Below are 455,626 nucleotides of genomic sequence, written 5' to 3'. Positions count from 1 at the left end.
CGGCGTTCGGCCTCGGCGACGAGCGCGTCGTCGTCACGGGGGAGCCTCGCGTCGACGTGCTCTCCTCCGGACCGGCGGATGAGGTGAGGTCGCGCGCGTCCGCCCTGCTCTGTCGAGTCGCGGGCGACGTCTCCGAGACCTCGCGCACCATCCTGTACGCGCCGACCTGGCGCGACGGCGCCGCCGACCCCGCGGTCCCCACCGGCGAGGAGTGGATCCGCATCCTGCGTGTGCTCGAGCAACACGACGCCGTGTTGTTCGTGCGCTCCCATCCGCTGGGCGAGGGCGGGTATGCGCCGCCGCTTCCGAGCAGGCGGGTGCGCGCGCTCGGCTCCTCTCGGCTGGCGGACGTGACCCCCGTGCTTCCCGCGGTCGACGTGCTCATCACCGACTACTCCTCGCTCGCGTACGACGTCGGTCTGCTGCGGATGCCCGTGCTCTTCCTGGCTCCTGATGCGGAGGAGTACGGCCGCACCCGCGGGTTCTACGGCCGGTTCGAGGACGTCGCGGGGCCCGATGCGGCCTCCGACTGGACGCAGTTGCTGATGCAGCTCGACGCGCTCCTCGGCGATGATGCCGTGCGTAACGCGGCGTCCGAGCGTTCCGCTACGCTCAGCGCGGAGATGCATGCATATCGGGACGGACGGAACACCGAGCGTGTGTACCAGGTCATCCGCGCGCGGGGGATACCCGCGCCGAAGGGAGCAGTATGACAACGGCCCGCATCGATGACGCGGCGGAGGCCCTGATCATCGAAGGGACCGGTCAGCGACCGGAAGCGGCAGAGCTGGTGGGTCCGCGAGCGCAGGTCGATGCCCGCCTCACCGGCGGAGGGAGAACCTGGAAGGCGATCTTCCCTCTGCAGGCGTCGCGGTGGGGTGGCCCGTCCCTCCCGCTGCCGACCGGAGCATACGAGCTGCGCATCCCCGGCGTCGATCTGGATGAGCTGCAGCTGCCGTCCACGGTGCTCACCGGGGTCCGCGTCGCCGTGAACGCAGGCACCGTCCGCATCGCCGCTCCGATCGACCCGGTCTACGAGACCGCGGAAGGCCGCTCGACCCTGGAGGAGCGTTACGTCGCGCAGGCGGGCGGAACCGAGAACGCGGTGTTCTTCGAGAGCTTCTACGGCCGCAGCGTCGGCTGCAACCCGCGGGCCATCGATCGCGAACTCGCGGCGCGTGCTCCAGAGGTGCGCCGGTACTGGAGCGTCGTCGACCTCTCCGTCGAGGTCCCGGAAGGAGCGATCGCCGTCGTCGAGGGCAGTCCGCAGTGGTGGCACGCTCGCGGGGCGGCCCGGCTGCTCGTGGTGAACGACTGGCTGCGCCGACGTTTCGCACGCAAGCCGGGACAGAAAGTGCTCCAGACATGGCACGGCACGCCGCTCAAGCGACTGGCCCTGCACCGCCCCGGCTTCGACCCGCGGCGCATGGCCGCCGTCGTGAAGGAGTCACGGCGTTGGGACGTCCTGCTGGCGCAGAACACCTATTCCGAACGCATCCTCCGCAAGGCCTACGCCTTCTTCGGACGCCCGATCTGGGTGGAGGGCTACCCGCGGAACGACGCGCTCACCACGGGGGATCCCGTCGCGGTCCGCGCATCGTTGGGTATCGGGGCGGATGAGCGTGTGCTCCTCTACGCGCCGACGTGGCGGGACGACCGCGCGGAGATGGTGGACTTCATCGACGCTGAGCTGCTGGCACGCGAGGCCGACGCCGTTGTCCTCGTCCGCGGGCACTCGCGCACCCTGGAGCAGGGGCGGGACCGCGCAGGTGCGCGTGTCATCGACGTGACCGGGTACCCGGAGACCGCGCGGCTGCTCCTCGCCGCCGACGCACTGATCACCGACTACTCCTCTGTCATGTTCGACTTCAGCGTGACCGGCAAGCCCATGTACTTCCTGGTTCCCGATATCGATCACTACCGCGGACAGCTGCGGGGCTTCTACTTCGATCTCGCCGAGAGGGCACCAGGGCCGCTCGTGCGCACGCAGGAGGAGCTCACCGCCGCTCTCGCCGATTCAGGGCACGACGCCGTCTACGCGGCGCGGTACGCCGCCTGGCGGAGGCAGTTCAACTCGCGCGACGACGGTCACGCCGCCGAGCGCGTGGTCGACCGGATCCTCGATCTGGGGTTCGTCACGCGCTGATAGCGCCGGTGGTGTGGGCTGGTGTCTGCCGCCGGCTCAGGGAAGAGGCGTGTTGCGGGTGCCGAGACGCGAGGCATCCACGGTGTCGCGGGCGCCGCGCAGGACCCCGCCGAGGAAGCCCAGTCCCCACGAGACGTGCATGGTCGGGAGCACCAGGATCGTCCAGAGTCGTTGGCGGAAGCCGCCGCCGCCTGGTGCGAGAGCGACCCCGAGGACGAGAAGAAGGTACAGCGCGAGCGGTCCGTAGACGAGGATCGACGCGACGAGGGAGGCTGCTCCGGCGAGCACCCCCGTCACCTGCAGCACAGCGAGGACGACCGCGAGAGCGATGACCACGACCAGCGCCGGGGGAGCGAAGTAGCGGATTCCGTTGCTCCTGCCGAATCGGCGTACGAGCTCACCCCTCCAGGCGCCTGTCGCCCGGAACTGTCGAGCCAGGCGCAGCCAGCTCTCCCGCGGCCAGTAGGTCACAGAGAGGGCGGGGTCGAACCACACGCGGTGTCCGGCCTGACGGATCCTCAGGTTGAGTTCCCAGTCCTCGCCTCGTCGGATCGAGTCGTCGAACAGGCCGACCTCGTCGAGCACCTCGCGTCGCATCACACCGAGGTAGGCCGACTGCGCCTCACCTTCGTGCGCGCTCCCGTGGTAGGCGCCGCCGCCGAGTCCGACCGGGGAGTTGTAGAGCCGCGCGACCGCCTTCTGGAACGGGGTGCGCCCTTCGGCGTGCATCACCCCGCCGACATTCGCCGACCCGGTCCGCTCCAGGGTCTCCATCGCGCGGGCGGCGTAGCCGGGGGAGAGCTCGGAGTGCGCGTCGACGCGCACGATCGTGTCATAGCGACTCGCGCGGATGGCGGCGTTCAGGCCCACCGGGATGTGCGCGGCGGGGTTTTCGACCAACCGGATCCGGTCATCTGCTTCGGCGAGTCGGCGTGCGAGCTCTGTGGTGCCGTCCGTCGACGGTCCCAGCGCGAGCACCAGCTCCGTCGGCGCATCGACGTCCTGCGCGAGCACCGAGGCGATCGCATGCTCGAGGTAGGCGCGCTCGTTGAGCACCGGCATCACGAAGGACACCCCTGAAGGGGGAGCGGGGAATTCGGATGCGGACACATGACGATCATGGCACGGCGCCGACGGACGTTCCCTGAGGGGCGCGGGAACGGCGCTCCTCGGTCAGCTGGACGCGGCGACCTACGCCGGTGGGCACGATCAGGACGAACTATCCTGGAGGGATGGGTGCACTGTCTGACGCGAAGAAGGCATACCGTCTGCTGAAGCGGGCGCTCGCGTCACGCTCGGCGGTGCAGCGCGTGCGGCGGCACCTCGCGGAGCAGGAACCGCTTCCCGCCGGTCACTTCAAGGTCGCGGTCTACTTCGCCGACGGCGCCGTGAACATGTACCAGATGCGCCAGTGGTACCGCCCGCTCATCGAGCTCTCGAAGCGCTGGCCCGTCGTGGTGCTCTCCCGGCAGGCGACCGGGGCCGAGAAGCTGCTCGAGGAGGACTCGCCACCGGTGGCGTTCGTGCCGACGGTGCGTGATCTGGAGCGCTTCATCGCGACGCAGGACATCCGTGTCGTGCTCTACGTGAACCAGAACACCCGCAACTTCCAGATGTTCCGCTACGGACGGCGCTGGCACGTCTTCATCAATCACGGCGAGTCCGACAAGATGTACATGACGACGAACCAGTACAAGGCGTACGACTATGCCTTCGTCGCCGGTCAGGCTGCGCGGGATCGGCTCTCACGCACACTGTGGGATTACGACGTCGACCGCCGCACGATCGAGATCGGCCGTCCGCAGGCGGATCACTACTCCGGGACCCTTCCCTACACGCCGGACGAGCGCACCGTCGTGCTGTACGCCCCCACGTGGGAGGGCGATCGTCCCAGTGCCCACTACGGCTCCATCGCCTCGCACGGCGAGAGCCTCGTGAACCGACTGCTGGCGACCGGCGCGCACCGCGTGATCTACCGTCCACACCCGCGCAGCGGGGTGGTCGACGAGGAGTACGGTGCGGCGCATCGGCGCATCGTGGCGGCCATCGAGGCTGCGAACGCCGCCGACGCTACCGCTCATCACGTCTATGACGCCGCCCCCGAACTCGGCTGGCAGCTCACGGCCGCCGATGTCGCGATCGTCGACATCTCCGCCATGGTCTACGACAGGCTCGCGGCGGGGAAGCCCCTCATGATCACCCGGCCGGCCGACGAGCAGGCGTCGATCGACACGCAGGGCTACCTGTCGGACTGCGAGTGGCTCACCGTCGAGGGTGCCGACGATATCGTGGCGGAGGTCGAGAGGGTCCGGGCCGACGAGGCGGCGATCGCCCGACTCCGGATGTGGGTGCAGCACTACTTCGGCGACACCACGCAGGGGGTGGCGACGGCGAAGTTCCATGCCGCTGTCGAACGCCTGATGCAGGAGTGGGAGCACTGGCATTCCCGCGAGGTCGGGAGCGTCCGTGACGACGAGGACGATGACGACGAAGAAGCCGAAGACGAGGACGCCTGAGCATGCGGTTCCCGCAGTCGAGCGCGATCGTGCCCCGCTTCGTGCAGGTGGATCACACCGGTTCCACGAACGCCGACCTGCGGGCGCACGCTGCTGAGGTCGAGGGGTGGCCGCACCTGGCGACTCTGGTGACCCGCGATCAGCGTGCCGGACGTGGCCGTCTCGACCGCACCTGGGTCGCTCCAGCCGGCTCGGCGCTCGCCGTCTCGGTGCTGTTGCGGACACTGCCGGCGGAGCCCACGGCGCGCGGGTGGATTCCACTCGCCGCCGGCGCCGCGATGGTGAAGGCGATCGGCGCGCAGCTTCCCGGTCACGACGTCTCCATGAAGTGGCCGAACGATGTGCTCGTCGACGCGCACAAGATCTGCGGCATCCTCGCGGAGGCGACCGCGGACGCGGTGGTGGTGGGTGCCGGGGTCAACACGGAGATGACACGCGAGCAGCTTCCTCTGCCCACCGCGACGTCGTTCGCCGCGCTGGGCGCTGCCGTGGACGAGGACCTGCTGCTGTCGGTGTACCTGGAGACGCTCGACCGCCATCTGGCCGCGCTCACCGCTTCGGAGGACGCGGTCGCGAGCGGTCTGCACGGTGTCGTCTCGGCGCTGTGCGCGACCATCGGACAGGCGGTGCGGGTGTCGATGCCTGCCGGAGCGGTACTGGAGGGCGTGGCGTCGTCGATCGACGCGGAAGGCCGTCTTCTCGTCGTGTCGGACGGCCGGGAACATGCTGTCTCGGCCGGTGACGTCGTGCACGTGCGGCCTGCCGGAAGCTGACACGCCGTCGCACAGACGGCTTTGTCGCAGATCACAGGCACAATGGTGGGGTGACCCAGCCTGTGACGCTCGGTGGACGGCCTCTGATGCCGCCGCCCGGAACGCCTTCGGAGGAGTTGCTGATCGCGCGCTTCCGGAGCCACGCGCGGCGTCTGTTCTGGTCTGCCGTCGTGCTCATCGCGGCGTTCGGGGCCACGGGCTACTTCTTCGGCAACCTGCCGGAGGGGTTCGAGGACTGGATGCTCCTCGCCGCCGCCGGGGCGTTGGTGCTCTTCGCCGTCGTGCTGCCGTTCATCATCTGGTACTCCCGGACCACCACGGTCACCACCAGACGGGTCATCGCTCGTCAGGGGCTCGGAGCCCGGAGTCGTCATGAGATGTCTCATGCGCGCGGCTACACCATCGCCGTGCGTCGCGGTCCGCTGCAGCGCCTGTGGGGCTCGGGAACCATCATCCTCTCGAACGGTGTCGATGCTCCCCTCCGACTGCCCAACGTCCCCAACGTGACCCTCGTGCACGAGACGCTCGCAGACCAGATCGAGGTCGGGCAGATCCTCGCCCATCGCGACGCACAGGCCGTCGGCGACTGAACCGCGAGTCGACCGCGGCGGGTGCACCGTACAGGTGCACAGTAGAGCTGCACCATCGCGCCGCCATATCCGCAACCTGTCGTGCGCGCCATGATCGGTGAGCGAGAATGGGAAGGACGAATGGAGGCGGCACATGGCGCTGCGTGTGGGCGTGATCGGCGGAGGACAGCTGGCACGGATGATGATCGCTCCGGCGGTCGAGCTCGGACTCGATCTGCGAGTGCTCGCCGAGGATGAGGGGATGTCCGCCGGGCTCGCGGCCACGGCCGTCGGCGACTATCGCGATCTGGAGACCGTGCGCGCATTCGCGGCCGATGTCGACGTCGTCACCTTCGACCACGAGCACGTTCCGCAGGATGTCCTTCGTCAGCTGGTCGACGGCGGTGTGGTCGTCCACCCCGGACCAGACGCGCTGCAGTACGCCCAGGACAAGATCGCGATGCGCAGGCGCCTCGCGGAACTCGGAGTGCCTCAGCCCGAATGGGCTGTGGTGCGCACGGAGCCCGAACTCCAAGCCTTCCTGGACGAGCACGGAGGCGCCGGTGTGGTGAAGACGCCACGCGGCGGGTACGACGGCAAGGGTGTGCGCGTCGTGCGTGCGGCCGCGGAGGCGCAGGACTGGCTGGTGGCGCTCGCCGAAGGTGACGCGCTCCTCGTCGAGGAACTCGTCCCGTTCGTGCGTGAGCTCGCGCAGCAGGTCGCGCGTCGCGCCGGTGGCGAGATGGTCGCGTATCCGGTGGTCGAGACGGTGCAGCGTGATGGCGTGTGCGCCGAGGTCATCGCTCCGGCTCCCGCTGCGACGGAACGACTCGCGGAGGTCGCCGAGGGGATCGGCCGCGCCATCGCCGAGGGGCTGGGGGTGACCGGGATGCTCGCGGTAGAACTGTTCGAGACCGACGACGAGCGAATCCTCGTGAACGAGCTCGCGATGCGTCCGCACAACAGCGGGCACTGGAGCCAGGACGGTGCCGTCACCGGCCAGTTCGAACAGCACCTGCGCGCAGTCGCCGACCTTCCGCTCGGCAGCACTGCACCGCGGGCGCCCTGGTCCGTCATGGTGAACATCCTCGGGGGACCGGCTGAGGGCACCATCGAGGAGCGGTTCGGTGCGGCGATGGCTGAGCACCCGCAGGCGAAGATCCACACGTACGGGAAGGCTCCGAGGCCCGGCCGCAAGGTCGGTCACGTGAACGTCGCTGATGCGGACCTCGACGATGCGGTCTACGTCGCGCGAGCCGTCGCCGCCCACTTCGACTGATCAGCGACCGGCAGGGCCGACTCCCGGAAACATGCGGGATCAGAGGTGTGCCGTTCGGGGAATCTCACAGCACCAGACCGTACCCTGATCTGGTGACTGAGCCACTGCACTCCTCCGCCGCACCTCTCGTCGGCGTCGTGATGGGATCCGACTCCGACTGGCGCGTGATGAGCGACGCATCTCAGGCCCTCACGGACTTCGGAGTACCGCACGAGGTCGAGGTGGTGTCGGCGCACCGGACCCCCGACAAGCTCATGTCGTACGCGCGCGACGCACGCTCCCGCGGCATCCGCGTCATCATCGCCGGTGCCGGGGGAGCTGCTCACCTTCCCGGGATGCTCGCTTCGATGACGCCGCTACCCGTGGTGGGAGTGCCGGTGCCGCTCGCCTTCCTCGACGGCATGGACTCGCTCCTGTCCATCGTGCAGATGCCCGCAGGCATCCCGGTGGCGACGGTGTCCATCGGCGGAGCCCGCAACGCCGGTCTGCTCGCCGCACGCATCCTCGGGACCTCGGATGTCGCGCTCGCGGATCGCGTCGAGCAGTACGCCCGCGACCTCGAGGCGCAGGTCGAGGAGAAGAACGAACGGTTGAAGGGCTCGCTGTGACCCTTGCGCCTCCGCGCGCATCACAGCGCCCGCTCATCGAGACCCGGCCGCTACGGCACCCGGACTCCGCCGACCCTGGCGTGATGACCAAGCGCGGCTGGTGGCTGCTCGTGATGAACCTCCTGGTGCCGGGCTCGGCGCAGGTCGTCGCGGGCAATCGGCGACTCGGTCGATTCGGGCTCGGCGCCACCCTGCTCGCCTGGTTCCTCGCGATCGTCACGGTGGCGCTCGCCCTGTTCGCCCGTCCCGTCCTGCTGTGGCTCACGATCGGTGGGGGGTTCTTCTCCACCGTGGTCCTGACACTCGTGCAGGCGCTGCTCGTCGGCTACGTCGTGCTCTGGGCGGTGCTGACGTTCGACACGTTGCGCATGGTGAGGCTCGTCAAGCTGCCCACCCTGTCCCGGCTCGCCATCCCGGTCGTCGCGCTGGTCCTCCTGGGACTCGTGGGCGGCGGGGCAGCTTATGCGGCCACGGCCGTGGGGTCCGTCCGCAACACCATCGGATCGATCTTCGGTCAGAGCGGCCCCAGCGTCGCGCCCAGCGACGGCTATTACAACATCCTCCTCCTCGGAGCGGACAGCGGCGACGGCCGTGACTCGATGCGCTTCGACAGCATCTCTGTGGTCTCGGTGAATGCCGACACCGGTGCCGTGACGATCACCGGCATCCCGCGAGAACTCCCGAACGCACCCTTCAGCGACGGCAGCCCGATGCAGGAGCTGTATCCCGACGGTTTCGAGGGGCATGGCTCCTCGACCTGCGGTTGGAACGGGTGGATGAACCACGTACGCAACGCCGCAGAGGTCTGCCGGGAGGACGGCGGCAAGGGGCTCTACCCCGACGCCGTCGCCAAAGGCTCGGAACCGGGCATCGAGGCCACCAAGGACGCCGCAGAGGGAGTCCTCGGGATCGAGATCCCGTACTACGTGTTCGTCGACATGCACGGGTTCGCTGAGCTCGTCGACGCGCTGGGTGGGGTCGAGATCAACGTCACGGAGCGCCTGCCCAAGGGCGGTCCGCCCGAGGGGTGGACGGGCAGCGATGTGAACGAGTGGGCCATCGGGTGGATCGAGCCCGGCAAGCAGCGCATGGATGGCGACACGGCGCAGTGGTACGCCCGCTCGCGGTACACCACCAGCGACTGGGATCGGATGAAGCGTCAGCGGGAACTGCAGGCGGCCATTCTCGCGCAGTTCACCCCGCAGACGGTGCTCACACGTTTCAACGAAGTGGCAGCGGCGGGTACGGCGTTGATCAGCACCGACCTTCCCTCCGACAAGCTGCCCGAGTTCTTCGACCTGATGCTGAAGGCGAAGGAGCAGCCGGTCACCACGATCGAGCTCACGCCCGATTCTGGCGTCGACGAGCACCAGCCGGACTACGCGTTCATCCGCGACATGATCCAGCAGAAGCTGCACCCCCCGACGGCGACGCCGACGCCCGAGCCCTGATCGAGAGTCCCGGGCGAGGCGTGCTGGACTTCCCACGACGGCCAGGGCGAAGCCGTGTACCCGGGCACCGTCGGCACCGGCGCTCCTGAGCGCACGCGCGACAAAGCCCACGACCGCCTCCCGGAGGAGGACAGCCGTGGGCTTCCGGCGATTTTCCGCCGGATGCACCAGACGACGGTGATCGGAGGGGGAGGGATCACCGTCGTCCAGTCGACCACCGCACGAGGCGGCAGCCGGACCTAGGCGCGCTTGCGGCGCGAGGCTCCCACTGCGACGAGGGCTCCGCCGGCCACCAGAGCTGCTGCTCCGCCGCCGAGGATCCACGGCGACACGTCTCCACCGGTCAGGGCCAGCTCGATGCCGCCCCCGGTGAGGGGAAGCTCGGAGCCCGCAGCCGCGACGCCGGGATCGTGGTCGCAGCTGGCCGCGGCATCGTGTCCGTGCGACACGGTGATGGTCGCGGTGTACGAGCGCGAGCCGTTGAAGGCGACCGCGTAGGAGCCTTCGCCGTCGGACGGCGGGCGGAACGTGAGCGTCATGCTCCCGTCAGCGGCAGCGGTGTTGCCCGAGATCGCCGCCTTCGCGGCGTTGTAGCCGGACACCGCCACGTTGACGTTCTCGGACGGAACGAAGTAGCCGGGACCGAACACGATCGTCGACGCTTCGCAGATGTCGATGATGGGGTCGCCGACCTTGGCGCCGGGAGGCGTCGGATAGGAATCGGACGACGCGACAGGTGCAGTCGGCGCAGCGGTGGCCACGGTTGGCGCGACGAAAACGAGCGCGCCGGCGGCAAGGCTGATGGCAGCCAGTTTCTTCAGCATGATTTCTCCCCAGAATTTCACGCGGAATCGCCTTTGGACACACCCCTGCATCCAACTGCGTGGCGTCTTCCTGCCCCCACGGCAGGATGACAGACGCCAGATATTCCCCAGTGAGTCGACGATACCCTATCGGGTGGCGAAAGTCACGAAGCGCATCGCAGCGGTTCCCGTGTCGTCTCGGGGGTGTCGATAAGGGGGGTGTGCAGAACCTCGGTGAGTCTCTGCCCTGCACCCGTGCCCTGGAACTCGACGGTGATCGTCGTCGACTCGCCAGGCGCGAGTGACACCTCGTGCTGGACCGCCGAGCGGTCGCCGATCATCGCGGTCTGAACGCCCTCTTCCGCTCCGTCACGATCGATGTGCGAAGGCGTCGCTCCTTCCGGGCCGTACACGGCGATCAGGGTCCGCACCGTGCCGGCGGGCACGCCGTAGAAGCCGTCGGCCGTGACGTAGGTGGGCAGCGAGGTGGCGGCGTCGGCGGGCGCGGTGTTGGTCCACGTCACGCGCACCTGGGTCGTCGGCTGGCCCTGGCAGGTGCCGACCGACGTCGAGAGGGACGCCCTGGTGTAGTAGTCCATCTTCCCGCCGGTCGTGTCGTTGATCAGCACGCCGACGTAGGTCGCATCGCCGGTGTCCGCGGGGATCGTGCCGCCGAGGTCGGAGTCGGCGAGCACGGCCTCCTCATCTTCGTGAGCACTCCAGATGCGGATGCGTCCTTCCGCCGCGGAGTCCGCGAGTGCTCCCAGCAGAGCTCGTGGCTCTGCGCCGGAGAGCGCAGCGCCGAACAACGCCCCTGCGGCCTGCGCGAAGATCTCATCCTGCACCGCGGGGTCGGGGACCGCGGCGTAGATCTGCGAGAGAAGGATGTCGGTGACGTTGTCGGAGCTCGCCGTGAAAGGTCCGAACGTGAGGTCGCCGGTGGCAGCGAGCAGGTGCTTCGCCACGACCGCGTCGACGGCGACGACACCGTCGACGGTTCCGCCGAATCGGCCCTGCCACCGTGTGGCGATCGCGGCACCTGCTTCGCGGAAGTCCGGGATGCTCGTGATGTTCTGCAGATAGCGACCTGGACGGTCCTCGAACAGGGCGGTCGTCGAGTCGCTGAGCGGCAGGGCCGTGTCGAGCGGGGGGAAGTCGCGAGTCGATGCCTGAGTCTGGAGGGTGATCCTTCCGTTCTCGGCGTGCAGCAGCGCGATCGCCCCGATGATTCCCCCCGAGGAGCGCAGTTCCGCATTGTTCTGCATCGCGAGCACGTAGGTACGAGGGCCTTCGCCGCCGAGCATGGTCGGCAGCAGCACGGCAGCACCGTGCAGCGAGCCGACCACCGTCGCGGCTTCGGTGACGGAGGAACGCATCGTGCGGATGGCATCGGCGAGCGGGGGGAGCGTCGCATCGGCGTCGATGCGACGTGCCTGCTGCTGCGCGGCCGTGAGCGCGGTCTCGGCGGTTCCCAGGGGGCCTGCGATCTCTGCGAACGGTGCGAGGTCGATGGAGCCGCCGGTGAAGCCGAGGCTCGCCAGATCGAAGTCCGCCGCCACGTCGAGGAGCGGCGTCAGCGCGTCGGATGACACGTCGTCGGCGATCTCGGCGATGTCGCTGACGGCACTGAAGTTGGGGCCGACCCATGGCAGTGCTCCGAACGCGTGCCAGACCGGGTCGGAGGTGAGGTCGTGCGCGGAGTCCGCATTGTGCGCGATGCTCCTGGCGAGGGGCTTGGCTGCGTCGAGGTCACCGGCCGCGATCGCCGCCTTCAGCTGCGCGCTGCCTTTGGCCACCTGCTGAAGATCGCTCACCGCGCCGAACCCTCGGATGGCGACCCAGCCGATCGCGACGACCAGAAGGGACAGAAGAACGCCGACGGTCCACCCGATCCATCGGCGTCGGACGGGAAGTCGACCATCGCTCACTCGAGCATTCAAGCACGAACCTCTGCTGCCGTGGTGGGCGGAAACTGTGCGAACGCTGACATTCGCGCGTCTCCGGCTGTGTGCTCCGCGGGGGAGCGGCATGGCGAGGATAGCCTGGGGCCATGGGTGCTCGGCTACGCGTTGTTCTGGATCAGCTCGCGAGCGTCGTCGATCCCGACCACGCCGAGGCAGCGGTCGGGCTGGTCGGCGGTCTGGTCGCCACAGCGCCGTCGGGATGCGCGGTCGATGCGATCGTCCCCGCAGGTGCTTCCGTGCCGGTGGCGGGGATCGCCGACGTGCGCACGCTCGCCATGGGCCGGCGTGAGCTCGCCGCGGCCTGGCAGCTCGGCATCGCCCCCGGTGTCGGCGGAGGGCTCATCCACTCGCCGACCCTGATGGCACCGCTCGTCCGACACGACCGGCTTCACGACAACGATCAGACGACCGTCACGGTGTGGGATCTGCGTGCCTGGGACGCTCCGGAGCAGTTGTCCAAGGGGAACGTCGCGTGGCAGCGCGGCATGCTCAGACGTGCCGTGAGACACGCCGACGCCGTGGTGGTGCCCTCTCATGCCGTCGCCGAGAGACTCGCCGAGCTCGCGAAGCTCGGCGACCGCATCCGCGTGATCGCAGGTGCACCGCCGCAGGGTTTCGGCGGTGCCGGCGAGGGAGCCGCTCCCCGCGGTGTACTGTCGCCTACCGGCGGGTATCTGGTGCTCACAGGGTCTGTCGCCGAAGCGGCGGAAGGCTTCCGCGGAGCGGCGGCGGCCGGTCTCGATGCCATCGTCATCGATGCACCGGAGGGATCCGAGCCCCGCTACGTGGAGGCGGCCTCCGCGTCGGGACTCCCGGAGCGCCGCGTGCATGTGCGAGGCGCCCTCTCGGCCGAAGACCGTGCTGGTGTCCTCGAGGGTGCCTCTGCGTATGTGGCCGCCGACGCCACGGCAGGGTGGCCCTGGCGTGCCGTGGAGGCGATGACGCTGGGACTGCCGGTCGTCGCCGTCGACAGCGGTTCGCATCGTGATGTCATCTCTGACGGCGGGCGGATCGTCCCCGTCGATGCGATCGCGGAGGCGGTCGAGGATGCGGCAGGCGGATCCGCCGAACGCCTCAAGGTGCTCGCGTCCGATCGGTCGCGAGCCTTCTCCTGGGCGAGTTCAGCCGAACGCCTCTGGGGACTGCACGCGGACCTCTGAATCAGGCTCGCATCAGTTCGACGGCGTCCTTGCTCGGACCGTCGAAGTGCACCTTCCCGCCCTTGAGCAGGATGCCGCGCTCGCAGAGATTCGACACCATGTTGAGGTCGTGGCTCACGACGACGAGGGTCTTCCCCTGCGCGTGCAGCTCTCGGACGCGGGCGAGGCACTTCTTCTGGAAAGGCTCGTCGCCCACCGAGAGGATCTCGTCGATGAGGAGCACATCCATCTCGGTGTGGATCGCCACGGAGAAGGCCAGGCGCAGGAACATCCCGGAGGAGTAGTGCTTGACCTCGGTGTCGATGAACTTCTCGATCTCGCTGAAGGCGACGATCTCGTCGTAGCGAGCCTCGGTCTCCTTCTTGCTCATGCCGAGAATCGCGGCATTCAGGAAGATGTTCTCCCTGCCGGATAGATCGGGGTGGAAGCCGGCGCCGACCTCGATGAGTCCGGCCACTCGACCACGCGTGAGGGCGGTGCCCGTGTCGGGCTCGAGCACTCCGGAGATCAGCTTGAGCATGGTCGACTTGCCGGAGCCGTTGAATCCGAGGAGCGCGACCGACTCGCCCTCGCCGATCTCGAACGACACTCCGTCGAGGGCGTGGAAGTTCGTCGTGAGCGGCTTACGGCGGATGGCAGCGAGGGCTGTCTCCTTGATCGAATGCGTGTGACGAAGCTTGAAGGTCTTGTGCACGTCGTCGATCACGACGCGGGGCAGCGTCTGCGTCAGGGGCTCAGAGATCTTGGGCAAAACGGCCCTCCAGTCGGCGGAAGACGAGCTGGCCGATGACCAGCGCGGCGAGAGACGTCACGAGGGCGATCAGCCCGTACATCCAGAGGTCGGGGAGAGGGGAGGCGTTGTCGGGGCCGAGGGGGAACCAGATGCCGTAGTGGAACAGCTCGACGGCCGCCGTGATCGGGTTCAGTCGGTAGAGAACGAAGAGCCACTCCGGTGCGACGCGGGCCACCTGCGTCCACTCGTACATGACGGGCGACGCCCAGATCGCGACCATGACGATGATCTCGACGAAGCTCTGCGCGTCGCGGAACGTGACGTTGATCGCGCCGAAGAACAGCCCGAGACCACTCGCCAGCACGGCGATGATCACCAGCGAGAGCATGATCGCGGCCACCGACGCCAGGGAAGGCGCCCACCCGAAGAAGAGGGAGATCCCCACGACGACGATGATCTGCGGAACCGTGTTGACGGCGGCGATCATCATGCTCGCGATGGGGAACATCTCACGGGGCAGATAGATCTTCTTGATGAGCGCCGCATTGTCGACGAGGGAGCGCGTGCCGTTCGAGAAGGCCTCGTTGAAGAAGGTGACGACCGTGATCCCCGACAGCAGATAGATCGGGAAGAACTCGACTCGATCGTTCAGACCGAGGAAGACGCCGATGGCGACGAAGAAGACGACGAACTGGACGAGCGGCTTCACGTACGACCAGAGCCAGCCGAAGATGGAGCCCCGGTACCTGATCTGCACTTCCTTCCGCACGATGAGCGAGAGGAGATAGCGCTGTCGGAAGACTTCGAGAAGTCCTCGATTCGCGCCGGGGGTCGTCAACCTCTGCGCCTCGAGCGTGCGAGCCTGTTGCACCGCGGATCCACCTTCCGTATGCGCCGACCGTCTCGCGCGCACCGGAGACAATCATACGAGTGACTCTGGGCGCTACCTGGCAACCAGGAGGGACCGGATGCCCGCCGTGGTGGCACAGCCGAGACCCAGGGTGACGCCTGGTGTCGCTGATAGGCTCGCCGAGGTCTGTGCGTCCGTCGATCCGAAAGCAACAGGTACTCGTGACACTTCTCCAAGCTCTCGATCAACCCGCCCTCTTTCGCTTCTCGGACGAGCGGACGGGAACGGAATTCTCCTTGCGGGAGCGTCGTCTGCTGGTGGGGGCGCTGAACTTCCACGCCCTGATGGCGCCGGAGCGGGAACTCCGCGTGCATCTCTACGACGGCACGCGTGAGACGCCGCCGCGGCTCACGGATGACAGCACCTTCGACGGCATGTCGCGGTTCAACAGGCATCGTCTGACGACTTTCGATGTCGTCAGCACGGTCGCACCGGAGAACCGCACGATTCTCCCTTCCGAGGCCGTGTCCGCCGCACTCACGGCTTCGCACACACGGCACCTGCACGTCTCGGCCGACGTGGTGTTGGAGTCCGATCCCTATCAGATGCCGCGCCAGGACCTTATCGGCCGTGTCGCACGGCAGGTGAAGGCCCGGGCGCCCCTCTTCTACGACGACCTCCGCGATCTGTCGCTTCTCCGGTTCCGTCGCCAGCTGCACACGCCGGTGCAGCGCCGTCAGTACGCATCGGAGTTCCGTCCGGGCGAACTCCATGAGGACGACGTCATCGTCCCTGCCGCGCAGACGCCCGCCGGCGCGCAGAAGGCCGTGATCATCGGTCTGCACTGGTTCCAGCTCGGAGGGGCAGAGCTCTGGGCCTTCGAAACCGTCCGACTCGTGCGCGAGGCCGGCTTCCTGCCCATCGTCCTGACGAACCGTGACTCCCATCAGCCGTGGATCACGAGGCCGGAACTCGACGGCGCGCTGCTCATCCCGTTCTCCGAGCCCACGGTCGAATCGCAGACTCCCGGTATCGAGCCGCTGCTGCGAGCTCTGCTGCGCACGTTCGACGTGCGCGGCGTCGTGATCCACCACAACCAGTGGCTGTATGACCGCATCGCGTGGATCGCCGCCTCCCGGCCGGGCATCCCGATCATCGACAGCACTCACATCGTCGAGTACCGAGGGGGCGGATATCCGCTCAGCAGCGCGATCGCGGCCGAGTCCCTGACGAAGCACCATGTCATATCTCCCAGCCTCGCGCGCTGGATGACCGAGGTGCAGGGCATCCCCTCCGAGAAGGTCGTGATGGCTCCGCTGGGCGGACTCACGGTCAAGCCGAAGGATGCCGTCTTCCGGTCCAGGGCTGAGGGGGAGACCTTCACCATCGCTTTCGTCGGCCGGCTGGCAAGACAGAAGGCACCGGAGGTCTTCGTCGCGATGGCCGCTCGCCTCAAGCGCCAGGGCTATTCGGTGCGGTACATCCTTCACGGCGACGGCGAGCTCGCCGGGTGGGTGGACGACATCATCGCCGCAGCGGACATGACCGATGACATCGTCCGTCGCACCTCTCTGACGCCGGTCTCCGAGACGCTCGACGAAGCGCACGTCCTCGTGGTCTCGTCCCACAACGAGGGGCTCACGCTGACGACGCTGGAGGCGATCGCGCACGGTGTGCCCGTCGTCTCGACAGATGTCGGCGCTCAGCGCGACATCATCCCCGCTCCCGCTCTCGTGCCACGTTTCGCACACCGTGCGGCACGGCGACTCGCAGATGCCGTCGCGCCGCTCATCGGCGACGAGAAGGCCAGGGAGTCGCTCTGGCGCAAGGAGCGCAAGGCGGAGAAGAAGCTGCTGTCGCAGCCGTCCGCGAGTTCATGGTTCAAGGAAGAGGTGAGCTCGTGGTGAGCGTCGCAGCGGTGGTCGTCACATTCAATCGGCTGGAGAAGCTCAAGACGGTCCTCGCCTCCATCGCCGCGCAGACGCACCCGGTGGAGACGCTGTTCGTGATCGACAACGCCTCGACCGACGGTACCGCTGAGTACCTGGCGGGCCTCGAGCTCCCGGTGCCCGTCGAGGTCGTCACCATGGCGACCAACTCGGGAGGAGCCGGTGGATTCACCGAGGGTATGCGCCGGGGGTACGCTTCCGGTGCCGATCACGTCTGGATCATGGACGACGACTGCTACCCGAAGCCGGATGCGCTCGCCGCATTGATCGCAGGATTCGATGGTGCCGTGTCGGAGCTCGGCCCCGACGTGCCGTTCGCCTGCTCGGTCGTGGAGTTCACGGACGGCAGCATCTGCGAGATGAACAATCCCGTTCCGACGTGGGACTGGGGACGGCTCCTGGTCAAGGGCCAGCAGAACGTGATGGTCACCGCGTGCTCGTTCGTCTCCGTGCTGATCCCGCGGTGGGCGATCGCCGAATACGGCTTCCCTTACGCGGAGTACTTCATCTGGTTCGACGACCGTGAGTACACGTTGCGTCTGACCGCCCGCTGCCCCGGAGTGCAGGTGCTCGACAGCTCGGTGATCCATGACATGGGCGACAACCGCGGCGTGAACTTCGCGATGGTCGACCGGAAGAGCCTGTGGAAGTTCGCCTACGGCGTGCGCAACGAAGCGTCGTGGCAGCTGCACCACCGCGGACTCCTGCATTTCCTCGAGTTCGGCGCCCGGCTGTTCGTCAGCCTGCACCGCGGAAAGGTCTCCCTCGACCTTCGCGCTCGCCTCCTCGGCAAGTGGCTGCAGGGGATCACCTTCAACCCCAAGGTGCGGTATCCCGAGGCGGAAGACGCGTGAGCTGGCTGGGGGCGGCGCCTGTCATCCTCATCTCGGTAGCCCTTCTCTTCCTCCCCGGATACCTCGTCGCCAGGGCTCTCTCGCTGCGAGGGCTCTGGGCGTGGGGCGTCGCCGCTCCGGCGTCGGTGAGCGTCATCGTGCTCGCGTCGCTGGGGTCAGGCCTGCTCGGTATCCCGTGGTCGGTGCTCCCGGTGCTCGTCACCGCACTCGGCCTGGCGATCGTCGCGTACCTCGTCGCCCGATTCACCCGCGCCCGTGGGTCGGTGGGCAAGGTCTCGCGCCGCACGGCCATGATCGCGGCGTCGTTCGTGGTCGCGGCGATCCTGTTCGGACTTCAGATCGCGCTCGTGGTGGGCGCACCGGAGAACATCTCCCAGACGTTCGACAACGTCTTCCACCTGAATGCCGTCCGGTACATCCTCGACACTGAGAACGCCTCTCCGATGAGCGTGGGCGGCATGACGAGTGCACCAGGAGCGTCGGCGTTCTATCCGGCAGCCTGGCACTCGATCGTCGCGCTCGTCGTCCAGCTCACCGGCACGACCATCATGGTCGCCACGAACGCGGTGACGATCGCGACCGCCGCCGTGGTGTGGCCCGCCACGGTCGCGCTCCTCACGGTGGTGCTCTTCGGGAGGCGACTGACGATCGTCGTCGGCGCAGTCCTGCTGAGCGGGCTCCTCCCGGCGTTCCCGCTGCTGATGCTCGATTACGGTGTGCTCTATCCCTACCTGCTCGGCGTGAGTCTCGTGCCGGCGGCGCTCGCTGCCGTCATCCAGCTCGTGCGGCTCCACGGCGATGATGATCGGATTCCGGACGCCGTACTCGTCCTGCTCGTGCTCGGACTGATCCCCGGTATCGCCGTCGCGCACCCTGGGGCGCTCGTCGCGCTGATCATCCTCTCCATGATCGCGGTCTCCCTCGCCTTCATCGGATTCCTCCGCACCCGTCCGGAGCGTCGCCGGGTGATCATCACCTCGATCGGGTTCGGCGTGCTCGCTCTCGTGAGCTTCATCGCGTGGCGTGTGCTGCGTCCGCCGCTCGAAGCGCGCGGCTGGCCGACAGAGCAGACCATCAGCCAGGCGCTCGGTCAGGCACTCACCCTCTCCCCGCGCTACCAGCTGATCCCTCTGCTGATGGCGGTGCTGTTCGTCGTCGGCGTGGTCGTCGTCGCGAAGCGTCGGCAACGCGCGGACGTCGTCGCCCTCGCCCTCATGCTCGCCGTCACCGTGCTCTTCGTGGTCGCCAGCGCGATGCCGTTCCAGCCGTTGCGCGACCTCATGACGGCGGCCTGGTACAACAACGCTCCGCGCCTGGCGGCGCTTCTGCCCATCATGGCGGTACCGCTCGCGGCGGTCGGGGCTGCATGGGTGCTGGCCTGGGTGCGTCTGAAAGTGGGAGCCCCGTCTGTGCGGCGGTCCGTCGTCGTCGGGATGTCCGTGGGGGCCGTGGTGCTCCTCGCCGGCCAGGCGCTGGCGATGGCGCAGGCGATGACCGCCGCTGCCGTGGCATACCGATACACCGAGACATCGCCTCTCATCTCGACGGATGAGCGCGCTCTGCTGGAGCGGCTTCCCGATGAGGTGCCCGACGACGCGCTCATCATCGGCTCCCCGTGGACAGGGACCGGGATGGCTTACGCCTATGCCGACCGCGAGGTCGTCATGCCGCACATCCTGATGGGGATGAGCCCCGACGAGCAGGAGATCATGGACGAGCTCTCCCGGCGCGGATCGGAAGCGCAGGTCTGCGACGCGGTCGAGCGGTCAGGGGTCGACTATGTGCTCGACTTCGGCTCGCAGGAGATCCACGGCGACGAGCATCGTTATCGTGGTCTCGAGCGACTCGGGCGATCCGATCTGGTCACCGAGATCGACGCCGAAGGTGACGCCGTCCTCTACCAGATCACCGGCTGCGACTGACGTCCCCCTGCGGCTGAGCGTCCAGAAGCGCGGCGTAGACACCTCTGAGCCTGTCGCGGAACGCGTCGAGACCGTACACGGACACGGCCCAGGCCCTGGCCGCGATCGCCGTGTCCTCGCCGGCTCCCCGCAGCGCACTGATCACGGCGTCTGCGAAGGCGTCGGGATCGTCGACGACCGCGTGGAGGAGGTCTGCCCCCTCGATTCCCTCCGCACCGACGGAAGTCGTCACAGCCGGGATGCCCCACATCATCGCGTCGATCGTCTTGAACTTCACTCCGGCGCCGTTGAGCAGCGGCACGACGCAGACATCGGCATCGGAATACACGTCGTCGAAGGAATCGACGGCTCCGGTCACCTCGACTCCATCGGAGCGGGACGCTGCCGCGCGAAGTGCCGCGCTCGGATTCGCCCCGACGATCCGGAAGCGGGCATCGGGTAGCGTCTCGGATACACGCGGCCAGACGGCGGACAGGAACCAGCGCGCAGCTTCGTCGTTGTCCGGCCTGTTCATCGCGCCGGTGAAGACGACCGTCGTGTTCCGGCGACCCCGCTGACGAGCGGGAGGCACGGGGAAACCGGGATGGACCACCACCGGCGCGGACGAGGGCGAGAGCTCGCGGACCAGGGCGGCGTCCTTCTCGCTGAACGTGATCACGGCATCCACGTCGTCGAACGAGCGACGCTCACGGCGCCTGCTCGCCCGAGCGGCGGCCGAGAACGCCATCTTCTTCAGCGGGTTCGTCGCCTGCTCGGCTGCGCGGTCCCAGCGCTGCGTGATGACATCGTGAGCGATGATGACGGTCTTCGCTCCGGGAGCCAGACGGCGCACGGTGCGGGTGAGGCTCGACATCTCCGACCACTGGTACTCGACGATGTCTGCTGCGGACAGGACCACACGCGAAGGCGCGTCGTTCGCCAGCGCACGGCGGAACCACGGGTGCGCGCTACTTCCCGTGACGACGGACTGAAGATCGGCGAGGGGCTTGCCGGCGTCCGTCGACAGGAGGCTCCTGCTCTGCAGCAGCCGGTAGTCCAGGTCGGGCTCGGTCGCGGACGCATCGCGGTTCAGGCGTGTCGATGGGGCGACGACGTGGATCGTGAACATGTCGCGGAGCGCTCGATAGTGCTGCAGTGCGTATTGGCCTCCCGCATGACGGATACCCTCGAAGGGCAGGTACTTCGAGACGCTGACCAGGGATGGGCGAGCGGGCGGATCGGACGGTCTGGACATGTTAGCTAGCCTAGGCGTCGTTGCCTTCAGGCGACTGAAGGAGGAATCACGCCAATGAGCGACTATGCCGCGCTGGTCATCGGATATCGACGCCCAGACCTGGTCAGGGACGTGCTCGCGCGCTTGGACTCTCAGGAGGCGCCGTGCGCTCAGGTCATCATCGTGGACAACGGCGGCGATCTGCCTGATGACGTGCTGACGGATGTGAACGGGAGACCACCTGTGATGATCCGACGGGGTGACAACCCCGGGTACGGGGCAGCCGTCAACCTGGCTCTCGACGTGTGTGAGCAGCGAGGGATCGAGAATCTGCTCGTGCTGACGCATGATGCCTGGTTCGAGGAGGACCTCAGCGCGCGCCTGCTCGATGCCTTCGATCGTCTTCCGGACGTGGGCGCGGTCGCGCCGACCCTGTACTGGGTGTCCAGGCCCGATGTCGTGTTCTCCGCGGGTGGAGTCCTCACCAAGGGCGGGCGTGCCTATCACCATGTGACCGCCCCCGCCTCCGGATCCCGCGATGTCGACTGGGTCGACGGTGCGGTCGTGATGTACCGCACCCGTGCGCTCCGCGAGATCGGCGGCATGGAGGAGATGTACTTCCTGTACTTCGAGGATGTCGATACGGGGTGGGCGCTCAGAAGGCACGGCTGGCGGACCGTGGTGCTCGATGTGCGCGCCGCGCAGGAGCCCGGAGCCCATCCGCTGCGACTCGGGGTCCGGAACATGGCGCTGTTCGCGCGCAAGGCCGGGCTCGGCAGGGTGCGCAGCTCGCTCGCGCTCGGTCGTCGGGCGGCGGAGGAGCTCATCGTCGGATGGCGCAGGACAGGACGGGTGCCGGTGGGGGATGCCTTGGCCGGTTGGCGAGATGCCAGGGCCGGCCGCACCGGGAAGATCGATGACTGAGCCCGGCCGTGTGACGATCGACGTCATGCTGCCCTACTACAGTCACCCGGATTCGGCGTGGGAGGCGATCCGGTCGGTCCTCGAGCAGACGAGCGACTCCTGGCGGCTCGTCTGTGTCGACGACGCGTACCCCGGTGATCCGATCCGAGAGCGTCTCGAAGCGCTCGGCGACCCGCGAGTGGTGTACGTCAGGAACGAGCAGAACCTCGGGTTGGCGAAGAACTTCAACCGCTGTCTCGATCTGGTCGAAGCGCCCTACTTCGTGATGATGGGGGATGACGACCGGATGCATCCGGACTACATCGGCGTGATGTCACGGCTCATCGCCGACAATCCCGGGGTGGACGTGTTCCAGCCGGGAGTGAGCGTCATCGATGAGTCGGGCCGACACGTTCTGCCCCTTGCGGATCGCGTGAAGCGCTGGGTACGGCCGCGGGTGGGGGAGGGCGGCCGGATCCTCGACGCTCGGCACATGGCGGAGAGCCTGATCCGAGCGGACTGGGCGTACTTCCCGTCGATCGTCTGGAAGAGCGAGGTGGCGCGCGCCCACGGTTTCGATGATCACTGGGCGGTCGCGCTCGATCTCGGGCTTCTCCTGGACATCGCACTGGACGGCGGGTCGATGCTGGTGACCGACGACGTGGTCTTCGACTATCGCAGGCACATGAGCTCCGTGTCGTCGGTCACGGCCGCGTCGGGCAGCCGCTTCGAGCAGGAAGCCGCGTTCTTCGACGAGTACGCCGCGCGGATGAAGGCCAACGGCTGGGCGCGGGCGGCCAGGATCGGTCGGCGACGGTGCATCTCCCGACTCAACGCCGCGAGCGAGATGGTCGCTGCGCTCGCAGGTGGAGACCTCGCTCGGGCTCGACGCCTGTTCCTGGCCGCGGTCAGGCCCAGCGGCGCAGTGAGGCGCTGACGGTCAGCTTCGCGGACCGCCGTCGAGCTCCTCCAGTCGAGCTTCGAGCGCGCTCAACCGATGCTGGACCTCGATGATGTGCGTCTCGGCGAGACCCGCCTCCTCGGCGAGGACTCTGATCTCCTCCTCCGATGTCGACAGCTCCCACGAGAGATGGAGGGCGACACCGAGCAGGAGCAGGATGGCGAGCAGGAAGAAGAGGTTCGCAGGCAGCTCGACTCCGAGCACCCCCGTGAGCCAGAAGAGCAACTGCGGGAACACCGATGCGACGAGGGCGGCGACGCCGATCAGGAGCCACAGCACCGCGTACTTCTCGCGGAGGCGCCGTGTCAACAGCATCCAGAGGATGAACGACAGCAGAGCGATGGACAGCACGAGTGCGCCGAGAACAACCATGGGGTGCCTTCCTACGCTGACACGACGGGGGACGGGGCGGAGGAGCGTCGGATCGGACGTCGGACGATGGCCAAGGTCAGGGCGAAGACCGATCGCAGCAGGTAGACGGATGCCGAGAGCGGCCCCTGGCTGGGCTTTCCGTGCAGGCGCGGACGCATCGCGACCGGAACCTGGGTGACCGTCAGCCCTGCGTGCACTGCTGCGACGAGGGAGTCGAGCGTGTCGCCGAGGTACTCCGCGGGGTAGTAGGTGATGTACTGGGCGATCGCCCGGCGGTTGGCTGCGCGGAAGCCGCTCGTCACGTCGGTCAGCGTGGCGCCGGAGACGCGGGACACCGTCCGTGCGAGCACGCGCATCGCCCACCGGCGAGGACCCCGGGCGACGTAGTCGCCGACCTCGGCGAATCGCGCGCCGATGGAGATGTCGGCGTGCTCGAGCCCTGCGAGCACGCGATCGATGTCCTGCGGGTTGTGCTGGCCGTCGGCATCGACCTGGATGACGCGGCTGTAGCCGTGACGCGCGGCGTACAGGAACCCCGCACGCATCGCGCCGCCGACGCCCAGGTTGAACGGTAGCCGCACCACGCGTGCACCCGCGGCATCGGCGACCGCGCCCGTCGCGTCGGTGGACCCGTCATCGATGACCAGCACGTCGTACGTGGGGCATGCAGCGGTGATCTCGCGGACCGTCGTCGGGATGTTCTGCGCTTCGTTCCAGGCGGGGACGATGATCAGCGTGGTTTCTGGCATGATGTCTGAGCCTACCAAGCCGACCCTGACGGCGACCCTAGGCGGTCGGAGCGCCGACAGGCATCACCGGCGCGAGTCTGGCCGGGATGGTCGCGATCGTCGGCGCCTTTCCGCCGCCGATCCTCAGCAGGGCCTCGTAGGTCGTGATGTGCGAGAGCTGCGAGCCGTTCCACCGGAAGACCCTGCCGTCGCCGGCGAACTGCACGACGGTTCCCGAGGGGATCATCGGCTTGGTGACGCCGAGCACGCCCACGGTGGCGTCCTTCCACCCGACCAGGCGGATGGTGCCTCCCGAGAGGGTGACCAGGTCCGAGTACGACGAGACGTACTGCAGCTGGCCGTCGAGCAGACGGTACACCTCGCCCCGTTCGTCGGTGCGGATGAAGAACGGCTGGGCGGTCGGCGTGTTGTTCGGGGTGAACGCGGCGCAGTCCGCGGCCGTGAGGGCCGTGGTGGTGAATCGTGTCGCCGGGATGTTGCCGGAGATCCGCTGCAGGCCGGCGCTCGAGATGACATACGGCGCCGCGTCGCACGTGACGAACGGAGACAGCGTCGTGGCCGCGGGGGCGTAACCGGTGAGCGCCCCGGACGGGAGCACGGTGACCGCGGTCGACGTGCCGAACGCCGCGCCGAGTTCGAGGCTGGGGGTGTGGATGAGCGTCGTGCCCGCTGTCGCGAGGTACACGGCCGGCTTGTCGACCTCGCGCACCATCGACCGCGGCATGAGGACAACGCGCCCCTGCGGGAACTTCGCCGCCGCGCTCGGATCCATCGAGGCCACGTAGCCGAGCTTGCCCCCGGAGAGGTATCGCCAGGTCTCGACGCTGGGGACATATCTCTTCTGTCCGTTGTCGAGCGAGTAGATCTGGGTGTCGACGCCGACGTGGAAGAGGCTCCCGACATCCTCGCCGCGGGGGAACGCGTCGATGATCGCGGGCGCGAGATTCACGTAGGAATTGAAGGCGTAGCCGAAATCGAGGATCTGCTTCTCGCTGCCGAACCGGTGGCGGGTGCCGTCGGGATCGATCAGATAGAGGATCCCCTCACGGGCGTCGTGCACGTAGCGGGAGATCTGCGAACCCAGGGGGATGGTCTTGAGGTAGGAGGCCGGTACCTGGCTCACGGCACCGAGCTTCGCGGAGAACGCTCGCAGGTCCTCAGCCGTCTTGATGTGGAAGCGGTATCCGCCGGACAGCAGATACACCTCGGGGCCGTCGCCGCGCACGATCACGGAGGTGACGCGCTGCGTGCTGCCGAACCAGTCGGTGAAGTACTGGTAGAAGTTCCGGTTGCCGTAGGCAGAGCATCCGTCTCCCTCTCCGTAGCCGGCGTTGAGCGCGGCGCGGTTCGGCTGGTACGGCGTGTAGTAGTACAGCGCTGCCGTCGCGGTGTTCTCGATGTACACCGGTGCGGAACCGCAGTTCCGCTTGGGCTCCGGGTGGTACAGGATGTTCCACGTGCGGCCGGGAGCGTAGTAGGTGAACCAGCGGCCCTCGGCATAGATCTTCATCTGCCTGGCCGCGCCGTAGACCTGGTAGAAGAACCCGGAGTACGCGGGGTCACATCCTGCGGTGTCGGGGCAGCCCTGACCCATCGCGATGTTGAAGCGGCCCGCCGGTGGGTAGCTGTCGGTGACCAGCCCCTGCTCCTTCTGCAGCATCACGATGAGCACCTGCGGGTTGATGCCGCACGACTTGGAGACCTTGTCGATGATGGTCGCCGCCGATTCGTTGCCGGCACCGGCGTAGCCGTTGCAGTAGGCGTCGGCGGGACGGGTCGGGGTGTTCTGCCGGTAGTCCTTGAGGCAGACGTAGCCCGCGCGGCAGCTGGAGACCTTGCTCCGCAGGAATGAGTCGATCTGCCCGGCATTCATCGTCACGGCGTTGAAGAACACCGCGTCGGCGATGATGTTCCCCGGGCGGAACAGGGACAGGTCCGCGGTCTTGACGATGTCGGTCGCTTCGGGTGCGGATGCCGCGGCGCCGGCGGCGGGATCACCCCCTCCGGCAGCGGTCGCAGGGCTCGCGAGAAGCAGGGAGGCAGCAAAGACGACTGCGGCTGTACTCGCGATGAGGGCGCGCAGGCGTGGGGAAACTGAGCTGGTCACTTGCCTAGTGTGACGGAAAGATACAGATGATGCCACTGTGATTGAAGTGGCGCAAGCGAATCCTCCCACCGCGCTCCCCGCCGGGATGTGGCACGATATGGGGGTGAAAGGCATTATTCTCGCTGGCGGCTCCGGAACTCGACTGCACCCGATCACGATCGGAATCTCGAAGCAGCTGATCCCGGTGTACGACAAGCCGATGGTCTACTACCCGCTGTCCACTCTGATGCTCGCGGGTATCAAGGACATCCTGATCATCACGACACCGCACGATGCGGAGCAGTTCGAGCGTCTCCTCGGGGACGGCTCGCAGTTCGGCGTCAACCTGACATTCGCGCAGCAGCCCTCTCCGGACGGGCTGGCCCAGGCTTTCGTGATCGGTGCCGACTTCATCGGCGATGACAAGGTCGCGCTGGTCCTCGGAGACAATCTCCTCTACGGTCCTGGTCTCGGCACGCAGCTCAAGCGGTACACCGATGTCGAGGGCGGCGCGGTGTTCGCGTACTGGGTGGCGGAGCCGAACGCCTACGGCGTCGTGGAGTTCGACGCCGACGGTCGTGCGGTCTCCCTGGAGGAGAAGCCGGCGCAGCCGAAGAGCAACTACGCCGTACCCGGCCTCTATTTCTACGACAACGACGTCGTCGAGATCGCCCGCTCGCTCGAACCCAGCCCACGCGGGGAGTACGAGATCACCGACGTCAACCGTGCCTACCTCGAGCGCGGCGCGCTCCAGGTCGAGGTCCTGCCCCGCGGCACCGCATGGTTGGACACCGGCACGTTCGACCAGATGTCCGACGCCGGCGACTACGTGCGCACCATGGAGCGTCGCACCGGGCTCCGCATCGGTGTGCCGGAGGAGGTCGCATGGCGTCAGGGCTTCCTCGACGATGACGAACTCCGCGAGCGCGCAGAGAAGCTCGTCAAGTCCGGTTACGGCACTTACCTCCTCGAGACCCTGGAAAGAGGTCGTTGATGTCGAACATCCTCGTCACCGGCGGCGCCGGTTTCATCGGCTCCAACTTCGTGCACTACGCCGTCGAGAACACCGACCACACGGTCACGGTGCTCGACGCCCTCACCTACGCGGGCAACCGGGCCTCGCTCGAGGGTCTGCCCGATGACCGTGTCCGTTTCGTGCACGGCGACATCACCGACGCCGAGCTGGTGGACACGCTCACCGCCCAAGCCGATGCCGTGGTGCACTACGCCGCAGAGTCCCACAACGACAACTCGCTGCACAGCCCTCGTCCCTTCCTGGACACCAACATCATCGGCACGTACACGCTCCTCGAAGCCGCGCGCCGGCACGAGAAGCGCTTCCACCACATCTCGACCGACGAGGTGTACGGAGACCTCGAGCTCGACGATCCGGAGCGCTTCACGGAGCAGACGCCGTACAACCCGTCGTCGCCGTATTCATCGACGAAGGCCGGCAGCGACCTGCTGGTCCGGGCGTGGGTCCGCTCCTTCGGCGTCCAGGCGACGATCTCGAACTGCTCGAACAACTACGGCCCGTACCAGCACGTCGAGAAGTTCATCCCGCGACAGATCACGAACGTGATCCGCGGCATCCGTCCGAAGCTCTACGGCGCCGGCGAGAACGTGCGCGACTGGATCCACGCGAACGACCATTCGTCTGCGGTGCTCACCATCCTCGAGAAGGGGCGGATCGGCGAGACGTACCTCATCGGGGCCGACGGCGAGCGCAACAACAAGGAGGTCGTCGAGCTGATCCTCGAGGAGATGGGTCAGCCGCGCGACGCCTACGACCACGTCACCGACCGTGCCGGCCACGACCTGCGGTACGCGATCGACTCGACGAAGCTCCGCACAGAGCTGGGCTGGTCTCCGGAGTACGCCGACTTCGAATCCGGTCTCGCGGCGACCATCCAGTGGTACCGCGACAACGAGGCATGGTGGGCGCCGTCGAAGGACTCCACCGAGGCCTTCTACGCGACGAAGGGACAGTAGGCGTCGTGAGCGACATCGAGTTCGGCAAGAAGCTCGGCCGGGCGGAGACCGGGATCCCCGGGCTGGTGATCTTCGACCTGCCAGTGCACGGTGATTCGCGCGGGTGGTTCAAGGAGAACTGGCAGCGCGAGAAGATGACAGCGCTCGGCCTGCCCGATTTCGGGCCGGTGCAGAACAACGTGTCCTTCAACGACGCCGTCGGCACCACGCGGGGCATCCACGCCGAGCCGTGGGACAAGTGGGTCTCGGTCGCCACGGGGCGGATCTTCGGCGCGTGGGTCGACCTGCGCGAGGGGCCGACTTTCGGTGCGGTCTTCACGGCCGAGCTCGACCCGTCCAGGGCGATCTTCGTTCCGCGCGGCGTCGGGAACTCGTACCAGACGCTCGAGCCCGACACGGCGTACACCTACCTGGTGAACGATCACTGGTCGCCCGACGCGTCATACTCCTTCCTCAATCTCGCCGACGAGACCGCCGCCATCGCGTGGCCGATCTCGCTCTCGGAGGCGGAGGTCTCGGAGAAGGACCTCGCACACCCCCGCCTCGCAGACGTGTCGCCCATCGCTCCGCGTCGCACGCTCGTGATCGGCGCATCCGGTCAGCTCGGCTCGGCGCTGCGCGAGGAGTTCGACGGTGTGGAGAACATCGAGTGGACGACGCGCGCCGAGATCGACCTCGGCGCGGCCGACCTGGGATCAGCGCGCCGGTGGCGCGACTACGACACCATCATCAACGCCGCCGCGTACACCGCGGTCGACCGTGCCGAGACCACGGAAGGACGCCGGGACGCGTGGGCGGTCAACGCCGTGGGACCCGCGGCGTTGGCTCGCATCGCCGCGGAGTACGGCATCACGCTCGTGCATGTCTCCAGCGACTACGTCTTCGACGGGTCGGGGGAGCGCCCGTACCGTGAAGACGATGCAGTCTGCCCGCTCGGCGTCTACGGACAGTCGAAGGCGGCGGGTGACATCGCCGTGGCCACGGCTCCGCTGCACTACATCATCCGGACATCCTGGGTGATCGGTGCAGGCAACAACTTCGTGAGGACGATGGCCTCGCTCGCCGAGAAGGGCATCGATCCGACCGTCGTCGACGACCAGCTCGGTCGGCTGACCTTCGCCTCGCAGATCGCCGAGCTGATCCGCCACCTGCTCGCCGTGCGCCCGGCGCCCGGCGTGTACAACCTGACGTCGGCAGGCGACGCGGTGACGTGGGCGGACGTCGCGCGGCGTGTGTACCAGTTGACGGGCCACGACCCGTCCCGCGTCACGGGTGTCTCCACGGAGCAGTACTTCGCTTCGGCATCCGGTCCGATCGCTCCTCGGCCGCGCAACAGCGAACTCGATCTGACCCGTGTGCGTGCGGCCGGCTTCGACCCTCGCACGGGCGACGATCTGCTGCGGGAGTATCTCGGTTCGTGAGCGCTCCGCTGCCCACGGCGGCACCGCTGTCGGCCGCACCTCGTGAGCGTGTATTCCGCACCGACATCCAGGCTCTGCGTGCGGTCGCCATCGGGCTCGTCGTCCTGAACCACCTCTGGCCGACGCGCATCACCGGCGGCTATGTCGGCGTCGATGTCTTCTTCGTTATCTCGGGGTTCCTCATCACCGGGCACCTCGTGGGGGAGATGACACGGACCGGCGGGGTGCGGCTCGGCGCCTTCTACGCTCGCCGCATCCGCCGCCTGCTCCCGGCAGCGTTCGTCGTGCTCGCCGTCTCCCTCGTTCTGTTGATCGCGTTCCTTCCCTATCCGCGGTGGGCGCGCAACGCCTGGGAGATCGCCGCGAGCGCCGGCTACGTCGAGAACTGGTATCTCGCGGCGATGTCGGTGAACTACTCGGCACTCAACGACGCGGCGAGCATGGTGCAGCATTATTGGTCGCTCTCGGTCGAAGAGCAGTTCTACATCGTGTGGCCCCTGCTGCTGCTCGCGGCCCTGGCCGCCTCAACACGCCTCGGCCGCAGTTCTTCTCTGTCCGGGGATGGCGATCGGAGCGCTTCGAGAGCGCTGCTGCTCGTCGTCGCGACGGTCGGCGTGCTGTCGCTGGGCGCGAGCATCGTGTACACGATCCTCGCCCCGTCCCAGGCATACTTCGCGACCTTCACCCGGGGCTGGGAGTTCGCGGTCGGCGGCGCCGTCGCGCTGCTCGGTGCACGACTGCGACTCCCGCGTATCGTCGCCCAGATCGTGAGCATCCTCGGCTTCGTGCTGATCGCCTTCTCGGCGTTCGCGTACGACCACACGACGTCCTTCCCCGGGTACGCGGCCCTGGTTCCCGTGCTGGGCACCGCTGCCGTCATCGTCGCGGGCACGTCGTACGCGCGACTCTGGCACGCACGGCTGACGGCGTCGGCACCCGTCCAGTGGGTGGGAGGGATCTCGTACTCGCTCTACCTCTGGCACTGGCCGCTGATCGTCGCTGCTCCGTTCGTGATCGGCGCGGAAGCCAGCACGCTCTCCAAGCTGGGCGTCCTCGCGATCTCCATCGTCCTCGCCGCCCTCACGAAGACCTTCGTCGAGGACAGGGGGCAGAAGTGGCGCTACTGGCGCACGTCGACCCGCAGAGCACTCGGTCTCATGCTCGTCGGCATGGTCGTGATCGGCGGCCTCGTCGCCGGCGTGCTCGCCTGGTACCAGACACGCGTGGATGCCGACCGGCCTCCCGCCGAGGTCGTCGCATCGTCGTGCGAGGGACCGCTGGCGATGGCCCCTGGGGCGGACTGCGCCGACGCGTTCGGTCCGGCGGAGTACTCGGTGATGACCTCGAAGAACGAGTACTTCTTCACGCCGCCGGAATGTGGGACGTTCCTGCCGATCCTCACATACGGAGAGAAGCAGACGACGTTGGAGTGCGACTTCTCGGAAGGCGCTTCCGACCCGAAGCGGGTCTGGCTGGTCGGCGACTCGCACGCACAGCAGTGGCAGGGAGCCATCTTCGACATCGCCAGGGAGAACAACTGGATCGTCACGACGAGCTATCTCGGCGGGTGTCCGGTGGCCGATGTCGACTTCCTCGGGTTCCGCGGTCCGTGGGGGCAGGCGGAGGCCGATCGATGCAACACCTGGTCGGACGACCTCGCCGCGACGATCCGCACGGCGAAGCCCGATCTGGTGGTCACCGCGATGGCGGCACGACAGGATCTGGTGGACGACGGCAGCGGAACGCCCGCGTTCGAGCAGATGAGTGCGGGCCTGATCGACTATTGGACGGCGTGGGCCGACGAGGGGATCGATGTCCTGGCGATCGCGGACCCGCCGTACAACGGGGAGGTGCGCGGCGCGGACTGCGTGCTGCTGAACTCCACGGACCCCGAGGTCTGCGCGCGTCCCCGGGCGGAGGCGCAGCCGGCAGACCCCGTCCTGATGGCCGGCGCCGCCGAGCGCTCGGACTCGATCACGGTGCTGGATCTGACGGATCGCTTCTGCGATGCGGAGCGATGCTATGCCGTGATCGGCGGTGTCCCCGTCTACTACGACGCCGATCACCTGAACCTGGAATACGTGCGGATGCTCGCTCCCGAGATCTCGGCGACGATCGGGAAGATCCTGTCCGATGAGTGAGGACCCGGATTCGACGGGACGATCCGGCCCCCGCTGAGCGAGCCGTCCAGCCGACCTCGGTAGGATCGTCTGGCCCGTTGCCGGTGGATGTCCGCTGCTCCGGTTCGCCCGCCACCCCTACAGGAGCACTTGATGCCGCATCGCATAGTCGCCGTGATCCCGGTGTTCCGCGCACCCGAGAGTCTGCCGAGCACGATCGAGTCGATCCTGCGGCAGGTCGATTCCGTCGTGGTCGTCGACGACGGCTCCCGATCCGTCGACACCATCACGTTCCCGGAGCGGACCGAGGTCATCTCCGCCGGGGAGAACCGCGGTATCGCGACCGCTTTGAACACGGCGATCAGCCGGGCGCGCGAGCTCGGGGCGACGCACATCCTCACGCTCGATCAAGACTCTGCTCTGGCCGACGGGCATGTGGAACGTCTGTTGAGCCGCATCGACGCAGCAGAGGCGCAGGGCGTGAACGTCGCGGCCGCCGTGCCTGGCGTCGTCGGAGGAGCGCCGGTGCTGAACGATCCGACCGGTGGTCCGTTCGACCCGATCCAGTCCGGGCAACTGCTCCCGGTAGGTGCGTTCGAGGCGATCGGCGAGTTCCGCACGGATCTGTTCATCGACGCGGTCGACTCCGAGTTCACCGTGCGCGCACGCGAGGCCGGTTACCAGTTCCTCGTCGATGAGGGACTCGCGATGGAGCACGCTCTGGGGGAGGCGGTGCCGCTCTCGGTGTTCGGACGCCCGCTGGTCATCTTGGGAAAGCAGCGGCACGTGCTGTACCACGCTCCGTGGCGGACCTATTACATGGTCCGCAACAGCGTGTGGCTGTCGCGACAGTACGGCGCGGACCACCGGGGGTGGATGAGGCGTCGCAATCGCAAGATGGCGGAGATGGTGCTGTGGGGGAGCGTCCTCGCCCCCGACCGGGTCGCGCAGCTGCGCGCCGTCCGTGCCGGCTGGCGTGATGGCAGGCGCGGCACGCTCGGTCGCATCCGGCCCGATGTGCTCGGTCGGCTCGGTCGGCGAGCGTGAGCCGGCTGGGAGCGCTGCTTCGACACGACTTGCTGCGCCGGAGCGCGCTGTTCTCGGTCTCCATCGTCGCGTCCACGGTGGTGGGCATCGTCTCGATCCCGCTGCTGATCAGTACGATCGGCACCGACGAGTGGGCGCGTCTGTTCGTGCTCCAGATCATCGGCCAGTTCGCATCGATCTTCGTCGCGTTCGGGTGGGGGGCGACGGGCCCGAGCACCGTTTCCGCGCTCCCCGCGAGCAGCCGACGGCAGTTCCTCGCCGATTCGGTCGTCGCCCGAGTGCTCTTGTTCCTCATCGTCGGTCCGCTCGCCGTGATCCTGGGCATCGTGCTCGGCGCGGATCCGCTCGCGGCCGTGCTCGCCACGATCGCCTATGCCATCCCCGGAATCGGGGCCGCATGGTACTTCATCGGGACCAACAGGCCCGTGGCGATGCTCGTGTTCGACGCGCTGCCTGCCGTCCTGGGACAGGTCGCCGCGCTGGTCGCCGTGGTTATCGCGCCGACGTTGACCTCCTACCTCTACTGCGTCGCGTTCGCGACCGTCGCCGGCGTCGTCGGCGGTCTTCTCTTCGCACTGCGTAAGCGCGACGGAGTGCGCCTCCATCGCACGAGGGTGAAGGAGCTCGGATCGACGATGCGCGCACAGATCCCTGGGCTCGCGACGGTGCTCTTCGGCAACCTCTCGACCATGCTCCCGGTGCTCCTCGTCGACGTCTACATGAAACCCGTCCTGCCGATCTTCGCCGCCGTCGACAAGCTGTACCGGTACGGCGTGCTCGTACTCGCCCCCATCCTCCAGGCCGTGCAGGGGTGGGTGCCGGAAGCAGGACCGGAGCAGACCCGTCTGCGCGCAAGGGGCTCGCTGTGGGTGGGTCTGGCCGTGGGGCTGTTCGGCGGCGCCTGCTTCGCGTTCCTGGCAACCCCGATCTCCATCCCCTTGACCGTGGGGAAGGCCGTCATCCCGTTCGAGATCGCGCTCATCGCGGGGATCGGCTTCGCGGGGGAGTGCGTCGCGCAGATCGTGGGTCTCGCCGGGCTCGTCGCCCTCCACCGGGAGAGAGAGCTCGCGAAGTCATCGGTCGTCGCCGCCGTCATCAGCCTCCCGCTCATGATTCCTGCCGTGCTGCTGTGGGGTCTCATCGGGATCGTCGGTGTGATCGCGGCATCCGCCGTGCTCGTCGCGACCTATCGCACGACCGTGCTGCTGCGCGCGAGCAGCGCCCGCCACCTCGCCTCGGAGACACCGCCGACCGATCATTGAGGACGTCGCGACCACTCCCCGTCGTCGCGACGTTAGGCTGGGTGCGGCTACGGTCTCCCCGAACAGACCGCGGCGCCCGTTCGCCGGCATGGCCGCTCCGCTATGAAACAGACGTTGCTCGCGCCGTACCCGGGTGCTCCTCACGCCTCTGGGGGAGTGTCCTCGCACCGCGCCGACATCGACGGCCTCCGCGCCCTGGCGATCCTGCTCGTCGTCGTCTATCACGTGTGGCTCGGACGGGTCTCCGGCGGCGTCGACGTCTTCCTCATGGTCTCCGCGTTCTTCCTCACCGGGTCGTTCGCTCGGAGGATGCAAGAGGGGCGACCGCTGCAGCTCGGGTCGTTCTGGATCCGACGGTTCCTGCGCTTGGTCCCCGCCGCCGCTGTCACGATCGCGGGCGTGCTCGCCGTGGCCTTCCTCGCGTTCCCGCGGACCGAGTGGCCACGGGTATGGAGCGAGGCGTGGTCGAGCCTGTTCTACGTCGAGAACTGGACCCTCGCCTTCTCCGAGGTCGATTACTACGCGCGTGCGTCGCAGACCCCGAGCGTGTTCCAGCACTTCTGGTCGCTGTCGGTGCAGGGGCAGGTCTTTCTCCTGTGGCCGTTGCTCCTCGCCGGAGTATGGCTGACGCTCAGAACGCGTCGCCACCTGATCGTTCCCGCGCTGTTCGCCGTGTTCGGCATCATCTTCGTCGTGTCCCTGGTGTTCTCCGTCCTGGAGACGAACAGTGCGCAGGACTTCGCCTACTTCGACACCCGCACCCGGCTGTGGGAGTTCGCCGCTGGCTCTCTGGTCGCCTTGGCGCTGCCCGCTCTACGCGGTCCGATCCGCGGCGCCGCAACGCTCGGCTGGATCGGTGTGCTCGGGATCGCCGTCTGCGGCATCGTCATCGATGTGCAGGGAGGGTTCCCCGGCTATCTCGCGCTGTGGCCGATCCTCTGCGCAGCGCTCGTGATCATCGCCGGTCGGGACGGGGCTCGCGGCGGACCGACGGCGTTCCTCGCATCGCGTCCTCTCCGGTACGTGTCGCGCGACGCCTACGCGCTCTACCTGGTCCACTGGCCCGTTCTGGTGATCTGGATGGTCTTCTCCGGTCGATCCGAACCGGGGATGCTGGCGGGCCTCGGCATCATCGGGCTGTCCTTCGTCCTCGCGAGGCTGCTCTCCCGTTTCGTCGAGCAGCCTGTCCGGGAGGCAAAGGCTCTCCAAGGGTCGAAGAAGCTCGGGATCGAGGTGCTCGTCGCGGCCGTGCTGGTGGTCGCGATACCGCTCGGCGCGTGGCAGGGCACCATCGTGCAGCGCACCAATGCGATCCAGGCGAGTGACTCCCAGGGGTATCCGGGCGCGGCGCAGATCGACGCGCCCATCGATCTCGCGGGTATCGACCTGCCGTTGATCCCCGACCCCACGGCCCTCGATGCGGAGTGGGTCTACCTCGGGCAGGAGTGCACCGGCGATCTCGTCGCCCTCGAACCGGCCCTGGAAGACTCGTGCACGCAGACCGTGCGAGCCGCCGACCCAGGGACTCGGCGGGTCCTCGTGATGGGAGACTCGCATGCCCAGCAGCTGATGTCGCCGCTGCGGGTCTCCGCGGAGGGTCAGGACTGGGAGCTGATCGCTCTGCTCAGGGGCGGATGCTCGATCGCGATCGGCGCACCCTCCACCTCCACCGACACGGCTCCTTCCTCGGAGACCGCCTCTGATGCCGCGTCCTGCGAGGAATGGAGATCAGCGGCGATCGACTACGCCCTTCGCGTGCAGCCCGAGGCGGTCTACCTCGTCGTCACACGTGCCAGCCCGGCATCACCGGAGGTCTTGGTGGACGGGATCGAGGACATCGTGTCGCTGTTGCTCGACCGCGGTATCCAGGTGATCGCCGTACGTGACAATCCGCGGTTCGACTTCGACATGTACGGCTGCGTCTACGCGGCCGACGAGATGTGCGATGTTCCGGAGATCGGGTTCGAGGAGGGGGTCTCCCTGGATGCGCTCGCTGAGCGCGAGGGGATCACCGCCGTCGATTTCCGACCGTGGATGTGCCCGGAATCCATCTGCCTCGGCGTGATCGGGAACGTCGCCGTGTACATCGACGACAACCACGTCTCCGACACGTACGGGCGCACACTCGCCCCGATGCTGCAGGCGATGCTGGATGAGGGCGAGGTGCTTCCGCCGACGGGCGGCTGACACGGTTCCCCTGGTGAGCCCCGGTAGAGTGGAGAACCTGTGTGGCGCGCGTTCTCGTGCGCATCGGAGCCTCATCGGGCAGAAAGCAGCAACATGGATCTCCTCGTCGTCGGATCGGGCTTCTTCGGCCTCACCATCGCAGAGCGCGCCGCGAACGCCGGCCGCAAGGTCACGGTCATCGACCGTCGCCACCACATCGGCGGCAACGCCTACAGCGAGGCCGAGCCGCAGACCGGTATCGAGGTGCACCGCTACGGCGCCCACCTCTTCCACACGTCGAACGCCACGGTGTGGGAGTACGTCAACCGATTCACGAGCTTCACCAACTACGTCCACCGCGTCTACACCACGCACAAGGGCGTGGTCTTCCCAATGCCGGTGAACCTGGGCACGATCAACCAGTTCTTCCAGGCGGCGTACACGCCGGACCAGGCTCGGGCTCTGGTCAGGGAGCAGGCGGGGGAGTTCGACGTAAAGTCGGCGACGAACTTCGAGGAGAAGGGCATCGCTCTCGTCGGGCGTCCGCTGTTCGAGGCGTTCTTCCGCGACTACACCGCCAAGCAGTGGCAGACGGATCCGCACAAGCTCTCCGGCGACATCATCAGCCGTCTGCCCGTGCGCTACACCTACGACAACCGCTACTTCAACGACACCTGGGAAGGTCTCCCCACCGACGGCTACACCGCCTGGATCGAGCGGATGGCCGACCACCCGAACATCGAGGTCAAGCTAGGCGTCGACTACTTCGACGACTCGCAGCCGCTGAACAAGAAGGCCACGGTCGGTCAGCTGCCGGTCGTGTACACCGGGCCGGTCGACCGCTACTTCGACTACGCGGAGGGTGCGCTCAGCTGGCGCACGCTCGACTTCGAGCAGGAAGTGCTCAGCGTCGGGGACTTCCAGGGCACCAGCGTCATGAACTACCCGGACATGGATGTGCCCTACACGCGCATCCACGAGTTCAAGCACTTCCACCCCGAGCGCAAGGACGTCTACGCGCAGGACAAGACGGTCATCATGCGGGAGTTCTCGCGATTCGCCGAGCGCGACGATGAGCCGTACTACCCGGTGAACACCCCGACCGACCGTGACGGCCTGCTGGCCTACCGCGAGTTGACCAAGGGCGAGACCGACGTGCACTTCGGCGGCCGTCTCGGCACGTACCAGTACCTCGACATGCACATGGCCATCGGCTCTGCGCTGTCGATGTGGAACAACGAGCTCGCCTAGACTCGGCACTGTGAGTCACGCTGCTGTCGGGGCGCCGGGGACGCCGCGGCGATACCTTCACTCGCTGTGGCTGCTCTCGGCCCGAGACCTGAAGGTCCGCTATTCGACGAGCATCCTCGGCTACCTGTGGTCCGTGCTCGATCCGCTCGTCATGAGTGTGATCTACTGGTTCGTCTTCACGCAGGTGTTCAAGCGGGACGTCGGGGAAGAGCCGTACATCATCTTCCTCATCAGCGCGCTGCTGCCCTGGGTGTGGTTCAACAGTTCGGTCTCCGACTTCACGAAGGCCTTCAAGAAGGACTCGCGGTTGGTGCGTTCGACGGCCATCCCTCGATCGATCTGGGTGAACCGGATCGTGCTGAGCAAGGGCATCGAGTTCCTCTTCTCGCTGCCGGTCCTCGTGCTGTTCATCGTCGTGAACCTTCTGGTCGAAGCCGATCCGAACCGGACGGTGCAGATCGGGTGGGGCGTCCTCTGGCTTCCCCTGGCCGTCGTGCTGCAGACCATCCTCCTCATCGGGCTCGGCCTGCTGGTGGCGCCCCTGTGCGTGCTCTTCGTCGACCTGGAGCGCACGACGGCGCTGATCCTGCGGGCGATGTTCTACGCGACGCCGATCATCTACAACGTGACCGATCTGCCGGGGATCTTCCAGACCCTCGGAGCCTTCAACCCGCTGGCCGGCATCTTCATGCTCTACCGGATGCCGTTCTTCCCCGACCAGTGGAACACGTTCACGCTGACGATCAGCATCGCGATGAGCCTGCTGATCCTCGCGCTGGGGATCTGGGCCTTCCGCAAGCTCGAGCGACCCGTGCTGAAGGAGCTGTGATGGCGACCGCGATCGAAGTCAGCAGCCTCGGAGTGCGTTTCCGTCGCAACCGACGCGGGTCCCGCAGTTTCAAGGATCTGTTCGGCGGCGCCTCCCGCCGCTCCCGACCCGGAGAGTTCTGGGCGCTTCGGGACGTGTCCTTCTCGGTCCGATCCGGAGAATCGATCGGTGTGGTGGGCCGGAACGGTCAGGGGAAATCGACGCTCCTCCGGCTCGTGGCGAAGGTGCTCCTTCCGGACGAAGGCACGGTGACCGTCAACGGCGGAGTCGCACCGCTCATCGAGATCACCGGTGGATTCGTCGGCGACCTCACGGTGCGGGAGAACGTCCGACTCACCGCTGGTCTGCATGGGATGTCCCGCGAGGAGGTGTCGCGGCGCTACGACGGCATCATCGAGTTCGCAGAGCTCGCCGGCTTCGAGGACACCCCCTACAAGCACCTGTCGAACGGCATGAAGGTGCGGCTGGCCTTCGCGGTCGTGTCGCAGCTCGACGAGCCGATCCTCCTCGTCGACGAGGTGCTCGCGGTGGGGGACAAGGCGTTCCGCGAGAAGTGCTATCGACGCATCGACGAGCTGCTCGCCGATGGGCGCACGCTCTTCTTCGTCAGCCACAACGAACGCGACCTGCGCCGTTTCTGCACGCGTGGCCTCTACCTCGACAAGGGCGCTCTGGTCCTCGACGCGCCGATCGCCGAGGTCCTCGACCGTTACAACGAGGACTACAACGCGCGCTGACGCACGTCGGCTCGGGAAGTCACTCCCCGAGCTTCTTCTGCTCCACGTCCGCGTTCAGGGCCACCAGCTCGGGGTGGGCTTCGAGGACCTCGATGATCTCGTCGGCGCTGAGGTCAGCCGCGCTGTAGGTCTCGACGAGGGCGCGGATGACCGCGAGGTCCTCCGGGGTGTCGACGGTGACGCGGAAGCGCGACGCGTCGCGCGTGCCGGTGATGGCGTGCAGGCGCGTATCGGCTCCCCGGCCGCTGTAGAGGAACGGGGTGACGTGCTCGCGATCGGCGGGAAGGGATGCCCGTGCGTCCGCTTCGAGAAGCGCAGCGGCGGAGAACACCTCGAAATCGAAGCCACGGGGATAGGTCCGCTCGAGCACGTTGGACACGTGTGCGGTGGGGTCCGCGAGTTCGGCGAACCGCTCGATGCCCCGCCGGACGAGCGCGGGGTCGATGAGGGGGCAGTCCGACGTGACGCGCACGACCACGTCGAGCCCGGCATCGCGCGCGGCGCCTGCGAACCGTCCCAGCACGTCGGTCTCGCTGCCACGGAAGACGCGCGCTCCTCGGGACACCGCGAGCGCCGCGATCGGATCGTCGCTCGCATTCGTCGTCGTGGCGACGACCAGTGGCAGGTCGAGCTTCTGCAGCCTGTCGATGTGATGGTCGAGCAGGGTGCGTCCGCCCGCGGCGAGCAGGACCTTGCCGGGGAGCCGGGTGCTGGTCATCCGCGCCTGCGTGATGATCCCGACTCGTGTCACCGCAGCGCCTCCGCGAGGGCGTCGACGACCTGGTCGACCTGCGAATCGGTCAGCTCAGGGTGGATCGGAAGCGACAGCTCCTCGCGGTAGAAGGCCTCCGCGTTCGGGCACATCCCTCGCCGGTAGCCCGCGTCGGCGTACACCGGATGCCAGTAGACGGGCATGTAGTTGACCTGGACACCGACGCCGAGTTCCCGCATCCGATCGAAGACCTCACGACGTCGCCCGTCGAGGATGCGCACGGGGTAGAGGTGACGCATCGCGTCGACGTTCTCGCGCTGGACCGGGCGGCGCACGCCGTCGAGATCGGCTAGTGCGTCGTCGTAGCGCCGCGTGATCTCCGCGCGCCGACGTTTGAACGCGTCGAGTCTGGAGAGCTGGGACAGGCCGAGCGCGCAGGCGATGTCGGTGAGTCGGTAGTTCACGCCGAACTCGTGCACCTCCTGATGCCAGGCACCCTCGCCGGGCACCTGGAAGCGCGAGGCATCCCGCACGAGACCGATGTTGTGGAACTCGTGCGCACGCTGTGCCAGCTCGGGATCCTTGGCGACGAGCGCTCCGCCCTCGCCGGTGGTGAGGTTCTTCGTCGGGAAGAACGACAGCGTCGTGATGTCGGCGAGATCGCCCACCGGCCGGCCGTTGTAGGTGCTGCCGATGGAGTGCGCGGCATCGTCGAGGACGCGGGCTCCGTAGCGCGCCGCCGTCGCCGTGAGCCGGTCGTAGTCAGCGGGGTGACCGGCGTAGTCGACGGCGGTGATGATCCGGGTGCGGTCGTCGATGAGGGCATCCACCGCGGCCGGGTCGATGAGGGCGGTGTCCTCCTCCACATCGGCGAAGACGATCCGTGCACCGCGCATGGACGCGGTCGACGTCGTCGCGATGAAGGTCATGGGCGTGGAGATGACGACGTCGCCCTCGGAGATCCCTGCTGCCGCATACGCCATGTGCAGCGCCGCCGTGCCCGAGGTGGCCGTCACCGCGCGATGTCCGCCGGTGAGCTCGCTGATCTTCGACTCGAAGGCGGAGACGAGGGGTCCGGTGGTGAGCCAGTCGCCGCGGAGGACGTCGACGACGGCCTGGATGTCATCATCGGAGATGGACTGTCTCCCGTACGGCAGCATCCTCAGATACCCGCTTCGATGATGGCCGCGATCTCGGCCTGCGAGTACCACCGGTCGTTGCTGTCGGATCGGTAGGCGAAGCCTTCGGGCACCGGAACGGCATCCTTCGGGACGCGATAGCCCCACGATGCGAGGTCGGGCTGGATGATGAAGTACTTGCCGTCGGCGACCACCACGGCACGACGGCCTTCCTCGGGGCTGATCATCTCCTCGTGCAGCTTCTCGCCGGGGCGCAGGCCCACGTCGACGAGGTCTGCACCGGGCACGACGGCGTGCGCGAGGTCGGTCACCTTCATCGACGGGATGCGGGGGACCAGCAGCTCACCGCCCTGCATGAGCTCGAAGGTGTCGACGACCATCTCGACGGCCTGCGGCAGCGTGATGAAGAATCGCGTGCAGCGCAGGTCGGTGATCGGCAGCGGCTTGCCTTCGGCTCCGAGCCTCTCGAAGAACGGGATGACCGAGCCGCGCGAGCCCATGACGTTCCCGTACCGCACCACGGCGAAGCGCGTGTCGTAGGCGGCCGCGTAGTGGTTCCCGGTGATGAAGAGCTTGTCGGCTGTTAGCTTGGTGGCGCCGTACAGGTTGATGGGGCTGGAGGCCTTGTCCGTCGACAGGGCGACGACCCGCTTCACGCCCGCATCGATCGACGCCTCGATCACGTTCTGGCTGCCGAGCACGTTGGTCTTGACGAACTCGAACGGGTTGTACTCCGCGGTGTCGACCTGCTTGAGCGCGGCTGCATGCACCACGTAGTCGACTCCGTGCAGAGCGCGGACGAGGCGCCGCTCGTCGCGGATGTCGCCGATGAACCAGCGCAGCCGCGGGTCGTCGCCGAACTGCTGCCGCACCTCGTACTGCTTCAGCTCGTCACGGGAGAAGACGACGAGACGTCGCGGATCGAGGTGCGTCAGCGCATGGCGGATGAACGCCTTGCCGAACGATCCTGTGCCGCCTGTGATGAGGATGCTCGAGCCCTCGAGAACCGACACTCTGTCTCCCTCAGCGTCGTGGAATGGTGCGGATTCCCGGGTTGAATCACGCCCGGCCTATCCTATCGGGTGGGTACGGGCGTGCCCGCGGACGGTGATGAAGGGCGAACGATGAGTCGACGAGGGGCCCTCCTCCATTGCAATGCCGGGGTCGAGTACGGCATGGGGCACCTCATGCGCACGCTCGCGATCGCCGCCGTCGCCAGGAAACGCGGATGGTCGGTGTCGCTCATCGGCGACATCGACGAGGCCGGGTCGGCCGCCGCGCACCGCATCGAGCCCGACCTCGCCGTCCGGTCCATCCGCGCGGCAGAGTCTCCCGAAGCGCTGGTCGCAGCGGCAGGAGAGGCGGACGTCCTGCACCTCGACGCGTACACGGACGTGCCGGACGTCCGCGGCTTCGGGGCTCTGGTGAGCAACATGCAGGACGGCCCCTACGGCGTGAGGGCAGCCGATCTCTCGATCGACGCGAACCTCGGAGCAGAGGCGACGTTCGCCCGTCCTGACCTCACCCGCCACCCTCTGGCCGGCCTCGATGTCGCGGTGGTACGCGAGCAGGTGCTCCGTCAGCGCGCCGCATCACACCGGCCAGGCGCAGTGCCCCGCGTGCTCGTCGTCATGGGCGGCTCCGACCCCCAGGGGCTCACGGCCCGCGTCATGGGGGCGCTCGACGGTGTGCCCGCGCCGCTTCGCGTCACCGTGGTCGATCCGCGCGGCCGGGAGGAGGTGCGGGAGGCTGCCACCGCATCCGTTCATGACGTGCAGGTGCGCGGTTTCGTCGATGATCTGCCTGCCCTGGCGCGTGAGCATGATCTCGCGGTGACCGCGGCCGGGACATCCGTGTGGGACTTCGCGTGCATGGGCGTCCCGATGGCCGTCCTGTGCGCGGTCGACAATCAGCGTCCTGGCTACACGCACGTCGTGAGGCGAGGGCTCGCGGTGGGGCTCGGCGTTCCGCCCCATGCCGATCTGGAGGCACGGGTCGTCGAGCTGGGTGCTCTTCTGCGTGACGGCGACGCGCTGGCGGCGCAGTCAGCCGCGCTTCGGGACACGGTCGACGGGCTCGGGACATGGCGGATCGTCGCATCCTGGGAGCAACTCGTCGATGCAGGGCCCGACGAGCCCCGTCCCTCGCTTCCGATCGGCGTGCGCCCGGCGACGCGAGACGACGCCAGGGTGCTCTACGACTGGCGCAACGACGAGTCCACTCGAGCGCACTCCCGGTCGGGCGAACCTCTCAAGTGGAGTTCGCACCTCTCGTGGCTCGACCGCACCCTCGCCGATCCGGACCGGCGGCTCCTGGTCGTAGAGTCGGAAGGACGACCGGTGGCCTCGACGCGGTGGGACCGGCGTTCCGCGACGGACTGGGAGGCGTCGATCACGATGGCCCCGGAACAGCGCGGACGTGGTCTCGCCGGTGCTGTGCTCGCCGCCTCGGAACAAGCCCTGATCGTGGATGCGCCGAGTCGCCTCCTCGCGACCGTTCACACCGCGAACACGGCCTCTTCGAAGCTGTTCCGGCGGGCGGGGTACCTGCCGCACCACCCCGCCGACGTCGCCGGCTTCGCCACCTTCGCGAAGTGGCGTCTCTCGCCGGCTGGCTGACTAGAGCAGGTCCCAGGACAGCGGAGTGCCTCGGTCCGCATCACGAGTGAAACGGCGCCCTTCGACCAGCCCGTAGGCCTCCGGTGCCAGACCGCCGGCGGGGCGGATCGAGCGGACGTTCGCCGCGCTGACGACGTCGCCGGCGCGCACATCCGCTGTCACATACAGGGACCGACGGAGTGCGAGGACGGTCTGCTCCTGCGGGGTGGGACCGAAGGCGGTTCCGCTTCCTGCGGCGATCCGTGCCTGCTCCGACGCGCTGACCAGCGAGGCGAACTCGGCTGGGCTCAGGGAGAAGTCGGCGTCCACGCCTCCGTCCCCCCGGTCGAGGGTGACATGCTTCTCGATCGCCACGGCCCCGAGAGCCGCCGCCGCCACGGCGACCCCGATGCCGAGGGTGTGGTCGGAGAGGCCGACGGGCACGTCGAAGGCGTCGCGCAGCGTCCGGATGTTGCCCAGTCGCGCCTCTTCAGGGATGGCCGGGTAGGCCGCGGTGCAGGCGAGCAGCACCAGCTGAGTGTTGCCGGAGTCGCGGATGGCCGTGACCGCGGCGTCGATCTCGGAGAGGGTGGCCATACCCGTCGATACGATCATGGGCTTCCCCGTGCGAGCGACCTCGCGGAGGAGCGGAAGGTCGACGATCTCCGCGGACGCCGTCTTGTAGAGCTCGACGCCGAGACCCTCGAGGAACTCGACGGAAGTCGGATCGAACGGCGTGGAGAAGGGGATCAGGCCGTGTGTGGCGGCGCGCTCGAAGATGGGCGCATGCCACTCCCAGGGCGTGTGCGCCTCCTGGTACAACGAGTACAGATTGCGTCCACCCCAGAGATCGTGGTCGCCCTTCACGCGGAACTCGGGGCGGTCGGAGTCGATCGTGAGCGTGTCGGCGGTGTAGGTCTGGATCTTGAGGGCATTCGCCCCGGTCGATGCCACGGCATCCACGATCGCGAGCGCTCGTTCGAGATCTCCGTTGTGGTTGCCCGACATCTCGGCGATCGTGAACACGGGGGAACCGGTGCCGATCTTCGCCGAGGAGAGATCGATGGTCTGCGCAGAAGTCACGCCGACAACTCTAGACGGGGGAGTTCCTCGAAGACGCGACCTGCCTTGCTCGGGGAGGTGCGCTCCGGCCCCGCGGACCCCAGGACCGTAATTCCGGATGAGCCGGAATATTGCCCTAAGCTGTGGGTCTATGGGGCGTGTGACGGAGCTCGTCGGGGACGAGCGTGCGGCGACTGGCGAGGAAGCCTTCTACGACCGGCTTCGACCGCTGGTGGAGTCGTTCGGCCGCCCCGAGGGGATCCGCCGGGTCGCAGTGGTGGGGAATCAGCCTCTGGACGAGTCTCCGGAACGTGCGGAGCGGATCGACTCCGCAGACCTCGTCATCCGCGTCAACGGCTTCCGCATGGATGACATCGACGGGCCGGCCACCGTCGGGAGGCGCGTCGACGTCGTGGTCTTCAACCGTGGGGTGCGACCGACCCCGTGGTTCTTCTCGGATTACACCGACCGTCTCTACCTCATGATCGAACCGGGGCGGCTGCTGTGGGAGAACCCGAAGACCCCCGACTTCTGGCCGCCGGACCTGGGCATCGTGACGATGCCGAACCGTGAGGTGATCCTCCCGCTCGGCGAGGCGATGGGAGTGGATCCGCACGAGGGCGGCCAATGGGCGACCACGGGAACGGTGATGCTCTGGATCGCGACCAGGCTGTTCCCTGATGTCGAGATGGACGTCACCGGTTTCTCCTTCGTGGATGCGCCGGATCAGACCGCCTGGAACCACGCTTACGGAGACCCGTCAGCTGTCGGCGCCGAACACCGCATCGACCTCGAATCCATGCTCTTGCGCGAGTGGATCGACTCCGGGCGTATCTCCTATCACCGCTGATCTCCAGACCCGACCATCACCAATCACCCGAATGATTGAGGACTGAATGCTGAACCGAATCCGTCGACGGATCGACGCTGCCGTCGTGCGCCGCGTTGATGCCAGAGTGGACGCACGCCTCGAAGAGGCCTTCGCGAACCTCGAGGGCGCCCGCGCCGACTACGAGGCTCGCTTGGCCGGCAACCAAGCGGACTTCTCCTACATCCGCTCCGAGTTCGATCGCATCGCCCCGCAGGTCGCTGCGTTGGAGCAGCGCTTCGAGTGGCTGCGTCATCAGCTCGACCTCACGAACGAGGATCCGGAGAGCGACCTCGTACGGGCGAGAGCCGAACACGAGCGTGCCCGTATCCGGCTCGAGCTCGCTTCGCACTATGAGGAGCGTCTCCGTCGTCTCGAGTCGCCCGCTCGATAGCCGCGGGCGACTCGGGCGCTAGAGGCCGGCGAGGCTGCGCAGCTGGTCGACGCTGACGCGTGCGGCGTCGACGGCCTGACCGACGTTCGATCCGGAGGACACGGCGGAGCGCAGCGCGCTCAGTCGGCTCGAGTACTCGCTCGTCGTCGTGTTCCAGTCCTCGGCGATCGACGAAGGCGGCAGCGCCTCCGACAGGCGCTGTGCGTCTCCCTGCATCGTGTCCAGGACGGAATTGACGTCTCCATCGCCTTCGGACACGATGTCCAGCCCGACCAGCGCCGATTCTAGCCAGACGCCGACGCGGTCGCGGAACGCGGGAAGGGACGGGTCCTCCACGGGTGGGGGAGTGTCGACCGGAGCCGTAGGGTCGGGGGATGCGGATGGAACCGCGGAGGGCGTCTGCGTCGGCGTCGGGGTCGTCGTCGCCGTCGGAGACGCCGAAGCGCCCGGCGCCGGTGACCCGCCCCTGGGGAGGAGGAAGAACAGCAGCGCGGCCACGACGAGCAGGGCGAGGACGGAGAGTCCGACGATCAACCAGACTCGTCCGCGGTTGCGCGGCTTGGGTTCGATGGGGGCCCAACGGAGCTCGGGCTGCGGTTCGTCGGTCATGCCCTCATCCTTCCAGCGGAGCCATCGGCTGCCAGGACCGATCACGGGCGAGTCTGCCGCCTTCTCTCAGGCCTCGGAACAGGTTGCTGGTGCCGCGGACCGTCCTCTCCACGAACACCAGTCGGATGAGCTCCTTCGCGAAGGTCATCGCCGTCCCCAGCCCGAACAGCACCGGGTTGTAGACGCCGTGCACGCGGTAGTAATTCTTGATGTAGGCGCGATTGCGCATGATGTAGAAGCGGTAGGCGTTGCTCGACGCGTTCATGTGCCGGATGCCCATGTCCCATTGCTTGATCTCGCGGGTGCGGCGCAGCACGAACTCGTCCACGATCACCGCGGTCGTCTTGCGAGACGCGAGCCACCCGTACATCTGGTCGTCCCAGTAGATGAAGAAACGAGGGTCTGGCAGGCCGATCTGCGCGACGACGGAACGGTGGATGAACATGCCCTCGAAGCAGCCGCTGTTCATCTCCTTGTAGCCGGAAGTGTCGAAACCGGACGGCGCGAACGGGATCGGGATGCCCATGCGCTCGGCGATGCGGTACTGCCAGTAGAACTCGCTGCCGTCGTAGTCGTACCGGCGCCCCTGGATGCTCTTGAAACGCGGAGTCCAGAAGCCCATCCTGGCCAGGCCGTCCGGAAGGACCTCGACGTCGTCGTCCATCATCCAGATCCATTCGGCGCCGAGGTCGTATGCGGTGCGCATCCCCTCGCTGAAGCCGCCTGATCCGCCCGTGTTGGTGTCGAGACGGCGGTACACGATCTCGGTACCGATGCTGTCGCGGAACGACTCGACCACGTCCGTGGTGTCGTCCACCGACGCGTTGTCGATGATCACGATACGACCAGGCTTCGGGTCCATCGCGGTGATGCTCGTGAGCAGTCCGGTGAGAAGGTGCGAGCGGTTGTAGGTGACGATGACGATCGTCGCCGTGGTCGGGTCGAATGCAGCGGGTGCCGCGGTCATGCCTTCTCCTTGAGGATCTGCTGCCAGGACGTGGAGGAGACGAGCTCGGGGAGCGCGTCACGATAGTGCTTCTGCAGTTCGGGCCAACGGCGGCGCAGCTCGGCGTGCAGCCGGAGGGAGTCGCGGAGCATCCGGCGGTGGGTGCGCCTGTCACGGACATAGTGGAGCTTTCCGGCGGAATCCGCGGTCTCGACGAGCGCACTGTCGACGCTGCCCAGCCGCCACCAGACGGCGTCCTTCTTCCGGAACTCCGTCTCGGGCGCCGCGACGTTCTCCGGAGCAGGACGGTGGAACCAGTTCGAGACCAGCGTGGAGAGGGTCAGCCACCGCAGCTTCATCCCCTCCGGACTCATCGGTTCCTGCAGGTACCGGCGTCGTCCCGTCCGCGGGCGCCCGAGGTTCGACGTGTCGTGGTGCACGACCGTCTCCGGGAAGTCGGACGCGATCGCCCGGGCTGCGGGCATCGCTGTCGCGAGGCTCTCTCGCAGATGACGCGGCCCGGCCAGGACGTCCCGCAGTGCCTTCGCGCGAAGGGCCACGGGGTAGTACTGCATCATCATGAGGTGTTTGAGGTCGACGCGACGGCTGTGCACCAGGAGCCGTCCGCTGCGGGGGGCATTCGAGTGCAGGAGCGCGGCGACGATCCGATTTCGGGCATGGAAGTACGCCTGCCAGTCGATCATGTCGTCCTTGTGCACCCATGACACGTGCCACAGGGCGACGCCGGGAAGGGATACGGTGCGGAAACCGGCCTCGCCCGCGCGCAGACAGAACTCGGCATCGTCCCACTTGATGAACGCCGGTAGGGCGAGTCCGACTTCGCGGATCACCTCGAGCGGGATGAGGCACATCCACCACCCGTTGTAATCGGCCTCCATGCGCGCGTGCAGGAAGGGGGAATCCCGCAGGCTCGCCGTCGCGAAGTCGTGGGGCATCCGCTCCGGATTGGTGTCGCCCCAGGCGAAGGCCGGCTCGTCGACGACCTCAGCCCAGCCGTGCAGTGTGCAGCGTGCCATCAGGTCGAACATGTGGCCACCGACGATGGTGGGCTCGCTCGTGTAGCGGGCGAACACGATCGAGCGACGGAGGGCCTCAGGCTCGAGTCGCACATCATCGTCGAGCAGCTGCACGAACTCGCTCTCCGGACGCAGGAGCGATTCCTGCATGGCCCGAGCGAATCCACCGGATCCGCCGAGGTTGTCCTGCCGGATCACGCGAAGCGTGTCGCCGAGGAGGGCGGAGACGGCTTCGTATCCATCCTGCTCGGCGACCAAGCGGGTGCCTTGGTCGACGAGGAAGATACGGTCGACCAGCGACAGCACATCGGGGGACGATGCCAGCGTCCGCAGCGTTTCGATGCAGTAATCCGGCTTGTCGAACGTCGTGATGCCGAGCGAGGCCTTCCCGGTTCGGACCGGCTCGTGCTCCGTCTCCCAGCGCGCACCGTTCAGGACGACGGGCTCCTCATCCGCGACGACATCGAACCAGATCCAGCCGCCGTCGTCGTGGGGGCCGAGATCGAGATCGAAGGTCGTCGTGGCGTCTCCGACGACGGAGCGCGCCTCGATCCGGCGGGACTCGCCCTGTGCATCCGAACGATGCAGCAGCACGGTGCCCGATCCGGTGGAGCGCACGGTGAGACGCACGTCCCGCACGCCCGTCCAGTGGCGCCAGTATGCGGCGGGGAAGGCGTTGAAATAGGTGCTGAAAGACCACGTGCTCTTCGCCGGGACCCGCGCACTGGAGCGGTCGAGGATGCCCTCGATCGGTGTGATCGCCGCACGCGCCGCGCGTTCGTCCTCGGTGTCAGGTCGATGCTCGGCGTCCACGTAGAGGGGGAACACATCGGGGTCGTCGCCACCGGGGAAGACGACGTTCTGCAGGACGTATGCCACGGGTTGGTTTCTCCGATGTTGGTGTCACAGGCGGTTGTCGTGGGGACAGCGGCCGGACTCGACGAGCAGAGAGTAGCCTACCGTCCGCTCCCTTCGGATCAGCGGAGAGGCTCACCTCGGTGGCGAAGGGGCGACGGTTAGACTGGCTGCGATGAAGGTACTGATCACCGGCGGCGCCGGATACATCGGATCCACGGTCGCCACCGCGTGCATCGAGGCGGGCATCGACGTGGTCATCCTCGACGACCTCTCCAAGGGGCTCCGAGCCTTCTGCGAGGGTCGCGCGTTCTACGAGGGCGACATCGCCGACCAGGTGGTCCTGGAACGTCTGCTCGCCGAGCACCCCGACATCGATGCGGTCATCCACTGCGCTGCACGTATCGTCGTGCCCGAGTCGGTCACGGATCCCCTCGGCTACTACGAGACCAACGTGGGAAAGACGATCGTGCTGCTCCAGCATCTGCGTGACGCGGGGATCCCACGCATCGTGTTCAGCTCTTCCGCTGCCGTCTACGAGGGGGAGAGCGGTGCGGGGGTCGATGAGGACGCTCCGCTGGCTCCCTCGAGTCCCTATGCCACGACGAAGGCGATGGTCGAGCAGATCCTCGAGGATGCGGCCTCCAACGGCGACTTCCGTGCGATCGCTCTCCGCTACTTCAACCCCATCGGCGCCGATCCGCAGATGCGCACCGGGCTGCAGAACCCTCTGCCTTCGCATGCTCTCGGGAAGATCATGCAGTCCCATGCCGCCGCCGAGGCCTTCTCGATCACCGGAACCGACTGGCCGACCAGGGACGGATCCGGGCTGCGAGACTACATCCACGTCTGGGACCTCGCGCTCGCGCACGTGGCGGCCGTCGAGCGATTCGACGAGGTCGCGACGGCGGACGACCCCTATCGGGTGATCAACATCGGCACCGGGGAGGGCGTGACCGTCCGCGAGCTGGTGGCGGCCTTCGAGCGGGTCACGGGTGAGGCTCTCGCCGTCGTCGAGACCGCGCGGCGTCCCGGCGATCAGGCCGGCGCGTTCGCGATCGTCGATCGTGCGGCTGAGGTGCTGGACTGGCGTGCCGAGCGCTCGGTGGACGACGGGGTCCGCGACGCGATCACCTGGGCGGAGAAGCTGCCCTCCATCCGCTGACGGCGCCCCTCGGCTACTCCTGAGGGCGGAGCGTCGGTATGGCTCCCGTGTGTGCTGCATCGATGTTCTCGCGCCAGGAACGCGACTGGCCTGCACGCAGGGCGCACAGCACGAGCATGAACCATCCGGCGCCGACGAGCGTGAAGCTCTCGAACATGGAGTCGACCGCCAGCGTCACCAGCATGATCGGCGTCCAGGCGTACACGACGGAGCGGCGCGTGCTCGCTACGAGCCAGGAGCGGATGAGAGCGACGCCACCCAGCAGGAGGAAGAGCACCAGCCCCGCGGCGCCGAGCTGGAGCAGCACGTCGAAGAAGGCGTTCAGCGCGCTCTGATGGCGGTCGTCGAGTTGGAAGTTGATATAGGTGAACGGGTACTCGCCCCGTGCCCAGTCGCCGAACCATCCCCATCCCTGGACCGGTTTCACGGCCACGAAATCGAGGATCGTGTTCCAGAGCGAGCCGCGGATCGAGAAGTCGGAGCCCGCATCGAGCACGGCGATGATCTGATGGCGCAGCGCGAACGCCGCCGCAAGGGCGAGGGTGACGACGACGCCGAGCGCCCACTGCACGATCGTGCGCCGGTCGGCCGGGGTGTGGCGGACGATCGTGAGGGCGATCGTGACGACGCCGACGGCACCGGCGAGCACGAGGACCGTCGGGGAGGAGGACAGCACCGCCAGGAAGCTCGCGAGAGCGATCGACGCCACGGCGAGCGGGGCTTTCACGGACTGCGTGCGCCACTCGATCACGAAGGTGATCAGCGCGATCACCGCGATGAATCCGAGCATGTTGCGGCTGCCGAAGAGGCCCTGGATCGGGCCGCCGACGGCGAGATTCCCCTGGATCCCGAGGAAGGTGAAAGGCAGATCGAGCAGCACGCCGGACAGGATCTCCACTGCGAGGGACGCGGCCAGGAGCACCCGGAGCGTGTCGCCGATCGCGCGCACCGTCTGGAGCGTGTCGCGGACGTGGCCGATCGTGATGGCGAGGAACGCGAAGCCGAAGAGCGACATCCACCCGAAGATCGTGTCGGACTTGTCTGTGGTCCAGAAGACGCTCACCAGCGCCCAGGCGAGGAAGGCGAGCAATGACGACGGCGCGATGCGCAGCAGCGACAGCTCGTCGCGACGTATCCAGAGGATGGCCGCGCCCAGCAGGCAGAGCGCGGCGATGATCGTCGCCAGCGTTGTCGCCGACGTCATCTGCTGGATGGCATAGGAACCGAACACGGCAGCCAGCGCTGCGAGCGTGAAGGCGCGTGCCAGCTCCACGGAGCCGAGCAGCCGCACGATCGGGCGTGCCGGCGTCACGGCACCCGCCGCTGCCGAGTGCCGCGTTCGAACAGTAGGTCGCGCTCGCCGACGCCGACCAGGGGCACCGACTTGAGCTTGAACGACAGCAGCACGAGCAGCATCCAGCCCCACAGCATGATGGGCGTCGACTCGGTCAAGCCCTGCACGAGCAGGACCACCGTGAACAGACTGGGCAGCAGGGTCAACGGCGAGAACGGACGTGCATCATCGAGGTCCCAGCGGGGACGATCGACCGCGAAGAACCAGGAGCGCCACAGCAGCGTGCCGTAGGCGACCGCCATCAGCACCACTCCCACCACACCGAGCTGGAGCAGGACGTCGAGCCACATGTTGTGCGCGTGGAACACGGTGATCCCGTGATCGGTGATCCACCGGTCGAAGGCGGGATCATCGGGGATCCACGGGCTCGAGAACCCGTTGCCGACGATCGGGTGCTCGGCCGCCCGCTCCAGCACCTTGGTCCAGATCTTCTCGGATCGTCCGGTGAGGTCGCTGCTGCGACCGAGAAGCCCCAGCAGTGGCTCGCGCAGCAGCCAGATCCCCAGCGCGGCGACCGCCGCGCCGCCGATCGAGACCACGTAGATGCGGGTGCGCGCTCCCGGAGTGCGGGCCCGCCGCATCAGCAGCGCGACAGCGAGCACGACGGCGACCGCCGCCGCGCACACGAGGGCCGTCGCCGATGCGGTCCGGAACAGGAAGTACGCGGCGAGAAGCATCCACAGGGCCAACGTGGTGCGCCAGCGCGCCTTGGCTGCGAACAGCACTCCGAAGGTGATGATCGCGAAGAGCGAGATGATCGCGAGCAGATTCGCGTTCCCGACGATGCCCTGGATCCTGCCGCCGTCGAACAGGTTGTCGCGGACCCAGTACCACTGCGGATCGATCTTGCCGTCCGGGAGGGTGAGGAAGTTGGGCAGCAGCGGCCCGTGCAGCACCAGCGAGACCCAGAGCTCGATCGCCAGCGAGAGGCCGAGGATCCATTTGAATGCCGACGAGAGGGCACGGACGATCTCGTGCCAGGTGAGCACGTGGGCCAGGAAGAGCGCGTTCACCGTGACGGCGGCGAGAAGGATCCAGGTGACGACTGTGGGACCGCGCCACTGCGACCAGGCGACGGAGACGAGCGCGAAGGCGGTGTAGCCGAGGGCTGTCCAGGGCAGGCGCCGCCAGCGGAACGGCTGGGGGCGATTGCGGGCGAGCATCGGAATGCCGATGCTGAGAGTCGTGAGCGTGAAGACGGCGAGCGTCACGGCGGCCCCGTCCCGCCCGAGCAGGTTGTAGACCGCGGAGTGGGCGAAGGTCACGAAGAGCACGAGGATCGCATACCCGCGCAGCAGCAGATGCCCCGTCGACTCGCGCTCCGGCGCGGTGGGCGGGGCAGACACCGGATGCTTCGTGTACTGGGCCATCGCGTTCAGGCTACCGCGCCGTGCTCCGGGCGTCGCTGAACGCCGCAGCACCGCTCTACGCTGGGGTGCATGCTGCTGCGCCTCTCGAACACGCCCCGTGACTACGCCTGGGGATCGGACTCGCTTCTCGCCGGACTCGAGGGGCGTACGCCCACCGGTGCGCCGGAGGCCGAGGTGTGGTTCGGGGACCATCCCGGCGACCCCGCCGACGTCGCGGGCGGCGGCACACTCGACCAGATCACCGGGGGCACGCTCCCGTACCTGCTCAAGCTGCTCGCCGCGGGGAGCCCGCTCTCGATCCAGGTGCACCCGACGATCGATCAGGCCAAGGCAGGATGGGAGCGCGAGAGCGGTCTCGCCGCGGACGACCCTCGGCGCAACTATCGCGACGCCAGCCACAAGCCGGAACTCCTCGTCGCACTCAGCGAGCGCTTCGAGTCCCTGAGCGGACTGCGTCCCGTTCCCCGGACGCTCGCGTTGCTCGGCGCTCTCGAGGACAGCCACGGCGTCCAGGAGCTCCGGACGCGCCTGAGCGCGGAAGGCGACGTCCTGCGCGACGTGATCGCCTGGCTGCTCGGAGGCGGTGCACGCGCTGAGGTCGACGACATCATCGCCGCGGTCGTCGCTGCCTCCACCCGCGAAGACGCAGGGGAGTGGAGCACGACTCTGCAGGCGATAGCGAGCGTGGCGCAGACGTACCCTGGCGACCCCGGCGTCGTGGTGGCGCTGCTCATGAACCACGTCGTCCTCGAGCGGGGCGAGGGGATCTTCCTCCGTGCCGGCCTCCTCCATGCCTACCTCTCCGGTCTCGGCGTGGAGATCATGGCGGCGAGCGACAACGTGCTCCGCGGCGGACTCACTCCCAAGCGCATCGACGTCCCCGAGCTTCTCGCGATCCTCGACACCGCCCCCGGAGAAGTGCCGGTGCTGCGGGCGCGGGATGAGGGTCCCGTCACGCCGTATCCCGTTCCGGTGCCCGACTTCGCCCTCGAACGGGTCGTCGTCGACGGCGACCCGCTCACGATCGGGCTCTCCGGGCCCACGATGGTCCTCGCGACGGCCGGTGAGGTGACGGTGACCTCTTCACAGGGCGAGGCGCTCACACTCGCGGTCGGGACCGTCGCCTTCGCGGACTCCGCCGAGGAGGGGATCACCCTCACGGGTGCTGGTGAGGCGTTCGTTGCCGGACCCGGACGCTGACACGGGCTCATCGGACGCGATCCGACACGCCGGTGACAGGTCAAGAACCTTAAAGAGCTCCTTGAGGGTTTACGATCCGCGACTTGACCGGAGCGAATGACACGGGTGTAATTAGTCATGCGCACGGCCCGCCGGGGGGCGGAGACAGGGTTGGAGATCGAGATGACGGGATACCGTTCAGACGTACCGGAGAACTGGTTCGTCGATCCGATCAACCTCGGTGTTCCCGGGGTTCGACGCGCGGACACTGCAGAGGACGACAATGCCCTCGCCTGGCAGAGCGACGCGCTCTGCTCGCAGACGGACCCCGAGGCGTTCTTCCCTGAGAAGGGCGGCTCGACCAGGGACGCCAAGCGGATCTGCACCTCGTGCGACGTCCGTGGCGAATGCCTCGAATACGCTCTCAACAACGACGAGCGATTCGGCATCTGGGGCGGGCTCTCCGAGCGCGAGCGTCGCAAGCTCAAGCGCCGCGCCAGCTGAGTCGTCCATCGCTCCCGGAGCGAGAACCGCAGGGATGCATGGCTTCGCGGGCGCGCCGCGTCCAGTACGCAGACGTCGGGGGTCGCGCGCATAGGCTGACGACGTCATGCCAGCCCGAGTTCACGCCATCATCGTCGCGCGCACTGGATCGTCCTCCCGAGCGCAACTGCTCCGCACTCTCGACGCCCTCCGCGCTCAGACCACTCCCGCCGCCGCTGTAACGCTCGTCGTGTGCGGCGACGCATCGTCAGTGCGGGAGAGCGAGGCCGTCGCGAGCACCGTCGAGGGGATTATCGAGGCGCGCGCCACCACCTCCTTCGCCGAGGCCGTCGAGCTCGCGAGGCCCCGAGTCGCGGAAGGCTCGGCGATCTGGCTGCTCGCTCAGGACACCACGCCACACCCGCGGGCACTCGAGCGCCTGAGCGGGATGCTGGAGCGCTCGCCCTCCGCCGCGATCATCGCTCCCAAGCTCGTGGCCTCGGACAACGACCGCGAGATCGTATCGCTCGGCGTCAGCATGACCGCTCTCGGACGCTCGGTCGAACTCGCGGCCGGTGAACTCGACCAGGGACAGCACGACCGCTCGGACGACGCACTCGGCGCGGACGTGCGCGGTCTCCTCATCCGTGGCGAGGTCCGCGACGCCCTGCGGCCGGATCCCGCGCTCGCCGGAGCAGACGAGGGCCTCGACCTGGGAGTCCGCGCACGCTTGGGCGGAGGGCGCGTCGTGCTCGCTCCAGGTGCGCGGGTCTCCGTGTCGCCTGATGGCCCTGCCGCGCTGCCGTCCGGTCGATTCCGGCGCGCCTTCGTCACCCGGTTGGCGCAGCTCCATCGGCGCCTGGCTTATGCGCCTGCCGCAGCCGTACCTCTGCACTGGCTCAGTCTGCTGCCCCTCGCGCTGTGGCGCTCGATCACCGATCTCGTCGCGAAGCGCCCGGAAGCCGTGCTTCCCGAATGGGGTGCCGCGCTCACGGCGATGTCTCGGTTCGGCGCCGTCGTGCGCTCGCGCGCAGCGATTCGTGCGTTCCGCACCTCCAGCTGGGCCAGCATCGCGCCGCTGCGAGTGACGTCTTCGGAGTTGCGGCGACGGCTGGACGACGGCCACGGGAGCGAGGGCGGTGCGGTCAGCGAACTGCGCTTCTTCTCGGGGGGCGGCGCCTGGGCCGTGCTCGCAGCGCTGGTGGTCAGCATCGCCTCCTTCACGAGCCTGCTGGCATGGCCGACGCTGGGGGGAGGGGCACTGCTGCCCCTCCGACAGACCGTGGGTGCGCTGTGGAGCGACGCCGCGTGGGGGATGCGGGACGTCGCCCTCGACCTGGTCGGCCCTGCCGACCCCTTCGCGTCGGTCGTGGCGGTGCTGGGCTCGCTCTGGCCGGCCGGCCCCTCGTTCTCGGTGGTTCTGCTGTGGATCCTCGCGCTCCCGCTCGCCGTGCTCGGCGGCTGGTTCGCCGCGACGCGGGTGACCGACCGTGAGGGCCTGCGCATCTTCGCGGGAGTCGCGTGGGCTCTCGCCCCGACCTTCCTCACCGCGCTCGTCGACGGGCGCCCGACTGCGGTCCTGGTACACCTCCTGCTCCCGTGGCTCTTCCACAGCGCGGTGGTCGCGCATCGCTCCTGGGGTGCCGCGGGAAGCGCCTCGCTGCTCCTCGTCGCGGTCGTCGCCTGCGCTCCCTCGCTCGCCCCCGCCCTCGCACTGCTGTGGGTCGTCGCACTCGGCATCGTGCTGGGAACCGCGCAGTTCCGCGGCGCGGGCCGGTTGCTGTGGCTGCCGGTGCCCACGATCGTCCTCTTCGCGCCGCTCGTGTTCTGGCAGCTCGCACACGGCACGCCGTTGGCACTGCTGGCCGATCCCGGATTCATCTGGGCGGGCCCGCAGGTCGCCGCCGACGCCGCAGGGCGTCTCGCGCTCGCCGGCGGCTTCCCGACGCCGGCGCTGGCCGGATGGATGGAGATCGTCCCGCCGTCGATCGCCGTATGGGCTCCGTTGCTCTGCGCCCCCATCGCCGTGCTCGCGCTCGGAGCAGCGGTCGCGCCGCGCTGGCGTGCGGGGATCACCCTGCTCGTCGTCGCTGCATCCGGGCTCGCGACGGCCTTCCTCGCTGTCGGCGTCACCGTGAGCTTCGCGCAGGGAACTCCGGTCGCGATCTGGCCAGGGGCAGGGCTCAGCCTGGCCTGGATCGGCGTGGTCGGTGCCGCGGTCGTCACCTTGGACACCGCTCTCACCATGCCGCGGCTGCGGGTCTCCGCCGCGGTGGTCGCAGCGGCGGCACTGGCAGCATGCGCGGTGCCCGCGCTCAGCGCGCAGCACACCGACCGTTCGGTCCTGACCAACGGGCCGGATTCGACGCTGCCGGCATACGTGGCAGCACAGGCGGCCGGTGATCGCTCGATCGCCACTCTCGTGCTGACCCCCCAGAACGACGGCGGCCTCGCCGCTGAGGTGACGTGGGGCGCGAGCGAGACCCTCGGTTCGCAGTCGACCTTGACCTCCACCGCCGTCGAGCCACGGGGCGCCGACATCTCGACGCTGGCCGTGGACCTCCTTTCCGCGCGCGACTTCGACGCGCCGGGTGCCCTCGCGGAGACGGGGATCAGCTACGTGCTCGTCGCCCAGGTCCAGGGAGAGGGCGACAAAGCGAGGGCTCTGCGCACCGAGGCCGTCGCAGCGATCGACCAGCGTGCCGGCCTGGTGCACGCGGGGACCACCGACCGTGGAGTGCTCTGGCGGCTGGAGGCCGAACCTGCCGAGCAGCCCTCCCTCACCTCCGCCCAGCAGGGCACGGCACGACTCGTGATCACCCTGCAGCTGCTGGCGGTGTTCGCCGCCCTCCTGCTGTCGATCCCGACGAGGGCATCGCGCCGCGCCGCACGCTCCCGCTCCCGGATCGTCGGTCGTGTGCCGGACGAGCCGATCGTCCTGCCGAGGCACAGGGAGGACGCTGACCTCATCGACGAAGCTCCGGTGGGGACGATCGAGGACCCGCAGGACGAGCCCGCACTGAACGAGGATGCCCTCGCGCCGATCGCCCAGCCGACCAGCGACGAGCCGTCTTCGTCTGGCACAGAAGCGTCGACGGACCGCGGTGAACGACGCCCGACCTCTACCGAGGAGGACCGATGAGCAGTGGCAACCGCGCATTCCGAGTCGCCGCGACCGGTGCCAGGGTCATCACGGGCGTGGCGGTCATCGCCGCGTGCGTGATCGGTGTCGCGACGGCGGTGCACGCCCCGTGGCCTGTCGTCGCGCACGATCCGGCACAGGTCGAGGTCACACCGGTCCCCGGTGACAGCATCCTCGTCTGCAACGGTGACCTCCGTGCACTCGGGCGCGACGCCGCGGCCCCGCTGGACATGCTCCCCGCAGCCTCCCCGTCCCTGACGACAGGAGGTACCGCGGGAGCTCCGGAAGCGGATCGGCTCGCGGTGACGGATCTGCCGGAGGCCGAGGGACCGGAACGGCTCACAGGGCGGGTCGACGGGCGCACGGCACCGCTGATCGCCGGAGCGGAGTCGATCACGATCGCGGCCGACGACCTCGCGGGATACGCCGCCCTGCCGTGTGGTCAGCCGCGATTGGAGTCGTGGCTCGTCGGAGGAAGCATCGACACCGGGACGGAGGACATCGTGACGCTGACGAATGCGGCCGATGTCCCGTCCACGGTCACGCTGTCGGTGTACGGACCCGCGCGGAGCACGCGGACGGTGATCGTCCCCGCGCGCTCGCAGACGGCCCTTCCCCTCACCTCATTCACCACCGGCAACGACGTGCCCGTGGTGAAGGTGAGCGCGGTGGGAGCCCCGGTGCGCGCAGCCCTCCAGTCATCGCTGGTGCGGGTTCTCGATCCCGCGGGCATCGACCTGCAGGACTCGGTCCCCGGGGCGCAGCAGAGGCTCGTGTTCACCGGGGTGGAGGCGTTCCCGGCCAGCGGCGACGACTCCGAGATGACTGTTCTTCGCGTTCTGTCGCCGGGCGTCGGCGCTCGCGTCCAGGTCAAGGTCCACGCCGAGGGGGAGGCGGGTCTGGCCGATGAGTTCACCGTCCCGCTCGAAGCCGATCTCCCGTCCCAGGTGTCCCTGTCCGGTCTCGAGCCGGGTCGGTACACGGTCGAGGTGGAAGCGGACGTGCCGCTCATCGCCGCCGTCCGACAGCAGGACGGATTCGGGCTCGACTCGGACTTCGCCTGGGTGATGCCGGCTCCTGAGGTCGATGTCGATGTGGTGTTCGCCGTGCCGTCCGGTCCGGCGGCCAGACTGCAGCTCGCCAACACATCCGACGCTGACGCCACCGTCACACTCGAACCCGTGGACGGGGGGCAAGCGCAGGAGATCGTCGTCCCGGCAGGCGAGACCGCCGGGGTCGCCGTCGCGGGGCGTACGACCTATCGGATGCAGACGACGGCGCCCGTGCACGCTGCGGTGGCGCTCACGGCTCCCGGCGCCATCGCGGTGATGCCCATCCAGACGAGCGCCGGCGGAGAGAAGCCGATCACGGTCTATCCCTGAGCGGCGCACCGCGTTCGGGCCGACATGCCGGCAACGACTGTCGTGGCGTTAGTCGTGGTGTCAGTGGTCGTGGCCGAGGTCCCACGGCTCGCGGCCGACGTACTCGGCCGCTGCCCGGAAGACCGCGCTCTCGATGGCCATGCGCCGGTGCGCGGCATCGTCGTGCCCAGGGGGCAGGAGCCGTTCGATGGGGAGTCGGAACAGCACGATGCGCCGGTTCTCGCGGTCGAGATACCACCGGGGCACTTCGTCGGTCGCGTCGAACCCCGGGATCGCGCCGATCTCGAACCGGACGTCCTGCAGTTCGGGCCAGGTACCGCGGAGGAACTCGACGGCCGTGCCGACCGTGAGGTCGAACCGGTCGATGCGTCCGTCGAGAGGAGCCAACGGCGGACGCACGACCTCGCTGCGGCCCAGGCGACCATGTCGCCCATGCCGCGCACCGCGCCGAGGAGCGGCGGTGGCGGGGGTGGCGCGTCGACGAGGCATGACGAAAGTCTAGGCGGTGGCGGCTCGCCCGGCGCGGCATCCGTCGCCGCGTCGGAGTGCGCCGTACGCTGGCGGAGATGGACGGACGACTGTGCTCGAAGGTCGGCTGCGCGCGAGAGGCCGTGGCCACCCTCACCTACGACTACGGCGATCAGATGGCGGCCCTCGGCCCGCTCGGCGCTGCGAACGATCCTCAGGCGCATGATCTGTGCTCGCCCCACGCCGACCGGCTCTCGGTGCCCGCCGGGTGGCTCGTCGTCCGTCACGAAGCACTGCGCGCCTGACACCGGTGGATCGACACGCGGTCACAGCCGAGCGCTGAATTCCGAAGTCTGGATACGCTGACCGCAGGCGTGCCAGGGCGGCGCGGCCGGAAAGGCACTCGTGATCGTCTGGCGTCGCTGGATCTTCCCCCTGCTTCTCGTCGTGGTCTTCGGCGCGTGCGCCGCGGCTCTCGTCAAGATCGCGTTCTTCCCCGACCGCGCGGAGAGCGTCGTCAGTCCGGAGGCCGGGATCACGGATCCCGTCGTGGCTGTCGAGCGCGGTTCGGTCGTGAACGCGCTGAGCCTGAGCGGGAACGTGGCGCGCGACGACGACTTCGCCGTCCGGGGTGAGCTCAACGGCACCGTCCTCGCCGTGCACGTGGGGGAGGGGGCGACCGTGACCGCGGGGCAGAAGCTGTACACCGTGCGTCAGGAGGAGCCGCGCAAGGACATCGACGTTCTCGCGCCCGAAGCCGGCGACGTGTCGGAGTTCGCCGTTGTCAAGGGCCAGGCCACCACGGTCGGCACCGAGACGTACAAGCTCACGCCAGCGCGCTACCACCTGCTCGCCACCGTCGACCCCGTGCAGCTGTACCGGCTCGTCAATGCTCCCACCGAGGCCACGGTCACCATCACGGGCGGCCCTGCCCCGTTCGCGTGCACCGGTGTGGGAGTCCAGGTGACGGCGGAGGGCACCGCGAATGTGCGCTGCGCGATCCCGGTCGACCAGACGGTCTTCGCAGGTCTCCCCGCGAAGATCGACCTCGCTCTCGGCCAGGTGGATGACGCGCTGGTGATCCCGGTCACCGCCGTCCAGGGCGGTGCGGGGTCGGGGAAGGTCTGGGTCGACGCCGGTGACGGCTCCGACCCCGAGGAGCGGGCGGTGACTCTCGGCGTCAACGACGGCGTCATGGTCGAGGTGACGGAGGGTCTGGCGGAGGGCGACAGCATCCGTCAGTTCGTGCCCGGCTTCGTCGCGCCGGTCGAGGAGTTCTGCTACGAGGTCTCCCCGGGCGTGGAGCAGTGCGACACCGGGACCAGCTGGTGAGCCTGGTCGCGCTCGACGACGTCTCCAAGAGCGTCCTGCTCGCCGACGACTCGCGCCTGGAGATCCTTCGGGGCGTCACCCTCGAGGTCGGAGCGGGGGACCACGTCTCCATCGTGGGCCGCTCGGGGTCGGGGAAATCGACGCTGCTCAACATCCTGGGGATGTTGGATGCGCCCACCTCCGGCTCCGTCGCGTTCGAAGGTCGGGAGGTGCGCCGGATGCGCTCCGGTCGCCTCGACCGCCTTCGCGGCGACAACGTCGGCTTCGTGTTCCAGCAGTTCAACCTCCTGCCGGGGCGTACGGCGATCGACAACGTGATGATGCCGCTCGGCCACGCGAAGGGGCGGATGTTCTGGAACCGTCGCCAGATCGCGGCCGACATGCTCGAGCGCGTCGGGCTGGGGCATCGCGTCGACCAGATCGCCGACAACCTCTCCGGCGGTGAGCAGCAGCGTGTCGCCATCGCGCGGGCTCTCGTCCGCAGACCGGTCCTGATCCTCGCGGACGAGCCGACCGGAGCCCTCGATATCGACACCGGGGCATCGGTCATGTCGCTGCTCGACGAAGTGGCGACGGAGACCGACGCGGCACTGGTCACCATCACGCACGATCTCCATGTCGCTGCGCGGGCGCGTCGCCACTACCGACTCGACGCCGGACGCCTGGAGATCGCCGACCTCAGCCGCGCCTTCGAGGCGTCGACCCTCGCCGCCCCCGTGCCCTCCGCCGCACCGGAGGTGGTCGCATGACCGGTTTCCTCGGCGCCCTCTCCGACGCCTGGGCCGAGATCCGTGTGCACAAACTGCGCGTGCTGCTCAGCCTCATCGGGATCGCCGTGTCCGTGGGCGCGCTCACCGCGGTCGTCGCGATCTCCGAGTACCAGCGACAGTTCCAAGCCGAGCAGTCCGACCGGTGGGGCGGACGAGCGGCCACCGTCGTCGTCGCGGTCAACAGCGACGACGGCACGCCCGTCGACGCCGACGAGTTCGATGCCCGCTTCGACCGCGTGTCCGAGCGCTTCGGGTTCAGCCACACGGCGCGCATCTCCCAGGGCGTGATGCTCGACGTCCAGCTCCCCGACGGGATCGTGCAGGTTCCGGCCCGCGTCATGGATCCCGCGTTCTCGCAGATCCATCGCGAGCGCCTCCTGGAAGGGCGGTGGTTCCTCGATTCCGACAGCGAGGCGATGGCCCCGCCCGTCGTCATCACGGAGCCCCTGTGGGACCGGCTGGGGCGTGTGCCGTTGTCGCAGCACCCGACCGTGACGCTCGGCGGCCCGGCCGGCGGGACGTACCAGGTGATCGGCATCACTCCGCGCCAGGGCATGGGCGACGAGGAGATGCGCGTCGATGTGCTGTACGACTCCTACCGTGCCCGCGTGGATGCGCTCCCGACCGATGCGTGGACGCAGTACGAGATCTGGATGGGGACCGGCCAGGTGGATCGGATCGCCCCGGTGCTCGCGATGGACCTGAGGGCGGGGCTGCCCGAGGGCCAGACGGTGTCGGTGAGCAGGTCCGACTGGGCTGCGCAGCCGGGGGCTCTGGATGCGCAGGCGACGTTCGAGATGGTCACCGGTGGTATCGCGGCCCTGATCCTCGCCCTCGGGGCGCTCAGCCTGATCAACATCCAGCTCGTGGCGATGCGTCAACGCGTTCGGGAGATCGGGGTCAGGCGCGCTTTCGGTGCGAGCTCGGGGCGGGTCTTCTTCGCGGTGTTCCTGGAGAGCCTCGTGGCCACCACGGTCGCGGGAGTGATCGGGATCGCGATCGTCGTCGCGGTGCTGCGCTCGGAGTGGATCATCACGTCGATGTTCTACGGGATCCAGGACATCCCGCCGTTCCCGATGCGCGCGGCGCTCATCGGCCTCCTCGCGTCGGTCATCGTCGGTGCGGTGTCCGGGTTCATCCCCGCGCTGGTCGCTCTCCGTGTCAAGGTGATCGACGCGATCCGCTTCTGACGCACGCGTGAAGGTGCGGAGGACGCCGCGGTGACCGGCGCCGTTCAGACGCCGACGCGCCGCCCGGTGAGCCGTTCGGCGCGACGGTCGGAGTTCTCCAGTGCCCGGCGTTCGCGTTCCCGGCGCAGGACGGTGATACCGATCAGCGCCTGCTCCGGCGGAGCCGGAGGCAGCGGCGAGACGAAGGGAGTCGCCTCGGTCAGCAGATCGAGCGCGACACGTGCCCGTGCCGCAGGAATCATGCGGGGGGCGCTCTGCAGGAACTGGGAGATGCGCCGCGCGAGCCGGTCGGGGAGCCGAGCGACGTCGGCGATCTGGGCCCAGCCGCCCAACGACGGAGGAAGCACGGGTACGTGCGACACGAGAGCGGGGGTGCGCACGCGCTGACTGTAGGTGCCGGCGACCAGGTCGCCCAGGCGCTGCGACCGCGCGTTGAACGCGCCGGTGAGCACCGCCACACCGCCGAAGGTCATGTAGATCTCCAGCACGCCGAGGAGGGCGCGGATGAAGGCGTGTCGGAACCCCGCGGCGCCTCCGTCCACGCGCACGATGCGCCCGCCGACCGCGAGCTTGCCGAGGCTGCGTCCCTTCAGGGCGACCTCCATCGTGATCGGCAGCACCACGAAGCTCACCACGAAGGCCGAGACCACGGCGATCCGATCCGTCGTCTCGTCGAGCACGCCGGCGTCGAGCAGCCAGATGCGCAGGAAGATCCACAGGAGGAACACGGCGTATCCGAGGAGCATGTCGATCGCGGCGCCGAGCGCTCGGAGCAGGAAGCCGATGGGCTGCACGTCGATCGCCACGGCCTCGCCGGAGAGCACCTCGTCTGCAGCATCGATCGGGGTGGACATGAGTACAGTAAATCAGGTGGATGCCGATGCGCTGACAGATGCACGCCGCGCCGAATGGGAGCGGCTGGACCAACTCAGTCGCGCCCGTCTCGACGGGGACGGGGTCGACGAGCTCATCGTCCGATACCGCGCCGCCTCCGCCGACCTGGCTGAGCTCAAGACCTCGGTCGGCGATTCGCCGCAGGGTGCCTACCTGTCGACCATCCTGGTCCGTGCACGCCTGCGTCTGACCGGTGCATCGGACAGCATCCTCACGCAGACCGGACGCTTCTTCCGTCTGCAGCTTCCCGCTGCGCTGTATCGCCTGCGTTGGACGACCCTGGTCATCGCGATCTCCTTCATCGCGGTCGCCGTCGGCACCGCGGCCTGGATCGCGAGCGATCCCGCGCTCGTGGCGACTCTGGGCTCGCCGTCCGCACTCGAGCAGTATGCGGACGAGAGCTTCACGGGCTACTACACCGAGAACCCCGCTGCCGTGTTCATGGGCATGGTCTGGACGAACAACGCCTGGATCGCGATGCAGTGCGTGCTCTTCGGCGTCACGGGGATCTGGCCGGTCTACATGCTCGTGCAGAACGCGATGGGTCTCGGGACCACCGGCGCGGTGATGGCCGTCCACGACAAGGCCGACCTGATGGTGCTGTACATCCTTCCGCACGGGATGCTCGAGATGACCTGTATCTTCGTGGCGGCCGCCGCGGGTCTGCACGTGTTCTGGGCCTGGGTGGCGCCGGGGCGACGCACGCGAGGTGAAGCGCTCGCCGAGCAGGGCCGAGCGCTCGCGACCGTGGCGATCGGTCTGGTCTTCGCCCTGTTCCTCGCGGGGCTCGTCGAAGGTTTCGTCACCGGTTGGGCACTGCCGTGGCCGGTCAAGATCGGTATCGGAGGCGCGGCACTCGCCGTGTTCCTGATCTACATGCTCGTCATCGGCGGGCGCGCGCACCGCCAGGGTGAGACGGGAGACCTCGTCGAGTACGAAGCGGGTACGCCGCGTCTGGTGGCGGGCTGACAGACGGTGAGCCGCCACATCTCATCGTGGGCGGGGGTTCAGAGCCGACCAGCCGCTTTCAGCTCCAGATAGCGGTCGGCGATCCGGGGAGGAAGCTCCTCCGGATCGGCGGCGATCGCCTCTCCGCCCGCCCTGCGGATCGCATCGGCGACGTTCTCCGCATCGCGGAGGGTCCTCTCGGCCGCTGCTGCGAGGTACACGTCCTCCCGGGAGTCGCGTCGGCGCGCGAGCGCGGAGATGCCGTCATCGGTCACGGAGCCGACCAGCACGGTGGTCGCGCGTGACGCGTTCGGGAAGGCGCCGAGGAATCCGCGCGCCGACTCGGCGGCATCCTGCGCGGTCAGAGCCACGATGAGCGAGGGGCGTGTGGTGAGCGTGCGGACGGCGGTGAACGCGCCGTGCCAGTCCGTGTCGACCAGCCGAGCGTGCACCGGAGCCATGGCGTCGGTGAGTGCCGGCAGCAGCGCGGCGCCGTCGACGCCCGTCACCCGCGCGCGGACCACCCTGTCGTACATCAGGAGGTGCACATGATCGCCCGCGCGGGAGGCGAGTGCCGCCAGCAGCAGCGCGGCCTCCAGTGAGGCATCAACACGGGTGCCGTCCCCGACACGTGCGGCAGCCGTGCGCCCCGTGTCGATGATGATGACGACGTGGCGATCCCGCTCCGGCCGCCAGGTCCGCAGCATGGTGGTCCCGGCGCGAGCCGTCGCCCTCCAATCGATCGAACGCACGTCGTCTCCGCGCACGTACTCCCGCAAGGAGTCGAACTCGGTGCCCTGACCACGCACCTGGATGCTCGTGTTGCCGTCCAGCTCGCGCAGCCGGGCGAGTCGCGACGGAAGATGCTTGCGGGAGGAGAACGCCGGGAGCACTCTGATCGCCCCGCGGACGACGTGCCGGGCCTGTCGACCGGCGATGCCGAGGGGCCCGCGCGAACGCAGCATCACGAACTCGCTCACGAGTTCTCCGCGGCGGCGGGGGAGGAGCGGAATGGCGACCCGGCCGCGTTCGCCAGGAGCGATGTGCAGACGCTGCCGGTCGAGCGGAGCGCCCGCTGTCGGCTGCCATGCGTCGCGGAGCGTCGCGTTCAGTGCCCTGCTGCCGTGGTTGTGCACCGCGACGCTCACCGGGACCGGCTCGCCGAGCCGCGCGCGTGCGGGCAGCCGGCGGCTCACGGTGACGGAGCGAGGACTCGCGGCGAGGGCGACGTCGACGGCGACGAGCAGCAGGCACAGAGCGATCCAGGCACCGAGCACCGCGTACGCCGGATAGCCCGCGAGCCCGGCGATGACGAGCGGGACGATACCGACGGCGATGGCGACGGCGAGGCGACCGGTGATGAACACCTAGATCGGCACCCTGGTCTGCTGCACCACCGAGGTCAGCACCGCATCGGCGGATACGCCTTCCATCTGCGCATCGGGGCGCAGCTGGAGACGATGGCGCCACACCGGGACCAGCATCGTCTGCACATGATCGGGCGTGACCGCCGAAGACGCGTTGAGCCAGGCCCAGGCCTTCGCTGCGGCGAGCAGTCCGGTGGAGGCGCGGGGGCTGGCACCGAGCTCGACCGAGGGCGACTGGCGGGTCGCTCGGGCGAGATCGACGACGTAGCCGAGGACGTCGTCGGTCACCTCGACCGCGGCAGCAGCGTGCTGCGCCGCTCGGATCTCCTCGGCGGTGACCACCGCCTCCACTCCGGTGAGCTCTCTGGGGGAGAAGCCTGAGGCGTGCCGACGCAGCACCGAGACCTCCGCGTCGCGCTCCGGCATCCCGACGACGAGCTTCATCAGGAAGCGATCCAGCTGTGCTTCCGGCAGCGAGTAGGTGCCCTCGTGCTCGATCGGGTTCTGGGTCGCTGCGACGAGGAACGGGTCGGGGAGGGGACGACTGACCCCGTCCGCCGACACCTGGCGCTCCTCCATGGCTTCGAGGAGTGCAGCCTGGGTCTTCGGCGGCGTGCGGTTGATCTCGTCCGCCAGCAGGATGTTGGTGAACACGGGACCGGCTCGGAAGTCGAACTCGCCGGTACGTGCGTCGTAGACGAGGGAGCCGGTCACGTCGCCGGGCATCAGGTCCGGAGTGAACTGCACGCGCTTGGTGTCGAGGCCGAGTGCCCGCGCGAAGGAGCGCACGACCAGCGTCTTCGCGACGCCGGGCACACCCTCGAGCAGCACATGTCCGCGAGCGAGCAAGGAGACGAGCAAACCGGTGACGGTGCCGGCCTGGCCGACCACGGCCTTGTCGACTTCCGTGCGCACCCGGTGCATGGCCTGACGCAGCGTGGCGTCATCGGTGGGATGGTTCTCAGCGGTCACGTGTTTCCCTCTGCTTCTCGGGGATGGGCGGTCGTGTCGGTGCGGGCGGTCTCGTCCACCGCCGTCTCGAGCTGGTCGAGGCGTCTGGCGAGTTCGATCAGGGCGGCGTCGTCCTCGGGCGGGGGCCCGGCCAGCAGTGCCTGGAGCGTGCCGCGCGGGACCCGCAGCCGATCCGATGCCGCGTCGGCGACCTCATCCGCGTCGGCGTGGACGGCGAGTCCGAGCCGACGGGCGAGACGTCGCCGAGTGCCGTCGCGGAGCGCCTGCGCGGCGTGTGCGGAGTCCGCGGCTCTGGCCGTGAGACGTGCGCGTCCCTGCATCGTCTCCGAGGCTCGCACGGTGACCGGCAGCGTCTCGGCGACGAGGGGACCGAACCGCTGGCCGCGCCAGATCGCCGTCGCGACCCCCACCGCGATCAGCAGCAGGATGGCGGGCGTCACCCACGGGGGCGTGAGGCTGCCCAGCGTGTCGACCGGCTCGGCTTCGATGTCGGAGTCCGCGAAGCTGGGGACATACCAGACGACGCGGTCGGTCTGACCGAGCAGGGCGAGTCCGAGGGCCGCATTCCCGTTCTCGGCGAGGTAGGCGTTGCCGAAGAGCCTCGATCCCTCCACCACGGTGCGCTGAGGACTGGTGCGACGATCGACGAGGACGGCTGCGCCCTCGGAATCCCCGAAGCAGGCCTGCACGCCGTCTGCGGCGGCGAAGAGACGGTCGGCGCGGATCGTGCCGACCTTCGCGAACTCCGCGACATCGCACTCCGCGCTCACGGCCGACGATGTGCCCGGCGCGTTGTCGCCGATGCGGAGCTCGTTCAGCAGATGGGTGCTCGTGGACAGGAACACCACGCGCTCCGCGGGTTCGGTGAGCGTCGCGAGTGCTTCGTCGGTGAGCGTGTAGGGGTTGGCCATGACCAGTATGGTGTCGGCGTCGATCGCCGCGCGGGCCTCGACTCGTGACCGATGGACGTCGACCTCGACGCCCTGATCGCGCAGGATGTTCGCGAGCGCGAGCGCGCCGGCATCGTCGCGGGCCTCGGGGTCGAGGGCGCCGCGCGCACCGGGTGCCGTCGCGGCTACGCGAAGACCCACCACCGTGACGATCAGCACGAGCGCCGCGACGATGGCCCAGCCGATGATGGACTTCGCGCGACTCGGGCGGCGTTCGGCGGTGGAGAGCGGTTCGGCGTCGGAGGCGGCGGGGAGCAGGGGCGTGCGCTCGCTGTCTGTGATGCTCACGCCGGCACCACTTCCAGGCGGCGTCCGCGGATCCGATCGTCGGTGTCGACGAGATCCCGATACGCCTCCGCCGCCGCGTGATGTCCGAGATAGCGGACATCGTCGAAGGTGAGGGCGGCGCGTCGCATCGCCTCGGCCTCGTCCGAGAACACCGTGCTGGCCTCGCGGGCGATCCCCTGCGCGGTCGCGCCGGGTGCCGGATCGATCAGATCGCGTTCCCGCAGGCTGCGGGCGATGGCGCGATAGCGCAGGACGGTCGCGGAGTCCCAGTCGCCTTCGCGTGCGGCGCGCTCGGCATCCGATCTCAGCTGTGCTGCGGTGCGGTCGTCCGCCGCACCGAGGAGGTCTCCGTGCGCCCGCCTGATCGACCTCGAACTGCGCGGCCGTCCCCAGATGATGAGGGCGGCGATCAGAGCAGCCGCGATGATGACGCTGACGATGATGAGGGCGGACGGACCGACGTTCGCGCCGTTGTCCGAGCTGAACAGATCGGCGAGGAAGCGGCCGATGTCGCGGGCCACCAGATCGAACCAGGTGGGCTTCGCGTCCGCGTAGCGCGGGTTGGAGAGCTCTTCCTCCGCCCAGCGTCGAGCCTCGTCGCCATCGGGCACGAAGAGATCGTCGAAGCGTCGGATCATGCGGCGCCGTCGGAGCCGGGTGCTGTCCAGCCGCTGTCGGCCGGAGCGTCTCCGGGGGCGGGCACCGCGGGTGGCGGCGGCGGCGGGAATGCTCCTGCCGCCGGCTGCATCGGCTGCGTCGGGTGTGCCGGCTGCGTCGGGTATCCCTGCGTCGGGTACGGAGGCGTCGGAGAGGGCGTCGCCGGAGACGGAGGGTATGCGTATCCCTGGGACATCATCACGTGTTCCGGAACCTGGCGGGGCGGAGGAGCCGATGTCACCGCGCGTGAGGGATCGACGCGGAACGGATCCTCCTGCTGCTCATCGGTCCATCCGAGGTCGCGGCGCTCCACATAGGCGATCAACGTCTGATCCAGGCCCTCGTAGCGCATCCGGCAGTCCAGGTAGACGAGCGCGGCTCCGGTGCTCTGCACCACGAGCGTGATCGCCTGGATGACCAGGAGCAGGATCTGGGGAGCGACCAGGGTCACGACGAATGCCACGACAGCGCTCGGATCCGCTGCGCCGGTGGGGGCGACGACGGAGCCGAGGAGCGATCCCAGCAACGTCGCCGGCACGCTCACCACCTGTGCCGCGATGCCCATGATCGCGCTGATCAGGAATGTCACGCCGAACGCGACCCAGAACCGCCCGCGGGTGAGCCGCCAGGAGCGGACGAAGGCGTCACGGAAACGGGCACGCTCCAGGACCAGGATCGACGGCACGAGCAGCAGCTTCGTGGTGAGCCACACCGCGAGGGGGATGCAGGCGAGCACGATCAGGATCACCACGAGCACGACGACGCCGACCATCTCCATGCTCCCCCCGAGGCCTCCGGCGACGAAGCCCGCGATGATGACGGCGGCGATGATGAAGAGACCGAACACGGCGGCGACCGAGAGAGAGGCGAAACCGGCGAGTCTCCAGAAGGCGGGCGCCATCCGCCGCCACAGCATCCGCAGCGTGGCCTTCACACCGATCGCGGCGTACCCGATCTCCGCGGCGACGACCCCCTGCATCATGGCCGTGAAGGCGATCGAGGCGACACCGACGGCCAGTCCGGCGATGACGTTCACCGCGATGGTGCCCGCCATCACCGCCTCGAAGTCCGGAGAAGAGGGGGAGACGGTCTCCAGGCGGCTGAACGTGGTGAAGAGGACCACGCCCATCACCACAGCGGTGACGACGACCACGATGAGCTGGATGACGACCGCGAACCCGAAGAGCACCTTGGGGTTGTGTCGCAGTGCCGCGAAGGCCTTCCCCAGCAGCATCCCGAACGACAGCGGGTGAAGAGGGATGATGCCCTTCTTCGGGGCAGGCGTCCACGTCTGTCCGGTCACAGGCACTCCCTCTCCATCATGCGCCTCCATCGTGTCATATCCCCTGCACGGAGCGCAGACCTGGGATCGCTGGGACTCGGTGCCATAAGGTAACTCTTATGACCTCACGTATTCTCGTGGTCGACGACGACACAGCGCTCGCCGAGATGATCGGGATCGTGCTTCGGACCGAAGGCTTCGAGCCGGTTTTCTGCGCCGACGGCGCGCGCGCCGTCGATGAGTGGCGAGCCCAGCGGCCCGATCTCGTGCTGCTCGATCTGATGCTTCCCGGCATGGACGGGATCGAGATCTGCACGCGCATCCGTGCGGAGTCCGGCGTGCCGATCATCATGCTCACCGCTCGCAGCGACACGGCCGACGTCGTCCGAGGACTGGAGGTCGGTGCGGACGACTACATGGTCAAGCCGTTCAACCCGAAGGAACTCGTCGCGCGCATCCGCACCCGTCTCCGTCCGACGCCGCAGACCACCAGCGAGCAGCTTCGCGTCGGTGATCTCACCGTCGACGTCGATGCGCACGAGGTCCGTCGCGGCTCCGAGCCGATCGCGCTCACACCGCTGGAGTTCCAGCTTCTCGTCGCGCTCGCTTCCAAGCCGCAGCAGGTGTTCTCCCGGGAGATGCTCCTGGAGCAGGTGTGGGGGTACCACTACAAGGCCGACACCCGGCTGGTGAACGTCCATGTCCAGCGCCTGCGCGCCAAGGTCGAGCTCGACCCCGACAACCCGAAGATCGTCATGACGGTGCGTGGAGTGGGCTATCGCGCCGGGAGCGTCGGCTAGGCGCACGATGGCCGCGACGACAGCGACCACCACGACGGTCGCTGTCCTGCGCGACTGGCGCGGTTGGCCGACGATGCTCGGGGTCCTGTGGCGCCGCTCGCTGCGTTTCCGTACGCTCTCGATCACATTGCTGGCGACCTCGCTCGCGATCTTCATCACGTGCGTCACGATGGCGCTGGTGATCCAGAACGATCTCTTCATCTCGCGCAAGGACGTCGCACTCGAGGATTCCCGCCGCGCGGTCGACCAGGCCCAGGGGATCCTGGATGTGGCGGAGGTGGGCGACGACTCCGCGGCTCTCACCGAACTGTGGAACAGTGTGCAGTCGAATCTCACCCGCACGTCGAGCACGGATCAGCTCGCCGGTTTCAAGGTCGACGATGCCAAGGGCGTGCGGCTGAACGGGTTCGAGGCCGGACTGAGCCGGAGTCTGCTGAGCCCCGAGCTCCAGGCGCGTGTCATCGAGTTCGACGACCGTCAGGCCTGGCAGTCGGTGGCTCTGCCGGCCGCCGACGGTGGCGAAGTGCCGGGCATCATCGTCGGGCAGCAGCTGCAGGTCCCGGAGGCAGGGGCTTTCGCGATCTACTTCGCCTACGACCTCGGCGATGCCGACCAGACCCTCGTCTTCGTGCAGCGGACGCTGTGGATCGCGGGAATCGGCTTGGTGGCGATCGTCGCCGCCATCTCCTGGATCGTCCTCCGTGCCGTGTCGACCCCGATCGTGCAGGCGGCCGAGACGAGTGCGCGGTTGGCGGCAGGTGATCTCGGTGTGCGTCTCGAGGTACACGGGGAGGACGAGCTCGCCACGCTCGGGCGCTCGTTCAACGCGATGGCCGACAGCATCGAATCCCAGATCAAGGAGCTCGGCGAACTCTCGATGGTGCAGCAGCGATTCGTGTCCGATGTCTCTCATGAGCTGCGCACGCCGCTGACCACTATCCGTCTCGCCGCCGACATGCTCAATGATCAGCGCGAGGAGTTCGACCCCACCACCGCCCGCACGGCCGAACTGCTGCACGCCCAGGTGCAGCGCTTCGAGACGCTGCTGTCCGACCTTCTCGAGATCAGTCGGTACGACGCGGGATCGGTGCAGCTGGAACTGGAGGCGACGAGCCTCACCCACCTCGCCGAGGACATCATCGAGCAGATGCGTCCTCTCGCCGAGGGGCACGGCACCGAGCTGAGGCTCGTGGCGCCTGGGGGATATTCCCCGGTGGACATGGACCCGCGGCGCGTGCGGCGTGTCCTGCGCAACCTGATCGGAAACGCGATCGAGCACGGAGAAGGTCGTCCGGTGGTCGTCACCATCGACAGCAATCAGCACGCGGTGGCCGCCGGAGTGCGGGATTTCGGGCTCGGGATGGATCCGGCGGATGCGGAGCGGGTGTTCGACCGGTTCTGGCGTGCCGACCCCTCACGCCAGCGGACGATCGGAGGCACGGGGCTGGGGCTCTCCATCGCCCTGGGAGATGCGACGCTGCACGGCGGCACGCTCGATGTGTGGTCGGAGCTGGGCGTCGGCACCAACTTCGTCCTGACGATTCCTCGACACGAGGGGGTCCTGGACGGTCCGAGCCCCATCCCCGTGGAGCCGCAGGAGCCGTTCGCGGAGATCGGGGACGCGACCCAGCCGATCTCGCTGACCGATGCGCCGGCCGGCATGTTCGATGAGGAGGATCGGCCGTGACCGAGCACCGAGGTAAGCGAAGGCTGCGGGGACTCGCGCTGGTGCTCGTAGCCCTGCTGCTTCCCGCCTGCGCCGGGTTGCCGACCAGCGGCGACGTCGCCGTCGGCCTCAAGCTCGGCGAATCCCCACAGGACATCGACATCCTTCCCGTGGCCTCCGGGCCGATCACGGGCGCAGGGCCGGAGGAGATCGTCGACGGCTTCCTCGAAGCCGGCATCACGACCACCGACAACTGGGACACCGCGCGCGACTTCCTCGCGCCATCGCTGCAGCGGAGCTGGAGCCCCTCCGCCGGCGTGTCGATCGACATCGGCCCCGACACCAGGACCGTCACGTCCTCGGTCCCGGATGACGAGGTCGAGGACGCGGACACGGCGGAGGTCCAGGTGACCCTGGACCTCGTCGCGAGTGTCGACGACTCCGGCGGATACGCCGAGGCCGTCGGCTCGTCCGCGGTGGCGTTCACCGTGCAGCGCATGGAGAACGGCGAATGGCGCATCACGCAGGCGCCCGACGGCGTCGTGATCGACGAGACGCGATTCACGAAGGTCTTCGAGGGGTATCCGCTGCAGTACTTCGACCTCGGCTGGTCGCGCCTGGTGCCCGACATGCGCTGGTTCCCGCGGCGGCAGAGCCCCGCGACCACGGTGACACGGGCGCTCATCGGCGGTGCCCCCAGCGAATGGCTCGACCCGGCAGTGCAGAACGCCTTCCCCGCCGACGTGCAGCTGGCGCAGGATGCGGTGCCGATCGTCGGACAGGTGGCTGACGTCGCGCTCACGCGCCCGGCCAGCGGACTGGATGCCACGACGCTGTCGCGCATGCGCACGCAGCTCCAAGCTACCCTCAGGGCCTCCGGCGTCGCCGTCACGCAGGTGCGATTCACGGTGGACGGGAGAGACCTGGACGCGGGGCAGGCCGAGGTCAAGGAGCCCTCCACCGAGATCGGCACACTCGTGCTGCAGAACGGCGCGTTCGGGCGCATCGTCGGGGACGAGATCTCGCCGCTCGACGGGATCAGCGCGGAGATTACATCGATCCCGCAGCCGATCGTCTCGATCGATGTGGCCGCCGACGACACCCACGCCGCCACCAGACTCGCCGACCAGCACGTCTACCTCGTCGGCGCGGGGAGCCTCGACGAGCTCGACGCCCGCCCCGGGCTCATCAATCCCTCGCTCGATCCCTACGGCTACACCTGGTCGGTGCCCACGGGTTCCCCCGCGTCCCTGCAGGCGTCGGGAAGCGACGCCGTAGCCCATCCGATCGCGAAGGCGTGGCCGAGCGCGTCGGGGATCTCGCATCTGAGGGTCTCGGCGGATGGCGCGAGGGTGGCAGCCGTCGTGACCGTCGGCAAGCAGATGTGGGTCGTCGTCGCGGCGGTCGTCCGGGACTCGGCCGGTGTTCCGATCGAACTCGGAGAGGTCAAGCAGCTGACGCAGCTCGCCGACCCGGCGACAGGCCTGGTGTGGCTCGGACTCGACCGGGTGGGGGTGCTCGCCGATCCGAGCAGCCCGCGACTGATCACCCAGATGGTCGGGGGGCCGGGGGCGACGGAGGCCGCACCGAACAATGCCGTCTCGATCGCCGGGGCGCGCACGGCGTCCGGTGTGCGCATCCTCGGGGCGAACGGTGAGCTGTTCGCCCACGCGGGGTCGGCATGGCGGGAAGTCGCCTCCGGCGTCGCGGTGCTCGCCACGCGCGTCGGGGAGTGACTCTCCCTGCACGCGAGAGCGATGTGCTGCTCTTCGCCCGCACATCCTGAGATCCTGGGAGGGGCAGACTGCCAGACCGCAGAATCGTCGGATGTGGACGAAGACTCACCTCCTGGATTTGGGCACCGAGATCGCAGCCTTCCTCCTCGCCGCGACCTGCGCGGGGTGCGACGAGCCCGGCACCCTGTTGTGCGGCCGATGCCGGCAGGCGCTGCAACCGGACCCGCAGCGGCTCGCGACGCCGCAGGGGCTTCCGGTGACGGCCGCGCTCGCCTTCGAAGGGGTCGCGGCGCAGTGCATCCGTCGTCTGAAGGGGAAGGGCGAGACGCTCCTGGCGCGCCCACTCGGCGCGGCGCTGGCGTCCGTGCTCAACTCGACGGAGAGTGCGAGCAGGTGGATCGTGCCGGTGCCGACGTCGCGGAGCGCCTTCCGGCGCCGGGGATACCGTGTCCCCGACCTCCTGATCCGGAGGGCGAACGCCGAACCGCAGAGGCTCCTCAGCGTCGTGGGCGGCACCTCGGACCAGCGCGGGCTGGGCGCGCGGGCGCGTGCGACGAACGTGAGCGGCGCGATGCGCGTGCGTCGGGCAGGCGAAGGCACCGAGGTCGTGATCGTGGACGACGTCGTCACTACAGGGGCGACCTTCGACGAGGCGACACGGGCGCTGACCGCGGCGGGCTTCCACGTCTCGGCAGCGGTCGCGCTGGCCGCCACGCCGCGCCGTGACGGATTCGGATGAACCTCATCGGGAACGCATCGGCGACACAGGGGGAAGACCCCGTGACATCCGCCGACGGGCGGACTACGGTGGGGGGACACAAGGCGACCACGGTCCGCCCTTGGCCGGGAGGACCGGGACAAGGAGGCAGCAATGGAAACAAGCATCGTTGGCGTCGGAGTGGGTATCACCGATCGCTTCCGAACCGTTGTCGAAGAGAAGATCGCCAAGATCCAGATGCTCGCGTCCCGTGCGCAGCGACTGGATGTGAAGGTCACCCACCGTGTGTATCGCAACGGTCGCATCCCCGACGAGACCGTCGAGCTCACGCTGATCGGAAAGGGCCCCGTCGTCCGCGCAGAGGCGACGGACGGCGACAAGTTCGTGGCGCTCGACCTCGCCGTGGACAAGATGTCCGAGCAGCTGCGTCGCGCGAAGGAGAAGCGGGTCGACGGACGGCAGCACCCGCGCGGCGCCCACTTCGAGAAGGGGAGCGGGGTGCTGGAGGGCATCGACGTCCAGCCGGCATCCGCTGACGTCCTCCGTGCGGTCGCGACCGGCAGCGTGCCGGTGCAGCAGGCGGAGGAGGACGAGTACTCGCCCGTCGTCATCCGCACGAAGAGCTTCGATGCCGAGTGGATGACCGTCGAGGAAGCCGTCGACAGGATGGAACTGGTCGGACACGACTTCTTCCTGTTCGTCGATGTCCGCACCGACCACCCGAGTGTCGTCTATCGACGCAAGGGCTGGGACTACGGAGTGATCGCGTTGAGCACCCAGGCTCCGCCGTCCGAAGCGCTCGCTTCCTGATCTGGAATCGCAGAATCGCAGAACGGCCCGGTCCCGCAGGGGACCGGGCCGTTCTGGTGTGCGAAAGCCGAGAAGGGCGCGTCAGTCGAAGATGCCGTCGAGCAGGCTGCCGATCACGAGCCCGCCGAGGATGCCGGAGGCGAGGTCCCCGCCTCCGCCTCCTCGTCGTCCGCCGCCGCCCCAGCCGCCGCCCCAGTCCTGATCCTGCGGACGGGAGGAGTCGATGTCGCGCTGCGCGAGCTGCAGTGCTTCGGAAGCCAGATGAGCCACGCGGCGCGCCTGGACGAGCGCGGCTTCGCGGGTGTCCTCTGCGGGCAGCAGGTCCGAGAGGTCGACCCGCAGCCGCTCCGCCTCCGCGAGTCGGGTTCGGGCATCCGCGCCGATCCACCCCCGATGGCCGGAGATGAGGCCTCGCGCGACGCCCAGCTGGCGGTCGGCGTCGTCGATGGCATGCTGCACCTGAGCGAGGCTCGGCAGCGGGTTCTCCGCCCTATGACGGGCCTTGGCGATCGCCTCGTCGAGCGCGGAGTTGGCGTCACGCAGCTGGGACAGCTCGGCGAAGGGGTCGTTCGGCTGCCCAGAGGGTGTGAGCGCGGCCAACGCTCTCTGGAGGGCGGTGACGGCGTCGGCGACGGCCGGGACGTTCGGTGCTGTTCGCGCCGCGATGAGATCGCCGCGCGAGTCGGCGACGACCTCGGCGAGGGTGGATTCCGCGCGAAGTGCCTCGATCTCGAAGTCCTCCACGGCGTCGAGCAGGGCGGAGGCACGGCGGGTGGCCTCGGTCGCCGTCTCGAGCGCCACGTTGGCTTCCTCGTTCTGCTTCGCGGCCCGACGGCGCTCCGACACGTCGGCGCTGTGGGTCGCGAAGCTGATGAGCTGCTGAGCTTCGGCGGCACTCGCGGTGATCTGATGCATGGCGGAGTCCGCATACCGCGACGAGAGGCGGGAGATGGCTTCGCTGGTCTGCGGGATGCGAGCACTCAGCGCCGCCGCGTCTGCCCGCACCTGGGCGATGATCTCGGGTGCGCGGCGTACCTTGGCGACCGACTCGGCGAGCACGGAGGTCTTCTCGTCGAGAAGGTCCTGCGCCCAGTCGCAGAGCTGGAGGATGCGCGCGTTGCGTGTGCGCAGCTCTTCGTCGGTGTCGGGGATCTCGTCGTGGTTCAGCTGGTGGAGCTGGAACGCTTCCCGCAGATGGGTGCGTACAGCCGCGAGCGCCCTGCGCAGATCGGCTGTGAGCGACTCGCCGAGTTCGGCCTCCGCGAAGGCGAGCTCATCGGAGGTCGTGCGGATCCGCTCGTCTGCGCTGACCAGGGCCTGCTCAGCACGGCGCGCGAGATCGGCGTCCTGAGCGGCGAGTTCTTCCTGTTCGCGTTTGCGTCTGCCCCAAAATCCAGCCATGACCCGATCCTAGTTTCCCGGGGGCCGGCGGTGGCTGAGCATCCGCTCGGGGCGAACGCGGAACCGGTCCGCGTGAGCGAGCCGGGCGACATCGGGCCGGGTCAGGACGCCGCGATCGCGTCGGCCGTCGCCGTCTCGGCCTTCGTCGGGCGTCCCCGCTTCGGGCGATCGGCGGTGAGCTCGAGTGTCATCGCGTGGCGAGGGTGGGCACCCAGACGCTGTGCGGCATGGTCCAGCCATCGGATCTCGGCCTCGGCGGCGAAGATCATCGAGTCGGCGACGAGCGACCACGCGAGTCCCTCAGGGGCGTCGACGTCCCGATGTGCGCGTCGCTGCGTCTGCAACGCCTCCAGCTGTCGGAGCGATGCGGATCGCTGGGACTGGATCGCGGCTGCGGGGTCGACGCCGGGCAACGTGGCGGCGACCGCGACCTTGATGGCGAGTTCGTCTCTGGTGCCCTGGGGGCGCATGACGGGGGAAGAGAGCCAGCGGTCGACCTCCGTCCGTCCGGCGTCGGTGATCTGCCAGTACACATGGCCCCGGTCGTCTGCCTCTCCGCGCGAGACCAGGCCGTCGCGTTCGAGACGTTCGAGCGTGTTGTAGATCTGCCCGACGTTCAGCGGCCAGATGGAACCGGTCCGGCGATCGAACTCATGACGGAGCTGATAGCCGTAGCACGGCCCCTGCGCGAGGATCGCGAGCAGACTCTGGCGTACTGACATCGTTCGTCTCCTGTGGCCGTCCGGGAATGCGATACCGAGTATATGGTCGGCGCGCGAACGTCCGATTCGACGCGCGGGACGGCTATGCAGGCGACGTGCAGGTCACAGCCCGGTAACATGGCGAAGTATGCCTGGCGTCGGGTTCACCGACGACCGGCGGTTCACCCACCGACAGGGAGATGACATCCGTGGCCAATCCTCTTGAGAAGCTCCTGCGTGCGGGCGAAGGGCGGGTCATCCGCCGCCTGAATCAGGTCGTCAAGGCAGTGGGTGCACTGGAAGAGGACATCTCCAAGCTCACCGACGACGAGCTGCGCAACGAGACCACCGAGCTGCGCGCGCGCTTCGAGAAGGGCGAGACGCTCGACCAGTTGATGCCGGAGGCCTTCGCCGCCGTGCGCGAGGCCGCCAAGCGCACCCTCGGCATGCGCGCATACGACGTGCAGATCATGGGTGGGGCCGCCCTTCATCTCGGGAACATCGCCGAGATGAAGACCGGTGAGGGCAAGACCCTCGTCGCGACGCTGCCCGCGTACCTGAATGCGATCGCCGGCAAGGGCGTTCACGTCATCACGGTCAACGACTTCCTCGCCAGCTACCAGGCCGAGCTCATGGGGCGCGTGTTCCGCGCGCTCGGCATGACCACCGGCATCATCGTGTCCGGTCAGACTCCGGCAGTGCGCCGCGAGCAGTATGCCGCCGACATCACCTACGGCACGAACAACGAGTTCGGCTTCGACTACCTGCGCGACAACATGGCCTGGCGCAAGGAGGATCTCGTCCAGCGCGAGCACTTCTTCGCGATCGTCGACGAGGTCGACTCGATCCTCATCGACGAGGCGCGCACCCCGCTCATCATCTCCGGCCCGTCATCGGGCGAGGCGAACCGGTGGTTCGCCGAGTTCGCGAAGATCGCCCGCACCCTCGAGGTCGGCGAGGACTACGAGGTCGACGAGAAGAAGCGCACGGTCGGCGTCCTCGAGCCCGGCATCGAGAAGGTCGAGGACTACCTCGGCATCGACAACCTCTACGAGTCCGCGAACACGCCGTTGATCTCGTTCCTGAACAACTCGATCAAGGCGCTGGCGCTCTTCAAGAAGGACACCGACTACGTCGTCATGAACGACGAGGTCATGATCGTCGACGAGCACACCGGCCGCATCCTGGTCGGTCGCCGCTACAACGAGGGCATCCACCAGGCGATCGAGGCGAAGGAGGGGGTGCCGGTCAAGGCCGAGAACCAGACCCTCGCGACCGTCACACTGCAGAACTACTTCCGTCTCTACGACAAGCTCGCCGGCATGACCGGTACGGCCGAGACAGAGGCCGCCGAGTTCATGTCGACTTACAAGCTCGGCGTCATCCCGATCCCGACGAACAAGCCGATGATCCGCAAGGATCAGTCCGACCTCGTCTACAAGAACGAGACAGCGAAGTTCGCGCAGGTGGTGGAGGACATCGCCGAACGGCACGCCGAAGGCCAGCCGGTGCTGGTCGGAACGGTGAGCGTCGAGAAGAGCGAGTACCTTTCGCGTCTGCTCGCCAAGAAGGGCATCAAGCACGAGGTCCTCAACGCGAAGAACCACGCGCGCGAGGCCGAGATCGTCGCGCGCGCCGGTCGCCTCGGTGCCGTCACGGTCGCCACGAACATGGCAGGACGAGGAACCGACATCATGCTCGGTGGAAACGCCGAGTTCCTCGCGGTCCAGGAGCTCAAGGGCAAGGGGCTCGACCCCGTGGAGACGCCCGAGGAGTACGAGGTCGCCTGGGACGAGACGTACGAAGCGATGAAGGCCGTCGTCGCCGAGGAGGCCGAGAAGGTCATCGAGGCCGGTGGCCTCTACGTGCTCGGCACGGAGCGCCACGAGTCCCGCCGTATCGACAACCAGCTCCGCGGTCGCTCCGGACGTCAGGGCGACCCGGGCGAGAGCCGCTTCTACCTGAGCCTCACCGACGACCTGATGCGTCTGTTCCAGTCGGGCGCTGCCGAGGCGATCCTCGCCAGGACCAACTTCCCCGACGACGTGCCGATCGAGTCCGGTCTCGTGTCGCGCGCGATCCGCAGCGCTCAGTCGCAGGTCGAGTCCCGCAACGCGGAGATGCGCAAGAACGTCCTCAAGTACGACGACGTCCTGAACCGTCAGCGCGAGGCCATCTACGCCGACCGCCGTCAGATCCTCCAGGGCGACGACATCGCCGACCGGGTGCAGCACTTCATCGAGGACGCCATCAGCGGTGTCGTCCGTGACCACACCGGCGAGGGCCACAACGAGAGCTGGGACTTCGACGCGCTCTGGACCGAGCTCAAGACCCTCTACCCCGTGGGGGTGACGATCGATGAGGTCGTCGCCGAGGCTGCCGACCGCAAGGGCGGTATCGACGCCGACGGCCTGACCCGCGAGCTGCTCTCCGATGCCAAGATCGCGTACGAAGCGCGTGAAGAGGCCCTCGGTGAAGCGGCGACGCGTGAGCTGGAGCGTCGCGTCGTGTTGCAGGTGCTCGATCGCCGCTGGCGCGACCACCTCTACGAGATGGACTACCTCAAGGACGGCATCGGTCTGCGGGCCATGGCCCAGCGCGATCCGCTCATCGAGTACCAGCGCGAGGGCTACGCCATGTTCCAGTCGATGATGGGACAGATCAAGGAGGAGTCGGTCGGCTACCTCTACAACCTCGAAGTCGAGGTGCGTCGTGCCGGCGACTCCCAGACGGCGGAGGTCGAAGCCAAGGGGCTCGCCACCGATGGGGGAGAGCAGCGTCTCGAGTACTCGGCGGCCAACGATGCGGGCGAGGTCGAGGTCCGCAACGACCGCGGCCAGGTCCAGCAGGCGGCGACGGATCGCGTACGCCAGGCCGCTGCCCGCGCTCAGGCTCCGCAGAGCGAGCCGGAGGAGGCGCCGAGAGGAGCCTTCGGCCAGCGCACCGATGCAGCGGCTCCGGCCGCAGGCAACCGCGAGCAGCGTCGGGCCCAGGGCAAGAAGAAGAAGTAGGGCGTGCGCAGAGGAGGGCCAGTCCGCGTGGATTGGCCCTCCTTTCGTCGCTGTAGGCTTGGCCGATGACCCCAACGCGCAACTTCGACCAGTCGTCGAAGCTCAAGAACGTCCTGTACGAGATTCGCGGAAACGCCCTCGTCGAGGCGGCGCGGCTGGAGGCGGAGGGCCACAAGATCCTCAAGCTCAACACCGGCAACCCGGCGATCTTCGGCTTCGACGCCCCGCACCAGATCGTGCGCGACATGCTGGCGGCGCTGCCGACCGCACACGGATACAGCGACAGCAAGGGCATCATCTCGGCCCGACGTGCCGTGGTGAGCCGGTACGAGGAGATCGAGGGCTTCCCCCGGTTCGACCCCGATGACGTGTACCTCGGAAACGGTGTGTCCGAGCTCATCACCATGACGATGCAGGCGTTGCTGGACGAAGGCGATGAGGTCCTCATCCCGGCGCCGGACTACCCCCTCTGGACGGCGATGACCAGTCTCGCTGGCGGCACACCGGTGCATTACCTCTGCGACGAGGAAGATGAGTGGCAGCCCGACCTCGAAGACATCCGCTCGAAGATCACACCGCGGACCAAGGCTCTCGTCATCATCAACCCGAACAACCCCACCGGCGTCGTGTATTCGCGCCAGATCCTGGAGGGGCTGGTGCAGATCGCCAGGGAGCACCAGCTGCTGCTGCTCTCCGACGAGATCTACGACCGGATCCTGTTCGACGGAGCCGTGCACATCCCCACGGCCACGCTCGCTCCCGACCTGCTGTGCCTGACCTTCAACGGCCTCTCCAAGACCTATCGGGTCGCGGGATACCGGTCGGGCTGGATGGTCATCACAGGGCCGCAGGATCACGCGAAGGGCTTCCTGGAGGGCATCACGCTGCTCGCGTCCACGCGACTCTGCCCCAATGTGCCGGCGCAGCACGCCGTGCAGGCGGCGCTCTCCGGAGTGCAGTCGATCGAGGCGCTCATCGCGCCGACGGGGCGTCTTCATGAACAGCGGGACATCGCGTGGGAGGGGCTCGAGTCGATCCCCGGAGTGTCGTGCGTCAAGCCCCAGGGTGCGCTGTACGCGTTCCCTCGACTCGACCCGAACGTGCACGAGATCAGGGACGACGCCCGTCTGGTGTACGACCTGCTGGTCTCGGAGCACATCCTGCTGGTCCAGGGCACCGGATTCAACTGGGCGACCCCCGACCACCTCCGACTGGTCACGCTCCCCGAACCCCGAGTGCTGAGCGAAGCCGTCGAACGATTGGGGAACTTCCTCTCGAGCTACCGGCAGTAGCCGTCGCCGGCGGGGAGAGGGATGCCGCCAGTCTCCGCACGGCGGCGGCGAACGGCGAGCGGGGCGCGACATCGGTCATCGGCCGGGCGTGCAGCAGAGCCGCATCCGCCGCTCGCAGGTCGAAGGGGAGGAAGAAGACGTCGGTGATGCCGGCGAACCTCTCCAGGGTGCGTCGCACCTGCCCGCGCGCATCGATCCCGAGGGGGCCGGGGCGCACCTGATTCACCACGACGATGACGGGCGTGGGGGAGGTGAGACGGCGAAGCTCGGCATGATCGCGGATGAACCTGCTGATACCGAGCGGGTCGGCCGATGCGATCGCCACGATCAGATCCGCCTCCTGCAGCGCCGCCGTGGTCGCCGCGTGACGTCGTGGTCCGGCAAGGTCGTACGTGACTTCGTCGTCGGCGTCGAACGCACCGGCGACGTCCACCACTGTCTCGTCGATCCACCCGCGACAGGTGCCGAGCGCGGCGACGAGGCGCGCGGATGACAGCTCGGGCCAACGGCTGGGGCGGTTGATCCCCGGCAGCACTTCGATCTCACCCGCGCTCGTCGTCACCGTCGTCGCCAGTCGCGTCAGCTCCGCCGGATCGAGCGCGCCGCGCTCGGCCCTCCGGCAGGCGGCGGCGATGCCGGGAGCGTCTTCGCCGAGACCGAGGAGCATCGCGAGCGAAGGAGCGACGGTATCCGCGTCGACCAGGGCCGTGCGGCGTCCGGTGCGGGAGAGCTCCACGGCCAGCTGGATCGACAGGGTCGACCGCCCCGGCGCCCCATGTGGTCCCCAGACGGCGACGATACGAGGGGGGAGCTGGGCCTCTGGTGGCGGTGGCGTGTCCGTCTCGGCCAGCAGCGCGGCTGCGATCTCCCACCCCGCCGCGTCAGGTCGCAGCGCTGTGGAGAGGCCGAGACGGCCCAGCAGTCGGCTGTCCTCGGCGCCGAGAGCCAGGATACGGACTCCGGCACGGTCGCACAGTGCGATCAGGTCCGCATTCAGGATCGATCGAGTGGCGGGGACGATGATCGCTTCCACCCCGTCCGGGATCTCTGCGAGTGGGGCGGCGGGGACGGTCGCGATGACATCGACGCCTTCGAGGGCGAGTTCCGCTGCCAGCTCATCCGCCCGTGGCTGCGGGATGGCCACGACGACGCCCGTCACGATCCCGCCCCGACCGGCACCACCGAGAGCGCGGAGCCTCCCGTGATCGCCGCGAGCACGTCGGCGACATCGGCGCGGTCGATCACGACCTCGAGCCGGGTTCCGGCCTCGGCGAGCACCCCCTCGGGTTCGAGCACGTCGCGGACGATCACGTCTGCGACCAGGATGCGCGGGACATCGTACGAGCGCCCTTCATCCACCGGCGGTGCCTGCCAGATCTCGACGACTGTTCCCGCGGCGACGCCTTCCGGGATTCCCGTCGTGCTCTGGATGACCACCGTCGTCGATCGGCTGTCCTCCGCATCGGTCAGCGCCGAGACGGGGACGAGTTCGCCGCCGTCGAGGGTGCGGGTCGCCACGCTGTCCGCAAGGAGGTCGTCGGGCCCGAGGTATCCCTCACCGGCAGCGCCGAGTCGCACGTCGACGACCTGGAAATCCGCGGCGGTCACGGGCTGGCCCTGCGTGATCGTCCGGGTGGTCTGGAGAACGGGTACCGCATCGTCGGCGGCGGAGACGATGAGCCAGACCCCGCCGATCGACAGGGCGACCAGGGCGATGCCGATCAGGAATCGCACGTCGCCCCAGAAGGCGCGACGGGGAGGAGAGAGGGAAGCCATGGCGATATCGTCACAGAATCGGCTTCGGCGCTTCGCGAGTTATCCACAGCGAAGGATCCGGCGGCACCTGCGGGAGCGCCTGGGAGAGAATGGGCACATGGCTGCCACCCCCGTTCGCGCACCGCGTTATCTCGCGCCGGCGCAGGTGGCGGAGCTGCTGAGCATCGGCGTCGACGAGGTGGTCACCCTCGTGCAGGAGGGGAGACTGAGGGGCGCTCGGCTCGGTTCGCCGCCTCGGTGGCGAGTGGAGGAGTCCAGCCTCGACGGCTATCTGTCCGAGGAATCGGAGATCGCCCGCCGGATGGCGCTGTGGCGACAGTCTCAGACCGCGAGTTTCCCCGAGGTCTGGGGAACGTCCGCCGCTCAGGGCATCTGACCGCTCGAAGCCCGCAGCGCGACGAGTGAAGAGAACGGGACGACGCGGAACGCCTGCACCGCCGCGGCCGATCGCGCTTCGCCGGGATCGTGCACGGCCAGATCCAGATGGTCGGCGGCCGCACGATCGATGGTTCCGTGGAGGTCGTCACCGACGAGCGTGGTGATGCGCACCGGCACACGACGCCGGGCGAGATCGCGCAGCACGAAGCCGAGCGTCATCCGTTCCCGCAGTGGCACGTCGGCGGCCGTGGGCTCATCGAGACTCGCGAGGATCATCCCGTGATCCAGCGTGATCCCCGCGACCGCGAGGAGGGGGAGGATCGATGTGCCGGAAGCGGGGCTGCCGCCGCCGGTTCCTCTCGTCCTCACGGCTATCCAGTCCGCTCCGAGGGTCTGCAGCGAGACGGGGATCCGTCGCCCGCTCATGAGGTCGATGGTGGCCTCGGCGCCGCCGCCGCACAGTGCACGCAGGCGATGGCGCAGATCCAGCCGCGCGATCCGCAGCCGCTCCGACTCGGCATCGAGCACCGCACGCTCCGCCTCCCATTCCGAGGCGAGCTGGCCCTCGAGGTCTTCGAACAGTCGGTCCCAGTGCATTCGACAGAGCGTAGGCGACCGGGATACGGGGCATACGAGTTATCCACATTCTTCGTCGATCCCGGCCCTGTCGAGATGCACGCGCTGCTGTACTGGCTCACTCGCAGACCGTCCCGATCGAGAGTCCGTCATGATGCCGCACGAGTACTTCGCACCCCAGCCGACGTCGACCAGCGAGCTTCCCGATCCTGTACCGCTTCTGCGCAGCCTCACACACGGCGTCCTCGAGGTCCTCGCCGGGGTCAGGGAGGTCGACCAGCTCGCCCGATGGCTCAGCGAAGACGCGTTCCGGAGCCTGGTGACCCGCGCGAACCTGTCCGCCAGGGCACGCAGCGCGCGCGGGGTGGTGCCCGCGCGGCCGACGTTCGAGATCAGGGCGCTGAGGGTCACAGAACCTCTCGACGGGGTGATCGAGGCCGTCGTCGTGGTGGCGGGGCCCGGCCGCACCCGGGCGGTCGCCGTCCGGCTGGAGGGAATCGATCGTCGGTGGCGCGCGACTTCGCTGGCGATTCTCTGAGGCATCTGACCGTAGGCTGGTCAGGTGTCAACCCTCAGTGATCTCGCCCATGCCCAGGGGCGCCTGAACGACAGCGATGTCGAATGGCTCCACCGACTCGCCGGCGACGGTCAGCTTCTCGCAGACCTCGCCTCTGCCGACATCGTGATCTGGATCCAGACCGAGGACGGGTCGTTCATCGCCGTCGCGCATGCCCGGCCCAGCGGTGCGGCCACGCTCTTCTATCGCGACATCGTGGGAGAGCGGGTGCGGCCACAGTGGCGCACCCAGGTGCAGGGGGCATTCGAGTCCGCCGAGATCGTCGATTCCTCCTCGCCCGATTGGTTCGAGGAGACACCGACGAGGGTGCGAGCGGTGCCGATCGTCACCGTGAAGCGCGGAGCTGACGCCCAGTCCACTGTGATCGGGGTCGTCACCCGCCACACGAACCTCGGCGAGGTGCGCACGCCCTCGCGACAGCAGATCACGTTCGACGAGTGCGCGAACGATCTGTTCCGCATGATCGCCGACGGCAGCTTCCCTGACCTGACGGCCCCCACCTCGCCCCGCCGAGGAGCCCCTCGCGCCTCCGACGGCCTCATCCGCATCGATGTCGACGGGATCACGACCTTCGCCAGCCCGAACGCGCTCTCCGCATTCAACCGGATGGGCTTCGACGATGAGCTCGAGGGGGAATCGCTGGCCGAGGTCACCACCCGACTCGTCCCGCCCTCCCGCCAGGTCGACGAGTCGCTGCCCGTGGTCGTCACGGGGCGCGCTCCGTGGCGCACGGACATCGAGGCCCGCGGCGTGACGGTATCCCTGCGCGCCATCCCCCTCAAGGACCATGGCACGCGCATCGGCGCCATCGTGCTGTGCCGTGATGTGTCGGAGCTCCGCCATCAGGAGCAGGAGCTCATCACGAAGGACGCCACGATCCGCGAGATCCATCACCGGGTCAAGAACAATCTGCAGACGGTGGCCTCGCTCCTGCGCATCCAGGCTCGCCGCACGCACTCCGACGAGGCACGCGACGCCTTGACGCAGGCCATGCGCCGCGTGGACGCGATCGCCGTGGTGCACGACACCCTCGCTCAGGGCCTCACCCAGAAGGTCGATTTCGACGAGGTCTTCCACCGTGTGCTCAAGCTCGTCGCCGAGGTCGCCTCCGCGCCGAACACCCGGGCACGGACCCAGTCGACCGGGCGGTTCGGAGTCCTGCCGAGCGAGTACGCGACCCCGCTCGCGCTCGCACTGACGGAGGTCGTCACGAACGCGGTCGAGCATGGGCTCGCCGGCCAGGAGGGTGTCGTGACGATCGACGCGAAGCGCACAGAGGACAACCTCCGTGTCACGGTGCGCGACACCGGCCTCGGTCTGCCGGAAGGGCGGATCGGTCAGGGGCTCGGCACGCAGATCATCCGCACCCTGATCCAGGGCGAGCTCGGCGGCACCATCGAGTGGCACGGGAGCGACGGCGACGGCACCGAGGTGGTCATCGACATCCCGCTGCGCTGGCTGGAACGCTGAGCGCAGCAGGGTCCGGACAGACGGAAGCGGCCTGAGAGTCGATCTCAGGCCGCTTCCGGAAGTTCAGGAGGCGCGGCGTGCGCGGGCGGCGCGACGCTTGAGAGCGCGGCGCTCGTCCTCGGAGAGGCCGCCCCAGACGCCGGAGTCCTGGCTGGTCTCCAGGGCGTACTGCAAGCAGATCTCGGTGACCGTGCAGGTGGCGCAGACGGTCTTCGCCTTCTCGATCTGATCGACGGCCGGGCCGGTGTTCCCCACGGGGAAGAAAAGCTCGGGGTCGACAGTCAGGCAGGCGGCCTTATCGCGCCAGTCCATGGGGGCTCCTCGGTGTGGATTTCATGAGATGTCGCGATGCGACCTCTCGGATTCGGGTAGTAGTTCGGGTTCCGCTACCCTGTTGAGATGCGGACGGAATGCCCGCGAATTGTGATGCGAGCGTGAACGCTCGCCCCACGCCGCTGTGGGAGCACATGACTTTCTCTATTCTGTTACATGAAAACCGTGAAATCAAGGGTTTTCTCCTCATTCGATCCATGGGAGACACCGTGCGCGCACCCGGAATCGCCCTCGCGGCAGCAGCCGTCCTCGCTCTCGAGGCAGTGGCGCTCCTGGTCTTCGCGGTGATCGAACTCGCCGGCCTCGGTGCGGGTGACGCGGCCTCTCTCCCGACCGCCCTCGCGCTCATCGTGCTCACGCTGATCGGTGCCGCAGCCCTCGTCGCCTTCGCGGTGGGCACGCGCTCCGGGAAGTCCTGGGCGCGCTCAGGGGGAGTGGTCTTCCAGGTGCTCGCCGTGGCGCTCGCGCTGGCTTCTCTCACGCTGCAGCCGATCTCCTGGCCGTTCACACTCGGAGTCGGGCTCCCCGGCCTGGTCGGCTTCGCGCTGCTGATCACGAGCGCCCGTCGCGAAGGGCCGCAGCGCGCGGCGGAGTGACCTCCGGAGCTCGGATCTCCGAGGCTCGGGAGGTGCCTACGGGGCAGGTCAGGCGTCGATGCCGAGCTGTTTGCGCAGACGCGCGACGTGGCCGGTGGCCTTGACGTTGTACTGCGCGAGCACGATCGTGCCGTCCTCGTCGAGGACGAAGGTCGAGCGGATGACGCCTTCGACGAGCTTGCCGTAGTTCATCTTCTCTCCCCACGCACCGTACGCGGAGTGGACCGCGTGATCGGGGTCGCTGAGGAGCGGGAAGGTGAGGGCGTCGCGCTCGCGGAACTTCGTCAGCGTCGCGGGGTCGTCACGCGAGATGCCGACCACGCGGTAGCCGGCGCCCTGGAGGGACGAGATGCTGTCGCGGAAGTCGCAGGCCTCGGTGGTGCATCCGGGGGTCATCGCCGCCGGGTAGAAGTACAGCACGGTCTTCTGGCCGCGCAGATCCTCGAGGCGGACGGTGTTCCCGTCCTGGTCGAGGAGTGAGAAGTCGGGGGCGGCGGTTCCTGGTTCGAGGCGCTGGGTCACACCTCCAGCCTAACGCCCGGGCGTCTGCTCCGCCTTGTCTGCGAACGTCTGCAGCAGCCGCTGCAGAGAGTCGAGTCGCGCACGACCGGTCTCTCCCAGCTCGCCTCGTTCCGCCGCCTCGATGAGCGCGCAGTCGGGGGCATCGGCCAGATGGGTGCAGCCGCGGGGGCAGTCCTCGGCGATCGTCGCGAGCTCGGTGAAGGCCGCGAGGATGTTGGCCGGATCGACATGGCCGAGTCCGAACGAGCGCACCCCAGGGGTGTCGATCACCCAGCCGGTGCCACCCGCTCCCTGGTAACGCAGGGACACGGTCGACGACGACGTGTGGCGTCCGCGTCCTGTCACCTGATTCACGTGTCCCGTGGCGCGCAGCGCTGTGGGGACGAGTGCATTGACGAGTGTCGACTTGCCGACTCCGGAGTGTCCGACGAACACCGTGGAGTGACCGATGAGAGCCTCGCCGATCTCCTCGACGGGCATCTCGTCCTGGGAACTCGTGAACACCCGAAGGTCCAGCCCCTCGAAATGCGTGAGGAACTCGGTCGGGTCGGCGATGTCGGTCTTCGTGACGACGAGAAGGGGGCGGATGCCGGCGTCGAGTGCTGCCACGAGATAGCGATCGACCAGGCGCGCACGGGGTTCGGGGTCGGCGGCCGCGACGACGATGAGCATCTGGTCCGCGTTGGCGACGATCACCCGCTCGACCTGGTCCGTGTCGTCCGCGCTGCGTCGGAGAAGCGAGGTCCGCTCCACGATGCCGACGATACGGGCGAGGGTGCCATCGTCTCCCGAGGTGTCGCCGACCACTCGGGCCTGGTCGCCCGTGACGATGGGTGTTCGGCGCAGCTCGCGCGCACGTGTGGTGGTGATCGTGCGCTCCTCCGCCGTGTCCTCCCCGAGCAGGACGGAGTAGCGACCCCGATCCACACCGAGCACTCGCCCCACCTGCGCGTCCTCGTGCGCGGGACGGCGCTTCGTGCGCGGCCGGTTGGCTTTGGGGTTCGGGCGGGTGCGGATGCTGCTCTCGTCGAAGTCCTCGAAGTCGTCTTCGAGGTCGTCGGCGTCGTCGAGCCAGCTCACCGTCAGCCCCGCAGCATCCGCTCCCAGAGCATCGTGAACTCCGGGAGGGTCTTCGCAGTGGTGCCGATGTCGTCGATCTCCACATCGGGGACACGGAGACCGATGAGCGCGCCGGTCGTTGCCATGCGGTGGTCGTGGTGCGCAGCCCAGCGTCCGCCGTGCAGTGGGCGCGGGATGATGCGGAGTCCGTCCGGCAGTTCCTCGGCCTCGCCGCCGAGGGCACGCAGGTTCCCGATCAGCGCGGCGATTCGATCGGTCTCGTGCAGACGGATGTGCCCGATGCCGCGGATCGTCGTCGGGGAGTCCGCGAAGGCGGCGAGGCCGACCAGTGTCGGGGTGAGCTCGCTCGCCGCCGAGAGATCGAGGTCGAGACCGCGGATGCCGGAGCCCGCGCGCACCGTGAGCGTTCCGCCGTGCCGCCCGACGTGAGCTCCGGTCGCCTGGAGGATCTCCGGCAGGAGGGCGCCCGGTTGGGTGGAGTGCGGAGGCCAGCCCGTGATCGACACGGATCCACCGGTGACGAGCGCGGCGGCGAGGAACGGTGCGGCGTTCGAGAGATCGGGTTCGATCGCGATCTCCTTGGCGCGGGGGACGCCCGCCTCGACAAGCCATTCGCCGACGGCTGGGCGCTCGATGCGGATGCCTCGGCGGCTGAGTGCCTCGATGGTCATGTCGATGTGCGGAAGGCTCGGCAGGTGCTCGCCGGTGTGGACGAGGTGCAGTCCCACATCGAAACGCGGAGCGGCGAGGAGGAGCCCGGAGACGAACTGGCTCGATGCGGAGGCATCGATCTCGACGCGACCCCCGCGGATGCGCCCGTGGCCGCGGATCGTGAACGGAAGAGCCCAGGTGCCCTCGTCGTCGATGTCGACTCCGAGGTCGCGCAGCGCGCTGATGAGGCCCCCCATCGGCCGATGGAGGGCGGTCTCGTGCGCGGTGAGATGCACGTCGTTCTCGGCGAGTCCGGCCAGCGGAGCGATGAAGCGCATGACGGTGCCGGCCTGCCCGCAGTCGATCGTGGTGCCGCCGTCGAGTCTCGCAGGGGTGACGACGAGGTCAGGCCCGAACTCATGACCGGCATCCACCTCCTCGATGCCCACCCCGAGGGCACGCAGCGCGTCGACCATGCGCGCGGAGTCGTCGGAGTGCAGAGGGGCGATCAGGCGGCCGGGACCGTCGGCGATCGCGGCGATGATCAACTCGCGGTTCGTCAGCGACTTCGAACCGGGGATCGTGAGCTCGGCGTGCACGGGCACGTCGGTCGAGGGCGCGGTGTAGGCGCCCTGCACGCGGGAGGGGGAATACCTGTTGGCGCTCATCGGTTCTCACCTTAGTAAACGCAGGGAGCTTCGTCGCGAACGACAGGCTCCCACCCCACCGAAGGAGCGAGTATGACGGCGACGTTGGAGCGCGAGGTGATCGACCTCAGCGGCCTAGACTGGCCGGTGATGGATGACACCGCAACCGCAGACACCGTCGGCGACCCTCGGCGCGAGTTCGAAGAGCAGGCGCTCCCGTTCATGGACCAGCTCTACGCCGCCGCGATGCGTATGACGCGCAATCCCGCCGACGCCGCAGACCTCGTGCAGGAGACCTTCGTCAAGGCCTATGGGTCCTGGGCGACGTTCTCGCAGGGTACGAACCTCAAGGCGTGGCTCTACCGGATCCTCACGAACACCTACATCAACATCTACCGCAAGCGTCAGCGGGAGCCGTTCCAGGGCACGATCGACGAGCTCGAAGACTGGCAGCTGGGCGGAGCGGAGTCGACGACGGCGTCGCACAGCCGGTCGGCCGAGGCGGAGGCCATCGACCGGATGCCCGCCTCCGTCGTCAAGGACGCGCTGCAGGCCGTGCCGGAGGACTTCCGTCTCGCGGTCTATCTCGCGGATGTCGAGGGTTTCGCGTATCAGGAGATCGCCGACATCATGAAGACCCCCATCGGCACCGTCATGAGCCGTCTGCACCGTGGCAGGCGGATGCTGCGGGAGCTGCTGGCAGATTACGCCGCTGAGCGGGGCATCGCCGCGGCCGAGACGAGGAGCAAGAAATGAGTGACTGCGGCTGCGACAAAGCCCGTCAGGATCTGGAGGAGTACCTCCGCAACGAGGTGTGCAAGACCGAGCACACCGAGATCCGCGAGCATCTGGAGAACTGCCCGTCCTGTCGGGATGAGGCTCTCGTCGCCACCACCCTCACCGATGTGATCGCGCGGGCCTGCAAGGAGACCGCACCCGAGGAGCTGCGCGACCAGGTGTTCGCGCGGCTGCGGGCAGTGCAGGCAGCCCAGCACTGACTCCGGGTCGGAGGGCGTCGGTAGTGTGGGTGGATGACCTCCATCGATGCGAGAGACGTACCCGCTGACACCACCTCGAGGGAACGACTGGCCGGAGCCGGTCTCGACTATCGCGTCGTCGATCTGAGCGACGACCCGAAGGCATCGGCATTCGAGCGCGCGGTCGACCGCGGGTTCCTCGGGCCTGAGCCGAGCACCGAGATGATCGCCCAGGTGCGCAAGACCTTCGCCGAACGGCGGAACGTCGGGGTGTACGAGCAGGGCGCCGTCGATGCCGACCTTCCCGTCGCGACCATCAACGGCTGGGTGACGCCGCTCACCGTTCCCGGTGGGCGTGAGATCGACATGTGGGCCATCAGCGTGGTGACGGTGTCGGCGACGCATCGCCGCCGCGGGATAGCCAGGGCGCTTCTCGAAGGAGAGCTTCGCGCTGCGGCAGCCTCCGGTGTGCCCATCGCGGGCCTCACGGTGTCGGAGGCGACGATCTACGGTCGCTACGGCTTCGGCTCCGCGATCCCCGTCGCGCGTCACACGGTCGACACCCGCCGCGCCGGCTGGAGCGGCCCGACTCCGCTCGGCACCCTCGAGTACGTCGACCGGGAGACCCTCGCTGCAGACCTCGGCACGGTCCACGAACGCGCACGGGGGAGGGCTGCGGGGCAGATCCCGGGCTGGCAAGGTCGATGGGAGGGGTACGCGGGCGTGTCTCCCACCCCGGACCGCGACCAGGCGCGTGGGGTGCGCTATCGCGACGAAGACGGCGTGCTGCGTGGCGTCATGGCCTACACCGTCGGTGAGGCCGCCGGCACCTTCCGGTTCCGGATGGACGTGCGCCTGCTGGTCGCCGAGACGACGGATGCGCGCACGGCGCTCTGGCGCTTCGCCCTGCAGCACGATCTCGTCGACGAGGTGGTCGCCGACCTCCGCCCGGTCGACGACCCGCTGCCATGGCTCGTGCACGACACCCGCGGTGTGAAGCAGGAGGTGCACGACCACGGCTGGCTGCGCGTGCTCGACATCCCTGCCGCGCTGACCGCCCGTCGCTACTCGGCGCCGATCGACACCGTCATCCGCGTGGAAGACTCCCTCGGCTTCGCGAACGGTGACTGGCGCCTGCACGTGGACGACTCCGGCGTCGCGACCGTCGATCCGGTGACCGACTCCGCGACAGACGTCGATGTCACGCTCGATGTCTCCGCGCTCTCCGCCCTGTATGCGGGAGGGGTCCGCGCTGCGACGCTGCACGGTGCCGGCCGCATCGCCGCCGATGCCGCTGCGGTCGAGGCCCTCGACCGAGCTTTCATCACCTTCCCCGCGCCGTCTCTCGACATCTGGTATTGAGTCGGCACGAAAAGGGGCGCCGCGACCTGAGTCGCGGCGCCCCTTTCGTGCAGACGATCAGCCGAGTGTGACGGCTGCCTGGATCAGCGCAGCCTGCTCTGCCGCGTGGACCTTCGAGGATCCCGTCGCCGGCGAGGCCGAAGCCGGGCGCGAGACCGGACGGAACGAACGGTCTCCCGGCACGTCGGCGAAAGCGAGCGCGAGGAAGGGCCATGCACCCTGGTTCTCCGGCTCCTCCTGCACCCACACCAGCTCGGCGTTCGGGTAGGAATCGGTGATGGCCTTGAGGCCGTCGATCGGAGTCGGGTACAGCTGCTCGAGCCGGACCAGCGCCACCGCGGGGTTCGGGTTCTTCTCGAGCTCGGCCCGCAGGTCCCAGTGCACCTTGCCCGAGTGCACCAGCACGCGCTTGACGGCGGCGCGGTCGAGACCGCGGTCGTCGTCGAGCACAGGTTCGAACCGGCCCTGGGTGAAGGCCTCGACCGGGCTGGTCGCTCCACGCAGACGCAGCATGGCCTTCGGGGTGAACACGATCAACGGCTTGCGCGGACGGGCATAGGCCTGGCGGCGCAGCAGGTGGAAGTACGAGGCCGGAGTCGACGGGCGCGAAACGATCATGTTGTCCTGCGCGCACATCTGCAGGAACCGCTCGATGCGCGCAGAGGAGTGATCCGGTCCCTGACCCTCGTAGCCGTGGGGGAGGAGCAGGGTCACACTGGACTGCTGCCCCCACTTCTGCTCGGCCGCCGAGATGTACTCGTCGATGACGGACTGAGCGCCGTTGACGAAGTCGCCGAACTGCGCCTCCCAGAGCACGAGCGCTTCGGGGGCCTCGACCGAGTAGCCGTACTCGAAGCCGAGAGTCGCGTACTCGCTCAGCAGCGAGTCGTAGACGAAGAAGCGTCCCTGGGCGTCGGAGAGGTTCGACAGGGGCAGCCATTCCTGACCGTTCGCGCGGTCGTGCAGGGTCGCGTGCCGCTGCACGAACGTGCCGCGCCGCGCATCCTGCCCGGCCAGACGAACCGGGGTGCCCTCCACGAGGAGCGAGCCGAAGGCGAGCAGCTCGCCGAAGCCCCAGTCGATGGCGCCGTTGCGGCTCATGTCGAGGCGCTTCTCGAGCAGCTGCTGGATCTTCGGGTGCACCGTGAAGCCCTCTGGCTTGTTCACGAAGGCATCGCCGATCATCTGGATGACCTCGCTCGGCACGCCGGTGACCTCCGGTGCGCCGACCTGGTCCTCGACGGGCGGCGTCTCCGGCGCGACGGGGAGGGCACCGGTCTCGGCCGCGTGCGTCTCGGCGAAGGCGATCTCCAGTCGGTTCTGGAAGTCGGCCTTGGCCTCGTCGTACTCCTGCTCGGTGATGTCACCTCGGCCGACGAGCGACTCGGTGTACAGCCGCCGGACGGAGCGCTTCGCCTGGATGAGGTCGGTCATCAGCGGCTGCGTCATCGAGGGGTCGTCTCCCTCGTTGTGGCCGCGTCGGCGGTAGCAGACCAGGTCGATCACGACATCGCGGTGGAAGCGCTCGCGGTACTCGAAGGCGAGCTGCGCGACGTGGATGACCGCCTCCGGGTCGTCGCCGTTCACGTGGAAGACCGGGGCCTGGATGGTCTTGGCCACGTCGGTCGAGTAGATCGAGGTGCGGCCGTCGTTCGGGGTGGTGGTGAAACCGACCTGGTTGTTCACCACCACGTGGATCGTGCCACCCGTGCGGTAGCCGCGCAGCTGCGACATCTGCAGGGTCTCGACCACGACACCCTGCCCGGCGAACGCGGCGTCGCCGTGCACGAGGATGGGCAGCCACGCGAACGTGCCGATGGGCTTGCGGTCCTGCTTGGCGCGGACGATGCCCTCCAGCACGCCGTCGACCGTCTCGAGGTGCGAGGGGTTGGCGGCGAGGTAGACGGGGAGCTCCGACTTGTCATCGGCGACGAAGGTGCCCTCGGTCCCGAGGTGGTACTTCACGTCACCGGATCCGCGCTGGTTGCCCGGCGTCTGCGTGCCCTCGAACTCACGGAAGACCTGACCATAGGTCTTTCCGGCGATGTTGGTGAGCACGTTCAGGCGGCCGCGGTGGGCCATGCCGATCGCAGCCCCTTCGAGGCCTGCCGTGGCCGCGCCCTGCAGGATCTCGTCGAGCAGCGGGATCAGCGACTCGCCGCCCTCGAGGGAGAAGCGCTTCTGGCCGACGAACTTGGTCTGCAGGAAGGTCTCGAACGCCTCGGCCTCGTTGAGCTTGCGGAGGACCCGCAGCTGCTCGTCGTGGCCGGGCTTCTGGTACTTGACCTCGACCTTCTCCTGGAACCAGCGGCGCTGCTCCGGGTCCTGGATGTGCATGTACTCGATGCCGAGCGTGCGGCAGTACGAGTCGCGCAGCACGCCGAGGATGTCGCGGAGCTTCGCGATGCGTCGTCCGCCGAAACCGCCGGTGACGAACTCGCGGTCGAGGTCCCAGAAGGTGAGGCCGTGGCTCTCGATCTCCAGGTCCGGGTGCGAACGCTGCACGTACTCGAGCGGGTCGATGTCGGCCATCAGGTGACCGCGCACACGGAACGAGTTGATGAGCTCCTGCACGCGGGACTGCTTGTCGACGCGCTCGGCGAGATCGACCGCGATGTCGGGGTTCCACCGGATCGGTGCATAGGGGATGCGGAGCGCCGCGAAGATGTCGTCGTAGAAGCCGCGCTGGCCGATGAGCAGCTCGTGCACCTTCTTCAGGAACTCGCCGGAGCCGGCTCCCTGGATGACACGGTGGTCGTAGGTGCTCGTGAGCGTGATCGTCTTGCCGATCGCCAGCTCGTTGAGCGTCTTCTCGCTCGCGCCCTGGAACTCGGCCGGGTACTCGAGGGCGCCGGCGCCGATGATGCAGCCCTGCCCCTTCATGAGACGCGGCACCGAGTGCACGGTTCCGATTCCGCCGGGGTTGGTGAGCGACACCGTGGTGCCCTGGAAGTCGGCGGCGGTCAGCTTGTTGCCTCGTGCACGCGTGACCAGGTCTTCGTACGCGGAGAGGTACTCGGTGAAGGTCAGGGTGTCGGCGCGCTTGATGCTGGGCACCATGAGGGCGCGCGTGCCGTCGGGCTTGGGCAGGTCGATCGCGATGCCCAGGTTGACGTGCGCCGGTGCGACCACCGAGGGCTTGCCGTCGACCTCTGCGTAGAACACGTTCTGGCTGCGGAACTCGTCGAGGGTGCGGATGAGCGCCCAGCCGATGAGGTGCGTGAAGCTGACCTTGCCGCCGCGGGTGCGAGCCATGTGGTTGTTGATGACGATGCGGTTGTCGATCATCAGCTTCGCGGGCACGGTGCGCACGCTCGTGGCGGTCGGCACGGTGAGCGACTCGTCCATGTTCGCCGCGAGGGTCTTCGGCAGACCGCGCAGCGGTGTGACCTTGTCCTCTTCTGCGGGAGCGGGAGCCTCCTTGGACTCCGACTTCGCGGCGGGCTTCGGGGCCTGGGCGGGGATGGGGGCGGCCGCGGCGGGCTTGGCGGTGGTGCGCGCGACGGGCTGGGAGCCGATCACGGGGATCGGTGCCGTCACGGGGTGTGCAGCCTGGGCCGGTGCGTCGGACGCTGCGGCGGGAGCAGCGGACGCCGTCTCGGAGTGGTACTTCTCCAGGATGGGCCACCACTCCTTGTCGACGGAGTCGCGGTTCACCTTGAACTGCTCGTAGAGCTCTTCAACGAGCCAGGAATTGGCTCCGAACCCCCCGTCGCCGTTGACGCCGGTCACCTGGTTCGACACTCTCGATCGCCCTCTTTCATCGCTGAAGCTCTCTGGTGCGGACGTCGACGCAGGATGCGTTCGGGCCCGCACACTCTCGACCAACAAGCCTAACGTGTTTCCCTTGGGGAATCGTCGAAGCCGAGCGCCCACCGCGTCGCGATCTGGGTACCGTGGAACCATGAAGTTCTCTGGAGCGCAGCCGACCGTCGATCTGACCTACTCCGACGTCTTCCTGGTACCCCGCAGATCCGCGGTCACCAGCCGTCTCCAGGTCGATCTCGCGCCGCAGGACGGCACGCCGGCGACGCTGCCTTTGGTCGCGGCCAACATGAACTCCGTGACGGGTCCGCGCATCGCCGCTGTACTCGCTCGGCGTGGCGCCCTCGGCGTGCTGCCGCAGGACCTGCCTCTGCAGGAACTCGATGCCGCGATCCGTGAGGTGAAGTCGCAGCCCGTGCTCTGGGACACGCCGATCGTGCTGCCCCCGGAAGCCTCGGCTGCTGACGCGCTCCGCCTGCTGCCGGCGACCAGCGGTCACGGCATCGTCGTCGCCCGTGGCGCTGCCCCCATCGACGTCGGCCGGATCCTCGGCATCCTGCCCGCGACCAGGCTGGCGACCGCGCTCCCCGATGCGCAGCTGGGTGACCTGGTGCATCGCGGCACGCCATCGATCGACGCGGACGACATCGGCTCTGAGCGGCACGCGTTCGACGTCATCACCGACGCGGGCGTCGAGATGGTCACCGTCGTGCACCACGGGCACCTCGTCGGCACACTGAGCGCCCGCAGCGCGCTTCGTTCGACGCTGTACCGTCCGGCCGTCGACGCCGACGGGCGCCTCGCCGTCGCCGCCGCGGTCGGCATCAACGGCGACGTCGCGGCCAAGGCCAAGGCCCTCGCCGCCGCCGGCGTCGACGTGCTGGTGGTGGACACCGCCCACGGACACCAGGAGGGCATGCTGCGAGCGCTGCGGGCCGTCGCCGAGCTCGACCTCGGTCTTCCCGTCGTCGCGGGCAACATCGTCACCGCGGAGGGCGTGGCCGACCTGGTCGACGCCGGTGCGTCGATCCTCAAGGTCGGCGTGGGTCCCGGCGCGATGTGCACCACCCGCATGATGACCGCGGTCGGCCGCCCGCAGTTCTCCGCTGTGCTCGAGACGGCGCAGGCGGCGCGGGAGCTCGGCGCGCACGTCTGGGCAGACGGGGGAGTGCGCTACCCCCGCGATGTCGCTCTGGCCCTCGCCGCAGGTGCCGCCTCCGTCATGGTCGGTTCGTGGTTCGCGGGGACGATCGAAGCGCCGGGCGAGTTGCAGCGCGATGCGGAAGGCCGCCTGTTCAAGGAGTCGTGGGGCATGGCGTCGACCAAGGCGGTCCAGGCCCGCTTCGGCAGGCTCGACGCCTACGAGCGTGCGCGCAAGGAGCTGTTCGCTGAGGGGATCTCGTCATCGAAGATCTACCTCGACCCGCTCCGGCCCGGCGTCGAGGATCTCCTCGACATGATCACCTCGGGGGTGCGATCCTCGTTCACCTACGCCGGGGCTGCATCCGTCCCGGAGTTCCATGACCGCGCCGTCGTGGGTCTGCAGTCGGCGGCCGGCTACGAAGAGGGCAAGGCGCTTCCGGTCAGCTGGTGATCGTTGCGCGCATACACGGTCGCGTTGGGTACAATCGTCGGCATAATGGACGACCCTCCCAGTTGTAGAACATCGCCCCACTGTCCGCCTCTCTCACAGGAGAGGAACCTCTGATGGACTACATCATGTTGGGCGTGGGGCTCCTGCTCACGGTCGGCACCGGCCTCTTCGTCGCCAGCGAGTTCGCCCTGGTGAACCTCGATCGCGCGGACCTCGAGGCCAGGCAGGCGAGAGGCGAGTCGCGGCTCTCCCTCACCATCAGCGCCCTCAAGCACACGTCGACCCATCTCTCCGCTGCGCAGCTCGGGATCACGCTGACGACCCTGCTCACCGGGTACACGATGGAGCCGGCGCTGTCGAACCTGCTGCGTCCGACGTTCATCGCCTGGAGCATCCCCGAGGCGGCCGTCACCCCGATCGCGACCATCGTGGCGATGCTGGTGGCGACGGTGCTCTCGATGATCCTCGGCGAGCTCGTCCCGAAGAACTTCGCCCTCGCGCTGCCTCTGGCCACTGCGAAGCTCGTGGTCCCGTTCCAGATCGCCTTCACGACCGTGTTCAAGCCGGCCGTCGTGGTGCTCAACGGCAGCGCGAACGGCGTGCTGCGCAGTATGGGCATCGAGCCGAAGGAGGAGCTCTCGGGGGCCCGGAGCGCTGAGGAGCTCTCCTCTCTCGTGCGCCGTTCCGCCAGCGCCGGTCTGCTGGAAGCCGATACAGCGACGCTCCTCGACCGCACGCTCACCTTCGCCCGGCTGACCGCCGCCGATGTGATGACGGCGCGTCCGAGCATGCATGCGATCGCGGCCGGCGACTCCGCCGACGACGTCATCCAGCTCGCCCGACGCACCGGGCACAGCCGTTTCCCGGTGTACGACGACGACCTGGACGACATCACCGGTGTCGTCCACCTCAAGGCGGCCATCTCCGTGCCTCGAGAGCGTCGGACCGAGGTTCCTGCCGGCGCGCTGGCGACGGAACCGCTCCGGGTGCCGGAGACCGTGCACGTCGACGCCCTGATCGCCGAGCTGCGGGCACGCGGCTACCAACTGGCCGTCGTCGTCGACGAGTACGGCGGCACCGCCGGTCTGGTGACCCTCGAAGACCTGGTCGAAGAGCTCGTGGGCGAGGTCGCCGACGAGCACGATCGCACCAGGGCCGGAGTGATCCGCAACCGCGAGGGCATCACGTTCCCCGGGGAGCTCCGACCGGACGAGCTGCGTCGTCGCGCCGGCGTCGAGGTGCCGGAGGGCGACGTCTACGACACCGTCGGCGGCTACGTCATGAGCGTGCTCGAACGGGTTCCGTCGGTCGGCGACGAGGTCGAGCTCGACACCGGCACGCTCCAGGTCGTGCGCATGGACGGTCGGCGAGTCGATCGGGTGCGCTACGTGCCGAGACCGCTCGCTGTCGATGAGGAGGTGACCCGATGAGCGATTGGGGCGGACTCGCCTGGCTCGTCGTGCTCCTGGTCGCGAACGCGTTCTTCGTCGGCGGCGAGTTCGCCGTGATCTCGGCCAGAAGATCGCAGATCGAGCCGCGCGCGGATCAGGGTTCGCGTGCAGCGAAGACGGCCCTGTACGCGATGGAGCATGCCACTCTCATGCTCGCGACCTCGCAGCTCGGCATCACGATCTGCTCGCTGCTGATCCTCAACGTGTCGGAGCCGGCCATCCACCACCTGCTGTCGGTGCCGCTGCATGCGCTGGGGTGGCCGGACGGCGCCGTCGATGCCGTGTCGTTCACGGTCGCGCTGCTGGTCGTCTCGTTCCTGCACGTGGTGTTCGGTGAGATGGTGCCGAAGAACCTCGCCTTCTCAGTGCCGGACCGCGCTGTGCTGATCCTCGCCCCGCCGCTGGTCTGGGTGTCGAAGGTCTTCATGCCGGTGATCTGGGTGCTCAACGCGGCGGCGAACGGCGTGCTGCGCCTGTTCCGCGTCGAGCCGAAGAATGAAGCGGCATCCACGTTCACGCTCGAAGAGGTCGCGACCATCGTCAGCCAGTCGCGTCGCGAGGGCGTGCTCATGGACACGGCGGGAACCGTCGCCGCCGCCGTCGAGTTCACAGACAAGAAGGCCAGGGATGTCGCTGTGCCCTTGAGCGATCTGGTCACTCTTCCGCAGTCGACGACGCCGGACGACATCGAGAAGGCGGTCGCCCGCTACGGGTTCTCGCGTTACGTGATCGTCGACGACGAGTCGGTTCCGATCGGCTACGTGCATCTCAAGGACATCCTGCGGGCGTCCGAGGGAGCGGACGCCGAGACCAAGATGATCCAGCCGGTCCCGGCCAAGCGTATCCACCACATGGTGCCCGTTCAGGAGAACACCGACCTCGAGGACGCCCTCGCGGTCATGCGCCGCGCGGGCCGGCACCTGGCCAAGGTGCGGGACGCGGAGGGGAACACCACCGCTGTCCTGTTCCTCGAGGACATCCTGGAGGAACTGGTCGGCGAGGTTCAGGACGCGACACGTCGCTTCCGCGGACGCTGATCCTCCACCGCACGACGAAGGCCGCCGAATCCTGCACGGATCGGCGGCCTTCGTCGTCGGGGGCTCAGCGGGGACGGGCGCGCTCGTACTGCGGCGGCCAGGCGACCTCGGCGTCGAGCTCGTGCGCGGCGCGGAGGGCGAAATGCGGGTCGCGCAGCCACTCGCGTCCCGCGAAGATCGCGTCGGCGGCGCCATCGGCGAGCACCTGCTCCGCGTGGGAGGCCGCCGTGATGAGGCCCACCGCGGAGACCGGGATCCGACCGCCTTGACGCACGCCCTCGGCGAGCGGCACCTGGTATCCGGGGAACACGGTGATCTGCTGATGCGCCACGAGGCCACCGCTCGATACGTCGATCAGGTCTGCACCGTGCTGGGTCGCCCAGCCACTGACGATCTCCGCCTCCTCCGGCGTGAACCCGCCCTCCGCGTGGTCGGTGGCGGAGATGCGGACGAACAGCGGCACGTCGGCGCCGGCGGCGTCGCGGACGGCGCCGACCACGCGCAGCAGTAGACGAGCGCGGTTCTCGAGCGAACCACCGTATTCGTCCTCACGGTGGTTGGACAGTGGGGAGAGGAACTGGTGGAGGAGGTAGCCATGCGCTCCGTGGATCTCCAGCACGTCGAAGCCCGCGGCGACCGCGCGATGAGCTGCATCGGCGAAGGCCTCCACCACGCGGTCGATGCCCGCCGTATCGAGGGCGATCGGGGTGTCGAAGCCCTCGTAGGCGATGGCGGACGGCGCGGACGTGGTCCATCCACCCTCACCGGTCGGCACAGTGCCTCGTTCGGGAGCCCACGGCCACCACGTCGAGGCCTTGCGGCCGGCGTGGGCGAGTTGGATGCCCGCGTGCGAGCCCCGATCGTGGATCGCCTGGACGATCGGGGCGAGCGCGTCGCGCTGCTCGTCGTTCCAGAGCCCCAGGTCGCGCGGCGAGATCCGCCCGTCGGGGACGACCGAGGTCGCCTCGGCGATGATGAGCCCGGCGCCGCCCGAGGCGAACTGCGCGAGGTGAGTGTGATGCCACTCCTGCGCCACGCCGTCGACGGCGCTGTACATGCACATCGGCGACACCCAGAGGCGATTGCGCAGGGTGACGGAACGGATGGTCAGCGGGGAGAAGAGAAGACTCACCGTTCGACGCTACCGCCGCGCAGGCGACCCGAGGGCCGTCGCACTAACGTGGAGTCATGGTCGAGGTGCGCGAGTGGACGCGAGATGACACGGCGCGGTTGTTCCGTGTTCCCACAGCCGACGACGACAAGTACGCCCGTGGTGTGGTGGCGCTTCGCACCGGGTCGCCCGCATATCCGGGTGCCGCCGTGCTCGGGGTGGAGGCCGCGTGGCGCACGGGCGCCGGATTCGTCCGGTACGTGGGCGCGGAGCGGGTGGCAGATGCTGTTCTCGCCCGACGTCCGGAGACGGTGGCGGGGGCGGATGTCGGCCGGTCGCGGATCGACGCCTGGGTGATCGGTTCCGGCACGGACCCCACCGACCGGGACGACGCGGAGCAGGCCGCCCTCGAGGCGATCGTCGCCGGCGATGCAGCGGTGGTGATCGACGCGGGCGCACTCGATCTCGCCGGGAAGGCGCGCGCTCCTTTCCTGGTGACCCCTCACGCGCGGGAGTTCGCCCGGCTGCAGGAGCAGCTCGGCATCTCCACGTCCGAAGAGGATCGCGCGTCGGCGGCCAGGAGGACGGCGGACCGGGTCGGAGGCACCGTGCTGCTCAAGGGCGCTCGCACGCTGATCGCGTCTCCTGACGGCGGCGTCATCGCCGTCGACGCGGGTACAGGGTGGCTGGCGACCGCAGGGACAGGGGATGTGCTCGCCGGGGTGCTGGGTGCCGTGCTCGCAGCGAACCAGGGCAGCCCGATCGCCGAGGTCGCCGCCGCCGGGGCGTGGATACACGGACATGCGGGCCGAGTGGCCGCGGGGATGAGCGACGGCGGGACGGGGCATCCGATCGTCGCCATGGACGTCGCTGCGGCGCTGCCGCAGGCGATCGCGGACGTCCTCGCGTGAATCGCCCGCCGACCGGGGTGGCCGTGCTGTGGGTCGCCTTCCTCCTCGCCCACCTGCTCACGGCATGGGCGGGCTGGGTCTATCCCAGTCAGCCCATGGGCGATGTGGTCCTCGTCTACGAACCCTGGGCTTCGTCGGCCCTCGACGGGGGCCCGATCGTCGGTGTCACCGAGACCTGGGTGTACCCGCAGCTCGCGCTCGTGCCGATGCTCGTGGCCAAGATGCTCGCGGCGCCGCTCGTGCCGCTGCTCGGGGTCTCCGGTGCGTACCTGATCGGGTGGGCCGCCCTCGTCGTGATCCTCGATGCGGTGGCGTTCGGAGTGCTGATCGGCCGCTCGCCGTCGCGCCCGCGCCGCGTCGCCGCCTGGTTCTGGTGCGCGGCGCTGCTCCTCCTCGGACCGATCGCGCTCTATCGGATCGATGCGATCACGGTGCCGATCGCCGTGATCGGCGGGCTCTGGCTCGTGAGTCGGCCGGTCGTCGGTGCTGCCCTCCTCACGGTGGGCGCCTGGATCAAGATCTGGCCGGGCGCGCTCGTGCTCGCCGCCGTGATCGCGCTCAGGGCGCGCATGCGGGTGCTGTTCGCCGCGCTGGCCGTCACGGCCGGAGTCGTCGCAGCGCTGCTCGTGCTCGGAGCGGATTCCGAGATCCTCGGCTTCCTGACGGAGCAGACGGGACGGGGACTGCAGATCGAAGCGGTCGCCGCCACGCCGTTCCTGTGGCTCGCCGTCACCGGGGCCGCCCGCATCGAGTACAGCTTCGAGATCCTGACCTTCCAGATCACGGCACCGGGCGTCGATGCCGTCGCGGCCGTGCTCACGCCCCTGATGGCGGTGTGCGTGCTCGCGGTCGCAGCCGTCGGCGCGCTCAAGGCGATCCGCGGTGCGCGCTTCACCCGGCTGTTCCCTCCGCTCGCCCTCGCGCTCGTGACGTTGCTGATCGTCACGAACAAGGTGGGCTCCCCGCAGTTCCAGACCTGGCTGATCGCGCCGATGATCCTGTGGCTCGTGCTCGACCGCGTCAGGGCGCGCGTCCCCGCCGTCGTCGTCCTCGCCCTCTGTCTGCTCACCTGCCTCGTCTACCCGATCGGCTACGACGCGCTGCTGCGAGCCGATACCCTCTCCGTCGCCGTCCTCACGGTGCGGAACGTCCTTCTCATCGTCCTGCTCGTGCTGGGCATCCGTGCTCTGCTTCGCGTACCCGTCCGCCAACCGAAAACCCTGGAGTGAACCCATGTTGATCGCCTTCTCCGTCGCCCCGAGCGGTACCCCGGCCGAGGGTGCCGAGCGCACCGATGCATCGGTGCACGACGCCGTGGCCGCTGCCGTGCGCGTGGTGCGGGAATCGGGCCTGGCGCACCGCACCACCAGCATGTTCACCGAGATCGAGGGCCCGGACTGGGACACCGTCATGGGCGTCGTGAAGCGTGCGACCGAGGCCGTCATGCCGTTCGGATCGCGGGTATCGCTCGTGTTGAAGGCCGATATCCGGCCCGGGTACTCCGGAGAGCTCGACGCGAAGATCGAACGCCTCGAGGCTGCTCTCACAGAGGCGGGCTCGGAAGAGGCGGGCTTTGCGCGCGCGGATGGCTGACGTCGTCCCGGCGACGTCGATCGCTCTTCGACCGGCGCTCGCCGAGGACGCCGAGTGGATCGCGGAGCTCCGGGCCGACGTGCTCAGAGTCGACCTGGAGCGACTCGGACGTTATGACGAGGTCCGTGTCCGGCAGCGCTTCCGCGACGCGTTCGAGCCTGCGCAGACGCGGATCATCGTCGTGGATGCCGTCGACGTCGGCTCTGTCGCCCTCCGCCGAGACGGCGATTCGCTCTGGCTGGAGCACTTCTACATCTCTCCCTCGCACCAGGGTCGCGGGGTCGGGGGCCGCGTGCTCACGACGGTGCTCGACGGTGCCGGCCGGTATCGCCTCAACGTGCTCAGGGGCAGCCCGGCCCGAGGCCTCTACGAGCGCCACGGGTTCGTCGTCGATTCCGAGGACGACGTGGATGTGTTCATGACGCTCGATCGTGAGGGGGAGACGAGGTGGGCGTCCGAGGGCCGGTAGGCTGTTCCGGTGAATCCCTCGACTGAATCGAGGGGTGCGGCGAAGTGGGCGCTCCTCTCTCTCGCCATAGGCAGCTTCGGAATCGGCATGACCGAGTTCGTGGTCATGGGCCTGCTTCCCAACATCGCCGCCGACCTGCTCCCTTCGCTCTGGGCGACCAGCCCGGAAGATGCGCTGAGCCAAGCGGGGTGGCTGATCTCGCTGTACGCGCTGGGTGTGGTGGTCGGCGCCCCGACCATCGCCGGTTTCGTCGCGCGATATCCACGGCATCGGGTGATGATCGTGCTGGCTCTCGCGCTGACGGTGTTCAACGCCCTCACCGTGGTGCTGCCCACGTTCGAGCTCGTCGCCGCGTCCCGCTTCCTCGCCGGTCTCCCGCACGGTGCGTACTTCGGCATCGGTGCACTCGTGGCGGCCGAGGTGATGGGGCCGGGCAACCGTGCCAAGGGCGTGGCCTTCATCCTCACCGGCCTCACGGTCGCGAACGTCGTCGGCGTGCCGCTGGGAACCTTCCTCGGACAGCAGTGGGGGTGGCGCTCGGCCTTCGCCGTCGTCGCCATCGTGTTCGCGCTCGCCACTGTCTGCATCGCGCTGTTCGTGCCGGAGCATCCGGGGGATCCAGGGCGCACGATGCGGCAGGAGCTGCGGGTGTTCCGGATCCCGCAGGTGTGGTTCACGTTGGGTGTCGGCGCGATCGGGTTCGGCGGGTTCTTCGCCGTCTACAGCTACATCGCGCCCCTGGTGACAGAGGTGTCCGGTTCGCCGGAGTGGGTCGTGCCGATCGTGCTCGTGCTGATGGGGCTCGGGATGACGGCGGGAAACCTGGTCGGTGGTCATCTCGCCGACATCGATCTGCGTCGCACGCTGCTCTTCGGTCTCGCCGCCATGGCTCTCGTCTTCGCGCTGCTCGCCTTCCTGTCGTTCTGGATCGTCAGCCTGGCGGTCGTGGTGCTCGTGGTCGGTTTCGTCTCGTCGGTGCTGAGCCCGACGATCCAGACCCGCCTCATGGATGTGGCCGGTGACAACCAGTCGATCGCGGCAGCCATGAACCACTCCGCGCTCAACATCGGCAACAGTCTGGGTGCCTTCCTCGGCGGCGTCGTGATCGCCGCAGGCTGGGGCTTCACGGCACCGGCGTGGACAGGGGCCGCGCTCGCCGTGGCGGGTCTGCTGATCGCCCTGCTGTCCTATCGCGTCGAAGGGCGTCGTCCCGCGCCGGTGGAGCTCGTCACAGCGGTATCGGCCGGATCGGCATCGGTCGTCTCGACATCGACAGCACCGGCCTCGACCGCACCGTAGACGACCGCACCGTAGACGACCGCACCGTAGACGACCGCACCGTAGAGTGACGGGGTGAATGCTCCCGAGACGACTCTGCCCGTGGCCGGGACCGTTGTCCTGCTGCGGGCGTCGGATCCGGGGTTCGAGGTGCTCCTGATGCGGCGGCCCGATCGCGGCTCGTTCGCGGGAGCGTGGGTCTTCCCCGGGGGCAAGGTCGAGCCCGGTGACATCCGCGGGGGTGGCGACATCGACGATGCGCGGCACGCCGCCATCAGGGAGACCGCCGAGGAGGTCGGCCTCACGGTCGAGGATCTCATCGTGCTGTCGGAGTGGCAGCCGCCGCCGGAGGCACCGACGCGCATCCGGACCTGGTTCTTCCTCGCTCACGCACCGACCGGGGAGGCCGCGCCCTCCGCCGACGAGGTCGAGGAGATCGCGTGGGTGCGCCCGGCTGAGGCGCTCGCGCGCCATGCGGCCGGGACGTGGAGCCTGTACCCGCCCACCTGGATCACACTGCATCAGCTCTCGGCGTTCGGCGATGTGTCCTCGGCGCTCGCCTCGGGCGGCTCGGCCCAGCTGTTCCAGACGCGGGTGCTCGACTCCGATGCCGGTCGGGGTTTCGCCTGGGAGCAGGGGCGTCTCGAGGCGGGTTCGCTGCCCTGGCGGTTCGAACCGAGCTGAGCGGAGGGGTCAGCTCTCGAGCAGGCGCCGCAGATTCGAGCCGACCGCCTCGGTCTCGATGAGGAAGCCGTCGTGTCCGAAGTCGCTGGCGATGACCACGGCCTCGTCGTCGATGACGTTCGGGATGCTGCGGGCGATGCGCTGCTGTCCGTCGACAGGGAAGAGCCGGTCGCTGTCGATCCCGAGCACCAACGTGGTCGCGGTGACGGCATGCAGCGCCTCTTCGACGCCTCCTCGACCGCGGCCGACGTCGTGCGAGTTCATGGCCTCGACCAGGGTGATGTAGCTGTTCGCGTCGAATCGGCGTGTGAACTTGTTGCCATGGAAGTCGAGGTACGACTCCACCGCGAAGCGTCCGCCGTGACCGAGCGGTGACACGTCGGACTGCCAGGAGCGCTGGAACCGCTGATTCAGCTCGATCGGGCTGCGGTAGTTCAGCAGAGCCATGCGTCGGGCGAGGGCGAGCCCCCGGTGCGGACCGTCGCCGTCCGCGAGATCGTAGTACTCGCCGCCCTGGAAGCGCGGGTCCATGCGGATGGTCTCCAGCTGCACGGTGTTGAGCGCGATCTGGTCGGCGGTGGTCACCGGGGGAGAGGAGAGCACGGCGAGGCGCTGCACACGCTCGGGGTGCGTGACCGCCCATTCCAGCGCGTGCATCCCTCCCATGGAGCCGCCGATGACCGCGGCCCAGCTGTCGATGCCGAGAGCATCGGCGAGGCGCACCTGGGCGGCGACCTGGTCGCGGATGGTCAGGTAGGGGAAGCGCGACGCCCATTCGTAGCCGTCCGCGGCGATGCTCGCAGGTCCCGTCGATCCCTGGCATCCTCCCAGCATGTTCGGGGCGATCACGAACCAGCGGTCCGTGTCGAGCGGAGCGCCAGGACCAGTGATGTCCTCCCACCAGCCCGCGGTGGGGTGGCCGGCGCCCGCGGCTCCGCGCACGTGACTGTCGCCGGTGAGCGCGTGCAGCACCAGGACGGCATTGTCCCGTGCCGCGTTCAGCTCGCCCCAGGACTCGTAGGCGATGCGGATGCCGGGGAGCTCTGCACCGCTCTCGGTCGCGAACGGTCCGAAGGCGGCGAAGCGACGACCCCCCACGGGGTCGCCGTCCCGCCAGGCGCCGGTCGCCGGCGGACGGGCGCGGAGCAGCCTGACATCGGCCTCCGTCACGGGTGCAGAGGGCACCGTGTCCTCGGAGGTCGTCTGCCAGTCCATGCTTCCATTCTCGCCTGGCAGGGCACCCCTCGGTGGCAGGTTACGGAGTGATCGCGGATCGGGCTCGGGTGACGGTCGCCAGATGGTCGCTGTTGCCTGCGCGCATGGTGCCAGAGGTGACGACGTCGAGTCCGCGTACGAACACCTGGTCGATGCGGACGAGTGGGAAGGCCGTGGGCCATGTGAAGCCCAGGCTTCCGTCGGTCGGGCGCACCCAGTCGGTCTCCGCGCGCAGGGCGGTCAGACTCGGATCGGTCGACGGTGCGTTGAAGTCGCCGACGACGATCAGCGACTCCGCCGGGTCGGACGCCACCTCTTCCGCGATGCCGCCCAGCATGGTGTCACGGTCCTGTTGGTGCCCTGGCCGTACCGATGCCGCGTGCAGCACATAGACGGCGACGGGAGCGGACGGGGCCTGCACCTCGACGCGAAGCGCGCGCTTCCAGCTGAGTCCGAGTGTGAGGGGCTCGGCATCCGCGAGGGGATACCTGCTCCAGACGCCCACCGTCCCGACGGTGTAGGAGTGCGGGTACTCCGCTGCGAGGGTGTCCTGCGCGGCGGAGAGGCTGTCTCCGTCGAGCTCGACGAGGGCGATCACGTCGGCACCGCTCTGCGCCAGCTCGGAGGCGGAGGATGCGGCTCCACCGGAGCGCGCTCGCACGTTCTGACTCACGACGGTCAGCTCGGATGCGGCAGCCGACTCCACGTCCGCCCCGCCGGGGAGGCCGGGGAACGCCGGCATCATCGCGAGGGCCCACAGGAGTGCGGGAACCAGGATCAGGACGAGAACTCGCGGCGCACGCAGGAGGGCGACCAGCACCAGTGCGACGAGGATGATCCCCAGCCACGGGAGGACAGCCGAGACCGCGGTGCCGACGAGCCCCGGGATCCAGCCGCAGGCGACGACGAGTGCCAGGAGGACACCGGTCACGGCGAGCCACCGGGCGACGGTCCGTGACCGCCGCGTGGGGTGCGGGGGGTGCTGAGCGTCGATCATGGTCTCCTCGGGGCGGAGTCCCATTCTCGACGGAACCGCCTGTGGGTCGGCCGGGTGAGGCCGTCGCCGTCACACGAAGATGCCCCGGAACGCAGGGCTCCGGGGCATCGACGTGGTGCGGGGATCAGGCGCGGGCGGCCTCCGAGACGGCACGTGCCGCGGCGAGGGCCTGCTCGAGGTCGGCCTTGAGGTCATCGACGTTCTCGATGCCGACGGAGAGCCGGACCAGACCGGGAGTCACGCCGGCGGTCAGCTGCTGCTCGGGCGTCAGTTGCGCGTGCGTGGTGGACGCCGGGTGGATGACGAGCGAGCGCACGTCGCCGATGTTGGCGAGGTGGCTGAACAGCGACAGGCTGTTGACGAACTCGCGACCGGCCTCGACGCCGCCCTTCAGCTCGAACGACAGCACGGCTCCGACGCCCTTGGGGGCGTACTCGTTCGCCTTGGCGTACCACGGCGACGAAGGCAGGCCCGAGTAGTTGACGGTCGCGACGTCGTCGCGGCTGTCGAGCCACTCGGCGATCTCCTGCGCGTTCTGCACGTGCCGCTCGATGCGCAGCGAAAGAGTCTCGACGCCCTGGATGAGGTTCCAGGCGCTCTGCGGCGCGATCGCCGATCCCAGGTCGCGCAGCAGCTGCACTCGCGCCTTGATGATGTACGCGAGCGGGTCGCCCACAGCAGCCGTGTAGCTGGCGCCGTGGTACGACGGGTCGGGCACCGTGAGGCCGGGGAAGGTGTCGACGTGCTTCGACCACTCGAACTTGCCGCCGTCGATGATGACGCCGCCGATGGTCGTGCCGTGTCCGCCGAGGAACTTGGTGACCGAGTGGACGACGATGTCGGCGCCGTGCTCGAACGGGCGGATCAGGTACGGGGTGGCGATCGTGTTGTCGACGATCAGAGGGACGCCGTTCTCGTGCGCGATGTCGGCGACGGTGCGGATGTCGAGGATGTTGATCTGCGGGTTGCCGATCGTCTCCGCGAAGAACAGCTTCGTGTTCGGACGGACGGCGCGGCGCCACTCCTCGGCGTCGTCCTGGTTCTCGACGAAGGTGACCTCGATGCCGAGCTTCGCCAGCGTGTACTTGAAGAGGTTGTAGGTTCCGCCGTAGATCGAGCTCGACGCCACGAAGTGGTCGCCGGCCTGGGCGATGTTGAGGATCGCGAAGGTCGATGCCGCCTGGCCGCTCGCGAGGACGAGCGCCCCGGTGCCGCCCTCGAGCGCGGCGAGACGCTGCTCGAGCACGTCCTGCGTCGGGTTCTGGATACGGGTGTAGATGTTGCCGAACTCCGCCAGCGCGAAGAGGTTGGCCGCGTGGTCGGCGCTGTCGAACACGTACGAGGTGGTCTGGTAGATCGGCGTGGCACGCGCCTTGGTGACCGGGTCGGGGGCAGCGCCGGAGTGGATCTGCTTGGTCTCGAAGCGCCAGGACTCGGGTGCGGACATGTGATTCCCCCAGAAGTGGTCGGAAGGTCGGATGGCGGATGCCGTTGCAGCGACAGTACGGAATATCGGCGCTTGTCAACAACAGGTGGGAAATGTGACGTAACAGAGGGGAGCCCCGGAATCACGCGGCGGGAGGGTTCCACGACAGCGCCGTGGGGGGAGCTCGCAATCGGGGGAGAACGCCGTACGGTGGAGGCATGGTGAACAGACGAGCAGTGGTGACAGGTGCGAGTTCGGGCATCGGCGCAGCGACGGTGCGTGCGCTCCGTGCCAGGGGATGGGACGTCGTCGGTGTGGCACGCCGCGCGGATCGACTGGCCGCGCTCGCCGCGGAGACCGGGGCTTCGGCCATCGCCTGCGACCTGACCGATTCGTCCGCCGTCGAGGCGCTCGTGGGCGAGATCGAGCGATCCGGCCCGGTCCACGCTCTCGTCCAGGTCGCCGGTGGCGCCCGTGGCACCGATCGCATCGAGGACGCGTCCGTCGAGGACTGGCAGTGGATGTTCGACGCCAACGTCCTGGCGAGTCAGCGTCTCGTCGCGGGCCTGCTTCCGCTGCTGCGCCGTGCGGCTGCCGCGGACGGCCACGCGGATGCGCTCTTCGTGACGTCCACTGCCGCGCAGACCGCGTATGCCGGAGGTGCGGGCTACAACGCGGCGAAGGCTGCGGAGGGGATGCTGGTGAAGGTGCTCCGGCAGGAGCTCAACGGCGAGCCCATCCGTGTGGTCGAGGTGGCTCCGGGAATGGTGCACACCGAGGAGTTCACGCTCAATCGGCTCGGCGGTGACCCCGTGGCTGCGGAGGCGGTGTACGCCGGTGTCGAAGCCCCGCTCGTGGCCGATGACGTCGCCGACGTGATCGCCTACGCCCTGGAGTCTCCCGGCCATGTGAATCTCGACCTGATCACGATGCGTCCGGTCGCGCAGTCCGCACAGCACCTGCTCGCCCGCGGGCCGCTGCGCGTGCGATCGGCCGATTGACGATGGCGCAGACTCTCGCGGAGCTCGCCGCCGAGGGGCGGATCGATGAGGGATGGGCCGAGGCGCTGGCCCCGGTGCAGGACACGATCACCGCACTGGGTGAGCGCCTGCGTGCCGAGCAGCAGGCAGGGCACGGCTACCTCCCGGCGGGTGGGAATGTGCTCCGAGCGTTCCAGCGGCCCCTGTCGGACGTGCGGGTGCTCATCACAGGACAGGATCCGTACCCCACTCCTGGGCACCCCATCGGGTTGTCGTTCGCCGTGGATCGCGACGTGCGCCCCCTGCCCCGCAGCCTTGCGAACATCTACAAGGAGCGGCAGAGCGATCTCGGGATTCCGCCGGCACCGCACGGGGACCTCACCGCGTGGAGCGATCAGGGCGTCCTCCTGCTCAACCGGGTGCTCACCGTGCGCCCCGGCGCGGCGGCGTCGCATCGAGGCTGGGGGTGGGAGAAGGTCACCGAGCTGGCCATCCGCACCCTCGTCGCCCGCGATCAGCCGCTCGTCGCGATCCTGTGGGGCAGGGACGCGGCGAACCTGCAGCCTCTCCTGGGCGAGACGCCGGTGATCTCTTCCGCACACCCCTCGCCCCTCTCCGCCAGCCGTGGCTTCTTCGGGTCGCGACCGTTCTCCCGTGCCAACACCCTTCTCGAGGAGCAGGGTGCGGCGGCGGTGGACTGGCGAGTGGATGGCGAAGGCCCTCTCTCCCTAAGCTGAGCGCATGCAGTTCGAGCCGGGGGACCGTCGCCGCGTTCTCCCGCGCCATCTCCGACCTGCCCCGGCCCCCGAGGTCTTCTCCTATGCGATCCGCCCGGTCCGCCCGGCGGATCTGCCGCACGTGCGTGAGATATACAACCACTTCGTGAGCAACTCGGCCGTGACCCTCGACGAGCGCCGCAGCAGCATCCCCTACTGGCGCGAGAAGTACGCGCTGCTGACCAGGCTGCAGCTGCCGTTCCTCGTGGCGGTGTCCCCGGGCGGCGAAGTGATGGGCTACGCGCTGGCGCAGCCCTGGGCGGGGAAGAACGCCTACAAGTACACGGTCGAGGACTCGATCTACCTCGGTCCGGGAGCCGGGGGCAAGGGGCTCGGCGCGGCACTGCTGCAAGCACTCATCGACGCCTGCGAGCAGATCGGTCTGCGCGAGATGGTCGCGGTCATCAGCGATCATGGCGCCGAGGCGTCGATCCGACTGCACGAGAAGCTCGGCTTCGTCGAGGCCGGACGGATGGGGCGGGTCGGCTACAAGTTCGGCAGGGACCTCGGCACCGTGTACATGCGTCGTGTGCTCACGCCGACGGGGCGGCGACGAGGAAAGCTGTTCGGCGCGCGACGCTGATGCCCGGAGGGGCGCACCCCGTTCACCTCGTCCGCTCAACCGCCCGGCGGGGTGGGGATGACGGGGATCGCCGCGAGCAGCCTCCTGGTGTAGTCCTGCGTGGGGTGCAGGAGCACATCGCTCGTCGCGCCCCGTTCGACGACGCGCCCGTCCTTCATCACGACGACCGTGTCGCAGAGGTTCTGCACCACGCCGATGTCGTGAGACACGAGCACGAGTGTGAGGTTGCCCGTGCGTCGCAGCTCGATCAGCAGCTCGAGGATCTGCGCGCGCACGGTGACGTCCAGGGCGGACAGGGGTTCGTCGCCGACCAGGACCCGCGGACCGTGGACGATCGCCCTCGCGAGCGCGATCCGTTGACGCTGCCCGCCGGAGAACTCGTGGGGATACCGGTCTGCCATGTCGGGCTCGAGGCCCACCTGGGCCAGTACCTCGCGGACGCGCGCGCGGTGGTCGCCTTCGACGCCGAGCGCCCACAGCGGTTCGCGGACGATCTGGCCTGCCGTCATGCGCGGGTCCAGGGACGCGTAGGGATCCTGGAAGACCAATCCCGTCTCCCGCCGCAGCCAGTGCAGGGACTTCGCGGGAGCGGATGCGTCCACGGCACGTCCGTCGACCGTCACAGAGCCGGATGTCGGGCGGTCGAGTCCCAGCAGCAGTCGCACCAGGGTGGACTTGCCCGATCCCGACTCGCCGATGATGCCGACCGCTGACCCCTCGACGATGTCGAGGTCGGTCGGGGCCAGGGCGGTCACGGTTCGGGCACGCTCGAACGCGGAGCGCTTCGGTGCGAAGAAGTCCCGGCCGAGGCCTCGTGCTTCGATCAGGCTCATGCGGTGCCCCCGTCCGGACGCCAGAGCGTGGCCGTCGCATCACGCAGCAGTCCCTGCGTGATCGGCGAAGCGGGACTCGACAGAAGGGTGGAGACCGGTGCGGCTTCGACGACCTTGCCGTGTTCGAGCACGACACCCTCGGTCGCGACCTGGGCGAGCACGGCGAGATCGTGGGTGATGAAGACCAGCGACATGCCCTCGTCCGCGACGAGCGTCAGCAGCAGGGAGAGGATCTCCGCCTGGATCGTGACATCCAATGCCGTGGTCGGCTCGTCTGCGATGAGCAGACGCGGACGACAGGCGAGAGCCATCGCGATCGCGACGCGCTGCCTCTGACCGCCGGAGAGCTGGTGCGGGTAGCGGTCGACGATCGACTCCGGGTCGGGCAGCCGCACCCGAGCCGCTTCCGCGATCGCCCGTTCTCGCGCCGCGCGGCGTCCGAGTCCTTCGTGGATGCGGATCGATTCCGCGATCTGGCGTCCGACGGTCCTGATCGGGTTGAGCGCGGTGCGGGGCTCCTGGAACACGATGCCGATGTCGTCTCCTCGGAGGCGCGCGAGCTCGCGGTCCGGCATCCCGATCAGTTCGATCCCTTTCCAGCGGATGCTTCCCCTGGCGGTCGCACCGTCGGGGAGCAGTCCCAGCACCGCGAGGGCGGTGAGCGACTTCCCCGAGCCGGATTCCCCGATCAGCCCGAGCCTCGCTCCGTCTGCGACCTCGAAGGAGACGCCGTCGACCACCGGCCGACCGTCGATCTCGATCACGAGGTCCTGCACCGACAGGCTCATGCGACCACCCCCGGAGTGTGGATCTCGGCGGAGCGGTGCCGCAGCGTCGGATCCGTCGCCTCGCGCAGACCGTCACCCAGCAGGTTCAGCGCGAGCACCGTGATCGTGATGGCGAGTCCCGGCCAGATGACCGACAGCGGATGCACCCCGATGTAGCGCTGGAGGTCGGCGAGCAGCAGGCCCCAGCTCGGATCGACCACGGAGGCGCCGAAACCCAGGTACGACAGGCCGGCCTCCGCGAGGACGGCGACGGCCATCGACCAGGACAGCTGCACGATGAAGACGGGTGCCACGTTCGGCAGCAGGTGGCGCACCAGGCTCTGCGCGGGGGTGAGTCCTGCGGCTCTGGCGGCGAGGACGAAGTCGCTCTGCTGCACGCGGCGCAGCTCCGGACGCGTGACCCTCGCGATGTTGACGCCGAAGCCGATGCCGACCGCCCAGATCACGACCCAGAGCGAACCGCCCCAGACAGAGGAGATCATCATCGCGATCAACAGCACAGGGAAGGCGATCAGGATGTCGACGAGCACGGCGACGGTCTCCCGCATCCACCGTGCGGTGAGCGCTCCGAGTGCGGCCAGGGCGATCCCCACAGCCGTGGCGATGATGCCGGCCCCCACGCTCACGAACACCGTCGTGCGGGCACCAGCCATCAGCAGACTCAGGATGTCGCGTCCGGTGTCGTCGGTGCCGAGGACGTGGGGCCAGCTCGGCGGCAGCCACCGATCGCCGATGTCCGAGGCCTGCGGATCGAACGGCGTCCAGAGGAGCGAGATCAGCGCGGTCATGACGATCACCAGGACGACGACGATGCCGAAGCGTCCTGTGGAGGTGTCCCAGAGGCGGGAGAGCCAGCGCGGATTCATGCGGACTCCCGCTGACGAGGATCGATCGCGCGGTGCAGGAGGTCGACCAGGAAACCGACGACCAAGACGAATCCGGTGAGGACGAGGAGTTCGCTCTGCACCTTGATCAGATCGCGCGTGCCGACATCGGCCACGAGCATACGGCCGATCCCCGGCAGGGTGAACAGCTGTTCGATCACGACGGACCCGACGATGATGCCGGCCACCTGGAGCCCGAGCACGGTGATGATGGAGAGGCCGACGGCGGGGATGCCGTGCTGGATGAGGGCTCGGGTACGGGTGAGACCCTTCGCGGCGGCGGTGCGGACGAAGTCCTGTCCCGCTGCCTGCAGGGTCGCGCTGCGTACGAACCGCATGAGCATCGCCCCCTCGACGATCCCGATCGTGAGCGCGGGGAGCAGCAGCGACTCGATCGCCTTCCCCGGTGTGGACCAGCCGGTGCGGGGGAAGCCCTGGGGAGGAAGCCATCCCAGCCATACCGAGAACACGACGATCAGCATCATGCCGGCCCAGACGACGGGGACGGCGGCGAGCGTCTGGGCTCCGACGCTGAGCGCCGTCCCGCCGCGCCGATTGCGAAGAAGGGCGGCGAGGATCCCGAACGGCACAGCGATGACGACGGCGATCAGGAGCGACATCGCTCCGAGCGGAACGGTGACCTGGGCCTTGAGGAGGATCTCTTCGCCGACGGAGGCGCCGGACAGCAGCGATGTGCCGAGATCGCCGCGGAAGATGCCCCCGATCCAGTCGGTGTACTGGGCGAGGAGCGGGCGATTCAGGCCGAGGGATTCGCGGAGCGCTTCGACCTCGGCGGGTGAGGCCTGCGTGCCGGCGATGAGCTGTGCGACATCGCCGGGGAAGACGCGCAGCGTCAGGAAGATGAGCGCGCTCGACACGAGGAGCCCTGCGATGAGCAGGGCTCCCCGGACGAGCGCATAGCGGATCACGACGCGGTGATCGCTTGCTACTTCTCAGCGGAGACGGTGACGCCCGTGAGGTTGATGCGGGAGTTGATCGAGTCTTCGGGGAAGCCGGACACGATGGGGCTCACGGCGGTGATGGTCTCTCCGTTGTAGAGCCAATCGGCGGCGTGGTCTTCCGAGACGATGCGCGCTGCCTGTGCCAGCAGGTCGGCGGACTTGTCGGGGTCGACCTCGGCCAGAGCTTTCGTGTACAGATCCTGCACCTCGGCGTTGTCGTAGCCGAAGTAGTAGTCGGGGTTGGCGAAGTTGCCGAAGTCGCGCGGCTCGACGTGCAGCACGAAGCTGAGGTCGTAGTCGTGGTTCGTGTACACGTCCTCCAGCCAGGTGGGGAACTCGACCGAGTTCACCTCGAGCGTCACGCCGACCTTCTTGAAGTCCGAGATCAGCACCTTGGGCACGGTCGTGCCGTAGAACGAGGGGATCGTGAGGGTCAGCTCGAGGTCCTCCTGACTGGCCTCAGCGAGGAGCTTCTTCGCCTTCTCCGGGTCGTAGGAGATCACGTCGGACAGGTCCTCGTAGCCCGGGTCGAGTTCGGGGATGGGCCCGTACAGTGCCGTGCCGGCGCCGACCGCGTCGATGAGAGCCTCATGGTCGATGGCGAGGCGCAGGGCTTCGCGCACCCGCACGTCGTCGAGCGGCGCCTTCTTGTTGTTGAACGCGAGAGTGGCCTTGTCGGTGGTGCGTCCCGTGGTGAGGGTGAAGTCCCCGGAGTCTTCGAGCTGAGGCGCGAGGTTCGGGTCGACGGCCGTGAGCACGTCGACATCGCCGGCCAGTGCGGCGTTGACGCCGGCGGTGAAGTCGGGGATGTACTGGAACTCGACCTGGGCGACGCCGGCAGGATCCCCCCAGTAGGCGTCGTTGCGCGCGAAGGTGATGGTGCTTCCCTTGTTCCAACGCGTCAGCGTGAAGGGACCTGTGCCGTTCTCCGCGGTCTTCAGATCGGTGGTGTCGCCGGACTTGAACACGAGACCGGCCGGGCCGGTGAGCGCGAAGAGGAAGTTCTGGTTCGGAGCGGACAGGGTGATCTGAACCGTGGTCGGGTCCGGCGCCGTGATCGCTGTGACCGACGCGAAGTCCGCGTTGCCCTGCACGGTGGCGTCCGTGCGCACGGTCTCGTACGAGGAGACGACGTCCGCCGACGTCAGCGGCGTGCCGTCGTGGAAGACCACGCCGTCGTTGAGGGTGAAGGTATATGTGAGCCCGTCCGAGGAGACCTCGTAGTCGGAGGCGAGACGCCCCTCGATCTCGTTGTCCTGCGTGCGCGTGACGAGGCCCTCGTAGATGTTGTCGATCAGGATCTGCTCGAGTGCCGCGCCGCTGGTGTGGCGGATGTCGAGGTTGGTGGGCTCGAGGACGAGGCCGACGTGGAGAGTGGCGCTCGGGTCGGGGGCGCCGGGTGAGCTGCTGGTCTCCGGCTCGGTGGTGCCGGAGCAGGCGCTGAGGATGACGGCGGTGGCCGCGAGGGCGGATATCAGCGCGAGACGTCGGGTACGTCGGAACATGGGTGTTTCCTCTCGGTGCGGCAACTGCTGTGTGCCGTGGAATCGAGCCTAGAGATGTGAGAAGGGGTCAGGGTCGGGTGTGGAACGGAACGTCATATTCCGAGGGCGGGCACGGCGGCGTCGATCAGACCGGCGAGGGCGACCGGCGCGGTCTCCTGCACGTTGTGGGTGGCGTCGAGCACGACCACCTCAGCCGCGGGGACGCGTCGCTGGAGCTCGACGGCGTCGGCTTCACTCACGAATCCGCGTGCGGCACGCACCAGGGTGACCGGTACGGTGACCGCGGTCAGATCATCCCAGCCGGTCTCGTGCAGCACCGACGGTGCGGTCGGGGACCCGGGGTCGTGGGCGGCGAGTGCCTGGGCGGCGAGGTGTGCGAAGTGGTGCTTCCACTCCACCCGCCCGTCCTCGCGCACTCGCGTGTTCAGGAAGACACCGCGCTCTGTCTCGGGTCGGGAGCCCCCGAACCCCAGTGAGATCGCCTTGTCGACGAGCTCGTCGCGTGTCGCGAAGTCGGTCGGGCCCGCGTAGAACTCGCGCAGCGCCGCCGGGCCGGCACTCACATCGATGCCGGGAGTGATGTCGACCACGATGAGCTCGGACACCAGATCCGGTCGCGCTGCTGCCAGAGCAGCGCCGGTGAGTCCGCCTAGGGACTGCCCGACCACGACCTGCGGCCCTTCCACCCAGGCGTCGAGCGCTGCGGCCACGTCACGAGCGAGTGTGCGCGGCGTGTAGTCGACGTCGTCCCGCCAGGAGGAGTCGCCGTGTCCGGCGAGATCGATCGCGAGCAGCGGCTGCTGCAGGGCGAGGGCGGTGTTGTCCCAGGTGTGTGCGTTCAGGCCGGCGCCGTGGAGCAGCGTCACACGCGGTGCTTCGCTACCGAAACGCAGGGCGCTCAGGATGCGGCCGTCGGCGAGTGGGAGGGTGAGGCGCGTGACCGGCGGAACCGGTACGCCGAGCGCTTCGGCCTGTGCGGGAAGATAGCTGAACTCGCTGTTGTCGATCGCCACCTCCACATTCTGCGCCCTCGGGAAGCGGCGTCGGAAATGCCGGACCAGTATGACAAGAGATTATTTCGTAACGTGTCGCATTATGTCGTATGAGGACTGGGTTTGATGGGCATATTGATCCAAGCTCCGGTTCGTCTGCGGCAGAGCTTCCCGCTCATCCGCCGAATATCATGGAGTCATGAGCGAGACGCGTGTGCACCTGTCCAAGACCGAGCCGGCCGCGTACCAGGCGCTTGACGCGTTCTCGAAGACGGTGGGCCAGATCTGCGCGGCCAACGGCATCGACGACCGTCTCAAAGAACTCGTCATGATCCATTGCTCGCAGCTCAACGGCTGCGCCTACTGTGCGCGGATCCACGTCGACAGGGCGGTCGCTGCGGGCGTCGACGCCGACACACTGACCCAGATCCCCACGTGGCGTGAGAGCGGTGTCTTCAGCGAGCGGGAGCGCGCCGCTCTCGAACTCGCCGAGGCCTTCACGTTCATCTCGGAGGACGGGATCTCCGACGAGGTGTACGACCAGGTCGGAAGCGTCTTCACCGAGAAGGAGTACGCGGCGCTCAGCTGGGCATGCGTCTCGATCAACGCCTTCAACAGGATCGTGATCGCCGGCCGCTACCCGGTGCCCCCGCGAGGACCGCAGGCGGCGGGATGATGATCCTCGTCGTCGAAGGGGTCTCCAACGTCCGCGACGTGGGAGGCATGCCGGCGGAGGGCGGTCGGATCCGCTCCGGCGTCCTCCTGCGCTCCGGACAGCTCTCCGGAGCGACCACCGCGGGCGCCGCCGCGTTGCGGGAGAGCGTCTCGCACATCGTCGACCTGCGAGACGGCGAAGAGGTCGCAGCCGAGCCGACGGAGATCGACGGGCCGGACACCACCCACCTCCCGCTGTTCCTCGGATCCGTCCGTTCCTTCTTCGAGGCGGACACCAGTCTCGACGACCTCTACCTCCACCTCCTCGAAGAGAGCGGGGAGCGGCTCGTCGCGGCTATCCGCATCATCGCGGCGAGTGGGCGCACGCTGGTGCACTGCACTGTGGGTAAGGACCGGACGGGCGTGACCGTCGCCCTCGCGCTCTCCGCGGTCGGTGCGGATCGGGAGGCCGTCATAGCCGACTACGCGCTCACCGAGTCTCAGCTGCCGGCTCAGCGCACCCGGTGGATCGCCGACTACCTGCGCACGCAGCACCCGGAGGCTGTGCACGCGGTGGCGCTGGCCACGCAGTCGCCGGCGCCCGTGATGCGCCGTCTGCTCGCGCAGGTCGACGAACGATGGGGCTCGGCTGCCGGGTATCTGCGCGCGCAGGGGATGACCGACGATGAGCTCGACGCCCTGGCCGTCGCACTCGTCGAGCGCGAGCAGCGGCCGGAGCGTGCATGATCATCGCGCAGCGGCTACCAGGTTAGGCAAGCCTTCACTTGGTGTACGATGAAGACACCATGAACACCTCGCTCGAGACCCGCGGCACGCGCGCCGAACGTCGCGCAGCGCGTCGGCGCGCCCATCACCTGGTGACGGCTGATGAGAACTCCCTCACGGAGCTCGAGGTGTTCCTGACGACGCTGCCACTGTGCGCCTCCGGGCGCATCTTCATCGAGGTGCCGACGGTCGCCGACATCGGCGTCATCGAGGCTCCCGGTCGCATGACGGTCACGTGGCTCGCTCGTGAGCAGCGTTCCGGGGCTCCCGGAAGCAGCCGTGCGTGCGCAGCCGGTCAGGCGCTCACCCGTGCGACCTGCGCCTGGGCGGACGAGATGATGTGCGACGACGAGATCGAGACCCACGTCACGCTGCTCGGCGGTTACCTCGGCACGGCCGACATCGTCGAGCACCTGACGAGTCATCTCGAGGTCTCGCCGACGCTGATCCGTACCCCCGAGCGTTTCGGCCTGCTGCCCGCCGACCGCTGACTCCGCGTCCGCGCGCCTGATCCGAATCGGCCACTAGCGGCCTGAGACGTCCGTGCAGAGACCGTCGTAGGGTCAGCGCGTCCGTCGAACGTAGTTGCCGTCTTCGAGCCCTGCCTCGATCTCGAAGCGGTTGCGCAGGGGGTCACGCCCCGCGAGGAAGTACAGGATCGGCATCAGGAACCCGTAGCGGAGCCACTGCGCCTTGTGCACAGCCTCATGACGGAGCACGGCCTCGCTCGGTCGCACGTCTCCGGTCAGGAAGCAGCCGCCGACGCACACTCCGCCGCGATTGAACGTCCATGCCGGCATGCCCTGGAAGATCCACAGACCCGCCCGCCGTTCGACGGGTCCTGTGCTCCACAGCGAGCCCCACAGCCAGCCGACGGCGGTGCCCCACAGGTAGCCCAGGCGGCTGATCGGGGAGCGCAACAGGAAGGAGGGGATGCGGCGGTCGAGACGTCGGCCCCGGGCCAGGGCGGCACTCGCCGCGGGTCGCCAGTCAGGAGCCGTCGTCATGCCACCGCTCCGACCAGTCGCAGCAGTGCGCCGAGATCATCGACGGCATCGGCCGGTGACCTCGGTGCGAAACCTGCGATGGTCGCGCCCGCGAGCGGCACTTCCGAGCGCAGTGCGCGGATGGCGGTGCTCAGCGCGGCGGGGGACAGCCCGAACGGCACCGACGACGAGACACCGGCGAAGTCGGACGGATCGAGCACGTCGACGTCGATGTGCACCCAGACCCGTGACGCCCCGGTCGCGCGGACCGCGCCGAGCAGCGCCTCGGGATCTGCGAGGTCGTCGACGGAGAGATTCGTCAGAGGCGCGAGCTGCTCGACCTCCGCGTCATCGAGGTTCCGCATGCCCACGGTGATCACGCGATCGGCGGGGATCGCGGGCGAGAGCACGAGCTGCTCCTCGCCCTCGCCGAGCACAGCCCGCAGTGCCATGCCTGAGAAGGCACCGGAAGGGGACGTGTCCGGCGTGTGCATGTCGGCATGCGCGTCGCACCACACCACGGCGAGGTCGTCGGTTCCGCCCGGCAATGCGTCGAGCGCGGCGACGGTGATGCTGCAATCGCCCCCGATCACGACGGTGTCGGAGTCGATGTGCCCGTGCACGAGTTCACGAGTGCGCAGCAGAGCGCTCAGACGGCGTACACCTGTGCCGAGGGATTCACCGGCTTCGACAGGAACGTCGAGAACGGTCGTCGCCGCGCGGGGGAGATCTCCGGCGATCGCTGCAGCACCGTCCGTGAGGAGCATCGCGCGCGCTGCGGGCGAGCCCTGCCACTGCGGGATGACGAGGAATCGCACCATGAATGCCTCCGAAGAAGGGGGGACGGATGCCTCGGCCCGCGGCCGAGGCATCCGCCCGGTGATGTCAGTTGCCTTCGATGGCCTGGCGGGGAGCGCCGCCGCCGGCCTTGAGCTCGGCCAGACGTGCCTCGACCTCGGTCAGCTCGCCGAGATCCTCGAGGCTCTCGAACTGGGCGTCGAGGCTCGACGCTGCGAGCTCGATCTTGCCCTGAGCGATGGCCTCCTGGCGGCGGACCTTGTCTTCGAACCGTCCCAGTTCGCTGGTGGGGTCGAGCACGTTGATCGAGCCCACGGCGTCCTGGACGCGGGTCTGCGCCTCGGCGACCTTGGCACGGGCGAGGAGTTCGCTGCGCTTGTTCTTGAGCTCGACCAGCTTGTCCTTCATGCCGTTCAAGCCGCTCTTGAGCTTGTCCACGATCTCGGTCTGCGCCGCGATCTGCGGCTCGGCGCCGGTGGCCTCGCGCTCGGCGCTGATCTGACGCTGCAGAGCGATCTTGGCGAGGTTGTCGAACTTGTCCGCGTCGGCCGTGTTGCCGCTCGCGCGCATCTCGTCGGCCTTGCGGCTGGCGGCGAGAGCCTTGTTGCCCCACTCGGTCGATGCCTGGACGTCTTCCTCGTGGTCGCGCTCGAGCAGGCGCAGGTTGCCGATGGTCTCGGCGATCGCGGACTCGGCGTCGGCGATGCTGTTCGTGTAGTCGCGAACGAGCTGGTCGATCATCTTCTGCGGGTCTTCCGCAGAGTCCAGCAAGGAGTTGATGTTCGCGCGGACGAGGGTCGAGATACGTCCGAAGATGGACTGCTTGGTCATGCGTGGTTCCTTTCAGAGGGCGTCTTCGAGAGCTTGTCGTACATGTCTGTGTGGGGGATCAGAAGCGTCTACCTCCTGATCGGCCGCTGCGGCCGCTGCTGCGGGAGCCGCCTCCGAAACCGGAGCTCCGGAAGCCGCCGCCGGAGGAGCGCCATCCGCTGCTGCTTCCTCGACGGGAAGAGCCGCCGCCACCGCCGGCGAGCAGCCCACCGATGATGCCTCCGAGGATGTCGCCGCCGAGTCCTGAGCCGCCCGACGAGGATCCGGACCCGCCGAACGGGCCGCCGAAGCCGCCCTGGTCGTAGCCGGAAGGGGTGTACGCCTGCACGTCCGACCGCGCGGCCGACGTGGCCTGCGTCGCCAGAGCGAGCGCACGGTTCGCCTCCGCGAGCGCGGCATCGGGGTCGGTTGCCCGCAGATTCAGCGCCTGCGACAGGCTCGCCTCCGCGTTCGCGAGGCGGGTGCGCGCGGTGGAGCCCACCGTCCCTCGACGGGTCTCGATGAAGTCCCGAGCCGCGCGGATCTCGGAGTTCGCCTGCGTGAGAGTCTGCTCGAGCAGCTGCTGCACCCGGCGGGCACGTTCGACGCTCTCCCTGCCCTGTGCGATCGCGGCGTCGATCTGCGTGTTCGCGGCGGTGAGAGCCTCGAGCACTCGCTGTGGATCGCGGGCGGTACCGCTCAGATCGGTCTGCGCCGCCCCGAGCTGCTGGGCCGTGGCGGAAGCCGCAGCGGCGATGGCACCCGAGGGGTCGGGCAGCTGCTGCCCGGCTGCGAGGTCGCTCTGCAGTTCGGCGATGAGGGCACGAGATTGAGCTTCGAGCGTCGACAGCTCCGCTCCCAGCGTCGTCACCGCCTGGACGAGCTGGGCGGCCTGCGCGACGGACTGCTCGGCGGTGCGGATCGCGAACGCGGCCTCGCCTGAACGTCCGGCTGCGATGGCCTGCGCCGCCGCCTCGATCGACCGATCCGCGAGGTCGGCCCGTTCGCGTGCCTGCACGGGGTTGTCCGCGACTGTGGCGAGAGCCGCAGGGGCATAGGTGGCGGACAGCGCGTCGAGGGCAGGCTCCGCAGAGGCGAGGGCGGCGTCGAGCGCCGCGCGCTCACCGCGGACGCGCTCGAGCTCCTGCGGGGCGTTCTGCTCGAGCTTTCGGAGCTCGTCGAACGCCGCAGTGTTGTCGTCCAGGATGTCGTCGATCTCGTCGGCGATCCGGATGATGCGTATGTGCCACGCGCGGCGGTCGTGGATCGAATCCTCGATCTCGTCGTCGAGTTTCTGCTTCAGATCGAAGGCCTCGGAGATCTTCGCCTTCGCCGCATCGACGACCCGAGTGAACTCCTCGGTGGCTGCATCGCCGAACTGCGCGACGGCGAAGCCGAGCTCCTCCTTGCTCGAGGTGATGGCATCGTCCGCCTGCACGAGCGCGAGTCCTGCCTGCGTCTCGACCTGCTGGTCGGTGAGAGTGGAGAAGGGGTCGGCGGGGTCCGGTGTCTCCGGCATGGCGCCTCGCTCGCGGATCTCCGCCCGCCGGCGGGCTCCGCGCACCAGTGCCACGACGAGCCACACGAGCAGCGCGACGACGACGACGGCGACGACGATCAGCCCGATGCGGAGCGCACCGGCGCCCCCGTCGCCCTGGATCTCGTCGGCGGCGAGAGTGATGGCGCCGACCCAATCGCCGTCCGCGGCGAAGGGGACCATCTTGTCCTCGATGCTGTCGAGCTGGCCGAAGCTCACCGGGCCGTCGGGGGCAGCGGAGATGTAGTAGCTGCGCCCGTCGACCGCGATCGCCAGGAGGTACTGTTCGGTGCCGAGGTTGTTGTTCTGCGCGACCGTGTCGGCCCACTGCACGTTGTCGGATGGGTTCGTGAAGTCGTCGACGAGCACGACGAACAGATCGGCGCTCGAATTGTCCGTCAGCTCCTGGAGCCGGGCCTCCACCGTCGCCTCTTCGTCGGCACTGAGCACTCCGGCCTGGTCGGTGACGTATCCGGCATCGAGCGTGACGGGATCTGTCGCGGATGCTGCGGAGGTGCTGAACGCACCGGCGACAACGGCGAGAGCGAGTGCGGCCAGCGTGAGCCACCGTTTCGTCATCGTGTTCCCTCCGACCGGCAGCCGAGCCCCATGCCACGAGTCTATGCACTGGGCCCGACACGCGACAGCACTCGACACGGGTTCGCCGTTCGCCCTCAGCGGAGGCACATACGCTGGAAGGCATGGACGACATCTACGGTTCCGACGTGCTCGCGGCGGGCTGGCGCGAGCGCGGCGCGAAGAAGGTGCCCCAGGTCGCGGCCGAGCCGGATCTCGTGGTCGAGGTCGCCGACGACGGCTTCTGCGGGGCAGTCACACGAGTCCAGGGCGGCAACGTCGAGTTGGAGGACCGCGTGGGCCGTCGGCGGTTGTTCCCCCTCGGCGGAGGGTTCCTCATCGACGGCGCACCCGTGAGGCTGATCGTGCCCGGCGCTGCCGATCAAGGGCGGCGGCGCACGGCATCCGGATCGTTCGTGGTGGCCGATCAGCGCGCCCGCGTCGCTCTGCCCAGCCGAATCCTCGTCGAGGGCAAGCACGATGCCGAACTCGTCGAGAAGGTGTGGGGTGCCGACCTGCGGGTCGAGGGCGTCGTCGTCGAGTTCCTCCAGGGCGTCGACCTGCTCGACGACCTGCTGGCCGCAGAGCCACCCAGCGCGACTCGGCGGTACGGCGTGCTCGTCGACCACCTCGTCCCTGGCTCGAAGGAATCGCGCATCGCCGACGCGGTCGCCCGGGGCCCGCACGGACGCCATCTGCGCATCGTCGGCCACCCGTTCGTCGATGTCTGGCAGTGTGTGACGCCTCGGGCCCTCGGCATCGCGAAGTGGCCGGAGATCCCGCGCGGCATCGAGTGGAAGGTCGGCATTTGCCGTGCCTTCGGCTGGCCGCACGAGACACAGGCCGACATCGCGCGCGCGTGGCAGCACATCCTCTCCAAGGTCACGACCTACCGGGACCTGGAACCGGCGCTGCTGGGCCGTGTGGAGGAGCTCATCGACTTCGTCACCGCGCCGACGGCCTGAGCCCGGGAATCGGGGACGCCGGAGCGACGGACGTCGACGGCTACCCTGGAAACATGCCCGAACCCCGTACCTTCCGAGACGAGCCGGTGTCGTTCGTGCGCCGCAGCGGCCGGATGTCCGACGCGCAGGAGCGCGCCTTCGCCGAGCTCGGCCCGCACTATCTACTCGACGTTCCGCGTGACGTCGCCTGGACCTCCGTGCACCCCGAGGCGCGCCTCGATCCTGCGACCGAGTACGGGCGCACCGCTGACCTCTACGTGGAGGTCGGATCGGGCCAAGGCCACGCGATCGTGGCCGCGGCCTCGTCGCGCCCCGAGGACGACTTCCTCGCCGTCGAGGTGTTCCGCGCCGGCCTCGCCAGGACCATGCTCGACGCCGACAGGGAGGGCGCACGCAACCTGCGCGTCGTCGAGGCGAATGCGCCGGAGGTCCTCTCATCGTTCCTCCCTGAGGCGGCTTCACGCGAGGTGTGGATCTTCTTCCCTGACCCCTGGCACAAGAAGAAGCACACCAAGCGACGCCTGGTGAGACCGGGATTCGGCGACGCCGCAGCGCGAGCGCTCCGTGACGGCGGCCTGCTGAGGCTCGCGACCGACTGGGAGGACTACGCCCTGCAGATGCGCGATGTGCTCGACGCGGATCCGCTGTTCGAGCGCGCATTCGAGGGGGAGTGGGCCGAACGCTTCGACGGTCGCGTCATGACCGCGTTCGAGCGCAAGGGCATCGCGAAGGGACGGGATATCCGCGATCTCGTGTACCGGCGCAGGACCCGCGCGTGACCGACACGCGGCGCGACACGGCGTCGAGGACGGGGCTCCTTCCCGCGCTGCTCGTGTGCGCCGCTGCTCCGGCATTCTTCGTGCTGGAGATCCCGTGGCTTGGCTGGACGCTCCTCGCCGCCGGCATCGCAGTCGCCGGTCTCCTCGAACGCCGTGTCGTCGAACGTCGCGGCGGTGAGCGGGGCGCGGATCCAGCCGGGAGCCCACGCCGTCCTTCGCTCACCCGCGATCTCTCGCTGATCGCGATCGGCATGCTGATCGTGAGCATCATCCCGCTGGCAGCGGAACTCGACAACCTCGCGATGCTGCGGTTCACGCTCGCCCTGGGCGGCGCGGTGGCGGTGCCCTACCTGATCTCGAGGTTCGTCTATCGAGACCGTGCCATCGGCTTCCCCTGGCGCACGCACAAGCGCTGGGGACGGCTGCAATGGGGGTGGCTCGTGGCGGTGCTCCTGCTGGGGTGGCTGATCCTGCCCTTCTACTTCATCACCAGCGGGGTGTACCAGAACTGGCCGGTCGTGGACACTCCTGACCTCATCGCCCGTCTCTTCGTCGGGGTCGGCGCCGTGGGCATCTGGGACGAGCTGTTCTTCATCTGCACCGTGTTCGCCCTGCTGCGCCGACACTTTCCCGACCTGCTCGCCAACGTCCTGCAGGCCATCGTTTTCGTCTCCTTCCTGTGGGAGCTGGGCTACCGAGAGGGGGGACCCCTGTTGACGATCCCGTTCGCCCTGCTGCAGGGGCACATCTTCGTGCGGACGCACTCGCTGGCCTATGTCGTGACGGTGCACCTGCTCTTCGATGCTGTGGTGTTCGCCGTGCTGGTACACGCACACAACCCGGGACTTCTTCCGATCTTCCTCCTGTGACGAGGAGGTTCGTGCGCGCCGGTGCTGTCGGCTTGCTCCCGGCCCCCGGGAACGGAAGAATCAGCCCATGCTCATCGTCGGTCTCGTCCTCGCCGCCGCAGCTGCGGCCTTCCACGTCTTCATCTTCGCGCTCGAGTCGCTGCGGTGGACCGAGCCGGAGACGAGGAAGATCTTCGGCGTCCCCAGCGAGGCGGACGCGGTCACGATGAAGCAGCTGGCCTTCAACCAGGGCTTCTACAACCTCTTCCTCGCACTGACGGCCCTGCTCGGCATCGGCCTCGTGATCGTCGGAGCCGAGACGGCGGGGCTTACCCTCGTCTTCGCCGGAACCGGGATGATGCTCGCCGCCGCGCTCGTGCTCGTGCTCTCCGATCGGACCAAGGTGCGTGCTGCGGCGATGCAGGGAACCCTGCCGTTGCTCGCTGTCGTGGTCACCGCGATCGGCCTCGCGATCCGGTGACGATCGAGGGGTGACATCCACGTCGGCACCGGTCACACTCGTTGCATGGCCGATTGGGTGCTGCACGTGGACATGGATCAGTTCATCGCCGCGGTGGAGGTGCTGCGCAGACCGGAGCTGGCCGGTCGCCCGGTGATCGTGGGTGGACGCGGCGATCCGACCGAGCGGGCGGTGGTGTCGACCGCTTCCTACGAAGCCCGTGCGTTCGGGATCGGCTCGGGCATGCCGTTGAAGATCGCGGCGCGGAAGGCGCCGGACGATGCCGTGTTCCTCCCGGTCGATCGGGACGCCTACGCTCGGGCATCCGACGAGGTCATGGCTGCTCTCCGTGCGCTGCCGGACGTGGTGCTCGAAGTGGTGGGATGGGACGAGTGCTTCCTCGGGGTGCAGACGGACTCTCCCGAAGGTGTGGCCTCGTCCGCGCAGGAAGCCGTGTTCGAGGCGACACAGCTGCACTGCTCGGTGGGGATCGGGGACAACAGGGTCAGGGCGAAGATCGCCACCGAGTTCGGCAAGCCCCGCGGTGTGTTCCGCCTCACCGCGGACAACTGGTTCGAGGTGATGGGCGACAAGCCGACGCGCGACCTCTGGGGTGTCGGGCCGAAGGTGCAGAAGCGTCTCGCGGTCCACGGCATCGCGACGGTGCGAGATCTCGCCGAGGCGGACGAGCAGACCCTCGTGACCGAGTTCGGACCGCGGATGGGCGTCTGGTATCACGGGCTGGGTTCAGGGATCGGCCCGAGCAGCGTCGACGACACGCCGTGGGTTGCGCGAAGCCACAGCCGGGAGACGACGTACCAGGAGAACCTCACGACGCCGGAGCAGGTCGATGCGGCGATCCGCGATCTCGCCGCCCACGCGTTCGACGACTGCGCGGTGGAGGGGCGGCCGGTCGTCCGCGTGCACCTCAAGGTGCGATATGCCCCGTTCGAGACCAAGACCTTCGGCCGCAGGCTCTCCGCGCCGACCATGGACCGCGCGGAGTTCGTCGCGGTTGCCGCGGCGCTCGCCGGCGCGCTCGATCCGGAGCGAGAGGTGCGACTGCTCGGAGTCCGCGCGGAGATGACGGCGCCGGAGGACGACGGCGTCGAGCGCACACCGGTGCGGGGAAGGATCTGACCCCGCACCGGGACATCGAGAGAAGCGTCGTCCGCTCAGGAGCGGAGCACGGCCGCGACCGCGCTCACCTCGATCAGGGCACCCGGGACTCCGAGGCCCGCCACGAGCGCCGCGGTGACGAGGGGCGGGGCTCCGTCCCGCGCCAGCCGTGAGGCGACCGCACCGTACGCCGCGCGCAGGTCCGCGTCCTGATGGATCAGCACCGTCCAGCTGATCACGTCTTCGAGCCCTGCACCCACGGACTCGAGGGCGATCCTGGCGTTCTCGACGGCGCGAGCGGACTGCTCGCCGGCATCGCTCGAGACGACGGCTCCGGTGACGTCGACACCGTTCTGGCCGCCGACGTACACCGTCGTCGCCCCTGGCGGGACGACGGCCACATGGCTGAATGCAGGACTGACGACGAGCCCATCGGGCTGTCCGAGTGTGATCTCCATGGCCACACTCTGCACCGGGGCGCCGACATCCGGAAGTCCCTCGTCGGCGTGCAGCTCAGAAGCGCAGCAGCACCTTGCCGACGCGACCCGGGGTGTCGCTCGCACGCACGGCCGCGCTGATGTCGGCGGCGTCGAAGATGCCGGCCACGGGCAACGTCAGGCTGCCGTCGGCGAGGCGCTGGAACAGCTCACCGAACAGTGCGCTGCGGGTGGCCTGATCGAGGCTCGGGATCACCTTGCTGCCCCAGAAGCCCTTCACTGTGGCCTGCTTGAAGATCACGTCGGAGGAGGCGATCTCCATGGTGGGGGAGTCCATCGCTCCGAACGCGACCAACGTGCCGCCTTCCGCGAGCAGCGAGAGAACCTGGCCGGCGGATGCACCACCGACGGAATCGACGCCGGCGGTGATCGGCGCACCTCCGGTGATCGCCTCGACCTGCTCCTTCCAATCGGGCTGATCGGTCGCGACGATCCTGTCGATGCCCTGTGCGCGGAGCTCGTCGACCCCCGCTGTCCGACGCACCAGCCCGAGCACGTTCACTCCGCGCGCTGAGCCGAGCTGAGCGAGCATGCGTCCGACAGCTCCGTTCGCGGCGTTCTGCACGATCCAGCCGCCGGCCTGCACATCGAGGAAGTCCAGCAGCGTGATCGCGCTGAAGGGCATCGAGACCAGCTGAGCCGCCGTCTCGTCAGGAAGGCCGTCCGGGATCGGGATCAGTCCGGCGGCATTCGTCACGATGTACTCGGCCCAGGCGCCGAAGGTTCCGCCGGTGGCGACGCGCTGGCCCACCTCGAGGTGCTCGACTCCGGCACCGAGCGCGTCGACGATGCCGAGGGCCTCGGTCCCCGACGCGGCGGGGAGCTCCGGCTTGAAGCCGTATGTGCCGCGAACGGTCCACAGGTCGTGGTTGTGGATGGGGGAGAGCACGATCCGCAGACGGACCTGGCCTTCGCCGGGCTCCGGAAGAGGTCGATCTTCGACTCGGAGGACTTCCTCCGGAGTGCCGAAGGTGGGGTGGATGAGTGCGCGCATGGCGATTCCGTTCTCTCTCGGGGTGTCGATCAGGGCCGGTCGCTCTGGTGGGCGTCGGCGAGATCTTTCGTGGTCTTCTGAAGGCGGTCGGTGATGTCGTGCAGTTCGGCGATGAGCTGACGGCGATGCTCCTCGTCCTGGAGCCCGGAGATCGACGCGATGGTGGTGTGGATGGGGGCCACCTCGGCCCGCAGGTCCTGGCCCTTGTCGGTGAGGGTCACCGTCACCACACGCTCGTCGTCGCGGCCGCGTGTCCTGGTCACGAGTCCGGCCTGCTCGAGTCGCCGGACGAGGGGGGAGAGCGTGCCGGAGTCCAGGCGCATCACCGCCCCGAGCGACCCGATCGTCTGCTCGCCGTCGAGCCAGAGTGCGGCGAGCACCAGATACTGCGGATACGTCAGACCCCAGGGGGCGAGCAGCGTCCGGTATGCCTGCGTGGTGGCACGCGCGGCGGAGTACAGGGAGAAGCAGAGCATCTCATCGGTCATCGGCACCAAGATAGCATTGCACGTCATTCAATTGTGCACAACTCGAATGGGCGCGAGGAGGGCGCGACCGATCCGACTGGTCGCGCCCTCCTGGGTTCAGCTGAGCGCCTTGGCCTTGATGGCTTCGTACTCCCCGGCCGTGATGGTGCCGGAATCGAGGAGTGCCCTCGCCTTGGCGATCTCGTCGCTCGGGCTCGTGCCGGCGACCTGCTGGATGTAGGCGTCAGCGGCGCTGCGAACGTTCGCGGCCTCCGCATCGCTCCGCTCGGCCATGCCGGAGCCCCGAGCGATCAGATACACCAGCACCGTGAGGAACGGGACGAAGATCAGGAAGACGATCCACACTGCCTTCCACCAGCCGTTGAGCTGCCGGTCGCGGAAGAGATCTCCGACGATCGCGAACAGCGCGAACAGGTACGAGATGAAGACGAACGCCAGCAGGAACCACCAGATGATGTCCCAGAACGATCCCCAAAAACCCATGTGTACTCCTTCTTAAACCGGCCCGCCCGGTGGCGGCCCCGTCGGACGATACTCGGCACGCGCCAGCACGCGCACCGATTCCCGGTGGAGTTCACCAGGGTGAGCCGATCGTGCGATCACTCGATCCCCGCATGCCCCCGCAGTACGCTTCAGACGACCGGAGGACGGAGAAGCGGATGACCGCGACGAGAAGACCGCCATGGCTGTTCAGCACGGTCGAGGGGTACCGCCGGGAGTGGGTGGTCCGTGACGTCGTCGCGGGTCTGTCCGCTGGTGCCGTCGTGATCCCGCAGGGGATGGCCTACGCGACGATCGCCAATCTTCCGGTGCAGGTCGGGCTCTACACGTGCATCCTGCCGATGCTGGTCTACGCGTTCCTCGGTGGAAGCCGCGCCATGAGCGTGTCGACGACCTCGACGATCGCGACCCTCACCGCGACGACCCTGGTGTCCGCGGGAGTCGCCGCGGGATCGGACGATGCGATCGGCTCTCTGATGATGCTCACGCTGCTCGTGGGAGTGATCCTGTTGATCGCCAGACTCTGTCGCCTCGGCTCGCTCGTGGAGAACATCAGCGGAGCCACTGTTCTCGGCTTGAAGATCGGTGTCGGCGCGACGGTCGCCGTCGGACAGCTGCCGAAGCTGCTGGGCGAGAGCTACAACTTCTCCGGTCATGGATTCCTCAAGTCGCTCGGCGCAGTGGCACAGGCCTTCGACAGCGTGAACTGGCCGACGGTCGCGCTGTCTGCCGGCTCGATCCTCGTGATCGTCGTGCTCAAGCGGTTCGCCCCGCGTGTACCGGGCGCACTCGTCGTGGTGGTCGCCGGGATCCTCCTGGTCGCCCTCGCTGGTCTGGATCGCTACGGCGTCGACCTCATCGCCGCGGTGCCGAGCGGGCTCCCCGTTCCGGGCGTGCCCGACTTCTCGCAGGCGGTCGTCCTCGTGCCCGGCGCCCTCGCTATCGCCGTGATGGCGTTCTTGGAGTCCGCGGCCGTCGCCCGCAGCCTGCGGGCGGCGAGCGAACCTCAGATCGACAGCGACCAGGAGCTGTTCGCGACCGGCGCGGCGAACACGGTCGGCGCATTCTTCGGCACGATGCCAGCCGCGGGAGGCTTCTCGCAGAGCGCGGTCAATCAGAGTGCGGGGGCGCGCTCCCAGGCGGCGACCCTGGTCACCGTGGTGCTCGCCGTGCTGGTCGCGCTCTTCCTGGGACCCGTTCTCAGCCTGCTCCCCGAGGCGACGCTGGCCGCGATGGTGTTCGTGGCCGTCGCCGGGCTCATCAACATCCCCGAGCTCGTGCGGTGGGCGCGGATCAGTCCGGTGGATTTCTGGATCGCGCTCGCGGTCGCGATCCTCGGGCTCACCGCCGGCCTTCTCCCGGCCGTGGCGGTCGGTGTGGTCGTGACCTTGATCCTGGTGCTCCGCGAGCTCAATGTGCCGAAGGTAGCGGTCGACGCTCGCATCGGTGACGCTCTGGGGCTCCGTCTCGAACGGGGGCTCTACACGGCGAACGCGATGGCCAACGAGAAGCAGATCCTCGCCCTGGTCGAGGCGGAGGAGCAGCCGGTCCGCGTGCTCGTGCTGGGTCTGAAGCAGCAGGAGGTGATGACGATCACCGTCCTCGACGCGCTGGAGAACCTCGACGGAGAGCTCGCTCAGCTCGGCATCGTGCTGCACATCGCCGCGCTTCCCGAGCGGGCAGCCGCTGTCGCTCGCCGCACACCCTGGTTCCTCGGACTGGAATCGCACGGTCGCGTGCACGCAGCTGTGAGCGACGGCGTCGCGGCAGCGGCTCGGGAAGCCGGCAGACGGAGCTGAGGGAGAGATGCATGAGTGACGATGCCGGGCTGAGCTGGCGATGGTCGCGGTTCGGCCTGGGTCTGCTGTTCGCCGCGCCGGCGATGCTCGTCGCCCCCTTCCATCCGACGCTCGGTGTCGCGCTCGGGATCGGCGTGATACCCGCCGCCGCCTTCGGTCTCCCCCCACGCAGGAGAGCCCGCGCCATAATCCCCGTCGTCGGCACGCTCAGCGCCCTCGGCCTGCTTCTCGGGGCGCTGCTGGCGGAGTGGCCTGTGGTCGCCGTGCTCGCCGTGCTCGGGCTCGCGATCGTCGCGAGTCTCAACGCCCCACGAGGTCGGCTCGGGCAGTTGATCCTCATTCTGGTGCTGCCGATGACCGGGATCGGGCTGAGCTTCTCCTGGTCCTCGGTCACAGGGGGATTCGCCGCCTGCATCGTCGCCGGCTCGGTGTATGCCTGGATTGTTTCCCTGCTCTGGCCCGAGCGTGAAGAGCGGGCGCGTGCCGCCAGTCCTGTACCTCGGGGGCGAGCCCTCCTGGTCTACGGGATCCTCCTCGGCATGGCTGCGGCGCTCGCCGCCACCATCGGCTTCGTTCTCGATCTCGAGCACGTGGGGTGGGCGACGGGCGCGGCGCTCCTCGTCATGCGTCCGGTCAGGGGGCAGCTGATCTCGCGCAGCATCGGGCGCGCGGCATCGGTGCTCATCGGAGCGTTCGCGGCCGCGGGCCTGGCTGTCCTGGCTCCGGGAGGTTTCGTCACCGGGCTCGTGGTCGGGGCTGTCATCGGAGCGACATGCGCCATCCAGGAGAGCCGGTGGTACGTCGTCCCTGGCTTCACCACGTTCCTCGCCCTGACCCTCATCATGTCCACCTCGCCGGAGCCTCCGGGGGCTCGATTCGCGGAACGCGCGGTGGAGACGCTTCTCGGGGTGGGGCTCGCTCTGCTGTTCGGGGCCGTGCTGCCCTCGGTGGTCGGCTTCGTCCGGCTGAGAAGCTCGGTCGCCCGATGAGGGTTCTGGACGAAAGTTGCTTGATGTGCGCGCTCCCACGGTGGGATACTTCGAGATGGGGAGGACGTAGTATCTAACATTTCACCGGGGGCTCTTGATGGTCGAAGAACAGCCAGACGTCGATTCAGCGTGGATTCCTCCGCTTCCTGCAGGCCCCGGTGACATCCCCAGAGCCCGACTGCTGTCACGACTCTCCGCCGCGTTGGACGAGCCCTGGACACTCACCGTCCTGTCGGCCCCCGCGGGGTCGGGCAAGACACGGCTGCTCACCCAGTGGGCGCATTCGATTACCTCCTCGGACGACGATCGATCGCGTGTGGTGTGGCTCTCGCTCCAGCGCTGGCATCGGGACCTCGACCCCCTGCAGTCTGCTCTTCGGAGCATCGAAGACCCCTCGCTGCGCGAGGCACTCGACCGCCTCACCGGGCCGTGGTCGACGGAGAGGGCGCGAGATCTGGCCCGAGCCCTCCGCGCCGCGGGGCGTCGGGTAGTCGTGATCATCGACGATGTGCACCTCATCGAGACCGGGTCACTCGCCGAGATGCTGTCGGCGTTCCTGAGCGCAGTGTCGGGTACCGCCCACGTCGTGGTCTCCGGACGCGGAACCCGGCGTCTGCCTCTTGCGCGTCGACGTATCGTCGGCATGGCACTGGAACTCGGAAGCCGTGACCTGGCATTCACACCGGCGGAGGTGCGAGCGTTCTTCCGCGCGAGGGGGATGCGCCTTTCGCAGGGCGAGATCACCACCGTGCTGTTGCGTACCGAGGGGTGGGCCACGGGACTCCGGCTGCTGGAGCTGGCGGCGCTGCATGATTCGTTCGCCACGGTCCTCCCGCTGCGCGGTGACTCTCCGACGGTGACCGACTACTTCGCCGAGGAGGTCTTCGCCGATCTCGACGAAAGCCTCAGTGAGTTCCTCGTGCTCACCTCGGTGCCCGAGTCGTTCACGCCGGCTCTAGCCTCGCAGTTGACAGGAGGAATGCCGGCCGAACCGCTGATCGAACAGCTCATGCGACTCAACGTGCTGATCAGGCGTAGCGGTCAAGAACCGGTCTGGTATCACTACCATCCGCTGTTGCGGGAGTTCCTCTATGCCCGCCTGAAGGACAGAGGAGAGGCGGCCGTCGAGGAGCTCGAGAGCGTGACAGCGGAGTGGTTCGCGGCCGAGCAGGAGCACGAGCGCGCCATGTTCCACGCCGCGCGGAGCGGCGACGACTGCGCGACCTCACGGATCCTCCGTCGCAGTGGGATGCAGCTGATCCTCATGGGTTATGCGGCTGAGGTGGTCGCAGCGATCGCGCGTCTTCCTCGACCTGTGCTCGCGGAGCCTGCCATGCGGATGCTGACGGCGTCCGCCGAGCTCACACAGGGAGACGCGGCCCGCGCTGCGGCGCTGCTCGAGTCGGACTCGGACCTTGAGGATTCCGTTGCGGTCCGTCAATGGCGAAAGGGCCTGGAGCTGCACACAGCCGTGCGTCGCGGGGGCCTCTCGGAAACGCTCGACCGGCTGGAGCCGGGTCTCTACGAGGTGTCGGGGGAGTCGCAGCTCGACACCTATGTATTCCTGCACGCTGCCATGGCAGAGCTGTATACGGGGGCGTTGAACGATGCCGACCGGTTCGCCCGGCTCGCGGGGGACCACGCTCACGCCGCGGGCACTGCCGCGGCGGAGCTGCAGGCGGCCGCGATCCTGAACACAGCCGATCTCTTCCGAGGTCAGATGCGAGAAGTGCTGCGTTCCAGCGCGCTGCTGGATGAGCGCTGGCGCGCGCTCGGCATGCCTGCGGACTCCTTCTACGAGGTCACGCGGGTGTGGCAGTACTGGGTGCCTTTCGAACAGATGCTTGTCGCCGATGTGGATCAGACGCTGCGCGCGGCGACCGGGATCATCGAGTCCGGAACGGAGCCGGCGATCGCACGGGGTCTGCGAGGCCTGATCGCCCTGCTGAACGTCGATGGCGCCATCGACGCGCACGCGGCGGCTCTCGCTCTCCTCGAGAACCTCGCACCGCGCGACGACATGCCGCTGCCTGTGCACTGGTATGCGATGACGAGCACTTTCGCGATCCGCGCCTTCAACGCGCTCGGAGAGTACGCCCTCAGAGACCGCTTCATCCACGACGTCGGAGACGCTCTCGGCGAGGTCGGCGAGGTGGCCGTGCTCCGCGCGATCGCCGCGCTGCACGATCAGGCGTTCGAGCCGGCGCGGGCCGCTCTCGCTCCGGTGCTGGAAGGGGTGGCGCCGTGCCTTCTCCTTGCGTCGATGATCGACGCCTGGCTGGTCGCTGCCTGTATCGACGTGCAGGCCGGCTGTCCCGATCAGGCGCAGGTGTCGCTGTCGTTCGCGCTCGCCCTGGCCGAACCGGAGGAGCACATCCGACGATTCGCCGACGCCGGGCCGGTCGTCGCGCGCCTTCTCGCCGCGCGCGCGACTCCGGGATCACGCGGTCGCTTCGCGGATCGCGTCCGCGAACGTCTCACCGCAGCAGGAGTCCTCATCGAGGAGGAGCTCACCCGTCGCGAACGCATCGTGCTCACGGCGTTGAGTCGCAACGCGACGCTCCGGGAGATCGCGGAGCAGGAGTTCATCTCCCCGAACACGGTCAAGACGCACGTGCGCAACATCTACCGCAAGCTGGGCGTCTCCGACCGGGACAGCGTGACGGCGGCTGCGCACGCTCTCGGGATCGAGTAGCGCACGCAGCCGCCGCGGGGAGAGCGACTCAGTCGCGTGCCATGGCTGCTGCCAGATGTGCTTCGAGGTCGAGGTAGGCGTCGTCGGCGATGTCGAACACGACCTTAGCGATCTCGCCCCCGGTGAAGTCGAAACCGTACCCGTACAGCGACGACACGGGATCGGCGCTGTCTCGACCGATCGTCAGGCCCTCGCCGCACAAGGAGAAGTGACCGAGCACCGTGCGGATCTGCTTCTCACCGACGACCTCGTCGTCGATGTAGAGCTTCACCGGTCCGACCCCCTCGCGGTGTTCGCCCATGCCTTCCTTCGTGAACTCCACGCCGATGATGTGCTTCCCGGAGGTGGGAACGGGCGCGGACACCCGGTCCTCCGGCGGGATGCCGAGGAAGTTGTACACGTAGTGCACCTGCCCGTCCTTGACGACGAGGGCGTGGCCGCCGAAGCGCGAGCCGTGCGCGAAGATGACGCCCTCGGTCTCAGGGGTGAACTCGACCTCGGCGGCGATCTTGTAAGAGACCCCGTGCACGTTCGCAGCCGACCGCTCCGGGACTTCGCTTGTACCGGGGTAGTAGATGAACTGCCCGGAGGGGGGCGCGGGCTGGTGGAACTCCATAGTCATGAAGGTCTCGAAGTCCTTCGCGTTTCCGATGATCTGCAGATCGTTCAGCGGCAGCACGTCGTTGGCCTTCGCCTCGGTCATCCAGAGCGCCTTGAGCTCCTCGAGCTTGTCCGGGTGCTCGGCGGCGAGGTTGTTCGCCTCGGCCCGGTCGGTGTCGGTGTGGTAGAGCTCCCACTCGTCGTTCTCGAAGTCGCCCTTGCCGCTGACCGGACCGTGCACCGTGACGGCCTTCCACCCTTCGTGCCAGATGCCGCGCTGGCCGAACATCTCGTAGTACTGGGTCTTCTTCTCGGTCGCCCCGTCGGGGGCGGCATCGAACGAGTACGCCATCGAGACTCCCGAGAGCGGGGTCTGCTCGACGCCGTTGTAGGTCTCGGGGAACGTCACGCCGCACGCCTCGAGGATCGTGGGCACGATGTCGGTCGAGTGGTGGTACTGATGGCGCACCTCTCCCCGTGACTTGATCCCGGCGGGCCAGTGAATCACCAGCGGGTCGCACACGCCGCCCTGATAGGTGTACCGCTTGAACATCTTGTATGGAGTCGAGAACGCCGCCGCCCACCCGGTGGGGTAGTGGTTGTAGGTCTCCGGCGAGCCGAGCTTGTCGACCATGCGGAGGTTCTCCGCCTCGTCGTCCGGGTATCCGCCGAAGATCTTGCCCTCGTTGACCGAGCCGTTGGGGCTGCCCTCGCCGGACGCCCCGTTGTCGGCGCAGTAGATGATGAGGGTGTTCTCCAGCTGCCCCGATTCCTCCAGGTAGTCGACGATGCGGCCGACCTGGGAGTCGGTGTATTCACTGAAACCCGCGTAGACCTCGGCCATCCGCGAGAACATGGCCCTCTCCTCGGCGTTCAGCGTGTCCCACGGGCGCACCTCGTCGCTCGGGGTGAACGTCCCCTCCGGCATGGGGTTCAGTGCGGTGAGGTCGGTGTCGGAGGGGAGGATTCCCTTCTCGATCATCCGGGCGAGCACCCATTCGCGATAGGCCTCGTAGCCGTCGTCGAACTTCCCCTTGTACTTGTCGATGTACTCCTGCGGGGCGTGGTGCGGAGCATGGTTCGCGCCGGGGCAGAACCACAGGTACCAGGGCTTCTCCGGCTCGGTCTGCTTGACGTCGCGGATCATCGTGAGGGCCTGGTCGGCGAGGTCCTTCGAGAGGTGGTACCCGTCTTCCGGCAGGTACGGCTGGTCGATGTAGTGGTTGTCCTCAGCCAGCGAGGGGTACCAGTTGTTGGTCTCTCCGCCGATGAACCCGTAGAAGCGGTCATACCCCTGAGCGAGCGGCCAGTGCTTCTTCGACGCACCGGCAGTCCACTCGTCGATCGGCACATTGTGGTTCTTCCCCACCCAGAAGGTCGACCAGCCGGCGTCACGGAGCACGTGCGCCATGGTCGCGTTCGAATCGGGGATGTGGGAGTTGTAGCCGGGGAAGCCCGTCGAGGACTCGGAGATCGTCGCGAAGCCGTTGAGGTGGTGGTTGCGTCCGGTCAGGAACGTCGACCGGGTGGGGGAGCACAGCGCCGTCGTGTGCCACTGGGAGTAGGTGAGGCCGTTCTGAGCGAGACGGTCCATCGTCGGCATGTTGATCCGTCCGCCGTACGGCGACCACGCCGCCATGCCCGTGTCGTCGTACAGGACGACCAGCACGTTCGGAGCGCCGCTCGGCGGGGTCGGCGGTCGGAAGGCGTCCCAGTCAGGAACGGAATCGCGCACGTCGAGTTCGATCTTGCCTTGGAATTCGCGAGCCATCGTGGGCCTCCTTCATCTCGGTGGAACGATGCGGCTCCCCGCCGCGTTCAACCTACTGCGGTGCGAGTCGTGGGGTCATCAGAGTCGGGTGCGCTTCATCCGGGTGAACTCTGCGCGTCCCCGTGTGGACTTCAGATCAGTGCGGCGATCGCCTTCTCGAGTTGGAGGGCGCCGATCACGAGAAGCAGCGCCGCGTTGAGCACGTGTGTGTTGCCGGCGATCCAGGAGCGCATGCGGTCGAGCACGGGCTGGGCGCGCGCACCACGGACGAGGACGAAGAACACCGGCAGGGCGATCGGCAGGGCGCCGAGCACGACGAACGCGGCGGCGACAGCGGTTCCGGCACCGGGCGCGACGCCGGACTGCGTGATGTCCAGCGCGGCGAGGATGGCGCATGACGCATCCACGGGGTTGAGCACGAACAGACCGAGGCCGAGCAGGAAGGTGCGCCCCGGCCGGAACGACTCGACGGAATGCAGCCAGCCGGGCAGCTGGGGAGAAGCGTCCACCACGTCGCGAGGAGTAGCGGCTGTCGCCATCTGCTCGATACGGGCACGCCCCTTCCGGTAGACCCAGACAGCCGCCGACACGAGGAAGCCACCGATCAGCAGGCGGACCACCGGCACCCACAGGGGCGGCTCGTCGTGCTCGTGCACCGCGAGCATCGGGAAGAGCCAGAGACCGAGCGTCATGATGCCTGCGAGGCCCAGCAACCAGCCGAGCAGATAGGCGATCCCGTTCGTCCTCGCGTTGCGGGACAGCAGCACGGCGACGAGGGCCATGATGGCGAGGGGGCTGAGCACGACGCCGAGGGCGACGGGCACGAGGTCCAGGATCAACTCGCCCACGTCATCCCTCCTTCCACAACCCCGCTGCCGTGCCTCAGAAGCTGCCGATGCCCTTGCCGATCATCGAGATGCCGATGACCAGCAGCAGAACCGCCATGATGACGGCATTCTCCGCCGCCAGCCAACCGCGGAGAGCATCCAGGGGCGCTCGGAGCCGATCGGCGGCGACGAGGTAGCCGATGACCGGGACGAGCACCGTCGAGGCGGCGATGACCGTGTACACGGCGATCACCACGACGATCGACCCCACGGGAAGCGCCGCGCCACCGATGTCCGTGCCGGCGCCGGCGGCCATGATGAGGTTCTTGGGATTCACCGCCGACAGCAGGAAGCCGAGCCCGAACGCGAACGGGAAGGTGATCGTGTCGATCGCCTTCATCCACTTCGGCAGTGCGGCCTCCTCGCCCGGCCGGGGGCGTTTGCGCCACTGCCCGAAAGCCAGCAGGAAGAGCAGAGCCCCCAGAACGAGCTGCACCGCGCCGCGGATCGGATGCGACGCGTCGCTGTCATCTTCCGGCAGGAGTGAGGACACCAGCGTGAAGACCGTCACCGCGACGACGATCCCCAGCACCCAGCCGAAGAGGAAGCCGACGCTGGTCACCCTCGCCTTGGGCGAGAGCAGCATGAGGATTGCGGCGATGATCGGAATCGGACTGATCGCCACGCCGAGCGCGAGCGGGAGGATGTCTCCGATGACGCTACCCATCAGGGGCCTTTCTCGAGGGGAGCTCGTCCTGCTTCCGGAGCGGCGAGCATCGCGATCGCCTCGCGGTTGGTCGCGTAGACGTGTTCCGAAGCCAGGAGATCGAGGGCCTTCAGCCGGTGCACGGTGTTGGGGCGCACTCGGCTGAAGGACAGGGAGACGGAGCGGTCGGCGAGCCATTCCTTGAGGGAGGCGAACGATTCGGCGCCGGTGACATCGACGTCGGTCACCGCCTCCATATCGACCACCAGGTGACGGACCTCGTTCTCTCCGGCGGCGCGGACGGCGGTCTTCACCGCAGAGGAGAACACCGCCCCGTTCGCGAAGAACAGGGGCGCGGCGAGTCGGACGACCACGATCCCCGGAGCGGTCATGGTCCCGGCCGGCGCATCCTCCAGGAGGGACTCACCCGGGTCGCCGGTGGACTCGAGGACGTCGATGGCCGGATTGGCCGCGCGCTTGGCCAGGTTTATCAGCGCGAGGACGAATGCGACGAGGATCCCGGGGATCGAACCGATGAACAGGGTGACCAGGAAGCAGGTCGCGCCGATCAGGAACTCGAACCGGTCTTTGCGCCACAGATCGATGAACTCGCGGATGCCGAGCAGGGGGATGATCGCGACGCCGACGATCGCTCCGATCGCCGGGGAGGGGATATCGGCCAGCAGCGCGGTGCCGAACAGCAGCAGCAGGAGCGTGCCTGCAGCGAGGATCAGCGCGGGGAACTGCGTACGAGAACCCGCCTGATCCATGGCGGCGGTGCGGGACGTCGATGAGCCGACGGAGAAGCTGCCCTGAGCGCCTGCGGCGATGTTCGCCGCGCCGAACGCCAGGAGATCGCGGTTCGCGTGGAACGGGTATCCGTGCTTCTCGGAATACGACCTCGACACCAGAAGCCCCTCGGCCGTGGTGACCAGTGTCAGCGCGATCGCCGATGGGACCAGCATGAGCCACAGCGACCAGTCGATCACGGGCCACGTGAGCACGGGCGCACCGGCGGGGACCTCACCCAGGACGTCGACTCCTCGCTGGTCGAGCCCGGTCAGGACCACGACGACGGTTGTCGCCACCAGGACGATCAGAGCCCACGGGACGGCACGGAGGAACCTGCGGCCGAGCAGCAGCACGGCGACGGAGCAGACCGAGATCAGCACCGCCCATCCGTTGAGCGTCGGGAGCCCGCCGATCAGATCAGCGACCTTCCCGGTGAAGTCCTTCCCGGAGTCGATGCTGACGCCGAGCATCTTCGCGAGCTGGCTCACCATGATGTCGAGGGCGAGACCGCCGACGAAGCCGACGAGGATCGGCTTGGAGAGGAAGTTGGCGAGGAACCCGAGCTTGAAGACCGCGAGCAACGCGAACATGATGCCGCAGATGATGGCCTGGGCGAGCGCGAGCGTCGCGTAGTCCGCGCTTCCGGCGGCCGCGAGCCCGCCGATCGAGGAGGCGACGAGTGCTGCGGCTGCGGCATCGGGTGAGGCGACCAGCTGCCGTGAGGACACCACGAGGGCGTAGACGACCGTGGGGACGATGAGTGCGTACAGCCCGGCGGTGGGCGGCAGGCCCGCGATCTGCGCGTACCCGATGTTGAGGGGGATGGCGATCGCGAGCAGAGTGACGCCGGCGGTCAGCTCGGTGACGAAGTTGCGTCTGGTCAGTCCTGCGAGTGGACGTTGCACATCGCCTCCATCCGCCGGCGCCCCTGGTCGAGCGCTCCTGCGTCCACGATCCCACCGGAGGGGTCGCCGGACCACGGATCGACCGCAACTCACCCCTGGTGATTTACAGCCGGAGCGTCCTGCGCCGCCCGCTCAGCGGCGACGAGGTATGCGCCGCCGTCGGCCTCGCCGTGTCGCCGCCGGGGCGGGCTCCGGCTCCGGTGTCGGCGGGACCGCGGTGCGGTCGCCCGAGAGCCACCGCACCCAGAGCGTGTCGGGATCGCTCTCGAAGACGAGCGTGCGTGCGAGGAGCGTGAGCGGGATCGAGAGGATCGCACCGAGCGGGCCGATGATGAAGGTCCAGAAGATCACGGAGAAGAAGCTCAGGGTCAAGCTGAGATCGACGGCGTCGCTGACGAACTTCGGCTGCACGAGAACCTGGAGCACCACGTTCACGACGCAGTAGACCGCGACCACACCGATGAGCAGAGGCCACCCTCCGACGACGAAGGCCAGGATCGCGGGCGGGACGAGCCCGAGCACGAAGCCGATGTTTGGGATGAAGTTCGTGACGAACGCGAGGATCGCCCAGACCACGGGTGCGGGGACGCCCATCCACCACAGCGCGAGACCGTCGATGACAGCGACGATCGCGCCGAAAGTCGCGTTGACGATGTAGTAGCGGCGCACACCGGTGTTGAGCCGAGTGATCCGGGCGATGACTGCGGCCTTGGATGCCCCGAACACCGACGGAGCGTCCCGATAGCGGGCCGCGTCGACCGCCATGAAGATGATGTAGGCGCAGACGAAGAACAGTGCGGTCGCGACGCCGATCACAGTCCCGCCGATGCTGCGTGCGAGTCCCAGAAGCGTCGTCGGATCGAGGACCGAAGCCGCGGCGGCCGACGCCTCCTCGTCCAGGCCGAGGGACTGCAGCCACCCGACGAGATCATCGACGGTCTTCGCCAGTCCGCCTTCCGAGACGAGGTCGGCGATGAGCCGCGCGAACTGCGTGCCGGCCAGCCAGAGCAGAGCGCCCATGACCAGGAGGATCAGGTAGGCGACGACGATCACCGCGGTCGTGCTGCCCCACTGCGGCCACCCGCGCCGTTCGAGCGGTCGACGCAGAGGATCGCAGATCACCACGATCACGATCGCGAGCGCGACGGGTCCGAGGAGATCGCGCGCGAAGTAGACGCCGGCGAGGGTCACTGCGCTCGCCGCGAGAAGGAGCAGCACCCGCAGACTGGGGGAGATCCGGTCGGGGGAGCGCTCCGGCGCAGGCGAGGTGGTCACGCCGAAAGCGTAGTCGACGGGTCAGAAGGGCTCGGGAGCGACCAGCGGCGGCACGTCCTGATGTCCCGAGACGACGGCTCGCAGACCCGCCGCTTCCAATGCCGCTGCCACGTCGTGGATCGTCGCTGACACCACGGACGTGCCATGGAGCGGGTGATGCCAGATGCGGAGCGCGAGCATCCACCGGGCCGGGGAGACCGATGTGAAGATCACGCCCGGATGTTCGCGGGTGTGCACTCCTTCGACCTCGCTCGCGGCGCGGGAGATGATCGACACGACGTCATGAGCATCGATCCCGTCCGCCCGTTCGACCCGGATGTCGAGGGTGCTGCACCGCGCACCGTGGCGAGAGTCGTTGACCAGGACCCCGGTGAGGAGGGCGGCGTTCGGTACGTGCACGGTCCGACCGTCGACGGTCGAGAGGATGACCGACCGGCCGTTGAGCTCCTGCACGACTCCTCGCAGCTTGCCGTCGGGCCCTTCGACCTCTATCTCCTCGCCGATCTTCACGGACTGGCGGGATTGGATCAGCACCCCGGCCGCGAAGTTGTCCGCGACGCCGCGGAGCACGAGGACCAGAACGACGACCGCGATCGCGGTCATCGCCAGGAGCGGTTGGACATTCGCGCCGAGGAAGGCCAGCCCGACCCCGATCCCGATCAGCAGCAGCGAGTACTGGGCGAACCGTGCCGCCAGCTGGGCGACGGAGTCCGAGATACCCGGTGCGCGCTTCGTGATCTTGAGCACGCCCTTGCGTGCGAAACGGGAGAGCAGCCAACCGACGAGGACCGAGAGCACCGCGAGCACGATCTGCCACGGCGAGAGGCCGTCCGGGAAGAGCGCGTCCAGACTCACGGGCGGCGACCGCTCGCTCGCAGGTTCATCCGCAACATCCGACCAGCATGCGACGCGCGCGCTCGCCGCGGGTCGGCCACTCATCCCTCGGGGGTGATGCCCTGGGGTGGCGGCGCCATCGCCCCAGGGGGGTGAAGGGCGCTCGCTCAGGCAGGAGCAGAGCCCCAGACTGAGCACATGTCGTCGTCGCCCCCATCACCGGACCTCCTCACGGCAGCCCGATCGAAGGGAGCCATGCGGGAACGGTCTCGAGAGGCCATCGGCCTTCAGATCTCGATCTGCGCCTTCATCATCGCCGCTCTCGTCGCCCTCGTGGTGTTCCGACTGCAGGGGGCGCCCATCTCCGGGCCGGATTCCGTCGGGCAGTTCGCGGCGCTCGCGTCCGCTGTCACGGCGACCGTGGTCTTCGTCTTAGGACGCGTGATCGCCTCCGATCCTGCACGACGGAAGCGCCTCGGTGCGCTCGACGTCGTCGACATCGCTGCCTTCGCCTTCGCCCACGCAGTGATCGCCTTGCTCGGATGGACACTCGCAGCCGTCGTCATCGAAGCGGCGTTCAGCGGAGCGGTGGTCTTCCCGGTCCCGGTGCTCATGCTCACCGGGGCGGCGGCAGGACTCTCGGCATACGTGACGTACTACTCGTCGACGCATCTCGATCTCCAGATGCTCGCGACGGTGCTCGCGGTGTTCCTGATCCTCGGGATCCTGGCGAGCATGCTGACCGCGAGTGATCCGCAATGGTGGCAGGAGAACCTCAGCGCGCTCGGCATGACGGATGATCTGTCGGCCCGAGCGTTCAACCTGACTCTGATCGTCGCAGGCGTGCTGGTCACCACGCTGGCGAGGTACGCGACGAAGGAGGTTCCGACGACGCATCCGCGCGGGGTGATCGCGGTTCGGACCTGCCTCGTCGTCGTCGGGGTCTTCCTCGCGTTGGTCGGTGTGTTCCCCGTGGACGAACACTTCGCCCTCCACACCGGGGTGGCGTCGGGAATGGTCGTGGCGTTCGCCGTGGCCGTCGTCGGACTCCGGCGGTGGGTGCCGGGAGTCTCGCGGACCTTCCTCATGCTGGGGTACGTCTTCCTGCTCGTCATCGTGGTGCTGTCGGTCTTCTTCGCCATCGGCTACTACACGCTCACTGCGGTCGAGCTGGTGGCCGGCACCCTCGTGTTCACCTGGATCATCCTGTTCATCCGCACGGCGGACGCGCTCAGACGCGACGCGGCCACCGAAGCCGCCGGGTAAAGATCACCCGGAGGATGGCCTTGAAGGGGTGTTCGAGACGCCACTAGCTTGGTGCCATGTCGCACCCCGTACGTTCGTCGAGACCGGGACCAACGGTGCGATTCCGGCCGCCCGCACCCCAGCCGGGCGCCATCCACCGTGCACGGGTGAGCGCAGCGGTGGAGGAAGCCGCAGCCCATCACCCGCTGACCGTGGTCAGCGCCCCGAGCGGTTTCGGCAAGACGACCGCGGTCGCCGATTGGGCATGCCGCCTCGACCATGTCGCATGGCTCGGGCTCAGCACGTTCGACTCCGATCCCGCCAGGCTGGCTCAGGGGGTCGTTAACGCGCTCGTCGAAGCCGCTGAGCGCTCGGGTCTCGACCTCGACCTCGACCGGGACCTGGAGGATCCCTATCGCGCCTATCAGGAGATCTGCCGAGTCCTCGAGGAGTCGGGGGAACGCGTGCATCTCGTCGTCGACGATGCGCATCGCGCAGGGGAGGCGTGGCGCGAAGGTCTGCTGGGGATGCTGGCAGAGCAGGCTCCGGACACTCTCAGCGTGGTGCTGGTGGGGACGACGCTTCTCGAGGTGACGCTTTCCCGGCACCGGGTGACACATCCCGGTTCGTTCGTCGGTGCGGAGACACTCTCCTTCACCGGGGACGAGGTGCAGCAACTCCTCGACCAGGAACCGGACGGCCTCTCGTGCGCGACGATCATGGAGGAGACCAGAGGCTGGCCTATCGCCGTCAGACTGATGATGATCGGCGGAGCCAAGCCGGACAGCCGCGCACAGAGCGCTTCGAGCTTCCTCGGCGGTTACGTGAGAGAGCACGTGCTGGGTGCACTCCCGGTCGAGGTCTCGAACTTCGTCCTCGAGGCCAGCATCTGCGGTGAGCTGACTCCCGAGCTCGCTGCAGCGGTCACCGGTCGTGCCGATGCTCCGGCGATGCTGGAGACGTGCGTGCGACTCGGTCTCTTCCTCGACAGGTTCGAGGGTCCGCACGGTGTCGTGTACCGATGGCACGCGTCCTTCGCACGGCGGTGCGCGGAGATTCTGGCCGGTGATGCGGAGCGCGCTGCCGCATGTCATCGTCGCGCGGCGTCCGCACTCGAGGCGATTGATCCGACAGCGTCCATCGCGCATTCGCTCCACGCCTCGGACTTCTTCGGTGCCAGAGAGACGCTGCTCCGGCACTGGGTGGGGCTCGTGGTCGGTGCCCGCGCCGACGAGGTCGAACGCACGGCGATGGAGATGCTGCATCGGGTGCCCGACGACGCGCAGGTGCTTCTGGTGCGTGCGTGCGCCAGCGACGTGCTCGGCGATCATCGCGTGGCGAGGGAGCTGTTCCGTCGGGCGGAGGCGACGGTGGCGACACCGGGCGGTGTCGACGAGCCCGCCGTCCTGCAGATCGCGCGGCTCTTCATCGCCGACGAGCGTGCGGCGGTGGCGGATGCGCGCGCGAAGGTGCGGCAGATGCTGCTCGAAGCGGATTCCACGGATCTCGGGGACCGAGCCGCGCTCAACTATCTCCTCGGATGGACGGAGATCCGTCATCGCGGTAACCCGGCAGTCCCTCTCGAGTACTTCTCCGCCGCGGCCCGGGAGGCTCAGAATTCAGGGGATCGCGAACTCGCGAAGCGATCACTCGGGCACCTCGCCTTCGGACAGACCTGGGCCGGCCGATTCGTCGAGGCACGGCGAACGCTCCGCACCGTCGAGCGCGCCGATGATGTCGGACTTCCGTGGAGCACGTATGCGGGAGGCAGCGCGGCCGTGGCAGCGGGATACGTCTCGTACTGGGCGGGGGAGCTCGACGACGCGATCCGCGAGTTCGGCGTCGTCGTCAACAACGCCGGCTCCGACCATTCCTTCACGAGTGTGGCTCGCATGATGATCGCCTACGCGGCTGCGGAGACCGGAGACGTCGCCGTCTGCCGCCGCGCGGCGATCGGTATCCAAGACATTCCGCTGGAGGTGGTGCACGGCATCTCGTGGCCGGCCTTCCGAGAGTCGTCGGTCGCTCTGCTCGAAGAAGCCGTCGGTCGACAGGACCGCGCGATGCGGATCGCCCGGAAATACATCCACTGCCCTGACCTGCCGGTCGTCAACGTCGCGCTGTCGGGTGTGCTCCGGCGCGCCGGCGAGTACGCCGCCGCACTGGAGATGCTGAGGTCACTGCGCGCTTTCGGCGACGTCTCCTACGTGAAGGCCTCGACCCTGCTCACGGCGGCATTGCTGCGACGTCGTGCGGGCCACCACGACGAGGCACATGAGCTGTGCGAGGCCGCTGTCGCCGTCGCCGCGGGGGAGGACATCCGTCTTCCGTTCGGTCCGCGCGACACGGCCGCGCGCAAACTGCTGGCCGAGCACGTGCACTTCGGGACGCAGTTCGAGGACTTCATCGGCAGATCACTGGCGAAGGACAACGCGGGTTCGCCGGTGGACGCTCTCTCCGAACGGGAGCGCGACGTCTTCCAGCAGTTGCAGACAGCGCGTACCCTGCAGGAGATCGCTCGTGAGCTCGCGGTGTCGATCAACACGGTGAAGACGCACCAGCGCGCGATCTACCGGAAGCTCGGAGTGTCGTCGCGTCGCGAGGCCGTGCGCACGACCGTCTGACCCGCGCCATCCCTGAACGGAGTCACGGCCCGCGAAGGGCCGACGAGAGGACGGTGTTCGCGACCCTGGCAGGGATCTGCTGCGTCGTGAGGATCCGATCGATCCTGCAGTCCACGTCGCGGGCGAACCGCTCCACCCAGGCGAGTTCGACGAGGAACAGGGCGGCGAGAGCACCGATCGGGATCCTCGCGGCGAAGTGTCCTGCATCGTCCGCTCCGATGAGCCCCGGCGTTCCCAGGACCAGACCCGCGAGCGTGAAATCATCGCGATCCACCTCGACGAGGCGATGTTCGTCAGGACCGAGACGCCTGATGATCACGACGTCGAGCAGGCGGATGGCGCCGTTCTCCACCTGGCGTAGGAGCGCCTCGAGGACGTGGGAGCCGAGGCGGTCGTCCTCGAGGCGGACGACGACGAACTCCACGTCGCCGAGCGCCCGGAGTCTCGTCAGATCGACCGCCTCAGCCACGACGTCAGCTCAACGCACGGGCCTTGATGGCCGAGAACTCGTCCGGGGTGATCGTGCCGGCGGCGAGCAGCTTGGACGCCTTGTCGATCTCATCGCTGGGGCTCGACCCGGCGACGCTGCGGATGTAGGAGTCCGCTGCGTGCTGCTGTTCGCGGTACGCCGACGCGCTCCGTTCGCCCATGCCCCTGCCGCGCGCGATCAGGTAGATGAGCGCCGTGAGGAACGGGACGAAGATCAGGAAGATGATCCAGACGGCTTTCCACCAGCCGTTGAGAGTGTGATCCCGGAACAGGTCGGCGACGATGTTGAAGAGCACCATCAGGTAGGAGACGAACACGAAGACCCAGAAGAACCACCAGATGATGTCCCAGAAGCTTTCCCAAATGGACACGTCGCACCTCTTTCGTTGAGTTGTTGCTTACGGCGATGGTGCCAGCGGTGACCGCGGAGCGAACGCACCGGTCACCCTGCACGGGCGACCCGGCGTCGGGCCGGCGCCGGAGCTCTCATCCTCCGCGGGTGAGAGCGCGGCGCTTTTCCGGGGAGGCGGTGCGAGCATCGAGTCGTTCACGGTCGGCGTGCGCGCCGTGAGAAGGGAATCTTCATGAATGACTTCCGATTCGGTCCGGCCGAGTTCTACCTCGTCGGGTTCGAGGGGTCGCGTCCGGATCCGGCGACTTTCCTTGCCTTGACCGATCTCGTCGACAGCGGAGTGGTGCGGCTGCTCGACTTCGTCGTGATCGCGAAATCGGAGACGGGGACGGTCGAGGTCGTCGAGCTCGAGGATGAGGACGGCTCGCTCGGTCTGGATGACTTCGAGCCGATCGCCGCGGGCTTGGCAGGCGAGGAGGACGTCGAGGCGCTGGCCGCGTCGCTCGCGCCGGGCCGGTCTGCGGCACTCGTGGTACTCGAGCTCACCTTCGCGCGCGCCCTTGCACAGAACCTCGCGGCGGCGGGGGGCGAGGTGCTGCGCACGGAGCGCGTCCCGGCGCCCGTGGTGAACGCGGTGATGGACATCCTCGACCAGGAAGGTGAATGACATGCCCTTGAGAAGATTCGGCCGGCCGGGGCTCATCGGCCTCGCGGCCAGGACCGCGGTGGTTGCGGGAACAGCGACAGCCATCGGCGGTGCGATGTCACGGCACCAGGAGCAGCGTGCACAGGGGGAGTACGAACAGCAGCAGTACGAGGCCGCGCAGCAGCAGGCACAGATCGACGCTGCCGCGCAGAACGCCGCCACGCAGTACTCCTCACCGCCGCCGGCAGCCCCCGCAGCGGGGAACGATCTGATCGCGAAGCTGCAGCAGCTCGCATCCCTGAAGGACTCCGGTGTGCTCTCGGAAGCCGAGTTTGCCGCAGCGAAGCAGAAGCTCCTGAGCTGACGACGAGATCGCCCGCCGCCGGAACGACAGCAGAGACGAGAGCGCGAATGAGCGAACTGGACGATCTACGGGCACGAGTCGCCCTGCTGGAGCAGGAGAACGCCGAGCTCGCGAAGCCACGACGCCGTCCGGTGGCCAGGAGCGTCGTCGCGGGAATCGTCCTGGCGGTGGCGGTGCTGTTGGCGCCGATCGCCGCCATGGGGACGTGGGCGCGTCTGCAGCTCGTGGACGCCGATCGCTTCGTCGCGACGTTCGCACCTCTCGCAGCCGACCCCGACGTTCAGGACTTCGTCGCCGATCAGGTCAGCTCCGCCATCCAGGAGCAGGTGGACTTCGACGCCGTCGTCGGCGACGTGTTCGACGGGCTCCGTGAGCTCGATCTGCCACCCCGAGCCTCGTCGGCGCTCTCCCTGTTGGAAGCGCCGGCGGCCAGCGGACTGACATCCCTCGTCGACGGTGTCATCCATGACGTCGTCGCCTCCGACCAATTCGCCGACATCTGGGCTCAGTCGCTCCGTTTCACCCATGAGCGCGCTGTCGCGATCATGCAGAACAGCCCAGGCACCGCGTTGCAACTCGCAGATGACGGTGTGCTCTCGGTAGATCTCGGTCTCGTCGTCGACCGGGTCAAGGATGCCTTGAAAGAACGCGGCATCGGATTCGCCGACCTCATCCCCGAGATCGACAGATCGATTCCGATCGCTCAGGCCGACGCGCTGGTGCTGGTGCGCACCCTGTACCAGGTGGCCGTCGCCGCCGGCTTCTGGTTGCCATGGGTCGTTCTCGGTCTCGTGGTCGTCGGCATCGCGGTGGCGCGCAACCGACTGCGGGCACTGTTCTGGACCAGTGCGGCGTTCGCTGCCGCATTCCTCCTCCTCGCAGGAGGAGTGGGCATCGGGCGCACGTTCTTCATCGGTGCCGTCAGCCCGTCGATCATGACCGCGGCGGCCGCGCAGTCGCTGTTCGATCAGGTGACGTCGCTGTTGAGCCCGACGATCGCCGCGCTGGCGATGGTCGGCGTGCTGATCGCTGTCTGGGCATGGGGTGCAGGCACGAGCCGTGCAGCCGTGGCCCTGCGGAGCGCACTCGACAGCGGGTTCTCCGCAACGCGCGGCACGTGGGAGCGTCGCGGATTCTCGACAGGTCGGCTCGGTCTCATGATCGAGCGGTTGCATGGACCCCTCCTGCTCGTGGGCATGGCGATCGCGGTGCTCGTCCTCGTCGTGACCAGACCGGTGACGTTCGGGACCGTGCTCGGCGTGACCGCCGGGCTCGTCGTCTTCGTGATCGTGATCGAGCTGCTCCGACGTCCGGAGCTTCCCTCCCCAGCGGTCGCGGGGGCGTCCGATGCCGACGGGACGAGTGCGGGCCGGAGCGACGTCGACACAGACACAGACACAGACACAGACGTGGAGGGTGGCGCCGCTGTGACGTCGCCGGCCTCGCATTCATGATCGAAGGAGCAGAGGATGTCGGAATTCAACGCGGACTTCGCCGGTCAGATCGAACTGGACGTGCGGGACTCGGTCCCGGACTGGTCACCGTACGAGCTGCGGAAGGCTCCCGATGGTGCACCGAACGTCCTCGTCGTGCTCTACGACGACACCGGACTCGCCTCCTGGTCGCCGTACGGTGGCCGCATCAGCATGCCCACGATGGACCGCCTTGCCCGAGACGGGCTCACGTACACGCAGTGGCACACGACGGCGCTGTGCTCGCCGACCCGATCGACCATGCTCACCGGTCGAAACCACCACGTGAACCGCGCCGGGGTCATCATGGAGGGCACCAACGGGTTCCCCGGATTCGCGGGACGCCTGCCGGGGGAGTGCGCGACGATCGGCCAGATCCTGCAGCAGAACGGCTACTCGACCTTCTGGGTGGGCAAGGACCACAACGTCCCGGAAGAGGACAACGCCCCCGGCGGGGACCGATCGATGTGGCCCCTGCAGCTCGGCTTCGACCGGTTCTACGGATTCCTGGGGGGAGAGACCAACAACTGGTACCCGGACCTGGTCGAGGACAACCACTTCATCGAGGCGCCGGCCACGCCGGAACAGGGCTACCACCTGTCGAAGGACCTCGCCGACCAGGCCCTGAAGATGATCCGCAATCAGCAGGCTTCGAATCCTTCCAAGCCCTGGTACCTCTGGTTCTGTCCTGGCGCGAACCACGCGCCGCACCATGCACCAGAGGAGTACATCGCCAAGTACAAGGGCCGGTTCGACGACGGCTACGACGCCTACCGGGAGTGGGTGCTCGATCGCATGATCGAGAAGGGAGTGCTGCCGGAGGGCACGGCGATGACACCGCTCAACCCGCTTCCCGACGAGGTGGCGAACCCCGCGGATCGCGTGCGCCCCTGGGACGAGCTCAACGACGACGAGAAGAGGCTGTTCGCCCGCTTCGCAGAGGTGTTCGCCGGATTCTCCGAGTACACGGATACGCAGGTGGGTCGCATCATCGACTACCTGGAGGAGACGGATCAGCTCGACAACACGCTGGTCTTCTACTGCGCCGACAACGGAGCTTCGGGGGAGGGATCTCCGGACGGCTCGGTGAATGAGAACAAGTTCTTCAACGGGTATCCCGACGACCTCGCGGAGAACCTCGCGATGATCGACCGCCTCGGATCCGCAGACACCTACAACCACTATCCGACCGGGTGGGCCGCCGCGTTCTCGACGCCGTTCCAGATGTTCAAGCGTTACTCGCAGTATGCAGGGGGAACGTGCGACCCGATGGTCATCCACTGGCCGAAGGGGATCAGCGCGAAGGGGGAGCTGCGTCATCAATACCACCACTCGGTCGATGTCGTCGCCACCGTGCTCGACGTGATCGGGATCGAGATGCCGGAGACATTCCGAGGTGTGCAGCAGCATCCGCTCGACGGAGTGTCGATGAAGTACAGCTTCGACGCCGATCCGGACGCGCCCACGCAGAAGCGGACTCAGTACTACTCCATGCTCGGAACACGCGGCATCTGGAAGGACGGCTGGAAGGCGTCCGCCGTCCACGCGCCGCTCAGCGGCAAGGGGCACTTCGACGACGACGTGTGGGAGCTGTATCACGTCGATTCGGACCGTTCCGAGTCGAAGGACCTCGCCGCCGAGCACCCCGAGAAGCTTCAGGAGCTCATCGCCGTGTGGTTCGACGAGGCGAAGGCGAACTTCGCGCTTCCCTTGGACGACCGCTCCGCTCGCGAACTGCTCAACGTCGAGCGCCCGCAGGCGGAACCGGCTCGAGAACGCTACGTGTACTACCCGGGGACCGATGCGGTGCCGGAGAGCGTCGCGGTCAACCTGCGCGGGCGGTCGTACAAGATCGTCGCCGACGTCGTGCTGGAAGAGGGAGCGGAAGGAGTGATCTTCGCGCACGGGTCGAGATTCGGCGGTCACACCCTCTTCATCAAGGACAACCGTCTCTCGTATGTCTACAACTTCCTCGGCATCCCCCCAGAGCAGACGTTCACCTCCGCGGAGCTCACGCCCGGACCGCACACGCTGGGCGTGGACTTCACCCGCGAGAGCGCCGGCGAGCACGGTGAGTCGGTGGGGACAGCCACGCTCTACGTGGATGATGAGGCGGTCGCCTCCGGGCCGATGCGCGCGCAGGTCGGCAAGTTCACCCTGTGCGGGGACGGGCTCTGCGTGGGATGGGACAGTGCGGATCCGGTGAGTCGGCAGTACCGCAATCCGTTCCCGTTCACGGGCGGCAGGTTGATGGGTGTCGGCGTCGACGTCAGCACCGAGCAGTACCGCGATCTCGAGCTCGAGGCAGCGGCCATGCTGTCTCGTGAGTGATCAGGGAGCCGCGGGGAACACCGTCGCCCAGTCGTCTTTCACACTGACCACCGTGTAGCCCTTGTCGTCGGCGCTCGCGAGGGCCTTCTCCGCGCCGGCGTCATAGGGGGTGTCACCGCGTGACGGGTCGTCGTGGTGGATCAGGATCGCGAATCCGGGGCGGGGCCCACGCCGGGCGAAGTCCATCATCGCGGTGTCGCCGTTCGAGTTGCCGCCGACGAACAGCGGGCGCCTGCCGATGCGCGTCCAGATGCGGACGGGTTTCTCCGGACCGTCGTCGAAGAAGGCGAGGGAGGAGGAATACCGCACCGTCGCGTCCGCATCGTCCCATGTCAGGCCGAAGGCCGATCCGACCACGCGCTCCGGAGGGATACCGTAGTTCGCCTGCGTCATGGGACGCATGAAGTCGCGCTCGCCGCCGGAGACGATGTAGCAGGTGAAGCCGTGGTGCTCCAGGTATCGGAGCAGCTCGACCATGGGCTGATAGACCGTCTGGGAATAGGGGCGCTTCAATGTCGGGTGCTGAGCGGTGCGATAGAACTCGGCCACCGAACGCGCGTAGTCCTCGACGCTCATCCCGTGCGTGAGCCCGACGAGCGCCTGGATGATGATCGTCAGATCCGAGTCGTCGCCACCGTAGTGCTTGTCGATCGCCGTGCCCAGCCAGCCGTAATCGCCGCTCACGGCCGCGAGGTAGGGCTGGCGCTCGGCGAGCTCGGGTGTGCGCTCGGCGGCGGCTCGCCACTGCTCGACGACATAGTGCAGTTGGGTGATCATGGGCTTCTCGGGCCACAGCGTCCCGTCGTTGTCGAACACGGCGATCCGCTCCTCGATGGGGACTGCGTCCGGCCCCACGGTCACGGCGGCGACGAAATCCTCGATGTCCGTGCGGGTCGGAGTGTCGCGCCACGAAGGCAGGGAGGGGTGTCCGGTCATGTCAGATCCTCGCTTCTCGCCGAGTGTCGGCAGCGGGTCCAGGCTGTCATCCCGCCGCGTGACCGAGACGCTTCGATCACCCCCGGCGGGCGATGCGCGCGATCGGCGAGACGAGCGCGCCCGGTTGACGGGAATACCCCTGGAGGGTATAGGGTTGGCGTGAAGGAGTACCCCACCCGGGTATGCGAGAACGAAAGAGGAACCGTCATGAGCACGAGCGAGTACCAGGTGAGCGGGATGAGCTGCGGCCACTGCGAGGTCGCTATCCGCAGCGAGGTCGGCCAGGTTCCCGGAGTCGACTCGATCGACGTCAGCGCACAGACCGGCAGGCTCGTCGTGACGAGCGCACACCCGCTCGACGATGCGGTGATCCTCGCAGCCGTCGACGAGGCCGGATACCAGGCGGTGCCGGCCTGATGAACACCGCTGGCCGTCTCGGCCTCTACGGCGCGGGACTCGTGATGGTGTTCGGCATCGCATTCGCCGCGGCGGGCGCCATCGTCCCGGACAGTGCGGTCGCGTCCTGGATGGGACGCGCGGGCGCCGGTCATGACGGGCCGTCCCCGCAAGGCGCAGAGCAGAACACTCAGAACGGGATGGACGAGGAGATCGACGTGAGTGGAGTGACCATCGCCGCATCGGGATACGCCATGGGCGTGGTCGAAGCGCCGGACGAAAGCGGAGTCGCGGGGGAGCTGTCCTTCGTGATCCGGGACGCCGCCGGCACCCCCGTCACCTCGTATGAGACCGCGCACGGCAAGCAGCTGCACCTGATCGTGGTGCGCAGCGACGGCAGCGGGTACCGCCATGTCCATCCCGAACGGGACGAACACACAGGCACGTGGTCGCTGCCGTGGACCTGGGATGCGGCGGGAACCTACCGCGTCTATGCGGACTTCACCGCGACGGGCGGGACGCCGGTGACACTTTCACGGACGGTGGACATCGCGGGCGTTTTCCAACCGCGTCCCCCGACCGGAACCGAGAGGCGCGTGGCCGTCGACGGCTTCGACGTGTCGATCACCGGCGACCTCGTCGCCGGTGCTGCGAGCGAGCTGACCGTCGAGGTCAGCCGAGACGGCGTGCCCGTCACGACGCTCGAGCCCTACCTGGGCGCCTTCGGCCACCTCGTCGCGCTGCGGGAGGGAGACCTCGCCTACCTGCACGTCCACGCGCACGGCGATGAGCCGGCTCCCGGCGACGTCGCCGGCCCCGAGGTGGTCTTCACCGCCCAGACGCCCACCGCGGGACGATACCTGCTTTACCTCGACTTCCAGGTGGAGGGGACGGTGCACACCGCAGCGTTCGTGCTGGACGCGGAAGCTCCGGCCGACGGGTCGTCGACGGGCACGGGCGAAGACGAGCACGACGAGCACTGAAGCCGTCCACAAGAAGTGCGCTTCCCGCCGTCGTACGGGCAGCGCGAGGATCGAGGAGATCACCATGACGGACACGCAGTCCGCAGCCGCACCGACCAGCGTCGAGCTGGAGATCGGCGGCATGACCTGCGCATCGTGCGCGATGCGGATCGAGAAGAAGCTCAACCGGATCGACGGCATCACCGCGACCGTGAACTATGCGACGGAGAAGGCCAAGGTGACCGCACCGGAGGGATTCGACCCGGCGCTGCTCATCGCGGAGGTGGAGAAGACCGGCTACACCGCCGTTCTCCCCATGCCGGAAGCGAAGACGCCCGCCGGCGAGGTGACCGACGCGTCGGACGCGGAGCTGACCAGCCTCAGGCACCGGCTCGTCGCCTCGATCATCCTGACCGTGCCCGTCATCGCGATGGCGATGATCCCGGCGCTGCAGTTCACCTCCTGGCAGTGGCTCTCGCTGGCTCTGGCCGGACCCGTCATCGTGTGGGCGGCATGGCCGTTCCACAAGGCGGCGTGGACGAACCTCCGGCACGGCGCTGCCACCATGGACACGCTGATCTCGATGGGAACGATCGCCGCACTGCTGTGGTCGCTGTACGCGTTGTTCTTCGGGACCGCGGGGGCACCCGGCATGACGCACCCGTTCGAACTGACCGTGGCACCCAGCGACGGTGCGGCGAACATCTATCTCGAGGTGGGCGCCGGGGTGACGATGTTCATCCTCGCCGGGCGCTACTTCGAGAAGAGGTCCAAGCGCCAGGCCGGGGCGGCACTGCGGGCGCTGCTCGAACTCGGCGCAAAAGACGTCGCCGTGATCCGCGACGGCATCGAGACGCGGATCCCCACCGCCGAACTGAAGCCGGGAGATGAGTTCGTCGCGCGCCCAGGAGAGAAGATCGCCACCGACGGCATCATCGTGTCGGGGACCTCAGCGGTGGACGCCTCGATGCTCACCGGTGAATCGGTGCCGGTGGAGGTGGGCGAGGGGGATGCCGTGACCGGCGCGACCGTCAACGCGGGCGGTCGTCTGATCATCCGTGCCACGCGCGTCGGATCCGACACGCAGCTGGCGCAGATGGCGAAGCTGGTCGAGGACGCGCAGACCGGGAAGGCCGAGGTGCAGCGGCTCGCCGACCGTGTGTCGGGGATCTTCGTGCCCATCGTCATCGCGATCGCCCTCGCCACGCTCGGAGCCTGGCTCGGAGCCGGATTCCCGGCGTCGGCCGCCTTCACCGCCGCTGTCGCCGTCCTCATCATCGCGTGCCCGTGTGCACTCGGTCTCGCGACGCCGACCGCGCTGCTGGTGGGAACGGGACGGGGCGCGCAGATGGGCATCCTGATCAAGGGTCCTGAGGTGCTCGAGTCGACCCGCAAGGTCGACACGGTGGTGCTCGACAAGACCGGGACCGTCACCAGCGGCAGGATGACACTCACCGCGGTGCACACCGCGGCGGGGGTCGACAGGCGGGAGCTGCTCCGCCTTGCGGGTGCGGTGGAGGATGCCTCGGAACACCCGATCGCGCAGGCGGTGGCGAAGGCCGCGACCCAGGAGATCGGAGCGCTCCCCGCGGCGGAGGACTTCGTCAACGTCGAAGGCAAGGGCGTCCAGGGCGTCGTCGACGGACATGCCGTGCTGGTGGGCCGTGAATCGCTGCTGGCGGAGTGGTCGCAGCATCTGCCCGCCGACCTCGCTTCGGCGAAGGCGGAGGCGGAGAGTCAGGGCAAGACGGCCATCGCCGTGGGATGGGACGGGGAAGCCCGTGGTGTGCTCGTGGTGGCCGACACCGTGAAGCCGACCAGCGCGCAGGCCATCTCGCAGCTGAAGCGTCTGGGGCTGACGCCCATCCTTCTCACCGGTGACAACAGAGCGGTAGCCGAGCAGATCGCGGCGGAGGTCGGGATCGCCGAGGTGATCGCGGAAGTGCTGCCGAAGGACAAGGTCGACGTGGTCACCCGGCTCCAGCGCGAGGGCAAGGTCGTCGCGATGGTCGGCGACGGCGTCAACGATGCAGCCGCGCTCGCCCAGGCCGACCTGGGGCTGGCCATGGGCACGGGCACCGACGTCGCGATCGAGGCAAGCGACATCACGCTCGTCCGCGGCGATCTGCGCAGCGCCGCGGACGCGATCCGCCTCTCGAGACGGACACTCGGCACGATCAAGGGCAACCTGTTCTGGGCCTTCGCCTACAACGTCGCGGCGATCCCGCTCGCGGCCCTCGGTCTGCTCAACCCCATGCTCGCCGGTGCGGCGATGGCGTTCTCCAGCGTCTTCGTCGTCGGCAACAGCCTCCGGCTGCGCTCGTTCCGGAGCCAGGCGGCGGATCCCTCTCCGGCACGGAGCGGTGCGGCGCAGGATCGCGCGGCATCGGTCTCCACGCCCGGATCCCGTTGATACCCCAGAGGAGAATGTCATGTCCGATTCCCCCGCAGCCTCCTGCTGCAGCGTGAACAGCACCACCGCCGTGTCCGCCGATGGACGCAAGGACCTGCTGGCGCCCGCAGCCGGGGACATGGCGGAGTGTCCGGTGATGGTCGGCAGTCCCGTCGTCATCGCGGATGCCGAGGCCGCCGGCCTGTTCCGCGACTACGAAGGCACGCGCTACTACTTCTGCTGCGCGGGGTGCGGACCGGCGTTCGACGCCGACCCGGCGAAGTACGCCGCCGCTGCCTGAACGTTTCACCCGTGCGGGGGCGCAGACCCGTGGCCCCGCACGGCATCGATCTTCCGAGGAGGAGAGGGTGATGAGCACTCCGCACCACGACCACACCGCGCATGAGGCGCACGGTACCGCCCAGAGCGAGCCGGGAAGCCCCTACCGTCCGCAGGGCGCAGCTGCGCATGCGGGTCACGACTCCCATGCGGGTCACGGCGATCACGCGGGTCACGGCGGGCACGGCGATCACGTGGCCCAGTTCCGGCGACTGTTCTGGATCATGCTGGCCCTCGCCGTCCCCACCGTCGTGCTCTCCGGCATGTTCGCGATGATCCTCGGTTACACCCTGCCCGACGTGCCGGACCTGGCCTGGGTCTCACCCGTGCTGGGAACCGTGATGTATGTGTGGGGAGGCAAGCCCTTCCTCACGGGTGCCGTCAGCGAGATCCGTTCGCGCAAGCCCGGCATGATGCTGCTCATCGGGCTCGCGATCACTGTCGCATTCCTCGCGTCGTGGGGAGCGAGCCTCGGCGTCCTGCACCACGAGCTCGACTTCTGGTGGGAGCTCGCGCTCCTCATCGTGATCATGCTGCTCGGACACTGGATCGAGATGCGATCGCTCGCGCAGACGACCTCTGCTCTTGACTCGCTCGCGGCACTCCTGCCGGACGAGGCGGAGCGTGTGGAGGACGGGCAGGTCGTCGTGGTCTCACCAGTCGACCTCCGGGTCGGCGACATCGTGATCGTGCGGCCCGGCGGAAGCGTGCCGGCCGATGGGCGGATCGTCGACGGACGTGCGTCCATGGACGAATCGATGGTGACAGGCGAGTCCCGCACGGTCACTCGCGGCAGTGGCGACCAGGTCACCGCCGGCACGGTCGCCACCGATTCGGGGCTGCGGGTGGAGATCACGGCGACCGGGGACGACACCACGCTGGCCGGCATCCAAAGACTCGTGACCGAGGCGCAGAGCTCGTCCTCGCGCGCTCAGCGCCTCGCGGACACGGCAGCGGGATGGCTGTTCTGGTTCGCGCTCGGATCCGCGGCGATCACCGCGATCGTCTGGACACTCGTCGGCTTCCCCGACGCCGCCGTGATCCGCACGATCACGGTGCTGGTCATCGCCTGCCCGCACGCCCTGGGCCTGGCGATCCCGCTCGTGGTGTCGATCGCGACCGAGCGGGCGGCTCGCGGTGGCGTCCTGGTCAAGGACAGGCTCGCGCTGGAGAGCATGCGCACCGTCGATACGGTCCTGTTCGACAAGACCGGGACACTCACCAAGGGCGAACCGACCGTGTCGGAGGTCTCGGTCTCCGGCGGGCATGACGCCGACCGGGTGCTGGCGCTCGCCGCCGCCGCCGAGGCCGACAGCGAGCACCCTCTGGCGAAGGCGATCGTGCGCGCCGCGGCCGAGAAGAGACTGTCCGTGCCGGCGAGTCGCGACTTCACGTCGTCGCCGGCGGTCGGCGTGACGGCGACCGTCGACGGGACGACGGTGCGCGTCGGCGGCCCGCATCTGCTGACGGAGGAGCGGTCCGACGAGCTTCCTGTCGCCGAGCAGTGGCGCGAGGACGGTGCGATCATCCTGCACGTGGTGCAGGACGGGCAGGTGATCGGGGCGCTGAAGCTCGCCGACGAGATCCGTCCGGAGTCGCGCGAAGCCGTCGATGCGCTGCATGCCCTCGGGGTGCAGGTGGTCATGATCACCGGCGATGCGGAGGCCGTCGCGCACACGGTCGCGGCAGATCTGGGCATCGACCGGTTCTTCGCGGGCGTACGCCCCGAGGACAAGGCCGCGAAGGTGCAGGAGCTGCAGCACGAAGGTCGCAAGGTCGCGATGGTCGGCGACGGCGTCAACGACGCACCCGCACTGGCGCAGGCCGACGTGGGTCTGGCCATCGGTGCCGGAACGGATGTCGCGATCGCGTCGGCGGGGGTCATCCTCGCCAGCGACGATCCGCGTTCCGTGCTCTCGGTCATCGAGCTCTCGCGCGCGGCCTACCGCAAGATGAAGCAGAACCTGTGGTGGGCCGCGGGCTACAACCTGCTGTCCGTCCCGTTGGCTGCGGGTGTGCTCGCGCCTATCGGCTTCGTGCTGCCGATGTCGGTCGGGGCGATCCTGATGTCGCTGTCGACGATCGTGGTCGCCCTCAACGCCCAGCTGCTGCGGAGGCTCGATCTGCGGCCCGAGGTGACGACCCGCGCGATCCTCGATCGCTGAGGCCGGGCGGACGCGAAGAAGGGCCCCGCTCCAGGAGCGGGGCCCTTCTTCCTCGACAGTGCTGGCTTGCCCGACGGCGCTGACTTCCTCGACCGTGCTGGCTTCCTCGACAGTGCTGGTCAGCTCGCGCCGCCGAGGTCGTGGATGAGCTCCTTCTCGTCCTCCGCCGAGAGGGAGGTCTGCACGACGGTGCCCTTGAACGGCGCGAGAGCGGCGGCGAACTTGTCCTCCGTGATCTTCGTCGCGTAGACGACGACGGCGGACTTGCCCTCGGAGACCGCGTTCTTCACCCGGTCCCGGAACTCGGCGTCGATACCGGTCTTGTCCAGCCCGGCGAACAGTGCGCCGAACAGGCCGCCGAACAGCAGCCCGGCGAACGGGACGAAGAAGAGCAGACCGATCAGCATGCCGAACAGCGCGCCTCCAGCGGCACCGACGCCGATGTTCCCCGCTGCACCCGGGTACTCGACCTTGGTCTTGCCCTTCTCGTCGACCTTCACGAGCGCCAGGCCCGCGAGCTCGACGACCAGATCGTTCTGCAGCGACAGGATCTCGTCGTAGGCACCTTCCGCTTGTGGCTCGCTGTCGAACGAGATGACGATGAGTTCAGCCATGGATGCTTCCCTTCTTCGGGCTGAGTCGACCGCCCTCAGCCGATGATCTCGGGAGTCCACTCCGCGGCGGAGCCCCGCTCCGCACATGCTAGGCACGTCACTTTCGCGATCGTCCGGCTCCGCCCCGAATTCACCCGGGGGAGCTTCGATGTGGTCGAAAGTGGGGTGGCGCGGCATCGTCGCTCTTGGGATAGTGGTCGGCACACGGCCAGCGATGGGATCGAGCGTGTCGCTGGCGGTACGCCGACAGCGATGCGAAAGGTCACGGACATGAGCACTCCTTCCAGCGCCGACCAGCCGATCTTCACGAGGCCGGGGGAGGCGACGCTCACCTCGCGCCACGTCATCCCGCCAGGGGAGTCGCTTCCCGATACGGCGAAGCAGATCGTGGAGGACGAGACGATCCTCGACGGGAACGCGCGCTTGAACCTCGCCACGTTCGTGAGCACGTGGATGGACGACGACGCGAAGCAGGTCTATGCCGCGTCGTTCGATAAGAACATGATCGACAAGGACGAGTATCCGCAGACGGCGGCGATCGAGGACAACTGCTGGCACATGCTGGCCAACCTCTGGAACGCGCCCGATGCGGAGAAGAGCATCGGTACCTCGACCATCGGGTCGTCGGAGGCGTGCATGCTGGGCGGTCTCGCCTTCAAGCGGCGCTGGCAGCGGGCTCGGCGCGCGGCGGGCAAGGATGCCTCGAGCCCGAACATCGTGATGTCCTCGGCCGTGCAGGTGTGCTGGGAGAAGTTCTGCAACTACTTCGACGTCGAGCCGCGCTACGTGCCGATCAGCGAGGAGCACAAGACTCTCGACGGTCACGACCTGGCGAAGTATGTGGACGAGAACACGATCGGCGTCGTCGCGATCATGGGGGTCACGTACACGGGCATGTACGAGCCGGTGGTCGAGATCGCCGCCGCTCTCGACGAGATCCAGAAGAACACGGGCCTCGACATCCCCATCCACGTGGACGGGGCATCGGGGGCGATGATCGCGCCGTTCCTGCAGCCGGACCTGGTGTGGGACTTCCGCCTCGAGCGGGTGCATTCGATCAGCACGTCAGGGCACAAGTACGGGCTCGTGTATCCGGGGCTCGGCTGGGTGGTGTGGCGGGAGTCGCAGTGGCTCCCGGAGGACCTGGTGTTCAAGGTGAGCTACCTGGGCGGGGAGATGCCGACGTTCGCGCTGAACTTCTCGCGGCCGGGGGCTCAGGTGGTGCTGCAGTACTACCTGTTCCTCCGTCTCGGTTTCGAGGGGTACCGCGCTGTGCAGCAGGCCTCCCAGGACGTCGCGAAGTACCTCTCCGCGGGGATCGCGAAGCTCGACGCGTTCGAGCTCTGGAACGACGGCAGCGACATCCCGGTGTTCGCGTGGCGTCTGAAGGACGGACACACGAAGAACTGGACGCTCTACCATCTGCAGGATCGGCTGCGGATGAAGGGCTGGCTGATCCCGGCGTATCCGATGCCCGCCGACCTGGAGCGGATCACGGTGCAGCGCATCGTGGTGCGCAACGGGCTGAGCATGGACCTCGCGGAGGAGCTTCTGCAGGCGATCGCGACCGAAGTCGCCTACCTCGACGCACTCGAGTCGCCGATGCCGACCGAGAAGCCCCAATCGGCCTTCCACCACTGAGCCCGCGATGTCCACTTCGAACACGGGTGCCACTCCCGAATCGACTCCGGCAGCGAGGCCGACTCGCCCGACTGCTGCGCGCACGTCGGCAGCCACGCAGGTGTCGCGGCCGGCCGTCGCCATCCTCGGCGTCGGCCAGCTTGCCCTGCTCACCCTGGTCGTCGTCGCCAGTCTGCGCTCGCTTCCGGCGATGGCGACGTACGGCCTCGGCAGCATCATGCTGTATCTGATCCCCGCGATCGTGTTCCTGGTGCCGACGGCCCTGGTCGCCGCAGAGCTCGCCACCGGATGGAAGGGCGGCATCTACGTCTGGGTGCGGGAGGCGCTCGGGAACAGGTGGGGATTCACCGCGGTGTGGCTGCAGTGGATCCAGAACGTGGTGTGGTTCCCCACACAGCTCGCATTCATCGCGGGTGCCCTCGCGTTCGTGTTCATGGATCCGTCGTTGTCGAGTTCGGGCTTCTTCACGGCGGTCGTGATCATCGTGTTCTACTGGGGTTCGACTTTCGTCACCCTCCGCGGCGGCAACCTCTTCGCCAAGCTCGGCTCCTGGGGCGGCATCCTCGGCACGCTCCTGCCGGCCGCGCTGCTCATCGTGTTCGGTGCGATCTGGGTGTTCAGCGGCGAGAAGAGCCAGGTCCCGCTCGAAGCATCGACGATCATCCCTCCCTTCACCGGCCTGGCGTCCATCGTCCTGATCGTGTCGAATGTGCTGGCGTACGCCGGGATGGAGGTCAACGCGGTCCACGTGAACCAGATGAAGGACCCGGGCAAGGGGTATCCCCGCTCGGTGTTCCTCGCCGCCGGTCTGATCCTGCTCGTGTTCATCCTTCCGACGTTGGCGATCTCGGTCGCCGTCCCGTCGAAGGAACTGGGGCTCACGAACGGCATCATGCTCGCCTTCGGTGTGTACTTCGATCACTGGGGGATGGGATGGGCGACGGCAGCCGTCTCGGCGCTGATCGCCGCCGGCGCGCTCGCCTCCGTGATCACCTGGGTCGCTGGGCCTTCGAAGGGCGTGCTCGCCGCCGCCGAGACGGGCCTGCTTCCACCGATGCTGCAGAAGCGCAACAAGGCGGGGGTCCAGTCCGGGATCCTGATGCTCCAGGGCACGATCGTGACGATCCTCGCTGCGATCTTCATCGTGGTCCCGAACGTGAGTGCCGCGTTCGTCGCACTGATCGACATGGCGGCCGCGCTGTACCTGATCATGTACATGCTCATGTTCGCGTCGGCGATCGTGCTGCGTCGCAAGGAGCCGACGGTGCACCGCGCGTACCGCGTCGCTGCGCTGCCGCTGGTCGCCGGCATCGGCTTCGTCGCGTGTCTCGCGGCTTTCCTGCTCGCCTTCATCCCGCCCGAGGGATTCACCGCCTTCCCTCCCGCGGCCTATCCGTGGGTCGTCGGCGCTGTCATCGTGGTGCTGGGCGCACCACCCCTCGTGTTCTACGCGATCCGTCGCCCGTCCTGGGACCGTCGACCGCCGGATGGAAGCCTGTTGAGCGACGCCCATCCGGAGGCCACGGTCTCACCGGAAGGTCGGTGAGGGTCACTCGACCCGATGCGCCGCTCGGGCCAGCGCATTGCGCCGCGCCAGGATGATCCCGCCGAGGAGGGCTGCGACGAACGACCCGACCAGCACGCCGATCTTCACGTGCTCGTCCGCGACCGAGCTCGACCCGTACGCGAGCTCTCCGACCAGCAGCGACACGGTGAAGCCGATTCCCGCGAGGAACGCCATGCCGGTCAGCTCCGGCCAGCGGAGCGTCTCGTCGAGACGCAGAGCGGGGATCCGGCTCAGCAGGAAGGTCGTGACGAGGATGCCGACCGGCTTGCCGGCGACCAGCCCCACGACGATGCCGATCGTGATCGGGTCGGTGAACGCCGATGCGAGTCCGTCCCATCCGCCGACCGTGACGCCGGCGGCGAAGAACGCGAACACGGGCACCGCGAACAACGTGGCCACGATGCCCCACCGGTCGGCGAGGTGTGCGGCCATGCCGTCGTACACCGGACGGCCGTCCGCATCGGTGCCCGCGCGCACCCGGGCGCGCTCCGTCGCGGTGACGGGCACGACGAAGCCGAGCAGCACGCCGGCGACCGTCGCGTGGACGCCGGACGCGTGGATGCACACCCACACCGCGATGGCGAGGGGCAGGAGGAGCCACCATGCGCGCACGCCCTTCGCCACCAGGGCGGCGAATCCTGCCAGGGGCAGCAGCGCGAGGATCAGCCACGGGAAGCTGATGCTCTCGGTGTAGAAAGTCGCGATGATGGTGATCGCGATGAGGTCGTCGATGATGGCGAGGGTCAGCAGGAACACACGCAGCGCGGGCGGCAGGAACTTGCCGACGACAGCGATCACGGCCACCGCGAACGCGATGTCGGTCGCGGTGGGGATCGCCCAGCCACGCAGCGCATCCGCACCGCTCGCGGCGTTGATCAGCACGAAGATCAGCGCGGGCACCACCACACCACCCACGGCCGCGGCGATGGGGAGGGCGGCGCGGCGAGGATCGCGCAGGCGTCCCGCGACGAACTCCTCCTTCAGCTCCAACCCGACGACGAAGAAGAAGATCGCCAGGAGTCCGTCCGACGCCCACGCGCCGATGCTGAGCTCGAGATGCAGCTCGGGGACGCCGAAGGTGAAGTCGCGCACGGACTCGTACCAGGGCGCGGCGGGACTGTTGGCGAGGATCAACGCGGCGAACGTGGCCGCGAGCAGAAGCGACCCACCGAGCACGTCGCTGCGTGCGTTGGAACGGATGCCTTGCCACAGGGCGTGCGGGGCGAGGGAGAAGCGGGCAGGGGAAGGATTCGGGGACACGGAAAGACCTCACGCGAGAGAAGGGGTGAATGGCGCAGAAGACCGCCGCCCCGTTCGAGGCGTGGTCTAGTTCCGTGGCGGCGGGCAGCCGGCGATCTCGCCGTGCGAGAGAGTGCCCCAGACGCTGGTCCACCCGTTCGTGCCCGGGTGCATGATGATCCGCATCCACGCCCTCATGGGCGTCGCCGAACGCAGACGGTGCGGGGCACGCGTCGAACCGGCGATCGAGAGGAGGGGCACGGCAACAGCCTATCCGGAAGGCCTGGGAACCTGCGGGGCCTGCGCACCTTCGGCCGCCGCGGACGTTCGGCAGCCGCTGATCTCGGGCGGTTTCGCAGCTGAGCGCGAACCGCCAGTCGAGGCGAAACGCGAGAAGGCCGCTCCGAAGAGCGGCCTTCTGCTGATGTGTGCCCCCGACAGGAGTCGAACCTGCGACCTACGGTACCGGAAACCGGCGCTCTATCCACTGAGCTACGGAGGCGTACCGATCGACAATATCACTCGTCGGGGGTGGTCTCCGACCCACCGGCCTCCGTCATGGGCGCGGCGCGCAGCTCGTCGAGGGCGGCGGCCAGCTTCTCGGCCAGGTATCGGTGTCCATCCGTGGACGGATGCTTGCGGCCGACCTCCACGTCGATCACGTCGAGATAGTTCTGCGCGGTGATCCAGGCCTGGGCGATGGGGGAGATGTACCACCAGCCGCGCGCTGCGGCGAGCTCCGCGAGGTCGGTGTCGATGCGGGCCGTGGTCGCACCGACGGGAAGCTCGTGCGGGGCCGGCCCGAGCACCACGATCGTGGCCTTCGGGTAGAGGGCGGCCATCGCGTCCCACGCGGCGTTCACGGCCTCGCGGTATCCGGCGGCACCCTGGGCACGGTCGTTGATCGAGCCCTGCATGATCACGAGGTCGGGCGACAGCGACGGGTCGAGTGCGGCGATGCGCTCTCCGAACGTCGGTCCGTCGATACCGGGCTTGAGGTACCCACTCCCGCGGACGCCGTCCACGATGGTCCGGCCGCCGAGGAGATCGGCGAGGAGATAGGCGTAGCCCTGCGTGGGGAGGGCGGCCGCCGAGCCGTACGTCCAGGAGTCGCCGAACACCAGGACAGTGGGGTTCTCCGGGAGGACGAGCGGTGCCGGCGCGATGACCGCCGATGCGTCCGATTCGCCCGCTGCGGCCGCGCTGATCGGGGCGGCGAGAGGGGCGGGAACCCACGGGCGCCAGACGCCGATAGCCACGGCTGCGACCGCCACGATCAGGCCGGCGGTGATCGCGGCGACACCCCGGCGGCGGCGGGCGGCGGCTGGCTTCATGTGATGAGAGTAGATCACGGGAGAGCGAACGCGAATTCCTCCCGGTCCGTGCCGTCGGCCGGCGTCGTCCTGCCCCGTAAACTGAGGGGGCTATGAACCCCGAAACCCTCGCCGCAGCCCTCCTCGCCGTCCTCGCACCCATCGCGGAGGAACGACGCCCCGGCGAGCCCCTGGAGCTCTCCGCATCAGACATCGTGCTCGAGCGCCCCCGCAACCGCGACCACGGCGACTGGTCGTCGAACATCGCCATGCGCCTGGCCAAGCCGCTTGGCACGAACCCGCGTGAGCTGGCTCAGCAGATCGCCGACGGTCTCGCCGGCGTCGACGGCATCGCGAGCGCCGAGGTCGCGGGCCCCGGATTCATCAACATCCGCCTCGACGCTGCAGCCGCCGGTGCGCTGGCGAAGGTCATCGTCGACGCAGGGGACGCGTACGGGTCGAACGACTCGCAGGTGGGCCAGAGCATCAACATCGAGTTCGTGAGCGCGAACCCGACCGGACCCCTCCACATCGGACACACGCGCTGGGCCGCTCTCGGCGATGCGATCGCCCGGGTGCTCGCCGCGTCGGGTGCCACCGTCGCCAGGGAGTACTACATCAACGACGCGGGTGCGCAGATGGACCGCTTCGCGAGTTCCGTCCTCGCCGCGGCGAAGGGAGAGCCGACCCCGGAGGGCGGCTACGCGGGAAGCTACATCGGCGACCTCGCGGCGCGCGTGCTCGCTGCGCGTCCCGACCTGCTCGAACTGCCGGCCGACGAACAGGTCGACGTCGCCCGCGAGCTCGCCTACGCGTACCAGCTCGAAGAGCAGAAGCAGTCGCTGTCGAAGTTCAACGTCGACTTCGACGTCTGGTTCTCCGAGCGCACCCTGCACGCCAAGAACGATCAGGGTGTGAGTCTGGTCGACCAGGCCGTCGATCGCCTGCGCGAGCAGGGGCATGTCTTCGACCAGGAGGGCGCCGTCTGGGTGCGCACCACCGACTTCGGTGACGACAAGGATCGCGTGATCCGTCGCTCGAACGGCGAGTACACGTACTTCGCCGCCGATGCGGCCTACTACCTGAACAAGGGCGACCGCGGCTTCCAGGACAAGATCTACCTGCTCGGCGCCGACCACCACGGCTACGTGCACCGCCTCAAGGCGATCGCCGGCGCGGCGGGGGAGGACCCCGAGAAGAACGTCGAGGTGCTCATCGGGCAGCTCGTCTCGATCGGCGGTGCCCGTCTCAGCAAGCGCGCGGGCAACATCATCGAGATGGACGATCTGCGCGAGTGGCTCGGCACCGACGCGCTGCGCTACTCGCTGGAGCGCTCTCCTGCGGACTCGCCGCTCGCCCTCGATCCCGAGCTTCTCCAGAAGCGCACGAACGACAACCCCGTGTTCTACGTGCAGTACGCGCATGCCCGCACGCATAACGTGGCACGCAACGCGGTCGCGTCCGGCGTCGACCGCTCCGAGTTCGCGCCCGAGACTCTCACCCACGAGACCGAGAGCGCGCTGCTCGGAGCGCTGCAGGAGTTCCCGCGGATCGTGGCATTCGCCGCCGAGGTGCGCGAGCCGCATCGGGTCGCCCGCTACCTCGAGGAACTCGCCGGTCTGTACCACCGCTGGTACGACAACTGCCGCGTCATCCCGCTGAGCGACGACCCCATCGAGAGCGTGCATCGCACCCGTCTGTGGCTCAACGACGCCACCGGTCAGGTTCTGCGCAACGGACTCGACCTGCTCGGGGTCTCGGCGCCGGAGCGCATGTAGTGCAAGCAGGCGTGCGTCGCCGTGGGGCAGGATGGCAGGCATGAGCGACGACAACCACACCCGGCCCTACCCGGACGCGGCGACGGAGCACCCGACCCTCGTGATCCCGGGTTCGGCATCCGATGAGGGTGCAGACGCCCCGCAGCAGAAGCGGCGGCGGTGGCCGTGGGTGCTTCTCGTCGCGGTCGTCGTGCTCGCGCTCCTGGTCATCGCGGCGGAGCTCATCGCACGCGCCGTGCTGCCTGGCGTCGTACGGTCGATCGTCGTCGAGAAGCTCGACCTCCCTGCCGACCAGCAGCTCGACGTCGAGACGCAGGGACTCCTGCTGCCCCAGCTGATCGGTGGCACCCTCGACACCCTGCATCTCTCGACCGATTCCGTGACGCTGGACGGGATCACGGGCGCCGCGGATGTCACGGCGACCGGTGTTCCGCTGCGCGGGGGCGACCTCGGCAGCGCTTCCGGCACGGTCCGCGTCGACCAGGAGCAGTTCACGACGCTCCTGGCCGGCACCGATTTGCCGGTCGACTCGGTGGAGTTCACGGCGCCGAATGCCACGGTGAGCGGTTCGATCAGCGTGCTCGGAGCCGCGGTGCCGCTCTCCCTCACCCTCACACCCGGCACCATCGACGGTGACCTCGAGCTCACGCCGGTCGGCGTCAGCATCGGCGGACTCGACGTCGACCTCGACCGGGTCGGTTCCACCCTCGGCGCCCTCGGGGAGGGACTCACGCAGCCCCAACGGGTGTGCATCGCCGATCAGCTGCCCTCAGGACTCACGCTCACAGGGATCGAGATCGTCGACGAGGCGGCCGTGATCGACGTCGACGTGAATGGCGCGATCGTCACCGACAAGGCTCTTCAGAGCAAGGGCAGCTGCCCGAGCTGACGGGCAGCGGTCTCGGTTCACGGGGAGTCGCTGGCGCTGAGCATCGCTTCGATGCGGCGGGCGAGCCAGGCGGGTCGTTGCAGGGGAATGCCGTGCCCGCAGCCATCGACGGCCTCGAGGGTGCTGTGCGGCAGTGAATCGTGCAGGAGCGCTGCCGAGCGCTTCATGAGCGACTTCTCCCCGGCGCCGACCAGGATCGACGCGGCTCCGGTGTAGGTCCGCCAGCTGGCAGGAGGCGTGAAACGGAGATTCTCCTCGACGGAGCGCAGGAGCGTCTCGCGCGAGATCGCGGCGGATGTGCGCACATAGTCGGCCAGGAGCTCGTCTGGGATGAACAGCTGCCGTGCCTGCAGCCGGGCGAACCACTCCTTCGACGCGAGACCGGCGGTCGCTCCGAGAAGCGCGAGAGTGGGGCGGGTCATCCGCATCGGCATGGCCTGGGCGCTGATGACGACGACGTTCCGCACCAGTTCGGGAAAGTCCGCGGCGAGCTGCACGGTGAGCTGTGCGCCGAGGGAGAATCCGACGACGGTCGCCGGTCGGCCGACCTTCTGCAGCACGCCGGCGAGCGCGGCGACCGTGATCGCGTGGGAGTCGTAGGTCGCATCCGTGCTGCGCCCGTGGCCGGGGAGGTCGGGGACGATCGCCCGCACGCCGCTGCCGATGTGGGTGCGGACGGGCTCCCACATCCACCCTGCGACGCCACCGCCGTGCAGGAGGAGCAGCGGACGGCCGGCCGGATCGCCGAAGGTCGCGACATGCATGATCAGTTCCTCTCGAAGGACTCGGCCATGCGGCCGATCGTGTCGATGGCGCGTTCGAGCAATGTCGGTTCGAACGGGCCGAGCAACCGGGATGCGGAGAGCAGTCCGATCGATGCACTGGAGAGTGCGAGGGCGAGGGCCTCGACATCCACGTCGTCCACGATCTCGCCTCGGCTCTGCAGCCCCTGCAGCCATTCGTTGACGCGCCTCTGCCGGTCACGGTATCGGCCGTCTGTGATATCCGCCACGTGCGCACCGAGGATGCCCCGGTCGTCGAGGAAGGCCGCCGTCATCAGCGCGTCCTCGCTCAGAGCGCGCGCGGACGCGCGGTACGCGGAGCTGAGGCGCGGCCGATCGCCCAGCTCACGACGCACGCGGTCGTTCATCCGGGTCGTACCGCGCTGCAGCAGCGCATCGAGGATCTCCTTCTTGCCGGCGAACTCCAGGTAGACCGCGCCCTTGCCGATGCCGGCGCGTTCGGCGATCGAGGCGACGCTCATGGCGTCGAAACCGTTGGCGAGCACGAGCTCCTCGGCAGCATCGAGGATCCGCTCGCGGCGATCAGGGACGCGGGGCCTGGGCATCGCGGTGTCCCTCCAGATGGTCGAGCATCGCCGGGACGACGAGGTCGGGGCGGTCGCGTTGCACCCAGTGCCCTGCTCCGGCGGCGACCGTCAGGGATCCGACGGGCAACACTTCCGCGGCGGCTTCGGCATGGGGGAACGGCACCCCGGTGTCGCGATCGCCGTGCACGAGAAGCGTGGGGGTCGTGATGGACGGGAGTCGAGGCGTGTACACGGTGCGCAGTCGATTCCAGAGCACCTGATCGCGCTGCCACTCCGCGAAGCTCGTCAGGCCCGTGCCGGTGGACGCTTCGTCGAGCACCGCCTTCACGAGATCGGGAGTGCGCGCCTGAGGATTCCGCACGAGCGTGGCCAGGCCTCGTTCCATCGCGGGCGCGTTGCGCGCGTAGGACCGGGTGGCGGCCGCCAGCAGTCCTGTGCGCAGCAGCAGGAACGTGCCGAAGTGCGTCATCCGGCCGGAGAGCCCGTCGGCCAGGCGCGGCATCAATCCGTAGCACCCCAGCAGGATGGCGGACCTCGCCTGGCTCGGCCGATCGAGGAGATGGCCGAGCGTCATGCCACCGCCGAGCGACAGGCCGGCGATGGCGTAGTCGACGAGGCCGAGTTCGTCGACGAGGTCGCCCACGTATCGCACGAGGTGTTCCTGGGTGAGGGGCCAGCCGGGACGGGGACTGCGGCCGAAACCGGGATGGTCGGGGGCGATCACGCGATGTCCGGCGCTGGCGAGCGCAGGGCCGACCTCTCCCCACGAGAGCTGCGCGTTGTCGGCGCCACCGCCATGCAGAAGCAGGACGGGAAGGCCGGCTTCGGATGAGGGGCACCATTCCAGGACTGAGACCGTGGTGCCGGGGAGGGTGATGCTCGTGCGACGTGGCTCCATGAAGCCCCTTTCGTTGTGACCAGGTTACCCGATCGGGTCACAACGAGGGTGGGGTCAACCGACGCCGATCAGGACCCCGCGTCGAAGGCCGCAGCGTTCTGTGCCGCCCGCAGCTCGGCCGTCGCGATCTGCACTTCGGCCTCGGCTCGCTGGAGCCGCCGCTGGGGGAACGTGGTCGCGGCGAACCTCGCATGAACGCGATCGGACCTCTCCTCCTCGGCGGTCACGATGTAGGCGCAGGCGAACAGCATCACCTGGGTCGAGAAGTTCAGCCAGATCAGCAGCGCCAGGAGGGACGCGAACGAGGCGAGCAGCGGGTTGCTGGTCGCGCCGCCCACGAACAGACCGGACAGCTCCTGGAGTACCAGCAGACCGAGGGCGCCGATCAGGGCACCGGGCCACAGGGAACCGGCGGCGGGACGCACGCCCGAGAGCACGCGGAACACACCGATGATGAGCACGGCGTCGAGAGCGAACACCACGAGCAGCGAGAGCAGCCGAACGGTCCAGGCGACCGCGGCGGAGTCGGCGGGCAGGCCGAGGAGGTCGGCGATCCACTCGACTCCGAGCTGACCGACGAAGGTGAGCGCGGCGGAGGCGACGAAGGCGAGTCCGATCCCGAGCGCCAGGGCGAGGTTGCGCAGGATCACCCACACCCAGAGGATGTCGTCCTGGACGGTCCCGGCGATCACCCGCACGGCGGTGCGGAGAGAGCCGATCGCTCCCAGAGCGGCTCCGACGAGGGCGACGAGCGAGATGATGCCCGCGACGGAGAGCGATGCGGGGGCCTTCAGATCCTCGGGATTGATCGCGCCGTCTTTCCCGATCAGGCCGGGGACGGCGGACTGCACTGCCTGGATGATGGCGCGCCACGCGTCGGGGTTGCCGGCGAGCCAGAGCGCGGCGATCGAGAAGCCCAGCAGCACGCCCGCGAACACACTGAACAAAGCGCGGTACGTGACGCTGTCGGCCAGCATCGGACCCCGTCGCTCGGAGTAGAGCAGTGCGGCCCTGACCGGTCGCCGGGAGAGTGCCCACGCGATGGCCGGCGTCGTGATGCGCGCGATAAGTCCGGGTTTCGGCTTCGCGGAGGACTCCGCGTCGTGGTGTGCTGTCTCGCTGTTCGTCACGCCCCCACCTTAGGAGGCACCTGCGGAGTGCTGCAGGGGCTTGACGCGGCGAGTCACCGTGATCAAGGCGACGGGGTGGGTGCCCTAGAATCGGGTCAACCTCGATGTGCGTGCCCTGCCCGAGATCCTTCCCACGATTGGTGATCAGTGCTTCTCCCTGCCGATTCGCTCGCCCCGGAATGGCTCGCCGTCCCCGAGGACGCGAACGATCTCGCCGACGGCGTCTGGCCGGCCTCAGCAGTACGAGACGACGACGGCGTGCTCGACATCGCCGGCGTCAGCGCCACGGACCTGGCCCGCACCTACGGCACTCCGCTCCTCGTGCTCGATGAAGACGAGGTTCGCGGGCGTGCGCGCAGATTCCGCCTGGCGTTCGACAGGGCAGCGGCCGAGAACGGCACCACGGCGCAGGTGTACTACGCGGGCAAGGCGTTCTTGTGCACGACCGTGGCGCGCTGGGTCGTCGACGAGGGACTGCGCGTCGACGTGTGCACCGGGGGAGAGCTGGCCGTGGCCCTCGCCGCGGGGGTCGCTCCCGCTTCCATCGGCTTCCACGGCAACAACAAGTCGGTCGCCGAGCTGGAACGCGCGGTCGAGGTCGGGGTCGGCACGATCATCGTGGACAGTGCCATCGAGATCGAACGCCTCGCAGCGATCACGGCGCGTACCGGCGTGACGCAGCGCGTGCTCGTGCGTGTGATCAGCGGCGTCCACGCCGAGACCCACGACTTCCTCGCCACCGCCCACGAGGACCAGAAGTTCGGGTTCCCCCTGCCGGACGCGGAGCGGGCCGTGGCCCGGATCCGGGAGATCCCCGGCCTGGTGTTCGCCGGACTGCACTGCCACATCGGCTCGCAGATCTTCGGCGTCGCCGGCTTCCGCGAATCCGCGTCGCGCGTGCTCGACCTGCATGCAGCCCTGCTCGAGGACGGCCCCGTGCCCCAGCTCAACCTCGGCGGCGGCTTCGGCATCGCGTACACGCGTGTGGACGACCCGACACCCATCGAAGACCTTGCCGGTGCCATCATCACCGCGGTCGCCGACGACTGCGCCGCCCGGGGCATCCCCATTCCCGCCCTGTCCTTCGAACCCGGCCGCGCCATCGTCGGCACGGCCGGTGTCACGATCTACGAGGTCGGCACCACCAAGGACGTGACGATCGACACCGGAGCCGTCCGCCGCTACATCAGCGTCGACGGCGGGATGAGCGACAACGCACGTCCGGCGCTGTACGGCGCCCAGTACTCGGCGCGGATCGCCTCACGCGTCGGAGCGGGCGAGCCGCGCCTCAGCCGCGTGGTCGGCAAGCACTGCGAGTCGGGCGACATCGTCGTCGATCACGAGTACCTTCCCGACGACCTCGTGCCCGGGGACCTGCTCGCCGTGCCGGCGACCGGCGCCTACTGCGTCTCGCTCGCCAGCAACTACAACCACGTCCCGCGTCCGCCGGTCGTCGCCGTACGCGATGGACGTTCCGCGGTCATCGTCCGCGGCGAGACCATCGACGACGTGCTGGCCCGCGACGCGGGCATCGACGGGGCGCACGCCCCCGAGGGAGACCAATGACCCACCTCCGAAGGAGCAACCATGACTGAATACCGACGACTTCGTGTGGCGCTGCTGGGTGCCGGAGCGGTCGGCTCTCAGGTCGCGGCCCTCCTGCTGCGCCACGGCGACGAACTCGCCGACCGCGCGGGCGCCGAACTGGAACTCGCCGGGATCGCGGTGCGCAACCTCGACGCGCCACGCGACGTCGACCTGCCCAAGGAGCTCTTCACGACCGACGCCGAGTCGCTCATCCTGGGCGCCGACATCGTGATCGAGCTCATCGGCGGCATCGAGCCGGCCCGCACGAACATCCTGCAGGCCATCGGCTCCGGGGCCGACGTGGTCACCGCGAACAAGGCTCTCCTGGCCACTCATGGGCCCGAGCTCTTCGAGGCCGCTGACCGGGTGGGCGCCTCCGTCTACTACGAGGCCGCCGCGGCGGGGGCGATCCCGATCATCCGTCCCCTGCGCGATTCGCTCGCCGGCGACCGCGTGGTGCGCATCATGGGCATCGTGAACGGCACGACGAACTACATCCTCGACCGGATGGAGACCGAGGGCGCCGACTTCGCCGACGTGCTCGCCGATGCGCAGCGGCTGGGCTATGCCGAGGCCGACCCGACGGCGGACGTCGAGGGTTACGATGCGGCGCAGAAGGCGGCGATCCTCGCGAGCCTGGCTTTCCACACGGCCGTGCCGCTCGAAGCCGTCTACCGCGAGGGCATCACCTCGATCACGGCATCGATGATCGAAGAGGCCAGAGCTGCAGGCTTCGTGATCAAACTGCTGGCCGTGTGCGAGCGGATCGAGGCCAACGGTGCCGAGTCGATCTCGGTGCGCGTGTACCCGGCCCTCGTCCCGGCATCGCACCCCCTCGCCTCCGTGCACGGTGCGAACAACGCGGTCTTCGTCGAGGCGGAGGCTGCGGGCTCCCTGATGTTCTACGGTGCCGGTGCCGGTGGCGTGCAGACCGCGTCGGCCGTGCTCGGCGACGTGGTCTCCGCGGCCCGTCGTCACATCGCAGGCGGCGTCGGGGTGGGAGAGTCCACTCGCGCCAACCTGCCCGTCGTGCCGATCGGTCACGTCACCACCCGGTACCAGATCACGCTCGAGGTCGCGGACGCGCCAGGTGTGCTCGCGACGGTCGCGAGCATCCTCAGCGACGGCGATGTGTCGGTCGCCACCGTCGTGCAGACCGTGGAAGGCGAGGACGAGCCCACTGCCCGTCTGATCATCGGAACGCACCGCGCGACGGAGCAGGCCCTGAGTGCCACCGTCGACGCTCTCGCGGACAGCGAGGTCGTCGCACGCGTGGTCTCGGTGCTCCGGGTGGAAGGCGAGTGACGATGACAGCGCCCGTCGTCCCCGCGGAGGGCGGAGCCGTCGAAGGACGCACCGTCGAGGTGCGGGTGCCGGCGACGAGCGCGAACCTCGGCCCCGGCTTCGACACACTGGGCCTCGCGCTCAGCATCTACGACACGCTTCTGGTCACGGCCCTGCCGGCCGGCGAGCTCGAGATCGAGGTCTCGGGATCCGGAGCGGCCGAGATCCCTCGTGATGAGTCGAACCTGATCGTCCGCACCATCGCCTATGTGTTCGCCGACGCGGGACGCCCTGTTCCCGGTCTGCGGATCATCGCGGAGAACGCCGTGCCGCACGGCAGGGGCCTCGGCTCATCCGGTGCCGCCGTGGCTGCGGGCGTGCTCGCCGCGAAGGGATTGCTCGAGGGTGATGTGGAGATCGATGACACGGATCTCCTCCGGCTGGCGACCGAGCTCGAAGGCCACCCGGACAACGTGGCGCCGGCGCTCTTCGGTGGCCTGACGATCGCATGGATGTCGGAGCGGGGACCGCAGCACAAGAAGCTCCTCGTGCACAGGGGAGTCTCGCCTCTGGTGCTGGTCCCCACGTACACGATGTCGACCTCGCAGGCGCGGTCGCTTCAGCCGCCGCAGGTCTCCACTGCCGACGCCGTGTTCAACGTCTCCCGCTCCGCGCTGCTGATCGCCGCGTTGATGCAGAGCCCGGAGCTGCTCCTGGATGCGACTGCCGACCGCCTCCACCAGGACTACCGTGCCGGAGCGATGCCGGAGACGCAGCGTCTGGTGCAGGCGCTGCGCGCTGCCGGTTTCGCCGCGGTGGTCTCCGGCGCAGGCCCCAGTGTGCTGGTCCTCGCGGACGGCCCCGGAAGTCGTCAGGACGCGGTCGAGCTCGCCGAACGCGTCACCGACACCCCGTGGGAGGCTCTCCTGCTCGCAGTCGACGTGCGTGGTGGTACAGTGGGGTCTCGAGCGGAGGGCTCCACGTAACTGCGTGAATCTGGCCCCATTGCAACTCTTGCAAGACCCGCACGCAAACCCCTGTGGCAGAGTTCATTCCTGAGCCGCCTGCCGAGGCTGGCTGGCGCCGAGCGTCAGCCCGTGCGATCGCGCGCAGCACCCGTTGTGCGCGTTCAACGCTCATTCCCCATGACATATAAGGGAGTACTCGTGGAGAACCTCTCCGAGACCCAGAACGAACAGTCTGCACCCGCTTCGGAAGCACCGGCGACATCCGCGGAGCCGACGGGCGAAGCAGCACCGGCGCGCAAGCGTGCGCCTCGCCGTGCCAGCACCGCGACCGCGGCTGCGAAGGCCGAGAAGGCGGAGAAGGCCGATGCCGCGAAGGCGGAGAAGGCCGCGAAGTCGGACGCCGCTCCGGAAGCGTCCGTGCCCGCGGAAGCGTCCGCCACCGCAGCAGCGTCCGCCACTGCAGAGACCACCGAGGCTGCACCGAAGGCGAAGCGTCCGAGTCGCAGCCGTGCGAAGAAGGCCGATGCCGAGGCTCCTGCCGCGGAGACGGCGCCCGCCGAGGCCTCCGACTCCGCTGGCGCCGAGGCTCCCGCCGAGGCCGCGCCCAAGAGCACGGGACGCGGACGCCGCGGTGCGCAGAAGTCCGCAGCCGACGCCGAGGCGCCCGCTGCGGAGCCGGCAGCGGAGTCCGCCGCCGAATCGGCACCCGCTGAGGCTCCGCAGAACGCCGACTCCGACTCCGGGGACAGCGGCGAGGAGCAGGGCGGTCGTGGACGCAACCGCAGCCGCAGCCGCAACCGCGGACGCGGTCAGAACGGCGCGGCCCAGGAGCAGCAGCAGACGCAGCCCGCCGCCGACGACGAGCAGTCCGGTGGCAACAACCGCAACCGTCAGCGCAACAAGCGCCGCAACGGTGCACCGGCCGACGAGTTCGAGACCGAGATCACCGAGGACGACGTCCTGATCCCGATCGCCGGCATCCTCGACGTGCTCGACAACTACGCTTTCGTGCGCACCACCGGCTACCTCGCCGGTCCCAGCGATGTCTACGTCTCGCTCGGCCAGGTGAAGAAGTACAACCTCCGCAAGGGCGACGCGGTCGTCGGCTCCATCAAGCAGCCGCGCGAGGGCGAGCAGCAGGGGCGCCAGAAGTACAACGCCCTGGTCAAGGTCGATTCGATCAACGGCCTGTCGGTCGACGACGCGGCCACCCGCGTGGAGTTCGGCAAGCTCACCCCGCTCTACCCGCAGGAGCGTCTGCGTCTGGAGACCGCTCCGGAGAAGCTGACGCAGCGCATCATCGACCTCGTGGCGCCGATCGGCAAGGGGCAGCGCGGCCTGATCGTCGCGCCGCCGAAGGCCGGCAAGACGATCGTCCTCCAGCAGATCGCCAACGCGATCGCGCAGAACAATCCCGAGGTCCACCTCATGGTCGTGCTCGTCGACGAGCGCCCCGAAGAGGTCACCGACATGGAGCGCACCGTGAAGGGCGAGGTCATCGCCTCGACCTTCGACCGCCCCGCCGAAGACCACACCACCGTCGCCGAGCTCGCGATCGAGCGGGCCAAGCGTCTCGTCGAGCTGGGCCGCGACGTGGTCGTGCTCCTCGACTCGATCACCCGCCTCGGACGCGCGTACAACCTGGCCGCCCCGGCGTCCGGCCGCGTCCTCACCGGCGGCGTCGACGCGTCCGCGCTCTACCCGCCGAAGCGCTTCTTCGGTGCAGCCCGCAACATCGAGAACGGCGGATCCCTGACGATCCTCGCCACCGCGCTCGTCGAGACCGGCTCCAAGATGGACGAGGTCATCTTCGAGGAGTTCAAGGGCACCGGCAACAGCGAACTGCGTCTGTCGCGTCAGCTCGCCGACAAGCGGATCTTCCCGGCCGTGGACGTGAACGCGTCCAGCACCCGCCGCGAGGAGATGCTGCTCTCGGCCGACGAGGTCAAGATCACGTGGAAGCTCCGTCGCGCCCTCGCCGGACTCGACCCGCAGCAGGCGCTCGAGGTCGTGCTCGGCAAGCTCAAGGAGACCAACTCGAACGTCGAGTTCCTCGTGCAGATGCAGAAGTCGATCCCGACGCTGCCCTCGGGCGCTCACGGACACGACAACAACATCCGCTGAGCGGCCGACCCGTGTTCGAGTCCGTCCAGACTCTGATCGACGAGCATCGCCGGGTGCAGGAGGAGCTCTCCGACCCGGCGGTGCACGCCGACGCGGCACGCGCGAAGCGCGTCAACCGTCGATACGCGGAACTCTCGCGCATCGTCTCCGCCTACGAGGCCTGGGTCGCGGCGACCGACGACCTGGCGACGGCGCGGGAGTTCGCCAGGGAGGACGAGTCCATCGCGGCGGAGATCCCTGCGATGGAAGAAGAGCTGCAGGGCGCTCAGGAGCGTCTGCGGCGTCTGCTGATCCCGCGTGACCCCGACGATGCCCGCGACGTGATCATGGAGATCAAGGCAGGGGAGGGCGGCGCGGAGTCCGCGCTGTTCGCCGCCGACCTCCTGCGCATGTACATCCAGTACGCCGCATCCAAGGGCTGGAAGACCGAGCTGCTCGAGCGCAACGAGTCAGACCTCGGTGGGTATAAGGACGTGCAGGTCGCGATCAAGGGTTCCTCCTCCGATCCGGCGCAGGGCGTCTGGGCGCACCTGAAGTACGAGGGAGGGGTGCACCGTGTGCAGCGGGTGCCGGCGACGGAGTCGCAGGGCCGCATCCACACCTCGACGACCGGTGTGCTGGTCTTCCCCGAGGTCGATGAGCCGGAGGAGATCCACATCGACCAGAACGACCTCAAGATCGATGTGTTCCGCTCCTCGGGGCCCGGCGGTCAGTCCGTCAACACCACGGACTCCGCGGTGCGGATCACACACGTGCCCACCGGCATCGTCGTGTCGATGCAGAACGAGAAGTCGCAGCTGCAGAACCGCGAGGCCGCGATGCGCGTGCTGCGCGCCCGAATGCTGGCCAAGCAGCAGGAGGAGCTCGACGCAGCCGCCTCCGACGCGCGCAAGTCGCAGATCCGGGGCATGGACCGTTCGGAGCGCATCCGCACCTACAACTTCCCGGAGAACCGGATCGCGGATCACCGGACCGGATTCAAGGCGTACAACCTCGATCAGGTCATGGACGGCGCGCTCGACCCGATCATCGAGAGCGCGATCGCCGCCGACGAGGAAGCACGCCTCGCAGCCGTCGGCTCCGATTCCTGAGCCGTCCATCCGCTGACGTCAGACGCGTGCGGCGTAGCGGTGTTCGGGGCGGCCCGTCGATCCGTAGTTGAGGCGCACGTCGACGACGGCTCTCGCCGCGAGAGCTGCGAGATGCCGTTGCGCGGTCGCGCGCGAGATTCCGACGCGTTCCCCGATCTCCGCTGCCGAACGCTCTCCGTCGCCGAGTGCGGCGAGCACGAGCTGCTCCGTCGCCGACCGCGAGACGGACACCGGTTCGCCCGCACCGTGCAGGATGGCGAGGGCGCGGTCGACGTCTTCCTGGCGGAGGGTGCGATCACCGTCGAGGAGGTTGCGATATCGCACGTAGCGATCCAGGAGTCCTGACAGAGCCCGTCGCTCGAAGGGCTTCACGAGATAGCCGACAGCTCCCGACCGCAGTGCTCTGCGTACCGTCGGAGCGTCGTCGGCGGCGGAGATCAGGATCGCGTCGATGCCGGACTCGCGGACGAGCGCGATGCCGTCCCCGTCGGGAAGGAACACGTCGGCGATGAGCAGGTCCGGTCGGGAAGCACGCATGCTGTCGCGGGCTTCGGCGAGCGATCGCACGGTCTCGGCGACGCCGACTCCTGCGTGCTCCTCGACGATGCCCTGATGAAGCTGGGCGACGCGGAAGTCGTCGTCCAGGATGAGTACGCGCAGGGGGACGGTCATGTGTTCTCCTCGGGATCGGGGGAGCTGCGGTCGACTGCTCCGTTGATGCGCGCGGCGAAGACAGCGCCGTCTTCGACACCGCGGCTGTCGATACCGCCGGGGTCGATGACCCAGAGGTTGCCCCCGTTCCGACGGGCGATCTCCGTCGACAGCGGAAGTCCGATCCCATGCCCGTGCACGGTGTCGGTGGTCTTCTGGTCCCGCGTCCGCGGGGCGAGAGGATCGACGTCTCCGAGTCCGGGGCCGGAGTCGGAGACGGTGAACACCAGTGCATCGTCGTCGTCCAGGACCGCCACCTCGACCCAGCGCGGAGTCCGCTCTCCCGAGACCGCGGCGGTCACGGCGTTGTCCACGAGGTTGCCGAGGACTGCGGCGACGTCTTCGGGAGCGATCACCGTGCCGATCAGGTGGGTGTCGTCCGCGATGCGCAGGGCGACGCCGCGTTCTCCGGCTTCGACAGCTTTGGCGCCCAGGAACGAGTGCAGAAAGGGGTCCCGCAGGAGGTCCAGCCCCACGACCGGGAACGCCACAGGACCCCGCTCCACGAGTTCGCCGAGAAACGCCCTGGCATCTGTGACCCGGCCGGCATCGATGAGTCCGGCGGCCACGTGCATGCGGTTGGCGAACTCGTGTCTCTGCACGCGCAACGCGGCGGTCATCGTCCTGACCGTCTCCAGGCGCTCGGCCAAGGCGACCAGGTCCGTGCGGTCGCGCACGATGAGCACGGTGCCGAGTTGCTGCCCCTCGCGCACCACGCTCCGCGAGTCGAGATACAGCATCCGGTCTCCGACGAGGGCGCTCGTGCGGGCGCCGGTACCCGTGAGGGTGTCCAGGATGGCCGGGAGGAGACCGAGGTCGTCGACGGGACGTCCGACCGGGTCGTCGAGGTCGAGCAGCCGATCGGCGGCGGCGTTGCTGACCCGGACGATGCCGCGTGTGTCTATGGCGATGACGCCGTCGTCGACCCCGTCCAGCACGGCCGTCTGGTTCTGCACGAGCGCGACCAGCTCTTCCGGCTGCACGCCGAGGGTGAGACGCTCCCATCGTCTGCGGAGCAGGAGGGATGCGAGCACAGCCAGAGCGAGGGCGCCCGCAGCCGTACCCCCGATCACGGCGAGCAGGGGCGGCAGGTCGTCGAAGACACCCGCACGCTCGAACCCCACACTGACCTCGCCCACCGGGGTGCCGGTCTCGTCCCGGACGGGAACCTTCGCGCGTGCGGACTCGCCGAGTGTCCCGGTCTGCCAGTCGACGATCTCGGCGCCCGCGAGCACCTCTTCGTATGGCGTGCTGACCTCTTCGCCGATCCGTGCGGGGGTGGGATGCGCGAGACGGATGCCGTTGTCATCGGTGAGCACCACGAACAGTGCGCCAGTGCGCGCGGTGACATCGGATGCGATGCGCTGCAGGTCGCCTTCGCGCAATTCTGCCGCGTCGGGTGTGCCCTCCTGGAGGGAGATGCGAGCGACCTCTGCGCGCACCTGCGGATCCTCTGCGAGGGTGCGGGCGATTCCCAGCGCCGTCGACTCCGCCTCGGCACGCAGCTGCTGCACGGCGAGGAGGAGATACACCCCGGTGCACAGGGCGACGACGAGGGTCACCGTCGCAAGCTGCAGGAGCAGGGCGCGCGTGGCGAACCGCGGTCTGGTCGACGTCATCCTCGGCACCGTGATTCTCTCCATGCTGCGCTCGCGCAATATGCGCAGAACCCACGCTACGCGCACAACGACAGGGAATGCGACATACCGCTCCCTCGGCGCGCGGATTGCCTATTCTCGTCGGGATCCGTCGACGCAGACGGAGACACGACGAAGGAGTCAACGCATGCCAGACGCACTCACCGGTCTGTTCGCGGCCGCCGAAGAGGCGCCGACCTACGATGTGGCGTTCGTGCCGCCGGAGTGGGTGCTCGTGCTGCTGGGGTTCACGATGGTCCTCGCGTTCATGACGCTCATCATGACCAAGCGTCTCACTCCCATGGTGGCGCTGATCCTGGTTCCGACCGCGTTCGGGCTCTTCGCCGGCGCAGGTCTCGGCCTCGGCGACATGATCCTCGATTCGATCGGCAAGATGGCGCCGACCGCGGCGCTGCTGATGTTCGCGATCATGTTCTTCGGCATCATGATCGACGTGGGGCTGTTCGATCCACTCATCCGCCTCATCACGCGGCTGCTCGGAGACGACCCGGCGAAGGTGGTGCTCGGAACCGCGATCCTCGCCGGCGCGGTCTCCCTGGACGGCGACGGTTCAACGACCTTCATCATCACGACGTCGGCGATGCTCCCCATCTACCTCCGGCTCGGGATGAGCCCCGTGGTGCTGACGTGCGTCGCCGGCCTCATGAACGGCACGCTGAACATCGTTCCCTGGGGCGGGCCGACCGTGCGCGCCGCGACAGCGCTCGGAGTGCAGCCGACAGACATCTTCGTGCCGATGCTGCCCGCGCTCGGCGCCGGTATCGTCGTGACTCTCGGGTTCGCGTGGATCCTCGGACTGCAGGAGCGTCGCCGCCTCGGGCGCCTGGACTCGGAGGGCCTGCTCGTCGGCGCCGACGGCGGATCGCTGTCGACCGTGCCGAAGATCTTCCGCGGTGCGGAGCCGAAGCCCGGAGCGCGCGCGTCGCTGCGTACCGGCAACCTCGTGGTCGTCGCCGGCGGCCATGCTCCGGTCTCCGCTGCGAGCGTCGACCCCGCGGACACGGCCATGGCGGACACGATGCTGGACCCCGCCCGCCCCACGCTCCGACCGAAGCTCATCTGGTTCAACCTCGCCCTCACACTCGCGGTGATGGTGCTGCTGGTGCTCGACATCCTGCCGCTGCCGTACGTGTTCATGGTGGGGGCCGGGCTCGCCCTCGTCTTCAACTTCCGGGGCATCAAGGAGCAGGCCTCCGAGATCGTCGCGCACGCACCGAGCATCGTGGGCGTCGTCTCCATGGTGATCGCGGCCGGTGTCCTGGTGGGCGTGCTCACCGGCACCGGAATGGTCGACGCGATGGCCGCGTGGATCACGAACGTGCTTCCTCCTGCTCTCGGCCCGTTCCTCGCACCGATCACCGGACTCCTGTCGATCCCGTTCACGTTCTTCATGTCGAACGACGCGTTCTACTTCGGCATCCTCCCGGTGCTCGCCCAGAGCGCTGCCAACTTCGGCATCGATCCCGTGGAGATGGCGAGGGCGTCGATCACCGGTCAGCCCGTGCACCTGCAGAGTCCGCTCGTCCCGGCGATCCTGCTGCTCGTGTCCCTCGCGAGCGTGAACCTGGGCGATCACCACCGCAAGGTCCTGTGGCGCGCGACCATCGTCTCGCTCGTGATGCTCGGCGTCGGCATCCTGAGCGGAGCGGTCCCGTTCTTCGTGGCCCAGTGACCGGACGGCGGGGAGTGTGGACAGCGCACTCCCCGCTCTCCTGGAGCCGGGGCGCTATGCTCAGCCCGTGATCACATTCCTCTTCCGCGGCCTGCTCTACCTGGTGTCCGCCGGCCTCGGCCTGATCGCCGCCGACCTGCTGCTCGACGGCTTCGAGATCGAGTGGGACAAGTGGTGGGGATTCGTCATCTGCATCCTGATCTTCGCGATCCTGCAGAGCGTGCTCTCGCCGTGGGTCATGAAGATCGCCAATCGCTACGCACCCGTGCTCATGGGCGGCATCGGCATCGTGTCGACGCTGATCTCGCTGATCATCGTCGTGCTGCTCCCGATCGGTGGTCTGCGCATCACCGACCTCACCGGATGGTTGCTGGGTTCGGTCATCGTGTGGTTGATCACGGCCCTCGGAAGTGTGCTGCTCCCGCTGATCTTCCTCCGCAAGAAGGTCGAGTCGGTCAAGGGAGAACGCCGCTAGCGCACGCGAGTCAGATCGCGTAGTGGTCCGGGGCGGTGAGGAGCGCTCTGGTGTCCTCACCGGCCGTGCGGTGACGCGGTTTCGCCGGAATGCCGACGAGGATGCTGTCCGCCGGGGCGTCTCGGGTCACGACCGCGTTCGCGCCGACCACTGACCCCGCGCCGATCGTGACGGGTCCGAGGATCTTGGCCCCCGCTCCGACGGCGACGCCGTTCTCGAGGGTGGGATGCCGCTTGCCCGAGGTGCGTGTGCGTCCTCCGAGCGTGACACCGTGATAGAGCATCACGTCATCGCCCACGACGGCGGTCTCGCCGATCACGACACCCATCCCGTGGTCGATGAAGAACCGGCGACCGATGCGTGCACCGGGATGGATCTCGATCCCGGTGAGCCAGCGTGAGACCTGTGACCCGGCTCGCGCGAGCAGACGCAGCCGGCGCCGCCAGAGCGCGTGGGATACGCGGTGCGCCCAGATCGCGTGCAGCCCGGGGTACAGCAGTGCGACCTCGACGGCGCTGCGCGCGGCCGGGTCCCGGAGGCGAGCTGCGGCGATGTCCTCGCGCATCCGCCCGATCATTCCCATCGACGGCCTCAGTCTTCGCGCAGATCCTCGAACAGTGCGGTGGACAGGTAACGCTCACCGGTGTCCGGGATCACGACCACGATCGTCTTGCCGGCGTTCTCGGGGCGGGCGGCCACCTTCAGCGCGGCGGCGACGGCTGCGCCGGAAGACATGCCGACGAGCAGACCTTCCTTCGCGGCGAGCTCGCGGGCGACGCGGATCGACTCGTCGAACTCCGCGGTGAGGATCTCGTCCAGCACCTCGCGGTCGAGCACGTCCGGGACGAAGTTCGGGCCGATGCCCTGGATCTTGTGCGGCCCGGGGTGTCCCTCGGTCAGCACGGGGGAGTCCTTGGGCTCGACGGCGATCACCTGGACGCCCGGCTTCGCGGCTTTGAGAGCCTGTCCGGTTCCGGTGACGGTCCCGCCGGTGCCGACGCCTGCCACCAGGATGTCGACGGCGCCGTCCGTGTCGCGGAGGATCTCCTGCGCCGTGGTCTCGCGGTGGATCTGCGGGTTGGCGGCGTTCTCGAACTGGCGGATCCAGATCGCGCCAGGGGTCTCCTCGACGATGCGCTTGGTCTCCTCGATCGCGCCGCTCATGCCCTTGGTGGGGTCGGTGAGCACGATCTGTGCCCCGAACGCCTTCAGCAGCACGCGGCGCTCCTTCGACATGGAGGCCGGCATCGTGAGGATGACACGGTACCCGCGCGCCGCGCCGACCATGGCGAGGGCGATACCGGTGTTGCCGCTCGTCGATTCCACGATCGTGCCGCCAGGCTGCAGCTCACCCGACGCCTCGGCGGCATTGATCATGGCGATGCCGATGCGATCCTTCACGCTCGAGGCGGGGTTGTAGTACTCGAGCTTGGCGAGGACGGTCGCACCGAGACCCTCGGTCACCCGGTTCAGCCGGACGAGCGGGGTGTTGCCGAAAGCGGTCGTGATGTCGGAGTGGATGCCGGGCATGGTGAGCCTTCCTGTGCGGGGGTCGCTGCGGGACCAGCCTAGGGGAGGGGGTCTATGGGTGAGGCTTTGTGACGGTCGCCCGCACCCTACGCTGGAAGTCATGTCCGACAACTCTCTTGCTGCGGTCGTCCGCGCGGCGGCCCAGCGTCTGACCGACGTCGGCGTCCCCGATCCTCTGGTCGATGCCGAGCTCCTCGCCGGGCACGTCCTCGGCAGGCGGCGCGGCGAGGTGCAGGCCGCCATCGTCCGCGGCGACCGTGTCGACGATGCCGATGCGGTGGCGCTGGACTCGGTCGTCGCCCGTCGAGCCGCACGCGAGCCCCTCCAGCACATCACCGGAACCGCTCCCTTCCGTCACCTCGAACTCGCTGTCGGCCCCGGCGTCTTCGTGCCGCGTCCGGAGACCGAGACCGTCGCGCAATACGCGATCGACGCGCTGGTGAACTCCGCGGAACCCGCCCCGATCGGCATCGACCTCGGCACCGGAAGCGGGGCCATCGCCCTCGCGATGGCCACGGAGGTCCCGCACGCCCGGATCTTCGCCGCCGAACTGTCCGAAGACGCCCACGCGTGGGCGACTCGCAACGTGGAGGGAGTGGAGAACCTGACGCTGGTCCTCTCCGATCTGCGAGACGCGTTCCCTGAGCTCGACGGCACGGCGTCCGTGGTCATCTCGAACCCGCCGTACGTCCCTGACGCGGCCGTACCTCGCGACCCGGAGGTGCGACTCTTCGACCCGGCCATGGCGCTGTACGGCGGAGAGGACGGTCTCGACATCGTTCGCGTGCTCAGTGGACGCGCGCTCGGCCTGCTGCGCCCCGGCGGGCTTCTCGTCATCGAGCACGGCGAGCTGCAGGGCGAATCGATCAGGGAGATCCTCACCGTCGACGGCTGGCGTGCGGCGGCGACGCATCGCGACCTGACGCTGCGGGATCGCGCCACGACCGCGCTCCGCCCCTGATCAGCAACCTCCGAGCGTGCTCATCGGCCGCGCCGCATAGAATCGAACCGTCATGTCAACCATCTTCGACTGCAGCGACGAGTCGCAGCTTCTCGCCGGTATGCGCAATGCGCGCCAGGCGATCGGCCGAGGCGACCTCATCGTCATCCCCACAGACACGGTGTACGGTGTCGCCGCCGACGCCTTCTCCCCGGCCGCGGTGCAGAGGCTCCTCGACGCGAAGGGGCGCGGCCGCGACCAGCCGCCGCCCGTTCTCATCGGCACCAAGGAGACCCTCGCCGCCCTCGCAGAGTCGGTTCCCGAGCCCGTGGAGCGTCTGGTCGAGGCGTTCTGGCCCGGGGGACTCACGATCGTGCTGCCGGCGCAGCCGTCGCTGGTGTGGGACCTGGGGGAGACCCTCGGCACGGTCGCGGTGCGCATGCCGGAGGGCCGCGTCGCCCTCGAACTGCTCGCGGAGACGGGACCACTGGCGGTCTCCAGCGCGAACCTCACAGGGGAGTCGGCTGCCATCTCCGCGTACGACGCTGAGAAGATGCTCGGCGACAGCGTCGCGGTGTACCTCGCGGACGGTCTGAGCAAGGACGGCATCGCGTCCACCATCGTCGATGCGACGTCGCTGGTGCGTCGAGGCGCCGACTCCGACCAGGGCGTGGTGCGGATCCTCCGTGACGGCGCGGTCACGCGCGAGCAGCTGCATGAGGTGCTCGGCGATCTGCTCGAGCCCGAGGACGACGGGCAGGAGCACGCCGAGCACGCGCACACCGGGCACGACCACCCGCAGGAGCAGGACGGGGATTCGTGAAGCAGTATCTCTTCACGATCATCCTCACCGCCCTGATCACGTTCGCGCTGACCTGGGCGGTGTTGAAGGTGAGCCTCCGGTTCAAGCTCTACCCCGCCATCCGCGACCGTGACGTGCACACCACGCCCAAGCCCCGGCTGGGCGGCGTCGCGATCTTCCTCGCCATCGCCGCGGCCTTCGGCTTCTCTGCGATGAACCCCTTCTTCCAGAGCATCTGGATCCCCCCGCAGACGATGTGGTCGATCCTCGGCGCCTCGCTTCTGATCGCGATCATCGGCGTGGTCGACGACCTCTGGGACATCGACTGGATGATCAAGCTGGGCGCGCAGTTCCTCGCCGCCGGCGTCATCACGGTCGGCGGCGGACTGCAGATCCTCTCGCTGCCGTTCGGCGACCTCATCGTCGTGTCCAGCTGGCTGAGCATCACCATCACGATGTTCGCGATCGTCATCGTGATGAACGCGGTGAACTTCATCGACGGCCTCGACGGCCTCGTGGCCGGTGTGTGCCTGATCTCCAACGGCGTCTTCTTCGCCTACTCATACATCTTCACGCGCGACTCCGGGGCCTCCAGCTACTTCAACCTCTCGACGTTCCTCGCGGCGGTCCTCATCGGTGCGTGCCTCGGGTTCCTGCCCTTGAACTGGAGCCCGGCCAAGATCTTCATGGGCGACTCGGGAGCACTGGTGATCGGCCTCCTCATGGCCACGTCCGCGATCGCGATCACCGGCCAGATGGACCCGTCGGCCCTCGACCCCGAGCGTCTCGGCCGGTCGCAGCTGGTCGGTGCGTTCCTGCCGATCCTGCTCCCGTTGCTCGTGGTGCTGCTGCCGCTGCTGGACTTCGGCCTCGCGGTGCTCCGGCGCATGAGCGCGGGACGCTCGCCCTTCTCGCCCGACCGCAAGCACCTGCATCACCGCATGCTCGATCTCGGCCACCGGGACCGCGACGCCGTGCTGATCTTCTACGCCTGGACGGCTGTCGTCTCCCTGGCGGTCCTGATGATGTACGTGGGCGCACGGGAGGACTGGCCAGGCCAGTACCTGCCCGGCGTCGGCTTCGGCGTCCTGGGCATCGCCGCCTGCCTCGTCGTCACCTTGAGCCCCACCCGCCGCAGTGCTGCGGATGCCGAACCCGATCCGACACCCGTGGAGTCCTGATGAGCCCGAGCCCCGTTTCCAGCACCCCGATCCTGCGTCGGACCCTGATCTGGTCGGCGATCGCCACCGTCGTGCTCGCGATCGTCGCAGGCGGCGTCGGTTTCCTCGTCGCCCAGGGCGAGGGTCTCATCAGCGGTCTGCTCGGCGTCGTGCTGGCGGCCGTGTTCCTCGGCATCACCGGCCTCAGCATCCTCATCGCGAATCGCTGGTTCGGAGACCCGCTCTACGCGCAGCTGTTCTTCGCGATCGTGCTCGGCGGCTGGCTGCTCAAGCTGGGCGTCTTCGTCGTGGTGATGATCCTGCTCGCCGGTCAGCCCTGGCTGCAGCCGATGGTGTTCTTCCTCTCGATCGTGGCCGGTGTGCTGATGTCGCTCGTCATCGACGTCGTGGTACTCACGCAGATGCGTCTGCCGCACGTCAGCGACACCACGCTGCCGACCGAGGTTCCCGAAGATCGCGCCCCCGGCAACGCCAATCACATCGACGGCGGCCCCGTCGAGGACGGCCAGCGGTCTTAGGGGACCCTCAGATTCTGATAGTGTTGAGACGTGCCCGCCGCTCGCCCGCGAGCGCTTGCGCTGTGAAGCACACCGACCATCGTCGCCCCGGTTCTGACCGGTGCCCCGAAGCTGGAGCCCGCGCTGTTTAATATCGCTGCGACCCTGACCCCCCGACTTGCCACCGACGGCGAGTTCCACGGCCCTTCGATCGATGAGTTCTTTCCGGAGATCCTCTTCAACGTAGGCCCCATTCCGGTGAACCGGATCCACCTGATCCAGTTGCTCTCCGTGATCGCCGTGGTCCTCATCCTCTGGCTCGGTACCCGCCGCATGAAGGTCGTCCCCGGCCGGTTCCAGAGCCTGGTGGAGATGGGCATGGGCTTCGTGCGCGGCGGCATCGCCCACGACCTGCTCGGCCGCAAGGACGGCGATCGGTTCCTCCCGATCCTGATGACGATCTTCTTCATGACGCTGTTCATGAACATCACCGGCATCATCCCGTTCCTGAACATGCCGGGAACGGCCATCATCGCGGTGCCGCTCACGCTCGCCGTGGTCAGCTATGTCACGTTCATCTACGCCGGCATCAAGAAGAGCCCGAAGAACTTCTTCAAGAACTCGCTCTTCCCCGCCGGTGTCCCGTGGCCGGTGTACTTCATCGTCACCCCGATCGAGCTCATCTCGACCTTCATCATCCGCCCGGTGACGCTCACCCTGCGACTGCTGATGAACCTCGTGGTCGGCCACATGATCCTGGTCCTCTGCTTCGCAGCGACCCAGTTCTTCTTCTTCACCGCAGGCGGCGGCTGGGCCGCGCTCGGTGTCGGAACCCTCGCCTTCGGCGGCGCCTTCACTCTCTTCGAGATTCTGGTCGCCGTCCTCCAGGCGTACGTCTTCACCGTCCTCACCGCGGTCTACATCCAGCTCGCGGTCGCAGAAGAGCACTAAGCCCACTAGACACTGAGCGGGCAGGCATCAGCCTTCCCACCCAACGAAAGGAAAAACCCCGTGGACGCAACTACGGTTCTCGCTGAAATCAACGGCAACCTCGCGGTGATCGGCTACGGCCTCGCTGCCATCGGCCCGGCCATCGGCGTGGGTATCGTCGTCGGCAAGACCATCGAGGGCGTCGCTCGTCAGCCCGAGCTGGCCGGCCGTCTCCAGGTCCTCATGTGGATCGGTATCGCCTTCACCGAGGCGCTTGCATTCGTCGGCATCGCCGTCGGATTCATCCCCTTCCCGTAATCCGAACCGACTTCTGAAGGAGACAGGATGCTGAACGCTCTTGTCACGAACCTCGCGGCTGAGGGTGAGGCGGCGAACAACCCGCTGATCCCCGCGTGGTACGACATCATCTGGTCGGGTCTGTGGTTCCTCATCATCTTGATCGTCGTGTGGAAGGTCGCCCTTCCCAAGCTGACGAAGATGCTCGATGAGCGGTCCGCCGCGATCGAGGGCAACATCGCCAAGGCCGACGAGGCGCAGAAGCAGGCGGAGGCGGCACTCGAGGAGTACACGCGTCAGCTCGCTGAGGCGCGCACCGAGGCCGGCGAGATCCGCGAGGCCGCCCGTGAGGACGGCAAGAAGATCGTCGCCGAGGCGAAGGACGCCGCGACCACCGAGGCCGCACGCATCACCGCCACCGCGCACACGCAGATCGAGGCGGAGCGTCAGACCGCTCTCGTCTCGCTCCGCAGCGAGGTCGGATCGCTCGCCCTCGACCTCGCCGGTGGCGTGGTCGGCGAGACGCTCTCCGACGACGCACGCGCGACCGCTGTCGTCGATCGCTTCCTCGCCGAGCTCGAGGCATCCGAGAAGGCGGCTCAGTAATGGGCAGCGCGACCACTCAGGCACTCGCGGCATCCATCAAGACGCTTGCCGCAGCGAAGGACATCACTCTCGACACGGCGCGGGAGCTGTTCGCCGCCGCCCGGGCCGTGAGCGACTCGTCCCAGCTGAGCGGCGCGCTTGCTGATCCTTCCGCTCCCGCCGCGGCACGACAGAATGTCGTCGCAGCGGTGTTCGGCGGGTTCTCCGCAGGCGCCAAGGATGTTCTGTCGACCGTGGTCGCAGAACGCTGGTCCAACGCGGATGAACTCGTCGACGGTATCGAGGAGCTCGCGATCCGCGCCGCAGCGGTCGCCGAGCCGGACACGGACATCGAGGGCGAGCTCTTCGGGTTCTCCCGGGTGATCGCAGCCAACCCCGAGCTGGAACTCGCTCTGGGAAGCCGCGTCGGGGGAGAAGACGCCAAGAGCACGCTCGTCGAGCGTCTCCTGGCCGAAGGCTCCACCAGCACCGCAGCGACTCTGGTCATCACGTCGCTGGTACGCCAGCCGCGTGAGCGCCGCGTTCGTCGTCTGCTGGACAGGGCGATGAACATCGTCTCGAACCAGCACGGCCGCGTCGTCGCCACCGTGCACACCGCCACCGCCCTCAGCGACGCGCAGCGTGACCGTCTGAGCGACTCGCTCTCGCGTCGCTATGACGGTCAGGTCTCGCTCAACGTCGTCATCGACCCTGCCGTCGTCGGAGGTCTGCGCGTGCAGATCGCCGATGACGTCATCGACGGCAGCATCTCCGCACGACTCGCCGACCTTCGCCAGAAGCTCGCGGGCTAACACGACTTCGCGCGGGGAACCGCGCACCCAGATACAAAGGGAAGACAATGGCAGAACTATCGATCAGCCCCGACGTCATCCGTGACGCGCTGAAGGACTTCGCCGCCGCATACGAGCCCACCGCGGCCGGTGCGACCGAGGTCGGCACCGTCGTCGACGCTGCGGACGGCATCGCTCACGTCGAGGGACTGCCCGGCGTCATGGCGAACGAGCTCGTCGTCTTCGCCGACGGCACCAAGGGTCTCGCGCAGAGCCTGAACGAGCACGAGATCGGTGTCGTCGTCCTCGGCGAGTTCACCGGCATCGAGGCCGGCCAGGAGGTCACCCGCACGGGTGAGGTCCTCTCGGTCCCCGTCGGTGACGGTTACCTCGGCCGCGTGGTCGACCCGCTCGGCAACCCGATCGACGGACTCGGCGCGATCGAGACCGAGAGCGTCCGCGCTCTCGAGCTCCAGGCGCCCGGCGTCATGCAGCGCAAGTCGGTGCACGAGCCGATGCAGACCGGAATCAAGGCGATCGACGCGATGATCCCGGTCGGCCGTGGTCAGCGTCAGCTGATCATCGGTGACCGCCAGACCGGCAAGACCGCCATCGCGATCGACACGATCATCAACCAGAAGGCCAACTGGGAGTCCGGCGACGTCAACAAGCAGGTCCGTTGCATCTACGTCGCGATCGGCCAGAAGGGCTCGACCATCGCCTCGGTGAAGGGCGCGCTCGAAGAGGCCGGCGCTCTGGAGTACACCACGATCGTGGCCGCTCCCGCGTCCGACCCTGCCGGCTTCAAGTACCTGGCTCCGTACACCGGTTCAGCCATCGGCCAGCACTGGATGTACGGCGGCAAGCACGTCCTCATCATCTTCGACGACCTGTCGAAGCAGGCTGAGGCCTACCGTGCCGTGTCGCTCCTCCTGCGTCGTCCGCCGGGCCGCGAGGCATACCCGGGTGACGTCTTCTACCTGCATTCCCGTCTGCTGGAGCGTTGCGCGAAGCTGTCCGACGAGCTGGGCGCCGGTTCCATGACGGGACTCCCGATCATCGAGACCAAGGCGAACGACGTCTCCGCGTACATCCCGACCAACGTGATCTCGATCACCGACGGCCAGATCTTCCTGCAGTCCGACCTCTTCAACGCCAACCAGCGTCCGGCGGTCGACGTGGGTATCTCGGTGTCGCGAGTCGGTGGCGACGCGCAGGTGAAGTCGATCAAGAAGGTCTCCGGAACGTTGAAGCTGGAGCTCGCGCAGTACCGCTCCCTCGAGGCGTTCGCGATGTTCGCATCCGACCTCGACGCGGCTTCGCGTCGTCAGCTGTCCCGCGGTGCGCGTCTGACCGAGCTGCTCAAGCAGCCGCAGTACTCGCCGTACCCCGTCGAGGAGCAGGTCGTCTCGATCTGGGCCGGAACGAACGGCAAGCTCGACACGGTCGAGGTCGAGGACGTGCTCCGGTTCGAGCGCGAACTGCTCGACTACCTGCGTCGCAACACCAAGGTTCTCGACACGCTGCGTGAGACCAACGTCCTCGATGACGCCACGGTCGCAGAGCTCGAGAAGCAGACGGACGCCTTCGTCCTGGAGTTCCAGGGTGGCAAGGGCCACGCGATCGGCGCCCCCGGTCACGAGGAGCACGCCGCAGCCGAGGCTGAGGACGTCAACCAGGAGAAGATCGTCAAGGGTCGTCGCGCGTAATCGCGTGAGGTACTGAGATATGGGCGCTCAACTCCGGGTCTACAAGCAGAAGATCTCTTCTGCTCAGACGACCAAGAAGATCACGAAGGCGATGGAACTCATCGCGGCTTCGCGCATCCAGAAGGCGATGGCACGCGTCAAGGCGTCCACCCCCTTCGCGCGAGCCGTGACGAGGGCCGTGTCGGCCGTCGCGACGCACTCGAACGTGGATCACCCGCTGACCCGCGAGTCCGAGAACATCACCCGCTCCGCGGTCGTGATCTTCTCCTCGGACCGCGGTCTCGCCGGAGCCTTCAACTCGCAGATCCTCCGTGAGGGTCTCGAGGTGGCAGAGCTCATGCGCGAGCAGGGCAAGGAGCCGGTGTTCTACCTCATCGGCCGCAAGGCCGTCGGATACTTCCAGTTCCGACGGATCGCTGCGGCCGCGGAGTGGACCGGCGACACGGACACCCCGTCGTTCCACACCGCCGAGGAGATCTCGGCGACACTGCTCGAAGCGTTCTCCCGTGGAGGACAGGACGGCGGCGTCGATGAGATCCACCTCGTGTACAACCGTTTCGTCAGCATGATGACGCAGTCGCCGGAGTCCGTGCGTCTGCTCCCGCTGGAGATCACGGAAGCCGATGAGTCGGAAGCCGGTAACACCGTTTACCCGCTGTACGAGTTCGAGCCGGACGCCGAGACTGTTCTCGACGCGATCCTGCCGGTGTACATCCAGAGCCGCGTCTTCAACGCTCTCCTGCAGTCGTCCGCCGCCAAGCAGGCAGCGACGCAGAAGGCGATGAAGTCGGCCAGCGACAACGCCGACAAGCTCATCACCGACTACACCCGTCTGCGCAACAACGCGCGTCAGGCGGAGATCACGCAGCAGATCGCCGAGATCGTCGGCGGGGCCGACGCTCTCGCGAGCAAATAGACCATCAGGAAAGAGACGAAAATGACCCTCACCGCTCCGGCTGACCAGCCGGCGACCGCGGTCGTCGGGCGCGTCGCACGCGTCAACGGTCCGGTTGTCGACATCGAGTTCCCGCACGACTCGATCCCCGACATCTACAACGCGCTGAAGACCACCATCGCGATGGGCGAAGAGTCCACCGAGATCACTCTCGAGGTCGCTCAGCACCTGGGCGACGACCTCGTCCGCGCCATCGCGCTGAACCCCACCGACGGCATCGTCCGCGGACAGGAAGTCAGCGACACCGGCGAGGCCATCTCGGTCCCCGTCGGCGACGTCACCAAGGGCAAGGTGTTCAACGTCATCGGCGAGGTGCTGAACCTCGAGCCCGGTGAGACGATCGAGGTCACCGAGCGCTGGCCCATCCACCGCAAGGCGCCGAACTTCGACCAGCTCGAGTCCAAGACTCAGATGTTCGAGACCGGCATCAAGTCGATCGACCTCCTGACCCCGTACGTGCTGGGTGGAAAGATCGGTCTGTTCGGTGGTGCCGGTGTCGGCAAGACCGTCCTGATCCAGGAGATGATCCAGCGCGTCGCGCAGGACCACGGTGGTGTGTCGGTGTTCGCCGGTGTCGGTGAGCGTACCCGTGAGGGCAACGACCTGATCCACGAGATGGAAGAGGCGGGTGTCTTCGACAAGACCGCCCTCGTCTTCGGCCAGATGGACGAGCCGCCGGGGACGCGTCTGCGCGTCGCCCTGTCGGCTCTGACGATGGCGGAGTACTTCCGTGACGTGCAGAAGCAGGACGTGCTGCTCTTCATCGACAACATCTTCCGCTTCACGCAGGCCGGTTCCGAGGTCTCCACGCTGCTGGGCCGCATGCCCTCCGCCGTGGGTTACCAGCCGAACCTCGCCGACGAGATGGGTGTGCTCCAGGAGCGCATCACCTCGACGCGCGGCCACTCGATCACCTCGCTGCAGGCGATCTACGTGCCCGCCGATGACTACACCGACCCGGCTCCGGCGACCACGTTCGCCCACCTCGACGCGACGACCGAGCTCTCTCGTGAGATCGCCTCGAAGGGTCTGTACCCGGCCATCGACCCGCTGACCTCGACGTCGCGCATCATGGACCCCCGCTACTTGGGCGAGGACCACTACCGCGTCGCGACGACCGTCAAGCAGATCCTCCAGAAGAACAAGGAGCTGCAGGAGATCATCGCCATCCTCGGTGTCGACGAGCTCTCCGAGGAAGACAAGATCGTCGTGTCGCGTGCGCGCCGCATCCAGCAGTTCCTCTCGCAGAACACCTACATGGCCAAGAAGTTCACGGGCGTCGAGGGTTCGACCGTCCCGCTGAAGGAGACCATCGAGTCGTTCGACGCGATCACCCGCGGTGACTTCGACCACGTGGCCGAGCAGGCCTTCTTCAACGTCGGTGGCATCTCCGACGTGGAAGAGCAGTGGGCGAAGATCCAGAAGGAGAACGGCTGACCATGGCGCTGCATGTCAGCCTCGTCTCCGCTGATGCGGAGGTCTGGACGGGAGAGGCGAGCCTCGTGGTCGCCAAGACCGTCGAGGGTGAGATCGGCTTCATGTCCGGCCACGAGCCGGTGCTGGCCATCCTCGCCGAGGGCCAGGTTCGCATCACCCAGTCGGATGGCACCAAGGTGCTGGCCAACGCTCAGGACGGGTTCCTCTCCATGGAGGGCGACACCCTGACGATCGTCGCCGGCAACGCGGCTCTCATCGCCTAGCAGCATCTGTTCCACGCGTCCGCCTCGGCACCCTCAAGGGTCCCGAGGCGGACGCGTCTGTATCCACCGAGGTTTCATGAAGATCCTGCTCCCGCCGTCCGAGACCAAGCGTGAGGGTGGCGACGGTTCGCCACTCGATCTCGAGTCGCTCGTGCTGCCGTCTCTGTCGGCGCATCGCACTGCCGTCATCGATGCGCTGATCGAGCTCGCCTCCGATGAGGAGACTGCGCGTCGGGTGCTCAAGTTGAGTGAGCGTCAGAGCGGCGACATCGCGCACAATCGGATGCTGCGCTCAGCGCCCACGATGCCGGCGATCGATCGCTATACGGGGGTGCTGTTCGATGCTCTCGATCCCCGATCCTTGTCATCAGCCTCCCGCAGATGGCTCGGTGAGCATGTCTTGATCCACAGTGCGCCCTTCGGTCCTGTCGGTGCTCTGGATCAGGTGCCCATGTACCGGCTCGCGGCGGGGACGTCGGTTCCCGGGCTTCCTGCCCTTCGACGCCACTGGGCCACCGCGACATCCGCTGCTGTGGCGGAATCCGCACCCACGTTCATCCTCGACCTGCGGAGCGAGGCCTATGCCGCGTTGGGCCCCGTGCCCGATTCGGTCGCTTCTGCGTACGTCCGTGTCGTGACGGAGCAGGGGAGAGCCCTCAATCACTTCAACAAGAAGTCCAAGGGCTTGCTCGTGCGTGCGATCGCCGAGGAGCGACCGCGCCTCACGTCCGCTCGGGGCTTCCGTGCGTGGGCGGACAGGCGGGGGCTGGTCTTCCGGGACGGTGAGGACGACGGTGTCTGGGAGCTGGTCGTCGAGGAGTGACCGGCTCACCGTGGGCGATCGCGTTTCCGCGGGAGAGATTCCCCCGAACGCGCCCGACGGCGTAAGGGACATGCGCGGAAACCCCGGGAAGCGCTAGTGTGTTCAGCGCATGATGACCCATCATGAACTTCTGGAGGGAACCATGAACGACTACTACGGCTATGACGGCCTGTCAGGCGGCGCGGTCGTCGCGTTGATCCTGGTCTACACGATCCTGCCACTCGCCATCTACGCGCTCTACTCGTGGTTCTACATGAAGATCTTCGAGAAGGCAGGCGTGCAGGGCAAGTGGCGCGCCTGGGTGCCGGTCTACAGCACCATGATCTTCTACAAGCTCGGCGATCTGAGCCCCTGGCTCGTCCTGTACCTCATGGGTGCCGGCATCGTCGGGGCGATCATCCCGTTCCTCGGCTGGTTCCTGATCCTCCCGCTCGTCGGCATCGCCGGTCGCGTCATCGACCTGATCGCCGCATGGCGCGTCGGTCTGAAGTTGCAGAAGGACGCCGTCTGGGTCGTGCTCTACTTCTTCCTGCCGCCGGTGTGGCTCGGTATCAACGCCTTCGACAAGTCGCGGTGGAACCCGGCCATCCAGCCCGCGTCCTGGGCAGCGAACGGCCTGCTCGGAGACCGGACGGTCTGGGACGGCATCCCCGCTCAGGCATCGGCTGCAGCTCCCAACGCTGGTTACGGTTCGCCCCAGGGCTACGCTCAGCCCGGCCCGCAGGGCTACGCCCCGCCGGCGCAGCCCGGTTACGCGCCGCCTGCACAGCCCGGTTACGCGCCGCCTGCTGCACCGGCAACCGGCGCACCGGTCCCTCCGGCCACTCCGCCCGCGGCACCGTCGGCTCCGCCCGCGGCACCGTCGGCTCCGCCCGCGGCACCGTCCACCCCGCCCGCGCCGCCTGCGCCCCCGACGGCTCCGCCCGCCGCACCGCCGGCTTCGCCCACCACTCCGCCCACGGATCCCACACAGCCGCCGGCGTGATCATCTGACGAGACGGCATCGTCTGGCACAGAGCCCTCGACTCCTGTCGGGGGCTCTGTGCTGTTCCGGCTGGTTCTCCACCCGCAGCGCCCGCTAACGTGGACGATATGCTTTCGTCCCCGTACCGCGCAGGCACCCCCGGTCACATCTTGCTTCTCGGCTCAGTTCTCGCGGGCTCGCTGCCTTCGTCGGCGGCTCCGGACGCACGAGCGTGATCGCGGTGTACGTGACTTCTACTACGATGTGTTGTGAGTATCCTGCGACCGTCCGACCCGCCGCAGGCCCATCGGAGGCAGCACGTGGCTGAGACGAAGACGCAACGGATCACGGTTGCGCAGCGCACGCTGCTGCTCTCCTGGTCCGGTATCACCGATCAGGGGCGCCGTCGCGAGACGAACCAGGACGCCTTCTTGGCCGACTATCCGCTGTTCATCGTCGCAGACGGCATGGGCGGCCATGCCGGTGGCGAGATCGCGAGTCAGAGCACGGTGTCGCGCCTCCAGGCCATCGTCTCGTCGGGGAAGGTCGATCGTCCGTCGATCGAGAGCGCACTAGAGCTGGCTGTCGGCGATATCGCCGACCACCCCGAGACCACCGACGAGGGTACGGGCACCACGCTCACGGGCGTCTACCTCGATACCGAGGGCGACGAGGCCCAGTGGATCGCCTTGAACATCGGCGATTCCCGGGTCTACCTCCTTCGGGACGACAAGCTGGTGCAGATCACGACGGATCACTCGGTCGTGCAGGAACTGATCACGGCAGGCAAGCTCAGCCCGGAGGAAGCCGAAGGGCACCCCTACAGCAACGTCATCACCCGCGCGGTGGGAGCGAGCGAACTCACGGCGCCGGACTACGTCTCCATCGACGTGCGACCCGGTGACCGGTTCGTCGTCTGCTCCGACGGGCTCACCAAGGAGCTCACCGACTACGGGATCCAGCACTTCCTCCGCGAGCACGACGACCCGGGGGCGGCCGTCGATGCGATGCTCGCGGCGGCCCTGGAGAACGGCGGTCGCGACAACGTGACGCTCATCATCGTCCAGGTAACGTCTGAGGACGACTCCTCCTCCCCGATCGAGGACACCGCTCAATAGTGTCCTGAGGCTGTGGAGACTGCTCGCTCACGGCCTGCGATGCGATCGACTCGAGGGCATGGAATCCCTCCCGATCGCCTTGCCGTCCGCGCAGGCACCACATCACCGCGCTCCTGTGCCGTTCCTGGCCGCCATCGTGCCGATCGCCGCCGGCGTGGTGCTGTGGTCGATCTCGGGCTCGCTCCTGGCTCTGTGCTTCGCGGCACTGGGGCCCCTGATGATCGGGGCATCGCTGGTGGACGCGGCTCGCCTCCGGCGTCGGGAGCGGCGACGCGGAGAGCAGAAGATCGAGGAGGGGTGGGCCACGGCGGAGGCCGAGCTGGTCCGCCGCCACAGCGAGGAGCGCAGGGCGCTGTGGCAGCGCCGCCCTGACACCGCGACCTGCATCGTGCGATCCCCGCTTCGAGGAACGCAACCCGTCGACGAGGAGACCTGGGTCGTCGTCGGCTCGGGCCCGACAGCGAGCGAGGTCCGTTGCACCGGGGGCGAAGATGAGCGCGGACGAGCCTTCCGCGAACGATGCCGTGTCATCGACGCCTCGCCCGTCGTCGTGCCTCTGGGGGGAGGGATCTGTCTCAGAGGAGCGGGTCCGCTGACGGCCGCCGCCGCGCGAGCTCTGATCCTGCAGCTGTGTCTACGCTTCGGGTCCGCGCAGTTCTCGCTCGTTCCGACAGGTGGCGTCGACCTCCTCGAGGTCGATCTCGTCGGCTGGGGACTCGGCGGCCTGCCCCATGCGAGACGGACTCGTCGCAGGGCGTTCCGGCTGGGGGTCGGGCCCTGCGCCGGGGAGAGACCGGACGCGGATGCGCTGATCTGCACAGCCGCTCCCGGTGAGGAGGTGCCGGAGGGTGTCACGGCGGTGATCGACATCGTGGAGCCGGGTCTCGCAACGCTGCGTACGGCGAGCAGGACGACAGCCGTCGCCGTCGAGTTCCTCTCGTCGAGGCAGGCCGAAGTGCTGTCCAGCGAGATCGCGCACCGGGGTGACGAGGCAGGCGCGCCTCCCGATTCGGTGGCGCTTCACGAACTCGAACAACCCCACGAGGTGGAAGGGCTAGCGGCGGCGATCGGCCGGGGCGAGCGGGGGAGCATCGTGGTCGACATCGTCGACGACGGTCCTCACGCGCTCGTGACCGGCATGACGGGGACGGGGAAGAGTGAACTGCTCGTGAGCTGGGTCGCCGCGATGGCATCGGTACACGGGCCGGACCGGGTGACCTTCGTCCTCGCGGACTTCAAGGGCGGCACCGCGTTCGAGCCGCTGCGTGCACTTCGGCATGTCGTCGCCGTCATCACGGATCTCGATGACGCGGGGGCACGACGTGGCGTCTCCAGCCTCACGGCGGAGCTCCGCCGACGGGAGGCACTGCTCGCGGCGGCGGGGGCTCGCGATGTGCGGGAGGTCTCGATACCGAGGCTGGTGATCGTCGTCGACGAGTTCGCAGCGCTGCTCGCGGAGCACGCCGACCTGGGCGCGGTCTTCACCGATATCGCCGCCCGTGGCCGTGCGCTCGGCATGCATCTGATCCTCGGCACGCAGCGAGCTTCCGGTGTGGTCAGAGATGCCCTGGCGGCGAACTGCCCCCTTCGCATCAGCCTCCGCGTGAGCGACGCTGCCGACAGCCGGCTGATGCTCGGCAGCGAGGCGGCAGCAGCGCTCCCCGGGGACCCGGGATCACGGGGGCTCGCTCTGGTGCGGAGACCGACGGACCAGGACGCCCTCGCTCTGCGGGTCGCCCTGACGGAGGCATCCGACCTCCGAGAGGTGGCGAAGCGATGGGCGGCAGGAGGTCAGCCGTCCAGTCCCTGGCTGCCGTCATTGCCCTCGCTTCTCCCACTCGGTGAGCTCCTCGGCGAGGCCGGCGTGGGGTCCGACACCGTGGTCATCGGACGCGCTGACGACCCCGACCGGCAGGCGCAACCTCCGGTTCTCCTGCAATGCGGGCGCGAACGGGGGATCGCGGTTCTGGGCGGGCCCGGTTCCGGCCGAACCACACTCCTGAGGACTGTGGCAGCCCAGTGCGATGACACCTCATGGATGTCCGGCGATGCCGAGGAGGCGTGGGATCTGCTCTCCGCATGGGCGGACGGCAGCCGGCGACCTCCGACCGTGGTTCTCTGCGACGATGTCGATGTGCTGGTGGGGAGCCTGCCGCCGGAGTACGGCCATCAGCTCGTCCAGCGCTGGGAGCAGGTGCTTCGCACGGCCCACGGCACGACCTTCGTGGTGACCGCGGCCAGGGCGAGCGGCGCCTGGGGACGTATGCTCGATCTCCTGCCGCGTCGCGCGCTGCTGCGTATGTCGACGAAGCTGGAGCATTTGGCGGCAGGAGGCGAGCCGTCCGGATTCCTTCGTGATCGTGCTCCGGGGCGCGCGAGGATCGGCGATCGGGAGGTTCAGCTGGCGTGGGCCGACGAAACGGAGTCCCATCGGCCCGCGGACCAGACGGCAGCGGTGTGGCGGCCGACGTCCGCGCTCACAGCGATCGTCACCGCCGGGGCTCAGGAGGTCATCGCCCGTCTGCGTCGCGCGCATCCGGACTGCGAGGTGAGGGAACCGGGGGCGGAGCCGGCGGCGACGGATCGGCCGTGCGTCGTGGTGGGCGATGCGGAGGCTTGGCAGCGGAACTGGACACTCTGGCAACGGGTGCGATCCCTGGGCGAGGTCCTCATCCGCTGCGAGCGTCCGGCTGATCTCCGCCAGTTGATCGGCGCCCGCGAGTTGCCCCCGTACGCCCGTCCGCATGCGGGTCGAGCGTGGTCCGTGATCGGGGCTGAACTGCCACGAAGAGTGCACGTGGCCGAGCTGTCGCCGTGAGGAGCTCTGGGAGGTCGGAGGTGGGGCTCCCGGTCAGATGCCCGCACCGGGGCGGATGGCACCGACGTCGGCGCCGCCGCCGAGCACAGTGAGGGGGAGAGCCTCGCCGAGGGCGGCCACATCCGCATCGGTCAGACCGCCCGCGCGCGCCAGGAGGGTGGCGGCCACGATCGTCGAGGCACGAGTCGCGCCGTCGAGCATCTTCAGAGCCACCGTCGTCCCGTTCGGGGCGACCATGACCATGACGCCCTCGGCGCCGTGCTTCGTGAACACGCCCAGCTTCTCCGTCGCGATCGTGTCAGGGCGACCCGGGCCCTCGATCGTCCACGGGTTCTCCCGTACAGCGCGAACCAGGGAACCGGCGACTCGATGCAGGGCGAACGGCGAGCGGTCGGACGCCGTTCCGATCCGATGGATCGCGCGTGCGAGACCGGTCAGGGTCGTCGCATGTACGGGCGCGCCGCACCCGTCGATCGCGGTGTGCGCGATCTTCTCACCCGTGAGGCGCTCGACGACGTCCCTGATGTGCTGCTGCAACGGGTGGGCGGGGTCGAGGTAGCCGTCGGTGGCCCAGCCGGTCGCGACACAGGCGCGGAGCATCGCGGCGTGCTTGCCCGAGCAGTTCATGCGCACGCGCGTGGGCTCACCGTGCTCGCGCACGAGTTCATCGCGCGTCGAGGAGTCGCTCGGCCACGACGCGGGGCAGCCCAGGTCGTCCTCTGTCAGTCCGCCCTCTGTGAGGATGTCGCGCACCACGGACGCATGCCGATCGGTGCCGACATGGCTCGCCGTCGAGAGCGCGAGCTGTTCGCCCTCGAGGACGGCGCCCGCCGTGACGCAGGCGATCGCCTGCAGCGGCTTGAGGCTCGAACGCGGCAGGATCAGGGCGTCGGCGTTGCCGTGTCGGGCGACGATGTCGCCGTCGGGGGAGAGGACGACGGCCGCGCCGGCGTGGCGGGATTCGACGAATCCGCTCCGCTCGACGACGGCGAGTTCCACGGAATCCTGAACGGTGAGAGTCTCCAGCACCCGTCAACTCTAGCTCGGCGTGCGAGGCTGCTCGCGTCGCGTCGGACGAGCCTGACAGACTGGTCGCATGGCAGAGACCAGTCCTCGCACTCTCGGCGAACACCGCTATGCGCTCACATCGACCTGGACCGGCAACACCGGTGCCGGGACAACGGGATACCGCGACTACCGACGCGATGTGACGATCGAGATCGAGGGCAAGCCCGATCTCCTCGCCTCCGCGGACAAGCCCTTCCGCGGCGACGCGTCACGCTGGAATCCGGAGGACCTGCTGCTCGCGTCGCTCTCCGAGTGTCACCTGCTGTCTTACCTCCACGCGTGTGTCACGGCCGGCGTCGTGGTGGTGTCCTATCGCGACCGGGCGACAGGAATGATGCGCGAGGACGGAGCGGGCGGAGGATCGTTCGTCGAGGTGATGCTGCATCCTGAGGTCGTCGTCGCCGAGGAGTCGATGATCGAGGCTGCGGAACGCGCCCACACCCAGGCGAACGAATGGTGTTTCATCGCGAACTCGATGAACTTCCCCGTGCGTCACGAGGCGAGGGTCAGCGCTCTCTCCTGAGCCGCGCCGCGATCGCGACGACGGGACGGTCAGCGACGCTCGTGCGGAAGAGCCTGCTTGATCTTCTCGATGGTTCCCTGCGCGGGAGCCTCGTTGTACGCACCCGCGAGCTCCTGGCCGGAGAGGCCGTGGATCGCGGCCATGATCTGGTCGGTCGCGAGGCGCCGAGCGCGCCCGCTGGTGGCCGGGCCGTGCGGCGAGAGGTCGAGCGGCTCGCCGAAGCGCACCGTGATGCGCTCCTTGAGGGTCGGCATCTTCGCTCCGACCGGCATCACCTTGTCGGTGCCGATGAGTCCGACCGGGACCACCGGAGCGCCCGTCTGCAGCGCGAGGAACGCGACTCCGGTGCGGCCCTTGTACAGACGACCGTCGGTGGAGCGGGTGCCCTCGGGGTACAGGGCGACGGCCAGGCCCTCATCGAGGAGCTGGCGCTGGAGGTCGAGGGCATCGAGCGCGGCCTGTCCCGCTCCCCGGCGCACGGGGATCGCGCCGATCGACTCGAAGAAGGTCTTGCTCATCCAGCCCTTGAAGCCGGTGCCCTCGAAGTACGCCGACTTCGCCAGGAAGTGCACGGGGCGGGGCGCGGCCACCGGGATCGCTATCGAGTCGATGAACGAGAGGTGGTTGCTCGCGAAGATCACGGGGCCTTCGAGCGGCACGTTCTCTCGCCCCTCGATCCGCGGCCGATAGACCAGACGAGCGAGCGGGGTGATGAGGCTCCGCCCCAGGGTGTAGGCGAACCCGGCGTGACGGGGCTTCGCAGTCGTCTCGGGTGAGGATTCCTCTTCTGACGAGGCTTCGGGCTCGACGGACTGCTCAGAGGTCATCAGAGCAGATTACTCCCGGATCCATGCCGGCGTGGGAATGAAGACTTGCGCCGCGCCTCCCAGCGCGGGCAAAGGGGTATGAGGCAGGATGGAGGTTCCCGCCCGCGATCCTGAGGTCTCACTGTGCGCAAGCGTCCGCTCCTCGTCCTGTCCACTGTCGCTGCGGCGACCCTCCTGCTGGCCGGCTGTGCCGGTGGCGGTGCGCCCGAGAGCTCGGGCACCCCTTCGCCGTCCGCGTCGAGCGGGTGTCTGCTGAACGCGCAGCCCGGAGAGACGTCGGATGCGGTGACGGTCGATGGCGAAGGTCTCGACGCGAAGATCACCGTCCCCGCCGATGCCGCCTTCGCTGACGTGGAACGGACCATCGTGGCCAAGGGTGATGGCGATGAGGTGCTCGCGAACGATCTCGTAGGCGTGAAGTTCCAGATCGTGGATGCCGCGACCGGCGAGGTGGTCGACTCCTCCGCCCGGAACGAAGGCGGCGAGGCCTCCGTCCTCCTCGACCAGAACAGCGCGTCGCTCTTCATCGCCGCGCTCGAGTGCCAGCCGCTCGGCACACAGGTGGTGCTCGCGCTGCCCGGCAAGGTCTTCGGTGACGGCGGCACGAACAAGGTCGTCTATGCGGAGGCGGTCGAGAAGCTGCCGGAGGTGGCCACGGGCACCCCGGTCGACCCGACGCCCGGCATGCCGACGGTGAAGCTCGACGACAAGGGCGTTCCGACCGTCACGATCCCGGACGGCGACGCGCCGACCGAGACGAAGGTCGCCGTCCTCAAGCAGGGCGATGGCGCGACCGTGGGCACGGGCGACCTCGTCGTCGTGCAGTACCTGGGCGTGAAGTGGTCCGACGGCAAGGAGTTCGACTCCAGCTGGAGCCGCGATGCCGCTCCGACGCAGTTCCAGACCACGGGCGTCGTCGCGGGCTTCCAGAAGGCCCTCGAGGGCCAGAAGGTCGGCTCGCAGGTCGTCGTCGTCATGCCGCCCTCCGACGGGTACGGCGCGAGCGAGGGACACGAACTGCAGAAGGAGAGCCTCGTGTTCGTCGTCGACATCCTCGCGACGACACCGGTTCAGGCTCAGCAGTAGCCGCTGCGGAGCCGCGGGCGTGACCTAGGCTGGCGGTATGCGTCGCGTCATCGTCCTCGGCTCCACCGGCTCCATCGGCACCCAGGCACTGGATGTGATCCGTGCCAATCCTCGTCGCTTCGAGCTGGTCGGTCTCGCCGCTGGTTCCAACGCCGAGTTGCTGGAGGAGCAGGCCGCGCAGTTCCAGGTCGAATCCACCGCTCTCGGTGCTGTCGAGGCGGAGCAGCTCGTCCGTGACGTCGAAGCCGATGTTGTGCTCAACGCCATCACGGGCTCGATCGGACTCGGGCCGACGCTCGCCGCCTTGAAGGCGGGCCGCACTCTCGCCCTCGCGAACAAGGAATCCCTCATCGTCGGTGGCGACCTGGTGCTCGCCGCCGCTGCCCCCGGACAGATCGTCCCGGTGGACTCCGAGCACTCGGCCCTCGCGCAGGCTCTGCTCGCGGGCACTCATGCCGAAGTGCGCCGTCTCGTCGTCACCGCGTCCGGCGGACCGTTCCGAGGACGCAGCCGTGGCGAGCTGACCCAGGTGACTCCGTCGGAGGCGCTCGCGCATCCGACATGGGACATGGGACGCATGGTCACGACGAACTCCGCGACCCTGGTGAACAAGGGGCTCGAGGTGATCGAGGCGCATCTGCTCTTCGACATCGCCTACGACGACATCGAGGTCGTGGTCCACCCGCAGTCGATCGTGCACTCGATGGTGGAGTTCATCGACGGGTCCACCATCGCACAGGCCTCACCGCCCGACATGCGCCTGCCCATCTCGCTCGGTCTGGACTGGCCGCACCGCGTCGGAGGCGTAGGGCGACCGCTCGACTGGTCCGCTGCGACCTCATGGACGTTCGAACCGCTCGACGGCGAGGCCTTCCCGTCCGTCGCTCTCGCGAAGTCGGTCGGACGCGCCGGCGGCACGTTCCCCGCGGTCTACAACGCGGCGAACGAACAGGCTGTCGACGCCTTCCACGAGGGCCGGCTCTCGTTCCTCGGGATCGTCGACACCATCGCCCGCGTCGTCGACGCGCATGACGCGCCCGATGTGCTCACCGTCGAGACGCTCGCCGAGGCGGAGGCCTGGGCGCGCGCGACGGCGGACCGGATGATCGCTGCGGCCTGACCGCGGGGGCATCCTCGTCGCATCGTCCTGCACGTCGGCACCGGAGCGCGGGTGCGCCCCGGTGATCCCGATCAGTCTTCGTCGGGGTAGGGGACGGGCCAGCGGGAGTCGGGAACGGGCCACCCGGCCGCGCGGAGCGCACGACGGGCGAGCTCGCGTGCGGAGTAGGGAGTGCGGACACCGCGGATGTCGCGGTAGTCCTGATGTCCCGGTCCCGCCCAGAGTATGGCGTCGCCGTCGCCGACCAGGCCGACGGCGGTGACGATGGCGTTCTCCGGCGGTGAGGCCTCATGGATCTCAGCGTCCGGTCGCGCGCGGCGTGCACCGTCGATGAGAGTGGCCCGGATGGATGCGGGGTCCTCGAAGCGGGGGTGGTGGTCGGTGACGACGAGGATGTCGCTGCCCTCCACGGCTGTGCGCGCCATGTCGAACCGCTTGCTCGCGTCCCGGTCGCCATCGGCACCGAACAGCATCAGCACCTTGCCGGGAGTCACGCGGCGGACGGCGGCGAGCGTCTTCTCGAACGCGTCGGGGGAGTGGCCGAAGTCGACGAAGACCGCGGGGCCCGTGTCGCCGGAGACCAGTTGCGTGCGTCCTGGCAGATAGGCGCGGATGCCGCCGTCGCGGGTCAGGGCCTCGGTGATGCGATCCCAGGCATAGCCGCCCTCGAGGAGCATCACGATCGCCAGAGCCGCATTGGCGGCCATGTGCGGACCGATCACCGGGACGGTCGTCGTGAGCGAGCCGGCCGGACCGGTCATCGTGAACGTGGTTCCGGCCGCACGCTCGTCGTCGATGACGACGACCCAGTCCGCGGCGCGGGCAGCCTCGGGGTCGGCGGCGATCGACGGAGTGCCCACCGTGACGACGGGGATCTCGGAACGTTCGACGACGATCGCTCCCGACGGCGAGTCGAGGCAGATGACGCCCCGCTTGGCGCGGTCGGGACGGAAGAGCGGCAGCTTCGCCTCGAAGTACTCCTCCATGTCCGCGTAGTCGTCGAGATGGTCGTGGCTGAGGTTGGTGAATCCGGCGACATCGAACAGGATGCCGTCGACGCGGTGACGGGAGAGAGCCTGCGCGCTGACCTCGACGGCGACGGCCTCGACTGCTCGCTCCCGCATGAGAGCGAGCAGTGCATGCATCTCGGAGGCCTCGGGGGTGGTCAGGCGCGACACGATGACCTCGCCGGCGATGTGGCGCTCCGCAGTGGAGGAGAGTCCGGTGACGACGCCGATCTGGTCGAGGATGCCCTCGAGCAGGTGGGAGACGCTGGTCTTCCCGTTGGTCCCGGTCGTCGCGAACAGCAGAGGAAGCGGATCGTCCGCGCCCGTGCCGTAGACCCAGGCGCTGAGGTCGCCGAGGACGGCGCGAGGATCGTCGACCACGAGGATCGGGAGGCCGGCGGACTCCGCGATGACCGCTCCGGCCTCGTCGGTGATGACGGCGACGGCGCCCTTCTCGGCGGCGGTCGCGGCGAAGTCCGCGCCGTGCCGGTTGACGCCCTGGATCGCGACGAACGCCTCGCCGGGGCGCAGATCCGCGGTGGCGAGGGTGATGCCGGTGAGGGCCACGCCGTCGACATCGCCGCGGACGGTGCGGGCGAAGCGGGAGGCGAGTTCGGACAGCTCACGCCGGGGCGGGTTCGCGGGGCGGAGCACGGGAGGCAGGCTCGGTTGTTGTTCAATCGACATGGCGCATCAATGATCTCATGACCGGGGTGAGAACCCCTCGCGAGCGGCCTCTCGCGCGCCGGACCCCGGAGCACGAGAGGCCGCTCCCACGGTCAGGCGCGACGGCGGTAGGCGACGATCGCGACGACCAGTCCGGCGAAGCCGGCAAGCAGCCCTCCGGCTCCGAGCGCCACGCCCAGGGGGTCGGACGCCGTGGCCGGGCTCGAGGCCTCCGCCGCGGCATCGGATCCGGCGTGCTCACCGTGTCCGTCCGCTGCGGCAGCGGTCACCGTGACGACCGGCGCCGGCGCATCGAGGCTGTGCGGATCTTCGCCGTTCTCGGCGAGCTGCGTCCACTCGGTGGCACCCTCGACGCACGTCTGCACGACGGGGAACGCCAGAGTGTCCGGTGTGTCCTCATCCAGTCCGACGCCCATGCTCACTGCGCCGCGGAGATCCGTGGGAACGGGCGCGACCGCGGTGTAGGTGACAGCGCTGACGAGACCGTCGTCGCCCCGTTCGACCTGGATGTCCCAGTCGGAGTCCATGGTCGGTGAGACGGACGCGAGACCCTCTGGCATCGTGATGCGCAGCGCGGTCGTCGGCGAGTTCTCACAGCCGTGCGAGAACGAGAACGTGAGGACGCCGTGGTCCCCGGCGGCGAGCTCGTCGGGGCTGACCCCGACGTGCGCTCCGGCCATGAGGGGTGCGGTGACGGCAAGGGCAAGGCCGCCGACGAGGCCGGTGGTGGCGAGGCGCAGACGGTGGGTACGGGTGTTGCGGGTCATGAGATCTCCTGATCGATGTGCGGGCACGCCGATGGCGCGTCTCCGCGAAAGGGATGCCACGCGTGTCCGGGTGGCGTGTTCGAGTGCGACGGATCAGTCGCGCAGGAGAGCAGGGGGTCCGCGTCGCGGCAGAGCGGACGAGACCGCGGCGTCGAACGGCGAGAAGACCATCGAGCGCAGACGCGCCGGACGGCGGTGCAGCGCGGGCACCACTGCGGACGCACGTCGGAGCAGGGCATCGACCCAGCGCGCGACCACCCGGACGATCGCCTCGCCGTGCCACACCAGCAGCGTGGTCAGCACAGCCGCGACGAGGTGCGCCGAGAGCATGAGCGCGCCGGGGGCCGCAGCAGGGGACGGCGATGCGAGGAGGGAGAGGTCGAGGTGATGGGCGTGTCCACCGCCGGCGATCGGCGCCGCCACGGTGGGCGAGCCCAGCACCTGGAACACGACGTGGAAGGCGGCCTGCCCGAGGAACACGGCGAGGGCCACCCTGGCGCGTGACTGTCGGACTCCGACCAGGAGAGCCGCGAGCGGGGTGATCAGGCTCGTGACCGCGACGATCAGCAGCACATGCGGAGCCGCACCGCCCCCGAGCGTGTGGGACAGCGCCGCGAGCAGTGTCGCCACGGAGGAGACGGCGGCAGCACGCACGAGTCGCAGCTGCCGGGCATTCACGCTGACAGCCTAGTCGTGCCGCAGCGCCGGGCGGATTCCTAGCTGGGGGCACTAACGTTGGCACGTGGAATTCCTGCTCTATCTGGCCGGCATCCTCTTCATGCTGATCGGCCTCGGGCTGTCGATCGGCCTGCATGAGGTCGGGCACCTCGTCCCCGCGAAGCTCTTCGGCGTGCGCGTCGGCCAGTACATGATCGGCTTCGGGCCGCGGCTGTGGTCCAAGCGCATGGGCGAGACCGAGTACGGTTTCAAGCTGCTGCCTCTGGGGGGCTTCATCTCGATGTCGGGCATGTATCCGGCATCGAAGAACTCCGGTCCGGCGTCGGGCGTCTTCCGCTCTTTGATCCAAGATGCTCGCAGTGCCAACGACGAGACCATCGCAGAAGGCGCCGAAGACCGCGTCTTCTACCGGCTGCCGGTGTGGAAGCGTGTCGTCGTCATGCTCGGCGGGCCCGCCATGAATCTCGTGCTCGCGACGGTGATCTTCACCGTGCTGCTGTCCGGCATCGGTGTGCAGCAGGGGACGACCACGATCGCTTCGGTGACCGAGTGCGTGGTCCCGGCGGGTTCCACAGCGACCGAGTGCACGCCGGATGATCCCGCGTCTCCGGCAGCGGAAGCCGGCATCAGACCGGGCGACGTGATCGTGTCGGTCGACGGGAAGCCGGTGTCGACCTTCGCCGAGGCCACCGCGATCGTGCAGGCGTCCCCGGGTGAGACGATCGACATGGTCGTGCGGCGCGACGGAGCCGAGAAGTCGCTGAATCTCACGCCGATCGCCGCGGAACGCACGATCACGGATGCGAGTGGCCAGCCGATCCTGGACGACGCAGGCAAGCCCGTGGTCAAGGACGTCGGCTACGTCGGCATGGGCGCGCAGATGGGATACGTGCAGCAGCCGTTGACCGCGGGGCCGGAGATGGCTGCGGACAGCACGGCGCGCGTCGCATCGATGATCGTCACGCTCCCTGTGCGTCTCTGGGATGTCGGCGTGTCCCTCGTGACCGGCGGTGAACGCGATCCGAACGGCCCGCTGAGCGTGGTCGGCGTCGGTCGCCTCGCCGGCGAGGTCGCCGCGACCGATGCGCCGATCCTCAACCGCTTCGCGTTCCTGCTCGGGCTGCTGGGCTCGCTGAACATCGCGCTGTTCGTGTTCAACCTGATCCCGCTGCTCCCGCTCGACGGCGGCCACATCGTGGTCGCGCTGTGGGACGGGATCAAGCGCGCATGGGCCAAGCTCTTCCGTCGGCCCCCGCCGGCACCCGTCGACGCGACCAAGCTCGTACCGCTCACCGTGGTGGTCGCCGTGGCCCTGATCGCGATGGGTGCCCTGCTCCTGGTCGCCGACCTCTTCAACCCGGTGAACCTGCTCGGCTGATTCCTTCGGGGTGTCTCTTCCCGGCGCGTTGGACCTCGGCCTTGCCGCGGCGGACATGCCGACAGTGCCGACACGCTGGCAGCGGACAGCCCGCGACCGTCAGCCTCAGGCGAGGGCGTGGGTCACGAGGCGTTCGAGCGTCCGGATGCCGTCTCGCGAGAGGATCGACTCGAGATGCCCCTGCACGGAGGCGAAACGGTCTCCTCGGAGCGCGTAGACATCGCCCGAATCCGCGTCTGCGGACACTTCGGCGTCGCCGACCGCGCTCGTGCCCGGGGCGACACGCGCGGTGAAGGTGTTGTAGAAGCCGATCGATGCGTCTTCGCCGAACACCGGGACCGACTTCTGCAGCCCCTGGTGCGGTGCGTCGAGAGGAGTCAGGGCGATGCCGAGGCGGTCGGCGAGGATCTGGTGGCTCAAGCACACGGCGAGCAGCGGCATGCCGGAGTCGAGGCGACGGGTGACGACGTCGCGCATCCTGGCGATGCGGGCGCTCTGCGCATCCCGCGGGTCACCGGGGCCGGGGCCCGCGACGACCAGGTCGGCGGCATCCAGGTCGGCATCCTGTGCGTCATTCCAGGGCACGATCTTCACGGCGAGTCCGAGATGACGGAGCTGGTGCGCGAGCATGGTGGTGAAGCGGTCCTCCGCGTCGACGACGACGGCGGAGCGTCCGGCGAACGGACCGGTGAATTCCTCGCCCTGCGGGTTGAGCCAGAACTCGGCCAGGCGCGCGTTTCGTGATTCCAACAGCTCGGCAACGGTCGGGTCGTCGGCGAGGGCGTGCGCGTCACCGGGAGCGTCCGCATCGCTGCGAGCCTCGGCCACATGATCGCGGTCGATCGCCCCGATGGCACCGAGCACACCCGCGGCCTTGCCGTGCGTCTCGGACACCTCGCCCATGGGGTCCGAGTGTCGGACCAGCGTGGCTCCGACAGGCACGCTGAGCGCGCCGTCCTGGAGATACACGGTTCGGATGAGGATGGGGGCGTCCAGGTCATGGCCGCCGTCCGCGTTCGGGGAGAACAGCGCCGCGACACCCGAGTAGTAGCCTCGCGGCTTCTGCTCGTGACGACGGATCACAGCGCAGGCGTTCTGCATGGGCGAGCCGGTGACCGTGGGAGCGAACATGGTCTCGCGCAGGATGTCGCGGGGGTCGAGCGTGCTGCGTCCGCGGAGCATGTACTCCGTGTGCGTGAGCCGCGACATCTCCTTGAGGTGCGGACCGGTGATCCGTCCTCCGTCGGAGCAGACGGCGCTCATCATCTTGAGCTCCTCGTCCACGACCATGAACAGCTCCTCGGTCTCCTTCGTGGAGGCGAGGAAGTCGACCAGCGTCTCCTTCGTCGCCCCACCCGCCGGGTGACGGAAGGTTCCGGAGATCGGGTTCATGGTGACGATGCCGCCCTGGGCGACCACATGCGCTTCGGGACTGGCGCCGACGGCGATGTGACCGGGGGTGAAGACCGCGAAGGTCCAGTACGCACCGCGCTCGTGTGTGAGCAGCGCACGGAACCAGGTCAGGGCCGCCGTCCGGTCATCGACGTCGACATTCGCGGTGAAGTCCCTGCGGATGACGAAGTTCGCGCCCTCTCCGCGGCCGATCTCGTTCGCGATGACGTTCTCGACGATCGCCGCATACTCTGCGTCGGCGATGTCGAAGCCCTCGTCGTGCAAGGCGACCGGCTCACTCGGCAGCGCGGAGAGGAGCTCGGCGGTCGGAAGGTGCAGGTGCTCGTCGACGACCACGCACCGCAGCGGTGCGGCGTCGTCCTGGGCGACGAAGCCGCGCTCGCGAACCTGGCGGTAGGGGACCATCGCGAACACCTCACGAGGCGTGCCGTCGACGGCGAGGGGGATGTCGGCGAGCAGGTCGACATCCCGCACGTCGCCGCTGAGCAGCTCGACGGTGTCGGCTCCATCGCGGGCGATGAGGACGAAGGACGCGGTCGGATCGGCGCGGAGCTCGGCGAGTCGCGAGAGGGTCATGAGTATCTCCTGTGCTGTGCTCCGGCTCGGCGCAACGAAAAGACCGCCCCGGGGGCGGTCTGAATTCGTGGGAACGCGAACACACCGCCTAGAAGGCGGGCCACCAGGTGAAGTTCGCGAGCATGGGGCCGAAACTACCACATCGGCCGCGATGACCCGCGCGGCATGACGTCACCAGATGCTGCCGCCCGGCTCCTTCGTCTCGGCATCGAGGGCGTGATCGACGACCAGGCGCACGGCGCGAGCCAGCTGCTCCTCGCTCAGATGAGGAGAGCCGGACGGCGCGGTCGCCGTCGACCAGGGAAGATGCACGAACCCGGCGACGGCGTCGGGGTGCACCGCCCCCAGCACGGTGTACAACACGTGATTGCAGACGTAGCTGCCGGCGGACAGCGAGGACCGGGCAGGGATGCCCGCCGCGTCGATGACCTGCACCAGATGCTTGACGGGAAGTGTCGAGAACCGCGCTTCGGGACCGCCCGCCTCGCTGGGAACGTCGATCGGCTGGGCGCCGTCGTTGTCGGGGATGCGCGCGTCCATCAGATTCACGCCGATGCGCTCCACCGCGACGTGGGCGCTTCCGCCGGCGAGCCCGGTGCAGATGACGACGTCCGGTGCGTGTCGGGCGATGAGGGCGCGAAGCCGCTGGGCGGATGACTCGAATGCGACAGGAAGAGTCGCGATGACGAGCTCGTGCGGTCCCTCGTAGTCGACCGCCACCGCGTTCACCGCATCCGCCGACGGATTGCGCTCGGCGCCGTCGAACGGTTCGAAGCCGGTGAGGAGGATGACTGCCATGGCTCCAGGGTAGGTGCGTCCGTCCAGCCCACATGCATTCTGGCGGCGTAGTCTTGAGGGGTGCCAGCAGTGAACCTCGGAATGCCGAAGATCCCCGAAGTCCTCGCCCCGCGCCGTAAGTCACGGCAGATCAAGGTGGGCAAGGTTCTCGTGGGCGGCGACGCTCCCGTCAGCGTGCAGTCGATGACCACCACGAAGACGACGGACATCAACGGGACGCTCCAGCAGATCGCCGAGCTCACCGCGTCGGGTTGCGAGATCGTGCGTGTCGCGGTACCGCACCAGGATGACGCCGATGCGCTGAAGATCATCGCGATGAAGAGCCAGATCCCGGTGATCGCTGACATCCACTTCCAGCCGCGCTACATCTACACGGCCATCGATGCCGGGTGCGGTGCGGTGCGAGTGAACCCCGGCAACATCCGCGAGTTCGACGGCAATGTCGGGAAGATCGCGGAGGCCGCCAAGGCCGCCGGTGTCTCCCTGCGAATCGGTGTTAACGCCGGCTCGCTGGACCGCAGGATCCTGGCGAAGTACGGCAAGGCCACCGCTGAGGCACTCGTGGAGAGTGCCGTCTGGGAGGCATCGCTGTTCGAGGAGCACGACTTCCACGACTTCAAGATCTCGGTCAAGCACAACGACCCCATCGTGATGGTGAAGGCGTACCGTCAGCTGGCGGAGCGGGGCGACTGGCCGCTGCACCTCGGAGTGACCGAGGCCGGACCCGCTTTCCAGGGAACGATCAAGAGCGCCACCGCCTTCGGCATCCTCCTCGGCGAGGGGATCGGCGACACGATCCGGGTATCTCTCTCCGCACCGCCGGCGGAAGAGGTCAAGGTCGGCCACCAGATCCTGCAGTCGCTCAACCTCCGCGAGCGCAAGCTCGAGATCGTCTCATGCCCCTCGTGCGGTCGCGCACAGGTCGACGTGTACACGCTCGCCGAGAACGTCACCGAAGGCCTCAAGGACATGACCGTTCCCCTGCGGGTCGCGGTGATGGGCTGCGTCGTCAACGGTCCAGGTGAGGCTCGCGAGGCCGATCTCGGCGTGGCTTCGGGCAACGGCAAGGGCCAGATCTTCGTGAAGGGCGAGGTCATCAAGACCGTGCCGGAGGCGGACATCGTCGCCACTCTCATCGAAGAGGCCAACCGGATCGCCGCCGAGATGGGCCCAGAGGCGCCGCTCGGCACCGCCCAGGTCGTCACGGTCTGAGCGGCGAGGAGCACGAGATGTCGGATTCCACCCTCCCTGTTCCCGTCAGGGCGATGATCGACGCGATCAACGCCGCGGACACGGATGCGTTCGTCGCCGTTTTCACGGCCGACGGGTTCGTCAGCGACTGGGGCACGGTCAAGGCCGGTTCCGACGGGGTCCGCGCATGGGCGGGCAGCGATGCGATCGGTGCCGGCGCGCGTATGACCGTGCTCTCGGCCACGACCGAGGGAGACACCACGCGCATCCGCTTCGGCTGGGCGAGTCGGGTCTTCAACGGCGAATCCGACGGCATCTTCGTGGTCGACGGCGACAAGCTCGCCAGCTTCACCATTCCGCCGTCCCACTGACCGATCTGGCCGAGGTCCGCGGGCGTCGAACGCGCCGCCATCTCGAGACCCCGACGTCGTATCCGAGGAGAACCATGTCGATGCCCACCATCGTGACCTTCCCGACAGGGACCGTGACCGGAGACGGGGTCATCGCCCGCGTGGAGCAGACGCCCGAGGGCACGATCGTCGTGGTCGACGAGACGCCCTTCCACCCGGTCGACCACACCTGGCCCGACCAGCCGGGTGACACAGGGAGTATCGCCGTCGGCGACGACACCGTCCGAGTGGTCGAAGCCGTCATGGCCGCGATCTCGGATGAGGGGGAGTTCGCGGTGGGAAGCGCGATCCCCGTCAAGCGCGGTGCTGAGGGCTGGACCTGGCTCGTCGGTCACCTGATCGAGGGGGCCGCCCCGGCATCCTTCACGGAGGGCGCTCGAGCCGACCTTACCGTCGACGCCGCTCGTCGTGCCGGACTCAGCCGCGGGCACACCGCATGCCATGTCGCCTCGCTGGCGCTCGATCTGGCCCTCGCCGATCTCTGGCGCAAGGAACCGGGGGAGGACGCTCTCGGCAACCCCGACTTCGAGGGTCGCGCCAACCAGTCCAGCCGCATCCACAAAGATGGCGCTGTCGACGAGTACCGGCTCGGGAAGAGCCTGCGCCGGGCCGGCTTCGATACCGAGACCTTCGCCACGACCCTGTCCGAGCGCGAGCGACGGATCAATGAGCAGCTCGCGGCATGGGTCGCCTCAGGTGCTGTGAGCAGCATCGTGACGGAAGGGCCCTCGATCGTCGATCGGCGGCGCTGGCACTGCGATCTCCCGGAAGGAGAGGCCGTGATCCTCTGCGGGGGCACGCACGCGGAGTCGCTCTCGGAGTTCGCCTCCATCGTCGTGAGCCTGGACCTGAGCGATCCTCAGCTGCTGGTCATGACGACCGTGGCGGCTTCCGCGCGCTGACGTCAGCGGACGAACCCCGCCTGCACGCGGCCGCCCGCTCGCCTCAGTTCGTCTTCGACACGATCGGCGAAGGCAGTGAGATCACCGGCGAGCAGCGGAGCGCTCAACCTCTCGGCGCGACTGTCGCTCAGATCACGCAGCCGTCGGGGCAGCCATTTGCCGGTGGCAGTCCACCGACCGGCATCCAGGAGCATCAGCTCTGCGATCCGCTCGAAGAGCAGACCCGCCACGATCTGTCGCTCGAGTGCGTCTGTCGCGTCGCGCAGGTCGTCAAGCAGGTCGGTGATCATGTAACGACGAAAGCGAGACTCCGCGGCCTCGTCGCCGGGGTGCTCAGAGAGCGAACTCGACCTCTCCCGTGCCGATATCGGCACTGATGATGCGAAGCCGGACGACGTCGCCCGGTCGTGCCTCTGAGGGAATCGGCGCGGTCGCCGTGACCACCGGCTCGGTGAGTTGGACGGCAGCGCGCTCTCCGCGCAGCTCGATCACGGTGGCATCGACCGTCGAGCCGATCAGAGGCGTGAGGAGCGCGGCTTCCACGCTGTTGACGGTGGCCGCGTTCAGCCGCGACGCCCGTTGTCCCGACTCCTGCATCAGTGCGGGAAGCTGTGCGAGCGAGGAACGGACCCACCCGGGTATCGGCTCGCCGTTCGACACCGCGAGGCAGATCGCGAGGACCCAGCGATCGACCAGGCGGCGCAGGGGAGCGGTCGCGTGCGCGTAAGGGGCGCCGATCGCCGCCTGCACGGCATCGTCCGGCGCCTGGCCGTCGAACACCAGATACCCGGCGCCACGGAAGAGCGACGACGCGGCTTCCAGCACCGGGAGGGTCAACGGGTCGGTGCGGTCCAGGGCCCGGAGATAGTCCCCGTATGCGCCGGAGGTCCACGGGCGGCCGAGAGCTTCGGTCTGGTGTCGGAACGTGTCGAAGGCCGCTCCATCCGGTTCCGGCATCGTCCGCAGGATGCCCACTCCGGCGTCGAGCATCAGCGTGGCAGCGGCCATCCCCGTCATGAGCGAGAGCTGCGCGTTCCATTCCTCGACGGGAAGCGGGCTTCGACGTTCGATCGCGTACGTGCCGTCGTCTCCGCGCACCACCTCCTCGTCCGGCAGGTTCAGGCTCGCCCCGCCGCGCAGTCGCTCCTGCTCGAGCCGCAGAGCACCGATCTCGGGCAGCAGCGCGGCGGGCCCGTCCTCTCCGCGGTCGAGCGCATCCTGGGTGGTCCCGTAGTCGAGCTGCGCGCGCGAGCGGATCAGGGCGCGTTGCAGACGGAAGTCCGAGACGATGCCCGCGGAGTCGAGCTCGAAGGTCCAGACGAGCGCCGGACGGTCGACGTCGGGGAGCAGCGAGGCGCGATCCTCGCTCAACACGCGCGGGTGGAGCGGGATCGTGCCGTCGGCGGCGTACATGGTCTGTCCTCGCCGGCGCGCCTCGACGTCCACGGCTCCACCGGGGACGACGAACCCCGGGACGTCGGCGATCGCATACCGGACGGTGTACCCCGTTCCGGCGCGCTCGAGGTGGAAGGCCTGGTCGAGGTCTCGGGAGCCCTCCGGATCGAGCGTGGCGAAGGGGATCTCGCGAAGATCGAGCTCCGGGACCACGGCGGTCGCGGCCTCCGCCTCGGCGATGACGTCGTCGGGGAAGTCGAGGGGCGCATCCATCGACTCGCGCAGAGCAGCGAGCGCCGATGCCAATTCGGTCTGCGCGGCGGACGGGGCGACGTGCGATCGGCGCTGAGGCATGGTTCCAGCCTAGGCGCGGGTGCGGGTGAACCGGCCCTGCCGAAGCCATCCCGCGTTAGCGTGGAGTCATGATCACTGCAGCCAAAGCCCAGACCCTCGTCGGACTCTACGACGCACCGGAGATCCTCCGTGTCGTCAACGTGTGGGACGTCGTCTCCGCACGAGCGGTCGCCGCTCTTCCCGAGACGAAGGCGATCGCGACGGCCGGACACGGGATCGCCGCATCGTTCGGCTACGAGGACGGCTCGACGCCTCGCGACATCATGATCGACATGGTGGGTCGCATCGCGGCCGCCGTCCAGGTGCCCGTCACGGCAGACCTCGACGACGGGTACGGGGATGCGGGAGAGACCACCCGCCTCGCGATCGGAGTCGGCGTCGTCGGTGCGAACGTCGAGGATCGCCTCAAGCCGCTCGACGAGTCCGTCGCAGCGGTGGAGGCGATCGTGAAGGCCGCACAGTCGGAGGGCGTCTCCTTCGCTCTCAACGCCCGCACCGATGCGTTCGTCCGCGCCGGTGGTCGCCCCGTGCAGGAGAGCATCGCCGATGCGATCCAGCGTGGTCGCGCCTACCTCGATGCCGGCGCGACGGCGGTCTTCGTCCCCGGCATCCTCGACATGAACGTGACCCGCCAGCTCGTCGAGGGCATCGGCGAGCGCAAGGTGAGCGTCATCGGGATCCCCGGCGCCCTCGCCGCGTCCGAGTACGAGAAGCTCGGCGTCGCACGCATCTCGTACGGCCCGCTTCCGCAGCGGGTGGCTCTGACGGCCCTGCAGGAGCTGGCGGCCGACCTCTACGCGGGTGGCGTCGTCCCGGCGAACCTTCCCGCTCTCAACTGACGCGGTCGAAGACGGGTGACCACGGCTCACTAGACTTGCTCCGTGGTCACTCGTCTTTCGAACTTCTTCCTCCGCACGCTCCGTGAAGACCCTGCAGGCGCAGAGGTCGCCAGCCATCGGCTGCTGATCCGGGCGGGATACATCCGCCCGCAGGCCGCCGGCATCTTCGCGTGGCTGCCACTGGGGCTGCGCGTCAAGTCGAAGATCGAGACCGTCGTCCGGGAGGAGATGGCAGCCGCCGGCGCGCAGGAGGTGCATTTCCCCGCTCTCATGCCGCGTGAGGCCTACGAGGCCACCGGGCGCTGGGACGAGTACGGCGACCTGCTCTTCCGCCTGCAGGACCGCAAGGGCGGCGACTACCTGCTCGCGCCCACGCACGAGGAGGCGTTCACGCTGCTCGTGAAGGACCTCTACTCCTCGTACAAGGACCTGCCCCTCACGATCTTCCAGATCCAGGACAAGTACCGCGATGAGGCACGCCCGCGGGCGGGTCTGCTCCGCGGACGCGAGTTCACGATGAAGGACGCGTACTCGTTCGACTCGTCAGACGAGGGCCTGGACGTCAGCTACCAGGCGCAGCGCGACGCGTACGAGCGCATCTTCCAGCGCCTCGGACTCGAGTACGTCATCGTCCAGGCCGACGCCGGCGCGATGGGCGGCTCCCGGAGCGAGGAGTTCCTGCACCCCACGCCTGTCGGGGAGGACACGTTCGTGCGGAGCGCGGGCGGGTACGCGGCGAACGTCGAGGCCTTCACCACGGCGGTGCCAGAGGCCATCGCTTACGACGCCGAGGCGTCCCCGGTCATCTTCGACTCCCCGGACACGCCGACCATCGACACGCTGGTGGCTCACGCCAACCGCGAACTCGACGGCGAGTACACCGCTGCGGACACGCTCAAGAACGTCGTCCTCGCCCTCACGCACCTCGATGGCACCCGCGAACTGGTCATCGTCGGCATCCCCGGTGACCGCGAGGTCGATGAGAAGCGCGCCGAGGTGGCCTTCGCGCCCGCCGAGGTCGAGACGGCCACCGCGGACGACTTCGAGAACAACCCGCTGCTCGTGAAGGGCTACATCGGTCCGTGGTCGCCGACGGGAGCAGTGCTCGGCGAGGAGTCGGCCACCGGCATCCGTTACCTCGTCGATCCGCGCGTGAGCGAGGGCACGAGCTGGATCACCGGCGCGAACATCGACGAGAAGCACGCGCACTCCGTGGTGGCCGGCCGCGACTTCGCCGCCGACGGCATCGTGGAGATCGCGAACGTGCGTGCAGGCGATCCCGCCCCCGACGGCTCCGGTCCGGTCGAGCTCGCTCGCGGCATGGAGATCGGGCACGTCTTCCAGCTCGGACGCAAGTACGCCGAGGCATTGGGCCTCAAGGTGCTGAACGAGAACGGCAAGCTCGTCACCGTCACGATGGGCTCGTACGGCATCGGCGTGACCCGTATCCTTGCGATCATCGCCGAGCTCAACAACGACGACAAGGGCCTCATCTGGCCGGCGTCCGTCGCGCCGTTCGACGTGCAGGTAGTCGCCGCGGGCCGCGACCAGGTCGCGTTCGAGGTCGCGGAGGGGATCTCCGCTCAGCTCGAAGCCGCGGGGCTCGACGTGCTCTACGACGACCGGCCGAAGGTCTCGCCCGGAGTGAAGTTCGGAGACGCCGAGCTCGTCGGTGTGCCGAAGATCGTCATCGTCGGCCGCGGGGCCGCGGAGGGCCAGGTCGAGCTGTGGGACCGCGCCACCGGGGAGCGCGAGGCCGTCTCCGTCGACGAGGTCGTGCCGCGACTCTCCGCCGCGCTCTGACCCCACAGTGAGCCTTCACGGCCGCATCGTCAGCAGACGATGCGGCCGTGGTTCATGGTGTCGTCGTCCGGGGTGTCCCGGGTCACGAGCGACTTCAGCGCACCCGCCGCGAGCGCGAGCCTGCCTTTCGACGGCTCCCAGAACTCGGTGACCTTCGGCGTGACCTTGAGGAGGGCGATGCCCGGGGTGTCGAGGCCGTCCGCGAACCAGATCTCCAGCGACGCGGAGTAGAGCTCCTCCATCTTGGCGCGGTCGTGCACCACTTCTGCGGTGCCGGCGACCGACACGTATCGCATGCCCTTGGCATCGCAGTAGGCGAGGCCCACGTCGTGGTGCTCTCGGGCCTCGTGGACCTTCTCGGTGTCCTCAGCGGTGAAGAACCAGATGTCGCCCGCGTCGTCCATCTGCCTGGTCGACATCGGCCGACTCACGAGGTTGCCGTCGTCGTCGGTCGTGGTGAGCATCGTGATGTCGATGTCCTCCACGAGTTCGGCGATGCGGGCGAGGGCTTCGGGTCCTGTGATCTCCGTCATGACGTCAGCGTGCCGTGCGGAGCGTGCGGGCACACGGGCATTGACAGGGAGCAGCCGCCGTGCTCGACATCGCCGAAGGCAGACGAGTGGACGGCGGGGCTCAGCCGCCGAAGTCGCAGTCGAGGGCAGTGCGGGCGTAGGAGAGGATGTTCGACCGGTACGTCTGCGCTCCCAGCTCGACGCCGATCAGCGGGTAGAGGTCGTAAGCGTCCTCGAGAGCGACGATGTTCCGTGCGATCACGGTGAGGTCGGCGGTGGGGCGGAAGGTGCCGAGCGCCGTGCCGATCTCGATCGTCGATCTGTAGAGCGCGACCTGCCGTTCAACGATGGAGCGGTGCAGGGGACGATACTGAGGCTGTTCCCGCAGCAGGGGGATGCTCTCGTACGCCATGCGCAGATGGTCGCTGATCTCGTCCGGGATCCCGGCCATGACGAGAGCGACCAGACGCTTCGCCGGGTCGGGCTCGTTCTCGGCGAGTGCGCGTCGCCTCTCGTACATCTCCTCCAGGACACCCTCGACGGTCGCGTACATGAGCTCGTCGAAGGTGGAGAAGTAGTACAGCACGCTCCCTGCGCTGACCGAGGCCTCCGCGGCGACCGCGCGCACGTTCGTGCCGAGGAGACCGCTGCGCCCGGCGACGCGCCTGGTCGCGGAGATGAGCTCCGCCCGTCGGGTGGCGTGCTTGCGCTGCTCGGCCACGTATCCTCCTCGCGCCTGGCGCTACTCGTCGTCGGGAACGAGCGTGGTGAGTTCAGCATAGTGGCGGGGACGACGTCGCTTCAGGACGATCCCGACGACGATGCCGGCCACGAACAGGGCGGGGGTGGGGGCGAGGAGCGCGAGGTTGACGGGCCCCTGGAGGCCGGTGACGAGATCGAAGTTGGTCGCGATGAGGGCGAATCCGACGATCAGACCGAGCGCCCCGAGCGCCGGTGCGACCAGTACCCGCCAGATGCTGTGGCCTCGCCGCCCTCTCAGGAAGAAGCCGACCACGGCGATGGCGGCCACGGCCTGGGCGAAGACCAACCCGGCCACGCCGATCGAGTACACAGGGAGCGCGAAGCCGAGGAAGGGATCCGCTCCGCTGATGATCGTCACCGCGATGGCCACGAGCGACACGATCGAGATCACGAGGCTTGCGTGGTGAGGTGCCTGCGTCGTCGGCTGGGTCTGCGCGAGCCACGACGGCAGCAGACGCTCCCGTCCGAGCGAGAAGAGGTACCGGGAGCTGGCGTTGTGGAACGCGAGGAGGCAGGCGAAGAAGCTCGTGACGATCAGCACCCGCATCGTCACGGACGCCCAGGCGCCCAGGTACGCGTCGCCGGCGTGGAAGACCATGTCCTGGAAGTCGTCCTGCAGGGCGAGGCGCAGTACGCCCTCGATGCCGAAGGCGACCGTGAGGATCCAGAACGTGAAGGCGTAGAAGACGCCGAGGAACGCGATCGAGATGTATGTCGCGATCGGCACGGTGCGTGCCGGATCCCGCGCCTCCTCGGCGTAGATCGCCGTGCTCTCGAAGCCGAGGTAGGCGCCGAACCCGAAGACGAAGAGCGCGCCGCTCCCGGCGGCGAAGAAGACGTTCTCGGGGGCGAAGGAGGCGAACGAGATCGGCTCGGGGCCGCCCGAGGCGAGCACGGCGATCGCGAGGACGAGCAGGATGGCGACCTCGGCCGTGAGCAGGACGCCCAGAACTTTGGCACCGACATCGATCTTGCGGTAGCCGAGCACCCCGACGATGACGAGCGCCAGCAGCGCGTAGACGGTCCAGGGCAGATCGATGCCGAAGAGTGCGGAGAACGTCATCTCCCCGAAGAACCCGACGAAGCCGTAGAAGCAGATGCACAGGGCGGTGTAGGAGAAGATCGTCACGAACACGATGCCGATGCCGACGGGTTTGCCGAGTCCTCGAGCGCCGTAGACGTAGAAGGCGCCGGTGTTGCGCACATACCTCGACATGGCGGTGAAACCGAAGGCGAACAGCATCAGCACGACACCACTGGCGAGCATCGCGCCCGGGCCGCCGATGCCGGCGAGACGGAAGTCCGTGGCTGCAGCGCTGGCGACGACCGTGAGGGGAGCTGCGGCGGAGACCACGAAGAAGACGATCGCCCAGACTCCGAGGCGCCGCTGGGCGAGCGTCGTGGTCGTGGTCGTGGGGACGGAGGGATTCGGCTGAGACATCTGCGGCTCCGGAATCTGCTGTCGGGAGGGTGCGTATCGGACGGTACGAGCTCTTGAACAGTGATTCAAAAGGCAAAGCCGGGTTAAGTCAAGCAAAACATGCGTTGGATGACATACTCTCTGAACATACGTTCAGGTCAGAGTGGAGTACATGGTGGTTTCCTCATCGGCGTCGGAGTCGTCACGCAGGCGTATCAGGGCAAGGGATCTGGGGGTCCCGTTCGCGGGACGCAGCGGCACCCACGGCGCGATCACCGACGTCCCCGGTGTGGCCGTCGGATATCGCACCATGGTCGCGGGGGAGGGAGCGCACGCCGTCCGCACCGGGGTCACCGCCGTCCTGCCCCGGGGCCGCGAGGGAGTGGGCGTGCCGTGTGCTGCGGCCGTCCACGCCTTCAACGGGAACGGCGAGCTCACCGGCCGCGCATGGATCGACGAGTCCGGATCGCTGTCCATGCCGATCGGGATCACCAGCTCGCATGCGGTCGGAGCCGTGCACAGCGGTATCGACTCCTGGGTGGCGCAGATCGCCCCGCACGTCGCCGCCCAGTGGATGCTGCCCGTCGTCGGGGAGACCTGGGACGGATACCTCAACGACATCAACGGCGGTCACGTCACGCCGGCGGACGCGTGGTCGGCCCTGGAGGCGGCCAGCACCGCCGCACCGGCGGAGGGGAACGTCGGCGGAGGGACGGGGATGAACTGCTACGGCTTCAAGGGAGGCACCGGCACGGCATCCAGAACGGTGGCGTACGGCGGTGCCGAGTACACCGTCGGAGTCCTCATCCAGGCGAACTTCGGTGCGCGCGAGGAGCTTCGGCTCGGCAGCATCGACCTGGGCGCACGATCGTCGGCGCCGAACCCGATGGGCGACGACGACTGGTTCGCTCGGGAGCGGCGCCAACATGCTCCGGGAGGAGCCGGATCCGCGATCGTGGTCATCGCCACTGACGCCCCCTTCCTTCCCGGTCAGTGCGCGGCACTGGCCCGTCGGGGAGCCCTGGGTCTCGGCCGCAGCGGCACCGCGGGCAGTCACTTCTCGGGCGACATCGTCCTCGCGTTCTCCACCGCGAACGAGGGTGCGCTCACGTCGCAGTTCCCGGAGGGGAGCGACGAGGTCTACGAGGCCATGCGCCTGATCCCGTGGGGGCGGATCGATCCCTTCCTGACGGCAGCGGTGCAGGCCGTCGACGAGGCCGTGTGGAACGCACTCGTCGCAGCGCAGGACATGACAGGACGTGACGGGCACAGGAGCCTCGCGCTCCCGCACGACGAGATCCGGGCGGCCGTCGACGAGTCCCGCGGAGTCTGAGCGACGGCGTGGCAGGAGGCCACGGTTGCCCCGGAGCATGACACCCTGGAGGCATGATCGACGAACCCCTCCCTGAAGCGCTCAGCGCCGAGATCAACGCCGTCCTCGACGATGCGGGAGTGCACACCGACCGCAGGCTCGTGATGCGGATGCTGCGCACCGCGATCCTTCTGGGGGAGGACGGCGCCGACCGCCTCGATCTGAAGATCGCCTCGGCAGCGCTCGCCGAGATGCGTGATGCGTTCCGTCTCTTCGCTCCGTTCCGCGGCGTCCCCAAGGTCACGGTCTTCGGCTCGGCGCGAACCAGGCAGGACGATCCGCTGTACCTGACGGCGCGCGACGTCGCCTCGGCCCTCGCGGGGGATGGGTGGATGGTCGTCACGGGGGCGGGGCCCGGCATCATGCAGGCGGCTTCCGAGGGAGCGGGTCCTGCCCTCTCGCTGGGCGTCTCGATCAGGCTCCCGTTCGAGGAGAAGCCCAACGGCTTCGTGGCCGGCCAGGACCACGTGGTCGCGATGAAGTACTTCTTCACCCGCAAGCTCATGCTCATCAAGGAATCGCTCGGGTTCATCTGCCTGCCGGGTGGGTTCGGCACCCTCGACGAGATGTTCGAGCTGCTCACCCTGCAGCAGACCGGCAAGGCGGAACCGACGCCGATCGTTCTCCTCGACGAGCCGGGTGGCACGTTCTGGCAGGGGCTTCGCAGCTTCATCGACGACCATCTCGCCCCGACCGGGGTCATCTCGGAGGGCGACTTCGATCGCGTCGTGATCACGGATTCGGTCGATGCGGCCAGGGCGGAGATCACGGGCTTCTGGCACAACTACGACTCATTGCGCTGGGTGGGCGATGCGCTGGTGCTGCGGCTCAAGGCGGAGCCGACGGACGAGGAGATCGATCGGCTCAACGAGGAGTTCGGCTCGATGCTGTCATCGGGGAGGATCGAGCGGACGGGCCCGCGTCAGCCGGAGGTCGCCGACGCCGACAACCTCGACCTCCCGCGCCTGATCCTGCACCTGGATCAGCGGCAGGTGGGCAATCTGTTCCGACTGATCGGCGCGATCAACGCCCTACCGTCTGCTCCCGCGCGGTGATGCGGGCGGCGAAGTCGGCGAGATCGACCGGGCGATCGAGGATGCGCTCCGCAGCGCGGTGGCCGGAGTAGAACGCCGCCCCGACCGTGGCCGGCTCATCGCCCCAGGTGGCTTCGCCGGCGAAGTGCAGCACCCCGTCGACGGGGCCCGCCAGAGCATCGTGATCGTGGTGCGTCGATCCCAGGGCGAGGTGGGAGTACGAGCCGTTCGAGAACTCGTCCTCGCCCCAACGCGTGACCCAGTGCGCGAGCGGTTCACCGACGGCGTCTCCGTAGAGGACGTGGAGAGCGCTGACCGCGTCGGCGACGATCTCGGCATCCGCGAGGTCCTGCATCCGACGACCGAAAGGGCCGGCGGCGAAGGTGAGGAGCGTGGGGATCCCGCTCACTGCCGACACGTCGTACCAGGAGTGCCAGTGCTCGCCGGCGTCGCCGAGTGCGCGGATCACGTACGTCTCCTCGTCCCAGAAGCGCTCGGGGAACTGGACGAAAACCTTGTTGAACACGCCCATCCCGAGGCGGGAGATAGGGCCGGAGACCGCTTCGGGGAGCTCGGGATCGAACGACATCGTTCCCGCTTTGAGGACCCCGAGCGGCACGGTGACGATGACGCGGTCCGCGCGGTACTCGGTATCACCGGCGCGCACGACGACGCCCGCTGCGGAACGGCTCACGCGGGTCACGACCGTCTCCAGGCGCACGTCGAGGCCGTCTGCGATGCGGCGGGGGAGCTCGTCGTAACCGCGGGGGAAGATGACCTCGTCGCCCTCGATCGCATCCTCATCGAGGCCATGGGCATCGAGATCGCCGATCCAGGCGCCGCACTGCTCCTCGACGCGATGGCGGAAGAACTCGCGGATGTCGTCGATGCGATCAGGGGAGAGCCCCGACCTGTCCAGAGCGCGCTCCGTGACGTCCAGGTACGTGTCGCCGGAGGAGGATGCGGCGATCTCCTCCACGAGCAGGCGGTCGGCCAGGTCGACGTCGCTGACCCACTGCGCGGTCGCGGCTTCGTCCAGACGGCGGCCCTCGCCGTCGTAGTTCTCGATGGGGCGACCTCCCACCTGGAAGCTGCCCACCGTGTACTCGATCGCCGGGATGCGCAGCGCATGCACGAGGTCCCACAGCGGGGAGTTCTCGATGCCGTGGATCCATGAGGCGCCGAGATCGACCGGGAATCCGGCGCTGCGGTCGGTGTGCATGCGGCCTCCGATGCGGTCGCGCCCCTCGAGGACCACGACGCGCTGCCCGGCGTCGGCGAGCATCCGGGCGCTCGTGAGCCCCGACATGCCTGCGCCGATCACGACCGTGTCGAATGTGCTCACGTGCTCCTCCTCGAGCGGCTCCGGGATTCCGCCACCGCCGCCGCCGTGCGGGAGCCGGTGGGCACAGGGTATCGTGGTACGGATGTCGCGCGTGCGAACAGGCGCGACGAGAGCTGAATAGAGAGGCCGTCATGGACATCGAACTGAGTCTGCTGCGAGGGATCGAGAAGGAGAAGGCGATTCCCTTCGATGAGCTCGTCGCCATCATCGAGCAGGCTATCCTGACCGCGTACTCCAAGCACGTCGCAGCCGACGGCGTCACGCCCGAGGGTGTCCGCGTCGACCTCGACCGCAAGACCGGCCATGTCGCCGTCCTGCAGGTCGTCAAGGACGAAGAGGGCGCGATCATCGGCGAAGAGGACGCGACGCCGGATGACTTCGGCCGCATCGCCGCCTTCGCCGCCAAGCAGGTCATCAGCCAGCGTCTCCGTGACATCGCGGACGACGTCGTGCTCGGCGACTTCAAGGACAAGGAAGGCGACATCGTCGCCGGCGTGATCCAGCAGGGCCCGAATCCCCGCATGATCCACGTCGACCTCGGTTCCGTCGAGGCGATCCTTCCCCCTGAGGAGCAGGTGCCCGGCGAGGAGTACACGCACGGCTCGCGCCTGCGCGTCTACGTCACGAGTGTGGCCAAGGGGCTCAAGGGGCCGCAGATCACCGTCTCGCGTACGCACCCTGGGCTCGTCCGCAAGCTCTTCGCCCTGGAGGTGCCGGAGATCGCGGCCGGTCTGGTCGAGATCGTGGCGCTGGCCCGGGAGGCCGGACACCGCACGAAGATCGCGGTGAAGGCGAACGACCCCTCGATCAATGCCAAGGGCGCCTGCATCGGTGAGCTGGGTCGTCGTGTGCGCGCGGTGACCGAGGAGCTCGCCGGCGAGAAGATCGACATCGTCGACTACGACGCGGATCTCCCGACCTTCGTGGCGCACGCGCTTTCACCCGCCAAGGTCACGAGCTCTTTCGTGCTCGATGCCGGCACCAAGGCGGTCCGCGCGCTGGTGCCCGACTACCAGCTGTCGCTCGCGATCGGCAAGGAGGGCCAGAATGCCCGCCTGGCCGCCAAGCTCACGGGGGCGAAGATCGACATCCAGCCGGACAGCGTCCTCGACTGACCGGCTTCGGCCTTCCGCCGCGCCCGGGAACGGGCGAGGCGGGGTGAAACGCAGGTGTAAGATGGAACCCGTACGAACGTGCGTCGGTTGTCGCACGCGTGCTCCCCGCTCCGCCCTTCTCCGGGTGGTTGCCCAGAACGACACCCTCATCCCTGATGAGCGTGCTGTCCTGCCGGGGCGCGGCGCGTGGGTGCATCCGACACCCGAATGCATGGAGGCCGCTCTGCGGCGACGAGCCTTCGGACGAGCACTGCGTGTGAACACTCAGCTGGACACACGGACCTTCGAACAGCACCCACCAAGAAACAAAGGCTGAACAGCTATGGAAACAAAGTGAACGGCTCGAAATGAGACCCGTCCGCGACTAGTGGTCTGCCCTGTCTGGGTGGACCGACTCAGACAGGAGAATTGTGGCTGGTAAACCACGCGTACATGAGATCGCCGCCGAACTCGGCGTCGACAGCAAGATCGCACTTGCAAAGCTCAAGGAACTCGGCGAGTTCGTGAAGAGCCCCTCTTCGACCATCGAACCGCCGGTGGCGCGCAAGCTGCGCGCGGCGATCGAGGCCGACAGCTCGCTCAAGAGCGCAGCCCCTGCTGCTCCGGCCGCGAAGCCGGCAGCGTCTGCGGCGAAGCCCGGTGCGGGTTCCGGCGCCAAGCCGGGCCCGAAGCCCGGCCCCAAGCCCGGTCCCAAGCCCGCCCCGGAGGCTCCGGCCCCCGCTGCTCCGGCACCCGCGGACCCGACTCCTGCACCTGCAGCAGCGGCCCCCGCGCCTGCAGCTCCGGAGGCGGCCGCACCCGCCGAGAGCAGTGCACCGACTCCGGGCGCTCCGCGTCCGGGTAACAACCCCTTCTCGTCCGCGCAGGGCATGGGCCAGCGTCCCGCCGGTCCCCGTCCCGGCAACAACCCCTTCGCCTCGGCGCAGGGCATGGGCCAGCGTCCGACTCCGGGCAACATCCCGCGTCCTCAGGCGCCTCGTCCCGGTGCACCCCGTCCGGGTGCGCCCCGGCCCGGCTCGCCTCGTCCTGGTGCACCCCGCGGTGGCCAGGGTGGTCGTCCCGGTGCTCCGTTCCAGCAGCGTCCCGGAGGCCCCGGTCGTCCCGGCGGCGCCGGTGGACCCGGTGGAGCAGGCGGCCCCGGTGCACGTCCCGGCGGCGGTTTCGCCGGTCGTCCCGGTGGTGGCGGCGGTCGCGGCCGTGGACCCGGCGGTGGCACGGCAGGTGCCTTCGGTAAGGGCGGCGGCAAGAGCAAGCAGCGCAAGTCGCGGCGGGCGAAGCGGCAAGAGTTCGAGATGCGGAGTGCTCCGGTCGTCGGTGGCGTCAACGTCACCCGCGGCAACGGAGAGATCATCCGCATGCGTCGCGGCGCATCGATCGCGGACTTCGCCGACAAGATCGAGACGCTGACCGGCTACACGGTGCAGCCCGGAACCCTCGTGACGATCCTCTTCAACCTCGGCGAGATGGCCACGGCCACCGAGTCGCTGGACGAGGCGACGTTCGAGGTGCTGGGCGAGGAGCTCGGTTACAAGATCCAGATGGTCTCGCCCGAGGACGAGGACAAGGAGCTCCTCGAGGGCTTCGGTCTCGACCTCGAGGCCGAGCTGGAGGCGGAGAGCGAGGAAGACCTCGAGATCCGTCCTCCCGTCGTCACCGTCATGGGTCACGTCGACCACGGTAAGACGCGACTGCTCGACGCGATCCGTCAGACCAACGTCATCGAGGGAGAAGCCGGCGGCATCACCCAGCACATCGGTGCCTACCAGGTCTGGACCGAGCACGAGGGCATCGAGCGAGCCATCACGTTCATCGACACCCCGGGTCACGAGGCGTTCACCGCCATGCGTGCCCGTGGTGCGCAGGTCACCGACCTCGCGATCCTCGTGGTCGCAGCCGACGACGGCATCATGCCGCAGACGGTCGAGGCGCTGAACCACGCACAGGCGGCGAACGTGCCGATCGTGGTCGCGGTGAACAAGGTCGACAAGCCCGACGCCAACCCCTCGAAGGTGCGTCAGCAGCTGACCGAGTATGGTCTCGTCGCCGAGGAGTTCGGTGGCGACGTCATGTTCGTCGACGTCTCCGCTCGGGCGAACACGGGTATCCAGGATCTCCTGGATGCCGTGCTGCTCACGGCGGATGCCGGCCTCGACCTGACCGCGAACCCGAACAAGGCCGCTCGCGGTGTCGCCATCGAGGCGAAGCTCGACAAGGGTCGCGGTTCGGTCGCCACGGTGCTCATCCAGTCCGGAACGCTCCGGGTCGGCGACGCGATCGTCGCGGGTACGGCCTACGGCCGTGTGCGTGCGATGGCCGACGAGAACGGCGAGCAGGTCCTCGAGGCCTACCCGTCGCGTCCGGTCCAGGTGCAGGGTCTGAACTCCGTACCGCGCGCCGGCGACGTCTTCATCGTCACCGAGGAAGACCGCATGGCCCGTCAGATCGCTGAGAAGCGTGAAGCGGTCGAGCGCAACGCCCAGCTGGCCAAGGCCCGCAAGCGCATCTCGCTCGAGGACTTCACCCGTGCTCTCGAAGAGGGCAAGGTCGAATCTCTCAACCTCATCATCAAGGGTGACGTCTCCGGTGCCGTCGAGGCACTCGAGGAGTCGCTGCTCAAGATCGAGGTCGACGACTCGGTGCAGCTGCGCATCATCCACCGCGGTGTCGGCGCGATCACCGAGTCCGACGTGAACCTGGCGACGATCGACAACGCGATCATCGTGGGCTTCAACGTCCGCCCGGACACGAAGGCGCGCGAGCGCGCCGCTCGTGAAGGCGTGGACATCCGCTTCTACTCCGTCATCTACAACGCGATCGACGAGATCGAGAGCTCGCTCAAGGGCATGCTCAAGCCGGAGTACGAAGAGGTCCAGTCGGGTGTCGCCGAGATCCGCGAGGTGTTCCGCTCCTCGAAGTTCGGCAACATCGCCGGTGTCATCGTGCGATCGGGAACGATCACCCGCAACGCCAAGGCTCGCGTCATCCGCGACGGCGTCGTCATCGCCGATGGTCTCGCCATCGAGTCGCTGCGTCGCTTCAAGGACGATGTCACCGAGGTCCGTACGGACTACGAGGCCGGTATCGGACTCGGGAAGTACAACGACATCCAGATCGGTGACGAGATCGAGACGACCGAGCTCATCGAGAAGCCTCGCGGCTGATCTATTCGAAACACTCTCGGGCGTTCCCCGTCTCCCCGTTCCTTCCGGATCGTGGGAGACGGGGGACGCCCTGAGGGTTCCTGGACAGGGAGAGAACAATGGCAGGCGAACGACAGGCCCGACTTGCGGATCGAATCCGCGTGATCCTCGCAGAGAGGCTGGAGAAGGGGCTGCGCGATCCACGCCTCGGCTTCGTCACCATCACCGACGTCCGTGTGAGCGGAGACCTCCAGCACGCGTCCGTGTTCTACACGGTTCTCGGCACGGAGGAGGAGCGCATCTCCAGCGGAGCCGCGTTGACCTCCGCGACCGGCATGCTGCGCAGCGAGGTCGGACGACAGCTGAGCACACGACTCGTGCCGACGCTCGAGTTCATCCCGGACGCGCTGCCGGAGAACGCCGACCACATCGGTGCGTTGCTCCGCGAGGCGCAGCAGCGAGATGCGGATGTCGCGAAGCTGGCTTCTTCGGCTTCGCACGCCGGCGACGCCGACCCCTACCGCACGGAAGACGACTCGGAGTGAGGGCCGTTTGATACGCTCGGCTCCGCGGGACCCGATCCCGCGAAGCTGAGGGGGATCGGCGCATCGAGGGTACGGACACGACTGGGGGGCCGTTCGTCGCGCCCGCCGCGGCCGGACTTCTCCTCACGGATCTCCTCGAGCAGGATCTCGGATGCGCTCCGCACGTTCTCGCGCGTCTGTCCGACGCCGTCGATGGCGACGTGCCGACGATTCGCGAGCTGGTCCAGCGTCTGACACCGGCTCAACGTCACGGGCTGCACTCGTTGCCGACGCCGCTCCCACTGGTGCCGGCCATCGCGCTCCGGTTCGCCGACCTGGAACTCGACGAACGTGATCGTGAGCTGCTGCTCGCGCTCGCGGTGCGCCTGGACGACGCTCTCGGTCCCCTCCTCGCCTTCGACGGACGAACGGCGACCGAACTGGCCGATGCATCTGTCGCAGATCACGTGCTCGTGCACGCCGGTCGCGCACGGCTCGTCGATGCGAGACTGTCCGTCTGGGTGCAGGCGACGACCTGCGCGGCCAGGACTGCGGCGGTTCACCAGCGGTTGAGCGCGCTCTTCCGTGCTCGGGGCGAACGCGCGAGTGCGGACTGGCACCAGGCGCGGGCTTCACTCGAGGGAGCCCCGTCCACCGCACCTGGACTCACGCGGCTCGCCCGGCGGCTCTCCGAGGCCGGACAACCCGACCGTGCGCTGCTGCTCGCGACCGAGGCGCATAGACACGCCGTGGGCGATGCCAAGGACGAGGCATGTCTCGTCGCCGGCGCCTCGGCCCTGAGCGCCGGACTCGCTGCGGAGGCCGCAGCATGGCTGGGAGGTCTCTATCCGCGCGGAAGCACGCATCATCGGATCGCCGGCCTCGGCGCGCTCATCGTCGCTCGGACGTTCGTGCAGGGCGCAGTACCCGCCGTCGATCCGACCACGCTGCGGTCGAGAACGCTCGATCAGGAGGACTGGCGCCACTGGACCAGGGCTGCTGCTCTCGCGGCCGTCCTGTGCGCCGAGCGCGGCGACCGGATCGGGATGCGCACCTGGCTCGATGTCCTGCGAGACGGGGCCGCCCGCGCGGATGCAGGCGATGAGCTCCGCGATCCCGCCGTCGCGTTGTGCTGGCTCATCGTGGGCGATCGCGGCGGCGACGCCGTGAGTGGAGCCGGTCCGGCGAGCGGGGGCATGCTCCGCGCACTGCGCGCCGCGACGGACGGAGACATCGATCGTGCGCTCCGCCTGCTGTCGACCGATGGATCGGTCCTGTCCGTCGGCCCCGATCCTCTCGTCCCTGGGTACGAGAACAGCCCGGTCATCCAGGCCTATCGCGCGGTCATCGAGGTGCTGCTGCTGGTCTGGCGGGGCGACATCGGGCTTGCGCGCGACCGACTGATGCAATCGGCTCTCCGGCTTCCGATCGCGATGCCGTTCGCCGGCCTCGGCGTGGTCCTCGCCCGGCGCCTCGACGTGGCCGTGCTCGGTGAGCTCGGGCCTTTCGCCCGTTCGCTCACGGCGGCCCTCCCCGTGGGAGTGAAGGTCGATCTGCTCGTGGACCGCGGCATCCGCTCGTTCCTCGCCGGTTCGTTCGACGAGGCTGCCGCGACGTTCCGGCTCTGGTCCGATCGCGGCGCACCGCAGCCGACGTTGGTGGTGCCGGGGCTGGAGGAGATGGCGTTCGTGGGTCAGGAGAGCGTCAGGACCGCGGCGGTCGAGCCTCCCGAGATCGCCCTCGCGCAGGAGCTGCGGATACGTATCGCGACAGCGGGGGACGGACGGTGGCCCTCCGAGAGCGAAGAGGTGAGCGAGATCGCGCGTACTCTCACTTCGCCGTTCGCGAGGGCGCGGGTGGAGATGATGCTCGGGACGCAGCAGGCGATCCGTGACGATCACGCGTCAGCGAGGATCCACCTCCAGTACGCGGAGCGGCTGTTCGAGATCTCCGGCGCAACCGCCTGGGCCAGAGCCATCCGGAACAGGCTGGATCGCCTCGATGCCAGGGAAGGAAGCATCCTCCCCGTGGCGGAGGCTCTCTCCGCGTGCCGTTCGGCCTGGGCGCTCCGGCCCACGGCGCGCGAACTGGAGGTCGCGATGCGCGCCGTCCGAGGAGCCGCGAACCGCGAGATCGCGGAGGCGCTGCGTGTCTCGGTACGCACCGTGGAGGTGCACCTCGGTCGGGTCTTCGTCAAGCTGGACGTGCGGAGCAGGGTCGAGCTGACGGTGCTCGCGCATCGCACGGATCACCACGTCTGAGCGTGCGGACCCGTCGAGGCGTCGGCTGCCGTGATCGCCTGCGGAAGACGTTCAGCGCGGCAGGAACAGCGCTGACCCGTCGGCTTCCGCGAGGCCGTCCGCGATGAGGGAGTCGATGGCGCGATCCCGCTGACCCGCGTCAGGCCAGTCCGGCAGCACGGCCGCCAGCGGAACAGGCTCCGGATCCAGGGTCCGCAGCAGCCGCAGCACCGCGCCGCGGGCCTGTCTGTCCGACCCCTCGTAAGCCGCCTGGCGTCGCCGCTCATCCCCGGTGTCGGGTCTGCCGGCCGCCAGCCAGGCGCAGCTGCCTGCCAACGGGCACAGCTCGCATCGTGGTGATCGTGACGTGCACACGGTGGCGCCGAGTTCCATCGCCGCGGCGTTGAACATCGCAGCGGCATCGATTTCATCGGGCAGCAGCGAGGCCATCAGATCGAGATCTCGGCGTGACGGCGCGCCCGGCTGTGCGCGGCCCTCGACGGCACGAGCGAGCACCCTTCGGGTGTTCGTGTCGACGACCGGGTGGCGGTCGCCGTAGGCGAACACGGCCACAGCACGGGCGGTGTAGTCGCCGATACCCGACAGCGCCAGCAGGTCGTCCACCCCGCGCGGTACGACCCCGCCATGCCGGTCGGTGATCTCGACGGCCGCGCGATGCAGCCAGAGCGCACGCCGGGGATAGCCCAGGTTCGCCCAGGTTCGCCCACTGCTGCACGACGTCCGCCGTCGATGCGCTGGCCATCCTCGCGGGCGTCGGCCATCTCTTCAACCAGGCATCGAGGTGCGGGATGACCCTCACGACCGGCGTCTGCTGCAGCATGAACTCGCTCACGAGCACACCCCAGGCCCCGAACTCGTCGTGAAACTCGGGGCGTCGCCACGGCAGGTCTCTGGCGGTGGAGCGGTACCATTCGGGCAGGGCCGACACCACGTCGGAAGGGACCTGCGCGTCGGGCATCCCTCCAGCCTACGTGAGCGGGCCGAGGGGCCCGAGACCAGAGTCAGGGGCTTCATGATCTGTGCACGCGCCGCCGCGCTCATCCTCCTCACCGCTCTCGCTACGAGCGGTCTCACCGGTTGCACCGGGGGTGCGGCGCACGCGCCATCCGACAGCCGGGAAGTCAGTCCCAGCCAGACACCGTCCGATTCTCCGAGCCCGACGACGGAAGCCAGAGTCGAGGTTGCGACAGACCCGAGCACCTGGGTCATCGACGACGCCGGTGTCGGGCCGATCGAGATCGGTGGCGACTTCGCCTCGACGCTCGACGGTCTCGCACCGGGATGGACCAACGACGCGGTCGACTGCTCATGGTCGGCGTGGTGGACGGCGTCGGATTCCGCCTACGGCATGTCCTTCGTGCGGGGCACCGAGAGCCCGAACGCTCCCATCCGCGAGATCTCCGTCTCCTCTACGAGCGAGTCGCTCGAGGGGGTTCCAGGGCCCCAGACGATGACCGGGTTGGGCGTCGGCGCCACCAGGGACGATCTGCTCGCGGCATACCCCGCCGCGCAGCAGGGGACGTCGACGATCGGGAGCGACAGCTGGATCATGCTCCCGAGTGAGACCGACGCCCACGTGTTCTTCGCGTTCCGGGAGGGTGCGGATACCGTCTGGGACGTCACGGTGACGACCGGTGCGGAGCCCTCGTACGAGGTCTGCGGCTGATCGCCGTGACCGCTCCGCCCCGTCACCGTCGGTAGGCTGGGAGGATGGTCTCGCCCGGCATCCTCCTCGTCGACAAACCCGCTGGGCTGACCAGTCACGACGTGGTCGCCCGCACGCGGCGGGCGTTCGGCACCCGCAGGGTGGGGCATGCCGGAACCCTCGACCCGATGGCGACGGGTCTGCTGGTGATCGGCATCGAGGGGGCGACCAGGCTCCTGACGTACATCGTGGGTGCCGACAAGACCTACACGGCGACGATCCGTCTCGGCCAGACCACCGGCACCGACGATGCGGAGGGGGAGATCCTCACGACGGCCTCCGCCGATGCCTGGGCCTCGGTCACCGACGACGCAGTGTCGGCCGGCATCGCCGACCTCACGGGGGAGATCTCCCAGGTCCCCAGTGCCGTCTCGGCGATCAAGGTGGACGGTCGCCGTGCCTACGATCGGGTGCGCGCGGGAGAAGAGGTCGTACTCGCGGCACGGGACGTCGTGATCTCGCGGTTCGACCTGCTGGCCACTCGCCGCGGAGAGGGGCACGTCGATCTCGATGTCATCGTCGAGTGCTCGTCCGGGACCTACATCCGCTCCCTCGCCCGAGACCTCGGGGCGGGCCTCGGCGTCGGCGGTCATCTGACGGCACTGCGGCGCACGAGGGTCGGGCCGTTCGATGTGACCGAGGCCGTCGGGCTCGATGCACTCGAGGGCGCGCCGACCTTGACTCCGGGCGGAGCGGCGGCGCGGATCCTGCCCGTGCTCGAGATGTCCTCCGACGACGCGCGCGACCTCCGCCACGGCAAGCGATTGAGCGGACAGGCTGCACGTCTGCATGAGGCGATAGGCGCGGCGATCGACCAGGACGGTGCCCTGATCGGCATCGTCGAGAAGCGCGGCGCGGATCTCAAGAGCGCCATGAACATGCCGGAGGTCGCACCATGATCCTGTGGTTCACGATCGCGCAGATCGTCATCGCGGTCGCCGCCGGTGTGTTCTGCGTCGCCGCGGGGCTGGTCGGCAGAAGGCCGAGCGACTTCAGCGTCGGTGCCCTCGCCCTCGTCGAGGCGCTCCTCGTCGTCCAGGTGATCGTCGCGATCATCGCACCGCTGGCGGGCAACCCGCCGACCGGAGACCTCCTGGAGTACTGGGTGTACCTGGTCTCGGCTGCCCTGCTCCCGGTCGGAGCCGTGCTGTGGGCGCTCATGGAACGCAGCCGCTGGAGCACGGTGATCCTCGGGGTCGCGGCACTCGCGATCGCCATCATGCTGTGGCGCATGCAGGTCATCTGGGCGGTCCAGATCGCGTGACGCGAGTGGTCGCCGCGGGAGCCCGGCGGCCTCCCGCGGCTCTAGGATGGAATGCGCTATGAGCTCCACCGCCCCCTCCTCTCGGATGACCGGAATCGGTCGCGTCCTCGTCATCGTCTACGCCGTCATGGCGCTGGCGGCTACAGGTCGCAGCTTCGTGCAGATCGTTCGCCGGTTCGACGAGGCGCCGCTGGCGTACTCGCTCTCCGCACTCGCCGCCGTCGTCTACATCCTCGCCACGCTCGCCCTCGTCCTGGCCCGTCGCCGTGGCTGGTACACGGTCGCCTGGGTCGCGATCGTCTTCGAGCTGACCGGCGTGCTCGTCGTCGGGCTGTTGAGCATCCTTCTCCCCGATCTCTTCCAGCACGAGACCGTGTGGTCGCTCTTCGGACGGGGCTACCTGTTCATCCCGCTGATCCTTCCCGTCTTCGGCATCTGGTGGCTGCGCACGCATCGGCCCGCCGATGTCGTGCGTCCGGTCGAGGTGGGCGCGTGATCGTCTTCCGCAGCCCGGAGGACGTGCCGAGCGACTTCGGTCCGAGCGCGGTCGCGATCGGCAAGTTCGACGGTGTGCACGCCGGCCACCGTGTGGTTATCGAACGCCTCGAGAAAGCCGCGGCCGCCACGGGAAGTCGGGCGGTCGCGGTCACCTTCGACCGCAACCCTCTCGCCGTCATCAGGCCCGACCGGTGCCCGGAGAACGTGGTCACGGTGGAGCGCAAGCTCGAGCTCCTGGGGGAGCTCGGACTCGACGCCACCCTGGTCCTCACGTTCGACGAGCAGCTCGCTGCCCGCAGTGCCGAGGACTTCGTCGTCGACATCCTCGTCGGAGCCCTTCAGGTCTCGACGGTTCTGGTCGGGCAGGACTTCCGCTTCGGCAACCGGGGAGCGGGCACTCCGGAGCTTCTACGGGAGATGGGCCCGCTGTACGGTTTCTCCGTCGAGGTCGTCGACGATGTGTACCTCCCCGGCTCCGAGCGACGCGTCTCGTCGAGCTGGATCCGCGAACTGCTGATGGAGGGCGATGTCGCCTCGGCGGCAACGGTGCTCGGTCGGTACCCCGACGTGCGCGGAGAGGTTGTGCACGGGCTCAAGCGCGGACGCGAGCTGGGTTTCCCGACCGCGAACCTGTCGACCATCGTCGACGCGTTCGTGCCGGCAGACGGGGTGTACGCGGGGTGGCTCGTCGACCACGACACCGGTATCCGGCACCCCTCCGCCATCTCCGTCGGCACGAACCCCACATTCGACGACGTGCTCGTCCGGCAGGTGGAGGCTCACGTGCTGGGCGAGACGGGCCTCGACCTGTACGGGCACGACGTCACGGTCGAGTTCGTCGACAGGCTGCGGGGGATGGTGGCCTTCGAAGGTATCGACAAGCTCATGGCGCAGATGGGTGCCGACGTGACGGATGCCGCGCGTGCCCTGGGGCTCCCGGGCTAGCGGGCCCGCTGTCCGAGTTCCGGCGCGGCGCGGCGCGGGCAATCGCGTTCGGGCGAGCGTCATGACATAGAATGGATATCGGCTCCCGCCGGACTTCGCGAATCTCGCGTACCACGACGGGAAGAAGACCCACTGTTCGTACGGTCCTGGCTCGTGCCACACGCGGACAACGAGAACGGCCCATGGCTTCCTGGGGGAAGCCGGAGCTTTCACGCTCAGGAGGAGCATGCCGACCACGGCAACCGCCGCCACGCGGCGCAAGAAGACGTCCCGTCGCGACGACGAGGCACCCCTCATCCCGATCCTCGCGCGCAAGGTGCGCGAGATCGAGGCGAAGTCGCAGCGCGGCAAGCTCGGACCCACGAACCGGGTGAAGTTCCAGGTGATCGCCTTCCTGGTGCGCGAGGAGCGCGCGAGAGTGAAGGCCGACAGCGAGATCACCGATCCCGCACGCGTCGAGCTGCTCAAGCGGCTCGACGGAGTCGCGACGATCCTCGCCAAGACGGCAGCCCGCGACACGTCGCTCATCCAGCTGCTCGAGGCCGACCAGGCGACGTCGCCGGTGGCGAAGCGCATGCGTCGGGACTGGCTGCTCGAATCCGGAGCTGAACTGGCGCCGGAAGAGCTCATCATCGCCGACGCTGCCCCGGTGCAGATCTCGATGGTTCCCGCCGCGATCGCCGAGCGACAGGTGACCCCGCCCTCGGTCGAGGCGCGGCAACTGGCCAACCCGTTCCTGGCTCCCGACCTCACGCCGCGTCCGGCCGCCACCCCGCGCCGTCGTCTGGACGGCTGGGAGCTCATGGGTCCGCTCTACAAGGCGTTCGAGACAGGGGCCGGCGGCGCTGCGGCGTCGATGGAGCTGCCGCCTGCACCCGAGTTCGACCACATCTCGCCCAAGGGCCTCGAGGTCATGGTGCACCAGTCGCGGTTCCTCGAAGCCGTGAAGGCCGGGCACCGCAGCTTCCTGCTGGCGGACGAGCCGGGTCTCGGCAAGACCGCGCAGTCCGTGCTCGCAGCCTCCGTCGCCGGTGCATACCCGCTCCTGGTCGTGGTGCCCAACGTCGTGAAGATGAACTGGGCACGCGAGGTCGAGCGGTGGACGCCGCAGCGTCGTGCGACGGTCATCCAGGGAGACGGCGACGACATCGACGCCTTCGCCGACGTCTTCATCGTCAACTACGAGATCCTGGACCGGCACATGTCGTGGCTCGCGTCGATCGGCCTGCGAGGCATGGTCGTCGACGAGGCCCACTTCATCAAGAACCTCTCGTCGCAGCGGTCGCAGAACGTGCTGTCGCTGGCCGCTCAGGTGCGCGAGCGCACTCCGGGTCACAACCCTCTGATGCTCGCCCTCACCGGCACGCCGTTGATCAACGATGTCGAGGACTTCGATGCGATCTGGCGTTTCCTTGGGTGGACGACCGGTGAGAAGCCGGGCCCTGAGCTCATGGAGAAGCTCGACGCGACGGGCTTCACGCCGGCAGACAAGGCCTTCTACCCGGAAGCGCGCGACGCCGTCATCTCGATGGGCATCGTCCGTCGCAAGAAGAAGGACGTGGCGGCGGACCTTCCGGACAAGCTCATCGCCGATCTGCCGGTCCAGCTCGACGACGAGTTCGGACGCAGCATCCGCCAGGCCGAACGCGAGCTAGGGGAGCGGCTCGCCGCTCGCTACCGTCGCATCATCGAGGCGCGAGGAGATCGCGGCCTCGCCCCCGGCGAGATCGACGACGACATCGTGCGGCTGGTCGCTCAGAACGAGCTCGAGGAGTCGAAGGCCACTGGCACAGGCGGAGACAACGTCTTCACCATGGTGCGCCGTATCGGTCAGGCGAAGGCTCCGCTCGCAGCGGACTACGCCGCACAGCTCCAGCGCTCGGTGGGCAAGGTCGTCTTCTTCGCGAAGCACATCGACGTCATGGACCAGGCGGAGGCGCACTTCGCCGCCGCGGGCATCCGCTCGGTGTCGATCCGTGGAGACCAGACCACCACGGTCCGGCAGCAGGCGATCGACGACTTCAACGGCGACCCCGAGGTCGGCATCGCCGTCTGCTCGCTCACCGCGGCGGGCGTCGGTCTCAACCTGCAGGCCGCGTCGAACGTGGTCCTCGCCGAGCTGTCCTGGACGGCTGCCGAGCAGACGCAGGCGATCGACCGCGTGCATCGGATCGGCCAAGATGAGCCGGTCACTGCATGGCGGATCATCGCCGCGCACACGATCGACACCAAGATCGCGGAGTTGATCGACCAGAAGCAGGGGCTCGCGGCTCGCGCGCTCGACGGGGAAGCGGTCGACGAGTCGGCGGCTGAACCGGTGCAGCTGGCGGCACTCATGCATCTGCTGCGTCAGGCGCTCGGCGAGATCTGAGCGTCAAGAACCACTGTTCTTAACGCGCTGCGGAGGGTCAGATCGCCGGCGATCGGGAAGTTCATCGATTTCGGAGAATCCAGCCGTCAAGATCGACGTTTTTCGTCGCTCCCGAATGGCGCCCGGACGTGCCGGGGCGCTAGGGTCGATCGAAGGCAGCGTCGCCTTTTCCCCCCATCTCCCGAACGTCTGAAGGCACCAGCATGAAGATCGGCATCCTGACGAGCGGCGGCGACTGCCCCGGCCTCAACGCGGTCATCCGCGGCATCGTGCTCAAGGGCACCACCACGTACGACCTGGAGTTCGTCGGCATCAGAGATGGATGGCGTGGCCTGGTCGACGGTGACTTCATGCCGTTGACCCGACACGAGGTGAAGGGCTTGTCGAAGGTCGGCGGCACCATCCTGGGCACCAGCCGCACCAACCCCTACGAGGGCGAGCGCGGGGGAGCCGAGAACATCGCCAAGACTCTCTACGGGCACAAGATCGACGGCATCATCGCGATCGGCGGCGAGGGCACACTCGCCGCGGCCGACCGTCTCGCGAAGGACGGGATCAAGGTCATCGGCGTCCCCAAGACGATCGACAACGACCTGCAGGCGACGGACTACTCGTTCGGCTTCGACACCGCGGTCAACATCGCCACGGACGCCATGGACCGCTTGCGCACGACCGGCGACTCGCACCAGCGCTGCATGGTCGCAGAGGTCATGGGCCGGCACGTCGGCTGGATCGCGCTGCATGCCGGCATGGCCGCAGGCGCTCACGTGATCTGCATCCCCGAGGTGCCGATGTCCATCGATGACATCACGGAGCTCGTGACCAGTGCACATGATCGCGGACGTGCACCACTGGTCGTCGTCTCGGAGGGCTTCAAGCTGCTCGGCATGGACGAGGCATACAGCGACAAGGGGCTCGACGCGTTCAATCGCCCGCGCCTCGGCGGTATCGGAGACCAGCTCGCCCCTGAGATCGAGCGCATCACGGGGATCGAGACGCGGGCGACGATCCTAGGACACATCCAGCGTGGTGGATCGCCCTCTGCTTTCGACCGCGTTCTCGCGACGCGGCTCGGACTGCACGCGGCTGACGCGATCGTCGACGGTGCATGGGGTCAGATGGTCGCGATGCAGGGCACCGACATCGTGCGTGTGCCGTTCGCCGACGCGCTCGGTGAGCTGAACACGGTTCCCCGCTACCGCTACGACGAGGCGGCTGCACTCTTCGGTTGAGCCCGGGGCCCGTCTGCAGCTCGCGCCGGTTCGGGTCACCTCGCGGAATCATCCTCGACCCGCATTCTCGGGACGACGCGGCGACGGGCCACCGCGCCGGAACAGGCCGCTTGAGTCGCAACCTGCCTGTTCCGGCGTGATCGCCTGTCCTCGCGCTCGCACTCACGCAGGCGTGTCCTCGCGTTCGTTCAGGCGCGAACGCGAGGACAGTCCGGTGTCACACCTCGGCGAGGCCGAGAGTGTCGAGGAGCCAGGCGAGCTCGAACGCCCGCTCCTTCCAGGAGTTGTAGCGTCCGCTCACGCCGCCGTGCCCCGCGACCATCTCGCACTTGAGCAGCACGTCGGTGGCCCCGGCCTCGCGCAGACGGGCAACCCACTTCGCCGGCTCCACGTAGAGCACCCGGGTGTCGTTCAGCGAGGTGACCGCGAGGATCCGCGGATACCGGACGCCGTCGCGGACGTTCTCGTACGGGCTGTACGACTTCATGTAGGCATAGACATCCTTGTCGTGAAGCGGGTCGCCCCACTCGTCCCACTCGATCACGGTCAGTGGCAGCGACGGATCGAGGATCGTCGTCAGGGCGTCCACGAAAGGCACGCCGGCGAGGATCCCGGCGAACAGCTCGGGCGCGAGATTCGTCACGGCGCCCATGAGCAGACCGCCGGCGCTGCCACCCTCTGCCACCATCCGGCTCGGAGTGGTCACACCCGTCTCGACCAGATGCTCGCCGCAGGAGACGAAGTCGGTGAAGGTGTTGCGCTTGTGGAGGAGCTTCCCGTCCTCGTACCACTGCCTGCCCATCTCGCCGCCTCCGCGCACATGGGCGACCGCGAAGATCACACCGCGGTCCAGCTCGGAGAGACGCGCGACCGAGAATCCGGGATCGATCGAGTGCTCGTAGGATCCGTAGCCGTAGAGGTGCACAGGGCGCGGTTCCGCTCCCGGCTCCCCGAACGAGCGCTTCCAGACGAGTGAGATCGGCACGCGCACGCCGTCGGCCGCGGTGGCCCATTCGCGTCGCTGGCCGTAGTCCGTCGGGTCGTAGCCACCCAGCACGGGTACCTGCTTGCGCAGCACCAGCTCACGGGTGGCGAGTTCGAGGTCGTACACGGTTCCGGGCGTCACGAACGACGTGTACCCGAGGCGGAGGAACGGCGAGTGCCATTCCGGGTTTCCGCTCACGCCCGCCGAGTAGAGCGGCTCGTCGAAGGCGAGTTCCTCGACCGCATCCGTGACGTAGTCGAGCAGGCCCACACGCTCCAGACCTTCGCTGCGGTACTCCACGGTGGCGAAGTCGCGGAAGGCCTCGACCCCGAGCAGTCGCCGTCCCTGCTCGTGGGGGAGCACAACCCGTCGTCGGCCCTGCGGATCGGAGGCGGAGACCGAGACGAGCTCGAAGTCGAGCGCCCCGTCGTTGTGGAGCACGAGCAACCGGTCATCGCCGTCCACGACCGCGTGCTCGATCGAGTACTCGACCCCTTCTCGTCGGGGCCAGACGAGACGCGGTTCAGCGGTGAGGTCGCCGTTCAGATCGACCAGATACTCCTCGCTCGTGATGCTCGATCCCACGGCGATCACCAGGTACCGGCGGCTGCGGGTGATCCCGGCGCCGAGCCAGAACTTCTCGTCGGGTTCGTGGAAGAGCTTCACATCCTCGGACACCGGGGTGCCGAGTCGGTGCAGCCACAGGGTATCGGGGCGCCAGGCCTCGTCACGGGTCGTGTAGAGCACACCGGTGCCGTCCGGGGTGAAGAAGGCGCCGCCCGTGTTCGGGATCTCGTCGTCGAGGGTGGTGCCGGTGGCGAGGTCGCGCACGTGCACCGTGTAGAGCTCGTCGCCCTCGAAGTCCGTGGACCAGAGCAGCTTCGTCGCATCGTCGGAGGTGTCGAAGGCGCCGAGCGAGAAGAACTCGTGGCCCTCGGCCTCGTGGTTGCCGTCGAGGAGCACGACCTCGCCGGGGACGGGGACTCCCGGTTCGAGGCGCGGGGGAGTCCAGTCGCCGGGCTCGGCGGCCGCGCGGCAGTGGATGCCGTACTGCGCGCCCTCTTCGGTGCGGCTGTAGTACCACCAGTCACCACGGCGGGTGGGGACGGAAAGGTCCGTCTCCTGCACCCGTCCCTTGATCTCCTGGAACAGCGTCTCGCGGAGCGCGGAGAGATGTGCGGTCTCGGAATCGGTGTGGGCGTTCTCCGCTTCCAGATGGGCGATGACCTCCGCGGAATCCTTGGCGCGGAGCCATTCGTATGGATCATCGAAGGTATCGCCGTGGTGGGTGCGGAGCGTCGAACGGCGGTCGGTGGCGGGGGCATCAGTCACCGTCTCACGCTATCCCAGGTCGAGTTGACCGGCACGGGGGAGGGTGGGAGGATTTACCGGGGCCGGTTAACGGAAGTCAAACCCACGGTGAACTCTTCGTTCGTCACGTCGATCACGTCGACATCTCCTTCTTCCTCAACGACCGAAAGCGAACGGTGGAAACCGCAGCCCTCATCGTCGTGCTTGTCATCGCGCTGGCACTCTTCTTCGACTTCACCAACGGCTTTCACGACACGGCGAACGCCATGGCGACGCCGATCGCCACAGGTGCGCTGAAGCCCAAGACCGCCGTCCTCCTCGCCGCGGTCCTCAACCTCGTCGGCGCCTTCCTGTCGACGGAGGTCTCCAAGACGATCTCCGGTGGCATCATCCGCGAAGACGCGATCATAGACGCGGGGACCGACCTGTTCCTGTCGCTGATCTTCGCCGGACTGATCGGCGCCATCACCTGGAACATGCTGACCTGGCTGCTCGGTCTGCCGTCGAGCTCGTCCCACGCCCTCTTCGGCGGACTGATCGGCGCGACCATGGTCGGCGCGGGCATCAGCGGGATCGACTTCGGCATGGTGCTCTCGAAGATCGTGCTCCCGGCTCTGATCGCCCCTGTCACCGCCGGCCTCATCGCATTCGCGGCCACCAAGATCGCCTACTCGATCACCCGTCGCTACGACGGGAAGCCCGATGGGCGCGATGGCTTCCGGTGGGGGCAGATCTTCACTTCGTCCCTCGTCGCGCTCGCGCACGGGACGAACGACGCGCAGAAGACGATGGGTGTGATCACGCTGGCGATGATCACCATCGGATGGCAGTCGGGAGCGCACCACGAGCCCGAGCTGTGGGTCATCATCGCCTGTGCGTTCACGATCGCTCTCGGCACCTACCTCGGCGGCTGGCGCATCATCCGCACCCTCGGCAAAGGGCTCACCGACGTCAAGCCGGCGCAGGGTTTCGCTGCGGAGAGCTCGACCGCAGCCACCATCCTCGCCTCCAGCGCCCTCGGCTTCGCCCTCTCCACGACGCAGGTGGCCTCCGGCTCGGTCATCGGCTCCGGTCTCGGACGTCGTGGCTCCACCGTTCGCTGGCGGACCGCCGGCCGTATCGGTGTCGGCTGGCTGCTGACGCTCCCCGCGGCAGGAGGCGTCGGGGCTCTTGCAGCGCTGCTCGTCGTCTGGCTCGGCAACTGGGGTGTCGTGATCGATGCCGTCATCGCGCTCGCCATCATCCTCGGACTCTTCATGCGGTCACGCCGCAACGCCGTGACGCCGGCGAACGCCATGAGCGACGTCGCCGAGTCGGGCCGTGCGATCGAGCTGCCGGACACACCTCCGCCGACGAGGCGTCAGCAGCGCATCGAGCAGGCCAAGGCCGAGGCTCGGGCCCGGGCCGAGGCGCGTGACAAGGCGAAGGCCGAGGCCAAGGCCCAGGCGAAGAAGGACGCGGCGGCGAAGGCGAAGAAGAAGGCCGACGCCAAAGCGACCACCAAGGCATCGAAGACCGCGTCGACGACGCAGAAGCCCGACGCCGGCCGGAACGGAGAGTCCGAATGAGCGTCTCGATCGACTGGTTCGCGTTCCTCCAGGTGTTCGCGGCCGCCCTCATCGGCGCCGCCGCCATCGTGACGTTCTACGCACTGGGGCTCCGCCTCCTCGTCCGCAGCGGTCGTGCACCTGTCGTGAGCCCCGCCGAGTTCACCGACGCGATCACGGTGATCACGGAGAAGGAGCTGAGGCGCGCCGAGAAGCAGGCTGCCAAGGCCGCCCGCAAGAGCCCGCTGACCGAGGGGCAGAAGTCCCTCGCACTGGTCGGCGCCTATGCCTGTTTCGCGCTGTGCGGTGTCGCCGTCGTCAGCGGGATCCTGCTCCTGGTCCTCGGACACTGATCGACGGCGAACCGCACGGATCCCGCTCCTCGGTGAACGCTCGGCCATAGGCTGGGGCTCATGTCCGCAGGAACAGGCAGCCCCTACGTGTTCGGCAGGCACGAGCCCGCATCTCATGTGCTCGTCCACGTCAGCGACCCGCATTTCCTCGCCGGGGGGATCCGGCTGGGCGGACGCTACGACGTCGAGTCGAACTTCGCCCGCACGCTGGAGGCGATCCGGGCAGTGCATCCGCACCCGGCTGCGATCGTCGTGACGGGCGACCTCGCCGACCTGGGGGAGCCCGAGGCGTACCGGCGACTGCGGGCAGCCGTCGAGCCGGTGGCCGATCAACTGGACACGCCGGTCGTCTGGGTCGCCGGCAATCATGACGAACGCCCTGCACTGCGCGCCGAGCTGCTCGGTCTGGAGCCGACGGAAGACCCTGTCACGGGAATCTGGGACCTCGACGGCCTGAGGGTCATCGCGCTGGACACGAGTGTGCCGGGCTGGCATCACGGCGACCTCGATGAGGGCCAGCTATCGTGGCTGGCCGACGTGCTCGCCGAACCCGCGCCGCTCGGGACGATGCTGGCCATGCACCACCCGCCGCTGCCGAGCCACCTGCCGCTGTTCGACATCCTCGAGCTGCGGCACCAGGACGAGCTCGCCGACGTCATCCGGGGTAGCGACGTCCGCGGAATCCTCGCCGGCCACCTGCACTACTCGTCCCACGGCACCTTCGCCGGTGTTCCGGTCAGCGTCGCATCCGCCACCTGCTACACGATGAACGTCGCGCGCCCCGCCGCCGAGGTGAACGGCATGGATGCCGCGCAGGCATTCCAGCTCGTCCACGTGTACGCCGACACCATCACGCACACCGTCGTCCCCGTGACCGGCGCCGAGACCGGCGACTACTTCTCCGCGGACTGGCTCGAACGCATGGCGGAGCTCAGCCCGGAAGGGCGACTCGAGGCCTTCTCCCGCAAACCAGGACGCTGAGCGGCGTAGACTGAGGGGCATCCCCCACCCTTCTCACCCGCCACGACCCACGAGGATGTGACATGGCTTCTGCCGCGCCTACCCTGACCCGTACCGAGACCGATTCGCTCGGGAGCATGGAGATTCCCGTCGACGCGTACTGGGGGATCCATACCGCCCGCGCCGACGCGAACTTCCCGATCACGAAGCGGCCGATCTCCGTGTACCCCGACCTCGTGGTCGGTCTCGCGATGGTCAAGCAGGCGAGTGCGCGTGCGAACCGGGAGATCGGCGTGCTCGATCCGGAGCGGGCTGATCTGATCGATCGCGCAGCGCAGCGCGTGATCGACGGCGAGTTCCATGAGCAGTTCACGGTCGGCGTCATCCAGGGTGGTGCCGGAACCTCGACGAACATGAACGCGAACGAGGTCATCACCAACATCGCGCTCGAGATGGCCGGTCACGAGAAGGGCGACTATGCCTTCCTCTCGCCGATCGACCATACGAACCGCAGCCAGTCCACGAACGACGTGTACCCGACCGCGGTGAAGATCGGCCTCTCGCTGACCCTGCGCTCACTGCTCGAGGAGCTCGACCTGCTGCGGCTGTCCTTCCTGGGCAAGTCGCGCGAATTCCACGATGTGCTGAAGGTCGGTCGCACCCAGCTCCAGGACGCCGTGCCCATGACGCTGGGGCAGGAGTTCAACGGTTTCGCCACGACCCTCGGGTACGACCACACGCGACTCACCGAGAACGCGTCCCTCATGTTCGAGATCAACATGGGCGCGACGGCGATCGGTACGGGGATCACGACCCACCCGGGGTACGCACCCGCCGTCCTCAAGCACCTGCGTGAGATCACCGGTCTCGACCTGCGCACGGCCGGCGACCTCGTCGAGGCCACCAGCGACACCGGGTCGTTCATGTCGTTCTCCTCGACGCTGAAGCGCAACGCGATGAAGCTCTCGAAGATCTGCAACGACCTCCGTCTGCTCTCGTCCGGACCGCAGGCGGGTCTCGGAGAGATCAACCTCCCCGCCATGCAGGCGGGCTCGAGCATCATGCCAGGCAAGGTCAACCCGGTCATCCCGGAGGTCGTGAACCAGGTGGCGTTCGCGGTCGCCGGCGCCGACATGACCGTGACGATGGCGGCAGAGGCGGGACAGTTGCAGCTGAACGCCTTCGAGCCGGTGATCGCGCACTCGATCTTCCAGTCGATCACCTGGATGCGTCAGGCGATGTGGACCCTGCGCGTCAACTGCGTCGACGGCATCACCGCCAACCGTGACCGCCTCGGTGCCATGGTGGGGGCATCCGTTGGCGTCATCACAGCCCTCACGCCCTTCATCGGCTACGCGGCGGCGGCCGCTCTGGCGAAGACGGCGCTGCTGACCAACCGCAGCGTTGCCGACCTCGTGGTCGAAGCCGGTCTGATGTCTCGCGAAGAGGTCGTCAAGCAGCTGTCGCCGGCACGTCTCTCCGGCCTCGAGACGATCACGGCGGCGATCCCGGTGGTGGCGTCGGAAGACCTGATCGAGATCTGACCGTATCGATACGACGAGGGGGACGGATGCGGCGCATCCGTCCCCCTCGTCGTATCGTCCGTGCTCAGTCGGTGATCCGGCAGTGCGTGGTCAACTCGCCGATGCCGTCGATGCCGACGGTCACGGTGGAGTGGTCGCGGAGGAAGATCTGCGGGTCGCGTGAGTATCCGGCACCGCCGGGGCTGCCGGTCGAGATCAGGGTGCCGGGGAGCAGCGTGAGCGACTGCGAGAGGTGGGCGATGAGCTTCGCGACCGACCGGACCATCTGGTCGGTGCTCGCGTCCTGCACGGTGTGGCCGTCCACGACGGTCCAGATGTGGAGGTCCTGCGGGTCTGCCACCTCGTCGGCGGTCACGGCGAAGGGCCCGGTCGGAGTGAATCCGTCGAACGACTTGCAGCGGGACCACTGCGCCTCGGAGAACTGGATGTTCCTGGCCGTGATGTCGTTCACCACCGTGTAGCCCCAGACGTGCGTCAGGGCATCGGCCTCGGCGACGTCCTTGGCGGGGGTGCCGATGAGCACGCCGAGCTCGGCTTCGTAGTCGACGGCTTCGCTCAGAGCGCGCGGCCACGACGTGGTCTGGTCGTGACCGGTGAGCGAGTTCGGCCACAGGGTGAAGACCGTCGGCGCGGCGTCCGTCTTCAACCCCAGCTCGCTCGAGTGGGCGGCGTAGTTGAGGCCGACGGCCAGCACTGCGGGGGGAGTGAGCACCGCGGAGTCGAAGGCCCACCCGTCGAGCGGGTGCCGCGGGGCTGAGCCGTTCTCCAGGGCCCCGCGAAGAGCGTCGAGAGCCGATTCTCCTCCCTCGATCAGCTGCTGCAGGGTGGCAGGAGGGTCTGTCAGGAGGTCAGAGACGAGAATGGCGTCCGATCCCTCGACCACGGCGAGAGCCGCGTGGGGGGAGTCAGGACGGCGCAGGTGAGCGAACCGCATGCTCCTACGCTACCGGGTGGGTGCAGGTAGCCGGGTGGAGGGCGTCGCCATATCCGGACCATCGACGTTGTGCCCATAAGCTTTGCCTATGAGTTCCGGAGGACCGACCCAGCCGCAGCAGCCCTCGCCGTATGCTCCTCCGCCCGCGTCGCAGCCGACGTCCGGACCGACACCGCCGCCTCCCTACTCACCCGCTTATCCCGTGGCCTCGACGCCGCCGACCGCTGCGAGGAGGTCTGTCGCGGGCTACGCCTCTCCTCTCGCGCAGCCGACTCCGTACACGCCGCCGGCTCCGGTCGCCCCATCGCCCGCGGAGTCGCTTCCCGCTCTGCCCGTGCCGACGAGGAAGGGCCGCACGATATCGCTCTGGCTCTTCGGCGTGCTCGGTTTCCTGCTGATCGCGCTCGTGGGCTACTTCGTGTGGGCGCTCGGATCCTTCGCCTCCGTGGTCGGTCTGGTCCTCGCGCTCATCCCGCTCACGATCGTGTTCCTCGGCGTCCGGCTGATCGATCGCTGGGAGCCCGAGCCCAAGCGGCTCGTCGCATTCGCGATCGCCTGGGGTGCGGTGGCCGCGGTCGGGCTCACGCTGCTGGTCGACACGGCGCTCACGCTCCTGCTCGGCATCCGGTCTGAGGAGTTCGGTGCTGTCGTGCAGGCACCTGTCGTGGAGGAGCTCTGGAAGGGCCTCGGCGTCTTCCTCATCTTCCTGCTCGCCCGTCGGGCGTTCGACGGTCCTGTCGACGGCATCGTCTACGGAGCCCTGGTCGGTGCGGGCTTCGCCTTCACCGAGAACATCCAGTACTTCGGGGTGAGCTTGATCGAGGGCGGGGGAGAGCAGCTGACCGTGACCTTCGTCGTGCGCGGACTCCTCTCGCCCTTCGCTCACGCCATGTTCACCGCGATCACCGGTTTCGCGATCGGCATGGTCGCTCGTCGCCACGGCTCGGCGCGGGCTGCGGCCGGAGCCGGAGCACTGGGTCTGGTCGGAGCGATCCTGCTGCACGCGCTCTGGAACGGGTCAGCGACCTTCGCGGACTTCTTCGGGCTCTACTTCACTCTCCAGGTGCCGCTGTTCATCGGTTTCATCCTGGGCATCGTCGCGCTGCGACGGGAGGAGGCGCGACTCACGAGAGCCCGCCTGGAGGACTACGCCGCTGCGGGGTGGTTCACCCCGGAGGAAGTCACGATGCTGGCCACACCCGGCGGACGCAAGGTGGGTCTCGCGTGGGCATCCCAGCTGCGCGGCGACCGGCGTCCGCTGATGCGGGCGTTCATCAAGGACGCGACCGAGCTCGCCTCCGTCCGGCAGCGGGCTATCACGGGACGCGACCCGATGGCCGTCAACGACGAGCGTGCGCTGCTGATCCGCACCAGGGCCACGAGGGCGGCTCTCCTGGCCTACTGACGTGCGGCCGCGGCCGGCGTACTCTTCTGGCAAGGAAGGGCGGTGGCGGATGAGGACGTTCGTCGTGATCCACGGCGGTGGTGACGTCGGCTGGTCGTGGCATCTCGTGGCAGCCGAGCTGCGCAGGCGTGGTCACGCGGTGTTCGCCCCTGACCTGCCCGCCGACGACGACACCCTCACGCTCGAGGACTATGCCGAAGCGGTCGTGGACATCGTCGGTGCACGCCGGGAGGTGACGGTCGTCGGGCACTCCTTCGGGGCGTTCACCGCGCCCCTGGTCGCTGCACAGCTCGCCGCCGATGAGCTCGTCCTGTTCGCTGGCATGATCCCCACGCCGGACGAGTCCCCGAGTCAGTGGTGGGAGAACTCCGGGTACACGGTCGCTTCCGCGTCCCGATCCGCGCAGGACGGAGGGCTGACCGGCAATGCGGATCCGCTCGTCAGCTTTTACAACGGCGTCCCGCGCGCGCTTGCAGAGGAGGCATTGCGGCGCGAGCGCGCGCACCCGTCGCAGGAGGCGATGGAGCGGCCGTGGCCGCTTCGGGAGTGGCCCGACGTGTCGACGCGAGTGGTGGTGTTCTCGGACGACCGCTTCTTCCCCTCAGGGTTCCTGCGCGACCTGGCTGCGACCCGCCTCGGGCTGACCGCGGATGAACTCCCAGGTGGTCACTGCGCGATGCTGAGCCACCCCGTGGAGATCGCAGACCTGCTGTGCGGAGACGCCGGGTGACCGCGGAGCGCGGGCCTGTGGCAAGACTCAGCGCCCGGTGCTGCGGCGATGCCTGCGAGTCTCCCGGGCGCTGAGTTGATCTGTAAACAGGGTGCACCCGGCCCCGCGCGAGTGTCAAGAGCTTCTTCCCCCGGCGCCTCGATGAAGTTGCGAGGTGTTCGCTGTGAGCAGGTGCCGGTGCGTTGACCCGGTCCATCGCGCTCGGGTTTGATGGACGTATGACTGATCGCACAAAGCCTGAGTTCGACGCCCCCACCGGCCCTGCGCCCGCGGACCTCGTCATCCGCGACATCATCGAGGGTGACGGTGCCGAGGCGAAGCCCGGCGACACCGTCACCGTGCACTATGCGGGGGTCGAGTTCGACTCCGGCGAAGAGTTCGACTCCTCCTGGGGTCGTGGTGAGACCATCCAGTTCCCGCTGCGGGGTCTCATCCAGGGCTGGCAGGACGGCATCCCCGGCATGAAGGTGGGTGGCCGCCGCGAGCTGATCATCCCGCCGCACCTGGCCTACGGCCCCGTAGGCGGAGGTCACTTCCTCTCCGGCAAGACCCTGATCTTCATCATCGATCTCGTCGCCGTCGGCTGATCCGGGCTCGCTCAACGAGGCGCCCCGCTCCTTCGGGAGAGGGGCGCCTCGTGCTGTTCGGGAAAAGTTTCTTCATTCAGGGGAATACATACTTCTGAATGTAAGTTGTCACAGTGGTCGCGGTGAACGCGGCCCCTGTCCCTTGCCGCAGCTGCGGCTGACGTCTCCAGAGGAGAAGCAATGACCAGCATCGACATCCCCGGCTACCGTCCCGGCACCTGGGTCCTGGACCCCTCGCACAGCGAGGTCACCTTCAGTGTCCGTCACATGATGATCTCGAAGGTGCGTGGCACCTTCGGCGTCAAGAGCGCCACCCTGATCGCTCCGGAGAACCCTCTCGAGGCCAAGGTCGAGGCATCCGTCGACGTCACGTCGGTCGACACCAAGGACGAGGGCCGCGACCAGCACCTCCGTTCCGCCGACTTCTTCGACACCGAGAACTTCCCGACCATGGAGTTCGTCTCGACCGGCGCACGCGCCGAGGGCGGCGACCTGTTCGTGGACGGCGACCTCACCATCCGCGGCATCACGAAGCCGGTGACCTTCGAGCTCGACTTCGGCGGATTCGGCAGCGACCCGTGGGGCAACTACAAGGCGGGCGCATCCGCCAAGACGGTCATCAACCGCGAGGACTTCGGCCTGACCTGGAACGCTGCGCTCGAGACCGGCGGCGTTCTCGTCGGCAAGGACGTGACCATCAGCCTCGACCTCCAGGGCGCGCTGCAGCAGGACTGACGCGTCGGATCGAGACCCGAACCCCGGGCCCGTCAGGGCTCGGGGTTCTCTGCGTCGTAGTCGTGGAAACGACGGCTGCGGCGGGCGAGCGTCGCCACCAGAGCGATCACCAGGAAGCCGCCGAGCATGGGCGGGAACCAGAGGCTCGTCAGTGTCGCGAGCGTCCCCGCGTACAGCGCCCCGACGCGGGGGCCGCCGGCGACGACGACGACGAAGAGTCCCTGGAGGCGTCCGCGCATCGCGTCGGGCACGGCGGCCTGCATCATCGTGTTGCGGTAGATCGAGCTGACGTTGTCGGAGGCGCCGGAGAGCGCCAGTGCGATGCACGCGGCGATGATGAGGCCCACGTGTGGCTCGACCTCGCTCGCCGGTGCGGAGAGCGCGCCGATGAGCAGCACGGCGCCGAAGAGCAGGATCGATGCGCCGTAAGCCTCGACGGCTCTCGCGATCCCTCGACCGTGCCAGCGGTACTGCACGACGCGGCCGGAGAACAGACTCGAGGTGAAGGTCCCGACGGCGACCGCGGCCGTCAGGATGCCGGTGGTCAGTGCACCGCCGCCGAGGAGAACCGTGCCGAGCGCCGGGAACAGCACGAGCGGCTGTCCGAACGTCATCGCGATGATGTCGATGATGTACTGCATGCGGATGTTGCCGGCCTTGCGGAGGAACCGCCAGCCGTCGACCAGAGACTCCAGTCCGGGGCGGACGGCCTCGCCCTCCGGGCGCAACGCCGGCAGCGTCCACAGCCCGAGGAACATCGACAGCATCAGCACCACGTCGATCGTGTAGGTCCATCCGTAGCCGGTGAGGGCCACGAGGAGGCCAGCCAGCGCGGGACCCGCCATGACGGTGAGCCCGAAGGCGACGCCGTTGAGTGCCGATGCCGCGGCGAGTTTTTCCCGCGGGATGAGACGCGGGACGATCGCGGTGCGCGTCGCCATGCCCACGGAGTTGGCGGCCGAGTTGATCATGCTCAGGGCGTACAGCCACCAGATCGTCTCCGTGCCCGTCCAGGTGAGCGCGGCCAGGAGCGCTGTGGAGGCGAAGGTGACGGTGGCGGCGATGAGGGCTACCCGGCGCCTGTCGAACGCGTCGGCGAGCATCCCGCCGTACAGGCCGGCGAGGATCATGGGTACCAGTCCAGCGACGGCGATCATGGAGACGGCGAAGGTGTTCTGCGTGAGCTCGAACACGTGCAGCATGACCGTGACGATGGTGAGCTGGCCGCCGATGCCCGCCAGGGTCGAGCCGATCCACATCCGGGCGAATGCGGGGCTGGATGCGAGAGGGGAGAGGTCGATCAGATGACCGCGTCTGGGGGTCACGCTTCGGACTGCTTCTGCACGGTTCGAGACTAGTTGACCACCGCCGAGATCCCTTCGGTGCCCGTGTCACCCGAGCGCGCCGACGACTGGTAGACTCGTCAGGTTGCCGTTTGATCGGCCGCGGATAAAGAGAGCCCACGCATCAGGCGTCGGGCGCCGCGCAACAAGCTGAAAGGGGATCGAATCTATGGCACTGGAAGCAGACGTCAAGAAGGCGATCATCGAAGAGTACGCGACGCACCCCGGTGACACCGGATCCCCCGAGGTGCAGGTCGCGATGCTGACGCAGCGCATCAAGGACCTCACCGAGCACCTGAAGGAGCACAAGCACGACCACCACTCGCGTCGTGGTCTGTTCCTGCTCGTGGGTCAGCGCCGTCGTCTGCTCGGCTACCTCCAGGACATCGACATCGCGCGCTACCGCTCGCTGATCGAGCGTCTCGGACTTCGCCGCTAAGGCACCGCGACCCTGCGTTCAATCGCGCAGAACATTCTTGAGAAGGCCGTCCCACGGTGTGGGGCGGCCTTCGTCGTGCCCGCGTGCGTAGCGGTGCCGGTTGCCGCCCGCTTGACTTTCCGATAGGAAAGTCATAGAGCTTTCCACCTGGAAAGCGGGGGAGGTCGTCATGGAGCAGAAGCCGATCGAAGGTCAGGACGCTCTGGTGCCCCCGGACCCGGAGACCGCTCGGCGCTATCTCGAGACGGTGGAGGCGGTGGTGGACCGGCGTGACCGTGCCGTCGACCGACGCGCTCTCGCCCGACTGCAGATCGGCAACGCCGTGGTCATGGCGGCGTATTTCGTCGCCTTCGCGCTCGTCCTCCGGCCGGACGACGTGCTGGCGTCGCAGATCGTGCTGTTCACTCTCCTGGTCTGGGGGCAGCTGTCCGCCGGGATGGCGCAGCGCACGGGTATGCAGTGGCGGATGACGCGCTCGCGGTGGCCGCTGCTGCTCGGCGGCGCAGTGATCGTCATCGGTGCCTTCGTGGTGTTCGGGTTCGCTGCTCTGGATACGCGACTTCCCGTCGGGGTGGTGCTCATCCCGGCAGCCATCGTGCTCGTCGGAGTCGGAGGGCATGGCGTCGTGCAGCTCATACGGGCTGCGGGTGACCCGCGTCGTCCGCGTCCGGCTCCCCTGCCGCTGCCGCGTCGGCTTCGTTGGGGCACCGTGCTCGTCGGCGTCGCGTTCGCCGTGCTGACGATGCTCGCGGGATCGCCGGACGACGTGCTGAGGAGCGTCATCACCCTGCTCGTGATGCTGTGCCTCGTGGCGTGGATCGCCGCCTCCGCCTCCGAGCTCGGTCTCCCCGCAGTCGGCGCGTCCTGGCGCTGGCCGCACCTCACCGTCTTCTTCGTCGCCGCCTGCATACCCGTGGGCATCGTCGTGGGATCCGGATCCCTCGGCAACCCAGGAATCGCCGGCGTGTGTGCCGGTGCCGGCGTGATCGCGTCGTTCGTGGCTGTCTCCTTCGTCGCGGGGCACGGCGAACGTGCGTGAGTCCGCCTCCGTCCCGCACCCGCGCACGCGGCTGGACGACAACTTCGCCTCGCCGATCCGGTTCTCCCTCATGGCCGGACTGGGCGACGGGATGGAGCTCGACTTCTCAGCCCTGCGGGAGATGCTGCAGTGCGGCGACTCGCCCCTGAGCAAGGCGATCGCGCACCTGCAGGCCGCCGGGTATGTGGTCGCGCGCAAAGGCACGGTCGGGGGGCGCTCGCGCACCTGGGTGCGTCCGACGAAGGCGGGGCGTGATGCCTTCGCCGCGCACCTTCAGGCACTGCGCGAGATCGTCGCCCTCAGCGGTGGGGCGGAACTGTGACGTCCCTCAGGCGGTCGCGCCGACGAGGTCGGGGTGATGGATCGCCGCGACATCGGGGTGCGCACGAAGCCGAGACTTGAGCGCGTTCTCGCCGTAGGTCGCATGGATCGGATTGCCGGGATCCTCGGTGACTCCGGTCGCTTGCGCAGCGAGGTCAGCGGGGAGCTCGAGCAGTGGCAGCTGCTGATCGAGCGCGGGGTTGAAGAAGAACGGGATCGAGATGCGCTCCTCCGGTGCCCGCGGTGAGATCACACGGTGGTTCGTGGCCTTGAGGTATCCGCCGGTGGCGTACTCCAGCAGCTCGCCGATGTTGACGACGAAGGCGCCGGGCACCGGGGGAGCAGAGACCCACTCACCGTCACGCTCGACCTGGAGTCCGCCCTTGCCGGGCTCGACCCACAGCAGCGTCAGCACACCGGAATCCTTGTGCGCTCCGACGCCCTGCTGCGGTTCCGGCTCGTCCGTGCCCGGGTATCGCACGATCTTGATCAGAGTCGACGGATCGCGGAACGGCTCGTCGAAGTAGGTCTCGTCTGCGCCGAGAGTGACAGCCCAGGCGCGAAGAAGCTTGCGCGCGATCTCGGTCAGGGTGTCGTGCCACTCCGTGACGATCTCCTTCAGCTCCGGCTGGGCTGCGGGCCAGAGGTTGGGGCCGGTGAGCCGGTTGAAGGCGGGGCCGCCGTCGACGGGTTCGCGCTCGGGGCCGATGTCGATCTGCTCGCGCCAGTCGACCTTCCCCTGCGTCCGCTCGCCGCCCACTCGGGTGTACCCGCGGAAATGCGGACTGTTCACGTTCTCGATCGCGAGCTTGTCCTCTTCGGGCAGGGCGAAGAAGTCGAGCGCCGCCTGATGGAGCCGGGCCTCGAGCTCGGGGGAGATCCCGGTGCCGGTGAGGTAGAAGAAACCGACGTCGTGCGTCGCGGCCCGCAGTTCTTCACGGAATCGTGCGGCGGAGTCGGGGCCTTCGTCGAGCTGGGAGAGGTCGAGGACGGGGAGCGAGAGTTCAGCCATGGACCGAGGCTACGTCGCCTGGACGGGGAGGGTGCCCTGTGTTGCAATCCATTACTTCCCGCCGTCGGGGTTCGGAGCACGTCGATCGCGGTGCTAGAGTCATCCTTCGGTAAGGGCCGCCTTACCTCAGTCACCGCAGAGAGTGTTTTCCGTGCTCGCCACTTTTCTCATCGGGCTCCGCGAGGGTCTCGAAGCCGCGCTCGTCGTCGGTATCCTCGTCGCCTACCTCCGTCGTCTCGGCCGGAAGGATGCCCTCCCGAAGATGTGGGCAGGAGTCGGTCTCGCTATCGTCCTGGCGCTCGGCATCGGAGCTGTGCTCACGTTCGGTGCGTACGAACTGACGTTCCAGGCGCAGGAGCTGATCGGCGGAGGTCTCTCGCTGCTCGCCGTGGCCATGGTGACCTGGATGATCTTCTGGATGCAGCGCGCTGGTCGCAGCATGAAGGCCACGCTGGAGGGCGGTATCGATCGCGCCCTCACCGCCGGCGGACTCTGGGCCCTGATCGCCATCGGCTTCGTGTCGGTCGCGCGCGAGGGTATCGAGACCACGCTGTTGCTGTGGTCGATGGTCCAGTCCTTCGGAGACGCCCCCTCGGCGCTGCTGGGCGCGCTGCTCGGACTGATCGCTGCCGTGATCATCGGCTGGCTGATCTCCCGCGGCGCGCTGCGACTCGATCTCCGCCGCTTCTTCGCCTGGACGGGGGGCTTCCTGGTGATCGTCGCCGCCGGTGTCCTCGCCTACGCGCTCATGGACCTCCAAGAGGCCGGAGCGCTTCCTGGCCCGTTCACCGCTCTGGCCCCGATCGATGCGGTGACCGGGGGCGTGGCCGTCGGATGGGCGGCCTTCCCCTTCGGCTGGGCATTCGACGTCTCGGCGACAATCGCCCCGGGCGGCCCTCTCGCCTCGATCCTGCAGGCGACCATCGGATTCATGCCGGCGATGACCTGGTTGCAGGTCGTCGCCTGGGTCCTCTACATCTCCGTCGTCGGATGGCTGTACATCCGCGGCCTCCGCTCGAGCCGCGCGGCGAAGCCGCAGAGCCCGACGGAGCCCTCATCGACATCTCCCTCCCTCTCACCTCAAGGAGCAGCATGACCACCTCGCACCGGATCCTGGGGGTGCTGGCCGCCACCGGCGCCGCGGCGCTCGTCCTCAGCGGCTGCGTCGCGAAGAGCGATGCACAGGCCACGGCGGCGTTCGACGTCTCGTCGACCGACAGCGACTGCGCCGTGTCGGCGTCGACAGCCGAGAGCGGGACTCTCACCTTCGACGTCAAGAACGACACCGGTCAGGTGACGGAGTTCTACCTTCTCGCCGAGGACGGGCTCCGCATCGTGGGTGAGGTCGAGAACATCGCACCGGCAGCATCGCGCACGTTGACCGTGGTCGCCCAGCCGGGCGACTACTTCACCCTCTGCAAGCCGGGCATGGTCGGCGACGGCGTCGGGAAGACGGCGTTCACCGTCACCGGGGACCGTGTCGCGGTCGACGGGCCCGATGCCGAGCAGAAGCAGAAGGCGGTCGATCTCTACGGTGCCTTCGTCAAGGATCAGGTCGGTCAGCTCGTCCCCGCCGTCGAGGACTTCGTCGCCGCCTACGAGTCCGGCGACGACGAGACCGCCCGCACCCTGTTCCCGCAGACTCGCGCCTTCTACGAGCGCATCGAGCCCGTCGCGGAGGCGCTGGGCGACCTCGACCCGCGCATCGACTACCGCGAGGTCGACGCCGTTGCCGAGAAGCTCGATTGGACGGGCTTCCACCGCATCGAGAAGGATCTGTGGGTGCCTGCGCAGGACGCGCTGAACGCGGACGGTGAGACCCCTGCGTGGCAGGACTGGGCGCCGTCGACACCGGAAGAGCGTGCCGATTACGGCGACCTGCTGCTCGCCGACGTGCAGGAGCTGTACGACTACGTGCACTCCGACGACTTCACCACCGCGCTCGACGACCAGGGCATCGGCGGCATCTCCAACGGAGCGATCGCGTTGCTCGATGAGGTCGCGACCGGCAAGATCTCCGGCGAGGAGGACTGGTGGTCCGGCACGGATCTGTACGACTTCGCGGCAAACGTTGAGGGCTCCAAGATGGCGTTCTCGCTCGTGCAGGAGTTCGCCGCCGCACAGGGCGATCAGGGCAAGGAACTGGTCGCCGAGATCGAGTCCGGTTACACCGCCCTCGAGGACTCGCTCGCGACCCACGGTTCGCTCGCAGCCGGATTCGTGGGCTACTCGGAGTTGACCGAGGCCGACAAGCGCGAGTTCACCGATCTGATCAACGCCCTGGCCGAGCCGCTGTCGCAGCTCACCAGCACGGTCCTCGACTGATCAGCGTCGAGTCGGCCCACCGGATACGATCACGGACGTGAACGAGTCAGAAGCGGGTGCCGCGCACGGCGAATCGACGTCGGGCGGGGCATCCACCCCGACCGGACTGAGCAGGCGCGGCCTTCTCGGGCTGGCCATCGGTGGCAGTGTCGCGGGGCTCGCTGTCGGGACCGGCGCCGGCCTCACCGGGGGAGTCGCACTGGGGCGCGCCAGGGCTGCCGATGACGCGCATTCGGCCTACGACTTCTTCGGAGAGCATCAGGCGGGCATCACCACTCCGGTGCAGGACCATCTGCACTTCGCCAGCTTCGACATGATGCCGCGCACCGACCGCGATGACCTGATCTCTCTGCTGCAGGACTGGTCGTATGCGGCCTCGCGCATGGCGCAAGGACTCGAGGTCAGCGCGACCGGCGCGGTCGGCGGACCGTCCGAGGCGCCTCCGGACGATACGGGAGAGGCGCTGGGTCTGCCCGCTGCAGGACTCACGATCACGTTCGGCTTCGGACCCGGTCTCTTCGAGAACGAGGACGGTGACCGGTACGGCATCGCCGCGCAGCGGCCGGCGGGGCTGGAGCGTCTGCCCGCCTTCCTCGGCGACGACCTCGATCCTCAGACCTCTCACGGTGACCTCTGTGTCCAGGCCTGTGCCGACGACCCCCAGGTGGCGGTGCACGCCATCCGCAACCTCAGTCGCATCGCGTTCGGCCGCGCGCGCCTGCGCTGGTCGCAGCTCGGCTTCGGCAAGACGTCGCGCACCACGGCGACGCAGGCGACCCCGCGCAACCTCTTCGGATTCAAGGACGGCACCGCGAACATCCTCGCCGACGACACCGAGGCGCTGAGGGATCACGTCTGGGTCGCCGCGAAGGACGAGCCGGCGTGGCTGGCCGGTGGCTCCTATCTTGTGGCCCGGAAGATCGCGATGCTCATCGAGACCTGGGACCGGGTGCGGCTCTCCGAGCAGGACACGATCATCGGCCGCGACAAGGGCGAGGGTGCACCGCTCTCCGGCGGCGATGAGTTCACCGCTCCGGACTTCCACGGCAAGGCGATCGACGCCGACAGTCACGTGAGCCTCGCGCACCCGGAACACAACGACGGCATCCGCATCCTCCGCCGCGGCTACAACTACGTCGACGGCAACAACGAGCTCGGTCGGCTCGACGCCGGGCTGTTCTTCCTCTCGTATCAGCGCGACCCCGCGCAGTTCATCGCGTTGCAGCGGCGGTTGTCGACCGACCTCATGAACGAGTACATCCGCCATGTCGGTTCGGGCGTCTGGGCGGTGCCGGCGGGCGCGAAGCCGGGGTCCTACGTGGGAGCCGCGCTGTTCGCCTGAGCTGTCACGGCTCGCGTGTGCTCGTGAGCGTCTCCACCGCGAACGCAGCGATGGCATCGGCGCCGAAGTGATCGTCGGCCGTGATGGCCACCACGGCGTCGTCGAGGAAGATGAGCAGTTGGCCGTAGGCGCCGTGAAGTCTCCACGCCGGCCCGGGGCCGCCCCATCCTGCAAGGGCGTAGCGATCGTAGTCCGCGCTCTCGCCGGCGACCCGCCATTGCGTGTGCATCGCGTCGGTCCATTCTGGGGCGATCAGCTGTCGGCCCTCCCACGCGCCGCGTTCCCTGATGAGCAGGCCGAGGCGCGCCAGCTCATCGGTGCGCAGGGGCAGGCCCCCTCCCGCGGCGATGCGACCCTGAGGGCTGCGCTCCCATTCCACGTCATCGATGCCGAGCGGTCGGAACAGTCGGGCGTCGAGGTATTCGCCCACATCTCCGACGCGCGCGGCGAGCGCGGCCATGGCGGTGTACGTGCTCGCGTTCGAGTACTGGAACGAGCGTCCGCTCGACGGGCGTCGCAGGAACTCGCGGGCCAGGTCCGGCCAGTCCGTCAGCAGCGTCTCGGACCACGGCAGATCGATCCCGCTGGTCATCGAGAGCAGATCCCGCAGCGTGACGTCCTCGACGCCATCTCCCAGCTCGAAGTCGGGGAGGTAGATGCCGACGGGCACGTCGAGCGACACCGCGCCCTCGTCGGCTGCCATTCCCGCAGCCAGAACGCAGACACCTTTCGCGATGGAGTGGACGTCCTCCCGCACGTCGTCGGTCCAGCGATGTTCAGCGGTCTCGGTGGCGACGCGGACGTGCAGCCCGTGAGCGCCGAAGTCCGTCTCCTCGATGCGTTCGACGATGCGGTCTCGGACGGTCTGTGCGCGGCTCACGCCTTCGAGGCTATCGCCCTGGCTGGCGGGGGCGTCGTGAGCCCGTCGGGTCGTTCCGGCGCCCCTCCTTGGAGGCGAGCGCCGGGTCGGCGAACAGCCACCCTGGCCGGGGTTCCACCAGGGGGCGGAAGACCCACCTGACCGGCTTCGTCGCCAGCGCGAGGGCGATCAGCACCGACGCCACGGTGACGAGGGGGAGCCAGATCCAGGTCGGCTCGAGGCTCTGCAGGACCCCGCTCTCGCGGAAGGGGTACAGCACGAACGAATGCAGCAGGAACACGTACATCGTGTACTGTCCGAATGTCGTCCACCAGTGGGCGCCCCGCGGGATGAGGGCGAAGAAGGCGGCGCTGAGCACGACGGCGAGCATCATCAGGAGTATCCGCACCCCGCCGGCCCACCACTGCTCCCCGCCCAGATCGGCATAGGAGTCCTCGTAGAAGAGCCAGTGCCGCAGATCGGCCGCCTGCCACAGCGGAAGCCAGTTCCAGGCGGCCCAACCGGTCAGTGCGAAGATCGCGACGGCGCCGCCGCGGATCCACCAGGGACGGAAGTCGAGGAGACGGAACCTGTCCACGATGTCGTGCTCGCGCAGCCACCAGCCCAGAGTGAAGAAGGGAAGGAGCCCCAGGGTGCGGGACAGCGAGAACGTGCTGTCGACGTTCGGCAGGTATCCCACGCCGACCGAGATCACCACTGTCCACAGCAGTGGCCACCGAAGCAGCGCGAGGTACGGGAGCACGAGCCGGAAGATCCCGAGTGCGAGGAGGAACCACAGCGTCCAGCTCGGCTTCGTGATGTTCGGATCGACCTGTCCCTCGACGAGCCACTTGGTGAGTGTCCACAGCGTCTCGAAGATGACGTAGGGGAGCAGGATGTCCGTGATCACCCTGGCCATCTGCGTCTTGGAGGGGGAGCCGGACTTCGAGAAGTAGCCGGAGATGATGGCGAACGCCGGCATGTGGAACGCGTACAGCGCCAGGTAGAACGCGAAGGCGATGTCGGAGTCGTACGTCAGGCGCTGGATCGCGTGACCGAGCACGACGAGCACGATGCAGACGTATCGTGCGTTGTCCCAGAACGGCACACGCCTCCGCCTGCGGGGGACCGATCCTGTGGTGGGCCCTGAGACGTCGGCGCCGGCACTGCTCATCGTTCGAGGCTACAGGCCGGGAATAAAGTTGATGTGAGCGCGTTGACACAGATACATTCAAATGAATAGAACGGGACGCGAGTCGTCCGGTTCGGAGACACGGAGCAATCATGAGCGAGCAGTCAGGCGCGCAGGCGATGCAGTTCGGCATCATGTCGGTCAGCGACATCACCCGCGATCCCACCACGGGAATCACCCCCAGCGAGCAGGAGCGCATCAAGGCGACGACGGCGATCGCCGTGCACGCCGAAGAGGTCGGACTCGACGTCTTCGCGATCGGCGAGCACCACAACCCGCCGTTCTGGTCCTCCAGCCCCACGACCTTCCTGGCGGCACTGGCCGCGCAGACCGAGCGCCTCATCGTCTCCACGTCGACGACGCTCATCACCACGAACGACCCTGTGCGCATCGCCGAGGAGTACGCGATGCTGCAGCACGTGTCCGACGGCCGCATGGACCTCATGCTCGGCCGCGGCAACACCGGCCCGGTGTACCCGTGGTTCGGGCAGGACATCCGTCAAGGTCTGCCGCTCGCGATCGAGAACTACGCCCTGCTGCACAAGCTGTGGCGTGAGGACGTCGTCGACTGGGAGGGCAAGTTCCGCACCCCGTTGCAGGGCTTCACCTCGACGCCCCGTCCGCTCGACGGCATCGCCCCGTTCGTGTGGCACGGCTCCATCCGCACCCCGGAGATCGCGGAGCAGGCCGCCTACTACGGAGACGGGTTCTTCGCGAACAACATCTTCTGGCCGAAGGAGCACTACCAGCGGCTCATCGAGCTGTACCGTCAGCGCTTCGAGCACTACGGCCACGGCACGCGCGAGCAGGCGATCGTGGGACTCGGCGGCCAGGTGTTCATGGCCGCGAAGTCGCAGGACGCGGTGAACCAGTTCCGCCCGTACTTCGACAACGCGCCGGTGTACGGTCACGGTCCGAGCATGGAGGACTTCACGGAGATGACCCCGCTGACGGTGGGCTCTCCGCAGCAGGTGATCGACCGCTACGCCGGCATGCGCGAGCACTATGGCGACTACCAGCGCCAGCTGTTCCTCATCGACCACGCTGGTCTGCCGTTGAAGACGGTCCTCGAGCAGCTCGACATCCTCGGTTCCGAGGTCGTCCCCGTGCTGCGCAAGGAGCTGGCGAAGGACCGCCCCGCATCCGTGCCGGACGCGCCGACCCATGCCGCGCGCGTCAAGGCCGAGTTCGGTGACGGGCCGACCCGTCAGGCGCGCCCCGGTGCGAACCGCGGAGACAACCTCACCGGGGACTCGCCCTACCAGGACACCCCGGCGCCCGCGGGTGCTGCCTTCGGACTCGGCCGGAAGGAGGCCTGACATGACCACGCGTCGTATCGCCGTCGTCTCGGCGGGATTGTCGAACCCGTCGTCCACCAGGATGCTCGCCGATCGCCTCGCGGCCGAGACCGTGAAAGCCCTCGCCGCACACGACATCGAGGCGAGCGTCGACGTGATCGAGCTGCGCGACTATGCGCACGACATCACGAACAACATGCTCACCGGCTTCGCGCCGCCGGCGCTCGAGACGGCGATCAACACCGTGGTCTCCGCCGATGCGCTGATCGCTGTGACGCCGATCTTCTCGACGAGTTACTCGGGCCTGTTCAAGTCGTTCATCGACGTGCTCGACCCGGACGCCCTCACCGGGAAGCCCGTGCTCATCGGGGCGAACGCGGGCACCGCCAGGCACTCGCTGGCGATCGACTATGCGATCCGCCCGCTGTTCGCGTACCTCCACGCCGAGGCCGTCTCGACCGGAGTGTTCGCGGCATCAAGCGATTGGGGCGGCGCGGGCGACGACGTCGCTCCGCTCGCCAAGCGTGTGGAGAAGGGGGCGAAGGAGCTCGCGGAGGCGATCGCACGTCGCGGAGCCTCCGAGACGGTCGATCCCTACGACCCTGCCACGTACCTGGGTGAAGGGCGCTCGTTCGGCCACATGCTCGGCGGTCTGGCGGGCGAGTGAGTCGCGCATGACGCCATCGACGATGTCCGAGGGATGTCGTACGGTGGCGTCATGCCAACGCACCCCGCCATCGTCGCGCTCCAGGACCGACTGACCGGAACCCTCGTCCTTCCCGCAGACACGGCGTACGCCGCGGCGTGTCGACCGTGGAACCTCGCGATCGAGCAGCATCCAGATGCGGTCGCGACGCCCGCCGACGTCGACGACCTCCGTGTGCTCCTGCGCGCAGCACGGGAAGCGGGGACGAGCCTCGCGATCCAGCCGAGCGGCCACGGCGCATCCGGCGACCTGAGTGGTGCCGTCCTGGTGCGCATGAGCGCATTCGACGAGCTGTCCCTCGACCTCGAGAGCGGGGTCGCGACCGTCGGCGCCGGCGTGCGCTGGGGCGCGGTCGTCGAGGCGCTGGAGGGAACCGGCTGGGTCGCGCCGGCCGGCACCAGCCCGGTCGTCAGCGTGGCCGGGTACACACTGGGCGGCGGGCACTCCTGGTTCAGCCGCACGGGCGGTCTCGGCTCCGACAACCTGCGCGCGGCATGGGTGCTCCGCCCTGACGGCACGCATGAGCGCATCGACGATGACACCGACAGTGACCTCATGTGGGCATTGCGCGGAGCCGGAGGCCTGGTGGGGATCGTGACCGCGCTCGAGATCGAGCTCGTGCCGGCACCGGACATCTGGGGCGCCAACCTCACCTTCGATGTCGTCGACGCTCCCGCGGTCGTCCGTGCGGTCCGCGACCTCGCCGCATCAGCAGCCGCGACGCTCAACGTGTTCGTCAGCTCGATGCGCATGCCGGATGCGCCGGAGCTGCCTGAGCAGATCAGGGGACGCAGCTTCCTCACCGTCCAGGTGCTGTCGACCGATGGGCCGCAGGACGAACTGGTCGACACGGTGCGTAGAGCAGGGGAGGTGCGCAGGGAGATCACCGGTCCGACTTCGCCCGCTGCACTGGCCGCCGCCTCGAACGAGCCCACGGAGCCGACCCCTGGCCGGGGTGCTTCGATGGCTCTGAGCATCCTCGACGACGAGACGATCGATGCCCTCCTCGAGTTCAGGGAGCTCCCGGAGCACTGGCCGATCATGGGCATCGACCTCCGCATGCTCGGCGGTGCCTTGAACGCCCCGCGCCGCTCGGGCTTCGCATCGCTGCAGTCCGTCGGCTGGCTGTTGCACGCTCTCGTCCCGGTCATCCCCGGTGTGCCGACCGAGCCTGGCGACGCGAGTCTCGTGGCGTTCCGCGAGCTCCTGGCGCCGAACGAGGCCCCGCAGACCGTGGCGACCTTCCTCGGCCCTGATCAGTCGCTCGACCGATGCGGCACCGCCGACGATGTCGCCCGACTGCGCAGCGTGCGGTCGCGCGTCGACCCCGAGGGACTGCTCCACGAAGGACGACTGCCGCGCTGACCTAAGCGGTAGGCGGTCCGGGGCGTCTCCAGTCGTACTCGGTCTCCGGTCGTCCCCGTGTGCCGTAGCGTGCGCCCCGTGTCAGCACACCCTCGGCGACCAGATGCTCCAGGTAACGGCGCACCGCGACCCGAGACATGCCGAGTCGCTCGGCTGCCTCCCGCGCCGAGAGCGGTCCGCCGGCGCGCAGTTCCGCGGCGACCCTGTCCAAGGAGGTCGTCGAGAGTCCCTTGGGCAGCGCGATCGTTCCCGTGGAGCGGCCGAGCAGTGCATCGATCTCCGCTTGGGTGGCCTCGCCCTCGGTGGAGCGCGCCTGTTCCCTGTATGCGCGGTACTGTTCCATCCGCTCGCGGAACACGGTGAACGGGAACGGCTTAACGAGATACTGGAACACCCCGAGCGCAGCCATCTGCCGCACCGACTCGGCGTCGCGCACACTGGTGATCGCGATCACGTCCAGCGCTGCGGAGCGTGCTCGGAGCGCACGGAGCACGTCGATACCCGAGCCGTCCGGCATCGTGATGTCGAGCAGTACCAGATCGAATGCGCCGGGTCGATCGAGCACTGCCGTCATCGCGGCGCGGGCGCCCGTGCACTCGCCGGTCACCTCGAAGCCGTCGAGACGGGCAAGGTAGTCGCGGTGCAGTTCGAGCGTGAGTGCGTCGTCGTCGACGATGAGCGTGCGGATCATCGCCGCCGCCGCCCTTGCCGTTCGCCCGCGGCGGGGAGGACGACTCGGAAGGTCGTCGGGGCATCCGTCACCGTCACCGAGCCACCCGCCCCGCTCACCACCGAGCGCACGAGGGCCAGGCCGATGCCGCGCCCTTGCGCATCGGCAGGTTTCGTGGAGAATCCCTGGTCGAACATCCGCTCGCGCACGGCCGGCGCTATTCCGGGACCGCTGTCGGAGACCTCCAGCACGATTCCGTGGCCGTCGTGCGTGCGCAGCGAGACCCGCACCCACCGGTCGTCCGACTCGGCCGCGGCATCCATGGCGTTGTCCACCAGGTTGCCGAGCACGGACACGGCGTCCACGGTCGACAGGGGAGTGCGGGGAGTGTCCGGCTCGATGTGCACCCGCCAGTCGATGCCGCGTTCCTTGGCCTGCGAGGCCTTTCCGAGGAGGAGCGCTCCGACGGCCGGATCGCCGTGGCGTCGCGCGGTCACCTGGTCGACGAGGGATTGGCTCTGACGGGACGTCTCCGTGAGGATCTCGATCGCCTCGTCACGGCGTCCGAGTTCGAGCAGGGCCACCGCGGCGTGCATCCTGTTCCCGTGTTCGTGCGTCTGCGCCCGCAGCGCTTCCCCCAGGGTGCGGATCGATTCGTACGACGACACGGCGTCGCGCAGCTGGCCGGGCGGGAGATCGCCGGCGATTCGGCGGGTCACGCGGCGAGCGATGATCGCGCCACCGGCGCCGAGGGCGACGAGGGCGATCGTGATGCCGAGCGTGAGAGGCAGGCGGCGGATCAGCGTATCGCTGATGGACTCGGTCGTCACCCCTGCGGCGACCCAGCCGATCAGGTCGTCATCCGGCGCGGTGACCGGGACGATGGTCCGTACCGATGGTCCCAGGGTACCGGTGAACTCCTCGGTGAGCGTGCGCGGCGACGCGGGGATCGTGCCCAGGTAGGTTCCGCCGATCTGGTCGGCGTCGGGGTGGGTGATCCGCGTGCCGTCGGGAGTCATCACCGTGATGAAGTCGAGTCCCGCACCGGCGACCACGGTCAGCGAGTAGGGCTCGAGCACCCGTGTGGCCGCTTCCCGGTCGTCCGAGCTCAGACCGTCGATCACGTCCGGGGAGGCAGCGAGCGAGACGGCAGTGGCGGCCGTGACCCGTTCCGCCTCGGCGCGGATCGATCGTTGCGCCTCCAGCACCAGGAAGCCCGCGACGAGGATGCCGATCACGACGGCGGCGACCAGCAGCACGGCGAACACACGGGAGGCGGTGCTGCGGGTGCGGGAGGGGCGCGCCATCGCTTCCTCCGATCGTCGATGCTCAGGTGCCGTGACCAATACGACCACAACTCGCCCCGATGCGGGAAGTCGAGGACCGTGAACTCTGATCGGCGGCGAAGCAGCCGCCCACCGGACGATGACGTCGATGATCGAGGAGGACGCGATGGCGCTCACAACAGGATTCTCACTGCCGAAGTTCAACTGGCGGCGAGGGAAGCAATCGTGGGACCGGCACACCTGGCTGTATGTGTCGGTGCTCCTGGCGGTCGTGCTCGGTGCGGTCGTCGGTCTCGTCTGGCCCGAGGTGGGACAGGCTTTCGAGCCGCTGGGCAAGGGATTCGTGGCTCTGATCAAGATGATGATCGCCCCGATCATCTTCTGCACGATCGTGGTCGGAGTGGGGTCGATAGCCAAGGCGGCCACCGTCGGCAAGATCGGCGGACTCGCGCTGCTGTACTTCATGGTCATGTCGACCTTCGCCCTCGCGATCGGTCTCGTCGTGGGGAACATCATCCACCCGGGCTCCGGACTCGACATGGCCTCGTCGACGTACGATGCGGTCGAGGCGGAGGCCAAGACGACACAGGAGTTCATCCTCGGCATCATCCCGACCACGTTCTTCTCGGCGTTCACCGGTGAGAGCGTGCTGCAGGTGCTGTTCATCGCGCTCCTCGTCGGCTTCGCCCTGCAGGGGCTCGGCGACCGTGGCGCCCCGATCATGGACGCGGTCAAGCAGCTCCAGAAGCTCGTCTTCCGCATCCTCGGCATGATCCTGTGGCTGGCTCCGCTCGGGGCCTTCGGTGCGATCGCCGCCGTGGTCGGCAAGACCGGTGTCGCCGCGATCTGGAGCCTGGGCACGCTGATGGTCGCCTTCTACATCACCTGCATCCTGTTCATCGTCGTCATCCTCGGGGTGCTGCTGTGGACCGTCACACGGGTGAACATCTTCGCGCTCATGAAGTACCTCGCCAGGGAGTACCTGCTCATCGTCGGAACGTCTTCCTCGGAATCCGCGCTGCCCCGGCTGATCGCGAAGATGGAGTTCGTCGGCGTCTCCAAGCCGGTCGTGGGCATCACCGTTCCGACCGGGTACTCGTTCAACCTCGACGGCACGGCCATCTACCTGACGATGGCTTCGCTGTTCATCGCCACGGGCATGGGCCAGCCGATGACGATCGGCGAGCAGATCGGTCTGCTCGTGTTCATGATCATCGCGAGCAAGGGCGCCGCCGGAGTCACCGGCGCGGGCCTCGCCACCCTCGCCGGCGGCCTCCAGGCATACCGCCCCGACCTGGTGGACGGTGTCGGGGTGATCGTGGGCATCGATCGGTTCATGTCGGAGGGGCGAGCACTCACGAACTTCACCGGCAATGCGGTCGCGACCCTGTTGATCGGCACGTGGACGAAGCAGATCGACCGCGACCGCGTGCGACGCGTGCTCAGCGGGGAGCTACCCTTCGACGAGTCCCTGCTCGACGGCGTCGATGCGCACGAGCCGGTGGGCAGCGCCCAGGCCGCTGACATGCAGGAGCTCCGCGAAGCGGCGGTCTCCGAGATGGCGGCGAAGGAGGAGCGGGCCCGGCTCCGCGCCGACCGCCGCTGAGACGGAAGTGGGGGATGCGGGAGCCCGGCCGAGCCGGCTCCCGCATCCGCGCGGTCAACCGCTCTTGCGTCGGAACTCGCGCCGCGTCTGCGGGGCGTTCGCACTGTGCACGGTGTGCACGGCGGAATCGCCGTCGAGGTGTGCCTCGCCCTGCCGGTGGTGCGCGTTCTTCTTCTCGAGCGCTTCCTTGAACTTGCGCTTCATCTCCTCAGAAGAGGAGGCGCCTTCTTCGGTGCTCATGACCCGAGCCTAGGGCACGTGCCCGGGTGGGTCACCCTCTGGAGCGGCGCACGCACAGGTCGATCAGCGCCCCGATCCCGATCGCGAGCACGATGGAGACGGGCACGGCCACGAGCGGACCTCCGGGGACGAGCGTCGCGACAGTTGCGCCCACCGCGGCCTGGTACAGCGCCCACCCGGTCGCAGCGAGACTGACGAGCGCGAGGTAGCGCGGCGGGTGGACACGCGATGCCCCGGCGACCAGATTGATCGCAAGCCGCGCGAACGGCACGAACCTCGCGGTGAACAGCACCGTGGCCATCCCGCCGTCCAAGCGGCGGCGAGCCCAATCCAGAGCCTGGAGCACTCGTGGTGCCCGCATCCACCGCCAGCGCTCGGTGCCAACCGACCACCCGATGAGGTAGCAGCAGGCGTCACCCAGAGCAGCGGCGACGGCGGCACACACGACCACAGCCCACAGGGGCGGGGAGCCCGTCGTGACCGCGATCGCACCGAGGGCGGTCACCGCGACCTCACCGGGCACCACGACGAAGAAGGCGTCCCCCACCACGAGCACGCTCATCAGGACCAGGCTCCAAGGGCCAGCGAGTGAGGCGGTCAGCAGATCCGTCGGCACGTCGCCCACTCTGCCCCCAGAGGGTGAACGGGAACCAAAGAACGGATAGCCGGTGACCCGTTCTCCAGCATCCGGTGAACATCCGGTGCAGAAGGGCGTCTGCGGGCGTCCCCGCTCGTACGGACCGTCATCCTGGGCCTGTGAGAGTAGCGATCGTCACGGAGTCCTTCCTTCCGCACATGAACGGTGTCACCGGCTCGGTGCTGCAGATCCTGCGACACCTCGAACGGCGAGGGCATGAAGCTCATGTCGTCGCGCCCGCGGCCGTCGGCGCACCGTCCGAGATCAGCGGTGCCCCCGTCGAACCGATACCGAGTCTCGCTCTTCCGGGGTACCGGCACGTGAGGGTGGGAACGTCGAGCGCTCACCGCATCGCCACCTCGCTCGCTCGCTTCCAGCCCGATGTCGTGCACCTCGCTTCCCCTTTCGCATTGGGGTGGCGTGGGGTGCTGGCCGCCGAGCGCCTGGAGCTGCCGGCCGTCGCCGCCTATCAGACCGACGTCGCCGCATACACCGAGCGCTATCGGGTCGCGGCGACCACGGGCATCGCCCAGGCTCACATCGCCCGCCTGCATCGACGCGCCACCATCACCCTCGCGCCCTCCGCCGACTCGGCCAGGCAGCTCACCGCGCTGGGTATCGACCGCGTGCGTCGCTGGGGGAGAGGCGTCGACGCCGAGCGGTTCCAGCCGTCGCGACGCGACGGCGCGCTCCGAGTCGGCTGGGGCGCCGACGTCGTCATCGGCTACGTCGGACGTCTCGCGCCGGAGAAGCAGGTCGAAGACCTCGTCGCACTCCGCGGTATCCCCGGCACACGCCTGGTGATCGTGGGGGACGGGCCCAGCAGAGCGAAGGTGCAGGGACTGCTACCCGATGCCCTCTTCCTCGGCCACCTCGACGGGGACGCGCTCGCCGCGGCGATGGCATCTTTCGACCTGTTCGTCCACCCCGGCGAGAGCGAGACGTTCGGTCAGACCCTGCAGGAAGCCCATGCGAGCGGTGTCCCCGTGATCGCGACGGGTCGCGGCGGTCCGCTGGGTCTCGTGCGCATGGGCATCGACGGATGGCTCTACCGGCCGGGGGACCTCGACGATCTGCGGGGTCGGGTGTCCGACCTCGCCGGCGATGCGCGCAAGAGGCGGGCTTTCGGCGAGGCCGGGCGCGAAGCCGTACAGGAGCGCAGCTGGGAGAAGGTATGCGACCAGCTCCTCGATCACTTCGACGAGGCGAGGACGCTGCATGCGGTGGACTCCCGCGCTCGCGCTCGTCGCCTCGTGCGCCCCGAGCCGCCCGCGACGATCGTCTCCCGTCGGTGGCGGCGGTACGTCGCGCTCGGTGACTCTCTTACGGAAGGGCTCTGCGATCCGGCACCCGATGGTGCGCTGAGAGGATGGGCCGACCGTCTCGCGCTCCTGCTCGCCGCGAGAGGAGGTCTGCACTACGCGAACCTGGCCATCAGGTCCAAGCGCGTCCGAGACGTCGCCGGACTGCAACTGGCAAGGGCACTCGAGCTTCGGCCCGACCTCGTGTCGATCCTGATCGGTGCGAACGACCTCGTGAAGCCCCGCGTCGATGTCACCGCGCTCGCCGCGGAGCTCGAGGACGCCGTGCGCCGGCTGCGGGGAATAGGGGCGGACGTGCTCCTCGTCACGCCCTTTCTCCCTGGCCGTCGCGCTGCGTCGATCTATACGCGGAGGTTCTCCGCCTTCGCCACCGCGTTGAGCGGGATCGCCGCCCGCACCGGCGCGATCCTGATCGATACGGATCTGCACCCCTCGCTGGCCGAGCGCGCGAACTGGGGCGAGGATCTGGTCCACCTGAGCAGCCGGGGCCACCGTTTCCTCGCCTACCGTGGCGCCGAAGTGCTTGGTGTCCCCGATGCCGATGCGCTCGGGGTGCTCGACGCAGCGATGCACGACCATGAGACCATCGGCGCCGGTGTGTGGTGGCGACGGCATGCGCTTCCGTGGGTCTGGCGCCGCCTCAACGGTCGCGCGGCGGGTGACGGGAGGATCGCGAAGCACGATGGCTACGTGTACCTCGGTCGGCCGTCTGCGGCGTTCGCTGCGGTCGTGCCCTGAGACCCCGCTCGCTCAGCGCCGACCCATGCCGTGGTACTGCCAGCCGGCGGCGCGCCACGCGGTCGAGTCGAGGCAGTTGCGGCCGTCCACGATGACCCGGCCCCGTACGAGTGCCCCGGCGTGCTCCGGCGAGAGGTCCCGTCGATACTCATCCCACTCGGTGACGACCACGACGGCATCGGCCTCCCGCAGCGCCTCGTCGCGGTCACGGGCGTAGCCCAGCTGCGGATGCGCCTTGGCCGCGTTGTCGACGGCAGCGGGGTCGGTGACCACGACATCAGCGCCCAGACCGCGAAGACGCACGGCGACGTCGAGGGCCGGTGAGTCCCGGATGTCGTCGCTGAAGGGCTTGAACGCCGCTCCCAGCACGGCGATCCTGCGACCGAACACCAGACCGCCCAGTGCATCCACGACGAGCTGCACGGCTCGATCGCGACGCCGGAGATTGATCGTGTCGACTTCACGCAGGAAGCCGACCGCCTCGCCGCGGCCCAGCTCTTCCGCCCGCGCGGCGAACGCCCTGATGTCCTTGGGCAGACAACCGCCGCCGAATCCGATGCCCGCGCCGAGATAGCGCCGCCCGATCCGTGTGTCATGGCCGAGCGCATCGGCGAGCAGAGCGACATCTGCGCCGGACGCCTCCGCGATCTCCGCCATCGCGTTGATGAAGGAGATCTTCGTGGCGAGGAAGGCGTTCGCCGCTCCCTTGACCAGTTCCGCGGTCGCGAGATCCGTCACCAGGAACGGCACCCCGCTTTCGACGGCGGCACAGTACACGCCACGGAGGATCCGGACCGCGCGCTCGCCGGCGGCATCCGACTCGGCACCCACGACGAGACGGTCCGGTGTCAAGGTGTCGTGCACGGCCCAGCCCTCGCGGAGGAACTCCGGATTCCAGACGAGCGTCGCACCCGTGGGGGAGATGCGAGCGGCGAGCTCGCCTGCGGTGCCGACGGGAACGGTGGATTTGCCGGCCACCACGTCTCCTGGGCGCAGGTGGGGGAGCAGATCGTCGACAGCCGCGTCGACATAGCGGAGATCTGCGGAGTGCGCACCCGGGGCCTGTGGGGTGCCGACAGCGAGGAAGTGCACGTCTGCGCCCCCGGCATCGGCCATCCGCGCGCTGAAGCGGAGCCTTCCGGTCGACAGGCCTTCCGCGATGAGCTCGGCGAGTCGTGGTTCGAAGAACGGCGCAGCGCCCGACGCGAGCGCGGCGACCTTGTCCCGGTCGACGTCGATGCCCACGACGTCGTGTCCCAGGGAGGCCATGGCGGCGGCATGAACGGCTCCGAGATATCCGCAGCCGATGACGGAGAGGCGCATGAACCCACCACAGCCGATGCCCCCCTCGCTTCGGCATCCACGGGGTGAACGTGTCGTGGCCGGTCGATGTCGGATCCGCGTCGCGCGCCGACTCGCAGGATTCGAGGTCCGCGCTGATAGAGTGGATGAGGTTGATGTCTGTCAACCGCACAATTTCATATCGACTCATGGAGCGATCGGCGGAGAAGCTGGTCCCCTGTGGTGGGTTCCTCGGCAGATGTCGGGTGGCTTTCTACTGGTGGCCAGCGCAGGCGAGATTCGCGGGAGTGCCCGCGCGCCCGAACCCTTCCGTTCCGCTCCTTTGAACATGCTCGCGCGTCACATGGATTCGCGAGTCTAAACAAAGAAGGAGAGACCTCTTGGAAGGTCCTGAAATCACCGCCACCGAGGCCGTTCTCGACAACGGCCGCTTCGGCACCCGCACCATCCGCTTCGAGACCGGCCGCCTCGCGCAGCAGGCTCAGGGCGCAGTCGCCGCGTACCTCGACGGCGAGACCATGCTCCTCTCGGCCACGAGCGCAGGCAAGCACCCGCGCGAGGGCTTCGACTTCTTCCCGCTGACGGTCGATGTCGAAGAGCGCTCCTACGCCGCCGGCAAGATCCCCGGCTCGTTCTTCCGTCGTGAGGGTCGTCCCTCCACCGAGGCGATCCTCGTCTGCCGTCTGATCGACCGTCCGCTGCGTCCGTCGTTCGTCGACGGCCTGCGTAACGAGGTCCAGGTCGTCATCACCGTGATGTCGATCGCTCCCGGCGAGTTCTACGACGCTCTCGCCATCAACGCCGCATCCGCGTCGACCCAGATCTCGGGTCTCCCGTTCTCTGGCCCCGTCGCCGGTGTGCGCCTCGCGTTCATCCCCGGCCAGGGCGAGCACGCCGACCAGTGGGTCGCGTTCCCGACCGCCGAGCAGGTCGCGGAGGCCGTGTTCGACCTGATCGTCGCCGGTCGTGTCGTCACCAAGGCCGATGGCACCGAAGACGTCGCGATCATGATGGTCGAGGCTGAGGCCACCGAGCACAGCTGGAACCTGATCAAGGCCGGCGCCACCAAGCCGAACGAAGAGATCGTCGCTCAGGGTCTCGAGGCCGCGAAGCCGTTCATCGCTCAGCTCGTGAAGGCTCAGGCCGAGCTCGCCGCCACGGCGTCGAAGGAGCCGGGCGTGTACCCGGTCTTCCCGGCGTACAGCGACGAGGTCTACAGCTTCGTGTCCGAGCGTGCGTTCGCCGAGCTCAGCGACGTCTACCATATCGCCGACAAGGTCGAGCGTCAGACCGCCGACGACGCGATCAAGGACCGCGTGAAGGCGGAGCTCATCGAGGCCACCGAGGCGGGTTCGCTCCCGGCCGCAGCCCCGCTCGAGTTCTCGGCCGCGTACAAGTCGGTCACCAAGCGGATCGTCCGCGGTCGCATCCTCACCGAGGGCGCTCGTATCGACGGTCGTGGGCTGGCGGACATCCGTCCGCTCGACGCCGAGGTGCAGGTCATCCCGCGCGTGCACGGCTCTGCGATCTTCCAGCGCGGCGAGACCCAGATCCTGGGTGTCACCACGCTGAACATGCTCAAGATGGAGCAGCAGATCGACTCGCTGTCGCCTGTGACGAGCAAGCGTTACATGCACCACTACAACTTCCCGCCGTACTCGACCGGTGAGACCGGCCGTGTCGGTTCGCCGAAGCGTCGCGAGATCGGGCACGGCTTCCTGGCCGAGCGCGCCCTCGTGCCGGTGCTGCCGAGCCGCGAGGAGTTCCCGTACGCGATCCGTCAGGTGTCCGAGGCGCTCAGCTCCAACGGTTCCACCTCGATGGGCTCCGTCTGCGCGTCGACCCTGTCGCTGCTGAACGCGGGTGTGCCGCTGCGCGCTCCCGTCGCCGGTATCGCGATGGGTCTCGTGTCGGACGAGGTCAACGGTGAGACCCGCTACGCGGCTCTGACCGACATCCTGGGTGCGGAGGACGCACTCGGCGACATGGACTTCAAGGTCGCCGGAACCAGCGAGTTCGTCACGGCCATCCAGCTGGACACCAAGCTCGACGGCATCCCGACGCAGGTTCTCGCCGGTGCGCTCACCCAGGCTCGTGAGGCTCGTCTGACGATCCTCAACGTCCTGAACGCTGCGATCGACGCTCCCGACGAGATGGCGCCCACCGCGCCTCGCGTCATCAGCGTGCAGATCCCGGTCGACAAGATCGGCGAGCTGATCGGCCCGAAGGGCAAGACGATCAACGCGATCCAGGATGAGACCGGCGCGCAGATCTCCATCGAGGAGGACGGCACCGTCTACATCGGCGCCACCGACGGCCCGTCGGCTGAGGCCGCTCGTGCCCAGGTCAACGCGATCGCCAACCCCACCAACCCGGAGGTCGGGGAGCAGTTCCTCGGCACCGTCGTGAAGATCGCCACCTTCGGTGCGTTCGTCTCGCTGCTCCCGGGCAAGGACGGCCTCCTGCACGTCACCGAGGTGCGCAAGCTCGCCGGTGGCAAGCGGGTCGAGAACGTCGACGACGTGCTCTCGGTCGGCCAGAAGATCCTCGTGAAGATCACGAAGATCGACGACCGTGGCAAGCTCTCGCTCGAGCCCGTCCTCGACGACGCTCCTGCCGCTGAAGCTGCCCCTGCAGAGGACGCAGCCGCCGAGTAAGCACGACGTTCGAACGGAACCCGGGCCTCTTCGCGAAGAGGGGGCCCGGGTTTCGTCGTCCAGTGGTGTGACCAAATCGTTATCCGGTGTTTCCGCGCCGTTCCCCGGATTGGTCGGGGCGTCCGGGGAATTCGCTTACTCTCGAAGTACGCACCGGGGGGTGCAGATCCAGCAGGTACGCAGGTCGGCACGCACCGATCGACGCGGGGGTGAGAGAGAATGCGGTTGTTCAGCGTAGGCGCAGGAGCGTCTGAGGAAGGCGCCAAGCAGGGCGTTGCCGAGCATCCGTCCGCGCCCATCCCGATCGTCGGACCGGGGATAGGGGAGTCCATCCGCGTCGCCCTGGGCGAAACGGGTTTCGAGACGTTCCCTCTGATGCTCGGCGCGGCGGAGTTCGGCTGGAACGTCGACCTCGAGACCAGTCACGGCATTCTCGACCGCTATGTGGAGTTCGGCGGAAACGCCATCCATACCGCTGACGGCTTCTCCGGCGGACGCAGCGAGCACATCATCGGGCAGTGGTTGCGGTCGCGCGGTCAGCGCGAGCGCAGTGTCCTGAGCGTCCGCATCGGCGCCCACGCCGACAACCCCGGCCTCGGTTCGGTCAACCTCGTGCGTGCCGTCGAGGGATCGCTGACCCGGCTCGGTGTCGACCGCATCGATGTGCTCTATCTCGATGCGACCCTCGACGCGACGACCAACCTCGAAGACACCTTGGCGACCGTCGAATGGATGACGGATGCCGGCAAGATCGGTTCGGTCGGTGCATTCGGCTTCGCCCCGGAGCGGCTCGTGGAAGCACGCATCCTGGCCGCGGCCGGTTACCCGCGCATCCAGGTGATCGACACTCCCTACAACCTGGTCCGCCGTCAGCCGTTCGAGGGTGATCTTCGCCTCGTGGCCGGTGCGCAGAACCTCGCCGTCACGCCGTCGCACGCGCTCGAGCACGGATTCCTGTCGGGTCGGCATCGCAGCAAAGCGCTCACGTCGCGCGGTGTGCGGGGCGAGCAACTGCGTGGTCATCTGAACCGCCGGGGGATCAAGATCCTGCGCGCTCTCGATCAGGTCGCCGAGGAAGTGAGTGCTCCTGTCGCGGCGGTCTCCATCGCCTGGTTGCTCGCTCAGCGCACGATCGCCGCGCCCATCGTCAACGCGTTCGCGAGCGATCACGTCGATGAGCTGATGCAGGGAGCGGGTGTCTCGCTCTCGCGCAGCCAGGTGTCCGATCTCACCCGGGCGGGTAACTGAGCTTCCAGCCGCCCGTGACATAGGGTGGAAGAGAGGTCCGGCGGATGCTGGCGATGAAGCGAGCGATTTGTGACGCACTACATTTATCTGGTCAGACACGGTGAACATCAGGATGCCGAGTACGGGCTCGCAGACGGACCCCTCTCGCCGAGGGGGCAACGTCAGGCGGAGCTGATCGCGGATCGGCTGTCCGGGCTCCCGCTCGACGCCGTCTGGCATTCCCCGCTGTTGCGCGCGAACGAGACGGCGCGGGCGATCGCGGCTCGTCTGCCGTCGGTGGATCCCGAGCCCACCGCGCTGCTGTTCGACTGCGTCCCGACCGGGATGACGGAGGAGACTCCTTCCGTGTTCGAGCCGTTCTTCGGTTCCGTCACCGAGGCCGAGATCGAGGCGGGGCGGGCGCAGATGTCCGATGCCGTCAATGAGTTCCTGGTGCGCAAGACCGGAGACGTGCACGAGGTGCTCATCACCCACAACTTCGTGATCTCCTGGTTCGTGCGGGAGGTGCTCGCCGCACCGGAGTGGCGGTGGATGACCCTGAACCAGTCCCATTGCGGGCTGACGGTGATCGCTCAGAAGCAGGGGCGGCCGTGGACGCTGCTCACGCACAACGACACCGGCCACCTTCCGGTGGAACTGCGCACCGGGATCCCCGATGCGCTGCTGGTCTGAGCGCCCTGCTCCGACGCGCCTCCGCGGTGTCGCGGAATCCGAGGTGTCTGCCCGCGCGCCCCTGACCGTGCGCTGTCGGCCGCGAAATAGACTGGATGCATGACCACGCAGGTAGCACTCGTCGGCGGAACCGGGAAGCTCGGCACGATCATCGGTGCGGTGATCGATGAGCTCGACGGGTTCGAGGTGAGCCGTGTGCTGACCTCTTCCAGCGATCTCGCGGAGATCGACGGTGCCGACCTGGTCGTCGATGCATCGACGCCGCAGGTGAGCATCGAGGTGGTGCGCGCAGCCGTCGAACATGGCATCAACGTGCTGGTCGCGACCTCGGGCTGGTCGGCGGAGCGGATCGCGCTCGTACGTCCTCTCGTCGAGGCGGCCGGCACCGGTGCCGTCTTCATCCCGAACTTCTCTCTCGGCTCGGTCCTCGGGTCAGCGCTGGCGGCGGCCGCTGCGCCCTTCTTCGGCTCGGCGGAGATCATCGAAGCGCACCGCGAGACCAAGATCGACTCGCCGAGTGGAACGGCCGTGCGGACCGCGGAACTGATCGCGACCGCGCGCGCGGAGCAGGGGCCCGTCAGCGCACCGCATGCGGACCAGCGTGCCAGGGGGCAGCAGGTCGGCAGTGTGCCCGTCCACTCTCTGCGGCGCCCCGGGGTCGTCGCCAAGCAGGAAGTCATCCTCTCCGGCCCGGGCGAGTCGCTCACCTTCACACACGACACAGTGGACTCGGCTCTCGCCTATGCCCCGGGGATTCGGCTCGCCGTGCCCTTCGCGCTGAAGGCCGACGGCGTGTTCGTGGGTCTTGAGCACATGATCGACATCGGCATCCGATCGTGATGTCGCGTATCGGCGTCGCGTTGATGGCCGCGGCGCTGCTCCTCTATCTCGCCGTCGCGATCTGGCTCGCGGTGATGTTCATCTCGGTCGGCACCGGCGTGTCCATCGGCATGGGGGTCACCCTGCTCGTGCTGGCACCGATCGGAGCATGGGCGCTGGTCCGGGAGATGATGTTCGGCTTCGGCGCCGATCGTCTGGGACGCCTCCTCGATGCGGAGGGCGGGATGCCTCCGGTCGAGACGGAACTGACGCCCAGCGGGAGGATCGCCCGCGCGGATGCCGATCCGCTGATCGCCCGGTACGCCGCAGAAGCGGATACGGCGGGTGACGATTGGCGGGCGCGCTATCGGCTGGGTGTGGTCCAGGACGCGGCGGGCCGCCGGAAAGACGCCAGGGCCAGCATTCGCGAGGCGATCCGGCTCTCGCGCCGCTGACCCTGGTGTCCTGAACGGATTCCGCGCCGCGATCAGGCGAGTGTCGCCTCCAGGGTGATATCGATCCCCGAGAGCGCTTGAGACACCGGGCAGCCCGCCTTGGCTCCGTTCGCGATCTCCTGGAACGCCTCGGGCGTGAGATTCGGGACCGTCGCATTGACGTTGAGGTGGCTGCCGGTGATGCCGACGCCCGGCTTGAACGTGACCGACGCCGTGGTGTTGACGCGCTCCGGCGGAGTGCCGTTCTCGGCGAGCGCGTGGGAGAGCGCCATGCTGAAGCACGATGCATGCGCGGCCGCGATGAGCTCCTCGGGCGTCGTGGTCGTGTCGCTGCCCTCGCTGCGCGCCTTCCAGTTGATCGGGAAGGTGCCGAGATGGGACGACGAGAACGCGACCGTACCCGACCCCTCCATGAGCGATCCGGTCCAGGTGCTGGCGGCTTCGCTGGTGACAGGCATGATTCCTCCGGTTCTCGCACTGCGGGCGCAGCGTCGGCTGGTCGCCAGCCTACCGAGCGGCGGAGGGGCGGGGAACAGCCTCAGGCGGCGGCAGGCCTGCCGATGAGCCCCGCTCGCTGCAGCACGAGGTAGAGCTGGCAGCCCAGGCAGAAGGCGAATGCCGCGTTGAGGAAGGCCGCTACGAAGGCGGCAGCGGTCGCGATCGGCAGAGCCCACGGAACGCCGAGGAGGTGCAGCACGAGACCGATGCCCACCACGAAGAGTCCGACACCCTGCGAGAACCTCGGAGGGCGGGGGTCTTCGAGCTCGGCGGGCGGAGCGAGACGCGGTCGCACCGCTGTGCGGAACAGCGCGCCCCAGGGAGCGGTCCGCGGTGACACCACACCCCACAGGAACAGCGCAGCGGCGACGGCGGTGAGGAGGAAACCGGGATCGAGAGCGCGCTGTGCGAGGGAAGCGGAGGAGATCGCCCACCCCGTCGGCGTGAAGGAGGCATCGGCGAGCGGCTGGTACGCGAACCAGCCGAACGTCGCGGCACCCGCCTGCGCTGTGGATATCCCCGTCAGTGCGAGGAACGTCGCCACCAGCAGCAGCACCGCGGTGATCGCTGCGGCGAATCGGGGGCCTCTGGGGTCGATGCCGGCGGGATTGCTCATGGATGCTCCGTTTCTTCGGCTCAGAGGGTTGCGAGGGCGTCGGTGAGGGCATGCCGGTGAGGGACACCGTGGAATCGCGCGCGCACGGCACCCGACGCGTCCACGACGAAGGTGGTCGGTGTTTGGAGCACCTTGTAGCGGGTCGAGAGGTCGGGACGGTGAGTCAGATCCACCTCCACATGGCGGAGACCCTCGTGTTCGGCGGCGTATGCGCCGAGCAGCCTGCGCACCTGCGGGCACCGCGCGCACATCTCGGTGCTGAACTGCACCAGGGTCGCCCGGGACCCGAGTTCGGCGGAGTCCGCATCCGTGGGGACGAAGTGAAGCGTGCCGCCGTCGCGTCGCCGACCGTCACGGCGTCGCAGCGCGACACCGATGAGCGTCGCGAGCACGAGCAGTGCAGCAGCGAAGCCGAGGGCCAGGGCGGGAGACATGGGTCGAGGATATGCGGCTCCAGGGCGCTCGGGGCCGATGTTTCCGACGATGACGGCGACGTCCCGGGGGCGCGCTCATCCGCCCGACAGGGTGAGGGTGGCGGTATCGTGGCTGTCATGAGCGCAGCCGTCCCGACTCCTTATGAAGATCTGCTCCGAGACGTCCTGGAGAGCGGCACGCACAAGTCCGATCGCACCGGCACCGGCACGACGAGCGTCTTCGGTCGACAGATCCGCTTCGATCTGTCGAAGGGGTTCCCGCTCATCACGACCAAGCGCGTGCACTTCAAGTCCATCGCCTACGAACTCCTCTGGTTCCTGCAGGGCGATTCGAACGTGGGGTGGCTTCGGGAGAACGGCGTCACGATCTGGGATGAGTGGGCGGACGAATCCGGCGACCTCGGTCCTGTCTACGGGGTGCAATGGCGTTCCTGGCCGACCCCCGACGGCGGCAGCATCGACCAGCTGTCCGAGGTGATCGAGCAGATCCGACGGTCGCCCGATTCGCGGCGGCTGATCGTCTCGGCATGGAACCCCGCCGACATCCCCGACATGGCGCTCGCGCCGTGCCACGCGCTGTTCCAGTTCTACGTCGCCGACGGCAAGCTCTCCTGCCAGCTGTACCAGCGCAGCGCGGACATGTTCCTCGGAGTGCCGTTCAACATCGCTTCCTACGCGCTCCTCACGCTGATGATCGCTCAGCAGGTGGGGCTCGAGCCCGGCGACTTCGTCTGGACCGGCGGCGACTGCCACGTGTACGACAACCACGTGGAGCAGGTGCGCGAGCAGCTGAGCCGTGAGCCCTACGCATACCCGACGCTGCGTTTCGCGCGGAAGCCCGAGTCGATTTTCGACTACCGCTACGAGGATTTCATCGTGGAGGACTACCAGCACCACGCGCCGATCAGGGCGGCGGTCGCGGTATGACGTGGGTGGGCTTGATCTGGGCCGAAGCGCACGGTGGCGTGATCGGCGCGGAGGGCGGCATGCCGTGGCATGTGCCAGAGGACCTGGCTCACTTCAAGGAAGTCACCCTCGGCGCTCCGGTCGTGATGGGGCGCAAGACCTGGGACTCTCTCCCTGAGCGCTTCCGTCCGCTCGCCGGCCGCGAGAACATCGTGGTGACCCGGCAGCAGGACTGGTCCGAAGAGGGCGCGCGTCGCGCGGCGACGGTCGCCGAGGCGGTCCGCGGACTCGACCGGGCATGGATCATCGGCGGTGCGGAGATCTTCCGACAGGTGATCGGCGACGCGGACCGTCTGGAGGTCACCGAGCTCGACCTGGACGTCGCCGGCGACGCGTACGCCCCGGACAAGAAGGGCTGGCGCCTGGTCGACGAGGGGGAGTGGCAGACCTCCCGCACCGGCGTCCGGTACCGCTTCCTGGGATACGAGCGCTGATGCCCACCGCGCTGATCACCGGAGCAAGCGCAGGGCTGGGCGCCGAGTTCGCCCGTCAACTGGCTCGGCGGCGGGCCGACCTCATCCTGGTGGCGCGCTCGGTGGGCGCCCTCGAGAAGCTGGCGGCGGAACTGCGGAGCGAGTACGGGGTCGCGGTCGAGATCGTGTCCGCCGATCTGGCGGAAGAGGCAGGAGTCGAGAAGGTCGCGGAAAGGCTGCGCGACACCACGGACCCTGTCGACCTTCTCGTGAACAACGCGGGGTTCGGATTGCCTCTGCAGTTCGCCGACAACGCCATCGACGACGAGGTCCGTCACCTACGGCTGCATGTGGAGGCGTCGATGCGCCTCATGCATGCGGCGCTCCAGTCCATGCGCGGTCGCGGCGGGCGCATCATCAACGTCGCCTCGGTCGCGGGATTCATCTCGCGCTCGACCTACTCCGCATGCAAGGCATGGCTCATCGGCTTCAGCCGCTGGGCCAACGCCGAGTACGCGAGGGACGGAGTCTCCGTGACGGCGCTGTGCCCGGGATTCACCCACACGTCGTTCCACGAGCGGATGGGGCTGCCGGTAGGTCAGGAGGGTGTTCCCGCCATCATGTGGCTGAATGCGCGCGACGTCGTCAGGATCGGCCTTCGCGATGCGGCGCTCGGCAAGTCGGTGTCGGTGCCGTCGCTGCGATACAAGGCGATCGTCGCTCTGGCGCGCGTGTTGCCGAGTTCACTCACCTCCGGTGTGGCGCGTCGCGGCCGGGTCTGATCACAGACCTTTCCGGGGTCGATCCGCGAGGTTCAGCGGAACCTTCCGAGCCGGATCCCGGCTTTCGCGATGGCGGCGATCGTCTCGCCGTCCGTGATCGTGTCCTCGGCGATCATCGTAAGGACGTCCTCGAACGGTACCCAGGAGACGGCACGGATGCCTTCTTCCGCCTGCGTCTCGGCAGAGACGCCGCGTGATGCGTCTTCGCCCGTGATCGGATGGAGGTCGCGGGCGAGGAAGACGTGCTCCGGGGCCTCGGCGATGCCGTTCAGAGCCAGCATGCCGCCGAGAGGGGTCCAGTCGGCCGCCTCGTACCCCGTCTCCTCGCGGAGTTCGCGCTGAGCCGCGACGAGTGTGTCCTCCCCGTCGCTGCCACCGGCCGGGATCTCGACGCTCGTGCCGACGGTGTATCTGTCGATCGTGACGAGGCACACGCGCTCGTCCTCGTCCATCGCGACGACGAACACGGCCGGATGCTGCATGGAGACGACACCGTAGATACCCTCGTCGCCTGAGGGCCCCGTGATCCGGTCCTCTCGCACGCGGATCCATGCGTTCTCGTACTTCGTGTCGGTGCTTCGTGTGAGCCAGCCCATCCCACGAGCGTACGGCGGAGCGCCCCCGGTCCGTACGATCGGTGCATGGGTTTGTTCAGGAGAAAGCGCGATCCTCAGGGTGCCGATGAGATGCTTCGGGCGTACAACGCTGCGGAGGCCGCTCGCCTCGCGGACCTCACCGCGGGGATCTCCGCCGATACGGCCGCGCCCATGACTGTCGGCAGTGAGGCCGGAGCCGGAGAGGTCGCCGTCGAGGACGTGTTCAGGATCACCGGCCGCGGTCTCGTGGCCACGGGCAAAGTGAGCCGCGGTGTCGTCCGTGTCGGAGACGCCGTCTCGGTCATCCGTGACGGTGCCGCGCTGTCGACGACCGAGATCACCGGAATCGAGATGTTCCGTAAGCGCGTGAACGAGGCGAGGGCCGGTGACATGGTCGGGGTGCTCCTGGCAGGGAAGAACGACGTCGCCCGCGGGGACGTCATCCGCGTCTTCGCGTCCGCATGACCGGTGGTCGAACCGATACGCTGGGTCTATGACGCACTCGGGCAACCCCTTCGGACAGGTTCTCGTCGCGCTCGTCACTCCGATGACGGCCGACGGCGAAGTCGACTGGCCCGCCGTCGAGAAGCACATCGATGACGTGATCACCGCGGGAGCGGACGGCATCGTCGTGACGGGAACGACCGGCGAGACCTCGACTCTGACGGACCCCGAGAAGCTCAAGCTCGTCGAGGTCGGCAAGTCCGTCTCCGCAGGTCGGGCGAAGATCATCACGGGTGGCGGGTCGAACGAGACCGCGCACGCGATCGAGCTCTACAAGGCCAGCGAGAAGGCAGGCGCCGACGGCATCATGATCGTCACGCCGTACTACAACAAGCCCACGCAGGCGGGCATCCTCACACACTTCCGTCTGGTGGCCGACGCCACCGACCTCCCGGTGATCCTCTACGACATCCCGGGCCGGACCGGTGTGCCGATCAAGTACGAGACGATCCTGCGTCTGGCGAAGCACCCGAACATCCTCGCTGTGAAGGACGCCAAGGGCGACTTCTCCGAGGTGAGTCGGGTGCTGAACCAGACCGACCTCATGTACTTCTCGGGCGACGACGCGAACGTGCTGCCGCACCTCGCGATCGGGGCGACCGGTTTGATCGGCGTGACGGCCAACGTCGCCGCGGCGCCGTACCGCACGATCATCGACGCGGTGAACGCGGGAGACCTCGCCACGGCCACGGCGGAGCACAAGCGGCTCGAGCCGCTCGTCCGCGCCGTGATGACGCATGTGCCTGGGACCGTCGCGGCCAAGTACATCCTGCACGGACTCGGTCGCATCTCGAGTCCGCGCGTCCGACTTCCCCTGGTCGGTCCCGAGGAATGGGAGGCGGCGCTCATCGAGGATGAGCTCGACCTCGTCCAGGACGTTCCCGGTGCCGACTTCTCGAACTTCCGTCCCGACCGCAATGCGGCCGCGGGCGGTGCCCTGCCGAAGGTGCACGGCACGACGCGCTGAGTCGCGTCGCCATGAACGAACGGACGCGCGGAGTGTCCGACTGAGGAGACAGCATGTCCATTCCCCTGGTAGAACCGACCGCTCTCGATGAAGGGACGCTGCGGGTCATCCCGATCGGCGGGCTCGGAGAGATCGGTCGCAACATGACCATGTTCGAGTACGACGGGAAGATCCTGATCGTCGACTGCGGTGTGCTCTTTCCGGAGGAGCACCAGCCGGGAGTCGACCTGATCCTCCCGGACTTCGAGCCCATCCGTGATCGCCTCGACGACATCGTCGGTGTCGTGCTCACGCACGGCCACGAAGATCACATCGGCGCCGTGCCCTACCTCCTGCGCCTGAAGAGCGACATCCCTCTGATCGGCTCCGGGCTCACCCTCGCGCTGGTCGAGGCGAAGCTCAAGGAGCACCGCATCAAGGCCTTCACCCTCACCGTGAAGGAGGGGCAGGAGGAGCGGGTCGGTCCGTTCGACCTGGAGTTCGTCGCGGTCAACCACTCCATCCCCGACGCGCTGGCCGTGGCCATCCGCACCCCCGCCGGCATGGTCCTCGCGACCGGCGACTTCAAGATGGACCAGCTTCCCCTCGACGGCCGGATCACCGACCTGCGCGCGTTCGCCCGCCTCGGGGAAGAGGGCGTGGATCTGTTCCTCGTCGATTCGACCAACGCCGACGTGCCGGGCTTCACCCCGACGGAACGCTCCATCGGCCCCGTGCTCGATCAGGTGATCGCGAAGGCGCCGCGTCGCGTCATCGTCGCCAGCTTCTCCAGCCACGTCCACCGTGTGCAGCAGGTCATCGATGCCGCACACGCCAACGGGCGCCGCGTCGCGTTCCTCGGCCGCAGCATGGTCCGGAACATGACGATCGCCGAGCAGCTCGGCTACCTGAAGGTGCCGGACGGCGTCCTGATCGACTTCAAGAAGGCACGTGATCTGCCCGACGAGCAGATCGTCTACATGTCGACGGGCTCGCAGGGAGAGCCGATGGCCGTGCTCAGCCGGATGGCGAACATGGATCACGCGATCGAGATCAGCGAGGGCGACACCGTCATCCTCGCCTCCAGCCTCATCCCGGGCAACGAGAACGCGGTGTACCGCGTGATCGACGGCTTGACCAAGCTGGGCGCCAACGTCGTGCACAAGGCGAACGCGAAGGTGCACGTCTCCGGGCACGCCGCCGCGGGTGAGCTCATCTACTGCTACAACATCCTGAAGCCGAAGAACGTCCTCCCGGTCCATGGCGAGTACCGCCATCTCATCGCGAACGCCAAGCTGGCGCAGGACACCGGCGTGCCGGAGGACAACACGATCATCGCCTCGAACGGCACCGTGATCGACCTCAAGGGCGGGGTCGCGAAGGTCGCAGGTCAGCTCGATCTCGGGTTCGTGTACGTCGACGGCTCAACCGTCGGCGAGATCACGGACGCCGACCTCAAGGACCGCCGGATCCTCGGCGAGGAGGGCTTCATCTCGGTCATCGTCGTGGTGGACGCCACGACCGGGCGCATCATCTCGGGCCCGGAGATCCATGCGCGCGGCGTCGCCGAGGACGACTCCGTGTTCGATGACGTCACGCCCAAGATCGTCGCCGCGCTCAAGGAGGCGTCCGGCAATGGTGTCCGTGACACCCATGCGCTGTCGCAGGTCGTGCGACGCACGATCGGTCGCTGGGTGAATCAGCGGCTTCGTCGTCGCCCCATGATCGTGCCGCTCGTCATCGAGGCGTGACGCCGGCGCGGTCCTCTCGCACTCACGGGTAGTCGTCATGCCGACGTAACACCGTCGGCCTATGCTCGCGTCATGCACAGGGGCTTCTCGCTTCGCAGGGCGTCGCAGACGGATGCGATGTTCCTCGGCGACATGCTCGTCGAGGCGGCGAACTGGCGAGCCGGGGGAGTGCGGCCACGGCACGAGGTGCTGACCTCGACGGAGCATCGGCGCTACCTCGCGGGGTGGAAACGCATGTCAGACGACGGCCTCGTCGCGCTGGGTGACGATGACGTCGCGGTCGGTGCCGCCTGGTATCGGGTGCTTCCGCAGAACGAGCCGGGATTCGGTTTCATCGGCATCGCGGTCCCCGAGCTGATCATCGGCGTGCACCCGCTCTGGCGCGCTCGGGGTGTTGGTCGGTCCCTGCTGCGCGGCATCGTGCAGCTCGCCGGGTCCCAAGGCCATGCCAGGATCAGCTTGAGCGTGGAGCGGGACAACTTCGCGCGCAATCTGTATCGTGCGGAAGGGTTCGCCGTGGTGGGTCAGGGGTCGACGCGCGACACGATGGCTCGCGGTACGGGGTAGCGTACGCTCTCTGCGATCCGTGGAAAGCCGCGTCATTACGCGGCGATGTCGCCTGTTGGACGTAACGTGAGAGCATGGCCAGGAGTACCACGAAGACAGAGCGCGCGTCGACGAGCGCACCGTCGCGCCCCAAGCGGCAGACGGCTCCCAAGGCCACGCCCGCTCGCAAGGCCCAACCCGCTCCCAAGAAGTACATCGACGAGGCCGACAAGCCTCCCGTCGCCGTCCGTGCCTGGGTCGGGCTGGCGCACGGGGTCGGAGGACTCTTCCGCGCGTTCGGCCCTGAGACCCTCGAGAAGGACGACCGTCGCGACGGCTTCCCGTTCTTCCTCGTGCTCCTCGCCGTGCTCGGTGCGGTCAACGAGTGGTTCTTCATCGGCAACGAGGTCGCAGCGAACATCAGTGCCTACTCGGTGGGTCTCTTCGTCGGACGCGTGGCCTTCATCATGCCCGTGCTGCTCCTCCTGCTCGCCGGATGGCTGTTCCGGCACCCGTCCTCCGTCCACGACAACGGTCGTATCGGCATCGGCTTCGGCATGTTCGTCCTCGCCCTCGCGGGGATCTTCCATGTCGCAGGGCCTCGCCCGCATCCGAACCAGGGGATGCCTGCGCTCAGCGAGTCGGGCGGTCTGCTGGGCTGGCTGGTGGGGCAGCCGCTGACGTACCTCACCGACATCCCGGCGTACATCGTGCTGTCGCTGCTCGTGGCACTCAGCATCCTGATCCTCACCAAGACACCGCCGAATCGCATCGGTTCGCGCCTCGGGGACCTCTACGCCTGGATGTTCGACGCGGAGCGACCGGAGAAGCCGGCGAAGGACGCCGCAGCGATCGACGATGCGGACAAGACCGATGACCCCGACGTACTGCCGTGGTGGCGCCGGAACAAGACCGGCCGCGAAGAGGACCCGGATGAGGGCACACTCGATTCCGACGACATCACCGCGCTCCTGACCACCTCCGATCCCACGCCTGCGTACGACCAGGCAGTGGTCGTCGAGAATCCTTACGACGCGGCCACCGAGGTGCTGTCCGAGGTCAGGTCGGTCGCCGACTCGCTCGCCGAGCAGCAGACCACGGCCCTGCTTGATGACTCCTCCGAGACAGGAGAGGTGCCGGAACTACCCGGTCTCGACGGGTTCGGCACCGATGGTCCGGGCGACCGCGGCCCGCAGGCCCCCGTCACGCCATACATCCTCCCGTCTCCCGGACTCCTGGTCGAAGGCCCGCCGCCCGTCATGCGCTCAGAGGCGACCGACAAGGTGATCGAGCAGATCACCAGCGTGCTGTCGCAGTTCAAGGTCGATGCCAAGGTGACCGGCTTCTCCCGTGGACCGACGGTCACGCAGTACGAGGTCGAGGTGGGCCACGGCGTCAAGGTCGAGAAGATCCTGCAGCTGAGTAACAACTTCGCCTACGCCGTGGCCTCGAACGACGTGCGCATCCTCTCGCCGATCCCGGGCAAGAGCGCGATCGGCATCGAGATCCCGAACGCCGACAAGGAGATGGTGGCTCTCGGCGATGTGCTGCGCTCGCCCGCTGCGCAGAAGAGCACGCACCCGATGACCATCGGCGTTGGCAAAGACGTCGGCGGCAACATCGTCATCGCGAACCTCGCGAAGATGCCGCACCTCCTCGTGGCCGGCTCCACCGGTTCGGGTAAGTCGAGCTTCGTGAACTCCATGATCACGAGTCTGCTGATGCGTGCCCGCCCGTCCGACGTGCGCATGGTGCTGATCGACCCGAAGCGTGTCGAGCTGACCAGCTACGCCGGTGTCCCGCATCTGATCACGCCCATCATCACGAACCCGAAGAAGGCGGCGGAGGCGCTGCAGTGGGTCGTGAAGGAGATGGACATGCGGTACGACGATCTCGCGTCGTTCGGTTTCCGGCACATCGACGACTTCAACCGGGCTGTCCGCGCGGGCGAGGTCGAGCTCCCGGTGGGCAGCGAGCGTGTCCTGAAGCCGTACCCGTACCTTCTGGTGGTCGTCGATGAGCTCGCCGACCTCATGATGGTCGCCCCTCGCGACGTCGAGGACTCGATCGTCCGCATCACGCAGCTCGCACGTGCCTCCGGCATCCATCTCGTGCTAGCGACTCAGCGCCCGAGCGTCGACGTCGTGACGGGCCTGATCAAGGCCAACGTCCCGTCACGACTCGCCTTCGCCGTGACGAGCGTCACGGACAGCCGGGTCATCCTCGACAGCCCCGGTGCCGACAAGCTCATCGGTCAAGGTGACGCCCTGTTCTCGCCGATGGGCTCATCGAAGCCGTTCCGCCTCCAGGGCGCGTGGGTCGATGAGAAGGAGATCGACGCGGTCGTCAAGCACGTCACCCGTCAGGCACGTCCGGACTACCGTCCGGATGTGCAGGAGGCGATGGAGCCGACGAAGAAGAAGGAAGTCGACGAGGACATCGGGGATGACCTGGAGCTGCTGCTCGCAGCCGCCGAGCTCATCGTCTCCTCGCAGTTCGGATCGACGTCGATGCTCCAGCGCAAGCTCCGCGTCGGGTTCGCGAAGGCAGGTCGTCTCATGGATCTGCTCGAGTCGCGCGAGATCGTCGGCCCCTCCGAGGGGTCGAAGGCGCGAGACGTGCTGGCGACCGCCGAGCAGCTCCCGCAGGTGATGGCCAAGTTGCGCGGAGACGACGTTCCGGCACCGACATCGGCATCGGCTGCGCCTGCGGTTCCGCCCGTCCCGCCGCTCCCGCAGGCGCATGACCCGATCGCGGCTCAGTACGAGGGTCTTCCCGAGGTGGAAGCTGAGGGCGACGAAGATGCCTGGGGCTTGACGGGACGCGACTGATGGCGATCCCACGGCAGCTCCCCAACGCCATCACGGTCGCGCGCATCCCGCTGGCCGTCGTCTTCTTCGTCCTGCTCCTGCTGGGTGGCACCTATGGGTTCTCGGACCCGGGTCTCCGCTGGGCGGCCGGAGTCATCTTCATCGTCGGGATCTCGACGGACTGGGTCGACGGGTACCTCGCCCGCAAGTACGACATCGTCAGTGATTTCGGCAAGCTCTGGGATCCGATCGCCGACAAGATGCTCACCGGTGCCGGCTTCATCGGGCTCGCGATTCTGGGCGAGGTCAACTGGTGGATCGTCGCGATCATCCTCGTGCGCGAATGGGGCATCACGATCCATCGGCTCATGGTGGCCAGCGAACACGTCGTGGCCGCGGCCTGGATGGGCAAGATCAAGACCGCGTTCCAAGGGGTGGCGCTCGGGTGGGCACTCCTCCCGCTGCACGACGTCATCGGTCTCGACGCCTGGACATTGATCACGTTCATCCTCATGCTCATCGTCCTGGTCCTCACGGTGGCGAGCGGCATCGACTACGTCGTGGCGCAGGTACGCGGGTCGCGCCGGAAGTCATGAGTCAGGCGGCAGCCGAGGTCCTCGCTGCGCTGGGCCGACGAGGATGGAAGCTCGGCGTGGCCGAATCCCTGACCGGGGGCGCCCTGTGCGCCGATCTCGTCGCGGTTCCCGGAGCGTCAGCCGTTCTGCTCGGAGGCGTCGTGGCATATGCCACGCCGGTCAAGTCGTCCGTGCTGGGCGTGGATGAGGGCCTGCTGTCGAGATACGGGCCGGTGCATCCGCAGGTCGCACTGGAGATGGCAGACGGCGTCAGACGCGTCGTCGGCGTCGACGGCGAGGCTGCCGATGTGGGGGTGTCCACGACCGGGATCGCCGGACCGGTGTCTCCGGACGGGCAGCCCGTCGGCACGGTGCACATCGGCGTCGTCACCCCCGCGGCATCGCGGACCAGGGCCTTTCTCTTCGTCGGCGACCGGGAATCGATCCGGGCGCAGGCGGTGGACGCGGCACTCCAGGAGATGCTCGCCCTGCTCTCGGAATAGCAGAGCCCTGCGGCTGGTTGTCTCTGATGTGCTCACACGTAAACCACAGAGTGCAGGAGTAGATTCTGTGCACGCCAGGGGTACTAGACTGGCTGTCTCATCGGGGGAGACCTCGAGCGAACACATGGGGAGGAGGTTCCGATGATTCTTGTACGACAGGAAATCGGCGATGTGCTGAGGGACTTCCGCCTGCAGAAGGGGCGTACGCTCCGGCAGGTCGCCAGCAAGGCATCGGTCGCACTCGGCTACCTCAGCGAGGTGGAGCGCGGTCAGAAAGAGGCTTCGAGCGAGATCCTCGCCTCGGTCGCAGACGCTCTCGACGTCCCCATCTCGACGATCATGCGCGAAGTCGGTGACCGCATTTCGGTGCTCGAGGGCATTCAGGTCTTCCCTGACGTCGTTCCCGACGACCTCGTGGCGTCGGTCGAGCCTCAGCTCTCGCTGCACTGACCCCCGAATGGGGTGGTGATGCGTCGTAGCGAGTTCCTTCGCGCCGTCGAGACCGAGTTCGGGCTGAGGGCTTCCTCTCTGGTCAACGACCTCGGCCTGAGTGCCGTAGGTGGGCGTACCGCTCTCGAAGCTCTCGCCGACGGCACGCCGCCGCGAGACATCTGGCTGGCGCTGTGCGCGGAGATGGACGTTCCCGAGGACAGGCGCCACGGAGTCGGACGGCAGGAGCCGCGGCGGCGCTGACCGACGTTCCTCGTCCGCCCGCTACGGAACACGACACTCCATTTGCGGCGTGTCGTCGAAGATCCGTTCGAAGCGGGCGTAGTCTTCTGCACAAGTGGTCCAGAGCGTTTGTTCTGCACTGTATGTGAGATCGTCGCACCGATGTCGGTGGTCCCTCCTACGGTGGAAACAAGCCGAAGAGCCATTACGCCTTGTCGGAGAGTTTCTCCCAACCGGAAGAGCCGCGACAGCCTACAGGCGGCATCACGCGCGCAGAAGGAGCACATCATGCCATCACCCGCCGACCGCGAGAAGTCCCTCGAGACCGCCCTCGCTCAGATCGACCGCCAGTTCGGAAAGGGCTCGGTCATGCGGCTGGGCAGCGATGAGCGTGCCCCTGTGGCCGTCATCCCGACCGGCTCCATCGCCCTCGACGTCGCCCTCGGCGTGGGAGGACTGCCGCGTGGCCGAATCGTAGAGATCTACGGACCGGAGTCTTCGGGTAAGACGACTCTCACGCTGCACGCGATCGCCAACGCTCAGCGCGCCGGGGGAATCGCGGCGTTCATCGATGCCGAGCACGCGCTCGACCCCGACTATGCCGCGAAGCTGGGCGTCGACATCGATGCTCTCCTGGTGTCGCAGCCCGACACCGGTGAGCAGGCGCTCGAGATCGCCGACATGCTGGTGCGCTCCGGAGCCATCGACCTCATCGTCATCGACTCCGTCGCGGCGCTCGTGCCTCGTGCCGAGATCGAGGGCGAGATGGGCGACTCACACGTGGGTCTGCAGGCGCGACTCATGTCGCAGGCCCTTCGTAAGCTCACCGGTGGTCTGAACCAGACCAACACCACCATGATCTTCATCAACCAGCTGCGTGAGAAGATCGGCGTCTTCTTCGGTTCCCCCGAGACCACCGCCGGCGGTAAGGCGCTGAAGTTCTACGCCTCGGTCCGCATGGACATCCGTCGTATCGAGACGCTGAAGGACGGAACCGATGCCGTCGGAAACCGCACCAGGGTCAAGGTCGTGAAGAACAAGATGGCGCCGCCGTTCAAGCAGGCGGAGTTCGACATCCTCTACGGCGTCGGCATCTCCCGCGAAGGCAGCCTGATCGACTTCGGCGTCGAACACGCCATCGTGAAGAAGTCGGGTTCCTGGTACACCTATGACGGTGATCAGCTGGGTCAGGGCAAGGAGAACGCACGCACGTTCCTGCTCAATAACCCCGACATCGCTCTGGCTATCGAGACGCAGATCAAGCAGAAGCTCGGTATCGGCGGGCCGTCCGCTGCCCCGGCCGCTGCCGATGAGCTCGCAGAGCGTCGTCCGGCCTGATGAACGACTCGCGTGGGGGCGATCCAGACCGGATCGCCCCCATCATCCCCCTCTTCGGCGGAACAGCGAAGAAACCAGGAGCGACGCCTTCCACGCCGGTCACGCAGTACGGCGAATCAGCGACACTGCCATCATCGCGAGGCGACGGGGATGCGGTCTGGCGTACGACCTGGGACTCTCCTCCAGGCGACCCTGCTTCCATCGACACAGCCGACGATGCAGCTCACACGGGAACCCCGAGTGAGCGCCATCCGGCGCGCGGGCGCAGGGATCCCTCCGGCGCCAGGAGCTCTCATCCCTCGCGGTCGGCTCCCAGGCTCCGCGCGCTCGACGCGACGGAAGGAGACGGCGCGACTCAGCAAGAGGCGTCACACGATGAGATCCGGGTCGCGGCCGAGGAGTCGCTCCTGCGAAAGCTGCGAGCCCGGTCGTTGTCGATCTCTGAAGCCCGGCAGGTGCTGCGTGGTGCGGGCCTCGATGGCAGTGCGATCAGCGATGTGATCGAGGACTTCTGCCGTCGTGGTTACCTCGATGATGCGGCCCTGGCCGGCGTCCTCGTGAGGTCGGGAGTGGATCGAAAGGGGCAGGGGAGAGTCGCTCTGTCTCGCGCGCTCGCTCAGCGGGGGATTCCGCGTGAGGTCATCGATAGCGCGCTCGAAGAGCTTCCGGACGACGACGACGAACGCGCGCTGGAGTTCGCCCGCACCAAGGCGCGGTCGATGACTCGACTCGACCCCGACGCGGCGCTCCGTCGTCTGGTGGGACAGCTTTCTCGTCGTGGCTACAACGGAGCGGTCGCCATGAAGGCGGCGAAGGTCGCGCTGCGCGAGGCTTCATTCGGCGGAGCGACCTCAGGGGTGCGGTTCGTCGATTCCGACTAAGCAGTGAGCGCCGCTTCCGCACGGGAACGGCTCGTACAATGGGGTGATCATGACTATCCCGCGCAGCGAACCGACGATCATCGGCGCGTCGTCGGCAGCCGTCGACGTCGACGGACGACAGCGATCGTATGAAGTACGCACCTTCGGGTGCCAGATGAACGTGCACGACTCGGAGCGCCTCTCGGGCTCGTTGGAGAGCGCAGGTTACGTCAGGGCAGTCGACGGTGCGGAAGCCGATGTGGTGATCATCAACACCTGCGCGGTCCGCGACAACGCCGCAGGCAAGCTCTACGGCACACTCGGCCATCTCGCGTCGGTCAAGCGCCGCAAAGACGGGATGCAGATCGCCGTCGGCGGCTGCCTCGCACAGATGGACAAGCAGGCTGTGCTCGACAAGGCGCCGTGGGTCGATGTCGTGTTCGGCACCCACAACATGGGTTCCCTTCCGGGGCTGCTCGAGCGCGCCCGCCACAACGGGGATGCCGAACTCGAGATCCTCGAGTCGCTCGAAGTGTTCCCCTCAACCTTGCCTACGAAGCGAGACTCGGCGCACAGCGGCTGGGTGTCGATCTCGGTCGGGTGCAACAACACCTGCACGTTCTGCATCGTGCCCAGCCTGCGCGGCAAGGAGAAGGACCGTCGTCCCGGCGACATCCTGAACGAGATCCGGCTTCTGGTCGAAGACGGTGCGATCGAGGTCACGCTTCTCGGGCAGAACGTGAATTCCTACGGCGTCGAATTCGGCGATCGACAGGCGTTCGGCAAGCTCCTGCGCGCGGCCGGTGAGATCGAAGGCCTCGAGCGCGTCCGATTCACCAGCCCGCACCCCGCAGCCTTCACGGATGACGTGATCGATGCCATGGCGGAGACTCCGAACGTCATGCCGCAGCTTCACATGCCGTTGCAGTCGGGGAGCGATCGCATCCTCAAAGCGATGCGACGTTCCTACCGCAGTGAGCGCTTCCTCGGGATCCTCGACCGCGTCCGCGCGCGCATCCCGAACGCCGCCATCACGACCGACATCATCGTCGGGTTCCCGGGGGAGACCGAGGAGGACTTCGAAGACACCATGCGTGTCGTCGAGCAGGCTCGTTTCTCCAGCGCCTTCACCTTCCAGTACTCGATCCGCGAAGGCACGCCTGCGGCGACCATGGAGGACCAGGTTCCGAAGGACATAGTCCAGGCGCGCTACAACCGCCTGATCGCCCTTCAGGAGCGCATCTCGCTGGAAGAGAACCAGAAGCAGGTGGGTCGGCAGATCGAGGTTCTCGTCTCCACGGGTGAGGGCAAGAAGGACACCGAGACCCACCGGCTCACCGGTCGCGCGGAGGACAACAGACTCGTGCACTTCGAGGTGACACCGGGGTCGGACCTTCCTCGTCCAGGAGACGTCGTCACCGTGACGGTGACCCATGGAGCTCCGTTCCACCTGCTCGCAGACGACCCGACGGGAGCGCCTCTCAAGATCCGTCGCACTCGAGGCGGAGACGCCTGGGACCGTTCGCAGTCGGAGTCGTGCGCGGTACCCGCTCCGAGCGGCAGCGGCGAGAAGAAGGCTGTGTCACTCGGGCTTCCGACACTGCGCGTCGGGGTGTGACCGAACCTCGCCTCTGGGCGATCGTCGGGGCGACCGGTACCGGGAAGAGCGACCTCGCGATAGAGCTGGCCGAGGCGCTGCGAGCCCGAGGGAACCCGGCTGAGATCGTGAACGCCGATGCCATGCAGCTCTACCGCGGCATGGACATCGGCACAGCGAAGGTGTCGTCGGCGGAGAGGCGGGGGATCCCGCATCATCTCTTCGACGAGCTCGATGTCGATGAGGACGCGGCTGTCGCGTGGTATCAGCCCCGAGCGCGCGCCGCCGTGGAGGACATCCACCGCCGCGGGGGTGATGCGATCCTCGTCGGTGGCTCGGGCCTGTACGTGTCGAGCGTCGTCTACGACTTCCGTTTCCCGCCGCGGGACACGGCGCTGCGCGAGCGCCTCGAGCAGGAGTTCGAGATGCTCGGAGCCGCGGTCATGATCGAGCGGCTGCGCGGGCTGGATCCCGAAGCGGCCGACCGTGTCGATCCGCGCAACCCCCGCCGCGTCATCCGCGCTCTCGAGGTGCTGGAACAGGGGAGCGCGACACATGGTGCGGCGCTGCCCGACACGCCAGTGCTGTGGCACCCGCACACAAGACTGGTCGGACTCCGCGTCGATCGCCCCGCACTGGTGGAGCGCCTCGACGCCAGGGTCGAGCGCATGTGGGCCGAAGGTCTGCCGGACGAGGTCGCCGGGCTGCGCTCCCGCGGGCTCGAGCGCGGAGGAACAGCGCCGCGCGCCATCGGCTACGCGCAGGCGTTGGACCAGCTCGACGGTCGTCTCACGCAGGACGAGGCCATCGCGCAGACCCAGGCCCTCACGCGGCGATACGCCCGTCGACAGGTGTCGTGGTTCAAGCGGTATCCCGACCTCGAGTGGTGGGACGCCCCCGCGGAGGTTGCTGCGCTCCTCCCGTCCTGATCTGAGATGTCGGTGGCCTGCGATGTCGGTAGTCCCTGACAGTCTCGACGGATGACGACTCACTTCTACACCGCATCCAGCCTCGACGGATTCATCGCCACCGACGAGCATTCGCTGGACTGGTTGCTCACGCAGGACATCGACCAGGACGGACCGATGGCCTACACGGGGTTCGAGCGGAACATCGGCGCCCTGGCGATGGGGGCCTCGACGTATGAGTGGGTGATGCGCCACGAAGAGGGGCGTTGGGGATACTCGCAACCCACGTGGGTGTTCACTCACCGCGAGCTCGATCTGCCCACGGGCGCAGACGTGCGGCTGACCCAGGCCGACGTCCGGACGGTGCATTCTCAGATGGAGGAGGCCTCCGGAGGAAAAGATCTCTGGGTCGTCGGTGGGGGAGACCTGGCAGGCCAGTTCGCCGATGCCGGACTGCTCGACGAGGTCTGGGTGCAGTACGCCCCCGTGACGCTCGGTTCTGGCGCCCCGCTGCTTCCGCGCAGGCTCGACCTCGAACTGCTGGAGGTGGCACGCAATCGCAACTTCCTCTGCGGGCGCTATCGGGTTGCTCGCGACGGGCGTTCGTGACGGGAGCTGCTCTTCACGATCCCTAGACTGGAACCATGGTCGCATTCACCAAGGGTCACGGCACGGGCAACGATTTCATCATCATCGCCGACCCCGACGCCGAGCTCGACCTCACCGTCGAGCAGGTCGCGGTGCTGTGCGATCGTCATTTCGGCATCGGTGCCGACGGGATTCTCCGTGTCGTGAGGTCCTCGGCCATCCCCGAGGGCGTGGCGACTCTGGAGGAGGAGCCACAGGCGGAGTGGTTCATGGACTACCGCAATGCGGACGGATCGATCGCCGAGATGTGCGGGAACGGTGTCCGCGTGTTCGCCCACTACCTCGTCCGCTCAGGTCTGGCGACGATCGAACCCGGCTCCACACTGCCGATCGGGACGAGGGCGGGCGTGCGCGATGTCACGCGAAGCGCTACCGGATACCAGGTCGATCTCGGGCGCTGGAAGCTCTCCGGCGATGACCCGCTGGTTCGTGTCGACGGCCTGTCCGTGACGCGACCGGGACTCGGTATCGACGTCGGCAACCCGCACGTCGTGGTCGCCCTCGCCTCGGAGGCCGAGCTCGCGTCACTCGAGTTGCACAGGGCGCCCGATCTCGAACCTCCGCTCCCCGAGGGCGCGAACATCGAGTTCGTGGTTCCGGGTGAGCCGCTCGTGCGCGATGGAATCGGTCACGTGAGCATGCGGGTGTTCGAGCGTGGTGTTGGGGAGACCCTCAGCTGTGGCACGGGTGTCGCCGCGACGGCACTCGCGGTCAGGCACTGGGCGGGAGCGAACGCTCCGAGCAACTGGCAGGTCGAGGTGCCTGGAGGTACGCTCGGCGTTCGCATGTTCCCCGCAGAAGACGGCGAGCACGTCGCCCTGTCGGGGCCGGCGCAACTCGTCTTCCAGGGCGAGGTCGACCTCGTCTGACGGCTCCGTCCGGCCATCGCGCGGATCGACTCGGCCTCGGTCTGCTCAGCTGAGGAGAATCGGCTCCGTCGGCGGGTTTCCGTGCTTTCGCACCTTGAGGATGCGGTATCCCTTGCCCGTGGCGGTTCGGAACACGCTGTAGCCGGGGTGGAACGTCGATCCGATCCAGCGCTGGAGAGAATCGGCTCCGAGATTGCGCTGCACGACCAGCCAGGCGTCGCTGCGCTCATCGAGGCGCGGGATCCACCGTTCGAGAAGCCCGTGGAGCTCGTTCTTGCCGACGCGGATCGGCGGATTGGAGCGGATCGTGCGGAATGACACGTGTTCGGGAACATCGTCGGGCAGCGAAGCGTTGACATTGGTGAGCCCGAGAGCTGCCGCGTTGCGACGCACGAGATCGAGGGCACGCTCATTGACGTCGACGGCCCAGACCGTCGCGTGGGGAGCAGCCAGAGCCATCGACAGCGTCACCGGCCCCCAGCCGCTGCCGAGGTCGAGAAGATCGCCGCCCGGCGGAACCGGGGGCATGTTGGCGAGGAGCACTGCAGTGCCGGCGTCGAGACGGTCTGGGCTGAAGACGCCACCGGCGGTGGTGACTTCCAGCTCTCGACCCGCGAGAGTCACACGGATCTTGCGCAGATTCTCGGGGCTTGCCGGGGCCGCAGTGAAGTAGTGATCTGACCCCATACGGTGAGCGTACCGGACACCGCGGGCTAAGGTTAAGGCTCGCAACGAAACCCAGAGACAAGGAACGGATGACGGAGACCACAACCCCCTCCACCGACGATCAGACGGTCGATCGTGTGCTCGCGAACGCGGAGAAGCGCTCGGACGTCCGAGTGTTCGGCGCCGCTCAGGCGCTGCAGGACGAATCGACCGCATCACACGGGAGCGCAGACGGCGCGCAGTGGGATCTGGAGGACCGTCATGCGCTTCGACGCGTCGGAGGTCTGTCGACGGAGCTCGAGGACGTCACCGAGGTCGAGTACCGGCAGCTGCGGCTGGAGAACGTCGTCCTCGTGGGCGTCTACCCCCAGGGAGCCCAGGAAGACGCGGAGAACTCGCTCCGAGAACTCGCCGCCCTCGCCGAGACGGCCGGCGCCGTGGTGCTCGACGGTGTGCTGCAGCGTCGCCCGCACCCTGATGCCGCAACCTATCTCGGTCGGGGCAAGGCGCAGGAGCTCAAGGACATCGTCGCCGCGGTCGGAGCCGACACGGTCATCGCCGATACCGAACTCGCGCCCAGTCAGCGGCGTGCGCTCGAAGACGTCGTGAAGGTCAAGGTGATCGACCGCACGACGGTGATCCTCGACATCTTCAGTCAGCACGCGAAGAGCCGTGAGGGCAAGGCTCAGGTCGAGCTCGCTCAGCTCGAGTACCTGCTCCCACGCCTGCGTGGGTGGGGCGACTCGATGAGCCGTCAGGCCGGTGGCCAGGTGGGCGCGGGTGGTGCAGGTATGGGCTCGCGCGGTCCTGGTGAGACGAAGATCGAGCTGGATCGTCGACGCATCCGCACCAAGATGGCGCTGCTCAGACGACAGATCCGCGACTTCGGTCCCGCCAGGGATGCCAAGCGCGCCGAGCGCAAGCGCAATACCATTCCGTCCGTCGCCATCGCCGGATACACGAACGCCGGCAAGTCCAGTCTGCTCAACGCCCTCACGAGCGCGGGTGTCCTGGTCGAGAACGCGCTGTTCGCGACGCTGGACGCCACCGTCCGCCGGACGGAGACGGAAGACGGCCGCGTCTACACGCTGACCGATACGGTCGGGTTCGTCCGCAATCTCCCCCATCAGCTCGTCGAAGCGTTCCGCTCGACTCTGGAAGAGGTGGGTGAGGCCGACGTCGTGCTCCACGTGGTCGACGGGTCGCACCCCGATCCTGCGGGGCAGCTGCAGACGGTGCGTGACGTCCTCGGCGACGTGGGCGTCAGAGACCTGCCGGAGATCGTCGTCTTCAACAAGGCCGACCTGATCACGGAGGATGAGCGTCTCGTCCTCCGTGGCCTGCAACCTCACGCTCACTTCGTGTCGTCGAGGTCGGGCGAGGGGATCGCAGAGTTGCGGGCAGCGGTCGAAGCGGCGTTGCCGAAGCCCGCGGTCGAGGTGGAAGCGGTGATTCCGTACGATCGTGGCGACCTCGTCGCATCGATCCACGAGTCGGGCATGCTGCTCTCCGTGGAGCACCGCGAGGACGGCACGGCTGTGCATGCGCGCGTCTCGGAGCGCTTGGCTGCGGAGCTCGCGCCCTTCGTCGCACAGATCTGATCGGTCAGCGGGCGAGGAATCTGGCCTCGACGGTGGCGGAGATCACGATCTCCTCCGGCTCATACTCCATGGCGGGTGCAGAGTCGGCGGCGAATGCCGCGGCTCCTCGGGCCTTGAGCATCGGGGCGCCGGGCGCGGGCTGCCCGCTGGAGATGAGGCCGACGTCAGCGATCTCCAGCGGGGTGACCTCATCCAGGCCGAGCGCCCCGGCGTAGGCCTCGGCGCGTGTGACAGCCACGCCGACGGCCGATGCGGCGACGTCACGTTCCACCTGCGTGCGCGTCTCCGGGGTCAGGTGCCAGTCCACCCAGCCGATCTCGACGCCGTCCCAGGCTGACACGTCGGAGACCCAGAGGGAGAGCTCCGAGGCCTCGGCGAACGTCGCCGTGAAGTCGATGCTCGCGTAGTACACGGGATCGAGTCGTGTGCCCTCGCTGCTCCAGGGGCGTTCGGCCCGAACGGAGATGCGCTTGCTCGACCAGTCGACCACGGTGCCGGCATCCGATCGATCGCTGATGCTGTGGCGCACCGGGTCTGCGAGCCGCAGTGCGCTCTCGACGACGTCGGTTCGTTCGGAGCCGTCGGTGCGAACGCTCACGTTGACGGTGGCGCGCTCGGGCGCCACTCGCGCCTCGTGCTCGCCGCGGACGGTGACGGTGACTTCGCTGCTCATGGGGCGACTCTACGCCAGCCCTCGGTGCGACAGGGGAATGGTGCAGCGGCGGAGAACGTTGTAGTCTGAGATGCTCGGGCGGTCGCCGCCCGAGATGGTAATTCCACAGTGTGACAGCGGCTCCTTCGAGAGAAGGGCCACGGGGCTGATCGGTTTCGACAGCGCCTGTGAATCCACGAGAAGCGGGCCGAGGATGCAGAGTTATCTCGTAAACGCTCTCTGCAAAAAAATAGTTGCCGAAACCAAGCGCAACGACTTCGCCCTCGCTGCATAAGCGAGCCCGATAGTCCGTCAGGCCGTATGTGATTCCGATACGGATCCTGGCGTCATCTAGGAATCTTGCTGCGTGATGGCGTCTGGACGTCACGTGGGACTCTTCCCAGGCTGGGCTCGTCGACTTAGGTGTCTGTGACAAAGGTCGGAGCCGAGCAGAACGTCTTCACAGACTGCGCCCGGAGAAGGCGTGGAGACTCAGCGTTGGACGGGGGTTCGATTCCCCCCAGCTCCACAAGGTCGCTGTCACAGGAATGAGGCCCGCCTCCCCTTGGAAACAAGGGGAGGCGGGCCTCTTCGCGTCTATATTGAGGTCTGTGGACACCACTGCTTCTGCGCGCCCGGACGGCCTTTCCGAAACCGAGGTCGCGGAGCGGGTGGCTGCGGGCAAGACGAACGCGTTCGTCGCGGACACCAGTCGCAGCGCGTGGAGCATCGTGCGCGCGAACGTCTTCACCCTCTTCAACGGCATCGTGTTCGCCTGCTTCTTCGTGCTGTTCCTGGTCGGAAGGTGGCAGGACGCTCTCTTCGGTCTCGCGGCCTTCGCGAACGCGATCATCGGATGCATCCAGGAGTTCCGCGCGAAGTCGGCTCTGGATCGGCTCGCCCTGATGAACGCTCCGCGCGCACTGGTGCTGCGCGACGGCGACGAGCGGGAGATCGCACCGGGAGAGGTGGTGCTCGACGACGTGCTCGTGCTCAGAGCGGGCGAGCAGGTCCCGGCTGACGCGCGGGTCCTCACCTCGCGCGGCCTGCAGATCGACGAGTCGATGCTCACCGGCGAATCGGACCCCGTGGAGAAGCAGCCCGGCGACGATGCGCTGTCCGGCGCCGTGGTCGTCGCCGGGGAGGGGACGGCCATCGCCACGCGGGTGGGCGCTGACTCGTATGCGAATCACTTCGCCGGAGAGGCCAAGAGATTCTCCCTGGTCTCCAGCGAGCTTCGCACGTCGGTCAACCGGGTCTTGAAATGGGTGAGTTGGATCATCGGCCCTGTCGGCCTGCTGGTACTGAACGCCCAGATCCTCGTCCTCGGTGGGTATTCAAGGGTGTTCTCGACCGATGCCTGGGTGCAGGCCGTCGTCAACACGATCGCCTCCCTGACGGCGATGATCCCGCTCGGCCTCGTGCTCATGACGAGCATCGCCTTCGCTGTCGGCGCGTCGAGACTGGCTCGCAGGCAGGTGCTCGTGAACGAGCTGCCGGCGGTGGAGGGTCTCGCGCGCGTCGATGTCGTCTGCCTCGACAAGACGGGCACGCTCACCGTGGGGGAGATCGGCTTCGATGCGGTGCATTCTCTCGACGATGCCGCGACGGAGCTGACCGACGACGCGGCGGCTGCCTTGGCCTGGTATGCGGCGTCTCCCGACGCCAACGCGACAGCGCGGTCGATGCGAGCGGCCTATCCGGTCGCGTCACCGCTCTCGGTCTCGGGATACATTCCGTTCTCGTCCGCGCGGAAGTGGAGCGCCGTGTCGTTCGACGGCGTCTCCGGCACATGGGTGATGGGTGCGCCGGAGATGGTGTTCGGCGACGAGGCCACGTCACCGCGCACGGAGCTCGGGCGCACGGTGACCGGCCTCGCGGAGACAGGGCGGCGCACGCTGGTGCTCGGGCACGCGGACTCTGGGCTCTCGTCGGCCGACATCGACTCCGAGCAGCTCCCCGGCGGACTCCGGCCCGCCATGGTGCTCACCTTCCGGGAACAGGTTCGCCCCGATGCCGCACAGACCCTCGAGTACTTCGGACGCCAACAGGTCGGCATCCGCATCATCTCGGGCGACAATCCCCGCACCGTCGCCGCCATCGCCCGCGAAGTCGGTCTCGACGTGGCCGACGGGTTCGACGCCAGGGAGCTGCCCGACGACGACGCAGAGCTCGCCGATGTGCTCGACCGGCATACGGTCTTCGGCCGCGTCACACCGGAACAGAAGAAGCGGATGGTCGTCGCGCTGCAGAGCCATGGACACACCGTTGCGATGACCGGCGACGGCGTCAACGACGCTCTCGCGATCAAAGCCGCCGACATCGGAATCGCGATGAACTCGGGGTCAGCTGCCACGAAGGCCGTGGCGAGACTGGTGCTGCTCGACGGGCAGTTCTCGCACCTGCCGGATGTCGTCGCCGAAGGACGTCAGGTCATCGCGAACATCGAGCGCGTGTCGATGCTTTTCCTGAACAAGACCGTCTACGCGACGCTGCTCGCGATCATCTTCGGAGTGTTCGTCCTCGAGTTCCCATTCCTGCCGCGCCAGCTCTCCATCACCGATGGCCTCACGATCGGCATTCCCGCGTTCTTCCTCGCGCTCATGCCGAACGCTGCCCGCTACCAGCCGGGCTTCCTCCGCCGTTCGCTGAGCTTCGCGATACCCTCAGGCGTCGTCGTCGCGCTGGGACTGACCTGGTACACGTTCGTCGCCCGCGGGCTCGGGGCGCACGAGGAGCAGTTGCGCACCGGAGCCACTGTGATCCTGGCCGTCGTCGGCATCTGGGTGCTGGCCGTTCTCTCCCGTCCGCTCAACCGCTTCAAGGTGGCTGTCGTGGGTGCGATGTTCGTCCTGCTCGTCGCGGTCTTCACGATCCCGCTCGCCCGCCAGTTCTTCGTGCTCGTCGATCCCGGCGCGGAGCTCGCGGTCGCGCTCACCGGGATCACGATCGCGATGGTGTTGGCGATCGAGGTGGTCCGGTTGCTGCATCGTCGTCTCGTGCTGTCCCCGGCGTCGAACCCCACCCACGGTGCGGCGACGCATGCACCCACGCCGTCCGATCCCGTTCCTTCCGGCGTCGCGACCGTGATCACGACGGTGGTCGCCGTCCTCGCCTACGGCTCCGGGTTACTGGCGACGGCCCTCGGCATCCTCGTGTTCCTGGGGCGCTACGACCCGGATGCGAGCACCTCCGCCTTCTCGCTCACCGGAGCCGCGATTGCGCTGTTCGGCTTGCTCATCCTGGCCGTCGCCGCCGGCGTCCGCCGAGGAAGCGGACTCTCCCGCCTCATGCTCACGATCTTCCTCGGCCTCGCCGTCGCACTCAGCACCGTGGTGCTCGTGTGGGGAGACCGCTGGGACTGGGGCGCCGCGCTCACTGCAGTGGTCGCTACCGGCATCATCGTGCTCCTGTGGACGCCGCCCGTCTCGCGGACGTTCGGCCGTGTTCTCGAGAGCTCGATGGGGTCGCCGGGTCGCTGAAGCGTCTTCAGCGCGGCCATTCGATGAGGATGAGTCCCTGCCGAGTGTCGGCGAGCCGAACCCAGCCGTCCCCGAACAGGTACGTCATCCCGTAGCCGTCTTCGTCGGTGCCCATCGCGTATTGCGCATCCTCTGTGAAGTAGACGCCGTCAGGGCCGTCTTCTCGCTTCCACCCCTCGGCGAGCAGAGCGGCCTGCGCAGTCGCGGCGTCCGCACCGTCGATCGCCGACCAGCCGTAGAGCTGTCCGTGATCCGAACCGACGGAGTAGTCGGCCCAGAAGCAGAGCAGTCCTTCGGTCAGCTCGACGCCGCCGGCGACGAACTCCTTCGTCTCGGCGGTCCAACCGGCATCAGCGAGCGCGGTGACGGTGCCATCGGAGATCATCGACTCGCACGTGAGTTCTTCCTCGGCGTCCGGCGATGTCGGCGAGGAGGGCGGGGCGGGGGACTGTGACGGGCGCGTGTCGCCGGCGTCGGGCGTCGAGGAGGGGCCTGGCTCGGGGGCCGCGCACGCGGAGAGCGCTGCGACGAGCAGCAGGACGCCCGCGGCGGCGGACATGATGCGGGGATTCATCGCGAGGCCTCGTCGTTCCGGTCGGGCTGCAGCAGGCCGATCAGCTCTGCGTCAAGCTCAGGAACTCCTCGTGCAGAGTCCCGTTGGTTGCGAGTGTCGAGCGCGCGCTGATCGTCTCCGCGCCGTCGATCGCCGTCATCCGGCCGCCGGCCTCTCGGACGATGGGGACGGCAGCAGCGATGTCGTACTCTTTGACGCCGAACTCGGCCACCATGTCGATGCGGCCCTCCGCAAGGAGCATGTACGAGTACACGTCACCGTACGCTCTGTCCCTCCAGACCCGTGCGGCGACCGCGAGGAGCGTGTCGAGGCGCCCGGCATCCGACCACTGCGCGATGCTCTGGAAGCTCACGCTCGCGTCGTCGAGGGAGGAGACCGAGGACGCCTGGATCCGGCGCGGTCCGTTCTCGCCGTCCGTCCAGGCGCCACCACCGGTCGACGCCCACCAGCGTCGACCGAGCGCCGGCATGCTGACCACACCGACCTGGGGCACGCCGTCCACCGCGAGGGCGATCATCGTTCCCCACAGCGGGACCCCGCGGAGGAAGTTGGCGGTTCCGTCGATCGGGTCGATGATCCACTGGCGCTGAGTGCTGCCCTGGGCGCCGAACTCCTCGCCGAAGATGCCGTCCTCGGGCCGCTCCTGCTCGAGGATGCTGCGGATCGCGCGCTCCGTGGCGAGGTCGGCATCCGTCACATGCGAGTTGTCGGCCTTGGTCGAGATCTCGAGATCCGATGCGTCGAAACGCGGGAGGGACTGGGCGTCCGCGGCGTCAGCCAGGCGGAGCGCGAGTTCGAGGTCGTGACGCAGGGCATCGGCGTGGGGAGAGGTGTTCACGGTCTAAGAATAGTCGTCGACTCCGCGGCGCCCGAGGGCCGAAAGACCATGTCTGCGGTCTCTCATCGTCGCGGCGCGCCCGGGTGCCGACGCCGATTTCACATGGACCCGGTCGGCTGGTAATGTAATTCCTCGGTCGGGGTTATCCCGGGCCACGCACCTCTAGCTCAATCGGCAGAGCAACTGACTCTTAATCAGTGGGTTCTGGGTTCAAGTCCCAGGGGGTGCACGGAACAGCCTCAGTAGATCTCGCCATCTACCGAGGCTTTTCTGCTTCCTGAGCACCTTCCCACGCCTCGTCGAGCACGACTCCGATCGCCTCCTGCTCAGAAGAGTTCGAGAATCGCGTAATAGATCGCGCACCCCGTCGTCTCTCATATGGGGACACATGCCTTGCGCCTCCGTACTGCCGTTCCACAGCGTCAGCACCGAGCCGCGGGCTTCATCAAGAACTGGGGAAGATCTTGTACGAAAGAAATGGCGGCGCCGTCGTGCGCCGAAAGACAACCGCGATGATCGCTGCGGCCGCCGCGGCGCTCACCGCCGTGATCACTCTCGCCGGCGCCGGGAGCGCTTCGGCAGCGGAGTACGACTATCCCGCGGCCATCGATCCTGCGTCGATCACCGTGACGACCGTCAACGGCGGTGGAGGCGTCTCGCAGTGGGATCAGGTGCGTGTCGATGCCGACTGGGCGGTGCCGGACGGAGCGACAGGAGGCCAGACGTTCGGGTTCACACTCCCGAAGGAGTTCGCCCGCGCGGGCACCTCCTTCTCCGTGCCATCGGCTGAGGACCCGAGCGTGGCGATCGCCCAGTGCACGGTGAGCACGGATGCGGCTCCCGTCGTGACGTGCACCCTCACCGACTACGTGAACGGCCGAACCGGCGTCACGGGTTCGCTGTGGTTCGTCGCCTCTGCGGATGAGCAGACGACGCAGTCGACCGTCGAGTTCACCGTCGACGGCACGATCACACCGGTCGAGCTCCCCGGCGGGGGGATCGGACCCTCCGCACCGCTGCCCACCGAACCGCAGAAGTGGTCCTGGCAGACGGACGACGGCAGGATCGCGTGGGAACTGGCCCTCCCGGGAGCGAGCTTCGCCGGAGCGGAGTCGATCGTGATCGATGACACCCTCGTCGGCGCCGGTGACGGGCTCGCCGAGCACCACAACGAGGACGGCCAGCTCGCTGTGCGCAGCGCCACCATGCAGGATCAGGACTCGCAGACGATCACGGACTGGACGGGGTCGTGGAACGCTGAGGGCACGGCATTCCACCTCGAGATCCCCGGTCCGATCGACCCGACCCGGATCTACTTCGTCAAGTACTTCACCGTGCCGAGCACCCATGTGGACGGGGCGACCTTCGCCAACACCGCCGACGTGAACGGGATCAAGCTCGAGGACAAGGAAGTGTGGAACGTCACGGGCGGGGGAACCGGCGACGGCGACGCCACCGGGGCATTCACCGTGACCAAGGCGATGTCCGGATCCGGCGCGCCGACTGTGCCCGCCGACTCCGTGTACACGGTGCGGTACAGCTACGGCGATCCGGTCGTCGAGCGGACGGTCGCCATCACCGCCGGCGCCACCTCGCCGCTGATCACGCTGCCCGCCGGCACCGTGGTCACCCTCGTCGAGCTCACCCCGCCCGCGATCGAAGGCATCGACTGGGGAACACCCGCGTTCTCGGGCACAGGTGTGCAGGTGCGTCCCGACGGTGGGGCGCAGATCACGGTCGGCGCCGGTGCGACTCTCTCGGTGACCCTCACCAACTCCGCGACCGCGACGCCGCCGGTCATTCCGCCGACGACACCGCCGACGACACCGCCGCCCGTGGTCTCTCCGCCGAAGGAGCTGCCCCTCACGGGCGGATCGTCGCTGGCGACCACGGGCGCCGATGCCCCCGGTGGGCTGCTGTGGGCCGGAGGATCGGCGCTCCTGCTCGGAATCGCCCTCACCCTGCTCGGAGCCGTTCGTGCTCGGAAGCGGGCAGCACACAGCTGATCGTCGAGAGAGCCGGGTCGTGGAGCATGCGCTTCGCGACCCGGCTCTCAGGGTGAATCGCAGCGTGCCCGGATGCGGGCCCGGCCCCTGCGTGAGGTGAGGGGGCGGAACTCACGCGACGGAGATCACGCGATAGAGATCATGCGACGGAGATCACTGTTCCCCGGGTCAGGGCGGTGACCTGGTCGAAGGTCAAGGGCATGACCGTGTGGGGATGGCCTGCCGCCGCCCACAGCTCGTCGTGGGCCCGCAACGCCTCATCGATATAGGTGCGAAGCGGTGTCGGGTGACCGATGGGTGCGACGCCGCCGATGACCTGGCCGGTCGCCGAGCGGACCAGGGCGGGCGGAGCCATCGTCACCTCCTCCGCGTCGATGCTCGCCTTCAGCGCGTCGAGGTCCACCCGGTGCCCGCCGCTGGTCATGACCAGCACCGGCACATCGTCCGCGACGAAGACCAGGCTGTTGGCGATCGCCGCGATCTCACAGCCGATCGCGGCGGCTGCTTCGGCTGCGGTTCGTGCAGACTCGGGGAGCACCCGGATCCGGACATCGACGCCTGCCTCCAGGAGCTGCCGGTGCACCTGCCTGCTGCGTTCGGGGAGTGCGGGGGTCTCGGTCATCGATCCACGATATCCAACGCTCGTGCCCTGGCGTCGGAGCGGTCTTCGGTGACCACTCCGACGCCAGGAGTCCGGATCAGCCGGCGTCTCCCACCAGGATGGCCGCCGCATCCTCCGTCACCGTGTCGTCGGGCTCGTCGTCGATGTGGGCGAGTACCCGCCGACCCAGGAAGACGGTGAGCGCGGCCAGCAGGACGGAGGCCGCGGCGAACAGATAGGGAACCGTTGCGTTGAACGCGTGCCACAGGAGGGCGGCGATCGGGGGAGCCATGGCGCCTCCGAGGAACCGGACGGCGGAGTACGCCGACGAAGCGACGGAGCGCGGCAGATCGGTCGCCTCCATCACCGCTTCGGTGAGCACGGTGTTCATCACGCCGAGCAGAAGCCCGCCCACCACGATGCAGGCGACCAGCGCCGCGGCATTCTCCACCACGAGCCCGGCAGCGATCAGATCGACCGCCAACAGGGGGAGGACGACCAGGATGATGCGCGTCCTGGGCATGCGGCGCATGAGGAGAGGTGCGACCCAGACGCTGGTGACCGCGAGTGCGACTCCCCAGCCGAAGAAGGTGAAGCCGATGCCCATCGCGCCGAAGCCCAGCGGGAACGGGGAGAAGGCCAGGAGGACGAAGAAGCCGATGTTGTAGAACAGGGCCGTGACCGCGAGCACCGCGAGTGCCGGGCGGCGCAAGGCGCTGAACGGTGCGGAGAATTTGACGGGCTCGCGCTTCTCGCCCGGACCGCGCAGCAGGACCAGCACGGCGACGAAGGCGATCGCCATCAGCGCGACCACTCCGAAGAACGGTCCACGCCAGCTCTGCTCGCCGAGGAGGCCACCGAGGAGCGGACCGACGGCGATGCCCAGGCCGAGGGCGGCCTCATAGAGGACGATGGCCGCGCTGCTGCCGCCTGACGCGGCACCGACGATCGTGGCGAGGGCCGTCGAGATGAAGAGCGCGTTACCCAGGCCCCACCCAGCACGGAAGCCGATGACGGCGTCGACGCTGCCGCTCAGTGCGCAGAGCAGTGCGAACACCACGATCAGCGCGAGTCCGATGAGCAGCGTCGCCTTGGCTCCGATGCGGCTGGAGATCCAGCTGGTCACGAGCATCGCGAGACCTGTCACGAGGAGATAGCTGGTGAAGAGCAGCTCGGTCTCGACGGGAGAGGCCTGCAGCGATTCGGCGATCGCGGGCAGGATCGGGTCGACGAGTCCGATGCCCATGAAGGCGACGACGCACGCGAATGCGACGGCCCAGACCTGGGCCGGTTGTTTCCACACCGAGGGGGTGGCGGCGGTGTTCACCGAGGTTCTCCTGTTCGATCAGTGGCGGTATGCGCGGCGAGGATCTCCGCCGCACGTGTGAGGGCGGCCCACTCCTCGTCGTCCAGAGCGGCGAAGCGTGGAGCGAGAGTGTCGCGGAACTCGGCTCGCCAGGCGGCGAGCGCCGAGGTCCCCTGCGCGGTGATGTCGACGACGGTCGCGCGGGAATCGTCCGGGTCGGGGGAGCGGAGGATGAGTCCTTCTCGCTCCAGGCCGCCGAGGAGACGCGTCATTCCGGGTTGGGTCGTCCGTGCGGCGGCAGCCAGTTCGCCGACGCGCCGGGAGCCTGCCTGCTCGAGCAGGCTCAGCACACGCCACTGCGCCGCTGGCGCGTCGTTTCCGGCGTCCTGCGCGGCGATACGGCCGAGCGCGTACGCCGAGAGCACCAGGGAGGGGATGACGTCCGTGCGATTCATACCAGCAAGTATATACCCCCTGGTATGAATAACCGTCAGCGTCGGGCGGTGGCGATGCGCGCGGAGAGTTGATGTGCGTGTGCCAGGAGGGTGCGGCCGAGCTCGGCCATCCGGTCAGGGCCGAAGCGGAACTCCACACCGGTGAGGCTCAATGCCCATTCGGGGCGCCCCGAGCGATCGAACACGGCGGCGCCGAGTCCCCAGCTGCCTTCGACGATCAATCCGGGGTTCACCGCGTATCCCCGTTCCTTGGTCTCCGCGAGGCGCGCGCGAAGGGGGCGCATGCCGTGGGCACGTCCCCACGCGCTCTCGAGGTCCGGGTGACGCTCGAGGTAACCATCCACATCGTGGTCCGGAAGGAAGGCGAGAATGGCGAGGCCGGCGCTCGCGACGCCCAAAGGAAAGCGGACGCCCTCGCTCAGCACGAAGGAACGGATGGGGAACGAGCCTTCCTCGCGGAGGAGGCAGACCGTCTCATCCGCTCGACGTACGGAGAGGAACGCGCTCTCCTCGGTCTTGACGGCGAGTGAGCGGACCACGTCGCGGGCGAGAGCAGTCACGTCGTACCGAGCGGCCGCGACGGATCCCATCAGGAAGAGCTCAGGACCGGGCATCCACCGGGTGCTCTCGCCATCGCGGTCGACCAGGCCCTCGGCGCGGAGAGCACTCAGCAGGCGGTGCGCTGTGGAGCGCGAGAGGTCTGCGCCGCGCGCCAGCTCCTGCAGCGAGGCGCCCTCGGCGCCGGCGGCCGTCACCAGACGCAGCAGGCGTGCGGCTCTGGCGATAGCCTGAGCGCCGGGCACGGCTGCAAGAGGTTCCATGATGTGGACGCTACCTCTACGTTCTGCCACATCACAAGATCTTGCTTCTCCGGGCGGGTGCTCTGGACGGATGCTGGGGAGAGCACGGGATCGAAGGAGCCGACGTGATCGACAAGCACTGGGAGTCTGCCGAGGCAGCTGTCGCCGACATCAGGGATGGGGCGTCGCTGGCGGTCGGCGGCTTCGGTCTCTCCGGTAACCCGATCGCACTCATCGAGGCGCTCCTCGCACAGGGCACCACGGGCCTGAGCGTCGTGAGCAACAACTGCGGGGTCGACGACTGGGGTCTGGGTGTGCTGTTGGGCGCGCGGCGGATCCGCAAGATGACCTCGTCTTATGTGGGCGAGAACAAGGAGTTCGAGCGTCAGTTCTTGAGCGGGGAACTGGAGCTCGAACTCACACCGCAGGGAACCCTCGCCGAGAAGCTCCGCGCCGGCGGGTCGGGGATCGCCGCCTTCTACACCCAGACCGGGGTCGGCACACAGGTGGCAGAGGGGGGACTGCCGCGCAGGTACAACCCCGACGGCACGATCGCCGTCGCCTCGGCCCCCAAAGACGTGCGCACCTTCGAGGTCGACGGGGCCCCGCGTGAGTTCGTCCTCGAGGAGGCGATCACCACCGACTTCGCGCTCGTGCACGCCGCCCGCGGCGACCGACACGGCAACCTCGTGTTCAACAAGGCTGCGCGCAACTTCAACCCGCTCGCAGCCATGGCGGGACGGGTCTGCATCGCTCAGGTCGAACAGCTGGTGGAACCGGGGGAGCTCGACCCCGATGGCATCCACCTTCCCGGCGTCTTCGTGCACCGCGTCGTCGAGGTCGGCACCGACATCCCCAAGCGCATCGAACGGCGCACCGTCGCCGTGGAAGGAGCCTGACATGGCACTGACCCGCGAGCAGATGGCCGCCCGCGCTGCGGCCGAGCTGCAGGACGGCGCCTACGTGAACCTCGGCATCGGTCTCCCCACTCTGGTGCCCAATCACGTGCCGCCCGGTGTCACCGTGGTCCTGCAGTCGGAGAACGGCATCCTCGGCGTCGGCCCCTATCCGCGGGAGGACGCGGTCGATCCCGACCTGATCAATGCGGGAAAGGAGACGGTGACCGCTCTCCCCGGGGCGGCTTTCTTCGACTCGGCGACCAGTTTCGGCATGATCCGAGGCGGCAAGATCGATGCCGCGATCCTCGGGGCGATGCAGGTCTCGTCAGCGGGAGACCTCGCGAACTGGATGATCCCCGGCAAGATGGTCAAGGGCCCTGGCGGTGCCATGGATCTGGTCCACGGCGCCGGCCGGGTCATCGTGCTCATGGAGCATGTCGCGAAAGACGGCTCCGCGAAGATCGTCGAGGAGTGCTCCCTGCCGTTGACGGGTCGAGGCGTCGTCGACCGGATCATCACCGACCTCGCCGTGATCGACGTGACATCGGAGGGACTCGTGCTCGTCGAGACCGCGCCGGACGTCACGGTCGATGACGTCGTCGCCGCGACGGAGCCACCCCTCATCGTCTCCCGCGCACTGCACAACGGAAGGACCACGCACCATGACTGAGAACGACGTCGTCATCGTCGCCGCTGCTCGCACCCCACAGGGACGCCTTAAGGGGCAGCTCTCCGCGTTCACAGCGCCTCAGCTCGGATCACTGGCGATCCGCGGCGCGCTCGAACAGGCCACGATCGATCCCGACGATGTCGATGCCGTCGTCGTCGGTCAGGTGCTCGCGGCCGGGTCGGGACAGAACGCGGCGCGGCAGGCGGCGATCGGCGCGGGCATCGGATGGGACGTGCCGGCGCACTCGGTGAACAAGGTCTGTCTGTCGGGGCTGACGGCGATCATCGACGCCGCACGCATGATCCGCACGGGTGATGCCGAAGTGGTCGTCGCCGCGGGCATGGAATCCATGACGCGCGCCCCGCACCTGCTGATGGGTTCCCGCGACGGCTGGACATACGGAAGCGTCGAGGTGCTCGACCACATGGCATACGACGGGCTCACCGACGCGTACGACCAGGAGAGCATGGGAGCATCGACGGAACGGCACAACGCGCGTTTCGGACTCACCAGGGCGGCGCAGGACCAGGTCGCGGCTCTCTCCCACCAGCGCGCGACGGCAGCGCAGGAGTCGGGAGTGTTCGACGCGGAGATCGTCGCCGTGGACGTTCCTCAACGACGGGGTGAGCCCGTGCGCGTGACGAAGGACGAGGGCGTACGACCCGACACGACCGTGCAGACGCTTTCGGGACTCAGAGCGGCGTTCGCGGAAGGCGGCTCGATCACCGCCGGTAACTCATCGCCGATCTCCGACGGTGCCTCCGCGGTCGTGCTGACGACCCGCGGCGTCGCGACGGTGAAGGGCTGGCCCGTGCTGGCGACCGTCGGTGCGAGCGGGCAGACGGCAGGACCGGACAACTCGCTGCAGGCGCAACCGGCGCGGGCGATCGAGCGTGCGTGCGCCAAACAGGGCATCTCGCCGTCCGATCTCGATCTGGTCGAGATCAACGAGGCCTTCGGCGCCGTCGTCGCACGTTCTCAGGACGAGCTGGGCATCGACGAGAGCATCGTGAACATCCATGGTGGCGGCATCGCGATCGGTCACCCCATCGGAGCCTCAGGCAACAGGCTCGTCGTGCACCTCGCGCACGAGCTGGCACGTCGGGGCGCGGGGACCGCGGCGGTCGGACTGTGCGGCGGCGGCGGTCAGGGAGAGGCGCTCATCCTCACCCGATGACGACGGTCCCGGCCAGCGGCCGATCAGGGACGTGAGTCTTTAGCGTGGTCCTGCGTGTCGGCGAGGGCCTTCTGCGAGCGGAACTGCAGTCGCTGGGCCTTCTTCGCCTTCTTGACCGACTGCGGGGAGTCGGCGTCCACCAGCACACCGCGACGTTCGCGGTTCATGTCGATCACGGCGCCGACGGCGAGGGCCATCGTGATGCCCCAGCTCACCCAGGACAGCACGGCACGCCAGGTGACGGGCTGCTCGCGGGTGCCGCGCAGCAGGGAGACTCCGGCGGAGATCGCAGCGACAAGTCCGGTGCTGAAGAGGTAGCGCATTCCCCCACGCTACCTTCCCGCACCCTTGGTCGCATGGAGCCTTGACAAGCCCCCGGTGGATCCGGCAGGGAACGAGCTGACGGACGGCACTCGGGCGCACCCGCTATCATGGCCTGGTCGCGGCTCGCCCGCGGCCGCACAACCGTGTATCTACCGGCCGTCGGCATTCCGGCGGACAGCGGCGGCACCCGACATCGCGTCTTCGACGCGCGAGAGCCATGACACGCGCAACAGCATCGCAGCAAATCGCCGAGCCGACCCTTCTCCGTCTCGCCGGCCTTCCCTACTTCCTCATCGCCTTCATCGCCCGGCTGCCGTTCGCGATGATGGTCGTCGGCGTGCTGACGGTCGTCGTCTCCGCGCGGGGCTCCCTCTCGCTCGGAGGTCTCACCTCTGCGGCCGTGGGTCTCGGCACCGCATGCTTCGGGCCTCTGCTCGGGGCAGCAGCCGATCGCTTCGGGCAGCGGGTCGTGCTGATGGTGCTCGCTGTCGCGAACGCGGCCATGCTTCTGCTGTTCACCGTGGTCGTCTACGGAACGGCGCCGGACGGATTCGTGCTGCTCGCCGCCGTCGGCATCGGGGCGAGCGCCCCGCAGGTCGCTCCGCTCTCACGGTCGCGGCTCGTCACGATCATCAGCGAACGAATGGCGGAGTCCCGCCGTGCGAAGACGGTGTCGGGCACGATGGCCTACGAGTCGGCGGCGGACGAGACGGTGTTCGTGTTCGGGCCGTTCCTGGTCGGGATCCTGGCGTCGGCGATCGCGCCGTGGGCTCCGCTGGTCGGTGCGGCCGTCCTCACCGTGGTCTTCGTGGGTGCCTTCGCGCTGCATCCCAGCGGTCGACACGTCTCGCAGGATCGCGACGCCGACGGGAAGGCGCCTTCGGCCGTCTCCGAGCTGTTCCGGCCCCAGCTGCTGATCGTGGTGGTCGGCATCCTCGGCGTCGGCATCTTCTTCGGCACGATGCTCACCTCGCTGACGTCGTTCATGGCCGACCGCGGGGCGCCGGAGCAGGCCGGCCTCCTCTACGGTGTCATGGGCGTGGGGTCCGCCATCCTCGCACTCGGTGTCGCATGGCTTCCCCCGCGATTCTCGATGCGCGCGCGGTGGCTCGTGTTCTCCGGGATCCTGCTGGCGGGCACGCTGCTGCTCGGATTCGTCGACACCCCCGGCACCATGATGCTGGCGCTCGCGATCATGGGCATCGGCATCGGTCCCACTCTCGTCACGCAGTACAGTTTCGGTGCGGCCCGCAGTCCCCGGGGACGCTCCGCCACCGTCATGACGATGCTCGGCTCCGGCGTCGTCGTCGGGCAGTCCATCGGAGCCGCCTTCGCGGGTGAGATCGCCGAGAACGTCGGCACGCCCGCTGCGCTGTTGCTGCCGATGATCGCGGCACTGATCGCCTTCATCGCGGGTGTGGCGAACTGGTTCCTCAGCGGTAGAGGGGACGCGAGGCCCGCGTCAACCCCTGACGCGCGATCCGCGGAGATCGACGTTCCTCGATAGCCTGGGGGAAACCCCGGGAGGAGCCCTCGTGGCCGCAGCAGATTTCGTCGTCGTCGCCAACCGCCTGCCCGTCGATCGGGTGGTGGGTCCCGGAGGTGAGGAGACCTGGCGCACGTCTCCCGGTGGTCTCGTCGCCGCGCTCGAGCCGATGATGCGCAGTGTGCACGGGGCCTGGGTGGGCTGGCCCGGCCAGGCCGACGTCGAGCTGGAGCCGTTCGCGGCCGACGGCATCGACCTGATACCGGTGACGCTCAGCGCTCAGGAGGTCGCCGAGTACTACGAAGGCTTCGCGAACGACACCATCTGGCCGCTCTATCACGATGTGATCGCGCCGCCGCAGTACCACCGGGAATGGTGGGAGGCATACGTGACGGTGAACCGCCGCTTCGCCGAGGCTGCTGCCGCCGCGGTCGCGAAGGACGGCACCGTGTGGGTGCACGACTACCAGCTCCAGCTCGTGCCGCAGATGGTGCGGGAACTGCGGCCCGACGTCACCATCGGCTACTTCCACCACATCCCGTTCCCCGCTCACGGTCTGTACGCGCAGCTGCCCTGGCGCGACCAGGTGCTGCGCGGACTCCTCGGCGCCGACGTCATCGGCTTCCAGCGCGCGCAGGACGCCACCTACTTCCTGACCGCCGTACGCCGCCGCTTGCGCTACGAGGTCAAGGGCTCGCACGTCGCGGTGCCGGAGGGCGAGCAGACCAGGACGGCGGTGGCGAGAGCCTTCCCGATCTCCATCGACACCGAGCCCTACCTCGAGCTCGCGGCCAGGGAGGACATCCAGGCCAGAGCCGCCGAGATCAGAGCCAGCCTCGGCAACCCCAAGCGCATCCTGCTCGGCGTCGACAGACTCGACTACACGAAGGGCATCCGGCACCGCATCAAGGCCTATGGCGAACTGCTCGAGGACGGGCGACTGAACGTCGAGGACGTGACACTGGTGCAGGTCGCGAGTCCCAGCCGCGAGCGGGTCGATGCCTACGTGCACCTGCGGGACGAGATCGAGCTCGCCGTGAGCCGCATCAACGGCGACAACGACACCATGGGGCACTCCGCCATCCGGTACCTGCACCAGGGGTATCCGCGCGAGGAGATGGTCGCGCTCTACCTGGCGGCGGATGTCATGCTCGTGACCGCGCTCCGCGACGGTATGAACCTCGTGGCCAAGGAGTACGTCGCCACCAGGGCCGACAATCGCGGCGTGCTCGTGCTGAGCGAGTTCACGGGAGCGGCGGACGAGCTGCGCCAGGCCGTGCGCGTCAACCCGCACGACATCGAAGGTCTCAAGGACGCGATCATGACCGCCGTGGACATGCCGGCGGGCGAGCAGTCGCGTCGCATGCGCTCGCTCCGGCGCCGGGTGCTCGACAACGACGTGACCGCGTGGTCGTCGTCGTTCCTCGCCGCGTTGGCGGAGGTGCGCGGTCGCTGAGCCCGCGCACGGCCCGCGATACTGGGAGAGCCCCCTTCGATTGGAGAATCCGTGACGCGCCCTTGGACCCCTGGAACAGCCGATGACGACCTGAGCGCTCTGGCCGGCACTGCACGGCTTGTGGTCGCGCTCGACTTCGACGGCACGGCATCGCCGCTGGTCCCGGATCCGATGGCCGCCAGAGCCCTTCCCGAAGTCGCCGTCCAGGTCGACCGCCTCGCCGCTCTTCCGGACACTGTCGTCGCCTACGTCTCCGGACGCAGCATGCATGACCTCCGTGTCATCACGGAGCACACCGACGACTCCGCGATCGCCTTGGCCGGATCGCACGGCGCCCAGTACTGGTTCCCGGGGGAGGGCGACGCTGATGCTCCCGGCGAGCCGACGGACGATGGTGCTCGTGAGGAGCTGTGGGCGGCGGCGAAGCCGATCATCGACCGATATGAAGGCGCCGAGTTCGAGCCCAAGACCTTCGGCCTGGGCGTGCACACCCGTCGTGCCGACCGCGAGACCGAGGAGCGCGTCTTCGCCGAGATCGATGCCCTCGTCGCGGAGCGGTTCCCGCACTGGAGACGGCGTTCGGGCCACAGGGTGCTCGAGTTCTCGTCGCGAACGGAGGGCAAGGACGCGGCGATGGCCGCTCTCCGCGAGAGGTTCGACGCTACCGGGATCCTCTTCGCCGGCGACGATGTGACGGACGAGGATGCGATGCGTGTGCTGCAGCCCGGCGACCTCGGCGTCCGGGTCGGGCCGGGGGAGAGCGCCGCGACCCTTCGTGTGGACTCTCCACAACAGATCGCCGAGCTTCTGGAGGCGTTGGCGGACGAACGTGCCTCTCGGCGGCAATAGACTTCCGTCATGTCCTCGCATGATCCCTCCAGCAGCGCGCCCATCGACATCAAGCCCCGCAGCCGCGTCGTCACCGACGGCATCGAGGCCACGACCTCCCGCGGTATGCTCCGTGCCGTCGGCATGGGCGACGCCGACTGGGACAAGCCGCAGATCGGCATCGCGTCCAGCTGGAACGAGATCACTCCCTGCAACCTGAGCCTCGACCGTCTTGCTCAGGGGGCGAAGGAGGGCGTGCACTCCGGCGGCGGGTACCCGCTGCAGTTCGGAACCATCTCCGTCTCGGACGGCATCTCGATGGGCCACGAGGGGATGCACTTCTCACTCGTCTCCCGCGAGGTCATCGCCGACTCGGTCGAGACCGTGATGATGGCCGAGCGCCTGGACGGCTCCGTCCTGCTCGCCGGCTGCGACAAGTCGATCCCCGGCATGCTCATGGCCAGCGCCCGCCTCGACCTGTCGAGTGTCTTCCTCTACGCCGGGTCGATCGCGCCGGGCTGGGTCAAGCTCTCCGACGGCACCGAGAAGGACGTCACGATCATCGACTCGTTCGAGGCGGTCGGCGCCTGCCGTGCCGGCCTGATGAGCGAGGAAGACCTCAAGCGCATCGAGTGCGCCATCGCTCCCGGAGAGGGAGCATGCGGCGGCATGTACACCGCCAACACCATGGCCTCCGTCGCCGAGGCACTCGGGCTCAGCCTGCCGGGCTCCGCCGCGCCGCCCGCTGCCGACCGCCGTCGCGACTACTTCGCGCATCGGTCGGGCGAGGCCGTCGTCAACCTGCTCCGTCAGGGCATCACGACGCGCGACATCCTCACCAAGGAGGCGTTCGAGAACGCGATCGCCCTCGCGATGGCCCTCGGCGGCTCGACCAACGTCGTCCTCCACCTCCTCGCCATCGCGCGAGAGGCCGAGGTCGAGCTGAGTCTTCACGACTTCAACCGCATCGGCGACAAGGTCCCGCACGTGGCCGACATGAAGCCGTTCGGCAAGTACGTCATGAACGACGTCGACCGCCACGGCGGCATCCCCGTGATCATGAAGGCCATGCTCGACGAGGGCCTCCTGCACGGCGACGCGCTCACGGTCACCGGCAAGACGCTCGCCGAGAACCTCGCGGACCTCGACCCGCAGCCGATCGACGGCGAGGTCATCCACACGTTCGACAACCCGATCCACGCCACGGGCGGGCTCACGATCCTGCACGGCTCGCTCGCCCCGGAGGGTGCCGTCGTCAAGACGGCGGGTTTCGACGCGGCGGTGTTCGAGGGACCGGCCCGCGTGTTCGAGCGCGAGCGCGCGGCCATGGATGCCGTGGCCGAGGGCGAGATCGAACCCGGCACGGTGATCGTGATCCGCTACGAGGGGCCCAAGGGTGGACCGGGCATGCGGGAGATGCTCGCGATCACCGCGGCCATCAAGGGCGCTGGACTCGGAAAAGATGTACTACTCTTGACGGACGGACGATTCTCAGGCGGCACAACCGGCCTGTGCATCGGCCACATAGCACCCGAAGCGGTGGACGCAGGTCCTATCGCCTTCGTGCGCGATGGTGATCTGATACGGGTCGATATCGCAGCTCGCTCTCTCGATCTACTCGTCGACGAGGCAGAGCTCGCCTCCCGCCGCTCTGGCTGGGAGCCGCTTCCCCCGCGCTACACCCGAGGCGTTCTTGCCAAGTACTCGCGCCTCGTGCGGTCCGCCGCCGAGGGAGCGACCACCGGCTGATCCATCGACAGGCTCAGGAACCCGGCCGATCGGACATCCGGCGTCCTCCACAGATCATCAGAAGGAAAGTCATGACTGCTGATTCCGCCCCGGCCGTGCCGAGGCCGCCCGCCCGTCAACCTGCCGCACCGGAGATCACGGGCGCTGAGGCCGTGGTCCGCTCGCTCGAGCTGCTCGGCGTCACCGACGTGTTCGGGCTTCCTGGCGGGGCCATCCTCCCCGTCTACGACCCGCTGATGGACGCTTCCGAGCTCCGTCACATCCTGGTTCGTCACGAGCAGGGAGCCGGGCACGCGGCCGAGGGGTACGCGTCCGCATCCGGCAAGGTGGGCGTGTGCATCGCGACCTCCGGTCCCGGCGCGACCAACCTCGTGACCGCGATTGCCGACGCCTACATGGATTCGGTGCCGATGCTCGCGATCACCGGTCAGGTGTTCTCGACCCTCATGGGGACGGATGCGTTCCAGGAGGCCGACATCGTGGGCATCACGATGCCGATCACCAAGCACTCCTTCCTCGTGAAGGACGCGGCGGACATCCCGGGCGCGATCGCTGCGGCGTACGAGATCGCCGGCACCGGGCGCCCCGGTCCGGTGCTGGTCGACATCACCAAGGACGCGCAGCAGGCGACCGCGCCCTTCGTGTGGCCGCCCAAGATCGACCTGCCCGGCTACCGTCCTGTGACCAAGGCGCACGGGAAGCAGATCCAGGCCGCGGCGGCCCTTCTCGCCGAAGCCAAGAAGCCGGTGCTGTACGTGGGTGGCGGCGTGATCCGCGGCAAGGCGTCCGCAGAACTCCTCGAACTCGCCGAGTCCACCGGCGCCCCGGTCGTCACGACGCTGATGGCCCGTGGTGCTTTCCCGGACTCGCACCCGCAGCACCTCGGCATGCCCGGCATGCACGGCACGGTTCCCGCTGTGCTCGCTCTGCAGGAGGCCGATCTCCTCGTCTCGCTCGGTGCGCGGTTCGACGACCGTGTCACGGGTAAGGCGGCGCTGTTCGCACCCAACGCGAAGGTCGTCCACGTCGACATCGACCCGGCGGAGATCTCCAAGATCCGCACGGCCGACGTGCCGATCGTCGGCGATGTGCGCGACGTGCTCACCGACCTCGACGCGGCGTTCCGTGGCGCGACGGCCGACACGAAGCCCGACATCGAGGAGTGGTGGTCGTACCTCGACGGTCTGCGTACCGAGTTCCCGCTGGGATTCGCGCCGACGACCGACGGTCTGCTCGCTCCTCAGCACGTGATCCAGCGCATCGGCGAGCTCACCGGGCCGGAGGGCATCTTCGCCTCCGGAGTCGGCCAGCACCAGATGTGGGCTGCGCAGTTCATCAAGTACGAGCGTCCGAACGCCTGGCTGAACTCCGGCGGTGCCGGAACGATGGGCTACTCGGTGCCGGCGGCCATGGGTGCCAAGGTCGCCGAGCCCGATCGTCCGGTCTGGGCGATCGACGGCGACGGCTGCTTCCAGATGACCAATCAGGAGCTCGCGACCTGCACGATCAACAACATCCCGATCAAGGTCGCGATCATCAACAATTCCTCGCTGGGCATGGTGCGCCAGTGGCAGACGCTGTTCTACGACGGACGTCACTCGAACACCGATCTCAACACCGGTCACGGAACGATCCGCATCCCCGACTTCGTGAAGCTCGCCGAAGCCTACGGCTGCCTCGCGATCCGTGTGGAGAAGGAGGAAGAGGTCGACGCCGCCATCAAGCTCGCACTCGAGACGAACGATCGGCCTGTGGTGATCGACTTCGTGGTGAGTGCCGATTCCATGGTGTGGCCGATGGTGCCGCAGGGAGTCAGCAACAGCTACGTCCAGTACGCCCGCGAGCACGCGCCCGCATTCGACGAGGAGGACTGATCCATGTCGACCCATGTGCTGAGCCTGCTGGTGGAGAACACCCCCGGCCTTCTGACCCGTGTGGCCGGCCTCTTCGCCCGCCGCGGCTTTAACATCGATTCCCTCGCCGTCGGCGTGACGGAGGTGCCTGGCATCTCCCGGATCACCGTCGTCGTCGATGTCGATGAGCTCCCGCTCGAGCAGGTCACCAAGCAGCTCAACAAGCTGATCAACGTGATCAAGATCGTCGAGCTCGACTTCGCCACGTCGGTGCAGCGCGAGCACATGCTCGTGAAGGTTCGCACCGACAACGCCACCCGCTCGAACGTGATCGAGGTCGTCAACCTCTTCCGCGCTTCCGTGGTCGACTACGCCTCCGACGCGCTCGTGATCGAGGTCACCGGCGACAAGGGCAAGGTCGATGCCATGCTCCGCGCGCTCGAGCCCTTCGGCATCAAGGAGATCGCGCAGTCCGGTCTTCTCGCCATCGGCCGCGGTGGCAAGAGCATCACGGAACGCGTGCTGCGCGGTTGATGCGCCCCCTCTACCTATACGAACCACAATCAAGGAGAAACACAAAGTGAGCACCGAGATCTTCTACGACGCCGATGCAGACCTGTCCCTGATCCAGGGCAAGAAGGTCGCCATCGTCGGTTACGGCTCGCAGGGCCACGCCCATGCGCAGAACCTTCGCGACTCGGGTGTCGAGGTCGCGATCGCCCTCAAGGAGGGCTCGAAGTCGGCAGCCAAGGCCGAGGAGGCAGGCTTCCCGGTCAAGACCGTCGCCGAGGCCACCGAGTGGGCCGACGTCATCATGATCCTCGCGCCGGACCAGCACCAGCGCACGATCTACAGCGAGTCCATCGCGCCGAACCTCACGGCCGGCAAGACGCTCGCGTTCGCCCACGGCTTCAACATCCGCTTCGGCTACATCGACGCTCCCGAGGGCGTCGACGTGATCCTGGTCGCCCCGAAGGCTCCGGGCCACACCGTGCGTCGTGAGTTCGTCGCGGGCCGCGGCATCCCCGACATCATCGCCGTCGAGCGCGACGCATCGGGCAAGGCCTGGGACCTGGCGCTCTCCTACGCGAAGGCCATCGGCGGCACCAGGGCCGGCGTCATCAAGACGACGTTCACCGAAGAGACCGAGACCGACCTGTTCGGCGAGCAGGCCGTGCTCTGCGGTGGTGTGAGCCACCTCGTGCAGGCGGGCTTCGAGACCCTCACCGAAGCGGGCTACCAGCCGCAGATCGCGTACTTCGAGGTGCTGCACGAGCTCAAGCTCATCGTCGACCTGATGTGGGAGGGCGGCATCGCCAAGCAGCGTTGGTCGATCTCCGACACCGCCGAGTTCGGCGACTACGTCTCGGGCCCGCGCGTCATCGACGAGCGCGTCAAGGAGAGCATGAAGGGCGTGCTGGCCGACATCCAGTCCGGCGCCTTCGCCAAGCGCTTCATCGACGACCAGGACAACGGGGCCGAGGAGTTCCTGGCGCTGCGTGCCAAGGAGGAGCAGCACCCCATCGAGGTCACCGGCAAGGAGCTGCGCTCGCTCTTCGCCTGGAAGCAGCAGGACGAGGACTACATCGACGGCAGCGCCGCGCGCTGATTCGATCTTCGAACGAACGGGCGTCCCTTCGGGGGCGCCCGTTCTGCGTCGAGCAGGTCCATCCACTCTCTAAACATCGGATGTCTGTGCCAGGATGGGAGGTATGCGACAGGAATGGTTTGACCGGGCTCGGTTCGGCATGTTCGTCCACTTCGGCCTCTACAGCACCGCCGCACGGCACGAGTGGGTGCAGAACTACGAGCGGCTCACGGACGAGGACTACCGTCAGTACTTCGAGCACTTCCATCCGGATCTCTTCGATGCCGCAGCACTCGCGCGCACGGCGAAAGCGACGGGCATGGGGTATGTCGTGCTCACCACGAAGCACCACGACGGTTTCTGCCTCTGGGATTCGAAGCTGACCGACTTCACCTCGGTCGCGAACACCGGACGTGACCTGGTGCGCGAGTACGTCGACGCGCTGCGGGCGGAAGGCCTGAAAGTCGGCCTGTACCACTCGGTCATCGACTGGCATCACCCCGACTTCACGATCGACTGGAACCACCCGCGTCGCGACGATGAGAACGCTCATGAGCTGAACGCCGGCCGCGACATGGCCGCATACCGCGCCTACCTCCACGGTCAGGTGCGCGAGCTCCTCACGGAGTATGGCGACATCGACTACCTCTTCTTCGATTTCACCTACCCGGAGGAGAAGGACGGGTGGGCAGGCAAGGGCCCCGGGGACTGGGATGCGGAGGCACTGCTCGCTCTGTGCCGGGAGCTGCAGCCGAACATGCTGGTCAACGATCGTCTGGGTATCCCCGCGGACTTCGTCACGCCAGAGCAGTATCAGCCCACCGCGCCGATCGTGCGAGACGGCGTTCCCCTCACATGGGAGGCGTGCCAGACGCTGAACGGATCGTGGGGTTACCACCGCGACAACATGGACCAGAAGTCGTCGACGTTGCTCGTGCAGATGCTCGTCGACTCTGTCTCGATGGACGGCAACATGCTGCTGAACATCGGCCCGGACGGGCGTGGGGCGATCGCTCCGCGGGATGCGAGCACGTTGGCGGAGATCGGGGAGTGGATGCGCCTGCACCGGAACGCGGTGGTCGGCGCGGGGTACGCGGCCTTCACCCCACCGCGTGAGGGCGTCTACACGCGCAGGGGGAACCGGCTCTACCTGAGCCTCTTCAGCTGGCCCATGGGTTTCGTCCACCTCCCGGAGCTCGCGGGCAAGGTGTCGTACGTCCGGCTGCTCAACGACGGATCCTGGCTCCAGACGAGCGTGTCCGACCCCGATCGCGAGGCGGATCTCATGACACCCGCAGGCGAGGCCGAGGGGACTCTGACCGTCCACCTCCCGGTGCGTCGACCCGATGTGCTGGTCCCCGTGATCGAGCTGACCCTGATCGAGGACTGATCTGCACCGTGGCGGTGGCTCAGGCGGCCGCCACGGGGATGTCCATGCCCTCGAGCGCGAGTCGGGCCGCGCCGTGCAGGATGGCGTCGGCGCCCGTCGCCGCGGACTCGATGCGCAGTCGCTGGGTGGCGAGCGGGTGGCAGGCCTCGTAGACGCGGCTGCGGACGGCCGCGATGAACGGTTCGGATGCGCTCATGCTGCCGGTGAGGAACACGGCGTGCGGATTGAAGAAGTTCACGACCCCGGAGAGTGCCTGACCCAGGTGGGTGCCGGCGGTTCGGACCAGAGTCGTGGCGAGGGGATCGGCGTCGCGCGCCAGGCTCAGCACGTCGGTCGTCGTGCGCACGGCGTCGTTCCCGCGCTCGCGCATCTGTCGGACCAGACTCGCCCCGCTCGCCACGGTTTCCAGGCATCCGGTGTTTCCGCAGGAGCAGGGGATGTCGCCGCTGCCGTCGATGCGCGTGTGGGTGATGTCGCCCGCGGCCGACGTGGCGCCGCGGTGCACGTGCCCGTCCACGATGATGCCGCTGCCGATGGCGGTTCCCGCCTTCACCGTGATGCTGTGACCGGCGTGGCCGAAACGCTCACGGTGCTCGCCGAGCGCGGCGAGGTTCGCGTCGTTGTCGACGGCGACAGGGACCCCGTAGCGCGCGGAGAGGTGCTCGCCGACGCGGAACCCCGGCCATCCGGGCATCCGCGAGGGTTGGTCGACGGATCCCGTGGAGATGTCGACCGGACCGGGGAGGCTGATCCCGATCGCATGGATCCTCCCCGAGGACAGGAGACGGTCGAACACGACCGCCAGGCGATCCAGGGTGGCCTGCGGTCCCTCGGTGACATCGACGGCGATGGATTCACTGTCCAGGAGGGCACCGCTGAGGGAGTGCCTGCCTATGCGGGCGTGTCCGCCGCCGAGGTCAGCGGACAGGACGAAGCCGTCCGCCGCGATCTGAAGGACACGTGGGCGCCGCCCTCCGCGTGACGTGCCGTCTCCGGCTTCTCTGAGCACGCCGGCATCCAGCAGGGACTGCACGCGGAGACCGACCGTCGATGCGGCCACGCCGAGCGAGGCGGCGAGCTCGGAACGCGATCGCGCCTCACCGCGGGCGACGAGGTCGAGGATGCGTCGCGTGTGCGGATCGTCGACGGCGGTGTCAGCGGAGTTCGTCATGAGAGCACTTTCCTGTCGGAGCATCGTCAGCGTAGCGGGGGTTCGTCGTGTTTCCCGGGAGTTACGAATTATCAAGCTCCGATAAACATCGGATGTTCGGCTTGCGGCCACTTGCGAAGTATGAAACGGTAACTTCATACGAAATCCTACTAGGTTACTTCGACCCGCGAATTAACCGGTTCCCTTTCCAGGAGGCATTCAATGAAGAAGTTGCGTGTAGGGGCTGTGGTCGCCGTCGCCGGCGTCGCGGTCGCGATGACCGGCTGCGCGAGCGGCAGCGGCACGGGTGGTTCGGCAGACGGCGACACCATCGTGGTGGACATGTGGGCCGGGAGCGAGTCGGACGTGGACGCCCTCGAGGCGCAGGTCGCGTTCGCGCAGGAGCAGAACCCCGACATCAAGATCAAGCTGCAGACGTCGCCGTGGAGCGACTTCTTCACGAAGCTGACCACCAACATGGCCAGCGGCAACATGGCGTGCGTCACGGGCATGAGCGGCGCGCAGCTGGGAGGCTACACCGGCGGCTTCCGCGAGCTGAGCGATGCCGACCTGAAGACGGCGGGAATCGACTGGGCCGACTTCAATCCGAGCGCCGACGGGATCCTCAGCTTCGAGGGCAAGACCTACGGCGTGCCGTTCGACGTCGCCACCATGCTCGTCTACTACAACCAGGACATGCTGACCGCCGCCGGCGCCGCAACCCCTGAGATCGGGTGGACGTTCGACGACTTCGACAAGATCGCCGCCGACGCCACCAAGGACGGCAAGTACGGCTTCGGCATGGGTATGGGCGGCTACCAGTGGATGTCGATGCCGATCGCCTACTCCGCCACGCAGCCGGCCTCCGAGGACGGCACGTTGCACATCGATGAGAAGGCCTTCGTCGACGCGTCGACCTGGTACGCCGAGCTCGTGACCGAGAAGAAGGTCGCCGCACCCGTGGCCTCCGCTTCCGACACGGGGTGGGGAGAGAACCAGTACACCGGCGCCAACGCGGCCATGGCCGTCGACGGCACCTGGAACGCGGTGAGCTACCTCGACAACGAGTCGGGCTTCGCCGCCGGCATGGTCCCGCTGCCCGCCGGAGTCGACGGCAACCCCGGTCCGATCCTCGGCTCGGGCTACGGCATCTCGGCCAACTGCAAGAATCCCGAGGCCGCGCTCAAGGTCATGGGCTCGCTGCTCGGCGAGGACGCGCAGGACTACATCGCGTCGTCCGGCCGCTCCTACCCGGCACGCACGTCGTCGCAGCCGCTGTACTTCGAGTCGATCGACGAGAAGTACCGCGACCAGGTGAAGTCCGTCTTCGAGGCTGCGTTCGGTGACACCGTCCCCCTCTACATGACGAAGAACTGGCAGAAGCTCGACAGCTACATCCAGCCCAACCTCGTCAGCGTCTACAACGGCCAGATGACGATGGAAGAGCTGCTGTCGAACGCGCAGGCGCAGTTCGGCGAGTGATCGGGCCTCGGCCACCACAGCAGCAATGCAGTAACAGAGGAAGAAACTGAGATGACGATCACGACGAGACGTCGACGATCGCTCGCCAAGGTGGAGGCCGGTCAGGCGCTGGGATTCGCAAGCCCAGCCCTGATCGGGCTCGCCCTGTTCACGATCGTGCCCGTCGGGCTGTCGATCGTGATGAGCGTCTTCGACTGGCCGACCTTCGGCGAGCGGACCTTCAACGGCGTGGACAACTACGTCAAGCTGTTCACCAGCAGCCCCGACTTCTGGCCGGCGCTGCGCAACTCGGCGGTGTACACCCTGCTGTACGTGCCGTTGAGCGTCGCTCTCTCGCTCGTGCTCGCTCTCGGTCTGAACTCCCGGATCCGCGGTCGCGGCGCACTGAGGGTGCTGTTCTTCATCCCCGTCGTCACGCCGATGGTCGCCAACGTGCTGGTCTGGAAGATGATGCTCCAGCCGCAGGGACTCTTCAACGGCCTCTCGCAGACCTGGTTCGGCATCGAGCTGCCCAACTTCCTCGCCGATCCGTCGTGGGCCATGATCATGGTCGTCGTCATGAGCGTCTGGCAGGGACTCGGCTACAACATGCTGATCTTCTCGGCCGCCCTCGAGCAGCTCCCCGAGAGCGTGCTGGAGGCGGCGAGCATCGACGGCGCACAGGGGATCCGGCGGGTGTGGAGCATCATCGTCCCGATGATCTCGCCATCGATCTTCTTCGCCACCATCATGACGATGATCACGTCGCTGCAGGTGTTCGTGCAGCCGCAGATGCTCACCGGCGGCGGTCCGGGCAATGCCACGAAGCCGCTCGTCATGTACATCTGGGAGCAGGGATTCACCTTCGGTGATCTCGGCCTCGCCGCTGCAGCCGCGTGGATCCTGTTCGCGATCATCATCGCGATCACCGGGCTCCAGTTCGCCGCACAGAAGAAGTGGGTGCACTATGAGCACTGAGACCCTCGTCCGGCCCGCCGGACGCACCGGCCGCGCCGACCGCGAACGCGAGCGCGCACGCGGTGCGGCGACGACCCCCGGCGCCCGCGCCCGTCTGATCCTCGCGCACGTCGCGATCTACGTGGCTGCGCTGATCTTCATCTCGCCGTTGATCTACGCGTTCTTCTCGGCTCTCAAGCCGAACGCGGAGATGTTCTCGATGCCGCCGACCCTGGTGGGCTCCGAACTGCGGTGGAGCAACTTCGTCGACGTGTTCGCCTACGGGCCGTTCCTGACGTACATCATGAACTCCTTCATCGTCGCGATCGGCGGAACGCTCGTCGTGCTGATCGTCTCGACCACAGCCGGATACGCCTTCGGGCGCCTGCGGTGGAAGGGCCGGGACGCGGTGTTCGTGCTGTTCCTGGCCACCCTGATGGTTCCCGCCGAGGTGCTCGTCATCCCCATGTTCCAGGTCATGCAGTGGTTCAACTGGGTCGACACATACCAGGCGCTCATCCTTCCCTTCGCGTTCGGCGCCTTCGGCACGTTCCTGATGCGGCAGTTCTTCCGCGGCATCCCCTACGAGCTGGAGGAGGCGGCCCGTGTCGACGGCGCAGGCCCCGTGCGATCGTTCCTGCAGATCATCCTTCCGCTGTCGAAGTCGGCGGTGGCGGTGCTCGCGGTGTTCACGTTCCTCTCGTTCTGGAACAGCTACCTGTGGCCGCTGATCGTGACGGTCGACTACAACGCGCACGGCACGCTTCCGGTCGGCCTCGCGAGCTTCGCCGGGCTCACCGGCACACGGTGGGACCTGCAGATGGCAGCCGCGATCATCTCGATGGTGCCGACCACGATCCTCGTGATCGTGCTGCAGAAGCACCTCGTCAAGGGGATCGCGATGGCCGGGCTGGGTGGTCGCTGAGCATGATCAGTCAGGAACAGGGGACCAGCACGCTCATCGGTGGCGCAGCCGGACCCGGTGCGGCTCTCGTCGGGATCGACATCGGCGGCACCAAGATCGCCGCCCTTCTGGTGGACGGTGACGGTGCCGTGCTCGGCCGGGGCAGCGTCGGCGCACCGGCCGCGCTCGGCGGTGCAGCGATGGCGGATGCGGCAGCGACCCTCGCCATGTCGCTGGCAGCGGAGGCGGGAGTATCGCTGGCCGCAGCCGGAGTGGGGGCGGCCGGAGTCATCGACCACGAGACGGGGACGATCCGTGCGGCGTCGGCGACCTTCGTCGGCTGGACGGGGTTCGCCCTCGGGCATGAACTGGCGTCACGCCTCGGCGTCCCCGTGCGGGTAGAGAACGACGTGAACGCCTTCCTGCTCGGTGAGGCCGCGGCGGAAGGGCGCACGGATCGGGACGTGCTCGGCGTCATGCTCGGCACGGGGGTGGGCGGCGCCGTCCTCATCGACGGCGAACTCCACCACGGACCGCACGGTGCCGCCGGTGAGATCGGACACACACCCGGGTACAGCGACCTCGTCTGCACCTGCGGCCAGATCGGGCATCTCGAGACGCTGGCCTCCGGCACTTCCATCGCGCTGCGCTACCAGGAGAGCACGGGCGCCCCGGTGCGCGACGCTCGCGAGGTCGCCGACCGTGCGCGCCGCGGCGACACGGAGGCGATTGCGGCGTTCGACGCTGCGGGTCGGGCGCTCGCCCTCGCCTGCGCGACCGCGGCCACGATCCTCGACCTGCCCTGCGCGATCGTCGGGGGCGGGGTCACGGCCGCATGGGACCTCCTCGAGCCGGCCATCGCGCGTACGCTCGCCACCGACTCGCCGGTGTCGGGTATCCCGCTGCGCATCATTCCGGCCGTCCTCGGTTCCGACGCGGTCGCTCTCGGCGCGATCGAGACGGCCCGCCGTGCGCTCGTGCCGGCAGGCGCACGCTGAGAGACGACCCCACGCACGACCCTCGCACCACAAGGAGCACCTCACGTGACCGCACGTCCTGAAGCCCACGAGATCTGGATGGGCCCGCTTCCCACCGTCGCCGACGGCGGTCTCGCCCTGCCACGCATCGGCATCGCCGGGATCTCCATCGAGTCGAGCACCTTCTCGCCTCACATCTCCGGTGACGAGGCGTTCACGGTTCGTACCGGCCCGACGTTGCGGGGGTATTACCCGTTGCTGGACGATGGACGCGAACTCGCCTCCGCCGCGGACTGGGTGCCGCTGACCCACGGACGCTCTCTTCCTGGCGGAGCCGTCGCGCCGGAGACCTATCGCCGGATAAAGGATGCGATCGTCGCCGGCATCCGGGAGCACGGTCCCTTCGACGGGTTCTTCTTCGACATCCACGGCGCCATGAGCGTGGTCGGCATGGATGACGCCGAGGGCGATCTCGCGCTCGCGGTGCGCGCCGCCCTCGGTCCCGACACGCTGGTCTCGACCTCGATGGATCTGCACGGCAACGTCTCGGAGGTGCTGCGTGACGCGGTAGACCTGCTGACGTGTTACCGCATGGCTCCGCACGAGGATTGGATGAACACCAAGGAGCGTGCGGTGTGGAACCTGCTCGCCCGGCTGAGGGGACCGCACGGCTCCGACTCACTGCGGCGGCGCCCCTTCTCCGCCTGGGTACCCGTGCCCGTGCTGCTGCCGGGGGAGAAGACCAGCACGCGGCTGGAGCCGGCGCGCAGCATCTACGCCCAGCTGCCCAAGATCGAAGCCCTCCCCGGGGTGGTCGACGCCTCCGTCTGGATCGGCTACGCCTGGGCGGACGAGCCGCGGTGCCAGGCCTACGTGGTCGTCACCGGGGACGACGAGCAGGTGATCGCACGGGAAGCCGAGCGTGTCGCGCGGATGTTCTGGGACGCGCGCGAGGACTTCGTCTTCGTGGCCGAGACCGGCTCGCTCGACGACGCCCTCGACAAGGCCCTCGCTCCGGGAGCACCGCGGCCCTACCTGATCTCGGACTCGGGGGACAACCCGACAGCCGGTGGCGCCGGCGACGTGACCTGGACGCTCGCGCACCTGCTGGAACGCGCCGAGCTCACCGACTCCAGCCGCACCACACTCGTGGCCTCGATCTTCGACCGCGAAGCCGTCGCACGGGCTGTCGCGGCCGGCGTCGGAGCCACGGTGTCGCTCGATGCCGGAGCCCGGGTGGATTCCGGTCCACACGGACCTGTCACGATCACCGGGACCGTGTTCTCCATCAGCGACGGCGACCCGGATGCGGGTACGCAGGTCGTCATCGCCGTGGGCGGTCTGCACGCGATCATCACCGAGCGCCGCAAGCCTTTCCACCACCTCTCTGACTTCCGGATGCTGGGCCTCGAGCCCACCACCGCGGACATCGTCGTCGTGAAGATCGGCTATCTCGAACCCGAGCTCTACGAACTCGCCGCGGGGTGGACTCTCGCGCTGACCCCTGGTGGCGTCGACCAGGACCTGCTGCGGCTGGGCCACCACCGTCTGCAGCCGGGTGTCTACCCGTTCGACGCCGACGGCGATCCGGACCTGACCGCCACCGTCGTCCGCCGCGGAACCGCAGAGGAGCAGAACGCATGATGAACTTCGAGAAGCGGACAGGCCCCGACTTCGGCGCTGACGCCCCGGTGTACCCGACTCAGGGTGTGCCCGACTGGTATCGGGACGCGAAGCTCGGGTTCTTCGTCCACTGGGGGCTGTACTCGGTGCCGGCGTGGGCGGTGCAGCACGGCGACGGCGTGAACATCCCGACCGAGGATGCGTACGCCTGGCATCAGTACGCCGAGTGGTACGGCAACACGGTGCGGATCGCGGGCAGCCCCACCTGGGAGCGCCACCAGCAGTTGTTCGGCCCCGGCACCTCGTACGAGGACCTGGCCGATCGGTGGGACGCCTCGGCGTTCGATGCGGATGCCTTCGTGGGCGAGTTGGTCGGTGCCGGGGCCAAGTACATCGTCCCCACGACCAAGCACCACGAGGGTTTCTGCCTCTGGGACACGGCGACCACCGGTTTCAACGCGGTCGCTCGTGGTCCGCGCCGCGACCTGATTTCCGAGTTCCACGACGCCACCCGTCGCGCGGGGGCGAAGTTCGGGGTGTACTACTCCGGTGCGCTCGACTGGCACGTGAGCGACTTCCCGCCGATCGAGTCCGACACCGATCTGTTCCGCTTCCGTCGCAACGATGCGCACTTCGCCCGCTACTCGGCTGCCCAGCTCGAAGAGCTCGTGTCCCGCTTCTCGCCGGACGTGCTGTGGAACGACATCGAGTGGCCCGACGGTGGCAAGGCGCACGACGAGTATGCGGTCGCCGCCCTCCTGCAGCGGTACTTCGACGCGGTGCCCGACGGTGTCGTCAACGACCGTTGGGGCGTCCCGTACCACGGCTTCCTCACACGCGAATACACGGACATCCCCGAGATCATCCCGGATCCGTGGGAGTCGACCCGTGGACTCGGCTACTCCTTCGGCTTCAATCAGGCAGAGGACGAACGCCACTCGCTGTCCGGCGCGGCGCTGATCCGTCTGCTCGTCGACGTCGTGGCGAAGAACGGCAACCTGCTGATCAACGTCGGCCCCGCAGCGGACGGCTCCATCCCCGAGCTCCAGCGTCGCGCGATGCGCGAGCTGGGTGCATGGCTGCAGACGAACGGCGACGCGGTCTACGGCACGCGCCCGTGGATCCGGATGGGGGAGCGCAGCGGTGCCCCGCGTCGCTACACCACCACCGGGTCGACCGTGCATGTGCATGCTCTCGACCCGAGCATCGGGACGCTCGACCTTCCGGACGAGCTCGTGCAGTCCGACCTGCGGTGGACCGACGGCAGTGCGGTCGAGAAGGCCGACGGTGATCGTGCGGTCGTGGTGATCCCCGCGCGTCTGCGTGGAGAGGCCGTCGCGGTGCTGTCCGCAGGCTGAGACGGACGGTTCGCGACGAGACGAGGGCCCCTCCGATGGTGTCGGAAGGGCCCTCGGTGTCTTCGCGCGGAGTCAGCCCCGCGTGAGCTCCTCGAGCACCTCGATCACGTGACGGTACGGCCGGCCGGTGGCGCGGGACATTCCGATCTCGCAGGTGCGGTTCGCCGAGACGAAGGCGTCGAAGCCGCCCTGGGCGCGCTCGGCCGCTGCGATCTCCGCGGACTCCTGTGCCGTCGCGCTGGCGGTGAGCTCCGGATGCAGCATGCCGCGGTCGCCCGCGAATGCGCAGCAGCCCCACCCCTCGGGAACGAACACGTCATCCGCGACGGCGGCGGCGATCGCGGTCAACGCTCCCGTCGCTCCGAGCGCCGTCGTGGAGCATGTCGGATGCACGGCGACGGTGGGCAGCTTCGCGGGCACGGTCAGCTTCGGCAGTACTTCGCGTGCCACGAAGGTGGTCGCATCCTCGATCCGCAGCCCGGCGTATCGAGGGCTCTTCGCGACGGCCTGTGCGAGCATGACGTCCAGGCCCTCGGTGCAGGAGGCCGCGTCGCACACCACGGGAAGCTCGCCCGCGCGACTGGCCTCCCACAGCGAATCGAGCACCCGGTCCGACATCAGGGCATAGCCGTCGAGATGCCCCTTCGACTTCCAGGGTGTCCCGCAGCAGAGGCCGCCGTTCTCCTCCGGGATCACGACGGGGATACCCGCGCGGTCCAGGAGCGCTCGCAGCGCATTCCGTGACCCCTCGCCGTCGCCCTCCGCGCCGAACATGGTGCCGATGCACGCGCCGAAGACGACGGCCTGCGCATCGGTCGGCGCCTCCGGACGCGGTGGCTTCGAGCCGCCGTGGGGGAGTCCTCCGTCGTACAGCGGTACGGTGTCGGCCCCCAGCACCGCGCGGCCGAGGTGCGTGACCCCGCGCACCAGAGGGGCGGGGAGGGCGTCCGCGACGGTGAGCGCGACGCCGCCGGCGCGGGTGACCGTACCCCAGTGCTTGGCCGCCGTGCCCCACACGGCCCCCTCGATCGCGTTCGACTGCTCCGCGCGAAGTCGACGCACCAGGTCGCCCGTGTTGATGTCGACCGGGCAGGCCACACCGCACATGCCGTCGACCGCGCAGGTCTGCACGCCGTCGTAGTCGTAGTCCTTCTGCAGATCGCGCAGAAGCTCGGTGTCGCCTTGTTCCTCGGCCCACGCCATATCGCGACGGATCACGATGCGCTGTCGAGGCGTGAGCGTGATGCTCTTGCTGGGACAGGTCGGCTCGCAGTACCCGCACTCGACGCAGCGGTCGACTTCCTTCTCCACCGTCGGCACCCGTTTGAGGTCGTGCAGGTAGGAGTCGGGGTCGTCGGAGAGCACAACGCCCGGGTTCAGGATGCCGTGCGGGTCGAGGAGGTTCTTGATCTCCCACATCATGTCGGTGAGCTGGTCGCCGTACTGTCGGCGGACGAACGGCGCCATGATCCGACCGGTGCCGTGCTCCGCCTTCAGCGACCCCTGCTGCGAGAGCACGAGCTCGACGAGGTCGTCGGTGAAGCGCCGATAGCGCGCGACGCTTTCCGCATCGTCGAACCGCTCGTTGAGGAGGAAGTGGATGTTGCCGTCCTTGGCGTGTCCGAAGATGACCGAGCCCTCGTAGCCGTGCTCGGAGAAGAGCTCGAGGAGGCGCTCGCAGGTGTGGAGGAGACGCGGCACCGGGACCACGATGTCCTCCAGCAGGGCGGTCGTTCCGGACGGTCGGGCGCCCGCGACCGCCGTGTAGAGCCCCTTGCGCACGTGCCACAGCGCGGCGCGTTCGGCCGCATCCGTGGTGAGGCGCGGGGCGACGGCGAGCGGGAGGGCTTCGAAGTGCGTCTGGGCGGCGGAGCTCGACGCGGCGAGGGTGTCTGCGTCCTGAGCATGGACTTCGACCAGCAGAGCGGCGTGTCCCTGCACCTCGATCTCGGCGATGGCGTCCGGCACGTCGCTCAACCCCTGCGCGACACGCAGCGAGGCGGCGTCCATCAGCTCGATCGTGGCGAGACCGAGTCGCGTGAGATCAGGCAGAGCCGTCATCGCGGCGGACAGCGTGTCGAAGACCAGGAGGCCGGTCGCGATCGAGGGGAGCACCTCGATCGTGCGGAAGCGGGCTTCCGCCACGAAGGCGAGCGTGCCCTCGGAGCCGATGACGAGATGCTCCAGGATGCGCACCGGATCATCGAAGTCGAGCAGTGCATTGAGCCCATAGCCCATCGTGTTCTTCATCGAGAACTGCTGACGGAGGAAGGCGACGTGCTCGGGGGACGCCAGCAGACGCTCCCGCAGGGAGAGCAGGCCCTCGGCGATGGCGGGTTCCGCCGCGCGGAGCATCTCGTTCGCATCCGGGTGGCCGGTGTCGAGGATCGTGCCGCTGGGAAGCACGATCGTCATCGACTCGATCGTCCGGTACGAGTTCTCAGTGATACCGCACGCCATGCCGCTGGAGTTGTTGGCGACGACGCCGCCGATCGTGCACGCGATCTCACTCGCCGGATCGGGGCCGAGCTTGCGGCGGTACCTCGCGAGCCTGGTGTTCACCTGGCGCACCGTCGCACCCGGACCCACCCGGACCGCAGCGCCGTCGTCCTCGACACGGATGTCGCGGAAGCCGCTGCGCGTGTCCACCAGGATGTCTCCGCTGACGCTCTGACCGGACAGGCTGGTGCCTCCGGAGCGGAACGTCATCGTGCGCCCGGCAGCTCTGACCGCTCCGAAGGCACGAGCGACACCCTCCGCGTCAGCGGGGGAGAGCACGGCATCGGGGATCAGCAGGTAGTGGGACGCGTCGTGCGCGCGGGCGAAACGGTCGATCGAGCGTGCGTGCACCTGCGTCGTCGGCCCCAGCAGGGCAGGATCCAGCGGCTCGGCGAGGGTGGTCTTCACGGTGCTCCTCTGCTCCGTCATGAGATTGTCAGACAAGTGTACCGACTGCGCGGCTCTTCGATAGGCTGACCGGATGAGCACCACCTCGGAAGCGCCGCTCGGAGTCGTCGGCGTCGTCGATGCCGTGACAGCGCAGCTGCGCGGTCGCATCCTGAGCGGTGCGATCCGCTCCGGCTCCCCGATCACCGAGGCCGCCGTGTCGCAGAGCTTCGGAGTCGCACGTCCGAGCGCGAAGGCGGCGATCGAGCAGCTCGTCGCCAGCGGCCTGCTCGTGCGCACCGCGCACCGGAGCGCGCGCGTCGTCGACATCGACTCCGTGACCGTGCGCGACGTGTATCGCACCAGAACCCGCCTGGAGAGTGCGGCGCTTCGCGAACTCGCCGCGTCGAAGAACGTTCCTGCCGCGGCCCTCGCGGCGAACGCGGAGATCATGGCGATGCCCGGGGGCCCCGACCCTGCGACCGTCGCTCCCGACCTGCGCTTCCACACGGCCCTCATCGACGCGCTCGACAGCGAGCGTACGGGCCGCATGTACCGCAGCGTCCTCGACGAGGTGCGGCTGTGCATGGCGCAGGTGCAGGGCCGCCGTCTTCTCGATGCCGCGGACATCGCCGCGCAGCACGCCGACATCCTCGATGCCGTGGCGTCAGGGGACGGGGAGCGGGCGGCCGCCCTCCTCGAAGCCCATCTGTCGTCAGCGGAGGATCGGCTCGTGGAAGCGCTCGACGCGGACTAGCGTCGAGCGGGCGTCACGGCGCCGACGCCTCCTCGACCACGATGGGTGCCTCTGCGGGGTCGGCCCACACCGGTGCGGGGAGGACCGTGTCGACCTGGCCCGCCTGGATCGCGCGCAGAGCCTCTGTGATCTCCTCATCGTTCTCCGGCACCGGGAGACCGCAGGCTCGCAGCTCGGAGCCGAACTGCAGAGTGAGGCGGATCTTCCCGGCCTCGACGGCCTGTGCGGTCGTACCGGTGCGGATCTCGCTCCCCGTCTGGATCGCGGGCACCTCGTCGCAGACGTGGTAGACCTTGCCGCCGTCGACCCAGACGACCTCATCCTTTCCGAGGAGCTGGATCACGGCCGACTGGTCGGCCGTGTACTGCTCGACGGACGGCGGGTTGAAGTCGGCGCCGATGAACACCGCGAGGGCGGCGAGCACGACGCCGACGATCCCGGCTGTGGCCTTCTGGCCCTTGTCCATGTCCTTGTTGAGGAAGATCAGGATGACGAGCGGGAGGAAGGCGACCACGGCGATGATGGCCCCGAGCTGGTTCTGCACGAAAAACCGTGTCTTGTCCGCTCTGCGGGCCGGGTCGAGGCGATTGGCCTTCTTCCAGAGCACGGAACCGGTGATGGACAGAGCAGCGATGACCACGAGCAGCACGAGGAGTGTGATGAACGCCCACTGCGGGAAGGTCGCCGTGACGCCTTGCTCCTCCAGCAGTCCGGTGTCGGGGTCGCGCACCAGAGTGCCGTCCTCGCCGACGAAGACCCGCTGACGCAGGAGCCAGAAGATGCCGACGCCTTCGCCGATGATCGCGACCGCCCAGAGGATGCCGGCGATCCAACGGAACCGCGTGGCCTTCGCCTTGGCTTCCGGAGTCGGGACCCAGCCGGCTGGCGGCTCGGGAGTCGAGGTGGTGGATCGAGAGGTGGCGGGTGCAGAGCCTGCGGGTGTCGATCCGCTGCTGGCTTCCGTCTTGTCGTTGTCGGCCACGATGCTCCCCCATAACGTCCGATGCCCGCCGTTCCGGCTCGAGGCAACCCCGATCCTAGTGGACCGCGTGTCCTACGCTGGGGACATGACTTCCGATTCCGACGACGCCCTCAGCTGGGACGGCGACGAGGCCTCGAACCCCAAGGAGCGCGCCCTACCGCGCGGCTGGAAGGCCGTCGGACGGGGGAGCGACGAGGTGGGGAGGATCGAGGAAGGCGGCACCGCCGAACAGGCGCCAGCGGTCGAGCAGGTGCCGGCAGAGGAACAGGCGGCTGTCGAGGAGCAGGCGGCTGTCGAGGAGCAGGCGGGCCTGAGCACGCCGATGCTGCTGCTCGTCGGGATCGTCGGGGGCATCTATCTCCTCTACACGATCGGCTGGATCGTCGGCGGACTGCGGCTGCAGCCCCTCGCGTCGTTCCTGGTCTCCGATGTGATGTTCCTCCCGTGGTTCTTCCTCGCGATCGCCGCCCCGGCCCTCTGGTTCCTCGCGAGCTGGGTGCTCACGCGGGGGAAGGCAGGCTGGATCCGCGTCGCCGTGCTGCTCGCCGGCGTCGTCCTGCTCGTTCCCTGGCCGTTCGTCACCGTGGGGGTGATCGGATCATGATGGCTTCCGCGGTCGGAACATCGACGTCGGCGGGTTCTCCCCGCTGGCTCATCGGGCTCGTCACCGGACTGGCCGGACTCTTCTACGCCTACGCCGTGTGGAACGCCGTGGCGCACCTGATCGCGATGGCTCAGACGGGGCTGACCGGGGGAGGTTGGGCGACCCTGCTGTTCGGAGTCGTCTTCCCCGCGATCGTGTTCGCCTTCGCGTATGTCATCGGACGGCGTCGCACGGTGGGCGAGCTCGCCCTCGTCTTCCTCGCCGGACTCGGTGTCGTCGCCGTGTTCTGGATGAGTCTGATCGCGCTGAGCCTCACGATGCCGAGCGCCTGAGCCGCCCGTCGAGACGCGTCACACGGCACGGAGCGCTGTCGGCGCTCCGGTAGAGTTGTGGCGATCGCGCCCCCATGGTGTGCGGCGCATCGGCCCCTGCCGCGCTGCCCCGAAGGATCCACTGTGCCGAAGCCTGTCGTGCTCATCGCCGAAGTACTCTCTCCCGCCACGATCGACGCTCTCGGTCCCGACTTCGACGTCCGCGACGTCGATGGCACCGACCGCGAGGCGCTGTTCGCCGCACTCGCCGACGCCGACGCCGTGCTGGTCCGCTCGGCCACGCGCATCGACGAGGAGGCGCTGAGCCACGCGCCGAAGCTCAAGGTCGTCGCCCGCGCCGGCGTGGGCCTCGACAACGTCGACATCAAGGCGGCCACGGCTGCCGGGGTCATGGTCGTCAACGCCCCGACCTCGAACATCGTCTCGGCCGCCGAGCTCACGGTCGGCCACATCCTGAGCCTCGCCCGCCGCATCCCTGCCGCGCATGCCTCTCTCTCCGCCGGAGCGTGGAAGCGCAGCTCCTTCACCGGAGCCGAGCTCTTCGAGAAGACCGTCGGCATCGTCGGCCTCGGTCGCATCGGTGCTCTCGTCGCCGCGCGCCTCGCGGCCTTCGACATGCGTGTCGTCGCCTATGACCCCTACGTCACCTCTGCACGCGCCCAGCAGCTCGGCGTGCAGCTGCTCTCCCTCGACGAACTCGTCGCCGAGTCGGACTTCCTGACCATCCACATGCCCAAGACCCCGGAGACGACGGGCATGATCGGCGCCGAGCAGTTCGCGGCGATGAAGCCGACCGCGTTCGTGGTGAACGTGGCCCGTGGCGGCCTCATCGACGAGGAGGCCCTGCACGCGGCGCTCGTCGCCGGGGAGATCGCGGGAGCCGGTCTCGATGTCTTCACCTCGGAGCCGCCCGCTGAGGGCGGCACGGCTCGTCCGCTGCTCGACCTCCCGAACGTGGTCGTCACGCCCCACCTCGGCGCGAGCACCGAGGAGGCGCAGGAGAAGGCAGGCGTCTCGGTCGCTCGTTCCGTGCGCCTCGCCCTCGGCGGTGACCTCGTCCCGGACGCCGTGAACGTGGCCGGCGGCGTCATCGACCCCTACGTGCGTCCCGGCATCTCGCTCGTCGAGAAGCTCGGCCAGATCTTCGCCGCGCTCGCGACGTCGCCTCTCACCAGCCTCGACGTCGAGGTGCACGGCGAGCTGAACGACTACGACGTGAGCGTGCTCAAGCTCGCCGCGCTCAAGGGCGTATTCACCAACATCGTCAGTGAGACGGTGTCCTACGTCAACGCTCCGCTCCTCGCCGACCAGCGCGGGATCGCGGTGCGGCTGCTCAAGGACGATGTGAGCGACGAGTACCGCAACGTCATCACTCTCAGCGGTGCGCTGTCCGACGGCACTCAGCTCTCGGTGTCCGGCACGCTCACCGGTCCGAAGCAGACGGAGAAGCTCGTCGGCATCAACGACCACCGGCTCGAGCTGCCGATCGAGAAGCACCACGTCGTGATGCTTTACACCGACCGCCCCGGCATCGTCGCCGTGTACGGCCAGAAGTTCGGCGAGGCCGGCATCAACATCGCCGGAATGCAGATCGCCCGTCAGGCGGCAGGCGCCCAGGCGCTCAGTGTGCTGACGCTCGACTCGCCCGTCTCGGACGAGCTGCTCGATGACGTGCGCGGTGCCATCGACGCCGACCTGTTCCGTCAGATCGAGATCACCGAGATCTGATCGGCAGACGCAGCAGAGAGGGCGGGAGCGTGAAGCTTCCGCCCTCTCTCGTGTCTGCGGTGATCCTCAGGCGGTCGCCTTCAGAACCAGGGTGATCAGCTCCGCGAGTTCATCGCTGCGGGGCACGAGTCGCTCGGGGCCGTGCACGTCGAGCGAGTTGTTGAAGTAGAGTCCGTCGCTCACCAGCATCACCAGATCGAGGCTCGCGTTGTCGCGCACGTGCGGGCGGATCGTCTCCGCCCAGCGGCGCCTCGTGTCGCGGAGCATGTCCGCTGCGGGGATCGACCCGCCCTGGGCGAGGCGCGTCGTCGCGATCAGCACGCGATCGAGTGCGTCGTCCTCCATCACGGAGGTGCGCACGTAGTAGGCGACGGGACCTTCCTCCGCGGCGGCCATCCGTTCGAGGTCCATGGTCGTGAGGCGATCGAGCCGTTCCACGAGGCCGGCCTCGAGCTCGTCCTTGGAGCCGAAGTGATAGAGCAGGCCGCCCTTCGACACACCGGCCGCTTTCGCCGTGGCGTCGAGCGTCGCGGCTCGTTCGCCGTCTTCGATGAGGATCGCTTCGAAGGCGTCGAGCACCTTCTCGCGGGCGAGCGGAGGTCGGGGCATCGTGGATCCTCTGCGGTTTCGGGGGCGGGACTTCTGTTACTATACCATCTGGACGGTTCACTAACCGTGCGATCAAGATCCTGAGAGGTGTTCCATGACCCGTACTGCGTCGATCCCGACGACAGAGACGGATGCTCCCCGCGTCGGAGCCCGCGGCTGGGCGGCGCTCGTCGTCCTCATGCTGCCGGTGCTGCTGGTGTCGGTGGACAACACGGTGCTGAGCTTCGCGCTCCCCGAGATCTCCATCGCGCTCGCGCCCACAGGGGCCGAGCAGCTGTGGATCATCGACGTGTACCCCCTGGTGCTCGCGGGCCTGCTCGTCACCATGGGTACCTTGGGCGACCGATTCGGGCGTCGGAAGATGCTGCTGATCGGAGCCACCGGTTTCGCGGCGGTCTCCGCCCTCGCAGCCTTCGCGCCCACGGCCGGCCTGCTGATCGCCGCTCGTGCTCTGCTCGGCTTCTTCGGGGCGATGCTCATGCCGTCGACCCTGTCCCTGCTGCGCTCGATCTTCCAGAACCGCGACCAGCGCCGCATGGCGATCGCGGTGTGGGCCTCGGCCTTCTCCGCAGGATCGGCGCTGGGACCGATCGTCGGCGGTTTCCTCCTCGAGCACTTCTCCTGGGGGTCCGTCTTCCTCATCGCGGTGCCGGTGCTGATCCCTCTGCTCGTCGCTGCGCCGTTGCTGGTGCCGGAGAGCCGCGACCCCCACCCCGGTCGCATCGACTTGATCAGCATCGTCCTGTCGATGGCCACGATGATCCCGGTGGTCTACGCGATCAAGTCGCTGGCCGTGGATGGTCCGAGTCTGAAGGCCGGTGCGTGGGCACTTCTCGGCCTCGCGATGGGTTTCCTGTTCGTGCGGCGCCAGCTGCGTGCCAAGACGCCGATGCTCGACATGGCGCTGTTCAAGCGGGGGTCGTTCTCCGGGGCGATCCTGGTCAACCTGCTCAGTGTCGTGGCTCTGGTCGGCTTCCTCTACTTCGTGTCGCAGCATCTGCAGCTCGTCCTCGGGCTGTCGCCGATGACGGCAGGTCTCGCGCTGGTGCCGGGAATGGTGGCGATGATCGTGGCCGGGCTGTCGGTCGTGCCGATCTCGCGCCGGATCCCGCCGCACATCGTGATCCCCGCCGGGCTCGCGTTCTCCGTCGCCGGCTACCTGATCGTCGCTCTCACGACGCACGAGCACGGCGTCCTGCCGCTGGTGATCGCGTTCGTGGTGCTGGGCATCGGGATCGGCGCGGCCGAGACGATCTCCAACGAGCTCATCCTGTCGAGCGCTCCTGCGGCCAAGGCAGGAGCGGCCAGCGCGGTGTCCGAGACGGCGTACGAGCTCGGAGCGGTGCTCGGAACGGCTGTGCTCGGCGGCATCATCACGGCCTTCTACCGCGGAGCGCTCGTTCTTCCTGCGGGTCTTCCCGCCGACGTGGCGCATGCAGCGGAGGAGACTCTGGCTGGCGCCTATACCGCTGCGCAGGCTCTGCCGACGCAGCTCGGCGATGCGCTGTGGCAGGCCGCGTCGGACGCGTTCGGCTCCGGCGTCACCGTCACCTCGCTCATCGGTGCCGGCCTCGTGGTCGCGGCCGGAGTGATCGCGGCCGTCACACTGCGCAAGGCACCCACGCACTGACCAGTACGCTGGGGGGACCGGCTCTCCTGCTCTCGGGCGGGAACGAGTCGGTCCACCCCCGTGCAGTGCGCAAGGAGTCTCATGTCGCGTGTCGTGAAGCTGGCCGTCATCCCGGGTGACGGCATCGGTCCCGAGGTCATCGCCGAGGCGGAGAAGGTGCTCGACGCCGTCACCGCCGACAGCGACGTGACGTTCGACAAGACCCGCTTCTCGCTCGGTGCCGGCCGGTACCTCGAGACCGGCGACACGCTCACGGATGACGACCTCGCCGCGATCTCCGCACACGACGCGATCCTCCTGGGTGCCGTCGGCGGCACGCCGGGCGACCCGCGGCTGAAGGACGCGAACATCGAGCGCGGACTGCTGCTCAAGCTGCGGTTCACTCTCGACCACTACGTGAACCTGCGCCCCTCGAAGCTCTTCGCCGGCGCATCCGGTCCGCTGTCGAACCCGGGGGAGATCGACTTCGTCGTCGTCCGCGAGGGCACGGAGGGTCCCTACGTCGGCAACGGCGGGACGATCCGGAAGGGGACGCCGCAGGAGGTGGCGAACGAGACCTCCGTGAACACGGCCTTCGGTGTCGAGCGGGTCGTGCGCTACGCGTTCGCCCTCGCGGAGCGTCGTCGCAAGAAGCTGACCCTCGTGCACAAGACCAACGTGCTCGTGCATGCGGGCGCCATCTGGCAGCGCATCGTGAACGAGGTCGCCTCCGAACACCCCGACGTCGCCGTCGACTATCTGCACGTCGACGCCGCCACCATCTTCCTGGTCACCGATCCCTCGCGCTTCGACGTGATCGTGACCGACAATCTCTTCGGTGACATCCTCACCGACCTCGCCGGCGCCGTCACGGGCGGCATCGGCCTCGCCGCATCGGGGAACATCAACCCCGATGGCGCCTTCCCGTCGATGTTCGAGCCCGTGCACGGCTCGGCTCCGGACATCGCGGGTCAGCAGAAGGCCGACCCGACCGCCGCGATCCTCTCCATCGCGCTGCTGCTCGACCACCTCGGCCTCACGGTCGAGTCGGCGCGGGTGAGCGCCGCGGTCGAGGCGGACATCGCCGCCCGGAGCGGTGCCCGCACCACCGCGGAGATCGGCTCCGCGATCGCTGCCCGTCTCTGAACAGCGGGCGTAGGCTGACAGGGCGCGAGGATGCGCCCGCCCCACGAGGATTGGATGATGACATGACGACGATCGACGCCGAGACGAGCGTGGCTCCTCTGGAGTTCGCCGTGACGAAGAACCTGAACGCGGCCTCGCCGGCACGCGTCGCCGAAGTGCTGGAGAACCCCGGGTTCGGGGTCGTCTTCACCGACCACATGGTCGACATCTGCTGGTCCGCCAAGGGTGGATGGCACCGTCCGCGCGTGCAGCCCTACGGTCCGATCCCGCTCGACCCCGCCGCCTCCGTGCTGCACTACGCACAGGAGATCTTCGAGGGCATCAAGGCCTACCGGCACGCCGACGGCACGATCCACACCTTCCGTCCCGACCGGAACGCCGCGCGTCTGCAGGCCAGCGCCCGCCGCCTCGCGCTGCCGGAGCTGCCGACCGAGTACTTCATCCAGTCGCTGCGGGAGCTCATCGCCGTCGACGGTCGGTGGGTGCCCTCCGGTGCCGACCAGAGCCTGTACCTGCGACCGTTCATGTTCGCCAAGGAGGCCTTCCTCGGTGTGCGGGCGGCGCAGAAGGTCGCCTACTACGTGATCGCGAGCCCCGCCGGTGCCTACTTCACCGGGGGCGTGAAGCCTGTGCGCATCTGGCTCTCCGAGGACTACGCCCGCGCGGGTCGCGGTGGCACCGGCAAAGCGAAGACAGGCGGCAACTACGCCTCCAGCCTCCTTCCCCAGGCCGAGGCCAGTGCGAAGGGCTGCGACCAGGTCGTGTTCCTCAACGAGAACCGCGACGTGGAGGAGCTCGGCGGCATGAACGTCGTGTTCGTCTTCAAGGACGGCCGGGTCGTCACGCCGGAGTCGGACAGCATCCTCGAGGGCATCACCCGCGACTCGTTGCTGCAGCTGGCCGAGGACCGCGGCTACACGGTCGAGAAGCGTCCGATCTCGATCGACGAGTGGCGCGAGGGCGTGGCCTCCGGCGACATCGTCGAGGTGTTCGCCTGTGGCACGGCCGCGGTCGTGACCCCGATCGGCGCGCTCGTGGGCGAAGACTTCGACGAGCCCCAGCCGCTGGGCGAGCTGGCGCTGTCCCTCCGCGAAGAACTCACCGACATCCAGTACGGGCGCCGCGAGGACAAGCACGGCTGGCTCCTCCGCCTCGACGCCTGAGGTTCCTGCTGCCGAGACCCACGTCCCCCGCCGACACCCATGCTGTCGTCCGCCCGGGGCCGTGGGTCTCGTCGCGAGCAGGGGGTCTCGGAGGTTGCTGGGGCTCCAGGCCTGGCGAGGCGCTCGATAGGCTGATCCCATGAAGATCGCCCGGTTCAGCCACGACGAAGCCATCATGTACGGGATCATCGACGAGCGTGAGCTCGTGGTGCTCGCCGGAGACCCGATGTTCACGGGGTACGAGACCACCGGTGCCCGCGTGCCGCTCGCGGATGCCGCTCTGCTCGCTCCGGTGATCCCGCGGTCCAAGGTCGTCTGCGTCGGCAAGAACTACCACGATCACGCGGCGGAGATGGGGGGAGAGGCCCCAGAGGAGCCGCTGCTGTTCCTCAAGCCGAACACCTCGGTGATCGGGCCCGGAGACACGATCGTGCGTCCGGCGATCTCCGAGCGCACCGAGTACGAGGGTGAGCTCGTGGTGGTGATCGGCAAGATCGCGAAGAACGTGAAGGCAGAGAACGCACTCGACTACGTGCTCGGATACACGATCGGCAACGACGTCACCGCGCGTGACCTCCAGCGCAAGGACGGTCAGTGGTCGCGGGCCAAAGGCTTCGACACCTTCTGCCCGCTCGGTCCCGTGATCGAGACGGACTTCGATCCGGCGCAGGCCACGATCGAGACACGGGTGAACGGCGAGGTGCGGCAGCAGGCGCCACTCACCGACATGATCCACTCGGTGCCGGCGATCATCGAGTACGCGTCGGCGGTGTTCACGCTGCTTCCGGGCGACGTCATCATGACGGGGACTCCGGCGGGCGTGGGCACGTTCGTGGCGGGAGACGTCGTCGAGGTCGAGATCTCCGGACTCGGCATCCTTCGCAACACCGTGCGCGACGCCGTTCCCGCGTCATGACCGATGTCGCCCTGACGGCGACGCAGCAGCAGGCGGTTCAGCGACGTACCGTCCTGGTCCTGTCGCTGGGGCAGGTGCTCGGCGGGATCGCCTTCGGTGCCACCGTCTCCCTCGGCGCCCTCCTCGCGGCGGACATCTCGGGGAACGATGCCCTCTCCGGTCTCGCGACAGCTTCCGTCACACTGGGAGCGGCCGCGTGCGCCATCCCGCTCGCACGTCTCGCCGCCCGTGTCGGGCGTCGTCGTGCGCTCACTCTCGGCAACCTGTTCGCCCTGGTGGGCATCGCGGTGGTCATCCTCGCCGCGTCTCTGCGGATCTTCCCGATGCTGCTCGTCGGCATCCTGATGATCGGGGCCGGCAACGCGGGAAACCTGCAGTCGCGGTTCGCGGCGACCGATCTCGCCGCGCCGCAGCACCGCGGACGAGACCTGTCCATCGTCGTCTGGTCGACCACGATCGGCGGGGTCGCCGGTCCGCTGCTTCTCGGGCCGGGGGAGATCGTCGGCCAGGCGGTGGGGATGCCGCCGCAGACGGGTTCGTACCTCTTCTCCTTCGTCGCGCAGTGCGCTGCGCTCGTGCTGTACGTCGTCGCTCTGCGTCCGGATCCGCTGCTCGCGGCGCAGCGTCTCGCGAAGGCCTCGGCTTCGACGGACGGGGCGGTGGCCGTGGATCGGCCGCGCGTCGCCCGGTACGCGATCTTCGCGATCGCCGGATCCCACGTGGTCATGGCCTCGGTCATGGCCATGACTCCGGTGCATCTCTCGCACATGGCGCACGGTGCCGGGGGCATGGCAGCGACCCCCGCCGATGTGTCAGCGCTCGTGGGGATCACGATCGCGTTGCACGTGGGTGGCATGTACGCCCTCTCGCCCGTCTTCGGCGTGCTGGCCGACCGCTGGGGCAGGCTCCAGGTGGTGCTGCTCGGACAGGTGCTGCTCGCCGGTGCTCTGGCGTTCGCGGTGTTCACGGGGACGGAGGCCTGGGGTGTGATGGTCGCGCTCATCCTGCTCGGACTGGGATGGAGCGCGGCGACGGTGGCCGGTGCCGCCCTTCTCACGGAGTCGTCCGCACCCGAGCTCCGCACACGGAGGCAAGGGCGCAGCGATTCCCTGATGAGCTTGTCCGCGGCGGCGGGATCGGTGCTGGCGGGCGTGGTGCTGGCGAACTTCCAGTACGCGGGACTCGGCGTGGCGGCCTTCGTCCTGGTCATCGCGATCGTGGCGCTGTCCCCGCTCGCCCGCTCCGGCTCCCGATGAAGGACTGGGCCGGCGTCGGCGCGGCGTATTCCGCATCGTACGCCGCGCTCTGCGCAGGGACCTTCCCGGCGATGCAGCTCGCCCTCGGCGCACCGCGAGGGCGCAGTCTGCTCGACGTCGGCGCGGGTGACGGCAGGCTCGCTGCAGCCTGGGCCGACGCGGGATGGCGCGTGCAGGCGTGCGAGCCGGAGGCATCCATGCGCGCGGTGTCGCGCCGCGACCGTCCGCAGATCGTCACGATCGATGCGGGGCTGCCGGATCTGCCGTTCGCCGACGGCGCGGTCGATGTGGTCGTCGCGAACTTCGTCTTGAACCATGTCGGCTCCCCACGCAGGTCGGCGGCCGAGCTGCGGCGCGTGAGTCGTGGCCCCGTGGTCGCGACGATCTGGACGCTGTCGCCCTCATGGTTCTGGGCGGAGGTCGCTGAACGCGCGGGAGTGGCGCCGTTCGCCGGTGCGAAGCTCCCTGCCGACGAGGAATTCGAGCGGAGCGCCGCCGGCTTCGCGCAGATGCTGCGGGACGCGGGCCTGGAGCGCGTGACCGCCGCCGAGCACGGCTGGACCTGGCACGCGGACCCGAATGCACTCTGGCGTTCGGTCGAAGGGGGCGTGGCCGGTGCCGGTGCTCTCTACGCCCGGCTCGGACACGATGATCGTCGGCGATTCCGTGCAGCGTTCGAGCTCGTCGTGGACGAGCGCAGCGTCGAAGGCCTCCTGCCCCTGGAGCATCGTGCGGCGGTCGCCGTGAGCATGTCGCCCTGAGCATGTCGCCCTGGGTTCCGGCGGATGCGTTGCGCACTGCGCTACGGTCAGAGCCATGTCCTCTCTCGCCGGACGGATCGCCGCAGGTGCCGTGCTCGCCGCCACCGTCGGTGTTCTCGCCGGGTGCGCGCCGAGCATCGGGACCCTGATGAGGGACAGCCTCGCCGACTCCGTGGAAGATGCGCAGGACGTGCTGTGGGAGTACCGCGACCAGATGATCGAGGATCCGGAAGCGACCGTCGCCGGACTCGACTTCATCGTTGATGCGCGAGGCGGGGCGGACACCGGCAGCCACCTCTACACCCTGCTGGCCGTCGAGGAGGCCGGGGACGGTGTGGCCCTGACGCTCGCGGTGGAAGCCGGGGCGGAGACCGGCGGAGGGCGCTGGTACCAGCAGTCGACCGCCGTCACGTGCGTCGACTTCGTCTTCCCTGAGGCTGCCGCCGAGATCCGCACGGAGGGCGCTGCCTGCGGTGACGCCGTTGATGCGGCCAGCTACGACGAGGTCGTCCCGTTCTCAGACCTTCAGGTGCGGGAGACGGTGACGGCGGCGGATCACCCGCCTCCGATCTGCCAGTGTCACAGCGGTGGCGATTGCGACTGCCCAGGAGGCTGAGCCCTCGCGCCCGCCGACGGGCGAACGCGCGGTCCCCGTAGAATCGAAGGGCTATGGCTACCCCTCACCCCCTCACCACGACCGTCAGTGGTGCCGACGTCCGCGTCCGCTTCTGCCCCTCGCCGACCGGTCTGCCGCATGTCGGCATGGTCCGCACGGCTCTCTACAACTGGGCGTACGCCCGTCACAACGGCGGGAAGATGGTGTTCCGCATCGAGGACACCGATGCCGCCCGTGACAGCGAGGAGAGCTTCCGCCAGCTGGTGGACGCGCTCACCTGGCTCAAGATCGATTGGGATGAGGGTGTCGAGGTCGGTGGACCCCACGCTCCGTACCGGCAGTCGGAGCGCCACGACATCTACCGCGAGGTGATCGACAAGCTCATGGCCACGGGAGCCCTCTACGAGAGCTACTCCACTGCCGACGAGATCGACGCGCGCAACGAGGCCGCCGGGCGCGCCAAGCAGCTCGGTTACGACAACTTCGACCGCGACCTCACCGACGAGCAGAAGGCGGCGTTCCGTGCGGAGGGTCGTCAGCCGGCGCTGCGCCTTCGGGTGCCGGACGAAGACGTCACGTATGTGGACCTCATCCGCGGCGAGGTGACCTTCCCCGCAGGATCGTTCCCCGACTTCGTGGTCGTGCGCCCGAACGGTGTGCCGCTGTACACGTTCGTGAATCCGGTCGACGACGCGCTCATGGGCATCACGCACGTGCTGCGTGGTGAAGACCTGATGCCGTCCACCGCCCGGCAGCTCTCGCTGTATGCGGCTCTCATCGATGCGGGTGTGACGACGTTCGTCCCGCGGTTCGCGCATATGCCGTTGGTGCTGGGGGAGACCGGCAACAAGAAGCTCTCCAAGCGCGACCCGCAGGCGGATCTGTTCCTGCACCGCGACCGCGGCTTCATCCCCGAGGGACTGCTGAACTACCTCGCCCTGCTCGGCTGGTCGATCGGACATGACCGCGACGTGTTCTCGCTCGACGAGTTCACCGCCGCGTTCGACATCGTCGACGTGAACCCGAACCCGGCGCGCTTCGACCAGAAGAAGGCCGAGTCGATCAACGGCGACCACATCCGGATGCTCGGCGAGAAGGACTTCGCCGAGCGGACGATCCCGTACCTCGCCGCAGCCGGACTCTTCGACGAGCCGACGCACGAACAGCTGGTGACGGCATTCCGCGTCGCGCCTCTCGTGCAGGAGCGGGTGCAGCTGCTCGGCGAGGTGCCCGGCATGGTGGGCTTCCTGTTCACCGATGCGGTCTCGTACGCGGAGGACGCCCTCAAGGGCCTTCCGGCAAATGCTGCCGAGGTGCTCGACGCGTGCGTCGTGGCTCTCGAGCCCCTCGACGACTTCACCCCGGAGAAGATCCAGGAGGCCCTCGCCGCGGAGCTCGTCGAGAGGCTCGAGCTCAAGCCGCGCATCGCCTACGGTCCGCCCCGTGTCGCCATCACCGGCCGCCGGGTCTCGCCGCCGCTGTTCGAATCGATGGAGCTGCTGGGCAAGGAGGAGTCGCTGCGTCGGCTCCGCTCGCTCTCGGTGTTCCTGGCCGGCTGAGTCGCGACGCGCCCGGGCGGCGGTCCTCGGTCCACCGGTTTTGGTGTTCCGCCGCCGCTCGGGTAGGCTTGACTCTCGGTGCGAGGCCCTGGTTTCGCCCTTGGGGTATGGTGTAATTGGCAACACGACGGTTTCTGGTTCCGTTATTCTTGGTTCGAGTCCAGGTACCCCAGCAAGATGAAAACCCCCGCTCAGGCGGGGGTTTCTTCGTTTCCGAGACCATCGCGTCGCGTCGAGGTACGACGAGGGCGCCGACTATTCTGGAAGGTGTGACAGGCACTCGAGTGGAAGCGGCATTCTCCCGCGCCGTCACCGCCTTCAGTACTCCGACTCTCGACCTGCTGCACGGCCGTTTCGCCCCCTTCGTCGTGGCGTCGCTGTCTCTTCTGTTCACGGCGGACCGGGTCTCCATCCCGATCGCCGACGCCCAGGCCGAGCTCGCGGAGATCCTCGATGAACTCAGGGATGCGGGCGACGATGACGACGATCGCCGGGTCCCTTCGGGGACCGGCCGCGATGTCGCGAGGAACTGGGTCCGCCTGGGCTGGTTGGTGCAGCAGATCGACGAGGACGTCGAGGTGTATCGACTCTCCGCGCACGCTGTCGAGGCTCTGGAGATCGCGGGGCGCACGGGCGGCGGGCGCACGCGCGTATCCAACTCCCGAGTGCGCACGCTCCTCGAGGCCGTGGAGCATCTGGCCGACAGCGCCGAGGCAGACCCCGTTCGTCGACTCGCCCGCCTCCGGGAGGAGCGCGCCGCACTCGATGCCGAGATCGATCGGATCGAGGAGTCGGGCAGAGCCGATCCACTCGATGATGAAGAGCTCTTCGAGGAAGCGGAGAACGTGCTGCATCTGGCGCGCGAGCTTCCCGCCGACTTCACCCGGGTCGCCGAATCCCTCAAACTCATGCAGCGCGACGTCGTCGCCCATCTGCGCCGTGATGAGCGGCCGACGGGTGAGGTGCTGCGCGAGTACCTGCAGCGTGCGCAGGATGTCATGAACTCGACGCCGGAAGGACGCGCCTTCGCCGGCGCTCTCAAGCTGATCGGCGATCCGGAGCGCATCGATGCCCTCACCGACCAACTGCACGGTCTGCTCCGACAGCCGTTCGCCCGGATGCTCGACAGCACGCAGCGGGCCGAGCTCGACGCGATCGGACGCCGCGTGGAGCTCGGGGTCGAGGAGGTGCTGGCTGCGCAACGTCGAGCCTCGCACGTCATCACCGGCCAGGTGAAGACACACGATCCGCTGCGGGACCGTCAGATCGACGACCTGCTGCGTGACGTCATCGCCGCGCTGCACGTGTGGGACGGGACGGGGGCGAGTGACGCACCGGTGCGCAGTCTTCCGCTCGCCGACCTGGGGCACCTCAGGCAGACCGTGAGCAGCATCCGTCCACCCGCGGTCCCCGCCCCTCTGGCCGACGCCGGGGACGTCGAGTTCGCCGACGTCGACTCCCGCGCGTGGGGTGGTCCGAGGTATGCGGAGCTCGAGCAGTACGTCGCGGGGCTCGGACCCGAGTTCGATCTCGCCGCCGCATTCGCCGAGAGCGACGACGACACCCGGCGCCCTGTCGACCTCGTCGGACTGCTCGAGATCGCCCACCGCAACGGCATGACCGAGAGCGAGACGGTGTCGGTGGTCGAAGCTCTGCGCCCCGACGGCTCGACGCGACGCTTCGCGTTCGGTGCCGTCACGGCGCGCAACACGAAGGAAGACGCACATGCCTGAAGAGAGCCCCGCGCCGGAAGCAGCGGTCGATGACCCGTTCATCGCTCCCGTCCCCATGGAAGAAGACATCGAGGAGCATTTCGCCGGCGACCGCGGCACCCTCGATCCGGAGATCCGCCGTCTGCTCGCCCACATCCTTCAGCGGCGCTTCATCGCCGCGGAGCGCAACCGCAAGGAGTGGACGCTGCTGCTCGATCATCAGCACGTGATCGAGTCGCGTCTGAACGACCTGTACCTCCGACTTGTCGTCGACCACGGTCGCGGTTTCGCCTACAAGCAGCAGCTGCGCTCCGATGAGATCGACATGCCTGTGTTGCTGAAGGACTCCCCGTACACACGTGCGGAGACGCTCGTGCTCGTGCATCTGCGCACCGTCTACCAGCGGGAGTCCGCGGCCGGAGAGTCGTCGGTGCGCATCGACATCGAGGATCTCGAGCAGACCGTGCTGAGCTACTTCACCGATGTCGATGGCGGAACGGCACGGCAGCAGAAGGCGATCAGGAACGCGATGGACAGACTGGATCGCGAGGGGATCGTGCAGGAGGAGACCAGCGGGCGCTATCGGATCACGGCGCTCGTCGAGGTGGTCCTCAGCGCCGAGACCCTGAAGGAACTCCGCGACTGGCTGCGGTCGCAGGAAGCGGTGCAACGATGACGATGGTCGACACGCTCTTCGGGCTCATCCCCGCCGGCTCGCGGGGACAGCAGTGGATCGCGGACGAGCTGCAGCTGATCAACTGGGGTGGATACGACGGGGGCCCGCACCGTGTGCGCTTCTCGCCGAACGCCACGCTGCTGTGCGGCGGCTCCGGCTCCGGCAAGTCGACGCTGATGGACGCGTACATCGCGCTGATGATGCCTCACACGACGCCGTTCAACGGTGCGTCGAACGGCGGAGTGACCGGCCGACCGCGCGGCGAGGAGCAGCGGAACATCCTCTCGTACGGGCGAGGGAAGATCGACGAATCCCGCACGGAGGACGGCACCAAGCTGCGAGTCCTCCGCGGCGACGGCGAAGACACATGGAGTGCCATCGCGACGACCTGGCTCGACCACGACGGGTCGCGGTTCACCGCCGTGCGGGCCTGGTACATCCCGGCGGATGCCCGCGTGCTGGAGGACACGACCCGGGTTCGAGCGACCGTGAACGGGGCGTTCGACCTGGCACAGCTGGAGAAGGCCGCGACGCAGCGGCTCTCCGATGCGTCGGTGCGGGCAGCGGGACTGGAGACGCTGGCGACGGACCGGGAGTTCTCTGCCCGACTGCAGGCGGTGCTCGGGATCGGGGCGGCCGGGTCCGGGGCGAAGGCGATCAGCCTGCTGGCCAGGATCCAAGCAGGGCAGCAGATCACCACGGTCGACGATCTGTACAAGAAGCTCGTGCTGGAAGAGCCGGAGACGATGGCCACAGCGGATGCCGTCGTGGCGCACTTCGATGAGTTGGAGAGCACGCGCACCCGGATGCTGACGGCGAAGCAGCAGGTCAGCGCACTCGAACCCATCCGCGGAATCAAGGAGCGCATCGCGGCTTCAGCCGAACGGGTGCGGATCATCGACGAAGTCGGAGTCTTCACCGATCCGTCGTCCCTCGCCGCGCTCTGGAACGCTCAGCGCCGCCTGGATCTGCTGCGCGAGGTCGAGGTCGAGCTGGGGGACCGCTCCCGCGCCCTCAGCCTCGCCGTGCGGGAGAAGCGCGCCCTCGTCGACGCCGCCGATGCCGAGCGGGAGGGTCTGCTCGATGTCCTGCGGCAGTCCGGCGGTGACCGCCTCGAGACAGCGCAACGGGAGCTCCGCGTCGCCGAACGTCGCCTGGACGACGTGCGGCGGGAACGCGCGAAGTTCGACGCCATCGTGCGGGGTCTCGGTGCGGAAGTGGAGAACGCCGCCCAGTTCGAGGCCCTCGTGGCCGACAGTCGGGGGTCATCGCCGAGATCGGGGATCCGGGACGCGCGCGCGGCCTTCGCCGACGCCGAGACCGCCCGCAGGACGACCGAGCTCGAGATCTCACGACTGCGTCAGGAGCGCGAGCGCACCGGTCTGGTGCGCGGCAGCATTCCCTCCCACCTCGACGAGTCCCGCGCCATGCTCGCGGAGGCGGCTGGTCTCGACCCTTCGGAGCTTCCCTTCGTGGGAGAGCTCATCGAGGTGCGGACGGAGTTCGAGCCGTGGCGCGAGGCCTTCAACCTCGCCCTCGGCGGCTTCGCCAGGACGCTCCTCGTCGACGCGGAGAAGCTGTCGTCCTTCCGGGCGGCGATCAACTCCACGCGCACCCCGGAGCGCCTGAACTACGAGGGCGTCCCCACCGGACTCCTCGAGGTGCGCAACGCCGATCCGCAGACCCTCCCCGGGAGGCTCGACTACCTGCCGACCCCCTTCACCGGGTGGCTCCAGCAGCGGCTGCAGGACCGGTTCGGATACGTGTGCGTCGACTCATCGTCCCCGTTGGACGCCCATCAGAAGGCGCTCACCATCAACGGCCAGGTGTCGCAGGGCAGCAGGGGAGCCCACGGCGGTCAGGGACGCGCCAACGTGCTCGGCTTCACCAACGACCGTCGGCTTCGCGAGATCGATGACCAGCTGCGGCTGCTGACCGTGCGTCACGACGGCTACGCATCGACGGCGCAGGACGCCGAAGCCGCCCTCGACCGCATCGAGGCACGATCGACCGCATTCGCGAAGATCGAGGACCTCACGTGGGAGCAGATCGATGTCGATGCGGTCGAGGCCGAACGGGAACGTTGGCTCGCCGTCGAAGCGGAGGTCACGACAGCCAGCCCCGAGATCGCGCAGCTCAAGCGTCAGGCGGAGGATCTGCGGTCCCGCGCGAGCACGCTCCGGGACGAGGAGGCGCGCCTCAGCAACGAACTCGCCCAGACCCAGGAGCACTGGGGACAGGTCACCGACGACGTCGACGCCTGTCAGAGAGTGATCGATTCCGCGGCAGCCACGGACCTCTCGCTCGGCGAGACACATGCGTCGTTCCTGGACGGCCGGTTCCTGCACGCCGAGAGCGGGGCGAGCGTAACCGCGTCGGAGCGGCTCACACACCTGGACACCGCGCTCAGGACCGCCGCTCAGCGCCTGCACGAGGACCGTCGTGAGGCCGCGGAGGCCCACGAGCAGCAGCGCGAGAGCATGCGGCGACTGATGACGGGGTTCCTCGAGCGCTGGGACAACCTCACGATCCTGCCGGACCCCGACGAGTCCGTCGGCGAGTTCGAGAGCATTCTGGAGGCGTTGCAGACCAACGGGCTCCACGAGCTGGAGACCGAGTGGCGTGACAGTCTGCTCAAGCTCTCGGGGAACGACCTGACGAGCCTCGACTCGACTCTCAGCCGGTCGCTCCGCGAGATCAAGGATCGCATCGACCCGATCAACCGCATCATGGAGGAGCTGCCGTTCTACGACGACGACCATCGTCTGCAGATCACCCCGCGCGAGAATCAGAGCGAGGCACGCAAGCGGTTCCGCCGCGAGCTCCGCGAGGTGCGGGGACTGATCGACGCTGCCAAGACCGACGCCGAGCGCGAGGCCGTGTACCGCAAGATGAGCCGTCTGATCGGACGGATGCGCCGTACGGCCCCCGACTTCGCCGAGCTCATCGACGTGCGCAACCACGTGCGCGTGAGTGCCGAGCGGGTCACAGCGACGACGCGGGAGCATGTCGCGCTCTACGACCACATCGGCGAGAAGTCCGGAGGGGAGTCGCAGGAGCTCGTCGCGTTCATCGTGGGAGCAGCGCTGCGTTACCAGCTCGGAGATGCGGGCGCTGCCCGGCCGCGCTACGCCCCCGTCTTCATGGACGAAGCGCTCATCAAGGCGGATGCCCACTTCACGAAGCGCGCGATCGGCGCATGGCGTGGACTCGGCTTCCAGCTCGTGATCGGCGCGCCGAACGACAAGTACAGTGCGATCGAGCCGCACGTCGACGTCGAGTACGACATCCTCAAGGACACCCGCGGGCGCTCCTGGGCGAAGGCGAAGGTGGGTCTGCCGGACGCGGCGATCTGAGCGCGGCGGTGCGGGGCAGGAGGGTCCGCCTGCCTACTCGCACTCGCCGAGGAAGCCGAGGTAGCACACGGCTTCGTGGGTGACAGCCGCCTCGTAGTCGTTGTTGGACACCTGCCGCGTCGCGATCTCCGGGGTGCGCGTGAGGTGCCCGAAGTCGCCGAGCGAGGCCACGACCGATCCCTCCGAGTCCTCGGCGCGCATACGGTCGATCTCGGCACGATGCTGTCCGCAGAGGGTAGCCGCGGCGGGGACCAGCTCGACCCCGGCGCAGGCTCCGGCGTACTGGGCCTCCATCGCGTTGATGCAGTCGGTCCAGTCCTGATCGACGGCGCACGGGCTCACACCGTCGTCGGCCACGAGGTAGAGGCCGGTCTCGTACTCCTCGCTGTGGAAGGTCTCGGGCTTCTCCGGCGAATCCACCTTCGTCCAGTGCCGGGCGGTGGTGAGGGCGACGACCACGACGATGAGGGCGATGAGCAGGAGTGCGCCGATCACCGACAGCGTCACCCAGAGCCCGACCCGGCTCTTCTTCTCCGGCCCGACGCCTGGCGTGACATGCGGTCCCGCGGCAGGCGGAGTGCCGCCATAGGCCGGGGGAGCGGCAGCGAAGGCGGCGGCGTGCACCAAGTCGTGGGTGCCGAGCGGCGCGGCCTGCGCTGTCACGGCCAGCCAGTACTCGTACCAGCTCAGGGTCGCCTGCGCGTCGGCGGCCACCTGCTGCGCCTCCGCATCCGTGAGGGGGAGGCCAAGGCCCGGCCGGGCACCGGGGTCCTGCAGCGAGGTGCGGAATTCGTCGAGAGACAGCGCCATGCTGGCGATGATGGCAGAAACCACGCTCGGCGGACAATCCGCTCGTGGATCGCGATGTCCCCGGCATCCGGAAGAATGTCGAGGTGATCGGTATGAGGAGCTTCTGGAATGCCCTGCCAACGGAGGGGCGCTGGCTGCTGTCGACGGTCGCGATCCAGACACTCGGACGCGGCATGACGCTCCCGTTCACGATCATCTACTTCCACGAGGTCCGTGGGTTCGACCTCGGGGTCTCCGGCGCTCTCATGAGCCTCATCGCGATCACCGGACTCGTGGTGACGGGCCCGGGAGGAACACTGATCGATCGGTTCGGTGCACGCCGGGTGCTGATCGTCGGGCTGCTGTCGATGATCGTGGGGTGCGCGCTTCTGGCATTCGCCACGCACCCTGTCGTCGCCGCGATCGCCGTCATGCTGATCGGCGTGAACTTCGGTGTGTCGTGGCCGGGCTTCAACGCGCTGATCGCGTCGGTGGTGGAGGGCGAGGTGCGCCAGCAGTACTTCGGCGTCAACTTCGCTCTCGTCAACCTCGGCATCGGGGCCGGCGGAGTGATCGGAGGCTTCTTCGTCGACGTCAGCGACCCCGCGACGTTCACCACGATCTTCCTCGTCGACGCCGCGAGCAGCCTCGTTCCCCTCGCCCTGCTCCTGGGCCCGCTCCGACGTGTGCGCACTCAGCATGAGGCCGAAGAAGACGCACCGCCTGCCGGTGGATATCGCGAGATCCTGCGTCGCCCCGCCGTGCTCTGGCTGACGCTGCTCACGTTCCTCTCGGTGTTCATCGGCTACGGGCAGATGGAGGCGGGCTTCCCTGCCTTCGCCCGACAGGTGTCGGAGGTCTCGACGCAGGTGGTCGGCATCTCGTTCGCCGTCAACACCGCGGTGATCGTGCTGCTGCAGTTCGCCGTCCTCAGACTCATCTCCGGCAAGCGTCGTACGCGGGTGATGCAGGTGATGGCACTCATCTGGGCGCTGTCATGGGTGCTCCTCGGGGCGACCGGATTCCTGCCTGGCACCCTCGCCTCGGCGATCGGCGTGATCGCCTACATGGGTGTCTTCGCCTTCGGCGAGACGATGCTCCAGCCGGCGGTTCCCGCGATCTACAACGATCTGGCTACCGATCGCACGCGCGGTCGGTACAACGCCATCAACTCGGCCGCGTTCCAGGGAGGGGCGATCCTCGGGCCGCTCGTCGCGGGTGTGATGCTCGGAGGAGGACTCGATGCCGGATTCATCGGCGTCATGATCGCGGGCAGTCTCGCCGTCGGAGTGCTGGCGATCGTCCTCGAGCGTGTCGTCTCCCCGACCGCCAACGGCGTCACCGGCATCCATCGAACGGACGAGGCGGACCGGCTCCCGACCCAATAGGCTCCGAGCATGGCTCTGGAGTCCCTCTTCCTCCGACTGGATCGGATCGCCGGTGGGCGGCAGGCCGGCATCGCCATCAGCGAGACCGACCGCACGCATCCCAAGACGGTGCGTGCGTTCACCTGGATCATCTGGCTCCTCATCGTCGAGCTCGTCATCGGCGTCGGGGCCGTCGTCGTCGCGCTGGTGCTCGCGGTCGACGGCGAGTCGGTCTCGTTCGCCGTCTGGATGCGCACGCTCGTGGTGCTCGCGATGACGGCGACGCTGTTCTACTTCGCCTGGCGTGCACAGCGTGGCTGGCGGTGGGCGTATCAGCGCCTTCGTCTGTTCGCGCAGATCTTCCCCGTCATCACGCTCGTCATGGCGGCGATCCCCGGGCTCTACCCGCTCTGGATGGTGTCGGAGCAGATCGTCTTCAGCCTGATCATGATCGGCATCGCCGACTTCCTCACCAGCGACCACATGCGCAGCGCCTTCGCGGCGCCGCGCGCGGAAGCCGGGAGCGAATAGCACGGGGGCAGGGTACGGCGCCACTCCCTTCCACGGATCCGTGCCACGGGGCATCCTCGAGCGCAGGCAGTCGAGGAAGGGCTCACGATGGCGAAACTCATCCGGGTTGTCCCGGGGCAGGATCCGGGGTTCCGGCGCGTGCGATCGGGATCGGGGTTCCGGTACGTCGATCCGGCAGGGAACACGGCGCCCGAGGCCGATCGCGAGCGGATCAACGACCTCGTCATCCCACCCGCATGGCGGGATGTGTGGATCGCCGCGGACCCGCTCGCTCACATTCAGGCGGTGGGCGTGGACGGCGCCGACCGCAAGCAGTACCTGTACCACCCCCTGTGGCGGGTGAGCCGAGATCGCAAGAAGTTCGTGCGCGCCCTCGATCTGGCCGCCGCGCTGCCGCGCGCGAGAGCGCAGGTGACCCGGGCGTTGGCCCAGGAGGGGCAGACGAAGGAGCGCGCCCTCGCCATCGCCTTCCGCCTTCTCGACGACGCAGCCCTCCGTATCGGGTCGGAGCGTTACCTGGTGCGACACGGCAGCCGCGGTCTCACGACACTGCGACGACGAGATGTGCGTGTGGCGGGGAGTGATGTCGCATTGTCGTTCCCCGCCAAGAGCGGCCGCACGGCGTCGATCGAGATCACGGATGAATCCCTGGCCGATGCCCTGACCGACTTCGCCGCGGGCAAGTCGGGCGCTTTCCTGCTCGCGTACCGCCGAGGCCGGCGTCGCGTGCGTCTCACGCCCGCAGAGGTCAACGCCTATCTCCGGGAGGTCACGGGGGAGTCCTTCACGGCGAAGGACTTCCGCACGCTGCACGGCACGATCATCGCCGCGGACGCCCTCGCCCGGATCGGCGAGCTCGACAGCCGGAACCACCGGAGTCAGGCAGAGCGCCTTGCCGTGCAGGCGGCGGCGACGGCGCTCGGCAACACGACCGCGGTGGCACGAGCGAGCTACATCGATCCTCGGGTCTTCAGCCAATACGGACGCGGACGGACGCTCGACCTCTCCGTGACGCCTGAGACCGCCATCAGGAGACTCCTCGGTGGTCCGGAGATCTCGAGGAAGGTCACCCGGCGATCCGGAGCCAGACGACGGCGATGAGCATCGGCACGAGGGGCGTGGCCACGGCTGCGATCACGGGCCACCGCCGGGTACGCGTGTCGACGTGGCGTGCGCGACCGGCGAGCGTGTCGCCGTCACGCCGGTAGGTCCCCGGATCGAGAGGCGTCGCGGCCTCGTCGCGGTACAGCAGGGTTCGTCGCCCGACGCGATCGTGAAGCGCCGCGATCACGGTGAGGAAGCGCCGCAGTTCCTCCCCATCGGTCAGATCGACGGCGGGGAAGTAGACATGCAACGTGCTGTCCACGATCTCCAGGTCGAGGTCGGCGCTCTCGTCGACGAGGATCGCCATGAGGTCGGGGGTGAGCACATAGAGCGCGTCCGTCTCGTATCCCGGCGGCACTGATACGTCGAACACGTCGCTGAAGTCCCCCTCGAGCCGGATGCGGGTTCGGCCGGTCGGACGCCGAGGGAGCACGCTGAGCGCCCCGCCACCGCGCCGCGACCGGAGCATGATCCTCGGAGCCTCGGACGGCAGCGGGATGCGGACAGCGCGCACGGTGTGCATCGTCGCGCCCTCTCCATCGCCGACCACGAAGGTGCGTTCGACGCTGTCGAAGGGGACGGCGCTGTGTCGGGCGTCCAGGTGGTCCTGCGCGGTGCGGTCGCCGCGATCGACCTGCTCGTCGATGGAGCCGCCCCACGGGTGGTCGCCGATGTCAGCGCGATACCGCCAGCCCAAAGCCGCGGCGATCTCGGCGAGGGCGGTGCGCCGTCGACGATGCCGACTGATGGACATCGTCGACCACGCGACGAGTGCGGCGCCGAGCAGCATCGTCGCGACCTGGGCGTACACGAGCGTCGTCCCGGACAGCGCGAATCCGACCGGCAGGAGATAGAAGGCCAGGGCTCCGGCGATGACGAGCGTGGCGACCGACGACGCGACCAGTGTCAGGCTGCCCCATCCGCGAGCCGTCGCGAGTGGGGCGGCCCGACCGGCCGAGAAGGGTGCCACGTCAGGGCTTGTACACGATGGCGATGTTCAGCTGTCCGCCCTCGCGCGCCCAGGCGAGCCACCGGGGCTCGCCCGGACCGGTGAGCCGCTGGATCGGCACGACGTGGATGCCCTGATCGAGGCGGCTGAGCTCGCGGAACTCGGGCTTCTTGGAGATCCAGATGGTGCCGCCGCCGTCCCACGGCTCCAGGCAGGTGTACACGTATCCGTGTGCACGCAGATTGACGCGGTCGACGAGCGCCTCGGCCTGCTGCTTCAGCTCGTCGAGGACCTCGGTCGGGATGGCCCCTTCGAGCGTGAAGGCGGCGACGTCGTAGACGTTCCCCTCGCCGAAGTCCCTTGTGGCGAGCAGCGCCAGCTCGGTGACGCCCTTGTCGGCGGTGCGGGTCCACAGGGCATGCGAGTTCTTGGCGCGCTTGTTCATCAGGAACCCGCCGAAATTCAGCTTCTGGTACGAGAAGTCGTCGAGCTTGGCCGCGATCTCTGCACGTGTCGTCATGGGGATTCTCTCCTCTTCCGGGAGGTCGGGTGGCCTCTCCGTCGAGAGAGCCTAGGTGTGCGCTGGGCGGGCCCGTCGGAGTCCGAACGAGCCCGAACGCACGGCGCCGAACCCGCCGACCGCGTGTCCTAGGCTCGACTCATGCCCGTGCCCCGCACCCTCGACGAGCTCTGCCTGGGCCTCGGGCGGATGCGTGTGGACGCGGGCTCGCCGTCGTATGCCGAGATCGCCCGTCGGATCGGCGGGGTGCGTCACGGTGCCGAACCGCCGAAGGTGACCGTCTACGACTGCTTCCGTCCGGGACGGCGACGCGTGGACCATCGTCTGGTGGGCGATATCGTCCGCGTGCTCGGGGGCGACGACGAGGAGGCTGCGCAGTGGCGGGAGACCGCGCGGCTTCTCAACGGTGCGCGATCGGGGGTGCACGTCGAGGTGGCACTCGGAATCCGGGATCCCGCGGGCGCGGAGATCGGACGCGAAGAGCTGCTGACCGCTCTTCCCGATGCCGACGTGCTGGTTCTCACCGGTCTGCCGGGGGCGGGGAAGACCACTCTCGCCTCGGCGCTGGCCGGCCGTTCGCCGGTGCTCACCGTGCACTTGCGCGAATCCGACACCGAACGCCCTCCGGCGGATCCGATCGACGTCCTGCGGCGGATGCTGGGGGCTCTCGGAGTCCGCTCCCTTCCCTACGAGCTGCCGCGTCTTCGTGAGCAGCTGCGGATCAGCGCGCGCGAGTTGACGGTCGTCATCGAGGACGCGGGTGACCCGGTGCGGTTGGCTGCGCTGCTGGTTCCCGGTGTGCGGTTCATCGTGACGGCGCGCGTCGACCTCGGGGGCCTCGAGGAGCGTCTGTCCCCGACGGCTCTGCGCGTGGAGAGGGTCGTCGTCCCGCCGATGTCGCACGCAGAAGCCGAGCGCCTGCTCGATCACCTCCTCTCCCTCGACGGGGCTTCCTCGACCGTGATCAGAGGGAGCAATGAGCGTGCGGCGGCGTTGCGGCGCATCGTCACCGTGGCGGGTGGCCTGCCGCTCGATCTGGTGATGCTCGCCGGGATCATCCGTGAACACGAGGGGTGGTCGTTCGCGGACCTGGCATCGCGGTTCGAGCATGAGCCACGCGACGTGCGCATCCGACCTGTTCTGGAGGCGGCGACACGATCCCTGCCGACGGGCGAAGCCGATCTCCTCGTGAACGCCGCGCTGCTCGACCGAGAGGTGGAGGAAGGTGTGCTCATCGCAGCCGGAGGCCCCGCCGCCGCACGCGATCTGCACCGTCTGCATGCCCGGCACCTCGTGGAGCTGCGCCAGGGACGGGTGCGGATGCACGACACGGTGTTCTCCTTCGCCGCAGAGCGGTCGCGCTCCCTCCGCCCGTCATCCGTCCGCAGGGACTTCGTCCACGACTCCGCGTCCGCCGTGCTGGTCCGGATGGAAGAGGATCCCGACTTCGCCGCGCGTGAGGTGGGGACGGTGCTCGCGGTGGCGTCGGCGGCTCGCGAGCACGGTCTCGATTCCGAAGTGGAACGGCTGGCGATCACATCGCACCCGGTGCTGTCCCGCTGGTCGCTCTGGAGCGAATCGCTGCAGCTGCACGATCTGGCAGCCCGCGGAGACGGCCTCGACCTGGTGCCCGACATCGCTCTCGGCGTGGCGCACTGCGCGGAGAAGCTCGGGCGGCTGGACGAAGCGCTCATCATCCTGCACCGCGTGCGTCGTATCGCTTCGGGCGCGGCTCTCGCCCGCACCTGGAACCAGATCGGCAACGTGCAGCGCTGGATGAGTCACCTCGAGCAGGCGCTGGTCTCCTATGAACGGGCGATCGCACACGCGCGCGACGCGGGGGACAGGGTCGTCGAAGGGCGGGCAACCGGCAACCATGCGGACACCCTTCGCATCCTCGCCCGCTACCCGGAGGCGCTGCAGGGCTACACCGCTGCGCTGAGCATGGCGAAGGCGGAGAGGGACGAGCTGAACGTGGCTGTCGTGCGCGGCAATCGCCCGCTGCTGTTCCTCGCGATCGGACACCTCGATGCTGCGGACGAGGAACTGCAGGAGCTGATGGACGAATCGAACGGTGAACCGCTGCCGTTCGTCCGCCGGACGCGTGCGCTCATCGCGGAAGCACGGGGTGACGACCTGCGGGCCCGTGGACTGTGCGCCGACGCGATGGGCGCCCTGCAGTCCGCAGGAGAGTTCGCGACATCGGCCGATCTCGAACTCCTCGGCGCCCGGATCGACGGGCGGAACGGCCAGTCCGATCGCGCGCGGACGACGGCGCAGCGGATCCTCCGGGAGGCGGAGCGCGCGGGGTCGCCCTTGATCGCCACCGAGGCTGCGAATTCGCTCGCCGAGATCCTGGTCCTCGCTGCGGCGAGCGACTCCGCGTCCCCGCATCTCCTCGCCGAGGCCGAGCGGCACGCAGAAGAGGCGCGGAGCGTCGCGGAGGCGACCGGAGACCGCGCCGAAGTCGCACGCAGCGACGCGATCCTGTCGCGCATCGCGTTCGCACGTCACGACGACGACGCAGCAGCGGCCCGGTCGCACGCGTCCGCACAGGTGTACTCGGCGATCGGACACCGGCTCCGACCGACGTGAGCGTGAGGACGATCCGTCGGGCATCCGGGTGACAGGATGGATGCATGGACACAGCCAACCTCACCCGCGAGGAGACGGCCGCGCGATCCGCCGCCGTCACCGTGCATCGCATCCGCGTCGAGCTCGACCTGACCGGTGCGCCGGAGCGCGCCCGTACCGGGTTCCCGACGGTGACGACCCTCGAGTTCGATGCGACGGGGGAGAGCACTTGGCTCGACTTCATCGGCGAAGAGGTCCGGAGTGTCTCGGTGAACGGCGTCGATCAGGAGGTCGTCTACGACGGCGCGCGCATCTCGCTCTCCGGTCTCGCGGCCGCCAACGTCGTGCGGGTCGAGGCGGTCGCGGCGTACAGCCGATCCGGTGAGGGACTGCACCGTTTCCATGACCCTGTGGACGACGAGACCTATCTCTACACGCAGTACGAGCCGGCGGACGCGCGCAGGGTGATGGCATGCTTCGAGCAGCCGGACATGAAGGCCGAGTACACGTTCGTCGTGGACGCCCCCACCGGGTGGCAGGTGCTCTCGAATCAGTCGCCTGCGCACACCGACCTGGGTGTCGGCGTGCAGCGTGTGGAGTTCGCCCCGACTCTGCCGATCTCGAGCTACATCACAGCGGTCGCTGCCGGTCCGTACTCGCGCGTCGACGGCGAGTGGCGGCGCGATGAGCAGCACATCGCCCTCGGCGTGCTCGTCCGGCGTTCGCTCGCCTCGCACCTCGACGCGGACGAGATCCTCGAGGTCACCAGGCAAGGGCTGGACTTCTTCACGGAGGCGTTCGCCTACCCGTACCCGTGGGGTAAGTACGACCAGATCTTCGTGCCGGAGTACAACCTGGGCGCGATGGAGAATCCGGGTCTCGTGACCTTCACGGAGGCGTATCTCTCCCGCGGGGCGGCCACGGATGCACAGCGCGCTGCGCGGGCGAACACGATCCTGCACGAGATGGCGCACATGTGGTTCGGAGACCTGGTCACCATGACCTGGTGGGACGACCTCTGGCTGAAGGAGTCGTTCGCCGACTACATGGGCGCGCACGCGTCGGCGGTGGCGACGCGCTACCAGGACGCCTGGGTGACGTTCGCCGCGCGACGGAAGGCCTGGGCCTATCAGCAGGATCAGCTGCCCACGACCCACCCGATCGTCGCGGACATCACCGATCTCGAGGCGGCGAAGCTGAACTTCGACGGGATCACCTACGCCAAGGGTGCGGCTGTTCTGAAGCAGCTCGTGGCATTCGTCGGCGATGACGCGTTCTTCGAGGGCGCCCGCCGGTACTTCGCCGCCAACGCGTTCGGCAACACGACGCTGAACGACTTCCTGGTGCAGCTGAGCGCGGTCTCGGGCCGCGACATGAGCGACTGGTCGGCGGCATGGCTGCAGACCTCCGGAGTGTCGACGCTGTCGACGGAGACGGACGAGGAGGGACGCTCCGTCCTGGTGCAGACCGACCCGAGGCCCCACCGGCTCCGCATCGGCATGTACGAACGTCTCGACGGTCGTGTGCTCCGTCGCGAGCAGCAGGAGCTCGACGTGATCGGTGAGCGCACCGCGATCGAGCTGCCCGACGCCGATCTGGTGCTGCTCAACGACGACGACCTCACTTATGTGAAGGCGCGTCTGGACGCACGCTCCCTCCGCACGGTCGAGGAGTCCCTGTCCGCGATCGAGGATCCGCTGGCACGTGCCCTCGTGTGGTCCTCGCTGTGGAACGCGACCCGCGACGGCGAGCTCGACGCGCTGCGCTACCTCCGAATCGTGCGCAGCCATGCGGCGGACGAGTCCAACATCGGGCTGTTGACGGGCGTGCTGCCGAACGCGATCTACACGATCCGTCACTTCGTGCCGGACGCGAGTCGCGACGAGGAGCAGCGCCGCTGGACCGACACGGTGTGGAGCGCACTGGAGGCCGCCGATGCCGGCAGCGACGCGCAGCTCTCCTGGGCCCGAGCGTTCGCGACCGCGTCCGCTTTCGACGATCGTCGTCACGAAGAGGTGCGCGCGCTGCTGGAGGGGAATGTCCCGGAGGGGCTCGTGATCGACCCCGACCTGCGCTGGCAGCTCCTCACCGCGCTCGTGACCGTGGGGCAGGCTGATGACGAAGACGTGACGGCGGAGCAGGAGCGGGACGACACCGGCGACGGACGCACGGCTGCACGGCGCGCCCGTGCCTCTCGGCCCGACGCGGATGTGCGGCGCGACGCATGGGACTCCGCGTGGAACGACCTCTCGCTCAGCAATGATCATCTCGATGCGGTGATCGGCGGCTTCCGTGCAGGGGGACGCCGTGATCTCATCTCCGAGTTCGACGACGAGTATTTCGTGCGGATCGGCCGAGCCTGGTCAGAGCGCAGCATCGAGATCGCGCGGCGCCTGGTCATCGGGCTCTTCCCCGCGTCGGAGTCGGTGGAGCCGGTGGATGCGTGGCTGGCCGCGAATCCGGCAGCGCCTGCCGCCCTTCGGCGGCTTGTGATGGAGCAGCGGGACCATCTCGCGCGCGATCTCCGTGTGCGTGCAGCTTCGGTCAGCTGATCAGTTCGGCGGCCGTCTGCTGACCGAGCGCGCGCAGATCCGCGCGATCATCGCTCGAGTGGCAGAGGATCGCGGCCATGGCCGCAGCCCAGGCTCGTGCCCTGACCCAGGTCGCGTCGTCGTACCTTCCGCCGATGGCTCGGCGGAAGACATGTCGACCTTCGGCGTCGAAGGCGAGCCACCCTGCTGCGAGGTCGTAGGCGGGGTCGCCGGAGGTCACGTCGCCGAAGTCGATCACGGCGGACAGCCTGTCGCCGTCGATCAGGATGTTTCCGGGATACAGGTCGCCGTGGATCCAGACGGTCTCCGTGGCGGGCTCGGCCTCGAGTCCCGCTGACCAGAGTTCCCCGAGAGGCGTGGCGATCGCTGCGGTCAGTTCGGCGAGTCGATCTCTGATGCTCTGGTCGCGTGCCACCAGCGGGACGCCGCGCACAGGGTTCACGGGTGCGTCGGCGGGCGCTTCGCGGTGGAGCAGGAGGAGGGCTGTCGCGAGTTGGGAGGCCCACGAGGTGTTGTCGCGGCGGGGGAGCCCGAGCGCCTGCCTCCCCGGCAGCCAGGGCACGATCGACCAGGGCCAGGGGAACTCCGGCGTCGGGGCGCCTGCGAACACCGGTAGAGGCGTGTGGATGTTCACCGCTGCGAGATGCATCGCGAAGAGGGGGAGTGCGTGCTGCTCGTGACGGATGAGCGGCGCTGCCCTGAGCCGGCGGGGCATGCGCACGGCGAGGTCCGATCCGAGACGCCAGGTGACGTTGTCCCAGCCCTCCGCGAAGCGCGTCAGCGGGAGGTCGCCGAGCTCGGGAGCCACCGTCCGAACGAGCCGTCTCACGCCGTGCTCGTCCAGGGTGAGCTCCGCGGCGGGGGAGTCGACCATGTTTCAGAGGTCGAGGGAGTCGCCGGGTTCCAGCACGAAGAACTCGCCGCCGCCCTGTTCGGTCGCCCACTGCAGCCGCTGACGATGCATGTTCTTGCCGATCACGGAAAGCGTCATGTCGTGGGTTCCGAACGCCCGGCGCGGCGCGACAGCCAGCACATAGTCCATGGCCTCGCCGATCTTCAGCCAGGGTGCGCCGAGGGGAGCGGCGAGGGTGCCGACGGAGACGCCCTCAGGGACCGCGTACGAGTCGCCGGGGTAGTAGAGCTCGTCGTTGATCAGCACGCCGACGTTCTCGACCGTCGGAAGCGAGGAGTGGATGACCTCGTGGGTGCCGCCGAAGAATCGCAGTGTGAAGCTGCCGACCTCCACCGAGTCCCCGGGGTTGACGACCGTGATGTCGTAGCCCTCGGCGGCGCGGGCGACACCGGCCGGCGCGAAGATCGGCGTCCCCGGTGCGTCGCGCAGGAGGCGGTCGAAGTGCTCGGATGTCCAGTGGTCCGGGTGCTCGTGGGTGATCACGATGGCCACCAGATCGGTGAGGTCGTTCAGCGGAGCGGTGAACGACCCGGGATCGACCAGGAGGGTCTCATCGTTCGCATCGATACGGAGGGCGGCATGTTCGAACTTGGTGACGCGCATGGGAAGAGTCAACTCCTTCGGAACGCGCACGGCAAACGGATCCGGTGCGCCACGCCCGGGATTCGTGACGGGGAGGCGTCGATTTGGCGCAGTGAGAATCGCCGTGGCATACTTGAACGGTTGTCGCGGAACGGAAACATTCCGCCAGACGGCCCCATCGTATAGCGGCCTAGTACGCTGCCCTCTCACGGCGGTAACGCGGGTTCGAATCCCGCTGGGGTCACACAACAGAGAAAGCCTCCGGTTCGCCGGAGGCTTTCTCGTTTCCCAGGGTGGTCGTCGCTCATACAGCGGGCCTCAACGACAGCGACCGGAATGAACGGTTGCTCAGGGGCAGGATCATCAGCGCCATCATGGCTCCTCCGAAGAGTGCGAACGGCACCCAGAGCGCCGTCGACGACGCGAGAGCACCGAATCCGGCCATCGCCAGCGGCATCAGACAGTCGTCGCCGAGGCGCGTGAGCGAACTCATCCGGCCGAGGTAGGCGGTGTCGACGGTGGCCGAGAACGTCGCGCTCAACAGCACCGATGCGTAACCAGCCGTCGCGCCGATGACGAAGGCCGCCACAGCGACGCTCCACGCCGGCCCGATTCCGAGCGCGATGATCCCGGCGCCCTGAAGCACCAGCGCCCGGAACCCGCCGCGGGCCTCGTGGCTCGGACGCCACTTCGCGACGGAGATCGCGCCGAGCGCTGCACCGAGCCCGAGCAGCGCTTCGAAGAGTCCGACGGCCTGCGCGCCCCACCCCTCCGCATGGGCGCGGAGGGCGAGTCCGATTCCGATCGCTGGGCCGACCGCCAGATTGAGCCCGGAGAGGGCGATCACGAGCGTGCGGGTCGTGGGATTCTCGGCGAGGTGCGCGAACCCGCGTGCGATCCCGCGCAGTGCCGACTCCTTCTCCGCTCTGGCGAGGCGGAAGCGCGGGCGGAGCCAGATCGCGATGAAGGCGACGACCAGTGTGAAGGTCAGGGCGTTCACGGACGCGCTTCCCGCAAGGCCGGCATGGGCCACGATGAATCCGCCTATCGCCGCCCCTCCCATGGTCCCCAGCCGCGAGGCCGTCTGAGCTGCTGCGCCGTAGGAGGGAAGGTCGGCGGCTCGCACGAGCTGACGGGCGATCGTCCCGGCGGACGGCTCGTAGAACGCGTCGCACACCCCGAACGCGATCGCCGCGAACAGCAGAACCGAGACGGTGGGCGGGGTGGCGAGCACCCACAGCGCCACGGCGACGAGCACGCCCACGCGCAGCACGTTGAACACGAGCATGATGCGGCGCGGGTCGGCGCGGTCGGCGATCACCCCTCCGAACAGCAGGATCACGGCACGCGGCACGGTACCGGCAGCGACGATCAGACCGGCGACAGCGGGGGAGGCCACCTGGACGGCCGTCCAGGCGAGCGCGATGGTCCACAGCGCATCGCCGGCATCCGACAGCGCCTTCACTCCGATCCAGGCGTGCACGAGACGATCGCGACGGAAAGGGGGAGGGGCGACGATCTCCTCCGGGTCGCTGACGGCGGACATCAGGGCTCCGTCGGGAACGCGTGCGCGAACACGAAGACCGGAGCACGGCGTCGGCCGTCGTCGAGATCGATGCCGTCCTGCCACTCCCTGATCGTCTCGAGGAGCCGCGCGGAGAGATCCCGTAGCTCGTCGGGTGAGGCCCACGCCGTGGTCTCCGTGTTGGATCCGTCGTACTCGGCGTATGCGGGGTCATGACGATGGCGATGCCAGCGCTGGAGCCGGTCGATCTGCATACGGATACCCTGACGCTGCGCCTCACGGGCGAGGAGGGCATCGGCGGGCGAGTCCGCGTAATCGTCTGTCGACCAAGTGAGACCCCGACGTGCCACTCTCCACCAGCTCGTGCGCTTGTCTCCGTCGGGATCAGGGGCGCGTTCGACGACGCCGGAGCGCTCCAGCATGCGAAGGTGATGGCTGATGCTGCCGACCTGACTGTCCAGCGCGCGGGCGATCGCCGTGACCTGTGCCGTTCCGTACAGGAGCAGATAGTCGTAGATGCGGCGGCGCAGCGGATGGTGCACAGCGGTGATAACGGAGATGTCTTCCACGGAAGACGACGCTAGGCTCACGGCGTCAAACGCACAAGGGTTCTTGTATACCGCGGAAAATCAAGGAACAGGCCGGTTCCTCACGTCAGGAGAACCGGCCCATTCCACGTCGGGCGATCAGTTGCCTTCGGCGGCCTCGGGATGGGACGGGACCTGCTCGTCGCGACGACGCCGGCGCCGCCGGGCGCGGCGGATGAGCCAGACGAGCAGCACGACGGCGCCCGCGATCGCGAGCCAGGGGAGGAGGAAGCCGACCGCGATCACCAGAGCATTCAGCGACACGACGAGTCCGTTCCATCCCGCCATCAGACCGTCCCCGAAGCCCGCAGGGTCGGCAGTCGTCGGTGCGGTCGCCTTCGTCAGCTGCACCTGCAGCGACGACATGGCGACCTGGTCGTCGAGCGCGGCGAGTTGCTGTTCGTATGATTCGAGCTGCGCCTGACGGTCGGTGAGCGCCACCTCGGCCTCGATCAGCTCGGACACGCTGCCCGACTGCGCCATCAGCTGCGTGAGCCGTTCGACGGACGCCTTGGTGGAGTCGACCCTGGCCTGCAGGTCGATCGCGACGGAGGTCACATCCTGCTTCGAGGTGGAAGAGGAGTGTACTTCGCCGGTGTCGTCGAGTGCGGCGATCGCCTTCGGGAGGTCGGCGGATGGCACTCGGATGCTGATCCAGCCGTATGCCGAGTCTGCGGGATCTGGAACGGGCTCGGACGAGCCGTCGACGGCGACCGACTTCCCGATCTCGGTGCTCTCGACGTAGCCGCCGTGCTCCTCGGCGAGAGCGGTGATCTCAGCTGCTGCTTCGGAGATGTCCTTCACCTGAACGGTCGCCTGCGCCGTGGCGATGATCTCGCGACCGCTGTCGTTCGCCGCAACGCCGGGAAGCGCACCCGCGCTCGCGTCCGGGCTCAGAGCGCCGTCCGGTGCCGACTCGGCGGTCAGACCCGTGATCCGCTCGGGACCCGACGGTGCGGCATCCGTGGCGGAGTCTTCGGACATGCTGACGCCGTCGGCGGTGACGGAGCTCGCCCCGCCGACCGCGCTGAGGATGGGCGGGGTCACGAGAACTCCGACAGCGAAGGCTGCAGCGATACCGCCTGCCGTGAGCCAGCCGCGTCGCCGCGACCGCGTCTCTTTCGCGGTGCGCGGTGCCCGCGCCCGCTCTGCGGCGATCTCTGTGAACACGGCATCTTCGATGCGGGCGATGGTCTCGTCCGAGAGCTCTGGCAGGTCGCCGCTGGTGGTCTGGTCGTTCATGCGTCCCTCGCTTCGGTCACGGCGCCTCGCAGCTGCGTGCGCACTCGTGAGAGACGGTTCCGGACGACGGCGTGCGTCACCCCGAGCTCATCCGCAGCGACCTGGTAGGCGTATCCCTCCGTGGCGCACAGACGGAAGACCTCACGATCCAACTCGCTGAGAGTGCCCACCTCGCGGGTGATCCGCGCCGCGAGCTCCGCGGTGATGACCTGTTCCTCGACGCTCACCGTGTCCGCCAGCAGTGTCTCGTCGACGGCCTCGGCGGTGTGCGCCTGGTCTCGCCGACGCTGCCGGAGCCGATTCGCCGCCTGGAACCGGCAGATCGTGGCGAGCCACGGAAGGATCGACTCGCCCCGGAGTTCGAGGTCGGGCAGCTTCCGCCAGGCGACGACGAACGTCTCCTGTGTCACGTCCTCGGCATCCGCCGACGAGGCGAGGATTCCCTGAGCGATCCAGTACACGGGTCGCACGTGAGCGCGGTACAGCTCGCGGAAGGCGCTCTCGTCGCCGCCCGCGGCCTGCGCCGCCCATCTCTGATCATCTGTGTGCAGGGGCATCCTGGTTCCGTTCGGTGTCTCTCACGAGGAGAGTGTCGATCGCCGCCCCATCGTCTCAGATCGGTGGTCCATGCCGAGCGGGCGGATGAGATTCGAATGCAATCCGTTCCCGCTCGCCCCGTGCCTCGGGTAGCATTGCCCGGGCGAGAGGGAGTATCCCGCAAACACGCGTCCGTCATCACGAGCACCGTCATCGTTGCTCCGGGCGCGCGACGCACATCCGTGCGGGGGAGAGACTTTCGACTCCTTCCCGACCCCTCCGCGAAAGGTCCAGTGCGCCCTTGGAAATCCCCGTCTGGTTCGAGATCACCTCGATGGTCGTCCTCACGATGATCCTGATCGGTGACCTGCTGCTCATCCGGCTGCGGCCGCACATCCCGTCGACGAAGGAATCCACCCTCTGGGTCGTGTTCTACGTCGGCCTCGCGCTGCTGTTCGCGGTGCTCCTCGGCAACGTCGGCGGCTGGCAGAACGCGGGCGATTTCATCACCGGGTGGGCGCTGGAGTACAGCCTCTCGATCGACAACCTGTTCGTGTTCGTGCTGATCATGGCGCAGTTCGCCGTACCGCGGCGCCTGCAGCAGCAGGTGCTCATGATCGGCATCATCATCGCGCTGGTGCTGCGCGGGCTCTTCATCCTGGCCGGTGTCGCGATCGTCGAGAACTTCTCGCCGATCTTCTACATCTTCGGCGCGTTCCTCATCTGGACCGCGATCCGTCAGGCGATGCCGGAGGGTGACCACGAGGGAGAGGTGCAGCGCGAGAACTTCATCGTCCGTCTGCTGCGTCGTCGAGTCGACATCAGCGAGACCTATGACGGCTCGAAGATCCGCACGACGGTCGACGGCAAGCGGATGTGGACGCCCATGGTGATCGTCTTCATCACGATCGGTGTGACCGACCTGATCTTCGCGATCGACTCGATCCCCGCGATCTTCGAGATCACGACGAACGGCTTCCTCGTCTTCTCGGCGAACATCTTCGCGCTCATGGGTCTGCGTCAGCTGTACTTCCTGCTCGGCGATCTGCTCGATCGCCTGCGCTACCTCCACTACGGCATCGCCGTCATCCTCGGCTTCATCGGCGTGAAGCTGATCCTGCACGCCCTGCATGTCAACGAGCTGCCGTTCATCAACGGCGGGGAGCACGTGGAATGGGTCCCCGACATCAGCAACATGGTCTCGCTCGGCGTGATCCTGGCGTCGATGACCATCGCCACGGTCGCGAGCCTCATCGCCTCCGCGCGTGAGAAGCGGGCGGCGCGGACCACGACCCCCGTCGAATGACGCGGCACGGTATCGCGCGACATATAGCGAGCAGACGTAGGGTGAGCAGATGCACACGCCGCGCCCCATCGTCCCCGCCGCTGGGCAGGAATCCGTCTGGGACTACCCGAGGCCACCGCGTGTCGACGCAGTCGTGGAGCGCATCACCATCCGGCTCGGCGGCCAGCTGATCGCCGACACGGTGGACGCCGTCCGCGTGCTGGAGACGAGTCATCCTCCGGTCTACTATCTTCCGATCGCGGACTTCGTCCCCGGTGCTCTCGTCGACGCCGCCGGCTCGTCGTTCTGCGAGTTCAAGGGCTCCGCACGATACTTCGATGTGCGCGCCGGCGACACAGTGCGCCCAGGAGCCGCCTGGACCTACCCGCAACCGGCTCGCGGGTTCGAGATCCTGTCCGATCGGGTCGCCGTGTACGCGGGGCAGATGGATGAGTGCACCGTCGGCGACGAGGTCGCTTCTTCGCAGCCGGGCGGGTTCTACGGCGGCTGGGTCACCTCGTGGGTCGTCGGCCCCTTCAAGGGCGTACCCGGCTCGCGGGGTTGGTGAGGCTCGGTCGGAATCGGTCAGAACTGGTGGAGGTTCGCCTGCAGGCCGCCCTCCGCGTACTCGCGCCGGAGGATGCCGCGTCGACGCAGGACGGGGACGAGCTCGTCGAGCGTGCGGTGGAGGGTCACCGGATGGAAGTCGCCCCAGAGCAGCACGCCGTCGTTGCCCCATTCGCCGAGCTCCTCGATCAGATCGGCGAACTCGTGCGCGGTCCCGACGAACCCCGTACGGTCCGTGATCCTGCCGGTGCGGGCGAGGGCTGTGAGATGAGCGCGCAACGGGGCATTCTGGTCGCGATCGCCGACCAGACGCTGGATGCTCCCACGGGAGACGTGCGCTCCGAAGATGGAGATGTCGAGTGGCTCGTCGAGGTCGAGGGAGGTCAGATCGGTCTCGAGGTCGCTCGACTGCTTGCGCGCGATCTGGACGAGAGCGGAATCGTCGGGCTGCGCCGACGCCGCGACGATCCGATCGGCCTCCTCGCTCGACGACGTGATCACGGGCTGGATGGCGAAGAGGATCTTGATGTCCTCGGGTCGCCTTCCCTTCGCGAGCGCGGCATCGTGCACCTTGGCGCGATACTCTCGCACGGATTGCTCGTGCAACGGAGCGAGCGCGAGCTGCACATCGGAGTTGGCGCCTGCGAAGCCGAGCCCGCGGCCGGAACCGCCGGGTGAGACGATCGCGGGATCCCCGTCGGTGAAGGGCACGGCGTTCAGCGGCCCGTCGAAGGCGAAGTACTCGCCGCGATGCTCGGTGGCCCGCAGCCGGCTGCCGTCCGCGAAGACACCGGTCTCACGGTCGGCGATCAAGGCGCCGTCATCCCAGCTGCGCCACAGGGCGCGGATACCGGAGAGCCATTCCTCTGCCCGGTCGTATGCCTCGTCGTGACCGAGCTGCGCCGCGTCGGAGAAGTGCCGTGCGCTGCCCGTGTCGGTGACGACGTTGAGGCCCAGCCGGTGTCCGCTCAGGTGCTGCAGCGTCGCGAACTGCCGCGCCGCGGTGTACGGGAGGTAGGCTGCCGGGTTGACGGTGGGCACCACGCCGAGGTGCCTGGTGGCCTGGAAGAGGTAGGGCGCGAGGAGAAGAGGGTCGTGTTTGGGGCCGCCGAACGCATGCCGCACGCGCAGGTCGATCGTCGAGGGCGATCCCAGCGACGGCGCATCCTCGATGATGACGAGATCGAACCCCGCCTGTTCGAGCGTGCGTGCGGCGTGCTGATAGACGTCGGGGCGCGTCCAGTCGTAGTCCCAATCGAGCGCGGGGTAGCCCCACCCCTGCGGCCCGAAGCCGCGCGCGAGGAACCAGCCGAAGTGCTGTGGGCGGCTCATGCCACCGTCTCCCGCACGTGCTGCAGCACGTGGGACAGGTCGGAGATGAGATCGTCCACGTCCTCGATGCCGATCGAGAGTCGCAGAGTTCCCGGACGGACGCCGAGGACCTCGCGCTCCTCTTCGGTCCGCTGGGCATGACTCGTCGTTCCTGGGTGCAGCACCAGAGAGCGCACGTCGCCGATGTGGGTCATGTGCGTGAAGACCTGCACGTGCTCGACGAATCTTCGAGCCGCCGGAAGCCCTCCTCGCAACGTGAACGTGAAGATCGAGCCGGAGCCACCATCGAGATACCGTCGCCCGAGTTCGTGATCCGGGTGGGAGGGGAGCCCGACGTAGTCCACGCTCTCGACTTCGGCGTGCTGCTCCAGCCACTGCGCGATCTGCAGTGCATTCCGTGACTGCCTCTCCACACGCAGCCCCAGGGTCTCCACGCCCTGCCCGATCAGGAAGGCGTTGAGAGGCGAGGGGGAAGCGCCGAATCGCGGGGCCACGGACTCTCGCGCGTACCCGATCCGTGCGCGTCCGCCGTGGCGGGCGAAGACGCTGGGCGTGTCACCACGACCGGGAAGGACCAGGTGGGGTGCATTGTGGCCGGCGAGGTCTGCGTCGAAACGGCCGTCGTCGACGATCACACCGCCGAGGACGGATCCGTGCCCGGCGAGGAACTTCGAAGCGGAGTGCACCACGATGGCCGCACCATGCTCGATCGGACGCAGCAGCGCCGGCGTCGCCAGCGTGTTGTCGACGATCAGCGGGATCGCGTGCTCGTCGCCGATGTCGCTGACGCCGCGCACATCGAGAACGTCGTTGCGGGCGTTCGCGAGCGACTCCGCGAACAGTGCCCGCGTGTTCGGGCGGATCGCGGCACGCCAGGCCTCCGGGTCGGAGATGTCGTCGATGAACGTGGTCTCGATGTCGAGTCGGGCCAGGTTGTCGAGGAAGAGACCCCTCGTGCCTTCGTAGATGTGCGTGGAGGAGACGATGTGATCGCCGGCACCCGCGACGGTGAGCAGAGCCGTCGCCACGGCGGCCTGCCCGCTCGCGACCAGAACCGCGTCCGCCCCCGACTCGAGAGCGGCGAGCTGGCGCTCCACCGCGCGCACCGTGGGGTTCCCCGTTCGGGTGTACCCGAATCCGGTACCGGTGCTGAAATGATCCGCCGCGTGGTCGAAGTCGTCGAACTCGAAGCCCGCAGTGAGGTAGATCGGCGTGGCCCGAGAGGCGGCCGTCTCTCTGCTTCTCGCCGCATGGACCGCGCGGGTGGCGAAGCGGGCGGTGTCGACGGTCATGCGGTGCCTCTCGGTCGGTCGATGCGCAGCTGGTGCGGGTGTCCTCAGAGTGTCATGACGGGTCAGGGCATGTCGGAGCGGTGGTAATCTGACGTCATGCGGACCGTGCTCCTTCTTCTTAGGCGCCGCGACGAGACCTCGTTCTGAGCCCCTCCTCGTCGCGGAGTCCATCGTGGGCCGAACCGCCAGCCACAGGAGACACGCCATGACCACCACCGCCGGTGCGGATTCCGCACGCCCCAGGACACTCGCCGAGAAGGTCTGGGACGACCACCTCGTCGTGAAGGGCGAGGACGGGGAGCCCGACCTCATCTACATCGACCTCCACCTCGTGCACGAGGTCACCAGCCCGCAGGCGTTCGACGGCCTGCGCAGCGAGGGGCGTCCACTGCGGCGCCTCGACCTGACGATCGCGACCGAGGACCACAACACCCCGACGTGGGAGATCGACAAGCCGATCGCAGACCTCACCAGCCGGACGCAGATCGAGACGCTCCGGCGCAACGCGGCCGAGTTCGGTGTGCGTCTGCATTCGCTCGGCGATGCGGAGCAGGGGATCGTGCACGTCGTCGGTCCTCAGCTCGGATTGACGATGCCCGGGATCACCGTGGTCTGCGGTGACTCGCACACGTCCACCCACGGCGCGTTCGGTGCGATGGCGTTCGGCATCGGCACCAGCGAGGTCGAGCACGTCATGGCGACCCAGACGCTTCCGCTCAAGCCCTTCAAGACGATGGCCATCAACGTCGAGGGCACTCTGCGTGCCGGCGTCACGGCGAAGGACATCATCCTGGCCGTGATCGCGAAGATCGGGACCGGAGGCGGTCAGGGCTACGTCCTCGAGTACCGCGGCAGTGCGATCCGAGCGCTCTCCATGGAGGGTCGCATGACGATCTGCAACATGTCGATCGAGGCCGGTGCCCGCGCTGGGATGGTGGCGCCGGACGAGACGACCTTCGCCTACCTCGAGGGCCGCCCGCACGCCCCGAAGGGCCAGGACTGGGACGATGCCGTCGCTTACTGGCGCACGCTCCCGACCGACGACGGGGCGACGTTCGACGCGGAGGTCTTCATCGACGCCGACGAGCTGGAGCCCTTCGTGACGTGGGGCACCAACCCCGGACAGGGGAGCTCGCTCTCCGCCGCGGTTCCGAATCCCGCCGAGATCGCCGACCCGAACGAGCGCGCGGCCGCCGAGCGCGCCCTGGAGTACATGGATCTGACTCCGGGTACGCCACTCAAGGAGGTGCCGGTCGACGCGGTCTTCATGGGCTCGTGCACCAACAGTCGCATCGAGGATCTGCGCGCGTTCGCATCGATCATCCAGGGCAAGAAGAAGGCCGATGGCGTGCGCGTCATGGTGGTGCCCGGATCCGCCAGAGTGCGCCTGGAGGCTGAGGCCGAGGGCCTGGACAAGGTGATCAAGGACTTCGGTGCGGAGTGGCGCTTCGCCGGCTGTTCGATGTGCCTGGGCATGAACCCCGATCAGCTGGCCCCGGGGGAGCGCTGCGCATCGACATCGAACCGCAACTTCGAGGGTCGTCAGGGCAAGGGAGGGCGCACTCACCTCGTGTCGCCCCTCGTCGCCGCTGCGACGGCGATCCGCGGCACCCTGTCCAGCCCGAGCGACCTGACGGAAGGGTTCTGACCCATGGAGAAGTTCACCACCCACACCGGCATCGCCGCTCCGCTGAAGCGTTCGAACGTCGACACCGACCAGATCATCCCTGCGGTGTTCCTGAAGCGCGTCACGAAGACCGGCTTCGAAGACGCGCTGTTCCACGGCTGGCGCCAGGACCCCGAGTTCGTGCTCAACCAGCCGTCTTTCCAGGGTGCCTCCGTGCTCGTCGCCGGTCCTGATTTCGGCACCGGTTCCAGCCGTGAGCACGCCGTGTGGGCGTTGCGCGACTTCGGCTTCAAGGTCGTGCTCAGCCCGCGTTTCGCCGACATCTTCCGCGGCAATGCGGGCAAGCAGGGCCTGCTCGCCGCGACGATCTCGGAAGAGGATCTCGAGCGGTTCTGGGCCGAGATCGACCGGAATCCCGGTGCGCAGATGACCGTCGACCTCGAGGCGCGCACCGCGTCGATCGGTGACGTCCAGGCCGAGGTCGGGATCGACGATTACACTAGATGGCGGCTCCTCGAAGGGCTCGATGACATCGGGCTCACGCTGCGCAACGAAGACAAGATCGCGCAGTTCGAGGCCCGTCGCGAGTCGTGGCGGCCCCGAACCCTTCCCGTTCAGTAGACGGTGGGGGCGGGGGAGCCAGGGGCAATCCGCCCCCGAAATCCGTAGATGAAGTGAGGCTCCGAATGACGACACCTGTGCGCGACGCTCTTCCGGACGGAGTCCCTGCACTCACCGGAGACGTCCTCGCCATTCGCGGCGGACGCCCGCTCCGGGGACGCGTCGACGTCAAGGGCGCGAAGAACCTGGCCACCAAGGCCATGGTCGCCTCGCTCCTCGGCGAGACCGTGAGCACCCTGCGCGATGTGCCGGCGATCAGCGATGTGGCCGTCGTCCGCTCGTTGCTCGAAGTCCACGGCGTCCGCGTCTCAGAGGGCGATGAGCCCGGTTCGCTCGTGTTCGACCCGAGCGATGTGGAGTCCGCGCACTTCGAGGAGATCGACGCGCACGCGGGGGCATCGCGCATCCCGATCCTGTTCTGCGGCCCGCTACTGCACCGTCTCGGCCAGGCGTTCATCCCCGACCTCGGCGGCTGCCGCATCGGCGACCGTCCGATCGACTTCCACCTGGACGCACTGCGCAAGTTCGGCGCCATCGTCGAGAAGCTCCCCAGCGGCATCCGCCTCTCGACCGGGGGCACCCGCCTGCACGGCGCGAACATCCACCTCCCGTACCCGAGCGTCGGCGCGACCGAGCAGGTGCTGCTGACAGCAGTCCGTGCCGAAGGCGTCACCGAGCTGCGCAACGCGGCCATCGAGCCCGAGATCATGGACCTGATCGCGGTGCTGCAGAAGATGGGCGCGATCATCTCCTACGAGCCGAACCGGGTCATCGTGATCGAAGGCGTGGAGAAGCTCCGCGGCTACGACCACCGCTCGATCTTCGACCGCAACGAAGCCGCATCGTGGGCCTCCGCAGCGCTGGCCACCGACGGTGAGATCTTCGTCGGCGGCGCCAAGCAGCAGGAGATGCTGACCTTCCTCAACGTCTTCCGCAAGGCTGGCGGCTGGTTCGACATCCAGGAGGACGGCATCCTGTTCCGTCGCGACGGCGACATCAAGCCGGTCGTGATCGAGACGGATGTGCACCCCGGCTTCATGACCGACTGGCAGCAGCCGCTCGTGGTCGCACTGACCCAGGCGCACGGTCGCTCGGTCGTGCACGAGACGGTGTACGAGAACCGCATGGGCTTCACCGACGCGCTCGTGAAGATGGGTGCCGACATCGTCGTGCACCCCCGGGGTCTGCAGGACGGACCGCGCCGCGTGCCGCGTCGCGACCTCGAACAGGCCGCCGTCATCACCGGCCCCACGCCGCTGCACGGTGCCGACATCGTGGTCCCCGACCTTCGCGGGGGATACAGCCACGTGATCGCAGCCCTGACGGCCACGGGCGAATCGAAGGTGTCGGGTGTCGATATCCTGAGCCGGGGGTATGAGAAGTTCCTCGCCAAGCTCGACGCGCTCGGCGCCGACTTCGACGTCATCCGGTGACCGCCGTGACGTCCCGGTCATCGGAGACGAAGCGTCCGAGCATCTTCTGGCCGCTCGCGGCGCTCGTCATCCCCCCGGTGTCGCTGATCGCGAAGATCCGGATCCGCGGGGCCGAGAAGCTGCCGCAGCAGGGTTCCTACATCCTGGCGCCCAACCACTACTCGGAGTTCGATCCGCTGATCGTCGCGGTCGCCGTGTGGCGTGCCGGTCGTGCGCCGCGGTTCATGGCCAAGGAGAGCCTGTTCAAGGTTCCCGTTCTCGGCTGGTTCCTGCACCGCACGGGCATGATCCCCGTCGCCCGGACGTCTTCTGCGGCGTCCGCGCGTCAGACGATGAAGCAGTCGGAAGAGCTCGTGGAGCACGGCCGCGGCGTGATCGTCTATCCGGAAGGCACGCTGACGCGGGATCCCGACCTGTGGCCGATGCGCGGCAAGTCGGGCGCGGTGCGACTGGCACTCGCCGACGGCATCCCGCTGATCCCGATGGCACAGTGGGGCACGCAGGAGATCATGGGGCGCTACCAGAAGGGTCTGAGCCTCTGGCCGCTGCGCAAGCCCGTGACGGTGCTCATCGGCGACCCGGTCGACGTGTCCGATCTGCGAGGGCGCGCCGGGGAGCCGGCAGCCCTCAACGAAGCGACCACTCGGCTCATGAACGCGATCACGGCGCTCCTCGAGGAGATCCGCGACGAGAAGGCACCGGCCGAACGTTGGAATCCCGCAACCCACGGCCAGAAGGAGACGGGACGCCTTGACTCCTAAGAGAACCGCGCCGGTCGGTCCACGAGTCGCCGTGATCGGCGCGGGCAGCTGGGGCACGACCTTCGGGAAGATCCTCGCCGACGGCGGCGCGCAGGTGACGATGTGGGCGCGCCGAGCCGAGCTCGCGCAGGAGATCAACGAGGGCAAGCGGAACTCCCGCTACCTGCCAGGGATCAACCTTCCGCGCACCATGGCTGCGACGCATGAGCTCGCGACCGCGCTCGACGGCGCCGACCAGGTCTACCTTTCCGTGCCGAGCCAGTCGTTGCGGGAGAACCTGAAGGCGCTGCGGCCGCTGATCGCCGACAGCGACACGAAGATCATCAGCCTCATGAAGGGCGTCGAGCGCGGCACCGGGCTGCGGATGAGTCAGGTCATCCAGCAGGAGCTGCGCTGCGACCCCGATCGCGTGGCCGTGGCGTCCGGGCCGAACCTCGCACTCGAGATCGCCCGTGAGCAGCCGACCGCAGCCGTCATCTCGTCGCGGAGCCAGGAGACGGCGGAGATCGTCGCACGCGCAGCACGGAACAGCTACTTCCGCACCTTCGTGAACACCGACGTGATCGGGACCGAGTTCGGCGGCGTCCTGAAGAACCTGATCGCGGTCGCGATCGGGATCGTCGACGGCGTGGGCTACGGCGAGAACACCAAGGCGTCGATCATCACCCGCGGACTGGTGGAGATGACCGACTTCGCCGTGGCGAACGGCGCGCATCCGGAGACTCTCCAGGGTCTCGCGGGTCTCGGCGATCTCATCGCCACATGCCAGTCCCCGTTGAGTCGCAACAACACCGCCGGGCGTCTGCTCGGACAGGGGTACAGCTTCCAGGACGTGGTGAAGCAGATGCAGCAGACCGCAGAGGGGCTCGCGTCCGTCGCGCCGATCCTCCAGCTGGCGCGCGAGGCGGAGATCGACATGCCCATCGTCGAGCAGGTGAAGATGGTGCTCGACGGCAAGATGGATCCGCGGGACATCGCACCCCACCTGACGACGGACGACGACACCCCGCAGGGTGAGAGGACCAACCATGGACAAGCAGACGGTGGTGGTGCTCTTCGGCGGGCGCTCCAGCGAGCATTCGATCAGTTCCGCAACGGCGGGGGGCGTTCTGGGGGCGATTGATCGCGACCGATACGACGTGATCCCCGTCGGGATCACTCGCGAGGGCGCTTTCGTGCTCGAGGACGACGACTCGGCGAAGTTCCCGCTGGACGCGGAGCACCTCCCGGAGGTCGTCGACAACGGCACGCGTGTCCTGTGGCCCGAGCCGGGAGGCGATCGCACACTCCGTGTGGTGCAGACCGACGGCTCCGTCGCGGGCCTCGGTGAGATCGATGTCGTGCTCCCGATCCTGCACGGACCGCACGGCGAGGACGGGACGATCCAGGGATACTTCGACACGCTCGAGGTTCCCTACGCCGGTGGTGGCGTGCTCGATTCCGCACTGTGCATGGACAAGCACTTCATGAAGATCGCCCTGGAGGCGGCCGGGATCCCGGTCGCGCCCTGGGTGACGGTGCGGCGAAAGGACTGGGACCGTGACGCCTCCGACGTGCGCACGCGGGCCGCGGGCCTCGGTCTTCCTGTGTTCGTGAAGCCCGCGCGGGCGGGCTCGAGTGTCGGCGTCTCCAAGGTCGAGAATGCCGACGAGCTCGATGCGGCGCTGGCCGTGGCGTTCGCCGAGGACGACAAGGTGCTGATCGAGACCGGCGTGAGCGGACGCGAGATCGAGGTCGCCGTGCTCGAGGGCGTCGACGGCGTCCGTGCATCGCTCCCCGGGGAGATCGTGCTGACGTCGCGGGGTTTCTACGACTTCGAGGGCAAGTACCTCGGTGGGGACGGTGTGGACGTCGTGTGTCCTGCGGACCTCACTGAGGCGGAGCGGACCGCCATCCAGGAGATCGGCGTCCAGGCCTTCGAGGCGGTGGACGGGCGCGGGCTCGCGCGTGTCGACATGTTCTTGACACCCTCCGGCGAACTCGTGGTGAACGAGCTCAACACGATGCCGGGGTTCACGCCCATCTCGATGTTCCCCAAGTGCTGGGTCGCGTCGGGTCTGAGCTACGGCGATCTCATCACCGAGCTCGTCGAAGCCGGCCTTCGCCGCTGAGCGTCCGGTTCCCCGGGGAATCAGCCTGCGGGGAACTCGACGCGATCAGTGCACTGCCCGGTGGCAGGCTGAAGCCCCGACTGGATGCTGGCCGAGATCTTGTCGACGATGGTCTGGAAGTCGATCTGCTCGCCGCGCTTGATCGTGACCTCCACCGCAGGGTCGCGACCGAACGTGACGAGGCGCTGACGCTCCTCCTCCTGGTCGAGGACCAGCCAGTCGACTCCGCCGATGGTCGTGCACACCAGCGCGGACGGAGCAGGGGGTTCTACGCCGCAGCGCAGAACGACCGTGGGGTCTCCCCACGCACCTGTCGCCTGCGCATCGGTGAAGACGCGATCGAGACCGCCGACGCTCTCCGGGAGCAGTACAGACACGTTCGCGCATGCGGGGTTGTTCGCATCCGCTGCGGGCTCGAGATGCACGGTGGTCGCACAGCCGGCGAGCACAGCGCTGAGTGCCGCTGCTCCGGCGAGGGCAGCGAGGCGACGGGAACGGGGCATGCTTCCAGGCTACCTTTGACAGCATGCCCTCCCGACCCGACGCCGACGATCCACGCCTGGGAGATGTGCCCGAAGGGCGCATTCTCCGCGCGATACTGTCACGCACGCCGGCGGCCTCGCACGCGCTCATCGGGCCGGGCGATGACGCCGCAGTGATAGCGACCCCGTCGGGCTCCGTGGTGGCGACGACCGACACGCTGGTGCACGGCCCCGACTTCCGCCTCGCCTGGTCCAGCGGATACGACCTCGGCTGGAAGTCCGCGGCGGTGAATCTCGCGGACGTCGCTGCCATGGGCGCGCGCCCGACGGCGCTCCTGGTCGCACTCGCGGTGCCGCGCGAACTACGAGTCTCCTTCGTCGAGCGACTCGCCGACGGCTTCCGGGATGCCTGTGCCGCGCTCGCGCCGGGCTGTGCGGTCGTCGGTGGTGATCTCACCGTCTCCGACACGCTGACCGTCGCGGTCACGGCCCTGGGCGACCTGGAGGGACGCGCAGCGGTGACGCGGAGCGGCGCACGTCCCGGTGACGTGGTCGCCGTCGCCGGGGAGCTCGGTCACGCGGCACGCGGTCTCGCCGTTCTGTTCGGGAGGTTCCGGGATGGGGATGTGCCGGTGCCCGTCGACCCTGCCGCTCTCGCTGCGGGCGAGCGCGAAGCTGTGAACGCACAGTTGCGCCCGTCGCCGCCGATCGGTCTCGGCGCGGTGGCGGCGACGGCCGGCGCGACCGCCATGATGGACATCTCCGACGGGCTGGCAATCGATGCGCGACGGATGGCTGCCGCGTCCGGCGTATCGATCGCCCTCGACAGTGCGCTCCTCGGCACCGATCCGGCGCGAGCTCTCGCCGGGGGAGAGGATCACGCGCTGCTCGCCACCTTTCCCGAGGGGCTCCTGCCGCCGGCGTTCCGAGCCATCGGCAGGGTGCGCGCCGCCGGCGATGAGGACCTGCTGTGCGATGAGCAGCCGGTCGACCTCAGCGGTTGGGATCCCTATCGGGACTGGGACTCGGCCGCGGGCTGACCCACGGGGCCAGGGTCCTCGTCCTCCGTCGCCGGCTCGGCCCACCACAGGGTGGTGTCGCCGTACGACTTCTCGCGGAACTGCTCCAGGTTCGCGGCGCCGAAGTCCGGAGGCGTGGACCGACGAGCTCGTTCCACCACCACCACGGCGTCCGAGGACAGCAGCGGTGCGAGCGCGACGAGGTCGGCCGTCATGGCCGCGTCGTCGAGGTCGTAGGGCGGATCGCTGAACACGAGGTCGTAGGGTCCGACTGCGCGATGCAGGAAGGCATGCGCCGTGCTCTCGTGAACGCGCCCGAGCGGGAGGCTCCCCGCCTTCGCGACGACTTCCGCGTTGCGTCGGACGATGGCTGCGGCCTGGCGGCCGCGTTCCACGAACTCGACGCTCGCTGCTCCACGGCTGAGCGACTCGAGTCCGAGGGCGCCCGAACCGGCGTACAGGTCGAGGACCCGTGCGCCGGCGATGGCGCTCAGGGACTCCAGCGCGCCGAACAGCGATTCGCGTACACGGTCGCTCGTGGGTCGGGTTCCCGAGCCCGGAACCTCGAGCCGGGCCCCTCTGGCGCTGCCTGCGATGATCCTCGTCACCCGTTCACGATACGACAGCTCGAGTGCCTGCCGTGTCCGTCGTGTTCCCTAGACTCGGAGCATGTCGCTCACGCTCGATTCCTCGTTGGAGGACGCCATCGGTGCGGCGTCGTCCAAGACGCTCGGTCGGGCCTTCGGCATGAAGAGCGTCGGCGACCTCCTGTCCCACTACCCTCGCCGCTACGCCGATCCGGGAGAGCTGACGCCCATCCGTGACCTCCCGCTCGGCGAGACAGTCACCATCGTGGCCGAGGTGCTCTCCTCGAGCTTCCGACGGATGCGGAACCGTCCCGGTGCGATGGTCGACGTCGTGATCGGCGACGGCATCGGACGCATGTCTCTCACGTTCTTCGCGAAGAACGTCGGCGCGGCGGAGTGGCGCTCGAAGGATCTGGCAGTCGGTCGTCGCGGTGTGTTCTCCGGCAAGGTCGGGGAGTTCAACGGCGTGACGCAGTTCGCCCACCCCGAGTACGAGCTGTTCGATGATGAGGACGCCGCCCGTCGCAGCGCCGACGCGCGCGCCACCGTGCCGATCCCCATCTACCCCGCCACGTCCGCGATCCAGACATGGCAGATCGCCCGACTCGTCGGTCGGGTTCTCGACGACCTGGCAGACGCGCCCGATCCCCTGACCGCGGAGATCAGGGAGCGCGAAGAACTGCTCACCGCGCGCGAGGCGCTGGAGCTCGTGCATCGACCGCGGACACGGAACGACATCGATCCGGCCGTGCGGACGCTGCGAATGCATGAGGCCCTCACCCTGCAGACGGCGCTCCTGCAGCAGCGCGACGCGATCCGGGCGCTGGCCGCCACGTCTCGCCCCTCGATGCCCGGCGGGTTGCTCGAACGTTTCGATGCAAGCCTCCCGTACACGCTCACCGCCGACCAGGAGACGGTGGGACGACAGATCGCCGCGGACCTCGTGGGCGCCTGGCCCATGAACCGTCTGGTCCAGGGAGAAGTCGGCTCCGGCAAGACCCTGGTCGCTCTGCGGGCGATGCTGCAGGTGGCGGAGAGCGGCGGGCAGGCCGCCTTGATCGCGCCGACGGAGGTGCTCGCGGGGCAGCACCTTCGCTCGATCACCAAGATGCTCGGTCCCGATCTCGCGCCGCTGTTGATGCCGACACTCCTGACCGGTCAGATGCCGGCGGCCGATCGCCGCAAGGCAGCCCTGCGGGTCGCCTCGGGTCAGGCACTGATCGTCGTGGGTACTCATGCGCTGCTGGGCGAGAAGACCACCTTCGCCGATCTCGGTCTGGTCGTCGTCGACGAACAGCATCGGTTCGGCGTCGAGCAGCGCGAGGCGCTGCGCGCGAAGGGATCGAGTCCGCACGCGCTGGTGCTGACCGCGACTCCGATCCCGAGGACGGTCGCGATGACCGTCTTCGGCGATCTCGACACCTCCGTGATCCGCACCATGCCGGCCGGGCGTGCCGGCATCGAGTCCTTCGTCGCCCCCCTCGCAGAGCACCCGGGGTGGTTCAACCGTGTGTGGGAGCGCGCCGCCGAGGAGATCGCCCAGGGACGGCAGGTCTTCGCGGTGTGCGCCGCGATCGACACGGCCAAGAAGACGACAGAGGCGGGGGAGCAGCAGGCACTCGCTCCGGAGGGAGCGTCAGGGCCGCGCTGGGGCGTGGTGCAGCTCGATGAGGCGTTGGCGACCCATCCGACGCTGGGCGGACTGCGGCGTGCCGTGCTCCACGGTCGTATGCCAGCGGATGAGAAGGATGCCGTGATGCAGTCGTTCGCACGCGGTGACATCGATCTGCTCCTGGCCACGACCGTGATCGAGGTGGGCGTCGACGTGCCGAACGCGTCGACGATGATCGTCCTCGACGCGGACCGGTTCGGGGTCTCTCAACTGCATCAGCTCCGCGGCCGGGTCGGTCGAGGCGGCGTGCCAGGGCTCTGCCTGCTCGTGACCGAGGCCGAGGCGGGCACGCTGGCCCGTGAGCGCGTCGATGCGGTGGCGGCGACTCTCGACGGGTTCGCCCTGGCGGAGGTCGATCTCGAGCTGCGCGGCGAAGGCGACGTGCTGGGCGCCGCCCAGGCGGGCGTTCGCTCCTCTCTGAAGCTGCTCAGGGTGGTGAAGGACGCAGGGCTGATCACCCGTGCACGCGAGGTCGCGGAAGGTATCCTCGCCGCCGACCCGCAGCTGGCTGATCACCCGGGTCTCCGCGAGGCCATCGGGCGTCGGGTGAGCGACGAGGATCGGGCGGCGCTGGCGAAGAACTGACGGGGAACCGGCGTGCCCTAGGCTGGAACCATGAGCAGCCGGATCGCCGTCGTCCCGGGTTCCTTCGATCCGCCTACGCTGGGTCACCTCGATGTGATCCGGCGCGCCGCGGCCCTCTACGACGAGCTGCACGTGCTGGTCGTGCACAATCCGGGCAAAGAGGCGATGCTCCCCATCGCGCAGCGGCTCTCGTTGCTGGAGAGGTCGATCGCCGACGACGGCATGCAGGGCGAGATCGTGATCGGTTCGTGGAGCATGGGGCTCTTGGTCGACTACGCCCGTGACGTCAACGCGGGAGTGCTCGTGAAGGGCATCCGCTCGCAGATCGATGTCGCGTATGAGTCACCGATGGCGATCGTCAACAGACACCTCGCCGGCATCGAGACGGTTTTCCTCCTTCCCGACCCCTCGCACGCCATGGTCTCGAGTTCCCTCGTCCGCCAGGTCGCGTCTCTCGGTGGCGATGTGAGTCCCTTCGTTCCGCCCGCGGTCGCTGCATTCCTGGACACGGGATCCCGAGGGATCTGAACCTCTCGCCTGGACGCGGATTCAGGACGACAGCGTGCAGCGGCCGGTAGCATGGGAGTGTGCGCTCTCGAATGAACGGCCCTTTCGTGCTCCCCGTCCGTGACATCGTCCGGCGTCCGGGGGAGATGCGGGAACACGAGTTCACCGTCGCCCTCGCCGAGTCATGGGGTGAGGGGATCGTGTCGTACGAGGCCGGCTCCGAGCTCGATCTCGATGTCCGCCTCGAGTCGGTGCACGAGGGCATCCTCGTGTCGGGAATCGCCGAGGCCGAGTACGCCGGCGTGTGCGGAAGATGCCTGATGGACATCACTCGGCCCGTCGAAGTCGAGTTCCAGGAGCTTTTCGCGTATCCTGGTGAGGAAGAAACTGACTTCGAGGTTCAAGACGACCACGTGGATCTTGAAACTCTCGTCAGGGATGCGGCCGTACTGGCACTTCCTTTTCAGCCGGTGTGTCAGCCGGATTGCCCGGGTCTCGACCCGAAAACGGGTGAACGACTGACCGTGAGCACCGGAACGGAGCAGGCCGCTCCCATCGATCCTCGGTGGAGTGCGCTCCAGAACATCACAGACCAAGACGGCACGGAAGAATCTCGTGCCGCCGAGAAAGAAGAGAGCTAGTCATGGCTGGTAACCCCCCGAAGCGCAAGGTATCCCGTTCGAACACCCGCTCGCGTCGCGCGCAGTGGAAGGCGGCGCCCGTCGCGCTCGTCAAGACCATCGAGAACGGCCAGGTCGTCTACAGCCGTCCTCACCAGGCCAAGGTCGTCACCGACTCGCAGGGCACCGAGCTCTTCCTGGAGTACAAGGGCCGCAAGGTCGCCGACGTCTGAGTCGCGTACCGTGACGGAGGTCCCCGGGGGGACGAGACCTCTCCCAGAAAAGCTCCGCGTCGATATCGACGCGGAGCTTCTGGAGTTGGCCCTCACCCACCGCTCCTACGCGTACGAGCACGGCGGCATCCCGCACAACGAGCGGCTCGAGTTCCTCGGTGACTCGGTGCTCGGGCAGGCGGTGACCGTCATGCTCTTCACCACGCATCCTGATCTCGACGAGGGCGAGCTGGCGAAGCGACGAGCCAGCGTCGTGTCGACCGTCGCCCTCGCCGAGGTGGCTCGGGGCATCGACCTCGGCAGCCATCTGCTGCTCGGCCGCGGCGAGGAGCAGACCGGCGGTCGGGACAAGGACTCCATCCTGGCCGACACCATGGAAGCCGTCATCGGCGCGACCTACCTCTCGGCAGGTCCTGACGCTGCCACGGAACTGGTGCTCCGACTGACGGAGCCCCTGCTGGCTGACCCGGAGCGCTACGGTGCGGCCATGGATCCGAAGACCAGCCTGCAGGAGCTCGCCGCCCGCCTCGGCGCCACCCCGCCTCGCTACTCGGTCGAGGCGAGCGGACCAGACCACGACCGTCGTTTCCTGGCCACGGTCAGCGTGGGCGACGTGAGCATGACGGGTGTCGGCAGCAGCAAGAAGACCGCCGAGATGGCAGCAGCCCTCAGCGTGTGGCGTACCCTCAGCGAGCGTGCCTGAACTTCCCGAGGTCGAGGTCGTCCGCGCAGGCCTCGCACCGGCCGTGATCGGATCGACCATCACCGCGGTGAGCGTGTTCGATGAGCGCGCCCTCACTCGTCACGTGGCCGGTGCCGCTGACTTCGTCGCTCGCCTCGAGGGACGCATGTTCACCGACGCATCGCGCCGCGGGAAGTTCCTGTGGCTGCCGCTCGATGACGAGGATTCTGCGCTGATCGGGCATCTCGGAATGAGCGGTCAGATGCTGTTGCGCGCGCCCGACGCGGGGGCCGAACGACATGAGCGGGTGCGGATCGGAATCGAGCATCCCCGGCACGGCGAGCTCGCGATCGTCTTCGCCGATCAGCGCACCTTCGGATCCCTCGCCGTCGACGCGCTGATCGACGACGGCGGATCGCGGATCCCGACTCAGGTGGCGCACATCGCTCGTGACCCCCTGGATCCGGCATTCGACGACCGTGGCTTTCGAGCAGCTTTGGGGCGACGGGGGAGTGCGATCAAGCGTGTTCTCCTCGATCAGGGTGTCGTGAGCGGGATCGGCAACATCTACGCAGACGAGTCGCTGTGGGCAGCGCGGATACACCCCGAGACGCCGGCCGATCGTCTGTCGACGCAGGCCGTCCGCAGGCTGCTCGCCGAGGTCCGGCTCGTGCTCGCGAAAGCCCTCGCCGAGGGCGGAACCAGCTTCGATGCGCAGTACGTCAACGTCAACGGCCAAGCCGGCTATTTCGCGCACTCGCTCAACGCCTACGGGCAGCAGGGCAAGCCCTGCCCGCGGTGCGGAACGCCCATCGTGCGCGAGAGCTTCATGAACCGCGGCTCTCACTTCTGCCCGCGCTGCCAGCGTCTGCCGAGATAGCGCGGATCGAGAGGCTCATCAGGAATAGCAGCTGAGTGGCGTGATCACAGAATCGTTATCAGCGCCCATGAGCGGGGCGCCTGCCCAAAGCGGCTCGCCCGCATGGGCGACCTGGACGTCGCGGAACTCCCAGAAGGTGTCCGGGACCCACACGAGAGTCGTCGGATCGTCCACGTTCACCGGTATGGGTGACTCGCGTTCTCCGTAGTTCGCCGAGGCCTGATCCACCATGCCCACCACTCCGTGATCCACGACGCCGCCCCGTGACGATGTCGAGTACAGCCCGCCTGAAGGGGCGATGATGTACGTGTAGGCGTCGACGAACTCGGGCCAGTCCCAGCTCTTCCGTGGTTCGACCCAGGTGAGCTCCCGGATCGGCTCGGGCCATCGCGTGACTTCGGCGACCGGTACGGAGACGCTGCTGCAGGCCGGAATCCCCTCCAGGTCGAAGCGAATCGCATCGAACCGATCCCAACCCTCGGTGCTTCCCACGAGCCAGGTCGTCGTGGACATGATCGCGCTGCGGGACCGGTTCTCCAGGACGAACATGCCTTCCTCGACCGACACCGTCACAGCACCGACCGTCGCCCAATCAGATGTGCGCTGAAGCGCTTGAGTCTGTGCTTGGGCTGACTCTGCCTGAGCGTAGAGGGGGGCGAGCTGAGCCATTGAGAAGAACAGCGTTCCTAGAGCAGCGAGGGCGCTGCCGATCGCGGTCACGCCGCCGACCCACACCCATGTACGCGACCTCTTGATGCTCGAGACTTCCGCGACCAGGCCAGCCACTTGTTGCTGCAGCGCGTGGTTCTTGCCTGCTTCGTGCTTCATGGCCGACGCAAGAGTCGCTACTTTCTGTTCGAATCTCGCTTGTGCTCGGCGTCGACCTCTGAACGTCATCCCCCACGGATACCACAGCCCGCGGCGACAGTTCTCGCCACACCCCGGCAGGCTCACCGAAACCCCATCGAGGCGGCACGGTGTTCACGTAGCCACGAAGGAGCGCTGCAGGAGTGGACGGGTCGCCCACGTCGTCGCCCAGACGACACCGATCCCGACCGACACCACGAGCGCGATGGTCAGCAGCGACTCGGGCGCCGTGATCAGCGCGATTCCGACCAACGGGAACACGAGGATCGCGGCCACGAGCGCGGAGCCGATCGCGGTCACCAGCAGCGGTGACATGATCGCCCGCCGTCGCGCCCTGTCCACGGTCTCGAGAGGCATACCGAGGTGATGCAGACTGCGGTGCAGCTCGCGCTGGTCGAGGACGTCTGAGGCCTGGTTGACCCCGACCGATGCCGCGACCATCAGGAAGGAGCCGATGAGCGTGATGATGAGACCGGTCCGGATGTCATCGGCGAGCGCGATGTCGGCGGCAGCGGCATCGGAGGTGCTCATCATGCTCAAGAGCGCGACTCCTGTACCGGCGAAGACGGCCATGAAGCTCGCCATGGCGATACCACCGACCTGCCGCCAGGCCGCTTTCGGCGAGTCCAGCACGATGCGGGCTGCGAGCAGTCGCTCCGGTCGCTCGGCTCGACGGAGCTGCCCTGAGGCGACCACCTTGAGCACCCACGGCCCGACGAGGTTCAGCACTGCCAGCACGGCGCCGAAGAGGCCGGCGAGTACGACGATCGTGAGGACGAGTCCGCCCACGGAAGGGAAGACCTTGATCAGCACGAACGCGACGGCGATCGCACAGACGGCGAACACCGCCCGGATCCAGTGCACCTTGGGAACATCGGTGCGTGTGCGCACGCCGAGCGGTGAGATGACGACACGACGCAGACCGATGATCGCACTCGTCGACGCGAGGGCGAGCACGGCCGCCACCACGAGGGCCGTCTGCGCCGGCGGGAGGACGACGGCACCGAATCCGAGGGCTTCGCCGCGGAACGGGATGAGTCCGATGAGGGGGCTGAGGGCGACGTGCGCGACGACACCGACCAGGGCACCGGCCGCGGCGACGAGCACGGATTCCGCCACGGTGGCGACGGTCACGCCCGCCGGCGACACACCGAGCAGACGGAGCGTGGAGAGTCGTTCGTCGCGTCGACGCGCGGAGAGTCGTGCTGCCGCTCCGCCGACGGACATCAGCGGGACGACCAGCAGCACGAGGGCGATGGCCGCAAGGGCTTGATACAGAGGAGCGAACTCGTCGGTCCATCCCCAGAACGACTGCGCCCCGCCGATGACGGTGAGAACCAGCGTCGTGACCACGGCGAAGGCGACGACCGGCAGAGCGATAACGCTGCCCTGACCGGGAGCGGGGCGAAGCAGGAGGGCGAGCACATTGCGGTTCATGCGGTCACCGCCGACGAGATGATCCGTCCGTCGCGCACTGCGATCGTTCGCGTGCACCGAGCGGCGACCTCGGCGTCATGGGTGACGACGACGAGGGTGCGGCCCTGTCCGGTCGTGGACCACAGGAGCGCGTCCATGACCTCCGAGGACGTGGTGGAGTCCAGCGCTCCGGTGGGCTCGTCCGCGAAGACGACCTCCGCGCCGGTGGCTTGGGCGCGTGCGATGGCGACGCGCTGTGCCTGCCCACCCGACAGCTCGCCGATCCGGCGGTCCTCCATCCCGGCGAGTCCGAGAGCCGCCAGCCAGGATGCCGCGTGCTGCACGGCGTCCTGACGTCGGATGCCGTTGATCATCGAGGCGAGGGCCACGTTCTCCACCGCGGTCAGCTCGGGGATGAGAAGGCCCTGCTGAAAGACGAACCCGAACTTCTCGCGTCGCAGTCGTGAGCGCGCTGACTCTCCGAGCGCGGTGACCTCGATAGCGGATCCCTCGGCGGGGCGGAAGACGACTCCGCCCGCGTCAGGTGCGGTGATCCCCGCCAAGACGTGGAGGAGAGTGGTCTTCCCGGAACCGGAGGCTCCCATGATGGCGACGGACTCACCGCGATGGATGGCGAGGTCGACGCCGGCGAGGGCGCGTGTCGACCCGAAGTTCTTGCTGAGGGCGTGGGCTTCGATCACGGGGATGTTCATGATTCCAGCCTCGCCGTCCCGCCCGGCTCGGTCGTCGCCCGGGCGGATGACGGTGCGGGCTCGACGTCATCCCGGAGAATGAGATCGGGCCCGCACCCTCGTCAGAGCTTCTTCTGCCATGCCCCGGCGTAGGAAACCGGCACGAAGCCGATGGCCTCGTTGATGTTCAGCATCGGCCGGTTCTCCTCGGCGTTGAAAGTGGAGACGACGGTCGACTCCGGCATCAGCTCCCGCCAGCGGAGCAGGTTGGCGCATTTGACGATGGTTCCCAGACGATGGCCACGGTGGTCCTTGCTCACCAGCGTTCCGAACTGGTGCGTCACACCCGTGCGATCGGCGGCGATGAGGAGTTCGTTGTACGCGACGATGGTCCCGGACGGGACATGACGCACTGCCGCCACGGAGACAGCCTGCCCGGCGCCGAGCAGTCGCGCCTCACGCCGCACCACCCGCTCGGCGTCCCAGACCTCTTCGACGAAGTCCATGTCGCCGCTGGGTGCGTCCGTGGACAGCCGCGCGAGCACAGCGGCGAACCCTGCCCTCAGCTCCGGCGGCGTGGGCATGTCCCATTCGAGCAGCGCGTAGTCTTCGCCAGCCAGAGCGATCGCGTCGCTCAGGGCCGCGCGAAGCAGTTCCGGGTCGTCTCGGAGGTCGTACTCACTGTTGCGCTCCACCTGTTCGAGGACGAAACCGCGTGCCTCCACGAGGTCGGAGAGCGGCGTCGCCGGTACGCGCCCCCAGCACGTGCGGGGAATCAGCATCCGTTCGCTCTCCTCGGGACGGTGCAGACTCCAGATCTGCAGGACACTCCGACCGTGCGCGCGCGCTTCCGCCTCCGCTGTGTCGAGGAGCGCCTCTTCGACGCCACGGCCCCAGTGGGCCGACGGAACCAGCAGGTCGATCTCCGCGGCGTGAGCATCGGCTTCCTGGGCGAAGGACATCGTCACCATGCCGACGATGTCGCCGTCGATACGGGCGACGAAGCCCACGTCGAGTGCATCCGTGTCGTCCTGCCAGTTCGGCAGCATCTGCGCGGCATCCGGTGCGAGGTCCGGGAGGCCCACCTGCTCATCGCAGACGAGCCTGTTGAGCTCGCCGAAGGCGAGGAACTCGGCGGCATCCTCGCTCTGCAGGCTGACCGGGACGATCAGCGGCGTGATCGTGGTTTCCATGGTCTCCATGTCTGTTCTTCCGTGCGGGGTGTGTGGAGGGGATTGTGATGGGACGGCGCCCGCTCGCGCGTGAGGCGAGCGGGCGCCGTCGCAGAGATGCTCGTCATGGACTCGACGGCCTCAGCGCATGCCGCGCTGCATGTCGTACGTGAGCAGGGCGTACGACTCGGCGGCGGAGCGATGACGCTGCTCGCCGAGGAGGAACAGGTCGGCCGGATCGATGCGCAGGCCGCGACGGGCGTGCCGCGGACGCTGTGCCCTCTGGAAGAGCCAGAGGCCGATCCTGAGGGAGAGACGATCTGCCATCGAAAGGCGACGCAGTTCATCGGGGCGGGGAATCTGGAGGACCTCGTGGTCCTCGATATCGGGCGGGTGGATATCGCTGCGGTGCAACGTGGTGTTCACGGTGGTTCCTTCGGAAGTGATGGTGATGATGGGTGCGGAAGCACCGCACGTCGGCTGCGGATGCAGCTGCGAACGGTGCGGGAGAGCAGGCGTCGACGGAGGCCGAAGAGGCGGCCAGCGGATGCGGGATGTGCCGAGATCTGCGGGGCAGATCTGCGGAGGGGGCGCGAGAGAAACGGCCGGACTGGACCTACGGGAGGTCTGGAGAGTCGGGTTGCGGTTCTACGAGAGAGCGCTCATGCGGACGCCGGCGGTTACCGAGAACGCAGGGCGCGGCGCAAAGTGCGCGGGCGCGGCGAGGCCAGTGGCCTGTGCGTTGAGCTGAGTCGTAATCATCGGTAACCTCCTTTCGTGTGGCGATCCGGAGGCCACCGTAGCGAACCCGCGAGAGCCACGTCAAGCACATACTGTTCCGCTCGGCGTGTCGCCGGCGTCTCGAGTTCGCCGTCGACCCGCGCGGGATGAGGCTCCAGGCCCGGAATTCCGGTAGCGTAGCCGCGTGATTCTCCCCGGACGAGCGGTGCCCGTATGCATCTGAAGAGCCTGACGCTCAAAGGGTTCAAGTCGTTCGCGCAACCGACGAGCTTCGTCTTCGAGCCCGGGGTCACCTGCATCGTCGGGCCGAACGGTTCCGGAAAGTCGAACGTCGTCGACGCGCTCGCCTGGGTGATGGGCGAACAGGGTGCGAAGACTCTCCGCGGCGGGAAGATGGAAGACGTCATCTTCGCCGGCACGTCGACACGCGGTCCTCTCGGTCGGGCCGAGGTGCAGCTGACGATCGACAACTCCGATGGGGCGCTGCCGATCGAGTTCGCAGAGGTGACGATCAGTCGCACCCTGTTCCGCAACGGTTCGAGCGAGTACGCCATCAATGGCGAGGGCTGTCGTCTCCTCGACGTTCAAGAGCTTCTGAGCGACTCGGGACTCGGACGCGAGATGCACGTCATCGTCGGCCAGGGACGTCTCGACACCGTGCTGCAGGCGTCGCCCGAGGACCGCCGAGGATTCATCGAGGAAGCGGCGGGAATCCTCAAGCATCGACGTCGCAAGGAGAAGACGCTCCGCAAGCTCGATGCGATGGAGACGAATCTCACCCGATTGAGCGATCTCGCGGGCGAGATCCGGCGGCAGCTCAAGCCTCTGGGAAGACAGGCCGAGATCGCGCGCGAGGCGCAGACCATCGCCGCCGTGGTGCGTGATGCCAAGGCGCGTCTCTTCGCGGACGACGTGGTTTCTCTGCGTGCCGCTCTCGCTGACCACACTCGGACCGAGCACGAGCGCCACACCGAGCGTCTCGTTCTGTCCGACCAGGCGGAGACGGTTCGCGCGAGCATCGCGCGGCTCGAACAGGATCAGAACTCGGTCGCCGTGGACGAGGCGCGCAGCGTGGCGTTCGGTCTCGAGCAGGTACAGGAGCGGATGCGCGGGCTCTACACGCTCGCGAATCAGCGCCTCGCGCTGCTCGGCACGGACGACGACGATGCCGCGGTCACCGCGATCACCGTGACACAGGCCACGATCGACGAGGCGAGAGACGAGATCGACACGATCTCTGCGGGACTGGGTGACGCCCAGGACGCGGCAGCCGCCGCGAGCCGAGAGGTCGTGCACGCGCGCGCGGAACTCGACACCCTCGATGTCGACATCGCCGAGCAGAGCGCGCTCGTCTCCCAGTACGACATGCGACTGTCTGCCTTGCGGGGATCCGCCGAGGCTGCGGCGTCAGCTCTCGCCGCGGTCCGAGGGGCGGTTCTCCGCCAGGAGAACGCCCTCGAGGCCGCGAACGCTCGTCGGCGGGAAGCGGCTGAGGCACTGGAGTCCATCGACGACGCCGAGGCACCGGAGGGTACGGCCGTCGAGCATGCGGCGGCATACGAGAGCGCGCAGCGGGCCGCCACGGCGGCGGAGACCGAGCGCGAGTCGCTCCGGGAGCGTCTGCACTCGGCTGAGCGTGAAGTCGACTCCTTGACCGCCAAGACATCCGCGCTGAGCAGCGCTCTGGCGCTCTCCGGCGGTGCGGCGGAGATCGTCAGCGCCGGAGGACGTGGCGTCCGCGGCCTGGTCGGCGATGCCGTGCAGGTACGTGCCGGCTATGAGGCGGCGGTGTCCGCGGTCCTCGGGCCGCTTGCGGAGGGCGTGCTCATCGACACGGCGTCTGATGCCTTCGCGATGGCCGTCGAATCGGCGCAACAGCGGAGGGGAGTGGTGGACTTCGTCATCGCCGACTCGCCGCGACCGCACGCGGCGTTGCCGTCCCTGGCAGGCGTCGTGCCCGCCGTCGACGTCGTTACCGCCCCCGAGGGAGTGCTGGGCATCCTGTCGCATGTGCTGATAGCGGATGACCTCGACTCGGCCAGAGCGGCGCGGTCTGCACTCGATGCGAAGGGGGACACCGGGACCACCATCGTCACCCTCGGCGGAGACGTGATCACGGCTCAGACCCTTCGCACCGGCTCGGGCGGTGAGCGCTCGCGTCTCGAGCTCGCGGCTGAACGCGATGCCGCAGCCGAACGCTTGGCGGAGATCCGGATCGTGGCGGACTCGCTCCGTGAAGCTCGTCGGGATGCCGACGAGGCGGTCGAGACCACGAGACGGCAGGCCAAGGAGGCTCTTCGAGCGCTCCGCGAACACGACGCTGCCCTCGCCACGCACGCGGAGCAGGTCAACCGGATCACCGTGCGACACGAATCCGCCGTCGCGGAGTGCGAGAGGCTGGAGACCGGGCTCGCGCAGGCGCAGTCCGCCGTCTCCGAGGCGGAGGAGAAGGCGGAGGCGGCGAAAGCGGCATTGGACGAAGCGATCGCAGCGCCGCGGCCGGTTCTGGATGCATCCGCACGGGACGGGCTCCTCGAAGCTCTCGAGCTGGCACGTGAGGGCGAGGTGCGGGCTCGACTCGAGATCGAGACCCTGCGCGAGCGCGTCCGCGCCGCGCAGTCCCGGGTCGCGAGCCTGGAACGGCAGCGCGAGCAGGAACGTGACGCTGCGGCTGAGGCGGCCCGACGCGCGGTCATCCGCCGCGCGCAGCGGGAGTCGGCCTCAGGCGTTGCGGACGAGTTGCCGCGCATCCTCGATTCGCTCGATCGTTCCGTAGCCGAGGCACGTCTCGCGCTCAAAGAGGCCGAGGCCGCTCGGTCGGCCCAGAACCAGGAACTCGTCGGCCTCAGGGCTCAGGAGGCATCGCTGCGCGAACGTCTGACAGGGCTCACCGAGAGCGTGCACGGGCTCGAGCTGCAGATACACGAGAAGAAGCTGCACCTGAACAGCCTGCTGGAGCGGGTCTCCTCCGAACTGGCCCTGGACGAAGATATTCTCATCGCGGAATATGGTCCTGACCAGCTCGTCCCGCGCGATCCGACCACGACGACAGCGGCGGACCGAGACGCCGGAGACGGCGCCGCGGCGATTCCTTTCGATCGCCGCATCCAGCAGCGCCGTCTCGCAGAGGCGGAGCGCAAGCTGGCGCAGCTCGGACGCGTCAACCCGCTGGCCCTCGAGGAGTTCGCCGCGCTGGAGCAACGCCACGCCTTCCTCACCGAGCAGCTGGCCGACCTCACTCAGACGCGACAGGACCTGCTGACGATCATCGCCGACCTCGACGAGCGGATGCAGACCATCTTCGCGAGCGCCTTCGAGGACACGAAGGAGGCCTTCGGCCAGGTGTTCCCGCTGCTGTTCCCGGGGGGAACGGGCAGCATCTCGCTCACAGATCCCGACAACATGCTGACCACCGGCATCGAGGTGTCGGTCCGTCCTGTGGGAAAGAAGATCGAGCGCCTGTCGCTGCTGTCGGGCGGCGAGAGGTCGCTCGCGGCGGTGGCTCTGCTGGTCGCGATCTTCAAGGCTCGGCCGAGCCCGTTCTACATCCTTGACGAGGTGGAGGCAGCTCTGGACGACGCGAACCTCGGTCGTCTGCTGACCGTGTTCGAGCAGCTGCGGGAGAGTTCGCAACTCCTCGTCATCACGCATCAGAAGCGCACGATGGAGATCGCTGATGCGCTGTACGGCGTCTCGATGCGGCAGGACGGCGTCTCGGCGGTCGTAGGACAGCGGGTCGGCGACCGAGCTGCGGCCGCGGTCTGACCGAGTCCATCGGCGCGCACGCCTTCCATCCGCTGAGCACCCCGTAGGCTGGTGGGATGGCGGAGAAGTCCTGGTCTCTTGGTCGTGCACTGCGCGGCATGTTCGTCAAGCCCACCATCGATGAGACGACCTGGGAGGATCTCGAGACCGCGCTCATCACGGCTGATTTCGGCCCTGACATCAGCGAGCGCGTCGTCGACGAGCTGCGCCAGAAGGTCGACCGTTACCGGACGACCGACCCCAAAGACCTCCAGCGCATGTTGCGGGAGACGCTCGAGGAGCACTTCGCGAAGTTCGACACGACGCTGAAGCTCACCGAGCGTCCCGCAGTGGTCCTCGTCGTCGGCGTCAACGGCGTCGGCAAGACCACGACCATCGGGAAGTTCACCAAGTTCCTCCGGGGGTACCAGCGCAGTGTGGTGGTCGGTGCCGCCGACACGTTCCGAGCAGCAGCGGTCGATCAGCTCGCGACCTGGGCGCAGCGCGGTGGGGCGGCGATCGTCCGTCCGCAGCAGGAGGGTCAGGATCCCGCCTCAGTGGCATTCCAGACGGTCGAGTATGCGAAGCGCGAAGGCATCGAGATCGCGATCATCGACACGGCGGGCCGCCTGCACACGAAGGGCGGCCTCATGGACGAGCTCTCGAAGGTCCGGCGCGTGATCGAGAAGCAGGCGCCCATCAGCGAGGTGCTGCTCGTGCTCGACGCCACCACCGGCCAGAACGGCGTGATGCAGGCGGAGGCATTCCTCGAACACGCCGGCGTCACCGGACTCGTCCTCACCAAGCTGGACGGGTCGGCCAAGGGCGGCTTCGTGCTGGCCGTGCAGGAGCGCACGGGCATCCCGGTCAAGCTGCTCGGACAGGGCGAGGGGATCGATGACCTCACCGGTTTCACCCCTCATGTCTTCGTCCAGTCGCTGGTCGGTTGACGACGGGACTACCGCAGTGAGCACGAGGCTGGTTTCATAGCGTTATGGCGATCGAACACGACTACTTCGGACTCCTGTCCTCGGGCCCGGACGGATCGATCTTCTGGTCGGAGACCGTGGAGCTCGGTGATCAGAGTGTGACCGTGGACCTGACCGCTCCGGACCAGGACGACGTCTCGTCCGATGCGCTCGACATCGCCGCCTCGCTCATCGCGGGCCTGGAGAGCGTCGACGACACGGCGCGTCGAGGCATGCTCGCAGAGGTGGACGACCGCACCAGCGAGGTCACCGAGTACATCCTTCAGCAGCAGGAGGCGTACGGCGATGACTTGCCCGACGTGCTCGTCGACGTGTCGGGAGACGCCGCCGTCGACATCATCCGCTCGCTCCGGCTCATGAGCATGACGATCCTCGCCGACGAGCATGGGGGCTCGGAACCATTCGCGGTGCTCGAGTACGCGCTCGACGACAGCTCGTCAGATGACGTCCTGCTCGTCAATCTCGGCTCCGACGGCAGCGTGCAGTCGGTGATGAGCGCGGACTAGCCGCACGAGCGGCTACCCCGGGCAGCGACGAGGTCAGACGGCCTGGGCGAATCCGAGATCGGCGCTCTCTGCGATGTGGGAGAGGTGCGCGGGGATCTCGCGGCCCTTGGACGTCATCGACTGCGCCCACAGGCGCCCCGCCCGGTAGGAGGAGCGCACGAGCGGACCGGCGAGGACGCCGAGGAAACCGATGCGCTCGGCTTCCTCCTTGAACTCCACGAACTCCGCTGGCTTCACCCAACGAGAGACCGGGTGGTGCCGCGGTGTCGGGCGGAGATACTGCGTGATCGTGATGATGTCGCAGCCGGCATCGTGCAGATCGTTGAGCGCCTGCACGACCTCCTCCGGCTCCTCGCCCATGCCCAGGATGAGGTTGGACTTCGTGATGAGCCCGGCGTCGCGGGCTTGAGTGAGCACGTTCAGCGAGCGCTCGTAGCGGAAAGCGGGTCGGATGCGCTTGAAGATGCGGGGAACGGTCTCCACGTTGTGCGCGAACACCTCTGGTCGGGCGTCGAAGATCTGGTTGAGGAAAGCCGGATCGGCGTTGTGCTCGTTCGCGAGCAGCTCCACCCCGGTGTTCGGGTTGAGCTCGTGGATCTTCCTGACGGTCTCCGCGTTGAGCCAGGCACCCGTGTCGGGCAGGTCGTCACGGGCCACGCTGGTCACGGTCGCGTACCGGAGGTTCATCCGCTGCACACTCTCGGCGACGCGGCGGGGCTCGTCGGTGTCGTAGTCAGCCGGCTTGCCGGTGTCGATCTGGCAGAAGTCGCAGCGACGCGTGCATTGCGACCCGCCGATGAGGAACGTCGCTTCGCGATCCTCCCAGCACTCGTAGATGTTCGGACAGCCGGCCTCCTGGCACACGGTGTGCAGGTCTTCGCTCTTCACGAGCGAGTGCAACGCCGTGTACTCCGGACCCATCTTCGCCTTGGTCTTGATCCACTCGGGCTTGCGCTCGATCGGTGTCTCGGCGTTGCGGATCTCCAGACGGAGGAGCTTCCGGCCCTCGGGTGCGGCGGTCATGCGTGGGCTCCTGACAGTTCGGGGGTCGCGTATTCGGCGAGAAACGCACGGGTCACGGCATCGACGAGGTCACGGGGCGAAACGGAGGATCCCGTGACCTCGCTCACGGTCGTGACACCCGCGTCGGTGATGCCGCACGGGATGATGCCGCGGAAACCGGCCAGGGAGTTGTCGCAGTTGATGGCGAAGCCGTGCATCGTGACTCCTTGCTGCACCCGTACCCCGATCGCGGCTACCTTGTCCTCGGAGAGCGGGCGGCGCACCCAGACGCCGCTGCGGCCCTCCACCTGATAGCCGTCGACTCCGAGCGGGCGCAGCACCTCGATGAGCAGACGCTCCAGTCGGCGCACGTGGGCGACCACGTCGATGGGCTCGCCGAGGCGGACGATCGGATAGCCGACCAGCTGTCCTGGGCCGTGCCAGGTGATCTTGCCGCCGCGATCGACGTCGATCACCGGCGTGCCGTCGTGCGGACGCTCATGCGGTTCCGTGCGCTTGCCCGCCGTGTACACGGCTTCGTGCTCGAGCAGGATGAGGGTGTCCTGCCGAGTGCCTGCGACCACGTCGGCATGGACCCGGCGCTGAAGCTCCCACCCGTCGAGGTACGGCACCGGCGTAGGAACGAACCCGGGCGTGAGGATCTCGAGCATCACAAAACCGCCTTCGGTGTAAATGGACTGAGAGCAACAATACTCCTTCGGGTCGAGGACGGCGTTCTCGATCCGCGCCGCGCGGTAGCGTGAGTGCATGAGTTCGACGGGGAAAGCCGGGCGCCCGAAGGCATCGTCACGGGAGACGCTCGCCGAGGCTGCGTGCGAGCTCTTCTTGGAACGCGGTTACGCTGCCACTTCGGTGGCGGACATCACGCAGCGCGCCGGGGTGAGCCGTTCGAGTTTCTTCAACTACTTCGCTTCGAAGAGCGACGTGCTGTGGTCAGGAATCGACGAACGGGTCGGTGAGGCTGTCGAGTCTCTCCGGGGCCTGGGCCGGGTCGCGACGGGGGAGTCGGTGCGGGAGATCCTGCTGCGGGTCGTCCACGGCTTCGCACCGGATCCGCTTGCTCTCGCCCTTCGCAACGCGGGGGCGATGGGGCTGGAGGACGAGCTCGTGCGCGACACCGGCCTGCGAATGGCACGCTTGTCCGCTGCCGTGTCGCTCGCGGCGTCCTCGGCGGGCGTGGACGTGATCCGGGCCGACATCCTCGGGGCGGCGCACGCGGCTGCGGTGCTCTCGTCGCTGCGCGTGTGGGCAGAGCAGGGCGCGGGGCGCGGAACGCCGGAGACCGTGTTGCGGGAAGCGCTGGCGATGATTCACGACCTGCCCTGGTCCTGAGCCCGCACGGCGCTGAGCGGCGCCGCTTCACTCGCGTAGAATCGTACGCACCATGGTTACCTTTGGCACGCTCTCCGATCGGCTCACCGAAACCTTCCGCAATCTGCGCACGAAGGGAAAGCTCACCGCCGCCGATGTCGACGGCACCGTGCGCGAGATCCGTCGCGCTCTGCTCGACGCCGACGTCGCGCTCGTGGTGGTCAAGGACTTCACGGCGAAGGTGCGCGAGCGTGCCCTCGGCGACGAGGTCAACAAGGCGCTGAACCCGGCGCAGCAGGTGGTGCAGATCGTCAACGAGGAGCTCGTGCAGATCCTCGGCGGCGAACAGCGCCGCCTGCAGTTCGCGAAGACGGCACCGACCGTGATCATGCTCGCGGGACTCCAGGGCTCGGGTAAGACGACCTTCGCCGGCAAGCTGGCCAAGCAGCTCGAGGGCGAGGGGCACACGCCTCTGCTCGTGGCCGCAGACCTCCAGCGTCCGAATGCCGTCAACCAGCTGCAGGTGGTCGCGGAGCAGGCGGGCGCGACCGTGTTCGCTCCGGAGCCCGGCAACGGCGTCGGCGACCCGGTGAAGGTGTCGCGCGACGGTGTCGAGTATGCCCGTCGTCAGCAGCACGACGTCGTCATCATCGACACCGCCGGACGCCTCGGCGTCGATGCCGAGCTGATGAAGCAGGCTGCGGACATCCGCAAGGCCGTGAGCCCCGACGAAGTGCTGTTCGTCATCGACGCGATGATCGGTCAGGATGCGGTGAACACCGCCAAGGCCTTCCAGGAGGGCGTCGATTTCACCGGCGTCGTCCTGTCGAAGCTCGATGGTGACGCCCGTGGTGGCGCTGCGCTCTCGGTGGCCTCCGTGACCGGACGCCCGATCATCTTCGCCTCGACCGGTGAGCGTCTCGAGGACCTCGAACCGTTCCACCCCGACCGCATGGCGAGCCGCATCCTCGACCTCGGCGACATCCTGACCCTCATCGAGCAGGCCCAGCAGGCCTTCGATGAGGAAGAGGCCATGAAGATGGCCGAGAAGCTCGCAACCGAGGCCTTCACCCTCGAGGACTTCCTCGAGCAGCTTCAGCAGATGAAGAAGATGGGCTCCATGAAGAAGATGCTCGGGATGCTCCCGGGCATGGGGCAGATGAAGCAGCAGCTCGCCGACTTCGACGAGCGCGAGATCGACCGCACCGAGGCGATCATCCGCTCGATGACTCCGGGCGAGCGACGCAACCCGAAGGTTCTCAACGGCTCGCGTCGGCTGCGTATCGCCCGCGGCTCCGGCATGACCGTCACGGATGTGAACCAGCTCGTGCAGCGCTTCGAGCAGGCCGCGAAGATGATGAAGACCGTCGCTCGTGGGGGTACCCCCAACATCCCCGGCATGGGACCCGTGCCTGGTATGGGACGAACCGGCGCGTCGTCCAAGCGAGGGAAGAAGAGCAAGTCCTCCTCCGGCAAGTCCCGCTCGGGAAACCCTGCGAAGCGTGCAGCGGAGAACGCGGGCATCGCATCCTCCACGACCACGCCCACCGGATCGGGGTTCGGGATCGGCGGCGGTGCTGCCCAGGCTCCGAGCGAGGCCGACCTCGCCGAGATCCAGAAGCTCTTCGGCAAGAACTGAGTGCACTCAGCGCGGCGCCGAGAGCGCTTCGCCGAGTGTCTCCTCGGCACGTCGGTCTGAGCTCGGCTTCGGACGCGTGACGAACTGCCCCAGGACGAGCGCGCCGAGCGTGAGCACGAATCCGATCGCCTGAGGCGCGGTGAAACGCTCACCGGCGACCACCAACCCCAGAAGTGTCGCGACGATGGGGGACAGGAGTGCAAGGAGCCCCGGCGCGACGACCGGCAGCTGCTGGACGCCTCGGAACCAGAGCGTGTACGCGATGATTCCCCCGGCGGTGGCGAGCCACAGGTAGCCGAGAGCGGCATTGCCGTCGATCTCCCGAGGCACGCCCTCGACCATCAGAGTGACCGGTAGCAGCAGCATGCCGCCCGCGCTGAGCTGCCAGCCCGCGTAGGACACGGGCCCCACCCCGACGGGGCGACCCCAGCGTTTGGTGAGGATCATGCCCACACCCGTCGCTGTGACACCGCCGAGCGCAGCGAGAACGCCCCAGAGATCGAGTTCGGCGGCCGGGCCGAGCACGACCAGAGCGACGCCTCCCGCGCCCACGAGAGCCGCTGCGGCCGTGATCGGCCGGATGCGCTCGTGTAGGACGAGCGCTCCGAGAGCCAGGACGATGAGTGGCTGCGCTCCGGCGACGGCGGCGGCGACGCCGCCGGGAAGCCGCTCCGCGGCCAGGAACAGCAGAGGGAAGAAAGCGCCGATGTTGAGCGCGCCGAGGGCGAAGGACTTCCACCACCACGACCCTGACGGAAACCGCCGACTGATGGCGACCGCGAGAAGACCCGCAGGGAGTGAGCGGAGCAGACCCGCGAACAGCGGGTGCCCGGCCGGAAGCAGTTCGGTGGTCACGAGGTAGGTGGTGCCCCAGGCGATGGGAGCAAGAGCAGTGGTCAGCACGAGCGTCATGCGGTTCATGCCTTCAGCCTGCGACCATGGAACCGATGAGTCCAACGCATAATTGCACCATGACGCATGAAGAGAGATCATGAATCGTGGAACTCCAACAATTGCGGTACGTCGTGGAAGTCGCCGACACCCTGAGCTTCACCCGCGCCGCCGAGCGATGCTTCGTGACGCAGTCCGCGCTGAGCCATCAGGTCGCCTCACTCGAACGCGAACTCGGCCGGCGCTTGTTCGTTCGCTCCAGTCGCCAGGTGCGCCTGAGCGAGGCGGGCGAGGCATTCCTCGGTCATGCGCGCGCTGCCCTCCGAGCTGCTGAAAGAGCCAGAGAGGATGCGGCCGCGGTAGACGGTGTCGTCGAGGGGACGCTTCGGGTCGGTGTCATCCCTACGGTGACCGCCGTCGACGTGCCGGCCGTGCTCGTCGCCTACCGTGCGGCGTACCCGGACGTGCGGGTGGAACTGCAGGTCGGGAACAGTGATGTCCTGATGCGCAGGCTCCGGCACGATGAGCTCGATGTCGCCCTGCTGGGCCTGCGCGAAGGCGTTGAACCTCTGGGAGTGGCGTCCCGTGTGCTCTCTCGTGAGCGGCTCGTCGCCGTCTTCCCTCGAGGGCACGAGCTCGCGCACAGGAGCGACATCGCACTGGAGGACCTCGCGGGGATGACGTTCGCGGACTTCCCCGTCGCGACTTCGGGACGAGCCCAGAGTGACGCGGCATTCCACGCGGCCGATCTCACGCGCGATGTGGCTTTCGAAGCCGACTCCGCGACCCTCATCCTCGGCTTGGTGGAGGCGGGCTTGGCGGTGACCTTGCTGGCGCCGGGAACCGTCCAGCGCTCCGCGTTCGACGTGTCCATCTCGACAGTGCGCGGTGGCCCGGTGCGGGTCGAGTATCTCGCCTGGGATACGGCGGCACCGAGGAACGTCGCTCGCGCGTTCGTCGGTGTCGTGGAAGCCGTCACGTCGAGCTGGGAGAGCTCGGACAGCGCATGGAGAAGCGGGTCCGGAGCATGAGCTCCGAACCCGCTTCGCCTTCGTGTCAGATCACTTCACGTCGTCGTCGACCCAGTCCATCGACTTCGTGACGGCCTTGCGCCACAGCCGCAGCTGACGGTCGCGCTCTGCTTCGTCCATCGACGGCTCCCAGCGCTTGTCCTCCTGCCAGTTGGCGGAGAGGTCGTCGAGCCCGTTCCAGAACCCGACTGCGAGGCCTGCCGCATAAGCGGCACCGAGGGCCGTGGTCTCCGCGACGACCGGACGCACCACCGGCACGCCGAGGACATCCGCCTGGAACTGCATGAGCGCGTCATTCGCGACCATGCCGCCGTCGACCTTGAGCTCGGTGAGGTCCACACCGGCGTCCGCATTCACGGCGTCGAGCACGTCGCGCGTCTGGAAGGCGACGGCCTCGAGCGCTGCGCGAGCGATGTGGTTCTTGTTCGCGTAACGGGTGAGCCCGACGATCGCGCCTCGGGCGTCAGGACGCCAGTACGGTGCGAACAGACCGGAGAAGGCGGGCACGATGTACACGCCGCCGTTGTCCTCGACCTTGTCGGCCAGCTCTTCCACCTCAGGGGCAGAGGAGATGATGCCGAGCTGGTCGCGCAGCCACTGGATCAGGGATCCGGTGACGGCGATGGAGCCCTCCAGCGCATAGTGCGTCGGCTGGTCGCCGAGCTTGTAGCCGACGGTCGTGAGCAGCCCGTTCTTGGAGTGGACGATCTCCTCGCCCGTGTTGAAGATGAGGAAGCAGCCCGTGCCGTAGGTGTTCTTGCTCTCGCCCTTCTGGAAGGCGGCCTGCCCGAACGTCGCGGCCTGCTGGTCGCCCAGGATGCCGGCGATCGGGGTCTCGCGAAGCAGCGAAGAGTCCTCCGCCGCACCGTAGACCTCGGAAGAGGAGCGGATCTCGGGCATCATCGAGCGCGGCACGCCGAACGCCTCGAGGATGTCGTCGCGCCACTCGAGCGTCTCGAGATCCATGAACATCGTGCGCGACGCGTTCGTCACGTCCGTGACGTGCACACCGCCGTCGACGCCGCCGGTCAGGTTCCAGAGGACCCAGCTGTCGGTCGTTCCGAAGATCAGGTCGCCGGCCTCCGCCTTCTCGCGAGCGCCTTCGACGTTCTCGAGGATCCAGGCGATCTTGGTTCCCGAGAAGTAGGTCGCCAGGGGGAGCCCGACGACCGGCTTGAACCGCTCCACGCCGCCGTCTGCCGCGAGACGATCGACGATCGCCTGCGTGCGGGTGTCCTGCCACACGATCGCGTTGTAGGCGGGCTTGCCGGTGGTCTTGTCCCAGACCACCGCGGTCTCGCGCTGGTTGGTGATGCCGACGGCCGCGATGTCGTGGCGCGTCAGGTCGGCGCGGCTCAGGGCGAGTCCGATGACCTCCTGGACGTTGCGCCAGATCTCCGAGGCGTCGTGCTCGACCCAGCCGGCCTTCGGCAGGATCTGCTCGTGCTCCTTCTGGCCCGTCGCGATGATGTTGCCCTTCTTGTCGAAGATGATCGCGCGGCTCGAAGTCGTTCCCTGGTCGATGGCGAGGATGTAGTCAGCCATGTTGTTCTCCTTTGAATTCAGGTCGTTCAGGCGAGGTGCAGCAGGACGGGCGCTGCGGCAGCGGCGATCGCGCCACCGATCAGCGGACCGACCACCGGGACCCAGGAGTAGGACCAGTCGCTGGAACCCTTGCCCTTGATCGGGAGGATCGCGTGCGCGATACGCGGACCGAGGTCGCGGGCAGGGTTGATCGCGTAACCGGTCGGGCCACCGAGCGAGGCACCGATAGCGACGACGAGCAGAGCGACGGGGAGGGCCGTGAGCGGTCCGAGGCCTCCGGGGGTTCCCACCTCGATGTCGCCGTAGTCCGCGAACGCGAGGATCACGAAGACCAGCACGAAGGTGCCGATGATCTCGGTGACCAGGTTCCATCCGTAGGAGCGGATCGCGGGGCCGGTCGAGAAGACGCCCAGCTTGTTGGCGGCCTCCGGCTCCTCGTCGAAGTGCTGCTTGTAGGCGAGCCACACGACGATCGCACCGATGATCGCACCGACGAGCTCCGCCGCGGTGGCGACGAGGAACATCGGGAAGTCGATCGTGCCGGAGATCAGCAGTCCGATGCCGACGGCCGGGTTGAGGATGGCACCGGAGTACGCGGAGACGAGCACACCGGCGAAGACCGCCAGACCCCATCCCCAGTTGACCATCAGGAAGCCGCCGCCGAAGCCTTTGTTCTTCGCGAGCGCGACGTTGGCGACGACACCACATCCGAGCAGGACCAGCATCGCTGTTCCTACCAGTTCGGAGAGGAAGTAGAGACCGAGATTCACATCAGCCATGTCTTCTTTGACCTTTCTTGTGTGTCGGGGCCCCTCTGCCCCGACACTTTATGGGAGTTGCACCGCGAGGAGGGCGGCAGTCCGAGACCCCGTCAGCCGCGGGCGCGGGACGGGATATCGAGTCCGTGACGTTCGTTCAACAGTTCGCGGGTCTGCTCGACCTCGGCATCGTGGCGCGCTCGGTCCCAGCCGAGCATCGGCGCGAGGGCATCGGCGATCTCGTCAAGAACCTCGGCGGTCGCCCCGCCGGTGAACGCGATGCTGGTGCGACGCAGGATGACATCCTCCAGGCGGGTCACCAGCTCGTTCTGCACCATCCACTCGAGTTCACGCGTGGAGAGGTCACCGCCGGCGAGTGGCGCGTCCGCACCCTGCTCGACGAACTCCCAGACCTGTGCCGCGCGGGTACCGTATCGGGCCAGCAGCTGATCGGCACGTGCGCCGGCGCCGGGAAGGTTCTCCTGGAACCAGATGCGCTTGGCCTTCTCGGTGCGGGGGAACTCGCGCCCACCGCCGATCGCGCGCCCTGCCGTCGAGACCGTCCTGGTGCGATCGATCAGGCCGAGCACCGTGTCGGAGAGGGACTCGCCGAGTGCGCGGAACGTGGTCCACTTGCCGCCGACGAGGCTCACAAGCGGCACGGCGCCCTTCTGGTCGACCTCGACGCGGTAGTCGCGGGAGACGAACCCGGGGGCCGTGTCCTCGTGACGAGGCAGGGGACGGATTCCCGAGAACTTGTAGACGATCTGCTCGCGCGACACCGGAATGGTGGGGAACACGTGGTGGATGAGATCGAAGAAGTAGTCGACCTCCTCCTCGGTGCACACGGCCACTTCGCGTGGATCGGCATCGATGTCGGTGGTGCCGACGAGAACGCGTCCCTTGAGGGGGTAGATGAGGACGATGCGACCGTCGGAGTGCTCGAAGAAGATCTCGCGTCCGCGGGTCGCCTCGAGCAGTTCGGGGTGGTCGAGCACGATGTGCGAGCCCTTGGTTCCTCCCATGAACCTCGTCTCGGTGCCGAGGGCATCGTTCGTGAGGTCGGTCCAGGGACCCGATGCGTTCACGACGACATCGGCCTGCACGGAGAACTCCGTGCCGCTCTCACGGTCGCGGAGCACGACCTTGTCGCCGTCACGAGAGACGGCTTCGACGTAGTTCAGCGCGTGCGCGCTCGGGTGGGCGGATCGTCCGTCCTGGAGCACGTCCAGAGCCAGGCGCTCGGGGTCGTGCATCGAGGCGTCGTAGTAGGTCGCGGTGTACTTGATCTTGGGGTCGAGAGAAGGCAGCTCGGCGAGCGACTTCTTGCGGCCGAGGAAACGGTGCCGAGGAACGGTGCCACCATCGCGCGAGAAGGTGTCGTAGATCGTCAGCCCGATCTTGATGAGGAAGGCTCCGCGCTCCTGCGGCTTGCCGCTCTTGTGCGTGAGGAAGCGCAACGGCGCGGAGAGGATGCCCGAGAAGGTCGAGTAGATCGGGATGGTCGTCTCGAGCGGCTTCACGTAGTGAGGGGCGATCTTCAGAAGACCGTTGCGCTCCTCCACGGATTCGCGGACGAGTCGGAACTCGCCGTTCTCGAGGTAGCGGATGCCGCCGTGGATCATGTGGCTCGACGCGGAGGAGGCGCCGGAGGCGAAGTCCCCTCGTTCGACGAGCACAACGTCGACTCCCTGCAGCGCCAGGTCGCGGAACGTGGAGATTCCGTTGATCCCGCCGCCGATGACGAGGACGCTCGTGCGCCCGGATTCGCGGACAGCGCGAATCTCCGCGCGCTCCGCCGACGAGTGTGCCGAATCGATCATCGTCGACCCTCTCTTCCTTGCTTGCCACCAGCATCGACCTGTGTGACATCCCGCGCAAGCCCACTGCACATATGTGCAAGGATCGAAGCTGAGGAGGACGTCATGGCCGGTGCAAGCGCGGAATCTCGCGACAGCAAGCTGATCGCGGCGCTCACAGCGGCGCAGCTCTACTACATGCAGGACAAGACCATGGAGGTCATCGCGAAGGAACTCGGCACGTCGAGATCATCGGTCTCACGTCTGCTGAGCTTCGCGCGGGAGAGCGGACTGGTCGACATCAGGATCAACTCGCCGCTCGAGCGTCTCGGGATGCTCGAACACCGGATCCGGGATCGGCATCGAGTGGCCGCGCACGTCGTGCCGATGCCGGAGATCCTCAGCGAGGTCGAGCGCCTCGAGCGCGTGGCTCTGACGGCAGGGCGTCTGCTGTCGCAATTCGTCGACTCGAACATGGTCATCGGCGTCGCGTGGGGGTCGACGATCAGCGCTGTGAGTCGTGGACTCACCCAGAAGGAGACCCACAACACGACCTTCGTGCAGCTCAACGGCGCAGGCAACACCCAGACCACGGGCGTCGAGTACTCCAGCGACATCCTGCAGCGATTCGGCAGTGCGTTCGGCGCGCAGGTCCAGCAGTTCCCGGTGCCCGCGTTCTTCGACGATCCTGCGACGCGCGAGGCGATGTGGCGTGAACGCAGCACGCGACGTGTGCTCGATCTGCAGGCGAAGATGGATGTCGCCGTGTTCAGCCTCGGTTCGCCCGCTGCCGAGGTGCCGAGCCGTGTCTATGTGGGCGGGTACCTCGGACGTGACGACTATCGCAGCCTCCGCGAGGACCATGCGATCGGCGATGTCGCCACGGTCTTCTTCCGCTCCGACGGGTCGTGGCGGGACATCCGGGTGAACGCGCGCGCCACGGGCCCCGGCCTGGATCGACTCCGTCGGGTTCCACGCCGCGTGTGCGTCGTATCCGGCATCCCGAAGCTGGTGAGCCTCCGCGCCGCCCTGGCGGCCGGACTCATCACCGATGTGGTCCTGGACGAGGGACTCGCGAGGCGCCTCGTCGAGGACTGAACAGCGGCGTCCGCCGTCAGGCGTGCCGGGAGCTACGGCTCTTCGGTCGACGACTCGGGTCCGGAACGGAACTCCCTGATCAGATGATGCACGACCGCTGCGAGGTCGCCGTCCGCGGCGTCGGCGACGGCGAGCTGACGCGCGTAGCTGGCACCGCCGTCCAGGATCGTGGCGATGCCGCCGAACTCCCGGCCGCATCCGAGTTCGACAGCGGTCGGTGCCAGTGATTCGAGAGCTTCGGACAGATGCTCGCGAACGGGGCGCTGTGTGCCTGTCGCATCCACGATCACACGGGCGTCGAGCCCGTAGCGTGCCGCCCTCCACTTGTTCTCGCGGTGGAACCAGGCGGGAAGCTCGGGGAGGGTCCGCCCTTCGTCGAGCTGACGTGAGAAGTCCTCGACCAGGACCTGCACGAGCGCGGCGACCGAGGCGAGCTCGGGCAACGTCGACAGCCCGTCGCAGGCGCGCACCTCGATGGTCCCCCAGCGCGGAGCGGGACGGATGTCCCAACGCACCTCCGTGGCATCGGCCATCACCCCGGTGCGCACCATGTCGTCGAGATACGATTCGTATTGCGCCCAGTCGTGCAGGGGCCAGGGGAGCCCGGCGGTGGGAAGCTGCTGGAACACGAGCGCGCGGTTCGATGCGTAGCCGGTCCGCTCTCCCGCCCAGTAGGGACTCGACGCGGCGAGCGACTGCAGATGAGGGAGGTACCCCGCGAGGGCGTTGATGATGGGGAAGACCTTGCGCTGATCCTCGACGCCGATGTGCACGTGGATGCCCCAGATCATCATGTTGCGCCCCCACCACTGGGTGCGCTCGATCAGCGTGTGGTAGCGCGACTTGTCGGTCACCTGCTGGTCGTACCACTGTGCGAACGGGTGACTTCCCGCCGACAGCAGCTCGATGCCAGCGGGATCCGTCGCCGCGCGGACCGCCGCGATGGCGTTCCCGATGTCGTCGACCGCGTGCGCGACGGAGTCGCCGATGCCACTCGTCACCTCGATCGTGTTGGTGAGCAGCTCGCCCGTGACGGTGTGTCGCTCATCCGCACTCTCGGCTTCGAGCGCGGCGAGCAGTTCGGGGGCGCGCCCGACGAGGTCACCGCTCACCGGATCGGCGAGCATGATCTCCCATTCGAGACCGACGGTGGACCGGGCCGAAGAGGCGAACTCGAGTTTCACCCGCACAGTCTGGCACGCGGCAGGCGCGACACGGCAACGGGGGTTTCGCCACGTTTCGCGCCCGGCCCTCGGATCTGGCAGAATAGAGGGTCGGACGACCTGCTCGACCCTCTATCCAGCAGGAGTCCACACTCATTAGAGCTTCCGCCGGGTGTGCACCCCACTCTCCAGGCGACCGGTTCGTTTCCTTCCACACAATTCAGGAGAATCGTGGCTGTCAAGATTCGTCTCAAGCGCCTGGGCAAGATCCGCGCGCCGTACTACCGCATCGTCGTCGCCGACTCGAAGACCAAGCGCGATGGTCGCGTGATCGAGGAGATCGGCAAGTACCACCCCACCGAGGAGCCCTCGTTCATCGAGGTCGACTCCGAGCGTGCGCAGTACTGGCTCTCCGTCGGCGCACAGCCGACCGAGCAGGTCGCTGCCATCCTCAAGATCACGGGTGACTGGGGCAAGTTCAAGGGCGACAAGGACGCGAAGTCCACGCTCAAGGTCGCCGAGCCGAAGGCCCCCTTCGAGATCGACGCGTCCAAGAAGTCCGTCGTCAAGCCCAAGGCCGAGAAGAAGGCGGAGGCTCCTGCTGAGGAGGCTCCCGCCGCGGCCGACGCGGAGGCCGCTGAGGCTCCCGCAGCAGACGCAGAGTAATCCGCCGTGCTCGCCGCCGCGCTCGAACACATCGTCAAGGGGATCGTCGATCACCCGGAAGATGTCCGCATCAACGAATCCACATCGCCGCGAGGCGACCTCCTCGAGGTGCGTGTGCACCCCGACGACCGTGGACGCGTGATCGGGCGCGGCGGCCGCACCGCGAAGGCCCTTCGCACCCTCGTCAGCGCACTCGCTGACGGGCGGCGGGTCCGCGTCGATGTCGCGGATGACTGACGTGGTGGCGAAGGACCGCAACCAGGGCAAGAACCAGCTGCGAGTCGGGCGTCTCGTCAAGGCGCATGGGCTCAAGGGCGGACTCAAGCTCGAGCTGTACACAGACAACCCCGAGGGGCGCTTCGTCCCCGGAGCCGGTTTCACGTTGCAGGTGCCCGAGGCATCTCCGTGGCACGGCAAGGAGATCACGGTGCGCGAGTACCGGGTGATGAACGGCAACCCCGTCGTGTTCTTCCAGGATGTCGAGGACCGCGACGCGGCTGACAGCCTCGTCCGTGCCATCCTCTGGATCGATCAGGATGTCGACGAGGCCGAAGACGATGCGTGGTTCGATCACCAGCTCGTCGGCCTCGAGGTGGTCCGCGATGACACCGTGATCGGTCGGGTCGTTCGGGTGGAGCATTTCCCCGCACAGGACCTCCTCATCGTCAAGGCAGGCGAGGACGAGGTGATGGTGCCCTTCGTCTCCGCCATCGTCCCCACCGTCGATGTGCAGGCCGGTCGCGTGATCGTCACCCCGCCGCCCGGCCTCTTCGAGGAGGTCCCGGAGTCCACTGACGCCGAGCCGCAGGCAGGCGCGGACGCCGACGCGTCCGAGTGATCGCTGATACGGGTCCCCGTGCGCATCGACGTCCTCTCGATCTTTCCGTCCTACTTCGACGGTCTGACGCTCTCGCTGCTCGGAAAGGCTCAGGCGACCGGGATCATCGATCTCCGCATCCGAGACCTTCGCGACTGGACCTCGGACCGTCATCGCACCGTTGACGACACCCCCTACGGCGGCGGAGCGGGCATGGTGATGAAGCCGGAGCCCTGGGGACTCGCCCTCGATGACATCAGCGAAGCAGCTGCCGCAACGGTCGCTGAACGTCCCACCATCATCTTCCCGTCGCCCGCCGGAGAGGTGTTCACCCAGAAGACCGCGCGTGATCTGGCGACTCGCGAACATCTCATCTTCGGCTGCGGCCGCTACGAGGGCATCGACGAGCGCGTGTTCGAGTACGCCGCCGAGCGGGGCGATGTCCGGCTGATCAGTCTCGGCGACTACGTCCTCAACGGGGGAGAGGTCGCCACGATGGCGATGATCGAGGCGATCGGCCGGCTGATCCCTGGTGTCGTCGGCAATCCCGAGAGCCTCGTCGAGGAATCCCACGAGGACGGTCTGCTCGAGTATCCGTCGTACACCAAGCCCGCATCGTGGCGGGGACGATCGGTGCCCGACGTGTTGCTGAGCGGAAACCATGCGGCGATCGCCGCGTGGCGCCACGAGCAGCAGATCGAGCGAACACGGTCGCGCCGTCCCGATCTCCTCGACGACACGTCGCCGTCTTCCTGACTGAGGCCTCGAACCGGGAACGTGTCTCTCAGAGCATGCGCTCGGAGGCACCGTCGATCTCGAACACGACCCCGTGTGGGTGCCTCAGCCCGAGTGCGGTGGAGGCATCCAACCCTCGCAGTTCCGCACGCAGCATGCGCCCGATCATCTCGTGACTGATGAGAAGGGGGACACCTTGTGACACCCATCCGCAGCTGCTGAGCGCCTTGCGTGCGCGCGCTCTGGCCTGCGCGTAACTCTCCCCGCCGGGAAAGGCCCACCCGTAGCGGTTGGCCGCCCGCTCTTCCCTTGCGGTCGGATACTCCGCGTCGATCTCCTCCCACGTCAGGCCGCTGAGCTCGCCATGGTCGAGCTCAGCGAGCTCGGGCACCTCGACCACGTCGGCACCGAGGCGCTCTGCGACGATCGTCGACGTGTGTACCGCCCTGCCGAGCGGACTGGAGCACACCGTGCGCACGTCGACGTCCGTCAACCGATCCGCGATCGCATGCGCTTGTTCGACTCCCTCGGGAGTGAGGGGCGAATCAAGCCGCCCCTGCAGGCGATGCTCTCTGTTCCACTGGGTCTGCCCGTGACGCGCGAGGAGCACTCGCTCCGGCACATGACGATCCTACGGAATCATGGACTCAGGATGGCACACCGGAGCGCCGACCGCGCCTGCGTGCTACGTCTGCACGACCCGATACGACGATCAGTACCGTGGCAGGTCAGTCGACGCCGAGGAACGACCGGTCGGTCAGGATGATCGGGCCCTGCTCGGTGATCGCGATCGTGTGCTCGGAGTGCGCGCCGCGGGACCCGTCTGCGCTGCGCAGCGTCCACCCGTCGGGGTCTGTGACGAGTTCGTCGGTCGTGGCGAGAAGCCAGGGCTCCAAGGCGAGGACGAGGCCGGCGCGCAGGGGGAAGCCACGACCGGGGCGGCCGTCGTTGGGGACGTGGGGATCGCCGTGCATCGTCCGGCCGACGCCGTGGCCGCCGAAGTCGGTGTTGATCGAGTAACCCTCACCGTGTGCGATCGTGGCGACCGCTGCGGAGATGTCGCCGATGCGGTTCCCGACGGATGCGGCGTCGATCGCCGCGGTCAGGGCGCGCTCGGTCGTGTCGATGAGTCGGAGATCTTCGTCGCTGGCTGTTCCGACGACGAACGAGACGGCGGAATCGGCGACCCAGCCGTCGACTGCGACAGCGAAGTCGAGGGTGACGAGGTCGCCATCGCGGAGCACGTAGTCATGGGGGAGGCCGTGCAGCACGGCGTCGTTGACGGAGGTGCAGATGACCTTCCCGAACGGACTCGCTCCGAACGAGGGGTGATAGTCGATGTAGCACGACTCGGCGCCGGCGCGACGGATCATGTCGTGTGCGCGACGATCGATCGAGAGCAGGTTGGTTCCGACCTTGGTCTCGTCACGCAACGTCGCCAGGGTTTCGGCGACGAACCGCCCTGCGGCGCGCATCTCTTCGATCTCGGCGGGGGTGCGCAGTTCGATCATCGGTTGTCCTCTCGTCCCTCCCATTCTCCCTGATCGTGAGGCCGAGGAAGGCCGAGCGCTCTCAGCGAACACAGGAGCGCGCGTCGGATCGTCGTCGTACGATCTCAGCATGTGGTTGCGACAGGCCTACTTCCGATGGCTTCTCCCGGCGGCCTTCCTGCTGCCCCTGTGGCTGCTGATCGGGTGGGGTGTCTTCCAGGGCGGCTGGTCGATCCTGTGGGTGCTGCTCGTCGCCATGCCCTCCGTGTTCCTCGGGCAGCTTCTCCTCACCCTTCTGACGCGGTCCCGTCCGTCCGTCCGCATCGAGCGAGCGGTCTCGTGGTGGGACGTCGCCGGGTTCACGATCTGGAACGGCCTCACGATCGCGGTCGGGTTCTTCATCGACGGCGCATTCCCGTGGTTGCTCACGGGGGCTATCGTCGCGGGGATCGCGCTGATCTGGCTGCAGTTGTGGCAGCTGTGGAACGAAGCGAGGGGAAGTGGGGCGCGGTTGCGCGAGACCATCTCCTGGTCCACGATCCCCACCGTCGATGAGCCGACCGTGCCGACGCGTGCGCACGAGGTCATCGTGGTGCGGGAGACGGACACCCGGGACTGACATCGCGTTTTGGCCCGTCACCGCATTCGTGGCAGAATGAATGTTTGTGCTGTGACCGGCTCTGCCACAGGGGAGCCCGCGGACGCGTCAGCTCCGTACAGTTCAACCCTTTTCTTGTTCCTTTGAATACATGCATGCGACCTGTGGCGGGTGCAGAGAGAGACGATCATGCAGATCCTCGACGCCGTCGACGCGGCTTCCCTCCGTTCGGACATCCCGGACTTCTTCCCCGGTGACACCGTCAAGGTGCACGTCAACATCACCGAGGGCAACCGCTCTCGTATCCAGGTCTTCCAGGGCGTCGTCATCGGTCGCCAGGGTGACAGCGTGCGCGAGACGTTCACCGTGCGCAAGATCAGCTTCCAGGTCGGCGTCGAGCGTACCTTCCCGGTGCACTCCCCGGTGATCGACCACATCGAGGTCGTCACCCGCGGTGACGTGCGTCGCGCGAAGCTCTACTACCTCCGCCAGCTGCGTGGCAAGAAGGCGAAGATCAAGGAGAAGCGCGACCGCTGAGTCGACGCATCTCCGAAGCACCCCGGGACACGATGTCCCGGGGTGCTTCGTTCTCCCTCCGGTGTGCGACCCTAGATATCGTCGCCGCGCGCCGGCGCATGATCGTGAAGGAACCAGATGACTGAATCCCCATCCGCGCCCACGTCCAGACGACGCCGCGGGTTCCTGGTCTTCCTTCGAGACGTGCTGGTGATCGTGGTGATCGCCGCGTTGGTCTCCTTCGTCGTGAAGACCTTCGTGGTCCGTTCGTTCTACATCCCCTCCGCGTCGATGGAGCGCACGCTCCTGGTCAACGACCGCATCCTCGTCGACGAGCTCACTCCGCGCTGGACCGACTACGAGCGCGGAGACGTCGTCGTCTTCAAGGACCCGGGAGGCTGGCTGGACGGACAGCCGCAGACGCCCGCACAGCCGCCTCTGGTCGAGGCCGTCGACTGGGTACTGAACTTCGTGGGCATCTCCGCCACCGACTCCCAGGATCATCTCGTCAAACGGGTGATCGGGCTTCCTGGCGACCACGTGGTCTGCTGCAATGCGCTCGGACAGATCACGATCAACGGTGCGCCCATCGACGAGCTCAGCTACCTGAATCTCCCTCAGGGCGACACTGCCGCGTCGAACGAGCCGTTCGATGTCGTGGTCCCGGAGGATTCCGTGTGGCTGCTGGGTGACAACAGAGACCGCTCGCGCGACGCCCGCGCGCACCAGGACCTGCCCAGCGGAGGCTTCGTCCCGATGGAGAACATCGTGGGCAAGGCGTTCCTCACGACCTGGCCGTTGAACCGGCTGGGACCGATCGACGGCCACCACGAGATCTTCAACGGCGTTCCGGATCCGGAATGACCGTCATCGCGCCGAAGCTCACCCTGGAACGTCGGCTCCTCGGTGAATGCGAACTGATCATCTCCCTGGACGAGGTCGGTCGTGGTGCGCTCGCGGGGCCGGTCGCGGTGGGTGCTGCCGTGATGGATGCGACCGGTGCCCGCCGTCGTGTGCCCGAAGGATTGCGTGATTCGAAGCTCGTGACGGAGAAGCGCAGGCCGGAGGTGGCCGCCCGTGCCGCCGCGTGGGTGCAGGCGTCAGCGGTCGGTTGGGCGAGTGCGGCGGAGGTCGACGAGGTCGGCATCATGAGGGCGCTCGGACTCGCCGCGTCCCGCGCGGTCTCGGCCGTCGCTGCGCAGGGTGCCGTGCTCGACGGAGCCCTTATCCTGCTCGACGGGAACCACGACTACGTGTCGAAGGTTCACCCGACTCCGCTGAACGTGCGTCCCGTGGTCAAGGCGGACCGTGATTGTGCTTCGGTATCGGCGGCCTCCGTCATCGCGAAGGTCGCGCGGGACGGCTACATGGCGGAGCTTCATGAGACGCATCCCGCGTATCAGTGGAACCGCAACAAGGGCTATGCCAGCATTGAGCACCGCGATGCGATCCGGACGATCGGGCTGTCGCCGCACCACAGGGCGTCGTGGGCCATAGCTGACGCTCCCACGCTGTTCTGACAGAGGCACCGAGGACGCGCCCCGGCAGCCGATGACGCTCCCCGGTGCCCGCGACTCTAGGATGGACACATCATGGATGAGGAAGCCTTCGACGACTACGACCGCGAACTCGAGCTGGCACTGTTCCGGGAGTATCGGGATGTGGTGTCGCAGTTCCAGTACGTCGTGGAGACCGAGCGCCGGTTCTACCTGGCCAATGACGTGAACGTCGTCCGCCGGGACACCGAGCACGACTTCTATTTCGAGATCTCGATGACGGACGTCTGGGTGTGGGACATCTACCGTGCCGATCGCTTCGTGAAGGCTGTGCGCGTGCTCACGTTCAAGGACGTCAACGTCGAGGAGCTGCAGCGCAGGGAGTTCGAACTCCCGCAGGAGCTCTCGCTCGACGGCGAGTGACGAAGACTCTCGCGCCGATGCGCCCGGACTCACTCCACACTGCGCTGAAGAGCTGACTTCTCCCCAGACGCCGTGAATCTGCAGCCGTGCCCCGCCCCCGGGAAGCGTGGCCACGTGATGCTGGGCAGATGGCAGCGAAGGATGAACTCGGAAGAGCGGGAGAAGACCGCGCCGCGCAACATCTGAGGAGCAGCGGGTACACCGTGCTCGCGAGGAACTGGCGGTGCGCACAGGGTGAGATCGACATCGTCGCCGTATGCGGCGATCATCTCGCCGTGGTGGAGGTCAAGACACGGCGGACGGACGCATTCGGGCACCCGTTCGAGGCGATCGACGCGCGCAAGCGCCGGCGGCTCTGGCAACTGGCGCAGGCGTGGATCGCAGAGCATCCGGGAGTCGCGCGAGGGCGAGACGTGCGCCTCGAGGCGATCGGCATCATCGGAGCCGATCCGACCACCGGTGTGCTCGAGCATCTCGTGGACATCGCGTGAGCACCGCGCGCACCTGGGCCGTCGCACTGACCGGCGTGGACGGACACCTCGTCGAGGTCGAGGCCGACATGTCGAGCCAGACGCCCGAGTTCCGGATCATCGGTCTTCCTGACAAGTCATTGGGCGAAGCCGTCCAGCGCGTGCACAATGCCTGCAAGAACGCCGGTTTGGATCTGCCACGTCGACGGCTCACCGTCAATCTCTCGCCCGCAAGCCTTCCGAAGCATGGCGCCGGGTTCGACCTGGGCGTGGCCGTGGCGTGTCTGGCGGCGGGCGGAGCCGTCGAGTCGCGTTCCATCGCCCGGACGGTCCATATCGGTGAACTCGGTCTCGACGGCAGGATCCGACCGGTGCCCGGTGTCCTCCCCGCGGTCTTCGCGGCGGCACGAGCGGGATTCGAGACGGCGATCGTGCCATACGGGAACGAGGCAGAGGCGAGGCTGGTGCCCGGTATCGACGTACGCGCAGCCGGGTCTCTGGCGGAGGTCGCCGTCTGGCACGGCGCCGACGTGGAGGTGCCTGATGTCGAATTCGTGGAGGTCGCATCCGACACGCGGAGCTCGCGCGAGGCCCTCGATCTCGCCGACGTGATCGGGCAGGAGGAGGCCGTCGAAGCTCTCGTCGTCGCCGCTGCCGGTGGGCACCATTTGCTCTTGAGCGGTCCTCCCGGCGCCGGAAAGACGATGCTCGCTCGGCGTCTCCCCGGCATCATGCCCGCACTCGATGAAGAGGAGGCACTCGAGGTCGCATCCGTTCGCTCGCTCAGCGGAGAAGCGGTGTCCGCGCTGGATTCTCTCCCTCCGCTGGAGGCCCCGCACCACAGCGCGTCGGTCGCGGCACTGGTCGGTGGCGGGTCCCGTGCCGCGAGACCGGGAGCGATAGCGCGTGCGCACCGCGGCGTGTTGTTCCTCGATGAAGCGGCCGAGTTCTCACGCGTCGCGCTGGATGCGCTGCGCCAGCCGTTGGAGTCGGGGGTGATCGCTGTGCATCGGGCCGGATTCACCGCGACCTTCCCCGCGAAATTCCAGCTCGTGCTCGCGATGAATCCCTGTCCCTGCGGAAATCATGGGGTGCGCGGTGCGGAATGCGTGTGCCCGCCGATGGCGATCAGACGCTACGCCACCCGTCTGTCCGGACCGCTCCGCGATCGCATCGACATCGATCTCCAGGTGACGAGGGTCGCCGCATCGCTGGCGATGGGTGACGCGAGTGCGGAGCTGACAACCGAGCGGGCGCGGGACCGTGTCGCGGACGCGCGGGCGAGAGCAGCGTCGCGTTGGCGGAGCACCCGATGGCGTCGTAATGCGGATGTGCCGGGCACCTGGCTGCGGCAGGGAGCGCTCCGGCTGCCCGCTTCGACGCGATCGCCGCTCGATCGGGCCCTGGAGCGTGGAGCGCTGACACTTCGCGGCTACGACCGCGTTCTCCGGGTCGCATGGACGATGGCGGACCTGGCTGCGCTGGACAGGCCGGGAACCGATGAGATCGGCCGCGCGCTGCACCTTCGACGGGGGTTGCCGCGATGATCGACGAGCTCCTGGGCGACGCCGAAGCTGTGGCCCTCACGGAACAGATCCACCCGGGTGGGAGTATGGACGAGTGCATGGCACGCGCCGCATGGACCGTGATCGCGGAGCCGGGCGATGCCGTCGCCGGCGCTCTGATCGCGGAGCTCGGTGCTGCGGAAGCACTCGCCGTGGCCGTGGGGCACTCGTCATCGCTGCTGTCTCCCGGGAGCGCGAACGCGGCGGCATCCCGCATGCTCGCCGACGGGCGTGCACGTTGGACCCCGCGGGCAGCACCACGAGCCGTGCTGGCAGCGCTCCACGGAGCCGCTGCCGCTGGTGTCCGGCTGCTGATTCCCGGCGACGCGGCGTGGCCCGCCGCCCTCGACGATCTCGGACCGCATGTCCCCGCCGCACTGTGGGTGCGGGGTCGTGTGGAGCTGCTCGACCATCAGCCTCGCGTGTCCATCGTCGGTGCGCGCGCCTCCTCGGGGTACGGCGAGCACGTGGCCTCAGAGATCGCGGGAGATCTGGCAGCCACAGGCGTGGTGATCGTGTCGGGCGGTGCGTAGGGATCGACGGAGCCGCCCATAGAGCTGCCCTCGGAGTGGAGGGCGCGACGGTGGCCTTCCTCGCCGGCGGGGTCGACCGTGCTTATCCGGCGGGGCACCAGGCGCTCCTGAGGCGGATCGCCGAAGAGGGGGCACTGGTGAGCGAGCCACCCTGCGGCACGGCGCCCACGAAGGGGAGGTTCCTGGCGAGGAATCGTCTGATCGCCGCACTGGGACACGCGACGGTCGTCGTGGAAGCGGGCTGGAGGAGTGGATCGCTGAACACCGCCGGTCACGCTGCGACGCTCGGGCGTCCACTCGGTGCCGTCCCCGGAGCGGTGACCTCCGCGTCCTCAGCGGGATGCCATCGGTTGCTGCGCGAGTACGACGCGCAGTGTGTCACATCGGCGCAGGAGGTGCGCGAGCTGTTCGGCGCGATAGGTCATCGACCCGACACGAGCCCGGGGGAGCGGGATCCTCACCACGCACGCATCCTGGAGGTCATGACCGTTCGGGCACGCCTCTCCATCGACGAGGTCGCCCGCCGGTCGGGGCTCTCCCCTGATCGCGTCCGATCAGTGCTCGGACTGCTGCACCTGGAAGGAGATGTCGCACTCGACAGCGCGGGGTGGCACCGGGCTGCGCCGCCCAGACGATAGCCGATCCGACGGCGAGGCTGCCGGTCAGGAAGCTCGATCGCGGCAAGCTGGGGTCATGGAGATCGCGGCGGCCGCAGACGCATTCGCCGACCACCTGCTGCGGGTGCGTCGGCTGTCGCCGGCGACGGTGAAGGCCTATCGCTCCGACCTTCGCGACCTCGCCGCTTCTGCAGGGGGAGTCGCCGTCGAGGACGTCGACCTGGAAGTCCTCCGGGACTGGCTCTGGAACGCCACGCAGCGTGGAGACGCGCGGTCCACTCTCGCGCGCCGCGCCGCGACCGCACGGTCCTTCTTCGGCTGGGCAACTGAACAGGGGATCGCCGCGCATGACCCGAGCCTGAGATTGGTCGCGCCGAAGAAGGGGAGGACGTTGCCGACGGTCGCCTCGCGCGATGCGATGTCCGAGCTCCTCGACGCGCATCGCGCCACAGCGTCGGAGGGTGACCCGCTCGCGCTGCGAGACCATGCCATCCTCGAGCTGCTCTACGGGTCCGGTATCCGCGTCTCCGAGCTCTGCGGTCTGGACGTCGACGATCTCGACCCCGAGCGCGGCACAGCCCGAGTGGTCGGCAAGGGAGACAAGGAACGCGTCGTCCCCTACGGGGCGCCGGCACGAGATGCGCTCTCCGCGTACCTGCGACGAGGAAGGCCGGTCCTCATCGCCAGGTCACGGACCTTCACCCCCGCCGTGATGCTCGGAAGCAGAGGAGGGCGAGTGGGCCCGCGAACGGTGTACGAACTCGTCGCGCGTGTCCTGGCACCGATCGTCGGCGCGGAGACGATCGGTCCGCACGCGCTCCGTCATACCGCCGCCACCCACCTCCTCGACGGCGGAGCGGACCTGCGGGCGGTGCAGGAGATACTCGGGCATGCCAGCCTCGGCACCACGCAGATCTACACGCACGTCTCGACCGAGCGCCTGACGGCCACCTACCGGCTCGCCCATCCCCGCGCCTGACTCCGACGACTCGGAAGCTCGATCACGGGGCTTCGCAGCAGGGGAGGAGCACTGCGCGCGGAACATCGCCGAAGAGCAGCATCGGGTTGATGTAGTCCCCGTCGAGACGTATGCCGAGATGGATCGCGCCGGGCGGTGTGTGCCCGCCAGCATCGACCACTCCGATCTTCTGACCCTCTGCGACGAGATCGCCGACCAGGAGATCGGATCGCAACGGTTCGAATGTCGACACCAGCCCGCCGGCGTGCTCGATGGTGATGAGCTGCCGATCCACGACCGTCCCGCGGAAAGCGACGACTCCGTCAGCAGGAGCCGAGACCGTCGTCCCCATCGCGGCGCTGAGATCGACGCCACGATGCCCGGCGCCGTATCGATGAGCCGGAGCGCGGTAGGGCGCGACGACCGAGCGTGGTCCGGTGACCGGCCAGCTCCAGGCGGGTACGTCAGGCTCGTCGGACCACGCTGCCGCGCCGGGGGAGAGCATCACTGCGAAGGCGACCATCGAGACGACGAGAAGAGTCGCGGTGAGCAGGGCTCGTGTTCTGGATCTCAAGCGCATGAAGGCATCCTGATGGCTCGACGCTGCCGCGGTGCACCATGCGCAGTGCGGCGTACACATCCGGGGAGTAAGACGTGACACCACGCCACTGTGCAGGGGAAGCCACGGTGCAGGGGAGCCGGCCGTCTGATCCTGTATGCTGGAGGAGCACCTCGAGATCGAGGTGACTACGCGTGCCCAGAGCGACTCGTTTCGCGGCATCCACTCCCACAGGTCCTGTCCTCCGACAGGCGGGTGTGAGCCGGGCACCAGGGAGTCCGATCATCCGGTCGGCTTGCAACCTCAACGGCGCAGAATCGCGCCAGAACCAGGAGACGACCATGGCTGTGGTCACCATCCGCCAGCTGCTCGACAGCGGCGTGCACTTCGGACACCAGACCCGTCGGTGGAACCCGAAGGTCAAGCGCTTCATCCTCACCGAGCGCAGCGGCATCCACATCATCGACCTCCAGCAGTCGCTCGGCTACATCGACAAGGCGTACGACTTCGTCAAGGAGACGGTCGCCCACGGCGGCACCATCCTCTTCGTCGGCACCAAGAAGCAGGCGCAGGAGATCCTGGCGGAGCAGGCGACGCGTGTCGGCCAGCCGTTCGTGAACCAGCGCTGGCTCGGCGGTCTCCTCACCAACTTCCAGACGATCTCGAAGCGTCTGGCTCGTATGAAGGAGCTCGAGGAGCTCGACTACGAGACCCCGGCGAACAGCGGCTTCACGAAGAAGGAGCTGCTTCTCAAGAAGCGCGAGCTCGACAAGCTGCACAAGTCGCTCGGTGGTATCCGCAACCTCACGAAGACGCCGTCTGCCATCTGGGTCGTCGACGCCAAGCGTGAGCACCTCGCCATCGACGAGGCCAAGAAGCTCGGCATCCCCGTGATCGGCATCCTCGACACGAACGCCGACCCGGACGACTTCCAGTACCCGATCCCCGGCAACGACGACGCCATCCGTTCGGTGTCGCTGCTCACCCGCATCATCGCGGACGCCGCGGCCGAGGGTCTGCAGCAGAAGCACAACCCGGAGACCGGTGACGCCGAGCCTCTCGCCGACTGGGAGAAGGAGCTCCTCGAGGCCCCCGCACAGGAGGTCCAGGAGTCCGCTGACGCCGCCGAGGTCACCACCGCGGATGACGCTGCCGCGGTCGTCGAGACCCCCGCTGCCGACGAGACCGCCGCCGACGAGGCCGGTGCAGAGGCACACGACGAGGCGATCGCCGCCGCTTCCGGTGAGGAGACCGCTGAGGTCGCCGCCGCCGAAGCCGCTGACGCCAAGTAATCCCTCGTACACACACCTAACGAAGCAAGGAGCCACCACACATGGCCAACTTCACCATCGCTGACCTGAAGGCGCTGCGCGAGCAGCTCGGCACCGGAATGGTCGACACCAAGAAGGCGCTCGAGGAGGCCGACGGAGACGTCGCGAAGGCCACCGAGATCCTGCGTCTCAAGGGTGCGAAGGGCAACGCGAAGCGCGCTGACCGTTCGACCAGCGAGGGACTCATCGTCGCTCGCGAGCAGGATGGCGCCGTGACGCTCATCGAGCTCGCGTGCGAGACGGACTTCGTCGCGAAGAACGAGCGCTTCATCGCGCTGGCCGACAAGGTCGCCGACGCCGCTGCCGCGGTGAAGGCCGACTCGGTCGAGGCCGCCCTGGCTGCATCCGCCGGCGACAAGAGCGTCGAGCAGGTCATCTCCGAAGAGGCTGCGATCATCGGCGAGAAGGTCGAGCTGCGTCGAGTGCGCACGATCTCCGGCGACAAGGTCGAGGTCTACCTGCACCGCACGAGCAAGGACCTGCCGCCGCAGATCGGTGTCGTCGTCGCCTACACGGGTGACGACGCCGAGACCGCGCGCAGCATCGCTCAGCACATCTCCTTCGCCAACCCGTCGTACCTGTCCCGCGAGGACGTCCCGGCGGACGCTGTCGAGAAGGAGCGCGAGATCGTCACCGAGATCTCCCGCAACGAGGGCAAGCCGGAAGCGGCTCTCCCGAAGATCGTCGAAGGCCGCGTCTCCGCGTTCATCAAGCAGGTCGCCCTGCTCGAGCAGGACTACGCCAAGGACAACAAGCTCTCTGTCGCCCAGGTGGCGAAGGACGCCGGTATCACCGTCACGGACTTCGCGCGCTTCAAGGTCGGCGCGTAGCAACGTCGAAGGGGTTCGGATCGTCATGATCCGAACCCCTTCTTCGTGCCCACGAGGCACTATCTTGAATCGGGACGAGAGGACACCCACCCATGACTGAACGCACCGGACGCCGCCGCGTCCTTCTCAAGCTCTCCGGAGAGGCCTTCGGCGCTGGACAGCTGGGCGTCAACCCGGATGTCGTCAGCCAGATCGCGCGCGACATCGCCGCTGCCGTCGACCGCGTCGAGGTGGCGATCGTCGTCGGGGGAGGGAACTTCTTCCGCGGAGCCGAGCTGAGCCAGCGCGGCATGGACCGTGGACGCGCCGATTACATGGGAATGCTCGGCACGGTCATGAACGCACTTGCGTTGCAGGACTTCCTCGAGCAGGCCGGTGCCGCCACGCGGGTGCAGTCGGCGATCTCGATGACTCAGGTCGCGGAGCCCTACATCCCGCGTCGGGCTGAGCGTCACCTCGAGAAGGGGCGCGTCGTGATCTTCGGAGCCGGCGCGGGTCTTCCGTACTTCTCGACCGACACGGTCGCGGCTCAGCGTGCGCTGGAGATCGGTGCGGAGGAGGTCCTCGTCGCCAAGAATGGCGTCGATGCCATCTACACCGCGGATCCGAACAAGCACGCCGACGCCGAGCGCATCGAGCGGGTCACCTACAGCGACGCACTGCAGCGGGGCCTGAAGGTGGTCGATTCGACAGCGTTCAGTCTCTGCATGGACAACAACATGAACATGCGGGTCTTCGGCATGGAGCCGGCGGGCAACGTCACCCGCGCTCTGCTCGGAGACCCGATCGGCACGCTGGTCACCACCTGAGTGTGCGACGGGCGGAGACGACTTCGCCCGATAGAATTTGCAGAACACCCCGACGATAGGAGTCACCGTGATCGCGGACGTCCTCGCTGAAACCACCACTCGCATGAACCGGGCGGTCGAAGCTGCCAAGGAGGACTTCTCCACGGTGCGCACCGGTCGTGCGAACCCGCAGATGTTCCAGAAGGTCCTCGTGGACTACTACGGCACTCCCACGCCGATCGCGCAGCTCGCGTCCCTGGCGAACCAGGAGGCGCGGACGCTCATCATCACGCCGTACGACAAGTCCGCTCTGAAGGCGATCGAGCAGGCCATCCGCGACATGCCGAACCTCGGTGCGAATCCCACGAACGACGGCAACCTGGTGCGTGTGACAATGCCGGAGCTCACCGCCGAGCGGCGCAAGGAGTACGTCAAGCTCGTCAAGACCAAGGCAGAGGACGCGAAGGTCCACGTCCGTGGCATCCGCCGCAAGGCCAAGGATGAGCTGGACGCGCTCAAGAGCGAGCTCGGCGAGGATGAGATCGCTCGCGGTGAGAAGGAGCTCGATGTTCTGACGCGCCAGCATGTCGATCTCATCGATGACGCGCTGAAGCGCAAAGAGGCAGAACTCCTCGAGGTGTAGTCGGGATGTCTGACGAAACGCGAGATGCCGACGACGACAAGCCGTTCGCGCGTCGAGACGCGCATCACGGTACCCCGTCCGAAGGCGTCCCGCTCGTCGATGCGGCGTTCCCCACGTTCGACAGTGCCGAGGTACCCCCTCGGCCGCCACTTCCAGCCCCCGCGGACCGCGTCGCAGTCGGGGACATCAGCTCCCTGGACACGGCAGATCACAACGCCATCCGCGAGCAGTGGCGGGCGGCGAGGGATGAGCTCGGCAGCCACGTCTCCCACGCACGTGACCAGCTCGACCAGGCGAACGAGCGCATCAAGGAGCGCACCGGCCGGGATCTCATCCTCGCCACGGTGATCGGCCTCGCGTTCGGAGCTGCGCTGCTCGGCTCCCTGCTCTTCCTCAAGGTGCTCTTCGTCCCGTTCGCCCTCGCGGCCGCGTTGCTGGGCGTGTACGAGCTCTCGAGAGCCCTGCGGGGTTCCGGGCGGCGAGTCGACGTGGTGCCCCAACTGATCGCAGCCACTTTCCTGGTGCTTTCGGCATACTTCGCGGAGCCGTGGCTCTGCTGGGTGATGCTCTTCGTGTCCGTTGCCTTCGTGATCGTCTGGCGACTCATCGCGCAGATGGTGGAGAAGGACGGACGGACTTACGGCGACGTGCTCGCAGACGCCGTGATCAGCGGCTTCGTCCAGGTGTACGTCCCCTTCCTCGCGGGTATCGCGCTCATCCTGCTCAAGCAGGAGGGCGGTGAGTGGTGGGTGCTCAGCTTCATCGCGATCGCCGTCGCCGCCGACACGGGTGCCTACGCCGCCGGTCTGGCCTTCGGCCGACACCCCATGGCGCCGAAGATCAGTCCGAAGAAGACCTGGGAAGGGTTCGGAGGTGCGGTCGCCGCGTCCATCGCCGCTGGCGTGCTGCTGGCGATCTTCCTCCTGGAGCTGCCGTGGTGGTGCGGCCTCGTGTTCGGTGTCTCGATCCTGCTCTCAGCGACGCTCGGCGACCTGGGCGAATCCATGCTGAAGCGCGACCTCGGCATCAAGGACATGAGTTCCTGGTTGCCGGGTCACGGCGGGCTGCTCGATCGACTCGACAGCATCCTTCCCTCCACCATCCCCGCTCTGTGTCTCTACTTCCTCTTCTCTCCTTGGGTGGCTCTGTGATGACCGAAGATCAGTTGGACGAACAGCCCACGCAGGCGCCCGCGGCGTTCGCCCTCACCTCCGGACGCGTGCGCGGATACCACCGTGCAGCCGTCGACACGTTCCTCGCCTCGGCCCGCCGCGCCTTCGAAGAGGGCGGCGCTGACCTCAGCGCGGAGGATGTGCGGACGGCCTCGTTCCCTCTGGTCAAGAACGGCTACGTGGTCGCCGATGTCGATGCTGCACTCGGACGCGTCGAAGATGCCTTCGCCGCGCGGGAACGCGAGCGAGTGGTGCGCGCACAGGGGGCCGGAGCCTGGGTCGAGCGGGCACGGGAGGACGCGCAGGTCATCTTGGATCACCTGGCTCGCCCCCGTCGGCATCGTTTCGCCCGCACCGGGGTGCTCACTTTCGGCTATCGTCTCGACGAGGTCGACCACGTGTCGACCCGCATCGTTCGTTACCTGCGTGACGGGGACGCCCTGACCGCCGAGCAGCTGCGGTCCGCAGCCTTCCGGATGCAGCGCGGCGGGTACCGCGAGGAGCAGGTGGATGCCCTTCTCGACGCCACGATCGACGTCATCCTCGCGGTTCGTTGAGGTTCCTGATGGTCGATTCAGGCGACCTTGCGTAGACTGTCCCTCATCGTGAACTCCCGAAACGACATGACTCTAGACAGAAACGACCGTTCGCCTGTGCCCGCAGCGAAGGCCGGTTCGGCGCGCACGGGCACCCGTCGCTGGTCTCGGAGCCGCGGCGTCGTCGGCGTCTTCAGCGCCCTCGCGGTCGTCGGCTTCGCCGGCGCGCTCGTCGCTCCGACCGGGGTGGCACTGGCCGCGCCGGCACCGGAGGAGTCGCCGGACTCGGCGTATTCGCTCGCGCTCGCTGACACGCAGAACCTCACCGTCACCGTCGAAGGTGCCGAGATCGCGCCGGTCGTGCGCGGAGGCTTCGAAGTGTACGTGAAGCCGAAACCGGCCCCCGTCCCCACGGTTGCTGCAGCGCCCAAGACCGGGTCGTCCGGCGGTTCATCCCGCGGCGCGCTTCCTCCGTACACGGGTGGTGGGGCTCCTGCGGAGTGGATGGCCGCCGCCGGTATCGCGCAGAGCGACTGGCAGTACGTCGACTACGTCGTATCGCGTGAGAGCGGCTGGAACCCCAACGCCACGAACAAGTCGTCAGGGGCATGTGGACTGGTGCAGGCTCTGCCCTGCAGCAAGGTTCCCGGCAACGGCTACAACCCGGTCGACAACCTCCGCTGGGCGACGGGCTACGCGACCGGCCGCTACGGCAGCTGGGCCGGCGCCTACAACTTCTGGGTCAACAACCACTGGTGGTGAGCAGGCACGATGCCCCGCTCTCGCAGACGCCCTTCGGCGCGCCCTGAATCCGAGGACTCATTCGATCGTCTCCTCGCCGGCTGGAAGCGCACCGAGACTCGACGTGGCAGCGAGTGGACCGTTCAACCGGTGTCGGCCGCGCAGGCGCAGAAGGAGTACGTGTGCCCCGGCTGCGGCCGTGGCATCGTCGCCGGGACAGCTCATCTCGTCGCCTGGCGTGCGGACGGGGTACTCGGGGACGCCGCTGACCTGGCGGCCCGTCGGCACTGGCACACGCACTGTTGGAGGCTTGCATGACCATCGAGATCCGTGGACCGCTGGAGTTGCCCGCACGACGCGAGGACATCGAACTGATCACGGCGGACGGCCTCACCCTCGTCGGGGAGCTCTCTCAGCCCGAGGATGCACCACCGGTCGCGACGCTCGTGACGTTGCATCCCCTGCCGACCGCCGGCGGCTTCATGGACTCGCACATCATCCGGAAGGCGGCCGCACGGCTGCCCGCCCTCGCAGACCTGGCCGTTCTGAGGTTCAACACGCGAGGCACCACATCCCCACGAGGGACCAGCGACGGGAGTTTCGACGGGGGAGCCGCTGAACAGTTCGACGTGGCCGCCGCGATGGACTTCGTCCGCGAGCGCGCTCTACCGCGCCCCTGGCTGCTCGGATGGTCCTTCGGCACGGAGCTCGCTCTGAAGTACGGCCGGGAGCACGACATCGAAGGCATCATCCTTCTCTCGCCGCCGCTGCACCGCGCCACGCCGGAAGAGGTCGCCGCCTGGGCGTCGACCGACCGCACCGTCGTGGTCCTGGTGCCGGAACTCGACGACTATCTGCGTCCGGCCGAGGCAAAGGACCGCTTCGCCTCGATTCCGCACGCCACGCTCATCGCGGTGGAGGGCGGCAAGCATCTCTGGGTGGGCGAGACGCAGACGCGGCGCGTGCTCACCGAGATCGTCGCGGCGGTCAACCCCTCCGCATTGCCTCTCGCCACCCACTGGCCCGCCGACGACTGAGAGGCCGACGGCCTCGACGTCAGAGCTCGTTCATCCGAGGGATGAGCACCTGGCGGTAGATGATCAGGATGCTCGCGGCCACGGGGATCGCGATCAGAGCGCCGAGGAGGCCGAGCAGGCTTCCACCGGCGAGGGCCGCCACCACGACCACGGCACCGGGCACCGATACGGCGCGGCTCATGATGCGAGGCGAGATGATGTACGCCTCGATCTGCATGTAGATCAGGTAGTAGATCGCGGCGGCGATGGCGGTCGCCGGGGAGCCGAGTCCGGGGATGAGACATACCAGCACGATGATCGTCGAGCCGGTGAGCGTGCCGACGAGCGGGATCAGCGAGAAGAAGAAGGCGATCACGGCCAGGACGGCGGGGAAGGGCGCATCGATGATCGAGAGGTAGATCGCGCTGAGCACACCGTTGAGCACACCCTGCGATACCTGGCCCATGACGTAATAGCCGACCGAGTCGGTGATCTGCTCCGACAGGTCGATGAATCGATCGCGCTTCGACGCGGGCGCGAGCTGGTAGACAGCGCGCTTGAGCGACGGCGTCGATGCCGTCAGGTAGATCGTCAGGATCAGGACGATGAACGCTCCGAACAGACCGCCCAGCACAGCGCCGCTGGCAACGAGCACGCCCTGACCGATGGATCCGCCGATCTCGGCGAGGTTGCTCGTCAACCAGTTGGTGACGTACGTGAACACATCGTCGACGAGAAGGTTCGGGAAGGCGTCCTGTATCCACTCTTTGAGATCGGGGATCAGATTCCCGCGCTGGACGATCGCCGAGATCTGGGCGACCAGCTGGGAGATCTGGTCCACCAGGACCGGGAGGACGATGAGCACGATGCTCACGAAGACGCCGAGCACCGCGAGGATCGTCACCAACACGGCCGCCCAGCGGGGGAGCCGTCGGCGTTCGAGGAACGAGACGAGCGGGTCGAGTCCGAGACTCAGGAACAGGGCGGTGCCGAGATAGAGCAGCACGGTGGAGAGATTCTGCACGCTGTTGATCAGCAGGATCCCCAACCCCACGCCGAGCGTCGCCACCAGGGCGGTGCGGAAGGGATTGTGGATCTTCATCGGAGACTCCTCGGGACGGCTCCCGCAAGATTATCCAGACGCGCTTCGTCGGCGCGGACGACGTGCCGGTCCAGCCGTCACTGCGTCTGCTCGTGGGCAACACACAGCTGATTTCGCTAGTCTGAAATGTCGAGTGTTGCGTCGCGGACAGAGGTCCGTGATGCGTGAGGAGACTATTCGTGCGTTTCGTATGGGCCGTGGTGGCCTTCGTGCTGGCTGCCGTACTGATCGGTGCAGGGATTGCTCAGCGCACCATCTTCATGGGCCCCTCCACTCAGAAGACCCAGGTCGAGATCAGTGAACCGGCACCGTTCGTTCTCATCGACGGCGATGTTCTTCGAGCGAATCCCGGTGCCCAGACACTGATCGTCCGTGGGCAGGGCGAGATCTTCGGCAGCTACGGTCGCACGGCCGACATGGAGGCCTGGCTCGCGGACTCCGACTACAACCAGGTCACGATGAAGAAGGACGGCGATCTGGCCGTCAAGCACATCGCCGCCTCCGACTCCGAGACCGACACGTCCACCGATGCTCCGAGCGACGGACAGGCCGATCCGTCAGAAGGCGCTCCGACGGGCCGTGACCCGCGCGGCTCCGACCTCTGGCTCGACTCCTTCGTCAAGGAGGATCGCCTCACCGCGGAGAACATGCAGCTTCCCGAAGGCACGAGTCTGCTCGTCGCCTATGACGGGACCGCCGACGCTCCCGATGACATCGTGGTGTCCTGGCCGCTCGACAACTCGACCCCGTGGGCCGGACCGCTCATGGTCGCGGGTGGGGTCATGCTGCTGCTCGGCCTCATCCTCTACGTCCTGGCCATCCGGCATCAGCGTCGGGGCCGTGGTCCGCGTCGCAAGGGACCCGGTCCGCTACCGATCACCGAGCCCATCGACCTCGCCACGCTTCCGCCCGCGGAGCGCGCGGCGATCGAAGACAGCGAGTCCGCCACGGCGACGGCCCCCGCGGAGTCGAGTCCACGGCAGGACGACGATGCGGAGGAGGCCGAGATCGTGGACGAGGGTAAAGACCCCGGCTCCAAGACATCGATGCGAGCCGCGACCGTTCGTCGTCGGCGCCGTCTTCTCGTGATCCCCGCGCTCGGGCTCACAGCCATACTCGCAGCCGGTTGCTCGTCCGACTCCTGGCCGCAGCTGGGCGACGCCTCGCCGACCCCCTCGCCGAGCCCCACGGTGGTCGCACCGGAGAACCAGAAGCCGCCGGCGGTCACCGAAGCTCAGGCCAAGCGCATCCTCAAATCTCTCGCCGGCACCGTGAGTGAGGCCGACGCAGCCCTCGATCTCGATCTGCTCGCGACGCGCTTCGAAGGACCCGCACTCGCGACCAGGACGACGGAGTACGCGTTGCGGACGAAGATCCCGGAGACGGTGCCGCCCGCCGCCATCCCGACCGACGACGTGGAGGTCGTGCTTCCCGAGGCGACCGACCAGTGGCCTCGCACCGTCCTGATGCTGTCGAAGACGGGAGACGACACCGTGCCGCCCGTCGTGCTCACGATGACGCAGGCCGACCCGTGGTCGAACTACAAGGTTTCGCACATGGCGGAGATGTCTGCGGACGCCGCCTTCCCGGAAGTCGCTGCATCCTGGCTCGGCACGTCTCTCGTGCCGTCCGACTCGGCCTTCCTCACTATCCCTCCTGCCGATCTGGCCACGACGTTCGCCGACGTCGTCGATCAGGGGGAACAGAGCGCGTCGTACGGGAAGTTCGACGATCTCGCCCTCACCTACGCGAAGTCGATCACCGACAGCCGTCAGGCCGTGGTCCAGGCGCTCGCGGACAAGGGCGCCGCCGAAACCTCGAAGGCGGCCTTCGATATGGCCGCGACGCAGGATGCCCCCATCTCGATGACGACTCTCGACAGCGGAGCCATCGTCGCCGTCACCCTCACCGATACGGAAACAGTGACGCCGACCGGCGAGGACGTCTCCATCCGCTTCGGTGACAACGCGCAGGCGAAGGCGCTCACCGACGCGACCGAGTCGGCGAAGGGCGTCGAGACGACCTACGAGTTCCAGCTGTTCTTCTCGGTCCCTGCCAAGGGATCGACGGAGCAGATCCGGCTCCTGGCAGCCCACCAGGACCTCCTGTCCGTGAAGGTGATCAAATGAGTGAGATCTCTCCCGCCGCCCTGCGTGGTGCCGTGGACCTGTCGAGCCTCCGCAACCGGCCGGCAACTCCGACCGAGGCGGCCTCCGCACCGCCTGTCGCCGATGTCGTCGTCGATGCGACCGACGAGACGTTCGGACAGATCCTCGAGCTCTCGCGGACCGTCCCCGTGGTCGTCGACCTCTGGGCGGAGTGGTGTGGTCCGTGCAAGCAGCTGAGCCCGATCATCGAGAAGGTGACGCGCGAACTCGGGGGACGAGTGCTGCTCGCCAAGGTCGACGTCGATGCGAATCCCCAGCTCGCCCAGAGCTTCCGCGCGCAGTCGATCCCGATGGTGGTCGCGCTGATCGCCGGGCAGCCCGTGCCCATGTTCACGGGTGCCGTGCCCGAGCAGCAGGTGCGCGATGTGTTCGCCCAGCTGCTCCAGGTGGCGGCCCAGAACGGTGTCACCGGGTCGCTCTCGGTGTCCGAGGAGGGTGCAGAGCCGGCGCCCCCCGCAGAGCCGGAGCTTCCACCGCTGCACGCTGAGGCGTTCGCAGCGATCGAGCTCGGGGACTACGCGGCGGCCATCACGGCCTATGAGAAGGCGCTCGCGGAGAACCCCCGTGACGCGGACGCGATCGCGGGGCTCGGCCAGGTGCGCCTCCTCGACCGCGTGCAGGGCCTCGATCTGCAGGCGGCGCGCGCTGCGGCAGCGGATGGCCCGCTCGATGTCCAGGCGCAGTTCGACGTGGCCGACCTCGATCTCGCCGGGGGACACGTGGAAGACGCCTTCGGCAGGCTGCTCGACCTGTTCGCGCAGCTCCCGGCGGATCAGCGCACTCCGGTGAGGGAGCGTCTTGTCGAGCTCTTCGGACTCATCGGCGCGGAGGATCCGCGAGTGGTGTCGGCGCGCAACCGACTGTCGTCGCTGCTCTTCTAGGGCGACGTTCTCCGGTACCGTTCTCGGCCCTGGCGCGCGTACGCGCCAGGGCGTCTCAGCCGTGGTTGACGGTCGGCACGTGTGGGTCGGACTGGTACCGCAGCCACAGAGTGGACAGCGCAGGCAGCGTCAGGCTCGCGACAGGAGCGCCGCCTTCTAGCGGCTTCGCGTACACCAGGCCGAGGTTCCCCGATCCGCGGCCCCCGTAGTCGGCGGCATCCGTGTTGAGCACCTCCTGCCACACGCCCTCGCGGGGCAGGTTGAGCTGGTAGCCCGTGCGTTCCACGCCGGCGAAGTTGCTGACGACGACCAGGCGCCCCCCGTGGGCGTCACGTCGTTCGAAGGCGATCACCGTGGGATCCCAGCTCGGCGCTCCGAGACGGCTGAACGACGAGCCGTCGTTGTCGCGCTCCCACAGCGGCGCCTGCGCCCGGTAGGAGCGGTTCATTGCCCCGACGAAGTCCTGCAGCTGCGCGTGTGAGGGCTGGTCGAGAAGCCACCAGTCCAGCTCCCGACCCTCCGACCACTCGGCGAGCTGACCGAATTCCTGCCCCATGAAGAGCAGCTTCTTGCCGGGATGACCCCACATGTAGGCGAGATACGCGCGGACGTTCGCGAGCTTGTGCCAGTGATCGCCCGGCATCTTGGCGAGCAGACTGCCCTTGCCGTGCACGACTTCGTCGTGACTGATGGGAAGCAGGTAGTTCTCTCCGAAGGCGTACACGAAGGAGAAGGTCATCTCGCCTTCATGGTGACCGCGGTACATCGGGTCGCGGGCGATGTACTGGAGCGAGTCGTTCATCCACCCCATGTTCCATTTGAAGCCGAACCCCAGACCCGCGTGATCGGTCGGAGCAGTGACCCCGGGGAAGCTGGTCGACTCCTCCGCGATCATCAGGATCCCCGGGTGCAGCCGGTACGAGGTGGCGTTGACCTCCTGCAGGAAGCGGATCGCCTCGAGGTTCTCGCGTCCGCCGTGGATGTTCGGCTCCCATTGGCCGGGTTCGCGCGAGTAGTCGAGATAGAGCATGGAGGCGACCGCGTCAACGCGAAGGCCGTCGACGTGGAACTCCTCGAGCCAGTAGAGCGCGTTGGCGACGAGGAATCCCCGTACCTCCGGCCTGCCGTAGTCGAAGATCAGCGTCCCCCAGTCCTGGTGCTCTCCCCGTCGCGGATCGGGGTGCTCGTAGAGCGGCTGTCCGTCGAAGCGGGCGAGGGCGAAGGCGTCCTTGGGGAAGTGACCCGGCACCCAGTCCATGATGACGCCGATGCCTGCCTGGTGCAGCCGGTCGATGAGGTAGCGGAGGTCGTCGGGGCTGCCGAAACGACTGGTCGGGGCGTAGTACCCGCTCACCTGGTATCCCCAGGATCCGCCGAAGGGGTGCTCCGCGAGCGGCATGAACTCGACATGGGTGAATCCCGCGTCCGTCACGTGCTGGATGAGCGGATCCGCGATCTCGCGATAGCCAAGTCCACCTCGCCACGATCCGACGTGGACCTCGTAGACCGACAGCGGTTGCGCGACGGCATGGGTGGCCGCCCTCCTGGTCATCCAGGCGCCATCGGACCAGGAGTGGGAGGAGGTGGTCACCACGGACGCTGTGTCCGGCGGCACCTCCGCCGCGAGCGCCATCGGATCGGCCTTGAGGATCCACGCGCCGTCGCGGGTGCGGATCTGATACTTGTACCTGGTGCCGATCGGGATCCCGGGGACGAAGAGCTCCCAGACGCCGCTGACTCCCATCGAGCGCATGGCGTGCGACTCGCCGTTCCAGCCGTTGTGGTCACCGACCACGCGCACCGCTGAGGCATTCGGGGCCCAGACGGCGAATGAGACGCCGATCTCTCCGTCGAAGGTGCGCACGTGTGCTCCCAGCACCTCCCAGAGACGTTCGTGACGCCCCTCAGCGATGAGGTGGAGGTCGAGGTCGCCCAGAGTCGGGGGATGGCGGTAGGGGTCGCCGACGACCGTCTCCTCGTGATCGCCGTACCGCGTCGCGATCCGATACGGGAGTGGAGGGCCGTCGTGCTGAGCTTCCCAGATGCCGTGCGCCACATGGGAGAGTTCGAGCCTGCTCCCGTCGGCGAACACGGCAGCGACCGCACCTGCGAGGGGGCGTCTCGCCCGGATGACGGTGACGGTACGATCAGCGGCATCCTTGTGCGCGTGCGCTCCGAGAACCGCGTGCGGATCGTGATGCGTGGCCGCTGAGATCGCCTCCCACTCGGTGGATGCCGCGACGTCTTCGGTGTAGCTCATGATCGCTCCCTCACCTTCAGGATGTGCACCGGCTCGGCGAACGCGTCGAGTCGTACGTAGTTGTGGTCGCTCCAGGTCCAGATCGCTCCGGTGAGGAGATCCTCCACCTCGAAGGCTTCCCCCAGCGGGATTCCCCATTGCGTCGTGTCGAGGTGCACGGTCGTCTCGCGAACCGAGTGCGGATCGACGTTGGCGACCACGATGATGGTGTCCGGGCGTCCGGTACCGGTGAACTCGGCAGCAAGGTGCTTGCTGTAGACGAGGACGGCGTCGTCGTCGCTCCAGTGCACCCGGAAGTTGCGAAGCTGCTGCAGCGCCGGGTGTGCCTCCCGGATAGCGTTGAGTCTGCGCAGGAGGGGAGCGAGCGATTCGCCTCTGGCTTCGGCTCCCGCCCAGTCGCGGAACTTGAACTCGTACTTCTCGTTGTCGATGTTCTCTTCCGAGCCGGGCCTGGCGACGTTCTCGAACAGCTCGTATCCGGCGTACACGCCGTAGACGGGGCCGGCCGTCGCCGCGATGCAGGCCCGGATACGGTAGGCCGCCCTGCCGCCGAACTGCAGGTACTCGGTGAGGATGTCATGCGTGTTCATGAACAGGTTCGGACGCATGTAGTCGGAGGTCTCCTGCGACACCGACGTCAGGAACTCCTCGAGCTCCGCCTTCGTGTTGCGCCACGTGAAGTAGCTGTAGCTCTGCTGGAAGCCCACGGCCGCGAGCGCGCGCATGACCGCCGGGCGTGTGAACGCCTCAGCCAGGAAGATGACGTCGGGGTCGGCCGCATTCACCTCGGCGATGAGCCACTCCCAGAACTGGAGCGGCTTGGTGTGCGGGTTGTCGACGCGGAAGATCTTCACGCCCTGCGCAACCCAGTGCTGCACGACGCGCAGCATCTCGGCGTAGATGCCCGCGGGATCATTGTCGAAGTTGAGCGGGTAGATGTCCTGGTACTTCTTCGGCGGGTTCTCGGCGTAGGCGATCGTCCCGTCGGGGAGGGTCGTGAACCACTCAGGATGCTCCTGCACCCACGGGTGGTCGGGAGAGGCTTGCAGCGCAAGATCGAGAGCGACTTCCAGGCCCTCCTTCCGGGCTGCACGCACGAAGGCGCGGAAATCCTGGGCCGAGCCGAGGTCCGGATGGATGGCGTCGTGTCCGCCCTCCGCTGCGCCGATCGCGTACGGGGAGCCCGGGTCTCCCGGTTCGGCCGCGAGGGTGTTGTTGCGGCCCTTGCGGTTGGTCGTGCCGATCGGATGGATGGGGACCAGGTAGACGACGTCGAACCCCATGGCTGCGACCTCGGGCAGCCGTCGTGTCGCCGTACGGAACGTACCGCTCCTGACCGTACCGTCCTTGAGGCGTCTGGCGCCCTCGGAGCGCGGGAAGAACTCGTACCAGGCGCCGACACCCGCGGCGCGCCGGTCGACGTCCAGCATCTGGGGGAGTGTGACGGAGCGCAGCGACGTGACAGGACGCTCTCGGAAGATCTGTGCGAGCTCTGCATCCGTCGAAAGGGCGATGGTCGTCGCGGCATCTCCGTTGCGGAGCGAGAGGGCATCAGCGGCCAGTCGTCTCCGCTGCGCTGCAGGACGGTCCTTCTCAGCGGCGGCGGTGGTGAGGAGATCGGCGCCGAGCGCCGCCATGACCGGGACGTCGACGCCGGCCGCCACCTTCAGCGCGGCGGCGTGGGCCCAGGTCGCGAAGTCGTCGGAGAAGGCTTCGAACCGGTAGCTCCAGGAGCCCTGCTCGTCGAGCGCGATCTCCGCCACCCACGCGTCGGTGCCGTCATCGCGCGGCGTGAGGCGATGCAGGCTCTCTTCGCCGGAGGGCGATGTGAGGCGGACATGCACGCCGATGATGTCGTGCCCCTCTCGGAACGCGACCACCCGGAACGGGACGACCTCGCCGACGAAGGCCTTCGGAGTGAACCCGCCAGGGACGGTGGGCGCAGGCTCGAGGAGCGGGATACGCGTCGTCCGCAACGAGCCGGGAGCATCTGCTCCGTCCGCGGCGCGCGCCGGGATCTGAGCGGGGCTCCGAAGAGCCGAGGACCGAGTACCAGCACGAGCAGCCACCTCCCGAATGTACCGCGCGGACGTGGTGGCGGGTAGCGCGCAGGATGGTGCGTCGGCCGCCGGACTCATTCCACGCGGAAAAGCCTCATCGACGTGCCGGACACCGGAAGGACATCGCCGGGTGCGAAGACCTCGGCGTCGTCAGAGGGACGTTCCTGCGCGCTCGACCACAGCGAGACGAAGCGCGTCGCTCCATCAATCTCCTCGGGGAGACGGACATCGACGGGGGACTCGGTTCCGTGCACGATGAGCAGGATGCGGTTGTGCGCCTCGGTATCAGGCGTGGAGGCGGCGACGTACTGCAGCGTTCTGTTGCCGGGGTCGGCCCATTGCTCCTGTTCCATCGTCTCGCCGTTCTGGTCGTACCAGTCCATCACCGAGGCATTGGGAATATGCTCGCCGAGTCGCGCATAGCGGCTGGGGCGCAGTGCGGGGTTCTCCTGACGAAGGCGGATCAGGCGCGAGACGTGGGCGCGCAGGTCCTCTTGCCACGGCTCGAACTCCCAGCCGAGCCAGGTGAGCACGGAGTCCTGAGCGTAGGCGTTGTTGTTGCCTCGCTGGGTGCGGCCCACTTCATCGCCGGCAGTGAGCATCGGGATACCTGCAGAGAGCAGAAGGGTCCCCAAGAGGTTCCGCATCGCCTTGCGGCGGGCGGCGAGGATCGCCGGGTCGTCGGTGGGCCCCTCGACGCCGTGGTTGAAGGCGCGGTTCATATCGGCGCCGTCGCGGTTGTGCTCGCCGTTCGCCTCGTTGTGCTTCACGTCGTAGGAGACGAGATCATGCAGGGTGAATCCATCGTGGGCGGTCACGAAGTTCACGCTGGCGAGCGGGCCGCGGTCTTCGCTGAACGTGTTGGAGGATCCGGCGAGGCGGGTCGCGAACCCGCCGATGCCGACCGGGGCGGACGCGCGGCGCGCGTAGTCGATGTCACTCAACCAGAAGTTGCGCACCCTGTCGCGATAGCGGTCGTTCCATTCATGCCAGCCGGCGGGGAAGTTCCCCGTCTGCCAGCCACCGAGGCCCACATCCCACGGTTCGGCGATGAGCTTGGCGTCTGCGAGGACGGGATCATCCGCGATGGCGGCGAGGAGCGGGTGCTCCGGCGAGTAGGCGTGCGTCTCGTCTCGCGCGATGGCGGTTGCGAGGTCGAAGCGGAACCCGTCGATCTGCATCTCCTGCGCCCAGTAGCGCAGCGAGTCCAGCACGAGTCTCGCGCCCGCAGCGGTCGATGTGTTGAGGGTGTTGCCGCAGCCCGTGGTGTCGATGTAGATCCCGGACTCGTCCTGACGGTAGTAGCTCGCGTTGTCGATGCCCCGCAGGCTCGATCTGGGGCCGCCGATACCCTCCTCCGAGGTGTGGTTGTACACGACGTCGAGGATCACTTCGAGCCCCGCCTCGTGCAGCAGCCGCACCATGCCCTTGAACTCGGCCAGTACGGCTTCGGGGCCCGCCTTCCGAGCCTCCTCCGTCGCGTAGGCGGTGTGCGGAGTGAAGAAGTTCAGGGTGTTGTAGCCCCAGTAGTTCGTGAGTCCGCGTTCGAGGAGTCGTGGTTCCGGCACGAAGGCGTGCACAGGCAGCAGCTCGATCGAAGTGATGCCCAGCTCGTGGAAGTACTCGATCATCGCGGGGTGCGCGAGACCGGCGTAGGTGCCGTGCAGCGCGGGTGGGACGTCCGGGTGACGCTTCGTGAGCCCCTTGACGTGACCTTCGTAGATCACGGTGCGGTCCAGGGGCACGCGCGGCTTCTGCGAGTCGCCCCAGTCGAAACCGTCGACGATGACGACCGAGCGCCATTCCTCGTACCCGTCTCCTTGCGCGAGGCCGCGAGCGTAGGGGTCCAGCAGCAGGGTCTCCGGGTTGAAGGTGTTGCCCGGGCCGTGTGGGCCGCTGACGCGGATCGCGTAGCGAACCCCCGGCTGGAGCATCTCCGTCGTGACTTCCCAGATCCCCCCTGGCAGCCGCTCGAGCGCCACTTGATCGGTCGCCCAGTCGAGATCGGTCGCGTCGAAGACGACCAGTTCGACGGATGAGGCGTTCTGCGACCAGACACGCAGTGTGCCGACACCGTCGTGCAGACGGACGCCGAGGTTGTCGAGGACGGGGCCGCCGGGCGCGGTGAGGTCTCGGGACGCGGGCATGAGTACACATTAGGCGTGATGTGTTGCCGTCTCATGACAAGGAGGACCCGGTCCCAGGCGCGAAGGCCCTCTCCCGACGGTTTCGCGAGAGAATCGAAGGATGCGGCACTATCTCGACCACGCGGCGACCACGCCCCTGCGCCCCGAAGCGCGTGAGGCGTGGCTGGCAGCGTCGGAGACGGTGGGCAACGCCTCCTCGACTCATGGCGCCGGCCAGGACGCACGACGGCTTCTCGAGGAGTCCCGTGAGCGCGTGGCGGCGGTGCTGGAGGCCGACCCGATCGAGATCGTGTTCACCTCAGGCGGCACCGAATCGATCAACCTGGCGTTGCAGGGTTTGTGGCGCGCCCGGCCCGCGGGGACGTCGGCGATCGTGATGCCCGACGCCGAGCACCACGCGACCACGGACACCGTCGCAGCGCTCCTCGATGAGGGGGCGGAGGTGCGACAGGTGCCGGTCTCGCCCTCGGCGCGCATCGTCCCGGAGCGCTTCGCCGAGGCTCTTCCCGGAGCTGCCCTCGCCACGGCGCTGGTGGCGAACAACGAGGCCGGGACGATCAACGACGCACGGTCGCTTGCGGCAGGGTCTGCCGGCGCCGGAGTTCCCCTCCACCTCGACGCGGTCGCTGCGCTCGGCCACGTGCCCTTGTCGTTCCGAGGCCTTCGAGGAGAGGCGGACAGCGGGGTCGGGCTCGTCGCGATGAGCCTCGCCGGTCACAAGATCGGCGCACCGGTGGGGGTCGGGGTGCTCGTCACCGCCCGCACCGCCCGGCTCACGGCGTTGCTACGCGGGGGAGCCCAGCAACGAGGCCTGCGCGCGGGCACACAGGATGTCGCCGGAGCCGCCGCCCTCGCCGTGGCTCTCGAACTCGCGGAGCACGAACGACAGGGCGAGGCTGCGCGTCTCAGTGCGCTGCGCGACCGCCTCGTGGCCGGGATCGTTGCCGCGGTGCCGACGGCCGAGCTCCTGGGCGACCCGACCGACCGTCTTCCCGGCAACGCGCACATGCTGTTCCCGGGTGCGGTGGGGGAGAGCCTGCTGTTCCTGCTCGACGTCGCAGGGGTGGCGGCGTCGACCGGATCAGCCTGCCAGGCGGGCGTGGCCGAACCTTCGCATGTCGTGATGGCGATGGGACGCCCGGAGCGGGACGCCCGCAGCGTGCTGCGCTTCTCGCTCGGGCGGACATCGACCGAGAGCGACGTCGATGCCGTGCTCGGTGCGATCGCCGAGGCGTACACGCGCGCATCCGGCGCCGGCACAGCCGCACGCTCGTAGACTGGTCGTATGCGGATCCTTGCGGCGATGAGCGGTGGAGTCGACTCCGCCGTCGCGGCAGCCAGGGCCGTGGAGGCGGGGCACGACGTGGTCGGCGTGCATCTCGCGCTCTCCCGGGCGGGCGGAACACTGCGCACCGGCAGTCGAGGATGCTGCACGATCGAGGATGCCCTCGACGCGCGTCGTGCAGCCGACGTGCTCGGCATCCCGTTCTACGTCTGGGATTTCTCCGAGCGGTTCCGAGACGATGTGATCGAGGACTTCATCTCGGAGTACCAGGCAGGCCGCACCCCGAATCCCTGCATGCGCTGCAACGAGAAGATCAAGTTCGCCGCCCTTCTGGAGCGTGCGATCGAGTTGGGCTTCGACGCGGTGTGCACGGGGCATTACGCCACTCTGGTCGACGGCGAGGACGGCCTCGAGCTGCACCGGGCGTCGGACAACGCCAAGGACCAGTCCTATGTGCTCGGCGTCCTCACGGCCGAACAGCTGGCGCACACCTACTTCCCGCTCGGCACGACGCCCACGAAGGCCATCGTCCGCGCAGAGGCCGAAGCACGCGGCCTGAGCGTCGCGCAGAAGCCGGACAGCCACGACATCTGCTTCATTCCCGATGGGGACACGCGCGGCTGGCTCGCCGAGAAGGTCGGCACGACCACCGGCGAGATCGTCGATCGTGCGGGCGAGGTCGTCGGATCGCACGAGGGCGCGCATGCCTTCACCGTCGGACAGCGACGCGGGCTCAAGCTCGGCGTTCCCGCGGCAGACGGCAAGCCGCGCTTCGTCCTCGAGGTGCGACCGGTGTCGAACACGGTGGTCGTCGGCCCCAAGGAGGCCCTCGCGATCGCCGAGATCGCCGGAGAGCGGTTCAGCTGGGCCGGTGCCGCACCCACGGAGTCCTCGTTCGAGTGCCACGTGCAGATCCGAGCGCACGCCGAGCCCGTCCCTGCGAGGGCCGAGATCTCCGAAGGCGGCGTGCGCGTGACGCCCGAGGTCGCGTTGGACGGCGTCGCGCCGGGACAGACCGCCGTGCTCTACATCGGGACGCGGGTGCTCGGACAGTTCACGATCGACACCACGGTGTCCGCGGTCCCTGTCGGCGCGTAGCCTCCTCCGGTGTCCGCACCCGCTCGTAGACTGACGGGGTGCCGGAGAACATCTCGTTGGAAGACGCCCGAACCGAAGCCGAGGAGCTGACCACGCGCATCCTCGATGCGAAGGAGGCCTACTACGGCCGCGACACCTCGATCGTCGACGATTCCACCTACGACGGCTGGATGCGCCGACTCGAAGAGCTCGAGCGTCTGCATCCCGAGTTGCAGGGGCAGGACTCGCCCACACAGATGGTGGGGGCGGCTGAGGCGACGGGCCTCGCGACCATCGAGCACGCGGAGCGCATGCTCAGCCTCGACAACGTCTTCTCCATCGACGAGCTGCGGGAATGGGCCGCGAAGACGAAGGCCGCCGCCGGACGCGATGTCGCCTGGCTCACCGAGCTGAAGATCGACGGCCTCGCCATCAATCTCCGCTATGAGAACGGCGTGCTCACTTCTGCTGCGACCAGGGGCGACGGACGCGTGGGGGAGATCGTCACGGAGAACGCGCTTCGGCTGCCCGAGATCCCGTATCGACTGAGCGGTGAGGGCCACCCGGCCATCGTGGAGGTGCGCGGGGAGGTCTTCATCCCCGTCGCCGCGTTCGAACGGCTCAACGCGGCCCAGGCGGCGTTCCGCGATCGCGCCTACGCCGATGCGCTCGAGCGCTGGGAGGCGCGGGGCGGAGCGAAGAAGCCCTTCGACGAGGAGAAGGCTCGCACCGCCGCCGCGCGCCGATTCCCCGCGTTCGCCAATCCCCGCAACGCGGCGAGCGGCGGCCTGCGTCAGCAGATCGACAAGAAGAACGGCCTCGAACTCGAAGCCGGCCTGCTGCGCATCGAGTCGCTCGCGCTCTACGTGCACGGCGTCGGCGCATGGTCGAACCCTCCCGTCGCGGCGCAGAGCGAGGTCTACGATCTGCTGGCCGAGTGGGGGCTGCCGACGAGCCCGCACACCAGGGTGTGCCACACGATCGATGAGGTTGTCACGTTCGTGGAGTACTTCGGTGAACACCGCCACGACATCGAGCACGAGCTCGACGGCATCGTGGTGAAGGTCGACGAGCTCGAGCTTCATGACGAGCTCGGCGCGACCAGCCGGGCACCGCGCTGGGCGATCGCGTACAAGTACCCGCCGGAAGAGGTGCAGACGAAGCTCCTCGACATCGTGGTGTCGGTCGGCCGCACCGGCCGCGCGACGCCCTTCGCGGTGATGGCTTCTGCGCAGGTCGCGGGGTCTGTCGTCCGGCAGGCGACTCTGCACAACAAGGACGTCGTGAAGGCGAAGGGCGTGCTGATCGGAGACACGGTCGTGCTGCGCAAAGCCGGCGACGTCATCCCCGAAGTCCTCGGTCCGGTCGTCGAGAAGCGCGACGGCACGGAACGCGAGTTCGTGATGCCCCTGGAGTGCCCGGAGTGCGGCACTCCGCTTCGGGCGATGAAGGAGGGCGACATCGATCTGCGGTGTCCGAACGCGCGTTCGTGTCCGGCGCAGGTGCGCGGACGTGTCGAGCACATCGGCTCCCGCGGTGCCCTCGATGTCGAGGCCCTCGGCGAGGTCACCGCCGCCGCTCTGACACAGCCGACGTCTCCCGCGGTGCCGCCGCTCGAGACCGAGGCCGGCCTCTTCGCCCTCACGCTCGACCAGCTCGTCCCCATCGAGCTGGTGGTCCGCGACGCGGAGACGGGGCTTCCCAAGGAGGACGAGGACGGGATCGTCAAGACGCGCGCCCCGTTCCGACGGAACCCGACTGCGGCCGAGAAGAAGTCCGGCCTCGAGGGTCCGCAGCCCTCGTCCCAGGCGCTCACTCTCCTCGCCGAGCTCGAGAAGGCGAAGAAGAAGGAGCTGTGGCGTCTGCTCGTGTCCTTGAACATCCGCCACGTCGGACCTGTCGCTGCGAGGGCGCTCGCGCAGTGGTTCGGCTCACTCGACGCGATCCGCACGGCTACGCGCGACGAGTTGGCTGCCGTGGAGGGCGTGGGCGGCATCATCGCCGACTCGCTCCTGGCCTGGTTCGAGGTCGACTGGCACAAAGAGATCGTGGAGCAGTGGGCGGATGCGGGGGTGCAGTGGAAGACACCAGGTCACCCCGGTCCCGGCGCTGCCGTCGCCGCAGGGGGAGTGCTCGAAGGGCTGACGGTGGTCGCCACCGGCTCGCTCGACGGCTACACGCGTGAGGGTGCGCAGGAAGCCATCATCAACGCGGGAGGAAAGGCGGCGTCGAGCGTGTCGAAGAAGACGGACTTCGTGGCCGCCGGCCCCGGCGCGGGGTCCAAGCTCGCCAAGGCGGAGGAGCTCGGTCTCCGGATCCTCGATGCGGCGCAGTTCCACATCCTGGTGACGGAGGGACCGGACGCGCTCCCTCCCGCGGGCGAAGGGGCGTGAGACGCTACGGTCGGCTGATCGTCGTCCCCGAGGCGTTGGCTGTCGGTGATCCCGGTCGGAACCACCTGCGGCTGATGCCCGAGGCCGTGATCATCCGCGACGGAGTCGAGAATCGCGGAATAGTGCCGTGGACGGGACTCGAGCACATCGAACTCGACGTTCCGACGACGAACTTCCGCCTCCCCGGTCTCACGGGCACTGTGCTGCTCGGAGCGTTGACCGCCCTGATGCTGAGCGATCCCGGGATCGATCCCGATGACGGTTCCGCGAAGCTCGTCGTCGAAGGAGAGACGCACACCGTCCCGCTGAGCCGTCATCACGTCGGAGGTTACTGGACCCCGACCGTCACGGGAGCGCACCGACTGATCGCTCACCTGATCTCGCACCCGGAGCAACGGGCCCTTCTGGCACATCCAGAGCCGCTGATCGCCGTCGCCGCACGGCTCGCGCGCGGAAGCGACTAGACACCGCCGCGCGCGACCCGCCGTCAGTTCTTGTGGCGCGGCTTGCGGAAGGGCTTCTCGTCCCGGCTTTCGCGCGCAGGGCGCTCGTCACGGTCACGACGATCGAAACGGTCACCGCGACCGCCGGAGGGACGATCCTCGCGAGGGCCGCTACGTCGAGCGCCAGGACCGCGGTCGGGCTTGATCTCGATGAGGCGACCCGAGATGCGGGTGTCGCGGAGCTTGTCGAGCACGGCGGGATCCATGTTCGACGGGAGCTCGACGGTGGAGAAGTCGGGGCGGATGTTGATCGCCCCGAAGTCGTCACGGCCCAGGCCGCCCTCGTTGGCGAGGGCGCCGACGATCTGGCGCGGCTCGACACGGTGACGCCTGCCGACCTCGATGCGATAGGCGGTGTAGTCGCCACGGCTGCGGCGTTCGCCCCGAAGCTCGCGCGCGTCACGAGCGGGGCGCTCCCGCTGCGGCCGATTGTCCGCCTCGACGGCCCTGGTGAGCGCATCGTTGGCGGGATCGAGGAGCAGAGGCTTGTCTCCCTGCGCGACCACGGCCAGCGCCGCGGCGACGTCGCTCTCCGGCACATCATGATGACGGACGTAGTGCGCGATGATGTCGCGGAACGCGTCGATGCGCCCGGTCTCCGAGAGAGCGGTGGTGATGGCATCGTCGAACCGGGTCAACCGGGTGGTGTTCACGTCCTCCGTGCTCGGCAGCTGCATCTGAGTGGGCTGCTGTCGGGTCGCCTTCTCGATGTGCTTGAGCAGGTAGCGCTCGCGCGGGGTGATGAAGCTGATCGCGTCGCCCGTTCGTCCCGCGCGCCCGGTGCGACCGATGCGGTGCACGTAGGACTCGGTGTCCGTGGGGATGTCGAAGTTCACGACGTGGCTGATGCGCTCGACGTCGAGCCCGCGCGCGGCCACGTCGGTCGCGACGAGGATGTCGAGCTTTCCGTCCTTGAGCTGGTTGACGCTGCGCTCGCGCTGCACCTGAGGCACGTCGCCGTTGATGGCTGCGGCTGAGTAGCCGCGGGCGCGGAGCTTCTCGGCGAGCGTCTCGGTCTCGTTCTTGGTGCGGACGAAGACGATCATGCCGTCGAAGTTCTCGACTTCGAGGATGCGGGTCAGCGCGTCGACCTTCTGCGCGTACGAGACCACGAGGTACCGCTGAGTGATGTTCGTGCCCGTCGCGGTCTTCGACTTGATGCTGATCTCTTCCGGCTCACGCAGGTACTTCTGCGCGAGGCGGCGGATCTGCGGCGGCATCGTGGCGGAGAACAGCGCGACCTGCTTCTCCTCGGGTGTCTGCGCGAGGATCTGCTCCACATCCTCGGCGAAGCCCATCTTCAGCATCTCGTCGGCCTCGTCGAGCACGAGGTACTGCAGCTGCGACAGGTCGAGTGTGCCCTTGGCGAGGTGATCCATGATGCGGCCCGGTGTCCCGACGATGACATGCACCCCGCGGCGCAGAGCCGAGAGCTGCACGCCGTAGCCCTGTCCGCCGTAGACGGGGAGGACGTGAACACCCTTCATCTTGGACGCGTACGACTCGAACGCCTCGCACACCTGGAGGGCGAGCTCACGGGTCGGAGCCAGCACGAGCGCCTGCGGCGTCTTCTGCGCGACATCGAGACGCTCGAGCACGGGCAGCGCGAATGCCGCGGTCTTGCCGGTTCCGGTCTGCGCCATGCCGACGACGTCGCGCCCGGCGAGGAGGGTAGGGATAGTGGCCGCCTGGATGGGCGACGGGGTCTCGTAGCCGAGGTCCTTGATGGCTTTGAGGACGGGCCCGGTGATTCCGAGTTCCTCGAATCCGGGGGTCGCGGGGGAGTCCTCGGGGGCGTCGGTCAGCACTGCATCTTCAGGGGTCACTTCCCAAGGGTAGCGCGCCGAACGTCTCGCCGCCTGTGAGGGCGTCCTCAGGAGCCGGTGTTCAGGGCGACCAGCTTCTCCTTGACCTGCCGACGGAGCACCTTGCCGATGAGCGACTTTGGGAGTTCGTCGACCACGAAGATCCTCCTGGGGACCTTGTAGGGCGTCAGGATGCTGCGCGCGAACTCGCGGATGGCCTCCACGTCGACCTCGCTCTCCGGATCGACGACGATCGCGGCCACGACCTCCTCGCCCGAGTGCTCGCTCGGAAGTCCGATGACCGCAGCGTCGACCACCTGCGGGTGCTGGCGCAGCGCATTCTCGACCTCGGTGGGGGCGACGTTGAAGCCGCCGGTGATGATGAGCTCCTTGATGCGGTCGACGATGCGCACGAAGCCGGCCTCGTCGATCGTGACGATGTCGCCCGTGCGGTACCACCCGTCGACGAACACGGCCTCCGTCTCCTCCGGCTTGCCGTAGTACCCGGAGAAGACCTGCGGTCCGCGAACCACGAGTTCTCCCGCCGCTCCTGCAGGCACGTCGTCCGTGGGGTTCTCCGGGTCGACCACCCGGCATTCCGTTCCGGGCAGCGGAAGTCCGACGGTGCCGGGCACGCGGTTGTCGGCGACGGGGTTCGCCATGAGTACGGGCGAGCACTCGCTCAGGCCGTAGCCCTCGACGAGGTAGCCGTTGGTCGCCTCCTCGAAGGGCACCACCAGCTCGTGGGGCAGTGCCATGGCCCCGGAGATCGCGACCTCGATGCCGTCGAGCGACACACCCTTGGCCTTGGCAGCGCTCAGAAGGCGGTCGGCGATCGGTGGCACGAGCGGGAGGAACGTCGCGGGATGCTTCTTCACGACGTCGAGAACCAGATCGGGATCGAACTTCGGGAAGAGCACGAGTCGCGCGCCCATCGACATCGCGAACGTCAGACAGAGCGTGAGGCCGTATGCGTGGAACATCGGCAGCACCGCGTACACGACGCATCCCTTGCCGCGCTGGATCGACGGCACCCAGGCCTGCGACTGCGCAGCATTGGCGAGGAGGTTGCGGTGTGTGAGCGCGGCACCCTTCGGCGTCCCGGTGGTGCCTGAGGTGTACTGGATGATCGCCAGGTCGTCTGCTGCGGGCGTCGGGTGCGACGACGGAATCGGGTCTGCGGCGATCAACGAGTCCCAGAGCACCGTGCCGCGGACCTTCTCGGTGAGCGCTGCGCGGGACTCCCTGGCCTTGGCGACGGGCAGACGCAGGGCGAAGCGGGTGAGGAAGGGCATCGCGCGGGTCACGTCGACGGAGACGAGGTTCGTCACCGCCAGGTCGGCGGGGAACTCCTGCACCGTGGAGACGACCTTGTTCCACACGATCGCATGCTTCGCGCCGTGGTCCTCGAACTGCTTGCGGAGCTCGCGCGGCGTGTACAGCGGGTTGTGCTCGACCACGACCGCGCCGAGTCGGAGCACGGCGTAGAACGCCACGATGTGCTGCGGACAGTTGGGGAGCACGATGGCCACAGGGTCGCCGGCGCGGACGCCGAGGTCTCGCAGGCCCGTCGCCGCCCGGTCGATGGCGGCCTGCAGCTCGGCGTACGTCGTCTCGCGGCCGAAGAACTGCAGGGCGGGAGCATCCGGATAGTCGCGTGCCGAGGCGGCGACGATGTCGACGAGCGATCCGTCGACGGGAGGCAGGTCTTCCGGGACGCCTGCGGCGTAGCTGGCGGTCCACGGGCGCGGGGGCTGGAACGTGCTCACCCGCCCAGCATATGTCGACGGCCGTGCAGGGAAGAGGAGTGACGGGTGCTCCAACTAGACTGGAGGAGTGTCTGAAATCACCCCTGAACTCGTGCGCCACCTCGGTGTGCTCGCACGCATCCAGCTGAACGACGACGAGGTGTCGCGGCTCACGGGCCAGCTCGACGCGATCGTCGACAACATCGCCAAGGTGTCGGAGGTCGCGACCGCCGACGTGGCAGCGACGAGTCACCCCATCCCGTTGAGCAACGTCTTCCGCCCCGACGTGGTCGGGCAGACGCTCACGCACGAGCAGGTGCTTCAGAACGCCCCGGATGCCGCCGACGGCCGATTCCGTGTGACCGCGATCCTGGGAGAAGAGCAGTGACCGACATCATCCGTCTGGACGCGGCGGATCTCGCCGCGAAGCTCGCTTCCGGCGAGGTCTCCAGTGTCGAGGCCACCCGCGCTCATCTCGACCGCATCGCCGCGGTGGACGGCGACGTCCACGCGTTCCTGCACGTCAACGAAGGGGCGATCGAGGCGGCTGCAGCCATCGATGCCCGTCGTGCGGCGGGTGAAGAGCTGGGCCCGCTCGCGGGAGTCCCTCTCGCGATCAAGGACGTCCTCGTCACGACGGACCAGCCCACCACGAGTGGCTCGCGCATCCTGGAGGGCTACCGTTCGCCGTATGACGCGACGGTGGTCGCACGCTCGCGCGCCGCGGGACTGATCCCGCTCGGCAAGACCAACATGGACGAGTTCGCGATGGGGTCGTCCACCGAGCACTCGGCATACGGCCCCACGCACAACCCCTGGGACCTCGATCGCATCCCGGGCGGTTCCGGTGGTGGCTCGGCTGCGGCCGTCGCCGCGTTCGAAGCGCCGCTCGCGCTCGGTTCCGACACGGGCGGCTCGATCCGTCAGCCCGCGCACGTGACCGGCACGGTCGGCGTCAAGCCCACCTACGGCGGTGTGAGCCGCTACGGCGCGATCGCCCTCGCCTCGAGCCTCGACCAGGTCGGCCCGGTCTCCCGCACCGTGCTCGACTCCGGACTGCTGCACGACGCGATCGGCGGCCACGATCCCAAGGACTCGACCTCCCTGCGCGATGCGTGGCCCTCGTTCGCCGAGGCTGCCCGTGAGGGCGCGCGCGGTGACGTGCTCAAGGGGCTCAAGGTCGGCGTGATCCGCGAGCTTCCCGATAGCGGCTTCCAGCCCGGCGTCGCCGCGTCCTTCCGCAGCGCTCTCGCGCTGATGGAGGCCCAGGGCGCGGAGATCGTCGAGATCGGCGCGCCGCACTTCGAGTACGGCGTCGCCGCCTACTACCTGATCCTCCCGGCGGAGGCGTCGAGCAACCTCGCGAAGTTCGACTCGGTCCGTTTCGGCCTGCGGGTGACCCCCGACGGCAACCCGACGGTCGAGGACGTCATGTCCGCGACGCGCGATGCCGGATTCGGCGACGAGGTCAAGCGCCGGATCATCCTCGGCACGTACGCGCTCTCGGCGGGTTACTACGATGCCTACTACGGCAGCGCCCAGAAGGTTCGCACGCTCATCCAGCAGGACTTCGCGAACGCGTTCGCCGAGGTCGACGTGATCGCGACGCCCTCCGCGCCGACCACGGCGTTCAAGCTCGGCGAGAAGATCGACGACCCGCTGCAGATGTACCTCAACGACATCACCACCATCCCGGTGAACCTGGCCGGTGTCCCGGGGATCTCCATCCCCAGTGGTCTGTCGGACGAAGACGGTCTCCCCGTGGGCATCCAGTTCATCGCGCCGGCGCGCGAGGACGCTCGTCTCTACAAGGTCGGCGCAGCGCTCGAGACGCTCCTCGTCGATTCGTGGGGTGCGCCGTTGCTCACCCGTGCACCGCAGCTCGCAGGAGGGAAGCGCTGATGGCCGCCGCCAAGCTCATGGACTTCGACAAGGCGCTCGAGCTGTTCGAGCCGGTCCTCGGATTCGAGGTGCACGTCGAGCTGAACACCAACACCAAGATGTTCTCTGATGCGCCGAACCCGGCGAACGAGGCCTTCCATGCCGCCGAGCCGAACACGCTCATCGCGCCGGTCGACCTCGGGCTCCCGGGCTCGCTTCCGGTCGTGAACGAGACGGCAATCCGCTCTTCGATCAGTCTCGGTCTGGCTCTCGGCTGCTCGATCGCCGAATCGAGCCGGTTCGCGCGGAAGAACTACTTCTACCCCGACCTGGGCAAGAACTACCAGATCTCGCAGTACGACGAGCCGATCGCGTACGAGGGTTCGGTGGAGGTCGAGCTCGAGGACGGGACGCTCATCACGATCCCCATCGAGCGCGCGCACATGGAAGAGGACGCCGGGAAGCTGACCCACATGGGCGGTGCGACCGGGCGCATCCAGGGCGCCGAGTACTCGCTCGTCGACTACAACCGCGCCGGCGTGCCCCTGGTCGAGATCGTGACGAAGACGATCTTCGGCACCGACCACCGTGCGCCGGAGGTCGCGAAGGCCTATGTGCAGGCCATCCGCGACATCGTGCGGGGACTCGGCATCTCCGAAGCTCGTCTGGAGCGCGGCAACCTGCGCTGCGACGCCAACGTCTCGCTCCGTCCGCGTGGACAGGAGAAGCTCGGCACCCGCACCGAGACGAAGAACGTCAACTCGATGCGCTCCGTCGAGCGTGCCGTGCGATACGAGATCCAGCGTCAGGCGCAGATCCTCGCGGACGGCGGCATCATCACGCAGGAGACCCGGCACTGGCACGAGGACACCGGCACGACCTCGCCGGGACGGCCCAAGTCGGATGCCGACGATTACCGCTACTTCCCAGAACCGGATCTGCTGCCCGTGGAGCCGGCAGCCGAGCTGGTCGAGGAACTGCGCGAGGCGCTTCCGGAGCAGCCGGTGGCTCGCCGCCGCCGCCTCATGACCGAATGGGGATTCACCGACCTGGAGTTCCAGGACGTCCGCAACGGCGGTCTGCTCGAGGTCGTCGAGGCGACCATCGCCGCCGGGGCGACCCCCGCGACCGCGCGCAAGTGGTGGACCGGTGAGATCACCCGTATCGCGAACTCCCAGGAGAAGGACGCGACCGAGCTGATCAGCCCGGAGAGCGTGGCTGCTCTGCAGCAGCTCGTCGATGCGGGAACCCTGACCGACAAGCTCGCGCGTCAGGTGCTCGAGGGCGTCATCGCCGGGGAGGGCTCGCCGCAGGAAGTGGTCGACTCGCGTGGGCTCGCGGTCGTCTCCGACGACGGAGCGCTGATCGCCGCCATCGATGAGGCCCTCGCAGCGCAGCCCG

At 68.1% G+C, this 455,626-nt stretch carries 419 protein-coding genes, 4 tRNA genes, 1 other RNA gene and 2 pseudogenes (2 of these 426 running past the window's edge); 275 read left to right on the top strand and 151 right to left on the bottom strand.

What is annotated here, in order from left to right; all coding sequences use genetic code 11:
* Both ABRP18_RS11335 and ABRP18_RS11330 read left to right on the top strand, forming a co-directional pair.
* Window positions 1-713 carry the 3' portion of a CDP-glycerol glycerophosphotransferase family protein gene (locus tag ABRP18_RS11335; protein ID WP_349884663.1) on the top strand. The gene continues 541 nt to the left of window position 1, outside the view, so only the last 713 of its 1,254 coding nucleotides appear in the window; its start codon lies off the left edge, out of view; its stop codon occupies window positions 711-713.
* Window positions 710-2,146 (top strand): CDP-glycerol glycerophosphotransferase family protein, encoded by a 1,437-nt coding sequence (locus ABRP18_RS11330; protein ID WP_349884662.1) that lies wholly within the window; start codon window positions 710-712, stop codon window positions 2,144-2,146. The genes ABRP18_RS11335 and ABRP18_RS11330 overlap by 4 nt, the downstream gene beginning before the upstream one ends.
* 36 nt (window positions 2,147-2,182) lie before the next feature.
* On the opposite strand, the gene ABRP18_RS11325 is transcribed toward ABRP18_RS11330, so the two are convergent.
* Entirely contained in the window at window positions 2,183-3,256 is a 1,074-nt protein-coding gene (locus ABRP18_RS11325; RefSeq protein WP_269140016.1) for a glycosyltransferase family 2 protein, read from the bottom strand.
* 122 nt (window positions 3,257-3,378) lie between these two features.
* Between ABRP18_RS11325 and ABRP18_RS11320 the strand changes: the two genes are divergently transcribed.
* The 6 genes from ABRP18_RS11320 (at window position 3,379) to ABRP18_RS11295 (ending at window position 9,342) form a co-directional block, all read left to right on the top strand.
* Window positions 3,379-4,662 carry a CDP-glycerol glycerophosphotransferase family protein gene (locus ABRP18_RS11320; protein ID WP_058631844.1) on the top strand — a complete coding sequence of 428 codons (1,284 nt, stop codon included), beginning with the start codon at window positions 3,379-3,381 and terminating at the stop codon, window positions 4,660-4,662.
* Window positions 4,663-4,664: 2 nt separating this feature from the next.
* Window positions 4,665-5,435, top strand: a complete 771-nt coding sequence (locus ABRP18_RS11315; protein WP_141370976.1) for a biotin--[acetyl-CoA-carboxylase] ligase — start codon at window positions 4,665-4,667, stop codon at window positions 5,433-5,435.
* Between the two features lie 86 nt (window positions 5,436-5,521).
* Window positions 5,522-6,025: a PH domain-containing protein gene (locus ABRP18_RS11310; protein ID WP_046749535.1), complete on the top strand. Its 504-nt coding sequence runs from the start codon at window positions 5,522-5,524 to the stop codon at window positions 6,023-6,025.
* Between the two features lie 133 nt (window positions 6,026-6,158).
* Window positions 6,159-7,283 (top strand): 5-(carboxyamino)imidazole ribonucleotide synthase, encoded by a 1,125-nt coding sequence (locus tag ABRP18_RS11305; RefSeq protein ID WP_349884661.1) that lies wholly within the window; start codon window positions 6,159-6,161, stop codon window positions 7,281-7,283.
* 140 nt (window positions 7,284-7,423) lie between these two features.
* Complete coding sequence (gene purE, locus ABRP18_RS11300; protein WP_046749831.1) at window positions 7,424-7,891, top strand: 5-(carboxyamino)imidazole ribonucleotide mutase; 468 nt, start codon at window positions 7,424-7,426, stop codon at window positions 7,889-7,891.
* Window positions 7,892-7,971: 80 nt separating this feature from the next.
* Window positions 7,972-9,342, top strand: a complete 1,371-nt coding sequence (locus ABRP18_RS11295; protein ID WP_349885353.1) for an LCP family protein — start codon at window positions 7,972-7,974, stop codon at window positions 9,340-9,342.
* A 239-nt stretch (window positions 9,343-9,581) separates the two neighbouring features.
* Here the strand turns inward: ABRP18_RS11295 and ABRP18_RS11290 are convergent, their stop codons facing one another.
* Both ABRP18_RS11290 and ABRP18_RS11285 read right to left on the bottom strand, forming a co-directional pair.
* Complete coding sequence (locus tag ABRP18_RS11290) at window positions 9,582-10,166, bottom strand: hypothetical protein (RefSeq protein ID WP_046749531.1); 585 nt, start codon at window positions 10,164-10,166, stop codon at window positions 9,582-9,584.
* Window positions 10,167-10,309: 143 nt separating this feature from the next.
* Window positions 10,310-12,073, bottom strand: a complete 1,764-nt coding sequence (locus tag ABRP18_RS11285; protein ID WP_349884660.1) for a DUF4012 domain-containing protein — start codon at window positions 12,071-12,073, stop codon at window positions 10,310-10,312.
* A gap of 122 nt (window positions 12,074-12,195) precedes the next feature.
* Between ABRP18_RS11285 and ABRP18_RS11280 the strand changes: the two genes are divergently transcribed.
* Complete coding sequence (locus tag ABRP18_RS11280) at window positions 12,196-13,269, top strand: glycosyltransferase (protein ID WP_349884659.1); 1,074 nt, start codon at window positions 12,196-12,198, stop codon at window positions 13,267-13,269.
* Window position 13,270: 1 nt separating this feature from the next.
* Here the strand turns inward: ABRP18_RS11280 and ABRP18_RS11275 are convergent, their stop codons facing one another.
* Together ABRP18_RS11275 and ABRP18_RS11270 are read right to left on the bottom strand one after the other, a co-directional pair.
* Window positions 13,271-14,011, bottom strand: coding sequence for an ABC transporter ATP-binding protein (locus ABRP18_RS11275; protein ID WP_371861874.1), 741 nt, complete (start codon window positions 14,009-14,011; stop codon window positions 13,271-13,273).
* The gene (locus ABRP18_RS11270; protein ID WP_349884658.1) at window positions 14,004-14,873 is read right to left on the bottom strand and encodes an ABC transporter permease; all 870 of its coding nucleotides are present in this window, start codon (window positions 14,871-14,873) and stop codon (window positions 14,004-14,006) included. The genes ABRP18_RS11275 and ABRP18_RS11270 overlap by 8 nt, the downstream gene beginning before the upstream one ends.
* Window positions 14,874-15,148: 275 nt before the next feature.
* On the opposite strand from ABRP18_RS11270, the gene ABRP18_RS11265 reads away from it, so the two are divergent.
* Genes ABRP18_RS11265 through ABRP18_RS11255 form a run of 3 tightly spaced genes read left to right on the top strand, consistent with a single transcriptional unit; the run spans window position 15,149 to window position 19,577 of the window.
* Window positions 15,149-16,759 carry a glycosyltransferase gene (locus ABRP18_RS11265; protein WP_061015327.1) on the top strand — a complete coding sequence of 537 codons (1,611 nt, stop codon included), beginning with the start codon at window positions 15,149-15,151 and terminating at the stop codon, window positions 16,757-16,759.
* A complete protein-coding gene (locus ABRP18_RS11260; protein ID WP_230977845.1) occupies window positions 16,756-17,655 on the top strand; it encodes a glycosyltransferase family 2 protein in 900 nt (299 codons plus the stop codon). The genes ABRP18_RS11265 and ABRP18_RS11260 overlap by 4 nt, the downstream gene beginning before the upstream one ends.
* Complete coding sequence (locus ABRP18_RS11255) at window positions 17,652-19,577, top strand: DUF6541 family protein (protein ID WP_179515923.1); 1,926 nt, start codon at window positions 17,652-17,654, stop codon at window positions 19,575-19,577. Before ABRP18_RS11260 ends, ABRP18_RS11255 begins: the two co-directional genes overlap by 4 nt.
* On the opposite strand, the gene ABRP18_RS11250 is transcribed toward ABRP18_RS11255, so the two are convergent.
* On the bottom strand, window positions 19,561-20,811 hold the full coding sequence (locus tag ABRP18_RS11250; protein WP_113680197.1) for a glycosyltransferase: 1,251 nt from the start codon (window positions 20,809-20,811) through the stop codon (window positions 19,561-19,563). The genes ABRP18_RS11255 and ABRP18_RS11250 overlap by 17 nt on opposite strands.
* A gap of 54 nt (window positions 20,812-20,865) precedes the next feature.
* Between ABRP18_RS11250 and ABRP18_RS11245 the strand changes: the two genes are divergently transcribed.
* Both ABRP18_RS11245 and ABRP18_RS11240 read left to right on the top strand, forming a co-directional pair.
* Window positions 20,866-21,714, top strand: a complete 849-nt coding sequence (locus tag ABRP18_RS11245) for a glycosyltransferase (RefSeq protein ID WP_061015324.1) — start codon at window positions 20,866-20,868, stop codon at window positions 21,712-21,714.
* Window positions 21,707-22,630, top strand: a complete 924-nt coding sequence (locus tag ABRP18_RS11240; protein WP_218867326.1) for a glycosyltransferase family 2 protein — start codon at window positions 21,707-21,709, stop codon at window positions 22,628-22,630. The genes ABRP18_RS11245 and ABRP18_RS11240 overlap by 8 nt, the downstream gene beginning before the upstream one ends.
* Before the next feature lie 3 nt (window positions 22,631-22,633).
* Here the strand turns inward: ABRP18_RS11240 and ABRP18_RS11235 are convergent, their stop codons facing one another.
* The 3 genes from ABRP18_RS11235 to ABRP18_RS11225 are packed head-to-tail and all read right to left on the bottom strand — an operon-like array spanning window position 22,634 to window position 25,882.
* Entirely contained in the window at window positions 22,634-23,026 is a 393-nt protein-coding gene (locus tag ABRP18_RS11235; protein WP_061015322.1) for a DUF2304 domain-containing protein, read from the bottom strand.
* An 11-nt stretch (window positions 23,027-23,037) separates the two neighbouring features.
* Complete coding sequence (locus ABRP18_RS11230; RefSeq protein ID WP_058632609.1) at window positions 23,038-23,775, bottom strand: glycosyltransferase family 2 protein; 738 nt, start codon at window positions 23,773-23,775, stop codon at window positions 23,038-23,040.
* A gap of 37 nt (window positions 23,776-23,812) precedes the next feature.
* Window positions 23,813-25,882, bottom strand: coding sequence for a hypothetical protein (locus ABRP18_RS11225; RefSeq protein WP_179515924.1), 2,070 nt, complete (start codon window positions 25,880-25,882; stop codon window positions 23,813-23,815).
* Between the two features lie 103 nt (window positions 25,883-25,985).
* Between ABRP18_RS11225 and rfbA the strand changes: the two genes are divergently transcribed.
* The 10 genes from rfbA to ABRP18_RS11175 all read left to right on the top strand — a co-directional run bounded on the left by rfbA (window position 25,986) and on the right by ABRP18_RS11175 (window position 38,686).
* Complete coding sequence (gene rfbA, locus ABRP18_RS11220; RefSeq protein ID WP_058632643.1) at window positions 25,986-26,855, top strand: glucose-1-phosphate thymidylyltransferase RfbA; 870 nt, start codon at window positions 25,986-25,988, stop codon at window positions 26,853-26,855.
* The gene (rfbB, locus tag ABRP18_RS11215; RefSeq protein ID WP_113680196.1) at window positions 26,855-27,853 is read left to right on the top strand and encodes a dTDP-glucose 4,6-dehydratase; all 999 of its coding nucleotides are present in this window, start codon (window positions 26,855-26,857) and stop codon (window positions 27,851-27,853) included. Before rfbA ends, rfbB begins: the two co-directional genes overlap by 1 nt.
* Before the next feature lie 5 nt (window positions 27,854-27,858).
* On the top strand, window positions 27,859-29,274 hold the full coding sequence (locus ABRP18_RS11210) for a bifunctional dTDP-4-dehydrorhamnose 3,5-epimerase family protein/NAD(P)-dependent oxidoreductase (protein ID WP_349884657.1): 1,416 nt from the start codon (window positions 27,859-27,861) through the stop codon (window positions 29,272-29,274).
* Window positions 29,271-31,415, top strand: coding sequence for an acyltransferase family protein (locus ABRP18_RS11205; protein ID WP_061015319.1), 2,145 nt, complete (start codon window positions 29,271-29,273; stop codon window positions 31,413-31,415). The genes ABRP18_RS11210 and ABRP18_RS11205 overlap by 4 nt, the downstream gene beginning before the upstream one ends.
* A gap of 132 nt (window positions 31,416-31,547) precedes the next feature.
* A complete protein-coding gene (locus tag ABRP18_RS11200; protein WP_061015318.1) occupies window positions 31,548-32,441 on the top strand; it encodes a glycosyltransferase in 894 nt (297 codons plus the stop codon).
* Entirely contained in the window at window positions 32,438-33,703 is a 1,266-nt protein-coding gene (locus ABRP18_RS11195; protein ID WP_061015317.1) for a lipopolysaccharide biosynthesis protein, read from the top strand. Before ABRP18_RS11200 ends, ABRP18_RS11195 begins: the two co-directional genes overlap by 4 nt.
* Window positions 33,704-33,859: 156 nt before the next feature.
* Window positions 33,860-35,890 carry an acyltransferase family protein gene (locus tag ABRP18_RS11190; RefSeq protein WP_374168941.1) on the top strand — a complete coding sequence of 677 codons (2,031 nt, stop codon included), beginning with the start codon at window positions 33,860-33,862 and terminating at the stop codon, window positions 35,888-35,890.
* 93 nt (window positions 35,891-35,983) lie between these two features.
* Complete coding sequence (gene glf / locus ABRP18_RS11185) at window positions 35,984-37,120, top strand: UDP-galactopyranose mutase (protein WP_113680193.1); 1,137 nt, start codon at window positions 35,984-35,986, stop codon at window positions 37,118-37,120.
* A 10-nt stretch (window positions 37,121-37,130) separates the two neighbouring features.
* A complete protein-coding gene (locus ABRP18_RS11180; RefSeq protein WP_046749515.1) occupies window positions 37,131-37,949 on the top strand; it encodes an ABC transporter permease in 819 nt (272 codons plus the stop codon).
* The gene (locus tag ABRP18_RS11175) at window positions 37,949-38,686 is read left to right on the top strand and encodes an ABC transporter ATP-binding protein (RefSeq protein WP_046749514.1); all 738 of its coding nucleotides are present in this window, start codon (window positions 37,949-37,951) and stop codon (window positions 38,684-38,686) included. Before ABRP18_RS11180 ends, ABRP18_RS11175 begins: the two co-directional genes overlap by 1 nt.
* Window positions 38,687-38,705: 19 nt before the next feature.
* Here the strand turns inward: ABRP18_RS11175 and ABRP18_RS11170 are convergent, their stop codons facing one another.
* Genes ABRP18_RS11170 through pseB form a run of 3 tightly spaced genes read right to left on the bottom strand, consistent with a single transcriptional unit; the run spans window position 38,706 to window position 41,550 of the window.
* Window positions 38,706-39,437, bottom strand: a complete 732-nt coding sequence (locus tag ABRP18_RS11170; protein WP_113680192.1) for a cytidylyltransferase domain-containing protein — start codon at window positions 39,435-39,437, stop codon at window positions 38,706-38,708.
* Window positions 39,434-40,558 (bottom strand): UDP-4-amino-4,6-dideoxy-N-acetyl-beta-L-altrosamine transaminase, encoded by a 1,125-nt coding sequence (gene pseC, locus ABRP18_RS11165; protein ID WP_349884655.1) that lies wholly within the window; start codon window positions 40,556-40,558, stop codon window positions 39,434-39,436. Before pseC ends, ABRP18_RS11170 begins: the two co-directional genes overlap by 4 nt.
* Before the next feature lie 2 nt (window positions 40,559-40,560).
* A complete protein-coding gene (pseB, locus tag ABRP18_RS11160; protein ID WP_058632621.1) occupies window positions 40,561-41,550 on the bottom strand; it encodes a UDP-N-acetylglucosamine 4,6-dehydratase (inverting) in 990 nt (329 codons plus the stop codon).
* Between the two features lie 111 nt (window positions 41,551-41,661).
* Here pseB and ABRP18_RS11155 point away from each other — a divergent pair, with 111 nt between their 5' ends.
* The gene (locus tag ABRP18_RS11155; RefSeq protein WP_349884654.1) at window positions 41,662-43,155 is read left to right on the top strand and encodes a bifunctional UDP-2,4-diacetamido-2,4,6-trideoxy-beta-L-altropyranose hydrolase/GNAT family N-acetyltransferase; all 1,494 of its coding nucleotides are present in this window, start codon (window positions 41,662-41,664) and stop codon (window positions 43,153-43,155) included.
* On the opposite strand, the gene pseI is transcribed toward ABRP18_RS11155, so the two are convergent.
* Window positions 43,156-44,217, bottom strand: coding sequence for a pseudaminic acid synthase (gene pseI / locus ABRP18_RS11150; RefSeq protein WP_349884653.1), 1,062 nt, complete (start codon window positions 44,215-44,217; stop codon window positions 43,156-43,158).
* Between the two features lie 130 nt (window positions 44,218-44,347).
* Here pseI and ABRP18_RS11145 point away from each other — a divergent pair, with 130 nt between their 5' ends.
* Window positions 44,348-45,046 carry a hypothetical protein gene (locus tag ABRP18_RS11145; protein WP_349884652.1) on the top strand — a complete coding sequence of 233 codons (699 nt, stop codon included), beginning with the start codon at window positions 44,348-44,350 and terminating at the stop codon, window positions 45,044-45,046.
* Window positions 45,047-45,092: 46 nt separating this feature from the next.
* Window positions 45,093-45,458 (top strand): hypothetical protein, encoded by a 366-nt coding sequence (locus ABRP18_RS11140; RefSeq protein WP_058632624.1) that lies wholly within the window; start codon window positions 45,093-45,095, stop codon window positions 45,456-45,458.
* An 18-nt stretch (window positions 45,459-45,476) separates the two neighbouring features.
* Here ABRP18_RS11140 and ABRP18_RS11135 read toward each other — a convergent pair whose 3' ends face one another.
* From ABRP18_RS11135 to ABRP18_RS11125, 3 genes are read right to left on the bottom strand one after another with little or no spacing between them, the layout of a single operon-like run.
* Window positions 45,477-46,067: a hypothetical protein gene (locus ABRP18_RS11135; RefSeq protein ID WP_058632625.1), complete on the bottom strand. Its 591-nt coding sequence runs from the start codon at window positions 46,065-46,067 to the stop codon at window positions 45,477-45,479.
* A gap of 4 nt (window positions 46,068-46,071) precedes the next feature.
* A complete protein-coding gene (locus ABRP18_RS11130; RefSeq protein ID WP_058632626.1) occupies window positions 46,072-47,034 on the bottom strand; it encodes a glycosyltransferase family 2 protein in 963 nt (320 codons plus the stop codon).
* Entirely contained in the window at window positions 47,031-48,929 is a 1,899-nt protein-coding gene (locus ABRP18_RS11125) for a glycosyltransferase (protein ID WP_349884651.1), read from the bottom strand. Before ABRP18_RS11125 ends, ABRP18_RS11130 begins: the two co-directional genes overlap by 4 nt.
* Window positions 48,930-49,080: 151 nt before the next feature.
* On the opposite strand from ABRP18_RS11125, the gene galE reads away from it, so the two are divergent.
* Window positions 49,081-50,070 (top strand): UDP-glucose 4-epimerase GalE, encoded by a 990-nt coding sequence (galE, locus tag ABRP18_RS11120; protein WP_141370932.1) that lies wholly within the window; start codon window positions 49,081-49,083, stop codon window positions 50,068-50,070.
* A gap of 13 nt (window positions 50,071-50,083) precedes the next feature.
* Here the strand turns inward: galE and ABRP18_RS11115 are convergent, their stop codons facing one another.
* Together ABRP18_RS11115 and ABRP18_RS11110 are read right to left on the bottom strand one after the other, a co-directional pair.
* Entirely contained in the window at window positions 50,084-51,382 is a 1,299-nt protein-coding gene (locus ABRP18_RS11115) for an O-antigen ligase family protein (RefSeq protein ID WP_349884650.1), read from the bottom strand.
* On the bottom strand, window positions 51,379-52,794 hold the full coding sequence (locus tag ABRP18_RS11110) for an O-antigen ligase family protein (protein ID WP_349884649.1): 1,416 nt from the start codon (window positions 52,792-52,794) through the stop codon (window positions 51,379-51,381). The genes ABRP18_RS11115 and ABRP18_RS11110 overlap by 4 nt, the downstream gene beginning before the upstream one ends.
* Window positions 52,795-52,863: 69 nt before the next feature.
* Between ABRP18_RS11110 and manA the strand changes: the two genes are divergently transcribed.
* The 4 genes from manA (at window position 52,864) to ABRP18_RS11090 (ending at window position 58,980) form a co-directional block, all read left to right on the top strand.
* Complete coding sequence (manA, locus tag ABRP18_RS11105) at window positions 52,864-53,994, top strand: mannose-6-phosphate isomerase, class I (RefSeq protein ID WP_349884648.1); 1,131 nt, start codon at window positions 52,864-52,866, stop codon at window positions 53,992-53,994.
* Window positions 53,995-54,156: 162 nt separating this feature from the next.
* Entirely contained in the window at window positions 54,157-54,477 is a 321-nt protein-coding gene (locus ABRP18_RS11100) for a WhiB family transcriptional regulator (protein WP_082682698.1), read from the top strand.
* A 106-nt stretch (window positions 54,478-54,583) separates the two neighbouring features.
* Window positions 54,584-57,598, top strand: coding sequence for a glycosyltransferase (locus tag ABRP18_RS11095; protein WP_349884647.1), 3,015 nt, complete (start codon window positions 54,584-54,586; stop codon window positions 57,596-57,598).
* Window positions 57,595-58,980: a DUF5719 family protein gene (locus tag ABRP18_RS11090; RefSeq protein ID WP_061017860.1), complete on the top strand. Its 1,386-nt coding sequence runs from the start codon at window positions 57,595-57,597 to the stop codon at window positions 58,978-58,980. Before ABRP18_RS11095 ends, ABRP18_RS11090 begins: the two co-directional genes overlap by 4 nt.
* A gap of 60 nt (window positions 58,981-59,040) precedes the next feature.
* Here ABRP18_RS11090 and ABRP18_RS11085 read toward each other — a convergent pair whose 3' ends face one another.
* The gene (locus ABRP18_RS11085) at window positions 59,041-59,469 is read right to left on the bottom strand and encodes a hypothetical protein (RefSeq protein ID WP_227750927.1); all 429 of its coding nucleotides are present in this window, start codon (window positions 59,467-59,469) and stop codon (window positions 59,041-59,043) included.
* 77 nt (window positions 59,470-59,546) lie between these two features.
* Here ABRP18_RS11085 and ABRP18_RS11080 point away from each other — a divergent pair, with 77 nt between their 5' ends.
* The 4 genes from ABRP18_RS11080 to ABRP18_RS11065 all read left to right on the top strand — a co-directional run bounded on the left by ABRP18_RS11080 (window position 59,547) and on the right by ABRP18_RS11065 (window position 62,740).
* Entirely contained in the window at window positions 59,547-59,753 is a 207-nt protein-coding gene (locus tag ABRP18_RS11080) for a DUF3499 family protein (RefSeq protein ID WP_021199833.1), read from the top strand.
* A 100-nt stretch (window positions 59,754-59,853) separates the two neighbouring features.
* Complete coding sequence (locus tag ABRP18_RS11075; RefSeq protein WP_061017858.1) at window positions 59,854-60,780, top strand: efflux RND transporter periplasmic adaptor subunit; 927 nt, start codon at window positions 59,854-59,856, stop codon at window positions 60,778-60,780.
* Window positions 60,756-61,529 (top strand): ABC transporter ATP-binding protein, encoded by a 774-nt coding sequence (locus ABRP18_RS11070; protein ID WP_349884646.1) that lies wholly within the window; start codon window positions 60,756-60,758, stop codon window positions 61,527-61,529. The genes ABRP18_RS11075 and ABRP18_RS11070 overlap by 25 nt, the downstream gene beginning before the upstream one ends.
* On the top strand, window positions 61,526-62,740 hold the full coding sequence (locus ABRP18_RS11065) for an ABC transporter permease (RefSeq protein ID WP_046749498.1): 1,215 nt from the start codon (window positions 61,526-61,528) through the stop codon (window positions 62,738-62,740). The genes ABRP18_RS11070 and ABRP18_RS11065 overlap by 4 nt, the downstream gene beginning before the upstream one ends.
* 44 nt (window positions 62,741-62,784) lie before the next feature.
* On the opposite strand, the gene ABRP18_RS11060 is transcribed toward ABRP18_RS11065, so the two are convergent.
* Window positions 62,785-63,594: an RDD family protein gene (locus tag ABRP18_RS11060; protein WP_193761678.1), complete on the bottom strand. Its 810-nt coding sequence runs from the start codon at window positions 63,592-63,594 to the stop codon at window positions 62,785-62,787.
* Between the two features lie 16 nt (window positions 63,595-63,610).
* Between ABRP18_RS11060 and ABRP18_RS11055 the strand changes: the two genes are divergently transcribed.
* Window positions 63,611-64,603 (top strand): stage II sporulation protein M, encoded by a 993-nt coding sequence (locus tag ABRP18_RS11055; RefSeq protein ID WP_046749496.1) that lies wholly within the window; start codon window positions 63,611-63,613, stop codon window positions 64,601-64,603.
* A 38-nt stretch (window positions 64,604-64,641) separates the two neighbouring features.
* On the opposite strand, the gene ABRP18_RS11050 is transcribed toward ABRP18_RS11055, so the two are convergent.
* From ABRP18_RS11050 to ABRP18_RS11030, 5 genes are read right to left on the bottom strand one after another with little or no spacing between them, the layout of a single operon-like run.
* Window positions 64,642-65,949 carry a DUF58 domain-containing protein gene (locus ABRP18_RS11050; RefSeq protein ID WP_141370920.1) on the bottom strand — a complete coding sequence of 436 codons (1,308 nt, stop codon included), beginning with the start codon at window positions 65,947-65,949 and terminating at the stop codon, window positions 64,642-64,644.
* Window positions 65,950-66,873, bottom strand: a complete 924-nt coding sequence (locus tag ABRP18_RS11045; protein WP_218867656.1) for a MoxR family ATPase — start codon at window positions 66,871-66,873, stop codon at window positions 65,950-65,952.
* A 44-nt stretch (window positions 66,874-66,917) separates the two neighbouring features.
* The gene (locus ABRP18_RS11040) at window positions 66,918-68,159 is read right to left on the bottom strand and encodes a DUF4350 domain-containing protein (RefSeq protein ID WP_349884645.1); all 1,242 of its coding nucleotides are present in this window, start codon (window positions 68,157-68,159) and stop codon (window positions 66,918-66,920) included.
* Window positions 68,156-68,797, bottom strand: coding sequence for a DUF4129 domain-containing protein (locus ABRP18_RS11035; RefSeq protein ID WP_349884644.1), 642 nt, complete (start codon window positions 68,795-68,797; stop codon window positions 68,156-68,158). The genes ABRP18_RS11040 and ABRP18_RS11035 overlap by 4 nt, the downstream gene beginning before the upstream one ends.
* Entirely contained in the window at window positions 68,794-70,119 is a 1,326-nt protein-coding gene (locus ABRP18_RS11030) for a glycerophosphoryl diester phosphodiesterase membrane domain-containing protein (protein ID WP_349884643.1), read from the bottom strand. Before ABRP18_RS11030 ends, ABRP18_RS11035 begins: the two co-directional genes overlap by 4 nt.
* 98 nt (window positions 70,120-70,217) lie before the next feature.
* Between ABRP18_RS11030 and mtrA the strand changes: the two genes are divergently transcribed.
* The 5 genes from mtrA to hpf all read left to right on the top strand — a co-directional run bounded on the left by mtrA (window position 70,218) and on the right by hpf (window position 75,828).
* Window positions 70,218-70,898: an MtrAB system response regulator MtrA gene (gene mtrA / locus ABRP18_RS11025; RefSeq protein WP_046749491.1), complete on the top strand. Its 681-nt coding sequence runs from the start codon at window positions 70,218-70,220 to the stop codon at window positions 70,896-70,898.
* A gap of 7 nt (window positions 70,899-70,905) precedes the next feature.
* Entirely contained in the window at window positions 70,906-72,585 is a 1,680-nt protein-coding gene (gene mtrB, locus ABRP18_RS11020) for an MtrAB system histidine kinase MtrB (protein ID WP_058632640.1), read from the top strand.
* Window positions 72,582-74,300, top strand: a complete 1,719-nt coding sequence (locus tag ABRP18_RS11015) for an LpqB family beta-propeller domain-containing protein (RefSeq protein WP_230977853.1) — start codon at window positions 72,582-72,584, stop codon at window positions 74,298-74,300. Before mtrB ends, ABRP18_RS11015 begins: the two co-directional genes overlap by 4 nt.
* Window positions 74,301-74,391: 91 nt before the next feature.
* Window positions 74,392-75,039 carry a ComF family protein gene (locus ABRP18_RS11010; RefSeq protein WP_052748822.1) on the top strand — a complete coding sequence of 216 codons (648 nt, stop codon included), beginning with the start codon at window positions 74,392-74,394 and terminating at the stop codon, window positions 75,037-75,039.
* Window positions 75,040-75,171: 132 nt separating this feature from the next.
* Window positions 75,172-75,828, top strand: coding sequence for a ribosome hibernation-promoting factor, HPF/YfiA family (gene hpf, locus ABRP18_RS11005; RefSeq protein WP_046749488.1), 657 nt, complete (start codon window positions 75,172-75,174; stop codon window positions 75,826-75,828).
* An 81-nt stretch (window positions 75,829-75,909) separates the two neighbouring features.
* On the opposite strand, the gene ABRP18_RS11000 is transcribed toward hpf, so the two are convergent.
* Together ABRP18_RS11000 and ABRP18_RS10995 are read right to left on the bottom strand one after the other, a co-directional pair.
* Window positions 75,910-77,229, bottom strand: a complete 1,320-nt coding sequence (locus ABRP18_RS11000; RefSeq protein ID WP_349884642.1) for a hypothetical protein — start codon at window positions 77,227-77,229, stop codon at window positions 75,910-75,912.
* Between the two features lie 101 nt (window positions 77,230-77,330).
* A complete protein-coding gene (locus ABRP18_RS10995; protein ID WP_046749486.1) occupies window positions 77,331-77,951 on the bottom strand; it encodes a PadR family transcriptional regulator in 621 nt (206 codons plus the stop codon).
* Between the two features lie 188 nt (window positions 77,952-78,139).
* Here ABRP18_RS10995 and secA point away from each other — a divergent pair, with 188 nt between their 5' ends.
* Window positions 78,140-80,941, top strand: a complete 2,802-nt coding sequence (secA, locus tag ABRP18_RS10990; protein WP_113680691.1) for a preprotein translocase subunit SecA — start codon at window positions 78,140-78,142, stop codon at window positions 80,939-80,941.
* A gap of 65 nt (window positions 80,942-81,006) precedes the next feature.
* Complete coding sequence (locus ABRP18_RS10985) at window positions 81,007-82,233, top strand: pyridoxal phosphate-dependent aminotransferase (RefSeq protein ID WP_058633163.1); 1,227 nt, start codon at window positions 81,007-81,009, stop codon at window positions 82,231-82,233.
* On the opposite strand, the gene ABRP18_RS10980 is transcribed toward ABRP18_RS10985, so the two are convergent.
* Both ABRP18_RS10980 and ABRP18_RS10975 read right to left on the bottom strand, forming a co-directional pair.
* The gene (locus tag ABRP18_RS10980) at window positions 82,157-83,392 is read right to left on the bottom strand and encodes a P-loop NTPase (RefSeq protein WP_349884641.1); all 1,236 of its coding nucleotides are present in this window, start codon (window positions 83,390-83,392) and stop codon (window positions 82,157-82,159) included. The two genes, ABRP18_RS10985 and ABRP18_RS10980, sit on opposite strands and share 77 nt — an antisense overlap.
* Entirely contained in the window at window positions 83,389-84,009 is a 621-nt protein-coding gene (locus ABRP18_RS10975) for an SAF domain-containing protein (protein WP_127012345.1), read from the bottom strand. The genes ABRP18_RS10980 and ABRP18_RS10975 overlap by 4 nt, the downstream gene beginning before the upstream one ends.
* A gap of 97 nt (window positions 84,010-84,106) precedes the next feature.
* Between ABRP18_RS10975 and ABRP18_RS10970 the strand changes: the two genes are divergently transcribed.
* On the top strand, window positions 84,107-84,385 hold the full coding sequence (locus tag ABRP18_RS10970; RefSeq protein WP_046749818.1) for a helix-turn-helix domain-containing protein: 279 nt from the start codon (window positions 84,107-84,109) through the stop codon (window positions 84,383-84,385).
* On the opposite strand, the gene ABRP18_RS10965 is transcribed toward ABRP18_RS10970, so the two are convergent.
* A complete protein-coding gene (locus ABRP18_RS10965) occupies window positions 84,373-84,984 on the bottom strand; it encodes a hypothetical protein (protein WP_193761682.1) in 612 nt (203 codons plus the stop codon). The two genes, ABRP18_RS10970 and ABRP18_RS10965, sit on opposite strands and share 13 nt — an antisense overlap.
* A gap of 130 nt (window positions 84,985-85,114) precedes the next feature.
* Here ABRP18_RS10965 and ABRP18_RS10960 point away from each other — a divergent pair, with 130 nt between their 5' ends.
* On the top strand, window positions 85,115-85,501 hold the full coding sequence (locus ABRP18_RS10960; RefSeq protein WP_045262053.1) for an Rv3235 family protein: 387 nt from the start codon (window positions 85,115-85,117) through the stop codon (window positions 85,499-85,501).
* Between the two features lie 24 nt (window positions 85,502-85,525).
* Window positions 85,526-87,010 (top strand): sensor histidine kinase, encoded by a 1,485-nt coding sequence (locus tag ABRP18_RS10955; RefSeq protein ID WP_046749481.1) that lies wholly within the window; start codon window positions 85,526-85,528, stop codon window positions 87,008-87,010.
* A 63-nt stretch (window positions 87,011-87,073) separates the two neighbouring features.
* Here ABRP18_RS10955 and ABRP18_RS10950 read toward each other — a convergent pair whose 3' ends face one another.
* Complete coding sequence (locus tag ABRP18_RS10950; protein ID WP_017203224.1) at window positions 87,074-87,322, bottom strand: WhiB family transcriptional regulator; 249 nt, start codon at window positions 87,320-87,322, stop codon at window positions 87,074-87,076.
* 230 nt (window positions 87,323-87,552) lie between these two features.
* Here ABRP18_RS10950 and ABRP18_RS10945 point away from each other — a divergent pair, with 230 nt between their 5' ends.
* Window positions 87,553-87,939 (top strand): hypothetical protein, encoded by a 387-nt coding sequence (locus ABRP18_RS10945; RefSeq protein WP_231589744.1) that lies wholly within the window; start codon window positions 87,553-87,555, stop codon window positions 87,937-87,939.
* A gap of 48 nt (window positions 87,940-87,987) precedes the next feature.
* Here the strand turns inward: ABRP18_RS10945 and bcp are convergent, their stop codons facing one another.
* Genes bcp through aroA form a run of 3 tightly spaced genes read right to left on the bottom strand, consistent with a single transcriptional unit; the run spans window position 87,988 to window position 90,860 of the window.
* On the bottom strand, window positions 87,988-88,461 hold the full coding sequence (bcp, locus tag ABRP18_RS10940) for a thioredoxin-dependent thiol peroxidase (RefSeq protein WP_058633158.1): 474 nt from the start codon (window positions 88,459-88,461) through the stop codon (window positions 87,988-87,990).
* Window positions 88,462-88,470: 9 nt separating this feature from the next.
* Window positions 88,471-89,541: a ribosome small subunit-dependent GTPase A gene (gene rsgA / locus ABRP18_RS10935; RefSeq protein WP_046749478.1), complete on the bottom strand. Its 1,071-nt coding sequence runs from the start codon at window positions 89,539-89,541 to the stop codon at window positions 88,471-88,473.
* Window positions 89,542-89,543: 2 nt separating this feature from the next.
* Window positions 89,544-90,860 carry a 3-phosphoshikimate 1-carboxyvinyltransferase gene (aroA, locus tag ABRP18_RS10930; RefSeq protein WP_061017489.1) on the bottom strand — a complete coding sequence of 439 codons (1,317 nt, stop codon included), beginning with the start codon at window positions 90,858-90,860 and terminating at the stop codon, window positions 89,544-89,546.
* A gap of 72 nt (window positions 90,861-90,932) precedes the next feature.
* Here aroA and ABRP18_RS10925 point away from each other — a divergent pair, with 72 nt between their 5' ends.
* The 3 genes from ABRP18_RS10925 to ABRP18_RS10915 are packed head-to-tail and all read left to right on the top strand — an operon-like array spanning window position 90,933 to window position 93,178.
* Window positions 90,933-91,595, top strand: a complete 663-nt coding sequence (locus ABRP18_RS10925) for a sigma-70 family RNA polymerase sigma factor (protein WP_046749476.1) — start codon at window positions 90,933-90,935, stop codon at window positions 91,593-91,595.
* Window positions 91,592-91,837 carry a zf-HC2 domain-containing protein gene (locus tag ABRP18_RS10920; protein ID WP_046749475.1) on the top strand — a complete coding sequence of 82 codons (246 nt, stop codon included), beginning with the start codon at window positions 91,592-91,594 and terminating at the stop codon, window positions 91,835-91,837. The genes ABRP18_RS10925 and ABRP18_RS10920 overlap by 4 nt, the downstream gene beginning before the upstream one ends.
* A gap of 33 nt (window positions 91,838-91,870) precedes the next feature.
* Entirely contained in the window at window positions 91,871-93,178 is a 1,308-nt protein-coding gene (locus ABRP18_RS10915) for a GNAT family N-acetyltransferase (protein WP_349884640.1), read from the top strand.
* A 57-nt stretch (window positions 93,179-93,235) separates the two neighbouring features.
* Here the strand turns inward: ABRP18_RS10915 and ABRP18_RS10910 are convergent, their stop codons facing one another.
* The gene (locus tag ABRP18_RS10910; protein WP_349884639.1) at window positions 93,236-96,922 is read right to left on the bottom strand and encodes a multifunctional oxoglutarate decarboxylase/oxoglutarate dehydrogenase thiamine pyrophosphate-binding subunit/dihydrolipoyllysine-residue succinyltransferase subunit; all 3,687 of its coding nucleotides are present in this window, start codon (window positions 96,920-96,922) and stop codon (window positions 93,236-93,238) included.
* Window positions 96,923-97,082: 160 nt separating this feature from the next.
* Between ABRP18_RS10910 and ABRP18_RS10905 the strand changes: the two genes are divergently transcribed.
* The 3 genes from ABRP18_RS10905 (at window position 97,083) to ABRP18_RS10895 (ending at window position 101,025) form a co-directional block, all read left to right on the top strand.
* Window positions 97,083-98,537: a GuaB1 family IMP dehydrogenase-related protein gene (locus ABRP18_RS10905; protein WP_058631356.1), complete on the top strand. Its 1,455-nt coding sequence runs from the start codon at window positions 97,083-97,085 to the stop codon at window positions 98,535-98,537.
* A 113-nt stretch (window positions 98,538-98,650) separates the two neighbouring features.
* Window positions 98,651-99,967 carry a hemolysin family protein gene (locus ABRP18_RS10900; protein WP_113681591.1) on the top strand — a complete coding sequence of 439 codons (1,317 nt, stop codon included), beginning with the start codon at window positions 98,651-98,653 and terminating at the stop codon, window positions 99,965-99,967.
* Window positions 99,964-101,025, top strand: a complete 1,062-nt coding sequence (locus ABRP18_RS10895) for a hemolysin family protein (RefSeq protein WP_046749470.1) — start codon at window positions 99,964-99,966, stop codon at window positions 101,023-101,025. The genes ABRP18_RS10900 and ABRP18_RS10895 overlap by 4 nt, the downstream gene beginning before the upstream one ends.
* A gap of 64 nt (window positions 101,026-101,089) precedes the next feature.
* Here ABRP18_RS10895 and ABRP18_RS10890 read toward each other — a convergent pair whose 3' ends face one another.
* A complete protein-coding gene (locus ABRP18_RS10890; protein WP_349884638.1) occupies window positions 101,090-102,157 on the bottom strand; it encodes an NADH:flavin oxidoreductase/NADH oxidase in 1,068 nt (355 codons plus the stop codon).
* 56 nt (window positions 102,158-102,213) lie between these two features.
* On the opposite strand from ABRP18_RS10890, the gene ABRP18_RS10885 reads away from it, so the two are divergent.
* From ABRP18_RS10885 to ABRP18_RS10860, 6 genes are read left to right on the top strand one after another with little or no spacing between them, the layout of a single operon-like run.
* Entirely contained in the window at window positions 102,214-103,047 is an 834-nt protein-coding gene (locus ABRP18_RS10885) for an NAD(P)H-hydrate dehydratase (protein ID WP_193761685.1), read from the top strand.
* Window positions 103,044-104,276: a hypothetical protein gene (locus ABRP18_RS10880; protein WP_230977869.1), complete on the top strand. Its 1,233-nt coding sequence runs from the start codon at window positions 103,044-103,046 to the stop codon at window positions 104,274-104,276. The genes ABRP18_RS10885 and ABRP18_RS10880 overlap by 4 nt, the downstream gene beginning before the upstream one ends.
* A gap of 4 nt (window positions 104,277-104,280) precedes the next feature.
* Window positions 104,281-104,640: a thiamine-binding protein gene (locus tag ABRP18_RS10875; RefSeq protein WP_349884637.1), complete on the top strand. Its 360-nt coding sequence runs from the start codon at window positions 104,281-104,283 to the stop codon at window positions 104,638-104,640.
* Window positions 104,633-105,109, top strand: a complete 477-nt coding sequence (locus ABRP18_RS10870; RefSeq protein ID WP_193761686.1) for a GNAT family N-acetyltransferase — start codon at window positions 104,633-104,635, stop codon at window positions 105,107-105,109. The genes ABRP18_RS10875 and ABRP18_RS10870 overlap by 8 nt, the downstream gene beginning before the upstream one ends.
* Window positions 105,110-105,118: 9 nt before the next feature.
* Window positions 105,119-106,408 carry an MFS transporter gene (locus ABRP18_RS10865; RefSeq protein WP_349884636.1) on the top strand — a complete coding sequence of 430 codons (1,290 nt, stop codon included), beginning with the start codon at window positions 105,119-105,121 and terminating at the stop codon, window positions 106,406-106,408.
* 54 nt (window positions 106,409-106,462) lie between these two features.
* Window positions 106,463-107,071 (top strand): NUDIX hydrolase, encoded by a 609-nt coding sequence (locus tag ABRP18_RS10860; RefSeq protein WP_349884635.1) that lies wholly within the window; start codon window positions 106,463-106,465, stop codon window positions 107,069-107,071.
* A 9-nt stretch (window positions 107,072-107,080) separates the two neighbouring features.
* Here the strand turns inward: ABRP18_RS10860 and ABRP18_RS10855 are convergent, their stop codons facing one another.
* From ABRP18_RS10855 to ABRP18_RS10845, 3 genes are all read right to left on the bottom strand, one after another.
* On the bottom strand, window positions 107,081-108,286 hold the full coding sequence (locus ABRP18_RS10855) for a homoserine O-acetyltransferase (protein WP_349884634.1): 1,206 nt from the start codon (window positions 108,284-108,286) through the stop codon (window positions 107,081-107,083).
* Between the two features lie 40 nt (window positions 108,287-108,326).
* The gene (locus ABRP18_RS10850) at window positions 108,327-109,283 is read right to left on the bottom strand and encodes an endonuclease/exonuclease/phosphatase family protein (protein WP_349884633.1); all 957 of its coding nucleotides are present in this window, start codon (window positions 109,281-109,283) and stop codon (window positions 108,327-108,329) included.
* Between the two features lie 124 nt (window positions 109,284-109,407).
* On the bottom strand, window positions 109,408-110,730 hold the full coding sequence (locus tag ABRP18_RS10845; protein ID WP_046749463.1) for a bifunctional o-acetylhomoserine/o-acetylserine sulfhydrylase: 1,323 nt from the start codon (window positions 110,728-110,730) through the stop codon (window positions 109,408-109,410).
* A 197-nt stretch (window positions 110,731-110,927) separates the two neighbouring features.
* Here ABRP18_RS10845 and ABRP18_RS10840 point away from each other — a divergent pair, with 197 nt between their 5' ends.
* From ABRP18_RS10840 to ABRP18_RS10830, 3 genes are read left to right on the top strand one after another with little or no spacing between them, the layout of a single operon-like run.
* The gene (locus tag ABRP18_RS10840) at window positions 110,928-111,710 is read left to right on the top strand and encodes an SDR family oxidoreductase (RefSeq protein ID WP_174799784.1); all 783 of its coding nucleotides are present in this window, start codon (window positions 110,928-110,930) and stop codon (window positions 111,708-111,710) included.
* 2 nt (window positions 111,711-111,712) lie between these two features.
* Window positions 111,713-112,426 carry a uracil-DNA glycosylase gene (locus ABRP18_RS10835; RefSeq protein ID WP_046749462.1) on the top strand — a complete coding sequence of 238 codons (714 nt, stop codon included), beginning with the start codon at window positions 111,713-111,715 and terminating at the stop codon, window positions 112,424-112,426.
* A gap of 4 nt (window positions 112,427-112,430) precedes the next feature.
* Complete coding sequence (locus ABRP18_RS10830; RefSeq protein ID WP_046749461.1) at window positions 112,431-113,048, top strand: GNAT family N-acetyltransferase; 618 nt, start codon at window positions 112,431-112,433, stop codon at window positions 113,046-113,048.
* Between the two features lie 35 nt (window positions 113,049-113,083).
* Here ABRP18_RS10830 and ABRP18_RS10825 read toward each other — a convergent pair whose 3' ends face one another.
* From ABRP18_RS10825 to ABRP18_RS10800, 6 genes are all read right to left on the bottom strand, one after another.
* The gene (locus ABRP18_RS10825) at window positions 113,084-113,881 is read right to left on the bottom strand and encodes an ABC transporter ATP-binding protein (protein WP_061017283.1); all 798 of its coding nucleotides are present in this window, start codon (window positions 113,879-113,881) and stop codon (window positions 113,084-113,086) included.
* Entirely contained in the window at window positions 113,878-114,669 is a 792-nt protein-coding gene (locus tag ABRP18_RS10820; RefSeq protein ID WP_113681583.1) for an ABC transporter ATP-binding protein, read from the bottom strand. Before ABRP18_RS10820 ends, ABRP18_RS10825 begins: the two co-directional genes overlap by 4 nt.
* Complete coding sequence (locus tag ABRP18_RS10815) at window positions 114,666-115,535, bottom strand: ABC transporter permease (RefSeq protein ID WP_113681582.1); 870 nt, start codon at window positions 115,533-115,535, stop codon at window positions 114,666-114,668. The genes ABRP18_RS10820 and ABRP18_RS10815 overlap by 4 nt, the downstream gene beginning before the upstream one ends.
* On the bottom strand, window positions 115,532-116,482 hold the full coding sequence (locus ABRP18_RS10810) for an ABC transporter permease (protein WP_061017277.1): 951 nt from the start codon (window positions 116,480-116,482) through the stop codon (window positions 115,532-115,534). Before ABRP18_RS10810 ends, ABRP18_RS10815 begins: the two co-directional genes overlap by 4 nt.
* A 17-nt stretch (window positions 116,483-116,499) precedes the next feature.
* On the bottom strand, window positions 116,500-118,020 hold the full coding sequence (locus ABRP18_RS10805) for an ABC transporter substrate-binding protein (protein WP_349884632.1): 1,521 nt from the start codon (window positions 118,018-118,020) through the stop codon (window positions 116,500-116,502).
* 92 nt (window positions 118,021-118,112) lie between these two features.
* The gene (locus tag ABRP18_RS10800) at window positions 118,113-119,039 is read right to left on the bottom strand and encodes an alpha/beta fold hydrolase (protein ID WP_113681579.1); all 927 of its coding nucleotides are present in this window, start codon (window positions 119,037-119,039) and stop codon (window positions 118,113-118,115) included.
* 172 nt (window positions 119,040-119,211) lie between these two features.
* Here ABRP18_RS10800 and ABRP18_RS10795 point away from each other — a divergent pair, with 172 nt between their 5' ends.
* Genes ABRP18_RS10795 through ABRP18_RS10785 form a run of 3 tightly spaced genes read left to right on the top strand, consistent with a single transcriptional unit; the run spans window position 119,212 to window position 120,943 of the window.
* Complete coding sequence (locus tag ABRP18_RS10795) at window positions 119,212-119,688, top strand: carboxymuconolactone decarboxylase family protein (RefSeq protein WP_046749454.1); 477 nt, start codon at window positions 119,212-119,214, stop codon at window positions 119,686-119,688.
* Entirely contained in the window at window positions 119,685-120,413 is a 729-nt protein-coding gene (locus ABRP18_RS10790; protein WP_179515936.1) for a tyrosine-protein phosphatase, read from the top strand. Before ABRP18_RS10795 ends, ABRP18_RS10790 begins: the two co-directional genes overlap by 4 nt.
* A 59-nt stretch (window positions 120,414-120,472) precedes the next feature.
* On the top strand, window positions 120,473-120,943 hold the full coding sequence (locus ABRP18_RS10785) for an SIP domain-containing protein (protein ID WP_046749452.1): 471 nt from the start codon (window positions 120,473-120,475) through the stop codon (window positions 120,941-120,943).
* A gap of 72 nt (window positions 120,944-121,015) precedes the next feature.
* Here the strand turns inward: ABRP18_RS10785 and ABRP18_RS10780 are convergent, their stop codons facing one another.
* The 4 genes from ABRP18_RS10780 to ABRP18_RS10765 all read right to left on the bottom strand — a co-directional run bounded on the left by ABRP18_RS10780 (window position 121,016) and on the right by ABRP18_RS10765 (window position 125,162).
* Window positions 121,016-121,459 (bottom strand): hypothetical protein, encoded by a 444-nt coding sequence (locus ABRP18_RS10780; RefSeq protein ID WP_058631339.1) that lies wholly within the window; start codon window positions 121,457-121,459, stop codon window positions 121,016-121,018.
* Window positions 121,456-122,259, bottom strand: a complete 804-nt coding sequence (locus ABRP18_RS10775; RefSeq protein ID WP_046749450.1) for an arginase family protein — start codon at window positions 122,257-122,259, stop codon at window positions 121,456-121,458. Before ABRP18_RS10775 ends, ABRP18_RS10780 begins: the two co-directional genes overlap by 4 nt.
* 64 nt (window positions 122,260-122,323) lie before the next feature.
* A complete protein-coding gene (locus ABRP18_RS10770) occupies window positions 122,324-123,067 on the bottom strand; it encodes a PspA/IM30 family protein (RefSeq protein ID WP_046749449.1) in 744 nt (247 codons plus the stop codon).
* Window positions 123,068-123,125: 58 nt separating this feature from the next.
* Window positions 123,126-125,162: a TPM domain-containing protein gene (locus ABRP18_RS10765; RefSeq protein WP_058631338.1), complete on the bottom strand. Its 2,037-nt coding sequence runs from the start codon at window positions 125,160-125,162 to the stop codon at window positions 123,126-123,128.
* A 122-nt stretch (window positions 125,163-125,284) separates the two neighbouring features.
* Between ABRP18_RS10765 and ABRP18_RS10760 the strand changes: the two genes are divergently transcribed.
* The 5 genes from ABRP18_RS10760 (at window position 125,285) to ABRP18_RS10740 (ending at window position 129,351) form a co-directional block, all read left to right on the top strand.
* Entirely contained in the window at window positions 125,285-126,124 is an 840-nt protein-coding gene (locus tag ABRP18_RS10760; protein ID WP_058631337.1) for a DUF3097 domain-containing protein, read from the top strand.
* A 53-nt stretch (window positions 126,125-126,177) separates the two neighbouring features.
* Entirely contained in the window at window positions 126,178-126,903 is a 726-nt protein-coding gene (gene trmB / locus ABRP18_RS10755) for a tRNA (guanosine(46)-N7)-methyltransferase TrmB (RefSeq protein WP_349884630.1), read from the top strand.
* Window positions 126,900-127,772 carry a CPBP family intramembrane glutamic endopeptidase gene (locus ABRP18_RS10750; protein ID WP_349884629.1) on the top strand — a complete coding sequence of 291 codons (873 nt, stop codon included), beginning with the start codon at window positions 126,900-126,902 and terminating at the stop codon, window positions 127,770-127,772. The genes trmB and ABRP18_RS10750 overlap by 4 nt, the downstream gene beginning before the upstream one ends.
* 67 nt (window positions 127,773-127,839) lie before the next feature.
* Window positions 127,840-128,232: a DUF1304 domain-containing protein gene (locus tag ABRP18_RS10745; RefSeq protein WP_061015248.1), complete on the top strand. Its 393-nt coding sequence runs from the start codon at window positions 127,840-127,842 to the stop codon at window positions 128,230-128,232.
* Between the two features lie 45 nt (window positions 128,233-128,277).
* Window positions 128,278-129,351 carry a DNA polymerase IV gene (locus ABRP18_RS10740; protein WP_349884628.1) on the top strand — a complete coding sequence of 358 codons (1,074 nt, stop codon included), beginning with the start codon at window positions 128,278-128,280 and terminating at the stop codon, window positions 129,349-129,351.
* A gap of 35 nt (window positions 129,352-129,386) precedes the next feature.
* On the opposite strand, the gene ABRP18_RS10735 is transcribed toward ABRP18_RS10740, so the two are convergent.
* From ABRP18_RS10735 to ABRP18_RS10720, 4 genes are all read right to left on the bottom strand, one after another.
* Window positions 129,387-129,788: a RidA family protein gene (locus ABRP18_RS10735; RefSeq protein ID WP_349884627.1), complete on the bottom strand. Its 402-nt coding sequence runs from the start codon at window positions 129,786-129,788 to the stop codon at window positions 129,387-129,389.
* Between the two features lie 55 nt (window positions 129,789-129,843).
* Window positions 129,844-130,821, bottom strand: a complete 978-nt coding sequence (locus tag ABRP18_RS10730) for a zinc-binding dehydrogenase (protein WP_349884626.1) — start codon at window positions 130,819-130,821, stop codon at window positions 129,844-129,846.
* A gap of 29 nt (window positions 130,822-130,850) precedes the next feature.
* Window positions 130,851-131,309, bottom strand: a complete 459-nt coding sequence (locus ABRP18_RS10725; protein ID WP_227750928.1) for a MarR family winged helix-turn-helix transcriptional regulator — start codon at window positions 131,307-131,309, stop codon at window positions 130,851-130,853.
* A 96-nt stretch (window positions 131,310-131,405) separates the two neighbouring features.
* On the bottom strand, window positions 131,406-131,792 hold the full coding sequence (locus ABRP18_RS10720) for an SHOCT domain-containing protein (protein ID WP_058631330.1): 387 nt from the start codon (window positions 131,790-131,792) through the stop codon (window positions 131,406-131,408).
* Window positions 131,793-131,968: 176 nt separating this feature from the next.
* Here ABRP18_RS10720 and ABRP18_RS10715 point away from each other — a divergent pair, with 176 nt between their 5' ends.
* From ABRP18_RS10715 to ABRP18_RS10705, 3 genes are all read left to right on the top strand, one after another.
* Window positions 131,969-133,609 carry a SulP family inorganic anion transporter gene (locus ABRP18_RS10715; protein WP_349884625.1) on the top strand — a complete coding sequence of 547 codons (1,641 nt, stop codon included), beginning with the start codon at window positions 131,969-131,971 and terminating at the stop codon, window positions 133,607-133,609.
* An 11-nt stretch (window positions 133,610-133,620) separates the two neighbouring features.
* On the top strand, window positions 133,621-134,598 hold the full coding sequence (locus ABRP18_RS10710; protein ID WP_349884624.1) for an FUSC family protein: 978 nt from the start codon (window positions 133,621-133,623) through the stop codon (window positions 134,596-134,598).
* A 97-nt stretch (window positions 134,599-134,695) separates the two neighbouring features.
* On the top strand, window positions 134,696-137,293 hold the full coding sequence (locus tag ABRP18_RS10705) for a LuxR C-terminal-related transcriptional regulator (protein ID WP_349884623.1): 2,598 nt from the start codon (window positions 134,696-134,698) through the stop codon (window positions 137,291-137,293).
* 28 nt (window positions 137,294-137,321) lie between these two features.
* On the opposite strand, the gene ABRP18_RS10700 is transcribed toward ABRP18_RS10705, so the two are convergent.
* The 6 genes from ABRP18_RS10700 to ABRP18_RS10675 all read right to left on the bottom strand — a co-directional run bounded on the left by ABRP18_RS10700 (window position 137,322) and on the right by ABRP18_RS10675 (window position 145,024).
* Window positions 137,322-139,664: an arylsulfatase gene (locus ABRP18_RS10700; protein ID WP_349884622.1), complete on the bottom strand. Its 2,343-nt coding sequence runs from the start codon at window positions 139,662-139,664 to the stop codon at window positions 137,322-137,324.
* 131 nt (window positions 139,665-139,795) lie between these two features.
* Window positions 139,796-140,512, bottom strand: a complete 717-nt coding sequence (locus ABRP18_RS10695) for a GAP family protein (RefSeq protein ID WP_061015255.1) — start codon at window positions 140,510-140,512, stop codon at window positions 139,796-139,798.
* A 34-nt stretch (window positions 140,513-140,546) separates the two neighbouring features.
* On the bottom strand, window positions 140,547-141,218 hold the full coding sequence (locus tag ABRP18_RS10690; RefSeq protein ID WP_061015256.1) for a GAP family protein: 672 nt from the start codon (window positions 141,216-141,218) through the stop codon (window positions 140,547-140,549).
* Window positions 141,218-142,894 carry a SulP family inorganic anion transporter gene (locus ABRP18_RS10685; protein WP_061015257.1) on the bottom strand — a complete coding sequence of 559 codons (1,677 nt, stop codon included), beginning with the start codon at window positions 142,892-142,894 and terminating at the stop codon, window positions 141,218-141,220. Before ABRP18_RS10685 ends, ABRP18_RS10690 begins: the two co-directional genes overlap by 1 nt.
* 132 nt (window positions 142,895-143,026) lie before the next feature.
* Window positions 143,027-144,169, bottom strand: a complete 1,143-nt coding sequence (locus ABRP18_RS10680) for an AI-2E family transporter (protein WP_349884621.1) — start codon at window positions 144,167-144,169, stop codon at window positions 143,027-143,029.
* 21 nt (window positions 144,170-144,190) lie between these two features.
* A complete protein-coding gene (locus tag ABRP18_RS10675) occupies window positions 144,191-145,024 on the bottom strand; it encodes a mechanosensitive ion channel family protein (protein WP_179515937.1) in 834 nt (277 codons plus the stop codon).
* A gap of 234 nt (window positions 145,025-145,258) precedes the next feature.
* Here ABRP18_RS10675 and ABRP18_RS10670 point away from each other — a divergent pair, with 234 nt between their 5' ends.
* Complete coding sequence (locus ABRP18_RS10670; RefSeq protein WP_181800737.1) at window positions 145,259-146,269, top strand: DUF998 domain-containing protein; 1,011 nt, start codon at window positions 145,259-145,261, stop codon at window positions 146,267-146,269.
* Window positions 146,270-146,415: 146 nt separating this feature from the next.
* Entirely contained in the window at window positions 146,416-148,872 is a 2,457-nt protein-coding gene (locus tag ABRP18_RS10665) for a LuxR C-terminal-related transcriptional regulator (protein ID WP_349884619.1), read from the top strand.
* Window positions 148,873-148,894: 22 nt separating this feature from the next.
* Here ABRP18_RS10665 and ABRP18_RS10660 read toward each other — a convergent pair whose 3' ends face one another.
* Complete coding sequence (locus ABRP18_RS10660) at window positions 148,895-149,341, bottom strand: DUF6325 family protein (protein WP_061015262.1); 447 nt, start codon at window positions 149,339-149,341, stop codon at window positions 148,895-148,897.
* Between the two features lie 4 nt (window positions 149,342-149,345).
* Window positions 149,346-149,732, bottom strand: coding sequence for an SHOCT domain-containing protein (locus tag ABRP18_RS10655; RefSeq protein WP_061015263.1), 387 nt, complete (start codon window positions 149,730-149,732; stop codon window positions 149,346-149,348).
* Between the two features lie 213 nt (window positions 149,733-149,945).
* On the opposite strand from ABRP18_RS10655, the gene ABRP18_RS10650 reads away from it, so the two are divergent.
* From ABRP18_RS10650 to ABRP18_RS10635, 4 genes are read left to right on the top strand one after another with little or no spacing between them, the layout of a single operon-like run.
* Window positions 149,946-150,380, top strand: a complete 435-nt coding sequence (locus ABRP18_RS10650) for a DUF6325 family protein (RefSeq protein WP_349884618.1) — start codon at window positions 149,946-149,948, stop codon at window positions 150,378-150,380.
* 1 nt (window position 150,381) lies between these two features.
* Complete coding sequence (locus tag ABRP18_RS10645) at window positions 150,382-150,723, top strand: SHOCT domain-containing protein (RefSeq protein WP_113681332.1); 342 nt, start codon at window positions 150,382-150,384, stop codon at window positions 150,721-150,723.
* 47 nt (window positions 150,724-150,770) lie between these two features.
* A complete protein-coding gene (locus ABRP18_RS10640) occupies window positions 150,771-152,177 on the top strand; it encodes a hypothetical protein (protein ID WP_349884617.1) in 1,407 nt (468 codons plus the stop codon).
* Between the two features lie 15 nt (window positions 152,178-152,192).
* Window positions 152,193-154,526, top strand: a complete 2,334-nt coding sequence (locus ABRP18_RS10635) for an arylsulfatase (RefSeq protein ID WP_349884616.1) — start codon at window positions 152,193-152,195, stop codon at window positions 154,524-154,526.
* Here ABRP18_RS10635 and ABRP18_RS10630 read toward each other — a convergent pair whose 3' ends face one another.
* Window positions 154,527-155,462 carry an HAD family hydrolase gene (locus tag ABRP18_RS10630; protein WP_349884615.1) on the bottom strand — a complete coding sequence of 312 codons (936 nt, stop codon included), beginning with the start codon at window positions 155,460-155,462 and terminating at the stop codon, window positions 154,527-154,529.
* Between the two features lie 207 nt (window positions 155,463-155,669).
* Between ABRP18_RS10630 and ABRP18_RS10625 the strand changes: the two genes are divergently transcribed.
* The 5 genes from ABRP18_RS10625 (at window position 155,670) to ABRP18_RS10605 (ending at window position 161,716) form a co-directional block, all read left to right on the top strand.
* Window positions 155,670-155,879, top strand: a complete 210-nt coding sequence (locus ABRP18_RS10625; protein WP_046746404.1) for a heavy-metal-associated domain-containing protein — start codon at window positions 155,670-155,672, stop codon at window positions 155,877-155,879.
* A complete protein-coding gene (locus tag ABRP18_RS10620) occupies window positions 155,879-156,841 on the top strand; it encodes a heavy-metal-associated domain-containing protein (RefSeq protein WP_349884614.1) in 963 nt (320 codons plus the stop codon). The genes ABRP18_RS10625 and ABRP18_RS10620 overlap by 1 nt, the downstream gene beginning before the upstream one ends.
* Window positions 156,842-156,905: 64 nt before the next feature.
* Window positions 156,906-159,233 (top strand): heavy metal translocating P-type ATPase, encoded by a 2,328-nt coding sequence (locus ABRP18_RS10615; RefSeq protein WP_349884613.1) that lies wholly within the window; start codon window positions 156,906-156,908, stop codon window positions 159,231-159,233.
* Between the two features lie 19 nt (window positions 159,234-159,252).
* Entirely contained in the window at window positions 159,253-159,513 is a 261-nt protein-coding gene (locus tag ABRP18_RS10610) for a YHS domain-containing protein (protein ID WP_046746401.1), read from the top strand.
* Window positions 159,514-159,583: 70 nt separating this feature from the next.
* Window positions 159,584-161,716 carry a heavy metal translocating P-type ATPase gene (locus tag ABRP18_RS10605; RefSeq protein ID WP_349884612.1) on the top strand — a complete coding sequence of 711 codons (2,133 nt, stop codon included), beginning with the start codon at window positions 159,584-159,586 and terminating at the stop codon, window positions 161,714-161,716.
* Between the two features lie 119 nt (window positions 161,717-161,835).
* Here the strand turns inward: ABRP18_RS10605 and ABRP18_RS10600 are convergent, their stop codons facing one another.
* Window positions 161,836-162,330, bottom strand: coding sequence for a DUF1269 domain-containing protein (locus tag ABRP18_RS10600; protein WP_046748216.1), 495 nt, complete (start codon window positions 162,328-162,330; stop codon window positions 161,836-161,838).
* 270 nt (window positions 162,331-162,600) lie between these two features.
* On the opposite strand from ABRP18_RS10600, the gene ABRP18_RS10595 reads away from it, so the two are divergent.
* Window positions 162,601-163,971 carry a glutamate decarboxylase gene (locus tag ABRP18_RS10595; RefSeq protein ID WP_349884611.1) on the top strand — a complete coding sequence of 457 codons (1,371 nt, stop codon included), beginning with the start codon at window positions 162,601-162,603 and terminating at the stop codon, window positions 163,969-163,971.
* Between the two features lie 7 nt (window positions 163,972-163,978).
* A complete protein-coding gene (locus ABRP18_RS10590; RefSeq protein ID WP_349884610.1) occupies window positions 163,979-165,517 on the top strand; it encodes an amino acid permease in 1,539 nt (512 codons plus the stop codon).
* Between the two features lie 3 nt (window positions 165,518-165,520).
* On the opposite strand, the gene nhaA is transcribed toward ABRP18_RS10590, so the two are convergent.
* From nhaA to ABRP18_RS10570, 4 genes are all read right to left on the bottom strand, one after another.
* On the bottom strand, window positions 165,521-166,798 hold the full coding sequence (gene nhaA, locus ABRP18_RS10585) for a Na+/H+ antiporter NhaA (protein ID WP_349884609.1): 1,278 nt from the start codon (window positions 166,796-166,798) through the stop codon (window positions 165,521-165,523).
* Window positions 166,799-166,864: 66 nt separating this feature from the next.
* A complete protein-coding gene (locus ABRP18_RS10580; protein WP_179515940.1) occupies window positions 166,865-167,038 on the bottom strand; it encodes a hypothetical protein in 174 nt (57 codons plus the stop codon).
* A 168-nt stretch (window positions 167,039-167,206) separates the two neighbouring features.
* Window positions 167,207-167,279, bottom strand: a tRNA-Arg gene (locus tag ABRP18_RS10575).
* 16 nt (window positions 167,280-167,295) lie between these two features.
* Entirely contained in the window at window positions 167,296-168,111 is an 816-nt protein-coding gene (locus ABRP18_RS10570; protein WP_141370004.1) for an SGNH/GDSL hydrolase family protein, read from the bottom strand.
* Between the two features lie 92 nt (window positions 168,112-168,203).
* On the opposite strand from ABRP18_RS10570, the gene argS reads away from it, so the two are divergent.
* Both argS and ABRP18_RS10560 read left to right on the top strand, forming a co-directional pair.
* Window positions 168,204-169,868: an arginine--tRNA ligase gene (gene argS / locus ABRP18_RS10565; protein WP_046748220.1), complete on the top strand. Its 1,665-nt coding sequence runs from the start codon at window positions 168,204-168,206 to the stop codon at window positions 169,866-169,868.
* Between the two features lie 40 nt (window positions 169,869-169,908).
* A complete protein-coding gene (locus ABRP18_RS10560; protein WP_349884607.1) occupies window positions 169,909-170,757 on the top strand; it encodes a DUF2993 domain-containing protein in 849 nt (282 codons plus the stop codon).
* A gap of 17 nt (window positions 170,758-170,774) precedes the next feature.
* Here ABRP18_RS10560 and ABRP18_RS10555 read toward each other — a convergent pair whose 3' ends face one another.
* The 4 genes from ABRP18_RS10555 to ABRP18_RS10540 form a co-directional block, all read right to left on the bottom strand.
* On the bottom strand, window positions 170,775-171,521 hold the full coding sequence (locus tag ABRP18_RS10555) for an alpha/beta hydrolase (protein WP_349884606.1): 747 nt from the start codon (window positions 171,519-171,521) through the stop codon (window positions 170,775-170,777).
* A gap of 2 nt (window positions 171,522-171,523) precedes the next feature.
* Window positions 171,524-172,105, bottom strand: a complete 582-nt coding sequence (locus ABRP18_RS10550) for a TetR/AcrR family transcriptional regulator (RefSeq protein ID WP_046748223.1) — start codon at window positions 172,103-172,105, stop codon at window positions 171,524-171,526.
* Window positions 172,083-172,985 (bottom strand): alpha/beta hydrolase, encoded by a 903-nt coding sequence (locus ABRP18_RS10545; RefSeq protein ID WP_349884605.1) that lies wholly within the window; start codon window positions 172,983-172,985, stop codon window positions 172,083-172,085. The genes ABRP18_RS10550 and ABRP18_RS10545 overlap by 23 nt, the downstream gene beginning before the upstream one ends.
* Before the next feature lie 68 nt (window positions 172,986-173,053).
* A complete protein-coding gene (locus tag ABRP18_RS10540; protein WP_349884604.1) occupies window positions 173,054-174,115 on the bottom strand; it encodes a YihY/virulence factor BrkB family protein in 1,062 nt (353 codons plus the stop codon).
* Between the two features lie 147 nt (window positions 174,116-174,262).
* Here ABRP18_RS10540 and lysA point away from each other — a divergent pair, with 147 nt between their 5' ends.
* The 5 genes from lysA to prfA all read left to right on the top strand — a co-directional run bounded on the left by lysA (window position 174,263) and on the right by prfA (window position 181,169).
* Window positions 174,263-175,681, top strand: coding sequence for a diaminopimelate decarboxylase (lysA, locus tag ABRP18_RS10535; protein ID WP_113681993.1), 1,419 nt, complete (start codon window positions 174,263-174,265; stop codon window positions 175,679-175,681).
* Between the two features lie 21 nt (window positions 175,682-175,702).
* The gene (locus ABRP18_RS10530) at window positions 175,703-177,007 is read left to right on the top strand and encodes a homoserine dehydrogenase (protein ID WP_046748226.1); all 1,305 of its coding nucleotides are present in this window, start codon (window positions 175,703-175,705) and stop codon (window positions 177,005-177,007) included.
* Between the two features lie 2 nt (window positions 177,008-177,009).
* On the top strand, window positions 177,010-177,972 hold the full coding sequence (thrB, locus tag ABRP18_RS10525) for a homoserine kinase (RefSeq protein ID WP_046748227.1): 963 nt from the start codon (window positions 177,010-177,012) through the stop codon (window positions 177,970-177,972).
* 180 nt (window positions 177,973-178,152) lie between these two features.
* Window positions 178,153-180,078 carry a transcription termination factor Rho gene (gene rho / locus ABRP18_RS10520; RefSeq protein ID WP_349884603.1) on the top strand — a complete coding sequence of 642 codons (1,926 nt, stop codon included), beginning with the start codon at window positions 178,153-178,155 and terminating at the stop codon, window positions 180,076-180,078.
* Between the two features lie 11 nt (window positions 180,079-180,089).
* Window positions 180,090-181,169, top strand: a complete 1,080-nt coding sequence (prfA, locus tag ABRP18_RS10515) for a peptide chain release factor 1 (protein WP_046748229.1) — start codon at window positions 180,090-180,092, stop codon at window positions 181,167-181,169.
* 18 nt (window positions 181,170-181,187) lie between these two features.
* Here the strand turns inward: prfA and ABRP18_RS10510 are convergent, their stop codons facing one another.
* Entirely contained in the window at window positions 181,188-181,841 is a 654-nt protein-coding gene (locus tag ABRP18_RS10510; RefSeq protein WP_046748230.1) for a response regulator, read from the bottom strand.
* Window positions 181,838-183,499: a sensor histidine kinase gene (locus ABRP18_RS10505; RefSeq protein ID WP_349884602.1), complete on the bottom strand. Its 1,662-nt coding sequence runs from the start codon at window positions 183,497-183,499 to the stop codon at window positions 181,838-181,840. Before ABRP18_RS10505 ends, ABRP18_RS10510 begins: the two co-directional genes overlap by 4 nt.
* A gap of 166 nt (window positions 183,500-183,665) precedes the next feature.
* Here ABRP18_RS10505 and ABRP18_RS10500 point away from each other — a divergent pair, with 166 nt between their 5' ends.
* Window positions 183,666-185,210, top strand: coding sequence for a CitMHS family transporter (locus ABRP18_RS10500; protein WP_349884601.1), 1,545 nt, complete (start codon window positions 183,666-183,668; stop codon window positions 185,208-185,210).
* Window positions 185,211-185,277: 67 nt separating this feature from the next.
* Complete coding sequence (locus tag ABRP18_RS10495) at window positions 185,278-185,685, top strand: phage holin family protein (RefSeq protein ID WP_046748232.1); 408 nt, start codon at window positions 185,278-185,280, stop codon at window positions 185,683-185,685.
* A gap of 10 nt (window positions 185,686-185,695) precedes the next feature.
* On the opposite strand, the gene epsC is transcribed toward ABRP18_RS10495, so the two are convergent.
* Both epsC and cysK read right to left on the bottom strand, forming a co-directional pair.
* A complete protein-coding gene (gene epsC / locus ABRP18_RS10490; protein WP_046748233.1) occupies window positions 185,696-186,268 on the bottom strand; it encodes a serine O-acetyltransferase EpsC in 573 nt (190 codons plus the stop codon).
* Window positions 186,269-186,276: 8 nt separating this feature from the next.
* Window positions 186,277-187,215 (bottom strand): cysteine synthase A, encoded by a 939-nt coding sequence (gene cysK / locus ABRP18_RS10485; protein ID WP_113681606.1) that lies wholly within the window; start codon window positions 187,213-187,215, stop codon window positions 186,277-186,279.
* 100 nt (window positions 187,216-187,315) lie between these two features.
* Here cysK and prmC point away from each other — a divergent pair, with 100 nt between their 5' ends.
* From prmC to ABRP18_RS10405, 16 genes are all read left to right on the top strand, one after another.
* Entirely contained in the window at window positions 187,316-188,176 is an 861-nt protein-coding gene (prmC, locus tag ABRP18_RS10480) for a peptide chain release factor N(5)-glutamine methyltransferase (protein WP_113681607.1), read from the top strand.
* A gap of 52 nt (window positions 188,177-188,228) precedes the next feature.
* Complete coding sequence (locus ABRP18_RS10475; protein ID WP_058631295.1) at window positions 188,229-188,978, top strand: L-threonylcarbamoyladenylate synthase; 750 nt, start codon at window positions 188,229-188,231, stop codon at window positions 188,976-188,978.
* Entirely contained in the window at window positions 188,975-190,138 is a 1,164-nt protein-coding gene (locus ABRP18_RS10470) for an MraY family glycosyltransferase (protein ID WP_046748237.1), read from the top strand. The genes ABRP18_RS10475 and ABRP18_RS10470 overlap by 4 nt, the downstream gene beginning before the upstream one ends.
* Window positions 190,138-190,656: a hypothetical protein gene (locus tag ABRP18_RS10465; RefSeq protein ID WP_349884600.1), complete on the top strand. Its 519-nt coding sequence runs from the start codon at window positions 190,138-190,140 to the stop codon at window positions 190,654-190,656. The genes ABRP18_RS10470 and ABRP18_RS10465 overlap by 1 nt, the downstream gene beginning before the upstream one ends.
* Before the next feature lie 132 nt (window positions 190,657-190,788).
* Entirely contained in the window at window positions 190,789-191,586 is a 798-nt protein-coding gene (gene atpB, locus ABRP18_RS10460; RefSeq protein ID WP_371861862.1) for a F0F1 ATP synthase subunit A, read from the top strand.
* A 60-nt stretch (window positions 191,587-191,646) separates the two neighbouring features.
* Window positions 191,647-191,883, top strand: coding sequence for an ATP synthase F0 subunit C (atpE, locus tag ABRP18_RS10455; protein WP_028502887.1), 237 nt, complete (start codon window positions 191,647-191,649; stop codon window positions 191,881-191,883).
* A gap of 27 nt (window positions 191,884-191,910) precedes the next feature.
* Window positions 191,911-192,468 carry a F0F1 ATP synthase subunit B gene (locus tag ABRP18_RS10450; protein ID WP_058631293.1) on the top strand — a complete coding sequence of 186 codons (558 nt, stop codon included), beginning with the start codon at window positions 191,911-191,913 and terminating at the stop codon, window positions 192,466-192,468.
* Window positions 192,468-193,259 carry a F0F1 ATP synthase subunit delta gene (locus tag ABRP18_RS10445; RefSeq protein WP_061015175.1) on the top strand — a complete coding sequence of 264 codons (792 nt, stop codon included), beginning with the start codon at window positions 192,468-192,470 and terminating at the stop codon, window positions 193,257-193,259. Before ABRP18_RS10450 ends, ABRP18_RS10445 begins: the two co-directional genes overlap by 1 nt.
* 47 nt (window positions 193,260-193,306) lie before the next feature.
* A complete protein-coding gene (gene atpA / locus ABRP18_RS10440) occupies window positions 193,307-194,947 on the top strand; it encodes a F0F1 ATP synthase subunit alpha (protein ID WP_046748242.1) in 1,641 nt (546 codons plus the stop codon).
* Between the two features lie 19 nt (window positions 194,948-194,966).
* On the top strand, window positions 194,967-195,863 hold the full coding sequence (locus ABRP18_RS10435; protein ID WP_046748243.1) for a F0F1 ATP synthase subunit gamma: 897 nt from the start codon (window positions 194,967-194,969) through the stop codon (window positions 195,861-195,863).
* Between the two features lie 21 nt (window positions 195,864-195,884).
* A complete protein-coding gene (atpD, locus tag ABRP18_RS10430) occupies window positions 195,885-197,339 on the top strand; it encodes a F0F1 ATP synthase subunit beta (RefSeq protein ID WP_058631290.1) in 1,455 nt (484 codons plus the stop codon).
* A gap of 2 nt (window positions 197,340-197,341) precedes the next feature.
* Window positions 197,342-197,602 (top strand): F0F1 ATP synthase subunit epsilon, encoded by a 261-nt coding sequence (locus ABRP18_RS10425; RefSeq protein ID WP_046748245.1) that lies wholly within the window; start codon window positions 197,342-197,344, stop codon window positions 197,600-197,602.
* A gap of 76 nt (window positions 197,603-197,678) precedes the next feature.
* Window positions 197,679-198,425, top strand: coding sequence for a peroxide stress protein YaaA (locus ABRP18_RS10420; RefSeq protein ID WP_349884599.1), 747 nt, complete (start codon window positions 197,679-197,681; stop codon window positions 198,423-198,425).
* 142 nt (window positions 198,426-198,567) lie between these two features.
* On the top strand, window positions 198,568-199,410 hold the full coding sequence (locus ABRP18_RS10415) for a large exoprotein (RefSeq protein WP_349884598.1): 843 nt from the start codon (window positions 198,568-198,570) through the stop codon (window positions 199,408-199,410).
* Between the two features lie 299 nt (window positions 199,411-199,709).
* A complete protein-coding gene (locus ABRP18_RS10410; protein ID WP_046748247.1) occupies window positions 199,710-200,507 on the top strand; it encodes a PP2C family serine/threonine-protein phosphatase in 798 nt (265 codons plus the stop codon).
* Window positions 200,508-200,565: 58 nt separating this feature from the next.
* A complete protein-coding gene (locus ABRP18_RS10405; RefSeq protein WP_349884596.1) occupies window positions 200,566-203,325 on the top strand; it encodes an FtsK/SpoIIIE domain-containing protein in 2,760 nt (919 codons plus the stop codon).
* A gap of 33 nt (window positions 203,326-203,358) precedes the next feature.
* On the opposite strand, the gene ABRP18_RS10400 is transcribed toward ABRP18_RS10405, so the two are convergent.
* Window positions 203,359-204,354 carry an asparaginase gene (locus ABRP18_RS10400; protein WP_349884594.1) on the bottom strand — a complete coding sequence of 332 codons (996 nt, stop codon included), beginning with the start codon at window positions 204,352-204,354 and terminating at the stop codon, window positions 203,359-203,361.
* A 67-nt stretch (window positions 204,355-204,421) separates the two neighbouring features.
* Between ABRP18_RS10400 and ABRP18_RS10395 the strand changes: the two genes are divergently transcribed.
* Window positions 204,422-204,916: an OsmC family protein gene (locus ABRP18_RS10395; protein WP_113680849.1), complete on the top strand. Its 495-nt coding sequence runs from the start codon at window positions 204,422-204,424 to the stop codon at window positions 204,914-204,916.
* A 29-nt stretch (window positions 204,917-204,945) separates the two neighbouring features.
* Here ABRP18_RS10395 and ABRP18_RS10390 read toward each other — a convergent pair whose 3' ends face one another.
* Entirely contained in the window at window positions 204,946-205,743 is a 798-nt protein-coding gene (locus ABRP18_RS10390; protein ID WP_046748251.1) for a 1-acyl-sn-glycerol-3-phosphate acyltransferase, read from the bottom strand.
* A gap of 123 nt (window positions 205,744-205,866) precedes the next feature.
* Here ABRP18_RS10390 and ABRP18_RS10385 point away from each other — a divergent pair, with 123 nt between their 5' ends.
* Entirely contained in the window at window positions 205,867-206,829 is a 963-nt protein-coding gene (locus ABRP18_RS10385; RefSeq protein ID WP_113680851.1) for an FKBP-type peptidyl-prolyl cis-trans isomerase, read from the top strand.
* A 37-nt stretch (window positions 206,830-206,866) separates the two neighbouring features.
* Window positions 206,867-207,949 carry a 1-deoxy-D-xylulose-5-phosphate reductoisomerase gene (dxr, locus tag ABRP18_RS10380; protein ID WP_113680852.1) on the top strand — a complete coding sequence of 361 codons (1,083 nt, stop codon included), beginning with the start codon at window positions 206,867-206,869 and terminating at the stop codon, window positions 207,947-207,949.
* Window positions 207,950-208,020: 71 nt separating this feature from the next.
* On the opposite strand, the gene ABRP18_RS10375 is transcribed toward dxr, so the two are convergent.
* From ABRP18_RS10375 to ABRP18_RS10365, 3 genes are all read right to left on the bottom strand, one after another.
* Window positions 208,021-209,643, bottom strand: a complete 1,623-nt coding sequence (locus ABRP18_RS10375) for a Mur ligase family protein (RefSeq protein WP_174799783.1) — start codon at window positions 209,641-209,643, stop codon at window positions 208,021-208,023.
* A gap of 92 nt (window positions 209,644-209,735) precedes the next feature.
* Window positions 209,736-210,410, bottom strand: a complete 675-nt coding sequence (locus ABRP18_RS10370) for a YcnI family protein (RefSeq protein ID WP_349884593.1) — start codon at window positions 210,408-210,410, stop codon at window positions 209,736-209,738.
* A 93-nt stretch (window positions 210,411-210,503) separates the two neighbouring features.
* Entirely contained in the window at window positions 210,504-211,088 is a 585-nt protein-coding gene (locus ABRP18_RS10365) for a hypothetical protein (protein WP_061016574.1), read from the bottom strand.
* Between the two features lie 64 nt (window positions 211,089-211,152).
* Between ABRP18_RS10365 and ABRP18_RS10360 the strand changes: the two genes are divergently transcribed.
* The gene (locus tag ABRP18_RS10360; RefSeq protein WP_349884592.1) at window positions 211,153-212,466 is read left to right on the top strand and encodes a M50 family metallopeptidase; all 1,314 of its coding nucleotides are present in this window, start codon (window positions 211,153-211,155) and stop codon (window positions 212,464-212,466) included.
* A gap of 105 nt (window positions 212,467-212,571) precedes the next feature.
* Here ABRP18_RS10360 and ABRP18_RS10355 read toward each other — a convergent pair whose 3' ends face one another.
* A complete protein-coding gene (locus ABRP18_RS10355; RefSeq protein WP_349884591.1) occupies window positions 212,572-214,455 on the bottom strand; it encodes a chorismate-binding protein in 1,884 nt (627 codons plus the stop codon).
* Window positions 214,456-214,626: 171 nt separating this feature from the next.
* Window positions 214,627-215,253: a pyroglutamyl-peptidase I gene (locus ABRP18_RS10350; protein WP_193761723.1), complete on the bottom strand. Its 627-nt coding sequence runs from the start codon at window positions 215,251-215,253 to the stop codon at window positions 214,627-214,629.
* Window positions 215,254-215,334: 81 nt separating this feature from the next.
* Here ABRP18_RS10350 and ispG point away from each other — a divergent pair, with 81 nt between their 5' ends.
* From ispG to ABRP18_RS10335, 3 genes are all read left to right on the top strand, one after another.
* Window positions 215,335-216,465, top strand: coding sequence for a flavodoxin-dependent (E)-4-hydroxy-3-methylbut-2-enyl-diphosphate synthase (ispG, locus tag ABRP18_RS10345; protein WP_045265366.1), 1,131 nt, complete (start codon window positions 215,335-215,337; stop codon window positions 216,463-216,465).
* A 17-nt stretch (window positions 216,466-216,482) separates the two neighbouring features.
* Window positions 216,483-216,815 (top strand): nuclear transport factor 2 family protein, encoded by a 333-nt coding sequence (locus ABRP18_RS10340; RefSeq protein WP_193761724.1) that lies wholly within the window; start codon window positions 216,483-216,485, stop codon window positions 216,813-216,815.
* A 74-nt stretch (window positions 216,816-216,889) separates the two neighbouring features.
* Window positions 216,890-217,756 carry a hypothetical protein gene (locus ABRP18_RS10335; protein WP_349884589.1) on the top strand — a complete coding sequence of 289 codons (867 nt, stop codon included), beginning with the start codon at window positions 216,890-216,892 and terminating at the stop codon, window positions 217,754-217,756.
* Between the two features lie 2 nt (window positions 217,757-217,758).
* On the opposite strand, the gene ABRP18_RS10330 is transcribed toward ABRP18_RS10335, so the two are convergent.
* Together ABRP18_RS10330 and ABRP18_RS10325 are read right to left on the bottom strand one after the other, a co-directional pair.
* Complete coding sequence (locus ABRP18_RS10330; protein ID WP_061016568.1) at window positions 217,759-218,046, bottom strand: hypothetical protein; 288 nt, start codon at window positions 218,044-218,046, stop codon at window positions 217,759-217,761.
* A 43-nt stretch (window positions 218,047-218,089) separates the two neighbouring features.
* On the bottom strand, window positions 218,090-219,505 hold the full coding sequence (locus tag ABRP18_RS10325) for an RNB domain-containing ribonuclease (protein WP_349884588.1): 1,416 nt from the start codon (window positions 219,503-219,505) through the stop codon (window positions 218,090-218,092).
* Window positions 219,506-219,573: 68 nt separating this feature from the next.
* Between ABRP18_RS10325 and ABRP18_RS10320 the strand changes: the two genes are divergently transcribed.
* Entirely contained in the window at window positions 219,574-220,344 is a 771-nt protein-coding gene (locus ABRP18_RS10320; RefSeq protein WP_058631275.1) for an isocitrate lyase/phosphoenolpyruvate mutase family protein, read from the top strand.
* Window positions 220,345-220,386: 42 nt separating this feature from the next.
* Window positions 220,387-222,147: a proline--tRNA ligase gene (locus ABRP18_RS10315; RefSeq protein ID WP_058631274.1), complete on the top strand. Its 1,761-nt coding sequence runs from the start codon at window positions 220,387-220,389 to the stop codon at window positions 222,145-222,147.
* A 29-nt stretch (window positions 222,148-222,176) separates the two neighbouring features.
* Here ABRP18_RS10315 and ABRP18_RS10310 read toward each other — a convergent pair whose 3' ends face one another.
* From ABRP18_RS10310 to ABRP18_RS10300, 3 genes are all read right to left on the bottom strand, one after another.
* Window positions 222,177-222,680, bottom strand: coding sequence for a pyridoxamine 5'-phosphate oxidase family protein (locus tag ABRP18_RS10310; RefSeq protein WP_349884587.1), 504 nt, complete (start codon window positions 222,678-222,680; stop codon window positions 222,177-222,179).
* Between the two features lie 100 nt (window positions 222,681-222,780).
* Window positions 222,781-223,380, bottom strand: a complete 600-nt coding sequence (locus ABRP18_RS10305) for a TetR family transcriptional regulator (RefSeq protein WP_058631273.1) — start codon at window positions 223,378-223,380, stop codon at window positions 222,781-222,783.
* Window positions 223,381-223,401: 21 nt separating this feature from the next.
* Window positions 223,402-224,862 carry an APC family permease gene (locus ABRP18_RS10300; RefSeq protein ID WP_349884586.1) on the bottom strand — a complete coding sequence of 487 codons (1,461 nt, stop codon included), beginning with the start codon at window positions 224,860-224,862 and terminating at the stop codon, window positions 223,402-223,404.
* Between the two features lie 151 nt (window positions 224,863-225,013).
* Between ABRP18_RS10300 and ABRP18_RS10295 the strand changes: the two genes are divergently transcribed.
* Together ABRP18_RS10295 and ABRP18_RS10290 are read left to right on the top strand one after the other, a co-directional pair.
* Entirely contained in the window at window positions 225,014-226,174 is a 1,161-nt protein-coding gene (locus tag ABRP18_RS10295) for a P1 family peptidase (protein WP_349884585.1), read from the top strand.
* Window positions 226,175-226,227: 53 nt separating this feature from the next.
* Window positions 226,228-227,268 (top strand): TIGR00730 family Rossman fold protein, encoded by a 1,041-nt coding sequence (locus ABRP18_RS10290; RefSeq protein ID WP_046748266.1) that lies wholly within the window; start codon window positions 226,228-226,230, stop codon window positions 227,266-227,268.
* On the opposite strand, the gene ABRP18_RS10285 is transcribed toward ABRP18_RS10290, so the two are convergent.
* A complete protein-coding gene (locus ABRP18_RS10285) occupies window positions 227,237-228,592 on the bottom strand; it encodes an FAD-dependent oxidoreductase (RefSeq protein WP_349884584.1) in 1,356 nt (451 codons plus the stop codon). The genes ABRP18_RS10290 and ABRP18_RS10285 overlap by 32 nt on opposite strands.
* 131 nt (window positions 228,593-228,723) lie before the next feature.
* Between ABRP18_RS10285 and nusA the strand changes: the two genes are divergently transcribed.
* The 5 genes from nusA (at window position 228,724) to ABRP18_RS10260 (ending at window position 235,632) form a co-directional block, all read left to right on the top strand.
* On the top strand, window positions 228,724-229,707 hold the full coding sequence (gene nusA, locus ABRP18_RS10280; RefSeq protein WP_046748267.1) for a transcription termination factor NusA: 984 nt from the start codon (window positions 228,724-228,726) through the stop codon (window positions 229,705-229,707).
* The gene (locus ABRP18_RS10275) at window positions 229,640-230,023 is read left to right on the top strand and encodes a YlxR family protein (protein ID WP_307723508.1); all 384 of its coding nucleotides are present in this window, start codon (window positions 229,640-229,642) and stop codon (window positions 230,021-230,023) included. The genes nusA and ABRP18_RS10275 overlap by 68 nt, the downstream gene beginning before the upstream one ends.
* A 94-nt stretch (window positions 230,024-230,117) precedes the next feature.
* A complete protein-coding gene (gene infB / locus ABRP18_RS10270; RefSeq protein WP_061016557.1) occupies window positions 230,118-232,868 on the top strand; it encodes a translation initiation factor IF-2 in 2,751 nt (916 codons plus the stop codon).
* Between the two features lie 98 nt (window positions 232,869-232,966).
* Window positions 232,967-233,392 (top strand): 30S ribosome-binding factor RbfA, encoded by a 426-nt coding sequence (gene rbfA / locus ABRP18_RS10265; protein WP_046748269.1) that lies wholly within the window; start codon window positions 232,967-232,969, stop codon window positions 233,390-233,392.
* Window positions 233,393-233,592: 200 nt separating this feature from the next.
* A complete protein-coding gene (locus ABRP18_RS10260) occupies window positions 233,593-235,632 on the top strand; it encodes a helix-turn-helix transcriptional regulator (protein WP_349884583.1) in 2,040 nt (679 codons plus the stop codon).
* 51 nt (window positions 235,633-235,683) lie between these two features.
* Here the strand turns inward: ABRP18_RS10260 and ABRP18_RS10255 are convergent.
* Window positions 235,684-236,590: pseudogene (locus ABRP18_RS10255) on the bottom strand (A/G-specific adenine glycosylase).
* Window positions 236,591-236,644: 54 nt separating this feature from the next.
* Between ABRP18_RS10255 and ABRP18_RS10250 the strand changes: the two are divergent.
* From ABRP18_RS10250 to ABRP18_RS10220, 7 genes are all read left to right on the top strand, one after another.
* Window positions 236,645-237,298, top strand: coding sequence for a hypothetical protein (locus ABRP18_RS10250; protein ID WP_349884582.1), 654 nt, complete (start codon window positions 236,645-236,647; stop codon window positions 237,296-237,298).
* 44 nt (window positions 237,299-237,342) lie between these two features.
* The gene (gene truB / locus ABRP18_RS10245) at window positions 237,343-238,236 is read left to right on the top strand and encodes a tRNA pseudouridine(55) synthase TruB (RefSeq protein ID WP_349884581.1); all 894 of its coding nucleotides are present in this window, start codon (window positions 237,343-237,345) and stop codon (window positions 238,234-238,236) included.
* Window positions 238,233-238,601 (top strand): hypothetical protein, encoded by a 369-nt coding sequence (locus ABRP18_RS10240; RefSeq protein ID WP_061015068.1) that lies wholly within the window; start codon window positions 238,233-238,235, stop codon window positions 238,599-238,601. Before truB ends, ABRP18_RS10240 begins: the two co-directional genes overlap by 4 nt.
* A gap of 85 nt (window positions 238,602-238,686) precedes the next feature.
* The gene (locus ABRP18_RS10235) at window positions 238,687-239,097 is read left to right on the top strand and encodes a hypothetical protein (RefSeq protein ID WP_171010960.1); all 411 of its coding nucleotides are present in this window, start codon (window positions 238,687-238,689) and stop codon (window positions 239,095-239,097) included.
* On the top strand, window positions 239,094-240,044 hold the full coding sequence (locus ABRP18_RS10230; protein ID WP_046748277.1) for a bifunctional riboflavin kinase/FAD synthetase: 951 nt from the start codon (window positions 239,094-239,096) through the stop codon (window positions 240,042-240,044). The genes ABRP18_RS10235 and ABRP18_RS10230 overlap by 4 nt, the downstream gene beginning before the upstream one ends.
* A gap of 226 nt (window positions 240,045-240,270) precedes the next feature.
* Window positions 240,271-242,415 (top strand): DEAD/DEAH box helicase, encoded by a 2,145-nt coding sequence (locus ABRP18_RS10225; RefSeq protein WP_349884580.1) that lies wholly within the window; start codon window positions 240,271-240,273, stop codon window positions 242,413-242,415.
* 203 nt (window positions 242,416-242,618) lie between these two features.
* Window positions 242,619-243,647 (top strand): 6-phosphofructokinase, encoded by a 1,029-nt coding sequence (locus tag ABRP18_RS10220; RefSeq protein WP_046748279.1) that lies wholly within the window; start codon window positions 242,619-242,621, stop codon window positions 243,645-243,647.
* A gap of 217 nt (window positions 243,648-243,864) precedes the next feature.
* Here ABRP18_RS10220 and ABRP18_RS10215 read toward each other — a convergent pair whose 3' ends face one another.
* On the bottom strand, window positions 243,865-245,964 hold the full coding sequence (locus ABRP18_RS10215; protein ID WP_141369939.1) for a S9 family peptidase: 2,100 nt from the start codon (window positions 245,962-245,964) through the stop codon (window positions 243,865-243,867).
* Window positions 245,965-246,119: 155 nt separating this feature from the next.
* On the opposite strand from ABRP18_RS10215, the gene ABRP18_RS10210 reads away from it, so the two are divergent.
* The 4 genes from ABRP18_RS10210 (at window position 246,120) to ABRP18_RS10195 (ending at window position 250,347) form a co-directional block, all read left to right on the top strand.
* Window positions 246,120-247,511 carry an inorganic phosphate transporter gene (locus tag ABRP18_RS10210; protein WP_046748281.1) on the top strand — a complete coding sequence of 464 codons (1,392 nt, stop codon included), beginning with the start codon at window positions 246,120-246,122 and terminating at the stop codon, window positions 247,509-247,511.
* Window positions 247,508-247,843, top strand: coding sequence for a hypothetical protein (locus ABRP18_RS10205; protein WP_061015993.1), 336 nt, complete (start codon window positions 247,508-247,510; stop codon window positions 247,841-247,843). Before ABRP18_RS10210 ends, ABRP18_RS10205 begins: the two co-directional genes overlap by 4 nt.
* Before the next feature lie 60 nt (window positions 247,844-247,903).
* Complete coding sequence (locus ABRP18_RS10200) at window positions 247,904-248,824, top strand: phosphodiesterase (RefSeq protein WP_141369937.1); 921 nt, start codon at window positions 247,904-247,906, stop codon at window positions 248,822-248,824.
* A gap of 62 nt (window positions 248,825-248,886) precedes the next feature.
* Window positions 248,887-250,347, top strand: coding sequence for an aspartate ammonia-lyase (locus ABRP18_RS10195; RefSeq protein WP_046748284.1), 1,461 nt, complete (start codon window positions 248,887-248,889; stop codon window positions 250,345-250,347).
* A gap of 64 nt (window positions 250,348-250,411) precedes the next feature.
* On the opposite strand, the gene ABRP18_RS10190 is transcribed toward ABRP18_RS10195, so the two are convergent.
* Complete coding sequence (locus ABRP18_RS10190) at window positions 250,412-251,281, bottom strand: fumarylacetoacetate hydrolase family protein (protein ID WP_058630507.1); 870 nt, start codon at window positions 251,279-251,281, stop codon at window positions 250,412-250,414.
* A 202-nt stretch (window positions 251,282-251,483) separates the two neighbouring features.
* On the opposite strand from ABRP18_RS10190, the gene ABRP18_RS10185 reads away from it, so the two are divergent.
* The 4 genes from ABRP18_RS10185 (at window position 251,484) to ABRP18_RS10170 (ending at window position 254,738) form a co-directional block, all read left to right on the top strand.
* Complete coding sequence (locus tag ABRP18_RS10185) at window positions 251,484-252,686, top strand: PrsW family intramembrane metalloprotease (RefSeq protein ID WP_046748291.1); 1,203 nt, start codon at window positions 251,484-251,486, stop codon at window positions 252,684-252,686.
* A gap of 49 nt (window positions 252,687-252,735) precedes the next feature.
* The gene (locus ABRP18_RS10180; RefSeq protein ID WP_061015468.1) at window positions 252,736-253,416 is read left to right on the top strand and encodes an alpha/beta fold hydrolase; all 681 of its coding nucleotides are present in this window, start codon (window positions 252,736-252,738) and stop codon (window positions 253,414-253,416) included.
* 218 nt (window positions 253,417-253,634) lie between these two features.
* Complete coding sequence (locus tag ABRP18_RS10175) at window positions 253,635-254,003, top strand: FKBP-type peptidyl-prolyl cis-trans isomerase (protein ID WP_046748293.1); 369 nt, start codon at window positions 253,635-253,637, stop codon at window positions 254,001-254,003.
* 180 nt (window positions 254,004-254,183) lie between these two features.
* Window positions 254,184-254,738 carry a YceI family protein gene (locus ABRP18_RS10170; protein WP_045265072.1) on the top strand — a complete coding sequence of 185 codons (555 nt, stop codon included), beginning with the start codon at window positions 254,184-254,186 and terminating at the stop codon, window positions 254,736-254,738.
* A 32-nt stretch (window positions 254,739-254,770) separates the two neighbouring features.
* On the opposite strand, the gene ABRP18_RS10165 is transcribed toward ABRP18_RS10170, so the two are convergent.
* Window positions 254,771-256,063 carry an MFS transporter gene (locus ABRP18_RS10165; protein ID WP_193761738.1) on the bottom strand — a complete coding sequence of 431 codons (1,293 nt, stop codon included), beginning with the start codon at window positions 256,061-256,063 and terminating at the stop codon, window positions 254,771-254,773.
* A gap of 187 nt (window positions 256,064-256,250) precedes the next feature.
* Between ABRP18_RS10165 and rpsO the strand changes: the two genes are divergently transcribed.
* The 3 genes from rpsO to ABRP18_RS10150 all read left to right on the top strand — a co-directional run bounded on the left by rpsO (window position 256,251) and on the right by ABRP18_RS10150 (window position 257,881).
* Window positions 256,251-256,520: a 30S ribosomal protein S15 gene (gene rpsO / locus ABRP18_RS10160; protein WP_017830938.1), complete on the top strand. Its 270-nt coding sequence runs from the start codon at window positions 256,251-256,253 to the stop codon at window positions 256,518-256,520.
* Window positions 256,521-256,689: 169 nt separating this feature from the next.
* Window positions 256,690-257,559: a hypothetical protein gene (locus ABRP18_RS10155; protein WP_349884578.1), complete on the top strand. Its 870-nt coding sequence runs from the start codon at window positions 256,690-256,692 to the stop codon at window positions 257,557-257,559.
* Window positions 257,552-257,881: a transcriptional regulator gene (locus tag ABRP18_RS10150; protein ID WP_058630511.1), complete on the top strand. Its 330-nt coding sequence runs from the start codon at window positions 257,552-257,554 to the stop codon at window positions 257,879-257,881. Before ABRP18_RS10155 ends, ABRP18_RS10150 begins: the two co-directional genes overlap by 8 nt.
* 6 nt (window positions 257,882-257,887) lie before the next feature.
* Here ABRP18_RS10150 and ABRP18_RS10145 read toward each other — a convergent pair whose 3' ends face one another.
* Entirely contained in the window at window positions 257,888-258,892 is a 1,005-nt protein-coding gene (locus ABRP18_RS10145) for an isopenicillin N synthase family oxygenase (protein WP_058630512.1), read from the bottom strand.
* Window positions 258,893-259,043: 151 nt separating this feature from the next.
* Here ABRP18_RS10145 and efeU point away from each other — a divergent pair, with 151 nt between their 5' ends.
* The 3 genes from efeU to efeB are packed head-to-tail and all read left to right on the top strand — an operon-like array spanning window position 259,044 to window position 262,559.
* The gene (efeU, locus tag ABRP18_RS10140; RefSeq protein ID WP_046748299.1) at window positions 259,044-259,988 is read left to right on the top strand and encodes an iron uptake transporter permease EfeU; all 945 of its coding nucleotides are present in this window, start codon (window positions 259,044-259,046) and stop codon (window positions 259,986-259,988) included.
* Window positions 259,985-261,217, top strand: a complete 1,233-nt coding sequence (gene efeO, locus ABRP18_RS10135; RefSeq protein ID WP_061015463.1) for an iron uptake system protein EfeO — start codon at window positions 259,985-259,987, stop codon at window positions 261,215-261,217. The genes efeU and efeO overlap by 4 nt, the downstream gene beginning before the upstream one ends.
* 37 nt (window positions 261,218-261,254) lie before the next feature.
* On the top strand, window positions 261,255-262,559 hold the full coding sequence (gene efeB / locus ABRP18_RS10130) for an iron uptake transporter deferrochelatase/peroxidase subunit (protein WP_349884577.1): 1,305 nt from the start codon (window positions 261,255-261,257) through the stop codon (window positions 262,557-262,559).
* A 4-nt stretch (window positions 262,560-262,563) separates the two neighbouring features.
* Here the strand turns inward: efeB and ABRP18_RS10125 are convergent, their stop codons facing one another.
* Entirely contained in the window at window positions 262,564-263,439 is an 876-nt protein-coding gene (locus ABRP18_RS10125) for a serine hydrolase (RefSeq protein WP_349884576.1), read from the bottom strand.
* 10 nt (window positions 263,440-263,449) lie between these two features.
* Window positions 263,450-264,592, bottom strand: a complete 1,143-nt coding sequence (locus ABRP18_RS10120) for an acyltransferase family protein (protein WP_193761745.1) — start codon at window positions 264,590-264,592, stop codon at window positions 263,450-263,452.
* A 110-nt stretch (window positions 264,593-264,702) separates the two neighbouring features.
* On the opposite strand from ABRP18_RS10120, the gene ABRP18_RS10115 reads away from it, so the two are divergent.
* Genes ABRP18_RS10115 through ABRP18_RS10105 form a run of 3 tightly spaced genes read left to right on the top strand, consistent with a single transcriptional unit; the run spans window position 264,703 to window position 267,979 of the window.
* The gene (locus tag ABRP18_RS10115; RefSeq protein WP_046748303.1) at window positions 264,703-265,929 is read left to right on the top strand and encodes an LLM class flavin-dependent oxidoreductase; all 1,227 of its coding nucleotides are present in this window, start codon (window positions 264,703-264,705) and stop codon (window positions 265,927-265,929) included.
* Between the two features lies 1 nt (window position 265,930).
* Window positions 265,931-266,575 carry an FMN reductase gene (locus ABRP18_RS10110; protein WP_046748304.1) on the top strand — a complete coding sequence of 215 codons (645 nt, stop codon included), beginning with the start codon at window positions 265,931-265,933 and terminating at the stop codon, window positions 266,573-266,575.
* 51 nt (window positions 266,576-266,626) lie between these two features.
* Window positions 266,627-267,979: an FAD-binding oxidoreductase gene (locus tag ABRP18_RS10105; RefSeq protein WP_349884575.1), complete on the top strand. Its 1,353-nt coding sequence runs from the start codon at window positions 266,627-266,629 to the stop codon at window positions 267,977-267,979.
* Window position 267,980: 1 nt separating this feature from the next.
* Here ABRP18_RS10105 and ABRP18_RS10100 read toward each other — a convergent pair whose 3' ends face one another.
* Window positions 267,981-268,670: a response regulator gene (locus tag ABRP18_RS10100; RefSeq protein WP_061015459.1), complete on the bottom strand. Its 690-nt coding sequence runs from the start codon at window positions 268,668-268,670 to the stop codon at window positions 267,981-267,983.
* Window positions 268,667-269,956 carry an ATP-binding protein gene (locus ABRP18_RS10095; RefSeq protein ID WP_058630519.1) on the bottom strand — a complete coding sequence of 430 codons (1,290 nt, stop codon included), beginning with the start codon at window positions 269,954-269,956 and terminating at the stop codon, window positions 268,667-268,669. Before ABRP18_RS10095 ends, ABRP18_RS10100 begins: the two co-directional genes overlap by 4 nt.
* Window positions 269,957-270,101: 145 nt before the next feature.
* Here ABRP18_RS10095 and ABRP18_RS10090 point away from each other — a divergent pair, with 145 nt between their 5' ends.
* On the top strand, window positions 270,102-271,541 hold the full coding sequence (locus ABRP18_RS10090) for a cation:dicarboxylate symporter family transporter (protein ID WP_058630664.1): 1,440 nt from the start codon (window positions 270,102-270,104) through the stop codon (window positions 271,539-271,541).
* A 54-nt stretch (window positions 271,542-271,595) separates the two neighbouring features.
* On the opposite strand, the gene ABRP18_RS10085 is transcribed toward ABRP18_RS10090, so the two are convergent.
* Together ABRP18_RS10085 and ABRP18_RS10080 are read right to left on the bottom strand one after the other, a co-directional pair.
* Complete coding sequence (locus tag ABRP18_RS10085; RefSeq protein WP_349884574.1) at window positions 271,596-271,781, bottom strand: DUF5302 domain-containing protein; 186 nt, start codon at window positions 271,779-271,781, stop codon at window positions 271,596-271,598.
* A 31-nt stretch (window positions 271,782-271,812) separates the two neighbouring features.
* On the bottom strand, window positions 271,813-272,397 hold the full coding sequence (locus ABRP18_RS10080) for a DedA family protein (protein WP_127012277.1): 585 nt from the start codon (window positions 272,395-272,397) through the stop codon (window positions 271,813-271,815).
* Between the two features lie 179 nt (window positions 272,398-272,576).
* Here ABRP18_RS10080 and ABRP18_RS10075 point away from each other — a divergent pair, with 179 nt between their 5' ends.
* Window positions 272,577-274,478 (top strand): GDSL-type esterase/lipase family protein, encoded by a 1,902-nt coding sequence (locus ABRP18_RS10075; RefSeq protein WP_374168940.1) that lies wholly within the window; start codon window positions 272,577-272,579, stop codon window positions 274,476-274,478.
* A gap of 12 nt (window positions 274,479-274,490) precedes the next feature.
* Here the strand turns inward: ABRP18_RS10075 and ABRP18_RS10070 are convergent, their stop codons facing one another.
* A complete protein-coding gene (locus ABRP18_RS10070; protein WP_349884572.1) occupies window positions 274,491-275,801 on the bottom strand; it encodes a UDP-glucose/GDP-mannose dehydrogenase family protein in 1,311 nt (436 codons plus the stop codon).
* Window positions 275,802-276,160: 359 nt separating this feature from the next.
* On the opposite strand from ABRP18_RS10070, the gene ABRP18_RS10065 reads away from it, so the two are divergent.
* The 5 genes from ABRP18_RS10065 to ABRP18_RS10045 all read left to right on the top strand — a co-directional run bounded on the left by ABRP18_RS10065 (window position 276,161) and on the right by ABRP18_RS10045 (window position 281,631).
* A complete protein-coding gene (locus ABRP18_RS10065) occupies window positions 276,161-278,437 on the top strand; it encodes a polyribonucleotide nucleotidyltransferase (RefSeq protein WP_349884571.1) in 2,277 nt (758 codons plus the stop codon).
* Between the two features lie 219 nt (window positions 278,438-278,656).
* Window positions 278,657-279,685 (top strand): aldo/keto reductase, encoded by a 1,029-nt coding sequence (locus tag ABRP18_RS10060; protein WP_218867343.1) that lies wholly within the window; start codon window positions 278,657-278,659, stop codon window positions 279,683-279,685.
* Between the two features lie 69 nt (window positions 279,686-279,754).
* The gene (locus ABRP18_RS10055; protein WP_046748311.1) at window positions 279,755-280,357 is read left to right on the top strand and encodes a histidine phosphatase family protein; all 603 of its coding nucleotides are present in this window, start codon (window positions 279,755-279,757) and stop codon (window positions 280,355-280,357) included.
* A 99-nt stretch (window positions 280,358-280,456) separates the two neighbouring features.
* A complete protein-coding gene (gene dapB, locus ABRP18_RS10050; protein ID WP_193761749.1) occupies window positions 280,457-281,197 on the top strand; it encodes a 4-hydroxy-tetrahydrodipicolinate reductase in 741 nt (246 codons plus the stop codon).
* Window positions 281,197-281,631 (top strand): hypothetical protein, encoded by a 435-nt coding sequence (locus ABRP18_RS10045; RefSeq protein WP_058630524.1) that lies wholly within the window; start codon window positions 281,197-281,199, stop codon window positions 281,629-281,631. Before dapB ends, ABRP18_RS10045 begins: the two co-directional genes overlap by 1 nt.
* 32 nt (window positions 281,632-281,663) lie before the next feature.
* Here the strand turns inward: ABRP18_RS10045 and ABRP18_RS10040 are convergent, their stop codons facing one another.
* The 3 genes from ABRP18_RS10040 to ABRP18_RS10030 all read right to left on the bottom strand — a co-directional run bounded on the left by ABRP18_RS10040 (window position 281,664) and on the right by ABRP18_RS10030 (window position 283,179).
* Window positions 281,664-282,089 (bottom strand): OsmC family peroxiredoxin, encoded by a 426-nt coding sequence (locus ABRP18_RS10040; RefSeq protein ID WP_061015456.1) that lies wholly within the window; start codon window positions 282,087-282,089, stop codon window positions 281,664-281,666.
* Window positions 282,090-282,169: 80 nt separating this feature from the next.
* Window positions 282,170-282,745 carry a DUF4395 domain-containing protein gene (locus ABRP18_RS10035; RefSeq protein WP_058630525.1) on the bottom strand — a complete coding sequence of 192 codons (576 nt, stop codon included), beginning with the start codon at window positions 282,743-282,745 and terminating at the stop codon, window positions 282,170-282,172.
* Window positions 282,746-282,765: 20 nt separating this feature from the next.
* Window positions 282,766-283,179 carry a thioredoxin family protein gene (locus ABRP18_RS10030; protein WP_193761750.1) on the bottom strand — a complete coding sequence of 138 codons (414 nt, stop codon included), beginning with the start codon at window positions 283,177-283,179 and terminating at the stop codon, window positions 282,766-282,768.
* Between the two features lie 117 nt (window positions 283,180-283,296).
* On the opposite strand from ABRP18_RS10030, the gene ABRP18_RS10025 reads away from it, so the two are divergent.
* Genes ABRP18_RS10025 through ABRP18_RS10015 form a run of 3 tightly spaced genes read left to right on the top strand, consistent with a single transcriptional unit; the run spans window position 283,297 to window position 285,340 of the window.
* On the top strand, window positions 283,297-284,106 hold the full coding sequence (locus ABRP18_RS10025) for a thymidylate synthase (RefSeq protein ID WP_046748316.1): 810 nt from the start codon (window positions 283,297-283,299) through the stop codon (window positions 284,104-284,106).
* Window positions 284,103-284,579, top strand: a complete 477-nt coding sequence (locus ABRP18_RS10020) for a dihydrofolate reductase (RefSeq protein WP_058630527.1) — start codon at window positions 284,103-284,105, stop codon at window positions 284,577-284,579. Before ABRP18_RS10025 ends, ABRP18_RS10020 begins: the two co-directional genes overlap by 4 nt.
* The gene (locus tag ABRP18_RS10015; RefSeq protein WP_349884570.1) at window positions 284,579-285,340 is read left to right on the top strand and encodes an SDR family oxidoreductase; all 762 of its coding nucleotides are present in this window, start codon (window positions 284,579-284,581) and stop codon (window positions 285,338-285,340) included. The genes ABRP18_RS10020 and ABRP18_RS10015 overlap by 1 nt, the downstream gene beginning before the upstream one ends.
* Window positions 285,341-285,372: 32 nt before the next feature.
* On the opposite strand, the gene ABRP18_RS10010 is transcribed toward ABRP18_RS10015, so the two are convergent.
* Window positions 285,373-285,936 carry an NUDIX domain-containing protein gene (locus ABRP18_RS10010; RefSeq protein WP_113680789.1) on the bottom strand — a complete coding sequence of 188 codons (564 nt, stop codon included), beginning with the start codon at window positions 285,934-285,936 and terminating at the stop codon, window positions 285,373-285,375.
* A 45-nt stretch (window positions 285,937-285,981) separates the two neighbouring features.
* On the opposite strand from ABRP18_RS10010, the gene ABRP18_RS10005 reads away from it, so the two are divergent.
* The 15 genes from ABRP18_RS10005 (at window position 285,982) to dapF (ending at window position 300,463) form a co-directional block, all read left to right on the top strand.
* Window positions 285,982-286,401: an EF-Tu/IF-2/RF-3 family GTPase gene (locus ABRP18_RS10005; protein ID WP_349884569.1), complete on the top strand. Its 420-nt coding sequence runs from the start codon at window positions 285,982-285,984 to the stop codon at window positions 286,399-286,401.
* A gap of 28 nt (window positions 286,402-286,429) precedes the next feature.
* Window positions 286,430-287,407, top strand: coding sequence for a 4-hydroxy-tetrahydrodipicolinate synthase (gene dapA, locus ABRP18_RS10000; RefSeq protein ID WP_046748321.1), 978 nt, complete (start codon window positions 286,430-286,432; stop codon window positions 287,405-287,407).
* A 53-nt stretch (window positions 287,408-287,460) separates the two neighbouring features.
* Window positions 287,461-289,137: a ribonuclease J gene (locus ABRP18_RS09995; RefSeq protein ID WP_058630532.1), complete on the top strand. Its 1,677-nt coding sequence runs from the start codon at window positions 287,461-287,463 to the stop codon at window positions 289,135-289,137.
* 72 nt (window positions 289,138-289,209) lie between these two features.
* On the top strand, window positions 289,210-289,704 hold the full coding sequence (locus ABRP18_RS09990) for a GNAT family N-acetyltransferase (protein ID WP_058630533.1): 495 nt from the start codon (window positions 289,210-289,212) through the stop codon (window positions 289,702-289,704).
* A gap of 74 nt (window positions 289,705-289,778) precedes the next feature.
* Entirely contained in the window at window positions 289,779-292,514 is a 2,736-nt protein-coding gene (locus ABRP18_RS09985) for a DNA translocase FtsK (protein WP_349884568.1), read from the top strand.
* Entirely contained in the window at window positions 292,514-293,089 is a 576-nt protein-coding gene (gene pgsA, locus ABRP18_RS09980; RefSeq protein WP_349884567.1) for a CDP-diacylglycerol--glycerol-3-phosphate 3-phosphatidyltransferase, read from the top strand. The genes ABRP18_RS09985 and pgsA overlap by 1 nt, the downstream gene beginning before the upstream one ends.
* The gene (locus ABRP18_RS09975; protein WP_349884566.1) at window positions 293,086-293,571 is read left to right on the top strand and encodes a CinA family protein; all 486 of its coding nucleotides are present in this window, start codon (window positions 293,086-293,088) and stop codon (window positions 293,569-293,571) included. The genes pgsA and ABRP18_RS09975 overlap by 4 nt, the downstream gene beginning before the upstream one ends.
* A 141-nt stretch (window positions 293,572-293,712) precedes the next feature.
* A complete protein-coding gene (locus tag ABRP18_RS09970; protein ID WP_026049981.1) occupies window positions 293,713-294,021 on the top strand; it encodes a helix-turn-helix domain-containing protein in 309 nt (102 codons plus the stop codon).
* Between the two features lie 18 nt (window positions 294,022-294,039).
* Window positions 294,040-294,264 (top strand): DUF3046 domain-containing protein, encoded by a 225-nt coding sequence (locus tag ABRP18_RS09965; protein WP_113680796.1) that lies wholly within the window; start codon window positions 294,040-294,042, stop codon window positions 294,262-294,264.
* Window positions 294,265-294,531: 267 nt separating this feature from the next.
* Complete coding sequence (recA, locus tag ABRP18_RS09960) at window positions 294,532-295,581, top strand: recombinase RecA (protein ID WP_061017554.1); 1,050 nt, start codon at window positions 294,532-294,534, stop codon at window positions 295,579-295,581.
* A gap of 431 nt (window positions 295,582-296,012) precedes the next feature.
* The gene (locus ABRP18_RS09955; protein ID WP_227750933.1) at window positions 296,013-296,462 is read left to right on the top strand and encodes a regulatory protein RecX; all 450 of its coding nucleotides are present in this window, start codon (window positions 296,013-296,015) and stop codon (window positions 296,460-296,462) included.
* 49 nt (window positions 296,463-296,511) lie between these two features.
* Window positions 296,512-298,059 carry a tRNA (N6-isopentenyl adenosine(37)-C2)-methylthiotransferase MiaB gene (gene miaB / locus ABRP18_RS09950; protein ID WP_058630665.1) on the top strand — a complete coding sequence of 516 codons (1,548 nt, stop codon included), beginning with the start codon at window positions 296,512-296,514 and terminating at the stop codon, window positions 298,057-298,059.
* The gene (gene miaA, locus ABRP18_RS09945; protein WP_349884565.1) at window positions 298,056-298,967 is read left to right on the top strand and encodes a tRNA (adenosine(37)-N6)-dimethylallyltransferase MiaA; all 912 of its coding nucleotides are present in this window, start codon (window positions 298,056-298,058) and stop codon (window positions 298,965-298,967) included. The genes miaB and miaA overlap by 4 nt, the downstream gene beginning before the upstream one ends.
* A 51-nt stretch (window positions 298,968-299,018) precedes the next feature.
* Entirely contained in the window at window positions 299,019-299,555 is a 537-nt protein-coding gene (locus ABRP18_RS09940; protein ID WP_349884564.1) for a dihydrofolate reductase family protein, read from the top strand.
* 35 nt (window positions 299,556-299,590) lie between these two features.
* Complete coding sequence (gene dapF / locus ABRP18_RS09935) at window positions 299,591-300,463, top strand: diaminopimelate epimerase (RefSeq protein WP_061017561.1); 873 nt, start codon at window positions 299,591-299,593, stop codon at window positions 300,461-300,463.
* A gap of 45 nt (window positions 300,464-300,508) precedes the next feature.
* Here the strand turns inward: dapF and ABRP18_RS09930 are convergent, their stop codons facing one another.
* Window positions 300,509-301,150 carry a class I SAM-dependent methyltransferase gene (locus ABRP18_RS09930; RefSeq protein WP_058630542.1) on the bottom strand — a complete coding sequence of 214 codons (642 nt, stop codon included), beginning with the start codon at window positions 301,148-301,150 and terminating at the stop codon, window positions 300,509-300,511.
* A gap of 68 nt (window positions 301,151-301,218) precedes the next feature.
* Here ABRP18_RS09930 and hflX point away from each other — a divergent pair, with 68 nt between their 5' ends.
* Window positions 301,219-302,730: a GTPase HflX gene (gene hflX / locus ABRP18_RS09925; RefSeq protein ID WP_141369903.1), complete on the top strand. Its 1,512-nt coding sequence runs from the start codon at window positions 301,219-301,221 to the stop codon at window positions 302,728-302,730.
* 4 nt (window positions 302,731-302,734) lie between these two features.
* On the opposite strand, the gene ABRP18_RS09920 is transcribed toward hflX, so the two are convergent.
* Window positions 302,735-303,403 carry an SIMPL domain-containing protein gene (locus ABRP18_RS09920; protein ID WP_349884563.1) on the bottom strand — a complete coding sequence of 223 codons (669 nt, stop codon included), beginning with the start codon at window positions 303,401-303,403 and terminating at the stop codon, window positions 302,735-302,737.
* 141 nt (window positions 303,404-303,544) lie between these two features.
* Here ABRP18_RS09920 and ssrA point away from each other — a divergent pair.
* Window positions 303,545-303,914, top strand: a transfer-messenger RNA (tmRNA) gene (gene ssrA, locus ABRP18_RS09915).
* Between the two features lie 79 nt (window positions 303,915-303,993).
* Window positions 303,994-306,864 carry an HAD-IC family P-type ATPase gene (locus ABRP18_RS09910; protein WP_349884562.1) on the top strand — a complete coding sequence of 957 codons (2,871 nt, stop codon included), beginning with the start codon at window positions 303,994-303,996 and terminating at the stop codon, window positions 306,862-306,864.
* A gap of 7 nt (window positions 306,865-306,871) precedes the next feature.
* Here the strand turns inward: ABRP18_RS09910 and ABRP18_RS09905 are convergent, their stop codons facing one another.
* Together ABRP18_RS09905 and hisN are read right to left on the bottom strand one after the other, a co-directional pair.
* Complete coding sequence (locus tag ABRP18_RS09905; protein ID WP_113680782.1) at window positions 306,872-307,438, bottom strand: hypothetical protein; 567 nt, start codon at window positions 307,436-307,438, stop codon at window positions 306,872-306,874.
* Window positions 307,439-307,478: 40 nt separating this feature from the next.
* A complete protein-coding gene (gene hisN, locus ABRP18_RS09900; protein ID WP_046748386.1) occupies window positions 307,479-308,276 on the bottom strand; it encodes a histidinol-phosphatase in 798 nt (265 codons plus the stop codon).
* A 156-nt stretch (window positions 308,277-308,432) separates the two neighbouring features.
* Here hisN and ABRP18_RS09895 point away from each other — a divergent pair.
* A tRNA-Lys gene (locus ABRP18_RS09895) sits at window positions 308,433-308,505 on the top strand.
* Window positions 308,506-308,788: 283 nt separating this feature from the next.
* Window positions 308,789-310,282: an Ig-like domain-containing protein gene (locus tag ABRP18_RS09890; protein ID WP_061017570.1), complete on the top strand. Its 1,494-nt coding sequence runs from the start codon at window positions 308,789-308,791 to the stop codon at window positions 310,280-310,282.
* 139 nt (window positions 310,283-310,421) lie between these two features.
* On the opposite strand, the gene ABRP18_RS09885 is transcribed toward ABRP18_RS09890, so the two are convergent.
* The 4 genes from ABRP18_RS09885 to ABRP18_RS09870 form a co-directional block, all read right to left on the bottom strand.
* Window positions 310,422-310,904, bottom strand: coding sequence for a YbaK/EbsC family protein (locus tag ABRP18_RS09885; protein ID WP_349884561.1), 483 nt, complete (start codon window positions 310,902-310,904; stop codon window positions 310,422-310,424).
* Window positions 310,905-310,980: 76 nt separating this feature from the next.
* On the bottom strand, window positions 310,981-312,210 hold the full coding sequence (locus ABRP18_RS09880) for an MFS transporter (RefSeq protein WP_349884560.1): 1,230 nt from the start codon (window positions 312,208-312,210) through the stop codon (window positions 310,981-310,983).
* Complete coding sequence (locus tag ABRP18_RS09875) at window positions 312,207-312,644, bottom strand: MarR family winged helix-turn-helix transcriptional regulator (protein WP_046748390.1); 438 nt, start codon at window positions 312,642-312,644, stop codon at window positions 312,207-312,209. The genes ABRP18_RS09880 and ABRP18_RS09875 overlap by 4 nt, the downstream gene beginning before the upstream one ends.
* A 35-nt stretch (window positions 312,645-312,679) precedes the next feature.
* A complete protein-coding gene (locus tag ABRP18_RS09870; protein WP_061017575.1) occupies window positions 312,680-313,465 on the bottom strand; it encodes an IclR family transcriptional regulator in 786 nt (261 codons plus the stop codon).
* 104 nt (window positions 313,466-313,569) lie between these two features.
* On the opposite strand from ABRP18_RS09870, the gene ABRP18_RS09865 reads away from it, so the two are divergent.
* Genes ABRP18_RS09865 through ABRP18_RS09855 form a run of 3 tightly spaced genes read left to right on the top strand, consistent with a single transcriptional unit; the run spans window position 313,570 to window position 316,190 of the window.
* Window positions 313,570-314,343, top strand: coding sequence for a CoA transferase subunit A (locus ABRP18_RS09865; protein WP_046748392.1), 774 nt, complete (start codon window positions 313,570-313,572; stop codon window positions 314,341-314,343).
* 1 nt (window position 314,344) lies between these two features.
* The gene (locus ABRP18_RS09860; RefSeq protein ID WP_174799781.1) at window positions 314,345-315,013 is read left to right on the top strand and encodes a CoA transferase subunit B; all 669 of its coding nucleotides are present in this window, start codon (window positions 314,345-314,347) and stop codon (window positions 315,011-315,013) included.
* Window positions 315,006-316,190 carry an acetyl-CoA C-acyltransferase gene (locus tag ABRP18_RS09855; RefSeq protein WP_141369890.1) on the top strand — a complete coding sequence of 395 codons (1,185 nt, stop codon included), beginning with the start codon at window positions 315,006-315,008 and terminating at the stop codon, window positions 316,188-316,190. Before ABRP18_RS09860 ends, ABRP18_RS09855 begins: the two co-directional genes overlap by 8 nt.
* A 23-nt stretch (window positions 316,191-316,213) precedes the next feature.
* On the opposite strand, the gene ABRP18_RS09850 is transcribed toward ABRP18_RS09855, so the two are convergent.
* The gene (locus tag ABRP18_RS09850) at window positions 316,214-316,513 is read right to left on the bottom strand and encodes a hypothetical protein (RefSeq protein WP_046748394.1); all 300 of its coding nucleotides are present in this window, start codon (window positions 316,511-316,513) and stop codon (window positions 316,214-316,216) included.
* A 218-nt stretch (window positions 316,514-316,731) separates the two neighbouring features.
* Here ABRP18_RS09850 and ABRP18_RS09845 point away from each other — a divergent pair, with 218 nt between their 5' ends.
* The 8 genes from ABRP18_RS09845 to ABRP18_RS09810 all read left to right on the top strand — a co-directional run bounded on the left by ABRP18_RS09845 (window position 316,732) and on the right by ABRP18_RS09810 (window position 326,864).
* Window positions 316,732-318,021, top strand: coding sequence for an MFS transporter (locus ABRP18_RS09845; RefSeq protein WP_058630552.1), 1,290 nt, complete (start codon window positions 316,732-316,734; stop codon window positions 318,019-318,021).
* A 28-nt stretch (window positions 318,022-318,049) separates the two neighbouring features.
* On the top strand, window positions 318,050-319,456 hold the full coding sequence (locus ABRP18_RS09840) for a trehalose-6-phosphate synthase (protein ID WP_058630553.1): 1,407 nt from the start codon (window positions 318,050-318,052) through the stop codon (window positions 319,454-319,456).
* Between the two features lie 51 nt (window positions 319,457-319,507).
* Window positions 319,508-320,305, top strand: a complete 798-nt coding sequence (gene otsB / locus ABRP18_RS09835) for a trehalose-phosphatase (RefSeq protein ID WP_349884559.1) — start codon at window positions 319,508-319,510, stop codon at window positions 320,303-320,305.
* 9 nt (window positions 320,306-320,314) lie between these two features.
* On the top strand, window positions 320,315-322,033 hold the full coding sequence (gene ilvD / locus ABRP18_RS09830; protein ID WP_046748398.1) for a dihydroxy-acid dehydratase: 1,719 nt from the start codon (window positions 320,315-320,317) through the stop codon (window positions 322,031-322,033).
* A 71-nt stretch (window positions 322,034-322,104) separates the two neighbouring features.
* Window positions 322,105-323,907, top strand: a complete 1,803-nt coding sequence (locus ABRP18_RS09825) for an acetolactate synthase large subunit (RefSeq protein WP_058630554.1) — start codon at window positions 322,105-322,107, stop codon at window positions 323,905-323,907.
* Between the two features lie 3 nt (window positions 323,908-323,910).
* Complete coding sequence (ilvN, locus tag ABRP18_RS09820; RefSeq protein ID WP_017830816.1) at window positions 323,911-324,420, top strand: acetolactate synthase small subunit; 510 nt, start codon at window positions 323,911-323,913, stop codon at window positions 324,418-324,420.
* A gap of 46 nt (window positions 324,421-324,466) precedes the next feature.
* Window positions 324,467-325,495, top strand: a complete 1,029-nt coding sequence (gene ilvC / locus ABRP18_RS09815) for a ketol-acid reductoisomerase (RefSeq protein ID WP_058630555.1) — start codon at window positions 324,467-324,469, stop codon at window positions 325,493-325,495.
* A gap of 94 nt (window positions 325,496-325,589) precedes the next feature.
* Window positions 325,590-326,864, top strand: a complete 1,275-nt coding sequence (locus ABRP18_RS09810; RefSeq protein WP_374168939.1) for an alpha-L-fucosidase — start codon at window positions 325,590-325,592, stop codon at window positions 326,862-326,864.
* A gap of 19 nt (window positions 326,865-326,883) precedes the next feature.
* Here the strand turns inward: ABRP18_RS09810 and ABRP18_RS09805 are convergent, their stop codons facing one another.
* Window positions 326,884-328,035, bottom strand: coding sequence for an ROK family transcriptional regulator (locus tag ABRP18_RS09805; protein WP_349884558.1), 1,152 nt, complete (start codon window positions 328,033-328,035; stop codon window positions 326,884-326,886).
* 201 nt (window positions 328,036-328,236) lie between these two features.
* On the opposite strand from ABRP18_RS09805, the gene ABRP18_RS09800 reads away from it, so the two are divergent.
* The 6 genes from ABRP18_RS09800 to ABRP18_RS09775 all read left to right on the top strand — a co-directional run bounded on the left by ABRP18_RS09800 (window position 328,237) and on the right by ABRP18_RS09775 (window position 335,294).
* A complete protein-coding gene (locus tag ABRP18_RS09800; protein ID WP_218867345.1) occupies window positions 328,237-329,496 on the top strand; it encodes an ABC transporter substrate-binding protein in 1,260 nt (419 codons plus the stop codon).
* A 51-nt stretch (window positions 329,497-329,547) separates the two neighbouring features.
* Window positions 329,548-330,453, top strand: a complete 906-nt coding sequence (locus ABRP18_RS09795) for a carbohydrate ABC transporter permease (RefSeq protein WP_045265140.1) — start codon at window positions 329,548-329,550, stop codon at window positions 330,451-330,453.
* Complete coding sequence (locus ABRP18_RS09790) at window positions 330,443-331,357, top strand: carbohydrate ABC transporter permease (protein WP_046748404.1); 915 nt, start codon at window positions 330,443-330,445, stop codon at window positions 331,355-331,357. Before ABRP18_RS09795 ends, ABRP18_RS09790 begins: the two co-directional genes overlap by 11 nt.
* 2 nt (window positions 331,358-331,359) lie before the next feature.
* Window positions 331,360-332,334, top strand: coding sequence for an ROK family protein (locus ABRP18_RS09785; RefSeq protein ID WP_082682492.1), 975 nt, complete (start codon window positions 331,360-331,362; stop codon window positions 332,332-332,334).
* 78 nt (window positions 332,335-332,412) lie between these two features.
* Window positions 332,413-333,957, top strand: a complete 1,545-nt coding sequence (locus ABRP18_RS09780) for a M81 family metallopeptidase (protein WP_349885352.1) — start codon at window positions 332,413-332,415, stop codon at window positions 333,955-333,957.
* Window positions 333,954-335,294, top strand: coding sequence for an alpha-L-fucosidase (locus tag ABRP18_RS09775; protein ID WP_349884557.1), 1,341 nt, complete (start codon window positions 333,954-333,956; stop codon window positions 335,292-335,294). The genes ABRP18_RS09780 and ABRP18_RS09775 overlap by 4 nt, the downstream gene beginning before the upstream one ends.
* 72 nt (window positions 335,295-335,366) lie before the next feature.
* Here ABRP18_RS09775 and ABRP18_RS09770 read toward each other — a convergent pair whose 3' ends face one another.
* Entirely contained in the window at window positions 335,367-338,222 is a 2,856-nt protein-coding gene (locus ABRP18_RS09770; protein WP_374168938.1) for an FAD-binding and (Fe-S)-binding domain-containing protein, read from the bottom strand.
* A gap of 52 nt (window positions 338,223-338,274) precedes the next feature.
* Here ABRP18_RS09770 and ABRP18_RS09765 point away from each other — a divergent pair, with 52 nt between their 5' ends.
* Complete coding sequence (locus tag ABRP18_RS09765) at window positions 338,275-338,937, top strand: GntR family transcriptional regulator (RefSeq protein ID WP_058630561.1); 663 nt, start codon at window positions 338,275-338,277, stop codon at window positions 338,935-338,937.
* Window positions 338,938-338,950: 13 nt separating this feature from the next.
* On the opposite strand, the gene ABRP18_RS09760 is transcribed toward ABRP18_RS09765, so the two are convergent.
* Complete coding sequence (locus ABRP18_RS09760) at window positions 338,951-339,919, bottom strand: hypothetical protein (protein ID WP_349884555.1); 969 nt, start codon at window positions 339,917-339,919, stop codon at window positions 338,951-338,953.
* An 85-nt stretch (window positions 339,920-340,004) separates the two neighbouring features.
* Between ABRP18_RS09760 and ABRP18_RS09755 the strand changes: the two genes are divergently transcribed.
* The 3 genes from ABRP18_RS09755 to serA all read left to right on the top strand — a co-directional run bounded on the left by ABRP18_RS09755 (window position 340,005) and on the right by serA (window position 342,583).
* The gene (locus tag ABRP18_RS09755; RefSeq protein ID WP_349884554.1) at window positions 340,005-340,523 is read left to right on the top strand and encodes a hypothetical protein; all 519 of its coding nucleotides are present in this window, start codon (window positions 340,005-340,007) and stop codon (window positions 340,521-340,523) included.
* A complete protein-coding gene (locus ABRP18_RS09750; RefSeq protein ID WP_058630563.1) occupies window positions 340,520-340,855 on the top strand; it encodes a hypothetical protein in 336 nt (111 codons plus the stop codon). The genes ABRP18_RS09755 and ABRP18_RS09750 overlap by 4 nt, the downstream gene beginning before the upstream one ends.
* 123 nt (window positions 340,856-340,978) lie before the next feature.
* Window positions 340,979-342,583 (top strand): phosphoglycerate dehydrogenase, encoded by a 1,605-nt coding sequence (gene serA, locus ABRP18_RS09745; RefSeq protein WP_058630564.1) that lies wholly within the window; start codon window positions 340,979-340,981, stop codon window positions 342,581-342,583.
* Between the two features lie 66 nt (window positions 342,584-342,649).
* On the opposite strand, the gene ABRP18_RS09740 is transcribed toward serA, so the two are convergent.
* The gene (locus ABRP18_RS09740; protein ID WP_046748412.1) at window positions 342,650-343,192 is read right to left on the bottom strand and encodes a TetR/AcrR family transcriptional regulator; all 543 of its coding nucleotides are present in this window, start codon (window positions 343,190-343,192) and stop codon (window positions 342,650-342,652) included.
* A gap of 94 nt (window positions 343,193-343,286) precedes the next feature.
* Here ABRP18_RS09740 and ABRP18_RS09735 point away from each other — a divergent pair, with 94 nt between their 5' ends.
* From ABRP18_RS09735 to ABRP18_RS09680, 12 genes are all read left to right on the top strand, one after another.
* The gene (locus ABRP18_RS09735; protein WP_046748413.1) at window positions 343,287-344,822 is read left to right on the top strand and encodes an MFS transporter; all 1,536 of its coding nucleotides are present in this window, start codon (window positions 343,287-343,289) and stop codon (window positions 344,820-344,822) included.
* Between the two features lie 81 nt (window positions 344,823-344,903).
* Entirely contained in the window at window positions 344,904-345,947 is a 1,044-nt protein-coding gene (locus ABRP18_RS09730; protein ID WP_349884553.1) for a 3-isopropylmalate dehydrogenase, read from the top strand.
* Between the two features lie 62 nt (window positions 345,948-346,009).
* On the top strand, window positions 346,010-347,110 hold the full coding sequence (locus tag ABRP18_RS09725) for a branched-chain amino acid aminotransferase (RefSeq protein ID WP_061017597.1): 1,101 nt from the start codon (window positions 346,010-346,012) through the stop codon (window positions 347,108-347,110).
* Window positions 347,111-347,249: 139 nt separating this feature from the next.
* Window positions 347,250-348,026 carry a fumarylacetoacetate hydrolase family protein gene (locus ABRP18_RS09720; RefSeq protein WP_058630567.1) on the top strand — a complete coding sequence of 259 codons (777 nt, stop codon included), beginning with the start codon at window positions 347,250-347,252 and terminating at the stop codon, window positions 348,024-348,026.
* Window positions 348,023-349,282, top strand: a complete 1,260-nt coding sequence (locus tag ABRP18_RS09715; RefSeq protein ID WP_058630568.1) for an MFS transporter — start codon at window positions 348,023-348,025, stop codon at window positions 349,280-349,282. The genes ABRP18_RS09720 and ABRP18_RS09715 overlap by 4 nt, the downstream gene beginning before the upstream one ends.
* A complete protein-coding gene (locus ABRP18_RS09710) occupies window positions 349,279-350,043 on the top strand; it encodes a class I SAM-dependent methyltransferase (protein WP_349884552.1) in 765 nt (254 codons plus the stop codon). Before ABRP18_RS09715 ends, ABRP18_RS09710 begins: the two co-directional genes overlap by 4 nt.
* Before the next feature lie 55 nt (window positions 350,044-350,098).
* The gene (locus ABRP18_RS09705) at window positions 350,099-350,659 is read left to right on the top strand and encodes a hypothetical protein (RefSeq protein ID WP_349884551.1); all 561 of its coding nucleotides are present in this window, start codon (window positions 350,099-350,101) and stop codon (window positions 350,657-350,659) included.
* A 53-nt stretch (window positions 350,660-350,712) separates the two neighbouring features.
* The gene (gltX, locus tag ABRP18_RS09700) at window positions 350,713-352,218 is read left to right on the top strand and encodes a glutamate--tRNA ligase (protein ID WP_349884550.1); all 1,506 of its coding nucleotides are present in this window, start codon (window positions 350,713-350,715) and stop codon (window positions 352,216-352,218) included.
* A 101-nt stretch (window positions 352,219-352,319) separates the two neighbouring features.
* A tRNA-Gln gene (locus ABRP18_RS09695) sits at window positions 352,320-352,391 on the top strand.
* 96 nt (window positions 352,392-352,487) lie between these two features.
* Window positions 352,488-353,951: a DUF3375 domain-containing protein gene (locus ABRP18_RS09690; protein ID WP_061017605.1), complete on the top strand. Its 1,464-nt coding sequence runs from the start codon at window positions 352,488-352,490 to the stop codon at window positions 353,949-353,951.
* Window positions 353,944-354,606 carry a DUF4194 domain-containing protein gene (locus ABRP18_RS09685; protein WP_046748422.1) on the top strand — a complete coding sequence of 221 codons (663 nt, stop codon included), beginning with the start codon at window positions 353,944-353,946 and terminating at the stop codon, window positions 354,604-354,606. The genes ABRP18_RS09690 and ABRP18_RS09685 overlap by 8 nt, the downstream gene beginning before the upstream one ends.
* The gene (locus ABRP18_RS09680; RefSeq protein WP_349884549.1) at window positions 354,603-357,962 is read left to right on the top strand and encodes an SbcC/MukB-like Walker B domain-containing protein; all 3,360 of its coding nucleotides are present in this window, start codon (window positions 354,603-354,605) and stop codon (window positions 357,960-357,962) included. Before ABRP18_RS09685 ends, ABRP18_RS09680 begins: the two co-directional genes overlap by 4 nt.
* A gap of 33 nt (window positions 357,963-357,995) precedes the next feature.
* On the opposite strand, the gene ABRP18_RS09675 is transcribed toward ABRP18_RS09680, so the two are convergent.
* Complete coding sequence (locus ABRP18_RS09675; protein WP_141369864.1) at window positions 357,996-358,772, bottom strand: hypothetical protein; 777 nt, start codon at window positions 358,770-358,772, stop codon at window positions 357,996-357,998.
* Between the two features lie 44 nt (window positions 358,773-358,816).
* Here ABRP18_RS09675 and ABRP18_RS09670 point away from each other — a divergent pair, with 44 nt between their 5' ends.
* From ABRP18_RS09670 to ABRP18_RS09660, 3 genes are all read left to right on the top strand, one after another.
* The gene (locus tag ABRP18_RS09670) at window positions 358,817-360,139 is read left to right on the top strand and encodes an MFS transporter (RefSeq protein ID WP_308431898.1); all 1,323 of its coding nucleotides are present in this window, start codon (window positions 358,817-358,819) and stop codon (window positions 360,137-360,139) included.
* 9 nt (window positions 360,140-360,148) lie between these two features.
* The gene (locus tag ABRP18_RS09665; RefSeq protein ID WP_061017614.1) at window positions 360,149-360,649 is read left to right on the top strand and encodes a hypothetical protein; all 501 of its coding nucleotides are present in this window, start codon (window positions 360,149-360,151) and stop codon (window positions 360,647-360,649) included.
* Between the two features lie 87 nt (window positions 360,650-360,736).
* Window positions 360,737-361,750 carry a DNA topoisomerase IB gene (locus ABRP18_RS09660; RefSeq protein WP_061017615.1) on the top strand — a complete coding sequence of 338 codons (1,014 nt, stop codon included), beginning with the start codon at window positions 360,737-360,739 and terminating at the stop codon, window positions 361,748-361,750.
* Here the strand turns inward: ABRP18_RS09660 and ABRP18_RS09655 are convergent.
* On the bottom strand, window positions 361,716-362,723 hold the full coding sequence (locus tag ABRP18_RS09655; protein WP_308431899.1) for a hypothetical protein: 1,008 nt from the start codon (window positions 362,721-362,723) through the stop codon (window positions 361,716-361,718). The two genes, ABRP18_RS09660 and ABRP18_RS09655, sit on opposite strands and share 35 nt — an antisense overlap.
* 1 nt (window position 362,724) lies before the next feature.
* Window positions 362,725-363,222 (bottom strand): hypothetical protein, encoded by a 498-nt coding sequence (locus tag ABRP18_RS09650; protein WP_058630576.1) that lies wholly within the window; start codon window positions 363,220-363,222, stop codon window positions 362,725-362,727.
* Window positions 363,223-363,363: 141 nt separating this feature from the next.
* On the opposite strand from ABRP18_RS09650, the gene ABRP18_RS09645 reads away from it, so the two are divergent.
* Both ABRP18_RS09645 and pepN read left to right on the top strand, forming a co-directional pair.
* The gene (locus ABRP18_RS09645) at window positions 363,364-365,817 is read left to right on the top strand and encodes a hypothetical protein (RefSeq protein ID WP_349884548.1); all 2,454 of its coding nucleotides are present in this window, start codon (window positions 363,364-363,366) and stop codon (window positions 365,815-365,817) included.
* Window positions 365,818-365,861: 44 nt separating this feature from the next.
* The gene (gene pepN / locus ABRP18_RS09640) at window positions 365,862-368,348 is read left to right on the top strand and encodes an aminopeptidase N (RefSeq protein WP_349884547.1); all 2,487 of its coding nucleotides are present in this window, start codon (window positions 365,862-365,864) and stop codon (window positions 368,346-368,348) included.
* On the opposite strand, the gene ABRP18_RS09635 is transcribed toward pepN, so the two are convergent.
* Window positions 368,341-369,222 carry an aminoglycoside phosphotransferase family protein gene (locus ABRP18_RS09635; protein ID WP_349884546.1) on the bottom strand — a complete coding sequence of 294 codons (882 nt, stop codon included), beginning with the start codon at window positions 369,220-369,222 and terminating at the stop codon, window positions 368,341-368,343. The two genes, pepN and ABRP18_RS09635, sit on opposite strands and share 8 nt — an antisense overlap.
* 3 nt (window positions 369,223-369,225) lie before the next feature.
* Entirely contained in the window at window positions 369,226-369,864 is a 639-nt protein-coding gene (locus tag ABRP18_RS09630; RefSeq protein ID WP_061017622.1) for an MBL fold metallo-hydrolase, read from the bottom strand.
* Between the two features lie 150 nt (window positions 369,865-370,014).
* Here ABRP18_RS09630 and ABRP18_RS09625 point away from each other — a divergent pair.
* Window positions 370,015-370,087: transfer RNA gene (locus ABRP18_RS09625), tRNA-Glu, on the top strand.
* A 60-nt stretch (window positions 370,088-370,147) separates the two neighbouring features.
* Here the strand turns inward: ABRP18_RS09625 and ABRP18_RS09620 are convergent.
* From ABRP18_RS09620 to ABRP18_RS09605, 4 genes are all read right to left on the bottom strand, one after another.
* On the bottom strand, window positions 370,148-371,389 hold the full coding sequence (locus tag ABRP18_RS09620; RefSeq protein WP_058630581.1) for an MFS transporter: 1,242 nt from the start codon (window positions 371,387-371,389) through the stop codon (window positions 370,148-370,150).
* Window positions 371,389-371,937 (bottom strand): helix-turn-helix domain-containing protein, encoded by a 549-nt coding sequence (locus ABRP18_RS09615; RefSeq protein WP_058630582.1) that lies wholly within the window; start codon window positions 371,935-371,937, stop codon window positions 371,389-371,391. Before ABRP18_RS09615 ends, ABRP18_RS09620 begins: the two co-directional genes overlap by 1 nt.
* A 117-nt stretch (window positions 371,938-372,054) precedes the next feature.
* The gene (locus ABRP18_RS09610) at window positions 372,055-373,197 is read right to left on the bottom strand and encodes a DUF4349 domain-containing protein (protein ID WP_349884545.1); all 1,143 of its coding nucleotides are present in this window, start codon (window positions 373,195-373,197) and stop codon (window positions 372,055-372,057) included.
* The gene (locus tag ABRP18_RS09605; protein ID WP_058630584.1) at window positions 373,194-373,754 is read right to left on the bottom strand and encodes an RNA polymerase sigma factor; all 561 of its coding nucleotides are present in this window, start codon (window positions 373,752-373,754) and stop codon (window positions 373,194-373,196) included. The genes ABRP18_RS09610 and ABRP18_RS09605 overlap by 4 nt, the downstream gene beginning before the upstream one ends.
* Window positions 373,755-374,035: 281 nt before the next feature.
* On the opposite strand from ABRP18_RS09605, the gene ABRP18_RS09600 reads away from it, so the two are divergent.
* Window positions 374,036-375,040, top strand: coding sequence for a TerC/Alx family metal homeostasis membrane protein (locus ABRP18_RS09600; protein WP_349884544.1), 1,005 nt, complete (start codon window positions 374,036-374,038; stop codon window positions 375,038-375,040).
* A gap of 49 nt (window positions 375,041-375,089) precedes the next feature.
* The gene (locus ABRP18_RS09595; RefSeq protein WP_349884543.1) at window positions 375,090-375,587 is read left to right on the top strand and encodes a DUF427 domain-containing protein; all 498 of its coding nucleotides are present in this window, start codon (window positions 375,090-375,092) and stop codon (window positions 375,585-375,587) included.
* A gap of 17 nt (window positions 375,588-375,604) precedes the next feature.
* Here the strand turns inward: ABRP18_RS09595 and ABRP18_RS09590 are convergent, their stop codons facing one another.
* Both ABRP18_RS09590 and ABRP18_RS09585 read right to left on the bottom strand, forming a co-directional pair.
* Window positions 375,605-376,918: an LLM class flavin-dependent oxidoreductase gene (locus ABRP18_RS09590; RefSeq protein ID WP_349884542.1), complete on the bottom strand. Its 1,314-nt coding sequence runs from the start codon at window positions 376,916-376,918 to the stop codon at window positions 375,605-375,607.
* A complete protein-coding gene (locus tag ABRP18_RS09585; RefSeq protein WP_058630586.1) occupies window positions 376,915-378,210 on the bottom strand; it encodes an O-acetylhomoserine aminocarboxypropyltransferase/cysteine synthase family protein in 1,296 nt (431 codons plus the stop codon). The genes ABRP18_RS09590 and ABRP18_RS09585 overlap by 4 nt, the downstream gene beginning before the upstream one ends.
* Window positions 378,211-378,415: 205 nt before the next feature.
* Here ABRP18_RS09585 and leuC point away from each other — a divergent pair, with 205 nt between their 5' ends.
* The 6 genes from leuC (at window position 378,416) to ABRP18_RS09555 (ending at window position 384,763) form a co-directional block, all read left to right on the top strand.
* Entirely contained in the window at window positions 378,416-379,858 is a 1,443-nt protein-coding gene (gene leuC / locus ABRP18_RS09580; RefSeq protein ID WP_061017628.1) for a 3-isopropylmalate dehydratase large subunit, read from the top strand.
* A gap of 3 nt (window positions 379,859-379,861) precedes the next feature.
* Window positions 379,862-380,458 carry a 3-isopropylmalate dehydratase small subunit gene (gene leuD, locus ABRP18_RS09575; RefSeq protein ID WP_058630588.1) on the top strand — a complete coding sequence of 199 codons (597 nt, stop codon included), beginning with the start codon at window positions 379,862-379,864 and terminating at the stop codon, window positions 380,456-380,458.
* Between the two features lie 65 nt (window positions 380,459-380,523).
* On the top strand, window positions 380,524-381,891 hold the full coding sequence (murA, locus tag ABRP18_RS09570; protein WP_046748442.1) for a UDP-N-acetylglucosamine 1-carboxyvinyltransferase: 1,368 nt from the start codon (window positions 380,524-380,526) through the stop codon (window positions 381,889-381,891).
* Window positions 381,888-382,652, top strand: a complete 765-nt coding sequence (locus tag ABRP18_RS09565) for a 1-acyl-sn-glycerol-3-phosphate acyltransferase (RefSeq protein WP_046748443.1) — start codon at window positions 381,888-381,890, stop codon at window positions 382,650-382,652. Before murA ends, ABRP18_RS09565 begins: the two co-directional genes overlap by 4 nt.
* On the top strand, window positions 382,642-383,775 hold the full coding sequence (locus tag ABRP18_RS09560) for an NAD(P)H-dependent glycerol-3-phosphate dehydrogenase (protein WP_113681906.1): 1,134 nt from the start codon (window positions 382,642-382,644) through the stop codon (window positions 383,773-383,775). Before ABRP18_RS09565 ends, ABRP18_RS09560 begins: the two co-directional genes overlap by 11 nt.
* Window positions 383,681-384,763, top strand: a complete 1,083-nt coding sequence (locus tag ABRP18_RS09555; protein ID WP_349884541.1) for a D-alanine--D-alanine ligase family protein — start codon at window positions 383,681-383,683, stop codon at window positions 384,761-384,763. The genes ABRP18_RS09560 and ABRP18_RS09555 overlap by 95 nt, the downstream gene beginning before the upstream one ends.
* A gap of 20 nt (window positions 384,764-384,783) precedes the next feature.
* On the opposite strand, the gene ABRP18_RS09550 is transcribed toward ABRP18_RS09555, so the two are convergent.
* A complete protein-coding gene (locus tag ABRP18_RS09550) occupies window positions 384,784-385,266 on the bottom strand; it encodes a DUF3515 domain-containing protein (protein WP_046748446.1) in 483 nt (160 codons plus the stop codon).
* 23 nt (window positions 385,267-385,289) lie between these two features.
* Between ABRP18_RS09550 and thiL the strand changes: the two genes are divergently transcribed.
* Entirely contained in the window at window positions 385,290-386,285 is a 996-nt protein-coding gene (gene thiL, locus ABRP18_RS09545) for a thiamine-phosphate kinase (protein ID WP_349884540.1), read from the top strand.
* On the opposite strand, the gene rsmD is transcribed toward thiL, so the two are convergent.
* Window positions 386,255-386,872: a 16S rRNA (guanine(966)-N(2))-methyltransferase RsmD gene (gene rsmD, locus ABRP18_RS09540; protein WP_058630593.1), complete on the bottom strand. Its 618-nt coding sequence runs from the start codon at window positions 386,870-386,872 to the stop codon at window positions 386,255-386,257. The genes thiL and rsmD overlap by 31 nt on opposite strands.
* Before the next feature lie 61 nt (window positions 386,873-386,933).
* Here rsmD and ABRP18_RS09535 point away from each other — a divergent pair, with 61 nt between their 5' ends.
* The 6 genes from ABRP18_RS09535 (at window position 386,934) to mutM (ending at window position 392,030) form a co-directional block, all read left to right on the top strand.
* Entirely contained in the window at window positions 386,934-389,108 is a 2,175-nt protein-coding gene (locus ABRP18_RS09535) for an ATP-dependent DNA helicase RecG (RefSeq protein WP_141369840.1), read from the top strand.
* Window positions 389,109-389,138: 30 nt separating this feature from the next.
* Window positions 389,139-389,636, top strand: coding sequence for a pantetheine-phosphate adenylyltransferase (gene coaD, locus ABRP18_RS09530; protein ID WP_046748450.1), 498 nt, complete (start codon window positions 389,139-389,141; stop codon window positions 389,634-389,636).
* A gap of 71 nt (window positions 389,637-389,707) precedes the next feature.
* Entirely contained in the window at window positions 389,708-390,256 is a 549-nt protein-coding gene (locus ABRP18_RS09525; protein ID WP_046748451.1) for a DUF177 domain-containing protein, read from the top strand.
* Between the two features lie 2 nt (window positions 390,257-390,258).
* On the top strand, window positions 390,259-390,468 hold the full coding sequence (rpmF, locus tag ABRP18_RS09520) for a 50S ribosomal protein L32 (RefSeq protein WP_017830754.1): 210 nt from the start codon (window positions 390,259-390,261) through the stop codon (window positions 390,466-390,468).
* Between the two features lie 10 nt (window positions 390,469-390,478).
* Window positions 390,479-391,171, top strand: coding sequence for a ribonuclease III (gene rnc, locus ABRP18_RS09515; RefSeq protein ID WP_058630595.1), 693 nt, complete (start codon window positions 390,479-390,481; stop codon window positions 391,169-391,171).
* The gene (gene mutM, locus ABRP18_RS09510) at window positions 391,164-392,030 is read left to right on the top strand and encodes a bifunctional DNA-formamidopyrimidine glycosylase/DNA-(apurinic or apyrimidinic site) lyase (protein WP_061017640.1); all 867 of its coding nucleotides are present in this window, start codon (window positions 391,164-391,166) and stop codon (window positions 392,028-392,030) included. The genes rnc and mutM overlap by 8 nt, the downstream gene beginning before the upstream one ends.
* A gap of 18 nt (window positions 392,031-392,048) precedes the next feature.
* On the opposite strand, the gene ABRP18_RS09505 is transcribed toward mutM, so the two are convergent.
* From ABRP18_RS09505 to ABRP18_RS09485, 5 genes are all read right to left on the bottom strand, one after another.
* The gene (locus ABRP18_RS09505) at window positions 392,049-392,858 is read right to left on the bottom strand and encodes a hypothetical protein (RefSeq protein ID WP_113681912.1); all 810 of its coding nucleotides are present in this window, start codon (window positions 392,856-392,858) and stop codon (window positions 392,049-392,051) included.
* Window positions 392,859-393,011: 153 nt separating this feature from the next.
* On the bottom strand, window positions 393,012-394,334 hold the full coding sequence (locus ABRP18_RS09500) for a permease (protein ID WP_193761782.1): 1,323 nt from the start codon (window positions 394,332-394,334) through the stop codon (window positions 393,012-393,014).
* Window positions 394,331-395,026: an ABC transporter ATP-binding protein gene (locus tag ABRP18_RS09495; RefSeq protein ID WP_046748454.1), complete on the bottom strand. Its 696-nt coding sequence runs from the start codon at window positions 395,024-395,026 to the stop codon at window positions 394,331-394,333. Before ABRP18_RS09495 ends, ABRP18_RS09500 begins: the two co-directional genes overlap by 4 nt.
* Before the next feature lie 101 nt (window positions 395,027-395,127).
* Window positions 395,128-396,207, bottom strand: coding sequence for a GNAT family N-acetyltransferase (locus ABRP18_RS09490; RefSeq protein ID WP_349884539.1), 1,080 nt, complete (start codon window positions 396,205-396,207; stop codon window positions 395,128-395,130).
* Window positions 396,208-396,318: 111 nt separating this feature from the next.
* Window positions 396,319-396,603: a hypothetical protein gene (locus tag ABRP18_RS09485; protein WP_046748455.1), complete on the bottom strand. Its 285-nt coding sequence runs from the start codon at window positions 396,601-396,603 to the stop codon at window positions 396,319-396,321.
* A gap of 528 nt (window positions 396,604-397,131) precedes the next feature.
* Here ABRP18_RS09485 and smc point away from each other — a divergent pair.
* From smc to ABRP18_RS09470, 3 genes are read left to right on the top strand one after another with little or no spacing between them, the layout of a single operon-like run.
* On the top strand, window positions 397,132-400,683 hold the full coding sequence (gene smc, locus ABRP18_RS09480; RefSeq protein ID WP_179516013.1) for a chromosome segregation protein SMC: 3,552 nt from the start codon (window positions 397,132-397,134) through the stop codon (window positions 400,681-400,683).
* 56 nt (window positions 400,684-400,739) lie between these two features.
* A complete protein-coding gene (gene ftsY / locus ABRP18_RS09475; RefSeq protein WP_045265192.1) occupies window positions 400,740-401,612 on the top strand; it encodes a signal recognition particle-docking protein FtsY in 873 nt (290 codons plus the stop codon).
* 44 nt (window positions 401,613-401,656) lie between these two features.
* Window positions 401,657-402,157: a DUF2004 domain-containing protein gene (locus tag ABRP18_RS09470; RefSeq protein WP_046748457.1), complete on the top strand. Its 501-nt coding sequence runs from the start codon at window positions 401,657-401,659 to the stop codon at window positions 402,155-402,157.
* Between the two features lie 33 nt (window positions 402,158-402,190).
* Here ABRP18_RS09470 and lipA read toward each other — a convergent pair whose 3' ends face one another.
* Window positions 402,191-403,180: a lipoyl synthase gene (gene lipA, locus ABRP18_RS09465; RefSeq protein ID WP_113681915.1), complete on the bottom strand. Its 990-nt coding sequence runs from the start codon at window positions 403,178-403,180 to the stop codon at window positions 402,191-402,193.
* Window positions 403,177-403,830: a lipoyl(octanoyl) transferase LipB gene (lipB, locus tag ABRP18_RS09460; protein WP_349884538.1), complete on the bottom strand. Its 654-nt coding sequence runs from the start codon at window positions 403,828-403,830 to the stop codon at window positions 403,177-403,179. The genes lipA and lipB overlap by 4 nt, the downstream gene beginning before the upstream one ends.
* A gap of 97 nt (window positions 403,831-403,927) precedes the next feature.
* Here lipB and ABRP18_RS09455 point away from each other — a divergent pair, with 97 nt between their 5' ends.
* Both ABRP18_RS09455 and ffh read left to right on the top strand, forming a co-directional pair.
* Complete coding sequence (locus ABRP18_RS09455; RefSeq protein ID WP_349884537.1) at window positions 403,928-404,512, top strand: TetR/AcrR family transcriptional regulator; 585 nt, start codon at window positions 403,928-403,930, stop codon at window positions 404,510-404,512.
* 52 nt (window positions 404,513-404,564) lie between these two features.
* Window positions 404,565-406,130: a signal recognition particle protein gene (ffh, locus tag ABRP18_RS09450; protein ID WP_349884536.1), complete on the top strand. Its 1,566-nt coding sequence runs from the start codon at window positions 404,565-404,567 to the stop codon at window positions 406,128-406,130.
* Window positions 406,131-406,136: 6 nt separating this feature from the next.
* Here the strand turns inward: ffh and ABRP18_RS09445 are convergent, their stop codons facing one another.
* Window positions 406,137-407,051, bottom strand: a complete 915-nt coding sequence (locus tag ABRP18_RS09445) for an EamA family transporter (RefSeq protein ID WP_058630602.1) — start codon at window positions 407,049-407,051, stop codon at window positions 406,137-406,139.
* Window positions 407,052-407,128: 77 nt separating this feature from the next.
* On the opposite strand from ABRP18_RS09445, the gene ABRP18_RS09440 reads away from it, so the two are divergent.
* The gene (locus tag ABRP18_RS09440; protein ID WP_058630603.1) at window positions 407,129-408,052 is read left to right on the top strand and encodes a LysR family transcriptional regulator; all 924 of its coding nucleotides are present in this window, start codon (window positions 407,129-407,131) and stop codon (window positions 408,050-408,052) included.
* A 30-nt stretch (window positions 408,053-408,082) separates the two neighbouring features.
* Here ABRP18_RS09440 and glpK read toward each other — a convergent pair whose 3' ends face one another.
* The 3 genes from glpK to ABRP18_RS09425 all read right to left on the bottom strand — a co-directional run bounded on the left by glpK (window position 408,083) and on the right by ABRP18_RS09425 (window position 412,178).
* A complete protein-coding gene (glpK, locus tag ABRP18_RS09435) occupies window positions 408,083-409,597 on the bottom strand; it encodes a glycerol kinase GlpK (RefSeq protein WP_349884535.1) in 1,515 nt (504 codons plus the stop codon).
* A gap of 26 nt (window positions 409,598-409,623) precedes the next feature.
* Window positions 409,624-410,376: an MIP/aquaporin family protein gene (locus ABRP18_RS09430; protein ID WP_028501983.1), complete on the bottom strand. Its 753-nt coding sequence runs from the start codon at window positions 410,374-410,376 to the stop codon at window positions 409,624-409,626.
* Between the two features lie 92 nt (window positions 410,377-410,468).
* On the bottom strand, window positions 410,469-412,178 hold the full coding sequence (locus tag ABRP18_RS09425) for a glycerol-3-phosphate dehydrogenase/oxidase (RefSeq protein ID WP_113681919.1): 1,710 nt from the start codon (window positions 412,176-412,178) through the stop codon (window positions 410,469-410,471).
* Window positions 412,179-412,280: 102 nt separating this feature from the next.
* Between ABRP18_RS09425 and ABRP18_RS09420 the strand changes: the two genes are divergently transcribed.
* Window positions 412,281-413,252: a sugar-binding transcriptional regulator gene (locus tag ABRP18_RS09420; protein WP_021200458.1), complete on the top strand. Its 972-nt coding sequence runs from the start codon at window positions 412,281-412,283 to the stop codon at window positions 413,250-413,252.
* Between the two features lie 32 nt (window positions 413,253-413,284).
* Here the strand turns inward: ABRP18_RS09420 and ABRP18_RS09415 are convergent, their stop codons facing one another.
* Entirely contained in the window at window positions 413,285-414,436 is a 1,152-nt protein-coding gene (locus tag ABRP18_RS09415) for a glutamate--cysteine ligase (protein ID WP_046747076.1), read from the bottom strand.
* 210 nt (window positions 414,437-414,646) lie between these two features.
* Between ABRP18_RS09415 and rpsP the strand changes: the two genes are divergently transcribed.
* Genes rpsP through trmD form a run of 4 tightly spaced genes read left to right on the top strand, consistent with a single transcriptional unit; the run spans window position 414,647 to window position 416,654 of the window.
* Complete coding sequence (rpsP, locus tag ABRP18_RS09410; protein ID WP_046747075.1) at window positions 414,647-415,081, top strand: 30S ribosomal protein S16; 435 nt, start codon at window positions 414,647-414,649, stop codon at window positions 415,079-415,081.
* A 6-nt stretch (window positions 415,082-415,087) separates the two neighbouring features.
* Complete coding sequence (locus ABRP18_RS09405; RefSeq protein ID WP_017830729.1) at window positions 415,088-415,318, top strand: RNA-binding protein; 231 nt, start codon at window positions 415,088-415,090, stop codon at window positions 415,316-415,318.
* A complete protein-coding gene (gene rimM, locus ABRP18_RS09400; protein WP_113681920.1) occupies window positions 415,311-415,919 on the top strand; it encodes a ribosome maturation factor RimM in 609 nt (202 codons plus the stop codon). The genes ABRP18_RS09405 and rimM overlap by 8 nt, the downstream gene beginning before the upstream one ends.
* An 18-nt stretch (window positions 415,920-415,937) precedes the next feature.
* A complete protein-coding gene (trmD, locus tag ABRP18_RS09395) occupies window positions 415,938-416,654 on the top strand; it encodes a tRNA (guanosine(37)-N1)-methyltransferase TrmD (protein ID WP_058630607.1) in 717 nt (238 codons plus the stop codon).
* A 28-nt stretch (window positions 416,655-416,682) separates the two neighbouring features.
* On the opposite strand, the gene ABRP18_RS09390 is transcribed toward trmD, so the two are convergent.
* The gene (locus ABRP18_RS09390) at window positions 416,683-417,243 is read right to left on the bottom strand and encodes a histidine phosphatase family protein (protein WP_374168980.1); all 561 of its coding nucleotides are present in this window, start codon (window positions 417,241-417,243) and stop codon (window positions 416,683-416,685) included.
* A gap of 118 nt (window positions 417,244-417,361) precedes the next feature.
* On the bottom strand, window positions 417,362-418,144 hold the full coding sequence (gene map / locus ABRP18_RS09385; RefSeq protein ID WP_046747071.1) for a type I methionyl aminopeptidase: 783 nt from the start codon (window positions 418,142-418,144) through the stop codon (window positions 417,362-417,364).
* Between the two features lie 109 nt (window positions 418,145-418,253).
* Between map and ABRP18_RS09380 the strand changes: the two genes are divergently transcribed.
* The 10 genes and pseudogenes from ABRP18_RS09380 to ABRP18_RS09335 all read left to right on the top strand — a co-directional run bounded on the left by ABRP18_RS09380 (window position 418,254) and on the right by ABRP18_RS09335 (window position 425,320).
* Complete coding sequence (locus ABRP18_RS09380) at window positions 418,254-418,742, top strand: MFS transporter permease (protein WP_113681922.1); 489 nt, start codon at window positions 418,254-418,256, stop codon at window positions 418,740-418,742.
* A 168-nt stretch (window positions 418,743-418,910) separates the two neighbouring features.
* On the top strand, window positions 418,911-419,258 hold the full coding sequence (rplS, locus tag ABRP18_RS09375; RefSeq protein ID WP_045265383.1) for a 50S ribosomal protein L19: 348 nt from the start codon (window positions 418,911-418,913) through the stop codon (window positions 419,256-419,258).
* Window positions 419,259-419,375: 117 nt separating this feature from the next.
* A complete protein-coding gene (lepB, locus tag ABRP18_RS09370) occupies window positions 419,376-420,101 on the top strand; it encodes a signal peptidase I (RefSeq protein ID WP_058630610.1) in 726 nt (241 codons plus the stop codon).
* Window positions 420,098-420,757 (top strand): ribonuclease HII, encoded by a 660-nt coding sequence (locus ABRP18_RS09365; protein ID WP_046747069.1) that lies wholly within the window; start codon window positions 420,098-420,100, stop codon window positions 420,755-420,757. Before lepB ends, ABRP18_RS09365 begins: the two co-directional genes overlap by 4 nt.
* Before the next feature lie 72 nt (window positions 420,758-420,829).
* A complete protein-coding gene (locus ABRP18_RS09360; RefSeq protein ID WP_045265213.1) occupies window positions 420,830-421,156 on the top strand; it encodes a DUF2469 family protein in 327 nt (108 codons plus the stop codon).
* A 128-nt stretch (window positions 421,157-421,284) separates the two neighbouring features.
* The gene (locus tag ABRP18_RS09355; RefSeq protein WP_046747068.1) at window positions 421,285-421,647 is read left to right on the top strand and encodes a YraN family protein; all 363 of its coding nucleotides are present in this window, start codon (window positions 421,285-421,287) and stop codon (window positions 421,645-421,647) included.
* Window positions 421,644-423,173: a YifB family Mg chelatase-like AAA ATPase gene (locus ABRP18_RS09350; protein ID WP_349884533.1), complete on the top strand. Its 1,530-nt coding sequence runs from the start codon at window positions 421,644-421,646 to the stop codon at window positions 423,171-423,173. The genes ABRP18_RS09355 and ABRP18_RS09350 overlap by 4 nt, the downstream gene beginning before the upstream one ends.
* Window positions 423,170-424,047, top strand: a pseudogene (locus ABRP18_RS09345) (DNA-processing protein DprA); the annotation flags it as partial. The gene ABRP18_RS09350 and the pseudogene ABRP18_RS09345, both read left to right, overlap by 4 nt.
* A gap of 159 nt (window positions 424,048-424,206) precedes the next feature.
* On the top strand, window positions 424,207-424,362 hold the full coding sequence (locus ABRP18_RS09340; protein WP_349885351.1) for a hypothetical protein: 156 nt from the start codon (window positions 424,207-424,209) through the stop codon (window positions 424,360-424,362).
* 55 nt (window positions 424,363-424,417) lie between these two features.
* Complete coding sequence (locus tag ABRP18_RS09335) at window positions 424,418-425,320, top strand: tyrosine recombinase XerC (RefSeq protein ID WP_349884532.1); 903 nt, start codon at window positions 424,418-424,420, stop codon at window positions 425,318-425,320.
* A gap of 22 nt (window positions 425,321-425,342) precedes the next feature.
* On the opposite strand, the gene ABRP18_RS09330 is transcribed toward ABRP18_RS09335, so the two are convergent.
* Window positions 425,343-425,879, bottom strand: a complete 537-nt coding sequence (locus ABRP18_RS09330) for a M23 family metallopeptidase (protein ID WP_349884531.1) — start codon at window positions 425,877-425,879, stop codon at window positions 425,343-425,345.
* A 320-nt stretch (window positions 425,880-426,199) separates the two neighbouring features.
* On the opposite strand from ABRP18_RS09330, the gene rpsB reads away from it, so the two are divergent.
* The 9 genes from rpsB (at window position 426,200) to ABRP18_RS09285 (ending at window position 432,936) form a co-directional block, all read left to right on the top strand.
* Window positions 426,200-427,150, top strand: coding sequence for a 30S ribosomal protein S2 (gene rpsB / locus ABRP18_RS09325; protein ID WP_046747065.1), 951 nt, complete (start codon window positions 426,200-426,202; stop codon window positions 427,148-427,150).
* 41 nt (window positions 427,151-427,191) lie between these two features.
* Entirely contained in the window at window positions 427,192-428,019 is an 828-nt protein-coding gene (tsf, locus tag ABRP18_RS09320) for a translation elongation factor Ts (RefSeq protein WP_141369803.1), read from the top strand.
* A 92-nt stretch (window positions 428,020-428,111) separates the two neighbouring features.
* Window positions 428,112-428,828 carry a UMP kinase gene (gene pyrH, locus ABRP18_RS09315; protein WP_046747064.1) on the top strand — a complete coding sequence of 239 codons (717 nt, stop codon included), beginning with the start codon at window positions 428,112-428,114 and terminating at the stop codon, window positions 428,826-428,828.
* A 67-nt stretch (window positions 428,829-428,895) separates the two neighbouring features.
* Window positions 428,896-429,450, top strand: a complete 555-nt coding sequence (gene frr, locus ABRP18_RS09310; RefSeq protein WP_017830710.1) for a ribosome recycling factor — start codon at window positions 428,896-428,898, stop codon at window positions 429,448-429,450.
* Window positions 429,451-429,455: 5 nt separating this feature from the next.
* On the top strand, window positions 429,456-430,601 hold the full coding sequence (locus tag ABRP18_RS09305) for a phosphatidate cytidylyltransferase (protein ID WP_061018443.1): 1,146 nt from the start codon (window positions 429,456-429,458) through the stop codon (window positions 430,599-430,601).
* Window positions 430,601-431,179: a DivIVA domain-containing protein gene (locus tag ABRP18_RS09300; RefSeq protein ID WP_058630616.1), complete on the top strand. Its 579-nt coding sequence runs from the start codon at window positions 430,601-430,603 to the stop codon at window positions 431,177-431,179. Before ABRP18_RS09305 ends, ABRP18_RS09300 begins: the two co-directional genes overlap by 1 nt.
* A gap of 96 nt (window positions 431,180-431,275) precedes the next feature.
* On the top strand, window positions 431,276-431,920 hold the full coding sequence (locus tag ABRP18_RS09295) for a transglycosylase SLT domain-containing protein (protein WP_046747097.1): 645 nt from the start codon (window positions 431,276-431,278) through the stop codon (window positions 431,918-431,920).
* 9 nt (window positions 431,921-431,929) lie between these two features.
* Entirely contained in the window at window positions 431,930-432,217 is a 288-nt protein-coding gene (locus ABRP18_RS09290; protein WP_082108564.1) for a hypothetical protein, read from the top strand.
* Window positions 432,214-432,936 carry an alpha/beta hydrolase gene (locus ABRP18_RS09285; protein ID WP_058630617.1) on the top strand — a complete coding sequence of 241 codons (723 nt, stop codon included), beginning with the start codon at window positions 432,214-432,216 and terminating at the stop codon, window positions 432,934-432,936. Before ABRP18_RS09290 ends, ABRP18_RS09285 begins: the two co-directional genes overlap by 4 nt.
* 19 nt (window positions 432,937-432,955) lie before the next feature.
* On the opposite strand, the gene ABRP18_RS09280 is transcribed toward ABRP18_RS09285, so the two are convergent.
* Window positions 432,956-434,017 carry an AI-2E family transporter gene (locus ABRP18_RS09280; RefSeq protein WP_046747060.1) on the bottom strand — a complete coding sequence of 354 codons (1,062 nt, stop codon included), beginning with the start codon at window positions 434,015-434,017 and terminating at the stop codon, window positions 432,956-432,958.
* Window positions 434,018-434,196: 179 nt separating this feature from the next.
* Between ABRP18_RS09280 and ABRP18_RS09275 the strand changes: the two genes are divergently transcribed.
* Window positions 434,197-436,146, top strand: a complete 1,950-nt coding sequence (locus ABRP18_RS09275; protein WP_058630618.1) for a hypothetical protein — start codon at window positions 434,197-434,199, stop codon at window positions 436,144-436,146.
* Window positions 436,143-437,066, top strand: a complete 924-nt coding sequence (locus tag ABRP18_RS09270; RefSeq protein ID WP_113681929.1) for a tetratricopeptide repeat protein — start codon at window positions 436,143-436,145, stop codon at window positions 437,064-437,066. Before ABRP18_RS09275 ends, ABRP18_RS09270 begins: the two co-directional genes overlap by 4 nt.
* A gap of 55 nt (window positions 437,067-437,121) precedes the next feature.
* Here ABRP18_RS09270 and glgB read toward each other — a convergent pair whose 3' ends face one another.
* The 3 genes from glgB to glgX all read right to left on the bottom strand — a co-directional run bounded on the left by glgB (window position 437,122) and on the right by glgX (window position 443,533).
* A complete protein-coding gene (gene glgB / locus ABRP18_RS09265; RefSeq protein WP_061018454.1) occupies window positions 437,122-439,326 on the bottom strand; it encodes a 1,4-alpha-glucan branching protein GlgB in 2,205 nt (734 codons plus the stop codon).
* A complete protein-coding gene (locus tag ABRP18_RS09260; protein ID WP_349884530.1) occupies window positions 439,323-441,395 on the bottom strand; it encodes a maltotransferase domain-containing protein in 2,073 nt (690 codons plus the stop codon). Before ABRP18_RS09260 ends, glgB begins: the two co-directional genes overlap by 4 nt.
* Before the next feature lie 65 nt (window positions 441,396-441,460).
* Window positions 441,461-443,533, bottom strand: a complete 2,073-nt coding sequence (glgX, locus tag ABRP18_RS09255; RefSeq protein ID WP_127012217.1) for a glycogen debranching protein GlgX — start codon at window positions 443,531-443,533, stop codon at window positions 441,461-441,463.
* Window positions 443,534-443,633: 100 nt separating this feature from the next.
* On the opposite strand from glgX, the gene ABRP18_RS09250 reads away from it, so the two are divergent.
* Genes ABRP18_RS09250 through ABRP18_RS09235 form a run of 4 tightly spaced genes read left to right on the top strand, consistent with a single transcriptional unit; the run spans window position 443,634 to window position 448,752 of the window.
* The gene (locus ABRP18_RS09250; RefSeq protein ID WP_349884529.1) at window positions 443,634-444,809 is read left to right on the top strand and encodes a cysteine desulfurase family protein; all 1,176 of its coding nucleotides are present in this window, start codon (window positions 443,634-443,636) and stop codon (window positions 444,807-444,809) included.
* 9 nt (window positions 444,810-444,818) lie between these two features.
* Entirely contained in the window at window positions 444,819-445,916 is a 1,098-nt protein-coding gene (mnmA, locus tag ABRP18_RS09245) for a tRNA 2-thiouridine(34) synthase MnmA (RefSeq protein WP_349884528.1), read from the top strand.
* A gap of 38 nt (window positions 445,917-445,954) precedes the next feature.
* Window positions 445,955-448,288, top strand: coding sequence for an NAD-dependent DNA ligase LigA (ligA, locus tag ABRP18_RS09240; protein WP_349884527.1), 2,334 nt, complete (start codon window positions 445,955-445,957; stop codon window positions 448,286-448,288).
* Complete coding sequence (locus ABRP18_RS09235) at window positions 448,285-448,752, top strand: hypothetical protein (protein ID WP_349884526.1); 468 nt, start codon at window positions 448,285-448,287, stop codon at window positions 448,750-448,752. Before ligA ends, ABRP18_RS09235 begins: the two co-directional genes overlap by 4 nt.
* 23 nt (window positions 448,753-448,775) lie before the next feature.
* Here the strand turns inward: ABRP18_RS09235 and ABRP18_RS09230 are convergent, their stop codons facing one another.
* Window positions 448,776-450,617 carry a DEAD/DEAH box helicase gene (locus ABRP18_RS09230; RefSeq protein ID WP_374168937.1) on the bottom strand — a complete coding sequence of 614 codons (1,842 nt, stop codon included), beginning with the start codon at window positions 450,615-450,617 and terminating at the stop codon, window positions 448,776-448,778.
* 47 nt (window positions 450,618-450,664) lie between these two features.
* Window positions 450,665-452,365 carry a long-chain-fatty-acid--CoA ligase gene (locus ABRP18_RS09225; protein WP_349884525.1) on the bottom strand — a complete coding sequence of 567 codons (1,701 nt, stop codon included), beginning with the start codon at window positions 452,363-452,365 and terminating at the stop codon, window positions 450,665-450,667.
* Window positions 452,366-452,432: 67 nt separating this feature from the next.
* On the opposite strand from ABRP18_RS09225, the gene gatC reads away from it, so the two are divergent.
* The 3 genes in view from gatC to gatB are tightly spaced (each overlapping or abutting the next) and all read left to right on the top strand, a layout consistent with a single transcriptional unit that may run on beyond the window.
* Window positions 452,433-452,732 (top strand): Asp-tRNA(Asn)/Glu-tRNA(Gln) amidotransferase subunit GatC, encoded by a 300-nt coding sequence (gene gatC, locus ABRP18_RS09220; protein WP_026049703.1) that lies wholly within the window; start codon window positions 452,433-452,435, stop codon window positions 452,730-452,732.
* Window positions 452,729-454,246, top strand: coding sequence for an Asp-tRNA(Asn)/Glu-tRNA(Gln) amidotransferase subunit GatA (gene gatA / locus ABRP18_RS09215; RefSeq protein ID WP_141369791.1), 1,518 nt, complete (start codon window positions 452,729-452,731; stop codon window positions 454,244-454,246). The genes gatC and gatA overlap by 4 nt, the downstream gene beginning before the upstream one ends.
* Window positions 454,246-455,626, top strand: partial view of an Asp-tRNA(Asn)/Glu-tRNA(Gln) amidotransferase subunit GatB gene (gatB, locus tag ABRP18_RS09210; RefSeq protein ID WP_349884524.1) — the 5' portion only. The gene runs 134 nt beyond the window's last position; only the first 1,381 of its 1,515 coding nucleotides appear in the window; it begins with the start codon at window positions 454,246-454,248; its stop codon lies beyond the right edge, outside the window. The genes gatA and gatB overlap by 1 nt, the downstream gene beginning before the upstream one ends.

It is taken from the genome of Microbacterium sp. WHRI 7836, assembly GCF_040223885.2.
Taxonomy (GTDB): Bacteria; Actinomycetota; Actinomycetes; order Actinomycetales; family Microbacteriaceae; genus Microbacterium; species Microbacterium oxydans.
This window is presented reverse-complemented; position numbering and strand designations above follow the sequence as displayed.

Bases quoted from the DNA above. Each gene is read 5' to 3' on its own strand.
- ABRP18_RS11330 (WP_349884662.1), top strand. From the start codon at position 710: ATGACAACGGCCCGCATCGATGACGCGGCGGAGGCCCTGATCATCGAA.
- ABRP18_RS11320 (WP_058631844.1), top strand. From the start codon at position 3,379: ATGGGTGCACTGTCTGACGCGAAGAAGGCATACCGTCTGCTGAAGCGG.
- ABRP18_RS11315 (WP_141370976.1), top strand. From the start codon at position 4,665: ATGCGGTTCCCGCAGTCGAGCGCGATCGTGCCCCGCTTCGTGCAGGTG.
- ABRP18_RS11310 (WP_046749535.1), top strand. From the start codon at position 5,522: ATGCCGCCGCCCGGAACGCCTTCGGAGGAGTTGCTGATCGCGCGCTTC.
- ABRP18_RS11305 (WP_349884661.1), top strand. From the start codon at position 6,159: ATGGCGCTGCGTGTGGGCGTGATCGGCGGAGGACAGCTGGCACGGATG.
- purE (WP_046749831.1), top strand. From the start codon at position 7,424: ATGGGATCCGACTCCGACTGGCGCGTGATGAGCGACGCATCTCAGGCC.
- ABRP18_RS11290 (WP_046749531.1), bottom strand. From the start codon at position 10,166: ATGCTGAAGAAACTGGCTGCCATCAGCCTTGCCGCCGGCGCGCTCGTT.
- ABRP18_RS11280 (WP_349884659.1), top strand. From the start codon at position 12,196: ATGGGTGCTCGGCTACGCGTTGTTCTGGATCAGCTCGCGAGCGTCGTC.
- ABRP18_RS11250 (WP_113680197.1), bottom strand. From the start codon at position 20,811: ATGTCCAGACCGTCCGATCCGCCCGCTCGCCCATCCCTGGTCAGCGTC.
- ABRP18_RS11245 (WP_061015324.1), top strand. From the start codon at position 20,866: ATGAGCGACTATGCCGCGCTGGTCATCGGATATCGACGCCCAGACCTG.
- ABRP18_RS11240 (WP_218867326.1), top strand. From the start codon at position 21,707: ATGACTGAGCCCGGCCGTGTGACGATCGACGTCATGCTGCCCTACTAC.
- ABRP18_RS11235 (WP_061015322.1), bottom strand. From the start codon at position 23,026: ATGGTTGTTCTCGGCGCACTCGTGCTGTCCATCGCTCTGCTGTCGTTC.
- ABRP18_RS11230 (WP_058632609.1), bottom strand. From the start codon at position 23,775: ATGCCAGAAACCACGCTGATCATCGTCCCCGCCTGGAACGAAGCGCAG.
- rfbB (WP_113680196.1), top strand. From the start codon at position 26,855: ATGTCGAACATCCTCGTCACCGGCGGCGCCGGTTTCATCGGCTCCAAC.
- ABRP18_RS11200 (WP_061015318.1), top strand. From the start codon at position 31,548: ATGCCGCATCGCATAGTCGCCGTGATCCCGGTGTTCCGCGCACCCGAG.
- glf (WP_113680193.1), top strand. From the start codon at position 35,984: ATGGATCTCCTCGTCGTCGGATCGGGCTTCTTCGGCCTCACCATCGCA.
- ABRP18_RS11175 (WP_046749514.1), top strand. From the start codon at position 37,949: ATGGCGACCGCGATCGAAGTCAGCAGCCTCGGAGTGCGTTTCCGTCGC.
- pseC (WP_349884655.1), bottom strand. From the start codon at position 40,558: ATGCTGCCGTACGGGAGACAGTCCATCTCCGATGATGACATCCAGGCC.
- ABRP18_RS11155 (WP_349884654.1), top strand. From the start codon at position 41,662: ATGAGTCGACGAGGGGCCCTCCTCCATTGCAATGCCGGGGTCGAGTAC.
- ABRP18_RS11145 (WP_349884652.1), top strand. From the start codon at position 44,348: ATGGGGCGTGTGACGGAGCTCGTCGGGGACGAGCGTGCGGCGACTGGC.
- ABRP18_RS11140 (WP_058632624.1), top strand. From the start codon at position 45,093: ATGCTGAACCGAATCCGTCGACGGATCGACGCTGCCGTCGTGCGCCGC.
- ABRP18_RS11135 (WP_058632625.1), bottom strand. From the start codon at position 46,067: ATGACCGACGAACCGCAGCCCGAGCTCCGTTGGGCCCCCATCGAACCC.
- ABRP18_RS11130 (WP_058632626.1), bottom strand. From the start codon at position 47,034: ATGACCGCGGCACCCGCTGCATTCGACCCGACCACGGCGACGATCGTC.
- galE (WP_141370932.1), top strand. From the start codon at position 49,081: ATGAAGGTACTGATCACCGGCGGCGCCGGATACATCGGATCCACGGTC.
- ABRP18_RS11110 (WP_349884649.1), bottom strand. From the start codon at position 52,794: ATGGCCCAGTACACGAAGCATCCGGTGTCTGCCCCGCCCACCGCGCCG.
- manA (WP_349884648.1), top strand. From the start codon at position 52,864: ATGCTGCTGCGCCTCTCGAACACGCCCCGTGACTACGCCTGGGGATCG.
- ABRP18_RS11100 (WP_082682698.1), top strand. From the start codon at position 54,157: ATGACGGGATACCGTTCAGACGTACCGGAGAACTGGTTCGTCGATCCG.
- ABRP18_RS11095 (WP_349884647.1), top strand. From the start codon at position 54,584: ATGCCAGCCCGAGTTCACGCCATCATCGTCGCGCGCACTGGATCGTCC.
- ABRP18_RS11090 (WP_061017860.1), top strand. From the start codon at position 57,595: ATGAGCAGTGGCAACCGCGCATTCCGAGTCGCCGCGACCGGTGCCAGG.
- ABRP18_RS11085 (WP_227750927.1), bottom strand. From the start codon at position 59,469: ATGCCTCGTCGACGCGCCACCCCCGCCACCGCCGCTCCTCGGCGCGGT.
- ABRP18_RS11080 (WP_021199833.1), top strand. From the start codon at position 59,547: ATGGACGGACGACTGTGCTCGAAGGTCGGCTGCGCGCGAGAGGCCGTG.
- ABRP18_RS11065 (WP_046749498.1), top strand. From the start codon at position 61,526: ATGACCGGTTTCCTCGGCGCCCTCTCCGACGCCTGGGCCGAGATCCGT.
- ABRP18_RS11060 (WP_193761678.1), bottom strand. From the start codon at position 63,594: ATGTCCACCCCGATCGATGCTGCAGACGAGGTGCTCTCCGGCGAGGCC.
- ABRP18_RS11045 (WP_218867656.1), bottom strand. From the start codon at position 66,873: ATGCACCGGGTGCGCACGGAAGTCGACAAGGCCGTGGTCGGCCAGGCC.
- ABRP18_RS11035 (WP_349884644.1), bottom strand. From the start codon at position 68,797: ATGATCCGACGCTTCGACGATCTCTTCGTGCCCGATGGCGACGAGGCT.
- mtrA (WP_046749491.1), top strand. From the start codon at position 70,218: ATGACCTCACGTATTCTCGTGGTCGACGACGACACAGCGCTCGCCGAG.
- mtrB (WP_058632640.1), top strand. From the start codon at position 70,906: ATGGCCGCGACGACAGCGACCACCACGACGGTCGCTGTCCTGCGCGAC.
- ABRP18_RS11010 (WP_052748822.1), top strand. From the start codon at position 74,392: ATGTGGACGAAGACTCACCTCCTGGATTTGGGCACCGAGATCGCAGCC.
- hpf (WP_046749488.1), top strand. From the start codon at position 75,172: ATGGAAACAAGCATCGTTGGCGTCGGAGTGGGTATCACCGATCGCTTC.
- ABRP18_RS11000 (WP_349884642.1), bottom strand. From the start codon at position 77,229: ATGGCTGGATTTTGGGGCAGACGCAAACGCGAACAGGAAGAACTCGCC.
- ABRP18_RS10995 (WP_046749486.1), bottom strand. From the start codon at position 77,951: ATGTCAGTACGCCAGAGTCTGCTCGCGATCCTCGCGCAGGGGCCGTGC.
- ABRP18_RS10985 (WP_058633163.1), top strand. From the start codon at position 81,007: ATGACCCCAACGCGCAACTTCGACCAGTCGTCGAAGCTCAAGAACGTC.
- ABRP18_RS10975 (WP_127012345.1), bottom strand. From the start codon at position 84,009: ATGGCTTCCCTCTCTCCTCCCCGTCGCGCCTTCTGGGGCGACGTGCGA.
- ABRP18_RS10970 (WP_046749818.1), top strand. From the start codon at position 84,107: ATGGCTGCCACCCCCGTTCGCGCACCGCGTTATCTCGCGCCGGCGCAG.
- ABRP18_RS10965 (WP_193761682.1), bottom strand. From the start codon at position 84,984: ATGCACTGGGACCGACTGTTCGAAGACCTCGAGGGCCAGCTCGCCTCG.
- ABRP18_RS10960 (WP_045262053.1), top strand. From the start codon at position 85,115: ATGATGCCGCACGAGTACTTCGCACCCCAGCCGACGTCGACCAGCGAG.
- ABRP18_RS10950 (WP_017203224.1), bottom strand. From the start codon at position 87,322: ATGGACTGGCGCGATAAGGCCGCCTGCCTGACTGTCGACCCCGAGCTT.
- aroA (WP_061017489.1), bottom strand. From the start codon at position 90,860: ATGAGCGCCAACAGGTATTCCCCCTCCCGCGTGCAGGGCGCCTACACC.
- ABRP18_RS10925 (WP_046749476.1), top strand. From the start codon at position 90,933: ATGACGGCGACGTTGGAGCGCGAGGTGATCGACCTCAGCGGCCTAGAC.
- ABRP18_RS10920 (WP_046749475.1), top strand. From the start codon at position 91,592: ATGAGTGACTGCGGCTGCGACAAAGCCCGTCAGGATCTGGAGGAGTAC.
- ABRP18_RS10915 (WP_349884640.1), top strand. From the start codon at position 91,871: ATGACCTCCATCGATGCGAGAGACGTACCCGCTGACACCACCTCGAGG.
- ABRP18_RS10905 (WP_058631356.1), top strand. From the start codon at position 97,083: ATGAAGTTCTCTGGAGCGCAGCCGACCGTCGATCTGACCTACTCCGAC.
- ABRP18_RS10900 (WP_113681591.1), top strand. From the start codon at position 98,651: ATGGACTACATCATGTTGGGCGTGGGGCTCCTGCTCACGGTCGGCACC.
- ABRP18_RS10895 (WP_046749470.1), top strand. From the start codon at position 99,964: ATGAGCGATTGGGGCGGACTCGCCTGGCTCGTCGTGCTCCTGGTCGCG.
- ABRP18_RS10885 (WP_193761685.1), top strand. From the start codon at position 102,214: ATGGTCGAGGTGCGCGAGTGGACGCGAGATGACACGGCGCGGTTGTTC.
- ABRP18_RS10875 (WP_349884637.1), top strand. From the start codon at position 104,281: ATGTTGATCGCCTTCTCCGTCGCCCCGAGCGGTACCCCGGCCGAGGGT.
- ABRP18_RS10870 (WP_193761686.1), top strand. From the start codon at position 104,633: ATGGCTGACGTCGTCCCGGCGACGTCGATCGCTCTTCGACCGGCGCTC.
- ABRP18_RS10855 (WP_349884634.1), bottom strand. From the start codon at position 108,286: ATGGACTGGCAGACGACCTCCGAGGACACGGTGCCCTCTGCACCCGTG.
- ABRP18_RS10850 (WP_349884633.1), bottom strand. From the start codon at position 109,283: ATGATCGACGCTCAGCACCCCCCGCACCCCACGCGGCGGTCACGGACC.
- ABRP18_RS10845 (WP_046749463.1), bottom strand. From the start codon at position 110,730: ATGTCCGCACCCGAGTCCTGGCGCTTCGAGACCAAGCAGATCCACTCC.
- ABRP18_RS10840 (WP_174799784.1), top strand. From the start codon at position 110,928: ATGGTGAACAGACGAGCAGTGGTGACAGGTGCGAGTTCGGGCATCGGC.
- ABRP18_RS10835 (WP_046749462.1), top strand. From the start codon at position 111,713: ATGGCGCAGACTCTCGCGGAGCTCGCCGCCGAGGGGCGGATCGATGAG.
- ABRP18_RS10830 (WP_046749461.1), top strand. From the start codon at position 112,431: ATGCAGTTCGAGCCGGGGGACCGTCGCCGCGTTCTCCCGCGCCATCTC.
- ABRP18_RS10825 (WP_061017283.1), bottom strand. From the start codon at position 113,881: ATGAGCCTGATCGAAGCACGAGGCCTCGGCCGGGACTTCTTCGCACCG.
- ABRP18_RS10820 (WP_113681583.1), bottom strand. From the start codon at position 114,669: ATGAGCCTGTCGGTGCAGGACCTCGTGATCGAGATCGACGGTCGGCCG.
- ABRP18_RS10815 (WP_113681582.1), bottom strand. From the start codon at position 115,535: ATGAATCCGCGCTGGCTCTCCCGCCTCTGGGACACCTCCACAGGACGC.
- ABRP18_RS10805 (WP_349884632.1), bottom strand. From the start codon at position 118,020: ATGTTCCGACGTACCCGACGTCTCGCGCTGATATCCGCCCTCGCGGCC.
- ABRP18_RS10795 (WP_046749454.1), top strand. From the start codon at position 119,212: ATGAGCGAGACGCGTGTGCACCTGTCCAAGACCGAGCCGGCCGCGTAC.
- ABRP18_RS10790 (WP_179515936.1), top strand. From the start codon at position 119,685: ATGATGATCCTCGTCGTCGAAGGGGTCTCCAACGTCCGCGACGTGGGA.
- ABRP18_RS10785 (WP_046749452.1), top strand. From the start codon at position 120,473: ATGAACACCTCGCTCGAGACCCGCGGCACGCGCGCCGAACGTCGCGCA.
- ABRP18_RS10780 (WP_058631339.1), bottom strand. From the start codon at position 121,459: ATGACGACGGCTCCTGACTGGCGACCCGCGGCGAGTGCCGCCCTGGCC.
- ABRP18_RS10775 (WP_046749450.1), bottom strand. From the start codon at position 122,259: ATGGTGCGATTCCTCGTCATCCCGCAGTGGCAGGGCTCGCCCGCAGCG.
- ABRP18_RS10770 (WP_046749449.1), bottom strand. From the start codon at position 123,067: ATGACCAAGCAGTCCATCTTCGGACGTATCTCGACCCTCGTCCGCGCG.
- ABRP18_RS10765 (WP_058631338.1), bottom strand. From the start codon at position 125,162: ATGACGAAACGGTGGCTCACGCTGGCCGCACTCGCTCTCGCCGTTGTC.
- ABRP18_RS10760 (WP_058631337.1), top strand. From the start codon at position 125,285: ATGGACGACATCTACGGTTCCGACGTGCTCGCGGCGGGCTGGCGCGAG.
- trmB (WP_349884630.1), top strand. From the start codon at position 126,178: ATGCCCGAACCCCGTACCTTCCGAGACGAGCCGGTGTCGTTCGTGCGC.
- ABRP18_RS10745 (WP_061015248.1), top strand. From the start codon at position 127,840: ATGCTCATCGTCGGTCTCGTCCTCGCCGCCGCAGCTGCGGCCTTCCAC.
- ABRP18_RS10740 (WP_349884628.1), top strand. From the start codon at position 128,278: ATGGCCGATTGGGTGCTGCACGTGGACATGGATCAGTTCATCGCCGCG.
- ABRP18_RS10735 (WP_349884627.1), bottom strand. From the start codon at position 129,788: ATGGAGATCACACTCGGACAGCCCGATGGGCTCGTCGTCAGTCCTGCA.
- ABRP18_RS10730 (WP_349884626.1), bottom strand. From the start codon at position 130,821: ATGCGCGCACTCATCCACCCCACCTTCGGCACTCCGGAGGAAGTCCTC.
- ABRP18_RS10725 (WP_227750928.1), bottom strand. From the start codon at position 131,309: ATGACCGATGAGATGCTCTGCTTCTCCCTGTACTCCGCCGCGCGTGCC.
- ABRP18_RS10720 (WP_058631330.1), bottom strand. From the start codon at position 131,792: ATGGGTTTTTGGGGATCGTTCTGGGACATCATCTGGTGGTTCCTGCTG.
- ABRP18_RS10715 (WP_349884625.1), top strand. From the start codon at position 131,969: ATGACCGCGACGAGAAGACCGCCATGGCTGTTCAGCACGGTCGAGGGG.
- ABRP18_RS10710 (WP_349884624.1), top strand. From the start codon at position 133,621: ATGAGTGACGATGCCGGGCTGAGCTGGCGATGGTCGCGGTTCGGCCTG.
- ABRP18_RS10705 (WP_349884623.1), top strand. From the start codon at position 134,696: ATGGTCGAAGAACAGCCAGACGTCGATTCAGCGTGGATTCCTCCGCTT.
- ABRP18_RS10700 (WP_349884622.1), bottom strand. From the start codon at position 139,664: ATGGCTCGCGAATTCCAAGGCAAGATCGAACTCGACGTGCGCGATTCC.
- ABRP18_RS10690 (WP_061015256.1), bottom strand. From the start codon at position 141,218: ATGGGTAGCGTCATCGGAGACATCCTCCCGCTCGCGCTCGGCGTGGCG.
- ABRP18_RS10670 (WP_181800737.1), top strand. From the start codon at position 145,259: ATGCGGGAACGGTCTCGAGAGGCCATCGGCCTTCAGATCTCGATCTGC.
- ABRP18_RS10650 (WP_349884618.1), top strand. From the start codon at position 149,946: ATGAATGACTTCCGATTCGGTCCGGCCGAGTTCTACCTCGTCGGGTTC.
- ABRP18_RS10645 (WP_113681332.1), top strand. From the start codon at position 150,382: ATGCCCTTGAGAAGATTCGGCCGGCCGGGGCTCATCGGCCTCGCGGCC.
- ABRP18_RS10640 (WP_349884617.1), top strand. From the start codon at position 150,771: ATGAGCGAACTGGACGATCTACGGGCACGAGTCGCCCTGCTGGAGCAG.
- ABRP18_RS10635 (WP_349884616.1), top strand. From the start codon at position 152,193: ATGTCGGAATTCAACGCGGACTTCGCCGGTCAGATCGAACTGGACGTG.
- ABRP18_RS10630 (WP_349884615.1), bottom strand. From the start codon at position 155,462: ATGACCGGACACCCCTCCCTGCCTTCGTGGCGCGACACTCCGACCCGC.
- ABRP18_RS10625 (WP_046746404.1), top strand. From the start codon at position 155,670: ATGAGCACGAGCGAGTACCAGGTGAGCGGGATGAGCTGCGGCCACTGC.
- ABRP18_RS10620 (WP_349884614.1), top strand. From the start codon at position 155,879: ATGAACACCGCTGGCCGTCTCGGCCTCTACGGCGCGGGACTCGTGATG.
- ABRP18_RS10615 (WP_349884613.1), top strand. From the start codon at position 156,906: ATGACGGACACGCAGTCCGCAGCCGCACCGACCAGCGTCGAGCTGGAG.
- ABRP18_RS10610 (WP_046746401.1), top strand. From the start codon at position 159,253: ATGTCCGATTCCCCCGCAGCCTCCTGCTGCAGCGTGAACAGCACCACC.
- ABRP18_RS10605 (WP_349884612.1), top strand. From the start codon at position 159,584: ATGAGCACTCCGCACCACGACCACACCGCGCATGAGGCGCACGGTACC.
- ABRP18_RS10600 (WP_046748216.1), bottom strand. From the start codon at position 162,330: ATGGCTGAACTCATCGTCATCTCGTTCGACAGCGAGCCACAAGCGGAA.
- ABRP18_RS10595 (WP_349884611.1), top strand. From the start codon at position 162,601: ATGAGCACTCCTTCCAGCGCCGACCAGCCGATCTTCACGAGGCCGGGG.
- ABRP18_RS10590 (WP_349884610.1), top strand. From the start codon at position 163,979: ATGTCCACTTCGAACACGGGTGCCACTCCCGAATCGACTCCGGCAGCG.
- ABRP18_RS10570 (WP_141370004.1), bottom strand. From the start codon at position 168,111: ATGAAGCCAGCCGCCGCCCGCCGCCGCCGGGGTGTCGCCGCGATCACC.
- argS (WP_046748220.1), top strand. From the start codon at position 168,204: ATGAACCCCGAAACCCTCGCCGCAGCCCTCCTCGCCGTCCTCGCACCC.
- ABRP18_RS10560 (WP_349884607.1), top strand. From the start codon at position 169,909: ATGAGCGACGACAACCACACCCGGCCCTACCCGGACGCGGCGACGGAG.
- ABRP18_RS10555 (WP_349884606.1), bottom strand. From the start codon at position 171,521: ATGCATGTCGCGACCTTCGGCGATCCGGCCGGCCGTCCGCTGCTCCTC.
- ABRP18_RS10550 (WP_046748223.1), bottom strand. From the start codon at position 172,105: ATGCCCAGGCCCCGCGTCCCTGATCGCCGCGAGCGGATCCTCGATGCT.
- ABRP18_RS10545 (WP_349884605.1), bottom strand. From the start codon at position 172,985: ATGGAGCCACGTCGCACGAGCATCACCCTCCCCGGCACCACGGTCTCA.
- ABRP18_RS10530 (WP_046748226.1), top strand. From the start codon at position 175,703: ATGACTGAATACCGACGACTTCGTGTGGCGCTGCTGGGTGCCGGAGCG.
- thrB (WP_046748227.1), top strand. From the start codon at position 177,010: ATGACAGCGCCCGTCGTCCCCGCGGAGGGCGGAGCCGTCGAAGGACGC.
- ABRP18_RS10510 (WP_046748230.1), bottom strand. From the start codon at position 181,841: ATGACCGTCCCCCTGCGCGTACTCATCCTGGACGACGACTTCCGCGTC.
- ABRP18_RS10505 (WP_349884602.1), bottom strand. From the start codon at position 183,499: ATGACGTCGACCAGACCGCGGTTCGCCACGCGCGCCCTGCTCCTGCAG.
- ABRP18_RS10500 (WP_349884601.1), top strand. From the start codon at position 183,666: ATGCCAGACGCACTCACCGGTCTGTTCGCGGCCGCCGAAGAGGCGCCG.
- epsC (WP_046748233.1), bottom strand. From the start codon at position 186,268: ATGGGAATGATCGGGCGGATGCGCGAGGACATCGCCGCAGCTCGCCTC.
- cysK (WP_113681606.1), bottom strand. From the start codon at position 187,215: ATGCCCGGCATCCACTCCGACATCACGACCGCTTTCGGCAACACCCCG.
- prmC (WP_113681607.1), top strand. From the start codon at position 187,316: ATGTCCGACAACTCTCTTGCTGCGGTCGTCCGCGCGGCGGCCCAGCGT.
- ABRP18_RS10475 (WP_058631295.1), top strand. From the start codon at position 188,229: ATGTCAACCATCTTCGACTGCAGCGACGAGTCGCAGCTTCTCGCCGGT.
- ABRP18_RS10465 (WP_349884600.1), top strand. From the start codon at position 190,138: ATGAGCCCGAGCCCCGTTTCCAGCACCCCGATCCTGCGTCGGACCCTG.
- ABRP18_RS10450 (WP_058631293.1), top strand. From the start codon at position 191,911: ATGCTGAACGCTCTTGTCACGAACCTCGCGGCTGAGGGTGAGGCGGCG.
- ABRP18_RS10445 (WP_061015175.1), top strand. From the start codon at position 192,468: ATGGGCAGCGCGACCACTCAGGCACTCGCGGCATCCATCAAGACGCTT.
- atpA (WP_046748242.1), top strand. From the start codon at position 193,307: ATGGCAGAACTATCGATCAGCCCCGACGTCATCCGTGACGCGCTGAAG.
- ABRP18_RS10435 (WP_046748243.1), top strand. From the start codon at position 194,967: ATGGGCGCTCAACTCCGGGTCTACAAGCAGAAGATCTCTTCTGCTCAG.
- atpD (WP_058631290.1), top strand. From the start codon at position 195,885: ATGACCCTCACCGCTCCGGCTGACCAGCCGGCGACCGCGGTCGTCGGG.
- ABRP18_RS10425 (WP_046748245.1), top strand. From the start codon at position 197,342: ATGGCGCTGCATGTCAGCCTCGTCTCCGCTGATGCGGAGGTCTGGACG.
- ABRP18_RS10420 (WP_349884599.1), top strand. From the start codon at position 197,679: ATGAAGATCCTGCTCCCGCCGTCCGAGACCAAGCGTGAGGGTGGCGAC.
- ABRP18_RS10415 (WP_349884598.1), top strand. From the start codon at position 198,568: ATGAACGACTACTACGGCTATGACGGCCTGTCAGGCGGCGCGGTCGTC.
- ABRP18_RS10405 (WP_349884596.1), top strand. From the start codon at position 200,566: ATGGAATCCCTCCCGATCGCCTTGCCGTCCGCGCAGGCACCACATCAC.
- ABRP18_RS10395 (WP_113680849.1), top strand. From the start codon at position 204,422: ATGGCAGAGACCAGTCCTCGCACTCTCGGCGAACACCGCTATGCGCTC.
- ABRP18_RS10390 (WP_046748251.1), bottom strand. From the start codon at position 205,743: ATGACCTCTGAGCAGTCCGTCGAGCCCGAAGCCTCGTCAGAAGAGGAA.
- dxr (WP_113680852.1), top strand. From the start codon at position 206,867: ATGCGTCGCGTCATCGTCCTCGGCTCCACCGGCTCCATCGGCACCCAG.
- ABRP18_RS10375 (WP_174799783.1), bottom strand. From the start codon at position 209,643: ATGTCGATTGAACAACAACCGAGCCTGCCTCCCGTGCTCCGCCCCGCG.
- ABRP18_RS10370 (WP_349884593.1), bottom strand. From the start codon at position 210,410: ATGACCCGCAACACCCGTACCCACCGTCTGCGCCTCGCCACCACCGGC.
- ABRP18_RS10355 (WP_349884591.1), bottom strand. From the start codon at position 214,455: ATGACCCTCTCGCGACTCGCCGAGCTCCGCGCCGATCCGACCGCGTCC.
- ABRP18_RS10350 (WP_193761723.1), bottom strand. From the start codon at position 215,253: ATGGCAGTCATCCTCCTCACCGGCTTCGAACCGTTCGACGGCGCCGAG.
- ispG (WP_045265366.1), top strand. From the start codon at position 215,335: ATGCCGAAGATCCCCGAAGTCCTCGCCCCGCGCCGTAAGTCACGGCAG.
- ABRP18_RS10340 (WP_193761724.1), top strand. From the start codon at position 216,483: ATGTCGGATTCCACCCTCCCTGTTCCCGTCAGGGCGATGATCGACGCG.
- ABRP18_RS10335 (WP_349884589.1), top strand. From the start codon at position 216,890: ATGTCGATGCCCACCATCGTGACCTTCCCGACAGGGACCGTGACCGGA.
- ABRP18_RS10330 (WP_061016568.1), bottom strand. From the start codon at position 218,046: ATGATCACCGACCTGCTTGACGACCTGCGCGACGCGACAGACGCACTC.
- ABRP18_RS10325 (WP_349884588.1), bottom strand. From the start codon at position 219,505: ATGCCTCAGCGCCGATCGCACGTCGCCCCGTCCGCCGCGCAGACCGAA.
- ABRP18_RS10320 (WP_058631275.1), top strand. From the start codon at position 219,574: ATGATCACTGCAGCCAAAGCCCAGACCCTCGTCGGACTCTACGACGCA.
- ABRP18_RS10310 (WP_349884587.1), bottom strand. From the start codon at position 222,680: ATGACGGAGATCACAGGACCCGAAGCCCTCGCCCGCATCGCCGAACTC.
- ABRP18_RS10300 (WP_349884586.1), bottom strand. From the start codon at position 224,862: ATGTCTCAGCCGAATCCCTCCGTCCCCACGACCACGACCACGACGCTC.
- ABRP18_RS10295 (WP_349884585.1), top strand. From the start codon at position 225,014: ATGGTGGTTTCCTCATCGGCGTCGGAGTCGTCACGCAGGCGTATCAGG.
- ABRP18_RS10290 (WP_046748266.1), top strand. From the start codon at position 226,228: ATGATCGACGAACCCCTCCCTGAAGCGCTCAGCGCCGAGATCAACGCC.
- nusA (WP_046748267.1), top strand. From the start codon at position 228,724: ATGGACATCGAACTGAGTCTGCTGCGAGGGATCGAGAAGGAGAAGGCG.
- ABRP18_RS10275 (WP_307723508.1), top strand. From the start codon at position 229,640: ATGCCCGCCTGGCCGCCAAGCTCACGGGGGCGAAGATCGACATCCAGC.
- rbfA (WP_046748269.1), top strand. From the start codon at position 232,967: ATGGCAGGCGAACGACAGGCCCGACTTGCGGATCGAATCCGCGTGATC.
- ABRP18_RS10250 (WP_349884582.1), top strand. From the start codon at position 236,645: ATGATCTGTGCACGCGCCGCCGCGCTCATCCTCCTCACCGCTCTCGCT.
- truB (WP_349884581.1), top strand. From the start codon at position 237,343: ATGGTCTCGCCCGGCATCCTCCTCGTCGACAAACCCGCTGGGCTGACC.
- ABRP18_RS10240 (WP_061015068.1), top strand. From the start codon at position 238,233: ATGATCCTGTGGTTCACGATCGCGCAGATCGTCATCGCGGTCGCCGCC.
- ABRP18_RS10235 (WP_171010960.1), top strand. From the start codon at position 238,687: ATGACCGGAATCGGTCGCGTCCTCGTCATCGTCTACGCCGTCATGGCG.
- ABRP18_RS10225 (WP_349884580.1), top strand. From the start codon at position 240,271: ATGCCGACCACGGCAACCGCCGCCACGCGGCGCAAGAAGACGTCCCGT.
- ABRP18_RS10220 (WP_046748279.1), top strand. From the start codon at position 242,619: ATGAAGATCGGCATCCTGACGAGCGGCGGCGACTGCCCCGGCCTCAAC.
- ABRP18_RS10205 (WP_061015993.1), top strand. From the start codon at position 247,508: ATGAGCGTCTCGATCGACTGGTTCGCGTTCCTCCAGGTGTTCGCGGCC.
- ABRP18_RS10200 (WP_141369937.1), top strand. From the start codon at position 247,904: ATGTCCGCAGGAACAGGCAGCCCCTACGTGTTCGGCAGGCACGAGCCC.
- ABRP18_RS10195 (WP_046748284.1), top strand. From the start codon at position 248,887: ATGGCTTCTGCCGCGCCTACCCTGACCCGTACCGAGACCGATTCGCTC.
- ABRP18_RS10190 (WP_058630507.1), bottom strand. From the start codon at position 251,281: ATGCGGTTCGCTCACCTGCGCCGTCCTGACTCCCCCCACGCGGCTCTC.
- ABRP18_RS10180 (WP_061015468.1), top strand. From the start codon at position 252,736: ATGAGGACGTTCGTCGTGATCCACGGCGGTGGTGACGTCGGCTGGTCG.
- ABRP18_RS10175 (WP_046748293.1), top strand. From the start codon at position 253,635: ATGACTGATCGCACAAAGCCTGAGTTCGACGCCCCCACCGGCCCTGCG.
- ABRP18_RS10170 (WP_045265072.1), top strand. From the start codon at position 254,184: ATGACCAGCATCGACATCCCCGGCTACCGTCCCGGCACCTGGGTCCTG.
- rpsO (WP_017830938.1), top strand. From the start codon at position 256,251: ATGGCACTGGAAGCAGACGTCAAGAAGGCGATCATCGAAGAGTACGCG.
- ABRP18_RS10155 (WP_349884578.1), top strand. From the start codon at position 256,690: ATGGAGCAGAAGCCGATCGAAGGTCAGGACGCTCTGGTGCCCCCGGAC.
- ABRP18_RS10145 (WP_058630512.1), bottom strand. From the start codon at position 258,892: ATGGCTGAACTCTCGCTCCCCGTCCTCGACCTCTCCCAGCTCGACGAA.
- efeO (WP_061015463.1), top strand. From the start codon at position 259,985: ATGACCACCTCGCACCGGATCCTGGGGGTGCTGGCCGCCACCGGCGCC.
- ABRP18_RS10120 (WP_193761745.1), bottom strand. From the start codon at position 264,592: ATGAGCAGTGCCGGCGCCGACGTCTCAGGGCCCACCACAGGATCGGTC.
- ABRP18_RS10115 (WP_046748303.1), top strand. From the start codon at position 264,703: ATGAGCGAGCAGTCAGGCGCGCAGGCGATGCAGTTCGGCATCATGTCG.
- ABRP18_RS10110 (WP_046748304.1), top strand. From the start codon at position 265,931: ATGACCACGCGTCGTATCGCCGTCGTCTCGGCGGGATTGTCGAACCCG.
- ABRP18_RS10105 (WP_349884575.1), top strand. From the start codon at position 266,627: ATGCCAACGCACCCCGCCATCGTCGCGCTCCAGGACCGACTGACCGGA.
- ABRP18_RS10100 (WP_061015459.1), bottom strand. From the start codon at position 268,670: ATGATCCGCACGCTCATCGTCGACGACGACGCACTCACGCTCGAACTG.
- ABRP18_RS10095 (WP_058630519.1), bottom strand. From the start codon at position 269,956: ATGGCGCGCCCCTCCCGCACCCGCAGCACCGCCTCCCGTGTGTTCGCC.
- ABRP18_RS10090 (WP_058630664.1), top strand. From the start codon at position 270,102: ATGGCGCTCACAACAGGATTCTCACTGCCGAAGTTCAACTGGCGGCGA.
- ABRP18_RS10085 (WP_349884574.1), bottom strand. From the start codon at position 271,781: ATGAGCACCGAAGAAGGCGCCTCCTCTTCTGAGGAGATGAAGCGCAAG.
- ABRP18_RS10075 (WP_374168940.1), top strand. From the start codon at position 272,577: ATGAACGGTGTCACCGGCTCGGTGCTGCAGATCCTGCGACACCTCGAA.
- ABRP18_RS10070 (WP_349884572.1), bottom strand. From the start codon at position 275,801: ATGCGCCTCTCCGTCATCGGCTGCGGATATCTCGGAGCCGTTCATGCC.
- ABRP18_RS10060 (WP_218867343.1), top strand. From the start codon at position 278,657: ATGCGGTTGTTCAGCGTAGGCGCAGGAGCGTCTGAGGAAGGCGCCAAG.
- dapB (WP_193761749.1), top strand. From the start codon at position 280,457: ATGACCACGCAGGTAGCACTCGTCGGCGGAACCGGGAAGCTCGGCACG.
- ABRP18_RS10045 (WP_058630524.1), top strand. From the start codon at position 281,197: ATGTCGCGTATCGGCGTCGCGTTGATGGCCGCGGCGCTGCTCCTCTAT.
- ABRP18_RS10040 (WP_061015456.1), bottom strand. From the start codon at position 282,089: ATGCCTGTCACCAGCGAAGCCGCCAGCACCTGGACCGGATCGCTCATG.
- ABRP18_RS10035 (WP_058630525.1), bottom strand. From the start codon at position 282,745: ATGAGCAATCCCGCCGGCATCGACCCCAGAGGCCCCCGATTCGCCGCA.
- ABRP18_RS10030 (WP_193761750.1), bottom strand. From the start codon at position 283,179: ATGTCTCCCGCCCTGGCCCTCGGCTTCGCTGCTGCACTGCTCGTGCTC.
- ABRP18_RS10025 (WP_046748316.1), top strand. From the start codon at position 283,297: ATGAGCGCAGCCGTCCCGACTCCTTATGAAGATCTGCTCCGAGACGTC.
- ABRP18_RS10020 (WP_058630527.1), top strand. From the start codon at position 284,103: ATGACGTGGGTGGGCTTGATCTGGGCCGAAGCGCACGGTGGCGTGATC.
- ABRP18_RS10015 (WP_349884570.1), top strand. From the start codon at position 284,579: ATGCCCACCGCGCTGATCACCGGAGCAAGCGCAGGGCTGGGCGCCGAG.
- ABRP18_RS10010 (WP_113680789.1), bottom strand. From the start codon at position 285,936: ATGGGCTGGCTCACACGAAGCACCGACACGAAGTACGAGAACGCATGG.
- ABRP18_RS10005 (WP_349884569.1), top strand. From the start codon at position 285,982: ATGGGTTTGTTCAGGAGAAAGCGCGATCCTCAGGGTGCCGATGAGATG.
- dapA (WP_046748321.1), top strand. From the start codon at position 286,430: ATGACGCACTCGGGCAACCCCTTCGGACAGGTTCTCGTCGCGCTCGTC.
- ABRP18_RS09995 (WP_058630532.1), top strand. From the start codon at position 287,461: ATGTCCATTCCCCTGGTAGAACCGACCGCTCTCGATGAAGGGACGCTG.
- ABRP18_RS09990 (WP_058630533.1), top strand. From the start codon at position 289,210: ATGCACAGGGGCTTCTCGCTTCGCAGGGCGTCGCAGACGGATGCGATG.
- ABRP18_RS09985 (WP_349884568.1), top strand. From the start codon at position 289,779: ATGGCCAGGAGTACCACGAAGACAGAGCGCGCGTCGACGAGCGCACCG.
- pgsA (WP_349884567.1), top strand. From the start codon at position 292,514: ATGGCGATCCCACGGCAGCTCCCCAACGCCATCACGGTCGCGCGCATC.
- ABRP18_RS09975 (WP_349884566.1), top strand. From the start codon at position 293,086: ATGAGTCAGGCGGCAGCCGAGGTCCTCGCTGCGCTGGGCCGACGAGGA.
- ABRP18_RS09970 (WP_026049981.1), top strand. From the start codon at position 293,713: ATGATTCTTGTACGACAGGAAATCGGCGATGTGCTGAGGGACTTCCGC.
- ABRP18_RS09965 (WP_113680796.1), top strand. From the start codon at position 294,040: ATGCGTCGTAGCGAGTTCCTTCGCGCCGTCGAGACCGAGTTCGGGCTG.
- recA (WP_061017554.1), top strand. From the start codon at position 294,532: ATGCCATCACCCGCCGACCGCGAGAAGTCCCTCGAGACCGCCCTCGCT.
- miaB (WP_058630665.1), top strand. From the start codon at position 296,512: ATGACTATCCCGCGCAGCGAACCGACGATCATCGGCGCGTCGTCGGCA.
- ABRP18_RS09940 (WP_349884564.1), top strand. From the start codon at position 299,019: ATGACGACTCACTTCTACACCGCATCCAGCCTCGACGGATTCATCGCC.
- dapF (WP_061017561.1), top strand. From the start codon at position 299,591: ATGGTCGCATTCACCAAGGGTCACGGCACGGGCAACGATTTCATCATC.
- ABRP18_RS09930 (WP_058630542.1), bottom strand. From the start codon at position 301,150: ATGGGGTCAGATCACTACTTCACTGCGGCCCCGGCAAGCCCCGAGAAT.
- hflX (WP_141369903.1), top strand. From the start codon at position 301,219: ATGACGGAGACCACAACCCCCTCCACCGACGATCAGACGGTCGATCGT.
- ABRP18_RS09920 (WP_349884563.1), bottom strand. From the start codon at position 303,403: ATGAGCAGCGAAGTCACCGTCACCGTCCGCGGCGAGCACGAGGCGCGA.
- ABRP18_RS09905 (WP_113680782.1), bottom strand. From the start codon at position 307,438: ATGAATCCCCGCATCATGTCCGCCGCCGCGGGCGTCCTGCTGCTCGTC.
- ABRP18_RS09890 (WP_061017570.1), top strand. From the start codon at position 308,789: ATGATCGCTGCGGCCGCCGCGGCGCTCACCGCCGTGATCACTCTCGCC.
- ABRP18_RS09885 (WP_349884561.1), bottom strand. From the start codon at position 310,904: ATGACCGAGACCCCCGCACTCCCCGAACGCAGCAGGCAGGTGCACCGG.
- ABRP18_RS09875 (WP_046748390.1), bottom strand. From the start codon at position 312,644: ATGAATCGCACGGACGTCATCCCCTCCCTGGTGCTCTCGGCGTACGCG.
- ABRP18_RS09870 (WP_061017575.1), bottom strand. From the start codon at position 313,465: ATGGAACCTCTTGCAGCCGTGCCCGGCGCTCAGGCTATCGCCAGAGCC.
- ABRP18_RS09860 (WP_174799781.1), top strand. From the start codon at position 314,345: ATGGCACTGACCCGCGAGCAGATGGCCGCCCGCGCTGCGGCCGAGCTG.
- ABRP18_RS09855 (WP_141369890.1), top strand. From the start codon at position 315,006: ATGACTGAGAACGACGTCGTCATCGTCGCCGCTGCTCGCACCCCACAG.
- ABRP18_RS09850 (WP_046748394.1), bottom strand. From the start codon at position 316,513: ATGCGCTACCTCTTCAGCACCGGACTTGTCGCTGCGATCTCCGCCGGA.
- ABRP18_RS09845 (WP_058630552.1), top strand. From the start codon at position 316,732: ATGACACGCGCAACAGCATCGCAGCAAATCGCCGAGCCGACCCTTCTC.
- ilvD (WP_046748398.1), top strand. From the start codon at position 320,315: ATGTCCTCGCATGATCCCTCCAGCAGCGCGCCCATCGACATCAAGCCC.
- ABRP18_RS09825 (WP_058630554.1), top strand. From the start codon at position 322,105: ATGACTGCTGATTCCGCCCCGGCCGTGCCGAGGCCGCCCGCCCGTCAA.
- ilvN (WP_017830816.1), top strand. From the start codon at position 323,911: ATGTCGACCCATGTGCTGAGCCTGCTGGTGGAGAACACCCCCGGCCTT.
- ABRP18_RS09810 (WP_374168939.1), top strand. From the start codon at position 325,590: ATGGGAGGTATGCGACAGGAATGGTTTGACCGGGCTCGGTTCGGCATG.
- ABRP18_RS09805 (WP_349884558.1), bottom strand. From the start codon at position 328,035: ATGACGAACTCCGCTGACACCGCCGTCGACGATCCGCACACGCGACGC.
- ABRP18_RS09800 (WP_218867345.1), top strand. From the start codon at position 328,237: ATGAAGAAGTTGCGTGTAGGGGCTGTGGTCGCCGTCGCCGGCGTCGCG.
- ABRP18_RS09795 (WP_045265140.1), top strand. From the start codon at position 329,548: ATGACGATCACGACGAGACGTCGACGATCGCTCGCCAAGGTGGAGGCC.
- ABRP18_RS09790 (WP_046748404.1), top strand. From the start codon at position 330,443: ATGAGCACTGAGACCCTCGTCCGGCCCGCCGGACGCACCGGCCGCGCC.
- ABRP18_RS09785 (WP_082682492.1), top strand. From the start codon at position 331,360: ATGATCAGTCAGGAACAGGGGACCAGCACGCTCATCGGTGGCGCAGCC.
- ABRP18_RS09780 (WP_349885352.1), top strand. From the start codon at position 332,413: ATGGGCCCGCTTCCCACCGTCGCCGACGGCGGTCTCGCCCTGCCACGC.
- ABRP18_RS09775 (WP_349884557.1), top strand. From the start codon at position 333,954: ATGATGAACTTCGAGAAGCGGACAGGCCCCGACTTCGGCGCTGACGCC.
- ABRP18_RS09770 (WP_374168938.1), bottom strand. From the start codon at position 338,222: ATGACGGAGCAGAGGAGCACCGTGAAGACCACCCTCGCCGAGCCGCTG.
- ABRP18_RS09765 (WP_058630561.1), top strand. From the start codon at position 338,275: ATGAGCACCACCTCGGAAGCGCCGCTCGGAGTCGTCGGCGTCGTCGAT.
- ABRP18_RS09755 (WP_349884554.1), top strand. From the start codon at position 340,005: ATGACTTCCGATTCCGACGACGCCCTCAGCTGGGACGGCGACGAGGCC.
- ABRP18_RS09750 (WP_058630563.1), top strand. From the start codon at position 340,520: ATGATGGCTTCCGCGGTCGGAACATCGACGTCGGCGGGTTCTCCCCGC.
- ABRP18_RS09740 (WP_046748412.1), bottom strand. From the start codon at position 343,192: ATGCCCCGACCTCCGCTCGCCCGCGAGAAGGTGCTCGACGCCTTCGAA.
- ABRP18_RS09735 (WP_046748413.1), top strand. From the start codon at position 343,287: ATGACCCGTACTGCGTCGATCCCGACGACAGAGACGGATGCTCCCCGC.
- ABRP18_RS09730 (WP_349884553.1), top strand. From the start codon at position 344,904: ATGTCGCGTGTCGTGAAGCTGGCCGTCATCCCGGGTGACGGCATCGGT.
- ABRP18_RS09725 (WP_061017597.1), top strand. From the start codon at position 346,010: ATGACGACGATCGACGCCGAGACGAGCGTGGCTCCTCTGGAGTTCGCC.
- ABRP18_RS09720 (WP_058630567.1), top strand. From the start codon at position 347,250: ATGAAGATCGCCCGGTTCAGCCACGACGAAGCCATCATGTACGGGATC.
- ABRP18_RS09715 (WP_058630568.1), top strand. From the start codon at position 348,023: ATGACCGATGTCGCCCTGACGGCGACGCAGCAGCAGGCGGTTCAGCGA.
- ABRP18_RS09710 (WP_349884552.1), top strand. From the start codon at position 349,279: ATGAAGGACTGGGCCGGCGTCGGCGCGGCGTATTCCGCATCGTACGCC.
- ABRP18_RS09705 (WP_349884551.1), top strand. From the start codon at position 350,099: ATGTCCTCTCTCGCCGGACGGATCGCCGCAGGTGCCGTGCTCGCCGCC.
- gltX (WP_349884550.1), top strand. From the start codon at position 350,713: ATGGCTACCCCTCACCCCCTCACCACGACCGTCAGTGGTGCCGACGTC.
- ABRP18_RS09685 (WP_046748422.1), top strand. From the start codon at position 353,944: ATGCCTGAAGAGAGCCCCGCGCCGGAAGCAGCGGTCGATGACCCGTTC.
- ABRP18_RS09680 (WP_349884549.1), top strand. From the start codon at position 354,603: ATGACGATGGTCGACACGCTCTTCGGGCTCATCCCCGCCGGCTCGCGG.
- ABRP18_RS09675 (WP_141369864.1), bottom strand. From the start codon at position 358,772: ATGGCGCTGTCTCTCGACGAATTCCGCACCTCGCTGCAGGACCCCGGT.
- ABRP18_RS09665 (WP_061017614.1), top strand. From the start codon at position 360,149: ATGGCTCTGGAGTCCCTCTTCCTCCGACTGGATCGGATCGCCGGTGGG.
- ABRP18_RS09660 (WP_061017615.1), top strand. From the start codon at position 360,737: ATGGCGAAACTCATCCGGGTTGTCCCGGGGCAGGATCCGGGGTTCCGG.
- ABRP18_RS09650 (WP_058630576.1), bottom strand. From the start codon at position 363,222: ATGACGACACGTGCAGAGATCGCGGCCAAGCTCGACGACTTCTCGTAC.
- ABRP18_RS09645 (WP_349884548.1), top strand. From the start codon at position 363,364: ATGCCCGTGCCCCGCACCCTCGACGAGCTCTGCCTGGGCCTCGGGCGG.
- pepN (WP_349884547.1), top strand. From the start codon at position 365,862: ATGGACACAGCCAACCTCACCCGCGAGGAGACGGCCGCGCGATCCGCC.
- ABRP18_RS09635 (WP_349884546.1), bottom strand. From the start codon at position 369,222: ATGGTCGACTCCCCCGCCGCGGAGCTCACCCTGGACGAGCACGGCGTG.
- ABRP18_RS09630 (WP_061017622.1), bottom strand. From the start codon at position 369,864: ATGCGCGTCACCAAGTTCGAACATGCCGCCCTCCGTATCGATGCGAAC.
- ABRP18_RS09620 (WP_058630581.1), bottom strand. From the start codon at position 371,389: ATGTCCGCCGTCAGCGACCCGGAGGAGATCGTCGCCCCTCCCCCTTTC.
- ABRP18_RS09610 (WP_349884545.1), bottom strand. From the start codon at position 373,197: ATGAACGACCAGACCACCAGCGGCGACCTGCCAGAGCTCTCGGACGAG.
- ABRP18_RS09605 (WP_058630584.1), bottom strand. From the start codon at position 373,754: ATGCCCCTGCACACAGATGATCAGAGATGGGCGGCGCAGGCCGCGGGC.
- ABRP18_RS09595 (WP_349884543.1), top strand. From the start codon at position 375,090: ATGCACACGCCGCGCCCCATCGTCCCCGCCGCTGGGCAGGAATCCGTC.
- ABRP18_RS09590 (WP_349884542.1), bottom strand. From the start codon at position 376,918: ATGAGCCGCCCACAGCACTTCGGCTGGTTCCTCGCGCGCGGCTTCGGG.
- ABRP18_RS09585 (WP_058630586.1), bottom strand. From the start codon at position 378,210: ATGACCGTCGACACCGCCCGCTTCGCCACCCGCGCGGTCCATGCGGCG.
- leuC (WP_061017628.1), top strand. From the start codon at position 378,416: ATGACCACCACCGCCGGTGCGGATTCCGCACGCCCCAGGACACTCGCC.
- leuD (WP_058630588.1), top strand. From the start codon at position 379,862: ATGGAGAAGTTCACCACCCACACCGGCATCGCCGCTCCGCTGAAGCGT.
- murA (WP_046748442.1), top strand. From the start codon at position 380,524: ATGACGACACCTGTGCGCGACGCTCTTCCGGACGGAGTCCCTGCACTC.
- ABRP18_RS09555 (WP_349884541.1), top strand. From the start codon at position 383,681: ATGGACAAGCAGACGGTGGTGGTGCTCTTCGGCGGGCGCTCCAGCGAG.
- ABRP18_RS09550 (WP_046748446.1), bottom strand. From the start codon at position 385,266: ATGCCCCGTTCCCGTCGCCTCGCTGCCCTCGCCGGAGCAGCGGCACTC.
- thiL (WP_349884540.1), top strand. From the start codon at position 385,290: ATGCCCTCCCGACCCGACGCCGACGATCCACGCCTGGGAGATGTGCCC.
- ABRP18_RS09535 (WP_141369840.1), top strand. From the start codon at position 386,934: ATGTCGCTCACGCTCGATTCCTCGTTGGAGGACGCCATCGGTGCGGCG.
- coaD (WP_046748450.1), top strand. From the start codon at position 389,139: ATGAGCAGCCGGATCGCCGTCGTCCCGGGTTCCTTCGATCCGCCTACG.
- ABRP18_RS09525 (WP_046748451.1), top strand. From the start codon at position 389,708: ATGAACGGCCCTTTCGTGCTCCCCGTCCGTGACATCGTCCGGCGTCCG.
- rpmF (WP_017830754.1), top strand. From the start codon at position 390,259: ATGGCTGGTAACCCCCCGAAGCGCAAGGTATCCCGTTCGAACACCCGC.
- ABRP18_RS09505 (WP_113681912.1), bottom strand. From the start codon at position 392,858: ATGAAGCACGAAGCAGGCAAGAACCACGCGCTGCAGCAACAAGTGGCT.
- ABRP18_RS09500 (WP_193761782.1), bottom strand. From the start codon at position 394,334: ATGAACCGCAATGTGCTCGCCCTCCTGCTTCGCCCCGCTCCCGGTCAG.
- ABRP18_RS09495 (WP_046748454.1), bottom strand. From the start codon at position 395,026: ATGAACATCCCCGTGATCGAAGCCCACGCCCTCAGCAAGAACTTCGGG.
- ABRP18_RS09490 (WP_349884539.1), bottom strand. From the start codon at position 396,207: ATGGAGACCATGGAAACCACGATCACGCCGCTGATCGTCCCGGTCAGC.
- smc (WP_179516013.1), top strand. From the start codon at position 397,132: ATGCATCTGAAGAGCCTGACGCTCAAAGGGTTCAAGTCGTTCGCGCAA.
- ftsY (WP_045265192.1), top strand. From the start codon at position 400,740: ATGGCGGAGAAGTCCTGGTCTCTTGGTCGTGCACTGCGCGGCATGTTC.
- ABRP18_RS09470 (WP_046748457.1), top strand. From the start codon at position 401,657: ATGGCGATCGAACACGACTACTTCGGACTCCTGTCCTCGGGCCCGGAC.
- lipA (WP_113681915.1), bottom strand. From the start codon at position 403,180: ATGACCGCCGCACCCGAGGGCCGGAAGCTCCTCCGTCTGGAGATCCGC.
- lipB (WP_349884538.1), bottom strand. From the start codon at position 403,830: ATGCTCGAGATCCTCACGCCCGGGTTCGTTCCTACGCCGGTGCCGTAC.
- ABRP18_RS09455 (WP_349884537.1), top strand. From the start codon at position 403,928: ATGAGTTCGACGGGGAAAGCCGGGCGCCCGAAGGCATCGTCACGGGAG.
- ffh (WP_349884536.1), top strand. From the start codon at position 404,565: ATGGTTACCTTTGGCACGCTCTCCGATCGGCTCACCGAAACCTTCCGC.
- ABRP18_RS09445 (WP_058630602.1), bottom strand. From the start codon at position 407,051: ATGAACCGCATGACGCTCGTGCTGACCACTGCTCTTGCTCCCATCGCC.
- glpK (WP_349884535.1), bottom strand. From the start codon at position 409,597: ATGGCTGACTACATCCTCGCCATCGACCAGGGAACGACTTCGAGCCGC.
- ABRP18_RS09430 (WP_028501983.1), bottom strand. From the start codon at position 410,376: ATGGCTGATGTGAATCTCGGTCTCTACTTCCTCTCCGAACTGGTAGGA.
- ABRP18_RS09425 (WP_113681919.1), bottom strand. From the start codon at position 412,178: ATGATCGATTCGGCACACTCGTCGGCGGAGCGCGCGGAGATTCGCGCT.
- ABRP18_RS09420 (WP_021200458.1), top strand. From the start codon at position 412,281: ATGGCCGGTGCAAGCGCGGAATCTCGCGACAGCAAGCTGATCGCGGCG.
- rimM (WP_113681920.1), top strand. From the start codon at position 415,311: ATGACTGACGTGGTGGCGAAGGACCGCAACCAGGGCAAGAACCAGCTG.
- map (WP_046747071.1), bottom strand. From the start codon at position 418,144: ATGATCGAACTGCGCACCCCCGCCGAGATCGAAGAGATGCGCGCCGCA.
- ABRP18_RS09380 (WP_113681922.1), top strand. From the start codon at position 418,254: ATGTGGTTGCGACAGGCCTACTTCCGATGGCTTCTCCCGGCGGCCTTC.
- rplS (WP_045265383.1), top strand. From the start codon at position 418,911: ATGCAGATCCTCGACGCCGTCGACGCGGCTTCCCTCCGTTCGGACATC.
- lepB (WP_058630610.1), top strand. From the start codon at position 419,376: ATGACTGAATCCCCATCCGCGCCCACGTCCAGACGACGCCGCGGGTTC.
- ABRP18_RS09365 (WP_046747069.1), top strand. From the start codon at position 420,098: ATGACCGTCATCGCGCCGAAGCTCACCCTGGAACGTCGGCTCCTCGGT.
- ABRP18_RS09360 (WP_045265213.1), top strand. From the start codon at position 420,830: ATGGATGAGGAAGCCTTCGACGACTACGACCGCGAACTCGAGCTGGCA.
- ABRP18_RS09355 (WP_046747068.1), top strand. From the start codon at position 421,285: ATGGCAGCGAAGGATGAACTCGGAAGAGCGGGAGAAGACCGCGCCGCG.
- ABRP18_RS09340 (WP_349885351.1), top strand. From the start codon at position 424,207: ATGACCGTTCGGGCACGCCTCTCCATCGACGAGGTCGCCCGCCGGTCG.
- ABRP18_RS09335 (WP_349884532.1), top strand. From the start codon at position 424,418: ATGGAGATCGCGGCGGCCGCAGACGCATTCGCCGACCACCTGCTGCGG.
- ABRP18_RS09330 (WP_349884531.1), bottom strand. From the start codon at position 425,879: ATGCGCTTGAGATCCAGAACACGAGCCCTGCTCACCGCGACTCTTCTC.
- rpsB (WP_046747065.1), top strand. From the start codon at position 426,200: ATGGCTGTGGTCACCATCCGCCAGCTGCTCGACAGCGGCGTGCACTTC.
- tsf (WP_141369803.1), top strand. From the start codon at position 427,192: ATGGCCAACTTCACCATCGCTGACCTGAAGGCGCTGCGCGAGCAGCTC.
- pyrH (WP_046747064.1), top strand. From the start codon at position 428,112: ATGACTGAACGCACCGGACGCCGCCGCGTCCTTCTCAAGCTCTCCGGA.
- ABRP18_RS09305 (WP_061018443.1), top strand. From the start codon at position 429,456: ATGTCTGACGAAACGCGAGATGCCGACGACGACAAGCCGTTCGCGCGT.
- ABRP18_RS09300 (WP_058630616.1), top strand. From the start codon at position 430,601: ATGACCGAAGATCAGTTGGACGAACAGCCCACGCAGGCGCCCGCGGCG.
- ABRP18_RS09290 (WP_082108564.1), top strand. From the start codon at position 431,930: ATGCCCCGCTCTCGCAGACGCCCTTCGGCGCGCCCTGAATCCGAGGAC.
- ABRP18_RS09285 (WP_058630617.1), top strand. From the start codon at position 432,214: ATGACCATCGAGATCCGTGGACCGCTGGAGTTGCCCGCACGACGCGAG.
- ABRP18_RS09280 (WP_046747060.1), bottom strand. From the start codon at position 434,017: ATGAAGATCCACAATCCCTTCCGCACCGCCCTGGTGGCGACGCTCGGC.
- ABRP18_RS09270 (WP_113681929.1), top strand. From the start codon at position 436,143: ATGAGTGAGATCTCTCCCGCCGCCCTGCGTGGTGCCGTGGACCTGTCG.
- glgB (WP_061018454.1), bottom strand. From the start codon at position 439,326: ATGAGCTACACCGAAGACGTCGCGGCATCCACCGAGTGGGAGGCGATC.
- glgX (WP_127012217.1), bottom strand. From the start codon at position 443,533: ATGCCCGCGTCCCGAGACCTCACCGCGCCCGGCGGCCCCGTCCTCGAC.
- ABRP18_RS09250 (WP_349884529.1), top strand. From the start codon at position 443,634: ATGCGGCACTATCTCGACCACGCGGCGACCACGCCCCTGCGCCCCGAA.
- mnmA (WP_349884528.1), top strand. From the start codon at position 444,819: ATGCGGATCCTTGCGGCGATGAGCGGTGGAGTCGACTCCGCCGTCGCG.